The sequence below is a fragment of the Vibrio palustris genome (assembly GCF_024346995.1).
GTDB classification, from domain to species: Bacteria; Pseudomonadota; Gammaproteobacteria; order Enterobacterales; family Vibrionaceae; genus Vibrio; species Vibrio palustris.
The window spans coordinates 1-461,373 of sequence record NZ_AP024887.1 but is presented as its reverse complement, the minus strand read 5'-3'; the positions used below and the strand labels follow the sequence as shown (position 1 = coordinate 461,373).

The 461,373-nt window shown below is 43.7% G+C and carries 390 protein-coding genes, 44 tRNA genes, 15 rRNA genes, 3 pseudogenes and 1 riboswitch (1 of these 453 only partly in view); of the genes and pseudogenes, 173 read left to right on the top strand and 279 right to left on the bottom strand.

The window, feature by feature from the left end; genetic code table 11:
* On the top strand, nucleotides 1-1,370 hold the 3' portion of the coding sequence (gene mutS / locus OCU30_RS02260) for a DNA mismatch repair protein MutS (protein WP_077315408.1). It extends 1,192 nt beyond the left edge of the window; 1,370 of the gene's 2,562 nt are visible here — the last part of the coding sequence; its start codon lies beyond the left edge, outside the window; the stop codon is at nucleotides 1,368-1,370.
* Nucleotides 1,371-1,469: 99 nt separating this feature from the next.
* Here the strand turns inward: mutS and rpoS are convergent, their stop codons facing one another.
* From rpoS to folB, 11 genes are all read right to left on the bottom strand, one after another.
* Nucleotides 1,470-2,447, bottom strand: a complete 978-nt coding sequence (rpoS, locus tag OCU30_RS02255; RefSeq protein ID WP_077315407.1) for an RNA polymerase sigma factor RpoS — start codon at nucleotides 2,445-2,447, stop codon at nucleotides 1,470-1,472.
* A 74-nt stretch (nucleotides 2,448-2,521) separates the two neighbouring features.
* Nucleotides 2,522-3,439 carry a peptidoglycan DD-metalloendopeptidase family protein gene (locus OCU30_RS02250; RefSeq protein ID WP_077315406.1) on the bottom strand — a complete coding sequence of 306 codons (918 nt, stop codon included), beginning with the start codon at nucleotides 3,437-3,439 and terminating at the stop codon, nucleotides 2,522-2,524.
* Nucleotides 3,439-4,065, bottom strand: a complete 627-nt coding sequence (locus OCU30_RS02245) for a protein-L-isoaspartate(D-aspartate) O-methyltransferase (protein ID WP_077315405.1) — start codon at nucleotides 4,063-4,065, stop codon at nucleotides 3,439-3,441. Before OCU30_RS02245 ends, OCU30_RS02250 begins: the two co-directional genes overlap by 1 nt.
* Nucleotides 4,066-4,070: 5 nt before the next feature.
* Entirely contained in the window at nucleotides 4,071-4,826 is a 756-nt protein-coding gene (gene surE / locus OCU30_RS02240) for a 5'/3'-nucleotidase SurE (RefSeq protein ID WP_077315404.1), read from the bottom strand.
* Nucleotides 4,819-5,868: a tRNA pseudouridine(13) synthase TruD gene (truD, locus tag OCU30_RS02235; RefSeq protein ID WP_077315403.1), complete on the bottom strand. Its 1,050-nt coding sequence runs from the start codon at nucleotides 5,866-5,868 to the stop codon at nucleotides 4,819-4,821. The genes surE and truD overlap by 8 nt, the downstream gene beginning before the upstream one ends.
* A gap of 19 nt (nucleotides 5,869-5,887) precedes the next feature.
* A complete protein-coding gene (gene ispF, locus OCU30_RS02230) occupies nucleotides 5,888-6,364 on the bottom strand; it encodes a 2-C-methyl-D-erythritol 2,4-cyclodiphosphate synthase (RefSeq protein ID WP_077315402.1) in 477 nt (158 codons plus the stop codon).
* Nucleotides 6,361-7,062, bottom strand: coding sequence for a 2-C-methyl-D-erythritol 4-phosphate cytidylyltransferase (gene ispD / locus OCU30_RS02225; protein ID WP_077315401.1), 702 nt, complete (start codon nucleotides 7,060-7,062; stop codon nucleotides 6,361-6,363). The genes ispF and ispD overlap by 4 nt, the downstream gene beginning before the upstream one ends.
* A complete protein-coding gene (ftsB, locus tag OCU30_RS02220) occupies nucleotides 7,059-7,352 on the bottom strand; it encodes a cell division protein FtsB (RefSeq protein WP_077315400.1) in 294 nt (97 codons plus the stop codon). Before ftsB ends, ispD begins: the two co-directional genes overlap by 4 nt.
* A 168-nt stretch (nucleotides 7,353-7,520) precedes the next feature.
* On the bottom strand, nucleotides 7,521-8,291 hold the full coding sequence (locus OCU30_RS02215) for an undecaprenyl-diphosphate phosphatase (protein ID WP_077315399.1): 771 nt from the start codon (nucleotides 8,289-8,291) through the stop codon (nucleotides 7,521-7,523).
* A 6-nt stretch (nucleotides 8,292-8,297) separates the two neighbouring features.
* Nucleotides 8,298-8,798 (bottom strand): 2-amino-4-hydroxy-6-hydroxymethyldihydropteridine diphosphokinase, encoded by a 501-nt coding sequence (gene folK / locus OCU30_RS02210; protein ID WP_077315398.1) that lies wholly within the window; start codon nucleotides 8,796-8,798, stop codon nucleotides 8,298-8,300.
* Nucleotides 8,795-9,148, bottom strand: coding sequence for a dihydroneopterin aldolase (gene folB, locus OCU30_RS02205; RefSeq protein WP_077315397.1), 354 nt, complete (start codon nucleotides 9,146-9,148; stop codon nucleotides 8,795-8,797). The genes folK and folB overlap by 4 nt, the downstream gene beginning before the upstream one ends.
* A gap of 182 nt (nucleotides 9,149-9,330) precedes the next feature.
* On the opposite strand from folB, the gene plsY reads away from it, so the two are divergent.
* Entirely contained in the window at nucleotides 9,331-9,930 is a 600-nt protein-coding gene (gene plsY / locus OCU30_RS02200) for a glycerol-3-phosphate 1-O-acyltransferase PlsY (protein ID WP_077315396.1), read from the top strand.
* 92 nt (nucleotides 9,931-10,022) lie between these two features.
* Here the strand turns inward: plsY and tsaD are convergent, their stop codons facing one another.
* Complete coding sequence (gene tsaD, locus OCU30_RS02195; protein ID WP_077315395.1) at nucleotides 10,023-11,048, bottom strand: tRNA (adenosine(37)-N6)-threonylcarbamoyltransferase complex transferase subunit TsaD; 1,026 nt, start codon at nucleotides 11,046-11,048, stop codon at nucleotides 10,023-10,025.
* Between the two features lie 20 nt (nucleotides 11,049-11,068).
* Between tsaD and OCU30_RS02190 the strand changes: the two genes are divergently transcribed.
* From OCU30_RS02190 to OCU30_RS02165, 6 genes are all read left to right on the top strand, one after another.
* A complete protein-coding gene (locus OCU30_RS02190) occupies nucleotides 11,069-11,281 on the top strand; it encodes a hypothetical protein (protein ID WP_077315394.1) in 213 nt (70 codons plus the stop codon).
* A gap of 19 nt (nucleotides 11,282-11,300) precedes the next feature.
* Complete coding sequence (gene rpsU, locus OCU30_RS02185) at nucleotides 11,301-11,516, top strand: 30S ribosomal protein S21 (protein ID WP_001145625.1); 216 nt, start codon at nucleotides 11,301-11,303, stop codon at nucleotides 11,514-11,516.
* Nucleotides 11,517-11,543: 27 nt separating this feature from the next.
* Nucleotides 11,544-11,987, top strand: coding sequence for a GatB/YqeY domain-containing protein (locus OCU30_RS02180; protein WP_077315393.1), 444 nt, complete (start codon nucleotides 11,544-11,546; stop codon nucleotides 11,985-11,987).
* Nucleotides 11,988-12,084: 97 nt separating this feature from the next.
* Entirely contained in the window at nucleotides 12,085-13,833 is a 1,749-nt protein-coding gene (dnaG, locus tag OCU30_RS02175) for a DNA primase (protein ID WP_077315392.1), read from the top strand.
* A 101-nt stretch (nucleotides 13,834-13,934) separates the two neighbouring features.
* A complete protein-coding gene (gene rpoD, locus OCU30_RS02170; protein WP_077315391.1) occupies nucleotides 13,935-15,812 on the top strand; it encodes an RNA polymerase sigma factor RpoD in 1,878 nt (625 codons plus the stop codon).
* Between the two features lie 153 nt (nucleotides 15,813-15,965).
* Nucleotides 15,966-16,041, top strand: a tRNA-Ile gene (locus OCU30_RS02165).
* A gap of 758 nt (nucleotides 16,042-16,799) precedes the next feature.
* On the opposite strand, the gene OCU30_RS02160 is transcribed toward OCU30_RS02165, so the two are convergent.
* The 9 genes from OCU30_RS02160 to OCU30_RS02120 all read right to left on the bottom strand — a co-directional run bounded on the left by OCU30_RS02160 (nucleotide 16,800) and on the right by OCU30_RS02120 (nucleotide 23,949).
* Complete coding sequence (locus OCU30_RS02160) at nucleotides 16,800-17,660, bottom strand: DUF2971 domain-containing protein (RefSeq protein ID WP_077315390.1); 861 nt, start codon at nucleotides 17,658-17,660, stop codon at nucleotides 16,800-16,802.
* Between the two features lie 150 nt (nucleotides 17,661-17,810).
* Nucleotides 17,811-18,221 (bottom strand): SPASM domain-containing protein, encoded by a 411-nt coding sequence (locus OCU30_RS17380; RefSeq protein WP_139343498.1) that lies wholly within the window; start codon nucleotides 18,219-18,221, stop codon nucleotides 17,811-17,813.
* Between the two features lie 135 nt (nucleotides 18,222-18,356).
* Entirely contained in the window at nucleotides 18,357-19,256 is a 900-nt protein-coding gene (locus OCU30_RS02150) for an alpha/beta hydrolase family protein (protein ID WP_077315388.1), read from the bottom strand.
* 304 nt (nucleotides 19,257-19,560) lie between these two features.
* Nucleotides 19,561-20,184 (bottom strand): S1 family peptidase, encoded by a 624-nt coding sequence (locus OCU30_RS02145; RefSeq protein WP_261821303.1) that lies wholly within the window; start codon nucleotides 20,182-20,184, stop codon nucleotides 19,561-19,563.
* Between the two features lie 555 nt (nucleotides 20,185-20,739).
* Complete coding sequence (locus OCU30_RS02140) at nucleotides 20,740-21,189, bottom strand: PTS sugar transporter subunit IIA (RefSeq protein WP_077315386.1); 450 nt, start codon at nucleotides 21,187-21,189, stop codon at nucleotides 20,740-20,742.
* Nucleotides 21,186-22,442: a PTS ascorbate transporter subunit IIC gene (locus tag OCU30_RS02135; RefSeq protein WP_077315385.1), complete on the bottom strand. Its 1,257-nt coding sequence runs from the start codon at nucleotides 22,440-22,442 to the stop codon at nucleotides 21,186-21,188. The genes OCU30_RS02140 and OCU30_RS02135 overlap by 4 nt, the downstream gene beginning before the upstream one ends.
* Nucleotides 22,443-22,454: 12 nt before the next feature.
* Nucleotides 22,455-22,724 (bottom strand): PTS sugar transporter subunit IIB, encoded by a 270-nt coding sequence (locus OCU30_RS02130; RefSeq protein WP_077315384.1) that lies wholly within the window; start codon nucleotides 22,722-22,724, stop codon nucleotides 22,455-22,457.
* A 252-nt stretch (nucleotides 22,725-22,976) separates the two neighbouring features.
* Complete coding sequence (locus OCU30_RS02125; protein ID WP_077315383.1) at nucleotides 22,977-23,462, bottom strand: hypothetical protein; 486 nt, start codon at nucleotides 23,460-23,462, stop codon at nucleotides 22,977-22,979.
* 109 nt (nucleotides 23,463-23,571) lie between these two features.
* Nucleotides 23,572-23,949, bottom strand: a complete 378-nt coding sequence (locus OCU30_RS02120; protein WP_077315382.1) for a winged helix-turn-helix transcriptional regulator — start codon at nucleotides 23,947-23,949, stop codon at nucleotides 23,572-23,574.
* A gap of 77 nt (nucleotides 23,950-24,026) precedes the next feature.
* On the opposite strand from OCU30_RS02120, the gene OCU30_RS02115 reads away from it, so the two are divergent.
* A complete protein-coding gene (locus OCU30_RS02115; RefSeq protein ID WP_077315381.1) occupies nucleotides 24,027-24,779 on the top strand; it encodes an SDR family oxidoreductase in 753 nt (250 codons plus the stop codon).
* A gap of 85 nt (nucleotides 24,780-24,864) precedes the next feature.
* Here OCU30_RS02115 and OCU30_RS02110 read toward each other — a convergent pair whose 3' ends face one another.
* The 7 genes from OCU30_RS02110 to OCU30_RS02080 all read right to left on the bottom strand — a co-directional run bounded on the left by OCU30_RS02110 (nucleotide 24,865) and on the right by OCU30_RS02080 (nucleotide 34,026).
* Nucleotides 24,865-26,301, bottom strand: a complete 1,437-nt coding sequence (locus OCU30_RS02110; protein ID WP_077315380.1) for a 6-phospho-beta-glucosidase — start codon at nucleotides 26,299-26,301, stop codon at nucleotides 24,865-24,867.
* Between the two features lie 12 nt (nucleotides 26,302-26,313).
* Nucleotides 26,314-28,227, bottom strand: a complete 1,914-nt coding sequence (locus tag OCU30_RS02105) for a beta-glucoside-specific PTS transporter subunit IIABC (RefSeq protein WP_077315379.1) — start codon at nucleotides 28,225-28,227, stop codon at nucleotides 26,314-26,316.
* Between the two features lie 334 nt (nucleotides 28,228-28,561).
* Nucleotides 28,562-29,482 (bottom strand): phosphonate ABC transporter, permease protein PhnE, encoded by a 921-nt coding sequence (gene phnE, locus OCU30_RS02100; protein WP_077315378.1) that lies wholly within the window; start codon nucleotides 29,480-29,482, stop codon nucleotides 28,562-28,564.
* Entirely contained in the window at nucleotides 29,475-30,344 is an 870-nt protein-coding gene (gene phnE / locus OCU30_RS02095; RefSeq protein WP_077315377.1) for a phosphonate ABC transporter, permease protein PhnE, read from the bottom strand. The genes phnE (OCU30_RS02100) and phnE (OCU30_RS02095) overlap by 8 nt, the downstream gene beginning before the upstream one ends.
* A 67-nt stretch (nucleotides 30,345-30,411) precedes the next feature.
* Nucleotides 30,412-31,341 (bottom strand): phosphonate ABC transporter substrate-binding protein, encoded by a 930-nt coding sequence (gene phnD / locus OCU30_RS02090; RefSeq protein WP_077315376.1) that lies wholly within the window; start codon nucleotides 31,339-31,341, stop codon nucleotides 30,412-30,414.
* A gap of 34 nt (nucleotides 31,342-31,375) precedes the next feature.
* Nucleotides 31,376-32,167 (bottom strand): phosphonate ABC transporter ATP-binding protein, encoded by a 792-nt coding sequence (gene phnC, locus OCU30_RS02085; protein ID WP_077315375.1) that lies wholly within the window; start codon nucleotides 32,165-32,167, stop codon nucleotides 31,376-31,378.
* A gap of 230 nt (nucleotides 32,168-32,397) precedes the next feature.
* Nucleotides 32,398-34,026 carry a HAMP domain-containing methyl-accepting chemotaxis protein gene (locus OCU30_RS02080; RefSeq protein WP_077315374.1) on the bottom strand — a complete coding sequence of 543 codons (1,629 nt, stop codon included), beginning with the start codon at nucleotides 34,024-34,026 and terminating at the stop codon, nucleotides 32,398-32,400.
* 712 nt (nucleotides 34,027-34,738) lie between these two features.
* Between OCU30_RS02080 and OCU30_RS02075 the strand changes: the two genes are divergently transcribed.
* A complete protein-coding gene (locus OCU30_RS02075) occupies nucleotides 34,739-36,208 on the top strand; it encodes a leucyl aminopeptidase (RefSeq protein ID WP_077315373.1) in 1,470 nt (489 codons plus the stop codon).
* Between the two features lie 380 nt (nucleotides 36,209-36,588).
* Nucleotides 36,589-38,349, top strand: a complete 1,761-nt coding sequence (locus OCU30_RS02070) for a lysophospholipid acyltransferase family protein (protein WP_077315372.1) — start codon at nucleotides 36,589-36,591, stop codon at nucleotides 38,347-38,349.
* A 150-nt stretch (nucleotides 38,350-38,499) separates the two neighbouring features.
* Here the strand turns inward: OCU30_RS02070 and fdhD are convergent, their stop codons facing one another.
* The 3 genes from fdhD to OCU30_RS02055 all read right to left on the bottom strand — a co-directional run bounded on the left by fdhD (nucleotide 38,500) and on the right by OCU30_RS02055 (nucleotide 40,408).
* On the bottom strand, nucleotides 38,500-39,324 hold the full coding sequence (gene fdhD / locus OCU30_RS02065; RefSeq protein ID WP_077315371.1) for a formate dehydrogenase accessory sulfurtransferase FdhD: 825 nt from the start codon (nucleotides 39,322-39,324) through the stop codon (nucleotides 38,500-38,502).
* A 52-nt stretch (nucleotides 39,325-39,376) separates the two neighbouring features.
* Nucleotides 39,377-39,463, bottom strand: a tRNA-Leu gene (locus OCU30_RS02060).
* A gap of 162 nt (nucleotides 39,464-39,625) precedes the next feature.
* A complete protein-coding gene (locus OCU30_RS02055) occupies nucleotides 39,626-40,408 on the bottom strand; it encodes a TSUP family transporter (protein ID WP_077315370.1) in 783 nt (260 codons plus the stop codon).
* A gap of 316 nt (nucleotides 40,409-40,724) precedes the next feature.
* Between OCU30_RS02055 and OCU30_RS02050 the strand changes: the two genes are divergently transcribed.
* Nucleotides 40,725-42,068 carry an aminotransferase-like domain-containing protein gene (locus OCU30_RS02050; RefSeq protein ID WP_077315369.1) on the top strand — a complete coding sequence of 448 codons (1,344 nt, stop codon included), beginning with the start codon at nucleotides 40,725-40,727 and terminating at the stop codon, nucleotides 42,066-42,068.
* Nucleotides 42,069-42,133: 65 nt separating this feature from the next.
* On the opposite strand, the gene OCU30_RS02045 is transcribed toward OCU30_RS02050, so the two are convergent.
* On the bottom strand, nucleotides 42,134-43,063 hold the full coding sequence (locus tag OCU30_RS02045) for a LysR family transcriptional regulator (protein ID WP_077315368.1): 930 nt from the start codon (nucleotides 43,061-43,063) through the stop codon (nucleotides 42,134-42,136).
* 97 nt (nucleotides 43,064-43,160) lie between these two features.
* Here OCU30_RS02045 and OCU30_RS02040 point away from each other — a divergent pair, with 97 nt between their 5' ends.
* Both OCU30_RS02040 and OCU30_RS02035 read left to right on the top strand, forming a co-directional pair.
* Nucleotides 43,161-43,595, top strand: coding sequence for a DMT family transporter (locus OCU30_RS02040; RefSeq protein ID WP_077315367.1), 435 nt, complete (start codon nucleotides 43,161-43,163; stop codon nucleotides 43,593-43,595).
* A gap of 9 nt (nucleotides 43,596-43,604) precedes the next feature.
* Nucleotides 43,605-44,066 (top strand): DMT family transporter, encoded by a 462-nt coding sequence (locus tag OCU30_RS02035; protein WP_077315366.1) that lies wholly within the window; start codon nucleotides 43,605-43,607, stop codon nucleotides 44,064-44,066.
* Nucleotides 44,067-44,155: 89 nt separating this feature from the next.
* Here the strand turns inward: OCU30_RS02035 and OCU30_RS02030 are convergent, their stop codons facing one another.
* Complete coding sequence (locus OCU30_RS02030; RefSeq protein ID WP_077315365.1) at nucleotides 44,156-46,276, bottom strand: TonB-dependent siderophore receptor; 2,121 nt, start codon at nucleotides 46,274-46,276, stop codon at nucleotides 44,156-44,158.
* Nucleotides 46,277-46,405: 129 nt separating this feature from the next.
* Between OCU30_RS02030 and OCU30_RS02025 the strand changes: the two genes are divergently transcribed.
* Nucleotides 46,406-47,284 (top strand): LysR family transcriptional regulator, encoded by an 879-nt coding sequence (locus tag OCU30_RS02025; protein WP_077315364.1) that lies wholly within the window; start codon nucleotides 46,406-46,408, stop codon nucleotides 47,282-47,284.
* Between the two features lie 328 nt (nucleotides 47,285-47,612).
* Nucleotides 47,613-48,200, top strand: coding sequence for an MSMEG_1061 family FMN-dependent PPOX-type flavoprotein (locus tag OCU30_RS02020; RefSeq protein WP_077315363.1), 588 nt, complete (start codon nucleotides 47,613-47,615; stop codon nucleotides 48,198-48,200).
* Nucleotides 48,201-48,270: 70 nt separating this feature from the next.
* On the opposite strand, the gene OCU30_RS02015 is transcribed toward OCU30_RS02020, so the two are convergent.
* From OCU30_RS02015 to OCU30_RS02005, 3 genes are read right to left on the bottom strand one after another with little or no spacing between them, the layout of a single operon-like run.
* The gene (locus tag OCU30_RS02015; protein ID WP_077315362.1) at nucleotides 48,271-48,663 is read right to left on the bottom strand and encodes a hypothetical protein; all 393 of its coding nucleotides are present in this window, start codon (nucleotides 48,661-48,663) and stop codon (nucleotides 48,271-48,273) included.
* Entirely contained in the window at nucleotides 48,663-48,887 is a 225-nt protein-coding gene (gene yidD, locus OCU30_RS02010; protein WP_077315361.1) for a membrane protein insertion efficiency factor YidD, read from the bottom strand. The genes OCU30_RS02015 and yidD (OCU30_RS02010) overlap by 1 nt, the downstream gene beginning before the upstream one ends.
* Before the next feature lie 2 nt (nucleotides 48,888-48,889).
* Nucleotides 48,890-49,105, bottom strand: coding sequence for a DUF4177 domain-containing protein (locus OCU30_RS02005; protein ID WP_077315360.1), 216 nt, complete (start codon nucleotides 49,103-49,105; stop codon nucleotides 48,890-48,892).
* 271 nt (nucleotides 49,106-49,376) lie between these two features.
* Between OCU30_RS02005 and OCU30_RS02000 the strand changes: the two genes are divergently transcribed.
* The 3 genes from OCU30_RS02000 to OCU30_RS01990 all read left to right on the top strand — a co-directional run bounded on the left by OCU30_RS02000 (nucleotide 49,377) and on the right by OCU30_RS01990 (nucleotide 51,463).
* Nucleotides 49,377-50,237, top strand: a complete 861-nt coding sequence (locus OCU30_RS02000) for an alpha/beta fold hydrolase (RefSeq protein WP_077315359.1) — start codon at nucleotides 49,377-49,379, stop codon at nucleotides 50,235-50,237.
* A 26-nt stretch (nucleotides 50,238-50,263) separates the two neighbouring features.
* Nucleotides 50,264-51,115 carry a sensor domain-containing diguanylate cyclase gene (locus OCU30_RS01995; protein ID WP_159439153.1) on the top strand — a complete coding sequence of 284 codons (852 nt, stop codon included), beginning with the start codon at nucleotides 50,264-50,266 and terminating at the stop codon, nucleotides 51,113-51,115.
* A gap of 189 nt (nucleotides 51,116-51,304) precedes the next feature.
* Nucleotides 51,305-51,463, top strand: a complete 159-nt coding sequence (locus OCU30_RS01990; protein WP_159439152.1) for a hypothetical protein — start codon at nucleotides 51,305-51,307, stop codon at nucleotides 51,461-51,463.
* Nucleotides 51,464-51,494: 31 nt separating this feature from the next.
* Here the strand turns inward: OCU30_RS01990 and OCU30_RS01985 are convergent, their stop codons facing one another.
* Nucleotides 51,495-51,968 (bottom strand): GNAT family N-acetyltransferase, encoded by a 474-nt coding sequence (locus tag OCU30_RS01985; protein ID WP_077315357.1) that lies wholly within the window; start codon nucleotides 51,966-51,968, stop codon nucleotides 51,495-51,497.
* 96 nt (nucleotides 51,969-52,064) lie between these two features.
* Between OCU30_RS01985 and OCU30_RS01980 the strand changes: the two genes are divergently transcribed.
* Complete coding sequence (locus OCU30_RS01980) at nucleotides 52,065-53,003, top strand: LysR family transcriptional regulator (protein ID WP_077315356.1); 939 nt, start codon at nucleotides 52,065-52,067, stop codon at nucleotides 53,001-53,003.
* Between the two features lie 597 nt (nucleotides 53,004-53,600).
* Here OCU30_RS01980 and OCU30_RS01975 read toward each other — a convergent pair.
* From OCU30_RS01975 to OCU30_RS01960, 4 genes are all read right to left on the bottom strand, one after another.
* Nucleotides 53,601-54,299: an aspartate/glutamate racemase family protein gene (locus OCU30_RS01975; RefSeq protein ID WP_077315355.1), complete on the bottom strand. Its 699-nt coding sequence runs from the start codon at nucleotides 54,297-54,299 to the stop codon at nucleotides 53,601-53,603.
* 74 nt (nucleotides 54,300-54,373) lie between these two features.
* Nucleotides 54,374-55,216, bottom strand: a complete 843-nt coding sequence (locus OCU30_RS01970; protein ID WP_077315354.1) for an AraC family transcriptional regulator — start codon at nucleotides 55,214-55,216, stop codon at nucleotides 54,374-54,376.
* A 293-nt stretch (nucleotides 55,217-55,509) separates the two neighbouring features.
* Nucleotides 55,510-57,342: a glutamine--fructose-6-phosphate transaminase (isomerizing) gene (gene glmS, locus OCU30_RS01965; protein ID WP_077315353.1), complete on the bottom strand. Its 1,833-nt coding sequence runs from the start codon at nucleotides 57,340-57,342 to the stop codon at nucleotides 55,510-55,512.
* Between the two features lie 82 nt (nucleotides 57,343-57,424).
* The gene (locus tag OCU30_RS01960; RefSeq protein ID WP_077315352.1) at nucleotides 57,425-58,186 is read right to left on the bottom strand and encodes a DeoR/GlpR family DNA-binding transcription regulator; all 762 of its coding nucleotides are present in this window, start codon (nucleotides 58,184-58,186) and stop codon (nucleotides 57,425-57,427) included.
* 461 nt (nucleotides 58,187-58,647) lie between these two features.
* Here OCU30_RS01960 and pykF point away from each other — a divergent pair, with 461 nt between their 5' ends.
* Nucleotides 58,648-60,060 carry a pyruvate kinase PykF gene (pykF, locus tag OCU30_RS01955; protein WP_077315351.1) on the top strand — a complete coding sequence of 471 codons (1,413 nt, stop codon included), beginning with the start codon at nucleotides 58,648-58,650 and terminating at the stop codon, nucleotides 60,058-60,060.
* Nucleotides 60,061-60,145: 85 nt separating this feature from the next.
* On the opposite strand, the gene OCU30_RS01950 is transcribed toward pykF, so the two are convergent.
* From OCU30_RS01950 to epd, 6 genes are all read right to left on the bottom strand, one after another.
* Nucleotides 60,146-60,277 (bottom strand): hypothetical protein, encoded by a 132-nt coding sequence (locus OCU30_RS01950; RefSeq protein ID WP_095532942.1) that lies wholly within the window; start codon nucleotides 60,275-60,277, stop codon nucleotides 60,146-60,148.
* 225 nt (nucleotides 60,278-60,502) lie between these two features.
* A complete protein-coding gene (locus OCU30_RS01945; RefSeq protein WP_077315350.1) occupies nucleotides 60,503-61,210 on the bottom strand; it encodes an oxidative stress defense protein in 708 nt (235 codons plus the stop codon).
* Between the two features lie 138 nt (nucleotides 61,211-61,348).
* The gene (gene mscS, locus OCU30_RS01940) at nucleotides 61,349-62,209 is read right to left on the bottom strand and encodes a small-conductance mechanosensitive channel MscS (protein ID WP_077315349.1); all 861 of its coding nucleotides are present in this window, start codon (nucleotides 62,207-62,209) and stop codon (nucleotides 61,349-61,351) included.
* A 236-nt stretch (nucleotides 62,210-62,445) separates the two neighbouring features.
* A complete protein-coding gene (gene fbaA, locus OCU30_RS01935; protein WP_077315348.1) occupies nucleotides 62,446-63,522 on the bottom strand; it encodes a class II fructose-bisphosphate aldolase in 1,077 nt (358 codons plus the stop codon).
* A 146-nt stretch (nucleotides 63,523-63,668) separates the two neighbouring features.
* Nucleotides 63,669-64,829, bottom strand: a complete 1,161-nt coding sequence (locus OCU30_RS01930) for a phosphoglycerate kinase (RefSeq protein ID WP_077315347.1) — start codon at nucleotides 64,827-64,829, stop codon at nucleotides 63,669-63,671.
* 151 nt (nucleotides 64,830-64,980) lie between these two features.
* Nucleotides 64,981-66,009, bottom strand: coding sequence for an erythrose-4-phosphate dehydrogenase (gene epd / locus OCU30_RS01925; protein WP_077315346.1), 1,029 nt, complete (start codon nucleotides 66,007-66,009; stop codon nucleotides 64,981-64,983).
* A gap of 230 nt (nucleotides 66,010-66,239) precedes the next feature.
* Between epd and OCU30_RS01920 the strand changes: the two genes are divergently transcribed.
* The 7 genes from OCU30_RS01920 to ruvX all read left to right on the top strand — a co-directional run bounded on the left by OCU30_RS01920 (nucleotide 66,240) and on the right by ruvX (nucleotide 72,045).
* The gene (locus OCU30_RS01920) at nucleotides 66,240-67,154 is read left to right on the top strand and encodes a LysR family transcriptional regulator (RefSeq protein ID WP_077315345.1); all 915 of its coding nucleotides are present in this window, start codon (nucleotides 66,240-66,242) and stop codon (nucleotides 67,152-67,154) included.
* Nucleotides 67,155-67,377: 223 nt separating this feature from the next.
* On the top strand, nucleotides 67,378-68,532 hold the full coding sequence (gene metK / locus OCU30_RS01915; RefSeq protein WP_077315344.1) for a methionine adenosyltransferase: 1,155 nt from the start codon (nucleotides 67,378-67,380) through the stop codon (nucleotides 68,530-68,532).
* An 89-nt stretch (nucleotides 68,533-68,621) separates the two neighbouring features.
* Entirely contained in the window at nucleotides 68,622-69,122 is a 501-nt protein-coding gene (locus tag OCU30_RS01910) for a SprT family zinc-dependent metalloprotease (RefSeq protein WP_077315343.1), read from the top strand.
* A gap of 146 nt (nucleotides 69,123-69,268) precedes the next feature.
* The gene (rsmE, locus tag OCU30_RS01905; protein WP_077315342.1) at nucleotides 69,269-70,003 is read left to right on the top strand and encodes a 16S rRNA (uracil(1498)-N(3))-methyltransferase; all 735 of its coding nucleotides are present in this window, start codon (nucleotides 69,269-69,271) and stop codon (nucleotides 70,001-70,003) included.
* Between the two features lie 12 nt (nucleotides 70,004-70,015).
* Nucleotides 70,016-70,963 carry a glutathione synthase gene (gene gshB / locus OCU30_RS01900; protein WP_077315341.1) on the top strand — a complete coding sequence of 316 codons (948 nt, stop codon included), beginning with the start codon at nucleotides 70,016-70,018 and terminating at the stop codon, nucleotides 70,961-70,963.
* Nucleotides 70,964-71,013: 50 nt separating this feature from the next.
* Nucleotides 71,014-71,577 (top strand): YqgE/AlgH family protein, encoded by a 564-nt coding sequence (locus OCU30_RS01895; RefSeq protein ID WP_077315340.1) that lies wholly within the window; start codon nucleotides 71,014-71,016, stop codon nucleotides 71,575-71,577.
* A gap of 42 nt (nucleotides 71,578-71,619) precedes the next feature.
* The gene (ruvX, locus tag OCU30_RS01890) at nucleotides 71,620-72,045 is read left to right on the top strand and encodes a Holliday junction resolvase RuvX (protein WP_077315339.1); all 426 of its coding nucleotides are present in this window, start codon (nucleotides 71,620-71,622) and stop codon (nucleotides 72,043-72,045) included.
* A 91-nt stretch (nucleotides 72,046-72,136) separates the two neighbouring features.
* On the opposite strand, the gene OCU30_RS01885 is transcribed toward ruvX, so the two are convergent.
* Nucleotides 72,137-73,243, bottom strand: coding sequence for a PilT/PilU family type 4a pilus ATPase (locus tag OCU30_RS01885; RefSeq protein ID WP_077315338.1), 1,107 nt, complete (start codon nucleotides 73,241-73,243; stop codon nucleotides 72,137-72,139).
* 11 nt (nucleotides 73,244-73,254) lie between these two features.
* A complete protein-coding gene (locus tag OCU30_RS01880) occupies nucleotides 73,255-74,295 on the bottom strand; it encodes a type IV pilus twitching motility protein PilT (protein WP_077315337.1) in 1,041 nt (346 codons plus the stop codon).
* A gap of 26 nt (nucleotides 74,296-74,321) precedes the next feature.
* Here OCU30_RS01880 and OCU30_RS01875 point away from each other — a divergent pair, with 26 nt between their 5' ends.
* From OCU30_RS01875 to hemW, 5 genes are all read left to right on the top strand, one after another.
* Complete coding sequence (locus tag OCU30_RS01875; RefSeq protein ID WP_077315336.1) at nucleotides 74,322-75,032, top strand: YggS family pyridoxal phosphate-dependent enzyme; 711 nt, start codon at nucleotides 74,322-74,324, stop codon at nucleotides 75,030-75,032.
* 36 nt (nucleotides 75,033-75,068) lie between these two features.
* A complete protein-coding gene (gene proC / locus OCU30_RS01870; protein WP_077315335.1) occupies nucleotides 75,069-75,887 on the top strand; it encodes a pyrroline-5-carboxylate reductase in 819 nt (272 codons plus the stop codon).
* A 67-nt stretch (nucleotides 75,888-75,954) separates the two neighbouring features.
* Complete coding sequence (locus OCU30_RS01865) at nucleotides 75,955-76,512, top strand: YggT family protein (protein ID WP_077315334.1); 558 nt, start codon at nucleotides 75,955-75,957, stop codon at nucleotides 76,510-76,512.
* A gap of 193 nt (nucleotides 76,513-76,705) precedes the next feature.
* Nucleotides 76,706-77,308: an XTP/dITP diphosphatase gene (locus OCU30_RS01860; RefSeq protein WP_077315333.1), complete on the top strand. Its 603-nt coding sequence runs from the start codon at nucleotides 76,706-76,708 to the stop codon at nucleotides 77,306-77,308.
* The gene (hemW, locus tag OCU30_RS01855) at nucleotides 77,308-78,483 is read left to right on the top strand and encodes a radical SAM family heme chaperone HemW (protein WP_077315332.1); all 1,176 of its coding nucleotides are present in this window, start codon (nucleotides 77,308-77,310) and stop codon (nucleotides 78,481-78,483) included. Before OCU30_RS01860 ends, hemW begins: the two co-directional genes overlap by 1 nt.
* Nucleotides 78,484-78,565: 82 nt before the next feature.
* Here the strand turns inward: hemW and glsB are convergent, their stop codons facing one another.
* A complete protein-coding gene (gene glsB / locus OCU30_RS01850; protein ID WP_077315331.1) occupies nucleotides 78,566-79,486 on the bottom strand; it encodes a glutaminase B in 921 nt (306 codons plus the stop codon).
* Between the two features lie 79 nt (nucleotides 79,487-79,565).
* On the bottom strand, nucleotides 79,566-80,285 hold the full coding sequence (gene trmB, locus OCU30_RS01845) for a tRNA (guanosine(46)-N7)-methyltransferase TrmB (protein WP_077315330.1): 720 nt from the start codon (nucleotides 80,283-80,285) through the stop codon (nucleotides 79,566-79,568).
* A 175-nt stretch (nucleotides 80,286-80,460) separates the two neighbouring features.
* On the opposite strand from trmB, the gene mutY reads away from it, so the two are divergent.
* The 12 genes from mutY to OCU30_RS01785 all read left to right on the top strand — a co-directional run bounded on the left by mutY (nucleotide 80,461) and on the right by OCU30_RS01785 (nucleotide 84,465).
* On the top strand, nucleotides 80,461-81,519 hold the full coding sequence (gene mutY, locus OCU30_RS01840) for an A/G-specific adenine glycosylase (RefSeq protein ID WP_077315329.1): 1,059 nt from the start codon (nucleotides 80,461-80,463) through the stop codon (nucleotides 81,517-81,519).
* 11 nt (nucleotides 81,520-81,530) lie between these two features.
* Nucleotides 81,531-81,803, top strand: coding sequence for an oxidative damage protection protein (locus tag OCU30_RS01835; RefSeq protein WP_077315328.1), 273 nt, complete (start codon nucleotides 81,531-81,533; stop codon nucleotides 81,801-81,803).
* 55 nt (nucleotides 81,804-81,858) lie between these two features.
* A complete protein-coding gene (mltC, locus tag OCU30_RS01830; RefSeq protein ID WP_077315327.1) occupies nucleotides 81,859-82,986 on the top strand; it encodes a membrane-bound lytic murein transglycosylase MltC in 1,128 nt (375 codons plus the stop codon).
* Between the two features lie 105 nt (nucleotides 82,987-83,091).
* Nucleotides 83,092-83,167, top strand: a tRNA-Phe gene (locus OCU30_RS01825).
* Nucleotides 83,168-83,256: 89 nt separating this feature from the next.
* Nucleotides 83,257-83,332 (top strand) — tRNA-Thr (locus OCU30_RS01820).
* A gap of 8 nt (nucleotides 83,333-83,340) precedes the next feature.
* Nucleotides 83,341-83,416: transfer RNA gene (locus tag OCU30_RS01815), tRNA-Phe, on the top strand.
* Nucleotides 83,417-83,423: 7 nt separating this feature from the next.
* Nucleotides 83,424-83,499 (top strand) — tRNA-Asn (locus OCU30_RS01810).
* 446 nt (nucleotides 83,500-83,945) lie between these two features.
* Nucleotides 83,946-84,021 (top strand) — tRNA-Phe (locus OCU30_RS01805).
* 48 nt (nucleotides 84,022-84,069) lie between these two features.
* Nucleotides 84,070-84,145: transfer RNA gene (locus tag OCU30_RS01800), tRNA-Thr, on the top strand.
* Between the two features lie 29 nt (nucleotides 84,146-84,174).
* Nucleotides 84,175-84,250, top strand: a tRNA-Asn gene (locus OCU30_RS01795).
* A gap of 37 nt (nucleotides 84,251-84,287) precedes the next feature.
* Nucleotides 84,288-84,363: transfer RNA gene (locus tag OCU30_RS01790), tRNA-Thr, on the top strand.
* Between the two features lie 26 nt (nucleotides 84,364-84,389).
* Nucleotides 84,390-84,465, top strand: a tRNA-Asn gene (locus OCU30_RS01785).
* A 221-nt stretch (nucleotides 84,466-84,686) separates the two neighbouring features.
* Here OCU30_RS01785 and djlA read toward each other — a convergent pair.
* Nucleotides 84,687-85,556 carry a co-chaperone DjlA gene (gene djlA / locus OCU30_RS01780; RefSeq protein WP_077315326.1) on the bottom strand — a complete coding sequence of 290 codons (870 nt, stop codon included), beginning with the start codon at nucleotides 85,554-85,556 and terminating at the stop codon, nucleotides 84,687-84,689.
* A gap of 152 nt (nucleotides 85,557-85,708) precedes the next feature.
* Here djlA and lptD point away from each other — a divergent pair, with 152 nt between their 5' ends.
* The 6 genes from lptD to apaH all read left to right on the top strand — a co-directional run bounded on the left by lptD (nucleotide 85,709) and on the right by apaH (nucleotide 92,455).
* On the top strand, nucleotides 85,709-88,045 hold the full coding sequence (gene lptD, locus OCU30_RS01775) for an LPS assembly protein LptD (RefSeq protein WP_077315325.1): 2,337 nt from the start codon (nucleotides 85,709-85,711) through the stop codon (nucleotides 88,043-88,045).
* Between the two features lie 46 nt (nucleotides 88,046-88,091).
* Nucleotides 88,092-89,384, top strand: a complete 1,293-nt coding sequence (surA, locus tag OCU30_RS01770) for a peptidylprolyl isomerase SurA (RefSeq protein ID WP_077315324.1) — start codon at nucleotides 88,092-88,094, stop codon at nucleotides 89,382-89,384.
* Nucleotides 89,377-90,366: a 4-hydroxythreonine-4-phosphate dehydrogenase PdxA gene (gene pdxA / locus OCU30_RS01765; RefSeq protein WP_205408835.1), complete on the top strand. Its 990-nt coding sequence runs from the start codon at nucleotides 89,377-89,379 to the stop codon at nucleotides 90,364-90,366. The genes surA and pdxA overlap by 8 nt, the downstream gene beginning before the upstream one ends.
* Nucleotides 90,367-90,379: 13 nt before the next feature.
* The gene (rsmA, locus tag OCU30_RS01760; protein ID WP_077315322.1) at nucleotides 90,380-91,189 is read left to right on the top strand and encodes a 16S rRNA (adenine(1518)-N(6)/adenine(1519)-N(6))-dimethyltransferase RsmA; all 810 of its coding nucleotides are present in this window, start codon (nucleotides 90,380-90,382) and stop codon (nucleotides 91,187-91,189) included.
* A gap of 66 nt (nucleotides 91,190-91,255) precedes the next feature.
* A complete protein-coding gene (gene apaG / locus OCU30_RS01755) occupies nucleotides 91,256-91,633 on the top strand; it encodes a Co2+/Mg2+ efflux protein ApaG (RefSeq protein WP_077315321.1) in 378 nt (125 codons plus the stop codon).
* Between the two features lie 9 nt (nucleotides 91,634-91,642).
* Complete coding sequence (apaH, locus tag OCU30_RS01750; protein ID WP_077315320.1) at nucleotides 91,643-92,455, top strand: bis(5'-nucleosyl)-tetraphosphatase (symmetrical) ApaH; 813 nt, start codon at nucleotides 91,643-91,645, stop codon at nucleotides 92,453-92,455.
* 140 nt (nucleotides 92,456-92,595) lie between these two features.
* On the opposite strand, the gene folA is transcribed toward apaH, so the two are convergent.
* The 6 genes from folA to rplU form a co-directional block, all read right to left on the bottom strand.
* Nucleotides 92,596-93,075, bottom strand: a complete 480-nt coding sequence (folA, locus tag OCU30_RS01745) for a type 3 dihydrofolate reductase (RefSeq protein WP_077315319.1) — start codon at nucleotides 93,073-93,075, stop codon at nucleotides 92,596-92,598.
* Nucleotides 93,076-93,104: 29 nt separating this feature from the next.
* A complete protein-coding gene (locus tag OCU30_RS01740) occupies nucleotides 93,105-93,572 on the bottom strand; it encodes a threonine/serine exporter family protein (protein ID WP_077315318.1) in 468 nt (155 codons plus the stop codon).
* Nucleotides 93,569-94,336: a threonine/serine exporter family protein gene (locus OCU30_RS01735; RefSeq protein ID WP_077315317.1), complete on the bottom strand. Its 768-nt coding sequence runs from the start codon at nucleotides 94,334-94,336 to the stop codon at nucleotides 93,569-93,571. Before OCU30_RS01735 ends, OCU30_RS01740 begins: the two co-directional genes overlap by 4 nt.
* Nucleotides 94,337-94,478: 142 nt before the next feature.
* Entirely contained in the window at nucleotides 94,479-95,648 is a 1,170-nt protein-coding gene (gene cgtA, locus OCU30_RS01730) for an Obg family GTPase CgtA (RefSeq protein WP_077315316.1), read from the bottom strand.
* Between the two features lie 211 nt (nucleotides 95,649-95,859).
* Nucleotides 95,860-96,117 (bottom strand): 50S ribosomal protein L27, encoded by a 258-nt coding sequence (gene rpmA / locus OCU30_RS01725; RefSeq protein ID WP_077315315.1) that lies wholly within the window; start codon nucleotides 96,115-96,117, stop codon nucleotides 95,860-95,862.
* A 20-nt stretch (nucleotides 96,118-96,137) separates the two neighbouring features.
* Nucleotides 96,138-96,449 (bottom strand): 50S ribosomal protein L21, encoded by a 312-nt coding sequence (gene rplU, locus OCU30_RS01720; RefSeq protein WP_077315314.1) that lies wholly within the window; start codon nucleotides 96,447-96,449, stop codon nucleotides 96,138-96,140.
* Nucleotides 96,450-96,722: 273 nt separating this feature from the next.
* Between rplU and ispB the strand changes: the two genes are divergently transcribed.
* Nucleotides 96,723-97,694, top strand: a complete 972-nt coding sequence (gene ispB / locus OCU30_RS01715; protein WP_077315313.1) for an octaprenyl diphosphate synthase — start codon at nucleotides 96,723-96,725, stop codon at nucleotides 97,692-97,694.
* A gap of 91 nt (nucleotides 97,695-97,785) precedes the next feature.
* On the opposite strand, the gene mdh is transcribed toward ispB, so the two are convergent.
* Nucleotides 97,786-98,724 (bottom strand): malate dehydrogenase, encoded by a 939-nt coding sequence (mdh, locus tag OCU30_RS01710; protein ID WP_077315312.1) that lies wholly within the window; start codon nucleotides 98,722-98,724, stop codon nucleotides 97,786-97,788.
* Nucleotides 98,725-99,057: 333 nt separating this feature from the next.
* On the opposite strand from mdh, the gene argR reads away from it, so the two are divergent.
* From argR to OCU30_RS01690, 4 genes are all read left to right on the top strand, one after another.
* Nucleotides 99,058-99,528, top strand: a complete 471-nt coding sequence (gene argR, locus OCU30_RS01705) for a transcriptional regulator ArgR (protein WP_077315311.1) — start codon at nucleotides 99,058-99,060, stop codon at nucleotides 99,526-99,528.
* Nucleotides 99,529-99,864: 336 nt separating this feature from the next.
* Nucleotides 99,865-100,833 carry a TAXI family TRAP transporter solute-binding subunit gene (locus tag OCU30_RS01700; RefSeq protein WP_077315310.1) on the top strand — a complete coding sequence of 323 codons (969 nt, stop codon included), beginning with the start codon at nucleotides 99,865-99,867 and terminating at the stop codon, nucleotides 100,831-100,833.
* A 160-nt stretch (nucleotides 100,834-100,993) separates the two neighbouring features.
* Nucleotides 100,994-103,561 (top strand): TRAP transporter permease, encoded by a 2,568-nt coding sequence (locus tag OCU30_RS01695; protein WP_077315309.1) that lies wholly within the window; start codon nucleotides 100,994-100,996, stop codon nucleotides 103,559-103,561.
* A 58-nt stretch (nucleotides 103,562-103,619) separates the two neighbouring features.
* On the top strand, nucleotides 103,620-104,057 hold the full coding sequence (locus OCU30_RS01690; protein ID WP_077315308.1) for a universal stress protein: 438 nt from the start codon (nucleotides 103,620-103,622) through the stop codon (nucleotides 104,055-104,057).
* An 88-nt stretch (nucleotides 104,058-104,145) separates the two neighbouring features.
* Here OCU30_RS01690 and OCU30_RS01685 read toward each other — a convergent pair whose 3' ends face one another.
* Nucleotides 104,146-104,889 (bottom strand): glycosyl hydrolase 2 galactose-binding domain-containing protein, encoded by a 744-nt coding sequence (locus OCU30_RS01685; RefSeq protein ID WP_077315307.1) that lies wholly within the window; start codon nucleotides 104,887-104,889, stop codon nucleotides 104,146-104,148.
* A gap of 110 nt (nucleotides 104,890-104,999) precedes the next feature.
* Entirely contained in the window at nucleotides 105,000-105,410 is a 411-nt protein-coding gene (rraB, locus tag OCU30_RS01680) for a ribonuclease E inhibitor RraB (protein WP_077315306.1), read from the bottom strand.
* 267 nt (nucleotides 105,411-105,677) lie between these two features.
* Here rraB and arcA point away from each other — a divergent pair, with 267 nt between their 5' ends.
* Nucleotides 105,678-106,907, top strand: coding sequence for an arginine deiminase (arcA, locus tag OCU30_RS01675; protein ID WP_077315305.1), 1,230 nt, complete (start codon nucleotides 105,678-105,680; stop codon nucleotides 106,905-106,907).
* A gap of 66 nt (nucleotides 106,908-106,973) precedes the next feature.
* On the opposite strand, the gene tldD is transcribed toward arcA, so the two are convergent.
* From tldD to csrD, 25 genes are all read right to left on the bottom strand, one after another.
* The gene (gene tldD / locus OCU30_RS01670; RefSeq protein ID WP_077315304.1) at nucleotides 106,974-108,419 is read right to left on the bottom strand and encodes a metalloprotease TldD; all 1,446 of its coding nucleotides are present in this window, start codon (nucleotides 108,417-108,419) and stop codon (nucleotides 106,974-106,976) included.
* Nucleotides 108,416-109,249, bottom strand: a complete 834-nt coding sequence (locus tag OCU30_RS01665) for a carbon-nitrogen hydrolase family protein (RefSeq protein ID WP_077315303.1) — start codon at nucleotides 109,247-109,249, stop codon at nucleotides 108,416-108,418. Before OCU30_RS01665 ends, tldD begins: the two co-directional genes overlap by 4 nt.
* 8 nt (nucleotides 109,250-109,257) lie before the next feature.
* Nucleotides 109,258-113,157, bottom strand: coding sequence for a YhdP family protein (locus OCU30_RS01660; protein ID WP_077315302.1), 3,900 nt, complete (start codon nucleotides 113,155-113,157; stop codon nucleotides 109,258-109,260).
* 11 nt (nucleotides 113,158-113,168) lie between these two features.
* Nucleotides 113,169-114,638 carry a ribonuclease G gene (gene rng / locus OCU30_RS01655; RefSeq protein ID WP_077315301.1) on the bottom strand — a complete coding sequence of 490 codons (1,470 nt, stop codon included), beginning with the start codon at nucleotides 114,636-114,638 and terminating at the stop codon, nucleotides 113,169-113,171.
* A gap of 130 nt (nucleotides 114,639-114,768) precedes the next feature.
* The gene (locus OCU30_RS01650) at nucleotides 114,769-115,338 is read right to left on the bottom strand and encodes a Maf family protein (RefSeq protein WP_077315300.1); all 570 of its coding nucleotides are present in this window, start codon (nucleotides 115,336-115,338) and stop codon (nucleotides 114,769-114,771) included.
* On the bottom strand, nucleotides 115,335-115,826 hold the full coding sequence (gene mreD / locus OCU30_RS01645; RefSeq protein ID WP_235861885.1) for a rod shape-determining protein MreD: 492 nt from the start codon (nucleotides 115,824-115,826) through the stop codon (nucleotides 115,335-115,337). Before mreD ends, OCU30_RS01650 begins: the two co-directional genes overlap by 4 nt.
* Nucleotides 115,810-116,703, bottom strand: a complete 894-nt coding sequence (gene mreC / locus OCU30_RS01640) for a rod shape-determining protein MreC (RefSeq protein WP_077315298.1) — start codon at nucleotides 116,701-116,703, stop codon at nucleotides 115,810-115,812. Before mreC ends, mreD begins: the two co-directional genes overlap by 17 nt.
* Nucleotides 116,704-116,758: 55 nt before the next feature.
* Nucleotides 116,759-117,802: a rod shape-determining protein gene (locus tag OCU30_RS01635; protein ID WP_077315297.1), complete on the bottom strand. Its 1,044-nt coding sequence runs from the start codon at nucleotides 117,800-117,802 to the stop codon at nucleotides 116,759-116,761.
* 152 nt (nucleotides 117,803-117,954) lie between these two features.
* Nucleotides 117,955-121,584 (bottom strand): DUF6701 domain-containing protein, encoded by a 3,630-nt coding sequence (locus tag OCU30_RS01630; protein ID WP_077315296.1) that lies wholly within the window; start codon nucleotides 121,582-121,584, stop codon nucleotides 117,955-117,957.
* Nucleotides 121,581-122,021, bottom strand: a complete 441-nt coding sequence (locus OCU30_RS01625) for a hypothetical protein (RefSeq protein ID WP_077315295.1) — start codon at nucleotides 122,019-122,021, stop codon at nucleotides 121,581-121,583. Before OCU30_RS01625 ends, OCU30_RS01630 begins: the two co-directional genes overlap by 4 nt.
* Nucleotides 122,011-122,793 carry a PilW family protein gene (locus OCU30_RS01620; RefSeq protein WP_077315294.1) on the bottom strand — a complete coding sequence of 261 codons (783 nt, stop codon included), beginning with the start codon at nucleotides 122,791-122,793 and terminating at the stop codon, nucleotides 122,011-122,013. Before OCU30_RS01620 ends, OCU30_RS01625 begins: the two co-directional genes overlap by 11 nt.
* Nucleotides 122,793-123,392, bottom strand: a complete 600-nt coding sequence (locus OCU30_RS01615; protein WP_077315293.1) for a prepilin-type N-terminal cleavage/methylation domain-containing protein — start codon at nucleotides 123,390-123,392, stop codon at nucleotides 122,793-122,795. Before OCU30_RS01615 ends, OCU30_RS01620 begins: the two co-directional genes overlap by 1 nt.
* Before the next feature lie 2 nt (nucleotides 123,393-123,394).
* Nucleotides 123,395-123,928, bottom strand: a complete 534-nt coding sequence (locus tag OCU30_RS01610; protein WP_077315292.1) for a prepilin-type N-terminal cleavage/methylation domain-containing protein — start codon at nucleotides 123,926-123,928, stop codon at nucleotides 123,395-123,397.
* Between the two features lie 24 nt (nucleotides 123,929-123,952).
* Nucleotides 123,953-124,411 carry a prepilin-type N-terminal cleavage/methylation domain-containing protein gene (locus tag OCU30_RS01605; protein WP_077315291.1) on the bottom strand — a complete coding sequence of 153 codons (459 nt, stop codon included), beginning with the start codon at nucleotides 124,409-124,411 and terminating at the stop codon, nucleotides 123,953-123,955.
* A 41-nt stretch (nucleotides 124,412-124,452) separates the two neighbouring features.
* Nucleotides 124,453-125,025 carry a prepilin-type N-terminal cleavage/methylation domain-containing protein gene (locus OCU30_RS01600; RefSeq protein WP_077315290.1) on the bottom strand — a complete coding sequence of 191 codons (573 nt, stop codon included), beginning with the start codon at nucleotides 125,023-125,025 and terminating at the stop codon, nucleotides 124,453-124,455.
* A gap of 33 nt (nucleotides 125,026-125,058) precedes the next feature.
* A complete protein-coding gene (locus OCU30_RS01595; protein ID WP_077315289.1) occupies nucleotides 125,059-125,496 on the bottom strand; it encodes a hypothetical protein in 438 nt (145 codons plus the stop codon).
* A complete protein-coding gene (locus tag OCU30_RS01590) occupies nucleotides 125,497-126,729 on the bottom strand; it encodes a type II secretion system F family protein (protein WP_077315288.1) in 1,233 nt (410 codons plus the stop codon).
* Between the two features lie 8 nt (nucleotides 126,730-126,737).
* Nucleotides 126,738-128,465, bottom strand: coding sequence for a GspE/PulE family protein (locus tag OCU30_RS01585; RefSeq protein ID WP_077315287.1), 1,728 nt, complete (start codon nucleotides 128,463-128,465; stop codon nucleotides 126,738-126,740).
* Nucleotides 128,455-129,546, bottom strand: coding sequence for a tetratricopeptide repeat protein (locus OCU30_RS01580; RefSeq protein WP_077315286.1), 1,092 nt, complete (start codon nucleotides 129,544-129,546; stop codon nucleotides 128,455-128,457). The genes OCU30_RS01585 and OCU30_RS01580 overlap by 11 nt, the downstream gene beginning before the upstream one ends.
* Nucleotides 129,546-130,388: an ExeA family protein gene (locus OCU30_RS01575; protein ID WP_077315285.1), complete on the bottom strand. Its 843-nt coding sequence runs from the start codon at nucleotides 130,386-130,388 to the stop codon at nucleotides 129,546-129,548. Before OCU30_RS01575 ends, OCU30_RS01580 begins: the two co-directional genes overlap by 1 nt.
* A 6-nt stretch (nucleotides 130,389-130,394) precedes the next feature.
* Entirely contained in the window at nucleotides 130,395-132,038 is a 1,644-nt protein-coding gene (gene mshL, locus OCU30_RS01570; RefSeq protein ID WP_077315284.1) for a pilus (MSHA type) biogenesis protein MshL, read from the bottom strand.
* A gap of 14 nt (nucleotides 132,039-132,052) precedes the next feature.
* The gene (locus OCU30_RS01565) at nucleotides 132,053-132,349 is read right to left on the bottom strand and encodes an MSHA biogenesis protein MshK (protein ID WP_139343497.1); all 297 of its coding nucleotides are present in this window, start codon (nucleotides 132,347-132,349) and stop codon (nucleotides 132,053-132,055) included.
* 10 nt (nucleotides 132,350-132,359) lie between these two features.
* Nucleotides 132,360-133,007 (bottom strand): type 4a pilus biogenesis protein PilO, encoded by a 648-nt coding sequence (pilO, locus tag OCU30_RS01560; RefSeq protein WP_077315282.1) that lies wholly within the window; start codon nucleotides 133,005-133,007, stop codon nucleotides 132,360-132,362.
* Complete coding sequence (locus tag OCU30_RS01555) at nucleotides 133,004-134,443, bottom strand: hypothetical protein (protein WP_077315281.1); 1,440 nt, start codon at nucleotides 134,441-134,443, stop codon at nucleotides 133,004-133,006. The genes pilO and OCU30_RS01555 overlap by 4 nt, the downstream gene beginning before the upstream one ends.
* Entirely contained in the window at nucleotides 134,443-136,443 is a 2,001-nt protein-coding gene (csrD, locus tag OCU30_RS01550) for an RNase E specificity factor CsrD (protein ID WP_077315280.1), read from the bottom strand. The genes OCU30_RS01555 and csrD overlap by 1 nt, the downstream gene beginning before the upstream one ends.
* 676 nt (nucleotides 136,444-137,119) lie before the next feature.
* Here csrD and OCU30_RS01545 point away from each other — a divergent pair.
* Nucleotides 137,120-137,890 carry a replication initiation protein gene (locus tag OCU30_RS01545; RefSeq protein ID WP_077315279.1) on the top strand — a complete coding sequence of 257 codons (771 nt, stop codon included), beginning with the start codon at nucleotides 137,120-137,122 and terminating at the stop codon, nucleotides 137,888-137,890.
* A 48-nt stretch (nucleotides 137,891-137,938) separates the two neighbouring features.
* Here OCU30_RS01545 and OCU30_RS01540 read toward each other — a convergent pair whose 3' ends face one another.
* Nucleotides 137,939-138,487: a single-stranded DNA-binding protein gene (locus tag OCU30_RS01540; protein WP_077315278.1), complete on the bottom strand. Its 549-nt coding sequence runs from the start codon at nucleotides 138,485-138,487 to the stop codon at nucleotides 137,939-137,941.
* A 51-nt stretch (nucleotides 138,488-138,538) separates the two neighbouring features.
* Here OCU30_RS01540 and OCU30_RS01535 point away from each other — a divergent pair, with 51 nt between their 5' ends.
* From OCU30_RS01535 to OCU30_RS01510, 6 genes are all read left to right on the top strand, one after another.
* On the top strand, nucleotides 138,539-139,405 hold the full coding sequence (locus OCU30_RS01535) for a response regulator transcription factor (RefSeq protein ID WP_077315277.1): 867 nt from the start codon (nucleotides 138,539-138,541) through the stop codon (nucleotides 139,403-139,405).
* A 112-nt stretch (nucleotides 139,406-139,517) separates the two neighbouring features.
* On the top strand, nucleotides 139,518-140,399 hold the full coding sequence (gene galU / locus OCU30_RS01530) for a UTP--glucose-1-phosphate uridylyltransferase GalU (protein WP_077315276.1): 882 nt from the start codon (nucleotides 139,518-139,520) through the stop codon (nucleotides 140,397-140,399).
* A 128-nt stretch (nucleotides 140,400-140,527) separates the two neighbouring features.
* Nucleotides 140,528-143,350: an excinuclease ABC subunit UvrA gene (uvrA, locus tag OCU30_RS01525; RefSeq protein ID WP_077315275.1), complete on the top strand. Its 2,823-nt coding sequence runs from the start codon at nucleotides 140,528-140,530 to the stop codon at nucleotides 143,348-143,350.
* Between the two features lie 65 nt (nucleotides 143,351-143,415).
* On the top strand, nucleotides 143,416-145,194 hold the full coding sequence (locus OCU30_RS01520) for a PglL family O-oligosaccharyltransferase (protein ID WP_077315274.1): 1,779 nt from the start codon (nucleotides 143,416-143,418) through the stop codon (nucleotides 145,192-145,194).
* An 89-nt stretch (nucleotides 145,195-145,283) separates the two neighbouring features.
* A riboswitch (Lysine riboswitch) is annotated at nucleotides 145,284-145,456 on the top strand.
* A 98-nt stretch (nucleotides 145,457-145,554) separates the two neighbouring features.
* On the top strand, nucleotides 145,555-146,901 hold the full coding sequence (gene lysC, locus OCU30_RS01515) for a lysine-sensitive aspartokinase 3 (protein ID WP_077315273.1): 1,347 nt from the start codon (nucleotides 145,555-145,557) through the stop codon (nucleotides 146,899-146,901).
* A 225-nt stretch (nucleotides 146,902-147,126) separates the two neighbouring features.
* Nucleotides 147,127-148,428: a cation:proton antiporter gene (locus tag OCU30_RS01510; protein WP_077315272.1), complete on the top strand. Its 1,302-nt coding sequence runs from the start codon at nucleotides 147,127-147,129 to the stop codon at nucleotides 148,426-148,428.
* A gap of 86 nt (nucleotides 148,429-148,514) precedes the next feature.
* On the opposite strand, the gene OCU30_RS01505 is transcribed toward OCU30_RS01510, so the two are convergent.
* From OCU30_RS01505 to dusA, 18 genes are all read right to left on the bottom strand, one after another.
* Nucleotides 148,515-149,438: a phospholipase A gene (locus tag OCU30_RS01505; RefSeq protein ID WP_077315271.1), complete on the bottom strand. Its 924-nt coding sequence runs from the start codon at nucleotides 149,436-149,438 to the stop codon at nucleotides 148,515-148,517.
* Nucleotides 149,439-149,685: 247 nt separating this feature from the next.
* Nucleotides 149,686-149,762 (bottom strand) — tRNA-Asp (locus OCU30_RS01500).
* Nucleotides 149,763-149,812: 50 nt separating this feature from the next.
* A 5S ribosomal RNA gene (gene rrf / locus OCU30_RS01495) occupies nucleotides 149,813-149,928 on the bottom strand.
* A 129-nt stretch (nucleotides 149,929-150,057) separates the two neighbouring features.
* Nucleotides 150,058-152,951, bottom strand: a 23S ribosomal RNA gene (locus OCU30_RS01490).
* Between the two features lie 323 nt (nucleotides 152,952-153,274).
* Nucleotides 153,275-153,350: transfer RNA gene (locus OCU30_RS01485), tRNA-Ala, on the bottom strand.
* Between the two features lie 44 nt (nucleotides 153,351-153,394).
* Nucleotides 153,395-153,471, bottom strand: a tRNA-Ile gene (locus OCU30_RS01480).
* A gap of 69 nt (nucleotides 153,472-153,540) precedes the next feature.
* A 16S ribosomal RNA gene (locus OCU30_RS01475) occupies nucleotides 153,541-155,081 on the bottom strand.
* 373 nt (nucleotides 155,082-155,454) lie between these two features.
* Nucleotides 155,455-155,570, bottom strand: a 5S ribosomal RNA gene (gene rrf / locus OCU30_RS01470).
* A 129-nt stretch (nucleotides 155,571-155,699) separates the two neighbouring features.
* Nucleotides 155,700-158,593: ribosomal RNA gene (locus OCU30_RS01465) — 23S ribosomal RNA — on the bottom strand.
* A gap of 322 nt (nucleotides 158,594-158,915) precedes the next feature.
* Nucleotides 158,916-158,991: transfer RNA gene (locus OCU30_RS01460), tRNA-Glu, on the bottom strand.
* Nucleotides 158,992-159,098: 107 nt separating this feature from the next.
* Nucleotides 159,099-160,639, bottom strand: a 16S ribosomal RNA gene (locus OCU30_RS01455).
* The 16S, 23S and 5S rRNA genes sit together here with 4 tRNA genes alongside, the layout of an rRNA operon.
* Before the next feature lie 609 nt (nucleotides 160,640-161,248).
* Nucleotides 161,249-162,022: a phosphoadenylyl-sulfate reductase gene (locus OCU30_RS01450; protein WP_077315620.1), complete on the bottom strand. Its 774-nt coding sequence runs from the start codon at nucleotides 162,020-162,022 to the stop codon at nucleotides 161,249-161,251.
* Complete coding sequence (gene cysI / locus OCU30_RS01445) at nucleotides 162,015-163,742, bottom strand: assimilatory sulfite reductase (NADPH) hemoprotein subunit (protein WP_077315619.1); 1,728 nt, start codon at nucleotides 163,740-163,742, stop codon at nucleotides 162,015-162,017. Before cysI ends, OCU30_RS01450 begins: the two co-directional genes overlap by 8 nt.
* On the bottom strand, nucleotides 163,742-165,559 hold the full coding sequence (locus OCU30_RS01440) for an assimilatory sulfite reductase (NADPH) flavoprotein subunit (protein WP_077315618.1): 1,818 nt from the start codon (nucleotides 165,557-165,559) through the stop codon (nucleotides 163,742-163,744). The genes cysI and OCU30_RS01440 overlap by 1 nt, the downstream gene beginning before the upstream one ends.
* Nucleotides 165,560-165,665: 106 nt before the next feature.
* Complete coding sequence (locus OCU30_RS01435) at nucleotides 165,666-165,902, bottom strand: hypothetical protein (RefSeq protein ID WP_077315617.1); 237 nt, start codon at nucleotides 165,900-165,902, stop codon at nucleotides 165,666-165,668.
* 66 nt (nucleotides 165,903-165,968) lie between these two features.
* On the bottom strand, nucleotides 165,969-166,628 hold the full coding sequence (locus OCU30_RS01430; protein ID WP_077315616.1) for a TIGR04219 family outer membrane beta-barrel protein: 660 nt from the start codon (nucleotides 166,626-166,628) through the stop codon (nucleotides 165,969-165,971).
* Between the two features lie 86 nt (nucleotides 166,629-166,714).
* Nucleotides 166,715-166,918 carry an envelope stress response protein PspG gene (locus OCU30_RS17330; protein WP_077315615.1) on the bottom strand — a complete coding sequence of 68 codons (204 nt, stop codon included), beginning with the start codon at nucleotides 166,916-166,918 and terminating at the stop codon, nucleotides 166,715-166,717.
* 139 nt (nucleotides 166,919-167,057) lie between these two features.
* On the bottom strand, nucleotides 167,058-168,065 hold the full coding sequence (dusA, locus tag OCU30_RS01425) for a tRNA dihydrouridine(20/20a) synthase DusA (protein ID WP_077315614.1): 1,008 nt from the start codon (nucleotides 168,063-168,065) through the stop codon (nucleotides 167,058-167,060).
* Between the two features lie 107 nt (nucleotides 168,066-168,172).
* Here dusA and OCU30_RS01420 point away from each other — a divergent pair.
* A pseudogene (locus OCU30_RS01420) lies at nucleotides 168,173-169,247 on the top strand (tyrosine-type recombinase/integrase).
* A 135-nt stretch (nucleotides 169,248-169,382) separates the two neighbouring features.
* Nucleotides 169,383-170,414 (top strand): hypothetical protein, encoded by a 1,032-nt coding sequence (locus OCU30_RS01415; RefSeq protein ID WP_077315613.1) that lies wholly within the window; start codon nucleotides 169,383-169,385, stop codon nucleotides 170,412-170,414.
* Nucleotides 170,415-170,455: 41 nt separating this feature from the next.
* Here OCU30_RS01415 and OCU30_RS01410 read toward each other — a convergent pair whose 3' ends face one another.
* Both OCU30_RS01410 and OCU30_RS01405 read right to left on the bottom strand, forming a co-directional pair.
* Nucleotides 170,456-170,611: a hypothetical protein gene (locus OCU30_RS01410; RefSeq protein WP_162841037.1), complete on the bottom strand. Its 156-nt coding sequence runs from the start codon at nucleotides 170,609-170,611 to the stop codon at nucleotides 170,456-170,458.
* A complete protein-coding gene (locus OCU30_RS01405; RefSeq protein WP_162841036.1) occupies nucleotides 170,611-170,763 on the bottom strand; it encodes a hypothetical protein in 153 nt (50 codons plus the stop codon). The genes OCU30_RS01410 and OCU30_RS01405 overlap by 1 nt, the downstream gene beginning before the upstream one ends.
* Nucleotides 170,764-171,061: 298 nt before the next feature.
* Between OCU30_RS01405 and zur the strand changes: the two genes are divergently transcribed.
* Entirely contained in the window at nucleotides 171,062-171,517 is a 456-nt protein-coding gene (gene zur / locus OCU30_RS01400; protein WP_077315611.1) for a zinc uptake transcriptional repressor Zur, read from the top strand.
* A gap of 22 nt (nucleotides 171,518-171,539) precedes the next feature.
* On the top strand, nucleotides 171,540-172,004 hold the full coding sequence (locus OCU30_RS01395) for a chemotaxis protein CheX (protein WP_077315610.1): 465 nt from the start codon (nucleotides 171,540-171,542) through the stop codon (nucleotides 172,002-172,004).
* 94 nt (nucleotides 172,005-172,098) lie between these two features.
* Here OCU30_RS01395 and pgi read toward each other — a convergent pair whose 3' ends face one another.
* A complete protein-coding gene (gene pgi / locus OCU30_RS01390; RefSeq protein ID WP_077315609.1) occupies nucleotides 172,099-173,751 on the bottom strand; it encodes a glucose-6-phosphate isomerase in 1,653 nt (550 codons plus the stop codon).
* 257 nt (nucleotides 173,752-174,008) lie between these two features.
* Here pgi and OCU30_RS01385 point away from each other — a divergent pair, with 257 nt between their 5' ends.
* Nucleotides 174,009-174,428 carry a secondary thiamine-phosphate synthase enzyme YjbQ gene (locus OCU30_RS01385; protein WP_077315608.1) on the top strand — a complete coding sequence of 140 codons (420 nt, stop codon included), beginning with the start codon at nucleotides 174,009-174,011 and terminating at the stop codon, nucleotides 174,426-174,428.
* A gap of 73 nt (nucleotides 174,429-174,501) precedes the next feature.
* Here OCU30_RS01385 and OCU30_RS01380 read toward each other — a convergent pair whose 3' ends face one another.
* Entirely contained in the window at nucleotides 174,502-175,908 is a 1,407-nt protein-coding gene (locus OCU30_RS01380) for a replicative DNA helicase (RefSeq protein WP_077315607.1), read from the bottom strand.
* A gap of 172 nt (nucleotides 175,909-176,080) precedes the next feature.
* On the opposite strand from OCU30_RS01380, the gene OCU30_RS01375 reads away from it, so the two are divergent.
* Nucleotides 176,081-176,854 (top strand): DUF481 domain-containing protein, encoded by a 774-nt coding sequence (locus OCU30_RS01375; protein WP_077315606.1) that lies wholly within the window; start codon nucleotides 176,081-176,083, stop codon nucleotides 176,852-176,854.
* A gap of 68 nt (nucleotides 176,855-176,922) precedes the next feature.
* Here OCU30_RS01375 and rplI read toward each other — a convergent pair whose 3' ends face one another.
* The 13 genes from rplI to fkpA all read right to left on the bottom strand — a co-directional run bounded on the left by rplI (nucleotide 176,923) and on the right by fkpA (nucleotide 186,175).
* The gene (gene rplI, locus OCU30_RS01370; protein ID WP_077315605.1) at nucleotides 176,923-177,372 is read right to left on the bottom strand and encodes a 50S ribosomal protein L9; all 450 of its coding nucleotides are present in this window, start codon (nucleotides 177,370-177,372) and stop codon (nucleotides 176,923-176,925) included.
* Nucleotides 177,373-177,406: 34 nt separating this feature from the next.
* The gene (gene rpsR, locus OCU30_RS01365; RefSeq protein WP_000090472.1) at nucleotides 177,407-177,634 is read right to left on the bottom strand and encodes a 30S ribosomal protein S18; all 228 of its coding nucleotides are present in this window, start codon (nucleotides 177,632-177,634) and stop codon (nucleotides 177,407-177,409) included.
* Between the two features lie 15 nt (nucleotides 177,635-177,649).
* A complete protein-coding gene (gene priB / locus OCU30_RS01360) occupies nucleotides 177,650-177,952 on the bottom strand; it encodes a primosomal replication protein N (RefSeq protein ID WP_095532947.1) in 303 nt (100 codons plus the stop codon).
* 9 nt (nucleotides 177,953-177,961) lie between these two features.
* Nucleotides 177,962-178,330 carry a 30S ribosomal protein S6 gene (gene rpsF / locus OCU30_RS01355; RefSeq protein WP_077315603.1) on the bottom strand — a complete coding sequence of 123 codons (369 nt, stop codon included), beginning with the start codon at nucleotides 178,328-178,330 and terminating at the stop codon, nucleotides 177,962-177,964.
* 563 nt (nucleotides 178,331-178,893) lie between these two features.
* A complete protein-coding gene (gene tuf / locus OCU30_RS01350) occupies nucleotides 178,894-180,078 on the bottom strand; it encodes an elongation factor Tu (RefSeq protein ID WP_077315602.1) in 1,185 nt (394 codons plus the stop codon).
* 106 nt (nucleotides 180,079-180,184) lie between these two features.
* Nucleotides 180,185-182,281 carry an elongation factor G gene (gene fusA, locus OCU30_RS01345; protein ID WP_077315601.1) on the bottom strand — a complete coding sequence of 699 codons (2,097 nt, stop codon included), beginning with the start codon at nucleotides 182,279-182,281 and terminating at the stop codon, nucleotides 180,185-180,187.
* A gap of 78 nt (nucleotides 182,282-182,359) precedes the next feature.
* Nucleotides 182,360-182,830: a 30S ribosomal protein S7 gene (gene rpsG, locus OCU30_RS01340; RefSeq protein ID WP_077315600.1), complete on the bottom strand. Its 471-nt coding sequence runs from the start codon at nucleotides 182,828-182,830 to the stop codon at nucleotides 182,360-182,362.
* 95 nt (nucleotides 182,831-182,925) lie between these two features.
* A complete protein-coding gene (gene rpsL, locus OCU30_RS01335) occupies nucleotides 182,926-183,300 on the bottom strand; it encodes a 30S ribosomal protein S12 (RefSeq protein ID WP_005417208.1) in 375 nt (124 codons plus the stop codon).
* Nucleotides 183,301-183,458: 158 nt separating this feature from the next.
* The gene (gene tusB / locus OCU30_RS01330; RefSeq protein WP_077315599.1) at nucleotides 183,459-183,734 is read right to left on the bottom strand and encodes a sulfurtransferase complex subunit TusB; all 276 of its coding nucleotides are present in this window, start codon (nucleotides 183,732-183,734) and stop codon (nucleotides 183,459-183,461) included.
* Nucleotides 183,735-183,743: 9 nt separating this feature from the next.
* Nucleotides 183,744-184,100 (bottom strand): sulfurtransferase complex subunit TusC, encoded by a 357-nt coding sequence (tusC, locus tag OCU30_RS01325; RefSeq protein WP_077315598.1) that lies wholly within the window; start codon nucleotides 184,098-184,100, stop codon nucleotides 183,744-183,746.
* Nucleotides 184,097-184,501 (bottom strand): sulfurtransferase complex subunit TusD, encoded by a 405-nt coding sequence (tusD, locus tag OCU30_RS01320; protein WP_077315597.1) that lies wholly within the window; start codon nucleotides 184,499-184,501, stop codon nucleotides 184,097-184,099. The genes tusC and tusD overlap by 4 nt, the downstream gene beginning before the upstream one ends.
* The gene (locus OCU30_RS01315; protein WP_077315596.1) at nucleotides 184,494-185,177 is read right to left on the bottom strand and encodes a helix-turn-helix transcriptional regulator; all 684 of its coding nucleotides are present in this window, start codon (nucleotides 185,175-185,177) and stop codon (nucleotides 184,494-184,496) included. Before OCU30_RS01315 ends, tusD begins: the two co-directional genes overlap by 8 nt.
* 218 nt (nucleotides 185,178-185,395) lie before the next feature.
* Complete coding sequence (gene fkpA / locus OCU30_RS01310; RefSeq protein ID WP_077315595.1) at nucleotides 185,396-186,175, bottom strand: FKBP-type peptidyl-prolyl cis-trans isomerase; 780 nt, start codon at nucleotides 186,173-186,175, stop codon at nucleotides 185,396-185,398.
* Between the two features lie 134 nt (nucleotides 186,176-186,309).
* Here fkpA and OCU30_RS01305 point away from each other — a divergent pair, with 134 nt between their 5' ends.
* Together OCU30_RS01305 and OCU30_RS01300 are read left to right on the top strand one after the other, a co-directional pair.
* On the top strand, nucleotides 186,310-187,293 hold the full coding sequence (locus tag OCU30_RS01305; protein WP_077315594.1) for a WD40 repeat domain-containing protein: 984 nt from the start codon (nucleotides 186,310-186,312) through the stop codon (nucleotides 187,291-187,293).
* A 1-nt stretch (nucleotide 187,294) separates the two neighbouring features.
* Nucleotides 187,295-187,519 (top strand): SlyX family protein, encoded by a 225-nt coding sequence (locus tag OCU30_RS01300; RefSeq protein WP_077315593.1) that lies wholly within the window; start codon nucleotides 187,295-187,297, stop codon nucleotides 187,517-187,519.
* 149 nt (nucleotides 187,520-187,668) lie between these two features.
* Here the strand turns inward: OCU30_RS01300 and hflC are convergent, their stop codons facing one another.
* The 8 genes from hflC to tsaE all read right to left on the bottom strand — a co-directional run bounded on the left by hflC (nucleotide 187,669) and on the right by tsaE (nucleotide 196,815).
* Nucleotides 187,669-188,655 (bottom strand): protease modulator HflC, encoded by a 987-nt coding sequence (gene hflC, locus OCU30_RS01295; protein ID WP_077315592.1) that lies wholly within the window; start codon nucleotides 188,653-188,655, stop codon nucleotides 187,669-187,671.
* A gap of 3 nt (nucleotides 188,656-188,658) precedes the next feature.
* On the bottom strand, nucleotides 188,659-189,864 hold the full coding sequence (gene hflK / locus OCU30_RS01290) for an FtsH protease activity modulator HflK (RefSeq protein WP_077315591.1): 1,206 nt from the start codon (nucleotides 189,862-189,864) through the stop codon (nucleotides 188,659-188,661).
* A gap of 44 nt (nucleotides 189,865-189,908) precedes the next feature.
* Nucleotides 189,909-191,198 (bottom strand): ribosome rescue GTPase HflX, encoded by a 1,290-nt coding sequence (gene hflX / locus OCU30_RS01285; RefSeq protein WP_077315590.1) that lies wholly within the window; start codon nucleotides 191,196-191,198, stop codon nucleotides 189,909-189,911.
* Nucleotides 191,199-191,232: 34 nt separating this feature from the next.
* Nucleotides 191,233-191,496: an RNA chaperone Hfq gene (gene hfq / locus OCU30_RS01280; RefSeq protein WP_077315589.1), complete on the bottom strand. Its 264-nt coding sequence runs from the start codon at nucleotides 191,494-191,496 to the stop codon at nucleotides 191,233-191,235.
* A gap of 193 nt (nucleotides 191,497-191,689) precedes the next feature.
* Complete coding sequence (gene miaA, locus OCU30_RS01275; RefSeq protein ID WP_077315588.1) at nucleotides 191,690-192,622, bottom strand: tRNA (adenosine(37)-N6)-dimethylallyltransferase MiaA; 933 nt, start codon at nucleotides 192,620-192,622, stop codon at nucleotides 191,690-191,692.
* Nucleotides 192,619-194,619, bottom strand: a complete 2,001-nt coding sequence (mutL, locus tag OCU30_RS01270; RefSeq protein ID WP_077315587.1) for a DNA mismatch repair endonuclease MutL — start codon at nucleotides 194,617-194,619, stop codon at nucleotides 192,619-192,621. Before mutL ends, miaA begins: the two co-directional genes overlap by 4 nt.
* 13 nt (nucleotides 194,620-194,632) lie before the next feature.
* Nucleotides 194,633-196,354: an N-acetylmuramoyl-L-alanine amidase gene (locus OCU30_RS01265; RefSeq protein ID WP_162494407.1), complete on the bottom strand. Its 1,722-nt coding sequence runs from the start codon at nucleotides 196,352-196,354 to the stop codon at nucleotides 194,633-194,635.
* Nucleotides 196,351-196,815 (bottom strand): tRNA (adenosine(37)-N6)-threonylcarbamoyltransferase complex ATPase subunit type 1 TsaE, encoded by a 465-nt coding sequence (tsaE, locus tag OCU30_RS01260; RefSeq protein ID WP_077315585.1) that lies wholly within the window; start codon nucleotides 196,813-196,815, stop codon nucleotides 196,351-196,353. Before tsaE ends, OCU30_RS01265 begins: the two co-directional genes overlap by 4 nt.
* Before the next feature lie 210 nt (nucleotides 196,816-197,025).
* Here tsaE and queG point away from each other — a divergent pair, with 210 nt between their 5' ends.
* The gene (gene queG, locus OCU30_RS01255) at nucleotides 197,026-198,138 is read left to right on the top strand and encodes a tRNA epoxyqueuosine(34) reductase QueG (protein WP_077315584.1); all 1,113 of its coding nucleotides are present in this window, start codon (nucleotides 197,026-197,028) and stop codon (nucleotides 198,136-198,138) included.
* An 874-nt stretch (nucleotides 198,139-199,012) separates the two neighbouring features.
* Here queG and OCU30_RS01250 read toward each other — a convergent pair.
* The 13 genes from OCU30_RS01250 to orn all read right to left on the bottom strand — a co-directional run bounded on the left by OCU30_RS01250 (nucleotide 199,013) and on the right by orn (nucleotide 201,062).
* A tRNA-Gly gene (locus tag OCU30_RS01250) sits at nucleotides 199,013-199,088 on the bottom strand.
* Between the two features lie 44 nt (nucleotides 199,089-199,132).
* Nucleotides 199,133-199,209: transfer RNA gene (locus OCU30_RS01245), tRNA-Met, on the bottom strand.
* A 35-nt stretch (nucleotides 199,210-199,244) separates the two neighbouring features.
* Nucleotides 199,245-199,320, bottom strand: a tRNA-Gly gene (locus OCU30_RS01240).
* Between the two features lie 35 nt (nucleotides 199,321-199,355).
* Nucleotides 199,356-199,432 (bottom strand) — tRNA-Met (locus OCU30_RS01235).
* A 35-nt stretch (nucleotides 199,433-199,467) separates the two neighbouring features.
* Nucleotides 199,468-199,543 (bottom strand) — tRNA-Gly (locus OCU30_RS01230).
* Nucleotides 199,544-199,579: 36 nt separating this feature from the next.
* Nucleotides 199,580-199,656, bottom strand: a tRNA-Met gene (locus OCU30_RS01225).
* 35 nt (nucleotides 199,657-199,691) lie between these two features.
* Nucleotides 199,692-199,767: transfer RNA gene (locus OCU30_RS01220), tRNA-Gly, on the bottom strand.
* Between the two features lie 36 nt (nucleotides 199,768-199,803).
* Nucleotides 199,804-199,880, bottom strand: a tRNA-Met gene (locus OCU30_RS01215).
* A 35-nt stretch (nucleotides 199,881-199,915) separates the two neighbouring features.
* Nucleotides 199,916-199,991: transfer RNA gene (locus OCU30_RS01210), tRNA-Gly, on the bottom strand.
* 36 nt (nucleotides 199,992-200,027) lie between these two features.
* Nucleotides 200,028-200,104, bottom strand: a tRNA-Met gene (locus OCU30_RS01205).
* Nucleotides 200,105-200,139: 35 nt separating this feature from the next.
* Nucleotides 200,140-200,215 (bottom strand) — tRNA-Gly (locus OCU30_RS01200).
* A 40-nt stretch (nucleotides 200,216-200,255) separates the two neighbouring features.
* Nucleotides 200,256-200,331 (bottom strand) — tRNA-Gly (locus tag OCU30_RS01195).
* Between the two features lie 185 nt (nucleotides 200,332-200,516).
* Entirely contained in the window at nucleotides 200,517-201,062 is a 546-nt protein-coding gene (gene orn, locus OCU30_RS01190; protein WP_077315804.1) for an oligoribonuclease, read from the bottom strand.
* A gap of 146 nt (nucleotides 201,063-201,208) precedes the next feature.
* Between orn and rsgA the strand changes: the two genes are divergently transcribed.
* The 4 genes from rsgA (at nucleotide 201,209) to OCU30_RS01170 (ending at nucleotide 206,517) form a co-directional block, all read left to right on the top strand.
* Nucleotides 201,209-202,273 carry a small ribosomal subunit biogenesis GTPase RsgA gene (gene rsgA / locus OCU30_RS01185; protein ID WP_077315803.1) on the top strand — a complete coding sequence of 355 codons (1,065 nt, stop codon included), beginning with the start codon at nucleotides 201,209-201,211 and terminating at the stop codon, nucleotides 202,271-202,273.
* Nucleotides 202,274-202,371: 98 nt separating this feature from the next.
* Nucleotides 202,372-203,241 (top strand): archaetidylserine decarboxylase, encoded by an 870-nt coding sequence (gene asd, locus OCU30_RS01180; RefSeq protein ID WP_077315802.1) that lies wholly within the window; start codon nucleotides 202,372-202,374, stop codon nucleotides 203,239-203,241.
* Nucleotides 203,242-203,657: 416 nt separating this feature from the next.
* Complete coding sequence (gpmM, locus tag OCU30_RS01175; protein WP_077315801.1) at nucleotides 203,658-205,190, top strand: 2,3-bisphosphoglycerate-independent phosphoglycerate mutase; 1,533 nt, start codon at nucleotides 203,658-203,660, stop codon at nucleotides 205,188-205,190.
* Nucleotides 205,191-205,356: 166 nt separating this feature from the next.
* Nucleotides 205,357-206,517: a murein hydrolase activator EnvC family protein gene (locus OCU30_RS01170; RefSeq protein ID WP_077315806.1), complete on the top strand. Its 1,161-nt coding sequence runs from the start codon at nucleotides 205,357-205,359 to the stop codon at nucleotides 206,515-206,517.
* A 19-nt stretch (nucleotides 206,518-206,536) separates the two neighbouring features.
* Here OCU30_RS01170 and OCU30_RS01165 read toward each other — a convergent pair whose 3' ends face one another.
* The 4 genes from OCU30_RS01165 to nudC all read right to left on the bottom strand — a co-directional run bounded on the left by OCU30_RS01165 (nucleotide 206,537) and on the right by nudC (nucleotide 210,296).
* Nucleotides 206,537-207,496, bottom strand: coding sequence for an acetyltransferase (locus OCU30_RS01165; protein ID WP_077315800.1), 960 nt, complete (start codon nucleotides 207,494-207,496; stop codon nucleotides 206,537-206,539).
* A 74-nt stretch (nucleotides 207,497-207,570) separates the two neighbouring features.
* Nucleotides 207,571-208,221, bottom strand: coding sequence for a TetR/AcrR family transcriptional regulator (locus OCU30_RS01160; RefSeq protein WP_077315799.1), 651 nt, complete (start codon nucleotides 208,219-208,221; stop codon nucleotides 207,571-207,573).
* Between the two features lie 62 nt (nucleotides 208,222-208,283).
* Complete coding sequence (hemE, locus tag OCU30_RS01155) at nucleotides 208,284-209,360, bottom strand: uroporphyrinogen decarboxylase (RefSeq protein WP_077315798.1); 1,077 nt, start codon at nucleotides 209,358-209,360, stop codon at nucleotides 208,284-208,286.
* A gap of 159 nt (nucleotides 209,361-209,519) precedes the next feature.
* Entirely contained in the window at nucleotides 209,520-210,296 is a 777-nt protein-coding gene (nudC, locus tag OCU30_RS01150; protein ID WP_077315797.1) for an NAD(+) diphosphatase, read from the bottom strand.
* A gap of 155 nt (nucleotides 210,297-210,451) precedes the next feature.
* On the opposite strand from nudC, the gene OCU30_RS01145 reads away from it, so the two are divergent.
* The gene (locus OCU30_RS01145; protein WP_077315796.1) at nucleotides 210,452-210,940 is read left to right on the top strand and encodes an Rsd/AlgQ family anti-sigma factor; all 489 of its coding nucleotides are present in this window, start codon (nucleotides 210,452-210,454) and stop codon (nucleotides 210,938-210,940) included.
* A gap of 105 nt (nucleotides 210,941-211,045) precedes the next feature.
* Here OCU30_RS01145 and rpoC read toward each other — a convergent pair whose 3' ends face one another.
* From rpoC to OCU30_RS01080, 13 genes are all read right to left on the bottom strand, one after another.
* A complete protein-coding gene (rpoC, locus tag OCU30_RS01140) occupies nucleotides 211,046-215,248 on the bottom strand; it encodes a DNA-directed RNA polymerase subunit beta' (RefSeq protein ID WP_077315795.1) in 4,203 nt (1,400 codons plus the stop codon).
* A 98-nt stretch (nucleotides 215,249-215,346) separates the two neighbouring features.
* A complete protein-coding gene (rpoB, locus tag OCU30_RS01135) occupies nucleotides 215,347-219,375 on the bottom strand; it encodes a DNA-directed RNA polymerase subunit beta (RefSeq protein WP_077315794.1) in 4,029 nt (1,342 codons plus the stop codon).
* A 243-nt stretch (nucleotides 219,376-219,618) separates the two neighbouring features.
* The gene (gene rplL / locus OCU30_RS01130; RefSeq protein WP_077315793.1) at nucleotides 219,619-219,987 is read right to left on the bottom strand and encodes a 50S ribosomal protein L7/L12; all 369 of its coding nucleotides are present in this window, start codon (nucleotides 219,985-219,987) and stop codon (nucleotides 219,619-219,621) included.
* A 63-nt stretch (nucleotides 219,988-220,050) separates the two neighbouring features.
* A complete protein-coding gene (gene rplJ / locus OCU30_RS01125) occupies nucleotides 220,051-220,542 on the bottom strand; it encodes a 50S ribosomal protein L10 (protein WP_077315792.1) in 492 nt (163 codons plus the stop codon).
* Between the two features lie 259 nt (nucleotides 220,543-220,801).
* Nucleotides 220,802-221,503, bottom strand: a complete 702-nt coding sequence (gene rplA, locus OCU30_RS01120) for a 50S ribosomal protein L1 (protein ID WP_077315791.1) — start codon at nucleotides 221,501-221,503, stop codon at nucleotides 220,802-220,804.
* Between the two features lie 5 nt (nucleotides 221,504-221,508).
* Nucleotides 221,509-221,937: a 50S ribosomal protein L11 gene (gene rplK / locus OCU30_RS01115; protein ID WP_077315790.1), complete on the bottom strand. Its 429-nt coding sequence runs from the start codon at nucleotides 221,935-221,937 to the stop codon at nucleotides 221,509-221,511.
* 131 nt (nucleotides 221,938-222,068) lie between these two features.
* Nucleotides 222,069-222,617 carry a transcription termination/antitermination protein NusG gene (gene nusG / locus OCU30_RS01110; protein ID WP_077315789.1) on the bottom strand — a complete coding sequence of 183 codons (549 nt, stop codon included), beginning with the start codon at nucleotides 222,615-222,617 and terminating at the stop codon, nucleotides 222,069-222,071.
* Between the two features lie 17 nt (nucleotides 222,618-222,634).
* Nucleotides 222,635-223,015 (bottom strand): preprotein translocase subunit SecE, encoded by a 381-nt coding sequence (gene secE, locus OCU30_RS01105; RefSeq protein WP_077315788.1) that lies wholly within the window; start codon nucleotides 223,013-223,015, stop codon nucleotides 222,635-222,637.
* Between the two features lie 230 nt (nucleotides 223,016-223,245).
* Entirely contained in the window at nucleotides 223,246-224,430 is a 1,185-nt protein-coding gene (gene tuf, locus OCU30_RS01100; protein ID WP_077315602.1) for an elongation factor Tu, read from the bottom strand.
* Between the two features lie 107 nt (nucleotides 224,431-224,537).
* Nucleotides 224,538-224,613 (bottom strand) — tRNA-Thr (locus OCU30_RS01095).
* Between the two features lie 13 nt (nucleotides 224,614-224,626).
* Nucleotides 224,627-224,701, bottom strand: a tRNA-Gly gene (locus tag OCU30_RS01090).
* Between the two features lie 37 nt (nucleotides 224,702-224,738).
* A tRNA-Tyr gene (locus OCU30_RS01085) sits at nucleotides 224,739-224,823 on the bottom strand.
* A 36-nt stretch (nucleotides 224,824-224,859) separates the two neighbouring features.
* Nucleotides 224,860-224,935: transfer RNA gene (locus OCU30_RS01080), tRNA-Thr, on the bottom strand.
* A gap of 206 nt (nucleotides 224,936-225,141) precedes the next feature.
* On the opposite strand from OCU30_RS01080, the gene coaA reads away from it, so the two are divergent.
* Nucleotides 225,142-226,065: a type I pantothenate kinase gene (coaA, locus tag OCU30_RS01075; protein WP_077315787.1), complete on the top strand. Its 924-nt coding sequence runs from the start codon at nucleotides 225,142-225,144 to the stop codon at nucleotides 226,063-226,065.
* Between the two features lie 58 nt (nucleotides 226,066-226,123).
* Here coaA and birA read toward each other — a convergent pair whose 3' ends face one another.
* Together birA and murB (OCU30_RS01065) are read right to left on the bottom strand one after the other, a co-directional pair.
* Complete coding sequence (birA, locus tag OCU30_RS01070; protein ID WP_077315786.1) at nucleotides 226,124-227,086, bottom strand: bifunctional biotin--[acetyl-CoA-carboxylase] ligase/biotin operon repressor BirA; 963 nt, start codon at nucleotides 227,084-227,086, stop codon at nucleotides 226,124-226,126.
* Nucleotides 227,073-228,128, bottom strand: a complete 1,056-nt coding sequence (gene murB / locus OCU30_RS01065) for a UDP-N-acetylmuramate dehydrogenase (RefSeq protein WP_077315785.1) — start codon at nucleotides 228,126-228,128, stop codon at nucleotides 227,073-227,075. Before murB (OCU30_RS01065) ends, birA begins: the two co-directional genes overlap by 14 nt.
* Before the next feature lie 65 nt (nucleotides 228,129-228,193).
* Between murB (OCU30_RS01065) and OCU30_RS01060 the strand changes: the two genes are divergently transcribed.
* Nucleotides 228,194-228,628: a GNAT family N-acetyltransferase gene (locus tag OCU30_RS01060; RefSeq protein ID WP_077315805.1), complete on the top strand. Its 435-nt coding sequence runs from the start codon at nucleotides 228,194-228,196 to the stop codon at nucleotides 228,626-228,628.
* A gap of 86 nt (nucleotides 228,629-228,714) precedes the next feature.
* Complete coding sequence (gene pssA / locus OCU30_RS01055; RefSeq protein ID WP_077315784.1) at nucleotides 228,715-230,055, top strand: CDP-diacylglycerol--serine O-phosphatidyltransferase; 1,341 nt, start codon at nucleotides 228,715-228,717, stop codon at nucleotides 230,053-230,055.
* Between the two features lie 293 nt (nucleotides 230,056-230,348).
* On the opposite strand, the gene OCU30_RS01050 is transcribed toward pssA, so the two are convergent.
* From OCU30_RS01050 to trxA, 12 genes are all read right to left on the bottom strand, one after another.
* Nucleotides 230,349-230,425 (bottom strand) — tRNA-Asp (locus tag OCU30_RS01050).
* A 50-nt stretch (nucleotides 230,426-230,475) separates the two neighbouring features.
* A 5S ribosomal RNA gene (gene rrf / locus OCU30_RS01045) occupies nucleotides 230,476-230,591 on the bottom strand.
* A 128-nt stretch (nucleotides 230,592-230,719) separates the two neighbouring features.
* A 23S ribosomal RNA gene (locus OCU30_RS01040) occupies nucleotides 230,720-233,613 on the bottom strand.
* Nucleotides 233,614-233,936: 323 nt separating this feature from the next.
* Nucleotides 233,937-234,012, bottom strand: a tRNA-Ala gene (locus OCU30_RS01035).
* Between the two features lie 44 nt (nucleotides 234,013-234,056).
* Nucleotides 234,057-234,133 (bottom strand) — tRNA-Ile (locus tag OCU30_RS01030).
* A gap of 69 nt (nucleotides 234,134-234,202) precedes the next feature.
* Nucleotides 234,203-235,743 (bottom strand): 16S ribosomal RNA (locus tag OCU30_RS01025).
* Nucleotides 235,744-236,274: 531 nt separating this feature from the next.
* On the bottom strand, nucleotides 236,275-236,985 hold the full coding sequence (fre, locus tag OCU30_RS01020) for an NAD(P)H-flavin reductase (protein WP_077313720.1): 711 nt from the start codon (nucleotides 236,983-236,985) through the stop codon (nucleotides 236,275-236,277).
* Between the two features lie 15 nt (nucleotides 236,986-237,000).
* The gene (locus OCU30_RS01015; protein ID WP_077313722.1) at nucleotides 237,001-237,270 is read right to left on the bottom strand and encodes a 2Fe-2S iron-sulfur cluster-binding protein; all 270 of its coding nucleotides are present in this window, start codon (nucleotides 237,268-237,270) and stop codon (nucleotides 237,001-237,003) included.
* Entirely contained in the window at nucleotides 237,267-239,120 is a 1,854-nt protein-coding gene (ubiD, locus tag OCU30_RS01010; RefSeq protein WP_077313724.1) for a 4-hydroxy-3-polyprenylbenzoate decarboxylase, read from the bottom strand. Before ubiD ends, OCU30_RS01015 begins: the two co-directional genes overlap by 4 nt.
* A gap of 90 nt (nucleotides 239,121-239,210) precedes the next feature.
* Nucleotides 239,211-240,197, bottom strand: a complete 987-nt coding sequence (locus OCU30_RS01005) for a hypothetical protein (protein ID WP_077313726.1) — start codon at nucleotides 240,195-240,197, stop codon at nucleotides 239,211-239,213.
* A gap of 99 nt (nucleotides 240,198-240,296) precedes the next feature.
* Nucleotides 240,297-241,556 (bottom strand): transcription termination factor Rho, encoded by a 1,260-nt coding sequence (rho, locus tag OCU30_RS01000; protein WP_077313728.1) that lies wholly within the window; start codon nucleotides 241,554-241,556, stop codon nucleotides 240,297-240,299.
* A 199-nt stretch (nucleotides 241,557-241,755) separates the two neighbouring features.
* Nucleotides 241,756-242,082 (bottom strand): thioredoxin TrxA, encoded by a 327-nt coding sequence (gene trxA / locus OCU30_RS00995; protein ID WP_077313730.1) that lies wholly within the window; start codon nucleotides 242,080-242,082, stop codon nucleotides 241,756-241,758.
* Between the two features lie 113 nt (nucleotides 242,083-242,195).
* On the opposite strand from trxA, the gene rhlB reads away from it, so the two are divergent.
* Nucleotides 242,196-243,497, top strand: a complete 1,302-nt coding sequence (gene rhlB, locus OCU30_RS00990; protein ID WP_077313732.1) for an ATP-dependent RNA helicase RhlB — start codon at nucleotides 242,196-242,198, stop codon at nucleotides 243,495-243,497.
* A gap of 7 nt (nucleotides 243,498-243,504) precedes the next feature.
* Complete coding sequence (gppA, locus tag OCU30_RS00985; protein ID WP_077313734.1) at nucleotides 243,505-244,998, top strand: guanosine-5'-triphosphate,3'-diphosphate diphosphatase; 1,494 nt, start codon at nucleotides 243,505-243,507, stop codon at nucleotides 244,996-244,998.
* Nucleotides 244,999-245,047: 49 nt separating this feature from the next.
* On the opposite strand, the pseudogene OCU30_RS00980 reads toward gppA, so the two are convergent.
* Nucleotides 245,048-246,922: pseudogene (locus tag OCU30_RS00980) on the bottom strand (hybrid sensor histidine kinase/response regulator); the annotation flags it as partial.
* A gap of 246 nt (nucleotides 246,923-247,168) precedes the next feature.
* A complete protein-coding gene (locus OCU30_RS00975) occupies nucleotides 247,169-248,338 on the bottom strand; it encodes a 3-phenylpropionate MFS transporter (RefSeq protein ID WP_077313738.1) in 1,170 nt (389 codons plus the stop codon).
* 315 nt (nucleotides 248,339-248,653) lie between these two features.
* Here OCU30_RS00975 and acs point away from each other — a divergent pair, with 315 nt between their 5' ends.
* The 11 genes from acs to OCU30_RS00920 all read left to right on the top strand — a co-directional run bounded on the left by acs (nucleotide 248,654) and on the right by OCU30_RS00920 (nucleotide 258,993).
* Complete coding sequence (gene acs, locus OCU30_RS00970) at nucleotides 248,654-250,603, top strand: acetate--CoA ligase (protein WP_077313740.1); 1,950 nt, start codon at nucleotides 248,654-248,656, stop codon at nucleotides 250,601-250,603.
* 331 nt (nucleotides 250,604-250,934) lie between these two features.
* Nucleotides 250,935-251,384 (top strand): type II 3-dehydroquinate dehydratase, encoded by a 450-nt coding sequence (gene aroQ / locus OCU30_RS00965; RefSeq protein WP_077313742.1) that lies wholly within the window; start codon nucleotides 250,935-250,937, stop codon nucleotides 251,382-251,384.
* 60 nt (nucleotides 251,385-251,444) lie between these two features.
* Nucleotides 251,445-251,897, top strand: coding sequence for an acetyl-CoA carboxylase biotin carboxyl carrier protein (gene accB, locus OCU30_RS00960; RefSeq protein WP_077313744.1), 453 nt, complete (start codon nucleotides 251,445-251,447; stop codon nucleotides 251,895-251,897).
* A 14-nt stretch (nucleotides 251,898-251,911) separates the two neighbouring features.
* Nucleotides 251,912-253,252: an acetyl-CoA carboxylase biotin carboxylase subunit gene (gene accC / locus OCU30_RS00955; protein WP_077313745.1), complete on the top strand. Its 1,341-nt coding sequence runs from the start codon at nucleotides 251,912-251,914 to the stop codon at nucleotides 253,250-253,252.
* A gap of 85 nt (nucleotides 253,253-253,337) precedes the next feature.
* Nucleotides 253,338-253,622 (top strand): YhdT family protein, encoded by a 285-nt coding sequence (locus tag OCU30_RS00950; protein WP_077313747.1) that lies wholly within the window; start codon nucleotides 253,338-253,340, stop codon nucleotides 253,620-253,622.
* Nucleotides 253,615-255,075, top strand: coding sequence for a sodium/pantothenate symporter (panF, locus tag OCU30_RS00945; protein ID WP_077313749.1), 1,461 nt, complete (start codon nucleotides 253,615-253,617; stop codon nucleotides 255,073-255,075). Before OCU30_RS00950 ends, panF begins: the two co-directional genes overlap by 8 nt.
* Nucleotides 255,076-255,213: 138 nt before the next feature.
* Nucleotides 255,214-256,101: a 50S ribosomal protein L11 methyltransferase gene (gene prmA, locus OCU30_RS00940; RefSeq protein ID WP_077313751.1), complete on the top strand. Its 888-nt coding sequence runs from the start codon at nucleotides 255,214-255,216 to the stop codon at nucleotides 256,099-256,101.
* A gap of 139 nt (nucleotides 256,102-256,240) precedes the next feature.
* Complete coding sequence (gene dusB, locus OCU30_RS00935; protein WP_077313753.1) at nucleotides 256,241-257,206, top strand: tRNA dihydrouridine synthase DusB; 966 nt, start codon at nucleotides 256,241-256,243, stop codon at nucleotides 257,204-257,206.
* Nucleotides 257,207-257,231: 25 nt separating this feature from the next.
* Complete coding sequence (fis, locus tag OCU30_RS00930; RefSeq protein ID WP_000462885.1) at nucleotides 257,232-257,528, top strand: DNA-binding transcriptional regulator Fis; 297 nt, start codon at nucleotides 257,232-257,234, stop codon at nucleotides 257,526-257,528.
* Between the two features lie 246 nt (nucleotides 257,529-257,774).
* On the top strand, nucleotides 257,775-258,413 hold the full coding sequence (locus tag OCU30_RS00925) for a tetratricopeptide repeat protein (RefSeq protein ID WP_077313755.1): 639 nt from the start codon (nucleotides 257,775-257,777) through the stop codon (nucleotides 258,411-258,413).
* Between the two features lie 70 nt (nucleotides 258,414-258,483).
* Nucleotides 258,484-258,993, top strand: coding sequence for a methylated-DNA--[protein]-cysteine S-methyltransferase (locus OCU30_RS00920; protein WP_077313756.1), 510 nt, complete (start codon nucleotides 258,484-258,486; stop codon nucleotides 258,991-258,993).
* Between the two features lie 73 nt (nucleotides 258,994-259,066).
* Here the strand turns inward: OCU30_RS00920 and OCU30_RS00915 are convergent, their stop codons facing one another.
* On the bottom strand, nucleotides 259,067-260,485 hold the full coding sequence (locus tag OCU30_RS00915; protein ID WP_077313758.1) for a sugar porter family MFS transporter: 1,419 nt from the start codon (nucleotides 260,483-260,485) through the stop codon (nucleotides 259,067-259,069).
* Between the two features lie 314 nt (nucleotides 260,486-260,799).
* A complete protein-coding gene (zntR, locus tag OCU30_RS00910) occupies nucleotides 260,800-261,198 on the bottom strand; it encodes a Zn(2+)-responsive transcriptional regulator (protein ID WP_077313921.1) in 399 nt (132 codons plus the stop codon).
* A gap of 246 nt (nucleotides 261,199-261,444) precedes the next feature.
* Here zntR and purH point away from each other — a divergent pair, with 246 nt between their 5' ends.
* Complete coding sequence (gene purH / locus OCU30_RS00905) at nucleotides 261,445-263,037, top strand: bifunctional phosphoribosylaminoimidazolecarboxamide formyltransferase/IMP cyclohydrolase (RefSeq protein ID WP_077313759.1); 1,593 nt, start codon at nucleotides 261,445-261,447, stop codon at nucleotides 263,035-263,037.
* 102 nt (nucleotides 263,038-263,139) lie between these two features.
* Entirely contained in the window at nucleotides 263,140-264,426 is a 1,287-nt protein-coding gene (gene purD, locus OCU30_RS00900) for a phosphoribosylamine--glycine ligase (RefSeq protein WP_077313761.1), read from the top strand.
* Between the two features lie 81 nt (nucleotides 264,427-264,507).
* On the opposite strand, the gene OCU30_RS00895 is transcribed toward purD, so the two are convergent.
* The 3 genes from OCU30_RS00895 to OCU30_RS00885 form a co-directional block, all read right to left on the bottom strand.
* Nucleotides 264,508-265,212 carry a DUF1481 domain-containing protein gene (locus OCU30_RS00895; protein ID WP_077313763.1) on the bottom strand — a complete coding sequence of 235 codons (705 nt, stop codon included), beginning with the start codon at nucleotides 265,210-265,212 and terminating at the stop codon, nucleotides 264,508-264,510.
* Nucleotides 265,213-265,262: 50 nt separating this feature from the next.
* Nucleotides 265,263-265,535 carry a nucleoid-associated protein HU-alpha gene (gene hupA, locus OCU30_RS00890; protein ID WP_077313765.1) on the bottom strand — a complete coding sequence of 91 codons (273 nt, stop codon included), beginning with the start codon at nucleotides 265,533-265,535 and terminating at the stop codon, nucleotides 265,263-265,265.
* A 442-nt stretch (nucleotides 265,536-265,977) separates the two neighbouring features.
* Entirely contained in the window at nucleotides 265,978-267,396 is a 1,419-nt protein-coding gene (locus OCU30_RS00885) for a glycoside hydrolase family 1 protein (protein ID WP_077313767.1), read from the bottom strand.
* A gap of 496 nt (nucleotides 267,397-267,892) precedes the next feature.
* Between OCU30_RS00885 and licT the strand changes: the two genes are divergently transcribed.
* Together licT and OCU30_RS00875 are read left to right on the top strand one after the other, a co-directional pair.
* Nucleotides 267,893-268,735: a BglG family transcription antiterminator LicT gene (licT, locus tag OCU30_RS00880; RefSeq protein WP_077313769.1), complete on the top strand. Its 843-nt coding sequence runs from the start codon at nucleotides 267,893-267,895 to the stop codon at nucleotides 268,733-268,735.
* A gap of 235 nt (nucleotides 268,736-268,970) precedes the next feature.
* Complete coding sequence (locus tag OCU30_RS00875; protein WP_077313771.1) at nucleotides 268,971-270,896, top strand: beta-glucoside-specific PTS transporter subunit IIABC; 1,926 nt, start codon at nucleotides 268,971-268,973, stop codon at nucleotides 270,894-270,896.
* A gap of 142 nt (nucleotides 270,897-271,038) precedes the next feature.
* Here OCU30_RS00875 and OCU30_RS00870 read toward each other — a convergent pair whose 3' ends face one another.
* Nucleotides 271,039-271,626, bottom strand: a complete 588-nt coding sequence (locus OCU30_RS00870; protein ID WP_077313773.1) for a YjaG family protein — start codon at nucleotides 271,624-271,626, stop codon at nucleotides 271,039-271,041.
* A 134-nt stretch (nucleotides 271,627-271,760) separates the two neighbouring features.
* Here OCU30_RS00870 and OCU30_RS00865 point away from each other — a divergent pair, with 134 nt between their 5' ends.
* From OCU30_RS00865 to OCU30_RS00820, 10 genes are all read left to right on the top strand, one after another.
* The gene (locus OCU30_RS00865; protein WP_077313775.1) at nucleotides 271,761-272,366 is read left to right on the top strand and encodes a uracil-DNA glycosylase family protein; all 606 of its coding nucleotides are present in this window, start codon (nucleotides 271,761-271,763) and stop codon (nucleotides 272,364-272,366) included.
* A gap of 195 nt (nucleotides 272,367-272,561) precedes the next feature.
* Nucleotides 272,562-273,569: an LPP20 family lipoprotein gene (locus tag OCU30_RS00860; RefSeq protein ID WP_077313777.1), complete on the top strand. Its 1,008-nt coding sequence runs from the start codon at nucleotides 272,562-272,564 to the stop codon at nucleotides 273,567-273,569.
* Nucleotides 273,570-273,627: 58 nt separating this feature from the next.
* On the top strand, nucleotides 273,628-274,647 hold the full coding sequence (locus OCU30_RS00855; protein WP_077313779.1) for a hypothetical protein: 1,020 nt from the start codon (nucleotides 273,628-273,630) through the stop codon (nucleotides 274,645-274,647).
* A gap of 1 nt (nucleotide 274,648) precedes the next feature.
* On the top strand, nucleotides 274,649-275,248 hold the full coding sequence (locus OCU30_RS00850; RefSeq protein ID WP_077313781.1) for an LPP20 family lipoprotein: 600 nt from the start codon (nucleotides 274,649-274,651) through the stop codon (nucleotides 275,246-275,248).
* Nucleotides 275,249-275,310: 62 nt separating this feature from the next.
* Nucleotides 275,311-276,732: a transglycosylase SLT domain-containing protein gene (locus tag OCU30_RS00845; RefSeq protein ID WP_235861842.1), complete on the top strand. Its 1,422-nt coding sequence runs from the start codon at nucleotides 275,311-275,313 to the stop codon at nucleotides 276,730-276,732.
* A gap of 38 nt (nucleotides 276,733-276,770) precedes the next feature.
* The gene (locus OCU30_RS00840) at nucleotides 276,771-276,956 is read left to right on the top strand and encodes a hypothetical protein (protein ID WP_077313783.1); all 186 of its coding nucleotides are present in this window, start codon (nucleotides 276,771-276,773) and stop codon (nucleotides 276,954-276,956) included.
* Nucleotides 276,953-277,732 carry an ETEC_3214 domain-containing protein gene (locus tag OCU30_RS00835; protein WP_205408788.1) on the top strand — a complete coding sequence of 260 codons (780 nt, stop codon included), beginning with the start codon at nucleotides 276,953-276,955 and terminating at the stop codon, nucleotides 277,730-277,732. The genes OCU30_RS00840 and OCU30_RS00835 overlap by 4 nt, the downstream gene beginning before the upstream one ends.
* 433 nt (nucleotides 277,733-278,165) lie before the next feature.
* The gene (locus OCU30_RS00830; RefSeq protein ID WP_077313785.1) at nucleotides 278,166-278,366 is read left to right on the top strand and encodes a DUF1656 domain-containing protein; all 201 of its coding nucleotides are present in this window, start codon (nucleotides 278,166-278,168) and stop codon (nucleotides 278,364-278,366) included.
* A gap of 8 nt (nucleotides 278,367-278,374) precedes the next feature.
* Nucleotides 278,375-279,244, top strand: a complete 870-nt coding sequence (locus tag OCU30_RS00825; RefSeq protein ID WP_205408789.1) for an efflux RND transporter periplasmic adaptor subunit — start codon at nucleotides 278,375-278,377, stop codon at nucleotides 279,242-279,244.
* Between the two features lie 11 nt (nucleotides 279,245-279,255).
* Nucleotides 279,256-281,322, top strand: a complete 2,067-nt coding sequence (locus OCU30_RS00820) for an FUSC family protein (protein ID WP_077313787.1) — start codon at nucleotides 279,256-279,258, stop codon at nucleotides 281,320-281,322.
* Between the two features lie 264 nt (nucleotides 281,323-281,586).
* On the opposite strand, the gene galU (OCU30_RS00815) is transcribed toward OCU30_RS00820, so the two are convergent.
* Nucleotides 281,587-282,411 (bottom strand): UTP--glucose-1-phosphate uridylyltransferase GalU, encoded by an 825-nt coding sequence (galU, locus tag OCU30_RS00815; protein ID WP_077313789.1) that lies wholly within the window; start codon nucleotides 282,409-282,411, stop codon nucleotides 281,587-281,589.
* A gap of 459 nt (nucleotides 282,412-282,870) precedes the next feature.
* Here galU (OCU30_RS00815) and wecA point away from each other — a divergent pair, with 459 nt between their 5' ends.
* The gene (wecA, locus tag OCU30_RS00810) at nucleotides 282,871-283,956 is read left to right on the top strand and encodes a UDP-N-acetylglucosamine--undecaprenyl-phosphate N-acetylglucosaminephosphotransferase (RefSeq protein ID WP_077313927.1); all 1,086 of its coding nucleotides are present in this window, start codon (nucleotides 282,871-282,873) and stop codon (nucleotides 283,954-283,956) included.
* 180 nt (nucleotides 283,957-284,136) lie between these two features.
* Here wecA and OCU30_RS00805 read toward each other — a convergent pair whose 3' ends face one another.
* The 12 genes from OCU30_RS00805 to OCU30_RS00750 form a co-directional block, all read right to left on the bottom strand.
* Nucleotides 284,137-285,141 carry an NAD-dependent epimerase gene (locus OCU30_RS00805; RefSeq protein ID WP_077313791.1) on the bottom strand — a complete coding sequence of 335 codons (1,005 nt, stop codon included), beginning with the start codon at nucleotides 285,139-285,141 and terminating at the stop codon, nucleotides 284,137-284,139.
* 500 nt (nucleotides 285,142-285,641) lie between these two features.
* Nucleotides 285,642-286,562 carry a glycosyltransferase family 2 protein gene (locus OCU30_RS00800; RefSeq protein WP_077313793.1) on the bottom strand — a complete coding sequence of 307 codons (921 nt, stop codon included), beginning with the start codon at nucleotides 286,560-286,562 and terminating at the stop codon, nucleotides 285,642-285,644.
* 1 nt (nucleotide 286,563) lies between these two features.
* Nucleotides 286,564-287,442, bottom strand: a complete 879-nt coding sequence (locus tag OCU30_RS00795; protein ID WP_077313796.1) for a glycosyltransferase family 2 protein — start codon at nucleotides 287,440-287,442, stop codon at nucleotides 286,564-286,566.
* Entirely contained in the window at nucleotides 287,439-288,704 is a 1,266-nt protein-coding gene (locus tag OCU30_RS00790) for a hypothetical protein (protein ID WP_077313798.1), read from the bottom strand. The genes OCU30_RS00795 and OCU30_RS00790 overlap by 4 nt, the downstream gene beginning before the upstream one ends.
* Nucleotides 288,701-289,462, bottom strand: a complete 762-nt coding sequence (locus OCU30_RS00785; RefSeq protein WP_077313800.1) for a glycosyltransferase family 2 protein — start codon at nucleotides 289,460-289,462, stop codon at nucleotides 288,701-288,703. Before OCU30_RS00785 ends, OCU30_RS00790 begins: the two co-directional genes overlap by 4 nt.
* On the bottom strand, nucleotides 289,462-289,935 hold the full coding sequence (locus OCU30_RS00780; RefSeq protein WP_077313802.1) for a serine O-acetyltransferase: 474 nt from the start codon (nucleotides 289,933-289,935) through the stop codon (nucleotides 289,462-289,464). The genes OCU30_RS00785 and OCU30_RS00780 overlap by 1 nt, the downstream gene beginning before the upstream one ends.
* Nucleotides 289,932-291,194: an oligosaccharide flippase family protein gene (locus OCU30_RS00775; protein WP_077313804.1), complete on the bottom strand. Its 1,263-nt coding sequence runs from the start codon at nucleotides 291,192-291,194 to the stop codon at nucleotides 289,932-289,934. The genes OCU30_RS00780 and OCU30_RS00775 overlap by 4 nt, the downstream gene beginning before the upstream one ends.
* Nucleotides 291,187-292,110, bottom strand: a complete 924-nt coding sequence (murB, locus tag OCU30_RS00770) for a UDP-N-acetylmuramate dehydrogenase (RefSeq protein ID WP_077313806.1) — start codon at nucleotides 292,108-292,110, stop codon at nucleotides 291,187-291,189. Before murB (OCU30_RS00770) ends, OCU30_RS00775 begins: the two co-directional genes overlap by 8 nt.
* 73 nt (nucleotides 292,111-292,183) lie before the next feature.
* Nucleotides 292,184-293,440 carry a UDP-N-acetylglucosamine 1-carboxyvinyltransferase gene (locus OCU30_RS00765; protein ID WP_077313808.1) on the bottom strand — a complete coding sequence of 419 codons (1,257 nt, stop codon included), beginning with the start codon at nucleotides 293,438-293,440 and terminating at the stop codon, nucleotides 292,184-292,186.
* 37 nt (nucleotides 293,441-293,477) lie between these two features.
* On the bottom strand, nucleotides 293,478-295,640 hold the full coding sequence (locus OCU30_RS00760; RefSeq protein ID WP_077313929.1) for a polysaccharide biosynthesis tyrosine autokinase: 2,163 nt from the start codon (nucleotides 295,638-295,640) through the stop codon (nucleotides 293,478-293,480).
* A 16-nt stretch (nucleotides 295,641-295,656) separates the two neighbouring features.
* Nucleotides 295,657-296,097: an arsenate reductase/protein-tyrosine-phosphatase family protein gene (locus tag OCU30_RS00755; RefSeq protein WP_077313810.1), complete on the bottom strand. Its 441-nt coding sequence runs from the start codon at nucleotides 296,095-296,097 to the stop codon at nucleotides 295,657-295,659.
* 24 nt (nucleotides 296,098-296,121) lie between these two features.
* Entirely contained in the window at nucleotides 296,122-297,273 is a 1,152-nt protein-coding gene (locus OCU30_RS00750; RefSeq protein WP_077313812.1) for a polysaccharide export protein, read from the bottom strand.
* 545 nt (nucleotides 297,274-297,818) lie between these two features.
* Here OCU30_RS00750 and OCU30_RS00745 point away from each other — a divergent pair.
* The 4 genes from OCU30_RS00745 (at nucleotide 297,819) to OCU30_RS00730 (ending at nucleotide 301,983) form a co-directional block, all read left to right on the top strand.
* Nucleotides 297,819-298,226 (top strand): hypothetical protein, encoded by a 408-nt coding sequence (locus tag OCU30_RS00745; RefSeq protein WP_077313814.1) that lies wholly within the window; start codon nucleotides 297,819-297,821, stop codon nucleotides 298,224-298,226.
* 78 nt (nucleotides 298,227-298,304) lie between these two features.
* A complete protein-coding gene (locus OCU30_RS00740; RefSeq protein WP_077313816.1) occupies nucleotides 298,305-299,006 on the top strand; it encodes a YjbF family lipoprotein in 702 nt (233 codons plus the stop codon).
* 2 nt (nucleotides 299,007-299,008) lie between these two features.
* A complete protein-coding gene (locus OCU30_RS00735) occupies nucleotides 299,009-299,782 on the top strand; it encodes a capsule biosynthesis GfcC family protein (protein WP_077313818.1) in 774 nt (257 codons plus the stop codon).
* Nucleotides 299,779-301,983 (top strand): YjbH domain-containing protein, encoded by a 2,205-nt coding sequence (locus OCU30_RS00730; RefSeq protein ID WP_077313820.1) that lies wholly within the window; start codon nucleotides 299,779-299,781, stop codon nucleotides 301,981-301,983. Before OCU30_RS00735 ends, OCU30_RS00730 begins: the two co-directional genes overlap by 4 nt.
* Before the next feature lie 126 nt (nucleotides 301,984-302,109).
* Here the strand turns inward: OCU30_RS00730 and OCU30_RS00725 are convergent, their stop codons facing one another.
* Together OCU30_RS00725 and OCU30_RS00720 are read right to left on the bottom strand one after the other, a co-directional pair.
* Nucleotides 302,110-302,655: a sugar transferase gene (locus OCU30_RS00725; protein WP_077313822.1), complete on the bottom strand. Its 546-nt coding sequence runs from the start codon at nucleotides 302,653-302,655 to the stop codon at nucleotides 302,110-302,112.
* Nucleotides 302,652-303,629 carry a UDP-glucose 4-epimerase family protein gene (locus OCU30_RS00720; protein WP_077313824.1) on the bottom strand — a complete coding sequence of 326 codons (978 nt, stop codon included), beginning with the start codon at nucleotides 303,627-303,629 and terminating at the stop codon, nucleotides 302,652-302,654. Before OCU30_RS00720 ends, OCU30_RS00725 begins: the two co-directional genes overlap by 4 nt.
* A gap of 167 nt (nucleotides 303,630-303,796) precedes the next feature.
* Between OCU30_RS00720 and OCU30_RS00715 the strand changes: the two genes are divergently transcribed.
* Together OCU30_RS00715 and OCU30_RS00710 are read left to right on the top strand one after the other, a co-directional pair.
* Nucleotides 303,797-305,671 carry a polysaccharide biosynthesis protein gene (locus OCU30_RS00715; RefSeq protein WP_077313826.1) on the top strand — a complete coding sequence of 625 codons (1,875 nt, stop codon included), beginning with the start codon at nucleotides 303,797-303,799 and terminating at the stop codon, nucleotides 305,669-305,671.
* A complete protein-coding gene (locus tag OCU30_RS00710) occupies nucleotides 305,671-306,432 on the top strand; it encodes a glycosyltransferase (protein WP_077313828.1) in 762 nt (253 codons plus the stop codon). The genes OCU30_RS00715 and OCU30_RS00710 overlap by 1 nt, the downstream gene beginning before the upstream one ends.
* Here the strand turns inward: OCU30_RS00710 and OCU30_RS00705 are convergent.
* Genes OCU30_RS00705 through rfbB form a run of 13 tightly spaced genes read right to left on the bottom strand, consistent with a single transcriptional unit; the run spans nucleotide 306,419 to nucleotide 321,162 of the window.
* The gene (locus OCU30_RS00705) at nucleotides 306,419-308,377 is read right to left on the bottom strand and encodes a glucosyltransferase domain-containing protein (protein WP_077313830.1); all 1,959 of its coding nucleotides are present in this window, start codon (nucleotides 308,375-308,377) and stop codon (nucleotides 306,419-306,421) included. The genes OCU30_RS00710 and OCU30_RS00705 overlap by 14 nt on opposite strands.
* Nucleotides 308,358-308,750, bottom strand: coding sequence for a GtrA domain-containing protein (locus tag OCU30_RS00700; RefSeq protein WP_159439112.1), 393 nt, complete (start codon nucleotides 308,748-308,750; stop codon nucleotides 308,358-308,360). Before OCU30_RS00700 ends, OCU30_RS00705 begins: the two co-directional genes overlap by 20 nt.
* Complete coding sequence (locus OCU30_RS17285; RefSeq protein ID WP_077313833.1) at nucleotides 308,728-309,648, bottom strand: WxcM-like domain-containing protein; 921 nt, start codon at nucleotides 309,646-309,648, stop codon at nucleotides 308,728-308,730. The genes OCU30_RS00700 and OCU30_RS17285 overlap by 23 nt, the downstream gene beginning before the upstream one ends.
* A complete protein-coding gene (locus tag OCU30_RS00685; protein ID WP_077313835.1) occupies nucleotides 309,649-310,575 on the bottom strand; it encodes a glycosyltransferase family 2 protein in 927 nt (308 codons plus the stop codon).
* Nucleotides 310,568-311,677 carry a DegT/DnrJ/EryC1/StrS family aminotransferase gene (locus tag OCU30_RS00680; protein WP_077313837.1) on the bottom strand — a complete coding sequence of 370 codons (1,110 nt, stop codon included), beginning with the start codon at nucleotides 311,675-311,677 and terminating at the stop codon, nucleotides 310,568-310,570. The genes OCU30_RS00685 and OCU30_RS00680 overlap by 8 nt, the downstream gene beginning before the upstream one ends.
* A 17-nt stretch (nucleotides 311,678-311,694) precedes the next feature.
* Nucleotides 311,695-313,881 carry a glycosyltransferase gene (locus tag OCU30_RS00675; RefSeq protein WP_077313839.1) on the bottom strand — a complete coding sequence of 729 codons (2,187 nt, stop codon included), beginning with the start codon at nucleotides 313,879-313,881 and terminating at the stop codon, nucleotides 311,695-311,697.
* A 1-nt stretch (nucleotide 313,882) separates the two neighbouring features.
* A complete protein-coding gene (locus OCU30_RS00670) occupies nucleotides 313,883-315,643 on the bottom strand; it encodes an SAM-dependent methyltransferase (protein ID WP_159439113.1) in 1,761 nt (586 codons plus the stop codon).
* On the bottom strand, nucleotides 315,633-316,946 hold the full coding sequence (locus OCU30_RS00665; RefSeq protein ID WP_077313843.1) for an ABC transporter ATP-binding protein: 1,314 nt from the start codon (nucleotides 316,944-316,946) through the stop codon (nucleotides 315,633-315,635). The genes OCU30_RS00670 and OCU30_RS00665 overlap by 11 nt, the downstream gene beginning before the upstream one ends.
* Nucleotides 316,936-317,742, bottom strand: coding sequence for an ABC transporter permease (locus OCU30_RS00660; protein ID WP_077313845.1), 807 nt, complete (start codon nucleotides 317,740-317,742; stop codon nucleotides 316,936-316,938). The genes OCU30_RS00665 and OCU30_RS00660 overlap by 11 nt, the downstream gene beginning before the upstream one ends.
* Before the next feature lie 7 nt (nucleotides 317,743-317,749).
* Nucleotides 317,750-318,301, bottom strand: coding sequence for a dTDP-4-dehydrorhamnose 3,5-epimerase (gene rfbC / locus OCU30_RS00655; protein WP_077313846.1), 552 nt, complete (start codon nucleotides 318,299-318,301; stop codon nucleotides 317,750-317,752).
* Between the two features lie 12 nt (nucleotides 318,302-318,313).
* Complete coding sequence (gene rfbD / locus OCU30_RS00650) at nucleotides 318,314-319,192, bottom strand: dTDP-4-dehydrorhamnose reductase (protein WP_077313848.1); 879 nt, start codon at nucleotides 319,190-319,192, stop codon at nucleotides 318,314-318,316.
* The gene (gene rfbA, locus OCU30_RS00645) at nucleotides 319,192-320,079 is read right to left on the bottom strand and encodes a glucose-1-phosphate thymidylyltransferase RfbA (RefSeq protein WP_077313850.1); all 888 of its coding nucleotides are present in this window, start codon (nucleotides 320,077-320,079) and stop codon (nucleotides 319,192-319,194) included. Before rfbA ends, rfbD begins: the two co-directional genes overlap by 1 nt.
* Nucleotides 320,080-320,094: 15 nt before the next feature.
* Entirely contained in the window at nucleotides 320,095-321,162 is a 1,068-nt protein-coding gene (gene rfbB, locus OCU30_RS00640; RefSeq protein ID WP_077313852.1) for a dTDP-glucose 4,6-dehydratase, read from the bottom strand.
* A 272-nt stretch (nucleotides 321,163-321,434) separates the two neighbouring features.
* Here rfbB and rfaD point away from each other — a divergent pair, with 272 nt between their 5' ends.
* The 6 genes from rfaD to OCU30_RS00610 all read left to right on the top strand — a co-directional run bounded on the left by rfaD (nucleotide 321,435) and on the right by OCU30_RS00610 (nucleotide 328,599).
* Complete coding sequence (rfaD, locus tag OCU30_RS00635; protein ID WP_077313854.1) at nucleotides 321,435-322,376, top strand: ADP-glyceromanno-heptose 6-epimerase; 942 nt, start codon at nucleotides 321,435-321,437, stop codon at nucleotides 322,374-322,376.
* A 67-nt stretch (nucleotides 322,377-322,443) separates the two neighbouring features.
* A complete protein-coding gene (locus OCU30_RS00630; protein ID WP_077313856.1) occupies nucleotides 322,444-323,610 on the top strand; it encodes a nucleotide sugar dehydrogenase in 1,167 nt (388 codons plus the stop codon).
* 363 nt (nucleotides 323,611-323,973) lie between these two features.
* Nucleotides 323,974-324,957, top strand: coding sequence for a lauroyl-Kdo(2)-lipid IV(A) myristoyltransferase (gene lpxM / locus OCU30_RS00625; RefSeq protein ID WP_077313857.1), 984 nt, complete (start codon nucleotides 323,974-323,976; stop codon nucleotides 324,955-324,957).
* A 14-nt stretch (nucleotides 324,958-324,971) separates the two neighbouring features.
* Nucleotides 324,972-326,006, top strand: coding sequence for a lipopolysaccharide heptosyltransferase II (gene waaF, locus OCU30_RS00620; RefSeq protein ID WP_077313859.1), 1,035 nt, complete (start codon nucleotides 324,972-324,974; stop codon nucleotides 326,004-326,006).
* 74 nt (nucleotides 326,007-326,080) lie between these two features.
* A complete protein-coding gene (locus OCU30_RS00615) occupies nucleotides 326,081-327,418 on the top strand; it encodes an O-antigen ligase family protein (RefSeq protein ID WP_077313861.1) in 1,338 nt (445 codons plus the stop codon).
* On the top strand, nucleotides 327,415-328,599 hold the full coding sequence (locus tag OCU30_RS00610; RefSeq protein ID WP_077313863.1) for a glycosyltransferase: 1,185 nt from the start codon (nucleotides 327,415-327,417) through the stop codon (nucleotides 328,597-328,599). The genes OCU30_RS00615 and OCU30_RS00610 overlap by 4 nt, the downstream gene beginning before the upstream one ends.
* Nucleotides 328,600-328,688: 89 nt before the next feature.
* Here the strand turns inward: OCU30_RS00610 and OCU30_RS00605 are convergent, their stop codons facing one another.
* From OCU30_RS00605 to OCU30_RS00595, 3 genes are all read right to left on the bottom strand, one after another.
* Nucleotides 328,689-329,990, bottom strand: a complete 1,302-nt coding sequence (locus OCU30_RS00605; RefSeq protein ID WP_077313865.1) for a PIG-L family deacetylase — start codon at nucleotides 329,988-329,990, stop codon at nucleotides 328,689-328,691.
* Entirely contained in the window at nucleotides 329,977-331,254 is a 1,278-nt protein-coding gene (gene waaA, locus OCU30_RS00600; protein ID WP_077313867.1) for a lipid IV(A) 3-deoxy-D-manno-octulosonic acid transferase, read from the bottom strand. Before waaA ends, OCU30_RS00605 begins: the two co-directional genes overlap by 14 nt.
* 126 nt (nucleotides 331,255-331,380) lie before the next feature.
* Nucleotides 331,381-332,106 carry a 3-deoxy-D-manno-octulosonic acid kinase gene (locus OCU30_RS00595; RefSeq protein ID WP_077313869.1) on the bottom strand — a complete coding sequence of 242 codons (726 nt, stop codon included), beginning with the start codon at nucleotides 332,104-332,106 and terminating at the stop codon, nucleotides 331,381-331,383.
* A 313-nt stretch (nucleotides 332,107-332,419) separates the two neighbouring features.
* Here OCU30_RS00595 and OCU30_RS00590 point away from each other — a divergent pair, with 313 nt between their 5' ends.
* The 4 genes from OCU30_RS00590 to coaD all read left to right on the top strand — a co-directional run bounded on the left by OCU30_RS00590 (nucleotide 332,420) and on the right by coaD (nucleotide 335,844).
* Nucleotides 332,420-333,472 (top strand): glycosyltransferase family 9 protein, encoded by a 1,053-nt coding sequence (locus tag OCU30_RS00590; RefSeq protein WP_077313871.1) that lies wholly within the window; start codon nucleotides 332,420-332,422, stop codon nucleotides 333,470-333,472.
* 64 nt (nucleotides 333,473-333,536) lie between these two features.
* Complete coding sequence (locus OCU30_RS00585; RefSeq protein ID WP_083730720.1) at nucleotides 333,537-334,319, top strand: glycosyltransferase family 2 protein; 783 nt, start codon at nucleotides 333,537-333,539, stop codon at nucleotides 334,317-334,319.
* A gap of 5 nt (nucleotides 334,320-334,324) precedes the next feature.
* Nucleotides 334,325-335,362: a glycosyltransferase family 4 protein gene (locus tag OCU30_RS00580; RefSeq protein ID WP_077313931.1), complete on the top strand. Its 1,038-nt coding sequence runs from the start codon at nucleotides 334,325-334,327 to the stop codon at nucleotides 335,360-335,362.
* Nucleotides 335,359-335,844 carry a pantetheine-phosphate adenylyltransferase gene (gene coaD / locus OCU30_RS00575; protein ID WP_077313873.1) on the top strand — a complete coding sequence of 162 codons (486 nt, stop codon included), beginning with the start codon at nucleotides 335,359-335,361 and terminating at the stop codon, nucleotides 335,842-335,844. Before OCU30_RS00580 ends, coaD begins: the two co-directional genes overlap by 4 nt.
* 71 nt (nucleotides 335,845-335,915) lie before the next feature.
* On the opposite strand, the gene OCU30_RS00570 is transcribed toward coaD, so the two are convergent.
* From OCU30_RS00570 to radC, 6 genes are all read right to left on the bottom strand, one after another.
* Entirely contained in the window at nucleotides 335,916-336,854 is a 939-nt protein-coding gene (locus tag OCU30_RS00570; RefSeq protein ID WP_159439114.1) for a capsular polysaccharide synthesis protein, read from the bottom strand.
* Nucleotides 336,855-337,087: 233 nt separating this feature from the next.
* Nucleotides 337,088-337,897 carry a bifunctional DNA-formamidopyrimidine glycosylase/DNA-(apurinic or apyrimidinic site) lyase gene (mutM, locus tag OCU30_RS00565; protein WP_077313875.1) on the bottom strand — a complete coding sequence of 270 codons (810 nt, stop codon included), beginning with the start codon at nucleotides 337,895-337,897 and terminating at the stop codon, nucleotides 337,088-337,090.
* Between the two features lie 22 nt (nucleotides 337,898-337,919).
* A complete protein-coding gene (locus OCU30_RS00560; RefSeq protein ID WP_077313876.1) occupies nucleotides 337,920-338,429 on the bottom strand; it encodes a hypothetical protein in 510 nt (169 codons plus the stop codon).
* A gap of 171 nt (nucleotides 338,430-338,600) precedes the next feature.
* Complete coding sequence (gene rpmG / locus OCU30_RS00555; protein ID WP_077313877.1) at nucleotides 338,601-338,768, bottom strand: 50S ribosomal protein L33; 168 nt, start codon at nucleotides 338,766-338,768, stop codon at nucleotides 338,601-338,603.
* Between the two features lie 13 nt (nucleotides 338,769-338,781).
* A complete protein-coding gene (gene rpmB / locus OCU30_RS00550) occupies nucleotides 338,782-339,018 on the bottom strand; it encodes a 50S ribosomal protein L28 (protein WP_077313878.1) in 237 nt (78 codons plus the stop codon).
* A 455-nt stretch (nucleotides 339,019-339,473) separates the two neighbouring features.
* The gene (radC, locus tag OCU30_RS00545; protein ID WP_077313879.1) at nucleotides 339,474-340,148 is read right to left on the bottom strand and encodes a RadC family protein; all 675 of its coding nucleotides are present in this window, start codon (nucleotides 340,146-340,148) and stop codon (nucleotides 339,474-339,476) included.
* 237 nt (nucleotides 340,149-340,385) lie between these two features.
* On the opposite strand from radC, the gene coaBC reads away from it, so the two are divergent.
* From coaBC to lpxL, 3 genes are all read left to right on the top strand, one after another.
* Nucleotides 340,386-341,585 carry a bifunctional phosphopantothenoylcysteine decarboxylase/phosphopantothenate--cysteine ligase CoaBC gene (coaBC, locus tag OCU30_RS00540; RefSeq protein WP_077313880.1) on the top strand — a complete coding sequence of 400 codons (1,200 nt, stop codon included), beginning with the start codon at nucleotides 340,386-340,388 and terminating at the stop codon, nucleotides 341,583-341,585.
* A gap of 106 nt (nucleotides 341,586-341,691) precedes the next feature.
* Nucleotides 341,692-342,282, top strand: coding sequence for a nucleoid occlusion factor SlmA (gene slmA / locus OCU30_RS00535; RefSeq protein WP_077313881.1), 591 nt, complete (start codon nucleotides 341,692-341,694; stop codon nucleotides 342,280-342,282).
* Between the two features lie 5 nt (nucleotides 342,283-342,287).
* Nucleotides 342,288-343,241 carry an LpxL/LpxP family Kdo(2)-lipid IV(A) lauroyl/palmitoleoyl acyltransferase gene (gene lpxL, locus OCU30_RS00530; protein WP_077313882.1) on the top strand — a complete coding sequence of 318 codons (954 nt, stop codon included), beginning with the start codon at nucleotides 342,288-342,290 and terminating at the stop codon, nucleotides 343,239-343,241.
* An 80-nt stretch (nucleotides 343,242-343,321) separates the two neighbouring features.
* Here the strand turns inward: lpxL and pyrE are convergent, their stop codons facing one another.
* Nucleotides 343,322-343,969 carry an orotate phosphoribosyltransferase gene (pyrE, locus tag OCU30_RS00525; RefSeq protein ID WP_077313883.1) on the bottom strand — a complete coding sequence of 216 codons (648 nt, stop codon included), beginning with the start codon at nucleotides 343,967-343,969 and terminating at the stop codon, nucleotides 343,322-343,324.
* Nucleotides 343,970-344,104: 135 nt separating this feature from the next.
* Nucleotides 344,105-344,821 carry a ribonuclease PH gene (gene rph, locus OCU30_RS00520; RefSeq protein ID WP_077313884.1) on the bottom strand — a complete coding sequence of 239 codons (717 nt, stop codon included), beginning with the start codon at nucleotides 344,819-344,821 and terminating at the stop codon, nucleotides 344,105-344,107.
* A 204-nt stretch (nucleotides 344,822-345,025) separates the two neighbouring features.
* Here rph and OCU30_RS00515 point away from each other — a divergent pair, with 204 nt between their 5' ends.
* Nucleotides 345,026-345,892: a YicC/YloC family endoribonuclease gene (locus OCU30_RS00515; RefSeq protein ID WP_077313885.1), complete on the top strand. Its 867-nt coding sequence runs from the start codon at nucleotides 345,026-345,028 to the stop codon at nucleotides 345,890-345,892.
* Between the two features lie 36 nt (nucleotides 345,893-345,928).
* Here OCU30_RS00515 and OCU30_RS00510 read toward each other — a convergent pair whose 3' ends face one another.
* Complete coding sequence (locus OCU30_RS00510) at nucleotides 345,929-349,069, bottom strand: DEAD/DEAH box helicase (protein WP_077313886.1); 3,141 nt, start codon at nucleotides 349,067-349,069, stop codon at nucleotides 345,929-345,931.
* 261 nt (nucleotides 349,070-349,330) lie between these two features.
* Between OCU30_RS00510 and OCU30_RS00505 the strand changes: the two genes are divergently transcribed.
* On the top strand, nucleotides 349,331-349,705 hold the full coding sequence (locus OCU30_RS00505; RefSeq protein WP_077313887.1) for a diacylglycerol kinase: 375 nt from the start codon (nucleotides 349,331-349,333) through the stop codon (nucleotides 349,703-349,705).
* Nucleotides 349,693-351,642 carry an LTA synthase family protein gene (locus OCU30_RS00500; protein ID WP_095532901.1) on the top strand — a complete coding sequence of 650 codons (1,950 nt, stop codon included), beginning with the start codon at nucleotides 349,693-349,695 and terminating at the stop codon, nucleotides 351,640-351,642. Before OCU30_RS00505 ends, OCU30_RS00500 begins: the two co-directional genes overlap by 13 nt.
* 94 nt (nucleotides 351,643-351,736) lie before the next feature.
* On the opposite strand, the gene OCU30_RS00495 is transcribed toward OCU30_RS00500, so the two are convergent.
* From OCU30_RS00495 to uvrD, 8 genes are all read right to left on the bottom strand, one after another.
* Nucleotides 351,737-352,474, bottom strand: a complete 738-nt coding sequence (locus OCU30_RS00495) for an EAL domain-containing protein (RefSeq protein ID WP_077313888.1) — start codon at nucleotides 352,472-352,474, stop codon at nucleotides 351,737-351,739.
* 273 nt (nucleotides 352,475-352,747) lie between these two features.
* The gene (locus tag OCU30_RS00490) at nucleotides 352,748-354,958 is read right to left on the bottom strand and encodes a TonB-dependent receptor (protein ID WP_077313889.1); all 2,211 of its coding nucleotides are present in this window, start codon (nucleotides 354,956-354,958) and stop codon (nucleotides 352,748-352,750) included.
* Between the two features lie 253 nt (nucleotides 354,959-355,211).
* Complete coding sequence (gene fhuB, locus OCU30_RS00485) at nucleotides 355,212-357,188, bottom strand: Fe(3+)-hydroxamate ABC transporter permease FhuB (protein WP_077313890.1); 1,977 nt, start codon at nucleotides 357,186-357,188, stop codon at nucleotides 355,212-355,214.
* Complete coding sequence (locus OCU30_RS00480) at nucleotides 357,188-358,114, bottom strand: iron-siderophore ABC transporter substrate-binding protein (RefSeq protein WP_438695851.1); 927 nt, start codon at nucleotides 358,112-358,114, stop codon at nucleotides 357,188-357,190. Before OCU30_RS00480 ends, fhuB begins: the two co-directional genes overlap by 1 nt.
* Nucleotides 358,105-358,890, bottom strand: a complete 786-nt coding sequence (locus tag OCU30_RS00475; protein ID WP_077313891.1) for an ABC transporter ATP-binding protein — start codon at nucleotides 358,888-358,890, stop codon at nucleotides 358,105-358,107. The genes OCU30_RS00480 and OCU30_RS00475 overlap by 10 nt, the downstream gene beginning before the upstream one ends.
* 359 nt (nucleotides 358,891-359,249) lie before the next feature.
* Entirely contained in the window at nucleotides 359,250-359,564 is a 315-nt protein-coding gene (locus OCU30_RS00470) for a DUF3630 family protein (protein WP_077313892.1), read from the bottom strand.
* Nucleotides 359,557-361,395, bottom strand: coding sequence for an ATP-dependent DNA helicase RecQ (gene recQ, locus OCU30_RS00465; RefSeq protein ID WP_077313893.1), 1,839 nt, complete (start codon nucleotides 361,393-361,395; stop codon nucleotides 359,557-359,559). The genes OCU30_RS00470 and recQ overlap by 8 nt, the downstream gene beginning before the upstream one ends.
* 1,020 nt (nucleotides 361,396-362,415) lie before the next feature.
* A complete protein-coding gene (gene uvrD, locus OCU30_RS00460) occupies nucleotides 362,416-364,590 on the bottom strand; it encodes a DNA helicase II (protein WP_077313894.1) in 2,175 nt (724 codons plus the stop codon).
* A gap of 340 nt (nucleotides 364,591-364,930) precedes the next feature.
* On the opposite strand from uvrD, the gene OCU30_RS00455 reads away from it, so the two are divergent.
* The gene (locus OCU30_RS00455; protein ID WP_159439115.1) at nucleotides 364,931-367,228 is read left to right on the top strand and encodes a phosphatase PAP2 family protein; all 2,298 of its coding nucleotides are present in this window, start codon (nucleotides 364,931-364,933) and stop codon (nucleotides 367,226-367,228) included.
* 98 nt (nucleotides 367,229-367,326) lie between these two features.
* Here OCU30_RS00455 and prlC read toward each other — a convergent pair whose 3' ends face one another.
* A complete protein-coding gene (gene prlC / locus OCU30_RS00450; protein WP_077313896.1) occupies nucleotides 367,327-369,369 on the bottom strand; it encodes an oligopeptidase A in 2,043 nt (680 codons plus the stop codon).
* Between the two features lie 208 nt (nucleotides 369,370-369,577).
* On the opposite strand from prlC, the gene OCU30_RS00445 reads away from it, so the two are divergent.
* On the top strand, nucleotides 369,578-370,414 hold the full coding sequence (locus OCU30_RS00445) for a 23S rRNA (adenine(2030)-N(6))-methyltransferase RlmJ (protein WP_077313897.1): 837 nt from the start codon (nucleotides 369,578-369,580) through the stop codon (nucleotides 370,412-370,414).
* 134 nt (nucleotides 370,415-370,548) lie between these two features.
* Nucleotides 370,549-371,904 carry a glutathione-disulfide reductase gene (gorA, locus tag OCU30_RS00440; RefSeq protein ID WP_077313898.1) on the top strand — a complete coding sequence of 452 codons (1,356 nt, stop codon included), beginning with the start codon at nucleotides 370,549-370,551 and terminating at the stop codon, nucleotides 371,902-371,904.
* A 77-nt stretch (nucleotides 371,905-371,981) separates the two neighbouring features.
* On the opposite strand, the pseudogene OCU30_RS00435 reads toward gorA, so the two are convergent.
* Together OCU30_RS00435 and OCU30_RS00430 are read right to left on the bottom strand one after the other, a co-directional pair.
* Nucleotides 371,982-372,293, bottom strand: a pseudogene (locus tag OCU30_RS00435) (transposase); the annotation flags it as partial.
* Between the two features lie 364 nt (nucleotides 372,294-372,657).
* Nucleotides 372,658-373,215: a helix-turn-helix domain-containing protein gene (locus OCU30_RS00430; protein ID WP_077313899.1), complete on the bottom strand. Its 558-nt coding sequence runs from the start codon at nucleotides 373,213-373,215 to the stop codon at nucleotides 372,658-372,660.
* Between the two features lie 167 nt (nucleotides 373,216-373,382).
* Between OCU30_RS00430 and OCU30_RS00425 the strand changes: the two genes are divergently transcribed.
* Nucleotides 373,383-374,006 carry a LysE family translocator gene (locus OCU30_RS00425; protein WP_077313900.1) on the top strand — a complete coding sequence of 208 codons (624 nt, stop codon included), beginning with the start codon at nucleotides 373,383-373,385 and terminating at the stop codon, nucleotides 374,004-374,006.
* A 383-nt stretch (nucleotides 374,007-374,389) separates the two neighbouring features.
* On the opposite strand, the gene OCU30_RS00420 is transcribed toward OCU30_RS00425, so the two are convergent.
* A complete protein-coding gene (locus OCU30_RS00420) occupies nucleotides 374,390-375,733 on the bottom strand; it encodes a sigma-54 interaction domain-containing protein (protein ID WP_077313901.1) in 1,344 nt (447 codons plus the stop codon).
* Nucleotides 375,734-376,105: 372 nt separating this feature from the next.
* Between OCU30_RS00420 and OCU30_RS00415 the strand changes: the two genes are divergently transcribed.
* Both OCU30_RS00415 and OCU30_RS00410 read left to right on the top strand, forming a co-directional pair.
* On the top strand, nucleotides 376,106-376,660 hold the full coding sequence (locus OCU30_RS00415) for a BON domain-containing protein (RefSeq protein WP_077313902.1): 555 nt from the start codon (nucleotides 376,106-376,108) through the stop codon (nucleotides 376,658-376,660).
* Between the two features lie 146 nt (nucleotides 376,661-376,806).
* On the top strand, nucleotides 376,807-377,244 hold the full coding sequence (locus tag OCU30_RS00410) for a hemerythrin domain-containing protein (protein ID WP_077313903.1): 438 nt from the start codon (nucleotides 376,807-376,809) through the stop codon (nucleotides 377,242-377,244).
* A gap of 127 nt (nucleotides 377,245-377,371) precedes the next feature.
* Here the strand turns inward: OCU30_RS00410 and OCU30_RS00405 are convergent, their stop codons facing one another.
* Complete coding sequence (locus OCU30_RS00405; RefSeq protein ID WP_077313904.1) at nucleotides 377,372-377,773, bottom strand: hypothetical protein; 402 nt, start codon at nucleotides 377,771-377,773, stop codon at nucleotides 377,372-377,374.
* Nucleotides 377,774-378,561: 788 nt separating this feature from the next.
* On the opposite strand from OCU30_RS00405, the gene OCU30_RS00400 reads away from it, so the two are divergent.
* From OCU30_RS00400 to OCU30_RS00390, 3 genes are read left to right on the top strand one after another with little or no spacing between them, the layout of a single operon-like run.
* Nucleotides 378,562-379,719, top strand: coding sequence for an efflux RND transporter periplasmic adaptor subunit (locus OCU30_RS00400; protein WP_077313905.1), 1,158 nt, complete (start codon nucleotides 378,562-378,564; stop codon nucleotides 379,717-379,719).
* A 12-nt stretch (nucleotides 379,720-379,731) separates the two neighbouring features.
* Entirely contained in the window at nucleotides 379,732-382,890 is a 3,159-nt protein-coding gene (locus OCU30_RS00395) for an efflux RND transporter permease subunit (protein WP_077313906.1), read from the top strand.
* Nucleotides 382,880-384,328 carry an efflux transporter outer membrane subunit gene (locus tag OCU30_RS00390; RefSeq protein ID WP_235861846.1) on the top strand — a complete coding sequence of 483 codons (1,449 nt, stop codon included), beginning with the start codon at nucleotides 382,880-382,882 and terminating at the stop codon, nucleotides 384,326-384,328. Before OCU30_RS00395 ends, OCU30_RS00390 begins: the two co-directional genes overlap by 11 nt.
* 83 nt (nucleotides 384,329-384,411) lie before the next feature.
* Here OCU30_RS00390 and OCU30_RS00385 read toward each other — a convergent pair whose 3' ends face one another.
* The 11 genes from OCU30_RS00385 to rep form a co-directional block, all read right to left on the bottom strand.
* Nucleotides 384,412-385,311, bottom strand: coding sequence for an SPOR domain-containing protein (locus OCU30_RS00385; protein WP_235861844.1), 900 nt, complete (start codon nucleotides 385,309-385,311; stop codon nucleotides 384,412-384,414).
* Between the two features lie 136 nt (nucleotides 385,312-385,447).
* On the bottom strand, nucleotides 385,448-386,386 hold the full coding sequence (locus OCU30_RS00380; RefSeq protein ID WP_077313909.1) for an ABC transporter permease: 939 nt from the start codon (nucleotides 386,384-386,386) through the stop codon (nucleotides 385,448-385,450).
* A 2-nt stretch (nucleotides 386,387-386,388) separates the two neighbouring features.
* Complete coding sequence (locus tag OCU30_RS00375) at nucleotides 386,389-387,366, bottom strand: ABC transporter permease (protein WP_077313910.1); 978 nt, start codon at nucleotides 387,364-387,366, stop codon at nucleotides 386,389-386,391.
* Nucleotides 387,367-387,520: 154 nt separating this feature from the next.
* Nucleotides 387,521-389,083, bottom strand: coding sequence for an ABC transporter substrate-binding protein (locus tag OCU30_RS00370; protein WP_077313911.1), 1,563 nt, complete (start codon nucleotides 389,081-389,083; stop codon nucleotides 387,521-387,523).
* Nucleotides 389,084-389,161: 78 nt separating this feature from the next.
* Nucleotides 389,162-390,874 carry a dipeptide ABC transporter ATP-binding protein gene (locus OCU30_RS00365; protein WP_077313912.1) on the bottom strand — a complete coding sequence of 571 codons (1,713 nt, stop codon included), beginning with the start codon at nucleotides 390,872-390,874 and terminating at the stop codon, nucleotides 389,162-389,164.
* A 668-nt stretch (nucleotides 390,875-391,542) separates the two neighbouring features.
* Nucleotides 391,543-391,619 (bottom strand) — tRNA-Pro (locus tag OCU30_RS00360).
* A 47-nt stretch (nucleotides 391,620-391,666) separates the two neighbouring features.
* Nucleotides 391,667-391,742: transfer RNA gene (locus OCU30_RS00355), tRNA-His, on the bottom strand.
* Between the two features lie 72 nt (nucleotides 391,743-391,814).
* Nucleotides 391,815-391,891, bottom strand: a tRNA-Pro gene (locus OCU30_RS00350).
* Nucleotides 391,892-391,938: 47 nt separating this feature from the next.
* Nucleotides 391,939-392,014 (bottom strand) — tRNA-His (locus OCU30_RS00345).
* A gap of 31 nt (nucleotides 392,015-392,045) precedes the next feature.
* Nucleotides 392,046-392,122, bottom strand: a tRNA-Arg gene (locus OCU30_RS00340).
* A gap of 228 nt (nucleotides 392,123-392,350) precedes the next feature.
* Nucleotides 392,351-394,366 carry a DNA helicase Rep gene (rep, locus tag OCU30_RS00335; protein WP_077313913.1) on the bottom strand — a complete coding sequence of 672 codons (2,016 nt, stop codon included), beginning with the start codon at nucleotides 394,364-394,366 and terminating at the stop codon, nucleotides 392,351-392,353.
* A 200-nt stretch (nucleotides 394,367-394,566) separates the two neighbouring features.
* Here rep and ubiK point away from each other — a divergent pair, with 200 nt between their 5' ends.
* Entirely contained in the window at nucleotides 394,567-394,833 is a 267-nt protein-coding gene (gene ubiK / locus OCU30_RS00330) for a ubiquinone biosynthesis accessory factor UbiK (RefSeq protein WP_077313914.1), read from the top strand.
* Nucleotides 394,834-394,927: 94 nt separating this feature from the next.
* Here the strand turns inward: ubiK and ilvC are convergent, their stop codons facing one another.
* Nucleotides 394,928-396,412, bottom strand: coding sequence for a ketol-acid reductoisomerase (gene ilvC, locus OCU30_RS00325; RefSeq protein ID WP_077313916.1), 1,485 nt, complete (start codon nucleotides 396,410-396,412; stop codon nucleotides 394,928-394,930).
* A gap of 138 nt (nucleotides 396,413-396,550) precedes the next feature.
* On the opposite strand from ilvC, the gene ilvY reads away from it, so the two are divergent.
* The gene (gene ilvY / locus OCU30_RS00320) at nucleotides 396,551-397,432 is read left to right on the top strand and encodes an HTH-type transcriptional activator IlvY (RefSeq protein WP_077313918.1); all 882 of its coding nucleotides are present in this window, start codon (nucleotides 396,551-396,553) and stop codon (nucleotides 397,430-397,432) included.
* 115 nt (nucleotides 397,433-397,547) lie between these two features.
* Here the strand turns inward: ilvY and OCU30_RS00315 are convergent, their stop codons facing one another.
* From OCU30_RS00315 to OCU30_RS00260, 12 genes are all read right to left on the bottom strand, one after another.
* On the bottom strand, nucleotides 397,548-399,077 hold the full coding sequence (locus OCU30_RS00315) for a phospholipase D-like domain-containing protein (protein ID WP_077313920.1): 1,530 nt from the start codon (nucleotides 399,075-399,077) through the stop codon (nucleotides 397,548-397,550).
* A gap of 328 nt (nucleotides 399,078-399,405) precedes the next feature.
* Nucleotides 399,406-399,496 (bottom strand) — tRNA-Ser (locus OCU30_RS00310).
* Nucleotides 399,497-399,542: 46 nt separating this feature from the next.
* Nucleotides 399,543-399,658 (bottom strand): 5S ribosomal RNA (gene rrf / locus OCU30_RS00305).
* A gap of 129 nt (nucleotides 399,659-399,787) precedes the next feature.
* Nucleotides 399,788-402,681 (bottom strand): 23S ribosomal RNA (locus tag OCU30_RS00300).
* A gap of 322 nt (nucleotides 402,682-403,003) precedes the next feature.
* Nucleotides 403,004-403,079: transfer RNA gene (locus OCU30_RS00295), tRNA-Glu, on the bottom strand.
* A gap of 107 nt (nucleotides 403,080-403,186) precedes the next feature.
* Nucleotides 403,187-404,727, bottom strand: a 16S ribosomal RNA gene (locus tag OCU30_RS00290).
* Nucleotides 404,728-405,099: 372 nt separating this feature from the next.
* A 5S ribosomal RNA gene (gene rrf / locus OCU30_RS00285) occupies nucleotides 405,100-405,215 on the bottom strand.
* Between the two features lie 129 nt (nucleotides 405,216-405,344).
* Nucleotides 405,345-408,238 (bottom strand): 23S ribosomal RNA (locus tag OCU30_RS00280).
* Nucleotides 408,239-408,608: 370 nt separating this feature from the next.
* A tRNA-Val gene (locus OCU30_RS00275) sits at nucleotides 408,609-408,684 on the bottom strand.
* Nucleotides 408,685-408,711: 27 nt separating this feature from the next.
* Nucleotides 408,712-408,787: transfer RNA gene (locus OCU30_RS00270), tRNA-Lys, on the bottom strand.
* 2 nt (nucleotides 408,788-408,789) lie between these two features.
* A tRNA-Glu gene (locus OCU30_RS00265) sits at nucleotides 408,790-408,865 on the bottom strand.
* A 72-nt stretch (nucleotides 408,866-408,937) separates the two neighbouring features.
* Nucleotides 408,938-410,478, bottom strand: a 16S ribosomal RNA gene (locus OCU30_RS00260).
* 559 nt (nucleotides 410,479-411,037) lie between these two features.
* Here OCU30_RS00260 and OCU30_RS00255 point away from each other — a divergent pair.
* Nucleotides 411,038-411,586, top strand: a complete 549-nt coding sequence (locus OCU30_RS00255; RefSeq protein ID WP_077315203.1) for a gamma carbonic anhydrase family protein — start codon at nucleotides 411,038-411,040, stop codon at nucleotides 411,584-411,586.
* On the opposite strand, the gene OCU30_RS00250 is transcribed toward OCU30_RS00255, so the two are convergent.
* Genes OCU30_RS00250 through tsaC form a run of 4 tightly spaced genes read right to left on the bottom strand, consistent with a single transcriptional unit; the run spans nucleotide 411,570 to nucleotide 414,242 of the window.
* On the bottom strand, nucleotides 411,570-411,845 hold the full coding sequence (locus OCU30_RS00250) for a DUF1488 family protein (RefSeq protein WP_077315204.1): 276 nt from the start codon (nucleotides 411,843-411,845) through the stop codon (nucleotides 411,570-411,572). The genes OCU30_RS00255 and OCU30_RS00250 overlap by 17 nt on opposite strands.
* Nucleotides 411,846-411,847: 2 nt before the next feature.
* Entirely contained in the window at nucleotides 411,848-412,678 is an 831-nt protein-coding gene (gene aroE, locus OCU30_RS00245) for a shikimate dehydrogenase (RefSeq protein ID WP_077315205.1), read from the bottom strand.
* A 60-nt stretch (nucleotides 412,679-412,738) separates the two neighbouring features.
* Nucleotides 412,739-413,653, bottom strand: a complete 915-nt coding sequence (gene hemF, locus OCU30_RS00240; RefSeq protein ID WP_077315206.1) for an oxygen-dependent coproporphyrinogen oxidase — start codon at nucleotides 413,651-413,653, stop codon at nucleotides 412,739-412,741.
* A gap of 31 nt (nucleotides 413,654-413,684) precedes the next feature.
* Complete coding sequence (gene tsaC, locus OCU30_RS00235; RefSeq protein WP_077315207.1) at nucleotides 413,685-414,242, bottom strand: L-threonylcarbamoyladenylate synthase type 1 TsaC; 558 nt, start codon at nucleotides 414,240-414,242, stop codon at nucleotides 413,685-413,687.
* 186 nt (nucleotides 414,243-414,428) lie between these two features.
* Between tsaC and purE the strand changes: the two genes are divergently transcribed.
* Nucleotides 414,429-414,914, top strand: a complete 486-nt coding sequence (gene purE / locus OCU30_RS00230) for a 5-(carboxyamino)imidazole ribonucleotide mutase (protein WP_077315208.1) — start codon at nucleotides 414,429-414,431, stop codon at nucleotides 414,912-414,914.
* 3 nt (nucleotides 414,915-414,917) lie between these two features.
* Nucleotides 414,918-416,051: a 5-(carboxyamino)imidazole ribonucleotide synthase gene (locus OCU30_RS00225; RefSeq protein ID WP_077315209.1), complete on the top strand. Its 1,134-nt coding sequence runs from the start codon at nucleotides 414,918-414,920 to the stop codon at nucleotides 416,049-416,051.
* Nucleotides 416,052-416,102: 51 nt separating this feature from the next.
* On the opposite strand, the gene OCU30_RS00220 is transcribed toward OCU30_RS00225, so the two are convergent.
* From OCU30_RS00220 to dprA, 3 genes are read right to left on the bottom strand one after another with little or no spacing between them, the layout of a single operon-like run.
* A complete protein-coding gene (locus OCU30_RS00220) occupies nucleotides 416,103-416,690 on the bottom strand; it encodes a DNA topoisomerase family protein (protein WP_077315210.1) in 588 nt (195 codons plus the stop codon).
* Between the two features lie 14 nt (nucleotides 416,691-416,704).
* Nucleotides 416,705-417,178: a DUF494 family protein gene (locus OCU30_RS00215; protein WP_205408834.1), complete on the bottom strand. Its 474-nt coding sequence runs from the start codon at nucleotides 417,176-417,178 to the stop codon at nucleotides 416,705-416,707.
* Between the two features lie 5 nt (nucleotides 417,179-417,183).
* Entirely contained in the window at nucleotides 417,184-418,299 is a 1,116-nt protein-coding gene (gene dprA, locus OCU30_RS00210; RefSeq protein ID WP_077315267.1) for a DNA-processing protein DprA, read from the bottom strand.
* Between the two features lie 273 nt (nucleotides 418,300-418,572).
* Between dprA and def the strand changes: the two genes are divergently transcribed.
* The 6 genes from def to OCU30_RS00180 are packed head-to-tail and all read left to right on the top strand — an operon-like array spanning nucleotide 418,573 to nucleotide 424,837.
* Nucleotides 418,573-419,088, top strand: coding sequence for a peptide deformylase (gene def / locus OCU30_RS00205; RefSeq protein ID WP_077315212.1), 516 nt, complete (start codon nucleotides 418,573-418,575; stop codon nucleotides 419,086-419,088).
* 16 nt (nucleotides 419,089-419,104) lie between these two features.
* Complete coding sequence (fmt, locus tag OCU30_RS00200; RefSeq protein ID WP_077315213.1) at nucleotides 419,105-420,052, top strand: methionyl-tRNA formyltransferase; 948 nt, start codon at nucleotides 419,105-419,107, stop codon at nucleotides 420,050-420,052.
* A 46-nt stretch (nucleotides 420,053-420,098) separates the two neighbouring features.
* On the top strand, nucleotides 420,099-421,379 hold the full coding sequence (gene rsmB / locus OCU30_RS00195) for a 16S rRNA (cytosine(967)-C(5))-methyltransferase RsmB (protein ID WP_077315214.1): 1,281 nt from the start codon (nucleotides 420,099-420,101) through the stop codon (nucleotides 421,377-421,379).
* Between the two features lie 57 nt (nucleotides 421,380-421,436).
* A complete protein-coding gene (gene trkA, locus OCU30_RS00190; RefSeq protein ID WP_077315215.1) occupies nucleotides 421,437-422,813 on the top strand; it encodes a Trk system potassium transporter TrkA in 1,377 nt (458 codons plus the stop codon).
* A 12-nt stretch (nucleotides 422,814-422,825) separates the two neighbouring features.
* A complete protein-coding gene (locus OCU30_RS00185; RefSeq protein ID WP_077315216.1) occupies nucleotides 422,826-424,271 on the top strand; it encodes a TrkH family potassium uptake protein in 1,446 nt (481 codons plus the stop codon).
* Between the two features lie 14 nt (nucleotides 424,272-424,285).
* Nucleotides 424,286-424,837, top strand: coding sequence for a DUF3157 family protein (locus OCU30_RS00180; RefSeq protein ID WP_095532940.1), 552 nt, complete (start codon nucleotides 424,286-424,288; stop codon nucleotides 424,835-424,837).
* Between the two features lie 4 nt (nucleotides 424,838-424,841).
* Here OCU30_RS00180 and trhA read toward each other — a convergent pair whose 3' ends face one another.
* Entirely contained in the window at nucleotides 424,842-425,483 is a 642-nt protein-coding gene (trhA, locus tag OCU30_RS00175) for a PAQR family membrane homeostasis protein TrhA (protein ID WP_077315217.1), read from the bottom strand.
* Between the two features lie 80 nt (nucleotides 425,484-425,563).
* Entirely contained in the window at nucleotides 425,564-426,379 is an 816-nt protein-coding gene (locus tag OCU30_RS00170; RefSeq protein WP_077315218.1) for a sporulation protein, read from the bottom strand.
* A gap of 290 nt (nucleotides 426,380-426,669) precedes the next feature.
* Here OCU30_RS00170 and OCU30_RS00165 point away from each other — a divergent pair, with 290 nt between their 5' ends.
* From OCU30_RS00165 to OCU30_RS00150, 4 genes are all read left to right on the top strand, one after another.
* Nucleotides 426,670-426,852, top strand: a complete 183-nt coding sequence (locus tag OCU30_RS00165) for a hypothetical protein (RefSeq protein ID WP_139343496.1) — start codon at nucleotides 426,670-426,672, stop codon at nucleotides 426,850-426,852.
* Nucleotides 426,853-426,961: 109 nt separating this feature from the next.
* On the top strand, nucleotides 426,962-427,228 hold the full coding sequence (locus tag OCU30_RS00160) for a YihD family protein (protein ID WP_077315219.1): 267 nt from the start codon (nucleotides 426,962-426,964) through the stop codon (nucleotides 427,226-427,228).
* A 120-nt stretch (nucleotides 427,229-427,348) separates the two neighbouring features.
* Nucleotides 427,349-428,347: a serine/threonine protein kinase gene (locus tag OCU30_RS00155; protein WP_077315220.1), complete on the top strand. Its 999-nt coding sequence runs from the start codon at nucleotides 427,349-427,351 to the stop codon at nucleotides 428,345-428,347.
* Nucleotides 428,348-428,377: 30 nt separating this feature from the next.
* Nucleotides 428,378-428,977, top strand: a complete 600-nt coding sequence (locus tag OCU30_RS00150; RefSeq protein ID WP_077315221.1) for a thiol:disulfide interchange protein DsbA/DsbL — start codon at nucleotides 428,378-428,380, stop codon at nucleotides 428,975-428,977.
* Nucleotides 428,978-429,057: 80 nt separating this feature from the next.
* Here the strand turns inward: OCU30_RS00150 and OCU30_RS00145 are convergent, their stop codons facing one another.
* Both OCU30_RS00145 and OCU30_RS00140 read right to left on the bottom strand, forming a co-directional pair.
* A complete protein-coding gene (locus OCU30_RS00145) occupies nucleotides 429,058-429,939 on the bottom strand; it encodes an acyltransferase (RefSeq protein WP_077315222.1) in 882 nt (293 codons plus the stop codon).
* 84 nt (nucleotides 429,940-430,023) lie between these two features.
* Nucleotides 430,024-431,550, bottom strand: coding sequence for a YifB family Mg chelatase-like AAA ATPase (locus tag OCU30_RS00140; RefSeq protein WP_077315223.1), 1,527 nt, complete (start codon nucleotides 431,548-431,550; stop codon nucleotides 430,024-430,026).
* A gap of 474 nt (nucleotides 431,551-432,024) precedes the next feature.
* On the opposite strand from OCU30_RS00140, the gene ilvG reads away from it, so the two are divergent.
* From ilvG to tusA, 6 genes are all read left to right on the top strand, one after another.
* Complete coding sequence (gene ilvG, locus OCU30_RS00135; RefSeq protein ID WP_077315224.1) at nucleotides 432,025-433,671, top strand: acetolactate synthase 2 catalytic subunit; 1,647 nt, start codon at nucleotides 432,025-432,027, stop codon at nucleotides 433,669-433,671.
* Nucleotides 433,672-433,682: 11 nt separating this feature from the next.
* Complete coding sequence (ilvM, locus tag OCU30_RS00130) at nucleotides 433,683-433,967, top strand: acetolactate synthase 2 small subunit (RefSeq protein ID WP_077315225.1); 285 nt, start codon at nucleotides 433,683-433,685, stop codon at nucleotides 433,965-433,967.
* An 11-nt stretch (nucleotides 433,968-433,978) separates the two neighbouring features.
* The gene (locus OCU30_RS00125; RefSeq protein WP_077315226.1) at nucleotides 433,979-434,917 is read left to right on the top strand and encodes a branched-chain amino acid transaminase; all 939 of its coding nucleotides are present in this window, start codon (nucleotides 433,979-433,981) and stop codon (nucleotides 434,915-434,917) included.
* A 9-nt stretch (nucleotides 434,918-434,926) separates the two neighbouring features.
* Nucleotides 434,927-436,768, top strand: coding sequence for a dihydroxy-acid dehydratase (gene ilvD, locus OCU30_RS00120; protein ID WP_077315227.1), 1,842 nt, complete (start codon nucleotides 434,927-434,929; stop codon nucleotides 436,766-436,768).
* A 10-nt stretch (nucleotides 436,769-436,778) separates the two neighbouring features.
* Nucleotides 436,779-438,311 carry a threonine ammonia-lyase, biosynthetic gene (gene ilvA / locus OCU30_RS00115; RefSeq protein ID WP_077315228.1) on the top strand — a complete coding sequence of 511 codons (1,533 nt, stop codon included), beginning with the start codon at nucleotides 436,779-436,781 and terminating at the stop codon, nucleotides 438,309-438,311.
* A gap of 171 nt (nucleotides 438,312-438,482) precedes the next feature.
* On the top strand, nucleotides 438,483-438,731 hold the full coding sequence (gene tusA, locus OCU30_RS00110) for a sulfurtransferase TusA (RefSeq protein ID WP_077315229.1): 249 nt from the start codon (nucleotides 438,483-438,485) through the stop codon (nucleotides 438,729-438,731).
* Between the two features lie 57 nt (nucleotides 438,732-438,788).
* Here the strand turns inward: tusA and OCU30_RS00105 are convergent, their stop codons facing one another.
* Nucleotides 438,789-439,049 carry a hypothetical protein gene (locus OCU30_RS00105; RefSeq protein ID WP_077315230.1) on the bottom strand — a complete coding sequence of 87 codons (261 nt, stop codon included), beginning with the start codon at nucleotides 439,047-439,049 and terminating at the stop codon, nucleotides 438,789-438,791.
* A 112-nt stretch (nucleotides 439,050-439,161) separates the two neighbouring features.
* Nucleotides 439,162-439,716 (bottom strand): TMEM165/GDT1 family protein, encoded by a 555-nt coding sequence (locus OCU30_RS00100; protein ID WP_077315231.1) that lies wholly within the window; start codon nucleotides 439,714-439,716, stop codon nucleotides 439,162-439,164.
* A 417-nt stretch (nucleotides 439,717-440,133) separates the two neighbouring features.
* On the opposite strand from OCU30_RS00100, the gene glyQ reads away from it, so the two are divergent.
* The 3 genes from glyQ (at nucleotide 440,134) to OCU30_RS00085 (ending at nucleotide 444,566) form a co-directional block, all read left to right on the top strand.
* Nucleotides 440,134-441,051 carry a glycine--tRNA ligase subunit alpha gene (glyQ, locus tag OCU30_RS00095; RefSeq protein ID WP_077315232.1) on the top strand — a complete coding sequence of 306 codons (918 nt, stop codon included), beginning with the start codon at nucleotides 440,134-440,136 and terminating at the stop codon, nucleotides 441,049-441,051.
* 15 nt (nucleotides 441,052-441,066) lie between these two features.
* Nucleotides 441,067-443,139, top strand: coding sequence for a glycine--tRNA ligase subunit beta (gene glyS / locus OCU30_RS00090; protein ID WP_077315233.1), 2,073 nt, complete (start codon nucleotides 441,067-441,069; stop codon nucleotides 443,137-443,139).
* A gap of 176 nt (nucleotides 443,140-443,315) precedes the next feature.
* Nucleotides 443,316-444,566, top strand: coding sequence for a valine--pyruvate transaminase (locus tag OCU30_RS00085; RefSeq protein WP_077315269.1), 1,251 nt, complete (start codon nucleotides 443,316-443,318; stop codon nucleotides 444,564-444,566).
* Nucleotides 444,567-444,645: 79 nt separating this feature from the next.
* Here the strand turns inward: OCU30_RS00085 and OCU30_RS00080 are convergent, their stop codons facing one another.
* The 7 genes from OCU30_RS00080 to dnaA all read right to left on the bottom strand — a co-directional run bounded on the left by OCU30_RS00080 (nucleotide 444,646) and on the right by dnaA (nucleotide 453,596).
* Nucleotides 444,646-445,086 carry an Hsp20 family protein gene (locus OCU30_RS00080; protein WP_077315234.1) on the bottom strand — a complete coding sequence of 147 codons (441 nt, stop codon included), beginning with the start codon at nucleotides 445,084-445,086 and terminating at the stop codon, nucleotides 444,646-444,648.
* Between the two features lie 255 nt (nucleotides 445,087-445,341).
* On the bottom strand, nucleotides 445,342-446,460 hold the full coding sequence (locus tag OCU30_RS00075; protein ID WP_077315235.1) for a succinylglutamate desuccinylase/aspartoacylase family protein: 1,119 nt from the start codon (nucleotides 446,458-446,460) through the stop codon (nucleotides 445,342-445,344).
* A gap of 68 nt (nucleotides 446,461-446,528) precedes the next feature.
* Nucleotides 446,529-447,299 (bottom strand): transporter substrate-binding domain-containing protein, encoded by a 771-nt coding sequence (locus OCU30_RS00070; protein ID WP_077315236.1) that lies wholly within the window; start codon nucleotides 447,297-447,299, stop codon nucleotides 446,529-446,531.
* 198 nt (nucleotides 447,300-447,497) lie between these two features.
* A complete protein-coding gene (gyrB, locus tag OCU30_RS00065; protein ID WP_077315237.1) occupies nucleotides 447,498-449,915 on the bottom strand; it encodes a DNA topoisomerase (ATP-hydrolyzing) subunit B in 2,418 nt (805 codons plus the stop codon).
* A 19-nt stretch (nucleotides 449,916-449,934) separates the two neighbouring features.
* A complete protein-coding gene (gene recF / locus OCU30_RS00060) occupies nucleotides 449,935-451,014 on the bottom strand; it encodes a DNA replication/repair protein RecF (RefSeq protein ID WP_077315238.1) in 1,080 nt (359 codons plus the stop codon).
* Nucleotides 451,015-451,038: 24 nt separating this feature from the next.
* On the bottom strand, nucleotides 451,039-452,139 hold the full coding sequence (gene dnaN, locus OCU30_RS00055) for a DNA polymerase III subunit beta (protein ID WP_077315239.1): 1,101 nt from the start codon (nucleotides 452,137-452,139) through the stop codon (nucleotides 451,039-451,041).
* Nucleotides 452,140-452,189: 50 nt separating this feature from the next.
* Nucleotides 452,190-453,596, bottom strand: coding sequence for a chromosomal replication initiator protein DnaA (gene dnaA / locus OCU30_RS00050; protein ID WP_077315240.1), 1,407 nt, complete (start codon nucleotides 453,594-453,596; stop codon nucleotides 452,190-452,192).
* Between the two features lie 307 nt (nucleotides 453,597-453,903).
* Between dnaA and OCU30_RS00045 the strand changes: the two genes are divergently transcribed.
* The 9 genes from OCU30_RS00045 (at nucleotide 453,904) to mioC (ending at nucleotide 460,889) form a co-directional block, all read left to right on the top strand.
* A complete protein-coding gene (locus tag OCU30_RS00045; RefSeq protein ID WP_077315241.1) occupies nucleotides 453,904-454,653 on the top strand; it encodes an amino acid ABC transporter substrate-binding protein in 750 nt (249 codons plus the stop codon).
* Between the two features lie 91 nt (nucleotides 454,654-454,744).
* Nucleotides 454,745-455,416 (top strand): amino acid ABC transporter permease, encoded by a 672-nt coding sequence (locus tag OCU30_RS00040; protein WP_077315242.1) that lies wholly within the window; start codon nucleotides 454,745-454,747, stop codon nucleotides 455,414-455,416.
* Nucleotides 455,413-456,150, top strand: coding sequence for an amino acid ABC transporter ATP-binding protein (locus tag OCU30_RS00035; RefSeq protein WP_077315243.1), 738 nt, complete (start codon nucleotides 455,413-455,415; stop codon nucleotides 456,148-456,150). Before OCU30_RS00040 ends, OCU30_RS00035 begins: the two co-directional genes overlap by 4 nt.
* 249 nt (nucleotides 456,151-456,399) lie before the next feature.
* Nucleotides 456,400-456,534, top strand: coding sequence for a 50S ribosomal protein L34 (rpmH, locus tag OCU30_RS00030; RefSeq protein WP_077315244.1), 135 nt, complete (start codon nucleotides 456,400-456,402; stop codon nucleotides 456,532-456,534).
* A gap of 46 nt (nucleotides 456,535-456,580) precedes the next feature.
* Nucleotides 456,581-456,904, top strand: a complete 324-nt coding sequence (rnpA, locus tag OCU30_RS00025; protein WP_235861884.1) for a ribonuclease P protein component — start codon at nucleotides 456,581-456,583, stop codon at nucleotides 456,902-456,904.
* Entirely contained in the window at nucleotides 456,871-457,128 is a 258-nt protein-coding gene (gene yidD / locus OCU30_RS00020; RefSeq protein WP_077315246.1) for a membrane protein insertion efficiency factor YidD, read from the top strand. Before rnpA ends, yidD (OCU30_RS00020) begins: the two co-directional genes overlap by 34 nt.
* Nucleotides 457,129-457,130: 2 nt before the next feature.
* Nucleotides 457,131-458,780, top strand: coding sequence for a membrane protein insertase YidC (gene yidC, locus OCU30_RS00015; protein ID WP_077315247.1), 1,650 nt, complete (start codon nucleotides 457,131-457,133; stop codon nucleotides 458,778-458,780).
* A gap of 95 nt (nucleotides 458,781-458,875) precedes the next feature.
* Nucleotides 458,876-460,237, top strand: a complete 1,362-nt coding sequence (mnmE, locus tag OCU30_RS00010; RefSeq protein ID WP_077315248.1) for a tRNA uridine-5-carboxymethylaminomethyl(34) synthesis GTPase MnmE — start codon at nucleotides 458,876-458,878, stop codon at nucleotides 460,235-460,237.
* Between the two features lie 211 nt (nucleotides 460,238-460,448).
* A complete protein-coding gene (gene mioC / locus OCU30_RS00005; RefSeq protein WP_077315249.1) occupies nucleotides 460,449-460,889 on the top strand; it encodes an FMN-binding protein MioC in 441 nt (146 codons plus the stop codon).
* The last annotated feature ends 484 nt before the right edge of the window (nucleotides 460,890-461,373 follow it).

The following is a 461,373-nucleotide window of genomic DNA, read 5'->3' as shown; positions in this document are numbered from 1 at the left end:
CACAAGACGATTTATGTGACTTATTAACGTCCGCGATTATTGATAACCCTCCAGTGGTGATCCGCGATGGCGGCGTCATTGCCCCTGGCTACAATGAAGAGTTGGATCATTGCCGCGATCTCGCAAATGGCGCAACAGAATATCTAGAGAAGCTGGAACGTGATGAACGTGAACGTCACGGCATTGATACGCTAAAGGTTGGTTACAACAATGTACACGGATTTTATATTCAAGTAAGTCGTGGGCAAAGTCATCTTGTACCACCGCATTATATCCGTCGCCAAACGTTAAAAAATGCTGAACGCTATATCATTCCGGAGCTTAAAGAACATGAAGATAAAGTGCTTAACTCCAAGTCACAAGCATTGGCACTCGAGAAAAAATTGTGGGAACAATTATTTGACTTACTGCTCCCGCACTTAGAAGCACTGCAAAATTTAGCGTCAGCCTTATCGCAATTCGATATATTGCAAAACTTAGCTGAACGTGCGGAGAGTCTCGATTATTGCCGCCCGCAGTTGACTGACTCTACGGGAATTCATATTCAAGCAGGTCGACACCCAGTGGTCGAACAGGTCATGAGCGACCCTTTTATTTCTAACCCGATCGACCTTGATCCTCAGCGCCAAATGCTGATCATTACCGGACCAAACATGGGCGGTAAATCAACTTATATGCGTCAAACTGCTTTAATTGCTCTCATGGCTCATATTGGATCATTTGTCCCAGCAGAACAGGCAAGCATCGGTCTGCTTGATCGCATCTTTACGCGTATCGGTGCATCAGATGATCTTGCATCGGGACGCTCTACCTTCATGGTTGAAATGACCGAAACCGCCAACATTTTGCATAACGCCACCAAACATAGCTTAGTGTTAATGGATGAAATCGGTCGTGGTACCAGCACTTATGATGGCTTATCACTCGCATGGGCAAGTGCAGAATGGCTAGCTAAACAAATCGGTGCACTCACATTATTTGCGACGCACTACTTTGAACTCACTGAATTGCCACAATTGTTGCCTAACTTAGTCAACGTACATTTAGACGCGGTAGAACATGGCGAGACCATTGCCTTTATGCACTCAGTCAATGAAGGCGCCGCCAGTAAATCCTATGGATTAGCCGTTGCAGGGCTCGCTGGTGTGCCAAAAACAGTGATTAAGAATGCTCGCCAAAAGTTAGCGCAGCTTGAGCAACTAGGTCATCAATCAGCACCATCAACCCAGAATGCTGTCGATATCGCCAATCAATTAAGTTTGATCCCTGAACCCAGTGAAATAGAGGAGCGTCTTGCCAATCTTGATCCGAACGATCTCTCGCCACGTCAAGCGCTCGATCTGGTTTATCAGTTAAAGAAAATGCTGTAGCTGTGAAACTCATACTGAATTGATACATGCAAAACTCAAGCAGATCAAAAAAGGCACTCCAATAGGAGTGCCTTTTGAATAAACAACTTGAATGTGTTTTTAGAATTCAGTTTCAACGTTAAATAGCGATTCCATGCTCAAACCTTGTTTCACAAGGATCTCACGTAAGCGTCGTAAGCCTTCTACTTGAATCTGACGAACACGTTCACGGGTCAGACTGATTTCACGGCCGACTTCCTCTAACGTAGAGGGTTCATAGCCCAACAACCCAAAACGACGAGCTAGAACTTCTTTCTGCTTTGGATTCAGTTCATCTAACCAGTTGACTAGTGACGCTTTGATATCATTGTCTTGAGTCGAAACTTCAGGATCAGAATGGTTACCGTCAGGAATGATATCTAATAACGCTTTATCGCCATCACCACCAATTGGAGTATCTACTGAACTGATACGCTCATTGAGACGCAGCATTTTACTGACATCTTCCACTGGCTTATCAAGCTCGAACGCGATTTCTTCTGCTGTCGGCTCGTGGTCTAAGCGCTGAGACAATTCACGTGCAGTACGCAAGTAAATGTTGAGCTCTTTTACCACGTGAATAGGTAAACGAATTGTACGCGTTTGGTTCATAAGAGCGCGTTCAATGGTTTGTCGAATCCACCACGTTGCATACGTTGAAAAACGAAATCCACGTTCTGGATCAAATTTTTCGACGGCGCGAATAAGACCAAGGTTACCTTCTTCAATCAGATCAAGAAGAGCTAGACCACGATTACCATAACGGCGAGAAATTTTAACAACTAATCGCAAGTTACTTTCAATCATGCGTTTTCGAGCAGTATCACAGCCACGAAGTGCACGTCGAGCGTACAGTACTTCTTCTTCTGCTGTTAAGAGTGGTGAAAAGCCGATCTCACTTAAGTACATTTGAGTCGCGTCTAAACTCTTTGAAGATACTTCTACATCTTCGTGAGAATCGTTACTTTTTTTCGTTGGAGCATCAGAACTCGAATCATTATGATGAATTGCATCAAACTCAAATTCTTCAACCTTTGTAGCGGTATTACTAATACTCATAGTGCCTCCCCATGGCGAGCTTAGCAAAACATTACAACCTCAATGCTGCTAAATTCTCTATCTATAAAGTATAATTACGGTAAGTAACGTTTTGGATTAACGGACTTACCTTGATAACGAATTTCAAAATGTAATCGAACGCTAGATGCTCCAGAACTGCCCATAGTCGCAATCTTTTGTCCACCTCTCACATTCTGGCCTTCCTTGACTAACAACTTGTCATTGTGCGCATAAGCACTAATGTAATCATCATTATGTTTAATGATGACCAGGTTGCCATATCCTCGTAACGCATTACCCGAGTATACAACCACCCCCGCAGCCGCCGCGGTAATCGATTGTCCACGCTGACCAGCGATATCAATACCCCGATTACCTTGGTTACCCGCAGAATAGTTTTTCACTACTCTGCCTTTCGTCGGCCAATACCATTTGGTGATTTTTTGGTCACTAAAATTAGCATGACTTACATTAGCATTTACATTGCCTTTACTTTCAGAACCAACATACTCTTTTGTTTTTGTTGAATCAATCCCCTTATTGGTGGTTTTTCCACCCTCTTTAGGGGTATTTTTAGACTTTTTAGATGGAGATGCTGCTTTTGCGACATGCGGATACACAGCTTTAGGGGTTGACGGCACAGATGGGGTGCTGTTTTTTTGCTCAGAAGTCTTGGACTTACGGCCATAACTTGGCGCTTGGTAGCGAGGTTGCCACAGTTTAAGTTTATCTCCGGGGTGAATCACATAAGGAGGCGTTAAATTGTTGTAACTAATTATTTCTTCAATACTCTTATCGGTCACATAAGAAATGAAATACAATGTATTCCCCGGTTTTACAACGTAGTAACTCCCGCGGTAACTTCCTCGTTGAATGGAGTCATAATCTTTACCCAACCCAGAGACTGGTGCTGGCGCATGGGGAGCACATCCTAGTAATACACTAGATAATGTTGTCATCAGCACGGCACATTTAAGTTGGGATTTAATCATTACGCTAATTCACCTGAGACTAAAGGTACGAAGCGAACTTCTTCCACCGGTTGAGATAAATAAGTGCCGCCTTGACGTACGACCTTATACAATTGTTGCTGTTCATTGCCGACAGGAATAACCAATCGCCCATGATCCGCTAATTGATCAATTAATGCCTGAGGTATGTTATCCGCAGCAGCCGTCACAATAATAGCATCGAAAGGTCCTTTACTAGCCCAACCTTCCCAGCCATCACTATGCTTGGTCGAAACGTTATAAATATCCAATTTCTTTAGCCGACGTTTGGCATTCCACTGCAACGACTTGATGCGTTCAACCGAGTACACTCGCTCTACCAATTGTGACAAGATTGCCGTTTGGTAGCCCGAGCCAGTACCAATTTCCAGCACTCGACTAAATGGCGTTAATTCAAGCAACTGTGTCATTTTTGCCACAATATATGGCTGAGAGATGGTTTGTCCTTGTCCAATAGGCAGCGCATTATTGTCATAAGCTTGATGCATCATCGCTTGTGCAACAAAGTGCTCCCTTGGTAAAGCATAAATCGCCGATAACACACGTTCATCGCTAATGCCTTGTTCGGCTAAAAACTGAACTAACTTTTCAGCTTTTGGGTTAGCCATTATCCCTATCCTTTCAACCATTGAGTGATAGAACCCAGAGCTTCATGAGCAGTTAAATCAACCTGTAGCGGTGTAATTGATACAAAACCATGCTCAATCGCGTAGAAATCCGTTCCTTGTCCTGCATCTTGCTTTTGTCCTGGAGGACCTAGCCAATAGATGTCTTGCCCACGTGGATCTTGCTGGCGAATCATCGCTTCAGCATGATGACGTGCGCCTAACCGGGTCGTTTGTATCCCCTCAAGGTGTTCCAACATCACGTCCGGAACATTAATGTTTAACAAACGATTATCAGGAATAGGCATAGATACATGCTGCTGTACTAGTCGCTTCGCAATCTTGGCGGCCGTGGTAAAGCATTGTTTACCTACCAATGAAAAGGCCATCGCGGGCACACCAAGAAAATGGGCCTCCATTGCCGCCGCAACCGTCCCCGAATACAACACATCATCACCTAAATTGGCACCATGATTAATGCCAGTCACCACTAAATCCGGTAGTGAACCTTTCATCAATTCATTTAAGGCAAAGTGTACACAATCAGTGGGTGTCCCTTGCACAGAATAACAACGCGGGGCAATTTCATTAACTCGTAAAGGCTGTTCTAAAGTGAGCGAGTTTGATGCTCCTGACCGGTTACGGTCAGGAGCGACGATCGTTATCGTTGCAATATCTTTTAGCTCTTCAGCTAAGGTACGAATCCCCTCAGCATGAACGCCATCATCATTACTCAGTAATATGTTCAATTTTTTTTCAGTCATATTGACGCTCTACTGGAATCTCTTCGATAAGTTCGCGAGTGATTGCAGTAGCAAAACTACCAGAATCGAGCTCGAATTTTAATGTAATCATATCGTTATCAACACTCCAGTGAAAGTTTTGTGCTCGTAAAGATACGCCACGGCGATCATGACGCATGCGATTACCACGAATCAGAGCCATTAAATCGCCTTCTTGATCAATACACGCTTGCTCAATGTCTAGCGCTTTTCCTTGCGTCGGCAAGGCATTATCCCCAGCCAAAGCCGCCGTAATCACCGCCTGCTCACTATTAACACTTGACTGAATAGATGCCAGTGATGCTTCATCGACCAATGTTGTTTCGCCATTTTGTTGTTGCACAATATCGCCAACAATCACTTGCTCAAAGAGGCCCAGCTCAATCCGTTTAGAGAGAATATGATTAAAAATCCATGAACGAGCCGTCGACAAATACATACTTCGTTTGTTGCTATTACGGGTACGGACATTATTGCGCCCCCAACGACGAGCTTCATGTAAGTTATTACCTTCACGACCAAAACGCTGGCTACCAAAATAGTTGGGTACACCTTGCTCTTTCACGATGGCTAAACGCGCCAAGACATCTTCAACATTTGTCACCTCAGATAACACCACTTCAAAGGCATTACCTTGCAAATCACCAGGGCGTAATTTTTTATGATGGCGAGCCGTGTCTAAAACTTCAATTGTCGTATGCTCTTGTAAAAAACCGCTAAGATCCGGCTCTTCCCCTCCAGGTAAATAAACGCTGAACCATTGTTCGGTGACGGCATGGCGATCTTTTAACCCCGCCCAGCTCACATCTTTGGAGGTGACGCCACACGCTTTGGCTAATTCATTGGCAACAAAACTGGTATTTTCACCGGTTTTACGGATGCGTACCATCCAATGCTCACCATGCCCAGATAACTCATAACCTAAGTTTTCAATGACACGAAAGTGTTCATGTTTTGCTTTCAATTTCGCTTTGGCTGTCGGCTGACCGCACAAATAGGCAAAAGGGGATAATATATCTGTCATTTTTTTCTTTCCGATAGCCCTAGGCTTGAGTCAACAACACTACAGCTTCGCATGCAATGCCTTCTTTACGCCCGGTAAAACCAAGACGTTCACTGGTAGTCGCTTTCACGTTGATTTGCCCAAGTTCACTCTCTAAATCTTGAGCAATCGCCGCGCACATATCCATAATATGAGGGGCCATTTTCGGCGCCTGCGCAATAATCGTGATATCAGCATTCCCTAATTTATAACCACGTTCTTTCACTCTGCGATACACATCCTTGAGTAAATCTCGGCTGTTCGCGCCTTTCCATTGGTCATCCGTATCAGGGAAATGTCGACCGATATCACCTTCAGCAATCGCTCCTAATAAAGCATCTGCCAACGCATGCAAGGCAACATCGCCATCTGAATGAGCGAGTAAACCGTACTCATAAGGAATGGCAACGCCACCAATGATTACTGGGCCTTCGCCGCCAAACTTATGTACATCAAAACCATGGCCAACTCGTATCATGTCGACTCCTTATTACGTCGTAAATAAAACTCGGCTAATGCGAGATCTTCTGGTTGAGTAATTTTTATATTATCTGAACGTCCTGCGACTAATGCAGGCTGAGCGCCTCGCCATTCAAAAGCAGAAGCTTCATCTGTTAGAGTAACCCCTTGCTGTAAAGCGTCACTAAGAATCGTAAATAATGCATCACAACGAAACATCTGCGGAGTCAGGGCATGCCATAATGCCAAGCGTTCTACCGTATGATCAATCGTGTTATTGGGGCCAGAACGCTTCATCGTATCACGCACTGGAGTGGCCAAAATGCCCCCCACCTCATGAGATATTGCCGTCTCAATCAAGCGAGTAATATCGGATAACTGCACACAAGGCCTAGCAGCATCGTGAACCATCACCCATTCACTGTGCATATGATGATGGACATAATCGAGCGCCGACAATACTGAATCCGCTCGCTCACCACCACCAACCACCGACGTTACTCGCGGATGCTGAGTCAATGAAAGCTGAGCATAGTAAGGGTCTTCAGCGCTCACTGCGATCACGACCTGATCAATGTTTGGGTGGCGAAGAAGCTTATCGACTGTGTGTTCTAAGACAGATTTACCCAGTAGCGATAAATATTGTTTAGGGCGATCCGCTTGCATGCGGCTACCAATACCAGCGGCCGGCACAATAGCCGTAATCATGGCGGTCATTGTGCCTCTTCCTTATTCTCATCGCCAATAATTCGATAAAAGGTTTCGCCTTTTTTTACCAAGCCCAGCTCATGCCGTGCTCGCTCTTCAATGGCATCTTTACCTTTTCTTAAATCATCAATTTCCGCAAACATTTCTTGATTACGCTCATGCAAGTTCGCATTCGCTTTTTCTTGCGCTGCGATTTCACTCGACACTTTCTGATAATCCGACACTCCGTTTTTTCCAAACCAAAGTGTGTATTGTAAAATGCCCAGTAACACCATCAATGCGACTGCAAAAATGCGCATAAATTTCTACCCATCATTGAAAATGATGCCGCAATTAAGCGGCATCATACGTTAAACATTACGAATGGCTCCTGTTATAGCATATGGCACCTTACGGATCGAATAAGCGACCCAGAACCTTATAGAAAAACAGCAGCCAAATAGGTTTTAAACCTACTTTTATTTCCTTTACGCGTAAATCCACGCTAATAAAGCAATACCAAAAATAATGCGGTAAATACCAAAGGCATTAAACGTAAAGCGATTCAGGAACGCCAAGAATAGCTTCATTACAATCCAAGCCGATAGGTAACTCACAACAAAACCAACAGCTAATGTCGTCAATTGCGCGTGAGAGAATTCTTGATAGTTACTGATTAACTCTAAGCCACCTGCCGCGACCATCACCGGCAAGGCTAGTAAGAACGAAAACTCCGCACTCACAGTACGGTTCACTCCTGACAACAAAGCACCAACAATGGTTGACCCTGCGCGACTAGTTCCTGGAATTAAGGCAAACACTTGCGCAATACCAATCGCTATCGCTTGACGATACGTAATCTCATCCAAAGAATGCGTAGTAGGCTCTCGCCCTTTTAGGTATCGCTCCATCCACAAGAAGATCACGCCACCGACAATAAACATGATAGGAACAACGGTGATAGTAAATAGCGATTTCACTTCATCTTTAAATAAAAAGCCAATGGCCGCGATAGGGAGAAACGAAATAAACACTTTAATCCATAGCTTCATATGCTTGGGATGTAAGCGCTCTTTATAATTCGTCAGTACTGCTAAAATAGCCGACAGCTGAATAATTACCTCGAATGCTTTGTTACTGTCTGTTTGTGGTAAACCTAACCACTCACTCGCTACAATCAAATGTCCGGTTGAAGAGATGGGAAGGAACTCTGTTACCCCTTCAACCAATCCAAGAATAGCGCTTTGAATTATATCCATTAAATTTTACTCTGCCGTTGTTATAGTAAACCAAGTTTTTACTGGTGTTATGAGATGTTGTTGATCTGACTGCAACCAGATCTGCCGTATAGAACGACCATCACCGGGCAGAATAAGTTCCGGACATAGTTCAAATAAAGGCTGGATAACAAAAGGAAAACGATAGATGTCTGAACGAGGTAATTCAGGTTTTTGCGTAGAGCAAATATCACCATAAAGCACAATATCGAGATCGAGAGTACGATCTTCATTTTTTTGGGCTTGTTCCGATCGCCCCCAGCGTAGTTCTATATCACGTAACTGCCTAGCCAGCTCTGCCAACGATAACGCTGTTCTAAACTCGACCACCAAATTAAAAAAAGGGTGGCCATCAAACCCAATCGGTAACGATTCATAAATCGTCGAACACTTAAGATCGGTTCCCAATTGCGCAAGCTCTTCGATTGCCGCCTCAACGTGTGTGTGGCGATCAATGTTACTTCCTATGCCAACATAGGTGGTTATCATGCCTGTCCTCGTTCTATCACAACTCCCACACTGTGTGCTTGTGGCACAGCTTTAGGCTTCGAGACTTTCACGCGAATCCAAGGCACGTTAAATTGCGTCATAATCAAATCGGCGATTTCCTCGGCGACACGCTCGACCAATAAAAAAGCACCACTTTCAATATGTTGCAATATAGCATTACTCACTGACGCATAATCTAAGGCATCAACCACATCATCGCTTAAGCCAGCAGGACGATTATTATGTGCCATTTCAATATCAAGCGTAAGCTTCTGTTTGATTTGTTGCTCCCAGTCATACACACCAATAGTGGCAATTACATCCAACTGGTCGATAAAAACTTTATCCATAATTTACTTATTTCCTTCTACAGGCCGGCTACCCAAACTGCTTTAAAAATCGTACTATTTTCGTGTCGCGCTATGATATACCGAAACAATATCAAAATGTGAAATCCAACTATTTTTTTTCCGGATCCAAACCAAAGCCAATGGTAGACTATCCGGCATAACACTTAGAACTTGAGGCACCTATGACGCCACTGGCACTTATCATGACTATTTTCGCTTATTTGCTCGGGTCAATTTCCAGTGCAGTGTTAATTTGTCGTTTAGTTCGCCTTCCCGATCCTAGAAAATCAGGTTCTATGAACCCAGGAGCAACCAATGTTTTACGCCTGGGTGGCAGAAAGATCGCCATTACTGTTTTATTAATGGATATGCTCAAAGGCACTATTCCAGTCTGGGGTGGATATTTTCTTGGCATTGACGCTATAGTACTCGGGGTCATTGCCATCGCTTCTTGCTTAGGGCACATGTATCCCATTTTCTTCCATTTCCGAGGAGGGAAAGGCGTCGCAACCGCGCTAGGCGCCATTGCTCCGATTGGCTTAAGCCTGACCGCCATGATGGTACTGACATGGCTGGCAATTGCCGTTGTCTTCCGTTTCTCATCACTCGCAGCAATCATTACCGCGTTGCTCACTCCGCTCTACACTTGGATGGTCAATCCACAATACACCCTGCCTGTGTCAATGTTATGTTGCTTGATTGTATTACGACATCACCAAAATATTCGCCGTCTACTATTAGGTACAGAGCCCAAAGTGGGCGATAAACCTTCCCAATACTAACGCGATTAACCAGCTCGACACCTCTTCGCCATACCATGAAGGCATAAAAAAAGCGGCCACCGATGGCGACCGCTTATTTGCATTGATTGGATTTACTCTGCTGAGGTTATCGGCGACAACTCGTCAATAGGCCAACGGGGCCGAGCTTCGATACTCAAATCCGTTACATCATTATTCTTCAAGCGTTGCATACCCGCGTAAGCAATCATCGCCCCATTATCAGTACAGAATTCAGTTCGTGGGTAATGAACACTGCCACCAATTTTTGTCGCTAAGGCTTCAAGTGATTGTCTCAACGATTTATTCGCACTTACGCCACCGGCAATAACAATGCGTTTTAAACCGGTTTGTAATAGTGCACGTTTGCACTTAATCGCCAACGTATCACACACGGCTTCTTGGAATGCGTAGGCAATGTCCGCGCGCGTCTGCTCATCATTATCCTGCGCGGCAATCGTATTCGCCGTAAAGGTTTTTAAGCCAGAAAAGCTCATATCCAGCCCTGGGCGATCTGTCATTGGGCGTGGGAACTTAAAGCGCCCTGGGGTACCATTTTCTGCAAGCTTCGCCAGCAATGGCCCACCTGGGTAATCTAAGCCCATCAGTTTAGCGGTTTTATCAAACGCTTCACCCGCCGCATCATCAATCGACTCTCCCAAAATGATGTACTCGCCAATCGCACGGACTTCAACAATCATGGTGTGCCCACCCGAGACTAACATCGCAATGAAAGGAAACTCTGGCGGGCAATCTTCCAACATCGGCGCTAATAAATGCCCTTCCATATGGTGTACCGGCACTGCAGGTACACCCCATGCATACGCTAGGCTTCGTCCAATGGTTGAACCAACCAGCAATGCACCAACAAGACCAGGACCTGCGGTATACGCAACACCGTCTATATCGGCTGCAGTTAGGCTCGCCTCTGCCAACGCTTGTTTAATCAAAGGCACCGTTTTTTTAACGTGATCGCGCGACGCCAATTCAGGCACCACACCACCGTAATCGGCATGCAACTTGACTTGACTGTATAATTGATGTGACAACAAGCCTTGCTCATCATCGTAAATCGCGACACCCGTTTCGTCACAAGAGGTTTCAATACCTAAAATGCGCATAATTTTCTTCGCACGCTGTCATGGTTAATTCTAAATTAACGCTATGTTACCTTGGGTTTGCATTACAAACAAATTTTGTACAGACTATCGGCGATAAAAGTCTTTACAAAGTCATGGTGTTCGGATTAAAATTCCGCACCATTTTTGATCTCGCTGGTGAAAAACCCGTTCAGCACCTTTTAATGAAAAAGGCGGCTTGTAATGGTAAAGAGAAATCAGCATTAACGAATTAACCCCCGAGGTGAAAGGCATATGCCAGTAGTTAAAGTACGTGAAAACGAACCGTTCGACGTAGCTCTACGTCGTTTTAAGCGCTCTTGTGAAAAAGCAGGTATCCTTTCTGAAGTGCGTCGTCGTGAGCACTATGAAAAACCAACTACAGTTCGCAAACGCGCTAAAGCAGCAGCTCAAAAGCGTCACGCTAAAAAGCTTGCTCGTGAAAATGCACGTCGCGTTCGCTTGTACTAATAACTAATTTCAATATAGGAATTGGTTATGGCTCTTATTGATCAACTCAAAGAAGAGCAAAAAATAGCGATGAGGGCCAAGGATAAACAACGCCTTGGCACAATTCGTTTGGCCTTATCAGCCATTAAACAGCGTGAAGTCGACGAAAAGATTACTCTTTCCGACGATGATATCGTTGCTGTATTGACTAAGATGGTTAAACAGCGTCGCGATTCATTTGCTCAATATGAATCAGCAGGTCGTGAAGAACTTGCTGCAGCGGAAAAAGCTGAAATTACAATCCTTGAGGACTTTATGCCTCAAGCTTTGACTGAAGATGAAGTATCCGCATTAATTGATAATGCGATTACAGAAAGTTCAGCCTCAGGCATGCAAGACATGGGAAAAGTAATGGCACTTTTGAAGCCGCAACTTCAAGGGCGCGCTGATATGGGGAAAGTTAGCGGATTAGTGAAAACAAAACTCGCATAACACCCAGCCCCAAATTACATCAAGCCGTGCTATCCATTGGAATGCACGGCTTGTTTGTATATCTCTTTATCACTATTGGAACTTCTTTTTAAGTTTTATGGCTGGACATATCCCTCGTAGCTTCATCGACGATCTATTAACTCGACTTGATATAGTCGATATTATCGATGCACGAGTGAAACTTAAAAAAAAGGGTAAGAACTACTCCGCTTGCTGTCCATTTCATAACGAAAAATCCCCCTCTTTTAGTGTCAGTCAGGAAAAACAGTTCTATCATTGCTTCGGCTGTGGTGTGCACGGTAACTCGATCGACTTCCTTATGGAATACGAACGATTAGAATTTCCAGAAGCCATAGAAGAGCTGGCGTCAATCGCCGGTGTTGATGTGCCACGTGAAGAGCGCTCTAATCATGCGCACTCACACAACCAAGCACCGAAAGCCAACCCAGAAACCAAACGTAATCTTTATGATTTAATGGGTAATATTGCTCAATTTTATCAGCAGCAACTGCGCGCATCTGCGAACAAAGTTGCCATTGATTACCTCAAAAATCGCGGCTTAAGCGGCGATATTGTGCAAAAGTTTGGGATCGGCTATGTGGCTGACGAATGGGATCTTATTCGTAAGAACTTTGGGCAAAACCGTTCGACACAAGATATGTTGGTCGAAGGTGGTATGCTCATTGAAAATGATAAAGGGAATCGTTACGACCGTTTCCGTGGGCGCATCATGTTCCCTATCCGTGACCGACGTGGTCGTGTGATTGGATTTGGTGGACGCATCACAGGGGATGGTAACCCAAAGTACCTCAACTCACCAGAAACGCCTATTTTCCACAAAGGAAAAGAGCTCTATGGTTTGTATGAAGTATTACAAGCATACCGTGAACCACCTCAGATCCTCGTGGTCGAAGGGTATATGGATGTAGTAGCGCTTGCTCAATATGGTGTGGATTATTCCGTCGCCTCATTGGGAACCTCTACAACTGGCGATCACTTACAACAGCTATTCCGTCAAACCAATACCGTTGTGTGTTGTTATGATGGTGACCGTGCTGGACGTGAAGCCGCTTGGCGTGCACTAGAAAATGCACTGGGTTATTTAAAAAGCGGTAATGTACTTAAATTTTTATTTTTACCTGATGGTGAAGATCCAGACAGCTATATTCGTCAATACGGCAAAGACGCATTTGAACAAGAAGTGCAACAGGCCGAACCATTGTCTAAATACCTGTTTACGAATTTACTATCACAAGTCGATGTGGGCAACAATGAAGGAAAAGCGGCATTAGAAGCGTTAGCGCTCCCGCTTATTCAGAAAGTACCAGACGAATATCTACAAGATCAGTTATTACGAATTTTGGAACAAAAAACTGGGTTTTATAAAAAACCAGTTGTAAAACAGAACAATACTCAAGCACCTCAACCTCATAAAGAGATAAAACGAACGCCAATGCGTGAGGTGATTGCTTTGCTTCTGCAAAATCCGAACTATGCTGAATTGGTACCAGATATCACCCCCGTAAAAGGTTTGGCGATCCCTGGTTTAAGTTTACTTGTCGAGGTCCTTGATAATTGTATACAAAGCCCCAATATCAAGACTGGTCAACTTTTAGAGCGTTGGCGTAACAATAAAAATGAAGCATTACTGTCTCGTCTAGCAAGCTGGGATATTCCCGTTGTTGACGATAATTTAGAAGAATTATTTATAGACTCACTGGACAAAATATTGGGCCAGTGTGTAGAAAAGCAAATAGAAACACTGCTAGCTAAAGAAAGAAGCGTCGGTTTATCAGCCGAGGAGAAGAGGGAGCTACTAGCGCTAATGAGCGACTTGAAAGCGTAACCCTGATTAATATCTAGCCAGTATATGTTCTATTTGTTATAATACGTGGTTTGCATTTCGCATACTTATTCCTTCACCAGATACGAAGTTGGATACCGTCTATGGATCAAAATCCGCAGTCACAGCTGAAACTACTTGTCCTGAAAGGCAAAGAGCAAGGCTATCTGACCTACGCCGAAGTCAATGACCACTTACCTGCTGAAATCGTAGATTCAGAGCAAGTAGAAGATATTATTCAAATGATTAACGACATGGGTATTAAGGTTGTAGAAACCGCACCCGATGCCGATGATCTGGCGCTAAACGATGACAATAACATTACCGATGAAGACGCTGCAGAAGCTGCAGCCGCCGCACTTTCAAGTGTAGAAAGTGAAATCGGTCGCACTACCGATCCTGTTCGCATGTACATGCGTGAAATGGGCACAGTTGAACTGTTGACTCGTGAAGGTGAGATTGATATTGCGAAGCGTATTGAAGATGGCATTAACCAAGTACAAAGCGCCGTTGCTGAGTACCCAGGTACTATTCCATACATTCTCGAACAGTTTGATAAAGTTCAAGCAGAAGAGCTACGCTTAACTGATTTGATCTCAGGCTTTGTTGACCCTGACGATGATGGTTCTCAAGGACCTACCGCGACACACATCGGTTCAGAACTGGCTGAAACCGACTTAGGTGCCAGCAAGAAAGACTCTGATGACGAAGACGAAGACGAGAACAGCGAAAACAAGACCGATACTGACGACGAGGAAGAAGAAGACGTAGGTATCGATCCAGAGTTAGCGCTAGAGAAGTTCACAAGTCTACGCAACCAATATCAGAACCTACAACTTGCGATGAATGAGCACGGCGACGAAAGTAAAGCCTTCCGCTCAGCAACTGACTTGGTTCAAGAAGTTTTCCGCGAGTTCCGTCTGACCCCTAAACAGTTTGATCACCTAGTGAACACACTGCGTAACTCAATGGAACGCGTCCGTACTCAAGAACGTCTCATTATGAAACACGTTGTTGAATACGCAAAAATGCCGAAGAAATCGTTTATTGCCCTATTTACCGGCAACGAATCAAGCGAAGCTTGGTTAGACGAAGTTCTTGCATCAAACAAGCCGTATGTTGATAAAATTCGCTCACGCGAAGATGACATTCGTCGTGCGATTCAAAAACTCGACATGATCGAGAATGAAACGTCGTTAAGCGTAACACGTATTAAAGATATCAGCCGTCGTATGTCTATCGGTGAAGCGAAAGCACGCCGTGCGAAGAAAGAGATGGTTGAAGCCAACTTACGTCTGGTTATTTCTATCGCGAAGAAATACACCAACCGTGGCCTACAATTCTTGGATCTTATCCAAGAAGGTAACATCGGTCTAATGAAAGCAGTTGATAAATTTGAATACCGTCGTGGTTACAAATTCTCAACCTACGCAACATGGTGGATTCGTCAGGCGATTACTCGTTCTATCGCAGACCAAGCACGTACCATCCGTATTCCCGTGCACATGATTGAAACGATCAACAAGTTGAATCGTATCTCTCGTCAAATGCTACAAGAAATGGGCCGTGAACCACTACCGGAAGAATTGGCTGAACGCATGCAAATGCCGGAAGACAAAATCCGTAAAGTGCTGAAAATCGCGAAAGAGCCAATCTCAATGGAAACTCCAATTGGTGATGATGAAGATTCTCACCTAGGCGATTTCATTGAAGATACCACGCTTGAACTGCCACTGGATTCTGCGACATCAACCAGCTTACGTGGCGCAACGCGCGATGTATTGTCTGGCCTAACGCCACGTGAAGCGAAAGTATTGCGTATGCGTTTTGGTATCGACATGAACACAGACCACACGTTAGAAGAAGTGGGTAAACAGTTCGACGTAACGCGTGAGCGTATCCGTCAGATTGAAGCGAAAGCTCTACGTAAGCTTCGTCACCCAAGCCGCTCAGAAACTCTGAGAAGCTTCCTCGACGAATAAACACTGTTGTGTTTTTAAGCAATACGTAAAAAAGGTGAGCGAAAGCTCACCTTTTTGCTATCTGGGGTTCTAAGTGAATAAAAACTAAGCGCAAATACCCTACCCTGCATCTAGACACGCCCCCTCGCTTCACCTATAATCATTCACCAGTTTGGCCCCTTAGCTCAGTGGTTAGAGCAGTCGACTCATAATCGATTGGTCCGCAGTTCAAATCTGCGAGGGGCCACCAAATTCTAGAAGGCCCGTAGAAAAATCTACGGGCCTTTGTTTTTTCTGGTCCAGTCTATATTCGGTCAGCCGAAACACGCCACGTAGTCACCACAGAGACACCGTTCCTAGTCCAGACAGATATCCAACATCAGAACCTTCTCTCGTCTGTACAGCACGAATCAGAGCAGATACATACCACTTAACACCAGAACTGATCCCCAGAAAAACTTCGCGCTGGAACCAATAAAAATATAACCAACATCCTGTCCATTAGCTGAAATTATTCATATAGATATGGGATGGAAAGCGAGTTCCATGATGGGAAGGACACCTATGATCCTAAAGCTCTTAGAACTAGTCAGTCAGGAAAACAGCATTCAAGGATGAGCGATTAATCTCAGCGGTAATCGGTCTGTTATCTAGTAAACGATTTAGATCAGAGTCAGCAGCTAATCACCAGACTGGTATTCCATACTTAAACTGGAAAACAGACAGCACACTGAATTACAACATGGCTCTGGTATGAGTCAAGGTGTCGAGTTGAGTTAGTCGAATAGTATGGAGCTCCCGACGACGGCAAACTAGACGGAAAACCTAAATAAGAAACTTACATTAGGATTCGTGTCCAGCTAGGTATTATCTAGCGAAAATCACAGCTGAAGACCGGACCAAAGACGCCCTTACAATAATTACAGAAACTACATCAGGCAAGAAGTTAGGCAGGATAATCCTTAGAGCGAGATTATAGGGCCAGTCTAGTGTGACGGACCCACCGAGCTAGGGTTTTAGTTGGCTTGATAAGGTTTTGGAGAAGGAGGCAATGTTGGTGCAACCGTATAGGTTTTTCTCTAATCTATTGAATATCAATTCAAATCTGTCTGGATGTAACTCTGCACTCTCTACATTCATCAAATTTCCATCAAAGTTCCAAAACTCACGGTGAAAGTCACTAGGTTGCCTTTTCTTCATTTCATCTAGGTATTTGTCCATGTTAGCGTTCAAACCAAGTATAATACGACCTATTTTTGATGGGTCGATTTGAACAAAGAATGATCTATCAGCATTAAGCCACTTTCGAGTCAATCTGTCGTTAACCAATCCACTATCAAAACGAGCCATCTCTTCTCCTGTATTTAATTCATGACTTATTGAAGTAAAAGGAAAGATAAATCGATGTTCTTTTTCATAGTCCCAATCCTCTGATTTAGTGAAAGTATAATGTTCTCGTATTTTTTGGAGGTCGTCGGTTAATGAACAACCCAAATAGGCTCGATCTTTCTTGTAGCTTACCTTGTCGAACTTCGCATCAGACGATTTCGCCACGTAATTAATGTAAAACAAGTTAAACGGATCATTTTCGTCAACAAAGAACTCAACTACAGCACCTTTATGGTTGTCTGCGTAATGGCTCCACATTAAAAGATTATCTGGTATCTCAGATAAACAAAGAACTCCATGTAAGTCCATAAACTCTTTAATGTTATGTTTAAACCGTTTCTTTAGAGACATCTGGCTAGACGCCGAAGGTAGAAATTCAAATGGATCATTGAGTTGATGACTAGGTGATATTCGGAGTAGTGGTTGCTTAATAAAAGATAAAGCTGCCTTTTCACTCATGTATTTATATAGTTTGATCATCGCTTAATTCTCCTCAAAAACATACTGAGTAACATTATCCGATATGGATACTCCATTGTAAAAAGTTTATGAATAAGTGAGTATGGGATCAATCTTGCTTTTTGCCACTATTCGACTGATCCGAGAATAATGTAATCCAAAACAATTCAATCAATGCATACAACACTTTTTATATTTTTCCGCTACCACATGGGCAAGGGCTATTACGCGCTCGACTTTTTCTGGCATACGCCCTATTGGGGAATCCTGAATTTTTTTTACAATCATGATATCGTTTATCGGATGGCGGTTAAAAATCAACTCTCTAATTTGTCCCATCGTGTCCGCAACATGACGAAAATAATGCTTATACCCTTGGCAAAAATAATTGTGTTGAGGAAACCCGGAGGGTGATGTATTAAATCGATGTTTTGGGCAGCCGCCATTACAGGCAAACAAACACTCACAATTCTTACAATCTGGCGTCAATAAAACCACTAACAGGGCACCCATAATATCCCAACGTTCAAAGATCCAATTCCAATTACGAAGCGACAACATCTGGTTCCAGTCTTTCTTCACACCATCGATGAACTAGTAAAGCGAGCTAACTGGATGATTCCATCTTCTCTCGTCTACCGGTAGGCAGATAGCAAATCCCCAGAGTGACTCACTCTGGGGATTGATGATGTATTCGTGATGCGCACTATCAGGTCATTAATAGGTATTACACGTATCTTTATAATCACTGACTCTCAGGCTACGATCAAAATTTTGCCCGCATAAAAATTGGTTATAGCGAGTATCGTTATCAATAAATCGTTTCATCCACGCAACACCATTGCGGCCTAAGATATCTTCGTTCGGATATCCTGAGTTACCACAAAAGTGGCTACCTGCCGCAATCTCAAAAAATGCCTTAGGCGTGGATCTAGGAATTTGGTTATAAAATATCGAAGCATGCAGCGCTACAGGTGCCACAGCATCGGCTTGACACGCAATAACCATAGTCGGAGTTGTGATTCTAGAAAAGCTATTAAGTCCAGAATACCAAGGAGCTTGTGGTATTATTGCATCGATGTCTCTGTCGGTGGCAAGCTTAAGGGTACCACCGCCGCCCATCGACCAACCAATCACACCCACGCGTTCAGGATCGACTAGGCCATAAATGGGAGAAGAACGGTCATTGCCTTTATCAATCACATAGTCAATGGCGGCACTTAATTGATTAGCGCGACTATTGGGCTGATCATAGATAGTATTGGTATTTATTGTGATGACAGTAAATCCCCACGAAGCCAAGCGAGGCCCCCACCACTTAATGCTACTCTCATAAGAAACATAACCAGGAATAACCGCAATAATCCCCTGTTGACCACCAGAATCAGTCGAATAGTGAATAGTACCGCCACCAAATCCTCTTGCGAAAACAGACACATTGCTTGTCTTCACTGAGTAAGGTCCACGGCTTGACTCTAATTGATCAACCCGAGGAAGCGTGCCCCGTTGAAACCCATTAGAACAATCCGAACAGGCGACCGTCGCTGCAAAGATTTGAGGGGATATAAATACTGCGAATATGCTTAATATAAAGTTAACTTTTATTAAAAATTTCATAGCGACTCCACTTACCTGTAGGTTGTTAATCAACACAATAATAGCCAAGAAATAGAGCGCTATATATTATTTATAAAATAATATGACATTAGTCCATAATTTAAATGATTAGATTGAAACGATAAGTATCTATTAGTTATTTTTAATCAATAACCTAACTAAAAATAACAAGATTATTAATCCATAAGAAAATGCTTATATATTAACGAAGTCTATCACTGTTTTTATATAACAAATGCTTGATTTTTATATTACAAAAAAACCGCTCAATATTTTGAGCGGTTACATAATTTATTTATTTCAATTATTTATTAGCACTAGCCAATCGGTTGGTCATCGGTATTCTCCATTTAAGTGGGGCCCCTTCTTTTCCTTCTAAAATATAGTGTTTAGCAATTTCTAGATCTAACCAATCGCGCACTTGATTTAATGAAACAAATAAACTTAACCGTTCAAAAGGCAGTTTTTCTCCATTCGCTAAACGAGTATTAGAACTTGCCATCGCAGAAATAATTCCGACTAACTCACCATGGCTATTAAATGCCCCACCACCACTCATTCCTTCTCGAATTGGCGCATCCGTAACACTTGCTTGGCAATGATCAAAGAAGCTATGGTTAGAAAAGTTAATATCTAAACGGTATTTACCTTCGCCCTTTAATAAATTACCTGTGCCATCTCGCCCGTAGGTCGTCATATCTTCATTGGTATGAATCAATCCTAAATCCGGCAGCTTTCTCGCTAAACGGTTATCAGCTCGGATGATCGCAATATCACAACGTGGATGATAAGCAATCACATCATCCCAATTTACTCTGGCAACGTGAGCGGCCGTTAAACTGAGGTCTCGGGTAATTGGTACACTCGAGCCAAAACCATGATACAAGAAAGGAATACCAACAAATTCATAATCAATTGTTGGTGCCATTTTATCGCCATTTGCAACAGTCAAAGGGCCATTACTACTCGCACAGCTCGAAGTAATTAAAGCGAAAGAAGATAAAATAGCAAAGCGAAAAATTTTAGACGCACGACCCCGGGAGCGAAACATAGGCACCTCATGTACTCAAAAAAATATAATCATGTGGTAAGGAAAAAACACCTTTCATGATAGAAAAGTCAGTAGAAATAGATTGTCTACCTGATATCGGTAACTTTAGAAGCCATATGCAACAATGCAAACATTCAATTCCAAATCAACGAAAATAGGTAGATGTGAAAATAGCTCTGTATTTTTCTAAAGGTAATCGCAATGCAGTGTTGGTAAGATCTGAGATAAGTAGACGCTCTTTATGGTAAAAAGTCACTCAACTATATAGAGAATCAAGATGGCAAAGAAGAGGTCGTGACATGTACATGGCGTGGTTAACGAAAGTTGACAACGGTTGTAGAGTTTCCCAATGAAATCGTTCTGATTCAATGGATGTTATTATGAGATGAGGAGGCTCCAAATCATGATAGCCTCCTCTTAACTCATGCTTAGTTAGTATTTATTTAAAATTGCTTGGATTTCTCTTTTGCTCTCTGAGGCTATAATGGCCTCAATATCTTGTTCATTTTGGAATAACTCAGATAAGGCAACAATCGTTTGAATATGGTTATCGGCATCCTTTGCCGCTAAAGTGACGGAAAAAAACACATCCCCATTATCTTCAGATTCCAAATCAACACCATGCTTAAATACCGTAACTTGTAAGCTAGCCTCATTCACCCCTTCTTCAGGGCGTGCGTGTGGCATGGCGATTCGAGGTGCTAATACATAGAAAGCACCAATTTCTTTATGTTTCGCTTTAATGGCTTCTAAATAACGTGTTTCTACTTTTCCTTGCTCAATTAATGTAGAACACGTTATGTCCAATGCGGCATCAACACTAAGGTTTTCAGCGGTTGAAATAACGATATTGCTCTCGTTGATTAAATCACACAAACTCATGAAACGATCCACCCTAGAATAAGACCAACAACACCAAAGTCAAAGTCGGCAAATGTCGTCGCTTTAAGGCCTAAACCACCTAATACCGGCAGCAACATCATGGGTAAAAATGAAATACACAAACCTTGAGTAAACGCGCCAAGTACCGCGCCACGTCGGCCGCCCATCGCATTACCATACACACCGGATGCACCACCAACAAAGAAATGCGGCACAACACCTGCGACAATGATGGTCCAATCCATCGCACCTTGTACTGCCATGGCTATAAGGCCGGCAGCAAATGACGATAAAAAGCCAATCAATACGGCGTTAGGAGCCACCGGAAAAACCATTGGACAATCTAAAGCTGGCTTGGCACCAGGAACAAGTTTATCTGAGATGCCTTTAAAAGCGGGGACTATTTCTGCGATCAACATCTTTACACCTTGCAGTACAATATACACACCGCCCGCAAAGACAAGTGATTGCATGAATGTAAAAACAACCCAGTTTTGACCATCTGAAACGGTTTCAACGAACTCACCACCAGCAAAAATAGACGCCACCATGAAAAATAATGCCATCGTAACCGCAACTGCAACCGGGGTATCACGTAGAAACATCAGGCTTTTCGGTACGTTGAGATCTTCTGTCGATTTAGAAGTATCACCAAACTTCGATCCCACAAAACCAGCAATAAGATAGGAAAAAGTCGAGAAGTGACCCATCGCTAGTTGATCCGTTCCCATCACCTTTTCAGTGTATTTTTGCGCGAGGGCTGGCATGATAACCATCAACGAGCCTACCGTTATGGAACCAATAGCCACCATTAATGTGCCTTCAATCTTTGCGGTAGAAAGGATAACCGCCACCAGCATCGACATAAACATGGTGTGGTGACCCGTTAAGAAGATATATTTTAGTGGAGTAAAGCGTGCTAATAAAATATTGACTATGAAAGCAAAAAACATAATAAGAGCCATTTCATAACCAAACGCTTCTTGAGCTAATGCGACAATCGCTTCGTTATTCGGAATAACTCCATGGACTCCGAATGCTTCAATAAATACGGTTGAAAAATTATTTAATGCACCGATCAAAGCGCCAGCACCAAACCCTAATATGAGAAACCCCATTACGGTTTTAATCGTGCCTTTTAAAACTGTAGAAACATCAGCTTTTTGAGCAATAAGACCAATAAATGCAATAATACCAACCATAATTGCTGGCTCTTTTAATAAGCCCAGCATAAATTCAAAGAACTGTGCCATAACGTTATATCCTTATATGAAGTTTTTTAATTGTTCTTCAATGGCATCTTTATCAAAGATATTATTTAGGCTAACAATGTTATCTTTGCCTTGTTCAGATAATTGATTCGCAACATCCTTTGCTGCTACCCAAATATCCGCTTTACTTGAAGAAGCAGAAGATAGATCTTCATGATCAACTTCAGCTTCTAAGCCTATTTTATTAATTACTTCTTTAACCGCCATTTCCATCATGAGTGACGTGCCAAGACCGTTACCGCATACTACTAGTATTTTTTTCATAATATTATTTCTCTGTAGGGTTATTTAGGTATATTTTTATTGTGTTACTGGACGAAAAAACAATACCTAAACGCATACCTTTTTAACGAGATCTCTGTCTCAAGGTCAAATTGCTCTTGTGACCTATATCATGCAAATAGACTAAAAAAACCATACAAAAAAAAGAGAAATAACAGAAGAGTTAAATATGTGATGAGGATCTAGTCGTTGAGTAACGAATAATATTCGTGAGATATACCGTGAGAAACAAGATTATTTTCCGTAATCAGCCAGCATTTTTTTAAGTAGACTGTTTACATCTTTCGTTTTTTTACTGCGCTTCGTCAATGCACTTAATGATGTCGGGGCTTGCAGGGCCTCTTGGGGATCCGTATCCGGCGTGCTCGTTTCACGCAGTTTTTCGACGGAGGCTCGAATCATACGAATTTCCTCGCCAGCGCTATTATGTAAGACAACGATATTGTCAGAGTCTACCTGTACCACTGTGAGAGGGCCGTACTTTTCTGATATGAATATTTTCCCAACCAGCGTTGATTGTGATGGCACAGAACGATCTAAAACCTGACCACAACGTAATTTTGCGGCGGTCGTGGAGCGTATATTGCCTGTATTTTCAAACGCAATAATGACGGTGTAGGTATTATAATATTCAACTACAACCGCGTAGCCATGTTTTTTGGTCGCAAACCTCGTCCCTATTTGCATATCATTGGGCGCGTCCAACTTTTTCATTAACATATTGAATTCCTGAGACTATCTATTGCCATTTGACGTTTAGATAAAGAAGCCATAATCACAAAGTATATACGTTCGCTGACTTGATAGAAATAACTAGGTCATGCGGATTTTATTCACCTTGAGATGTATGCTCGATTAATTCTTGTTTATGAACCGTCATCCATTGAGCAAGAGAGTCCAATGTTGGCTTTAGCGTTTTGCCCAATGAGGTAATTTGATACTCCACACGTGGCGGCATTTCAGGATATACCGTACGACTGACTAACCCTTGTGTTTCAAACGAGCGTAATTGCTTGGTGAGCTCTTTTTGGGTAATTGACCCAATCGCACGCTGCAAAGCGCCAAAACGGATCGTCTCATCCGTCACAATCAAACGATACAAAATCGGAATCGCCCACTTCCCAGATACAATATTGACAAAATCGACCATGGGACAAGAAATGGCAGAAGATGGACGATTATTTGTTGTTTTTTCCTTAGTATCCATTTGGTACCTACTTTCTTATTGATACTGAATGAGTCAATAATGGCTATTAGTCGAGCAAATAACAAGTAGGAGAAATCATGAGCCAACGATTATTGAATAAATACGCCTTAATTACCGGTGGAACCGCAGGTATTGGTTTGGAAACGGCCAAACAGTTCCAACAGGAAGGCGCTCACGTCATCGTCACTGGGCGAAATCCCGCAGGCCTAGACCATGCACGCAATACACTTAACGACTCTGCCATCGTCATACAAAATAACGCCGCTGATTATCAGCAACAACGCGAGCTGGCGGCGCAACTCACCGACCTCATTCCCAAGTTAGATGTGGTGTACATTAATGCTGGAGATGTCACTCACAAGCCAATGGAATCATGGAGCGAAACAGATTTCGATCACATCATCGCAACCAATTTGAAAGGCCCTTTTTTCTTAATTCAAGCGTTATTGCCACTCCTATCCGAGTCGGCGTCGATCATTCTGTGTGGCAGTGTGTCTGCGCAAATTGGGTTAGCGCAAAGCAGTCTTTATGCCGCCAGTAAATCGGCCCTGATCTCGCTTGCTCGTACGCTTTCTGGTGAGCTAAAAGATCGTGGTATTCGCGTCAATGCGTTAAGCCCAGGCCCCACATCCACCGATGCGTTCGATAAATTTGGATTACCTGAAGCAGAAAAGGCCGCGCTCATTCAGCAAGTCGGTGAATTAGTGCCTTTAAAACGTTTAGGCCAGCCTGTCGAAATTGCCAAAGCGGCAGTCTTTATGGCCTCTGATGAATCCGCTTATATGCTCGGTGCCGAGCTATTAATTGATGGTGGCGTGGGGAATATTTAAAGCACTGGCAAACTGACAATAAAAAGCCTGAGGGAAAACTCCATCAGGCTTTTTATTCTTCGAGTTACTGGGTTATTAAGTCTAATTACACTGTCATACCGTTAGTGCTAATGACCTCTTTGTACCAGAAAAAGCTTTTCTTACGGCTACGTTCCATGGTTCCCGTCCCATCATCATGACGGTCCACATAAATGAACCCATAACGTTTGCGGTATTCACCCGTTCCATAAGAGACACAATCAATACATCCCCACGGGGTATATCCCATTAGGTCAACGCCGTCATGCGCCACTGCAACTTTCATCTGTTCAATATGAGCTTTGAGGTAATCTATACGGTAATCATCATTAATTTCACCGTTATCAGCAACGTTATCCACCGCGCCAAATCCATTTTCGACAATGAAAAGGGGTTTGTTATAACGCTCATGTAACTCACATAAAGAATAACGGAGTCCGATGGGATCAATCTGCCAGCCCCACTCCGAGGCTTGTACATGTGGGTTTTTCACGCTCCCGGTAAAGCCACTCATAGAGCCTTGGGTACTTTCTTGCGCATCGGCTTTGACCGCGACAGACATGTAATAGCTAAAGCCAATATAGTCACATACGCCCTCTTTGAGGATGTCCAGATCGCCCGGTTCCATTTGGATATGGTAGCCTTTGCGTTCCCATTCTTTTAGCGTATAAGCCGGATATTCACCGCGCATATGGACGTCACTAAAGAAGAAGCGGTTACGCATTGCTTCTTGTGCCAACATCACATCTGCAGGCGCACATGAATAAGGATAAATTGGCACCCATGCAACCATACAGCCTATTTGAAAATCAGGGTTGATTTCACGACCTAACTTAACCACTTTCGCACTGGCAACAAATTCGTGATGTACTACTTGATACATACACTCTTCTGGGTTGTCTTCTACGGTATAATCCACACCGGAGTTTGAGTAGCCCCACAGTGGCAAATTCAAATCACGCTGGTTATTGATTTCGTTAAACGTCATCCAGTATTTCACTTTGCTTTTATAACGGCGCATCACCGTTTCTGCATAATGCACAAAGAAATCCACGACGCGGCGATCTTTAAAGCCACCGTACTCTTTGGATAAATGCAATGGCATTTCAAAGTGGGATAATGTGATCACAGGTTCAATTCCATATTTCAGCATTTCATCAAAAAGATCATCGTAGTACTGAAGCCCCGCTTCATTTGGCTCTTGCTCATCACCCTGCGGAAAAATACGTGGCCAATAAATCGAGGTACGAAAACACTTAAAGCCCATTTCCGCCAACAAAGCAATGTCACCTTTATAATGATCATAAAATGCCGTCGCCTCATGATTGGGGTAATGTTCGCCAGCAATAACACCATCAGTAATTTTGCGTTGCGTATTCACATCCCCGCCAGACAATACATCCACAATACTCGGGCCTTTACCATCACGATCCCAGCCGCCTTCCACTTGATGAGCCGCAACTGCGCCCCCCCACAAAAAATCATCTGGTAATACACTACTCATTTTCTTTTATCCTTAAGCCATTTGAATGACTGGCTGTCCTACTTCAATGTCTTGATGTTCCTGATTTGGGTCAATCAGGTTAAATTCAAACTCATCACTGTTCATGACAATACATGGCGTGGTTACGTCATAACCCGCGGCGGTAATTTTTTCGAGATCAAAGTGGATTAAAGGATCTCCCACTTTCACTGACTGCTCTAGCGTCACTAGGCAATCAAAATGCTCTCCTTTGAGTTGCACGGTATCTAACCCAACATGAATTAACACTTCTGCGCCATTGGCCATTGTCATACCTACGGCGTGCTTAGTGTCGATAACTGAAGAAATTACGGCATCACACGGGGCGCGAACCACACCCTCTGATGGAATAATCGCCACACCATCCCCTAATAATTTTTGTGCAAAGCTTTCATCTTTAACCGTTGATAAAGGCACAATGTGTCCTTTTAGCGGGCTCACTAGGGTGGCAAGCTGTCTGGTCTCAGACGCCGTCACAATTGGAGCCGGTGTATCCGATGCTTTAAGATCATCGGAAACCTTCCCTGCCTCTAACTCTTCATCAATCGGATCTTCAAACCCAACGATAAAAACCAATGCAAATGTGGCGACAATCGCAACGCCAACACCGGCTAACTCCCCCATGAAAGAGGCCGGATTACTTGGGCTAATTGCATTTACTACGGTCAATAAACCGGGTAACCCTGCGTAGGCATAGTAATACGTGCCAAATAAGCTCGCGACAACCGAGCCCAATGCGCCGCCAATACAACCACACACAAAGGGCTTTTTCAGTCTTAATGTCACCCCGTACAAAGCTGGCTCTGTAATACCGAAAACGGCCGTTAATCCGGCGGAAAAGCCTGTGGCTTTCATTAGTTTGTTACGCGATTTAAACGCCACCGCAAGAGCTGCGGCCATTTGAGCGACGACCGCAATCGCTTGGAAGGCTTGAAAGGTGTCGTAGCCAAAGTTTTCGTAGTTAGCAAACACCACAGGAGTAATCCCCCAGTGCACACCAAAAATAACAATGATTTGCCAGATACCGCCGATTAAAGCGGCTGCCAATACAGGGGCGGCATCAAATAAAGAGTTGTAGCCTCCCGCAATGGAACTCGCCACAAAACTCATGACAGGGCCGATCACCACCAAGGTGGTTGGCACCATGATTAACATACAAATTAATGGCGTGAATAGTTCACTCACCACGCCCGGAATAACACGTTTTACAAAACGCTCTACGTAGCTAAGGGCCCACACCATAAAGATCGGCGGCAGTACCGATGAGGTGTAAACGGTTTTCGCCAGTGGCAACGATAGAAACGTGATGACTTCACCACCAGCAATACGGCTGGCCATCTCTGCCCATGATGGGTTAATGAGGGCGCAGGCACATAACACAGCAATAAACGGGTTACAGTTAAAATGTTTCGCTGAGGTAATCGCGATGAACACAGGCAAAAAGGCAAATGGTGTCCACGACATAAAGTTCAGTACTTCAAACGTTCCCGTTGCTTCAATACTCGGCGCGAGAAAGCGTGCGAAAATAAGGGAACCTTGCAAAATACCTGCGGCAGCGAGGATAAAAATAATCGGCGCAAAAATAGCTGACATTGCGGCAATCACCGAGTCAATGACGCTCATTTTATGCTGTTTATCACTCAATAAGCTGCTATCAAGCAGTTGCGACATTGCCTCATACACGTCAGAAACATGCGTGCCAATGACCACCTGAAATTGACCGCCACTTAGCACGACAGTAATAACCCCAGGCATTTGTTTGATGTTATCTGCCGCACCTTCTGGTACTTCGTTTAAAATCAGCCGTAAACGTGTCGCACAACGTGAAAATTGACTGACATTCTCTTGCCCACCGACTTCGGACAGAATATCTTTTGCTAGTTGTGTGTAATCTCGGATCGCCGCCATATTCCAACCCTTTCATTCTTGTTTTGTTATTGGATAGAAACCTATAAATGTTTCTAATTATTGTTTTGGTACCGGTTTCAAAGATATAAATTTGCGGTTTTATACACAATCACCAAGATGATGAATAGCGAGAAAACTCACAGTAATCGAGTGTTTAACCATTAAATTTTTGGGTTGGATCCCGTAACGAGGGAAGGCTTTCTACAATAAAAAGTGGCTAAGAGGGGAAATAATCAATCGAGAATAACAATGCGCCTCGATAACGAGACGCATGTAATGAAACCAAGATATAGGATTGGATGCCATAAATTATGATTTGGCACACCGCGCGATGTTAGTGATGAGTCTCTTGGCCAAACAACGGCACTTCTTCACCGATGATGTATTTACGACGTAACATTTCAGAAATTTTGTCCATAATAATCACCAAAGCAACCAAAATTAGGGTGATAAACATCACGACATCCCAGTTCCATAAACGCATATTTTCTGCATAAACCAAACCAATGCCTCCCGCTCCAACAAACCCTAGTACCGCCGCTGAGCGAGTATTTGATTCAATTTGGTATAAGGTTAAGGCTAAAAACTGCGGAAATGATTGAGTGAAAATGCCAAACCGATGTTTCTGTAAACTTTTAGCACCGAGTGCACTCAAACCACGACTAGGCGCACGATCAACCGCATCGTGGCTCTCTGAATATAGTTTCCCGAGTAACCCTGCATCTTGCATCGTAATCGCCAGCACCCCTGCAAGAGGTCCCATGCCTACCGCACGGATAAAGATCAATCCCCAAATTGCCATATCGACACCACGTGCGATATCAAACAGCCGTCTAACAAGTATCGCGATACCTTTTAAAGGTAAGGTTGTCATGACCTTGCGCGATGCTAGAAAAGATAACGGTAATGCAATCAGTGTCGCGGTAAATGTGCCCGCAAACACAATACCTAACGTGATGGCAATTTGCGTAAAGTAATAACCAAATGGCCACTCACTCACATTACGCCACTGAAACATACGTAAAAAATATTTACCTAGCTGTTCAACTCCCGCAAAAAAAGTATGAGCACTTAAACCGTTATAATAAAAGAACAGTAGATAGTAAGCCAAAAACGCCACGGTCATAACCACTAAAGATATTGCGTGTTTACGTCTTGCCGCATAGATTTCACGACGTTCTTTTTGAAATGTTGATTGTGCGGCGGGAACTCCCATCGATGTAATGGAAGAGGCCGTAGCCGTTGAACTAAGCATTGATTTTCCCTTCTAAGAAATAGCGTCTTAACTGCGCTGATAGGTAATCTAAGACAGACACCACCAAGATGATTTGCAGTAATACCATGCTCACTTGGTCAAAATGATCCAACTTAATCGATGTCATTAATTCTTGCCCAATGCCCCCAGCACCCACCAATCCTAAAATGGTCGATTGTCTAAAATTAATCTCTAAGCGCAGAAAGGTATAAGATAAAAAAGTCGGAGCAACTTGCGGCCATATGCCATAACGCATACGTTCTAATTTCGTTGCGCCTACGGCACGCAACCCGCGCACTGGCTTATCGGATGCGACTTCAACACTTTCATAAAATAGTTTGGTTTGAGTTCCAAAGCTGTGTAATGACAGCGCAAAGAAACCCGGTATTGGGCCAATACCAAATGCCATAACAAACATTACCGCCCAAGCTAATTCAGGCATCGTACGACAAAAAGCAGCCACCCCTCTTAGTACATAGCGAATCAACCCTATGGTTTGCGTATTATTCGCCGATGGAAATGATGCTATCGCGGCCAATAAGCTCGAAAACAGTGTCGCGGCAATCGCCACCGCGATCGTTTGTCCCAGCAATGGGATTTGAATATGTAGCCGGTATCCCCAATATGCGAGTGAGCCTTTAGTATGCCCATCGGCAAAGAGTTGCGACCAATGCAACACCGGCATGATTTCATCAATATAATCGAGAAAATGTGGGAAGCCTTGCCACATCACAGACCAACTAAATTCAGATACTTGTCCTGAATAAAGATACACAACAAGAATGCCGATAGACCAAAGTAGCCCCTCACGTGTTTGGCGCTGTTTAACTTGCTTATAATACGTCGCAAATGATTGAGACATGACTTCCCTTCTTTTCTTATAGCTCATCTCGACTGAGAACGCTCAGTCAGAGTTAGTAGATAACAAATTAACGATCGCCGTTCATTAGCTCACGTTTTAGTGCAATAACATTCGCGTAATCTTTAACGCTTGCAGGTGAGATATGTTGCTCACCGCCCACGGCTTTAACCCAGCAATCGTGATGATTTTTATCAAGATCTTTAATCGCTGTTACCAATTTATCTTTAAAATCAGACGGTAAATTATTGCGTACCAAAATCGGACCATTCGGGATCAAATCTGAATGCCAGACAATTCGTAAGTTCTTCATCAGATCAGGGTGATCCATACGCATTAGGCGGCCAAAGGCACCTGCGGTATAGCCTTCATTGTAATCACCAACCATTGACGTCCAGGTTACCGCACCAGCAAACTGTTTATTAAGTACACCTAAAATGTCTTGCTCATGACCACCAGAGAAAGTAGTAGAAGAGAAGAAATGATCATAATTATCATCTTTTGAGCCACCAAATTTTTCTGCAAACTCATGATTAGGAATCAAAAAGCCAGAAGTAGAATCAGGATCTGCAAAACCAAATGAATGGCCTTTAAGATCATCTAAAGAGTGGTAAGGACTGTCAGAGCGTACGACGACAACTGAGTGATAACCTTTTGATTGATCCTTATCATCAGTCAAAATACCCACTACATCGACCGCATCTTTATTACGTAGATAAACAGAAGCGTAAGACGAAGGTGACATACTCAGAACCATGTCGATTTTTTCGCCCACTAAACCTTGAATAACGCCCGAGTAATCCGAAGAATTACGTAGTTTCGTATCAACATGCAGTGTTTTATCAAAATAGTCTTTCACACACTGGTTATCACCAATTTGCTGAGTCGCATTCTGACCGCCAAGAATCCCTAGATTTAATGTCTTTGGTGTTTGTGCTTGGCTGGCTGCACTAAACGTCATCATAACGCCCAGAGCAAGAGTAGAAAGTACTTGCTTCATAAAATCATTCCTTTAATTACTGAAAGTGCTGCGACTACGCGACAGCTTGTTGGGTATAAATTAATTGCTGGATATCCGCCGTTAGCCCTTCCGGCGAACCGTCATAAACTATATTGCCCTCGGCCACACCAATGACACGTGTCGCATACTGCTTAACCAATTCAATCGAGTGAAGGTTGACCATAACAGCAATGCCCTGCTGGCTAATTTCTTGGAGCGCTTCCATCACACGATGTGTGTTTTTAGGATCCAAGGATGCCACCGGTTCATCGGCGAGTAATACACGTGGGTTTTGCATGAGCGCACGTGCAATTGCCACACGTTGACTCTGACCACCAGAAAGGTTTTCCGCCCGTTGCATGGCGTGTTCAATTAAGCCAATCCATTCCAATAGCTGAATGGCTTGATCAATATCGGCTTGAGGAAACAGTTTGAGTAGCGAGCGAATATTACTGGTTTGACTTAGGCGTCCAAGTAATACGTTGGTCACAACATCTAAACGAGGTACTAAACAGAAATCTTGGAAGATCATGCCACATTGCGTTCGCCACTCACGCATGCCTTTACCACTGAGCTTTTCGACATATTGCGGGTCATCGCTTTGCGGAAAACCAATTATGTGGCCAGACGTGCTGTCGACTGTGCCATTAAGCATATGCAATAACGTCGACTTCCCTGCCCCTGATTGACCAACAATCGCGACCATTTCACCCGCGTAAAGATCGAAATCAACCCCTTTTATCACTTCTTTCTTTCCACGATAAGCTTTACGTAAATTAACAACCGACAATAATTTTTCATTGCCAGAATTGGGCGTGTGTACCATGACAATTCATTCCAGTAATTAATACTCATATGGATCCATGTGAACATGGTTTCTTGACAGATATATGAAGGAGTTATGACCAATTCATTGCATCGAAAAAAACACAAATGTCTGTGGTCAACGCGAACGTAGCATCGAACAGAATATTATTACTCGCTGAATTATAGATAAAAAAAAGACCAAGCCGCCAAGCTTGGTCTTTTCAATTTCTTTTTTAACTACCCAGCATATTACAATTTAAATGAATCCATACGCATTTTTAAGTGGTGAGCTAAACGACTAATTTCTTGGCACGATTCGGCGGTTTGCGAGGTACCCTCATTCATTTCCGATGCCGCACTATTAATAAACTCAATACTGCGGTTTAATTCTTCAGAAACCGAATTCTGCTCACTACATGCTGTCGCAATCTGCGAACTCATCTGTGACATACTGTCTACGGCTACTTCAATTTCTGTAATGCGCTCTTTCGCTTCACCCACCTGCTCAATACATTGTTGAATGCCATTTTGACACTCAGCACTTGAGTCACCCATTTTTTGGGTACCTTCTTGCAAGGTTGTAATGATCCCCATGATTTGCGCGGTTGAGTCTGTAGTCCGTTTAGCCAACGAACGCACTTCATCGGCTACAACGGCAAAGCCACGGCCTTGCTCACCAGCACGCGCCGCTTCAATCGCCGCATTAAGTGCAAGTAAATTGGTTTGCTCGGCAATCCCCTGAATCACATCCACAACAACGTTAATATCATTCGAGCTTTTCAGTAATTCTTTTGATAACTCATCGGAATTTTGTACCGCAGTATGCATTTTCTCTACTACGCCAACCGTTTTATCTAAAGTTTGCGAGCCTTGCTCAGCCATGTCTGTTGCTTGTTGTGCAGTCGTTGCTCCCACCTCAGTATTTTGAGCGACTTCCGCCACAGCGGCTTGCATTTGCGTCATTGCCGACGCGACTGATGTCAGTTCTGTATGTTGATTTTGCATACCTGAAGCGGTTTGCGAAGCAATCGCGCTAACTTCCTCGACGGCTGCCGTCAACTGGATGGTCGAATCATTCACTTCAGACACCAAACCGTGCAAATTACTTTGCATTTTCTCTAAGTCTTTCAGTAATTGTCCCAACTCATCTTCGGTGAGATCTGCTTCATTGAACCGGTTATTTAACTGCCCATTAGCGATGCGAGTAGCGAAATCTAATGCTTTCTTAATTGGGTTACAGATCGCCCGGGAAAGAATAACGGCGGAAGTGGCGATGATAGCAAGAATAACCCCAATACCAATCACAGCAGCAATTACGGTTGCTTGTGATTCGGCAACAACCGTATTTTTAATACTGCTCGACATTTTCTCATTCAGCTCTAGAGTTTGCTTCAGTTTGTCATACGCAGAGGTGTAAGTAGTATAGCTACTCAACACTAATTCATTGGCTTGCTGTGAGTTGCCTTGGCTCAATAATGAACGATACTCACTGGTTTCATTGACGTATTTAGACCACTGATCTTTAAATTCTGAGAATACTTGTCTTTCATTATCAGTTAAGTCTAAACGTTCATAATGCGCAATTTCTTGCTGTATACCAGCGCGAACTTTATCTAAATCGTCTAGCCATTGGCCTAACTTAGGATTATTGGCATTGGGTAATAATGAAAATTCATCTTTACGCACAATTGTAATATCCACTTGCATACCTTTAAGCAAGGTAACTGAAGGGAGGCTTTTTTCCGTCAGTGTATCAATACTTTTGTTTAAGTCGCTCCAGTTGCCCGCTAAAACGCACGCAACGATGCCTAAAGTAACGAGCACTGCTAAATAACTTAGCCATATTTTTTTGACTACACTAAGATTTTTAAATTTCATATTTATTCCATTAACAACCTAAACTCGTCATTCTAAAGTCAGAATGTTCATTTTGTTATTGATCTCACAATCTGAAGAAAACCGTAAAATCATTAATTTATGTAAAATTTTCGCTAATATACTTGGCATATGAAATTAGTGTCAATGCACTATTTTAAGCCACTTAAACACTTTCTTAATCAAAAATTATTTTTTTTAAAATCAATAGACTTAATGGCTAAATAACACACTTTGAGCGCCATCTTTCTCTTTATTTTTCTTCTCTAAAATATTTACTACCAAAGCATGAGTATAAAATATCTTATTACTTTTATACTCATCACGATGTGTGGCTTACATTCACAAGATAACTTTAGTCGATAATTGACCATTTTGACAAAAAGGTACCTGGTAATTACATAGCGAAACAATTCTATTCAATTCCATCATGAGTCGTTCCCCCCCATCAATGAGTCAAAAGCCAATCTCTATAAACAGCTAACGTGACGGGTAAGATGCAGTGACTTATTCATATGACTCACTCGCCACGATCCCGCTTACTGGTTGCCAAGCTTTCCCCCATCCCTTACCCTAATTAGGCAATACGTATTGATAACACTGCTTGTGCTCTCGTGTGGTGTAGGTGCTATGCCAACAATCATGTGAGCTCAGATAACAAGTAAGACCGCCTATCAATACCCAAAATAATAAAATCAGTAAGGATACCGCACAGATGAAAGTACTTTTTTCTCCACTTGCTTTACCGCAGCAGGGAACCATTGTCTTCTTAGTCACTCAAGATACTCCCCTACCCACTCTCGCTCAAAAATTGGACGACCAAACTCAAGGGGCACTCACCCGCTCAATGGGCGTTGAACAGTTTACTGGCAAAAAAAATACGTTAGTCAATCTCGTTGCGCCAACGCATACTGAATTAGATCGCGTTATTTTACTTGGTGTTGAAAGCTCATCAGAACTCGATATTCAGCAATCTGCAGACACGCTTATCAAGCATGTCGAGACATTTAATCTCACCGATATTCATGTCATTAGTGAAACAGATACACAAGCAGCTCACTTTGCTTACGGTGTACAACTAAGTCATTACCGCTTTGATAAGTACCGTACTCGTACTGAGCTACAAGCAAAATGTGTACTGGAAAATCTGACTGTGGGTTGCGATGATCCAAAAGCAGCACAAGAGCTATATCAACCGCTAGAAGCCGTTGCTGAAGGTGTAAAAGTAACGCGAGATCTTATTTGGGAACCCGCTAACGTCGTTTATCCTGAGTCTTTCGCACAATTTTGTGTTTGTTTGAAAGAGCACGATCTCGAAGTGGAAGTCGTGAACAGTAAACAAATGAGTGAGCTGGGCATGACTTCTTTGCTTGGTGTTGGTCAAGGTTCTCAACATGAAAGCTTAATGGTAATACTTAAATATACCGGAGCAAAAGAGAGTGACGAACCGATTGCCTTCTTGGGTAAAGGTGTGACTTTTGACAGCGGTGGCTTATCTCTAAAACCAAACACATCAATGAACACCATGAAAGAAGACATGGGCGGCGCAGCAACCGTCACTGGCCTGATGGTTGCCCTGGCTAAACGCCAAGCTAAGGTCAACGCTATTGGTGTGCTTGGCCTAGTTGAAAATATGCCAAGCGATAAAGCACAACGCCCAAGCGATGTTGTGACTTCAATGTCAGGACAAACCATCGAAGTGATGAATACTGATGCCGAAGGCCGCTTAGTGCTGTGTGATTTAATGACATACACTCAGCGCACGTTTAAGCCAAAAGCAATGTTTGACCTCGCCACTTTAACAGGTGCTGTTCTCGTCGCTCTAGGCGAAGAAATCGCTGGTATTTTCTCTAATAACGATGAGTTAGCCGAAAAAATCACAGCGGCAGGTGAAGCAGAACAAGAGCCGGTATGGCGCTTGCCATTAGGCGGACAATTTGATCGCCTACTAAAAAGCGAAATCGCGGATATGCGCAACGATGGTAATAAACCACGTATTGGCGGTTCTAGCGTGGCAGGCCAGTTCTTAGCGCGCTTTATTGAAAATGACACGCCGTGGGTGCACATTGATATTGCAGGCACAGCATGGACAGGTGAAGGCCTACCTAATAAGCCAAAAGGCGCAACTGGGTACGGGGTACGTTTACTTGATCGCATGGTAAAAGATCAATTCGAAACCAAGTAATGCCATTATTTAATGTAGTGATATTAACTAAAAAGCAGCTTTACAGCTGCTTTTATTAACTAGTCATTCAAAAAACACAAATACTAATCTCCGATACGCTTGAAATAGAAATCATTATATTCTATAAACAATGCACAAGGTAAACAACGGTCTGCCAAATGCATCAGATACTTCGCCTCCCCCTTGAAAGTATTCGATACGGCATACCGTTATTTACCTTTATCTATACCATAATGTAACTTCTGTCACTTCTCTATACCTCCTAAGTACAATTACCAGCAATCGCGTTGCGTTGTCATAAAAAACTCACTGTTTTGCAGCTTATCTGACACAGTCACTTACTAGCATTATGACTAAACATACTGTGTAAGGTGGTTGTCATGCTATCAACAAGTCCTTTTAAATTGCCGCGAAAGACACCTTTTGGCTTAGGTGAAAATCTTGCTGAATGGGCGACCGGATTAAGTCAGCTCGATAAGTTTTATGCTCAACGTCCAGCAAATTGTGGTACTCGCCAATTTCTCCGTTTTACTCTAGACATATTAAATATTGATTATCAAGTCACCAAAGGCAGCTTAAATACTCTGCCAGAAACTGGCCCCACTGTGGTGGTTGCCAACCACCCATTAGGATGTGTTGAAGGTGTTATTCTTGCCGAGTTACTGCTACAAAAACGTAGTGACGTACAGATACTTGCCAACCATTACTTAAAAACCGTTCCTGAACTGGATGAGCTATTTATTGGCGTTGATGTGTTTGAAGGCAGCAAAGCCGTACGAGCAAATTTGGGCGCAATGCGCCAAGCACACAAACATTTAGCTCAAGGTGGGTTATTACTGATTTTTCCAGCAGGAGAAGTCTCACAATTAATCGATCGTAAAGCGCGCCGTTTAGAAGATAAAGAATGGAGTCAATCGGTCAGTCGTTTGGTGCGTAAGCATAAAGCACAAACGGTTCCTGTCTTTATCGACGGGAAAAACTCGCATCGCTTTTATATGGCAGAAAAAATTCATCCGTTGCTCCGCACTTTACTGCTGGGCCGAGAGTTACTCAATAAACAAGCTTCTACGATCAACCTCGCCATAGGTGAGACAATTCGCTTTAAAGAAGTCAATCACTTATGTGATCAACAACTCGTTAACTATTTAAGACTTAATACCTATTTACTTCAACCTGTGGTCAATCAACAACGAGATAAAACCACCCACGACACAAATCTTATTCCTATTGCTAAACGCCTTCCGCTGAATGATTTATTGCATGATCTCAACCAGCTTTCCGCAGAAGATAAAATGCTCAGTCATAATCAATTTGATGTGTTCTGTACCTCAGCGGATAAGCTGCCTTCAATGCTGTTAGAGATCGGACGTATCCGTGAAGAAAACTTTCGAATGGTCGGAGAAGGTACGGGAAGAGATTTAGATATCGATGAATACGATCGCCGGTACTTACATTTGTTCATTTGGGATAACGATGAGCAACAGTTAGTGGGGTCGTATCGCTTAGGTCTCGTCGATACATTACTCGAGCATAGCCATATCAACGAATTATACTCCAGCTCACTATTTCAATACGATCGCCAGTTTATTGAAAATATGGGGAAATCGATCGAAATGGGTCGTTCTGTGGTGGATCACCGCTATCAAAAATCCATGGCGCCTTTATTACTGCTTTGGAAAGGAATCGCGACTTATGTTTCTCACCATCCAGAATATACCCACCTCTTTGGCCCAGTCAGTATTAGTAATGATTACAGCGAACAAGCCCGTCGCCTACTTGCCGATACTATGACTCTCCATTACTACGATACTCAGCAAGCTCAGTTAGTGGCGGCAACCAATCCACTGCCGACTCAGCACGCGCAATGGAATGCGAGCTTGCTGACCTCTTTAGCTGACTTACAGTTACTCGGCCGCGTAATTTCACGCATTGATGATGGCAAAGGTGTCCCTGTATTGCTGCGTCAGTATTTAGGATTAAACGGCAAACTGGTGAGTTTTAATGTCGACCCAGATTTTAATGATGCTTTAGATGGATTAATTGTGGTGGATCTATTGAACGTACCGGAGAAAACCTTAGCTCGTTACATGGGCAGTCACGCGGCCAAACAGTATTTATTACAACATCATAGTAAGCTTTAGGATCATCATGATCCTAAAGCTAAAAACGCATTTGGCCTACTATGTTCCAAATGCTTTAAAACAGAAGTTATACATTTAAAAACAAATAGTTAAAATAAAAGCCATACGCCTTTGCAACGTATGGCTTGTTGTATCTTATGTCGTTTATATTTATCGCTTAGCTTGCAAACGCTCGGGATGGGTATAGATATTGGCGCGCCCTCGGCGACAATAGCCACACAGCGTCACATTCAATTGTTCGGCTAACTCAGCCGCCATACTGGTTGCTGCCGAAACGGCAAATAAGAATTCAATACCACTCGCCACCACCTTCTGCACCATTTCAAAACTGGCTCGGCTGGTCACTAACACCGCTCCTCCCTGCTTATGATGACGCAATATCCACCCAACTAGTTTATCTAGTGCAATGTGCCGTCCTACATCTTCAAACAACGCTTCTAACTCTCCCTCTTGGTTTAGATAAGCCGCTGCATGAGTTGAACCAGTACGTTGGTTGAGTGTTTGGTGTTGTTGTAACTGTTCAAGCGCTTGATCAAGTCGCTCAATATCAAAAGTACTGTGCGTGGCCAAAGGCGTATGATAACGACAAACCGAGTCGAGCTTTTCGGTACCACAAATGCCACACCCGGTCATTCCCGCCATTGAGCGGCGCTGTTGCTGTAAACGAGCGACACAGCGATTAGCGATAAGTACATTCACCGTGATCCCATTATGTTGAGTGGTAATCTCAATATCATGAATATCCTTAAAGGCATCAATAATACCTTCGGTGAGCGCAAAACCACTGGCAAATTCTTCTAAATCATGAGGCGTACACATCATTACCGTATAGGCAATATCGTTAAACGCAATCGCAACGGGCGTTTCTTGTATTAAATCGTCATCGCTAACTTGCCATGATGATTCGCGTTGATAACGAGTAATGGGACGGGTTTGGTAAGCGGGAAAAGCAGGGTGAGATTCGTCAACACTCATAGTATTCCTAGAGGTTTTTCGCCGCCGCCCGAACGGGAGCGACCGATGAAGTTGGTGCAGATGGGGAGACTTGAACTCCCACGGCCGTTAGGCCACTAGCACCTGAAGCTAGCGTGTCTACCAATTCCACCACATCTGCGTATATGAAAACACTATCCTGCGAATACCGTAATATGAAAAGCGGCCTATTAGCAAAAAGTGATATAGATCACACATCACTGACTTCTTTAATCTATGCCCAACATTAGCAAGGCTCGCCATAGCCACGTGGCGAGCATCGTTAATGTTATGACTTTGCGCGCTACAGTAAGAACTTATAGCCTAACGACAGCATAAGCAGACTAAGTGACACAGAGATGGTTCGTTGAATAAGCTTGGGGCCATACTTCATCGCTGAACCACTCCCTACATGATTACCCAGTACATTCATGACCACCAGCGGAATAGCCAACAAATACATGACATTCCCTGCGAGCATAAAGGCAATCAGCGCCCCAATGTTAGATGAGAAATTAAACATTTTTGATGTTGCTGAAGCCGACACTAAATCAAACTTGAGCAGATAATGCAGAGCAAGAATGAGAAAACTCCCTGTACCGGGTCCAAAAAATCCATCATAAAAGCCAATCACAAATACCGCGGCAGGCACGCCAAATAAAATGACGGTTTTATTGATTGGAGTTTGGTTGTCTCCATTGCAATTTCTCTTAGGAATGAACGATAAAATGATGCCAAAAGGAAGCATAAAGAGAATGATTTTCCCGATAGTATCCGGATCAAAGTAGAGAATGGCTTGCGCACCCGCGTAGGCACCGCAAAGACCGGCTGGAATACCTGTTGCCACTGCCGTCCAAATGACTTTTTTATTGCGTATAAAGTTACGGATTGCGGCGATAGTCCCTAATGTACTGACGATTTTTTCTTGCCCCAGAGCCAATTGAGGCGGCAATCCTGCCAAAATAAACGATGGGACTAAAATGAGCCCACCACCACCTGCCACTGAGTCAATAAACCCAGCGGCAAACGCCGACACCATCAAGGCTACCAGCACCCACACTGTGATATCACTACCTAACCATTCCATGTTGTATTCCTTTTAATCATTACTAGTTACTCATCATATTCACTGATGTACAGTGCCTATCATTCACGAATAATCATCCCATCCAATACATTGACATAACTCAATAAAGCCACATTTAAATCGGGAATAAATAAACAGTGAGTCAAGACACACCGACGACAATCAATACTATGTTTTTAAAAAACTTTATTTTGAGTTAGGTTATTCAACAAATTGAACTATGTCAATATAGATCAAATAATATTATGTAAGCGACTTAAAAAGAAAAGACCTATGTTATCCTCAGATTTTATCCGCGACAGTTTTGGGAGAGAGTGTGAGTACGAGTAAGTTTGTGCATATTGCCGCAACGATTGAGAAAAAAATTGATAACGGTGAATACCAACCTAATAGCAAGCTTCCTACTCATCGTTTGTTAGCAGATGAACTCGGTACCACGCCGGCGACCGTCGCAAAAGCGTATAAGCTCCTTAACGACAAGGGATGTGTAGAGTCATTTATTGGCAAAGGAACATTTGTACGAGGCCACTCGGAATTAGATCAAGCCATCCAAGCCCCTGAAGATGATGAGCACCACTACAACTTCTCGTTGTTGCAGCCATGTTTATCTAAAAATTTACCCGCACTCAAACACGCCTACCGCGAGTCGGCGGATCAGTTAACCAATTCGCTGATTGGGTATACCGAATACACTGGCCATGAATCTCACCGCGCCGCTGGAGTAAAATGGGCACAGCAATACGGCTTACAAGGCGGCAATACCAGTAATACCCTGCTTACCAATGGCGCGCAACACGCGTTATCTCTGCTGATCGACTCGCTCAGTCAACCGGGAGATACCTTACTCGTTGATGAGCTGACCTACCCCGGTATCCTTGCTATCGCAAGTATGTCCGGTCGTCAGGTTGTTGGGGTAACATTGGATGAACACGGGTTATGCCCGCACGCATTAACTGCTGCCATTGATGAGCACCATCCAGCACTGGTTATCACCATTCCCCGTCATCAGAATCCGACGGGGCTTTCTATGCCTGAATGGCGTAAAAAAGCCATCGCTGAGGTGATTAATCAAACACATACTTGGTTAATTGAAGACGATATCTATGGCTTCTTAGATGAACAGACTGTTGCGCCGATTGCGAATTTTGCACCGGATTATACGTTTCATATTTCCGCACTTTCTAAGGCCATCAGCCCTGCTATGCGCTGTGGATACTTAAAAGTTCCCAATGGGCAAGTCGCTTTATTACAAGCGCATATTCGAGCGAATATGTGGTTATCTTCTCCAATCAATTTCATTGCCGCAACGCAGTTGATTGAATCTGGCAAAGCCTTTAATTTGGCAGCCGAGCAGCGTGAAACCGCGCAAGAGCGCCAAAAAATCGCACGCTCAATACTTACGGCAGTCACCTGCCACGCGTCGGGCTATCACATCTGGTTACCCCTACCTTCACAATGGCAACCGGATCGTTTTACACTCGAAGCGAAAAATCGCGGCATTATTGTCACTAGCGGCAGTTACTTTTGTGCAAATGGCGAGCAAACCCCACACGTACGTCTATCGCTTATGGCAATTAATAGTGAACAACGATTAATTTCAGGTTTGCAAGCGCTACAAAATTTATTAACCACCGATATGAATTCGTTTTTCCCCGGCTAAGGTTTATCAACACCGATAATCACCGATTGGCAATCACGCTCACCGCGATTGCCAACGGGGACTTATCAAGCCCAATACAGTGGCTCTCCATAGACGTCCACAAAATAATCAATGACAGCTCTCACATTGAGTGGGGGGTGACGCACATTAGGGTACATCGCTGCAATATGCTGTGGTTGAGTATTAATGGTTGCCTCATACTCTGGTAAGAGTTCAATTAATTTACCTTGATGTAATTCTTTACCTAATAGCCAATCCGGAAATAACACAATGCCCATTCCATTTAATGCCGCGGTCAACAATCCATTGGCATCATTAGAGGTTAACACGGGCGTTACTGGGTAATGCACCCACTCCTCATCAGGCAAACGGAGTAACCAACGATTTGCCCCTTCAAATCCCTTATAAACCAAGCATCGGTGCTGAGTTAATTGCGATGGTGTACTAGGTAGCCCATATTTTTCAATATATTGAGGTGATGCGGCAAGGTGGTAACGCTGTGTCCCAAAAATCCGTGCATGTAAAGACGAGTCGGTTAGATTACCAATTCGAAACAGAATATCCGTCCCTTCTCGCAACGGATCAATATACTCATCGGTCAGCATCAGCTCTATGGATAATTTAGGATACTGCTGCGATAAGGTCGCCAGCCACGGCGCAATATGACGTTGACCAAAAAACACCGGTGCATTAATCCTTACTAACCCAGAAGGCTCGTTATTTTTATCTTGTAATTGCGCTTGTGCTTCTTCCATCTGCCCAATCATTTGTTGCGCATAGGTAAAGAACAAACGCCCTTCCTCTGTCGGTGTTATCGAACGCGTATTACGATAGAACAATTGCTGGCCGAGCGCATCTTCAAGCTGATGAATTGTTCTCGATATCATGGACGCAGAAACCCCTTCACGGCGGGCAACTACTGAGAAATTTTGCGAATCAAAGACACTGACAAAAAAACGTAGCGTACGAATATCTATAGTATTTGCTGAGCTCATTAATGCAATTCCTGCAAAAGTAATTATTGGATTATGACGTTTTTATTTAATAATCGCTACCGTATGATGCACACCTCACTTATCAACCTAGAATAATATGCAATTTCTATTAATTTTACTTGTGATTGCCGGTGGCATGGGCTTGTCCGTTGAAGCGGGCATTCTTGGGCCGTTAGGCGAACAAGTCGGTCATTTATGGGCAACATTTAGCATTTTCGGTGTCGGTTCTGCACTGACGTTTTTACTTATGCTGTTCTTCAGCCCACGTAATAGCCCTTCCTTTTTTGAGCAACCTGCTTGGCAATTAACCGGGGGTATTTTAGGCGCGGGCTATGTGGTGATTTTAACCATCGCGACCCCCGTCATTGGTATTGCGGTCACCATGATCGGTATTCTCGCGGGTCAAATATTCAAAAGCGTCATCATTGACCATTACGGCTTGCTCGGGACACCAGCGCGCAAAGTGGGTAAGAAGCGCTTATGTGCACTGGCATTTATTGTTGCCGCATTACTTCTCATCGCACTCGATTAAGGAAAGGTTATGACGATTTTAATGATTATGCTCGCCGTGATCGGTGGTGCATTATTAAGTATTCAAGCGGCTGTTAACGGTCAATTAGGTAATAAAGTCGGTGTATTCCGCTGTGCTTTCCTTACTTTTTCAATCGGGGCACTGGTTACCGCGTTACTGATTTTTTACTTTGACAAAGGCCACGATCTGACCTTGATGGATATGCCTAAATGGCAACTGTTGGGTGCCATGTGTGGTGTGCCTTATATAGTAATCATGGTCTTTGCAGTGCAACGTATTGGCGTCGCAGTCTCTACTGTCGCTGTGATTTTCGGCCAGCTGTTAATGAGTATGTTAATTGATAACTTTGGTTGGCTTAACAACCAAGAATTACCGTTTTCTATTAACCGGATTGCGGCAGTTGTCTGTCTAGGTATTGCGCTTTACTTTATTTATTCAAGTAATCAAGAATCGCAAGAATCTGACAGCTAAGAACGCAAAAGCTGAGCCAATATCCTTTGGCTCAGCTTTCCCACCTGAATCATATACCTGATATCTGAGAGACAAATCAGTCCAACGTTTTACCAAGAATAATTCAAGCTGGCATTAAACGAACGACTCGGCGTGTAATAGTTAGCGGTGCCAGAGCCAACGACGGCTTGTTTATCCGTTAAGTTATGTACATTGAAGGTCAGATTAACCGCTTTAGACATACGATAAGCAAACGCAAAATCAAACAGTGTGGTCGCATCACTTTTCTCTGTGTTGTCTGCATCAAAGTAATAACTTCCGACATAGCGCGCACCTAACCCCACATCCATGGTTTTATTCGGTAAGGTATAGTAGCCCCACAGTGAAGCCGTATTATTTGGTGCTGTTACAAACTCGTTATCATCAAGCACTTTCCCTGTACTTGTACTCCCACGGATCACCTCAGACTTCATATAGGAATACCCACCGATTAAGCTGAACTCATCGGTCAGTTCTGCCTTCATCTCAAAATCCAATCCGCGAACGCGCGTCTCACCAATGGTTTCTTGCTTGATCGTCCCGTTATCTTGAACAATCGACATATTAACGTCGTCTTTTTTCAGATCATAAACAGCGGCAGAGAATAACGCATTCATATCTAACGGCGCGTATTTCACTCCTAATTCAACCTGCTCGCCACGTTCTGGTTTTACGCCAATGGTGGGCGGCGCCACTGACTCGACTTGGCTAATATAAGTTGACCACTCCTGATCAATTTTAATCGTAAACGCACCACGTAGCGATGTTTCCGAGAAATTATCGCTCTTCTTCACGCCCGTTAAGTCGCGATTAGAAAGATTCATATAATCATGGCGAATGCCGAGCGTCACAATATAACGATCGTCCAGTGATAAGTTTTGCTGCAAGAACACTGACTTGGTCGTCGCATCCTGATCATTTTTACTGTATGGCGCGCCCAGAGTTGGCTTACCACGATATGTTGGATTCTCAAGATCAATACGGCTCGCCACGCCATATACCGAGCTATCTTGTGTCGATGAATCACGGTATTCCAAACCCACCAAGGTGCTACTATCGAGCCGCGCAAAACTGGTCGCATATTCCAACATGGTGTTACCGATAAATTGCTCTGAAGACGTGTCAGTACCAAAGTAAGCACGCGGTATCACACTGCCTGTTCGGCTTTTCGAATCCGTCAAATACACATACCCAAAATCATCGCTTAACTTGCTATAGCGTATATTGCCACTCAAGGAGAGGCCATTATCAAAATGATGAGAGAGCTGCGCGGTAATATTGGTTCTATCCACGTCATGCTTGTTGTAATTTGGCTCACCAAAAAAGTCATCCCGATCATACTTGCGATCAATTGGATAGCCGCCACTATTGGGTGTGCTATCACGGCCTAAATAATCCACCACTAATGTCGCTGTAGTGCTGACTGAAGGCTGCCACGTCAGCCCTCCCATAATCAGTTGAGAATTATCTTTGGAATGATCGTATTGCAGATCGCTATCTTTCACTTTCGTCGTCAAACGATAAGCGACTGTACCAGAGTCATTTAACGTATCACCAAAATCTAATCCCATTTCTTTATGATCAAACGAACCGTAAGACACATAGCTATTGCCAAAGCGTTCAAACTTAGGTCGTTTACTAACAAAATTAACCGATCCTCCCGGATCCGCAGGACCAAACAATGTTGAGTTAGCACCACGGATCACTTCAACACGCTCGTAGGCATAAGGATCTTCACGTACTCCGCGCATCGAGCCTAGCGTCATACCATCTCGATACGTCGTCGCCTGAAAACCGCGAATCTTAAAGTAATCATTACGATCATCCGAACCATAATAATCTGTGACCAAACCTGGTGAATACTGCAATACTTCTTCTGTGGTCGTCGCGTTTCTCTGGTTTACTTCTTTTTCGGTAATGATCGACACTAAAGCGGGTGTGTCTAACACATCGGTGGCAACCTTTCCTCCCACCCACATCTCTTGCGCAACGGTAGTATCTGCATCAGAGGAAGCAGGTAAACCATACACCGTAATCGTATTCACTCGATGCGCCTGCTCTGTTTGTGAGCTGTCTTCCGTTTGTGCATAAATAGCACCTGAATAAGAAAAAATAGGCACAAAACACAACAGTATTTGAATAGCACGACGACTTTCCCTAAGCGACTGTTGACCACTTTGTCTATTTTCCATTTTTATAATCCTGTCATATCCATGTTATTGTTAGTTGCCATCTTGATAATGCGAACGATAATACTTATTATTTAATATCAATAGAATTGATATATCGTTATCAACCGATACCAATAGAGAAATACATGTATGGAGTTACGCCACCTTAAATATTTTTTAGCCGTCGCTGAAACGCAAAACCTACGATTAGCCGCGCAAAAAGTTCATGTCACCCAGCCTGCGGTTTCAAGAAAAATTAAGGAATTAGAAGAAGAACTAGGCCTCCAACTGTTTGATAGGTTACCGAAAGGATTACGCTTAAATCGTACTGGGAAATTCTACCAAAAGCAGTTAGGCGGCATTATCAGGCAGATTGATGATGCCAATGATCGGGTGCGTCAATTTAGCCATACTGAATATGGTTCACTGACACTCGGCGCACCTGACTTCGTGTTATGGCAAGGAGAAATTAATCAGGCAATGCATCAATTTCGGCAGCTCCACAGCGATGTCGAACTCGAAATCTATTCAGATACCCCCATGGTGCTCCAAAAACGCTTAGAGCTTGATCAAATTGATGGCGCTTTTCTCTATCACTACGCGGAATTGCCCCCTGAATACTCCGTACAACCGATATCTCAAGATAAACTCATGTTGGCTTATCCGGTCAGTTGGGACACCGTTTTACCATCGTCGATCACGATAGAAGAGCTTAACCAATTACCCGCCGTGCGTTTGCCGCGCAGCGTTGATCCTTATTATTATGATTGGCTAGAAGCAATCTTTCATAACATCGGATGGGAACCCAATGTGGTGGAATGGGCACATGGGGAAAGTACCATGCTGGGTTTAGTGGCCACAGGCAGCGGTGTTGCGATTGTTAATGAGCGACATTTTACCCGTCCATCGCCAATGATTCAGGCAATATCACTAGACGTGTTATCCAATACATCACCGCTTAGCTTTGTTTATAAAAATACCTCAGATAACCCCGCACTGATGCAGTTCTTGCACTTACTCACCAACTAGACTGGCCATCTACGAATGTGGCGCGCAGTTCGACATGCCTATTCGTAGATCCGCTTTCCGCACATTTGCTGCGGCAATCCGTAGGCCTAGACATATTCGGCCCCCCCATCTATAACCACCAACAAAAGCCACTAATAAGCGCCAGAGAATAGCGTGAATGTAAACGCTACGATTCAAAACATGATGAATTTACTGACTGGAATGTATTCTAGTGAGATTGTATTTGACTCTTAATCACGATTTATACAATGATAATGCAAACTAATATCAAATAACATTAGTTATCATTTACATATAATTAACAACTGATAACTAAAGGGAAATACTAATGACTCACATCACCACATTGGCACAATTAAGAAATCTCTATAACCTGCCTGCGCCATTAGTCGTCGCGAAAGATGTCAGGCACATCGATCAGCATGCCAAAACCTTTATTGAACACAGCACGCTGTTTATGCTGAGCACTCACACTCAAGATGAATTCTTAGATATTTCCCCTCGTGGCGGAGAAGCCGGGTTCGTCAAAGTACTGGATGAAAAAACGCTCGCTTTTCCTGATAGCCCAGGTAATAACCGTTTAGATACGCTTACCAATTTGCTGAATAACCCCCATGTAGGCTTGCTGTTTATCGTCCCGGGAGTTGAAGATATTGTACGTGTGAAAGGCACTGCATCAATTCATACGGATGATGATCTACGTGAATTTTGCTTGGATGGCAAAACTAAACCCAAAGTCGTCATTAAGGTCGAGGTTGATACCTTGTTTTTTCATTGCCCCAAAGCACTGATGAAATCAAAAGCTTGGGATAATGAATCCTATGCTAATCGCTCATTCCTTCCATCATTACTCCAAATCATCAAAGATCAGCAAGTTGAAAAAGAGGAACGCGGCGATACCCACACCATAGATTAAATCTCGCGAAGCATGTCGTTTAGTCACACCAAAACACCCCGCCTTAACGTCGCAAATAATAAAGTGAGGGTTAATGAGGGTTGCTGACATCCTCAAAGATACGACACGATAATTGGTAATTGTATTGTCGTGCTATCTTTTGTGAGAAGAACAATTGTGGTAATTCGTAGATAACAAGCAAGGCAAGGATAACAAGCGCGCTTGAGTGACCGAGAAAGAAGCCAACCATACTGATGGTTAGTAGGCTAATTTCTAACGCAAACAATGCATATTTGCCTAAGTAACAGTGGTGAAAGCCACCGACGAACAACCAATTCAAGGCTGCGTAGGTATCGGGATCTTTCAGTTGTTTTGACTGGCGGTGATAGAATTCTCTTTTTTGATTCTCAGGCAACGCATTCACCTGCTTTCTCAAGTGTTCTTCCTTGCTTTCTAATTGCTCAATGGGTTCTAATAAACGCATTAGGGCACCTCATCATGTATTTTTTCAACAAGGTCAGGTTGATTACAGCGTTTGATTCTTGCCACCCCCAGTTTCCAGCCTTTTATTGCCCCGTATTTGGCAATGCATTGTTTGGTGTATTCCGAGCAACTTGGCTCAAAATTACAGTCAATATTGAGAAGCTTTTTTGAACCACCCCTCACTTGATAGCGATGGATCAATGCCAAAGATAAGAGCTTTAACATGCTTAACGGCCTAGTGTCACAATCACCGCTTCGCGAACCCAAAACAGCATAAAGCGCTTTTTCTCAACGACTTGAAAGATAACCTGCCAGCCGTCTTGCGCGTATCTATTGAGCTCAGCTTCCATCTTTTGTAGCGGCAGACCACTCGCCCCTAATAAGATCGTTCCGCATCCGCCTTCCACAATCGGCACTACTTTATATTCTGTAAATTTTGTCATGACTCACCTCGCTAACGTATAGAATAAAGATACTACACGAACACGGTGAGCGCATAAACGGTGAAGACGGCAATGCCTAATTGTCCTTATTGTTATCCATGTGGTGTATTTCCTCCACAACGCGGCAATTAACGCCAATACCCATATTGCTTAGCGCAATATGGCATACCAATCATTCACTACCCAATGACATCATATACAACAACACACTGTTGACAAGCCTACAACATCACCTTATGGTAACTTGATTCTACTAGGAAACCACCGCAAAATGAGCTTACTCCCCTCCCTACTTTCGCCCTCAGATATTACGCTGCGTAATAATATTCAAATATTTGGCAAAGGCGAAGAAACTATTCTGTTAGCCCATGGTTTTGGCTGTAATCAAAATATGTGGCGCTTTATTACGCCCTATTTAGAAGAACATTATACAATCGTATTATTTGATTATGTGGGCAGCGGCACATCCGATGTCAGTACTTATCAAGCAGAGCGTTATCGCTCTTTAGAAGGTTACGCATTAGACATTATTGAGATATGTGACGCACTTGAACTGTCACAAGTGCTGTACGTCGGCCATTCGGTCAGTGCGACCATTGGTCACATCGTAGCGATACAGCGTCCTGACCTCTTCAAAGCGCTGGTTATGGTATGTCCATCTCCCTGCTTTTTAAATATTGATCAACACTATTCAGGCGGTTTTGAACAAAGTGATTTAGAAGAACTGCTGAATCTGATGGATAAAAACTATATCGGCTGGGGGACCTATCTTGCTCCGCTTGTCATGGGAGTAACGGACACGATGGAAGAGCCTGAACAAGAAGTCAGTGACACTTTGGTGCAAGAGTTACTAACCAGCTTTTGCTCAACCGATCCGACCTACTCCAAGCCGTTTGCTAAAGCGACGTTTTTGTCTGACTATCGCCATTTATTAATGGATATTAAGCAACCCTGCTTAATCATACAAAGTGAACATGATGCTTTAGTGCCTGTCGAAGTGGGCTATTTTATGCAGAGCCAGATACCTGATGCTAAGCTAGATATTATCAACGGCAAAGGACATTGCTTGCACATGACTTACCCACTCAAGATACTAAACAGCATACAAAACTTCATGGCACATACGTCATGAAAACGGACCTCTTCCCCTGTGGGCTTATGATAACTAGCCTTCACGATCAGACGATACTTCATACTAATGAGTACTTTGATAAAGAGTTTGGTTACACAGAGGAAGCATTAATAAGTCAACCGGTTAGCTATCTATTCACACGTGCCAGCATCATATTTTTAGAGAACTACCTGTATCCTATGCTGATACAGGATAGAGTGATTTCTGAAATACAAATTATGCTTGTGACAGCCGATAAAAACCGTATTCCTGTCACAGTGAATGCGACACTCGACGAAGATAACCTGGTTCGCTGGGCACTATTTTGTTCTATTAATCGAGATAAGCTCTATCAAGAGCTGATTGATACAAAAAACAAACTTGAACAGCAAACACAAGAGTTAACGATTCTGTCTTCAACCGATGATCTAACAGGGCTATTGAATCGGCGTGAAGCCTCTAATCGCGCCAATAAGATGATAGAACAAACCAAGCGTAATGATATTGCGCTGTCGTTTGTTTTATTGGATATCGATTTTTTTAAGAAAATCAATGATACCTATGGCCATCAAGAAGGAGACCGAGTCTTAGTAGAATTAGCGAAAAAATTAGAGAATACCGCTCGCTCTTGTGACATTGTTTCTCGCTGGGGAGGCGAAGAGTTTCTCATTGTTCTATACAATACACCAACCAATCAAGCTCAGGCGTTTTGTCAGCGCTTACACCAAGCTATTGACATGATTAAGGTAGGAAAAGAAACACTCAAGGTCAGTATTGGGGTGAGTTGCTACCAAAAAGAGATACAAGACAATCAGAAAATCGACAGTATTATTAGGCAAGCCGATAACGCCCTATACTGCGCGAAACAAAAAGGCCGCAACCAGACCTATGTCTTTTAGAATGGTGTATTGCTTGACGACACTCACTCGATGCCCAGCTCAGCCATTGTTTCAATATCACTACCAGTAATAACGAAGAAAGCGATTCATATGGCACGCTGAGCGAGTATTCTGTCTCACTTTTCGACCAATCGATGACGACGACCATGCCACAACTGGCATATCAGCATCAATCAATGCCAGAGGGCCATGTTTAAGCTCGCCCTCGGCCCTAAAGCGCTAATAAAATCAAAAACTTGGAATAATGAAGCGTATACTGATCGCGCTTTTCTATCCTCATTACTCCAAATCATCAAAGATCAGCAAGTTGAAAAAGAGGCGCGCGGCGATACCCACGCAATAGATTAAATCTTGCGAAGCGAGTGACCTATCAAGCCAATCAAGCGGTCGCAAATTTGGCCAATGCTTCCCCAGACAAGCGATACACCCGCCATTCTGACTGCTCTTGTGCACCAATGTGTTGATAAAAATCGATGGCAGGCTGATTCCAATGCAAGACTGACCACTCAAAACGTCCGCACCCATTGTCTACCGCATGTTGAGCCAATGTTTTCATCAATAATCTACCCACGCCCAATGAACGATAAGCGGGCGTCACATACAGATCTTCCAGATACACCCCATTTTTACCTAGCCACGTAGAATAGTTATAAAAATAGACGGCAAATCCAACCGCCTGATTATCTACCTCACAAATGAGCGCATGTGCTGTCGACCCCTCACTAAATAAACTGGCGATGATCGTCGCTTCTGTTGATTCTACGCTCTCTAATTCATGTTCGTATTCCGCAAGTTCTTTAATGAACTGTAAAATCGTACTCGCATCGGCGATATTCGCCACTCTTACCATCATGATGTCACACTCCTATTTTATTTAATCGCAGTGTAGCAACTTCCTTGTTATGCTTTAAATGCATTGTTTTCATTCATAACCTGCATGGTATTCACAATGAATATTGACCATCTCGATCTCAATTTGATGAAAGTCTTTTACCACATCTATCAAACTCAATCTGTGCGTCAGGCTGCCGAGAAACTCCATATCAGCCAATCGGCGTGTAGTCATAGCCTTAGCCGGTTACGAGAACGCCTCAATGATGAGCTCTTCATTCGAGTTAACGGGAATATGGTCGCCACAGACCAAGCACAACGACTTGCGCAATCCGTTATTCCTGCGTTGCAATTGCTCTACAGCGGATTAACCACCGCGACGCCATTCGACCCTGACGTGGGAGAGCATCATTTTACGCTCTCAGGGTATGACTTCGCGACTTGGTGTGTCATGCCGCGATTGACCACGTATCTGGCCCAACACTTTCCCAACATTACCGTGCGTTTTGTAAACACACAGCCGAAAATACCGACCCAACAGCTGGAATCTGGCGAGATCGATCTGGCTCTGGGGTTTGATCATGAGGAAGAAAAATCCAACCATATTGGCAATGCGGTGTTACTCAGTGGGCAATATTGCATTGCCATGGATGACAACCATCCGGCTCTACAAGGCTCATCATCACTGCAACTGGCTGATTTTTTAAATTACTCGCACGTGCTTGTCGCGCCATGGAGTGAACAACGCGGGATTGTGGATGTGACATTAGGCAAACTCAATAAGAAACGCCGCATCGCCACGACATTGCCGGGCGTGCTCAGTGCTCCCTATTCCTTACCGGGAACAGATTACTTTCTGGCCGCGCCTCAATCTTATATCAAGACGTTAGCGTCCACACTGCACCTGAGCTATTGCCAATCCCCCATCAGCCTGCCTGATTATCAAATCAAACTGTATTGGCACAAAACCAAAGAAAAGGATCCCAAATTACGTTGGATAATAGAGTTATTATTAATGCTTTTTACAGCCCATCCCGCTGATGGCAATACTCGTTAACATAAATAGATGAGGACTATCAAAGTAAAAACAGAGCAATATTTGCCGTTTTATAAGCCGTGCTGGAAAGTACGTTCTACAGGAGCTTTATCTATAGCGAAGGGTTCAAACCTCGCTTTTCGTCTTTAGGTGTAATATCAAAAATACTTAATAAGACATTGATAAAAATTAAGATCATTGAAAAGATTACAGCCAAAGATTAAAAATTTATTGGCCGCCGATACTCATTATCGGCAAGGAATAAAGGTTCATATTAATTGCGACTATCAAGCCTGAATCAAGCGACAACTGAGTATTAAAATAGCATACTTATTGTGACACACTTTTGGACATTTTCGATTTAGCCAATACAGACACTTTCTAGCTTTCGGATAACTTTTTGTATAGCAAATTGCAAAATGGCACCACTTCATGAGATGCCGATTTTGAAAGAAACAAAGCAATAAGGTAAGTAAGTTAAATTTACCTGATTCTGCTCCTATGATGCTTTAATTACATCAATGCCCATACAACGAGAACAGGCATAGTCAATGAATTATGATTAATCATAATTATATCAGATACATAGTGTTAAAAACCCAAAGATAAATCAATTGTTTAATCTTTATTTGTCGCTAAACGTACAGCAGCTTCTGCATGAATGGCTGTTGTATCAAACAGCGGTACAATTGTATGTTGCTGCTGTACAAGCAATGCAATTTCAGTACATCCAAGAATAACTGCATCGGCACCTTGATTTCTTAATTTATCGATGATTTGGGTATAGACAGTTCTTGAGTCATCCTTGATTTCGCCTCGGCAAAGCTCTTGATAAATAATCTCGTGAACCTTCAATCTGTCATGTTTCTCTGGCACAACGACTTCAATACCGAACTTCTCCGTCAGTCGTCCTTTATAAAAGTCCTGCTCCATTGTGAAATTAGTGCCCAGAAGTCCAACCTTCTTAATACCACTTTCAAGCAGTTTCTCTGCGGTTGCATCCGCGATGTGCAAAATCGGGATGTTGATATTTGCTTCGATTTCAGGAGCTATTTTATGCATGGTGTTGGTGCAAATTAGGATAAAATCAGCACCACCTTTTTCGACAGAAACAGCAGCATCAGATAGTATCCTAGCCGTCTCGTCCCAATGACCCGAATGTTGGAGCTTTTCGATTTCCTCAAAATTTACGCTATACATGCAAATCTTGGCGGAATTCAAGCCTCCAAGTTTCTCTTTTACACCTTCGTTAATAGATTTGTAATAGCTCAGCGTGGACTCCCAACTCATACCACCTAGTAAGCCAATCGTTTTCATATATCACCCTTTTACATTGAATGGAGTAATAGCATTAAATGGCATTGAACAAGGTAATGATAGTAAGTTTTTGACTACGATAGAAAGTGCTTTGCGTATAGTCGAGGTGTAACACCCATGGCTTTTTTGAAGTGCTTGATGAAATGGCTTTGATCATGAAAACCACATTGAATGGCTACATCGGCTAACTTGTTACCCTCTTTTATCAGCCTGGTAGCGTAACGTAGACGTGACTGAATCTGATAAGCATGAGGAGGTAATCCAAACTCCTTTTTAAATAGACGAACAAGGTAGTAAGGGTTTAATGACACTAACTGCGCAAGCTCATTAAGAGAGACATTCACATCAGGAAGGTCGTCCAGAAAATCTTTTACAATGGTAACTTGCTTACTCGCCGTCTTGTCTACGCCAAAATTAATTCTGCTTTTTCCATGCTTTGCCATCAGTTTGACAAGCAATGAGTAGAGAAGGGACTCTCTGAGCAGTTTATTATCTGACTCTATCAAAACTTGATAGACCAAACGGAACTGCGCTGCAAGTTCTTCATCATGGATCACAGCATCAGGAAAGTATGGAGAAAGCGTATTATTTCCACCAATTTCCCGACTGATTTGTTCGAATTGTTCAGGCAGAGGATAGAGTGCTTTGTATGCCCAGCCTTCTTCTGTATTAGCCTCACCGTTGTGGATATCATCAGCGTTTATCAAAATAATACTTCCAGTAGGCGCTATGTTATTAGCCCCTGTTCTGAAGAACTTTTGCGCTCCTTTTTCAATAATGCCGAAAGTGTATCCTTCATGACTATGGCGAGAAAAGCACTGCTTGTGATAGCTAGCATCAAGCATTTCAATTCCACCAAGCTCTTGATGGTGAAGATAATTTGCTGATTCGATTATGTTACTTTTCTTAGCTGCCATTTTTACAGTTCCGATAGTTGGTTGGATAGCATCTTCAACTCAAAGCCTTAACTTTTCAACATATCCAATCAACAAGAGAAATAATTGTAAGAAATTGACCTACTACTGATATTTTTAGCACCAATGAGCATTTCCGCTCGATAGATTCCTATTAGGAATAGTAAGACAAAACTCAGTGCAACGATTCGCACAGAGTGTTCGCGATAACACGAAAAGGGGCATAAACGTTTTGAAAAGGCAGCGTCCTATGTGAACGCTGCCTTTTTAGTATGAGACTAAATGACTCTCTCTACTTATTCTACCGTCACCGCTTTCGCTAGGTTACGAGGCTGGTCGACGTCGGTGCCTTTAATCAGCGCCACATAGTAAGACAATAACTGCATTGGGATGGTGAAGAAAATCGGAGCCGTGATTTCATTAACATGCGGCATCTTAATCACTGTCATGGTTTCATCACTGACAAACCCTGCGTTTTCATCGGCGAACACATACAATAAGCCGCCACGAGCGCGCACTTCTTCAATGTTCGATTTCAGCTTTTCAAGCAGTTCGTTGTTAGGCGCGACAACCACAACTGGCATATCGGCATCAATCAATGCCAGAGGGCCATGTTTAAGCTCACCAGCGGCATACGCTTCTGCGTGAATGTAAGAAATCTCTTTGAGTTTGAGCGACGCTTCTACCGCGATAGGGTAAAACTCACCACGACCTAAAAATAACGTGTGATGCTTATCGGCAAAATCTTCAGCGAGAGCTTCGATTTCTTTTTCCGTTTTTAGAGCCGCTTCAATTTGCTCAGGTAGCGCGTGTAACGCCTGCACAATTTCTTTTTCTTTCGCTTGATCAACCGTGCCTTTCTGTTTACCGACCGCAACCACCATCATAAGCAGCGCTGCGAGCTGAGTGGTAAACGCTTTGGTTGATGCTACACCAATCTCAGTTCCGGCACGCGTCATGAAGGCAATGTCTGATTCACGCACTAGCGATGAGCCAGCGACGTTACAAATGGTCATTGCCGACATGTAGCCTTTTTCTTTGGCAAGACGCAGCGCGGCTAACGTATCGGCGGTTTCGCCAGATTGCGATAACGTCACCAACAAGCTATTTGGGCGCGTGACAAATTTGCGGTAGCGAAACTCTGAGGCAATTTCCACACTACAACTCACGCCGGCAATCGCTTCAAACCAGTAACGAGACACCATCGCCGCATTGTAGGATGTGCCACACGCCACTAATTGAATGTGTTCTACTTTTTCTAGAATTTCAGAGGCATGCACACCAATGCTATCGGTAATGACCGAATCATGCGTCACGCGGCCTTCAATGGTGTTTTTAATCGCAGTTGGCTGCTCGTACACTTCTTTTTGCATGAAGTGGCGAAATTCGCCTTTATCACCCGCATCATGTTCCGCGTTCGATTCCACCACGCTTCGAATGACTGGCTCGCCATTATCGGCAAATACATTCACTTCACGGCGCGTCACTTCCGCCACATCGCCTTCTTCTAGATAAATAAAACGACGCGTGACATTAAGGAGTGCGAGTTGATCAGAAGCCAAGAAGTTTTCACCCACCCCTAGGCCAATTACAATTGGGCTGCCTGAACGAGCAACGATTAAACGTTCCGGTTCATTACGATCCACAACCACGGCCCCATAGGCACCTTCTAATTGCTTGACGGTATTTTGCACCGCTTGCAACAGTGTGTCAGTGCTACGGCGTTCCCAGTTAACAAGGTGAGCAATCACTTCAGTATCGGTTTGAGAGGTAAACGTGTAGCCGCGCTCGCGCAGTAACTCACGTAAAACATGATGGTTTTCGATGATACCATTGTGCACAATCGCAATGTCTTCTGACACGTGTGGATGCGCATTGATTTCCGAAGGTTCGCCATGAGTAGCCCAGCGCGTATGGGCAATCCCTGTGCCACCCTGTACTTGCTCTATTTCCAGAGCGTCAGCCAACTCTTGTACTTTGCCTAGACGACGTACACGCTTCATATTGTGGTCGTTATCAATGACTGCTACACCAGAGGAATCATAACCTCGGTATTCTAAACGGCGTAGACCTTCAACCAGAATTTCTGCTACATCTCGTTGTGCTACCGCACCCACAATTCCACACATGTTTATAAGCTCCTAAATTTTGACGTTGTTAGATAAACACACTGGTTTATCTATTTTTATATAATATTGAATAATAATGAGATTAAGCGCGAATCACTCGCACTTGATGAGATTCTATTTCGGCAATCACTTCATTGGGTACATCACGGTCAGTCACGAGCACATCGACTTGTTCCCAACTGAGCTCTAAGTTAGGGATTTTTCTCCCCAGCTTATCTGATTCAACCATTACCACCACTTCTCGTGACACCTCGGCCATGACTTTACTCAGCCCCAACAATTCATTAAAAGTCGTGGTACCTCGTGCTAAATCAATGCCATCGCAGCCGATAAAAAGCTGGTCAAAGTCGTAAGCGCGCAGCACCATTTCAGCCACATTGCCTTGAAATGACTCTGAACGTGTATCCCAAGTGCCGCCAGTCATAAGAACAGTCGGTTCGTTTTCTAATTCCGTCAACGCGTTAGCAACATGTAACGAATTAGTCATCACGACCAAACCACGCTTGGTATTGAGCTGCTCAATCAAGGCTCCAGTGGTTTTGCCGCTGTCGATCACAATTCTGTTATGATCTCGAATCAGCTTTGCAGCCGCTTTTGCGATAGATAACTTACGAACTGAAACTTTTTTGGTGAGTTCTTCATTCACAATGTCTTTTGGTAAGGCCACCGCACCGCCATAACGACGTAAAAGTAATCCATTTTCTTCTAAGGCCGCTAAATCTTTACGAATAGTGACTTCTGATGTTTCAAATTGCGTCGCTAATTTATCGACACTGACTTCTCCTTGCTCATTAACTAGCGTGGCAATGGCGTGTCGACGGATTTTGGTATTTCGTTTAGACATGTTTTCTATGGCACTTAAGTTTCAAAACGAAAGGAATTATAGTCTAATCGAAACATTTGTGTCCATTTATTTTGATCCAAAAAATTATTAATTCGCGTTAAAACCTTGTCCTAAGACAATTCTTGGGCAGTGCTATTGGTAAGAGAAAATGATAGAATTCCAGCCCTAAAGAAAATAAATTACAGAAAGAACCGTGATATTTTTGTAACTTTCCCGCTGTACCCTAGGGATTGACCGTGATTTCTGAAATTTTGTCTTACAAGTTTGGTCAAATTTGATCAAACCTGATGAAAGACTTTCAGCTAAGAGTGGTGGTGTTATCCATTAAACGCTTTATAGCATTCAGAGATAAAGCCATAACAAGGCCAGCTATTACATATAGCGACCAAAATATATAATCGCTCACTCTTAGCGCTGAGCAGTTTCTTAATTTAATGATTGAATACCGGAGAGAATCTTCCATGAAAAAGACCAAAATCGTTTGTACGATAGGCCCAAAAACAGAAAGTGTTGAAAAACTCACAGATCTTGCCGCTGCCGGCATGAACGTGATGCGCCTTAACTTTTCTCATGGCGACTATGAAGAACATGGCACTCGTATCAAAAACTTGCGCCAAGTTGTTGCAAACACAGGTCAAGCTCTATCTATCCTATTGGATACTAAAGGCCCAGAGATCCGCACTATCAAGCTAGAAAATGGCAATGATGTTGATCTTGTTTCTGGTCAAGAATTCACATTCACTACCGATGAAACTGTTGTTGGTAATAAAAATACTGTTGCTGTCACTTACAAAGGTTTTGCTCAAGACTTAACGGTCGGCGATACTATCCTTGTGGATGACGGCCTACTAGAAATGGAAGTGATTGCCAAAACAGACACCGAAGTAAAATGTAAAGTTCTTAACAACGGTGCATTAGGTGAAAACAAAGGCGTTAACCTTCCAGGTGTCGCAGTGAGCTTGCCAGCGCTTGCTGAAAAAGACAAAAACGACTTAATCTTTGGTTGCGAGCAAGGTGTCGATTTTGTTGCGGCTTCGTTCATTCGTAAAGCGTCTGACGTGCATGATATCCGCGCTCACCTGAAAGCACATGGCGGCGATAGCATTCAGATCATCTCTAAAATTGAAAACCAAGAAGGCGTTGATAACTTTGACGAAATCTTAGAAGCGTCTGACGGTATCATGGTAGCTCGTGGCGACCTTGGCGTTGAGATTCCAGCAGAAGAAGTTATTTTTGCTCAAAAAATGATGATTGAAAAATGTAACCGTGCTCGTAAAGTAGTTATCACTGCGACACAGATGCTCGATTCAATGATCAAAAACCCACGTCCTACACGTGCTGAAGCGGGTGACGTAGCCAACGCAATCATGGATGGTACTGATGCAGTTATGCTATCAGGTGAAACAGCGAAAGGTAACTATCCTGTAGAAGCTGTGACTATCATGGCGCAGATTGCTCAGCGTACTGACCAAGCATTGAAAGCAGAACTCGGTTCTCGTCTAGACAGCCCTCGCCTACGTATCACTGAAGCGGTATGTAAAGGTGCGGTTGATACGGCTGAGAAGTTAGCATCTCCAATCATTGTTGTGGCAACAGAAGCCGGTAAATCAGCACGTTCTGTGCGTAAGTATTTCCCAACTGCCCACATCCTAGCGATTACCACCAATACAAAGACAGCTGCACAACTTGTGTTATCTAAAGGGGTAACGCCAATGGTCGTGGATCGTATTGCGAGCACAGATGATTTTTACGTGCTTGGTAAAGAGCTGGCCCTGAAATCTGGCCTTGGTAAAAAAGGCGATATCGCCGTAATGGTTTCTGGCGCGCTAGTGGCTTCAGGTACAACCAATACTGCTTCTGTTCACGTACTATAATACGTATTCAGAAAAGCAAACGGGGCCTATGATAGGCCCCGTTTTTTTATGTTTTTTACTCTTTGCTGGCATTTAGTTCAGAAGTTTAATGACCAAAAAACTCTTGGTAATGAGTGTTGAGCAGCACCAACATTGGCAATGTATACAATGGGTTTACCGCAATTGCCAAGACTAACAAACTTATTACCGCCAAGCGTACAACATAACTATTTAACATACTCTGCCTCACTAACGAACCCCAGAGTGTTTGCGATATGTCCTAGTTAACTGACAAACTTACTAAGAAGCGCCGTTCTTCTTAGTTACGATTCCATGTGCCGCCGGGCAAGATGTGTTCAAAAAAACCACAGTTTACTGCATTATTCCAGAATCTCAAGCAAGTTGTAGTGACGAGTTTCATGCAATTCCAATCGCAAAATGTGTCGCCATATACCTATCTGCATTACTGATCCATTCGATATGTCACATCAACGCTATCACTGATCGTCATCGTTTGATCGGCATAACTGTCATTAGCCGATACTTTGGCTTCGCGTAGCATTACATGCTGCTGGCGTACGGGCGAGACTGACGCATTGTTATAACGAATTTGCCAAACTTGACCCAATTGGCTATGAAAACCAGTCGCTAACACTTGAGCTTTGTGCTGCGCATCTTTCATCGCTTCTGCTCTGGCTTGCTCAACATAATGGTCTCTATTATGCACGCCAAGCTGAATTCGGTTGACCTGATTCATCCCCGCTTGTAACGCCATATCTAACAGTGGGTTCAATTGATTGATGCGATTAACCGTTACCGTGACTTCACGCCGCCCTTGGTATCCTGTTAATTGTTTTTTGCCAGATTGTTCATATTGATATTGAGCAGAAACGATGAGGTTACTACTCTCAATATCTTTTTTTGAGATGCCTTGCTTTGTCAGTTTGGTCATAAAATTCGTCACGGCTTTATCGACGCTCGTTTTCACATCCTGAGCCGTTTTGCCTTTTTCGACGACTTGTACTGACATCGTTGCCATATCCGGTTTTACTGAAATTTCAGCACGTCCAGTGGTAACAATCGTTGGGAAATCATACTCAGCGGCAAAGCTTGCGAGCGAATAAAATAATCCAATCCCCATCACTAAAACTCGACCTATCCTGTTCTGCATACCATGCTCCTAATTCATTCTATTCAAGGAATATATTTACTGCCCTCTAATCATTTAAGACCATAATCAAATAAATTGATTCAACATGGCGCATAAAAAACGGAGGCCAAGGCCTCCGTCATCATCGTCAGGGGTAAATTATCCACGCTCCCAGTGAACATCCATTTGTGGGAATGGAATTTCAATACCATTCTCATCAAGTGTTTCTTTTATTCTTAGCATCATATCCCAGTATACTGGCCAGTATTCCTCTGTTTTCACCCAAGGACGCACCACAAAGTTGACGGATGAATCAGCCAGTGTATGCACTTCAACCGTTACTTCAGGATCTTTCAAAACCCGTTCATCACTTTCCATGAGCTCACGTAATACTGTCTGTGTTTTACGTAGATCAGCTTTATAAGATACTCCTATTACAAAATCAATCCGACGCGTTTTATGGCGTGAATAGTTGGTAATAGGGCCACCGATAATTGAAGAGTTCGGAACCACAATCATTTTGTTATCTGGCGAATTCAAGACGGTTTGAAATATTTGAATCGAACTGACCGACCCTGCAATACCACCAACTTCAACATAATCACCTGACTTAAATGGACGAAAAGCGACGATTAATACACCCGCCGCAAAGTTAGATAGCGAGCCTTGCAACGCTAATGCAACAGCCAAGCCGGCCGCACCGATAACGGCGACGACAGACGCGGTTTGCACGCCAAGCTTACCTAATGCCGCAATTAACACGAGGATGAATAATAAGTAACGAACAATGGCCTGAACGAAATCGATCACAGCTTTGTCCATACGACGCTTCTTCATGAGCTTACTAACGCTGTTAGCAATCAGTTTTACCGCAATATTACCAACGAATAAAATTAATACGGCCCAAATAATATTCATCGAATATTCAAATAATAAGTCGGTATTGTTACTAAACCAATCCGTAATATAACTAATATTGCTAATGACGTTCGTCTCCACACTAGCCGCTTCACTCGCCATACTTATTTCCTCTTTCATTCAAATTATTAGGCTCATTTATAGTCATTATCAGTGTTATGAGCGCTTTTTATCCTATTGGTAATGAGTCTCTCATTACATAAATAGTGATGACTAGAAGGCTAGACTATGCAAATTTCTCGAGTGAAACCAGTCTTTAACACAAAAATAACGCAATAAAAAAGCCCGCTGCAAGCAGCGGGCTTTGGAAAAGAACAGAATGTTCTTCCGTCTAATACTTATAGTACGTCAACAGAGTTCAAGTTAGCGAATGCTTGCTCTAAACGCTTAACCATTGCTGATTGACCGGCACGTAGCCATTGACGTGGATCGTAGTATTTCTTGTTTGGTGCATCTACGCCAGTTGGGTTACCGATTTGACCTTGAAGGTAATCGTGGTTTTCCGCTTCGTATTCACGGATACCATCCCAACATGCCCACTGTGTATCTGTATCGATGTTCATTTTGATCACACCGTAACCGATAGACTCTTGAATTTCAGCTTCTGAAGAACCTGAACCACCGTGGAATACAAAGTTCAAAGAGTTTTCAGGAAGGTTGAACTTCTCAGATACGTGTTTTTGAGAATCACGTAAAATAGTTGGAGTTAGTACAACGTTACCTGGTTTGTATACGCCGTGTACGTTACCGAAAGAAGCAGCGATCGTGAAACGAGGGCTGATAGCGTTCAGTTTTTCGTAAGCGTAAGCCACATCTTCAGGAGAAGTGTATAGCTCTGAATCATCCATATCTGAGTTATCAACGCCGTCTTCTTCGCCGCCAGTACAACCCAATTCGATTTCCAGAGTCATGTCCATTTTCGCCATGCGCTCTAGGTACTTCGCACAGATTTCGATGTTTTCTTCTAGAGATTCTTCAGAAAGATCGATCATGTGAGAAGAGAATAGCGGTTTACCTGTTTGTGCAAAGTGCTCTTCACCTGCGTCAAGTAGGCCGTCAATCCAAGGTAGCAGTTTTTTCGCAGCGTGGTCAGTATGCAGAATAACTGGAACACCGTACGTTTTGGCAACAGTATGTACGTGTTTTGCACCAGCAATAGCACCAAGCACTTGTGCTTGTTGACCTTCTAGCTTAAGACCTTTACCAGCAAAGAAAGCCGCGCCACCGTTAGAGAACTGTACAATAACTGGTGATTTAGCTTTCGCCGCCGCTTCAAGAACAGCGTTGACTGAGTCAGAACCAATACAGTTAACTGCAGGCAGAGCAAAGTGGTTTTCTTTAGCAACTTCAAATACTTTCTGTACGTCGTCACCAGTGATAACACCAGGTTTTACGAAATCGAAGATCTTAGACATTGAAATGATCCTATTTATTGTCGTTTTAAGAATAAAAACGTTAAGTTAAAAACTTGTTAAATGTCACGCTATCTATCACAACATATTAACAGATAACGGACGAAATAGCAGTAAAAGCGAGGGGCAGTCCTCGCTTTTACCATGGATTATTTTGCGCGATTTTCTAGCATTTCAACAGCTGGAAGTGGCTTACCTTCAACAAATTCAAGGAATGCGCCGCCACCAGTAGAAATGTAAGAAACGTCGGCTTTAATACCAAACTTGTCGATCGCCGCTAGCGTGTCACCACCACCAGCTACTGAGAAACCTTCAGATTGAGCAATCGCATCAGAGATACCTTTAGTCCCTGCTTCAAAGTTTTTGAATTCAAATACGCCAACAGGACCATTCCAAAGGATGGTTTTCGCGTTCTTCAGAATCTCAGCTAATTGTGCTGTTGAGTCAGGGCCCAAATCGAAGATCATGTCATCGTCTTGAACATCTTTGACGTTTTTGATTTCAGCTTCTGCATTCTCATCAAACGCTTTTGCACAAGCAACGTCTGTCGCAACAGGGATATGACACTCTTCCATCAGACGCTTCGCGGTATCGACCAAATCTGCTTCGTAAAGCGATTTGCCCACGTTATGGCCAGCCGCTGCAATGAACGTATTGGCAATACCACCGCCAACAACTAATTGGTCAGCAACTTTAGAGAGAGACTCTAGTACAGTCAGTTTTGTTGATACTTTTGAACCACCAACAATCGCCACCATTGGACGAGCTGGGTTATCCATTGCTTTTGCTAGCGCTTCAAGTTCATTAGCAAGTAACGGACCTGCACACGCGATAGGAGCATGAACACCTACACCGTAAGTTGATGCTTGCGCACGGTGAGCCGTACCAAATGCATCCATAACAAATACGTCACATAGCGCAGCGTATTTTTTAGACAATTCTTCGTCGTTTTTCTTTTCACCTTTGTTAAAACGTACGTTCTCTAGAACCACAAGCTCACCCGCTTCTAGTTCTACGCCTTCAACGTAGTCTTTAGCTAGGCGAACATTGGCGTCTAGTGCATCATTTAAGTAGTTGACAACAGGTTGTAGAGAGAACTCTTCTGTATACTCGCCTTCTGTTGGGCGGCCTAGGTGAGATGTCACCATTACTTTTGCGCCCGCTTCCAAACAATGTTTGATGGTTGGAATCGATGCAAGAATACGAGCATCAGACGTCACTTTGCCTTCTTTTACAGGAACGTTTAGATCAGCACGAATAAAAACACGTTTACCTGCTAGATCCAGGTCAGTCATCTTGATTACAGACATGGTTTGTCCTCTCAAATTTTTATGAAGAAATAAAGTTTCACCCCGCCTAAAGCCGGGCAACGGTATTCTTTTGATTGTCATTGTTTCACTTGGGCATAGAGGATATTTTTTTCACACCAAAAAATAAATATATTTTCCTCTTAAATGTGGGCTATGACTCAGTTGCTTGCATTGCAAGTGCTGTATCGAGCATTCGATTCGCAAAGCCCCATTCATTATCACACCAGACTAACATTTTTATCAGCTGTCCGTTGCTTACCCGAGTCTGATTTCCATCGACAATCGCACTATGGAAATCATGATTAAAGTCGCACGAGACTAACGGCTCTTCGGTGTAATCGACGATACCTCGTAATGTACACTGAGAGGCCTGTATGATGGTTTGATTTACGTCATTAACACTCACTTTAGTGTTCACAGTCACACTTAAATCCATCGCGGTAACATTTACTGTGGGCACTCGCACTGAAATGGCTTCAAATTTATCCGCGAATTTCGGAAAAATTCGTCCAATTCCTTTATGCAATTTGGTATCGACTGGAATAATCGATTGTCCTGCCGCTCGCGTCCGACGTAAATCATCATGATAAGCATCAATCACAGGCTGATCATTCATTGCAGAATGTATCGTTGTTATCGTACCCGAATCAATCCCAAAATGGTCATCCAAAATCTTAATTACCGGAACTATACAGTTCGTCGTACAGGATCCATTTGATACTACTTTTTGCTGGTGCGTCAAGGTGTCCTCATTCACACCATAAATAATTGTATTATCCACATTTTGACTACCGGGATGTGAAAATAATACTTTCTTCGCCCCCGCTATTATATGCTGCTGGCCATCAGCTTGTGAGCCGTATACCCCTGTGCAATCCAACACTAAATCAATATTTAAGTCACGCCAAGGTAATAATGGGATGTCTGATAAATGTAACATGCGAATCGAATCCGCATGCGTATTATCATGATGAATATATAAATGCTCTTGATCATAAGACACTTTCTTAGAAAAACGCCCGTGACTCGTATCATATTGAAGTAAATGCGCCATCGCTTCTGGTTTCGCTAACTCATTGACTGCAACGATTTCTATACGTTGGTATTTATCACTTTCATACAGTGCTCTCACAACATTTCGGCCAATACGACCAAACCCATTGATGGCAATTCTTAACATATTTTCAATTCATGATAGTTCGAAGCTGTTAATGGATACTACTCCATTTGAAACCAGTTATCACCCGATAAAATTATGCCACTAGCCGCGAATATGACTGGTTTTTCAATAGACATTTAACTCGCTATAAATGATAATAATTCTTACTTATATAGTATTTTATTTATCAACTCTGTGATAGGTAATCGTCAGTTTCAGCTTTAGAACCTCCCGAATATTGGAGCATTAACATGCATGACTTAGCTGCCATTCGCGCGTTTAATGCGCTATGTCAATATAAAAGTCTTACTTCAGCAGCCAAGCACCTTGATCAACCAAAATCGACCTTAAGTAGACGCTTATCGCAATTAGAAGAAGATTTAGGGCAAGCTCTTTTGGCAAGAGATGGCAATCGCTTGACCTTAACTAAGGCAGGAGAAATTTATGCATCTTATGCCGAGAGAATCTTACTGCTTGCAGAACAAAGCGAAGAAGCCTTACAAGAATTAGACCAGCATATCAGTGGTACCTTGACGATAGCCGTTGATCAAAACTTAATGCGTGGCTGGATATCAGGAGTTATTGAAGCCTTTTTGCAAGCTCATCCCAACATTCATTTACGGGTTATTAGTCAATATACACAATACGATAATACACCATCACCCGATCTCATTATTTGCGTTGGGCAATTCGCTGTAGATAGCTACCACAGTACCACTATTGGTCATTGGCGCTATGCTCTTTATACTTCTCCTGATTACTTCATGAGTCATCAAGAGGTGACCCATCCTAGCCAATTAAGTGAGCATGATTGGATTGATTTTATGTCTCTTAATCAAGGGGGATTAACGCTCACACATGCTGATTATGGCACTTACCGGCTACCTTCCTTTGCTAGTCGCTTGCAAAGCGATCATCTTCCTATGCAAGCCGATACCATCAGTAAAGGCTGTGGCATCGGATTACTCCCCACACCATTTGCTCAAGGTTTAATGCGCTCTCATCCAGAGAAAATTACACCATGTTTAGTTGGCTGGCATACCGATCCTATCCCCATCAACTACCTTTATCCTTTAGGGCGTCAGCCACTGCGTTTACGGTTATTCATTGATATGATGCGCGCGCAACTTCCAGATCACTGGCGTCATGATTCGGTGGCGAATTAGTTCACGTTCTAACTCTATGATTGCAGCAATGCTCTTTCTCCTTCTTGATTGTGGTAAACCGCAATAAAAAGCGCTGTCTTAAGGTTAATACAGAAAAAGATCTTGTAATTTGACCATTGAAAACTAAAATAGACGTCTAGATGTAGAAACACCTACATATTAATCGATAGTGCAGAGTAGCCAATCCTGAATGCTACTCTAGTGAGTAAATATTGGAGTTATCATGGCTAAGCACCTGTTTACTTCTGAGTCGGTCTCAGAAGGTCATCCAGATAAAATCGCGGATCAAATTTCTGACGCAGTGTTGGACGCTATTTTGGCACAAGACCCGAAAGCTCGTGTTGCGTGTGAAACTTACGTAAAAACCGGCATGGTAATGGTCGGCGGTGAAGTCACGACTTCCGCCTGGGTTGATATCGAGCAGTTGACTCGTGATACCGTCCGTGAAATTGGCTACATCGACTCCGATATGGGCTTTGATGCCAACTCGTGTGCGATTTTAAACACTATCGGTAAGCAATCACCTGATATTAATCAAGGGGTTGATAAAGCGGACCCTAAAGATCAAGGCGCGGGTGACCAAGGTATCATGTTTGGTTATGCCACTAACGAAACCGAAGTGTTAATGCCAGCACCAATTACCTACTCTCACCGTTTAATGCAGCGTCAAAGTGAAGTACGTAAAAATGGCACGCTACCTTGGTTGCGTCCTGATGCAAAATCTCAGGTTACCTTCCAATACGATAACAACAAGATTGTTGGCATTGACGCAGTTGTATTATCAACACAACACGCAGACACCATCAGCACGGCTGATCTACGTGAAGGGGTGATGGAAGAAATCATCAAACCTGTGTTACCAACAGAATGGTTAACGAAAGACACTAAGTTCTTTATTAACCCAACCGGTCGTTTTGTTATCGGTGGCCCAATGGGTGACTGTGGTTTAACAGGCCGTAAAATCATCGTAGATACTTACGGCGGCGCAGCTCGTCACGGTGGTGGTGCATTCTCTGGTAAAGATCCATCAAAAGTGGACCGTAGTGCAGCTTATGCGGCTCGTTACGTGGCAAAGAACATTGTTGCGGCAGGTCTTGCTGATCGTTGTGAGATTCAATTGTCTTACGCTATTGGTGTCGCTGAACCAACGTCGATTATGGTTGAAACATTCGGTACGGAAAAAGTGGATATCGAAGTGATTATCCGCGCGGTACGTGAAAACTTCGATCTTCGTCCATACGGGCTACAAGAGATGTTGAATCTTCTGCAACCAATCTACAAGAAAACCGCAGCATACGGACACTTTGGTCGTGAAGAATTCCCTTGGGAAGCCACCGACAAAGCCGCGATGCTACGCGAATTTTCTGGTCTAAAGTAACCGATACTGGATACTGAAGACGAAAAGATTGAGGCTCTGAATTATTCAGAGCCTTTTTTATTTTCAATGGCTCAATTGATGGACGACACATGCTTACCACAGAGTTGATTCAGCGTGCTGAAGAGGCCATTTCTCACTGCCACCAGCAAGTAAATCAATATTTTTCCAAAAAGCTTCCCTTACCGAGCTTAAGCTTTCGGTTGCGCGGTAAAGCAGCGGGAAAAGCCTACATGCACTTGAATGAAATTCGCCTCAACCCAACCCTGTTTGTTGAAAACCAGCAGGCGTTTATCGACCAAGTCATTCCGCATGAAATGGCACACTTAGTCACGTATCAATTGTTTGGACGAGTCAAACCTCATGGTAAAGAGTGGCAAGCCGTGATGAGTCAAGTCTTTGGGTTAGCGCCAGACACCACTCATCAATTTTCTATCCAATCGGTACAAGGTAAAACCTTTGAGTATCGCTGCGCCTGTCAAACCCACTCATTAACGGTACGACGCCATAATAAAGTTCAACGTGGTCAAGCAGACTATCGTTGCCAACGTTGTCATGCCACACTCAGCTTTTCAGGTATTCAACTGACCTGATGAGCGCTATGATGAATATTTATCACCGATTATTTATCGAGTGATATACGTAAAAACCGTGGCTAAAGCCTGCTGCCCCTTGTTTTTTAGGGTCAACGCATCCATGTTAGTCGCTAGCTAAATAATCACTTATCGAGAACTCATTCATGCGAATTCCCCGTATTTATCATCCAGAAACCATTGACCAATTAGGGGAAGTTTCCCTAGGTGACGATGCGGCTGGACATATTGGACGTGTGTTGCGTATGCAGCCAGGCCAAGAGCTGGTGTTATTTGATGGCAGCGGAGCTGAATTTCCAGCAATCATTACCGAAACCACCAAAAAGCATGTGCGCGTAAAAGTGACAGAACGCATTGAATCTAGTTGTGAGTCTCCACTTGATTTGCACTTAGGCCAAGTTGTGTCACGCGGGGATAAGATGGAATTTACCATTCAAAAATCCGTCGAATTGGGTGTTAATGTGATTACCCCATTGATCTCTGAACGTTGTGGCGTGAAACTGGATGCCAAACGATTTGAGAAAAAGCTACAACAATGGCAAAAGATTGCGATTGGTGCCTGTGAGCAAAGTGGACGCAACTGCGTACCTGAAATACGCCCTATTATGTCACTAGAGCAGTGGTGCGCGGAAAACAGTGAAGCACTCAAGCTTAACTTACACCCGCGAGCCCAATACTCGATTAATACGTTACCGGCGCTAAAGACCAATAAAGTACGTTTGCTTATCGGCCCTGAAGGTGGTTTATCTGCACAAGAAATCGCGATGACTCACCAATACCAATTTGAAGAAACCTTGTTAGGCCCCCGAGTGTTACGCACAGAGACCGCCGCCCTAACAGCTATCACAGCCCTACAAGTCCGCTTTGGTGACTTGGGGTAACGGAGAAAAAGAATGATCAAACTCGGCATTGTAATGGATCCAATTTCATCCATTAATATCAAAAAAGACACCAGCTTTGCCATGATGCTTGAAGCGCAAAGCCGTGGTTATGAAATTCACTACATGGAAATGAATGATCTACACTTAGATCAAGGTATCGCATTCGCAGATACAAAAACCGTTACCGTAAAACAAGACCCGGCTAGCTGGTATGAATTCACCTCAGAGCAAACGATACGTCTGTCTGAACTTGATGCGGTATTAATGCGCAAAGATCCTCCGTTTGACACTGAGTACATCTACGCCACTTATATTCTTGAGCGCGCTGAAGAAGAAGGCACATTGATCGTCAATAAGCCACAGAGCCTACGTGACTGTAATGAAAAATTGTTTACCGCTTGGTTCCCTGAACTGACCCCGAACACCATAGTGACACGCAAAGCAGAAAAGATTCGTGAGTTCCGTGAAAGACATGGTGATATCATTTTAAAACCTCTTGATGGCATGGGCGGCTCTTCTATTTTCCGTGTGAAGGAAGGCGATCCCAACATTGCTGTCATCATCGAAACGCTGACCGAACAGGGCAATATGTTCTGTATGGCACAAAGCTTCGTACCAGATATCAGTAATGGTGATAAACGCATTTTAGTGGTCGATGGCGAGCCAATGCCCTACTGTTTAGCGCGTATTCCAGCCAAAGGGGAAACGCGTGGTAACTTAGCCGCCGGTGGCCGTGGCGAAGCGCGTCCTATCAGTGAAACCGATCGTCGTATTGCCGAAACGGTTGCGCCTATTTTGAAAGAAAAAGGACTGATTTTTGTTGGGCTCGATGTCATTGGCGATAAATTGACTGAAATTAACGTAACCAGTCCAACGTGTGTCCGTGAAATTGAAGGCGCCTTTGATATTTCCATCACAGGTAAATTGATGGATGCGATTGAACGCTATATCCAAGCCTAAGTACCTTAATTTAGGGGGAGGTTCCTCCCCCATTGCTAGAGGATACAATCATGAATTTAAGCAATCATTTTCTTATTGCTATGCCCAACATGCAGGATCCTAACTTTCAAAACAGTGTGATTTACCTCTGTGAACATAATGAAGAAGGTGCAATGGGGTTAATCATCAATACGCCCATCGACGTCACGATAGAGGGAATGTTAAAACAGGTGGATGTCGAGCCTGCTTACCCTCAATCGCAACCCGATAGTTTAGCAAAGCAAGTGATCAGTGGCGGGCCGGTAGCCGAAGATAGAGGCTTTATCTTACATCGACCAGGCGATCACTATACTTCAAGCGTCAATATGTCGTCTGACATTACCATCACCACATCGAAAGACATTTTAGCCGTCCTTGGTACCAGTGCAGAGCCCAAAGACTATCTCGTCGCGCTGGGCTATTCCAGTTGGTCTGCTGGACAATTGGAAAATGAGTTAGCAGAAAATGCCTGGTTAACCATTGAAGCGGATGCCGATTTAATCTTTAATACGCCGATTAGTGAAAAATGGCAGAAAGCCGTCGCGACTTTGGGCATTAGCCCAGCACACCTTTCAGGTGAGAGCGGGCACGCTTAAGTGTCTTTTCAATCGATATTGCATAGATAACAAGAGCACATTATGTCGCGTACAATTATGGGATTTGATTTCGGTACTAAAAGTATCGGTAGCGCCATTGGTCAAGAAATCACTGGCACGGCCTCTCCTCTCAAAGCCTTCAAAGCTACTGAAGGCATTCCCAACTGGGATGATATAGAAAAACAAATTAAAGAATGGCAACCCGATTTACTCGTCGTTGGTATGCCAACGGATTTATCCGGTCGTGATCTTGAAACGATTACGCCACGAGCAAAAAAATTCGCGAATCGTCTACACGGTCGTTTTGGCTTGCCAGTGGAATTGCATGATGAGCGTTTATCGACCACTGAAGCGAAAGCCTCTTTATTTGAACGTGGTGGGTATCGCGCACTCACCAAAGGTAATATTGATAGCCAATCAGCGGTCGTGATTTTAGAGAGTTGGTTTGAAGCTTTATGGTCTGAGTAAATTCGCTAAGATAGGCAATTATTTTACTCATACTTTCTAAATAAAAAGGTGCCCAAATAGGCACCTTTTTTATTCGTCTGTTTGAGTTTGATTATTCCATATCAATCTTAATATCACTCAATGAACTCGCGCTATAACTACTGCCTTGCTGACCTTTAAGAAGGAGACGTAAGTCGTTCGCGGAATCAGCATGATGCATTGCATCTTGCTCAGTTATTTTTCCATCTATCACTAATTGGTATAACGCTTGATCAAATGTTTGCATACCTGACTCGCGTGAGCGTTTCATCGTTTCTTTAAGCTCATGTAACTCTCCACGTCGGATCAAATCAGAAATACGTGGCGTATTAAGCAATATCTCAAAAACCCCATGCCTGCCACTACCATCTTTATCACGAACCAATTGCTGCCCTACTACACCACGTAAGTTCATTGAGAGATCAAATAAAAATTGTTCTTTTTGCTCTTTCGGTACCAAATGCAGAATACGCTCTAACGCCTGGTTGGCATTATTGGCGTGTAAAGTTGCCATACATAAGTGCCCAGTTTCGGCAAAGTTCATCGCGTATTCCATGGTCTCTTGCGAGCGTATCTCACCAATTAAGATCATATCTGGCGCTTGGCGTAACGAGTTTTTTAGTGCGATTTCATAGCTCTGCGTATCTAATCCAACTTCACGCTGAGTCACAATGCATTGATCATGTTCATGCACAAACTCAATTGGATCTTCTACCGTTAAAATATGTCCAGAAGAATGACGGTTACGATACCCAGTCATTGCCGCCATCGTTGTAGACTTACCAGAGCCAGTCGCCCCCACTACTAATACCAAGCCACGCTTATTCATCACTAACTCTTTGAAGCGCTCAGGGAGTTGTAACTCTGCAAAAGTCGGGATGCGGGTTTCAATATGGCGAACCACCGCCCCTGGCAACTCGCGCTGATAAAAAGCACTGACCCGAAATCGTCCAGCCTCACGAACTAACGCAAAATTAGCCTCGTGAGTGCGAACAAAGTCTTTACTCATGTCGCTATCCATCATGGCGGTTAAAAAGTTATTAACGTCTGCTAATGACAACTTATCCCCCATGCTTTGTAACTCGCCATCCACTCGATATAACACCGGAGCACCAACCGTAATGTAAAGATCCGAGGACTTGCGCGCGGTCATTTCTGATAAACATTGTTCAAGCAACATAATGCTTTCCTTTAGAAATGAGTCGAGGTGTCAGTGGGAATCATGTGAGCGACAGCCTCACTATCGACGATCCCTTTGGCTAATAATTGCCGCGCATTTTGCTCTAACGTTTGCATTCCGTGTGCTGAACCTGTCTGGATGACAGATTGCATTTGCGCGACTTTATCTTCACGAATCAAGTTACGAATGGCGGGGGTGGCCAACATAATTTCATGGCACGCGACCCGGCCACCTTCACTCTTTTTAAGCAAATTTTGCGCTATCACTGCCCGTAACGATTCGGACAACATCGAGCGTACCATGCCCTTATCAGCACCAGAGAAGACATCAATAATCCGGTCAATTGTTTTCGCTGCAGAGCTAGTATGCAATGTGCCAAATACCAAATGCCCGGTTTCTGCGGCCGTTAACGCTAAGCTAATTGTTTCTTGGTCACGTAGTTCACCGACTAAAATCACATCCGGATCTTCACGCAATGCCGAACGTAATGCCGCTTTGAAACTGTGTGTATCACGGTGTACTTCTCTTTGATTAATCAGGCATTTATTATTGGTATGGACAAATTCAATCGGATCTTCAATGGTAAGAATATGTTTATTTTTGGTTTGATTAATTTCATTGACCATCGCGGCTAATGTGGTGGACTTACCAGACCCCGTAGGCCCGGTTACCAGAACTAATCCTTTTTCATAGTGACTAATACGATTAAAGATTTCCGGCGCATCCAACTGTGATAGAGTAGGAATCTCAGTAGGGATAGTTCGAAAGACCGCCGAGCTACCACGTGCTTGATGGAACGCATTGACACGAAAGCGCCCAACACTGGGCAACTCAAAAGAGAAATCGACTTCGAGTTTTTCTTCGTATTCACGTTGCTGAGCGTCATTCATGATGTCAAAGATCAGACGATGAACTTCGGAATGAGAAAAGGCAGGGATACCTAGCTTTCGCACATCACCATCAATACGTACCATCGGAGGAACGCCTGCTGAAAGGTGCAAATCTGAGGCATTATGTTTTACACTAAAATCGAGTAATTCAGCGATATCCATTTATTTTCCTTAATTAAAGTCTGGCTATGAGTATTCAACACAACATTGAACATATCACTTCATTAATTGAAAGCGCTCAAACTAAGTTTGGACGCGCGACAGGCTCGGTGCAACTGCTCGCCGTCAGTAAAACCAAACCCATTGATGCGATTCTTGCGGCCTCACAAGCAGGCCAGCGCCAGTTTGGTGAAAACTACGTGCAAGAAGGGATCGAAAAGGTTGAATATTTTTCCCAACACTACCCCGATTTAGCTTTAGAATGGCACTTTATTGGTCCTTTGCAATCGAATAAGACACGCCCGATAGCTGAACACTTTGCTTGGGTGCACACCGTTGATCGTGCCAAAATAGCCCAACGCTTAAATGATCAACGCCCGGCAGATTTCCCCCCACTGCAAGTACTCATTCAAATGAACATCAGTGGCGAGTCATCCAAATCTGGCATTGATGAATCCGAGCTTTTCGAACTCGCGGAATTGATTTCTTCCCTCCCCAACCTCACGTTACGAGGAGTGATGGCAATTCCACAAAATGTTCCAGACTACACCGCGCAATTAACGGCATTTAAACAATTAGCACAGCAACAAGAAAAGCTAGCCGCTCGTTATCCACATATCGATACTCTTTCTATGGGAATGAGTGGTGATATGGAGGCCGCAATTGAAGCTGGCACGACCATGGTACGCATTGGTACCGCTATTTTTGGTCAACGAGATTACTCTCAAGCAAACGCTTAATGATTAGCATAGACAACTTATGGAGAACTGATTGAGATGGAGCAGAAAAAAATTACCTTTATTGGCGCAGGGAATATGGCGAAAGCCATCATTGCAGGGTTAGTACGTAGCGGCTATCCAGCAGATCATATTTTAGTCTCTTCTCCTACCGAAACGCGTCGCTTGCCTATGGAACAAGAGCTAGGCATTCGTACCACCAGCGATAACCTTAAAGCAGTACAAGAAGCCGATGTTGTCGTTCTGGCGGTAAAACCCCAGCTCATGGCTGACGTGTGCACCCCACTACAAGGTATCGACTTTAGTAATAAGTTAGTCATTTCTATTGCTGCAGGCCTTCCTGTCTCGCGCATTAATGACATCTTCGCTACGACGCTTAATTTAGTTCGTGTCATGCCAAATACACCATCTTTACTTGGTAAAGGTATGAGTGGACTCTATGCTACAGACGCGGTGTGCGCGACGGATCGCGATTTTACCGAATCACTCATGAAAGCGGTCGGTGAAGTCTGCTGGGTACAGCAAGAAGCGCAAATTAATGGCATTATTGCGGCCGCAGGTAGCGCACCGGCTTACTTCTTTTTGTTTATGGAAGCGATGCAAAACGAAGCGCTGGCCCAAGGGTTTGACCGTGATACCGCACGATTACTCGTACAGCAATCGGCGTTGGGAGCCGCGGAAATGGTTGCGGCTAACTCTCAACTGTCTTTAGCGGAACTCCGCGCTCAAGTGACATCAAAAGGCGGAACGACCGCCGAAGCCATTAATACTTTTCAGTCACTGAATTTAGAAGAAACAGTGGCAAAAGCAATGCGCGCCGCCGTTGCTCGTGCGCAAGAAATGGAAACATTATTCTAACTGTCATTGTTGCCGCATTGCGGTACCATGACGTCAATTTTTAATATGGCAATGTAAAGGCCCTTATATGAATGCACTGACTTTTCTAGTTTCGACTGTACTAGACTTGTATATCATGGTTGTGATTTTACGCATCTGGCTACAAGCAGCTCGAGCGGATTTTTATAACCCATTTTCTCAATTCGTAGTGAAAGCAACCCAACCTATCGTCGGGCCATTGCGTCGCGTGATTCCCTCGCTGGGTAGCTTGGATGTCGCAACTCTCTTGTTCGCGTATGTTCTGTGTTTATTAAAGTTTGTCGCTTTAGTCGCAATTAGCTCCGGTAGCATGATTACTCTCACGCCTTATCTATTCCTCCTATCAGCGTTATCCTTAGTGAAAGCCGCTGGTGGATTGTTATTTTGGGTGCTGATTCTTCAAGCCATTATGAGCTGGGTGAGCCAAGGCCGCAGTCCGATTGAATTTGTTTTCCATCAACTGACTGAACCTATGCTTGCCCCGATTCGCCGTATTATTCCTGCGATGGGCGGTTTAGATTTAAGCGTACTCGTGCTGTTTATTGTTCTGCAATTTGCTAACTACTTAGTTGGTGATTTAGTCGGACCGGTATGGTTTCAACTATAAACAAACTCATACCACGACAATCTCGGTAACCTCAGTAAAAATCTCTGCCTTAGGCGGAGATTTTCTTTTTTCTACCTCACACAAAACTCGTTGCGTTTAAGGTATTCTGGTATTCTTCTGCCATCAATGTATCGCCTAATGCTGCCTATTAGCGAGGTGTACAGCCCTAACTCGGTATGGAGAGAATATCCGCATGAATAAAAAAATAGTGTTAGCAACGGGTAACCAAGGCAAAGTCCGTGAAATGGCCGGTTTACTCGCCGACTTTGGTTTTGACGTGGTTGCACAAAGCGAACTCAATGTCTCTTCTGTGGCAGAGACAGGCACAACGTTTATTGAAAATGCCATTATTAAAGCTCGCCATGCCGCTAAAGAAACTGGCTGTGCGGCTATTGCTGATGATTCAGGTATTGAAGTTGACCACTTAAAAGGAGCGCCAGGTATCTACTCAGCGCGGTTTGCCGGTGAAGATGCCTCTGATCAGGATAACCTCAATAAACTATTGGATGCGATGCAAGAAGTACCTGAAGAGCAACGCACTGCGCGTTTTCATTGTGTGCTCGTATTAATGCGTCATGCTGACGATCCGACGCCACTGGTGTGCCACGGCCAATGGGAAGGAAGTATTCTGCATGAAGCTCATGGTGAACATGGTTTTGGTTATGACCCAATTTTTTGGGTACCTGAAGAAGGATGTTCTTCCGCTGAACTTGAGCCCACCCGTAAAAAACAGCTTTCACACCGCGGGCAAGCACTCAATAAACTTTTTCAAGCGATTAAAGAGCAACAATCTTAATGCTAACTCCACCAGCGCTCAGCTTATATATCCACATTCCGTGGTGCGTACAAAAATGTCCGTACTGCGATTTTAATTCGCATGCATTAAAAAATGACATTCCTGAACAAGCGTATATTCAAGCGCTGCTTGAGGATCTCGATCATGACATAGAGCGTTATCAGCTTGCCAAGACACCTCGACCACTCCACTCCATTTTTATTGGAGGTGGGACGCCGAGCCTTATCTCAGCCGAGGGTATTGGCCACTTACTTGATGGTGTCAAAGCGCGTTTAACCGTCACCGATGATATGGAAGTCACGATGGAAGCCAATCCTGGTACTATCGAGGCCGAGCGCTTTGCCGGCTACCGCCGTGTGGGAGTGAATCGGATCTCTATTGGCGTACAAAGCTTTGAAGCAGAAAAGCTGGCGACATTAGGGCGTATTCATGGTAGTGAAGAAGCGTTACGCGCTGCACATCTCGCTCATAACATTGGACTCAATAGCTTTAACCTCGATTTAATGCATGGCTTGCCTGATCAAACTCCGCAACAAGCGCTGGCTGATCTAGATAAAGCGATTGAGCTTAATCCACCTCACCTGTCGTGGTATCAGCTAACGATTGAACCGAATACTCTATTCTACTCCAAACCGCCTCAGCTGCCAGATGAAGACGACTTATGGGATATTTTTGAGCATGGTCATGAAAAGCTTGCCGCAGCCGGTTATGTGCAATATGAAATTTCCGGTTATAGCAAACCGGGGTACCAGTGCCAGCATAATCTCAATTACTGGCGCTTTGGCGATTACCTTGGAATTGGGTGTGGAGCGCACGGGAAACTCAGCTTTAACGATGGACGTATTGTCCGTACCACCAAAGTCAAACACCCAAAAGGCTATTTGGCCGCACTAAATAACATGGTTAAGCCCTATTTAGATCAGGAAACCATTGTCGCCGACCGCGATAAGCCATTTGAATTTTTCATGAATCGCTTCCGCCTCATGGAACCTTGCCCTAAGCAAGATTTTATTGAAACTACAGGGCTACCATTAAGCGCTATTCATGACACAATCCAATGGGCATTAGGTGAAGGCTATTTAAGTGATGATGGTGACCATTGGCAAATCACTCATAAAGGTAAGTTATTTTCCAATGACTTACTCGGCGCGTTTATGCCGGAAGATGACGCATAATGTATAACTCAATGACGCCTCACCTAAGAGGCGTCATCACCACTTAACCAACAAAAACCCCAAATCCTTTGCGGCGTTCTACTTAAAAAATCGAGCGTCCAATCCGCTCAGCAAGAAGCTCTAGCGCGCGGGTTCCAGCGAGCGAGTTTCCTGATTTATCTAACTCTGGCGACCATACCGCAATGGTCATATCTCCTGGTACAATAGCGATGATACCACCGCCCACCCCAGATTTGCCTGGCATCCCCACACGATAGGCGAACTCGCCAGCACCATCATAGAGACCACACGTGGCCAATAAGGCATTCATTTGCTTGCTTTGCATCGCTGAAATAACCGGTTTTCCCGTAATCACCGAGCGACCTTGATTCGCTAAATAGCTGAACGTTTTCGCTAATTCAACGCAGCTCATTTCTAATGCACACGCATGAAAATAGTTATTTAGAACCGGTAAAACTTCGTTATCAAAATTACCAAATGAACGCATGAGGTAAGCAATCGCGGCATTACGATCACTATGCATCATTTCCGACTGTGCGACGGTTTTATCGTAAACAATATGTGGATTTCCTGAGAGTTCACGGACAAATTCCAACAAGCGATGGCGCGGTGCCGATAAGCGGCTATAGAGCATATCGGCAATCACAATCGCGCCAGCATTAATAAACGGGTTACGCGGAATCCCTTGCTCTACTTCTAACTGAATCAATGAGTTAAATGCTTGACCAGACGGCTCTTTACCCACTTTATTCCACAGTTCACCCGGTTCATAAAGCCCCATGGCGAGCGTTAAACTCAACGCTTTAGAAATCGATTGAATCGAAAATCCTTCGAGGGCATCGCCCGCGTGAATCACCTCACCTTGATTGGTAAAAACAGCCATGCCTAATTTATGATTCGGAACACATTCGAGCGCAGGAATGTAATCAGCCACGTGACCTTGGCCAAGTAAGGGACGAACGTCATCTAAGATGCTGTCTAATATTTCTTGTGTCGGTTTCATCCTCTTTCTCCAAAGGGAAAAAATGCCAACATTAAAGCAATGTTGGCATTGGTTATTCATAGTTAATTGCGAGTTAACTTCACTCAGTGCGTTGGAATTTAATATCCCAAACACCGTGTCCAAGGCGATGACCACGAGCCTCAAACTTGGTAAGAGGTCGCTCTTCAGGACGAGGAACAAATGGACCATCTGTGGCGAGGTTATGATAACCAGGCGCCTGCTCCATGACTTCAATCATATATTCCGAGTAGTTTTCCCAATCTGTCGCCATATGGAAGACTCCTTCGTTAGGAATCAATTTATGACGCACCATCTCAGCAAATTCTAGCTGAACAATACGGCGTTTATGGTGGCGTTTTTTATGCCACGGATCTGGGAAAAACAATTGAACCGTTGCTAACGAATGGTCAGGAATCATATGTGCAAATACTTCGACTGCATCGTGACACATCACGCGCAAGTTGGTTACACCTTCTTCTTTCGCTGCGGCCAAACATGCACCCACACCAGGAGTATGCACTTCAATACCGACGAAGTTCTTCTCTGGTGCGTTCTTGGCCATTTCAACCAAAGACGCGCCCATGCCAAAACCAATTTCTAGCACTACTGGGTTGTTATTACCAAAGACCACTTGCCAATCGAGCAACTGCTCTTGGAAATCAATCCCCATTGTCGGCCAACATTCAGTCATAGCAGTTTCTTGACCTTTAGTTAATCGGCCTTCACGACGAACAAAACTACGTATTCTACGCTTTACTTTGCCATCTTCAGTCAATTCGTTAGTCGTTACTTCACTCATTGGTTTTGCCTGCACATTGATTAATCAGAGCGGGAATTATCCAAAGAATTGCCTTCGGTGCAAGTAATAAACCGAAAAACCTCTCTGGTTTTATTCCCCGTGGTTTAGTCTAAGGTACTTATCGACTACACTATGCGGCAATTTTACATCATTATCATCATAAAAAGAGCCTGTCGTGACCCCTTTTGCAAAGTCGATCCTCAATTGGTATGACGCTTACGGACGCAAGAATCTTCCGTGGCAACAGAACAAAACCGCCTATAGCGTATGGCTGTCTGAAATCATGCTTCAGCAAACCCAAGTCGCTACTGTGATTCCGTACTATCAGCGCTTCATGGAACGCTTCCCTACCGTCCAGGATCTCGCCGCTGCTCCACAAGATGAAGTATTACATTACTGGACTGGACTCGGCTACTATGCTCGGGCGCGTAATTTACATAAAGCGGCGCAGGTCGTCGTCAATGAACATCAGGGAGAATTTCCCCAAGACATCGACGCAATGAATGCACTACCGGGTATTGGCCGCTCAACAGCCGCCGCAATCCTATCCTCAGTGCATAAGTTGCCTCATGCCATTTTAGATGGGAACGTAAAACGCACACTCGCGCGTTATTACGCAATTGAAGGCTGGCCGGGGCAAAAACGGGTAGAAAATCAATTGTGGGAATACGCAGAGCTCAATACTCCCGAACACGATGTCGACCACTACAATCAAGCCATGATGGACATGGGCGCCATCATTTGCACACGCAGCAAACCAAAGTGTTCACTGTGTCCAGTTTCCGATGGCTGCTTGGCTTATCAGCAAGGCAATCAAACCGACTACCCTGGCAAAAAACCGAAAAAAGACAAACCCATTCGGGAAGCTTGGTTTGTAATGCTACATCATGAAAATGATGTTTGGCTGGAACAGCGTCCGCAAAGTGGTATTTGGGGTGGTCTATACTGTTTTCCAGAACAAAAAAATAATGCGATTGAAGAAATATTAGATCAACGTGGCGTTCAACAAAAGCACATTGAAAAAGTCAGCACGTTAATCACTTTTCGCCACACATTTAGTCATTATCACCTTGATATCACTCCTGTACTGGTCGAGCTTTCAGCAAAGCCTCAGCAAGTAATGGAAGGTAATAAAGGTCTTTGGTATAACTTAACAGTTCCGGAACAAATAGGCTTGGCAGCCCCTGTTAAACAGCTGCTAGAAAGTTTACCATTTGAACTAACATCTAATTAAGGGGATATCCTATGAGCCGCACGGTATTTTGTGCACGCCTACAAAAAGAAGCAGAAGGTCTCGATTTCCAGCTTTATCCAGGCGAAATCGGTAAACGTGTTTTCGATTCTATTTCTAAAGAAGCTTGGGCCGAATGGCAACATAAGCAAACGATGCTGATTAATGAAAAAAAACTTAACATGATGGATCCAGAACATCGTAAATTACTGGAAACGGAAATGGTGAACTTTTTATTTGAAGGACAAGATGTCCACATTGAAGGTTATACACCTCCAAGTGAATAAATGACTAGGCTGACGAACTTCGTCAGCCTTCTTTTTGCATATGGATGAGGGACGAATGAAAAAAACGCTGTGTACTTTACTGGTTTTATCATTAACGGGCTGCAGTCGAGAGTTCATCGAAAAAATATACGATGTCGACTACGAACCGACCAACCGTTTCGCCAAACATTTAGCTCAGCTTCCCGGTCAATTCAAAAAAGATACCGCCGCACTAAACCAACTCATCAATGCCTTCTCTGGCAAAGTAAAAAATAAATGGGGCAAACGCGAGTTTAAAATTGCGGGTAAACGTAACTACGTAAAATACATAGATAATTATCTTAGCCGTGCCGATGTCAACTTTGAATCCGGCAAGATAGTCGTTGAAACAGTGGCTACCACTGAGCCGAAAGAACATTTAAGACAAGCGATCATTACTACCCTACTGACCCCAGATGATCCTGCCCAAGTCGATCTTTTTTCCTCGAAAAAGATCAAACTCGACGGCCAACCATTTCTCTATAAGCAAGTGGTCGATCAAGATCATAAAGCTATTCAATGGTCATGGCGCGCCAAACGTTATGCCGATTATTTGATTGCTAATCACCTAAAAGTGAAAACCGTCGACTTTAAAAAGTCTTACTATGTCGATATTCCCATGGTTGATAACCAAGTCGAAATACGCAGTTATCAATATGCCAATATCGTGCGTAAAGCCTCACAGCGTTATGGCATTGCTGAAGACTTAATTTACGCCATCATCAAAACAGAAAGCAGTTTTAATCCTTATGCCGTGAGCTGGGCCAATGCTTATGGGTTGATGCAAATTGTCCCAAAAACAGCCGGTAAAGATGTCTTTAAGTTAGTCAAAAAGCGCTCTGGACAACCCTCTCCCCAGTATTTATATAATCCAACTAACAATATAGATACCGGTACAGCGTACTTTTATTTACTCAAAAATCGATATTTAAAGCAGGTACAAAACCCAACCTCGTTACAATACAGTATGATTTCCGCTTATAACGGTGGTACAGGAGGGGTGTTAAATACCTTTAGCCGTAATCGCACTCGTGCCATGCGCGATATTAATCAATTAAAACCCAATCAAGTGTACTGGGCATTAACAAAAAAACATCCTAACCAAGAATCTCGGCGTTACTTAGAGAAAGTGACAAAATATAAAAAAGAGTTTAATCAGCATTAAAAAGCAGCGCTTTGTCTAAAATAACGACAAATAACACCTTTTTTTAATTATTTTGCAAAAATAAGTTGACGGGAGTACGCAAAATCCGTTTAATAGCGCCCCGTTGCCCGGATAGCTCAGTCGGTAGAGCAGAGGATTGAAAATCCTCGTGTCGGTGGTTCGATTCCGCCTCCGGGCACCATGATTTATAATCTGGTGTTTGAATCAAATGTCAGAAACAATTTGAAATAGTTGATGTTAATAGTCATCAACGAGCAATAAATTTAGTGTGCCGACTTAGCTCAGTAGGTAGAGCAACTGACTTGTAATCAGTAGGTCATCAGTTCGATTCCGATAGTCGGCACCATTTATATTGCCTCGATAGCTCAGTCGGTAGAGCAGAGGATTGAAAATCCTCGTGTCGGTGGTTCGATTCCGCCTCGAGGCACCATTATTGTTCCCCCTTAGTTCAGTTGGTAGAACGGCGGACTGTTAATCCGTATGTCGCAGGTTCGAGTCCCGCAGGGGGAGCCACTATTCAAGAAGGCCACAGCATTTGCTGTGGCCTTTTTCGTTGCTGCTTTTCTATTTTATCCTAGCAACAAGTCACATTGCCTTCTCTACCACTTCGTATTGGTTTTAGAAACAACGTGAGAATAATGACTAGCGCCGGCCGCCTCACCCTAAGGCATAAATGTACCACTTGCGCCAGCTGAGCCTACCTATTTCCAGTACAGATCATTTGAGTCCTGCAACTTTGAGCCTTCAACATGGTGTTATTCACGTTTGCAACTTGGATTCCCACCAGTTTTTATGCACTTTCTCAGTTTATATTAATGTAAGCTCTCCCTGATTTTCTGGTGTTTATACGAATAAAATGGATAAAAACAGTGCACAACGTATATAAAAACAACAAACGATCATCTTTTTGCAATTTCCTGTTGACGTAAAAAGCGAAAAACCGTTTAATACACCTCGTTGCCCGGATAGCTCAGTCGGTAGAGCAGAGGATTGAAAATCCTCGTGTCGGTGGTTCGATTCCGCCTCCGGGCACCACAAATTTTATGTTGGTGTTCAATAACAGCAACAGAACAAAATTAGTGTGCCGACTTAGCTCAGTAGGTAGAGCAACTGACTTGTAATCAGTAGGTCACCAGTTCGATTCCGGTAGTCGGCACCATTTATTCTCTTCGCGAGAAAACAATTTGTTCCCCCTTAGTTCAGTTGGTAGAACGGCGGACTGTTAATCCGTATGTCGCAGGTTCGAGTCCCGCAGGGGGAGCCACTTTTTATTGATGAGTTTCATACTTGTTGATATCAGTGCCGACTTAGCTCAGTAGGTAGAGCAACTGACTTGTAATCAGTAGGTCACCAGTTCGATTCCGGTAGTCGGCACCATTTCTCTTCACTGAGAAACAATTTGTTCCCCCTTAGTTCAGTTGGTAGAACGGCGGACTGTTAATCCGTATGTCGCAGGTTCGAGTCCCGCAGGGGGAGCCACTATTTAAAAAGCCACAGCACTTGCTGTGGCTTTTTTCGTTTATGTCATACTTCTTGTTGTTTATCTTCACAAACGTCGTCTCAAGCATTTACAGAGCTATTAACGGCATTAGGCTAACGCTCTTCTTGACTGATATAGTGATTTCTTGTTGCAACAAAAAAAATGCGGCACTAACCTTAGTCAGCACCGCATCCTCAATATCATTGCCCTACTACGGCACTTAATGTAAATCTTTTTCTTTTCTGATGACATCGTAAGCATTCTGAATTTGCTGCGATTTTTCTTTCGCTACATTCATCATTTCTTTAGGTAATCCCTTTGCCATCAGTTTATCTGGATGATGCTCATTCATTAATTTGCGGTACGCACGCTTAATCGTCTTTTCATCATCAGACGCTTTTACCCCTAAGACTTCATACGCATCAGCCAATTGGTTGTCTTGATCAGCTTGCTGCCAACCACTGCTCTGCCCTGAGCGATGCGATTGTTGCTGTCCGCCAAAACGTCCATTGCCACGTTGAAAACGAAAAGCGGCTTCTTGCATACGTAATCGGCTTTCCAAATGAGAAGCTGAAAACCCGAGTCCCTGAGCAATTTTAAACAGTAAATCTCTCTCGCTGGCTTGCAATTCCCCATCCGCAAAGGCCGAAGAAATTTGTAAATCTAAAAAGAATTGCAATAGATCACTACGCCCAGCCGACATAGTGCGAATTTTTTTAAGCGTATCCTGCAACGGAAAGTCAGCTTCTTTGCCTTCTCTAAAGGCATTTTGTGCCGCACGTAAAGGTTCACCTTGCAGCCCCATATGCTCCATTGCTTGAGTTGCTAAATGAATTTCTTGCTGAGTCACTTTGCCTTTGGCTTTCGCAACGTGCCCCATTACGGCAAATGCCGAGTTTAAATATTCTTGCTGCAGTTCTTCCTGATTAGCTCTTTGACTGCCTCCAAAAGTTTGTCCGAACCCTCTAGATTGGTTAATGCTTCTCCCTTTATCAAACTGATGCCCAATAAAAAGTCCTAACGCTGCGCCAATTGGACCTCCAAATAAGAAGCCAAAAAAGGCGCCAAGAATTTTGCCGAAAACCTGCATTATGTGCTCTCACATGTGAATTTTTAACTTGTTAAGCAGTCTGGTAGTGTCTGATACTGCAATTTCCTTTATGATATGTCTAACCCATTAATTTTTTGATTTTTGCTTTCGATTCTAGGAATCATTCAAGCTAAACAGGATAGTACAACTCAATGTTACTTTTTTCCCGTACGTTTTTAGCCGCCTCGATCGCTGCGGCTCTATTCGCGCCGCAAGTTCTGGCAAAAGAAAACCAGTCTTTAGCGGCCATTGATCAATGTGTCGTCAATGAACCTGAGCCGGAAAGTTCGAAGAATCAGCCTATCAATGTAGAGGCTGATAAGCTAGAAGCAATTAACGGTAATAAAGCAACTTATTCAGGGAACGTTGTCGTTACGCAAGGCACAAAACATATCAAAGCTGATAATGTTACTTTGCACCAGAAAGAAAATGTCGTAGTTGCCGATGGTAATGTGCAATTTAATGACGGCCAAGTCAAAACTCGTTCAGATAAAGCGACCAATAATCTCAATAATAACGAGATGACATTAGAAAATACCGACTACCAATTCTTATGTCAGCCAGGGCGCGGTAAAGCGGTTTATGTCTCTAAAACCGGTAAGCGTGTGTATCAAATTGAAGATGGCTCTATCACTACGTGTCCTGAAGGCGATGATTCATGGCGCTTTAAGGCCTCGAGTATCGATATCGATCAAAATGAAGAAGAAGCCACTTTCTATAACCCTCGCTTTGAAATCCAAAATGTTCCCGTGATGTATTTACCCCTGTTAACCGTGCCAATTGGCGACACGCGTAAAACAGGCTTTTTATATCCAAGCGTTTCTTATGGCTCGAAAGAAGGCATGGAATTAGAAGTTCCGTTTTATTGGAACATTGCACCTAACTATGACCTTGAATCTTCGATTCACTATATGGAAAAACGTGGCGTGCAATTAAATAACAAATTCCGTTATTTAACTGAGCTTGGACATGGCGAGATTACCTCTGAGTATTTACCTGATGATCAAGAATACGATGAAGATTCAGCTCGTTGGGGTTTCCAATATGAGCATAACGGTATCTATAAGAAAAACTGGAAATTCTCGGTCGACTACTCAAAAGTCAGTGACATCGATTATTTCTCAGATTTAAGTTCGAGTATCGGTAACCGTGAAGACGGCCAATTAATGCAAGAAGGCGAAGTCCAATACCGTACTCGTGATTGGGATACGTCCTTATTGGTCCGTAACTTCCAGTTGCTGACAGAAAGTGCTGACGACTCTCCTTATAAATTATTACCTAAGTTATCGTTTAATTATCATTCACCTGAACTCATGCGCTTTTTAGACTTTGATGTAAAAAGCCATATCGCCCGCTTTGAAACCGATGATAATAATAAACCGTCAGCAACGCGTGTGCATGTTGAACCAGGCTTAACCATTCCACTGGCGAACACTTGGGGTTCATGGACCACAGAAGCTCGAGTATTGGGTACTTATTACCATCAAGATTTAAACGATGTCAATCTTGCGAATATTCGCTCCGATGGTTATGACCTAAAAGAAAATGTCTCACGTGTTATCCCTGAGTTCCGTACTCATGCTGGTATCACGCTAGAAAGTAATGACAAGTTTTTAGGCGAGTACACCCAAACACTTGAGCCACAAGTGCAGTATTTGTATATCCCTGAAAAACAGCAAAACGATATTTATTCCTATTACGATACTACGCTACTGCAAACCGACTACTACGGATTGTTTCGCTCAAATCGTTATAGCAGTATTGATTATATTTCTTCTGCTAACCAGTTGAGTTATGGCGCAAGTACTCGCTTCTTTGATGATCAGTACAAAGAACGCTTTAACTTATCTTTCGGGCAAATTTTCTACTTCCATTCGGCATCGAACCCACAGGATATCGAGCAAAATTCTGATAGCTCAGACTTCTCCGCATGGGCTCTAGATGCTGATTTTAACTACGATGATGCCGTTTTTTATCATGGCGGTTTACAGTTTGATAGCAATAAGAGCACCATCCAAACCGCGAACAGCACTTTAGAATATCGTTTCGATAAAGGCTATGTGCAAGCAAACTATCGCTATGTTAGCTTGGATTATATTCAAGAACAGGCGAGTTTTATTACACAAGATAATTACCGAAACTACACCACAGATGGTGTATCTCAAGCGGGAATCATGGGGGCTTATCAACTTTCAAGGCGATGGTATGCAACCGGCCAATACTTTTATGATCTAACAACAGATGAACCTTTAGAGTGGGTTGCTGGTCTACGTTATACATCCGATTGCTGGTACTTCGGTATGACCTATAGCCGCGAGCTGGATCATTGGGAGTCTAATTTATATAACTATCCTAATGCTTCGCCATCTTATGAGAACAATTTTGGTATTAGCTTCGGGATTACAGGACTGGGTACCAATATGGGCACAGACCTTATCTCAAGTAGCAGCTCGCTCGGTTATGGCCGTCCATTCTTCTTGAATAACTAAATTTTTAGGGGCTAATATTAGCCCCTCTATTTCAATAGGATCTGAAATGAAATTGTGGAAACACCTATTAATTGGTTTAGTGACCTTACTGACATGCACCATTGCCGTTGCTAAGCCTGTAGAGCTCGATAATGTTGCAGTTGTGGTTAACAATGGCGTGATATTACAAAGCGACATTGACAATGCCATTGCTCGTATTAAAGCGAATGCGAGCCAAAACAATAAAACCCTACCAAAGACAGCCGTACTGCATGATCAAGTCGTCGACAAACTGATTATGGAAAAGCTGCAAGAACAAGAAGCCGATCGTATTGGGGTAAAAATCGATGACTCGCGTCTCGATGCGGCGATCGCAAACATTGCTGAACGCAAGTCGTTAACGAAAGCCCAACTGATAGCTTCTGTTAAAAAAGAAGGGATTTCATACGCTGATTTTCGCGCTGAAATTCGTAAAGAAATGAAAATCAGTGAAGCTCGTAATGCGTTAGTTCGTCGCCGGATTAATATTATTCCAGCGGAAGTCGACAACATGTCGAAACTGCTAGAAGAACAAACCGATGCGACGGTACGTTATAATATAAGTCATATTCAGCTACGCTATAATGATGACAATAAAGCTGAAATGCTGGCGAAAGCCAAGAATATCGTCAAACAGTTAAAACAAGGCAAAGACTTTGAACAATTAGCCATGACCTACTCAAAAGGCCCTAAAGCGTTAAAAGGCGGTGACTGGGGCTGGATGCGTAAAGAAGAAATGCCAACGATTTTTGCAGACCACATAGATAACGAACATAAAGGCGATATTATTGGCCCGTTCGTGAGTGGTGCCGGCATTCATATCCTAAAAGTTAAAGATATTAAAGGCTTGCCAACCGTTTCGGTCACCGAAGTAAAAGCGCGTCATATCTTGATAAAACCTAGTATCATTTTAAGTGATGCGGGAGCGAAAAAAGAACTGAATGGCTTTATTAAGCAAATTAAATCGGGCCAAGCGACCTTCGGTGATCTTGCGCAGCAATACAGCCAAGACCCAGGCTCTGCTTCACAAAAAGGTGATTTGGGTTATCAAACTGCCGATAACTTCGTGCCAGAATTTAAGCATCAAGTCGAAGAGCTACCAATTGGTCAGATAAGTAAACCATTCAAAACAGTCCATGGTTGGCATATTGTTGAGGTGATGAAACGTCGCCAAGTCGATAAAACCGATTCAGCAATGAAAAATAAAGCTTACCAAATTTTGTTTAAACGTAAATTTAACGAAGAGGCAAGTACTTGGCTTAAAGAGCTCCGTGCCAGCGCCTATATTGAAAAGATGAAGGATAACAATAGTGATAGTTAGGAAGTTGGTGGTAACGGCTGGTGAACCTGCAGGAATAGGCCCGGATCTTGTTCTTGCTCTTTCGCAACACGACTGGCCGCACCAATTAGTCATCTGTGCCGATAAGTCCCTTTTGCAAGCACGAGCACAGCAGTTAGGTATTCATGTAAAACTGCTCGATTATGACGCTAATAGCCCAGCTTCACCTCAAGAAGCTGGATCACTTGTGGTTGATCATACACCATTGGCTGAACCTGTTATCGCTGGCCACTTAAATGAGGCCAACGGTTATTATGTATTAAATACGCTGAAAAAAGCGGCTTTGGGCTGTATGAATGGTGAGTTTGATGCTATTGTCACCGGCCCCGTGCATAAGGGGATAATTAATCGTGCTGGAGTCGCGTTTAGCGGCCATACCGAGTTCTTTGCTGAGATATCAAATACACCGCTAGTGGTTATGATGCTCGCAACACCAGGACTGCGCACAGCACTCGTGACAACGCACCTACCACTTGCTTATGTATCGAAAGCTGTCACACCAGAGCGTTTAGAGAAAATCATCGATATTCTGCACAGTGATCTGGTTCAGCGGTTTGATATAGAATCTCCACGTATCTATGTCTGTGGTTTAAACCCACATGCAGGAGAAGGTGGTGTATTAGGCCACGAGGAAGAAGTCACGATTAACCCAACGCTAGAAAGACTTCGTCAGGAAAAAGGCTATCAATTAATTGGTTGTTTACCTGCAGATACGATTTTTAGCGAGAAAAATTTAAATGATGCTGATGCTGTTTTAGGTATGTATCACGACCAAGTGCTACCTGTACTAAAATATAAAGGATTTGGCAGAGCTGTAAACATTACGTTAGGTTTACCTTTTATACGGACATCGGTGGACCACGGCACAGCATTAGACTTAGCTGGAACTGGCCTTGCGGATTTAGGCAGTTTTCAAACAGCCTTGCAGCAAGCTATCGAGCTAGTTGATAAAAAAGCACAATAACTCTGAGAATATTATGAGAAATGATGTCCATATGGGACACAAAGCGCGTAAGCGTTTTGGTCAAAACTTCCTAAACGATCCGTATATTATTGACGGTATCGTTTCTGCCATCAACCCGCTTAACGGGCAAAACATGGTGGAAATTGGCCCAGGTTTGGGCGCGCTTACTGAGCCTGTGGCTCGTGAAATCGATAAGATGAGCGTGATTGAACTTGACCGTGATTTGGCAGAGCGTTTACGCACTCATCCTGATTTAGCTGACAAACTGACGATTCATGAAGGCGATGCAATGCGCTTTGATTTTTCGACCCTGGTTAAGCCTAATGAACCTTTGCGTATTTTCGGCAACTTGCCATATAACATTTCAACACCACTGATGTTCCACTTATTTGAGTATCATGCTGATATTCTTGATATGCACTTTATGCTGCAAAAAGAAGTGGTAAAACGTCTTGCGGCCGGCCCTGGTAGTAAAGCATATGGTCGCTTAACCGTTATGGCACAGTACTACTGTAAAGTAGTGCCTGTATTAGAAGTGCCACCAACGGCTTTCGTACCGCCACCTAAAGTGGACTCTGCAGTGGTTCGATTGGTTCCATATGATGTGTTACCGCATCCGACAACCAGCATGAAATGGCTAGAACGTGTCGTCAGAGACGGATTTAACCAGCGCCGTAAAACGGTACGTAATTGCTACAAAGGTCTGGTCGATGCAGAAACCTTAGAGTCTCTCGGAATTGTGTCTAGCATGCGCCCAGAGAACCTCACCTTAGAGCAGTTCGTGACGCTAGCTAACTGGCTTGATGCGAATCATACTGCTTAAACAACCTCTTTATAGGACGACATGATGTCGTCCTATTTGTATTTGCAGATCATACAAGGAAGCTAAATGAACCATCAAACTGGCATTCAGATTCACGTTCAAACCAAATACATTTCTGAACAATCCACTCCTGAAAAAAACCATTATATCTTCGCGTATCTTATTACCGTCAAAAACCTCACTCAACATTCGGTTCAGCTGATGAGTCGGCGCTGGCTCATTACCGATGCCAACGGCAAGCAAATCACCGTTGAAGGTGATGGTGTGGTGGGTGAACAACCTGTCATTGATAGCCAGCAAGAATACACTTACACCAGTGGTACCTCGATTGAAACTCCCGTTGGCGTTATGCAGGGTCATTATGTTATGAATGATCATGAAGGTAACGAATTTATGGCGGACATTGCACCTTTTCGCTTAGCAATGCCCAACGTTTTACATTAGAGAGGTGATATGGCGACCTATATTGTTGGAGATATCCAAGGGTGTCTTGACGAGCTGCAACTATTATTAGAGCAGGTCCAGTTTAACTCGCAGCACGACCAACTGTGGTTAGCAGGTGATCTTGTTGCAAGGGGGCCTAAATCATTAGAAACATTACGCTTTGTGCGTAACCTCGGTGACTCAGCTCAAGTCATTCTGGGCAACCATGATCTCCATTTACTTGCCGTATCACTGGGTATCCACTCGCCTAAACCCAAAGATTTAACTCAACCAATTTTTTCTGCTCCAGATAAAACCGAGCTACTTAATTGGCTACGCCAGCAACCACTTTTAGCCGAACATGCAGAGTTTGTCATGTGTCATGCCGGCATTTCACCACAATGGGATCTCGCCACGGCGCGCAGTGCGGCTCGCGAAGTAGAAGCAATTCTGCATCAAGGAGATTGGCAATGGTTACTGAGGAATATGTATGAAAATCAGCCCGATTTTTGGCGAGAAGACCTTCGTGGCCTAGAGCGCTATCGTTATATTATTAACGCTTTTACTCGTATGCGTTTTTGCTACTCCGATGGGCGTTTAGATATGCAATGCAAGCGTCCACCCAAAGATATTCAAGACCCAACCATTATTCCATGGTTTGAAGTCCCTGAGCGCGTTACATTTGATAAACCGATTATATTTGGCCATTGGGCTGCATTAGAGGGTTATCATAGCCAGGGGCTTTTTGGGCTCGATACTGGCTGTGTTTGGGGCGGGTGTTTAACCATGCTGCGCTGGGAGGATCAAACCTTCTTTGAGCAACGCTCACTCAAAAATAAATAGTGACGCGTCACAATCAGTTCTTAGGTACTATCAGTTCTTAGGTGCTATTGGTTATTAGAGACGATTAGTTATTAGAGATTATAGTGCCGGGTGAGTCCCCGGCACTATAGTATAAAGCTCTGGCAATACCAATCTATGGATTACTTATCTAGAATAACAAATTCCATATTATATTGATTTTTCTCATCAGCAGCATAGTGCTCGCGATAGGTTTCGTGCCAGCCTTCCCCCCAATCAGGGAAATGCGTATCCCCGATTAAATCGGCGTTAATTTCGGTAATATATAAGCGGTCAGCACGAGGTAAACAGGCCGCATAAATGCTTCCACCACCAATCACCATCACTTCTGCATAGTCGGCACTCAAAGCCAGCGCTTCATCAATAGAGGTTACTGTAGACACCCCTTCAATCAGCAGATCACTATCACGGCTAATAACAATATTGGGACGTCCCGGTAATGGTCGACCAATAGATTCATAAGTTTTACGTCCCATAATAACCGGCTTACCCAAAGTACAGCGCTTAAACCATGCAAAATCTGCGGGTAAATGCCAAGGCATCTGATTGTCTTGTCCTATAACGCGATTATTGGCCATAGCGGCAATCATACTTATCAACATGCGGTTTTCCTGATTTATAAGGTTAGCGATTAAATAATGGATTTTCCGCGATAGAATAACAGCCCCGGCACAGCAAGACCAATAGCCAAACCAATCAAGATGAACATCGCTTTCAAAAAGTTTTCCATTAGCGATTCCATTAAAGCCAAAGAAAAACCGTCATGGTTAATCTGTACTAACGCAATCATAGCTTTATAGGCAAATACTCCCGGCACCATAGGAATCACTCCCGCGACAGTAAACACCTTAGGATGAGCTAAAAAGCGTTTTGACCAATAGACACCAATGAAACTGACGATAGTCGCCGCAAAAAAGGTCGACCACTCAATCGGCCATCCTTGATGCATCATGATAAACCGGCAACCATGGCCGACGGCTCCTAAAATGGCGCAGTAACGTAGAGCGTGGACAGGCACGTTAAACACCAAAGCGAACCCAATCGCGGGAATAGCAGCAAAGAACATATCATTGGCCAAACCCAGTATAACATCCATCATACCGCCCACCCCCACACACCGGTTACGCGCATAGCCGCGATGATCCCCAAACAAATCGATAGCGTCAGCAAACTCCCAAATGCAAAACGAGCAATCCCCATATTGACATAACCTTTGAGCATATCAGCCACCGAGTTAATTAAGGGAAATCCAGGGACGAGCATCAAAACAGATGAGGCCATCACCAACGTAGGAACATTACCGAGATTAAAACGGACAGCTTGCGTCGATATCAGCGAGGTTACAAAAGCAGTGGCGGCGAAATTGAGTAATGGATTGAAATGTCTTGAGGCCATTTCTTGACGAAAAAACATTCCCACTGCGGACGCGAGAAAAGTCATCGCGAACACCATCCAATCTCCCCCTGCTAAGCGGGCAAAAGAAGCACAAGATAAACCAATCATAACGATCACAACCCAACGGTTATATCGATTAGGCGCTAAATGATCCAGTTTATGCTGAGCAAGTGTATGATCTAACACCCCATGCTCCATCATGATACAAATACGCTGTACTTCGGTCACAATCTGCATGTTCAATCCACTATCAGCACAGCGTCTTGTCGTGGTAATACAATGTCCTTGATAAACAGTAGTCACAACTAATGAGCTTGCAGAAAGCGACACCTCGACTTCGCTCATACCACTGGCTAAACCTATCCGCTTCATAATATCGCCTACGAGTGTACTCTCTGCCCCGTGGGCAAGTAACATTCTACCGGCTTGTGCAATTAAACGAGATATCTCCCGTTGCTTTGATGACATGTTTTGGCTCTCTCAATCACGACTTCACTCACACCAACTGAGAATACACACGAGCTTATACCCTATTACTCAGTCCATGAGTGTTATTTAGACATAAAAAAGCCGCAATAGGTATTGCGGCTTATCAAGAAATATCGAGATATTACTCACGAACGTAGATAACGTGGCCGTCATCCTCTTCATCGTCCCAGTCATCCCAATCATCTTCTGTTACAACGTTTTCACTCTGCATCGCTGTTTCATGGTAATCATCCCACATGAAATCAACTTTCGATTCTTCCGTTGTCACGGTCTGCTCTTCACGCGGTACTGTTTCAATGAATTCAGCTAACTGCATGCACAGATCTTTCGTACCATTACGGTTGATCGCAGAGATACGGTAGTAACGATCGTCCCAGCCAAGCGCTTCAACGACATTATTAATGATCTCATCGGCTTCTTCTTCAGGAAGCAGATCAACTTTATTAAATACTAACCAACGTGGCTTATCCGCCAGTTTGTCGCTGTATTGTTCAAGTTCGTCAATCACCGTCAGGGCATTTTGCACGGGATCACTTTGATCAACAGGCATAATGTCGATCATGTGCAATAGTGCGCGACAACGCTCTAAGTGCTTCAAGAATCGAATACCCAGTCCGGCACCATCGGCAGCACCTTCAATAAGGCCTGGAATATCTGCAACAACAAAGCTTTTCTCTGGTAATACACTGACAACACCTAAGCTTGGAACTAAGGTGGTAAATGGATAATCAGCCACTTTGGGTTTCGCCGCAGAAACAGAACGAATAAAGGTCGATTTACCCGCATTTGGTAAACCAAGCATACCCACATCCGCTAACAAGAGTAGCTCAAGACGAAGTTCACGAACTTCCCCTTTCGTTCCCATTGTTTTTTGACGTGGTGCACGGTTAACAGACGATTTAAATCGGGTATTACCTAGACCGTGCCAACCGCCTTTCGCGATCATGACACGTTTACCATGTTCAGCAACTTCACCCACAACTTCATTCGTGTGGATATCAATTGCACGTGTCCCTATTGGCACACGCATTACTTTGTCATTACCACGCTTACCAGTACAGTTACCGCCACCACCGTTTTTACCACGGTCGGCTGAATAAAAGCGCTGGAAATGGTAATCGATAAGGGTGTTAAGGTTTTCATCAGCTTCGATATAAATATCGCCGCCATCGCCACCGTCGCCGCCATCAGGGCCGCCTTTGGCAACAAATTTTTCACGCCAGAAACTCACGATACCGTTACCGCCGTCTCCTGCTTGAACCTTTACTACCGCTTCATCAACGAATTTCATCTCTTACTCCGCATATTTGCGTTGCAATATCATTTACTGACAATGATATAAATAATAGCAGAACTAAGGTCAAATGACCGCTGAATTCCACTTACCACATTCAGTATTATTGCGTCTCTCTTATTATTTATACCACGATCATTTTTGATCGCTAGATAAATAAAAAACCCCACCTAACGGCAGGGCTTTTAAATTCAGTTAGAAACTAAACTTATTCAGAATCGATGCTAACGAATTTACGGCTCTTAGGACCTTTCACTTCAAATTTAACTTTACCGTCAGATAAAGCAAATAGAGTGTGGTCTTTACCGATACCAACGTTGTTACCAGCGTGGAATTTAGTACCACGTTGACGAACAATGATGTTACCTGCAAGAACAGATTCGCCACCGAAACGTTTAACACCTAGGCGTTTACTTTCTGAATCGCGACCGTTACGAGTAGAACCACCAGCTTTTTTGTGTGCCATTCTTAGACTCTCCTAATAACTTAAGCGTTGATACCAGTGATTTTCACTTCCGTGAACCACTGACGGTGACCTTGCTGTTGACGAGAATGCTTACGACGACGGAATTTAACGACTTTAATTTTGTCGCCACGACCGTGTTGTACAACTTCTGCAGTCACTTTGCCACCTTCTAAAAGAGGTGCACCAACTTGAATTTCTTCACCGTTAGCAACTAAAAGAACTTTATCAAATTCAACAGTTGCACCAGTTTCAACGTCTAATTTCTCTAAACGAAGGGTTTGACCTTCGCTTACACGGTGTTGTTTACCACCAGATTGGAAAACAGCGTACATATTTTACTCCGCTTTTTCCGCACAGCCGTATGCGTAATATTTTGGCATTTTGGGTGTGCGCTAAACTAATCATCAATAGGGCGCAGATTCTACTCGAATGGCATCCCTATGACAAGCCATATTTAAAAAAAATTGGCGAAAAGCTAATCGCCAAAGAAAAGTGACGAGATCATGCCTTTCTGACATATATTAATCAACGTTTTTTAGTGTATTATTCAGGAATTACCGAAGCACATACACGCTGTCACAGCTACAACTTCAGCCGGATTTACCATGGATTTTAAAGCTATCCAAGCGCTTACTGCCAATGATATGGCAAAAGTGAATGAAATCATTCAAGCGCAATTGAACTCAGATGTCTCCCTCATAAACCAACTTGGTTTTTATATTGTGAGTGGCGGAGGCAAACGCCTACGCCCATTACTGGCACTTTTGTCAGCTAAAGCCCTTGATTATGAGGGTGATAAACATACGCTTGCCGCCGCGTTTATCGAGTTTATTCATACCGCAACACTTCTGCATGATGATGTGGTGGATGAATCCGATATGCGCCGCGGTAAAGCGACGGCTAACGCCGCATTTGGTAATGCCGCAAGTGTTCTTGTTGGTGATTATATCTACACTCGCTCTTTCCAAATGATGACTCAACTTGGATCATTAAAAATCTTGGAAGTCATGAGTGATGCGGTGAATGTAATCGCAGAAGGTGAAGTGCAGCAGCTAATGAACTGTAATGATCCTGACACAAGTGAAGCAAGCTACATGCAGGTGATTTATTCAAAAACCGCACGATTATTTGAAGCGGCGACACAAATTGGTGCTCTATTGGTCGAAGCGCCAGAGCCTGTCGAGAACGCTTTGAAAAATTATGGTCGCTACCTTGGTACTGCATTCCAGTTGGTTGATGATGTGATGGATTACGCCTCAGATGGCAAAGATATGGGTAAGAATGTGGGCGATGACCTTGCCGAAGGCAAACCGACGCTCCCGCTACTGCACGCAATGCGTCACGGTGATCCCAAACAAACTCAATTGATCCGCGATGCGATCGAACACGCCAATGGTATGGATCATCTTGATGAGATTCTTGCGGCAATGGATCAAGCCGGCTCTCTGGCTTATACCTCGCAAAAGGCACAAGAAGAAGCAGACAAAGCGATTGCTGAACTCGCTATCTTGCCTGAGAGTGACTATAAACAGGCGCTGGTTACCTTGGCGCATATGGCTGTCAATCGTACGAAGTAACTCGTAGGCACAAAAGCAAATATGATTAAGCCGACGCACAAGTGCGCCGGCTTAATCATTTAATATCACTCAGTCACAACCAGCCTGATCTTTATGCTTGCGTAAAATCGATCCCAGCTTGAATATCGCTCTGCAATACCTCTAACATGCCATCAAGTGCCGTTTGTTCATAAGAACTAAGTTTGCCGTACTCTAAGACCGCTTCTGCTCCAGTTTTACCCAGTTTGACTGGCTGGGCGAAGAAGGTTGCATGAGGACTACCGCTTTCTACATAAGCATACTCAATGATATTTTCTTTACCTTGCAAGGCGTCAACCAATGCCAACCCGAAACGACAAGCAGCCTGCCCCATTGATAATGTTGCAGATCCTGCCCCTGCTTTAGCTTCAACCACTTCTGTGCCGGCATTTTGAATACGGCGCGTCAAGGCATCAACTTCTTCTTCAGAAAACTCAACACCTTGGACCTGAGACAATAAAGGTAAAATCGTCACGCCCGAATGCCCTCCAATCACAGGGACTCGTACTTCCCGTGAGTCTTTACCTTTCAACTCCGCAACAAACGTTTCTGCGCGAATCACATCAAGAGTTGTGACCCCAAATAATTTGGTTTTGTCATACACTCCTGCTTTTTTCATTACTTCAGCAAAAATCGGTACGGTTGTATTCACAGGGTTAGTAATCAGTCCAATGCATGCTTTCGGACAACACTCTGCCACTTTTTCAGCAATGGATTTTACTATGCCCGCATTAACATTAAATAAATCAGAACGGTCCATTCCAGGCTTGCGAGCGACGCCAGCCGAAATCAAAACCACATCAGCGCCCCGTAACGCCGGAGAGGGATCTTCTCCACAATACCCTTTGATCGAGACAGGCGTAGGAATATGACTAAGATCAGCCGCAACTCCGGGAGTCACAGGTGCTATATCATACAACGCCAAATTAGAACCGGCAGGTAGTCGATTTTTTAGTAGTAAGGCAAGAGCTTGGCCAATACCACCGGCAGCACCAATAACAGCAACTTTCATGCAATTTCTCCTCAAGACCCTTAGGTCTGATCAGGCTAGATTCATAAGCTAGACATACGTTTTTCGATGATGGTCATTTAATAAACGATTCAATTACAGTCTATTAAATGACCATTTGCAAAAGTGAGCCATCGAGGTTCTGACACGCTTCACAAAGGGGACGTGATTATGAATATAATCTGAGAAATCACCAATAAAACTCATAATAATAATGTAAAAATTTGTGGTACAAGAAAGGGTTTTAGAGACATTTCATTAAGAAGTTGGCGAAATATGCATAGCTATGCGAGAATATGCATCATCCTTTCCGTTATTAAATGAATAAGAACAGACATGCGAAATACAGATAAACAAGATAGCCTAGTTCGCGCTTTTAAAGCCTTACTAAAAGAAGAGCGCTTTGGCTCACAAGGCGATATTGTCGACGCACTCAAGAATGAAGGGTTCGATAATATTAACCAATCGAAAGTATCACGAATGCTCACTAAGTTTGGCGCTGTACGTACTCGTAATGCAAAAATGGAAATGGTGTATTGTTTACCTGCAGAGCTTGGCGTGCCGACAGTATCGAGCTCATTAAGAGAGTTAGTACTTGATGTCGATCATAACCCAGCACTTGTCGTGATTCACACCGGCCCAGGCGCAGCGCAATTAATTGCACGCTTATTAGATTCGCTAGGAAAATCGGAAGGGATTCTAGGTGTTGTCGCGGGCGATGACACGATTTTCATCACGCCAACAGCAGATATTCCGACAGAACAATTGTTCGCATCTGTCTGTGAATTATTTGAATACGCTGGCTAATATTCTTGTCACAGCGCACAGTTATGGTTCTCTATCTCATACACAGAGTTAAAAGTGTGTGAGATAGATCACATTAGTAAAAATTAAGAGCAAGGCTAGATATTTAATGTAACCTAATGATTTTTAATTAAATTATCTCTAATTTACATAATATTTACGAATCTTTATTCTCCTTGTCTTAATACAATCGCCACCTCCCCCGCATTTTTCTACTCAATTTTTGGTATGATCTATTCAATTCCATGCACTTTTGCAATGGGAATCTTGAGCTCCAACGATGGGGCTGTTTGGTTACCTCAATCAAGCAACGAGAGTAAAAACAAAGGAAAGGAACTCATGAAATTACATAAGCTATTTCAGGTTGGCGTGATCGCCACGGCTGCTTTTGGTGCAAGCTCAGTCAGCGCACAAGAATTCATTACAATAGGTACTGGTTCAGTGACGGGTGTTTATTACCCAACAGGCGGTGCGATTTGTAAACTGGTTAATAAAGAACGCAAATCCCATGATATTCGTTGTTCGGTTGAGTCCACTGGTGGCTCTATCTACAACGTCAACACTATCCGTGCCGGTGAGTTGGATTTTGGTATTGTACAATCTGATTGGCAATATCATGGTTATAACGGCACAAGCCAATTTAAAGAGCAAGGCCCCTACAAAAAACTACGTGCAATGTTCTCTTTGCATACTGAACCTTTCAACATCATTGCGCGTGCCGATTCAGGTATCAATAACGTTAGCGATCTAGCAGGTAAACGTGTCAACATCGGTAACCCAGGTTCTGGTGACCGTGCAACCATGAAAGTCGTCATGAATGCATTTGGTTGGACAAAAGACAGCTTTACGTTAGCGTCTGAACTAAAAGGGTCTGAACGTTCTCAAGCACTATGTGATAACAAAATCGATGCCTTTATTTACATGGTCGGTCACCCGAATGGTTCTATCAAAGAAGCAACCACATCGTGTGACGCAAAATTAGTCCCTGCAACCGGCCCTGAAATCGATAAAATCGTTAAAGAGCATCCATACTATACTTACACCAACGTACCAGCGGGTATGTATCGTGGTACAGACAAAGATGTGAAAAGCTTTGGTGTCGCCGCGACAATGGTTACCAGCACTGATGTATCCGATAAAGTTGCTTATAATGTTGCGAAAGCCGTGTTTGAGAACTTTTCAACATTCAAACGTTTACATCCAGCATTTGCCCACTTGAAGAAAGAAGATATGGTAACAAACGGTATCTCTATTCCTCTTCACCCTGGTGCAGTTAAGTATTACAAAGAAGTCGGCTTACTAAAATAACACCACGTTAGCTCGATGTAATCAGTACAACTTTGGCAGGAAGGTATTCTTCCTGCCTATTAACTAGCACCGACTCCCTTGTGTGTTAGCTTTTGTTTTCAGACCTAGAAAACATTGTTCATTCCAAATATTCAATACTATAAATAATAAGGAAAAGTACATGTCGCAGACTCAAACGTCGTCTCCTGACGTGCAAGAGATGGTCGCGCAAACTGATTCGGGCGCGCGTAATCCTGGCGGAATCCCCGGCAGAATTCTCTGGTTTGTGCCGCTGTGTTGGTCACTGTTCCAACTATGGTATGCCTCACCACTACCATTCATTTTTAATTTTGGGGTCTTGAACGATACCGAAGCTCGTTCGATCCACCTTATGTTTGCGATTTTTTTGGCGTTTACAGCCTACCCTGCTTTTAAAGGCTCGCCTCGCGATCGTATTCCAGCGGCAGATTGGATCTTATCGTTATTAGGTGGATTTTCGGCCGCTTATATTTATCTATTTTATGAAGCGCTCGCCAATCGCTCTGGGGCCCCCACGACACTCGATATTGTCGTCGCGGTTATAGGTATGGTGCTGCTATTAGAAGCAACACGTCGTGCCCTTGGGCCACCATTAATGGCCGTAGCCTGTGTTTTCTTATTGTACACATTCGCCGGTCCCTACATGCCCGATGTGATTGCTCATAAAGGCGCAAGCTTAAATAAAGCGATGTCGCATCTTTGGCTGACGACTGAAGGTGTGTTTGGCGTTGCCCTCGGCGTTTCCACCTCGTTCGTTTTCCTATTTGTATTATTCGGCGCCATGTTAGAACGTGCTGGGGCCGGCTCATACTTTATCCGTGTCGCGTTTTCACTATTGGGACACATGAAAGGAGGCCCAGCTAAAGCTGCAGTGGTTGCTTCCGGTTTATCGGGTTTAGTCTCAGGCTCTTCTATTGCCAATGTCGTGACTACGGGTACGTTCACTATTCCACTAATGAAAAAAGTCGGCTTTCCTGCAGAAAAAGCCGGTGCTGTGGAAGTTGCCGCATCAACCAATGGTCAGCTGACTCCGCCAATTATGGGAGCTGCCGCTTTCTTGATGGTGGAATATGTCGGTATTTCTTACGTAGAAGTCATTAAAGCAGCCATTTTACCCGCGTTAATTTCTTATATCGCGCTACTGTATATTGTGCACTTAGAAGCCTGCAAAGCCGGAATGGTTGGCCTACCGCGCCGTACCACTAAAACCGCCTTACAAGGCTTTACGTCGTTCTTAACCACATTACTTGGTCTTTGTGTATTAAGTGTTGCGATCTACTATGGTGTGGGCTGGACAAAAGACGCCTTTGGTGATGCCGCCACTCCGCTGATGTCTGGCGCTCTGCTCATCGCTTACTTTTTCCTTGTTAAGCTATCGTCGAAATACCAAGAGCACGCACAAGAATTGGCTGAAGACATGACAGAAGTCCCAGAAACAGGACCGACGGTGAAATCGGGTCTGCACTTCTTATTGCCGATTGTTGTCTTGGTATGGTGTTTGACGGTAGAGCGCTTCTCGCCAGGTTTATCGGCGTTTTGGGCGACGGTCTTTATGATTTTTATCATTTTGACGCAACGTCCGTTAATGGCTTACTTCCAGCAAAGCAATGACACAGCAAAAGCCTTTAAAGTCGGTGTTCAAGACCTATTAGATAGCCTAGTCTCTGGCGCTCGTAATATGATTGGCATTGGTGTTGCCACAGCAGCAGCTGGTACCGTCGTGGGCGTAGTGACGCTAACCGGGATTGGCTTAGTCATGACCGATTTTGTCGAGTTCATCTCCGGTGGTAGTGTCATATTAATGCTGCTCTTTACCGCAGTAATTAGCCTGGTTTTAGGTATGGGCTTGCCAACCACTGCTAACTATATCGTGGTTTCCACGCTAATGGCTCCAGTCATCGTGACCTTAGGTGCTCAACACGGATTAATCATCCCACTGATTGCTGTGCACTTGTTTGTGTTTTATTTCGGTATTCTTGCAGACGACACTCCCCCTGTTGGTTTGGCTGCTTTTGCGGCGGCTGCAATTGCCAAATCCGATCCGATTAAGACTGGTATACAAGGGTTCACCTACGATATTCGTACTGCAATTTTGCCCTTTATGTTTGTGTTTAATACCAACTTATTATTAATTGGTATTGATACATGGTGGCATTTAGCTCTTACCATTTTCTCGGCCGTGACCGCTATGTTGTTATTTTCTGCGGCCACCCAAGGCTTTTGGTTTACAAAAACCAAGTGGTGGGAAACCGTATTGCTGCTTGCCCTAACCTTCACATTCTTCCGTCCTGGTTTTTGGTGGGATATGGTTTATCCCGCGACACAAACGGTGCCTGGTACTCAGCTAGAACAAGTCGTCGCTAAGGCACAAGTCGGTCATCCCATCAAAATGCTGGTTGCCGGCGATACGCTTGATGGTGACCATGTATCAAAAGTAGTGACGTTACCATTTGAAGACGACGCCAAGACAGCGCAAGCTCGTATTGACTCGATGGGACTTATGTTAAGTCCTCAGCCAGATCAAATGAAAGTTGATATGGTGGAATTTGGTAGCCCCGCGGAAAAAGCCGGGATTGATTTTGATTGGGAGATTAAAAATCTCATTATTGAAAACGACCGTCCATTAAAAGAGTGGGTATTTATCCCTGCACTATTTTTGACACTTTTACTGGCGTGGAATCAAAGAAGACGCGCAAAGAAAAAGCAATAATCTCAATGCCTGGCTCCGGTCAGGCATTCTTTTATGTCTTTAATACAGAGAGAGCTCTATGTACAACAACATTCTTGTTCCAGTCGATCTTAATGAGAAAGGGTTTTGCGATAAAGCCGTAGCACAAGCTGTATGGCTCGCGAAACAAAGCGGTAGTCAATTGCATCTTATTACCGTCGTCCCAGGCATTCATCTCTCTATGGTTGCCTCTTATTTCCCGAAAGACGCCGCCCATAAAATGAAAGCGGACACGAGCGTGCAACTCCAGCAATTTGCGCAAGCCCATGTGGATACAGACATCGAGTGTCATACCTATGTGGCTGAAGGGCGTCCATACACGACGATTATTGAATACGCAGAGCAGCACAATATCGATCTTATTGTTATGCCAAGCCATAAGCGTTCAACTGTAAATAAAGTGGTGTTAGGCTCTGTTGCCAGCAAAGTTGTCGAGCACTCCCCTGTACATGTCTTGGTTTTAAAGCCTACCCCATAGGTTATCAGCAACGATAATGATACGGCCCTTTTGGGTCGTATTCCGACTACACAGACATTCTGTCAGCTCTATCTACACCACTTGATAACTAAAACCGTACCGACGTGACGATAACCTGCTCATCCACCTCGACGTGGACTTGATAATCAGAATCAGGATCATCTGAACAATAACGCTGCGGCGCATCGATATAAAAAATACTCTGCGCTGTGTTTGCGCGCATATCTAATGGAACTTGATACGATAATCCAGCGAATTTTACGGTAGCTGCAAGCAAATCAGACTTTAATACTTCATAGTTCACCGCCACTAATAACTCGCATACATCGCCATGGTGCCATACCTGCTCGGTGGTCACACTGCATAAACGCACATGTTTGATTAACTCAATGCGAGGGGCTTGCCATATGCCTAAACGTACGTCACGACTTGGTAGAATCATGGCCTTACATTCATCATCTAATAAATCGTCGTCTTCCTGTACAAACAGGATTTCAATACGATTTTTGCCCACATTGATAAGTGAGGTAATATCTTTTCGGTATTGTCGCTGTGTGCGATCGCAATCCAATACCGCCACGCCATTAATTCTCACCTCTGCATAATATTCAATACCATCAAGAATTAAATCATAAGCGGCAATACGGCAATGGATGGCGTCTTCTACCTCAATATCATGCATCAAGTGCCACTCTTGCTTCATAACATCGCTTTCAGAGACACTATCTGGCAAAGCTGCACTTAACGGTGCCGGGAGAATAAGATCATTTTGCGGTAAAGAGAGGTCGGTCAAGGGAGATAATTGCCAAGGCTGGGCGAGGATCAACTGCATAAATTACTATCGTATGGAATTTTATCAGTCCTTTATATCGAACTGAAAATAAAAATGCCAGTGTCAGCACTGGCATTTATTAGGAAACTAGATGAGTATCTAATTTATCGTTATTCTTCGTCGTCTTCTTCTGGGTAAAGCGCATCTTCACCTTCGTAAAACGTCCCCCAACCATCATAAATAATGTCAAATTTTTCAGCGAGATGAATCATTTTTTCGACTTGCGCATCAATCGCTTCAGGATCTAATGTCGATTGCATAGTGGCATCAAAACATAACAGTTTGTTACCTTCTTCGTCTTCAGTTTCTTCCGCTTCTAATACTTCAAAGCCCAACTTAAAGGCATCGACGGCGGCTTTTTCTAAAGTCTCGAATTGTTCTGCAAATAAATGATGCTCGATATCGTATAGCGCATCGGGATCACTACCATCTTCTAATAAAGCTTGAATAATATCTCGAGTTTCTTCTTTTTGGATCTCGATTAATTCTTCTACAGATAGATAATCATCTTCGTGAGACATAGTGTGCTCCGGATAGTCAAAATAGGATCGGTTTTCTGGTGCGAAATATGGCACGGATCGCCGCAGATTACCACCCACAAGACGGATCTTGGTGGATCTTTTTTGACAACTTATCTGGTATTTTTAAGCGAATATAGTCAAATCCCCTTTATCACATCGTTTCCATACTCAGTATGCATACTGGGTCGTGCTCAATCCAGCGTAACCCCTTGCAAGTTGGCGGCAAACTTGTCATAACTAGGGTAGGAAAATGTGGAAGGAAATCCAATGAGCCAGCTGTATGTAGGGTCAGAAGTCGGCCAACTACGCCGAGTCTTACTCAATCGCCCAGAACGGGCACTTACTCATCTCACGCCATCAAATTGTCATGATTTATTATTTGATGACGTGCTTGCCGTCGAGGAAGCAGGCAAAGAACACGATGTCTTTGCTCAGACTCTGCGAGATCAGGGCGTCGACGTTCTTATGCTACACGATCTATTAGAACAGACGTTGGCCATACCAGAAGCCAAGCAGTGGTTACTGAACACGCAGATTTCTTATTTTCGCTATGGCCCTACTTTCGCCCAAGAACTACGTCAGTATCTTGCCAGTCAGGATCATGCTCACCTTGCTACCTTACTCCTCGGTGGGCTGGCCTACTCTGAACTACCACTTACATCATCATCCATGCTACCCAGCATGCATCATCCGCTCGATTTTGTCATTGAGCCACTGCCTAATCATTTATTTACTCGCGATACCTCATGCTGGATTTACCAAGGCGTATCATTAAACCCTATGAGTAAAAAGGCACGCCAAAGAGAAACCAATCACTTACGCGCGATTTATCGTTGGCATCCGCTCTTTGCTGGGCAAGATTTCATTAAATATTTTGGTGATGATGATTTGCACTATGACAACGCCAATATCGAAGGTGGCGATGTGTTAGTGATTGGTAATGGTTCAGTATTAGTTGGTATGTCGGAGCGCACCTCAGCTCAAGGCATAGAAAACTTAGCTGCCAATCTGTTTCAACATGGCCAAGCCAAAGAAGTCATCGCGATTAATTTACCTAAACATCGATCCTGTATGCATTTAGACACGGTTATCACACATATGGATACGAATATCTTTTCGGTGTACCCAGAAATTATGCGCAGTGATCTCGAAACCTGGCGTTTAACCCCTAATGACAACGGCCACGGCTTACGAGCAGAAGCATCCCATGATTATGTAAACGCAATAGAATCCGCGCTCGACGTTGATCATCTTAATATTATTACCACAGGGGGTAATAGTTACGAAGCGGAGCGCGAGCAATGGAATGATGCCAATAACGTACTCACCGTTCGTCCTGGGGTGGTGATTGGTTATGAGCGTAATGTCTATACCAATGAGAAATACGACAAGGCTGGGATTAAAGTACTGACGGTACCTGGAAATGAACTCGGTCGGGGGCGCGGCGGGGCACGATGTATGAGTTGTCCTCTTGAGCGAGATGGATTAACAATCTAACCAGTATGATTTAATCCGCGACACCGCTTGGCGTCGCGGATTATTATGCTCTTCAAACCCGAGTGGTTATTCAGTACCACCTACGGTTAGCGCATCCAATTTTAATGTCGGCTGACCAACACCAACAGGCACACTTTGACCTGCTTTACCGCATACGCCTACACCATGATCCAAATCGAGATCGTTACCCACCATAGACACTTGCTGCATCGCTTCAATACCTGAACCAATCAACGTTGCCCCTTTAACCGGTTGGGTGATCTTACCGTTTTCAATCAGATAAGCTTCTGATGCGGAGAACACAAATTTACCCGAAGTAATATCTACCTGACCACCACCAAAATTAGGCGCATAAATACCTTTCTCAACCGAGGCAATAATCTCTTCTGGCGTGTGCTGACCAGGCAGCATATAGGTGTTCGTCATACGTGGCATTGGCAAATGAGCAAAAGATTCACGACGACCATTACCGGTAGGCGCAACACCCATTAAACGCGCATTAAGTTTATCTTGCATATACCCTTTCAAGACACCCTTTTCAATCAACACATTGTATTGACCAGGTACGCCTTCATCATCGACATTAAGGGAGCCTCGACGATCTTTTAGTGTGCCATCATCAACGATTGTACACAGGTCAGAGGTCACTTTTTCGCCGACTTTACCTGAGAAAACTGAAGAATCTTTACGGTTAAAATCACCCTCTAAACCATGTCCTAATGCTTCATGCAGTAGTACACCCGGCCAACCATTACCGAGAACAACAGGCATAGTGCCGGCTGGCGCGGCAATAGCTCGTAGATTGACTAATGCTTGACGAATAGCTTCATCAGCATAATCAAACGCCACTTGCTGTTTGTTTGGAGACGATAAAAAATAGTCGTAGCTAAAACGGCCACCGCCACCAGCACTGCCACGTTCACGACGATCACCTTTTTCAGCAATCACCGAAATGGACAAACGTACCAAGGGACGTGTATCGCCCGCATAAGTACCATCGGTAGCTGCCACCAGCATTTGTTCATGCACACCACTAATACTAATACTAACTTCTTTGATTAATGGTTCTTTCGCTCGAATATACGCATCTAACTCTTTCAGTAATTCAGTTTTTTTCTCTTTTTTCCAAGATTCTAATGGGTTGGTATCTGCATAGTAATGCTGAGTATCTTGGCGTTTAAATGCTTGTACTTGTGCATTACTGCCCGCTTGAGCAATACCACGCGCGGCCAAAGCACTTTGCTCAAGCCCCACTAAACCAATTTGGTCAGAGTAAGCAAATCCTGTTTTTTCGCCACTGACGGCTCGCACACCAACGCCACAATCAATGTTAAACGAACCATCTTTAATAATACTGTCTTCTAATACCAGAGACTCATGCCAGCTGGATTGAAAGTAAATATCGGCATAATCGATATCACGAGTCGCTATGCTCGACAAAGTATCCGCAATGTTTTGCTCTGTAAGCCCTGCGGGGGTAAGTAGTGCTTGTTCGATGCGGTTAATACTCATATCTCGCTCTTTATTGATTGAAGTTGATTACAAAATCGAGATTGCTCGATAATCGGCATAGCCTGTCGGATATCAGATAAAACTGATGGATCGATCTCAACAACAAGGCCGCCTGTGTGTTGTTCTAAAGAAGACACAATCTCTCCCCAAGGACTCACTACCATCGAGTGTCCCCAGGTTTGTCTTCCACAAGGATGGGTTCCGGTTTGCCCTGCAGCGATAATCCAACATTGAGTTTCAATCGCTCGAGCACGGAGTAGTACTTCCCAGTGAGCTTTTCCTGTTACTGCCGTAAAGGCCGCGGGGACAACAATGATTTCTGCTCCTTGTCGTCTTAATTCAGAAAATAGCTGGGGAAAACGTAAGTCATAACAAATCGACAAGCCAAGTGACCCAAAAGGCGTTTTCGCCACCACTACTTGCTCACCGGGTAAAAACGTATCTGATTCACGATAACTGTGATGAGAGTCGGCAACATCGACATCAAACATATGCAGCTTATCATAAGTTGCTTGGTATTGGCCTTCAGAATCCAGCAAAATCGACGTGGTGGTCACTCCTTGCTCGCGCTGAATAGGGAAACTGCCAATCAGTAACCATACTCCATAACGCTGGGCGATGGTGCTCAGCTGTTGCTGAATTGGCCCTTCACCTAACTCTTCGGCATATTGATGATAGGCTTTTGAGTCGCTCAACAATATGACGTTTTCAGGCGTGACAATCCACTGAGCGCCTTGGTTTGCCAATGCCGCGACTTGTTGCTCTAATGCCTTTAGGTTATCCATCACTGATGGTCCTGAGGTCATTTGTACTATACCAACTTGACTCATGATAGCGACTACTCCCCTTCTAACTTTTTCTCTAACTTTTGCAGACTTTCAGGAAGCTTATATTCTCCTTTGCTCCGCGAGATCTCTTTCACCGCTGGATGATCCAGTGGACCTTTGATTTCATAGTTCACTTCAGTGAAAACTTCTACCACCGGTGAAATAACCGTTGTAATGGCAAGTACGTAAAGCGCCGTTTGCGGTGTCACAGCAAACGCACTTAATACTGGGATCCCAGATGTCATATCAGGAACAAAACTCGCTTGAGCATCGACCGTACGTTGGTTGAGATCCGCGAGCCCTTTTAACGTTAGTTCACCAGCGACAGCGTCCATGTCAATATCATTGGTCACAAATACGCCCTGTGAAATTTTGCCCGTACCTGTAATGGAAGTAAATGCCATGCCTTTATCAAACACATCGCTAAAATCGAGTTTCATACGACGAATTAAGGAATCTAAACTAAATAGCCCGAGTAGATTAGCGGCGCCACTCACATCGGTAATAACACCTTTACCAAATTTAGATTTCACCTTACCTTGTAAGGTATTCACGCGCATCGACCAAGGTGCCCCATTCCATTGTAAGTCGGTATTCAATTCAAACGGCGCTTTTTGAATACCTGCGGTAATACCAAAACGATCCATGAGGTCACTATTATTTTCGCCTTTCATGTCTAATTTCATTTTAGTACTGGTTTTGTCACCTTTGAGAAACCAATCAATACTGGCTTTAACATCATTGGTGCCACTGTTAATTTCGATTTTATTCCAGCTTAGTTGGTGCTTTTTACGCACCATATCCATGGTCAACTCACCCACTTTATATCCTTGAAACCAGAAGTCTTGCACGTTCACCTTCAAACTCGGCAGTAATGTAAACAGACTGTGTTCCAGCTCAGTAACTAATGGAGTTTGCTTAGGCTTATCTTCAACAATAATGGGTTTTTCGTGATCTTTTTCTTCTAATACGGGTAAATAGAGATGCAAGCGATCCAGAGATACATTCAATTGGTTCGAAGGCAGGTAGGTCGCATGACCTTGTACTTCTTGGCTATTAAGACTGAGACTCCAATCATTGGTTTTTTTGCGTAATTTCCCGTTCACATCATGCCAATCAAGATCAGCGGCAGTCAATGTTTTGACCTTCATATCAATCTGCTCAGGAATGGGAATCGTAATGCTAGGCTTACTCTGCTTGGCGCTTTGTTTCGCTTGCTGTGGTGACGTAGCATTACTTAAAAAACTAATCCAATCATCAAGGTTGATCTTATCGATGTTGATACTCGCGGTATGACCGACAATCGGTTCTAAGGCAAATGTTCCTTGACCAAGAATGGCATTCGTTGCCACTAAACGTGGCGTTGGCTTGCTAATATCAATTAATGTCTGATATTTGCCATTGGGTACAGACACACGCGCATTCACTTTTTCCTGATCGCCTGAGGCTTGTAAATGTGCCTCCCCGGGCGTTTGCGCCGTTTTATTTAACGGATAAGGATAATGACTGACGATATTCTTTAAGCCTGCTTTCACATCCACCTGGTAAGTAAAACCTACATCATTGAGTTGTAAATCTACTCCCATTTGCCATGGCGCATGGCCTGAAATCGGGTTAATCCATTCATTGCCAGCATATTTTCCTAACGGTTTCACATCCCAATCACCGATAGTATCAATATGAACACCATAACGATGGGCGCGACTTTCACCGTTAAAATCGAGAGAAATAGGTTGCCCAAGTAATTCCGCCGATAACCCTGCGGCTTGCACAACATCATTATCAAAATTAATCCGTCCAGCGACGTGCTTAAGCTCCATCTTTGGCGCATTAATCTTGACGGTACTATCTTTAATATCCGCCCAACCCCATGCCCTTACTTCCTTATCAGAAGAAAACGGTACTGTTAAACGAAATTTCGATGACACCTTGCCTTTCACTTGCACTGCGGTAAGCGCGGCGCCAACCGAGTCAACTAATGGCGAAGAGGTCATATAATTTTTAACATCTTCCCCTTGTCCCGTTGCGGTCGCTTCTAAACGAATGTGGCCATTTTCGCGCAAAGCAGGGATTTCACCGGTAATGCGCTGAGCCTGAACATTTTGTAGCTTGGCAAAGTGAGAATCCAAATACATAGCATCATTTTCAAACAGCAGCTTAAGCTGTAAATCTGTTAACGGTGGCCAAGCAGTATCAAAGCTAAAACGCGCATCATTAAGTCCCACCCAAGCTTGAAATATGCCATTGTGTTGCTGATACGGAAAATCACTTAAACGTCCATACCACACTAATTTGGCCGTATTAACATGACCTGCTTGAATCGCTGTTGAAAGATAGTTAGTAAGCTCATTACCTAACGCTAAACGCGGTAAATAACGCCACGTTTGGCCAGCATCTTGTAAATTGACTTCAGAGTAAAAAGACAAAAACGGACTGGCGTCATCAGGCATATCTAAGCGAAACTGTCCGATAGCATCCAGATCGGGGGTCACCACTTTCACATGATCACTCCAAAGTGACCAACCGTGTTCATGTTGCTGCCAAACTAAATCAACCTTTCCTTGCTGAATTGGCAGCGGCGCCTGAAAAACATCACCATAAGGCAATGTGTCATCAATCAATGATGCCTGAATATGAGCTTGTTTTAATGAGCCAATCACTTTAGCTTGTAGATGATGAACCTCAGGCAATAGCTTCCACTGCGCCATGGCACCGTTCACCAATTGGGCAGAATAGTGTAACGAGTCTAGAGTTTGACCTTGAGCGACGCGTATATCTTCAAGTCGCCCCTGAGGCTGCAGTTGCTGTATCCATTGCTGCGTGGTTTGAGATTCACTAAATAGGCGCGCTAATGGCATCACCGTTTTGATATCGATCTGCGATAGATTTAACTGCCATGCTTGAGGCGTCCAATTAAGCCCCACATCCAATGCTGGCCATAAGGTGTCATCCGTTCTCACTTTTAGTGAGTGACCACTTACTTTCCATCCTTTTTCTGTTGGTAATAAATTAACGACACCAGATTCAATATACAAATGATGCTGCTCAGTATCTTTCCAACTTAACTCTGACGGCTGAAAACGCAAATAACCGTCAACAGGTTGACTGTGCTTTAATGTCATCCATGCATCTAAGCTAACAACACCGCTATTAATTCCCGTTTTCGCTTTAGCATACTTGCTCAGCCAAGGGCCAACCTGAATATCTTTTCCATCTGCATAAAATTGTCCAGAAATATCCCGCAGCGAACCATGATCTTCAAAGCGTGCCGCTACCGATAATGAATTGATATTTACATCAGCAATACTGACAACTCCTTCGGCATAATGCGTGCTGCCATTATTTTTCCAGCGGAGTTTTTGAATATCTAATTGGCGTTTTTTACCTGAAACGGTTTGGTATAACACGGTCGAATTGCGCAGGGAGAAATTATCCAACTGGCGTAACAGCAACGAGTCGAGACGCTGGATAATATGGTTTTGCTGTTCATCTTGTGGCTGCGGTTGTGCATGAACATCGCTTTGTTGCCAACCAATAGAACTGATATCTAGATTAAGTTTATCCAACGTCATATCGGCAATCACCGGCTTTTGCGCAATGATAGATTTGAGTAAGTCGAACTCAATCGCTACATGACCTGCGGAAAAATGTACTTGGCTATTGTCTGCAAATTTAGCCGAGACATCCTGTAGCACAATGGAAGGGTGAATATTACGCCATGAGCCATGCACATTTTTCATCGTGAAGTGAATATGAGTACGCTGATTGACCCACTGTTCAATATCACCTTGAAAACGGTTCAAGTTAGGTAGCAGTACTCGTAATGACGTTACCAGTACTGCCAATAGGACTAAAAGAGTCGCCGTTAGCCCTATACATATCCGTAACATACGCGAAAATCTAGAATTCACTCAATGCCCTATTACATCATCACGACATCAAACTGTTCTTGAATGTAAAGAGGTTCCGCTTTAATACGCACTTCTTTACCAATAAACACTTCGAGTTCCGCTAAAGAGTGGGATTCATCACCCTGTAAAGTATCTGCTACCGCAGGTGATGCATACACAACAAATTTATCTGCATCGTAGGCTCGATTGACTCGAGTAATCTCACGTAGCACTTCAAAACACACCGTTTCCACCGTTTTTACGCTACCTCGTCCCTTACAAGTAGGACATGAAGAACACAAAATATGCTCGATACTTTCACGGGTTCTTTTGCGAGTCATTTCCACTAAACCTAGGTGAGTAAAACCATTAATGTTCGTTTTGACTCGGTCTTGGCTTAATGCACCTTCAAGCGATGTAAGTACTCGCTTACGATGCTCATTAGATGCCATATCGATAAAATCGATAATAATAATGCCACCCAAATTACGCAGGCGCAGCTGTCTGGCAATGGCTTGGGTCGCTTCCACGTTGGTATTGAAAATCGTTTCTTCTAAGTTACGACGTCCAACAAAAGCGCCGGTATTAATATCAACGGTTGTCATCGCTTCCGTTTGATCGATGATCAAATATCCGCCCGATTTTAGTTCGACTTTACGCTCTAGTGACCGCTGCACTTCATTTTCCGTGTCATACATATCAAACAGCGGCTTATCACCATTATATAATTCGAGCTTGTCATGTAACTCAGGAACGAATTCAGAGGTAAATTCTTTGAGGTTTTCAAACTCTTGCCGTGAGTCCACCAGTACTTTGGTAATATCCGTCGCGACAAAGTCTCGTAATAAACGCTGAGATAACCCCGGTTCACCGTAAAGGGTCGAACGCGTTTTGTATTTAACACGTCGCTCCATCACCTTAGACCATAAGCGCTTTAAAAACGCAGCATCTTGCGCGAGTTCTTTCTCACTTGCCGCTTCCGCCGCGGTACGAATAATAAAACCGCCATGTTCATCACAATACTCTTCTACAACTTTTTTCAAGCGCTGGCGACGTTTATCACTTTCAATACGTTGTGATACACCCACATGTTTTGCACCAGGCATATACACTAAGTAGCGCGATGGCAAAGTAATATCCGTCGTAAGCCGCGCTCCTTTCGTACCTAATGGGTCTTTCACTACTTGTACAACAAGATCTTGTCCTTGACGGACTAACTCAGAGATATTGCGAACTTGGAATTGCTCTTTTTCATTTTCAGATACGCATTCAGTGTGAGGCACGATATCGGATGCATGCAGAAAAGCCGCTTTATCTAAGCCAATGTCGACAAATGCCGCCTGCATGCCAGGTAAAACCCGGCTAACTTTACCTTTATAAATATTGCCTACAATTCCACGCTTTGCTTCTCGCTCAACGTGAATTTCTTGCAGGACACCGCCTTCAATCATTGCAACACGCGTTTCACTCGGCGTGACATTTAACAGCAACTCTGCACACATGGTAAACCTTAATTCAGATGAGTTGCCCTATCGCAATTTGGATAACACTATTGAATGCATTGCGATATGGGCTGTAATAAGACTATTTCTCTTTAAGAGCCTATACCGGATAAGCCCTTAAAGACAAAAATTATGGAATAAATTTTTTGATAAGCTGATCGGTTTCGTATAACGGCAGTCCAACAACAGCATAATAACTGCCTTCTATACGTGTCACAAACCGTCCGCCAATGCCTTGGATTGCATAGGAACCGGCTTTATCTTGAGGCTCTCCAGTCTGCCAATAGGCACTGATATCGTCATCAGATATAGCACTAAACCAAACATCGGTCACGATAACCTGTGAATAATGCTGCTCTGCTGACATCACCGTCACGGCGGTCATTACTTGGTGAACGTGTCCAGATAACATGCGCAGCATGCGTTGCGCATCCGCAAAGTCTCGCGGTTTTTCTAGCACACGATCACCAAAGGCAATGATCGTATCAGATCCAATAACCAAAGCATTGGGCGTGGATAACGCTAATCCAGCTCTAGCTTTATCAACCGATAATCTTTCAACATACTGATAAGGCGACTCATCGTCCGCTCGAGTTTCTTCAACATTGCCGACAACAACATCGAATGTATAACCTAACTGTTCTAGCAATGTTTTACGCCGTGGCGACGCTGACGCGAGTACTAATTGATACGAATTCATTTTAAGTGCCAATGACGTCTTACACGTCTTAACAAAAGGAACATCCACGGCCATAGAACGCAGTTAATCACCCCACTCCATAACGATGTAGGATTGAATGTGACATCTTGAGTTATATACTCTCCCAAAAAGATCATCACTTCGAGCGCGACGGATAGCAAACCAATAACCACCGCTTGTTGCCATAATGCCATGTTGCGTAACACTAAGAAATTCATTGCAACAATGTACACAATCAACGACATCATCATGCCACGGATACCTAATGTGGAACCTAGCAGCAAGTCCCAGAGTAGGCCCATGATCAAAGCCGTCCCAACATTGACACGATGTGGCAATGCCAAAACCCAATAGCATATAACCAGTAGCAACCATGACGGTCGCAACAGATCTAACATACCCGGCCACGGAATCGTTTGAAGAATCAAAGCTCCAAAGAACGTTCCCCAGATGACGAAACGGCCTTTCCAGTTACTTGTGAATACCACGCTTATCCTCATCCTTCATTTTTTTGATATCCGATTGTAGCGATTGTTTTTGCTGATCATTATGAGGCCAGATCAACAATAAGTAGCGCAAGCGTTCAAAATTCACTACGGGCCTTGCTTTGATCGCCGCAAACTCGCGACGTGTATCTTTATCAACATTCGTAATATAAGCGACAGGATATCCTTCTGGATACACGCCTCCTAACCCCGAGGTCACTAACATATCACCAACCTGTAAATCTGTGCTGGTTGGGATATGCTCGAGCTGCATCTCATCGCTTTGGCCATTGCCAGAAGCAATCACGCGGATATCATTACGCAAATTTTGTACAGGAATCGCGTTATTAGGGTCCACCAATAACAACACACGACTATTATGTGCGGCAACAAAGGTGACTTGTCCAACAATCCCTTTTTCATTAATAACAGGCTGTCCTTCATATACGCCATCAGTACGACCTTTGTTGATCACCACTTGATGTCGGTAATGAGAAGTATCCACCGCCATGACTTCCGCGACTTTCTTCTGTTCATCCCTAACAAACGAGGATCCTAACAGCTTACGCAAACGTTTATTTTCTTCTTTATATTGATTCAATAACAGCAAATCACTTTTTAAAGTGAGTACTTCCTGCTTAAGCTGGTTATTGGAATCTAATAAATGTTGATGCGTACTTAATCGTTCGTAAAAACCATCGAATAAGCTCCGTGGTAGATCCGCTGCATACTGGATAGGCGCGACTAAGCTGTTTAATAAAAAACGCACATGTGAGAAAGCATCTAAACGGCTATCAGCCAGCATAAGGCTGGCTGATATAATGACAGCGAAGAACAGACGTAGCGGAAGAGATGGTCCTCGACCAAATATTGGCTTCATCTTATTAATCCCAGAGTTGCTTACAGACTTGATGATACAAAGTCTGACTTATAAATTACTCTTCGCTAAAGAGGTCGCCGCCATGCATATCGATCATTTCTAGCGCTTTACCGCCGCCTCTTGCGACACAAGTAAGAGGATCTTCAGCAATCACAACAGGAATACCCGTTTCCTCTGTCAGTAAACGATCAACATCTTTTAGAAGTGCACCGCCACCTGTCAGCACCATACCGTTTTCTGAAATATCAGACGCAAGTTCTGGCGGACATTGTTCTAGCGCCACCATAACAGCAGACACAATACCCGTTAGAGGTTCTTGCAACGCTTCTAGAATTTCATTGGAATTGAGCGTGAAGCTGCGAGGTACGCCTTCTGCTAAGTTACGACCACGAACTTCAATTTCTAGTACCTCATCACCTGGATAAGCAGAGCCGATTTCATGTTTGATTTTTTCTGCCGTAGCTTCACCAATCAAACTACCGTAGTTACGGCGAACATAATTGATAATGGCTTCATCAAAACGGTCACCACCAATACGTACAGATGAAGAATACACCACGCCATTAAGCGAGATAACCGCCACTTCTGTTGTACCACCGCCGATATCAACGACCATAGAACCTGTTGGCTCTGACACTCGTAAACCAGCGCCGATTGCGGCTGCCATCGGTTCATCAATCAAGTACACTTCACGCGCTCCGGCACCCAGTGCAGATTCACGAATTGCACGGCGCTCTACTTGGGTTGAACCACAAGGGACACAAACCAAAACACGCGGGCTTGGCTTTAATACGCTGTTATCATGCACTTGGCGAATGAAGTGCTGAAGCATTTTTTCAGTTACGTAAAAATCTGCAATCACGCCATCTTTCATTGGACGAATCGCAGAAATATTTCCTGGTGTACGTCCTAGCATTTGCTTAGCTGCGTGCCCAACGGCTGCGACTGTTTTCCCGCCGCGACCTTTATCTTGGCGAATAGCAACCACAGATGGCTCATCAAGAACAATACCTTGTCCCTTTACATAAATTAGTGTGTTGGCAGTACCTAAATCGATCGATAGGTCATTTGAAAACATGCCACGAAGTTTTTTGAACATATTCTTCGCTCGTCCTGCAAGAATTAATAAGATAAAAATTGCTCTAAATGTACCAATGCCTCGCGATCACAGCAAGGCATTGATGCACAAACATAGAGCCAAATAAGTAATTTCTAACAAATTCCTAACCTCAACCTGTAAAATGGCCAAAGTTAGTTATTTATTCTAGGCTCTCCGCGATAAATAATTCTATCGTTACCACGGAATACACCGAAAGTAATCAGTGTCGAAGGATCCTCATCCCCCTTTCCACGCCAATTAAATTGTAGCCATGGCTGCGCTAATGTCCCAGCCCCACATACTACGTCATTCACATTTAATTGTACGCTATTATCGGCAATGCGCATCCAAAAACGCACCTGACCTCGATTCTCACTATCACTTTGCTGGGCTGATAGTCCTTCACCAATCCCATTACCCACCGTTTGAAGTGTAGGGGCTAAGTTTAGGCTTGCAAAGGTTTGAGGTGTATCAACACAGATAACCGACTCTGTCGTATTCTCTACCCCAAACTGACTGCCCGAATCATCGGTATTAATAACAAACTGTTGTCCGTCCCAATATTGAGCCTCTACTGGGACAGTAATTTGCTCATCAGAGTTCCCCCCCACATCCGCTAATTGTAGGCGCCCATAACGAAAATCTGGCTGCTGGGAAAACGCGACTTGTGAACCTAGATCAAATGTCACATCATCGACAATATTGGTCACTTCAAGACCAAACCCCTCACGATAAGGGCCATCGGGTATGGTTACTGCTGAACTAGTCTCAACCGGAATGGGATCGTTTTGTTTTGCAAAAGTAAACCCAGCATTTGCTATAGCGAGGCTACCGTCACTCCATTGTCCCACATCGCCATTCCATGATACGGGATTAGTACTCACCCGATTCATCAATGACGCATTATCATGCAGTGCGTACACACTAATATCGGACTTTAAAGCAGCAGGAAACGCCGCATAGTTTTGCGTTACTTTCTGCTGTCGACTGCGCGCATCGACTAAAAAATTATACTTTATCGGCTGGTCCATATAAGCAAAACCACTATGATCATTTGCGTAATTCCACCCATTAGACACAAGCGTGAAATGATGTGGCGCAAAGCGTCCAACATTGCGATAACCATGCTGAATTTTATGCTCAGGAAGTACATACCCGCCATCATTTTTGGTTTGAGCTATTAATCGTAACACTCCAACTTCACTCCATGAGAGCTGGTTAAATGCAATGCCACTGCCAGGAGTTCCTTGAGTATTCGCCAAGGAAATATCAGTAGTGCTACTCTCCGTTCCCTGCTCAGTAGTTATTATCTGTGTTAATTGTCCTGGCTGCCCGCCGCTAGGCTGAGCAACCGTATGTACTAGGGAAACTTGTGTGGCAAGACGGACGTTAGCATCAAAAAAGTTATCGGTCATTGGCAACGCGCAGCGAGCACTATTACTCAAAATCGACTCGGTAACACTCTCGCTAGAAGACCACCGTAGAGGTTTCACTAATACATCAAAATTATCCCCCGCCGCCGCAAATTTAGAACTTGCTGCATCCGAGATATTACCATCCATATTATTAGCACCATTGACAGGACAGATAGCAAATGTCCACGGACGCGAGTAAACCTCAAAGCTGCCCTGTAGTTTACCAGCCCCTTTAATTGGACATTTATCACCAAATTGTTGGCAATTAAAATTGTCATCACTAATCGTAACTTGTTGAATTCCAGAATCTGTCATGATCAAATTGGCAGCAGCTTGTCCATCAGTAAATTCTAGATTACTCATACTAAGACTACCTTGACCCGCGACCGGGGCGATCCATTGTGACGTATAATTTGGAGTTCCCTTATAACCAATATCGACTGCGTTTCCGCCCTTATCACAGGACAACACTTTCATGTTGATAGCTTTGGGTTTATTGGCAATCACTGCTTGATGGTCGACTGCGAAGGTATAAGGAACAAAGTGATAAATACCACGCTGCGCTTTGCTGATTTCCTGTGTCGATAAATATGCGGCTATCTGAATATCTTTAGTTTGACCTGCTGTTAATTCAAGCTCCAGTAAACCATTGTTATTCGGTTTAAAGACGCCATTACTACCAGAACCACCACTGCCTGCTGCCACCGTTAGCCCATCGGCTGGAGACACAATAATCGATCCCGTATAATTAGTAGCTGGCGTACCATCTTCATTGCTGACTTGTATTTGTATTGTTTGCTTATTACAAGACAAGCTATAGCTTTCTGCTGGCGTCATTTGCAATGTATAATTATTGGTAATAGGAACACTACATTGATTTTTGCCATTTAACGCCTGAATATTGGCCGAGCCAGACATGGTAAGCTCCAACGCAGTGACGGCACCATCAACACGGGTACTACTCGTTAGCTCTACCCGGTTTCCCAATAAATACCCCTTATAGACACCATTACTAATATTCTGATCACTTTGAATTTTAAACCCCGCTAATGGCCCATAAAAAACGGGGTATTGGTAATTCGCACTGCTTTCACCGATATAAAAAAAGCGTACTGGGTGGTCCATTTGTAGTTCAATATTATGCAAAGCTGCATCAGAGATATTAATCCACGCCCCGCTTTCAAACGCCATCAGCGCCCCAACCCCAGAAGTAATGGTCGAAAAATTAGTCGTACTATTTTGATCAAAATAGGCGGCAACATTACCTTCAAAGATTAAGTGTTCGATCTTAATTTTGTCCTTAAAATGGACAACGAGAAGTTTGTCAACAAAGGCATTAATATTTAATACTCGCAAATCTCGCTGTATAAACACATCAACACGGTTAGTGGCAGAGCTTTCGACATACGTACACATAGCACTCGTATTATTGGTACTATTACTGCACAACCGACGGTAACTATTAGGATCATCGGCGACAATCAAACCAAGGAGATTAAAGCTTTGTCTACCATCCACCAATGTCACGTCTTGAGAAGCACTATAGGTATTATTAATTAAGGGCGGTGGGGTTATTTTTCGTTTCTGGGTGAGATCTTCTGGCGCACAACCGATTCCCTGACAAATATTGGTTGACCGACTATCTGAACTAAATGCGGAGGTATTAATCGTGTCAAAACCAATTTTCAGATGTTCACTGACCGCATTAGTCGTCACGACGCGATTGTCTTTAATAAAACGTTCGGAGAACCCATTGATACGGACGGAACTGGCATTTGCCCTAAAAAAATTCTGCGTGAAGAGATTGTAATTACGTGTGCCATTCGTTACCCAACTTTGCGCAGGTTGCGGAAAAATATCACACACTAACGGTTTTTCGAATTCTACCGGTGGGTTAGGCGGGAAAATCGTATTGTTATCACAAGCAAAGTTATTCACGCCCGAGCTGTAATAACCTAAATTCACATTGAGCAGTAATAACCCAAAATAAACCGACTCTTGCCCGATAAGAGTCCACTTACTGTTGGCATAACGGTAATAGCTAAATATTCCCGCATTACTCGATAGACTCTGGTAGCTAATCCAAACTCGATAGTTCTTATTAAGCCCTAGATACACACTATCATTAAATAGCGCTGAGCTTTGAGTACGAGGTTGAGCCGACCACACATCAAAAGAGAAAAGGTTTAAGTTATAGAACAACCCTGCATACTCAGACCCTTGGCCATTTTGTACATCAAAACTAAAAGCAAAATCTCGATCCGTGCGTAAGTTGCCACATTCTGCAATACTCATCGCTTGTGCTGGCAGACTTATAAAGAAAATAATCACCATCAATGTGTATCTAACCATAGCCGGTTTCATCATTTGTTCTCATCCCTTAACCACACATCTTCAGCACGTTGCACTTGGAATCGCCCGGTACCGCAAGTCACCGTACTTTCAATACGGTAGTAATCCATCCGCACGCTAGGTAGACTGCCGCTCACAACGCATTCCGTTTGCAAGGAACAATTTTCATAGGTGCGCATAACCCGCGCTTGCGTCACTGTATCGCCCTGCCACTGAGCACAAGCCGAGCTAACATCGTCAACTTGGTTTAATGGATAAATTGTGTTTAGCGCCGCCTCGTTAACGGAGTGCGCGGCAAAATACGCTTTGTTCCCTAATAATTCACGTGACAATATGTCTTGATTTGACCACTCGATACGCGATAACGCGGCAGCAAGAAAACCCATCACCACAATGACAAAGATAGCAATCATGATCACACTGCCTTGCTGGCTCTGACGATTAAGGCGCATTTAATACCTGTACATCTTTCTGATAATGACTTTCTTCATCACGCTGAGAAAACGTTAAAGCAATACGCACTAAGCCCCCTCTTTGTAGAGTTGGCGCTTCATAAGTAAAGCTTCCTGAATGAAGACTATCGGCAACATTGACGCCGACAGAATTGCTCCCCTCTCCCACCTTGCGTGTCATCATTCCTGTTGCCGTGTTTAAACAATAGCTGACTTTTTGATTAAAGAGATAAATACGGTTGGAAATTGATCGCCCCTTGAGTAAAGAAGGTGAAAAATTGTTTATGGTGACAGTATTACAAGCCAGATTATCGGGTTCGTCGTCACAGGCATTAATTTGCAGTGACTGCTCAGTTAACACGAGCGCCTGCCCTGTGCTACTCGAAAAATCGGCTTGACGACTAGGGTTTATAATGGCCGACAGCTCATCATAATCAGCCTCTACTGGGGGGTTATTGACTAAAAACGTTAGCTGTTTTTCTCGTGGATTTAACGCATAAAATCCCGCATGACGGGTTGGGTAAAAAGAAACACAGTCACGGCCATCCGGTTCAATATTGGTCGCAATACTATTCGGTACCGACGAACGTAGCTCTCGTGATAATTTTTCTAATACGAACTGCGCTTGGATCTGAATTTTTTGTCGCGCAACCGTATCGGCATAACCGGACATACCAAGCTCAACAAAGCTGGCAATACCTAACAACAAAATCGAACTCACAATCATTGTTAGAATCATTTCAACTAAAGTAAAACCATGGCTACGCGGCATCAATAATTACCTCTAAATCCAAATAAGGTATATTCGCCATAACGTCCCGTGTTGATCACTAAACGAACACGCTTTAGGTTGGTCACTTCATTACTGACAGCTCCTGTTTCATCAATATATTGCACGGCTATCGTAATGGTAAAATGCGCGTATTGGGCTTGTGAATTTGTCTCGAGCAACGTTGTTAATTGCCCAGCAATAGGCTCAGACCCACAGTCCGCCGCACTATCACTCCACCAGCAACCGATAAAATCATCTACATCATTAAATTCGCTGGGCGTTTCACCACTATCAGGCCCTAATTGATTGGCAGCCGTACAGGATTTATTGCGCTCTTCGCAGCGAAAACGACCACCATTACGGCTACTTTGCTGATCAAAATCCAAAGCGAGAATGCGTGTCATCAGCCCTTGTTGCAGATTGGCGGCACGAACTTGGTAATGAGGCACAGCAGAGCGCTCAACTTGCGGATATAAAAAGCTCACTAATGTGACCATGGCAAAGCCAAGTAACACCATGGCGATGATACTTTCGATTAACGTAAACCCTTGCGAGTCGTGACGTTTATGAGATGGGTAAAGTGGCAATGGAAAACGCATACCTAGCACCCCCCTCTATGTACATAACCTTGACGATTAATACACACTTGAGCCGTGCTTTGTGTGGCTTGAATTAAAATTGTGAGACCATTTTGGGCATCATTAAGCGGGTTACCGAGTAAATCAAAATTAACAGTGTCGAGGCTAGGCACAGAAGAAAACGTCAGGTTTGAATTAAATACCGCATTACTTTGTGAACCGTCATTCCCCTCCTGATTAGAACGACTACACGCAATAACCGAACCAATACAGTGCGTTTGCAAAGTAAGCACATAATGGGCGTTTTCATTAGGCGAAGTAACATTAGATTGCATCCGATGTAACTGCACTTGGCGAATGACGGAGATCGCCTGCTCTTGGGCAGTAAGCGCCGAAAAGTCATCGGTTCCGGTATAACGACTCGCCGCATAGACAGATAAGATGCCTATGAGCACGATTACAACAACCAGCTCTACCAAAGTGAAACCTTGAGAACGAAAACAGCCTTCTCGCACTTTGGTACGAGAAGGCTGTAAATACGTGAGTGAGCCCACCATTGTCTCCTATATCAACAATGTCATTTAGTTAGTACAGTTTTGAAGCTCAACATTGGGTTCATTATTTCTGTCCGCCGCTTGCGTATAAGAGACATAACAACTTGCTGTTGTTGGGTTATCACTCGCACTATAGCCAACCGTGCCCGCTGCCGTGCCGGTCACTAAGTTCCAATCCGTGCCGAGACCTGACACCACACTTCCTAACGCAGAGGACGTTGCCGCTGGATAACCAAATACGGTCGCGATGTTTTGTCCATTAATGGTAACTGTTGAAGCAGATACAGCCTCGGTACCATTAATCGCTGACTTACCATACACAATGCCCGCCGCGCCTTTCATAGCTCCTTTCAAGCCTTCAGCTGCAGCCGTGCGTGCATCATCTTGTAAGTTCAAAAATTTAGGCGCCGCTGTTACGGCGAGAATCCCCAAAATGACGATCACAACGACTAACTCAATTAGCGTAAAACCACCTTGTTTTTTCATGCTATTCCCACTGCTATTTTCATTTTAAATTTAAGGGACAATTACGGCTGTAAGTTTACTCGCACTTGCCCGGTCGTTAATGCATACTCAAATTGGTGTGTTGTTCCACCTTCGATTTGAGTATAAGTACATGTATTAGCAGAACTATCTGCTTGCGCTGAATAATTGATCGATGAATCCTGACTAGCTTCAGTACTGGTGCCGACTTTGGGTGGGTTTTGCAATAAATTATCCATCAGCTCAACACAGCTCTCATCGGTGATCGCACTAGGGTACGTTCCGCCATCATTGACCGCCAATGGATAACCATCACGAAAACCTGTCTCTTGACCGCCACTTGTTGACTCAGTTAACCAAAAAGCGACGCCGTCGTAATTCACCGAGTGATGATCTTGTTCATTAGGTCTTGCTTCAGCTTCCCACTGCGCTCTGGCAGATAACACTGCCGTGGCAAATCCACCCGCAACCCCTTCAATACTTGATTTTTTGGCTTCATCGGTAACATCAATAAACTTAGGTAACGCCGCAACCGCCAATAAACCGATCACTACAATCACCACCACAAGCTCAATCAACGAAAAACCCTTCTGAGAAAAACGGTATTGCATAATCATATATTCCACTTCGTGATAATAGCGGTATGCTAATCAATCTGTCAGAACGATAGACAGGCCATGCTGCTCAAGTGAGACTTGTATCTTATTGATATCATCGTAAATATAGAGGCATCGATACCCATATTTCACTTGTTGTCTTTTTATTGTAGGTGAGAATTTAAGAATTTTTATTTTTGGATGTAAAATGATAAGTAAATCACGGCATGATACGCGATTGCTCGAGTCTAAAAGCGGCCACCCTTGACGATTGAGGTCAATCGCGTGTGCTGAAAATTCAAGCATCGCTGGTTTTTTCTTCAGTATCCACAGTTGTTTAATACGAACAGCACGCGCGTTCATTTGTGATACCGCCAAGTGAAAAGCTGTGGTTTTTGCTTTTTCTTCCACATTTTTCGCTTGATATAGAAAGACAAACACAAAGGCAATCACTAACACCATTAACATAACCAGCTTTGCTTTATGTATCATCTACCGGCCTTTCATTGCATCCATCATGCCCCACATAGGCATGAATATTCCTAAGGCCAAAACCAGCACCATACCAGCGACTAACACCAGGAGTATAGGTTCGATTCTTGCGGTGAGTGTTTTTAGATCGTAGTCGACTTCACGATCATAAAAATCAGACACTTCCATCAATAGCTCATCAATTCGCCCCGTCTCTTCGCCAACCATTAACATCTGTAAAACCAGAGGCGTAAAGATTTTCGCATTAGTCGCGGTTTGCGATAAGCTGGTACCGCTTTCAATCGCGGATTTCATTTCTAGTAGGCGTTTTTCAAGGAATTTATTCTGTAACGCCTCAGCAGAGAGTGATAAGGCTTGATTAAGCGGAACGCCCGCTTTCAGCATAAGAGAAAAGGTGCGAGAAAAGCGAGATAACTGCGCACGGTTAATAATATCGCCAACGATCGGCATTCTTAAGCGAAAATGATCCCAACGCTCCCGGCCGTTTTCTGTCCCAATCCAAGCACGCATGGCAAAGATAACGCCAATGATGAGCGCTAACATCGCACTCCAATAGTTGACAAAAAAATCGGACGTCGTTAATAAAATCCGTGTTGGTAGGGGAAGTTCAGAACCAAACTTTTGAAACATAGACGCAAATTGTGGGATAACTTTGACATTCAAAATGAACATAGCAATCATGACAAATGCGATAACAAAAATAGGATAACGCATCGCCGATTTAATGCGCTTACGCGTTTCCACTTCTTGTTCATAGTATTGAGATAACTGTAACAACGCCTCATCCAGGCGGCCAGTATTCTCGCCCACATGGATTAACGACACAAACAAAGAAGTAAAAACCGCAGGATGTCGCTGCATCGCGGCAGATAAACTCCGGCCATTGGTTAATTCACTAGAGACTTCTTCTAAAGCTTTTTGTAATTGTTTATCTTGGCAATTTTGAGTAAGTCCACGCATTGCCCGTAACAAAGGTACACCTGCTTTGGTTAAGCTATATAGCTGCCGACAAAAGATCACCAAAACTTCTAAGGGAACAGCAGGTTGGAATAATGAACGCCAATCAAAGCCATTTTCAAACGTCATCGCTTGCGCTTTTCCTGCTTCAATCGAAGTAGGGATAATTCCTTTTCCCATCAAAGCCTCGGCCGCTAACTCTGCAGTCGCCGCTTCGATACTTCCAGTGGTTTTACCACCATTGGCTTGCCGGCCGTGATAGCGATAAGTTGGCATGCATTATCCTACAAAAATATCGGTTGTTCAGCCCCAGAAGAGTCCCCCTCTCCCAACGCCATAACTTCATCTAAGCTCACTAGCCCTTTGAGTGCATTTTCCATCGCTGCGGCCAACAAAGGCTTATACTCTTTCGACTGGCGGGCATGAGTTGCAAACGCGACCGCGTCGTTAGAACGCAAATCATCAATCATGGTTTGATCCAACTCTAAAATTTCAAATACGCCTAAACGCCCTCGGTAGCCTGTCATATTGCAACTTTGACACCCACGACCGCGGAAAAATTGCGTATACTCCTGATTCGGGAAACGGGCTTTCAGCCAAGCTTGCTGTGATTCATCCGGTTCATCTTCTTCACTGCAATCGGGGCACACTTTACGGATTAATCGCTGCGCAACCACCGCACGCACAGCGCTTGCTACAAGATAACCTGGCGCGCCCATATCCATTAAGCGTAGTGCACTATCCACCGCATCGTTAGTATGTAAGGTACTTAAAACTAAGTGACCCGTCAGAGCAGCACGCAAGCCAATTTCTACTGTTTCTTGATCACGCATTTCCCCAATTAAAATAATATCGGGGTCTTGACGTAAAAAGGTTCTCAGCACGGTGGAGAAAGTTAAGCCTATCTTGGTATTGACTTGCACTTGGTTAATTCGAGAAATACGATACTCCACCGGGTCTTCGGCGGTGATAATTTTTTTATCGGCCTCGTTTAGCTCACTCAGTGCGCCATATAGCGTGGTCGTCTTACCTGACCCTGTTGGCCCAGTTACCAAGATCATGCCATGTGGCCGATGCAGCTGTTTACGCAATTTGATTAATAAGTCATCAGGAATTCCTGAGGCTTCTAAGCGCCTTACTCCTGCGGACTGGTTGAGTAAACGCATGACAACTGACTCGCCGTATTGTACGGGCATCGTAGACATACGGATATCGACCGCTTGACCTTTAACCGTAATACGAAAACGACCATCTTGAGGCAAGCGTTTTTCCGAAATATCCAAGTTAGCCATAAGTTTAAGACGAAGAACTAATGCTGGCGCGATATTGACCTCATTTAAGAGAGTTTCATGCAATAGGCCATCAATTCGTTGGCGTAAACGTAATACTCGTTCATCGGGCTCAATGTGTATGTCGGACGCACCAACCTGAATCGCATCCTCAAATAATGAATTAATCAGTTTAACGATGGTCACATCTTCAGATTCGCCGTTGCCTTCATCGAGTAAATTTAATGCATCATCAGTGCTATGCTCAGCCTGTAATTGCTCTGCAAAACTGGCGATATCTTTTGTGCGGCGGTAATAACGATCAAAACCTTTTACTAACTGATTTTCCGGTGCAATAACAAATTCAAAACTGTATTGAGGCAGCTGATTGAGCAAGGCTTCTTGGGCAAATAAATCCGCAGGGTCGCTCATTGCGATACGCAAAGTATGACCATTTTGAGCAATCACTAATGCCCGTAAGCGGCGAGCATGGACTTCGGGTAATAATTGCACCGCATCAATATCAACATGTGCGCGATTAATATCAATTAACGGTAAATTCAATTGCTGCGATAAAAACTTCAACATTTGCTTTTCGGAAATAAAACCTAGGTCGATCAACATCGCTCCTAACTTTAATCCGGTACTTTTTTGCTGAGCAAGAGCCTGTTCTACTTGTTGTTCAGTAACAATCCCCTCTTCAACGAGTAGATCCCCCAATCTTTTACGTAGCTTAATTTGCATGCATACTCCCTGAAACCGTCTCAAGCACTTGCAACCTTTCCTGAACAAATGCTATTGAACTGGAGGAAATCCCCACATGAGTTAACGCTTGTTCATACGCATTTTTTGCAAGTTCAACCTGATTAGCACGCTCTTGTTGAATGCCTAAACCTAGCCACCAACGGGCATTATTCGGTTGTAATATCACCAATTGCTGATAGCTTTCCAATGCCATCCTATTTAAGTGATTCTTAGTGGCTAGCGCGGCTCTGAATGACAAATACTCCACACTTGCTTGTTGAAGCATCGGTTTGAGTGGGGTAACTGCGGCTGTGATTTGTTTTTCTTGTACTAAGAGCTGAGCGAGGGCTAAACGCAGATCTGGAGAGCGAGGGTTACGCTGAATACCTTCTTGTAGTAACTGGTAGGCACGACGTAATTCTTCTTTTCCATAATATAAAGCCGCTAAATTCTTCCGGATATTTTCATCATCAGGCGTATAGCGAAGCGCATTTTGATAAGCCATTATCGCTTCATCATAGTCATTACTATCCAGCGCTTTTTCCGCTCTCTCTTTCGCTTTGAATGCGAGCTGTTCTGGCGTCATCGAGACTTGCTTAACACTCATATTGTCTAATTTGGCGACCTGTGACACTCGTTTTTTCAAAGCGTTTGGTTGCTGGTCAACCTTAGGCGTTACCGGTAATTGGTGTTGAGCGGGCGAAGGGGTCACCACGGGCTCAACCGATAATGGCGTCGCCGGCAGCATATTTGATGCGCCTGTAGGCTCCATACGACTTGCCAAGGTGCGTGACGATACTGGATGTTTATAAACAGTAACATCCGCCGCCGTAGTATGCTGAGTCGGTGATATCAGTGTTGGCTTTGGTGTTGCGACAGTACTTATCTCCTCAACATGAGTAGACTGCGGAGGAGTCGATACGGCCCAACTGCCGACTGCAAGGCTGAATAAAAAACCACCCACCGCCCAGATCCAACGTGGTTTCTGTTTTATATCAGTGCCAATAACTTGCTTAATATCTTGTAGTGAAGACTGACGACGCTTTGCCAGTTGACTTAATGCTTGATTAACCTCACTCATTATTGACTCCATCCCCAGAAAAAAGGCACTTTAAATCTTGGTTTACGTGTATCACTACAATCATGAATGGCCGTAAAAACACTCCGAGTATCCACATATAAGTTTTGCTTATAAAAACTCAGTAATAGTGATTTTTGACAAATCTGATTAATCACTCTTGGGATACCACGAGAGGCACGCCACACCATTTTTTTTTGTAGCAATGAAAACTGGCTGTCACTGCCACCAGCCAGTATTAAACGATTATCGATATAGCTTACCGCTTCAGATAAGGTCAAAGGCCTTAACATCGCGTTAAAAGTAATTCTTTGCCTTAACTGCCTGAGGTGATGCTGCTCTAAGCGCTGGTCGAGCTCTGGCTGACCAATAAGTACCATTTGTAGTAACTTATCCTGATCCGTTTCTAAGTTACCAAATAAACGTAACCCTTCTAACGCATCATCCGGTAACGCCTGAGCTTCATCGACTAAGATAACAATACGTTGCTTCTTATAATGTAGACTTAATAATGCTTTATGTATGTGATCAACTAAATTAGCAGGATCCATCTCAGGAAGACCCAACTCAGAGGCGATAACTCGCCTTAATTCTCGTCCTGATAATGCTGGGTTAGGTAAATAAATAAGCGTATAACTATCAGCTAAATGAGACAGTAACATTCGGCAAACCATGGTTTTACCAGTCCCCACTTCTCCCGTGAGTTTTATAATCCCCTCGCCCATTTCTAAAGCAGTATCGATCGTTTGCAGTGCTTCATAATAGGGAGGTAATGCCAGAAACAGCGATGTATCTGGCGTTAAATGGAAGGGGGGCTGTGTAAAACCAAAATGTGCTAAATACATACTGCGTTACTTAGCATCCGGAACCCATTGGTGCAATATATCACGTGAGCGCTCTAATTCTTGTTGCCACGTGTTGACCCCCACTACGGTCGGTTTTAATAAAATGACCAACTCGGTTTTTTCAGACACTTTCGAGGTACTACGGAATAGATGACCAAGCCCTGGAATATCGCCTAATAACGGGACTTTTGTGGTTTTATTGACGTTATTGGTCTTCATTAATCCACCAATAACGACAACATCTCCATCTTTCGCACGTATCACTGAGTCAGATTCACGAATAGAACTGCGCGCGAGTGGTAATTGAATTTGGCTATTTTGATAGTTGATCGTTTTCAGATCTTCATCGACATCAATAACCGCAGGATGAACATGTAATTGCACATTACCTTTATCATCAATCTGTGGTGTTACATCGAGAGATATTCCAGAGAAGAATGGGGTCAATTCGACATCGGGTGCAGTATTGGCGTTATCTCCTGAGCCAACAACCGCAGATAAATTTGTCACATAATATTGATCAGTACCGACTTTAATGACTGCTTTTTGGTTATTGGATGCGGTGACTCTTGGGCTAGATAACACATTGATATCCCCTTGAGTCGACATAAAGCTCATCACACTAGAGAAGGAACCATCAGACACCGCTAAACTGGTCGTGCCGCCCAATAAGTTCCCAATGGTATCCATACCCGGAAGACTGAGGTTACCGTCAATGCCTAATGATATATCACCACTTCCTATACTAAGGTTTTGCCAATTAATACCTTGCTGATAACTATCATTGAGTGTCACTTCTAATACTTTAGCTTCTAAGATAACTTGCCGATGGAGCCTTTTTTGAGACATACCAAGAAAGCGACGAACTTCCCGAATTTGTGCCGGTGAAGCATGAACTGTCACAACTCCCGCTTGAGGAGAGACAATCACGCTTTGCCCTTTTCCGTTACCAATAAGGTGTGTTAATGCCTTATTTAGCTCGCCCCAAAAATCACTCTGACTGATGGTGTCAATTTCTGTTCCTGCACTCATGGACGATGAAGATGAGCTCCCCGATTGGTTTGCGCTTTCCTCTGATGAAGTCTGAAGAGGAGATGCCACATCTGAAGCGCTACCTGATGAGTTACTGCCTTCTGATGAAATAGTCCCAGTTGTTATTGACGTAATTGAGCGCCCATAACGCTGAAACTGTAAGTAATCAACAGGTATGGTCACCGTTCTTAATCCAGCAGGATAAACCTGAATGACTTTGCCGTGTTTTTCAATTTCATAACCGTATAGGTCTTTGACCACAGTTAACACTTCATCTAATGTCACATCAGATAAATCAACCGAAATATCGCCAGAAACATCAGGATGCATCGCAACGCTATAACCACTATCTTTGACTAGACTCGCAAAAAAAGCTTTCGCATTGACATTATCCGCTTTCACTCGAAAGCGTTTATGCAGTTTGGGTGGTTGCATCAAAGACGGTTGAGAAGAGGGTAATAAATCCGCCTCTACAGATTGAGGAATGGTTGCTAGGCGTTGTTGTCTCGCTTTATCGACGGAGCGATCTAGCGTTTGCTTAACTTCCACAGGATCGCGGTGTCCCATAGAACAAGCAGCTACACTGAGAGCTAAGACACTACCTAACCATTTTTGCATTCAATTCAACTACCTTATTGTTTTATATCTAAAGAGTATAATTCAAGTTTCCATTCTTGCTCGTTACGTGTCATCAAAACGAAGGAATCAGCGATCTCTGTTATCGTATACCCGTCGATTTTATCGCCAATAGACATGACTCGGTTATTAATGACCGCCGCACAGGTCGTCATGCAAATGATGCTTTTTAAACTGGGTTTTATGCGACTCATTGGTTCACCAGTCATTGTGCCGACGGTAGGCCAACTCAATGGACGGGTCGGATCATTAGATGCTCGACAACATGTCGTAAACATCAATATGAATACCACTATAGCCGCCTTAACCACCAATAAACTCTTCTTTTGTTCCAATGGTATACACCTCAACAGCAACCCGACCACGCGGATAGGAAGCCACGTTATAGTCAAAGCGTCGCCAGTAATATTTCACTGGCAATGACTCGATCGCGTGTAGATAATCAAGAACCGAAAAATAATCACCTGTAAACTCCATGCGTATGGGATGCAAATAATAATGCTCTACGTCCATGTCTGTTTTGCTACCTAGGCGCTCACTCGGCAAAGATTCCATAGAAATCAACGTTAACTCTTGCTTACTTTTTAAAACGCGTTGCAATAAGCTTGTCATTTGAGTCGGTGACACCATGGCTTTTCTTTTTTCCGCCAATTGTGCTTTAAGCGTAGAATATTTTTTCTCAACTTGTTCTAACTCTTGATTAATCTTGGTATCTGGATCAACTGCTAACTTTTTTTTCAATACTGTAATATCATTTTGAGTACGAATATTGTTTAAATCCGCCTCCTGAAGCTGTTGGCGAGTGAGAGTCAGTGCGCTATCGATCTTGTCGAGCAGCAAGGCTTGTAAAATAAAAAACACACCTGTGACCGCGCCTATCGCGATAAGAATTTTCTCGCGCGGTAGCCTGCCATTAAACCAACTACTTAATTGCGACCATCTCTCGTTCACCTTTTTGACTCCTTCTTAGTGCTCAATCTAAACACAAGGTGACCTTGCCCATCTCGAGAGATATGTAACTTCTCGAATGTGCGTCCCACAAGATGAAACTCTTCTTTAAAACTTTCGACCCACGCGGGAATATCACTTGCTTCTTGCGCAAAGCCTTGAACACTCAACTGCCCGCCACTAATGGATATTTGATTAATAGAAATCGTGTTAGTGGTGATGTCAGCGAAGCCCTCTAATACCCCGGCATAACTTTGCAGACGACTCGGCTCAACGCTTTGCAACGCATCCAATGAAAACTGTAGTTTATCTATTTGCTTTTTAGTGTCGGCAACTTGGGCAATTTTGTCTGCGGATGGCTTATGACTTTTTGCCTTTTCTTCTAGTGTTTTACGTTCTTGAACCAAACGTGCATAGATTGCTTTATCATTACTGAGCCGCTGTTGTAATTGAGACAATTGAAACTGCTCATAAGCAAACCACGCGCTCATCAGCAACGCAATAACGCCACATGTGCTCACAATCTTATTTAAAGTGAATAAATCTTTGGTCGGTTTAAGATGCTCTTGAAATAAGTTCAGAGCATAATCAGGGGTATGTTCAACACCAGTTAAGAGAACATCTCCAGATAAAGCGAAGTGTTCACTCATTAATGACGCTTTGATGCTCAAACTGCCATTTAATGTCTGGACAATTTTGTGATTATTTTCTTCATCACAACATACCTTGAGTACATGAAGAGATTTTTGCCTATTTTGTGAAGACAAATAATCCGTAGATCGCTGCAGCTCTAAAGCAAGTCCTTCAAGTTGCAAAATCTCGCTCGGACTATCAGTAATAGGAGCCTCTATGCCACGTAACGTACGTTGAAAAATACAACGCTTATCATGAAAGGCTTCTAATTTAAAACCGCTCCCAGCGCTTCTTTGTAACAATAAAAAATGAGTAAGCTCACTATCGCAGTGCGGCCAAACTTCTTGTTCAGGTAAAACACGACCTAACGAACACCCCACCGTAGTGAGTTGTTGATGCAGCTCTAAAATAAATGCTTTCGTTACGACATAAGCTTGCACTTTATTGTTCGGCACTTCATAGGCATCCGCGACAATGTCAGTCGCTTTATCTCGAACCTGATCTTTAAGTAAAAAAGGTAACGCTGCCGGCCACTCACTTTCTGGAATATTTGGCTTATCGATTTGAAAGCTTTGATAGAGGCTCGCATTAAGCGTCACATCCACAAGCGAGCCTTTACATTCTGCTTGCTTCAACCCCTCAATCAAAGCTTGAACAACCTCTCGACCCTCTAAAGGGTATTGCGAAGAATCTGCATCAAATTGCGGGCCTGAAAAATAAATCGCATCCGGCTGAATAACTGCGTAAATTTTGGGGCTAGCTGAGCGCTTTATTGCTATTTTCTTTTTAAGCTCATCAATATTCATTATTTAGTTCGCCATCGATTACGTCGCCCAAGCTTAACGACAGATTCAGGTTTGGTTTTTTTTACGCGGTTAGGAATTAATGGGCTTTCTTCATGAAACAAGCGCCCTTGCCCACCATTAACACCTAGTGATTGTAGCATCTGCCATTCAGATTGCGCTTCGACCCCCAACGCGATGACTTGAATTGCTGTACCACTACACACTCCAAGCATGCTACGTAAAAACAATTGATGCTCATGTCGTTGATCAATATTTTTCATTAAACTGCGATGCAGTTTTAAAAAGTCGACAGGAACGTCCTTCAAGTAGTGAGTGCTTACTATCGTTCTCCCTGCCTGTCCAATAACAATTTGGCATCCCAAACCATGAATCATACGTAGAACTGGTCTCATGTAATCAAGATGCTTAACTAAATGTCCTTCCGAAAATTCAAATGATAATCGGGTACGGATAGCGGCGGTTTGTTGCATCAGTTCATCTCTAAACCAATACACATACCGCTTATCTGCGAAAGGCAGCACACTTAAATTTATCGAGTAATGATCTTGGCTCGATGAGGTTTGTAAAAATGTCAGCATACGTCTAATCACAGACCGATCCATAAACCCTTCATAACCGACCATTTCCACCGCGGCACTAAAACGAGAAGCCTTAATAATCCCTTGCTGTGGATCATCAATTCTTGCAAAGATTTCACGATGATGTAGCACTGTCTCACGGTTTTCATCGAGCAAATAACAGGGTTGCTGATATAAGATAATATTGTCTGGCTTAAGCGCCTCATCTAACAATGAACGCCAGCGCACACTGCCTCTTTCTTCATGAGGTTTCGATAATTTTTTAAAACGTCCCCATGAGTTCATGCCTTGCAACTGTGCATTTTTTAATGCGGTTTCCACTTCATTTATAATACGGCCACGCTTCTCGCCCTCGTTGTACATGGTGACACCTATATGAAACCAATTCTCTTTATCGAGTGGCGAAGGCGGAGTTAATTTTTCTAACAGCTTTAAGCATTGGGATGCAGAGTATGCGACATCTTTAGAAGACTGATGAGGTAAAAATACCGCAAAGACTTCTTCATAATAACGCGACAGAATGACATCAGGGTAACGAGCAATAACATTTGATAGGCACTGACCAACGTTGATAATGATATTGTCGACTTCCTGACGATCATTATCCTCACGCGCCATATCTAAATCGTGAATAGATAACATAATAACGCCACCATGAGCGCCATTTTCCTGTAATGCCGCCTCCAGCTTATTATCAAATAAAATACGATTTGCCGCCCCAGTTAGCTGATCTAAAAAGGTTTGACTACGAATAAAAGTATCAAATCGACTTCTCTCTTGGCGGGCATCTTGTAGCTCTTCGATCAATTTATCTAAGGCTTCACTGGCGGTATATGGCCACTCCCTTTCATCACCTTTAGCAAACCTTTCTACTTGACCCGCTAACAGCATCCTGCCTCGCTCTTCAAGTAACTCAGAGCCCATGAGTTGCTCTTTAAGCCACTTCACCCCTCGAAGTAAACAGAACACCACGAGCAAGACTGCAAAAGTAATAGAAAACATCGCGCTAAACGAGTAACTATAACCATGATACGGAGGTATTATTTTAAAGCTAACACGATAGTCTTTATGGCCTTTCAGTGGTAATACCTCTGAATAAAGACGTTCCTTGGGAACACGGTTTGATGTGTCTTTAAAGCGGTAAATCACTCCCGATGGAGATAATAGTTTCATCTCAACGATACTGCTCGCTTGCAGCATCTTCGGCATCCAACGTTGCATCGAATAGACGGCATCAGGATCATTCATTTCATTATCGAGTACATCCACCACCCCTTCTAAATAATGATGAACATACTCTTTACCCAAACGCTGAAAAGATAAAGCGCCTCCTACGAACAAGATAAACATCGCGCTGATAACGATAACGGTCACAAAAGCAACTAAGCGAGTACTTAGTTTCAGTGTTGGGGTGTACCTCATGAAAATGGCAGTCCTTTTCGTTCATGCTATAAGAAATCAATAGTGTAGGCTTTATGCTGTCAGTATATAATGATTCTATATTTTAGTGGTTTTTTATTGAACAGAAAACTTAAATCAATCCAACACGTTGCTCATATCCTTATGTCACGTTCACCGACCAACTGAACTACTTTATTATCTCTATATTCACTATCATGAACATAACAAATAATATCTATGATTATACTAGATCCATATTAGATACTGAGCATGTACACGCTTTCTCACTTAACTCACTGACACGTAAACATAGACAATATATTTTTTTGTATAGCCATAGTTAAACTCGAACGTGTAACTACGGCTACAATAAGCAATTCCACTGGTATAAATCGCGTACTTCATTGTTAATTTTTGTGCGCCCAAATAATTACAAGTCAATGAAATATATAATAAATAAGTTATTTTATTAAACAAAAAACCATTTTAAGCATCTTGTATACCCCTATGATTTTTTTTATGATAGAGCGATGTTGTTTATTAAAAATCCAAAAAATATTCAGCATTTAATTAAACAATATATAAAAAGACATAATATATTAACAATAAATAGCAGAGTTATCTTTTTCATTACTATTTTTACAACTTGTCTTTACTTTTTACATTACTAGCACTTTTATATAATGGCCATCATTCAATGACACATAAAATGCCTCCCCCTATCAATGTGATTAAAATCCGCAATCAAACTATTGATAAAAGCATTTTTAATAACAAATCATATAAATGTAAGCTATCTTATAATCAGTATAAAATACTAAGTTATTGCATATCATTACTAAAGCACAATGAAAATAACATTATCAAAATAGATATAAAGGATTATTGCCAAGCCATTGGACTGACGCTTCAGTCAAATAACTTCATCGGCATTCAAAATGCATTAAAGACATTAGAGCAAGTTCCGTTAGTTATTACCAATGATACAACGTCTTCTCCTATACCTGCCATTACTCATGTTACCTCTCTTTCAGATAATCAAATCGAAGTTGGATTAGAACAACGCTACCTCGCTCACCTTGAAGATCTTACAACGTCATTAAATCAATATAATTTCATTAATATTGCTTTTTTGACAAGCTATTACTCGATTCATCTTTATGAGATATGTAAATCTTGGCAGGGAAGAAAAACGATGATTGTTGATGTCGTCACACTTCGTCAAATTTTCGCTTTAGAAAATACACTACGTAGTTGGCAACATTTTAAAGAAAGAGTGCTCAGTAAACCATTAGAAGAAATTAACTTATTGACGGATATTAATATTGAAGTAGAGTATATCCGACATCAGAGAATGGTTAAAAAAATCAAATTTACTATTTCGACAAAAACACGCGAACAAAGAATTCGCGTCAATCAATACATAAAGAAACATATGGATAGTAAATATATTAAAAGACAAAAATAAAAAAGGTTCGCACTATGCGAACCTTTTTTCATTGTACTCTGAGGCCAATTAGAATGGGATGTCGTCATCAAAATCCATTGGTGGTTCATTATACTGTGGTTGCTGTGGCGCCGCTTGCGGAGCCGACTGCTGTTGCTGCTGTACAGGTTGCTGGCGTTGCTGTGCAGGCTGTTGCGGCTGTCCCCAACCACCTTGCTGAGAGGGTTGACCTCCCATGCCAGAACCTTGCTGTGGTGCCCCACCATTGCGGCCACCAAGCATCTGCATTACACCATTAAAGCCTTGCACAACGACTTCAGTTGTATAGCGATCTTGACCACTTTGATCTTGCCATTTACGCGTTTGCAGTTGACCTTCAATGTAAACTTGAGAGCCTTTGCGCAGATACTCACCTGCGATTTCAGCAAGCTTACCAAACAGAGCCACACGGTGCCATTCGGTCTTTTCACGTTGCTCACCTGTTGCCTTATCACGCCATGAATCTGACGTTGCGAGAGTGATGTTTGCAACTGCACCACCATTTGGCATATAACGAACTTCAGGATCGCTACCTAAGTTACCAATTAAAATTACTTTGTTCACACCACGGCTTGCCATGTTCTGCTCCGTCTTCAACTGTGAGAATGAAATGTAGTTTGGTAGGATATCATGCTTTCGAGTCCTGACCAATCACTGACTATTGTGAACCTTGGTGATAATCATTCACTCTGTGCGAAGAACATTTGCGAACCAAATCTAAACATTCCTGCGATGTTGCAAAGCGGTTCAGGCAAGTTCCTAATATTAATCGCAAACCTCAAAATGGATTCTCGCCTTTCTGGACATGGTGAGCTCATAGTCTCTGAAGTCACCGACAAGGAGAAGACGATGCTTTCCACTGACTATGCCAATTGTCTTACCGTTATTCATCGCTACAACTCACCATTAGATACGCTCATTACTGAGGTGGTCTCTGAAATTGACGGCCATATTGATTGGTGTTCGCTTAATGAGCTGACCTATAACCGTGTACCTGATCATTGCACCTTGATCATCGACTATGAGTCTTACCTACACATTCATCAGACGCTATCAACAATACTCATAAATCCGACTGGCCTCGATATCGTTATTTATAATGCGCCTATTTCTATACGGACTGAAACACTGTTATGTTTAGGAAGACTACGTGGACTCTTTTATGAACGAACCAACCGGCACACGATTGCGGCGGGTTTACGCGATATTCAGCAAGGAAAAATGGTCATTCCTATCGACATTTGTCATCAGCTACTGGATCACTACCAAACAACGCATCCCTATCCAGTAAAAACAGGAACCGATCTTAGCCAGCGTGAATCACAAGTGCTGCGAGAGCTCACTTCAGGACAAAGTAACCTACAAATTGCCGATAGATTTTGCATCAGCGAATGTACCGTTAAATCTCATCTGTATAATATTTATCGTAAATTAGACGTTAAGAATCGTGTACAAGCAATGGAATGGGCAAAGTATCATTTAAATACTATCAACTAAGCCGCTCGCTGTTGGCTTTTCTTCCATAAGCTCTTTGCTTACCTATTTTTTGCTATCATTAAATAACCGTTAAGTATTACTTTTCAAACAACTCAAGAAATAGGTCTTCATAATGATTAAAAAATGCCTTTTCCCCGCTGCGGGCTATGGAACACGCTTTCTACCAGCAACAAAATCGATGCCAAAAGAGATGATGCCAGTCGTTAATAAGCCACTTATTGAGTATGGCGTCGAAGAAGCCATTCAAGCTGGCTTAGATGGTATGTGTATTGTGACTGGTCGTGGTAAGCATTCCATCATGGATCATTTTGATAAAAACTATGAGCTAGAGCATCAAATCAATGGAACGAACAAAGAAGAGTTATTAGTTGATATCCGTGATGTTATGGATAAAGCCACATTTACTTTTATACGCCAGCGTGAAATGAAAGGCTTAGGTCATGCAATTCTAACCGGTCGTGAATTGGTCGGTGACGAAGCGTTTGCCGTAGTACTCGCTGACGATTTATGCGTGAATCCAGACCAAGGCGTATTAGCTCAAATGGTGGCTTTATATAAACAATTTCGCTGCTCAATTGTTGCCGTACAAGAAGTGCCAAAAGAAGAAACCCATAAGTACGGTGTCATTTCTGGTGAAATGATTAAAGATAACATTTACCGAATTGATGACATGGTAGAAAAACCCGAACCTGCCGACGCACCAAGTAATCTAGCGATCATTGGTCGTTATATTTTAACCCCTGATATTTTTGATTTGATTGAACAAACTGAGCCGGGTAAAGGTGGCGAGATTCAAATTACGGATGCGCTTCTTAAACAAGCCCAAACTGGGTGCGTGTTAGCTTATAAATTCAAAGGTCATCGGTTTGATTGTGGTAGTGTTGAAGGGTATATCGAAGCCACTAATTACTGCTACGAAAATGAATATAAGAAAAATGAGAAAGCAGTCGCTCTCAATAAATACTCGACCTTTAAAGATAAAAATAATCACTGAGACCATAATTAATATTAAAAACAGTGCATTACTCATGTTATGCACTGTTTTTTTATCCAGTACCACCTTTGCACAAAACTCACTCTATGTAATACTGGTTATCTCGGTATCACCTATAGAGTAAACTGATGGATAAAATCGACATACGTGGCGCTAGGACTCACAATCTCAAAAATATCAACCTAACTATTCCTAGAGATAAACTCGTTGTGATAACAGGTTTATCCGGTTCAGGAAAGTCATCGCTTGCCTTTGACACTCTCTATGCAGAAGGTCAACGACGCTATGTAGAGTCGTTATCAGCCTATGCACGCCAGTTTCTCTCGTTGATGGAAAAACCCGATGTTGATCATATCGAAGGCCTATCACCGGCCATTTCTATCGAACAAAAATCGACGTCGCATAACCCTCGTTCAACCGTTGGGACCATCACTGAAATCTACGACTACTTACGTTTGTTATATGCGCGTATCGGTGAGCCACGCTGTCCTGAACATCAAGTTCCTCTAAAAGCACAAACCATTAGCCAAATGGTAGATAAAGTTTTAGAGATGCCTGAAGGCGCCAAAATTATGCTACTCGCCCCAATTATTAAAGAAAGAAAAGGCGAGCATGTTAAAACGCTACAAAACCTTGCAGCGCAAGGCTTTATTCGTGCCCGAGTTGATGGTGAAACCTGTGATCTTTCCGATCCACCAGCACTAGAGCTACAGAAAAAACATACGATTGAAGTTATCGTCGATCGCTTTAAAGTGCGCGACGATCTGCAGTTACGTTTAGCTGAATCTTTTGAAACGGCACTAGAACTGTCCGGCGGTATTGTCGTAGCAGCTCCAATGGACGGAGATGGTGATGAACAAGTGTTCTCCGCTAATTTTGCTTGTCCACATTGTGGTTATAGTATGAGCGAGCTAGAACCTCGTTTATTTTCATTCAATAACCCTGCGGGAGCCTGCCCAACGTGTGATGGCCTAGGAGTACAGCAATATTTCGATGCAGATCGCGTAGTACAAGATAGTAAACTGAGCTTAGCCAACGGAGCCATTCGTGGCTGGGATAAACGTAACTTTTATTATTTTCAGATGCTAACGTCTCTAGCTGAGCATTATTCATTCAAACTAACGACACCATTTAATGAACTACCGAAAAAAATCCGTGATGTCGTGTTACATGGCTCTGGTTCTACCGAAGTTGAATTTAAGTATGTTAATGACCGAGGCGATTTACGGGTCAAACATCATCCGTTTGAGGGCATACTCAATACGCTAGAAAGACGCTATCGTGAAACTGACTCTAATTCTGTGCGTGAAGAATTGAGTAAATATGTTTCCACCAAAGCCTGTGCAACGTGCTCTGGTACTCGTCTACGTCTTGAAGCTCGTAATGTGTTTGTTAATGATATAACGCTACCAGAAGTTGTGGCTCAGAGTATTGCCGGTTCTTTAGAGTTTATTGACACACTCGAGCTTGAAGGCCAAAAGGCACAAATCGCTGAAAAAATCTTAAAAGAAATATCGGATCGTCTCACCTTTTTGGTCGATGTGGGATTGAATTATTTGAACTTGTCACGCAGCGCAGAAACCTTATCTGGAGGTGAAGCACAGCGTATCCGTTTGGCGAGTCAAATTGGCGCAGGCTTAGTTGGTGTGATGTATGTCCTTGATGAACCTTCGATTGGTTTGCATCAGCGTGATAATGAACGTCTACTAGGAACACTGACCCGCCTGCGTGATATGGGGAATACGGTGTTAGTGGTCGAACATGATGAAGATGCGATTCGCAGCGCTGATCACGTGATCGATATTGGCCCCGGTGCCGGAGTTCATGGTGGTAATGTTGTCGCGGAAGGTACAGTCGATGACATTATTCGTAACCCTGACTCACTCACAGGACAATATCTTACTGGTACTCAGTCCATTGCCATTCCCGAGAAAAGAACGCCAATAGACAAGAAAAAATTGGTACAAATTTTTGGAGCGACAGGCAACAACCTACACAATGTCGATCTGTCTATTCCTGTCGGCTTGATGACATGTGTGACAGGGGTTTCTGGCTCTGGTAAATCAACGTTGATTAATGACACGTTTTTCAAAATTGCTCATGCCGCTTTAAACGGTGCGACCAAAGCCACTCCGGCGCCGTATAAACGTATCAAAGGATTAGAGCATTTTGATAAGGTCATTGATATTGACCAAAGCCCTATTGGACGTACGCCACGCTCGAACCCAGCGACGTATACTGGGATTTTCACTCCTATTCGTGAATTATTTGCTGGCACCCAAGAAGCACGTTCACGTGGTTATAAGCCGGGTCGTTTCAGTTTTAACGTGCGAGGTGGACGGTGTGAAGCTTGCCAAGGCGATGGGGTTATCAAGGTCGAAATGCATTTCTTACCTGATGTCTACGTGCCGTGTGATGTTTGCCAAGGTAAACGCTATAATCGTGAAACCTTAGAAGTACGCTATAAAGGTAAAACGATTGATGAAGTGTTAGAAATGACGATTGAAGATGCCAGAGAGTTCTTTGCTCCAGTGCCAGCAATTGCTCGTAAGCTACAAACATTAATCGATGTTGGTTTATCTTATATCCGCTTAGGGCAAGCAGCGACTACCTTATCTGGCGGTGAAGCTCAGCGGGTTAAATTAGCTCGTGAGCTGTCTAAACGCGATACGGGTAAAACCTTATATATTTTAGATGAACCAACAACAGGTCTGCATTTTCATGACATCAAGCAACTGCTCGCCGTATTAAATCAATTACGAGATCGTGGAAATACGGTCGTGGTCATTGAGCATAACTTAGATGTAATAAAAACAGCCGATTGGATTGTCGACTTAGGTCCTGAAGGCGGACAAGGTGGAGGAGAAATTATTGCGCAGGGCACGCCTGAGCAAGTCGCTGAAATAGCGGGGTCGCACACAGCCCACTTCCTAAAGCCTATGTTAAACTAACTAAATAATAAAACGTTAAAGGGACCAGCATCACGCTGGTCTTTTTTTAAAACAGTGAGAAAACCATGGCGATAGTGCTATTAGGCGGCACCCATCTAGAACCTAAAACTCCGAAAGTTCCGCTCACCAAACCGTTCCTCTATGCCATTGCATCCCTTTATATTTATGCAATGCATTTTATTATGTCAAACCCCGGCGGATCGGGGCTCGCGTTGTCGTTTAATGACACATCCTGGATTGCGATCAGCTTAGCCTTAGGCGTTGGTCTTTGTCAGTTAGCTAATAACCAAGTGATTCGTTTCTCTAAATTAACACTTGGATTATTACTTACCTGCATTCTAATGACCATTCCGATCTTCTATCACAATTCAGATCCTGAGTTGGTGACCATGAGACTACTCGGTTTATGGGCGGGTTTATTATTTTTTTGGCTCCTACAACAATTTCGTTTTTCTAACCGAGAAAAACAACGACTGTTGTGGTTTATAGTGATCGGTAGTTTAATCGAGGCGGGCATTGGCCTTTATCAATATTTCATCATTGCGCCTGAAGCCTTGGCTAAACTCCAACACTTTACGCGTCCATCCGGTGTTTTCCACCAACCGAATGTTATGGCAAGCTTTCTTGCAACTGGCTTATTGGTGTCTGGTTACCTGCTCGCAAGGCAGCCTAAAAAGTACGACGAGCACTGGGTTCAGACTACGCTACTGTATCTCACTTCACTAACGAGCTCTTTACTGTTAGTCGTATTAGCTTCACGTACAGGCTGGTTAGGTTCCATACTAGGCATTATATGCCTCCTACCCTATTTGAAGAAGTACGCTTCTAAAAGACGCTTTATTACTTGGATTATTGCGATACTCGTCGGTGTGAGCATCGGTTTTTTCTCGATGAATCAACAAGGCATGTCAGGTTTTGTCGCCAATAAAATTGATCTGCAAAGCCCTCGTCGATACACATTTCCTCAAACGTTCGACATGATGGTTGAGAAACCATTTACAGGTTATGGCTACGGGCGCTTTGAATCTCAATATATACTGTATACTGCACGCCAACATCAACTCAACCCTAATTATCCACCTGGGCTCGCGTCCATGGATCATCCCCATAATGAATTAATATATTGGGGAGTTGAGGGCGGTATTATTCCAATCATAGGTATTATTATCGCGGCCAGTCTAGTATGTCTACGTCTGCTCTACGCTAAGCGGGGCACTCGTCTAGGTCTGTTTGCACTGCTGCTTCCTATTGCGCTGCACACACAATTAGAGTACCCGTTTTACCATTCAGCCGTTCACTGGATCACCTTTTTGATCTTACTATATTGGATTGATCAGCGGTCACTATCCTATCGGTCTCTTTCATTTCATCCTTGGATTGCCCGTCTATTACGCATTTTATCTTTACTTGTTCCCGTGCTCATCAGTGCCTTCATGCTGACGACGCTACAGACTAACTACGTATTAACACGTTTTGAGCGCTCTCCGAGTAAATATCCAGATATGATTAATCATGTCACTAACTTAGCGGTCTGGAAAAATAGATACGACTGGGATGTATACAGTTTATATTTACGAAAAGGATTAAAAACCAAACAACCAGAAGATATAATGCCATTTGTCACATGGGCTCCAACAGTTATTGAACATCAACCACGTCCGATTTTTTATAAAAAATTAATTCTTTCTTATGAAGCACTTAATGACACAAGTCGGGCAGAACAAACACGTAATGAAGCGCAGTTTTTATTTCCTAAAATCGACTTTACTCATTTGCACGAAAATGCGATATCAGCAGCTTTATCATCATCAAAACTGACAACGCCAAAGCCATTAAAGGAATAGTCTTCAAACAAGATGCAATAAAAACCATTTTTAGTTAATAATTATGCAAAACCCATTGACATTAATCGTGTAAACTCGTTCAATGGACATATAACAGAAGAGGAGCACTACCCAGGCAGGTGTTTTGTGGAGCCACTACTCCAAAACAAATCATTTATGGGGAGTAGTGCCGAGATAACGTTACAAGTGGACAACGTTATCGGGTGAATGGGCTGAATCCCTTCAACTGTCGCCATTGATTGTGCGAAGAGCTTCTGAGGTTTCCTTTCTAAGATCATACCTCTTGCTGCTCACGTCCCTCTCTTCAATATTTAGAATCTAGGTAAATACCTTTTATAGTCAGTTACGGGAGAATCAATTGTGAGCACATTTAATGTAGCGAAATTTGGCGGAACGAGTGTTGCAGACTTCGCTGCTATGAGTCGCTGCGCAACCATTATCGAAAGCAATCCACACACCAAGCTGGTTGTCAGTAGTGCTTGCTCTGGCGTCACTAATTTACTGGTTACTCTAGCGAGCGGAATCGAGAATCCACAAGAACGAGCGACCCTGATTGGAAAAATTGCCGCGATTCATCAGGCGATCGTCGAACAACTCAATGATCCATCAAGCGTAGAAGATCCGCTCTTACACTTTATTGATGTCATTACCAGTGCATCTGAAGCCGCATCTTATCAAACAAGCCAAAAATTGACGGATCACTTGGTCGCCTGCGGTGAGTTAATGTCTACTCACCTATTCACCCAAATACTTCGTGAACGTGGCATTGATGCCATTCGATTTGATATCCGCCACATGCTGCGTACCGACGATAACTTTGGTAAAGCAGAACCACAACTCGAAGAAATCCGTCGGCTTGCCGATGAGCATTTAGTTCCTATCTGTCAACAGCAAGTCGTCGTCACCCAAGGGTTCATTGGCGCCGATAATCAAGGAAATACAACAACACTCGGCCGAGGTGGTAGTGATTATTCAGCAGCACTCATAGCTGAATCTGTCGGTGCGGCGGGTTTAGAGATCTGGACTGATGTGCCAGGAATTTATAGCACCGATCCCCGCATTGCGCCTAATGCCGCGCCTATTGCAGAAATCAGTTTTAATGAAGCCTCAGAAATGGCCAATTTCGGCGCGAAAATTTTACATCCTTCAACATTACTTCCAGCACTACGCCAAGGAATTCCAGTCTTTGTTGGTTCATCAAAAGCGCCAGAGAAAGGCGGCACCTGGATTCGTAAACAAGTAGACAGTGCACCACAATTTCGCGCGCTAGCCTTACGCGATAACCAAACAATGGTTACATTGCATAGTGAAAAAATGTTTCAATCATACGGTTTCCTTGCCAAAGTATTCGAAATACTCGCAAAACATAAACTGTCAGTGGATCTAATTACTACCTCGGAAATCAGTGTGTCACTCACACTCGATAAAACAGACACTTCCGGTGGTGCACCAGAATTACCTCCCGCCGTCCACGAGGAATTGCAATCGTTATGCTCGGTAAAAGTAGAGCATCACTTAAGCCTTATCGCGTTAATTGGTAATCACATGGATAATCAAGGCTATGCGAAAAAAGTGTTTGGCGCTTTAGATGACTTTAATGTGCGCATGATTTGCTATGGCGCCAGTGAGCATAACTTGTGTTTCCTAGTGGACTCCTCATCAGCTAAACAAGCTATTCAACATTTACATGAACAATTATTCGAGTAACGATCTTTCCGCTCATTATTGAGCGATAAGAGTATGCGGTTGTATCAAGTTAATGACTTATGAGCCAGTTTAAATTGCTGGCTCTTAAGTCACTGAACAATTAAAACCATTAAGTAACAACGTTCTTTATCGTCTAGACTTTCTCATTGTAAGAAAAAAACGGTTGCTATTTACACAGCATCCAACGACAATTTATATTCACAAGTTGTTACATAAGAGAAAGCTATGTCGGTTTATTACACTCTATGTTTCTTGTCTGCTGCTGCAATGATCATTGCATTTTTCAACAGCAAAATAGGAAACATGCAAACTACTATCGCCATCACTGCCGGTTCCATGTTGTTATCCTTAATCATTTTAGTGGCAGGGCAAAATAACTGGTTCCATCTAACCCAAATTGCTCGCACCACAATGACGAGTATTAATTTCGAAGATTTTCTACTCAAAGGCATTCTAGGTTTTTTATTGTTTGCAGGCGGTCTCGGTATAAAACTTCCCAACTTAAAAGATCAAAAATGGGAAATTGCTATACTCGCACTCGGAGCCACTCTTTTTTCTACCTTTTTTATCGGCTTCTGCCTCTACGGACTTTGTAACCTCGTTGGTATCCATCTCGACCTGATCTATTGTTTACTCTTTGGCGCACTTATCTCCCCTACAGACCCTATCGCTGTTCTTGCCATTGTAAAAAAACTTAATGCACCAAAAAGAATTTCCACACAGATTGAAGGCGAATCGTTATTTAATGATGGCTTCGGACTGGTTATATTTGTCACTATATTCACTATCGCTTTTGGAAAAGAAGCACCGACGTTCGGCAGTGTCGCAGGGCTATTTCTTCATGAAGCTATTGGCGGTATTGTCTATGGCTTCGTCTTGGGACTAATCTTCCACTATTTAATAAGTGCCACTAATGACCACTCTATGGAGCTATTGTTAACCATAGGTATTCCTACCGCAGGATTTGTGTTTGCAGATGTAATTCATGTCTCTGGCCCACTTGCGATGGTGGTTTCGGGAATAATGATTGGCAACTGGACACGATTTATTGGATTTTCAAAAGAGAGTGAAGAACATTTGGATCACTTCTGGGAACTAGTCGATGAGTTCCTTAATGGCGTACTGTTCCTTCTCATTGGTATGTCTATGCTGCTGTTCAAGTTTCATGTAGAAGATTGGATTGTTATGGCTATTGCTGTCCCTCTTGTACTGTCCGGTCGCTACCTTAGTGTACTCGTCTCTTATGTAGGTTTTAAACGTTTTCGTAACTATAATCCTTGGTCGGTACGTATATTAACTTGGGGCGGATTACGTGGAGGTCTGGCTCTAGCGATGGCTTTATCAATACCATCAGGCATTTTGGTTATTCCAGAAAAACTCATTGATGTAAAAGAATTAGTATTGGTGATGACATACGCTGTTGTCGTTTTCTCTATTTTAATTCAAGGCTCAACAATTACTCCGATGATAGATAAAGCAAAAATTGCCGAAAAAGATATGCACTACAAAATAGACGCAGAACAATAGGCACAGTTGCTAAGTGAGCGTCTTTATCTAAATAAAAAAGAGGAGCATTCGCTCCTCTTTTTTATTTCCAATTATTTGGTCAAACGCTAGAGTAAATCATTCAATGCTATACCCACGCCAATACGCTGAGTATGGACATCATAGTCAATCAAACTTTCGCCGTAGCCATTAAAATACTGCACATAAGCACGTAAATTATTATGGATTGGATAACTCCAAGTTAGCTGTAGGGCTGCTCGATTCTGCTTTTCCAAGTTATCTCTGAACATAAAGGTATAGCGCTGCTCCCCAACCCCATATAGTCCCGTAATTTCAAAATTACCAAGGTAATGTGTGATATCTGGATTATCATCGCCAGTGGCGTCTGTAGGATTCTTTTTCTCTTTCTCTGGTATGCGCCACCACACCTTAGTGTTTATCGCTAATGGTCCTTTATCAAATAACATAGAGCCATATAAGCGATTCCAACTGCGTGATAGTGTCCCTGAGCGACCATTTGATTGATGCACCGCACCTACTTGCCAAAAAGAATTAGTAAAACCGCCAATCTGCCAATCATTAGGAAAAATCATAAAGATGTCTGGTTCGTGAACAGTTTCTCTAAAAGGGGAGGAATCATCTTTATTATAAACTTGCCACCATGATTGGTTAGTATAAGCAAAATACAAATCACCACCATTAATCAGATCAATGGCTAATGGCATTTTGAATGAAATTTGAAATTTGGCTTCAAACTTATCCAAGTCATCAGCATAATCACTATCTTTTTTAAATGGCTTATTATTAGGGTGTGGGTTATATGTCACGGGAAGCAAATAATTCGCTTTATGCGGCATAATAACGAAAGGATTATCGATGACTTTTTTCTCGTCTTTTACTCTATCCTCAAGCAAAGAATCTGATGACGTAGTGCTTTTCGCTTCACTCGCAGGCTTATTTTCCGGTTGTGCGGAATAAGCTAAGTTAGCAATAAAACAAGAAGCCAGAATAGCTAGGTATGACAACCTCATTGACTCAACTCCATAATGAAAGTGGTGCGAAACATTCGTCATTTAAATTAGCACTCGGTTAGAACTAATAAAAGAAAAACGCACGTTATTCACAAGGATTTAACAGTCTTTGCTCACAAAATAAAAGATCCTTAGGATTAAATACAAAAGACGCGGCTTAATAAAAAAATGTGTGCTAACGGTATAAGATAGAAAAGTTATAGACGAAAAAAAGCCTCGTTCGCAAGAACGAGGCTTTAAAACTTAATGGCGGAACGGACGGGATTCGAACCCGCGACCCCCGGCGTGACAGGCCGGTATTCTAACCAGCTGAACTACCGCTCCGCAAACTGGTTTTTCCATAACGCTGCACGCAGCACTATGTCTAAATTCAAGCCTGGCGATGACCTACTCTCACATGGGGAAACCCCACACTACCATCGGCGCTATTTCGTTTCACTTCTGAGTTCGGCATGGGATCAGGTGGGTCCAAAATGCTATGGTCGCCAAGCAAATTCTTTCTGTTATCGCCCAAAGGGCCATAACAATAATCTGGAAAGCTGTTTTTGTGGCTATAAAAGCCGTTCTCACACACTCAAGTACTCATATTGAGTCCGTTACAAAACCTTTTTGGTGTTGTATGGTTAAGCCTCACGGGCGATTAGTACAGGTTAGCTCAACGCCTCACAACGCTTACACACCCTGCCTATCAACGTTCTAGTCTCGAACAACCCTTTAGGACGCTTAAAGCGCCAGGGAGAACTCATCTCAAGGCTCGCTTCCCGCTTAGATGCTTTCAGCGGTTATCGATCCCGAACTTAGCTACCGGGCAATGCGTCTGGCGACACAACCCGAACACCAGAGGTTCGTCCACTCCGGTCCTCTCGTACTAGGAGCAGCCCCTTTCAATTCTCCAACGCCCACGGCAGATAGGGACCGAACTGTCTCACGACGTTCTAAACCCAGCTCGCGTACCACTTTAAATGGCGAACAGCCATACCCTTGGGACCGACTTCAGCCCCAGGATGTGATGAGCCGACATCGAGGTGCCAAACACCGCCGTCGATATGAACTCTTGGGCGGTATCAGCCTGTTATCCCCGGAGTACCTTTTATCCGTTGAGCGATGGCCCTTCCATTCAGAACCACCGGATCACTATGACCTGCTTTCGCACCTGCTCGAATTGTCATTCTCGCAGTTAAGCGGGCTTATGCCATTGCACTAACCTCACGATGTCCAACCGTGATTAGCCCACCTTCGTGCTCCTCCGTTACTCTTTGGGAGGAGACCGCCCCAGTCAAACTACCCACCAGGCACTGTCCTCATTCCCGATAAGGGAACCAAGTTAGAACATCAAAACTACAAGGGTGGTATTTCAAGGACGGCTCCATGCAAACTAGCGTCTGCATATCAAAGCCTCCCACCTATCCTACACATGTAGGTTCAATGTTCAGTGCCAAGCTGTAGTAAAGGTTCACGGGGTCTTTCCGTCTAGCCGCGGGTACACTGCATCTTCACAGCGATTTCAATTTCACTGAGTCTCGGGTGGAGACAGCGTGGCCATCATTACGCCATTCGTGCAGGTCGGAACTTACCCGACAAGGAATTTCGCTACCTTAGGACCGTTATAGTTACGGCCGCCGTTTACCGGGGCTTCGATCAAGAGCGTCGACCGAAGTCTAACCCCATCAATTAACCTTCCGGCACCGGGCAGGCGTCACACCGTATACGTCATCTTACGATTTTGCACAGTGCTGTGTTTTTAATAAACAGTTGCAGCCACCTGGTATCTGCGACTCTTTTCGGCTCCAAGAGCAAGTCTTTTCACCTATATAGAGCGTACCTTCTCCCGAAGTTACGGTACCATTTTGCCTAGTTCCTTCACCCGAGTTCTCTCAAGCGCCTTGGTATTCTCTACCCGACCACCTGTGTCGGTTTGGGGTACGATTCCTTACAATCTGAAGCTTAGAGGCTTTTCCTGGAAGCATGGCATCAATGACTTCACACCCTTGGGTGCTCGACGTCGTGTCTCGACCTAATGAGTATCCGGATTTACCTAAATACTCAGCCTACGCACTTGAACCTGGACAACCATCGCCAGGCCCACCTAGCCTTCTCCGTCCCCCCATCGCAATTGTAAGAAGTACGGGAATATTAACCCGTTTCCCATCGACTACGCTTTTCAGCCTCGCCTTAGGGGTCGACTTACCCTGCCCCGATTAACGTTGGACAGGAACCCTTGGTCTTCCGGCGTGGGGGTTTTTCACCCCCATTATCGTTACTCATGTCAGCATTCGCACTTCTGATACCTCCAGCAGACTTCTCAATCCACCTTCAACGGCTTACAGAACGCTCCCCTACCCAACATTCCAAAAGGAATATTGCCGCAGCTTCGGTTTATTACTTAGCCCCGTTACATCTTCCGCGCAGGCCGACTCGACTAGTGAGCTATTACGCTTTCTTTAAATGATGGCTGCTTCTAAGCCAACATCCTAGCTGTCTGAGCCTTCCCACATCGTTTCCCACTTAGTAATAATTTGGGACCTTAGCTGGCGGTCTGGGTTGTTTCCCTCTCCACGACGGACGTTAGCACCCGCCGTGTGTCTCCCGGATAGTACTTACTGGTATTCGGAGTTTGCAAAGAGTTGGTAAGTCGGGATGACCCCCTAGTCTTAACAGTGCTCTACCCCCAGTAGTATTCGTCCGAGGCGCTACCTAAATAGCTTTCGGGGAGAACCAGCTATCTCCGAGTTTGATTGGCCTTTCACCCCTAGCCACAAGTCATCCGCTAATTTTTCAACATTAGTCGGTTCGGTCCTCCAATTGATGTTACTCAATCTTCAACCTGCCCATGGCTAGATCACTCGGTTTCGGGTCTATATCCAGAGACTGTGCGCCCAGTTAAGACTCGCTTTCGCTACGGCTCCCCTAAACGGTTAACCTTGCCACTGAATATAAGTCGCTGACCCATTATACAAAAGGTACGCAGTCACCCCACAAAGGAGGCTCCTACTGCTTGTACGTACACGGTTTCAGGTTCTATTTCACTCCCCTCACAGGGGTTCTTTTCGCCTTTCCCTCACGGTACTGGTTCACTATCGGTCAGTCAGGAGTATTTAGCCTTGGAGGATGGTCCCCCCATATTCAGACAGGATATCACGTGTCCCGCCTTACTCGATTTCACCTTAAATACGTTGCCGGTTACGGGGCTATCACCCTGTATCGCGTGCCTTTCCAGACACTTCACCTGACGCATAAAAAGCTTAAGGGCTAATCCGGTTTCGCTCGCCGCTACTTCCAGAATCTCGGTTGATTTCTTTTCCTCGGGGTACTTAGATGTTTCAGTTCTCCCGGTTCGCCTCGTTACGCTATGTATTCACGCAACGATAACTGCTTATGCAGTTGGGTTTCCCCATTCGGAAATCGTAGACTCGAGTGGCTTTTACTGCCTCATCTACGCTTATCGCAAGTTAATACGTCCTTCATCGCCTCTGACTGCCAAGGCATCCACCGTGTACGCTTAGTCACTTAACCATACAACCCAAAAAAGTTTTGGATTGATGAACAAAGTCACCAAGGTTTGTCTGCATTTTTATACATGTTGCAGACTCGATATTGCCGGACTCAATTTTGAATACACACTCTATTAATAGAGTATGATTTTCCAAGAACACTTGAATGTGTTTGGTGTTTGTTGGTATCAAACGATACAACAAACATTGAGAACTTTTACAAATAATTCATATTTATCGCTAAATACGATTATTTTGTCAGCTTTCCAAATTGTTAAAGAGCAATGTGTATCTTTTTACAAAGACACCATTTTTAAGAACACTGCACAACAATGTGCTTAAAGATGGTGGAGCTATGCGGGATCGAACCGCAGACCTCCTGCGTGCAAGGCAGGCGCTCTCCCAGCTGAGCTATAGCCCCATCTTGGTCAATTTCATTTTCAAACAAACGCATGAAGCAGAAATTGGTGGGTCTGAGTGGACTTGAACCACCGACCTCCCGCTTATCAGGCGAGCGCTCTAACCAGCTGAGCTACAGACCCACTAAGGTGCTCTTAACTTTCTAAACCATATCAATCTGTGTGAACACTCATCGCAATAATCATTCGTATTAAGGAGGTGATCCAGCGCCAGGTTCCCCTAGCGCTACCTTGTTACGACTTCACCCCAGTCATGAACCACAAAGTGGCAAGCGTCCCCCCGAAGGTTAAACTACCTGCTTCTTTTGCAGCCCACTCCCATGGTGTGACGGGCGGTGTGTACAAGGCCCGGGAACGTATTCACCGTGACATTCTGATTCACGATTACTAGCGATTCCGACTTCATGGAGTCGAGTTGCAGACTCCAATCCGGACTACGACGCACTTTTTGGGATTCGCTCACTTTCGCAAGTTGGCAACCCTCTGTATGCGCCATTGTAGCACGTGTGTAGCCCTACTCGTAAGGGCCATGATGACTTGACGTCGTCCCCACCTTCCTCCGGTTTATCACCGGCAGTCTCCCTGAAGTTCCCACCATTACGTGCTGGCAATCAAGGATAAGGGTTGCGCTCGTTACGGGACTTAACCCAACATTTCACAACACGAGCTGACGACAGCCATGCAGCACCTGTCTCAGAGTTCCCGAAGGCACCAATCCATCTCTGGAAAGTTCTCTGGATGTCAAGAGTAGGTAAGGTTCTTCGCGTTGCATCGAATTAAACCACATGCTCCACCGCTTGTGCGGGCCCCCGTCAATTCATTTGAGTTTTAATCTTGCGACCGTACTCCCCAGGCGGTCTACTTAACGCGTTAGCTCCGAAAGCCACGGCTCAAGGCCACAACCTTCAAGTAGACATCGTTTACGGCGTGGACTACCAGGGTATCTAATCCTGTTTGCTCCCCACGCTTTCGCATCTGAGTGTCAGTATCTGTCCAGGGGGCCGCCTTCGCCACTGGTATTCCTTCAGATCTCTACGCATTTCACCGCTACACCTGAAATTCTACCCCCCTCTACAGTACTCTAGCCTGCCAGTTTCAAATGCAATTCCGAGGTTAAGCCTCGGGCTTTCACATCTGACTTAACAGACCACCTGCATGCGCTTTACGCCCAGTAATTCCGATTAACGCTCGCACCCTCCGTATTACCGCGGCTGCTGGCACGGAGTTAGCCGGTGCTTCTTCTGCAGCTAACGTCAAGAATAACGTCTATTCAACGTTACCCCTTCCTCACTGCTGAAAGTACTTTACAACCCGAAGGCCTTCTTCATACACGCGGCATGGCTGCATCAGGCTTGCGCCCATTGTGCAATATTCCCCACTGCTGCCTCCCGTAGGAGTTTGGGCCGTGTCTCAGTCCCAATGTGGCTGATCATCCTCTCAGACCAGCTAGAGATCGTCGCCTTGGTGAGCTCTTACCTCACCAACAAGCTAATCTCACCTGGGCATATCTTGACGCGAGAGGCCCGAAGGTCCCCCTCTTTGGCCCGAAGGCGTTATGCGGTATTAGCCATCGTTTCCAATGGTTATCCCCCACATCAAGGCAATTTCCCAGGCATTACTCACCCGTCCGCCGCTCGTCATCTTCTAGCAAGCTAGAAATGTTACCGCTCGACTTGCATGTGTTAGGCCTGCCGCCAGCGTTCAATCTGAGCCATGATCAAACTCTTCAATTAAAGTTTTTTCGGCTCAATGAATACTGACTTCAAAACTAATATTTGTTTAAAAACAAACATGTAATCTTAAAGCTATTATCGTTCCAACAGAACGATAATGAATTGACTGTGCCAAGACTAACCGAAGTTAATCTCGATTGGTCACTCAGTTCATTGAAACCAATTTTGTTTCCGAAGAAACTATTGATTATCATCAACGAGTGCCCACACAGATTGATAGGTTTAAATTGTTAAAGAGCTTGGCTTTCTGTACCGAAGTACTTAAGCGAGGTGCGTATAATACGCGTTACACTTTGAAAGTCAACATAAAATTCTAAAAATTTAAAACTTTATGGTGACTTGCTTGATTTTTCATCAAGCAAGCGATATTAAAGCCTGGCGATGACCTACTCTCACATGGGGAAACCCCACACTACCATCGGCGCTATTTCGTTTCACTTCTGAGTTCGGCATGGGATCAGGTGGGTCCAAAATGCTATGGTCGCCAAGCAAATTCTTTCTGTTATCGCCCAAAGGGCCATAACAATAATCTGGAAAGCTGTTTTTGTGGCTATAAAAGCCGTTCTCACACACTCAAGTACTCATATTGAGTCCGTTACAAAACCTTTTTGGTGTTGTATGGTTAAGCCTCACGGGCGATTAGTACAGGTTAGCTCAACGCCTCACAACGCTTACACACCCTGCCTATCAACGTTCTAGTCTCGAACAACCCTTTAGGACGCTTAAAGCGCCAGGGAGAACTCATCTCAAGGCTCGCTTCCCGCTTAGATGCTTTCAGCGGTTATCGATCCCGAACTTAGCTACCGGGCAATGCGTCTGGCGACACAACCCGAACACCAGAGGTTCGTCCACTCCGGTCCTCTCGTACTAGGAGCAGCCCCTTTCAATTCTCCAACGCCCACGGCAGATAGGGACCGAACTGTCTCACGACGTTCTAAACCCAGCTCGCGTACCACTTTAAATGGCGAACAGCCATACCCTTGGGACCGACTTCAGCCCCAGGATGTGATGAGCCGACATCGAGGTGCCAAACACCGCCGTCGATATGAACTCTTGGGCGGTATCAGCCTGTTATCCCCGGAGTACCTTTTATCCGTTGAGCGATGGCCCTTCCATTCAGAACCACCGGATCACTATGACCTGCTTTCGCACCTGCTCGAATTGTCATTCTCGCAGTTAAGCGGGCTTATGCCATTGCACTAACCTCACGATGTCCAACCGTGATTAGCCCACCTTCGTGCTCCTCCGTTACTCTTTGGGAGGAGACCGCCCCAGTCAAACTACCCACCAGGCACTGTCCTCATTCCCGATAAGGGAACCAAGTTAGAACATCAAAACTACAAGGGTGGTATTTCAAGGACGGCTCCATGCAAACTAGCGTCTGCATATCAAAGCCTCCCACCTATCCTACACATGTAGGTTCAATGTTCAGTGCCAAGCTGTAGTAAAGGTTCACGGGGTCTTTCCGTCTAGCCGCGGGTACACTGCATCTTCACAGCGATTTCAATTTCACTGAGTCTCGGGTGGAGACAGCGTGGCCATCATTACGCCATTCGTGCAGGTCGGAACTTACCCGACAAGGAATTTCGCTACCTTAGGACCGTTATAGTTACGGCCGCCGTTTACCGGGGCTTCGATCAAGAGCGTCGACCGAAGTCTAACCCCATCAATTAACCTTCCGGCACCGGGCAGGCGTCACACCGTATACGTCATCTTACGATTTTGCACAGTGCTGTGTTTTTAATAAACAGTTGCAGCCACCTGGTATCTGCGACTCTTTTCGGCTCCAAGAGCAAGTCTTTTCACCTATATAGAGCGTACCTTCTCCCGAAGTTACGGTACCATTTTGCCTAGTTCCTTCACCCGAGTTCTCTCAAGCGCCTTGGTATTCTCTACCCGACCACCTGTGTCGGTTTGGGGTACGATTCCTTACAATCTGAAGCTTAGAGGCTTTTCCTGGAAGCATGGCATCAATGACTTCACACCCTTGGGTGCTCGACGTCGTGTCTCGACCTAATGAGTATCCGGATTTACCTAAATACTCAGCCTACGCACTTGAACCTGGACAACCATCGCCAGGCCCACCTAGCCTTCTCCGTCCCCCCATCGCAATTGTAAGAAGTACGGGAATATTAACCCGTTTCCCATCGACTACGCTTTTCAGCCTCGCCTTAGGGGTCGACTTACCCTGCCCCGATTAACGTTGGACAGGAACCCTTGGTCTTCCGGCGTGGGGGTTTTTCACCCCCATTATCGTTACTCATGTCAGCATTCGCACTTCTGATACCTCCAGCAGACTTCTCAATCCACCTTCAACGGCTTACAGAACGCTCCCCTACCCAACATTCCAAAAGGAATATTGCCGCAGCTTCGGTTTATTACTTAGCCCCGTTACATCTTCCGCGCAGGCCGACTCGACTAGTGAGCTATTACGCTTTCTTTAAATGATGGCTGCTTCTAAGCCAACATCCTAGCTGTCTGAGCCTTCCCACATCGTTTCCCACTTAGTAATAATTTGGGACCTTAGCTGGCGGTCTGGGTTGTTTCCCTCTCCACGACGGACGTTAGCACCCGCCGTGTGTCTCCCGGATAGTACTTACTGGTATTCGGAGTTTGCAAAGAGTTGGTAAGTCGGGATGACCCCCTAGTCTTAACAGTGCTCTACCCCCAGTAGTATTCGTCCGAGGCGCTACCTAAATAGCTTTCGGGGAGAACCAGCTATCTCCGAGTTTGATTGGCCTTTCACCCCTAGCCACAAGTCATCCGCTAATTTTTCAACATTAGTCGGTTCGGTCCTCCAATTGATGTTACTCAATCTTCAACCTGCCCATGGCTAGATCACTCGGTTTCGGGTCTATATCCAGAGACTGTGCGCCCAGTTAAGACTCGCTTTCGCTACGGCTCCCCTATACGGTTAACCTTGCCACTGAATATAAGTCGCTGACCCATTATACAAAAGGTACGCAGTCACCCCACAAAGGAGGCTCCTACTGCTTGTACGTACACGGTTTCAGGTTCTATTTCACTCCCCTCACAGGGGTTCTTTTCGCCTTTCCCTCACGGTACTGGTTCACTATCGGTCAGTCAGGAGTATTTAGCCTTGGAGGATGGTCCCCCCATATTCAGACAGGATATCACGTGTCCCGCCTTACTCGATTTCACTTTAAATACGTTGCCGGTTACGGGGCTATCACCCTGTATCGCGTGCCTTTCCAGACACTTCACCTGACGCATAAAAAGCTTAAGGGCTAATCCGGTTTCGCTCGCCGCTACTTCCAGAATCTCGGTTGATTTCTTTTCCTCGGGGTACTTAGATGTTTCAGTTCTCCCGGTTCGCCTCGTTACGCTATGTATTCACGCAACGATAACTGCTTATGCAGCTGGGTTTCCCCATTCGGAAATCGTAGACTCAAGTGGCTTTTACTGCCTCATCTACGCTTATCGCAAGTTAATACGTCCTTCATCGCCTCTGACTGCCAAGGCATCCACCGTGTACGCTTAGTCACTTAACCATACAACCCAAAAAAGTTTTGGATTGATGAACAAAGTCACCAAGGTTTGTCTGCATTTTTATACATGTTGCAGACTCGATATTGCCGGACTCAATTTTGAATACACACTCTATTAATAGAGTATGATTTTCCAAGAACACTTGAATGTGTTTGGTGTTTGTTCATATCAATTGATACAACAAACATTGAGAACTTTTACAAATAATTCATATTTATCGCTAAATACGATTATTTTGTCAGCTTTCCAAATTGTTAAAGAGCAATGTGTATCTTCTATCGAAAATACCATTTTTAAGAGCACGATTTCTCATAAACTTAAAGATGGTATCCCGTAGGGGAGTCGAACCCCTGTTACCGCCGTGAAAGGGCGGTGTCCTAGGCCTCTAGACGAACGGGACACAAAAGTCTCTCGCCATCAAAGGAGGGCAGAGGTTTTAACGCGGTGCTCTCTATAACTAAACCATATCAATCTGTGTGAACACTCATCGCAATAATCATTTCGTATTAAGGAGGTGATCCAGCGCCAGGTTCCCCTAGCGCTACCTTGTTACGACTTCACCCCAGTCATGAACCACAAAGTGGCAAGCGTCCCCCCGAAGGTTAAACTACCTGCTTCTTTTGCAGCCCACTCCCATGGTGTGACGGGCGGTGTGTACAAGGCCCGGGAACGTATTCACCGTGACATTCTGATTCACGATTACTAGCGATTCCGACTTCATGGAGTCGAGTTGCAGACTCCAATCCGGACTACGACGCACTTTTTGGGATTCGCTCACTTTCGCAAGTTGGCAACCCTCTGTATGCGCCATTGTAGCACGTGTGTAGCCCTACTCGTAAGGGCCATGATGACTTGACGTCGTCCCCACCTTCCTCCGGTTTATCACCGGCAGTCTCCCTGAAGTTCCCACCATTACGTGCTGGCAATCAAGGATAAGGGTTGCGCTCGTTACGGGACTTAACCCAACATTTCACAACACGAGCTGACGACAGCCATGCAGCACCTGTCTCAGAGTTCCCGAAGGCACCAATCCATCTCTGGAAAGTTCTCTGGATGTCAAGAGTAGGTAAGGTTCTTCGCGTTGCATCGAATTAAACCACATGCTCCACCGCTTGTGCGGGCCCCCGTCAATTCATTTGAGTTTTAATCTTGCGACCGTACTCCCCAGGCGGTCTACTTAACGCGTTAGCTCCGAAAGCCACGGCTCAAGGCCACAACCTTCAAGTAGACATCGTTTACGGCGTGGACTACCAGGGTATCTAATCCTGTTTGCTCCCCACGCTTTCGCATCTGAGTGTCAGTATCTGTCCAGGGGGCCGCCTTCGCCACTGGTATTCCTTCAGATCTCTACGCATTTCACCGCTACACCTGAAATTCTACCCCCCTCTACAGTACTCTAGCCTGCCAGTTTCAAATGCAATTCCGAGGTTAAGCCTCGGGCTTTCACATCTGACTTAACAGACCACCTGCATGCGCTTTACGCCCAGTAATTCCGATTAACGCTCGCACCCTCCGTATTACCGCGGCTGCTGGCACGGAGTTAGCCGGTGCTTCTTCTGCAGCTAACGTCAAGAATAACGTCTATTCAACGTTACCCCTTCCTCACTGCTGAAAGTACTTTACAACCCGAAGGCCTTCTTCATACACGCGGCATGGCTGCATCAGGCTTGCGCCCATTGTGCAATATTCCCCACTGCTGCCTCCCGTAGGAGTTTGGGCCGTGTCTCAGTCCCAATGTGGCTGATCATCCTCTCAGACCAGCTAGAGATCGTCGCCTTGGTGAGCTCTTACCTCACCAACAAGCTAATCTCACCTGGGCATATCTTGACGCGAGAGGCCCGAAGGTCCCCCTCTTTGGCCCGAAGGCATTATGCGGTATTAGCCATCGTTTCCAATGGTTATCCCCCACATCAAGGCAATTTCCCAGGCATTACTCACCCGTCCGCCGCTCGTCATCTTCTAGCAAGCTAGAAATGTTACCGCTCGACTTGCATGTGTTAGGCCTGCCGCCAGCGTTCAATCTGAGCCATGATCAAACTCTTCAATTAAAGTTTTTTCGGCTCAATGAATACTGACTTCAAAACTAATATTTGTTCGAAAACAAACATGTAATCTTAAAGCTATTATCATTCCAACAGAATGATAATGAATTGACTGTGCCAAGATTAACAAAGTTAATCTCGATTGGTCACTCAGTTCATTGAAACCAATTGTGCTTCCTAAGAAGCTATTGATTATCATCAACGAGTGCCCACACAGATTGATAGGTTTAAATTGTTAAAGAGCTCTCTTTCTAAGTAATTTGAGTTACTGCGAAAGAGGCGGCTATTTTATAGATTTTAAAGTCCGTGTCAAACACTTTTTTAAACTCTTTTTTAAGCCTCTCAACTGGGCTAACTTTCGTTTAACGCTTGTCAGCGCCTGCCCTGTCGATGGATGTGCATTATAGAGATCTTCATCACGACCGCAAGGCCTTTTTTCATAAAATTGCAAAAATAATGGTTAAGTGATTCATTTTCACTCAAAGGCTTATTTATCCATATTTAAGCAAAGGAACCACACAAGTTATCCACAGAGTTATCCCATAAAGCTAAAAAATATCGATAAATAAAAGAAGAAAAGCTGCCATAACGGCAGCTTTTTACGTTGAACACTATTTAAATACCAGAACCTGACTGTTCACCATCGTCATGAAGACCACATTCTCGTTTCAAACCAAAAAAACGCGTCTCTTCTTCTAACATACCTGGCTCCCATTTTTGAGTGGTATGAATATCTCCCACTGAAAGATAACCTTGCTCCCATAGAGGGTGATAATTAAGACCGTGCTCTTTTAAGTAATAGTGCACATCTTTATTACTCCAATCGACAATTGGAAGAAACTTAAACACACCATTTTGAATCGCAAGGATAGGTAAACCTGAGCGAGACTGAGACTGTTCACGGCGTAAGCCTGAAAACCACGTGCTGACCTGAAGTTCATCTAAAGCTCGGTGCATCGGTTCTACTTTATTGATGTGGTTATAACGTTCTAGACCTTCAACGCCCTGCTCCCATAATTTGCCATAACGAGATTCTTGCCATGCTGGCGAGAGTTCCCCTCTATATATATGTAGATTCAAATTGAGCTGATCAGTTAATTCATCAATAAAACGATAGGTTTCTGGGAATAGGTATCCCGTATCCGTGAGAATCACTGGTGTATCGTTTTTTTCTGTCACGACTAAATGCAGCATTACCGCAGCTTGAATGCCAAAACTCGATGTCAACGCATGCGTGCCCGGTAAGTGCTCTAGAGACCACGCAACTCGTTGCTGCGCGGAAAGCGCTTCCAATTCATTATTAATTTCAGCGAGACGTAAGCTTTGTTCCACTTTTGATAGTGAAAGCAGTTCATTTAATTCGGTCGCAGTAAAACGATGGCTAAGCATGAAAATCCCTCTTAGAGACGATGACTTCTTGAACCACATTCGCGCGAATCATAAAATCACCAAACCCTTCGTTCGTATAACGCTCGGTTGACCAACGTGCGATAAGCGTATCGAGTTCACTGAGAATCTCATCTACAGTAATATTTTCACGGTACATTTTCGGTACACGTGTCCCTTCTCGGTTGCCACCTAGATGTAAGTTATAACGGCCTGGCGCTTTGCCGACTAAGCCGACTTCCGCCAACATGGCACGAGCACACCCGTTAGGACACCCAGTCACTCTTAATATGATGGTATCGGAGTTTGGTAGTTGATGCTTTTGCAATAACTCTTCTATTTGCGTTACAAAGTTAGGTAAAAATCGTTCGGCTTCCGCCATCGCTAGAGGACATGTCGGTAATGATACACATGCCATCGAGTCTTTCCGTTGTTCAGAAACTTCATCATTGATGAGTCCGTGCTCACGAGCCAAACGATCAATCAATGCTTTTTGGTCTGCAGAAACACGCGCAACAATCAGGTTTTGATTCGCTGTCATGCGGAAATCACCTTGGTGTACTTTCGCAATTTCAGCTAATCCCGTTTTCAATGGTTTGCCGGGATAATCTAACAAACGACCATTTTCAATGAATAGCGAAAGATGATAAAGACCATCGATACCTTCCGACCAACCAATGCGGTCTCCGCGGTCGGTGAAATGATACGGTCGCACTGGCTGGAACGAAACGTCCGCACGGCGCTCCACTTCTTGCTTGAAGACATCGATACCAACACGATCTAAGGTGTATTTGGTTTTCGCATTTTTACGGTTAGAACGGTTACCCCAATCGCGTTGTGTTGATACAACCGCTTCGGCAATCGCCAACGTATCGTCTAAAGCAATAAAGCCAAACTCATCGGCACGACGCGGGTAAGTCGAGGTATCACCGTGGGTCATCGCTAACCCTCCGCCAACTAAAACATTAAAGCCCACCAGCTTGCCGTTCTCCGCTATGGCTACAAAGTTTAAATCGTTAGCATGAACATCCACATCATTATGAGGTGGGATAACCACAGTTGTTTTAAATTTTCGCGGTAAATAGTTAGAACCTAGAATCGGCTCTTTATCTGTTTCTTCAACCTTTTCACCATCTAACCAAATCTCTGCATAAGCACGAGTTTTAGGTAATAGATGTTCACTGATTTTTTTCGCCCATTCGTACGCATCTTGATGTAATTCAGATTGCATTGGATTAGCCGTACATAACACATTACGGTTTACATCGCCTGCAGTCGCAATCGAATCAATACCAATTTTATTGAGCATTTGGTGCATCGATTTTATGTGTGGCTTTAACACACCATGGAACTGGAACGTTTGACGTGTGGTTAAACGAATACTGCCATACATGGTATTTTCACCAGCAAAGTCATCAATCGCCAGCCATTGTTCTGGAGTAATGATTCCGCCAGGCATCCGCGCTCGTAGCATCACATTATGTAAAGGCTCTAATTTTTGCTTAGTACGTTCACCACGAATATCACGATCATCTTGCTGGTACATACCGTGAAAGCGAATTAATTGAAAGTTATCCGCGGTAAACCCTCCAGTGATCGGATCTTGTAAATCTTGTTCAATGGTACCTCTTAAGAAATCACTCTCACCTTTTAAGCGTTCATTATCTGAAAGTGGACCTAACTCTTCTCCGAGAACCGTCTGGACGACATTGTTATTGCTCATTAGTACACATCCCTTTGGTAACGTTTTGCTTTGCGTAATTCACTGACAAACTCTTCGGCTTGCTCTCTTGATAATGACCCTTGCTGCTGGGCCACCAGCACTAACGCTTCATGCACATCTTTCGCCATACGATTGGCATCACCACACACATAAAGGTAGGCACCGTCTTGTAGCCATTGCCATACTTGCTCGGCTTGCTCGAGTAAACGATGCTGTACGTAGACTTTCTCTTGTTGATCACGACTAAAAGCCACATCCAAACGGGTTAACAAGCCAGATTTAAGGTACTTTTGCCACTCCACTTGATAAAGGAAGTCTTGCGTAAAGGTGCGATCGCCAAAGAAAAGCCAGTTAGCACCACTGGCATCACGATTATCACGCTCTTGTAAAAAGCTACGAAATGGCGCGATACCGGTGCCCGGACCTATCATAATAATGGGCGCATTATCGTCATCGGGTAATTTAAAGTTAGTGTTGTGCTCAATAAAGACAGACACCACATCGCCTTCTTCTAAGCGTTCGGTTAAAAAGCTCGATGCACCACCTTGACGAACTTGACCATTGACCTCGTACTCGACTAAACCGACGGTTAAATGCACTTCATCTTCAACTTCACTTTGGCTAGAGGCTATCGAGTAAAGACGTGGAGTTAATTGGCGTAACGACGTTAATAGCTGCTGTGCCGTGATGGTTATCGGGAACTGCTGCAAGACTTCAACAATTTGGGTGTTGGCCGCATAGTGACGTAAGCCATCGGGATCGGTGATAAGTTGTTGCAGTTGAGCATCGTCACTGTATTGTGCAATATGACGAATCCACTGTGGGTTCGATGCTGTCACTTCATACTTTTTGATCAGAGCATCCCGTAGTGATAAAGACTCCCCTTGCACCTCGACGCTTTGCTCAGCATCGAGTTTTAACTCATTTATAATCGTATCGACTAATGCCGGATCGTTTTCATACCACACCCCCAAAGCATCACCAGGCTGATAGTGGATATTCGACCCATCCAAATCAATTTCGATATGTTGCACGATTTTATCAGAGTCGCGCCCAGTAATTTTCTGTTGTGTGAGCAACGACGCCGCAAATGGGGCCTGACGAGAATAGTCAGAAGAATGGCTTGTTGCAGCCGTGACTGTTGCCACACTAGCAGGACGAGTTTGCGAGATCTCTTCAGTCACCTTCTCTAGAAGACTTTTGATCCAGGTATCGGCCGCTTCTTCATAGTCTACATCACAATCAACACGGTCTAGTAAGCGAGTCGCGCCCAACTTTTCAAAGAACTGATCAAAGTCCTTACCCGTTTGGCAAAAGAATTCATAACTTGAATCTCCCAAACTTAATACCGCATATTGCACGCCGGACAACTTCGGTGCTTTTTTAGATTGCAGGTACTCATGCAAAATTAAGGCATTATCTGGCGCTTCTCCCTCACCATTGGTAGACGCAACCACAACAACATGGGTCTCTTTAGCAAGTTGTTTACCTTTGTAATCATTGGCATCCACTAATGAAACAGGTAACCCCACTTGGTTGGCCTCTTGCATGAGTTTTTCAGCAACACCTTTGGCATTACCGGTTTGCGAGGCATAGATAATCGTTAATTGTTGCTCAGCCGCATCGCTGGACGCTGGAGCCGCTACCGTCGTTTGACCCGATGCTTGCTGACTTAAGGCCCACAAATAACCACCAGCCCAAGCTAACTGGGTTGGTGTCATCGTTGAGACGCTTTGATTAAGTTGCTGGAAATGCGCATCGTTTAACGGGCTCGTCAGCCCGCCATTTTGCTCTGATTGATTATTTCCTGATGACATAGTCACGAATTCCCTCTTCTTTATATGCCTACAGGGTAACCATTCAAAGAAATAACCAGAAAGAATCAATCAGCATGTTTTATAACTTTTTGGAAGAAATCAGGGTTTAGAACTTTTGTGACTCTACCCGTACTTGTGTAAAGCCGACTTTCATCGCAGCTTGAGACGCGTGCTCGGCATTTTCATAATGCCGCTCTTCTCCCATATCATCAGTGAGCAAGAAGACATCTCCTGATTGATCACGAAACTCGACAATCCATCCTCCTTCAAGAGAAAACGGTTCGACAATCGCTTCGCTCAACTGATGCTCACGATATAATCTTTGCAGTTCAGTCATCGTCATAGTGGGGCTACCTTTATATGTATTACTCGATATAGGGGTCTGATTATCTTATACCATCATTCCCACTTAAAATGTCATCGCAACCCCCACAAACCACCCGGATATTTTAATCGTTTGCGGATCATTAACCGTTTCTCGCAGTGATAACTCATTCAACTCAAGATGACTGTTACGATAACCAGTGTGTAAAGATAGATCTCCAGCCTGTATTGGCACCAACCATTTTAGACCTAACGACAGATCCTGATATTCCAGTGCTCGACTGCCATAGTTACTGGCATTCACTTGACCAAACAGCATCAAGGGCAGATAAGGTAATCCAATTTCACCGTAGGTATAAAAAGAAACACTGTTATCATCAAACTCATAGGTGCGATCATCGACACCCAAGTATTCACCATTTCTAAAGCGAGATAATGTGATACCCGTATCAAGACCAATAAAGGGTTTCTCAATCAAACGGTAATACAAAGTATAAGATAAAGCGTCGTAAGCCAGATCGCGTTCAGCTAAATTGGTATAACGAAGTGACAGGTTAGGAAGAAGCGGAAAACCATGCTCGAAAGCAAATGATAAAGAAGGAACATTAGAAGGATCAGAACGTTCGCCTGAACCTCTTATCTCACCAAGCCATACTTGTGTTCCTACTTGAGCAGAATAAAAAGGCTCAGCAGCATGAAGAGAAAACGCAGTAAAAAATAGTAGGCAGCATCCTAGGATTTTCATAATGGGTATCCACAACTGATGAATCGATTATTTATTCATCATTATAGTGAATGGTGACTAAGATGCTGATTTTTTGTCATCTATCGTTAACGGTACCCATAACGGCGGTATAACCAAATTCCAGCGCAGACTAAAATTAACCACGGTAATATTTTGATAACGGTGCCTAACATACTGATTAAAAAAACGATGCCTAATGCAACTGCCAAAGAAATCACTAAATTAATTTTACTTAAGCCTATACTCCATAGAGTAGCAAAAAAAGAAAATAAAAATACAACTGCGTACATATCTCGCCTCTAACGTTAATCGTAAGAACTTCTCGTGAGCTCTTTATATAATGACGCAGCTATTCTAAATCGAAATCCAGAAAAATACCGCGCCTTACTCTATCTCTCTCTATAGGGAGACTATAAATAGGAAGGGATATCACACATCCAAGTCTTGATATGGCACTTTCTCTAATGCGCGCTCAACCACTTCAATCCCCGCACCTTTCTTATGCGCATTTTCGCTAATATAACGTCGCCATTGACGAGCTCCTGCCATATTTTGAAAAACACCCAACATATGACGCGTAATATGACCTAAATTACTGCCATTCGAAAGTGCTTTCTCAATATATGGATACATCTCTTGAACCACTTGCGAACGCTTCTTAATGGGGGTATCTAAACCAAAAATCTGACGATCAACTTCTGCTAACAAAAACGGATTTTGATAAGCAGCACGCCCAATCATCACACCATCAAGATGCTCTAAGTGCATTTTCGTCTCTTCTAGCGTATGAATACCGCCATTCACGGCAATACTCAATTCAGGAAAATCCTGTTTTATTTGATATGCACGTGAATAATCTAAGGGCGGCACATCACGGTTCTCTTTCGGGCTCAATCCACTTAGCCATGCTTTACGCGCATGAATCGTAAATTGGTGGCATCCACCTTGTTCAGAGACAACACGCAGGAAGTCACAAAGAAACTCATAGGAGTCCATATCATCAATGCCAATACGCGTTTTTACCGTCACTGGTACATCAACCACATCTTTCATTGCAGCAACACAATCAGCTACCAACTGCGGCTCGGCCATCAAGCAAGCACCAAAGCGGCCGTTTTGTACGCGATCCGATGGACACCCTACGTTTAGGTTAATTTCATCGTAACCGCGTTCCTTGGCAATAGCCGCACACGTTGCTAAATCTTGTGGATTCGACCCACCTAACTGCAACGCCACTGGGTGCTCTTCCTCGTTATAACCAAGAAAGTCCCCTTTACCGTGGATAATTGCCCCTGTGGTAACCATTTCGGTATACAGCAAAGCCTGTGAACTGAGCAAGCGATGAAAGTAGCGACAGTGTCGGTCAGTCCAATCGAGCATGGGTGCAACAGAAAAGCGCTGCATAGGGTAATTGTTTGTATTTTCAGGCTTAAGCACTGATTTACCTCAAATTTTAAATCTAAATTTATGCCGTCAATTACTTTGAATTTGACCTAATTTCGCACTATAGCCCCCCCGTGAGTACCCCTCGAGAGTAGGACGTTATGGCTAGTTATACCATTGAGACCCGAAAGCTAAAAAGTGGCGATTTACGCGACAAAACGACAGTGTTCGTAAAACAGAATCCGCGGATTATACACCGAGAATCCAAGACATTTAAAAGGAAAACATTAGCAAAGTCATTTGGAGTTAAGCGCACGTCCGAACTGGAAGACCAAGGGGTATTTGGTAAAGACCGCTCAGTACCCCTAGGGGTACTACTCGATAAGTTTATGGGCGACAGAGACTTATGGGATAAAACAGGCCGCACCAAACGCTATGTTTTACGCCTCCTGAGGGACTGTGACATTGCCAAAATAAACAGTAAAGAAATTCGCACCAGTGATTTAATTGAGCACTGCCGCAACCGTCGCAGTGGTGGCGCTGGTCCTGCCACTATCAATCATGATATTGCTTACCTACGTTCTGTGATGAAAAAAGCCAATCCGGTCTTTAATATTGATGCGAATGTTTCTGTCTTTGAGGAAGCCGTACCGGTGCTAATTGATATGGGGTTAATTGGTACAAGCCAAAAACGTACTCGTCGGCCAACCGGAGAGGAACTCGAACAACTGCGTCAGTCATTACAAAGACGCCAAACTCATCGGCCTAATGGCAATGTCAGGATCCCCTACCTCGATATTCTCGATTTCAGTATTTTAACCTGTATGCGAATTGGTGAGGTGTGCTCACTGCGTTGGGAAGACTTAAACCAAGCGCACAAAACCATTACGGTGCGTGACCGTAAAGACCCTCGCAAAAAGCAAGGCAATCATATGATAGTGTCCCCTGCTGGGAGAATCGTTTGATATTGCCCTACAGCAAGAGAAAGATAGTGAGTTTATCTTCCCTTACAACCCACGCAGTGTCACCGCAGGATTTCAGCGTGAAAGAAACAAACTAGGCATTGAAGATTTGCGTTATCACGACCTAAGACGTGAGGGAGCGAGCCGTTTGTTTGAAAAGGGGTATTCAATTGAGGAAGTGGCTCAAGTTACTGGGCATAGAAACCTAAACATTCTTTGGCAGGTTTATACTCAGCTCTTTCCACATAAGTTGCATAACAAACTCCATGAGTGATCAGAAAACGTCACTTACATTTACGACTCTCAGCAATATCTTTATCGGTAATTTGTTTTGAGCCTATTCACTGTAAGCATAAGTAATTTCTGATATAACGAGCTTAACCGACAATTATTTAGAACCTGTATAAATATGCAAATAAATGAAATTCAAGAGTTGTCTCTGTGGTATCACAAAGAGATCCAGCTCAATAAAGTAGAAACCTTACTAAGCACTTGCTTAAAAAAACTGAAAGGCAACACTGCGATACCCAACGAAAAAAAAATGTTACTTGAGGCTATTTCTGCTATTGACTGCAGTTCGATAACAAGCAATCAAAGAAAATGTCTAATTAAGTTGAATGTGAGCTCGATAGTATTAGAAGGAGCTTTAAATGAGTTCACTTTACTTTTTGATATGCAAGTCAATGATACGAACTTTGTAATATCTACATTAGATCGACACTTGACGTTTTTGACAGCAGCTACAAAGACGTTTACTCAGATAAGAGGTGCACTTCCTATCATTGTTCCTAGTGAATTCCTTAATGCAATAGAAGTTCCAACAGGGAAAATTCTGACTCGTTTAACTTTCCATAACGAAGCCTCCATCAGCAATGTTATTGAATTTAATGATTGGGCTAAACGATGGAGCTTGATCGCGCGTGGATTCTCTATGGCAGTAAACCAACCAACTGAAGATTTTGAAATAGTAAACGCCGATCGCGGTTCATTCATTATAGATTTGTTGGTTGGTGCATCTGCTATGACGATACTATTTAAATCACTAAAATCACTAACTGATTTAGCCGTATCTGTTACTGAGCTACGAATCAAACATAAGCAATTAGAGCAGCTAAAAGGCACGGTTCCACCCGAAATGTTTCAGGAGTTCTCTGAAGCTTCGAATAAACATATAGAAAAGCAAGAAGATGAAATTGTAGATAAAGTTATTGCAAGTTTAAAAGAGCAGGGCTTAGTCGAGAACGAAAAAGCAAACAATGAACTTGCGAGAGCAATTAAAGAAGTACACAAGTTTAATGCGTCTGGGGGTTCAATGACTTGTCTTGCTAGTAATGATGACCAGTTTGACACTGAGACGGTTAAAGAGCTCAATCATTCATACGAATTACTGCAAAATAACTCTGAAATTAAGCGACTCGAAGAAAAACCTGCAGGTAAGTAACTTTTCAAGTCAGAGAAATATTCTCTATGAGAACAAAGCCCTCACGATTGAGGGCTTTTGTTTTCCAACCGAGTTAAACGCTCATCCATTTTTTTCATCATTAAGCGCAACCACTTAACATCCGTTTTAAGGGTTACGCCTACGCCACTACATAGGGCACTGACGGCGGCGACAATGATTCTTTGATATTCTGCCATTACTTAAACTCATTGCGTAGGAGTTCCCATAGGCCAAATACTATTGGGGCACTTGCGCCAATAATGCCACCGAATTGAACACCGTCTATCGATACGCTCGCGGTGATGAGTTCAGGGTGTTCAGATAGCAACATCGCGCCTACGCAAGTCATGCTCCAACTAAACAATGCCCCGTTGATACACATTGCTTGGCAAACATACAGGGCCAGATCTGGCTCATTTTATGTCGACACTTACTTTATATTCACTCTTAAGGAGGTAATGACTTTTCGCTGCATTTTGTTAAAATCGTAAACTGTTGATAAATGATATTGTTTATCCAGCAGAATAAATAATTGGACGTATACATTGAAAGAATCTATGTTAGTGAGACACACTCATTTTGGATAATTCTTTGTCAAATCGCTATTAACTGGCGAAATAGTATATGATTACTAGAGTCCATCTGTAATGGTGATTAAATTGGACAATACGCAAACCCAGCAAATAGAAGAGATATGCGCAGCAAGAGGCGTGCGTCTGACCACTCAAAGAAAACGAGTTTTTGAACTTATCTGTGCCAGTAAAAAATCTTTTAGTGCTTATGAGCTACTAGAAGAGCTAAAAAAGAGTGAGCCTCAGGCTAAACCACCCACAGTATATCGTGCATTAGACTTTTTGATGGAACAGGGTTTTATTCATCGAGTCGAATCGACGAATAGTTTTATCTCTTGTGGTTCGTGTAATGGACATGAGCATTTTTCACATCTTTTGATATGTGACAAATGCAATAACGTCATTGAGCTACAAAGTGATACTCTGGTATCTCTATTAACAAACAATGCGGAGCAACACGGCTTTCAGATTCAAACTCATGTCATCGAATCTCATGGGATCTGCCAAGCTTGCTCCTCTCATCCAATGTGATCAAACGAACAGAAGAAAGGTTATGCGCGCTGAATTTGTTAACCCGTTTTTAGCATCGTTAATGAACGTTCTAAAAACCATGGCTTCTTTAGAGTTGAAGCCACAAAAACCTCGCCTGAAAAAAGACGAGATAGCTCGAGGTGACGTGTCTGGTTTAATCGGAATGGTCGGGTCACAAACGCGTGGTTCGATGTCGATTACATTCGATGAAAGTCTCGCGATTGAAATTATGGAGAATATGCTAGGCGAAAGACCTAACGGCATTAATGAAGAAGTGACCGATATGGTGGGTGAAATCACCAATATGGTTACAGGCGGTGCCAAACGTATTCTTGCTGAAAGTGGCTTTGATTTTGATATGGCAACCCCCGTTGTAGTTGCAGGTCGTGGCCATACCATTCGCCATAAGTGTGAAGGCTCTATTATTTTGATGCCGTTCTCTTCTCAATGGGGCAATGCGTTTATAGAAATCTGTTTCGAGTCTTAACGATTTTTCTATTTATTCTCTCTGAATAATAAAAAGAAAGCGGATGACACATAGTGTCATCCGCTTTTTTATATCAGGCTATTCGCTTAATAGATTAACTGCGTAATTGCTTAAACGTATTAATCAAACCATTCGTTGATGAGTCATGAGAATCAACGTGATCGTGACTTTCTAGCTCAGGCAAAATTTGGTTCGCGAGTTGTTTACCTAACTCAACGCCCCATTGGTCGAACGTAAAGATATTCCAAATAACACCTTGCACAAAGATCTTATGTTCATACATAGCGATCAAGTGACCAAGAGAACGCGGAGTAATCTCTTTCAAAAGAATCGAGTTTGTCGGACGGTTACCTTCAAATACTTTAAAAGGAACCAGCTCGTCAATCTCAGCTGGTGATTTACCCGCTTTAACTAATTCTTCCGTGACGGTTTCAGCCGATTTGCCAAACGCTAAGGCTTCCGTCTGTGCAAAGAAGTTAGACATTAATTTCTGATGATGATCGCCTGTTGGGTTGTGGGTTTTCGCTGGAGCGATAAAATCACAAGGGATTATCTTAGTACCTTGGTGGATCAATTGATAAAACGCGTGCTGACCATTCGTACCTGGTTCACCCCAAATAATCGGGCCTGTTTGGTACGTCACAGGATGACCATTGCGATCGACGTATTTACCGTTTGATTCCATATTACCTTGCTGGAAATAAGCCGCAAAACGATGCAGGTATTGATCATAAGGTAAAATTGCTTCTGTTTCGCTACCATGGAAGTTGTTATACCACACACCAATCAGTGCTAGGATCACTGGGATGTTGTCTTCAATTGGCGCATCCACAAAATGCTGATCCATTTCATGAGCACCAGTGAGCAACTCGACAAAGTTGTCATAGCCAATAGAGAGTATGATCGATAAGCCAATCGCCGACCATAGCGAGTAGCGTCCGCCAACCCAATCCCAGAACTCAAACATGTTATTGGTATCAATACCAAACTCAGATACTGACTCTGCATTCGTTGATAATGCGGCGAAGTGTTTCGCGACATGCGCAACATCACCTGCTGATTTTAAGAACCAGTCACGCGCAGTATGCGCATTCGTCATGGTTTCTTGTGTGGTAAATGTTTTTGATGCGACTAAGAATAACGTTGTTTCAGGGTTTAGCTCTTTTAGTGTTTCTTCGATGTGTGTGCCATCGACGTTCGACACAAAGTGCATGCTAAGGTGATTTTTGTAAGGAATTAGCGCTTCTGTCACCATATATGGGCCAAGATCAGAGCCACCAATACCGATATTCACAACATCAGTGATCGCTTTACCTGTGTAGCCTTTCCATTCACCAGAAATAACGCGTTCAGAAAATGCTTTCATTTTACTTAACACGTCATTGACTGCCGGCATGACGTCTTTGCCATCCACCATCACCGGGGTATTACTGCGATTACGTAATGCGGTATGTAATACCGCTCGATCTTCAGTGCGGTTGATTTTCTCACCACTGAACATTGAATGGATCGCGCTTTTAATGTCGATTTCGCTGGCGAGTGCGAATAAATGCTTCATTGTTTCGTCATTGATTAAGTTCTTAGAATAATCAACGAAGAAATCTGGGCCAAAGTTAGCCGAAAACTTGTTAAAACGTTCGCTATCTTGTGCGAACAAAGTACTTAGATCCATGTCCTGCGCGCTTTCAAAATGCGCGGTTAATGCTTTCCAAGCCGCTGTTTGTGTAGGGTTGGTATTTTTCAGCATAATCTCTATCCCGATATAACAGTTGGTGTTCTCCCTAAAGACGGTGCCGTCTTAAGGATCCCTGATTACATTGCCGTATCTATAAACATCACAGCGTTATGAATTATTTTTTAAGCCGAACATTATGACTGATATGACTTTAAAACACTTTGAGGTAAGTCAGAAACCGTCGTTATAATTGATATCATATTGCAATGGCTCAGTACTCACCATAACGCTATACTGGCCAACAAACAATAGACAAAGGAGACTTCCTTATGTGGCAACAACACCGTATTCAGTTACGTGCTTATCCACGCGGCTTTCATCTGATTACTCGTGAGATAGAAAAGCAAGTCCCTGAAATCGCCTCAATCTCAGTCGGCTTATTGCATGTATTTATTCAACATACATCCGCAAGTTTAACCATTAATGAAAATGCCGACCCCACGGTTCGCGATGATCTTGAACGTCACTTCAATCACTCAGCTCCGGAGCGTGCGCCCTACTATCAGCATACCGACGAAGGGGATGATGATATGCCAGCACACATTAAAGCCTCAACGTTAGGATGCAGTGTTACTATCCCTATTCATCAGGGACGCTTAGCGTTAGGAACTTGGCAAGGTATCTACTTAGGAGAACACCGTAATTACGGCGGAGAAAGGCAGCTGATTGCGACTTTACAGGGTGAGTAACAAAAGGTTTATTACTGTGATGTCTCTGTATCGGCCTTATTTTTTGTGGCCGATACAGAGAAGACATATAAGGTTATTCGTCGTCGAATGCCGGACCTGCGTAATTATCAAAGCGCGAGTATTGACCTTGGAACGTTAAACGTACTGAACCAATTGGACCATTACGCTGCTTACCAAGGATAATCTCTGCGGTTCCTTTTAAAGCACTATCTGGATGATAAACTTCATCTCGGTAGATAAACATAATCAAATCGGCATCTTGCTCAATCGAACCAGATTCACGTAAATCTGAGTTGACTGGACGTTTATCGGCACGTTGTTCCAACGAACGGTTCAACTGTGATAATGCCACAACAGGCACATTCAACTCTTTGGCTAGCGCTTTCAATGAACGTGAAATTTCAGCAATTTCTAACGTACGATTATCAGACATTGAAGGGACACGCATTAGCTGTAAATAGTCGACCATGATCATTGATAAACCGCCATGTTCTCTTGCAATACGACGTGCACGCGAGCGTACCTCTGTCGGCGTCAAACCTGAACTATCATCAATGAACATGTTTTTCTTCTCCATCAGGATCCCCATAGTAGAAGAAATACGCGCCCAATCCTCGTCGTCCAACTGACCGGTACGAATTTTGGTCTGGTCTACTCGTGATAGAGAGGCGAGCATACGCATCATTAACTGTTCTGACGGCATCTCTAGCGAGAAAATAAGCACAGGTTTTTCCTGTTCCATCGCCGCATTTTCACATAAGTTCATCGCAAAGGTGGTTTTACCCATCGATGGACGCGCCGCCACAATAACGAGGTCTGAGCCTTGCAGGCCTGCTGTTTTCTTATTGAGGTCGGTAAAACCAGTATCGACCCCTGTCACACCATCTTGTGGCGTTTTATATAACAGCTCGATACGTTCTAACGTTTTTTCTAGAACATTATCGACGGCTTGTGGCCCTTCATTTTCGCTCGTTTTTGCTTCAGCAATCGCAAAAACTTTACTTTCAGCCAGATCTAAAAGATCTTCTGATGAACGTCCTTGCGGATCATAACCGGCATCCGCGATTTCATTGGCGACACCAATCAAGTTACGAACCATGGCTCTTTCGGCTACAATATCTGCATAAGCATTAATATTGGCAGCACTTGGGGTGTTTCTAGCCAGATCGGCTAAATAGGCAAATCCGCCGACATCATCAAGATGTTCGCGAAGCTCTAAATGCTCAGATAACGTAATAAGGTCGAGAGGTTTGCTGTCTTCCAAAATGGATTTTACAGCATCAAAAATCAGTCGATGCGGGCGACTATAAAAGTCATGAGCAACAACACGTTCTGATACTGTATCCCAACGTTCATTATCGAGCAGCAATCCCCCAATAACAGATTGCTCGGCCTCTAAAGAGTGAGGCGGGACTTTTATCGCGTCCACTTGTGGATCATACGGTTTACGATTGCGGTTTTCGTTTCGGGATTCAGCCATGACTTCACTCTGTAGCTCTTAATAACGGCCCATTATAACGGGATTAGATGATTTGTAATCAAGCAATGAAAACTTTGTTCGACTCGTAAACAGAATTAACTTACGCTTGACCATTCCTTGCTTAACTCATTTTATCATTCCTAGTCATCAATATAACGATCAGAGGTTCTTTGTGTCCAGAATTTGGCTTTTAAGCACCAGTCTAGTTTTAGCCGGAATGGCTCACGCCGATGACGCCCCTAAAGTCGATGACGACCAAATGGATATCAAGATCCCCTCACCTTGGACCGGGCAAGTTGAATTAGGCTATCAGGCTCATTCAGGTAACACGGAGAGTGAAGCCCTCAATGGTTTAGTGCAGGCCAGTTATACGAAAGGCCGCCACCGAACAACAGGCGAGTGGAAAATTTATAAACTGGTTAGAGAAAATAAAAAAGACAAAAGACAATCGGTATACTCATTACAAAGTGACTACAAAACTGGACCAAAGAGCTATATATACAGCAGTTTTCAAGGTAACCAATCCAACTATACTGCTTACTATAAAGACTATACGCTCTCTGCAGGTTTGGGTTACCAATTAATGCATACAGACACGCTGACATTAGAATTTGAATTGGGTCCAGGTTATCGCTACCAAAAGCCCAATGAAGATGAGATTGGCTCAAAAGATATCGTCTTCACCGATACGATTCGAGAACCTATTATTCGCGCAAAAATCCATAATGAATGGGCGATACGCAAAAATCTAAATTTCTATGCGGACGCAACTTTGGTCGCTGGCGAAAGTAATGCCACGTTAAATAGTGATATTGGTATTACTAACAATATCACCGATAATATCGCCCTGAAGTTAAGCCACAGCTTGCAATATTACGATCGGGTACCTGAGGGGCTGAAAAAACACGATGGTATCTTCACCGTTAGTGTGCTTGTTTCTTTCTAAAAAATATTTCAGACATAAAAAAACACCAGCCAAAGCTGGTGTTTTTTTTAAGTTGCATATCGTAAAGATTAAGCAGCAACAACTTGAACTTTCGCAGCAGCGAAAATTTCAGAGTGAGTTTGAACGTTAATTTCAAATTCACCAGTTGTGCGTAGCGCACCTTCAGATAGACGAACTTCACTTTTAGCTACATCAACACCCGCTGCAGTGATCGCATCAGCGATATCACGAGTACCAACAGAACCAAATAACTTACCTTCATCACCCGCTTTAGAAGTGATAACAATCGCTTCTAGAGCTTCGATTTTGTCTGCACGAACTTGAGCGGCTTGAAGTTGCTCAGCAACTTTAGCTTCGTATTCAGCACGACGAGTTTCGAAAACTTCAAGGTTAGCTTTAGTTGCCATTACTGCCTTACCTTGTGGGATAAGGAAGTTACGTGCGTAACCAGACTTAACGTGAACTGAATCGCCAAGGCCACCTAGGTTACCGATTTTATCAAGTAGAATAACTTGCATTGCTTAATTCCTCTTTCTTAATAAACGGTGCCGATTACTGATGCTTGTCAGTGTATGGCAATAGAGCTAGGTAACGAGAGCGTTTGATTGCACGCGCTAGCTGACGCTGATACTTAGCACTTGTACCAGTGATACGGCTAGGTACGATTTTACCAGCTTCAGTGATGTAGTTCTTAAGAGTTGCTACATCTTTGTAATCAATCTCTTGTACGCCTTCTGCTGTAAAACGGCAGAATTTACGACGACGGAAGAAACGAGCCATGGGCTATCTCCTGATCTAAATTTGAGTAATGTTATCAGCATGTAATACCAACTTTCCGACTCCATTTCGGCCGGTTTGGTAAGCAACAAAGCCACTTACCGTGATATTACTGCCTTGAACTAAATTCTGAGTGAATAGCGCTGACCTTTGCCCACTGACTACCACAGGCATACGACAGTATACTTGTCTTGGTAAATCAGCTTCCACCACCGTAGAACGATGCTCAAGCCAGAAACGGACATGAGCAACCCCTGCGGGGCTTTGGCTCCGAATAGGAGGTTTAGCGATAGCACCGCTAATCTCCATTCGATTGGTCATCGTTAAGAATTACTCAGCGTTAGCTTCTGCTGGCGCATCTTCACGCTTAGTACGCTCTTCTTTAGCTTTAAGCATGATAGAAGGTTCTGTAATAGCGTGTTTTTTGCGCATGACCATGTTACGTAGAACTGCGTCGTTGAAACGGAAAGCAGTTTCCACTTCGTCGATTGCAGCTTGGTCCGCTTCCACGTTCATAAGAACGTAGTGAGCTTTGTGAAGCTTGTTGATTGGGTAAGCCAATTGACGGCGGCCCCAGTCTTCTAGACGGTGGATAGTACCGCCAGCTTCAGTGATAGAACCAGTGTAACGCTCGATCATGCCAGCAACTTGCTCGCTTTGATCAGGGTGCACCATGAATACGATTTCGTAATGACGCATTGATTGCTCCTTACGGATTATTCAGCTTCCCAAGTTGGCCCGGTCGTCCAGAGGAAGCAAGGAACTAATAAAAATTGACCGAGAATTAAGGAACACGAATTGTACAGAGATGGTACTTGAGAGGCAAGGGAAATATTTCATGAAAAATAGACAAGCGAGTAAAAACATTCTAGGTCATGATTGATAAGGCAGGCTCTCGCAAATACCCCAACAAAAAAGTCATATTCAGTCGATTATTCAATCAAGTAGATAAAGGTTTAGTTCGATCATATCGACGCTTTTTAACACATTTGTTCTCAAGTAGATTGCGCGTTTTCTCATCGTAAAAAAACAGGCGTAAACACAACGAGCTAATCACGCTCATAAAATAAAACATGCTATTTATCTGTCAATGTAGAGAATCCACTCACCAAGACGTACTCGTACCTATCTACCATTAAGCGAGTCTACCGTTTTGCTCGAAAACAATGAACCCGTATAAAACGTAAATTATAGATAACAAAAAGGGAAGCCTAAGCTTCCCTTTTCTATTCAATGCGATGTTCGCACTAAAACGAGGCTAATTAAGCTTCGATTTTAGCAACAACACCAGCACCTACTGTACGGCCGCCTTCACGAATCGCAAAACGTAGACCTTCGTCCATTGCGATTGGTGCGATTAGCTCTACAGTCATTTTAACGTTATCGCCTGGCATTACCATTTCTACGCCTTCTGGCAACTGGATATCACCAGTTACGTCAGTTGTACGGAAGTAGAACTGTGGACGGTAGCCTTTGAAGAATGGAGTGTGACGACCACCTTCATCTTTTGACAATACGTATACTTCTGATTCGAACTTAGTATGCGGAGTGATTGAACCTGGCGCTGCTAGTACTTGACCACGTTCTACGTCATCACGTTTTGTACCACGTAGTAGTGCACCAACGTTCTCACCTGCACGACCTTCGTCAAGCAGTTTACGGAACATTTCAACACCTGTACAAGTCGTTGTTGTTGTATCTTTCATACCAACGATTTGAACTTCAGCACCTACTTTTAGGATACCACGTTCAACACGACCTGTTACTACTGTACCACGACCTTGGATTGAGAATACGTCTTCAATCGGCATTAGGAATGGTTGGTCTACTGCACGTTGTGGCTCTGGAATGTAGTCGTCTAGCGCTTGTGCTAGTTCTACAATCTTCTCTTCCCACTGTGGTTCTTGGTTCAATGCACCTAGTGCAGAACCTTGAATTACTGGTAGGTCATCGCCTGGGAAGTCGTATTCTGATAGAAGTTCACGAACTTCCATTTCTACTAGTTCTAGTAGCTCTTCATCATCAACCATGTCACATTTGTTCATGAATACGATGATGTAAGGAATACCAACCTGACGGCCTAGTAGGATGTGCTCACGAGTTTGTGGCATTGGGCCATCTGTCGCAGCAACTACAAGGATACCACCGTCCATCTGTGCAGCACCTGTGATCATGTTTTTCACATAATCCGCGTGTCCTGGACAGTCAACGTGTGCGTAGTGACGAGTTGGAGTGTCGTACTCTACGTGTGAAGTTGCGATTGTGATACCGCGATCGCGCTCTTCTGGAGCGTTATCGATTGACGCGAAGTCACGTGCTGAACCGCCGTAAGTTTTAGACAGTACAGTACAGATAGCAGCTGTTAGAGTTGTTTTACCGTGGTCAACGTGGCCGATAGTACCAACGTTTACGTGCGGTTTCGTACGTTCAAATTTTTCTTTAGACACGATCGTGTTCCTTCCTAGTTATGATTCACCTTAAGTAGCGTATACTCAAGGCGCGCCAGAAATGCTATTTTATGCGCCAACGCTCGTCAGCGCAATAGATTCATGATTAACCGCGCTCTGCAATAATGGACTCAGCCACATTTTTTGACACTTCAGCGTACTCAGAAAACTCCATAGAGTATGAGGCACGGCCTTGTGTTGCAGAACGAAGGGCAGTTGCGTAACCAAACATCTCCGCAAGCGGAACTTTAGCATGAATAATTTTTAGCCCAGCATGACCATCATCCATACCACCTATGAGACCACGTCGACGGTTTAAATCACCAACAACATCTCCCATCCAATCTTCCGGAGTAGTTACTTCAACTTTCATTAGCGGTTCAAGAATAATAGGGTTTGCTTCAAGCGCACCGTTCTTAAACGCCATCGATCCGGCGATTTTAAACGCCATCTCGTTTGAGTCAACATCGTGGTAAGAACCATCAAACAATGTCGCTTTAACATCCTGCATCGGATATCCAGCTAGCACACCGTTATTCATTTGTTCTTCGATACCTTTCGATACCGAACTGATGTATTCCTTAGGAATAACACCACCAACGATCTCGTCAACAAAGACAAATCCTTCATCAGGTTCTGACGGCTCAAGCTTAAGCCATACGTGACCATATTGACCACGACCACCAGATTGACGAACAAACTTACCTTCAACTTCGGTGGTACCGCGAATAGTTTCACGGTAAGCAACCTGCGGTTTACCAACGTTGCAATTAACACTGAATTCACGTTTCAGACGATCAACAATGATATCTAGGTGAAGTTCACCCATACCAGAGATCAACGTTTGTCCCGTATCTTCATCTGTTTCAACGCGGAAAGATGGATCTTCCGCCGCTAGTTTACCTAGCGCGATACCCATTTTTTCTTGGTCAGCTTTAGAACGAGGTTCAACAGCAATTTGAATCACTGGATCGGGAAATTCCATACGCTCCAATACCACTTTATGGTTTGGATCGCATAGCGTGTCACCAGTAGTGACATCTTTCAGACCGATAGCAGCAGCAATATCACCTGCATAAATCTCTTTCAGTTCTTCACGCTTATTGGAATGCATCTGTACGATACGACCAATACGTTCACGCTTTCCTTTTACTGAGTTATAAACGGCATCGCCTGATTTCACGACACCAGAATATACACGCATAAAAGATAACGTCCCCACGAATGGGTCAGTCGCGATTTTAAATGCTAGAGCGGCAAATGGTTGTTTATCATCTGCAGGGCGCTCAACTTCATTATCGCGCTCATCAATGCCTTTGATAGCAGGAACTTCCACTGGAGAAGGTAAGAAATCGACGACGGCGTCAAGCACAGCTTGCACACCTTTGTTTTTGAATGCGCTACCACAGGTAGCCAACACGATTTCATTATTGAGAGTACGTTGACGCAAACCGAACTTAAGCTCTGCTTCCGTTAACTCACCTTCTTCCAAGTATTTATCCATCAATTCTTCATTTGCTTCAGCTGCGCATTCCACCATGTGGCTGCGCCATTCTTCAGCAAGTTCAAGCATATCGGCCGGAATATCTGCGTGAGTATAAGACATACCCTGGTCCGCATCATTCCAGTTGATGGCTTTCATCTTGATAAGATCAATCACTCCTGAGAACTCATCTTCCGCACCAATATTTAATTGGATAGGAACCGGAGTTGCCCCAAGACGATTTTTAATTTGGTCTACAACGCGTAAGAAATCTGCACCTGAACGGTCCATCTTGTTAACAAATACCAAACGTGGAACGTGGTACTTATCAGCTTGGCGCCATACGGTTTCAGATTGAGGTTCAACACCTGACGAACCACAGAAAACAACCACTGCACCGTCAAGCACGCGAAGCGATCGCTCTACTTCGATAGTAAAGTCTACGTGTCCTGGAGTGTCGATGATGTTAATGCGGTGGGGTTCAAACTGCTTGTCCATACCAGGCCAGAATGTCGTAGTCGCCGCCGAGGTAATAGTAATACCGCGTTCTTGCTCCTGCTCCATCCAATCCATGGTGGCTGCACCATCGTGAACTTCGCCGATTTTGTGAGATAGGCCAGTGTAGAACAGAATACGCTCAGTAGTGGTTGTTTTTCCTGCATCTACGTGAGCACAAATACCGATATTACGGTAGAGCTCGATAGGAGTTTTCCTAGCCACGATTGTATCCTCTCACTAAGGTTAACCTTAGAAAATAAAAATGTGCTGCGAGAGAGCCTCGCAGCACAAAAGGTAATATTACCAGCGGTAATGTGCGAACGCTTTGTTCGCGTCTGCCATACGGTGAACGTCTTCACGTTTCTTAACAGCAGTACCTTTGTTTTCTGACGCGTCTAGCATTTCTGCAGATAGACGATCAGCCATAGATTTTTCACCACGCTTACGCGCAGCTTCAACCAACCAACGCATAGCAAGTGCGTTACGGCGAACCGGACGTACTTCTACAGGTACTTGGTAAGTTGAACCACCTACACGGCGAGATTTAACCTCTACCGCTGGGCGAACATTTTCAAGAGCTTCTTCAAAAACTGCTAGGTGATCTTTACCAGATTTAGCAGCCATAGATTCTAGTGCAGTGTATACGATACGCTCTGCAGTAGATTTTTTTCCGTCAACCATAAGGATGTTAACGAATTTTGCCAGCAGTTCAGATTTGAACTTAGGATCTGGAAGGATCTTACGCTGACCAATTACGCGACGACGTGGCATGGATATTCTCCGTTGTCTTCTTCAGGTTATCCAAAACTTTTCAGTTTCTTCAAAATATTAATAATTTAGTGTTTGGCCTTACTTAACGGATACCATTAAGATTTAGGACGTTTCACACCGTACTTAGAACGACCTTTTTTACGGTCATTAACGCCTGCACAGTCAAGTGCACCACGAACAGTGTGGTAACGTACACCCGGAAGGTCTTTAACACGACCACCACGGATTAGAACAACTGAGTGCTCTTGAAGGTTGTGACCTTCACCGCCGATGTATGAAGTAACTTCGAAACCGTTAGTTAAACGAACACGACATACTTTACGAAGTGCTGAGTTAGGTTTCTTAGGTGTAGTAGTGTATACACGAGTACATACACCACGTTTTTGCGGGCACGCTTCTAGTGCTGGCACGTTGCTTTTAACAACTTGCTTTGCACGTGGCTTGCGAACCAACTGGTTAATAGTTGCCATTAAATAGCTCCTGATTTACTTAAAGTAAGCTTGTGAAAAATCTAGCCCTACCTAAATAGGGACGCAAAATTCTATGCAGCTGATGGTAGAGTGTCAAGAAATATACAGATCTTTTTTACTCAATGCGGTCGCTTTCTTTTTGTACAAAAAAATGGACATCACCAAGTGATTGATTTTACATACTTTACAGTCAGACCAACAAATTCTTCCATATCAACCACTTGATATGAAGAATCAATACCTTGAAGGCAACCTCTTGCTTCAAGATCTTCCTGTAAGACAAAAACAAATGCTTGCGTTTTGTAATTGTTTAACAAGGCACTACCTGAGCGAGCAGCATAAACCGCCTCCTCGATCAGTAAAATACTATCCTCGGGCTGAGAACAAGCGAACACGAGCGGCAGTTTTGCCATGGTTTTAACAATATGCAGCATGGCAATTCCTTAAAAGTTGAGTAAGCTATCAAACTGATTCATAGATTCAGACAGTGCTTGTCTACTCAATACTTGGCAATCCATGATCAGATCGTCACCAGACATCCCCCACTCACGTAAGCTATCTTCACACACATAACATTGTTCAATGTCATACAGCTCAAGTAACTTAAAAGCACTAATGTAATTGCGGCTCAAAATTTTTTCCGGCGCTTGATGCTTCATCAGCTGTAAAACACCCTCGCCAATAAAAAAGACACCGATATCGTCACTGTACGCTGAAGCGGCTAAAATAGCATCTAATCCTTCGCGACCCGCTGATGTGTGATGAGGAGGAGTATGGAATACAAATGCGATTCTATTCAAAACTGCACCACCCTATCTTGTGTCAGCATCGCTTCCGCTAAAGCACCTAACCCAGATTGCACAAACCCACTGGCTAGATTATGGCTAGTTAGTTGATGAAGCTTGGCTTCTTCGCTCGATACAATGCCGCGTCGCAATGCCGCAGCAACACACGTTTCTAAAGCAATATCATTATCTTTCGCAAAAGCTTGCCAACGTTCAACAATATTGATTTCATCATTGGCAGGCACAGTGAGTGCTGAGCCGTTTAACACACCATCTTGATAAAAAAACACACGTGATATTTTATGGCCTGCTTGAATAACGGCGTTTGCGAATAATAATGCACTGCGTGAGGCTTGAGAGCCATAGGCTCCACCATTGATAACGAGGGCATAACTCAATACAGATCGATTATTCACACTGATCTTCCTCTGTTTTTCGCTGGCGAATATAGAGGTAAACCGTATGCTTAGAAATATTCAAACGCTCTGCGACACGGTTAATCGCATCTTTGATATCAAAAATGCCTTTATCAAATAATTCCATGACGATTTGACGATTTTTCGTGTTATTAGAGACGGATTTATCTGCGTTAATTTCTTCGATAGTACGCTCTACCGTTTGATCCACCAGCTCTTCGACATCACTTGCAAAGTTGACATTGGACGCGGCATCTTGCGCGTCATGATTGGGCAAAAATGAATTAAGAATCTGCGAAAATGGCGCATCTAAGTTTACGTTGACACACAGCAAGCCAATAACACGGTTATCACCATTGCGGATTGCCACGGTAATCGACTTCATCAATACACCGCCTTTCGCGCGGGTAAAGTAAGAGCGCGAAAAGTTACGCTCAGAGCCTTCAATATCTTTGAGCATTTTCAAAGCAAGATCGGTAATAGGTGATCCGACTTGGCGTCCGGTGTTCTCACCATTAGCAATTTTTACCGCTGAGGTATTCAAATCTTCCAACGAGTGCAGAACAATTTCACAAAACGGTCCAATTAAACTCGCAATACCATCAACAACCGCTTCGTAAGAGCTTAGAATCACTTTGTCATGTTCGGTAAACGGTTTGACATGTACCGATTCCATTTCTAACAGCAAATCAGAGTGGATGATTTCAGTGGAAGTGCTTGTCACTGTATTTGACCTCAGAGCAATAATTCAACAAATGATGGATTAGTTTATCAGATATTTTTATGATATTCGTCCAAGTTATGCTATAGCGCACTAACTTGACCCAATTTCACAGATTTCTCCCATAAAAAAAGGCCTGTTAGACAGGCCTTTTATCAAGATTATATCGTAAATTATTTTTTAGATGTTGCTTTATCGTCTTTTTTATCAACTTTCACTAGTTCAACTTCGAAAACCAAGGTTGAGTTAGCCGGGATAGTTGGAGTCGCTTGTTTACCGTAAGCAAGCTCTGGCGGGATAACAAACTTGTATTTCGCACCAGGTTTCATCAACTGAACACCTTCAGTCCAACCAGGAATTACACGGTTAAGTGGGAATTTAGCCGCTTCTCCGCGATCGTAAGAGCTATCAAACTTAGTTCCGTCAATCAACGTACCTTTGTATTGTACTTCAACGGTATCTGTCGCTTTTGGTGATGTACCTTTACCCGCTTTTAATACTTTATACATCAAACCAGATTTGGTTTCTTTCACGCCATCTTCTTTCGCGAATTTAGCGCGGAAATCTTTACCCGCTTCGATATTTTTCGCAGATTCTTTGCTTTGCTTCTCTTTCATTTTCTCAGCAACGCGCTTATCCAGACCTTGAAGTACTTTACGCGCTTCTTCTTCTTTCATGCCCGCTTTACCAGCAAAAGAATCTTTAATTCCTTTTAAGACGATGTCTTTATCCAAATCAACACCAATCTCTTTCGGCTTCTCTAGACTGGTTGATAGATAGTTTGCAAACGATATGCCGATAGCATAAGCCGCTTTCTCATCATCTGATTTAAATTGAACGGTGCTCGCTTGTTCCGCTGCAGGTTTCTTATCTGCATTCGTATCTTTTTCCTGACATCCAGCAGCTAACATAACGGTAGCGGCAAGCAATGACACTTTAAATAATGATTTCATTCAATTCTCCAATTTTCGGCATTCCTACAGAGGTGAGACACAGAACTGGATATTCAGTTGGTGTTACCCTCATAATTGTACCAATATAACTTTATGTTATGCGATTGTCTGTATATCAAACAGGATTATTAAACTTGAAACGAATATTTTCTCACTTCATTCTAAGCTTATTTATCATTTTGACGCTAAATGGGTGTTTTTTCAAAAGTAATTCGGTCGAAGAATGGGACATTGAGCCCAATGGTTCTACCGCATTTGGCCTAAGCCCTGACGGACGATTTGCCCTACTCTATTCACAAGAACACCAACTCGTATTTTGGGATCTTGAAAAAAGACAACAACTCGCTGAACTCGGACCTCAAGATCCACAAGCTCATACCATCAACATCATTCGCATCTCAGCTAATAGCCGCTATGCGGTGACGGCGACACAAACAAATTTTGCTGTCTGGGATCTCGGCATGGTGCAAGCCGATGGATTGTGGTCCATATCCGATAGTGTCATTCGTGATATCGACATCGCCAGTAATGGCCAACAAGTATTACTCGGACTCTCCAATGGAAAAGCCATCTACGTCGACTTAGTCAACGGTCGACGGATTGAGTTCCTTGCGCATCGAGAAAAAGTCAACACTGTCGCTCTTTCCCCTAATGGACGCTATGCCCTCACTGGTGGTGATGATCACACGGCTTACCTATGGGATACCCAGAACGCGAATATCATCTTAACGCTAGAACATGAACATAGAGTGAATAACGTCGCCTTACAACGCCAAGGAACCTATGCGTTTACCTCTGATGATGGTAATGACGCCTTCATTTGGAATCTCAAAACGGGCGAAAAACAAAGTCATTTGAAAAGTTTCTCCAGACAATTGATTTTTTCGAGCGTTCGTTTTGCTAACAATGGTCGTTTCTTACTGACTGGCACACCGGGGAGTCAGGTCGCCATTTGGAATACCACCAACGGAAAAAAAATCGATGACTTTATCGCGAAGCCACAAAAAGACGCGCGTCCTCCACGAGCGGTAGTGTATGATGTTGCCCTAGATAAACAACAACGTATCATTTCTGCGACTTCAGCGGGTATCGCTGAAGCTTGGGAGTTTGAAGAATAATATGAATGAAGAGACGATAAAACTACAGCAACGTGTCGATGACTTAGAATGTCAGCTCTCTTTTCAAGAGCAGACCATCAGTGAGCTCAACGATGCATTAAGTCAGCAGCAATTTTTAATTGCTGAGATGAAAGATCAGATGAAATTTGTGGTTGGAAAAATCAAAGCCATCGGTTCAAACGAATTAGCTGATCAATCAGAAGAAACCCCACCACCTCATTACTAACGTCTAGCGACGCTGAGAGGCATATAGAGCATCTTTTTAATGCTCTTACACATCTACCGATGAATAACCCTGCACTCGGCTTTAGACGTCGTTTTTCAAGTAATAAAAAAGGCTCCCTAAGGAGCCTTTTGTCATTCTATGTGGCTATATTATTTTGTTGCTGTATTGCCTTGAGGGTTCTTCATGTATTTGAAGAAATCACTACTAGGATCCAGAACTAATACATCGTTTTTACTGTTAAACGATTTTCTATACGCTTTGAGTGAACGTAAGAAGCTAAAGAACTCCGGACTTTCACTATAAGCATCTGCATAGATTTTTGCCGCTTTTGCATCTGCGTCACCACGAGTAACGCGAGCAGTTTTATCGGCTTCAGCCAAAATTGTCGACACTTCCAGCTCAGCTTGTGCACGAATAACTTCTGCTTTCTCGCGACCTTGGGAGCGGTGCTTACGAGCAACTGATTCACGTTCAGCGCGCATACGACGATAAATCGACTCACTAATTTCATCGGGTAAGTTGATTTTCTTAATACGGAAATCGACGACCTGAACACCAAGATCTTTCGCGGCACTTTCACGGGTATCCGTCAAGACATCATCCATGATTTGATCACGTTGACCATCGGTTTTTAACGCTTTCTTCGCAGCTTCTGTCGTCACCACATCTGAATCTGCACTATCTGGTAGTACTTCTTCATTACGTGGACCAGACACAATTTGCTTAATTTCACGCTCACCGATTTCTGAACGTAATACGTCAGTCACTTTACGTTCCAGCAGAGCTTCTGCCGTCAGCGAATTGCCGCCGCCAGTCGCTAGGTAAAAACGTCCAAAGTCTTGAATACGCCATTTCACGTAAGAATCAATAATAACGTCTTTTTTCTCTGCGGTAACAAAGCGGTCAGCTCGGCCATCCATTGTTTGAATACGTGCATCTAAGCGCTTAACACGATCAAATAATGGCAATTTAAAATGAACGCCTGGTTTGTAGATAAGGGCAGCTTTACCGCCATCATCTTTGTTAATTTTACCGAAACGCACCACGATGCCACGCTGGCCTTCAGGAATCACAAATAATGACATCAGCAACAAAGCCAATACAACAACCACTGCGGGGATCATTAACTTACGCATTTTTTAGTATCTCCCTTGGCGTGAATCGCTCGTGCGTGATGAATCATTGGCAGACGACTTATCTTTTGTGTCTGTGTGCTGAGATTCACGCTTAATTTGGTCATATACCGAGATAGAATCTGTATTGTCCGTTTTCTTGGCCTGATCAGATTGCTTCATCAGTTTGTCCAGTGGCAAGTACATCATATTGCCGCTTGACTTAGTATCTACCATCACTTTAGACGTGTTGGAATATACTTTTTCCATCGTATCAAGATAGAGACGCTCACGAGTCACTTTAGGCGCAGCTTTATACTCTGGTAAGAGTTTCTCAAACTGAGCTACCTGACCTTGAGCACCATTCACGATACGTTCACTGTAGCCTTTCGCTTCTTTTTTCAAGCGTTCAGCTCGACCAGTCGCTTTCGGTAAGATTTCATTTTTGTACGCTTCTGCTTCGCGAATGAAACGTTCTTCATCTTCTCGCGCAGCAATCGCATCATCAAACGCATCTTTCACTTGCTCAGGAGGACGAGCCGACTGGAAGTTCACATCAACGATGGAGATACCCATATCATATTTATCAATAATTTGATTAAGCGTTTTCTGTGTGGTTTGGCGGATTTGTTGACGACCACTGGTCAAAATACTATCCATCAATGAATCACCAATAACAGCTCGCAACGCAGAATCGGTTGCTTGACGTAAGCTATCGTCAGCATTCGTTACCACGTACAAATATTTGTATGGGTCTGAGACACGGTACTGCACATCCATGGAAACCGTAACGACATTTTCATCTTTCGTTAGCATCAAACCAGATGCACGGAGAGAACGAATCGCTTGCACGTTAACCGGTGTCACCGTATCAACAAAGCGTGGTCGCCAGTTAAGGCCAGGATCGACAATACGATCGTATTTACCTAAACGTAGTACAACACCACGTTCGGCTTCACCTATCGTATAAAAGCCCGCAAAAAACCATACCAGTACAGCGATAAGCGCAACAATACCTATCCCAATGGCACCGCCATTAGAAGAAGAACCGTTACCCCCACCACCTTTTTTGCCGAATTTGCCTCCGAGCTTTTGACTGAGTTTGTTAAATACCTCGTCTAAGTCAGGAGGACCTTGATCACGACCACCTTTATTCCCGCGATTATTCTTACCCCACGGGTCATTATCGCGGCCATTGTTGCCGTTGTTATTACCAGGCTCATTCCACGCCATTAGAAAGCTCCATCATTGATATGACGTTATACTTTAGCAGTGATTTAAGTGACTATAAAGTCAGCTAAATCTGCCTCTTCTCTTTTCTCTAGTCTAGACCAATCTATCTTCTGCATACGAACAGTTATCAATAAATTGCCCTCTGGATCATATTCTTCTTGCTTGATGCAGTTCATTTGGAAAAATAGACTACGAATACGTCCCTGGTATTCAGGAGGTATTTGCAGATGATGCTCAACCATTTCGCTAGCAAGACGTTCTGTCAATGCCTCAAATAATAGGTCAATCCCATCTCCAGACATCGCAGAGACCCAAACGGTGCGAGGTATCCCCTCATCATCGCGTTCAATACGAGGTGTTTGGTGCTCTAGACTATCAATCTTGTTCATGACAAGCAGAGTTGGCACTTCATCAGCATCAATCTCTGCCAGAACATCATTCACAGCTTCAATGTTCTCACGAAAACGATCATCACTTGCATCAATAACATGTAACAAAATGTCAGCTTCTTGTGTTTCTTGTAACGTTGCTTTAAAAGCCGCCACAAGATCATGAGGAAGATGACGAATAAACCCAACGGTGTCAGCTAAAATAGCGGTACCGATATCTGCTAACTCGATTTTACGCAACGTCGGATCGAGCGTGGCAAACAACTGATCGGCTGCATACACATCCGCTTCGGTAATACGGTTAAATAAGGTCGATTTACCTGCGTTGGTATAGCCAACCAATGACAATGTTGGAATTTCTTTACGGTTTCTCGATCGCCTACCTTGTTCTCGCTGTTTAGACACTTTTTCTAAACGGCGTAAGATCGCTTTAATTCTATCACGCAATAAACGGCGGTCCGTTTCTAACTGAGTTTCACCAGGACCACGTAAACCGATCCCCCCTTTCTGGCGCTCCAAGTGAGTCCAACCACGGATAAGACGTGTAGAAATATGGCGCAATTGTGCTAATTCTACTTGGAGGTTACCTTCGTGGGTTCGGGCGCGCTGCGCGAAGATATCTAAAATCAACCCAGTTCTATCGATCACACGACATTGACATAGCTGTTCTAGATTGCGCTCTTGAGCTGGGGATAAAGCGTGATTAAAAATGACGATATCAGCTTCATTCGCGGTTACAGCGCTCGCAATTTCTTGAGCTTTGCCGTCACCGACGAAATATTTAGGGTGAGGAGATTGGCGGCTGCCAGTAATCACTTGTAGAGAGGAAACACCTGCAGATGATACAAGCATTTCAAACTCACTAAGATCTTCCCACTCACCCTCTTGCGTGAAGTTGATATGAACAAGTACGGCTCGCTCCCCCGATTCATAACGGTCAAACAAGCGCTCAACTCCTTAAATATTTTGAAATAATAAATTACTCTTCTGTTTTTTCAGCAGAACGTTCCTGTGCTGGACGCTCGGCGCTGTGATGAGTCACGGCACGAGCAGGCACCACAGTAGAAATCGCATGCTTATATACCATTTGATTAACGGTATTTTTCAATAGAATAACAAACTGGTCGAAAGATTCGATTTGGCCTTGTAACTTAATGCCGTTCACTAGATAGATAGATACCGGAATGCGCTCACGACGTAGTGCGTTCAAGAATGGGTCTTGTAAAGATTGCCCCTTAGCCATTTTATTTTCCTTATTTTGATTTTGTAGTAATTATTTAGCTAGTGGTGCACGAATATGTGTGCGGCCTCATATCTGAGCTAAACGAATGAAAAATACTCTAAGTCCATTATTGAGCCGTATTGCTACAACTTCAAGTCATTGATCTTACTTAAAGCACATTACGCAAAAGCGAAAATAATTATACACGCCTTATTCAATCAGATGCTATTGCATCCGACATTGTTTCAAAAGCGTGATCAATATCTTCGCTATCTAACCAAGTTAAATCATCCCAGCTGCGTAACCAGGTGATTTGTCGCTTGGCCAATTGACGAGTGGCACAGATTCCGCGAAAGATTGCGTCATCTAACGTACCGTGTCCGTCAAAATATTCCCACATCTGTCGGTAACCGACACAACGAATGGAGGGTAAGTCAGCATGAAGATCATCGCGTTGATATAACGCTTGTACTTCTTGCTCAAAACCTGCTTCAACCATCTTGTTGTATCGTAACTCAATCCGACGATGGAGCTCTGCCCTTTCCTTGGGAACGATGGCAAACTGTTTAACACGATAAGGAATGGTTTCCCCTTTCGTAGCAGTTAACTCTGTTAGTGTTTTACCAGTAATTCGGTAAACTTCCAATGCTCGAGACAAACGCTGTGGATCATTGGGGTGTATTCGTTCAGCCGACACTGGATCAATACTTTGTAATTGATCGTGCAGCATTGTCCAACCATTCGTCAATGCTTCTTGCTCTATTTGTTGGCGAATTTTTTGATCTGCTGCGGGTAATGGCGATAAACCCTCAATCAATGCTTTGTAGTACAACATTGTTCCGCCCACCAGCAAAGGAATTTTCCCTTGGCTCACGATGTCATCCATGGCTAATAAAGCGTCACGACGAAAGTCTGCTGCGGAATAAGATTCGCTTGGATCAAGAATATCAATCAGGCGATGCGGGGCCTGACTCTGCTCTTCCTGTGAAGGCTTCGCCGTCCCGATATCCATCCCTCTGTAAATCAGGGCTGAATCAACGCTGATAATTTCCACAGGAAATTTTTGGCGTAAACGAATCGCAAGATCGGTTTTGCCCGATGCGGTTGGTCCCATAAGAAACAGGGCTAAAGGTAATTTTTTAGTCATGAATTCAAAGCTGCAATGGTCGCGGAAAAATCTACTTTTTGAACGAATTGTCTATCGGTTAAAGGCAATTGGCCTTCCCAGAGTAACTCTAGTTCAGAAATCAACTGAATACCTTCTGATAACGTGTATTTCGTCTTACTGGTTACGACTTGATCGCTCAACCAGTAAGCGAAGTGCTCATGTGTCAAAGTTACATCATGTTGATCAAGCGTCGAAGACGCGTACGATAACAGATCCTGCATTAATTGCTGTAAGTTTTGCTGCCTTAGCGGCTGAGGAACCCCCATCACCGTGATAGCTTGCTTAGACTTAGGCTGTAAGTCGATCCCTAACATTAAAAAGTCGTGTTTATATCGCTCTAAACTCGCATGCTCGCTTGGAGTCGACTTAATCGAAAACGGAACCAACAACGGTTGGCTCTTCAATGCGGTATCACTGACTTTTAATTGTCCTCTCACCCGTAACCACTGCGCTCTCGCTAATGACACTAAGACACAGCCATGGCTCGACGTCATCAGTAAGTACTCACCGTTAATCACATCCAGTGCCTTACCCAGCTGCGTCACGGCTTCCGTTTGGGCAACCGTGTTTGCCGACGTCATTGCAACATCCTCATACTCAGGAAGTGAAGAAGCCAATGGGGTTTCTAGCAGGTGTTGATAGACCTGAACCTCTTCAAGACTCGGCCCTTCTTCTTGTGCTCGTCTGGGCGCAGAAGTTGGCCCGCCTGTCCTTGTCGTCCTCGGTTGTTCATCACGAGACACTGACGACCAAGACTGCGAAGAATTAGGCTCGGCAACATGCCCCTGCTGTTGCTCTCGGGATGAGTCACGATAGTCTTTTTGGCCAGGATACGCAGGCACTTGCTCCGCAGCTTGCCACACTTGTTCAGACACAGGGCTAAGCGGGGTGTGACTTTGCGAGTCGTCGTGTGCTTGAGCCGGTGATTGTGTATCATGAGAAAACGCAGCTTGATTATAGGCTGGCTCATCAACATAGTCGCCTTGTGCTAACGCACTGCTGAGCGCTTGATAAATAAAATCATGGACTAAGCGGGCTTGTTGAAAGCGGACTTCATGCTTTGCCGGATGGACATTCACATCCACTTGATGTGGGTCGACTTCAATAAATAACACATAAGTCGCATATTGATCGGGGCGTAAACTGGTTTCATAACTCTGGCGAATCGCATGATTAATCAGTTTGTCTTTCATCATACGACCGTTCACATAACAGTATTGAAGCTCGTTTTGCTGCCGCGCACCTTCAGGGGTCGAGACCCACCCAGACAACTTCATACCTTGATGATCCAATGTCACGTGCAGCATATTACGTACAAAGCTATTGCCACATACCGCCGCAAGACGCTTTTCTTCTTGCGCAGGCGATTTAGCAGCACGATACTGACGGATCATTTTTCCGTTGTGACGCAAGTTGAATGTGACATCAAAGCGACTTAATGCAACACGTTTTATCAACTCATCAATGTGAGTGAACTCGGTTTTTTCCGTACGTAAAAACTTACGACGTGCGGGCGTATTGAAAAATAAATCAAGGACTTCAACGGTGGTGCCAACCGGGTGCGCCGCGGGCTGAGTTTTTACCGCCATCTCGCGCCCTTCACTATGAGCTGACCAAGCCTCTTCTTGCGTGGCAGGGCGAGACGTCATGGTTAAGCGCGCTACTGAGCTAATACTTGCGAGTGCTTCCCCACGAAACCCTAAGCTCATAATCGCCTCTAGATCATCCAGATTATGGATTTTCGACGTGGCATGACGGCTCAGCGCAAGCGCAAGTTCATCTTTCGGGATCCCTACTCCGTTATCACGAATACGAATAAGCTTAGCGCCCCCTTTATCGATATCAATATCAATACGGGTAGCACCGGAATCTAAGCTGTTCTCTACCAGCTCTTTTACCACAGAAGCCGGTCGCTCTACGACTTCACCAGCCGCAATTTGGTTTGCCAAACGGGCTGGTAAAATTTGAATCGCCATAATCGTTAACGTCTTATTTGTTTGGGATGATCAGCACTTGTCCAACCGCGAGTGAATCACTTTTTAAGTGGTTCGCATTACGAATGCTATTGATACTCACACCGTATTTAGTGGCCAGCTTACCTAAATATTCACCTCTTGATACTTTATGTTTTCTCAATGGCTTATCTTTTAAGCTAACCGTAATTTTCAGCGTTTGACCTAGTGAGAGAACATTCGATTTCAAGTGATTCTCACGCTTAATGTCCGCCACTGAGACTTTATAATGCGCCGCGATCTTACCTAAATATTCCCCTCTTGCGACTTTATGAGAGATAGTTTCAGTTTCAACTTGATGACTCACTTTAGGAACACTAATTGACGCTCGTCCACCAGGGATTGTTAAGTTCTGACCAACCGAGAGAACACTGCTACTCATGTCGTTCGCTTTTTTAATATTTGCAACCGACACACCATAGCGATGCGCAATGACCGATAACGAATCACCGCTTTTCACTTTATAGTGACGTGGTTTACGGTGGTTCGCAAACATAGTGCCTTGCGGTGGGTTCTCTTTAAAGTATTCCACAATCGCCGTCGCAATCGCTCGAGCAATTTTCTCTTGATGACTTTGTTGGAACAACAGCTTTTCTTCCGCAGGGTTAGAGATAAACCCAGTTTCCACCAATACTGATGGGATATCTGGCGATTTCAATACCGCCAAGCTGGCATTCACTGGTTTACTGCGGTGCAAGTGCGCGACTTTGCCCAAATTACCGAGAATATCGGAGGCGAGTTTATACCCTTCTTTTTGCGAATGGCTAAACTGTAGATCCAGTAATGTCTGACTCACATTACGATCGCTGTTTTTCTTGGCGAGCACAGCGCCAGCACCACCGAGTAATTCCGATTGCTCTTCATGATTTTCAACCCAGCGGCTGATTTCGGTATTAGCACGACGGGTATTCAATACAAATACTGATGCTCCGCGTGGTTTCGGAGAACGAAAGGCATCCGCATGAATTGAGACTAATAAATACGCACCATGTTCACGTGCAATTTCCGTGCGACGATTCAAACTGACATAATAATCGCCTTTACGCGTCATCACAGAGTGCATTCCGGGTACGCGATCAATTAAATCAGCAAGCTTCTTACCAACACTCAGCGTGACATTTTTTTCAAAACGTCGTCCAGGACCAATAGAACCAGGATCTTCCCCGCCATGCCCTGGATCCACCGCGATCACAATGTCTTGATTTTTCGGCGTCGCTTTCTTTTTCTTCTCAGGGGCAGATTTCATCTTACTGAGTGGGTTATGACTTGCTGCTTTTTTAGGTTTGTCACTATTAGGCAAATCAATCACCAAGCGATGACCGTATTGCCCTCCTGGTGTCGGCGGTAAGGTAAATACTTTAGGCGACACTCGTTTTTTTAGTTCAAACACTAAACGCGAGGTACTTTTCTCAGGTGGCCCACTGGCGCGAATCTTTTTCAAAATCTGACTGTCGGTAATCGACATCGGTAAATTCGCTTTACGTTTGGTATCATGCAAATCAACCACTAACCGCTCTGGGCTAGAAAGCCGAAAATAACTAAACGTGACTTTGCTTTTAACGTCGATAACCACGCGGGTGTCATCCGGTGACGGCCATACACGAAGGCTTTCTAACGTATTTGCGAATAACGAATGAGAAAATAGGGCGATCAGCACCCCTATAAAAATACAGAAAGATCGGGAACGAACAGCAATCAAAATAACTCCAGTGGGATTATTAGCGTATTTCCATATTCGCTATTTGCGGTAAGGGTGACTTGGCGTTGCTCGCCATCATAACGTAAATCAACAATAACATCGGCTTGTGGCAATAAGCCGTGACCTTTATCAGGCCATTCCACCAAACATATCGCGTCTTCGGTAAAATAATCGCGAATTCCCATAAATTCTAGTTCTTCGGGATCAGCTAAGCGATACAGATCAAAATGATAAACGCGCCATGTTGCTAACTCATAGGGTTCAACCAACGTATACGTCGGACTTTTCACTTTGCCTTCATGTCCAAGTGAACGAATAAACCCACGACTAAAAGTTGTTTTCCCCGCACCAAGATCGCCATATAAAAACAATGTAGTCTGTTGTTGACATAATCCGGCAATGGCGGCACCGAGCGCTACGGTGTCTTGTTCGTCTTTTAACGTAAATGTCTTGGTGGTCATCTAACTATCATCTCAAATCTAGGGCCAATAGGCGTAAAAAAATTCCCAATAGAGAATAGTAAACTGTAGTGTAATTAATTAACAAGAACTCTCGTGTAAGCAAACAGAAAAACATCCCCAGTTTCATGTAAAATTATTCAATAATACCTGCTGGATCCCATCGACTGGATCCGTTAACATTCGCCGCCCACATACACTGACAGAGCTTTTATGGATTATCACGCACTGGTTGCCAACATCAAATCTTGGGCTTATGAACTCGGCTTTGCTAAAGTCGGCATCTGCGATGTGGATCTTTCAGCCCACGAAGAGGCCCTACAACAGTGGCTGGATGCCGGTTATCATGGTGACATGGACTGGATGGAACGTCACGGCATGATGCGTGCACGTCCAGCAGAACTCTTACCAGGTACTGTGCGTGTCATCAGCGCTCGTATGAACTATCTTCCCCAAGATGCGCATTTCGCGACTAACTTAAGCGATACCACACAAGCATACGTGAGTCGCTATGCGCTTGGACGTGATTATCATAAATTAGTTCGCAACCAACTTAAAAAGCTTGGTGAAAAGATCAAAGAAGAAGTCGGTGCCTTAGGCTATCGTCCGTTTGTTGACTCAGCCCCCGTTTTAGAGCGACCACTCGCCCAAAAGGCTGGATTAGGCTGGACAGGAAAGCACTCGCTCATTTTAGACGAAAATGATGGCTCGTGGTTCTTCCTTGGAGAATTGTTGATAGATCTTCCTTTACCTATTGATGAGCCATCAGAAAACCAATGTGGAAAATGCCGTGCTTGTGTGACCTCCTGCCCCACCAATGCGATTGTCGCTGATGGTGTCGTCGATGCGCGTCGCTGTATTTCTTATCTAACGATTGAATATGCGGGCGTCATTCCAGAAGAGTTCCGTAAACCGATGGGAAATCGCATCTATGGGTGTGATGACTGCCAATTGGTGTGTCCATTTAACCGCTTTGCAGATCTCACCACACAAGCGGATTTTCAACGTCGTGAAATGTTTCAAGACCCAGATTTATTACGCTTATTTTCGTGGGATGAAAAAACGTTTCTGCAAAAAATGGAAGGGTCAGCAATTCGCCGTATTGGCCATCAACAATGGCGCCGTAACTTAATTATCGCCATGGGCAACGCCCCCTATTCACAACGCATCATTGATACGTTAAGTGACACTATCGGGCAGTCGGAATTACTGGATATTCATATTGAATGGGCACTGCAACAGCAAGAAGCACAATTGCCTTTTAGCGATAGAAAAAAAGAAAGATTGATTCGAATCGTTCAAAAAGGATTACAGAGAGACGCCTAAAAAAACCCTCATTTTGACATCTTCCCTCTTGACATTACCTTATCCATTAAAATGTGGACAAAAAAATCTCACACAACTTTTTTACTTAGATACGTAAAGTTAGTCACAATAGAAAGAAATGATTAGGATCAAGTGTTTTTTGATTAATGATCTTTTTTTTCTTGTGGTTACGCTTTGGAAAACTCAAAAAAGTTATTTAAAAACATAACCTTATAACAAAACCACCTCAAAATGAAAAACTCAAATCTCAAAAAAGATCGTAGCCAAGATGCTGTTTTTTTCAGCTCAAAAACACTTTATGCACCAAGTTATCCACAGAATTATTTTGTGGATAACTCTGTTGACTATTCGTTTAGAACTCGTGGGTAACACAAAAACAGGCTCACCAGAAGGCGTCCTGAAAGAAAGGAATCAAATATGTAGTTTGCTAATTTAGGTATGATGCTTCACAGCATTAAAAGAACACAATCCATGTTAGAACTTAAATTTAGCACAAATATAGCTCTTGTCAGAAATACCACTGTGATCTTGATTACAATCTAACGATTGTCTAAACAATGAGAAACGTTCAACTCATTGCCTTATATAGTCTTATAATTTATCTATCACAGCGCTCTGTATGGTCTCTGCTACTCAATGATCAGCGACTTATTACAAGCACACCGAATGACATTGATAACGACACATACCGATATACGGCAAGCGTATATAAGCTAATAATGAGATAAATTAATGCTGAGGAAGACTCTTGAACTGTATCAAACATTCCATCAACGACTTTCGAACAATGCAAGTAGCAAAGTAACTATAAGACATATATTCGTTTTTTAGCCATTGCAGATATGCAATGAATACAGACTTCATAAGAAGTAACTGGAGCGACACACGAGGTTCGAACTCGTGACCTCGACCTTGGCAAGGTCGCGCTCTACCAACTGAGCTAGTGTCGCACTAGAAATGATTATTCGCTCAATAAAGAGCGAATAATTAAATATGGTTGCGGGGGCCGGATTTGAACCAACGACCTTCGGGTTATGAGCCCGACGAGCTACCAAACTGCTCCACCCCGCGTCCGATTGTGTCATTGTTAAGTACAATGAAAACTTTGGAGCGACACACGAGGTTCGAACTCGTGACCTCGACCTTGGCAAGGTCGCGCTCTACCAACTGAGCTAGTGTCGCACTCTATTACCCGATAGTTATCGAATAACTGAATGTGGTTGCGGGGGCCGGATTTGAACCAACGACCTTCGGGTTATGAGCCCGACGAGCTACCAAACTGCTCCACCCCGCGTCCGATTGTGTCATTGTTAAGTACAATGAAAACTTTGGAGCGACACACGAGGTTCGAACTCGTGACCTCGACCTTGGCAAGGTCGCGCTCTACCAACTGAGCTAGTGTCGCACTCTCATTACCCGATAGTTATCGAATAACTGAATGTGGTTGCGGGGGCCGGATTTGAACCAACGACCTTCGGGTTATGAGCCCGACGAGCTACCAAACTGCTCCACCCCGCGTCCGATTGTGTCATTGTTAAGTACAATGAAAACTTTGGAGCGACACACGAGGTTCGAACTCGTGACCTCGACCTTGGCAAGGTCGCGCTCTACCAACTGAGCTAGTGTCGCACTCTCATTACCCGATAGTTATCGAATAACTGAATGTGGTTGCGGGGGCCGGATTTGAACCAACGACCTTCGGGTTATGAGCCCGACGAGCTACCAAACTGCTCCACCCCGCGTCCGATTGTGTCATTGTTAAGTACAATGAAAACTTTGGAGCGACACACGAGGTTCGAACTCGTGACCTCGACCTTGGCAAGGTCGCGCTCTACCAACTGAGCTAGTGTCGCACTCTCATTACCCGATAGTTATCGAATAACTGAATGTGGTTGCGGGGGCCGGATTTGAACCAACGACCTTCGGGTTATGAGCCCGACGAGCTACCAAACTGCTCCACCCCGCGTCCGATTGTGTCATTGTTAAGTACAATGAAAACTTTGGAGCGACACACGAGGTTCGAACTCGTGACCTCGACCTTGGCAAGGTCGCGCTCTACCAACTGAGCTAGTGTCGCACTCTTAAACTGAAAACTCCGCTTCTCTATAAAAGAGATTTGGAGCGACACACGAGGTTCGAACTCGTGACCTCGACCTTGGCAAGGTCGCGCTCTACCAACTGAGCTAGTGTCGCATACTTAACGTTGTTTCCCGTCGTTAGGGGTGCGAATTATAAGAGCATTTGAGTGTGATGCAAGTCTTTAATTGAAAAAAAAAGAGATTTTTTCATATCTGATGGAAAAGCAACCAAAAAAGAACAGGTTTTTACCTGAATGATTGCTAACAACCACATCACATATTCGCTGTTAAGGACGCCTATTAGATAGCAAATACCTTTTTACGATAATATTGTAACTCAGCAATCGAATCGCGAATGTCATCCAACGCTAAATGGCTACCTTTTTTAGTTACGCCTTTGAGCAACTCTGGCTGCCAGCGACGAGTTAACTCTTTAATCGTGCTCACATCAAGATAACGGTAGTGAAAATATTGCTCAAGCTCAGGCATGTACTTGTACAAGAAACGGCGATCTTGCCCAATGCTGTTACCACAGATAGGTGATGCTCCTTTCGGAACCCATTGCTCAAGGAACTGAATGGTCTGCGCGACTGCTTGGTCTTCTGTCACTGTGGTTTGACGAATTCGCTCAACCAAGCCACTCTCGGTATGGGTAGTGGTACACCACTCGTCCATTTTTTCGAGCTCTGACTCTGCTTGATGGATCGCCAATACTGGACCTTCAGCAAGAATATTCAGTTGTGAATCCGTTACGATGGTAGCGATTTCAATTATTTTATGAACGTTTGGGTCAAGCCCAGTCATTTCTAAATCAATCCAGATCAGGTTGTGTTCATTGAAAGACATAGCTAGCCGCCTATTTGGGATTATCATTAAAAAAGGTACTATACCTAAATTCAGAAGCCCAAGATACCGTCACCTCTTGGATTTCACTCTATCTGCTGGTATATATGCAGCCGATATTCTCACTCATTCACGTAAAGAGAAGCATAGTGGCAAAGAGAAAAAAGCTGACAAAAGGCCAAGTAAGGCGCGTAAGACACAACCAGCACAAACGACTCAAGCAGGAAGAGACGGTTCAATGGGATGAATCAATGCTGGAAAACGCCCAAAAAGGCTTAGTGATTAGCCGGTTTGGCCAGCATGCTGATATTGAAGATCTTATTACAGGAACGGTACACCGTTGTAATTTACGCCGTAGTATTGAATCGCTGGTTTCTGGCGACAAGGTCATTTGGCGTCCTGGGATCGAAACACTATCCGGCATCGCGGGCGTGATCGAAGCTGTTGAAGAGCGTCATTCTGTATTAACTCGCCCCGACTATTACGATGGCTTAAAGCCTGTTGCGGCAAATATCGACCAAATGGTGATCGTTGCCTCCGTGTTACCGGAGTTATCGCTAAACATCATTGATCGCTATTTGATAGCAGCCGAAACGCTGCAAATCACCCCATTGATAGTGTTGAATAAAATCGATTTGCTTGACCAAGCACAGCGCAATGCTTATGAAGAGTCTTTAACTCTCTATAAAAATATCGGTTATGAGCTACTATTTGTCAGTAAAGAAAGTGGTGAAGGTATTGATGAACTGTCTTCTTTTTTGAGCGATAAAATTAATATTTTTGTCGGGCAATCTGGTGTGGGTAAATCTAGCTTAGTCAACGCACTCATGCCGAAAACCAATCCGATGATTGAAGAAGGTGCCGTGTCCACTAACTCAGGACTCGGACAGCACACCACAACAGCTGCTCGTTTGTATCATATTCCGACTGGCGGGGATCTCATTGATTCACCAGGCGTTCGCGAATTTGGCTTATGGCACCTTGCAACAGACGATATTACGCAAGCGTATCGTGAGTTTCAGCCTTATCTTGGTGAATGTAAGTTTAGAGACTGTAAGCACCTCAATGATCCGGGTTGTGCATTACGTAAAGGCGTTGAAGACGGTAAGGTTAGTCAAGTACGCTTTGATAATTACCATCGTATCATCGAAAGTATGGGCGAAAACAAAGCCAATCGTCAGTATTCTCGAGATAAAAAATCCGATATTCGCTAAATCTTAGTTTACCGACAATACCAACTTTACTGGCTTTTTCACCGCCATTCAGTACCATTGTCGCCAAATCAGAGTAAATAATTTTGGAACACAACACCATGGATAAATTAAAAGTGGGATTACAATATTGGATCCCACAACGTGCGCTGACCGAACTGCTAGGCAAACTGGCATCGGCAAAAGCTGGACGCCTAACGACGGCCGTCATCCGCTGGTTTATCAAACGTTATCGTGTGGATATGAGCGAAGCATTGCACGCTGATCCAAGCTACTACGAAACGTTTAACGAGTTTTTTACTCGAGAACTAAGAGACGGCGTACGCCCAATGGCACAAGATGCATCAGGTTTAGTGCACCCAGCAGATGGCGCAGTCAGCCAGTTTGGTTATATTAATGATGGCAAACTTATTCAAGCCAAAGGACACAATTTCTCAGCGCAAGAGTTACTTGGTGGTGATGCAACGCTAGCGGCAGAATTCCAAGATGGTGATTTTGCCACTATTTACCTGTCACCAAGCGACTATCATCGAGTGCATATGCCATGCGCTGGTACGCTGCGCCAAATGATTTATATTCCTGGCGACCTATTTTCAGTTAATCCACTTACCGCGCAAAATGTACCAAACCTCTTTGCGCGTAATGAGCGTGTCGTGTGCATTTTTGATACCGAATATGGCCCAATGGCACAGGTATTAGTGGGCGCGACGATTGTGGGGAGTATTGAAGTCGTCTGGGGTGGCACGATTACACCACCGCGTGGTAATAGTGTACATCGCTGGGATTATCCAGCTTCAGGTGATAAGGCCATTCATTTAGACAAAGGGGCTGAAATGGGTCGCTTTAAGCTTGGCTCGACGGTTATCAACTTATTTGCGAAAGAACAGATTGAGTTTGATGACACCATGCGTTCCGGTGTTCAAACACGCATGGGAACCGCCTATGCGCACACCCGCCATAGCGCTCATTAATTCTTAACCTCACGTCGGTATGCTGAAGTGCTCTCACGATACTTTGGCATACCCTCTTTTATCTATTTTCGCTATTCCCTCTCTCCCTGATTCCCTTTCGCCATTAGCTCATCATGTCTTAAGGCTAATACACACCGTAAACCTAGTTTTCATTCATCATATTCATCCATATAAAACACGTTGAGCCAATTTATGATATGGTCAGGTTAATAGACAATAGCGCGCAGCCCATACGTACGAGAACCGATAAGCGGCTGGGTCTTATCAAAATACCGACAAATGTGTAAAGTAGGATGTATGCATATCAACGATGGAATTGATAGACAAAATCATTGATCTGATACTACTGCAAAGCACAAAAAGTGTAGTAAAATTACGCTAATTTCAATAATTTTGAATTTAATGAGGTCTTAAATATGGCAGCTAAAAAGCCAATGGCACTAGTAATCCTAGACGGTTGGGGTCATCGTGATGACAACAGCAGTAACGCCATTAATAACGCAAATACCCCTGTTCTTGACGGACTGGCCACCACTCAGCCTAATACACTGATCTCAGCGTCTGGCTTCGATGTCGGTTTGCCTGACGGTCAAATGGGTAATTCCGAAGTAGGCCACACCAATATTGGCGCTGGCCGCGTGGTTTACCAAGATTTGACTCGTATCACTAAAGCGATTGCTGATGGCGAGTTTGAAAAAAATGAAACACTAACCGCCGCGATTGATTCAGCCGTTGATGCGGGTAAAGCTGTGCATATTATGGGTTTGATGTCTCCAGGAGGCGTTCACTCCCATGAAGACCATATCTATGCTGCGGTAAAAATGGCCGCTGCACGCGGCGCTGAGCGTATTTATCTTCACTGTTTCCTTGATGGCCGTGATACACCACCACGCAGCGCACAGGGTTCGCTGGAGCGCTTCGATGCACTCTTTGCTGAGCTCGGCAAGGGGCGTATTGCCAGCTTGGTTGGGCGTTACTTTGCCATGGACCGAGATAACAACTGGGATCGCGTACAATCTGCTTATGACCTTCTCTCACAAGCCAAAGGTGAGTTCACTGTTGCCAGCGCAACTGAAGGCCTAGAAAACGCGTACGCTCGTGACGAAAATGATGAGTTTGTTAAGGCGACAGTTATCCAAGCAGAAGGTCAAGAATCTTCAGCAATGGAAGATGGTGATGCCGTTATCTTCATGAACTATCGCGCTGACCGTGCCCGTGAAATCACACGCACTTTCGTCCCAGAGTTTGATGGCTTTGAGCGTGCAGTATTCCCAAGTATTAACTTTGTGATGTTGACTCAATACGCGGCCGATATTCCATTAAATACCGCATATCCACCAGCAAGCTTAGTGAATACTTACGGTGAATGGCTAGCGAAGAAAAATAAAACCCAGCTGCGTATTTCTGAAACAGAAAAGTATGCTCACGTGACTTTCTTCTTTAATGGTGGTATCGAAGACGAATTCCCTGGTGAACATCGCCAAATCGTAGCATCACCAAAAGTTGCGACCTATGACATGCAACCAGAAATGAGCTCTGCTGAGCTAACCGATAAACTCATTGCCGCAATTAAATCAGGAACATACGACGCGATCATTTGTAACTACCCGAATGGTGACATGGTTGGTCATACTGGTGATTACGATGCTGCAGTCAAAGCTTGTGAAGCCGTTGATGCATGTATTGGCCGTATTGTTGAAGCCATTAATGAAGTTGATGGACAACTATTGATCACCGCCGACCACGGTAATGCTGAAATGATGGTTAACCCAGAAACAGGTGGTGCACATACTGCGCATACTAACCTACCTGTGCCATTGATTTATGTTGGTAGCAAAGCAATTGAGTTTAAAGACAACGGTAAATTATCTGACCTAGCGCCAACGATGCTAGCGCTAACAGATACCGAAATCCCAGCAGAAATGTCTGGGCAAGTTCTTTATAAGTAAGCCCAATTAAGGCTTAATAAACGCCTCCCAGTGGGAGGCGTTTTTATTTGTCGCTCCAATTTTGTGCTTAGAATGACAAACTTTTTGCACAGCAGACTCGCCTCACCGTATGCTTTGAGTATACTGGTCACTAATGATGTCATCAAAAGCTTACCGAATAATGTTAATGAAGTTGCTCACCCAGTTATTGAAATGCACCTCCTCGACTCTCATACGTAATACTGCCCTTATAGCAGGGGGAGTCATCGTTATGATTCCCAACACCAGTATGGCGGCGTCCCAACAAGAGCTTAAAGGGGTAAAAAGCGAAATTCATCGCCAAGAGCAATCATTATCTCGCCAACGCAAAAAACTTGATGCCCTACAAAACGATTTAAAACAACAAGAATTGAGCATTGCGGCGCAAAAGAAGCAAATCAATAACACCAAGACTAAACAGGCGAAAACCAATAAAAAAATAGCGACGTTGCGTAAAAAAATAGAGCACCTAGAGCAGCGTCGTAAACAACAAACAACGCAACTCAAAACTTTATTAAAAACCTATTATGTTACCGAGCGCTCTTTCTCTACTGAACATATTCTCAGTTCAGGCATGGAAGAAGATCGTATCAGTCAATATTACCAACACTTAGCAAAGGCGAGAGCAAAAGCCATCCATACCCTAGAAAACACGCATGAAGAGCTAGATAGAAGTGAGGGACAACTGCAGAAAGAACGTGCAAATATTGCCGCACTTTTAAAGCAGCAAACGCAGAAATATCATGAGCTCGATAAAAGTCAAAGTGAGCGTCGCAAAACCCTTAATAGAATTAAGAAAAGTATCTCAGGAGATAAAGCCTATCTCGCCGAGTTACAACAAAATGAAAATAGACTGAAAGCTGAAATAGCAAAAGCTGAAAAAGCAAAAGCAGCACGCCAAGCCGCGGCGAGCGTCGCAATGGATGGGCTATCTAGACACCTACAATGGCCAGTGAAAGGTAAAGTATTGCATCATTTTGGCGAACACCAAAGCGGACAAATTAATTGGAAAGGCATTGTGATTAGCGCCAATTATGGCGACAAAATAAAAGCGGTTGATTCCGGCACGATCGTTTTTTCAGATTACTTACGTGGTTATGGCCTCATGGTCTTAATTGATCACGGGAAAGGATATATGACGCTCTATGGCTTTAACCAATCGTTAACGAAAAAAGAAGGCGACCGTGTAACTGCCGGTGAAACGATCGCTTTAGCTGGAGATACAGGCGGTCAGCAACGCGCATCACTATACTTCGAAGTCCGTCGTAACAGTAAAGCTGAAAACCCGTTAAATTGGCTCAAACGTTAGCACGCAAAAGAGCGGTATCCTATCGATAAAAATCGGATACCGCTTGAATTAGCGCATCAATCTGCTCTTTACCTAGCTGATTAATGCCACCAGCACCTTCACGCCCCCCACCGGTAGTAAACTGACTACAGATATCGCCTGCGCCCCGACGGTTATGTAAAGGTGCACGTAATGACACCATAAACTGCTCAGAGTGCTCATCAAGTGGTGTTAAAATTAGAGTCGCTTTTTGCGGCGCTTGATTAGAAAGGTCATTCCCTAACGCACCACTGATTCGAAATGACGCAGATTGATTCGGTAATATCACCATTTGCAACGCAGAGTACTCCACCAGCGACTGCTGACTGGCAAAAGCCATATCATTTTCATGTTGCTCTTGGAGATAATGATAAGGTGAGGCACGATCGTTTATGACAGCTTCAGTGGTTTGATACGCGAGTAACTGCTCAAATAGCTGGCTAGGAGAGTAATGTAAATCTGCTACCGTGCGTCCGTAGCTATTATAATTAATCAGCGTACCTAACTGCTCTAACCTGCTTCGCTGCGTCTCACTCAGATGTGCAAGCTTGGCTTTTTCTGTCGCCACTCGGTGCAAGTTATCGCCATAAGCAGCAGCAATCGCCCACTGGTGATAACGCTGCTTAAGTAATTCATCGACGATCAGAGCCGTACACATTGTTGCGTCTGTATTAATATGACTCGTCAAACACGGGTGTTGAGGGATAGGCCCAGGTAAATGGTGATCCACATAGAATACCTCTGCCCCTTGCTCCAGTACTGAGCGTAGTCCCTGACTATTTTTCGCCATAGAGACATCCAATACCGTCAACGTATCGCCCTGTTTAACGGGCAAGTCGGTCAATAACTGAATGTCTCTTTTAACACCGGTACGCAATACTGAATCGAGTGGTTGCTCTAAGCGCAGCTGTAATAGAGCAATGATGCCATCCGCATCGCCATTAAACACATCATAATGCATAACTTTTCAACACTCTAAAAATCATAACAGGGCTAAATTATCAGCCTTTGCGCCTAGCGGCCAAGCACGAAAAGTTATATATCATTGCCCTCTATGTGCATAGCTTGAACCCCTTCTTCTAATAGTTCTAATTGCTCCAACCCTATTGGTGTGGCAACGGGCTTAACAATCGAAATCATTTGCAACATCCCTTTATGGATCACTTGCTCAGTAATGCGGGTTTGTAACGACATCGCAGATTGATACGATAGCCATGTTGATGCGACTAAATGAAGCGTCGTCGATATCGTCGGCATATCCTCTTCACTAATATCGAGTAACTTTAACTCAACAAACGCTCGCACAATCTTGATCAAATTCGCTTGTAATCGATCTTGTACGGCAATGTAGTCTGTATGTAGTTTATCGTCACGTTGCAGAATTTCGGGCAAATTGGCATAGAAAAAACGATACTTCCACATCAAAGTGAAAATAGAATTAAGATAATGCTTTAGCAGCGTGAGGCTTTCATGTTGGCCTTGCAAGGGAGTAAAACGATCAATCAATTCGTCAGAATATACAGAGAAAATCGCATGAATAATTTCTTGCTTATTACGGTAATGGTAATACAAATTACCTGGGCTAATGCCTAGATGTGCAGCAATATGGTTTGTCGTTATATTGCGCTCACCATGCTCATTAAACAGTTCTAACGCGGCCAAAATGATTTTTTGTTTTGTTTTCATACGCTGACAAATACCTTTCCGGACGAAACGCGCAGGTGCCCAATTTGAGCACCCGCGTCTAACTATACGCTTGATTTATGATAAGGTTTAGATAACTCATGAACCGCGTCCACAAAAACCCCAGCGTTGTCTGGCGGAACATCAAGATGAATACCATGACCAAGGTTAAAGACATGTCCAGTATCATCGTGTCCGTAATCGTCTAGAATCGAGCCGACTTCTTGACGAATACGCTCAGGACTTGCATAGAGGATTGAAGGATCCATATTTCCTTGTAATGTCACCTTATCACCGACACGAGCTTTCGCATCAGAAATATTAATAGTCCAGTCTAAACCAACCGCATCACACCCCGTTGCTACGATTTTCTCAAGCCACATGCCACCATTTTTCGTAAATAGAGTCACTGGCACGCGGCGACCTTCATTTTCACGAATCAAACCATCGACTATTTTATGCATGTACTGCAATGAGAAGTCTTGATAATCTTTTGGCGTTAATACCCCACCCCAAGTATCAAATACCATAACAGATTGGGCACCTGCTTTGATTTGCGCATTAAGGTAATCGATAACACTATCGGCTAACTTGTCTAGAAGTAAATGCAGCGTTGCCGGCTCTGCGTACATCATCTTCTTAATCTTAGTGAATGCTTTAGATGGACCGCCTTCAATCATATAAGTTGCAAGTGTCCAAGGGCTACCAGAAAAACCAATTAACGGGACTTCACCTTGCAAATCTTTACGGATTTGGCGCACCGCATTCATTACATATTGTAGTTCACCTTCTGGATCAGGGGTTGGGAGATTTAATACATCTGCCTTACGTTGAATTGGCAAGGCAAATTTCGGCCCTTCTCCAGCCACAAAGTGTAGCCCTAATCCCATCGCATCTGGGATAGTGAGAATATCGGAGAACAAGATTGCCGCATCCAGAGGAAAACGACGCAAAGGCTGCAATGTCACTTCAGAAGCTAAATCTGCATCACGGCACAATGACATAAAGTCGCCAGCTTGCGCTCGCACTTCACGGTACTCAGGAAGATAACGACCTGCCTGACGCATCATCCACACTGGGGTATAATCCACTGGCTGTTTGAGCAGTGCGCGTAAATAACGATCGTTCTTTATTTCTGTCATTCCGTCTTCCACTTTTTTCTATATCGGCTAGGGTAAACCCCTATTCTACCATGGTTTATTGGCAATGACTGTCACGCCCATACTAAGTGCGATCCATGCCGTTGCTTTGCGTTATGCGATACGCGATACGCGATACGCGATACGCGATACGCGATACTATCACACACCATTACGAATCGCGGTCAAGGTTTGTTCAATCAGGGTACGCGCAATAGTACCTACTGGGGCTAAGTCAGGTAGCTCATCCACACCAAACCACTTTGCATCACTCAGCTCACTGTAATCAGGCTTAATCTCTCCACTTGCATAGTCGGCAAGAAAGCCTGTCATAATATTAGAAGGGAAAGCCCAAGGCTGACTGGCTTGATAGCGTATATTGCTTACTTTTATGCCCGTCTCTTCATAAATTTCGCGAGTGACACATTCTTCGAGTGTTTCACCTACTTCGACAAACCCGGCAATGACCGTGTACATACCGGTTTTATGGCGAGGGTGCTGAGCGAGTAGAATTTTATCTCCATTACGTACCGCAACGATAATGCAGCTATTGATACGTGGATAATGCATCATACGGCAGTCTTGGCACTGCATGGCATATTGGCTGTGATTAAAATGGTTTCTACCACCACAGGCGGAGCAAAATCGCTGACTTTCGACCATATGGCCATACTGTACTGCTTTGCTGATTATATGAAACAACTCAGTATCCATCGTTAAAAAAGTCCGTAATGACACACACTCAGGAGACCAATCTAACGAGCTGGCACTCACCCAAAATACGGGCGAATTTTGATAAGTTCCAATTTGAATACTATCCAAAACAGGGATAGAAAAATCGTCGGCAGTACCAAAAGGAATACCTCCGTCAAAACTCCAGACGTCGGAACCAGAAACGATACACCAATAAGCGTTCTGTTCATCACTTTTTTCTAACATATGCATACCTCATCACTTGCAGTAAGTGTTGTTTACTGGCAACCTTAAATTGTCTAGGTATTCACCAGTTTATGTCTTATTTCTCTGACAGGGTGGTTTAATACCAATAGCTAGCACAATCATTATTGTAATAATGAGCCATTGAGGGCGAAGTTATGCTGAAACAATTGAAAAAAACACAAGAACAATGGGGCGGCTCTAGCACAGTGATTGATCATTGGCTGGCTAAGAGGCAAGAGCTCGTTGTTGCTTACTGCAAGCTTGTCACTATTGAGCCAAATGCAGCTAAAGGTCCTATTGCCAAACTGCCGACTCCCGCGGAACTTCAAGTGTTTTGCCAAGATTTGGTTGATTATATATCAGAAGGTCATTTCAAAATCTATGACATGGTCATGGACAAATGGCACGCAACAGGATTTCAAGCGACAACTGAGATTAACAATACTTACCACCAAATATCTGATAGCAATAACCCATTACTTGATTTTACCGATCGCTACGCAGATGTCACTGATGATGATGATTTAGAAGAGCTTGATAACGATCTTTCCAAGATAGGTGAAGTTCTAGAAAATCGGTTTTATACGGAAGATTATTTAATACAGCTTATTGCTGACAGCCTCGCCTACCCTCCTGGTGCTTAAGATATTGATATAGTGATCTAACGTAATACTCATCACAACCTCAGCTTTCACTATATAACAGGCATAAAAAAGGCACCCGAAGGTGCCTTTTTTTATGACGCTTAGTTACTCATCCGAAGAGAAGCCAGCATTCAGTAGAGCAGCAAGGTTATCTGTTGCTTGTTCAACAGATGGTCCTTCTTTTTGTGCTTCACGTCGTGCTTGACGTTCTTGGTGGTATGCGAAACCCGTACCTGCAGGAATTAGACGACCTACAATAACGTTTTCTTTCAGACCACGTAACTCATCACGTTTACCAGAAACCGCGGCTTCTGTTAGTACGCGAGTTGTTTCTTGGAACGATGCAGCAGAGATAAATGACTCAGTCGCTAGAGAAGCCTTCGTAATACCTAGAAGCTCACGCTCGAAACGTGCAGGCTCTTTGCCTTCGTCTTCTAGTTTACGGTTAGAAATCTTAACTTGTGAGAATTCAACCTGTTCACCTGCTAGGAACTCAGAGTCACCAGCATGCGTGATGGTACACTTACGCAACATCTGACGAACGATCGTTTCGATGTGCTTATCGTTAATCTTAACGCCTTGCAAACGGTAAACTTCTTGCACTTCGTTAGTGATGTACTGAGTTACCGCATGGATTCCACGTAGACGTAGAATATCATGTGGAGTCTCTGGACCATCAGCAATAACATCACCACGTTCAACACGCTCACCTTCGAACACGTTCAACTGACGATGTTTAGGGATCATCTCTTCGTACGCATCACCACCATCGCGAGTGATAACAAGACGACGCTTGCCTTTCGTTTCTTTACCAAATGATACTGTACCAGTATGTTCAGCAAGAATCGCAGGTTCTTTCGGCTTACGGGCTTCGAACAAGTCAGCCACTCGTGGAAGACCACCGGTGATATCTTTGTTTCCGCCAGATTTCTGAGGAATACGAGATAACGTATCACCCACGCTTACTTCCGCGCCATCTTCAATATTAACGATCGCTTTACCAGGTAGGAAGTATTGAGCTGGCATATCCGTACCAGGAATCATTACATCTTTACCTTGCTCATCAACAAGTTTGATAGCTGGACGCATATCTTTACCTGCTGAAGGACGCGCGGCTGGCTCTGTTACTTCGCTTGAAGAAAGACCAGTCAGTTCATCCGTTTGACGAGCAACCGTAACACCATCAATCATATCAACATATTGGATACGACCCGCTACTTCAGTGATGATAGGCAATGTGTGTGCTTCCCAGTTTGCAACTAGGTCGCCAACAGCCACTGCTTCATTTTCACCTTTACTAAGCTGAGAACCATAAGGAAGCTTGTGCTTCTCTTTGGTACGGCCGAATTCATCAATGATAGTCAACTCAGAAGCACGAGATGTGATAACAAGTTTCTTATCTTTGTTGATTACGTACTTAGCATTATGCAGCTTGATAGAACCGTTGTTCTTCGCTTTGATGCTGTTTTCTGCTGCGGCCGTTGATGCCGCACCACCGATGTGGAACGTACGCATGGTAAGCTGTGTACCCGGTTCACCGATAGACTGCGCAGCGATAACACCGACAGATTCACCTTGGTTAACCAAGTGACCACGAGCCAAGTCACGACCGTAACATAGTGCACAACAACCGAAGTCAGCGTCACATGTTACAACAGAACGTACTTTCACCCAGTCAATTGAGTTTTCGTCCAACAATTCACACAGTTTCTCATCAAGAAGCGTGTTACGTGGCAGCAATACAGTTTCAGTACCAGGAATCAGAACGTCTTCAGCAACAACACGACCAAGCACAAGCTCAGATAGCGCAACTTTAACATCACCACCCTCGATATGAGGAGTCATGATAACGCCTTCAGGTGTACCACAGTCAGTTTGTGTAATCACAACATCCTGAGCTACGTCAACAAGACGACGAGTCAAGTAACCTGAGTTCGCTGTCTTCAATGCTGTATCCGCAAGACCCTTACGAGCACCGTGCGTTGAGATAAAGTACTGAAGTACGTTTAGACCTTCTTTAAAGTTCGCAGTGATCGGCGTTTCGATGATCGAGCCATCTGGACGTGCCATCAGACCACGCATACCTGCCAGCTGACGAATCTGTGCTGCAGAACCACGTGCACCTGAGTCGGCCATCATGTAGATGCTGTTAAACGATTCTTGCTCTTCTTCGTCACCGTCACGGTTAATTACCATTTCAGTCGATAGATTCGTCATCATCGCTTTCGCAACACGATCATTGGTTGATGCCCAAATATCGATAACTTTGTTGTAGCGCTCACCCGCAGTTACAAGACCAGATTGGAACTGTTCTTGAATTTCACGAACTTCTTCTTCCGCTGCTGCAATTTCAGTGTATTTCGCATCTGGTACAACCATATCGTCGATACCAACAGATACGCCAGAAAGTGCTGCGTAAGCAAAACCTGTGTACATGATTTGGTCAGCAAAAATAACCGTATCTTTTAGACCTAGCTTACGATAAGCCGAGTTCAGCAAGGTAGAAATTTGCTTTTTACCTAACTTCTGGTTGATGATCTCGTAAGGCAGACCTTTTGGTACGATTTGCCACAACATTGCACGACCAACAGTCGTATCGACCATTTTGGTTTCTGTTGTGCTGTTACCGTCATCATCAATGACAGTTTCAGTAATACGTACTTTCACTCGTGCATGCAACGTCGCAGACTTAGTACGGTATGCTTTTTCAGCCTCTTCTGGGCCGGCCAAGTACATACCTTCGCCTTTGTCGTTAATTTTTGAGCGAGTCATGTAGTAAAGACCCAATACAACGTCCTGAGAAGGTACGATGATCGGATCACCTGACGCTGGCGACAGAATGTTGTTTGTCGACATCATCAAGGTACGAGCTTCTAACTGAGCTTCCAACGTTAACGGTACGTGTACCGCCATTTGGTCACCATCGAAGTCGGCGTTATATGCCGCACACACCAATGGGTGTAGCTGCATCGCTTTACCTTCAATCAGTACCGGCTCAAATGCCTGGATACCTAGACGGTGAAGTGTTGGTGCACGGTTTAGCATCACTGGGTGTTCACGGATAACATCATCCAAGATATCCCAAACAACGGCTTCTTCGCGCTCAACCATTTTCTTCGCAGCTTTGATCGTTGTCGCTAGACCACGGCCTTCAAGTTTGCTGTAGATAAATGGCTTAAATAGCTCAAGTGCCATCTTCTTAGGAAGACCACACTGGTGCAGACGTAAGTAAGGACCAACAGTAATAACTGAACGACCTGAATAGTCTACACGTTTACCAAGCAAGTTCTGACGGAAACGACCTTGTTTACCCTTGATCATATCAGCAAGAGATTTCAGAGGACGCTTGTTAGAACCTGTAATCGCACGACCACGACGACCGTTGTCGAGTAGCGCATCAACAGACTCTTGCAACATACGCTTTTCGTTACGTACGATGATGTCTGGAGCAGCTAGCTCTAGTAAACGTTTCAAACGGTTGTTACGGTTGATCACACGACGATATAAATCGTTCAAATCAGACGTTGCAAAACGACCGCCATCTAGAGGTACTAGCGGACGAAGATCTGGCGGAAGAACAGGAAGAACAGTTAAGATCATCCATTCCGGGTTGTTGCCAGAAGAAACAAATGCTTCTACCAATTTAAGACGTTTTGTGATTTTCTTACGCTTAGTTTCTGAGTTCGTTGTTTGTAACTCTTCACGCATAAGTTCAGCTTCTTGAGCCAAATCCATCGCACGTAGCAGATCTTTAACTGCTTCCGCACCCATCTTAGCAGCAAACTCATCGCCCCACTCTTCTAGGCGATCTAGGTATTCTTCTTCCGTTAGCATTTGACCTTTTTCTAGGTCAGTCATGCCAGGCTCAGTCACTACATACATTTCGAAGTAAAGAACACGTTCGATGTCACGTAGCGGCATATCCATTAATAGACCGATACGAGATGGTAGTGATTTAAGGAACCAGATGTGAGCAACAGGAGATGCTAGTTCGATGTGACCCATACGTTCACGACGAACTTTAGTCTGTGTAACTTCAACGCCACACTTCTCACAGATCACACCACGGTGTTTCAGGCGCTTATATTTTCCACAAAGACATTCGTAGTCTTTAACTGGACCAAAAATACGCGCACAGAAAAGACCATCACGTTCAGGTTTGAACGTACGATAGTTGATCGTTTCAGGTTTTTTCACTTCACCAAAAGACCATGAACGAATCATGTCTGGTGAAGAAAGACCGATTTTGATCGCGTCAAATTCTTCAGTCTTATGCTGTGCTTTTAGAAAGTTTAATAAGTCTTTCACAATCAGCTCCTGTAAGGAGTTAAAAAGGAGCTTACCCTAGAGTAAGCACCTTCCAACCGAAAACCAATAAGGTCGCCTCAATGAGGCAACCAAACAGTTTACTCTTCGTCTTCTAGCTCGATGTTGATACCTAGCGAGCGAATCTCTTTCAACAATACGTTGAACGATTCTGGCATGCCAGGTTCCATAGAATGGTTACCGTCAACAAGATTTTTATACATCTTAGTACGACCATTCACGTCATCGGATTTCACCGTCAACATTTCTTGTAGAGTGTAAGCTGCACCGTATGCTTCAAGTGCCCATACTTCCATCTCACCGAAACGCTGGCCACCGAACTGAGCTTTACCACCAAGTGGTTGCTGAGTCACCAAGCTGTATGAACCAGTTGAACGAGCGTGCATCTTATCGTCAACCAAGTGGTTCAGTTTCAGCATGTACATGTAACCGACAGTAACAGGACGCTCAAAGGCATCACCAGTACGACCATCGAACAATGTCATCTGACCTGATTCTGGTAAATCAGCCAGTTTCAATAGTTCTTTGATGTTTGGCTCAGAAGCACCATCGAAGACAGGTGTTGCGATCGGTAAACCACCACGTAGGTTTTTCACCAATGTACGCACTTCATCATCCGACAAGCTTGCAATGTCTACTTTCTGGCGAGTCTCGCCTAAGTTGTAAACTTGCTGTAGGAAATCACGTAGTTTCCCTAGCTCTTGCTGCTCTTTCACCATACGGTTGATCTTGTCACCAATGCCTTTCGCTGCAGCACCTAAGTGAACTTCAAGAATCTGACCGATGTTCATACGTGATGGTACACCCAATGGGTTCAACACGATATCAACTGGCGTTCCGCTTTCATCGTAAGGCATATCTTCGATTGGGTTAATCTTAGAAATAACACCTTTGTTACCGTGACGACCGGCCATCTTATCACCCGGCTGAATGCGACGCTTCACAGCCAAGTAAACTTTAACGATTTTCAGTACACCAGGAGCAAGATCATCACCTTGAGTGATCTTACGACGCTTAACTTCAAATTTCTTATCAAATTCAGCACGTAACTCATCAAACTGTTCAGCTAGCTGTTCAAGCTGAGATTGTAGCTCATCGTCTTCAAAAGTTTGCTCTAGCAATTTCTTCGGTTCGATGCTTGCTACTTTCTCTTCGCTCATACCGCTATTGATTAGCAAGGTACGAACTCGAGCTAATAGACCGCCTTCAAGAATTTGGAACTCTTCTGTTAGGTCTTTTTTCGCTTCTTTAAGCTGCATCTGTTCGATTTCAAGTGCACGCTTGTCTTTCTCTACGCCATCGCGAGTAAAGACTTGTACATCAATAACCGTACCAGATACTGAGTTAGGAACACGTTGTGACGTGTCTTTCACATCTGAAGCTTTTTCACCAAAGATGGCTCGCAAAAGCTTCTCTTCTGGAGTGAGCTGTGTTTCGCCTTTAGGCGTCACTTTACCCACTAGGATGTCACCACCCTTAACTTCTGCACCGATGTATACGATACCTGACTCGTCCAGTTTAGACAGTGCCGCTTCACCCACGTTTGGAATGTCAGCTGTCACTTCCTCTGCACCTAGCTTAGTATCACGTGCCACACAAGATAACTCTTGAATATGGATCGTAGTAAAGCGATCTTCTTTAACAACATTTTCAGAAACTAAAATAGAATCCTCAAAGTTGTAACCGTTCCAAGGCATGAACGCGATACGCATGTTTTGACCAAGCGCAAGTTCACCTAAATCGGTAGAAGGACCATCGGCCAGTACATCGCCACGTGAAATTGGCTCATTTGGCATAACACATGGGCGCTGGTTAATACAGGTGTTCTGGTTTGAACGTGTGTATTTAATCAAGCTGTAAATGTCGATACCTGCTTCGCCTGGAATCAGTTCTTCTTCATTTACTTTAACCACGATACGTGACGCATCCACAGACTGGATAACACCACCACGTGCAGCAACCACAGTGACACCTGAGTCAACGGCTACGTTACGCTCAATACCAGTACCTACTAGTGGCTTATCAGCCACAACTGTCGGTACGGCCTGACGCTGCATGTTCGCACCCATCAAGGCACGGTTAGCATCATCGTGCTCTAGGAACGGAATCAAAGATGCCGCTACCGATACAACTTGGTTCGTTGCAACGTCCATGTAGTTAACATGTTCGCGCGGGTGAAGACCCGATTCACCACGTTGACGAGCAGTGATAAGCTCATCAGCGAAAGTCAGATCTTCGGTCAAGTGTGCGTTCGCCTGAGCGATAACAAATTGACCTTCCTGAATCGCTGACAAGTAGTCAATCTCTTCAGTTACTACACCATCAATAACACGACGATATGGTGTTTCTAAGAAACCATATTCATTACAACGTGCAAAGGCTGAAAGTGAGTTGATCAAACCGATGTTTGGACCTTCCGGCGTTTCGATCGGACACAAACGACCATAGTGCGTTACGTGTACATCTCGAACTTCAAAACCAGCACGCTCACGAGTTAGACCACCTGGACCCAAAGCAGAAATACGACGTTTGTGCGTCACTTCTGATAGTGGGTTGTTTTGGTCCATAAACTGAGACAGCTGTGAAGAGCCAAAGAATTCTTTAACTGCTGCAGAAATCGGCTTCGCGTTAATCAAGTCTTGTGGCATCACGTTATCAAGATCGCCCAAGCTTAGACGTTCTTTCACAGCGCGTTCAACACGTACTAGACCAACACGGAATTGGTTTTCTGCCATTTCGCCCACGCTACGGATACGACGGTTACCTAGGTGGTCGATATCGTCCACCTCACCGATGCCGTTACGGATAGAAATGAGTTTCTTCATCACTTCGACGATATCTGTTTCGTCAAGAGTGCCTTGCTCACCAGCGTCTTCACGACCGATAGAGCTGTTAAACTTCATACGACCGACGATCGATAAGTCGTAACGCTCTTCAGAGAAGAACAGACTTTCGAATAAGGCTTCAGCCGCTTCTTTTGTTGGCGGCTCGCCAGGACGCATCATACGGTAGATTTCTACCAGCGCCGAGATACGGTCTGTTGTGCTGTCGACACGTAATGTGTCAGACATGAATGGACCGTGATCTAAATCGTTCGTAAAGAGAACTTCAAGTTTTTTGTAACCTGCTTGTGACAGATTAGCTAGCGACTCAAGCGTTAACTCTTGGTTCGCTGCAACGATAACTTCACCCGTTGCTTCGTCAATGTAATCTCTAGAAGACACTTTGCCCACAATGTACTCAACTGGTACATCAATGAACTGAACGCCATCTTTTTCTAATTGACGGATGTGACGTGCTGTAACACGGCGACCTTGCTCAACATAAACTTTGCCATCGGATTCGATGTCAAAAGAAGCAGTTTCACCACGTAGACGTTCTGGTACAAGTTCCATGTAAAGCGTTTGGTCTTTCACTTCGAAATTAATTTTCTCGAAGAATAGGCCCAAAATCTCTTCAGTAGACTTACCAAGAGCGCGTAAGATGATTGATGCAGGCAGCTTACGACGGCGGTCAATACGTACGTACAGGTTGTCTTTAGGGTCGAATTCGAAATCCAACCATGAACCACGGTAAGGAATTACACGTGCGTTATAAAGAACTTTACCTGATGAGTGGGTCTTACCCTTATCGCTGTCGAAGAACACGCCGGGGCTTCGGTGCAGCTGGGATACGATAACCCTCTCAGTACCATTGATTACGAAGGTACCATTTTCAGTCATGAGTGGAATTTCACCCATGTAGACTTCTTGTTCTTTAATATCTTTGACAGTACCTGCTGGCGCGTCTTTATCAAAAATCACTAAGCGCAGTTTAACGCGTAATGGTTTTGAGTAAGTTACGCCGCGGATTTGACATTCTTTAACGTCAAATACTGGCTCACCAAGACGGTAGCTAACGTATTGCAGCTCTGAATTGCCGTTATAGCTCTGAATTGAAAATACAGAACGAAAAGCGGCTTCAAGACCGTATTGTCCTTCAGGATCCTGTTCGATGAACTTTTCGAAAGAATCGAGCTGGATCGATAGCAGGTATGGGACGTCCAATACTTGTGGACGCGTACCAAAGTCCTTACGGATGCGCTTTTTCTCGGTATAAGAGTAAACCATGGGGTTCCTCAGCTCGCTGATAAGTGACCCAAACTGTCCGCCTAAACAATATTATCGCAAAGGGTTGGGACAGTAACTATTGGCTGTTTATTGTAGTAACGACTTATTTCGAAGGAATAGATCGTGTTTTGCATGGATATCGGTATCTAAACAGCAGGAAAACTCACCAATACCCTACAGCGCAAAAAGGCCGGTGGTTAATTAACCACCAGCCAATAGCCTTACGGCTATGAAATTAAGAAATTACTTAACTTCAACAGACGCACCAGCTTCTTCAAGTTGTGCTTTCAATGTTTCTGCTTCGTCTTTAGAAACAGCTTCTTTAACTGACGCTGGAGCGCCGTCAACTAGAGCTTTAGCTTCTTTAAGACCTAGGCCAGTCGCACCGCGAACAGCTTTGATTACAGATACTTTGTTACCGCCAGCAGCAGTTAGAACTACGTCGAATTCAGTTTGTTCAGCAGCAGCTTCGCCACCTTCTGCACCGCCAGCTACAACAGCAGCAGCAGCAGAAACGCCGAATTTCTCTTCCATTGCTTCGATTAGTTCAACAACTTGCATTACAGACATTTCTGCAACTGCGTCTAGGATTTGTTCGTTAGTAATAGACATAACAATTCTCTTTTAAGTCAACAATAAGTTTATTTTGCAATCGTAAAAAAGCAAGCTTAATTATTAAGCAGCTTCTTCTTTTTGATCGCGAATAGCAGCGAAAGTACGTACCAATTTGCCAGCAGAAGCTTCTTTCATGCACATCATCAAGCGTGCGATTGCTTCGTCGTAAGTTGGTAGTTTCGCAAGTACGTCTGGGTCAGTAACTGTGCCTTCAAATGCAGCAGCTTTGATCTCAAATTCAGGGTTTGTTTTAGCAAAGTCTTTAAAAAGACGTGCAGCAGCACCTGGGTGTTCGTTAGAGAACGCGATCAAAGTTGGACCTACGAATTGGTCTGTTAGACATTCGTAGTCTGTGCCTTCTACAGCGCGACGAGCAAGTGTGTTACGGACAACTTTAAGGTAAACACCCTCTTCACGAGCTTGTTTACGTAGAGATGTCATCGCAGCAACTTGTACACCACGAGAGTCAGCAACAACTGCAGAAAGTGCACCACTGGCCGCTTCGTTGACTTCAGCAACAATTGCTTTTTTGTCTTGAAGATTTAAAGCCATGTTTGGATTAACTCCTGGTTGTCGTTACACCACTCTCCACCAATATGATAGAGAGAGCAAATACGGTGCATTCCCAGAAGAAAGATATAAAATAGAGCTTTCGTCAGTTCGGGCACCATCTACGTAGGAGCGATTAAGTCATTATAAAATGACGCCTACGGTCTTGGACGGAGACTGTTTACAGTTCGAAAACTGAACAGCCCCAACCACAAATATTAGGCGCAAAATTATACACGAATTTTGCGCCTAAGCAAATGCATTATGCGACAGTTGTAAGGCTACCCTGTTCAACTGAAACACCAGCACCCATCGTAGTAGAAATGCTTACTTTCTTAATGTAAACACCTTTAGCTGATGATGGCTTCGCTTTCTTAAGAGCAACGATAAGAGCTTCTAAGTTCTCTTTAAGTTGTTCTTCGCCGAAAGACACTTTACCAATCGTGGTATGAACGATGCCATTCTTGTCGTTACGGTAACGAACCTGACCTGCTTTAGCGTTCTTAACCGCTTCAGCAACGTTAGGAGTTACAGTACCAACTTTAGGGTTTGGCATCAGGCCACGTGGACCTAGGATAGTACCAAGCTGGCCTACAACGCGCATTGCATCTGGAGAAGCAACAACAACGTCGAAGTTCATTTCGCCTTTCTTAACTTGTTCAGCAAGATCTTCCATACCCACTAGGTCAGCGCCAGCTTCTTTCGCAGCTTCAGCGTTTGCACCTTGAGTGAACACAGCAACACGAATGTCACGACCAGTACCGTGTGGTAGCACAGTTGCGCCACGTACGTTTTGGTCAGATTTACGTGCATCGATGCCTAGGTTAACAGCAACGTCAACAGATTCTACAAACTTCGCTGTTGCTAGTTCTTTAAGAAGAGCAACGGCTTCGTTGAATTCGTAGTCTTTAGTTACTTCCACTTTTTCGCGGATAGTACGCATGCGTTTAGTAAGTTTTGCCATTGTTCTTAACCCTCAATCACTAAGCCCATAGAACGAGCAGTGCCCGCAATTGAGCGTTTTGTAGCTTCGATATCAGAACCAGTCATATCAGCAGCTTTTGTTTCTGCGATTTCTTGGATTTGAGCGTCAGTGATTGTACCCACTTTCTCAGAGTTCGGACGACCTGAACCAGACTTAACGCCTGCTGCTTTCTTAAGAAGAACGGCAGCCGGTGGAGTCTTAGTGATGAACGTGAAAGAACGATCGCTGTAAACAGTGATAACTACTGGAGTAGGTAGACCTTTTTCCACAGATTCAGTTTTTGCGTTAAACGCTTTACAGAATTCCATGATGTTCACACCACGTTGACCTAGAGCAGGACCAACCGGTGGACTTGGGTTCGCCATACCAGCTGCAACTTGCAGCTTGATATAAGCTTCAACTTTCTTAGCCATGATATTTCCTAATTAATGGGTTCTAACGCTGAACTTCATCAGCTCCCCGTACTTTTTTCAACAAAGACCTAATAAAAGGCGCGAAATTATAATCAGATTTCACACATTTCACAAGGTAAAAAGCTGTTTTTTTAATCAAGTTTTTCAACTTGACCAAATTCTAGTTCTACAGGTGTTGCGCGACCAAAGATCGACACTGACACTTTCAGGCGACTTTTCTCGTAGTCGACTTCTTCAACCGTACCATTAAAGTCTGCAAATGGACCATCGTTAACACGAACGACTTCTCCCGCCTCAAACATTGTCTTAGGACGTGGAGCTTCACTTGCTTTCTCTAAACGATTCAGAATCGCATCTGCTTCTTTATCTGTGATAGGTGCAGGACGATCTGAAGTACCGCCAATAAAGCCCATTACACGAGGTACGCTGCGTACAAGGTGCCATGATTCATCATTCATGACCATTTGTACTAGAACGTAGCCTGGGAAGAATTTGCGCTCACTCTTGCGGCGCTGGCCAGCACGCATCTCTACGACTTCTTCAGTAGGGACGAGCACTTCACCGAAGTGATCTTCCATACTGTGCATTTTTATATATTCACGTAGTGATTGTGCGACACGACCTTCAAATCCCGAGAAGGCTTGAACGACATACCAACGTTTTTTTGGAGCTTCACTCATCTATTTACCCTCTCTAATTAAATTCCAGTCGCAAAGGCAACGAGACGGACCATAATTCCATCTATACCCCACAAGATTAGCGCCATGACCACACATACCGCGAGAACGATAAGTGTTGTTTGTGTCGCTTCTTGACGAGTAGGCCAAACAACTTTACGAATTTCCATGCGAGACTCACGTGCAAAATCAATCGCAGCCTTACCTTTAGTAGTTAACGCCGTCACACCAAGTGCACCTGCTATTAACACGATAACGCCCGCAGCACGGATGACAACAGACATATCATCGTATACGTGATTACCCACAACAGCGGCAGCTAGCAGAGCAAAAGCGATAAGCCACTTAATTATCTCTGCTGCACTTGAGCTATCAGGAGTTTCAGCATTTTTTGCTTTCATAAACCAACCTGTCACAAGTCTTTACTTTAAACGACTATAACCCCGCTGCTGCAGGGCGAATCCTTTTTACATACTGGGTGCTGAATATAACACTTTGGGTTAAGAAATGCTCTCAACACTCAGCATCCTGCTTGCAATCGATTAAAATACAAGCAAATAAAGCAACAGCACTTAAAAAGGGCATCAAATGATGCCCTTTTTGCTAGTGTATCGTCAATTATTAAAGCAAATTAAGCTTCAATTTTAGCAACAACACCAGCACCTACTGTACGGCCGCCTTCACGAATCGCAAAACGTAGACCTTCGTCCATTGCGATTGGTGCGATTAGCTCTACAGTCATTTTAACGTTATCGCCTGGCATTACCATTTCTACGCCTTCTGGCAACTGGATATCACCAGTTACGTCAGTTGTACGGAAGTAGAACTGTGGACGGTAGCCTTTGAAGAATGGTGTGTGACGACCACCTTCATCTTTTGACAATACGTATACTTCTGATTCGAACTTAGTATGCGGAGTGATTGAACCTGGCGCTGCTAGTACTTGACCACGTTCTACGTCATCACGTTTTGTACCACGTAGTAGTGCACCAACGTTCTCACCTGCACGACCTTCGTCAAGCAGTTTACGGAACATTTCAACACCTGTACAAGTCGTTGTTGTTGTATCTTTCATACCAACGATTTGTACTTCTGCACCTACTTTTAGGATACCACGCTCTACACGACCTGTTACTACTGTACCACGACCTTGGATTGAGAATACGTCTTCAATCGGCATTAGGAATGGTTGGTCTACTGCACGTTGTGGCTCTGGAATGTAGTCGTCTAGCGCTTGTGCTAGTTCTACAATCTTCTCTTCCCACTGTGGTTCTTGGTTCAATGCACCTAGTGCAGAACCTTGAATTACTGGTAGGTCATCGCCTGGGAAGTCGTATTCTGATAGAAGTTCACGAACTTCCATTTCTACTAGTTCTAGTAGCTCTTCATCATCAACCATGTCACATTTGTTCATGAATACGATGATGTAAGGAATACCAACCTGACGGCCTAGTAGGATGTGCTCACGAGTTTGTGGCATTGGGCCATCTGTCGCAGCAACTACAAGGATACCACCGTCCATCTGTGCAGCACCTGTGATCATGTTTTTCACATAATCCGCGTGTCCTGGACAGTCAACGTGTGCGTAGTGACGAGTTGGAGTGTCGTACTCTACGTGTGAAGTTGCGATTGTGATACCGCGATCGCGCTCTTCTGGAGCGTTATCGATTGACGCGAAGTCACGTGCTGAACCGCCGTAAGTTTTAGACAGTACAGTACAGATAGCAGCTGTTAGCGTTGTTTTACCGTGGTCAACGTGGCCGATAGTACCAACGTTTACGTGCGGTTTCGTACGTTCAAATTTTTCTTTAGACATGAATTGTCCCTCTAGGTACGGATGTAGGTGGCTCTTGAGTGATGACCACGCAACCAATATTTATCGGTAGATAAGTATATATTAAAAGGAAATAGCTTGCTTAGAGCTGGTGCTGATAGGCAGAATCGAACTGCCGACCTCATCCTTACCAAGGATGCGCTCTACCGACTGAGCTATATCAGCACACGAAATTGGTTGGAGCGGGCAGCGGGAATCGAACCCGCATCATCAGCTTGGAAGGCTGAGGTAATAGCCATTATACGATGCCCGCAACACGTAACTCTTTTACTGCTATTTCCTAATAAATATGGTGGAGGAGGACGGATTCGAACCATCGAAGGCGGAGCCGGCAGATTTACAGTCTGCTCCCTTTGGCCACTCGGGAACTCCTCCAAAATTTTTATAGCCATTTCTACTACTTGGAAGAAATGGTGCCGACTACCGGAATCGAACTGGTGACCTACTGATTACAAGTCAGTTGCTCTACCTACTGAGCTAAGTCGGCATAAGTGGGGCGAATTCTATTGAATCCTATTAGGCCTTGCAACCCTTATTTCAAAAAAACCCACAATTATCGGGAAAATTTTATTTTTTCGACGTTTTTTTCACCAGTCCTTACACGAATATGAAATATGTTTAAGAATCTGATTTGCATTCTTTCGTCCTTGTTGTATGTTCCCTTTTCTCATTAGCTGAATTGTCGAGAGAAATATGAGTCCATATTTATCTTTTGATCGTACAACGTGGGCTAACCTACGTAATGCCGTTCCGATGACATTATCTGAAAACGATCTAAAAGAGCTACAAGGCATTAACGAAGAATTGACCATGAAGGAAGTGGCAGAGATCTATCTTCCTCTTGCTCGATTATTGAACTTATATGTGGCTGCTAGGCAGAGTCGCAATTCAGTTCTTGAAGAATTTTTAGATAATAAAGAACAAGCCCCACCATTTATAATAGGTATTGCGGGAAGTGTCGCGGTAGGAAAAAGTACGACAGCTCGATTACTGCGTGCCCTGCTCGCTCGTTGGGGTAACCATCCCAAGGTGGAATTAATTACTACCGATGGCTTCCTATATCCTAACAATGTTCTCAAACAAAAAAACATTATGCATAAGAAAGGGTTTCCTGAATCTTATGACATCAAACGCTTAGTACAGTTTGTCTCTGATGTAAAAGCCGGCGAGCCACACGTGGTTGCTCCTGTTTACTCACACATCACCTATGACATCACTGAAGAGCAAAAAGTGGTACACAGACCTGATGTGCTCATCATTGAGGGGCTTAATGTATTACAAAGTGGCATGGATTACCCTCACGCTCCACATACAGTGTTTATTTCCGATTTTCTTGATTTCTCAATTTACGTGGATGCCGATAGTGAGCTTATCGAAAATTGGTACGTCGAACGTTTCATGAAATTTCGCTATGGCGCATTCAAAAAGCCAGGTTCTTATTTCAGTCATTATAAAGAACTGTCCACTGCCGCAGCGGAAGATAAAGCACGAACCATCTGGTCAACGATCAACGGTAAAAATCTTGAACAAAACATTCTACCAACTAAGTATCGTGCCCATCTTATTTTACGTAAAAGCGATAACCACACAGTGAAAGAAATTCTGCTACGGAAATAAAACATCGGGTGGTTATCAGAGAGTAAAAAGACAGCTTGCCTTCTTTTTACTCTCCGCATCATTCATTACTACGTAGAGAGATCTCACCACCGATGTAGGTTTCCATTCCGTGCTCGGTTTCAATCCGTATGCCACCATGGTCATCTATGCCCCTTGCAATCCCCGTTACAATCTTCTGACCCATGATTAATTTTACTGGCCGGTTAATAAAATTATCGGTGCGATTCCAGCGTTCAACAAAATCTTGCATACCAACTTGCTCGTAATGATGTAAAGCACGATCCCAAGCTTGAATAAAGGCTACAGCCAGTTGGTTACGATCAAAATGATCGTTGCCGATCACCTCGCTTAATGTCGTGAATGGTTGATCTATTTCATTATCTCGGTCACGCATTGATAAGTTCATGCCCATCCCAATGACGAGATTGGCAGCCCCACCTGTTTGACCTGACATTTCCACTAAAATACCCGCAAGCTTTTTATCTTGATAGTACACATCATTTGGCCATTTTAGCTTTACGCCTTCAATACCTAACTGCTCGATTGCTTCGACAATCGCAACGCCGACGATTAAGCTTAACCCCATCGCGGCTGCTACTCCGGCCTCTAAGCGCCAATACATAGACAGGTATAAGTTAGTACCAAATGAGGATACCCACTTACGGCCACGTCTTCCTCGACCTTGCTCTTGGTGTTCAGCAAGACATACCGCACCAGAGCTTAGTGTGCTGATTCTATCGAGCATGTACTGATTAGTAGAATCAATCACAGGAAACAATTCAACGGGGTTCGACACCTGATTTTGGAGATAGTCAGCATCAAGCATATTGAGTGGCTGCGCTAATTGATAACCTTTACCCTGCACACGATAGATATCCAGCCCCCATTGCTGAATACCCTGAATATGCTTACTTACCGCGGCTCTAGATATACCAATTCGTGTGCCCAGAGCTTCTCCTGAATGGAACGCTCCATCGGATAACACCTTTAATACAGTTAGCTTAGTACTATGATTTTTCATGATTCGTCTCTATTACTTTATCTAAACTGGTTTCTTGCTCTGACCCCATAAAACGCACTTCCGGTTGTAAAGTTACACCATATTTTAGCTCAACCACTTCCCGAACCTTAGTGGCAAGCTGTATGACATCGTGAGCCGTCGCTTTACCTTGTTGGTTAATAATGACCAACGCTTGTTTAGGATGCACCTGTGCACCACCAACCACAACGCCTTTTAAACCTGCTTTATCAATGAGCCAACCGGCAGCGAGCTTAACACCGCCAGCCACGGGATAACCCACAATATCAGGATGAGTCGTTTGTAGTTGTGTGAAGTGATCGTGGTCAACGACGGGATTTTTAAAGAAGCTTCCGGCGTTCCCTTGCACACTTGGATTAGGTAACTTCTCGCGACGGACCTTGCAAACGGTATCAAATATTTGTTGGGCGCTCGCTTGTTGGCCCAATGCCTGCAATGGGCCATACTCTGTTTTTGGTTGCCATGCTTTGGCCAACGTTAAGCCCACCGCAACGATAATAGCTTTGCCATATAGTTCGTGTTTAAAAATCGAATCACGATACCCAAATTGACATTCACTCTGGGGTAATCGTTTGATAGTCAATGTTGATAAACACAAGTAATCGACGTAATCACAGACATCTTTTAACTCAACGCCATAGGCCCCTATATTTTGGATAGGAGCTGAACCCATGCACCCTGGAATCAAAGCCAGATTTTCTAAACCCGCAATACCATGGCCTACAGACCATTCCACCAACTCAGGCCAATCTTCGCCGGCAGAAACATGCAGATAGTGATGATGCTCATCTTGTGTATGCGTAAGACCTTGGATACGGTTAACTAATAACATGCCCGCATAAGAAGTAGTAAATAGCACATTACTGCCTCTACCTAAGATAAATTTAGGGACGCTTTTCCATTGGGGATCACGATACACCGAGATAAGATCCTCAACAGATTCAATAATAGTAAGGCGTTGACATACCTGATCGATTCCAAAGGTATGATAAGTCTTTAGCGATGTATTGAGATGAAATTGCATGGCATTCTTATAATCAATTAAACTTAAGGCATTCTACAACAGATATGAGCCTAGAACAGAAGCAAATGTCTACTCTACATTTTGAAACACTGCCCCCTATCAAGATTCCGTTAATAAAACGTTTTTATAAACAACATTATCCGGGAACTAAACCAAAAAGTGATGACCTAATCATCACAGCCTATGAAACACATTATATGGTCGCTGTCGTACGTTTTCGACATGTGGCAAACTATCGATTACTCACCGGTATGGCTGTTGCCGAAGACAAGCGCTACCAAGGAGTGGGGTCGCAAATGCTGAAGTATTGCCAAAACACCGTACTCGGCAATACTGATTACTGTTTTGCTTATCAACATCTCACTCCGTTTTATGAACGGTATGGATTTCACAGTATCGCAACTCAAGAACTCCCAGCAGAACTCAAAACGCTCTATTTGCGTTACACTGAACATGGTAAATCGCTTATTCCTATGCGCTACTTCCGCAATAATGCATAGATTAATGGGCTTTTCTAGCCATAAGTTGGATGGATTTGGTAGAATACTAGATCCGCAATTTTGCACATATAAGGTAAAGCATCCCTATGATTGCTCGTAGACATCCTGTCAAAAAGCTTCCAGCGATCGCGCTATCTCCAGAGAATTTCCAAGTTCTTTTGTCCGCAAAAGACTATCGCGCAAATCTTATTGAGTTGATACGCAATGCGACTCAGCGTATTTATATCGTCGCTTTGTATTTGGAAGATGATGAAGCGGGTCGTGAGATTCTGACAGAAATATATGAGGCAAAGCAGCGTAACCCTGGTCTAGATATTCAGATTTGTGTGGATTGGCATCGAGCCCAACGTGGTCGCCTTGGTGCAGGTGCGACTCAAGGCAATTCGGCGATGTATGCAGAATTCGCCAATAAATACTCCCATAGTATTCCTACGTACGGTGTTCCTGTCCGTGGCAGAGAGGTCTTTGGTGTTCTACACCTGAAAGGATTCATTATCGATGATACGGTGCTGTATAGTGGCGCTAGCATCAACAATGTCTATCTACATAAGCAAGATCGTTACCGCTTTGATCGTTATCATATTATTGAAAGTGAGCAACTCGCTGATTCAATGGTACGCTTCATCACAGAAGACATGATTGCTCACCCAGCCGTCCATGATTTAACGAAAGAAGACAAACCTAAAACCAAAGATATTAAACTGGATATTCGTCAATTCCGAACATCCCTCGGCCAATCTTATTACTCCTTTGAACCACAAGAAGCCAGTGAGTCACAAATTGGGGTCACTCCACTTGTTGGTATTGGTAAGCGTCGTAATTTCTTAAACCAAACGATCATTCAAATGATCGCACAGGCGAAAGAAGAGATATTTATCTGTACACCTTACTTTAACTTCCCCAAAGGGGTCGCAAAAGAAGTAAAAAAAGCGATTCGTCGTGGTGTGAAAGTTGATATTGTGATTGGTGATAAGACTGCAAACGATTTTTATATCAGCCCAGAACAGCCTTTCAAGACGATAGGTGGACTGCCTTATCTCTACGAGATTAATTTACGTCGCTTTGCCAAAATGAATGAGTCGAATATAGCCAGCCGCCAACTGTCCATTCATTTATGGAAACATGACGATAATAGCTTCCACCTCAAAGGCATGTGGGTAGATAAGCGCTATATGCTGCTAACTGGCAATAACATTAACCCACGAGCTTGGAAACTCGACCTAGAAAATGGTCTGTTAATCAAAGATGAACACCAACACTTGGTCGAACAATTTACCGCAGAAAAAGATAATATTCTTCAACATACTCAGTTGATTTGTACGTACAAACAAATTGAGAAACTTGAAGACTATCCGTTACCAGTACAACGCCTAGTGCGTAAGATTACTCGTGTCAGAGCAGATCGCGTGCTCAAACAGATTCTGTAATCCGTCTTCGCTTAAAAGCAAAACGACAAAGCCCTGCTCGCAAGAGCAGGGCTTTTTTATAGTAACCCATAAGTCATGCATAGATCTTGATGACTCTCAGCGCCGACTAAACATGCGGTATCAGCCTAATACCGTTGACTGGACAGTGAACATAAAGGGAATATCACAGGTAACAAAGCAAGCTCGTTAGTATTTAGATGTCATTTAATAAAAAATGTGTGCTAACGGTATAAGATAGAAAAGTTATAGACGAAAAAAAGCCTCGTTCGCAAGAACGAGGCTTTAAAACTTAATGGCGGAACGGACGGGATTCGAACCCGCGACCCCCGGCGTGACAGGCCGGTATTCTAACCAGCTGAACTACCGCTCCGCAAACTGGTTTTTCCATAACGCTGCACGCAGCACTATGTCTAAATTCAAGCCTGGCGATGACCTACTCTCACATGGGGAAACCCCACACTACCATCGGCGCTATTTCGTTTCACTTCTGAGTTCGGCATGGGATCAGGTGGGTCCAAAATGCTATGGTCGCCAAGCAAATTCTTTCTGTTATCGCCCAAAGGCCATAACAATAATCTGGAAAGCTGTTTTTGTGGCTATAAAAGCCGTTCTCACACACTCAAGTACTCATATTGAGTCCGTTACAAAACCTTTTTGGTGTTGTATGGTTAAGCCTCACGGGCGATTAGTACAGGTTAGCTCAACGCCTCACAACGCTTACACACCCTGCCTATCAACGTTCTAGTCTCGAACAACCCTTTAGGACGCTTAAAGCGCCAGGGAGAACTCATCTCAAGGCTCGCTTCCCGCTTAGATGCTTTCAGCGGTTATCGATCCCGAACTTAGCTACCGGGCAATGCGTCTGGCGACACAACCCGAACACCAGAGGTTCGTCCACTCCGGTCCTCTCGTACTAGGAGCAGCCCCTTTCAATTCTCCAACGCCCACGGCAGATAGGGACCGAACTGTCTCACGACGTTCTAAACCCAGCTCGCGTACCACTTTAAATGGCGAACAGCCATACCCTTGGGACCGACTTCAGCCCCAGGATGTGATGAGCCGACATCGAGGTGCCAAACACCGCCGTCGATATGAACTCTTGGGCGGTATCAGCCTGTTATCCCCGGAGTACCTTTTATCCGTTGAGCGATGGCCCTTCCATTCAGAACCACCGGATCACTATGACCTGCTTTCGCACCTGCTCGAATTGTCATTCTCGCAGTTAAGCGGGCTTATGCCATTGCACTAACCTCACGATGTCCAACCGTGATTAGCCCACCTTCGTGCTCCTCCGTTACTCTTTGGGAGGAGACCGCCCCAGTCAAACTACCCACCAGGCACTGTCCTCATTCCCGATAAGGGAACCAAGTTAGAACATCAAAACTACAAGGGTGGTATTTCAAGGACGGCTCCATGCAAACTAGCGTCTGCATATCAAAGCCTCCCACCTATCCTACACATGTAGGTTCAATGTTCAGTGCCAAGCTGTAGTAAAGGTTCACGGGGTCTTTCCGTCTAGCCGCGGGTACACTGCATCTTCACAGCGATTTCAATTTCACTGAGTCTCGGGTGGAGACAGCGTGGCCATCATTACGCCATTCGTGCAGGTCGGAACTTACCCGACAAGGAATTTCGCTACCTTAGGACCGTTATAGTTACGGCCGCCGTTTACCGGGGCTTCGATCAAGAGCGTCGACCGAAGTCTAACCCCATCAATTAACCTTCCGGCACCGGGCAGGCGTCACACCGTATACGTCATCTTACGATTTTGCACAGTGCTGTGTTTTTAATAAACAGTTGCAGCCACCTGGTATCTGCGACTCTTTTCGGCTCCAAGAGCAAGTCTTTTCACCTATATAGAGCGTACCTTCTCCCGAAGTTACGGTACCATTTTGCCTAGTTCCTTCACCCGAGTTCTCTCAAGCGCCTTGGTATTCTCTACCCGACCACCTGTGTCGGTTTGGGGTACGATTCCTTACAATCTGAAGCTTAGAGGCTTTTCCTGGAAGCATGGCATCAATGACTTCACACCCTTGGGTGCTCGACGTCGTGTCTCGACCTAATGAGTATCCGGATTTACCTAAATACTCAGCCTACGCACTTGAACCTGGACAACCATCGCCAGGCCCACCTAGCCTTCTCCGTCCCCCCATCGCAATTGTAAGAAGTACGGGAATATTAACCCGTTTCCCATCGACTACGCTTTTCAGCCTCGCCTTAGGGGTCGACTTACCCTGCCCCGATTAACGTTGGACAGGAACCCTTGGTCTTCCGGCGTGGGGGTTTTTCACCCCCATTATCGTTACTCATGTCAGCATTCGCACTTCTGATACCTCCAGCAGACTTCTCAATCCACCTTCAACGGCTTACAGAACGCTCCCCTACCCAACATTCCAAAAGGAATATTGCCGCAGCTTCGGTTTATTACTTAGCCCCGTTACATCTTCCGCGCAGGCCGACTCGACTAGTGAGCTATTACGCTTTCTTTAAATGATGGCTGCTTCTAAGCCAACATCCTAGCTGTCTGAGCCTTCCCACATCGTTTCCCACTTAGTAATAATTTGGGACCTTAGCTGGCGGTCTGGGTTGTTTCCCTCTCCACGACGGACGTTAGCACCCGCCGTGTGTCTCCCGGATAGTACTTACTGGTATTCGGAGTTTGCAAAGAGTTGGTAAGTCGGGATGACCCCCTAGTCTTAACAGTGCTCTACCCCCAGTAGTATTCGTCCGAGGCGCTACCTAAATAGCTTTCGGGGAGAACCAGCTATCTCCGAGTTTGATTGGCCTTTCACCCCTAGCCACAAGTCATCCGCTAATTTTTCAACATTAGTCGGTTCGGTCCTCCAATTGATGTTACTCAATCTTCAACCTGCCCATGGCTAGATCACTCGGTTTCGGGTCTATATCCAGAGACTGTGCGCCCAGTTAAGACTCGCTTTCGCTACGGCTCCCCTAAACGGTTAACCTTGCCACTGAATATAAGTCGCTGACCCATTATACAAAAGGTACGCAGTCACCCCACAAAGGAGGCTCCTACTGCTTGTACGTACACGGTTTCAGGTTCTATTTCACTCCCCTCACAGGGGTTCTTTTCGCCTTTCCCTCACGGTACTGGTTCACTATCGGTCAGTCAGGAGTATTTAGCCTTGGAGGATGGTCCCCCCATATTCAGACAGGATATCACGTGTCCCGCCTTACTCGATTTCACCTTAAATACGTTGCCGGTTACGGGGCTATCACCCTGTATCGCGTGCCTTTCCAGACACTTCACCTGACGCATAAAAAGCTTAAGGGCTAATCCGGTTTCGCTCGCCGCTACTTCCAGAATCTCGGTTGATTTCTTTTCCTCGGGGTACTTAGATGTTTCAGTTCTCCCGGTTCGCCTCGTTACGCTATGTATTCACGCAACGATAACTGCTTATGCAGTTGGGTTTCCCCATTCGGAAATCGTAGACTCGAGTGGCTTTTACTGCCTCATCTACGCTTATCGCAAGTTAATACGTCCTTCATCGCCTCTGACTGCCAAGGCATCCACCGTGTACGCTTAGTCACTTAACCATACAACCCAAAAAAGTTTTGGATTGATGAACAAAGTCACCAAGGTTTGTCTGCATTTTTATACATGTTGCAGACTCGATATTGCCGGACTCAATTTTGAATACACACTCTATTAAAAGAGCATGATTTTCCAAGAACACTTGAATGTGTTTGGTGTTTGTTCATATCAATTGATACAACAAACATTGAGAACTTTTACAAATAATTCATATTTATCGCTAAATACGATTATTTTGTCAGCTTTCCAAATTGTTAAAGAGCAATGTGTATCTTTTTACAAAGACACCATTTTTAAGAACACTGCACACCAATGTGCTTAAAGATGGTGGAGCTATGCGGGATCGAACCGCAGACCTCCTGCGTGCAAGGCAGGCGCTCTCCCAGCTGAGCTATAGCCCCATCTTGGTCAATTTCATTTTCAAACAAACGCATGAAGCAGAAATTGGTGGGTCTGAGTGGACTTGAACCACCGACCTCCCGCTTATCAGGCGAGCGCTCTAACCAGCTGAGCTACAGACCCACTAAGGTGCTCTTAACTTTCTAAACCATATCAATCTGTGTGAACACTCATCGCAATAATCATTCGTATTAAGGAGGTGATCCAGCGCCAGGTTCCCCTAGCGCTACCTTGTTACGACTTCACCCCAGTCATGAACCACAAAGTGGCAAGCGTCCCCCCGAAGGTTAAACTACCTGCTTCTTTTGCAGCCCACTCCCATGGTGTGACGGGCGGTGTGTACAAGGCCCGGGAACGTATTCACCGTGACATTCTGATTCACGATTACTAGCGATTCCGACTTCATGGAGTCGAGTTGCAGACTCCAATCCGGACTACGACGCACTTTTTGGGATTCGCTCACTTTCGCAAGTTGGCAACCCTCTGTATGCGCCATTGTAGCACGTGTGTAGCCCTACTCGTAAGGGCCATGATGACTTGACGTCGTCCCCACCTTCCTCCGGTTTATCACCGGCAGTCTCCCTGAAGTTCCCACCATTACGTGCTGGCAATCAAGGATAAGGGTTGCGCTCGTTACGGGACTTAACCCAACATTTCACAACACGAGCTGACGACAGCCATGCAGCACCTGTCTCAGAGTTCCCGAAGGCACCAATCCATCTCTGGAAAGTTCTCTGGATGTCAAGAGTAGGTAAGGTTCTTCGCGTTGCATCGAATTAAACCACATGCTCCACCGCTTGTGCGGGCCCCCGTCAATTCATTTGAGTTTTAATCTTGCGACCGTACTCCCCAGGCGGTCTACTTAACGCGTTAGCTCCGAAAGCCACGGCTCAAGGCCACAACCTTCAAGTAGACATCGTTTACGGCGTGGACTACCAGGGTATCTAATCCTGTTTGCTCCCCACGCTTTCGCATCTGAGTGTCAGTATCTGTCCAGGGGGCCGCCTTCGCCACTGGTATTCCTTCAGATCTCTACGCATTTCACCGCTACACCTGAAATTCTACCCCCCTCTACAGTACTCTAGCCTGCCAGTTTCAAATGCAATTCCGAGGTTAAGCCTCGGGCTTTCACATCTGACTTAACAGACCACCTGCATGCGCTTTACGCCCAGTAATTCCGATTAACGCTCGCACCCTCCGTATTACCGCGGCTGCTGGCACGGAGTTAGCCGGTGCTTCTTCTGCAGCTAACGTCAAGAATAACGTCTATTCAACGTTACCCCTTCCTCACTGCTGAAAGTACTTTACAACCCGAAGGCCTTCTTCATACACGCGGCATGGCTGCATCAGGCTTGCGCCCATTGTGCAATATTCCCCACTGCTGCCTCCCGTAGGAGTTTGGGCCGTGTCTCAGTCCCAATGTGGCTGATCATCCTCTCAGACCAGCTAGAGATCGTCGCCTTGGTGAGCTCTTACCTCACCAACAAGCTAATCTCACCTGGGCATATCTTGACGCGAGAGGCCCGAAGGTCCCCCTCTTTGGCCCGAAGGCATTATGCGGTATTAGCCATCGTTTCCAATGGTTATCCCCCACATCAAGGCAATTTCCCAGGCATTACTCACCCGTCCGCCGCTCGTCATCTTCTAGCAAGCTAGAAATGTTACCGCTCGACTTGCATGTGTTAGGCCTGCCGCCAGCGTTCAATCTGAGCCATGATCAAACTCTTCAATTAAAGTTTTTTCGGCTCAATGAATACTGACTTCAAAACTAATATTTGTTTAAAAACAAACATGTAATCTTAAAGCTATTATCATTCCAACAGAATGATAATGAATTGACTGTGCCAAGACTAACCGAAGTTAATCTCGATTGGTCACTCAGTTCATTGAAACCAATTTTGTTTCCGAAGAAACTATTGATTATCATCAACGAGTGCCCACACAGATTGATAGGTTTAAATTGTTAAAGAACGTTGCTTTAAAAGAAGTTTTTCTTTCAAAGCGGAGGTGCATTCTAAAGATTTAATTGAGAGAGTCAAACACTTTTTCAATTTTCTTTTTTAGGATGTCTTATCCTCATCGACCTTGGCTGAAGCCTTGTGGCGTCTGCCGTGTCAGTGGTTGGGCATTATAGAGATTATGCTTAACCACGCAAGCAGTTTTTACAAAAAATTGAAAAAAAACACTTATTCGCATACAAAGAAGACAAAGTGGCGAAAAAGACAGCTATTTCGGCTCTTTTCCGCCAAATACAAAGAGATTAATTAAATGAATGCGTAAGCATCAGCAAACATTCTTTCCACTAATGCCTGCTTATTTTCTACAAACTGAGTACGTGCAGCGCCCGCCATTTCGAAACGTCCCGCTAAATAGATGTCGTAATCTGCTAATGATTCAAAATCTTGATGAACCGCTTGCAAGACATTACCTGTTTTTCCTTGCCAGTTATCATCTGCTTGTTCCAATACAGGTACAAACGTCACATTGGCATACTGCTTAGCAATATCGGTCAATTCATCCATCACATAAAGCTGCTCTTTATCTTTTGCTCCCCAATAGAAATGGATCTCTTGCTGCCAAGCTTGTGCTAGGCACTCATCAAGAATTGAACGGACATAACTAAACCCAGTTCCACCAGCAATTAATAGTAATGGTCGCTCACTGTCTTTGACCCATGCATCACCATGTGCGGCATCCACTTCAATCAATGAGTCATTGGCAAGTGCACTACGCATTGCATCAATCACCTCACCGGCATAAGCATTATGCTCTGCAGCACCAATATGCAGTTCTAATAAACCATTTGCCTGGCTAGGTGCGTTGGCAATAGAGAACGGACGCTTATCCTTAAGCCCCATCACGACCATCAAATATTGACCCGCTTTAAAGTCAACGGCATCTTGTGGTTGCAGCAAAATCTGATAAGTATGACTTGCTAACGGCTCAATTGACTTCACTTTACATTGTACAATCATGACTATCCTCTACGCTTACCCTTCAAGAGTAAGGACTATATCGCTTTGTGGTGTCGCCAAACAGGCAAAAACCCATCCTTCTAAACGTTCACGCTCAGATAGAACTGGCTCAAGATCATAACTGACGTCACCTTGTAATATTTTACCTAAGCATGCTCCGCATGCTCCGACTCGACAACGGTTTGGCCACGCAATGTTTTGACTCATTACCGCCGAAAGTATTGTTTGCCCTGAAGTGACTTCAAACTGAACGTCACCTGGCACTATTTGAACAGTATGTATCATAGGATATCTAAGTCGTCCCAAATTTCATCGATCTTTGCGACTAATTTAGAATCTTTTTGAATAGGGCTCCCCCACTCGCGCGTAATTTCATCACCGGATTTATTCGTCGCGTCTAATCCTAATATTGAACCTTGCTGTTGATTCGCTGAGTGACGAAGAGTATCGCGAGCAGGATCAATTCGCGTGGTTACCGCCCAGATAATGTCATTCCAGTCACGAATATCGACATCACCATCACATAATACAACGAACTTTGCGTACGCGTTATTAACTAATGACGCTAATATTGTGTGTAAGAGTTGACGAGACTGCCCCGCTTTCTGCTTGTTCATATAAACAATAATGAACTGACCGGATGCAGACTCTGGAATATAAACATCTTTAATCGCTGGGTGAGCATTTTGTAACGCTTGTAAGCATTGTGCAACTGCTTGGTAACTCGTCTCTGGCGCCACTTCATGAATATGTTGCAGTTCAACATCCCACTTAGTCGTCGCATCGAATCCCATCTTAGCTCCGAGGCCAACCACAGGTGAAACAAAGTCCAGCGAGTCGATCGGGGTATTATCAATTAATAACACATCGGATGCAGGCACCATATGACGAGTTAAAGCTTTAATCACTTCATCCCAATTACGAATATCGACACCTTCATCGACCACCAATACATACTTAGTGTACATAAACTGACGCAAGAAAGACCATACTCCCATCATCACACGCTTAGCATGCCCAGGATATTGCTTTTTCATGCTTACCACAGCTAGGCGATAAGAACACCCTTCTGGAGGTAGGTAAAAGTCCGAGATCTCAGAAAACTGCTTTTGTAAGATAGGCACAAACACTTCATTTAATGCCACACCTAAAATGGCAGGCTCATCGGGAGGACGGCCAGTGTAAGTACTGTGATAAATTGGATTTTGCCGCATCGTAATATGTGTCACTGTGAATACGCGATGCGTTTCCACTTCATTGTAGTAACCGGTATGATCGCCATAAGGTCCTTCATCCGCAAATTCATTCGGATCAATGTATCCTTCTAATACAATTTCTGCACTAGCTGGTACTTCTAAGTCATTACTGATTGATTTAACGACTTCGGAACGGTGACCACGTAATAAACCAGCAAAAGCATACTCGGATAAACTATCTGGAATGGGCGTGACAGCCGCAAGAATGGTCGCGGGATCCGCACCAAATGCGACTGAAACAGGGAAGGGCTGATTGGGATGCTCATTATGCCAATCTTGAAAATCTAACGCCCCACCACGGTGTGCAAGCCAGCGCATAATCACTTTATTTTTACTTAGTTTTTGCTGGCGATAGATACCAATATTTTGACGTTTTTTGGTAGGGCCTTTCGTGATAGTTAACCCCCATGTCAGTAACGGGGCTGCATCTTCTGCCCAGCAGCTCATCACCGGGATAGCATCTAAATCGACATCTTCTCCTTGTAACACTACCTGCTGACAAGGCGCTTTACGTACTTTTTTTACCGGCATGTTTAACACTTGTTTAAACATAGGCAGTGTACGTAACGCTTCTTTAAATCCTTTTGGTGGCTCAGGCTCTTTCAAAAAAGCCAGCAACTTACCAACATCGCGTAACTCTTTAACCGAATGCCGCCCCATACCAATTGCCACACGCTCAGCGGTACCAAAAAGGTTAGTCAGGACAGGCATATCATAGCCAATCGGATTTTCAAACAATAAGGCGGGTCCACCAGCTCGAAGTGTGCGATCGCTGATTTCCGTCATTTCATAACGAGGATCGATCGGATGAGCAATACGTTTTAGTAACCCATGCTCTTCGAGGTAGTGCAAAAAATCAGGTAAATCTTTAATGCTCATAAATATTTTCTGGCTGGTGAAGATAGCGGCAGTATAACAAAAGCATGTTCATTCGTGAGGGGTTTTCTTACCGACGACTCGCGATCTCTTTCACAGCGCGCTCAAGGTTTGCATGATTAGCCGCGTTTTAACTTGCCGATGTGAGCGCATGATGTCTTCTAACCAATTACGATGTCCATGATTCACTAATGCTTGAGCCGTTAAAGAAGCCTCATCCCTATTCGATAACCGTTTAACGAGAAATTCTTGCACCTTATCTTGCATAGGATGAATTTGTACTAACGCTTCAATCGCATCGGCGGTTAGTTTTGGATTACGCGAAGCCAACATGAGTTGCGAAGCAGCAAACTGATCGCGGCGTTTAGCTAAACGTTTTAATTCATCCTCAATGACACTATCTGAGCGCATCAACCATAAGAGTTTATACATTTTAGGGTCGCGTGTAACACGTGCCAATTTAACCATTACATGAGAGGAAGGTAACCAACTCGTCACATTGGTTGAGGTCAATTGTTTGGTAAGAAACTCAATCGCTGAAGTAGATAAGTGATCAAATTCACGTAGCAATAATTGCTCGTGTTCATCGGCGTCTGGGCCTGACAACCATTGCTTTAAATTCAATTCATGCAGCTCAGCATGGAGAATAAAGTCGACCGTTTTCTGATCTTGTGCCCAACGATTCATCAGCCTAAATCCAATCGTAGGGTAATTGAAAGCCGGTACAGAAAACTCGTAACCCTCACCATGCTCGGTAATTTGGTAAGTAGGAGAATGACGGTTTTGTTTTTGCACAAATCCGTAGAGCGAGGCTGACAAGACAATGCCACTTTGCTCAAAACGACGAAACAATAAATAGCGAGCCGCTTCCTGCTGCGGTAATGCTAAACGTTCCATCGAGAAATCCAAAACGTTGATCTGGTTTTCGAGAGCTAACTGATACAGCTCATCCACTTTGTGATGCAGTGTCTGATCGTTCAAAACTTTCTGACGCGCTTGATTAGAGATATCCACCGCCCAAGTTGAGCTGGTAAAGATACCGACTAATAATAGAAGCGTGTACAACATTCCTTGTCGCATAAACCCTCCAGTGCAATCCCTTTATAAAACATGAAATCATTCTTATATGGATTGCAAATAAAAACACCACCTCAAAGGTGGTGTTTTTGTTTTTCTGTCTTACTGTCGACGCATTGCGTCAAAGAATTCATTATTGGTTTTGGTCATAGCCAATTTATCAATCAAGAATTCCATTGCATCTGTCTCACCCATTGGGTGAACAATCTTACGTAAAATCCACATTTTCTGTAGTTCGTCAGTCTTCGTAAGAAGCTCTTCACGACGAGTACCAGAACGGTTGAAATCAATCGCCGGGAATACACGCTTTTCAGCAATTTTACGGTTCAGGTGTAACTCCATGTTACCTGTACCTTTAAACTCTTCGTAGATAACCTCGTCCATTTTAGAACCGGTATCAACAAGCGCCGTAGCAATAATCGTCAAACTACCGCCTTCTTCGACATTACGAGCAGCACCAAAGAAGCGCTTAGGACGGTGTAATGCGTTCGCATCCACACCACCAGTCAATACTTTACCCGATGACGGCACCACTGTGTTGTAAGCACGAGCAAGACGAGTAATTGAGTCTAATAAGATAACAACGTCTTTCTTGTGTTCTACCAAACGTTTCGCTTTTTCAATTACCATTTCGGCAACTTGAACGTGACGGTTGGCTGGTTCATCAAACGTTGATGCCACAACTTCACCTTTTACAAGGCGTTGCATCTCCGTCACTTCTTCTGGACGCTCATCGATAAGCAATACCATCAATTCACATTCAGGGTGATTGTAGGCAATGCTCTGAGCAATGTTTTGCAGCAACATGGTTTTACCCGCTTTAGGCGGAGCAACAATCAAACCACGTTGGCCTTTACCAATTGGAGAAGCAAGATCAAGCACGCGAGCAGTAATGTCTTCAGTCGACCCATTACCACGCTCCATCACCATACGATCGTTAGCATGTAATGGCGTTAAGTTTTCGAAAAGGATCTTATTACGTGCGTTATCAGGTTTGTCGCGGTTAACCGTGTTCACTTTCAACAATGCAAAGTAACGCTCACCTTCTTTTGGCGGACGAATTTTGCCAGCAATAGAGTCACCGGTACGTAAATTAAAGCGACGAATTTGGCTTGGTGATACGTAGATGTCATCCGGTCCAGCCAAATAAGAGCTGTCTGCACTGCGTAAGAAACCAAAACCGTCTTGAAGTATTTCCAGCACCCCATCGCCAAATATATCTTCACCACTTTTCGCATGCGCTTTAAGGATGGAGAATATAATGTCTTGCTTTCTTAGTCGCGCTAGGTTTTCAAGGCCTAGGCTTTCACCAAGCTTCACAAGATCAGACACGGGTCTGTTCTTCAATTCTGTTAGATTCATTGTGGCGGATTCTTGTTTAGTCAAAATAGGATCTGTTTTCTAGTTAAAGTAAGATGGATTTGGTCTCAGGATTGACCAAGAAGTGAACACTTGTATGATTTACGTGCGATAAATTAGCACTAAATTTTATTCTAGTCTATAAAATGTTTTTAGAAAAAACAAACCGCACATATTTCTATGTACGGTTTATGTAACGCGATTATAGGTTCGCGTCTAGAAACTCTTTTAGTTGAGTTTTCGATAGCGCACCGACTTTGGTTGCCACTACACTGCCGTTCTTAAATAGAAGCAATGTAGGGATGCCACGAATACCATATTTTGGTGGCGTACCTGCGTTTTGGTCAATGTTTAGCTTACCGATAGAGAGTTTACCCGCATATTCATCTGCGACTTCTTCTAGAATCGGAGCAATCATTTTACAAGGACCACACCATTCTGCCCAAAAATCAACAAGAACAGGGCCTGCAGCATTAATCACATCAGCTTCGAAACTGTCATCAGTTAGCTGCAAAAATTTATCACTCATCTTCCACTCCAATGTGTTTTTTCTGAACCGGTCGTGTACTAACCAGTAAATAGATTCCCCTATTGGAATGTATTTACTTCCGTATTGCAAGCGTAAGCTGATATTCTATAGGAATGAAAAAGACGCATATCACAGAGCACAAGTTCGCCGACTTCGGATTAAAGCCGCAAGTCATTGAAGGATTGGAAAAAAAAGGGTTCGAATACTGTACCCCGATCCAAGCCAAGGCGTTGCCGGTATTGCTCACCGGCCGAGACATTGCAGGCCAGGCCCAAACAGGGACTGGTAAAACGCTTGCGTTTCTTACTGCTACATTCAATCACTTACTAACAACACCGGAAAATGAAGGTCGTAGACCGAACCAGCCGCGTGCCATTATTATGGCGCCAACGCGCGAACTGGCAATTCAGATTTACAATGATGCTGAAGGTCTTATTGAAAGTACGGGTATTCAAGCAGCGCTTGCTTACGGTGGTGAAAGCTATGATAAGCAATTAGAGAAGATTAACTCAGGTGTTGATATTCTTATTGGTACCACAGGGCGTATCATTGACTTTTTCAAGCAAAAAGCCTTTGATCTGAACCATATCCAAGCGGTCGTATTGGATGAAGCTGACCGTATGTTTGATCTTGGCTTTATTAAAGACATTCGCTTTTTATTCCGCCGCATGCCTGAGCCAAAAGATCGTTTGAACATGCTATTCTCAGCAACGCTCTCTTACCGAGTGCAAGAGCTAGCGTTCGAGCATATGAACGAACCTGAGCACGTAGTCATTGAGCCTGAACGTAAAACAGCAGCGCGCGTTCAAGAAGAATTATTCTATCCATCCAACGAACACAAGATGGCGCTTCTACAAACCATTATTGAAGAAGAATGGCCCGATCGCGCGATCATTTTTGCTAATACCAAACACCAATGTGAAAAAGTCTGGGGCCACTTAGCCGCTGACCAACATCGTGTTGGCTTACTGACTGGCGATGTGCCGCAGAAAAAACGTGAACGTATCCTAGAGCAGTTTACTGCAGGTGAAATTGATATTTTGGTGGCAACCGATGTTGCTGCACGTGGTTTACACATTCCACTTGTTACACACGTATTTAACTACGATCTTCCCGACGACAGTGAAGATTATATTCACCGTATTGGGCGTACAGGTCGTGCTGGAGAAAGTGGTTTCTCTATCAGCTTTGCTTGCGAAGATTATGCGGTCAACCTACCAGCGATTGAAGAAACGATTGAGCACTCGATTATTGTTTCTGATTACGATCCAGCGGCATTATTGACAGATTTACCTAAGCCATTAACGCTACGTAAACCAAATCAACGTCGTACCAACACTGGGGGTTCACGTTCAGGCAACAATAAACGCAAGCCTCAACGTCGTCCTCGTCAGAGCAATAACAAGGATTCGTAACTGACTTATGAGCCATGATGTCTCTTCACCGCTCTATGCAGCGATTGACCTAGGATCGAATAGTTTTCATATGCTTATCGTTAGACATATCGATGGCAGTGTCCAAACCATGGCGAAAATAAAACGTAAAGTTCGCTTGGCTGCTGGGCTTAATGAAAACAATGCGCTCAGCCAAGAAGCCATGCAACGCGGCTGGGATTGTTTAAGCCTATTTGCAGAACGTTTGCAAGATATTCCCAAAGAGAATATTCGCATTGTCGGCACGGCAACGTTACGCACCGCGACCAACGTGAGTGAGTTTCTCGCTACCGCCAATCAAATCTTGGGACATAATATTCATGTGATTCCCGGAGAAGAAGAAGCCGCGACTATATATAAAGGCGTCGCTCATACTTCTGGTGGTATTGGGCGTCGTTTAGTGGTTGATATAGGCGGTGCTAGTACCGAGTTCATCATTGGCGAAGGGTTTGAATCTAAAGCACTTACCAGTTTAAAAATGGGGTGCGTGACATGGCTAGAGCGCCATTTTAAAGATCGCGAATTAAATCAAACCAACTTTGATCATGCGATCGATGCTGCTAAGCAAACATTACTGCCGATTGTTGAACAATACTGTCAGCTTGGTTGGGATATTTGCGTCGGCGCGAGTGGCACAGTACAAGCTTTGCAAGAAATCATGTTGGCGCAAGGCATGGATGAAGTCATTACTTTACCTAAGCTTAAGCGTCTGCAGAAGCAAGCAATGCTGTCAGATCATTTAGAAGAGTTAGAGATTGAAGGTTTAACACTCGAAAGAGCTTTAGTGTTCCCAAGTGGCCTCTCTATCTTAATCGCGATTTTTGAATCTTTCGGGATTGAAGAAATGACGCTGGCAGGCGGAGCGTTACGTGAAGGGCTGGTGTATGAAATGGTCGACGGGCTGCGTCAAAATGATATTCGTGCGCGGACAATTGAGAGTGTGCAACAACGCTATCAGCTCGATCAAGCTTATGGTGAACAAGTCGCAACACTAACCAGTCACTTACTTGAACAATGTGGCGGTAGCGATTGGGTTGAAGAGCCTCACGCCGAAATGTTGCTGCGCAGTGCCGCTCACCTTCATGAAATTGGTCTTAGTATTGATTTCAAACATGGGGGAGAGCACAGCGCTTACTTGTTACAGCACCTTGATTTACCAGGTTATACTCGTGCGCAAAAACACTATATTGGTGAAATTGCTCGTCGTTATCGCGAACAGCTCACCTCTTTGCCAGAGCAGCACGCATTATCGGCAAACAGTGCCAAACGAGTATTGCGTTTATTACGTCTTGCCGTTTTGCTTAGTCATCGCCGGCACCGTGCTTTGGTACCTAACTTCACACTCAGCGCCAACGGAGATAATTTGACGCTAACTTTGTCGCAAGACTGGTTAGAACATAATCCTCTTACGCGCGCTGAACTAGAGTTAGAAGCCAATCGACAAAGCGATATTGGGTGGCCGCTGACGATTGAAACTCGTTAGTTACCCCTCAACTCTTTATATTAAAACGCCCTCGCATGAGGGCGTTTTATTAAAGATCCCCTCGGCGCCCATGGCGCATTAATACTCCACGTAATTTTAACGGCTTCACGGGTTTGGCGATAAAAGAGAAACCATGCGTATCCACGGCCTTAATAACCTCAGCGGTCCGGTCAGCGCTAATAATCACGCCGGTAAAGCTGTCACCTAAACGTAAGCGAAATTGCTGCAAAACCTCCAACCCGGTTCGCTGATGCTCTAACCGATAATCAGATAGCACCACCTCAGGCTTCCAATCCGATGATAAGATCTGCAGACTACTGACGATATCCGTCGCGACACGAACATCACAGCCCCACTGTTCTAATAATGCCCCCATGCCATCGAGAATCGCCGTATCATTATCCACACAGAGTACTCGTAAACTCGACACATCATGGACAGATTCTCCGCTCACAGGCGTCGTTGGTAACTCGTGCAAGGACGTGGGTTCGAGAGCCGTATGACGCTGTAGTGTCAACGAAAAAACACTGCCTTGCCCTAACCAAGATCGCATATGAATATCATGACCAAGCACTTGCGCAATACCTTTCGATATCGCGAGCCCTAAACCTAAGCCTTGATCGCCTTGTACTTCTAATCCTCGGGTGAACTCATCAAAGATGACGGCTTGTTTCTCCTCATCGATCCCCATGCCATTATCCCAAACCTCAATGCGCACTTGATTACCAGTATGTCGTACGCCAAGTACAACTTTACCGTGTGCACCGTAACGAAACGCATTCGTCAGAAAATTTTGTATCACACGACGTAATAATTTGGGATCGGATGTCACCATTACGCTCGATGGCACCATAATAAATTCAATTCCCTGATCGACAGCGGCGGCAGAGAATTCGGCATTAAGTGGTTGCAACACATCATTCAGTAGAAAATCTTGTGGATGAATGGCTAACTTCCCCGACTCCAAGCGCGAAATATCCAACAAGTCACCAATCAACCCCTCAGCGGCTTCTAACGAACGCTCGATATGCTGAGCCAGTTGTGTTGTTTCCGCTTGCTTAGACACTTCTGCAAGCGAAGACGAAAACAGTCGCGCGGCATTAAGTGGTTGCATAAGGTCATGACTAACAGCAGCCAAAAACCTTGATTTAGAACGAGATTCTTGCTCGGAACGTTGTGTCGCCGTCACCAACTTCTTGTTGAGATTTTCAAGCTCTTGTGTTCGGATTAAGACCCGCTCTTCTAGGTACTCATTGGCTTCTTTAAGGCTCTGCTCAACTTGACGAAAAGCCGTAATATCATTAAAGCTCATCACAAACCCGCCACCAGGCATTGGGTTACCTTGAACTTCAATATATTTACCATCTGGACGTTGCCGCGCCGAAGTATGTGCATTGCCTTGCTGTAAAAAACGCACCCGTTTAGCAACGTGCTCTTCAATATCACCTGGACCACAAAAGCCACGCTGCGCATTAAAACGAATAATATCTGCAATAGGACGGCCGACTTGAATCAAGCCATTGGGAAAATCAAATAACTCTAAATAGCGCTGATTCCATGCCACCAACCGCAGATGTTTATCCACCACCGATAACCCTTGGCTGATATGCTCAATTGCACCTTGTAGCAACCCCCGGCTAAAGTCGTAGATCTCTGAAGCCTCGTCGACAATAGTCGCCACATCATCTAAATGTAAGTTGCGACCTTGCAATGCTGAGGTCAGTACCAAGCGAGCCGAAGACACTCCAAACACATCCGCCAACACTTGTTCAGTGTGACGAATCAGCGTAGCTGGTGCTTGCTGAGAAGGCTGACAAATCCCATCATACGGCGCAAAGGCCAAACGAGCACGTTGCTCACCAACAAAACGTGCGGCCAATATTTCCAGCTCACCCACTGTCACACGGCTTTGGTAAATGGTGAGCTCATTTTTCATCCATGGACACTTGCGGCGTAACCATCCACTACGCTTATTGACATGCCACACCACAACAGCCACCAGTAAACCGAGACAGATTAACCACATCATGATGACCAGCCATCCTTGCATTAGCGCCCTCTTTATCGCATTAAACTAAAAAGCCTTTCCAATACAGGAAAGGCTTTTAATAAAACGCAGATGGGCTTGGCAATCAATCAAGTCACTGGTGTTCTGTGCGAAAGGTACATTTTAGTACGGCGTTTTTTCTTCTAAATGCGATCTGGGCAAATCTACGCGAATCAGCAACGCGAAAACTCCCATAGCTGACATCACCCAAAAAACCTGACCACCCCACTGCTCAAATGCCCAGCCACTAAACACGGTCAGTAGCGCAACACTGCCTCCTAGCGCAATAGCGTTATATAATGATTGCATCGCGACCATACGGTGTTGAGAGCCCATTTGGATATATTTCATTGCGGCTAAATGAGCCAATGCATAGGTTAAACTGTGCAGAATTTGAATAATAATCAAAGGTAATAGTGCCGTGGTCATGGCCGCAAGACCCCACCGAACGACCACCGCAAGCGCCGCCAACGTAAATAAGGTTTTCACGGGAACATTAGCAAACCACTTACGACTAAAGGCAAACAATAGCACCTCCATCACGACACCAAGGCTCCACAAATAACCAATGGTTTCTTCAGAATAACCTGATTGTTTCCAATAAATCGAACCAATAGAGTAATACGCGGCATGGCTGCCTTGAATCAAGGCTTCTAACAGCAAAAACTTGACCACCGGCCATTCACGTAGCAATGTCATTAATTTCGGGCGCGGTAAAGTGGTCTGCTCATCCTGCGTTTTCGGTAACGGATTAGGCGTGCGTAGACTTAAGAGCAAGTTAGCCGCAAACCCACCAAGACAGGCAAATAAAATCCACTGATGTCCCCAATTGGCGGCTAAATATCCAACGACGGTCGACCCAACAATAAACGCAATCGACCCCCATACTCGGGTCGAGCCATAATCGAGCAATTGATGCTTAGCATAATAATTCGCCATAGAATCTGGTAGGGGCATCATTGGCCCCATACTCAAATTAAACAGAATCGTAATAATAGCCAGTAGCCAGAAATTCCCACCCGCAACGAAATACAACGAACCAAACACCAAGGTTACCAACGCAAACCAACGTAATGCTGGTACTAAATGTTCCACTTTATGGATACGCGGAGTAAGCAGTAAATTGGATAGACAACGCGCAGCAAAGCCTAAACCAATCAAGGTACCGATATGCGCAGCGGAAACACCTTGAGATTCAAACCACAACGCCCAAAAAGGTAAGTACACCCCATAAGAAAAGAAAAAACCAAACAAATATTGCGAAACCCATCCATAGGGGGAAGCGGTGAACATATACAATCCTTATATCGGAAACCACGGTGAGGCAGTATTATAGAGGTATTAGTGCCTAAAATAACAATGACTTATTCGAGACTCTATGTTTTCTTTTCGTCAACTCAGCATAAAGTATTTTCCTTATCCCCTCATTGTTACTGCGCAATCCCCCGCTAAATCATCCTATTTTTGCCACCTGCATCACGTCATGTACCGGCCTACTCCTAAAGTCTAATTGTGCAAACCAACTCTGTGGCTGATGGTTATCAAAACCTATCGGTCGATTCATCCACGTTCATGAATAGTGTGAATGAGTTTTCAAGGAGAAGAAGAATGCATTCAAACCCTCTATACCCAGTTAAACAAGCGATTGCTGACACCACGCATGCCGACAACGACACGTACCTATCCATGTATCAACAGTCGATCAACGATCCGCACGCCTTCTGGTCGCAACATGGCAAAATAGTCGATTGGATTAAACCTTTTAGTCAGGTCAAACACACCTCATTTGATACTGGTCATGTCGATATTCGCTGGTTTGACGATGGTACGCTCAATGTGTCGGCGAACTGCATCGATCGTCACTTAGCCGAGCGCGGTGAGGAAACCGCGATTATTTGGGAAGGTGATGACCCTAACGACGATACAAAAATCACGTTTAATGAACTGCATCAACAGGTTTGTCGCTTTGCCAATGTGCTGAAAGCTCAAGGAATTAAAAAAGGCGATGTCGTGTGCTTATATATGCCGATGGTACCAGAGGCCGCCGTTGCCATGCTCGCTTGTACTCGGATTGGTGCGGTACATACCGTTGTATTTGGCGGCTTCTCCCCTGACGCACTCGCCGGCCGTATCATCGATTCGCACGCTAAACTTGTGGTGACCGCAGATGAAGGTGTACGTGGTGGCCGCACCATCCCACTGAAAAAGAATGTCGACGATGCATTAAACAATCCCGATACCGATATTATCCAAAGTGTTGTCGTACTAAAACGTACTGGCGCCGACATTATGTGGCATGAAAAACGTGATGTATGGTGGCACGATAGTGTCGCCAAAGTCAGTGACGAATGCCCAGCAGAAGAAATGCACGCTGAAGATCCTCTGTTTATTCTTTATACCTCAGGCTCAACCGGGAAACCCAAAGGCGTATTGCATACTACGGGTGGCTATCTCGTGTATGCGGCCATGACATTCAAATATGTCTTTGATTATCAAAAAAGTGATGTGTTTTGGTGTACCGCCGACGTAGGCTGGATCACAGGTCACACATATCTTGTATATGGCCCTCTCGCCAATGGCGCGACCACGATCATGTTTGAAGGTGTACCGAACTACCCGAATTCTCGTCGTATGAGTGAAGTGATCGACAAACATCACGTCTCTCTACTCTATACGGCGCCAACCGCGATACGCGCCTTAATGGCCAAAGGTGATGAAGCGGTAGAGGGGACACACAGAACAAGCCTACGTGTTATGGGCTCGGTGGGCGAACCCATTAATCCTGAGGCGTGGGAGTGGTATTATCACACGATAGGAAATAGTCAGTGTCCCGTGGTGGACTCGTGGTGGCAAACCGAAACTGGCGGTATTTTGATTACCCCACTCCCCGGTGCGACAGCATTAAAACCGGGTTCAGCCACACGCCCATTTTTCGGAGTACAACCTGCCTTGGTTGATAATAGTGGCGAAGTGCTAGAAGGCGCCACAGAAGGTAACTTAGTCATCCTCGATTCTTGGCCCGGTCAAATGCGTTCTATTTATGGTGATCACGACCGCTTTGAGCAAACCTACTTTTCAACCTTTAAAGGTATGTATTGTACCGGGGATGGAGCGCGCCGTGATGATGATGGGTATTACTGGATTACTGGTCGAGTCGATGATGTACTGAATGTATCTGGGCACCGTATGGGCACCGCCGAAATTGAATCCGCGTTAGTGTCTTTTGATAAAATCGCCGAAGCCGCCGTAGTCGGTGTGCCACATGACATCAAAGGCCAAGCCATTTATGCCTACATTACCTTAAATGATGGTATCTACCCTGATGCCAACCTCCATAAAGAGGTCAAAGATTGGGTACGTAAAGAAATCGGCGCCATTGCTACACCAGATATTATGCATTGGACCGACGCCTTACCCAAAACTCGCTCAGGCAAAATTATGCGGCGTATTTTGCGTAAAATTGCGACAGGGGATACCGGAAACCTCGGCGATACCTCCACCCTGGCCGACCCTAGCGTCGTCGATACACTGATGTCTGAAAAAACGCTCTACCAATAAACCACCGCATTATTTAAATTCAAACCGCACGAAATACGTTGGTATTTCGTGCTTCTTTTCCAATCAAAAGTCACAGTTTTTGCTTTCTAATCTATTTTTTTTATCAATTACCCCGCATAGAAGACACGAGGGCAATCGGGGTGTTAATTTTACTGATTTAGGATTAAACTATGTGATTAGACCAGTAATTTGCTGCCATTTGCTGTGAATTAGCTATAATCATGGTCAACTTTTGAAAGACAGTGTAATTTTGACAAAAAATTAGCGTCAAAACTACGCTTATAAAGGTATAGTTTACGTTCTAGCGACTATATAGGAAGATAACTGCACAATGACTGCAAAATTACGCATTCTTGTACTCAATGGACCAAACCTAAACTTATTAGGTTTACGAGAACCCGCCCACTACGGCTCAGCAACTCTTGAGCATATTGTCACCACACTGCGTGACCAGGCGGAGCAAGCAGACATAGAGCTCGAGCACCTTCAATCGAATCGTGAATATGAATTACTTGAAGCAATTCATAACGCTTACGGTCAAGTAGACTTTATCATTATTAACCCCGCAGCATTCACACATACGAGTGTGGCCCTGCGTGATGCACTACTTGGGGTTAATATTCCGTTTATTGAAGTGCATCTTTCTAACATACATGCACGTGAAGCTTTCCGCCATCACTCCTATTTGTCTGATAAGGCTCAAGGCGTGATTTGTGGGCTAGGCGCACAAGGCTACCAATTCGCTTTGTCTGCAGCGATTAACACACTGCAAGCAAAATAAAGCATCACTCTGCAGCGCCCTATAGGCACTGTCTTACACACAGATAAAGAGAAAGAAACAATGGATATTCGTAAAATTAAGAAGCTTATCGAACTCGTTGAAGAATCTGGCGTCGCTGAGCTAGAAATTTCTGAAGGCGAAGAATCGGTAAGAATCAGCCGTAATATGACAGCTCCTGCTCCAGTACATTATGCAGCTGCCCCTGCTCCAGCTCCAGCGCAAGCACCTGCTGCTCCGGCCGCTGCTCCTGCAGCGCCAGCACCAGCCGCACAACCAGCTGGTCATCAAGTACTTTCTCCAATGGTAGGTACGTTCTATGGCGCACCAAGCCCAGATGCAAAACCATTTGTCACTGTCGGTCAAAGCGTTAACGTTGGTGATACACTGTGCATCGTCGAAGCAATGAAAATGATGAACCAAATCGAAGCTGATAAAGCGGGTGTGGTAACAGCTGTGTTGCTTGAAGATGGCCAACCGGTAGAATTTGACCAGCCACTCATCATCATCGAGTAAGCGAGGCTGTCCCTATGTTAGACAAAATTGTCATCGCGAACCGAGGCGAGATTGCGCTGCGTATTCTGCGCGCATGTAAAGAACTTGGTATCAAAACGGTTGCCGTTCACTCAACTGCCGACCGCGATCTTAAGCACGTATTGCTTGCGGATGAAACCATCTGCATCGGCTCTGCCCGTAGCATTGATAGCTACTTAAATATTCCGCGCCTTATTTCAGCAGCGGAAGTGAGTGGCGCAGAGGCGATTCACCCAGGTTACGGTTTCTTATCAGAAAACGCAGACTTTGCCGAGCAAGTCGAACAATCCGGCTTCACTTTCATTGGTCCGCGTGCTGAAACTATCCGCATGATGGGCGATAAAGTATCAGCCATCAATGCCATGAAACGCTCTGGCGTACCCTGTGTTCCAGGTTCAGATGGCCCACTAGATGGTGATGCAGAGAAGAACAAAGCACACGGTAGACGTATTGGCTACCCAGTCATCATCAAAGCCTCTGGTGGCGGCGGTGGTCGTGGTATGCGTGTTGTTCGTCGTGAAGAAGATCTTATTGAAGCTATTGATATGACTCGCGCAGAAGCCAAAGCGGCTTTTGATAACGATATCGTATACATGGAAAAATACCTTGAAAATCCACGCCACGTGGAAATTCAAGTCTTGGCTGATGGCCAAGGACATGCGGTTCACCTTGGTGAACGTGACTGTTCTATGCAGCGTCGTCACCAAAAAGTCGTAGAAGAAGCGCCGGCTCCTGGTATCACGGAAGAAATGCGCAAGTTCATCGGCGAACGTTGTACCCAAGCGTGTCTCGAAATCGATTACCGAGGTGCAGGTACGTTTGAATTCTTATATGAAAACGGCGAATTCTTCTTCATCGAGATGAACACTCGTGTACAAGTAGAACACCCAGTCACTGAAATGGTCACCGGCGTCGATATCATTAAAGAGCAACTGCGCATTGCAGCTGGCCTACCTTTGTCATTTACCCAAGATGATATTAAGATTCGTGGCCACGCTGTCGAGTGTCGTATTAACGCTGAAGATCCAGAACGTTTCCTACCGTCTCCAGGTAAAATTGAAATGTTCCATGCTCCAGGTGGTATGGGAGTTCGCTGGGAATCTCATATTTACTCTGGTTACACGGTTCCTCCGTACTACGATTCTATGATTGGTAAGTTGATCACTTACGGTGAAACGCGTGATGTTGCTATCGTTCGTATGCGTAATGCACTAAATGAAATGATTGTTGAAGGGATTAAAACCAATATCTCACTACAACAATCGATCATGTTGGATGAACATTTCCAACATGGCGGTACTAACATCCATTATTTAGAGAAGAAGCTAGGCCTATAATTACGTCCTACGCTCTCTTTATAAATAATAAAGGTCACCATTGGTGGCCTTTTCATTTATCTGCCTTATTAAAAAAGGAGATCGCATGTCTAAGCTTTCTGACTTATACCATCAGGCGCACAAAGAAGCGATTCTGGCATTAGCGTTAGCCGGTTTATATTTTGTTTGGTGGTATGCCACCGCCTATGGATTTGCTCCCGATATTAACGATACTCAGTTACCAACCTTAGTGATGGGATTTCCATTATGGTTTTTCTTATCATGCATTGTTGGACCTGTGCTATTTTGCGGCTTGTGTTATTTGATGGTGAAATTCTTCTACCAAGATATTCCTCTCGATCCCAATGCAGAGGATGTCAGTGATGAATAGCCAACTACTTATTCCTTTAGTGATCTATTTAGTAGCGGTCTTTGCTTTAGCAGCTTTTACTCGACGTTTCAAAAGCAAAAATCACTTTCTCAATGAATACTTCGTGGGTGGGCGTAGCATGGGAGGCTTTGTGCTTGCCATGACTCTCTCTGCGACGTATGCCAGTGCTAGTAGCTTTATTGGTGGGCCTGGAGCTGCCTATAAAATGGGGTTAGGCTGGGTATTGCTTACTATGATCCAATTGCCTGTCGCTTGGCTCACACTCGGGGTGTTGGGCAAAAAATTTGCGATTGAAGCACGCCGTCATAATGCGGTTACCGTCAACGATATTCTCTATGCCCGCTTTCAAAGCCGGCCTGTAGTGATTATTGCCTCACTTGCGCTGTTATTGGCCTTTTTTGGGATTATGGTGGTGCAATTTGTCGGTGGTGCGCGTTTACTACAAACCGTCACTGGCCTGCCTTATGAGCAAGGTTTATTTATTTTTGCACTCACTGTCGGTTTGTACACAACCATTGGTGGCTTTCGTGCGGTAGTCCTCACCGATGCCGTACAAGGCATTATGATGCTGATAGGCACCGTTGCCCTCCTCGCTGGGGTCATTCATGCAGGTGGCAGCTTTGGGGATTTAGTGATGAAATTGCACGACATCGACCCAAATTTGATCACGCCATATGGCCCAAATCATTTCTTAAGCCAACCGTTTATTCTTAGCTTCTGGATGTTGGTATGTTTTGGGGTGATTGGCCTGCCGCATGCGGCCGTGCGATGCATGTCTTATCGCGACAGTAAGTCAGTACACAAAGGCATCATCATTGGAACCATAGTAGTCGCGTTGCTGATGTTTGGCACCTCACTGGCGGGCGCTCTGGGACGTGCACTCATCCCACATGTGAGCAGTCCGGATCAAATTATGCCAACCTTGATGATGACGGTACTTCCTCCAGTCGTTGCGGGGATTTTCTTAGCGGGGCCGATGGCCGCTATTATGTCGACCATTGATTCACAGCTGATTCAAGCCTCAGCCACGATATTAAAAGACTTATATCTTAACTACATTAACCCATCATTGGCCGACAAACCTAACAGCGAGCGAAAACTCAATCGGCTTTCACTCTGGGTAACGGCCATCTTTGCATTGTTAGTGTTTTGTGCCGCGACGAACCCGCCAGACATGATCATTTGGCTTAATCTCATGGCGTTTGGTGGCTTACAGGCGGCCTTCTTATGGCCTTTGGTTCTAGGGTTATATTGGCAACGTGCTTCGGCTACAGGCGCCCTATGCTCTATGCTAAGCGGTATTGGTCTGTTTATCGCGCTAAGCTGGTTTAAACCAGATCTAGGCGGTGTACACCCTATCGTACCAACGCAAGCCATCAGTTTATTAGTCTTCGTCGTCATGAGTTTTATTAAGCCTACAACACGGCCATCACTCGCATCACAACCCTCTTAATACTGACTAATATCAGCACAATGGAGCCTATGGCTCCATTGTTTATTTTATCGACAATGATACGGCGTGAGATCAGATGCCATTGCGGTTAGGATCTGCTAAACTTCGCGCCAAATGTCATAATGAGAGTCATGTAAAATGCCTTGGATTCAAATTAAGCTTAACGCTACCAATGAAAACGCCGAAGCGATTGGCGATATGCTCATGGAAGAAACTGGTGCCTTATCCGTTACATTTCTTGATGCGAAAGACACACCGGTGTTTGAACCGCAGCCAGGAGAAACGCGTCTATGGGGCGATACCGATGTCCTCGCACTCTACGATGCCGAAACCGATACCGCTCTTGCCGTGACCCAAATCCAAGCAAGCGGGCTGGTAGCAAAAGATTTCGCTTACAAGGTTGAACAGATCGAAGACAAAGACTGGGAACGTGAGTGGATGGATAACTTCCACCCAATGCAATTTGGTGAGCGCCTATGGGTATGCCCAAGCTGGCGTGATATTCCCGACCCTAGCGCGGTAAACGTGATGCTTGACCCTGGCCTGGCATTTGGTACTGGCACACACCCAACCACCGCTTTATGTCTTGAATGGCTCGACGGACTCGACCTTACCGGCAAAACAGTGATCGACTTTGGTTGTGGCTCAGGCATTTTAGCCATTGCAGCGGTAAAACTTGGCGCCGCAAAAGTGGTCGGTATCGATATCGATCCACAAGCCCTACAAGCCACCCAAGACAACGCTGAACGTAACGGCATAAAAGATCAAATCGAGGTGTACTTACCTCAAGATCAACCAGAAGGTTTGAAGGCTGACGTCGTCGTCGCTAACATCCTTGCGGGTCCTTTGCGTGAGCTTTCTGCAGTCATTAAAGGCTTAATCAAGCCACAAGGCGCATTAGCAATGTCTGGCGTTTTAGACACCCAAGCAGAAGATGTCGCCAATTATTACCGTGATGAATTGGTCATTGACCCGATAAAAGAGATGAAAGAGTGGTGTCGTATCACTGGATATAAATTGAGTTAAGGGAAGGTTTTGCAGTTAATCGACTGAAAAGCATACAATTTCCAAAAACAATTTGTAAATGCTCAAATATTAGGCTTTTCACGCAGTGAAAAAATGCGTAAAATGCGCGCCCTTGCTGGTACAGAACTGTGAAGACGTTTTGAAAATCGGAAATTATCAACTCAAGAACAAACTTATCGTTGCCCCTATGGCAGGAGTTACAGACAGACCGTTTCGAGAGTTGTGTCTACGCTATGGAGCAGGAATGGCTATCAGTGAAATGATGTCAGCTAATCCGGCTGTATGGGGAACGTCGAAGTCAAAAAATCGCATGGTGCACGCGGGCGAATCGGGCATTCGTTCTGTGCAAATCGCTGGAAGTGACCCACAGCTTATGGCCGAGGCAGCGCAATACAGTGTTGAAAACGGTGCGCAAATCATCGATATCAATATGGGCTGCCCAGCAAAGAAAGTGAATAAGAAACTGGCTGGTTCAGCATTACTGCGTTATCCAGATGTCATTAAAGACATTTTGACAACAGTGGTGAATGCCGTGGATGTCCCAGTAACACTGAAGACACGCACCGGTTGGGATACAGAAAATAAGAACTGTGTCTACATCGCTAAATTAGCCGAAGACTGCGGCATACAAGCTTTCGCTCTTCATGGAAGAACAAAGGCCTGTATGTACAAGGGAGAGGCGGAATACGACAGCATTAGAGCCGTCAAACAGGCTATTACGATCCCGGTTATCGCTAACGGTGATATCGAGACTCCGGAAAAAGCCAAATTTGTACTGGATTACACCGGTGCTGACGCTTTAATGATTGGACGTCCCGCCCAGGGTCGTCCTTGGATTTTCCAGGAAATCCAACACTATTTGGAAACCGGCACCACGATGCCTGCACTGCCCTTAGGGGAAGTAAAAGACATCATGCTTGGTCATGTACAAGCTCTGCACCTGTTTTATGGTGACTATCTTGGCCCCCGTATTGCACGTAAGCATGTCGGGTGGTATCTAAAAGAGCATGGACACGCGAGTGAGTTTCGCCGTACCTTTAACGCCATCGAATCCGCGTCGCTGCAATTAGAGGCGCTCGAAGGTTATTTTGATAACGTTGCATAATATTAAGAGAAGAGCTAGACCGAATATGTTCGAACAAAATCTGACTTCAGAAGCTTTAACAGTAACAACCGTAACTTCACAAGATCAAATCACGCAGAAACCATTACGTGATTCAGTTAAAGCATCTCTTAAAAATTACCTGGCTCAATTAAACGGTCAAGAAGTAACTGAACTTTACGAATTAGTTCTAGCGGAAGTTGAACAACCACTACTAGACACTATCATGCAGTACACTCGCGGTAACCAAACTCGCGCAGCGACGATGATGGGTATTAACCGTGGTACACTTCGTAAGAAGCTAAAAAAATACGGCATGAACTAAGCCGGCATCTTAGCAGATGAATGACTCAGAAAACCGCTCGACTATAGAGCGGTTTTTTTTGCCTATAAACCTCACCAGTCATCATTATCTCAGTGTACAAGCGTACCTATTAGTCGACTTTGGTGTATTGTGGCTTGTTCATCAAAGTTTTATACCACCGACCATACAGTGTCATCGTTTATCTCCCATACTCGTAGTATTGTCATGAGTGACGGAAAACTCCACATAGCGAGATAGGGAAAACGAATGAAGACATACCGTAGCTACATGATAGTTTTATTGGGGATGTGGTCTACTATAGCGGTGGCAAGCCCACTTAAAGCCACCCTAAATCAATTACAACATCAGTGGGCGGTGTGTGAATATCAAAAGGCAGACGAGGAAAAAAAGCAAACCTGTTTTCAGGCCCTTGTGGGTGACACAAATCAGCATCTCTCAAAACACCCAGACAATCTACAGCTACAAACCGCATTAGCTATTAATCTTGCTTCTTTAGCGAGTGTCTCAGGAACATCGGATGCGCTAGATCTCATTAAACAAGCAAAACATCGTTTAGAACCACTCCAAGCTACCACGACAGGCCAGTTGCACACTGCAGTGCTCGTCACGTTAGGCGCGCTCTATTACCGCGCACCGGGCTGGCCAATCAGTTTTGGCGATGATGATAAAGCCGCTGCATTGCTCAGTGAGGCCGTTGAACTTAGCCCCAATGACATTACTGCACGCTACTTTTATGGGGACTTTCTCGCTCAGCAAGGTCATAAGCAGCAAGCGATATACTCACTAAAGCGCGGCCTTGAATCTCAATCTCCCCATTTACATCCCCTAGTGATACAAGGCAGAAAACAAGATATCCATCGGCTGCTCAATACACTACGCAACTGACATCATTTTTATTGGTTATTATAAAACCGCTCTGATACTGTATAAATATACAAAAAAGGAGTCGCGCGTTATGTCAGCCATTCATATTCAATATTATCAACACCCGTATGCGGAATTTATTCTCGGTAGTTATCAACATCAGTTGTGTTTATGTGACTTTCGCTACCGTAAATTACGCGATACTGTCGACAACCGAATCAAACAAGGTCTCAACGCGGAGTTCATTGAACAGACTGACGAGGTCTTAGAAACCACCAAACAGCAACTAAGTGAGTATTTCCAAGGAGAGCGGAACGCCTTTGACTTGCCATTGCTTACCGTCGGGACTCCATTTCAAAAATCGGTCTGGCAAGCCCTACAAACCATCCCGTATGGACACACCACAGCCTACGGCGATCTTGCCAAGCAACTAGGACAACCGACTGCGTTTCGAGCCGTTGCCAATGCCAATGGCGCCAATGCGCATGCCATTATTATTCCTTGCCATCGTGTGATCGCCAGTAATGGCGGATTAGGTGGCTACGGCGGTGGTGTCCCCCTCAAACAGAAACTGCTCGCCTTGGAAACTCGCTTAATCTAATACGCCCCAATAAAAAGGCCAGCCCGAATGAGGCTGGCCTTGACTCTCTGCGCAGAGCAAATATCTGTAATCGCTATCCTTGATTCGAATCAGAGAGTGGTGAGCTCGCCGCTTGCTTATCAGAAGAAATACCGATATCACGTAGCTTTTTACCCGACATCAAGTTCGCTTCAATTGACTCGAGCGTAATCCCTTTGGTTTCCGGCACCATAAACACAGTCACCAGTACAAAGATAATATTAAAGCCAGCGTACAACCAGAAAGTCTGCGCCGTGCCAATACCACTAAGCAAGCTTAGGAATGTCGCGCCCAATACCATATTAGCGATCCAGTTCATGGTAGTAGAACAGGCAATACCAAAGTCACGTCCTTTCAATGGCTGCACTTCTGAGCACAATACCCACACCATAGGTGCCGCGCTCATTGCATAGCCACAAATACAAATGATGGAAGTGAGTACAGCAAGATAAGAGAAGTACACCGGAGCATGCCCCGTTAACACGAACTTGAGCAATAAACCAAGACAGAACATCCCTGCGCCCATCACGGTAAAGCCAATTTTCAGGGCAGGTTTACGACCCCAGCTATCCGCCATACCAATGGCGATAAAGGTCGCCAATACAAAAGCAAGACCAACGAGAACGGTACTGAACATTTGTTCCATTTTGCTGGTAAACCCTGCCATTTCGAAGATCTTCGGCGAGTAATACATCAAAATATTCATGCCCGTAAATTGCTGCATAAACTGAAGGACTAAACCTAAACCGACACTACGGCGAAAGTTCTTATTGGCTTTAAATAATGCAAAACCAGATTGCTTCACTTTAAGGCTGGCGATGATCTCTTGATATTCTTGGCTCGCTTCGCGTTCATCCATACGTAACGACAACAAAACACTCTGTGCTTCTTGCATGTAACCACGCGAGGCTAACCAACGTGGTGAGCGCGGCATAAAGTATACCGATATCACCAAAATCGCCGTAGGAATCAAAAGCACAGCAAACATCATGCGCCAGTTGCCCGTTTGCGCAAACCACGTATCCGATAAAAATGCGACCAAGATACCAACCGTTACCATCAATTGATAGGTCGCAATACGGCGGCCACGTACAGCTTTGTCTGACATTTCCGATAAGTACAATGGCGCAGCAAACGATGCAATACCAATTGCAAACCCTTGTACCACGCGAAATACCAACATTACATCGATATTGTTTGAGAACGTGCAGCCCAGTGTACCGATGGCAAAAATCACGCCTCCCCACATTAAGCTACGTTTACGTCCGAGTATGGCAGAAAGCCAGTTATTAGAAATAGAACCAAGCGTAGCCCCCAACATCATGGTGCTCACAATCCACTCTTGCTGGTGAATTGAAATGCTCCACTCTGTGGTAATAAAAGGCAACGCCCCAGAGATGAGCCCGATATCGAGCCCAAATAACAGTCCAGCTAAAGAAGCTGCAACGGTGATGAGAAAGTTGTAGTTAAACATAATTATTCTTCATTCTTATGCATAGGGTAGGCACATCATAAACAACGAATAAGAATAAACAGGAGGCAAAATCTCACCCTAGAAAAGTGAGCGCTTTTCTATATTTTTTTAGCGAAATAATACATATTCATGGCGTGAATTTTCCAAAAAACAGAAAAAACAATAGTTAAACAACTGAAAATAATAAACAAAAATTAAACCCATCATATCAATCAATAACCATTTACTACATATGACCAAAAATTAACCAATTAAAAACAGTTCTTTTACTTTTGTGATGTAGGGAAAATTCTCAAGCTATGGCTAATCTATGTTTATTCTAACGCGGATAAAATTGAACAATGACTGGCATCTTGCTCCGCTTTACCACAGCAAGCATCATTGATTTTTTTTAACGCTAAGCGAATGCGCTGTAGCTCTTGCAGTTTATCGTCAATTAACGTTAGTTTCGCCGTGGTGATCGCTTTCACTTCTGCGCAGCTATGTTCAGTAACCTCTAAACGAATATCAAGTAACTCTTTAATATCATCTAAACTTAACCCTACCGCTTTGGCTTTAAGAATAAAAATCACCTGATGCTGGTTATCCGCATTATATAAACGATACCCAGACTCACTGCGTCCGGCTGGGACTATCAAACCATTTTTTTCATAAAAGCGCAGCGTATCTGTCGAGACATCGCACCGTTTTGCCAGTTCACCGATTTGAAACATCGTTAACCTCGTTATTAATTCAATGACAATTTTCTCTTGAAAAATCGCTTTAATGCGATTATTTTCGCATGCCAAACGATTGCGCGAGCTTTTTACTATGAAATTAGTTAGAATACGCGCCATAAAGAAGTTCTGGATTGAAGGTGTTTACCAAAACAGAGTCTATCTATTTCGCTCATCCCTCATAGGGACGTTTTGGCAAGTATCTTTCATCATAAACTCCAAGAATTTGAGGAAAAGGGAAGCATGAAGAACGCTCGTCCAATCCGTCGTGCACTCATTAGCGTATCAGATAAAACTGGTATTGTTGAGTTTGCCAAAGCGCTAGCAGAGCGCGGTGTCGATATTTTGTCTACAGGCGGCACTGCTCGTCTACTCGCAGAAAAAGGCATTGCCGTTACAGAAGTTTCCGATTACACCGGTTTTCCAGAAATGATGGATGGCCGCGTTAAGACGCTTCATCCAAAAGTTCACGGTGGCATCCTAGGCCGTCGCGAGCAAGACGATGCCGTAATGGAGCAGCACGATATTCGCCCTATCGATATGGTGGTTGTCAACCTTTACCCATTCGCAGACACCGTCGCCAAAGAAGGCTGTACGCTCGAAGATGCCGTTGAGAACATCGATATCGGTGGACCAACCATGGTACGTTCTGCCGCTAAAAACCACAAAGATGTAACCATCGTGGTAAAAGCTGATGACTATAGTCGTGTTCTATCTGAAATGGATGCTAACGACAAATCCTTAACGCTCAATACCCGCTTTGACCTAGCGATTGCCGCATTTGAGCACACCGCTGCTTATGATGGCATGATCGCCAACTACTTCGGTACGATGGTGCCATCGTACGGTGAGAACAAAGAAGGTGACGAAGAATCGGCTTTCCCTCGTACATTCAATATGCAATTCGAGAAAAAACAAGACATGCGCTACGGTGAAAATAGTCACCAATCAGCGGCGTTCTATGTCGAAAGCAATCCTGAAGAAGCCTCTGTAGCAACGGCCAAGCAAATTCAAGGTAAAGCGTTATCTTACAACAACATCGCGGATACTGATGCAGCACTTGAATGCGTGAAAGAATTCACCGATCCTGCGTGTGTCATTGTTAAGCATGCAAACCCATGTGGTGTGGCGATTGCCGACAACATCCTCGATGCGTACGAACGTGCCTTTAAAACCGATCCAACGTCTTCTTTCGGCGGCATTATTGCATTTAACCGCGAGCTCAATACTGAGACAGCACAAGCCATTGTCGATCGTCAATTCGTTGAAGTGATTATTGCGCCAAGTATCTCAGCTGATGCTCTTGCCATTGTCGCAGCCAAGAAAAACGTGCGTCTATTAGAGTGTGGTCAATGGACGACCAAAACCACTGAGCGCGAAGTAAAACGCGTTAACGGCGGTTTACTTGTGCAAGACCGTGACCAAGGTATGGTGTCATTAGATGAGTTAACAGTCGTGACTAAACGCCAGCCAAGCGAGCAAGAAATGCAAGATGCGCTGTTCTGCTGGAAAGTCGCGAAATTCGTTAAATCGAACGCCATTGTGTACGCAAAAGACCATTCGACCATTGGTGTCGGCGCAGGCCAGATGAGCCGAGTATACTCAGCGAAAATTGCCGGTATTAAAGCCGCAGATGAAGGCCTAGAAGTTGCAGGAAGTGTCATGGCCTCTGATGCATTTTTCCCCTTCCGTGACGGTATTGATGCAGCAGCAGAAGCTGGAATCAAGTGCGTGATTCAACCGGGTGGTTCAATTCGTGACCAAGAGGTTATCGAAGCCGCTGACGAGCATGGTATGTCGATGATCTTCACTGGTATGCGTCACTTCCGCCATTAAGATGCAAGCAAAGACTCTCAGGCAATTAGCCTGAGAGTCTGTCTTCTTTACAACACGAAATAAACAACACCTCGCAAGTCCTCACTGCACAAGGATTGAAAGATGAATGTATTGATAATTGGTTCCGGCGGCCGTGAGCACGCTTTAGGATGGAAGGTCGCGCAAAATCCCGCGGTAGAAACCGTGTACATCGCACCCGGTAATGCGGGCACGGCTCTAGAGCCAAAACTTCAAAATGTAAATATTGCCGTTGATGATATTAATGGCTTAGTTTCCTTTGCCCAAGAACATTCCCTCGCAATGACCATCGTTGGGCCAGAAGCGCCACTGGTTATTGGTGTTGTCGATGCTTTCCGCGCGGCCGATCTCCCTATCTTTGGCCCGACACAAGCAGCCGCTCAGCTAGAAGGCTCCAAAGCGTTCACGAAAGATTTCTTAGAGCGCCACCAAATTCCGACAGGAGCATACGCTAACTTTACTGACATTGAGCCAGCCTTGGCTTACGTTCGCCAGCAAGGCGCACCGATTGTCGTGAAAGCGGACGGCTTAGCGGCCGGCAAAGGCGTCATTGTCGCCATGACACTTCAAGAAGCGGAAGATGCGATCAAAGATATGCTGGCTGGCAATGCCTTTGGCGATGCCGGCAGCCGTGTCGTCATTGAAGAGTTTCTGCAAGGCGAAGAAGCCAGCTTTATCGTTATGGTGGATGGCAAAAATGTACTCCCAATGGCCACCAGCCAAGATCATAAACGTGTCGGAGATAACGATACCGGTTTAAATACCGGTGGTATGGGCGCTTACTCCCCTGCCCCTGTTGTTACGAGCGACATTTACGAGCGCATCATGAATGAAGTGATCTACCCAACCGTAGAAGGCATGGCGGCAGAAGGTCATCCTTATACTGGCTTTTTGTATGCTGGCCTTATGATTGACGAATCAGGCACACCAAAAGTTATCGAATATAACTGCCGTTTTGGCGATCCTGAAACGCAACCTATTATGATGCGCTTACAATCGGATCTACTCGAACTTTGCCAAGCAGCCGTCGCAGAGAAGCTCGACCAAGTTGAATCTCAATGGGACGAACGCGCTGCTGTTGGGATTGTGCTAGCCGCAGGCGGGTATCCAGGTAGCTATCAAAAAGGCGATGTCATTACTCTGCCAAGTAATGACACGCAAGAACAGAAAGTGTTTCATGCAGGTACGTCAACTAACCAAGATGGTCAAGTTGTAACGAACGGAGGCCGAGTGCTGTGTTCGACCGCATTAGGCAAGAGTGTACAAGAAGCACAGCAACGTGCTTACGCACTCGCCAAGCAAGTCTCTTGGGACGGTATGTTCTGTCGTAGTGATATTGGCTTTCGCGCTATTGCTCGCGAGCAACAATAACTCTCACCATAATAAAAAGGGCGTGACCACTGGTCACGCCCTTTTTTATTGATTGCTCATGTGAATTAACAAGCGCGACACTCAGTCGTCAACTTCATTCTCAGGCGTCACGCAGCCATGATTACTCTCTTTGAGCATCAACATCGTCTCCATCTTCACTGTGTCGCCAGAGCGCTGACCAACAAAGGCAATATAGCTCTTGGAAGATTCTAAACGCTCAACGATCGCATCCGCAACCGTATGATTAAACGTTAACAAAGCAAATTGTTGCCCATTACACGTTTCAAAGGCCTGTCCATTCCAATAGCCTTGGATTAACTCTAAACCTTGTTTATGTTCATCGGTAGTGACTTTTAAAACATCACGAGCTTGTTGCTGATATTGCTCTGTTTGCTGTTGCGATAAAGGAAATACTTTTCCATCGACTCGATAACGCTGATAAATCGCATCACCATGAGCATCAAACCGCAGTAATGTTTCGAAAGGAACCACTTCACCGTTTTTCAGGCTTTCACCTTGACGCGCGACTTCACGCACTACGCCATCTGTCCACTGATAGGTTGTCTTATACCCGTGTCCGTCACCCGTCACGACATAATCCGCCGCTTGGGTTACCGTCTGTTTATTTTGGGTTACCCAAAATAAATGAACATCATGACCTACTCGCTCTCCGCCGCTCAATACCTGCTTAGCGTTAGAACCGTTCGCATCACTAAAACTACTGCATCCAGCCAGTAGCATCGTGGTTAAACAGCAAACGAAGGGGAGACGGTATGTTTTCATCATTATCGTTCGAAATAATGACGCCGAGAGCTCCCGACGTCATAAAGACTGATTTATTTTACAGAGTCTTTCAGTGCTTTGCCGGCAACGAATGCTGGAACGTTCGCTGCTGCAATTTGGATTTCATCACCCGTTTTAGGGTTACGGCCAGTACGTGCTGCACGGTGGTTAACTTTGAATGTACCAAAGCCGATTAGTTGAACCTGATCACCTTCTTTTAGAGCACCTTCAACAGCGCCAAGAGTTGCTTCAAGAGAGGCTTTTGCTTGTGCTTTAGTTAGGTCTGCTTTCTCTGCAATAAAATCGATCAATTGGGTCTTATTCATTAGGTTTCCCTTCTTTATAGGTTATCGAGTTGAGTTCACTCTAAAACATAAATAGCCCGTATGGCAAAGGTTTGTCGCGTAAGATCAGCGACTCTGACGCACTTTTGACCGTAATATGAGTGCGATCTCACAAATTGTTAATCCTTGACCAATTTTATTGGCTAATTTTGACGCAACGAATCGCAAGATAGCAATCACATGCTACCCACTCAAGTCAGTCATGGCCTGCGATTTAGCCTTGCAAGCACCACTAATTTTATGACAATCGCGTGACAAAACGTCGCTTATTATGGCTGTATTTTACGTCCAAAATTGCGCTCTTTAGTGACAGTAACATGCACAAAAACAAAGCATAAAAAAACGGAGCTATCACTACAGCGACAGCTCCGTAAACCAACTATGCAGTTAAACGACAGGGGTGCATTTAAACAACAGGAGGGAGTTACTCACTCTTAGTTTTAGTGGGCGCCTTCAATGCACTACCACGTGATTGAATCACCGCTTGATACCAGAAGAAGCTCTCTTTGCGTTTACGTTCTAATGTTCCGTTACCTTGATCGTCACGGTCTACATAGATAAAGCCATAACGCTTCGATAGCTGAGCCGTCGAGGCACTGACTAAATCAATCGGCCCCCAAGAGGTATAACCCAGTACCTCTACGCCGTCTTGAATCGCTTCTCCTACTTGGAATAAGTGGTCATTTAAATAAGCCATACGATATTCATCATGGATCTTACCATCGTCAGACACGACATCTTTCGCGCCTAATCCATTTTCAACAATAAACAATGGTTTTTGATAGCGATCCCAAAGGAAGTTAAGCAGATAGCGCAGGCCTACAGGGTCAATTTGCCATCCCCACTCAGACGCTTGTAAATATGGGTTGTTGATCATATTGAGCATGTTGCCGCTCGCATTCGCCATTTCAGCCGGATCTGCGCTTGCGCAGCCTGTCATATAATAGCTAAATGAAATGAAGTCGATGGTTTCTTTTAACGCCTCGGTATCGTCGGCGGTAATGTTTAGCTCAACACCTAGCTCTTTAAACTTACGCGTCATATAGCTTGGGTAGTAACCGCGTGTTTGTACGTCACCAAACATCAACCATTCACGGTTTTGTGTCAGTGTTTGCATCACATCATTAGGTTCACACGTTCTTGGGTACATCATCGCACCGAGAATCATATTGCCTATTTTACCGTCCGGAATAATGTCATGACACAGTTTCACGGCTTTAGCGCTGGCAACCAATTGATGGTGGATCGCTTGGTAGCGCGTCTGTTCGCTGCAATCACGCGGTAGTCCCGAGCCGGTAAACGGTTCGTGTAAAGTGACATTGATTTCGTTAAATGTTAGCCAATGTTTAACACGGTCACCAAAGCGTTCAAAGACCGTTTTCGCATAACGAGTGAAACACTCGATTACATCACGACTTGCCCAGCCTTGATATTGCTTAGCAAGGTTGAGTGGCATTTCGTAGTGAGACAAAGTCACAAGTGGCGTGATGTTTTTTTCTTGCAGTTTATTAAAAACTTTATCGTAGAAAGCAAGGCCGGCTTCATTCGGCTCAGCATCATCACCATTTGGATAAATACGTGACCAAGCAATTGAAATACGTAAACAGGTAAAGCCCATCTCAGCAAACAGTTCAATATCGTCTTCATAGCGGCGATAAAAATCGATCGCGGTATCTTTAATATTAAAGTCGCCTTCTTGGCGATCGACTAATTCGCCCATTGCACCAAAAGGTTGGACATCGGATGTTGACAAACCTTTACCATCACTCACATGCGAGCCTTCTACTTGGTTAGCGGCAACCGCGCCACCCCATAAAAAAGTTTTCGGAAATTCAAAACTCATAACTGCTTAACTCCTCGGTGTGATGTCATCGCTGACGATATTAAAGGCAAAAAAAAACCTTATATCGATCCCCATAGCGTAAACGCTCTTAGTATCGATATAAGGTTTTGCCTGCTTAACGCAGTGACAATCCATTTATTTGTTATGTAAAACCTTAAAGCAATCGTCTTAGCCCTCGCAATACCTAAAGCCTCAAGCTGTGATTAACATCACTTTCCTATTTTCATGTCGAGCTAACTAACCTTCCCTGCCAAATAAAATAATAAATATTTGATATAAAAAGATATTTATCATATCCATTACTAATTTTATATTTAGTAGTAGAGCAAACTCACAGTTAATCATATTGAATATTGATAAATGAAAGCGGTTACAGTTTAATGGCAAGGAATACAGAACATCATCCTACATGACAGACAAACTTAGAGAGAAAATGCCGATAGAGCAATAACTCTAAGTGTTTATAGCCACTAACTCCAAAAAATAATGAGTGACTATGCAAATTGAAAAAGTACTGAATAATAACGTAATCATTTCTCGCGATGCCGACAATCATGAGATTGTCGTCATGGGCAAAGGCCTAGGCTTTCAAATGAAACCAGGCATGCAAGTGATGGAAGATATCATCGAGAAAGTGTTTCGTCTCGAGCACAGTACCGATGGCAATATCGATAATCGCTATCATGAATTACTGGCCAGTATTCCCATGGATTTACTTTTGGCAACAGAAGACATTGTGAAAATGGCCGAACATTCTCTCAATAGTGAATTACACCCAAGTATCCGTATTTCGTTAGCTGACCACCTTCATTTTGCCTTAGAGCGCTGTGTTCAGGGTAAGAACATCCAAAATGCGATGTTGTGGGACATTAAAAAACTCTATCCCAAAGAATACGCGATTGGCTTAAAGGCTTTAGATATTATTAAGGCCGTTTCTGGTATCCAATTTCCCGAAGACGAAGCAGGCTTTGTCGCTCTACATATTGTGAATGCACAACTCAGTGAAGATATGCATAATACAATGGATATTACCTCACTTATCAGCGACATTATCCAAATTGTTAAGTACCAACTGCGTATTAATATCGATGAGGACAGCTTAAGTTATCAGCGTTTAGTCACACATTTGAAGTTTTTTGCTCATCGAATGATGCACAATACGGCACAAATTGACGATGACGATTCTCTGTTTCAATCGATTCGTTTACAGTATCCACAATCATTTGAATGCACTCAAAAAGTCTATCTCTTCGTTGAAGAAAAATTTCGTCATGCGATGACACAAGAAGAAATGATGTTTTTGACCATTCATATTGAACGCGTCAGACGCAGTATTTAAATCTCGATGTGCGGTTAAACCGCGCATCACCACTCACTTCTCTTATCAAGAGTGGTGAACACAACTTTCACTATACTTTGGCACTATTTCGGATTGTTACTGGTTAGGCAGGCAAGACCCAAGCTAAAAAATGAGACTGCATACGGTCGTCATCTAGGCTTTGGGCTCGCGTCTATTGAGCAATCCCTTAATCCTGATAGGCGACCCCACTGCCGTCATTTTTAAGGGTAGAAATATGAGTAAAAAAAATTACGCCGCATTAGCGCAAACCATCATTGACCACGTTGGTGGTTCTGACAACGTCAAAAGTGTCATCCACTGTGCGACTCGCCTGCGCTTTCAACTTAACGATATGTCTTTAGGTAAAGTCGAAGAGTTAAAACAAAATCCCGATGTTATTACCGTGGTCAAAAGCGGTGGGCAATTTCAAGTCGTGATTGGTAACCATGTCGGTAAAGTTTATGATGACGTGTTACCGCTGGTCGGAGCCTCATCAAGCGAGAGCGATCACTCTGATAATTCAGACCAATCAATCCTGAGTCGACTCATCGATGTCATTTCCAGTATCTTTGCGCCTATCTTAGGCATTATGGCTGGAGCCGGTATTCTTAAGGGCGTACTGGCGTTAAGTGTCGCAATGGAATGGATGAGCACATCAGAGGGTACACACCGTATTCTCAACGCTTCTGCCGATGGCATTTTTTATTTCTTACCGATTTTTCTTGGTTATACCTCAGCGAAGAAGTTTGGCAGTAAACCCTTTATCGGGATGGCCATTGGCGCGGCTTTAGTCCACCCCGATGTGATGAATCATTTTAATGCCATTTTCTCGGCGAAATTAGGCGGCAAAGCGGTCGATCCTGAGTTTTTCTTAGGTATTCCGATCAGCTACATGAACTACGCTTCATCAGTTATCCCGATCATTCTGGCGTGCTGGGTGAACTCTTACATCGAAAGATGGTTTGATAGCTGGCTACCAGATTCAATGAAAAATCTATTTACGCCCTTTTTCTGCCTACTTGTCTCCGTGCCGCTGACCTTCCTCGCCATTGGCCCGGTAGCAACGCATATCGGTTCAGGATTATCTGGCGGTATGATGTGGGTATACTCCGCGAGTCCGATCCTTGCGGGGATTATTATGGGAACCTTCTGGCAAGTTCTGGTTATCTTTGGTCTCCATTGGGGGCTCGCTCCAGTCTTTATCAATAACCTATCCGTCAATGGCTTTGATGTCTTCGGCCCAATGACCCTGCCTGCAGTAATGGGTCAGGTCGGTGCTGCGCTTGGTATCTTTATCATTGCTCGCAACAAAAAAACGCGCACGTTAGCTGGCTCTGTGGCGGTCAGTGGTATTTTTGGCATTACCGAACCAGCCGTCTATGGCTTGAACTTACCGCGTAAAAAACCGTTTATCTTTGGTTGTGTTGGCGGGGCCATTGGCGGAGGAATCATCGGTTATTTTGGTACCAAAATGTTTTCTATGGGCATACCGGCCATTTTCTCCTTTGCCCAATACATCCCAGAAACGGGGATTGATATGAGCGTTTATGGTGCCATCATTGGTGGCGCGATTGCCATTATTATCGCCGCTGGCCTTACTGTGCTGTTTTTCCGAGAAGACGACGACACGACAGGTGAAACGGAGAGCTCTGCGAACACTAATGTAGCGCCAAGCACGCCCGCACAACCGGTAGCCACTGCCACCAGCAAAGAAACCATCACCAGTCCGTTACAAGGTACGATGATACCACTCACTCAAGTGGCTGATGAGACTTTCGCTAGTGAACTGTTGGGGAAAGGTGTGGCGATAACACCAACATTGGGTGAGCTTTACGCCCCTGTTGACGGAGAAGTAGAATCGATTTTTGCCACCAAACATGCATTCGGTATTAAGAGCAAAGAAGGCGCAGAACTCTTAATTCACGTGGGGGTTGATACTGTTAAACTTAACGGTGAAGGCTTTTCTGTACATGTCGAAGAAGGCCAAACCATTAAACAAGGCGATCATTTACTAAGCTTTGATATTGAAGCGATTCAAGCGCAAGGTTTTGATGTCACAACGCCTATCATTATTAGCAACACAGATGACTATACCGATGTTATTACACTGTTCTCAGATGAAGACATCACCATTAACGCGCCACTACTTGCACTGGTGTAACGGTTAATTTTTTCTGCTCCCTCTAGGTGAGGGAGCGAAAATAACCCTGCCTTTATTGGGAAGGGTTACGGTAACCCAAAAGCGATCCGCGTTTGAGTCTGCCTCTTAGGGGCGTTATCGCGAGAGGATTAAGCAACAAGCATTAAAGACTCATGCCAATATTACTAACACCTTCATCACGTAATTCTTGGCGTAAATCTTTAATCAACTCAATGTCGCGCTCTTTCGACTCTTTCAATGGACGGAAAATCGCCCACTGTACATCCCATTCGGCACACACGGTTTCATTCTGCTTTTGGTTCTCATTACTAATGACTTCTGCGCCTTGAGCTTCTTCTAGCTGTACAACAGTCCGTAACGAAACTTGGCTCACATCCATAACAGCATCTAATAAGCCATCACGATCCAGTAAACCATGCAATAGTCCTGCTAATCCTTCACAGGCATCAATCGCAGGATACACCGCATAAAAATCATGCTCTTGAGAGTCCGGAATAATATCTTCCAATTTTTCTAATTGGCGTTCAAAATTGATCTTGGCATTTTTAACCGTCAGCAACTCCCAAACGCTATCTAGAATTTCACGATATACGCGAGCTCCAGCAAAATCAGTGTGTTGACAAAAGACAGCATAGTTTGGATACATACGTTCACATAAACTCGCCATAAAGGTAATCTGTTGCCAAGGTTCAAACTTCTCAAGGCGAAGCTGCAGAGGGTTTTGTAGCATAATCACTCAATTAATAATGAAAAATAGACAGCGGCAGTTTACTGGATAACCAGTAGGGAAAAAAGCTGTAAACCGACACATTTAGCGTTTAACGCGTGTTTTATTTTTTGCACACTTCTTCATACGGAGGTTCTATGTCCGAAATTATTCCAACTCATCAAGAAAGTTTCCGTCATCTACTCGACCGGGTTAAACATTGTCGTCTATGTGAAGCGCATTTACCGCTAGGCCCTCGCCCTGTCATTCAAGCGCATCAAGATGCTCGCATCCTGATCATCGGACAAGCACCCGGCGTCAAAGTACATGAAAGTGGTGTCCCTTTTAATGATGCAAGTGGAGAACGCCTCAGACAATGGCTAGGAATAGATAAAGATACTTTCTACAACCCTAACATTGTTGCCATTGTCCCCATGGGGTTTTGTTATCCTGGGCGAGGAAAAAGTGGCGACTTACCACCGCGTAAAGAATGTGCCCCTCAATGGCATCAAGCACTATTCGATCATATGCCCAATATTGAGTTAACTCTGTTGATCGGACAATACGCCCAAAAAGAATATTTACCCAAACCGCACCCTAAAACACTGACGGACACCGTCAAACAATGGAAGACATGGGCACCTCAAATCATTCCTTTGCCTCACCCCTCGCCACGCAACAATATATGGCTCAAGAAAAATCCGTGGTTTATAAATGAACTCGTTCCATATATTCAGCAAATTATTGATAATATTAACAAATAATAAAATCTCTTGCTTATCCCATAAATAAGACAAATATATTTGATCAAACTCTAATTTTTGAACGCCGATCGCAAAAAAACATTACATTCACTGAAGTTATCGTTACTATCTTTTTAACATAAATATTCACACTTCCCATTATTTTAGTCGATAACCATTGGGCGGTGCTCACCATTCAAGATATGGCTTTTGTTAATGAACATATTGAAAAATTGGCTAGTGATTGGGCTTGTGACACTGCTCAGCGCTTGTCAATCCAGCGCGCCACATTGGTACACACAACCTCAAGTCACGCAAACGCAACACTCCCAGTATTTATCGGCGGTCGGACATGGACGTAGTTTGTATGAAGCCAAACAAACCGCATTAAGCCAAATCAATAGCGATTTATTAGTTTCGATTGAATCCCAGTCGTCATCCGCATCATCTTCCCGTCAATACACACAAAGTATTAATGGCGAAACACGCCGCTTAGACGCCGCCTCGCAAATTGCTCAGCGTCATATCAATAGTCGAACGGCGAATATCACCTTCACCGGGATCGATTATCCTCAAGTCGAGCACAACGACTTGGGATATTACGTACAAGCACAAATCAAACGTAGTCATATCATTAATCAGCTCCGTACTGATATCAGTGATATCAACCATCAAGCAACTCAAGCATTAGCCCAATACTCACATCAAGACCATTTATTGTGGTGGCTAGAGCATCGCCATGACACAGACTTTCTCGCTCAGGTGCAAACGCGACAAGCCATGTTACGCTCGCTCACTCCGAGCGTTCCATTGCCTCAAGCGCCTACCGTTGACACATTACTCAGCAAAATAAACCAAGTAAAAAACACCCTACTGATTGCCATTAACCATTCGCCAGGCAATGAGAAAGGCGCTCAATTTCTCGCTAACGCCATCAATCAGCAGGGTATTGCGACACACCAAGGTAGCACGCGCCAAGCAACACATAAGTTAACAATGACCACAGAGTTTCGGCGTGATTATCTTCAATCGTCGTTCATTACTACCATGGTCACCACACTGCATCTTACGAATGCACACAACAACCATACGCTCAGCACGAGTGAAATCATTTCCACAGGAAACTCGGTATCAAACCGGGCAATGGGCGATGAAAGTGCCGAGCGTAACTTCTCTGAAATCATAAAAAATACAGGGATTTGGTCGTCACTCAATCTAAATTGAGTGCAAAAGAGTCTGAGTATACAGGCTACAATAATTACAAATATGGAGTTGTCTATTTATGTTTAAACCAACCGTCATCGCTTTGGGCTTAACCGCCGTGCTTTCAGGTTGTTCGGTAACCGAGGTATGTCCTCCGACAGCCAATGTCGACTTACCAAAATCAAGCGTACCAGCCAAAAGTAGCGCAAGTGTCAAAGTTATCGTACTGCCGGTAGAAATCAGCTACAAAGATGCGACAGCAAGCCGAATGAAAGCCGCCATGCTTAATAAGCTGGAAGGTCAAGTTCTTGCAACCGGTACCAAACTTATCGACCGCCACGTAGCGAAAAAGTTGAATAAAGAAATTCGTTTAGCTGAAAAAAGTGGTCGCTACAATAATAAAGGTGTGCCGATTGCCGATTACGCCGTCATTACCGAAATTAATTCATCGGATTTGTCACGAGCATTTACTAAGCGACGGACTTACAAAGATAAAGACGGTGACTACCACACTATCCCAGCCTCATGTTCATTCAGAGCAGAAGTGACTGCGAACGCAAAAGTGTATGCGCTGCCAAGTATGAAATTGGTCAAACGTATTGAGCTGAAAGGAGATGAATCTGCCAAGAACGAAACCAACAACTCACGCTGCCCTATCAATCAAAGTTCACAAAACACGATGGCTCGTACCGCTTCAGAGCGCGCAGTGAAATATTCAATGGAGCTTCAAGAAATGCTCGCGGCAACCGCTCCGGTAGAAGCGATGCGTCAGTGTGAAAAGTCAGGCTATATGGTACGTATCGGCGCAGGTACAAACCGTAATGTTCAACCCAAAGCTGACGTCGACTTCTCACAAAGCATTAAAAACAGCCGAGGTGAAATTGAAACCTTCACATTAGGCAAAGGTTATATCGTCAACAACAAACACGATGCCGTAAAACCCAATTACTCTTGGGTATCGATTGATGAAGAACTGGCCCAAAAAATTCATGCAGGCGACAGTGCAACGGTTCATACAGGTATTCAGTGTGCTTTGGCGGATATCGACTGCCAGTTAGAGAAAGCCAAAAACAAGGTAAAAGAAACGGCAGGATTATAATATGAAAATGCGATTAACCTTGGGGCTGAGCGCTCTAGTATTAGCAGGCTGCCAAACGACACAAACCACAGCCGATGCACAACACTATCAGCAATGTAAGTACCCAAAAGCGCAAAGCACGGAAGCACCAGCCTGGGTATGTGATGTAATGCCAAACGATCTCGGTATTGCCGCAAAAGGCTACGCGCAAAAAAGCATTGCCGGTTTATCGATGATGCGACAAATTGCTATCAATGATGCTCGCGCTAACATTGCTCAGCAGTTTGAAGCACGTGTGCAGCGTATGTTTGAGCAAGCCACATCAGGTACGCAAAGTGTATCGACTGACAATGGTCAAACCGAAACCTTTAAGACAACGCTGCAATCGGCCACCAAAACCATCGTTGATCGCACCCTCACCAATAGCCGTTTGATTGTCAGCCAAGTCAGCCCGAATGGTGATTTGTATGTTCTGGTAGGTATGGATAAACCCACTTATCAAGCGAACTTAAACCAAGCCATAGACGGTATTAATCAAGATACCTCTTTATGGAAAAAGTTTAATGATAAAAAAGCCGAGTCAGAATTAAAGCAATCGCTAAATGACTTGAAAAACCTATAACTGGCCTAATAAAAGAGACTGCCGCTGGGTAGTCTCTTAGGTTATTCATATTAGGAACTACTGTGAAAAAAGCTCTGACCTCTCTGTGCACTGTCGCTCTATTGACGCTTAAATTGATTCCCCCGGCGATGGCCAGCACTTCTCCCGATCATGCGATGGAACGCCTCAATCAATCGCTTGCTAAACACCACCAAACGCCACAGCAAAAACGTACCGAGTTCTATCAATATGTCAACGACTACCTTGATGAGTATGAACAATGGCGCGATCAATACACCGCAGATCTTGATCAAAAGAAAGCGCGTTATATTAAAGCTTGGGGTAGTGGTGAGGTATCGGATAACACCAAAGAAGTGCGTTATGAAAACGAGAATACCGTAAAACAAGTCATTGATTATGAGAGTAATACCGCGCAAGTTTCCGTTCTCGTCGATGTGGACACTCCGACAACGCTGGCAACAAAGACGCTCCAGCAGCAACATGTGACCGTCAATGATCAAGCACTCGCCCTGAGCGCAGCGAAAACCAGCGAGCAGCTTGTCGATTATTCCAACGCACAAGAACAAAAAGAGCGTGACTTTATTATTGCCCAAACCGAATCACAACTGAATGAAATCGACAATCAAGCCGAGCGGCTCATTCACACGCCAACCGGTGTCCCTGATGATTTCATCTATCAACGCGCGCAAGATAAAAAGCTCGCACTTCTTAGCAAAGCCAAACAACGCATCACGCAACTACGAGGCTTGTACCAAGCCCAGCGTGCTAGGTTATCAGTATCCACACCACAGCAGCCAGCAGTGAATCATACTTCTCCTTCCTCACCCGTCATACCACCAGCAGCATCACACCCGAGGGAAGCCGATGCGCCAGCGTCTAACCATGTACCCGAACAGTCCTCACCGAAAAAGGTGGTCACTTTCACGATTGATTTACCCGCTGGCAACTTGAAACAACGAGCGCAAAAATATCAACCCATGGCGACAGCGCAAAGTAAAGAATGGAATATTCCGAGGCCATTAGTCATGGCGATTATGCATAGTGAATCGTCATTTCGCCCAGACGCAACCTCACACATACCTGCGTACGGCTTGATGCAGATTGTGCCATCCAGTGCAGGGTATGACGTCAACCGTCAAATCCGTCATATTGATGCGCCGATGCAACCGGACGATTTATATAACCCGCCCACCAATGTCGAAACGGGAACCGCGTACTTACATATTTTAAACAGTCGTTATCTCAACAAAATTACCGACCCACAAAGCCGTCTATACTGTACGATTGCGGCCTATAACACAGGCGCGGGGAATGTAGCGAAGGCATTTAACATCGACCACTCCACCAGCATTAGCCAAGCCGCGGTTCGCATTAATCAACTAAGTCCGGATGAAGTTTATCAGCAATTATTAGCGAAATTGCCTTATACCGAAACCAAAAATTATTTGAAAAAAGTGACACGCAGAATGTCGCTTTATCAATAACCGAGCGCAGTGAATTGCGCTGTACGAGGAAAATCCATATGTTTAAGATCATCACATTAATACTCATCATCATTGGCGTGTATATCGGTGTCACCTACAAAGAAACCATCACGGATACGCTGGGTGATGAAAACATCGAAACCATTCAAGAAAAGGTCAACGAGACCATTGAAAACGGCCAAGACGCCGCCTCACAAGCCCTCGATGAGATGACCCATTCATGACCTCACCACATCAAAAAAACGCGCAACCTAAAAAAGAAGTCGCCATTGGCGACTTCACGCTCAATGTCAGTAACACTTGGGCACATGTCATTACCACAATTTCTCTTGTCATTATCGCCTTAGGTAATTTTAATGACAGCTCCGATGCGCTAGAAAAACTGTATAATTTTAGCTTGGCGCAATTTACGACTATCCCATCGCAAAACAAGCTCGATACCCTGTATATCCGCGCATCCGCAGAAACGTTATCGTCCACGTTCGGCGAGCCGGTGTATCTCAAACAGTCATATAAAGGTGACAAAATTCGCTATTATCGTGATGAAAATTTCATTCTTTCCGCCATCACGCGTGATCAGGCCATCGTCGCTTATTTGGTGTTCCCGCTGCATGGCTTTATTCCAAATACGCATGCACACGCAGGCGGGGATGACTTATTAGCCACCTCATTTACTCAGCAAGAAACCGTTAAGCAGTTTGCCGCAACACACGCTCGTACCATTCGCTATTATCTGGAAAGCAACGCCTCTGGAGAATTTAGTAACTTGTATGACTCGATTGCTGGCTACAGTACGTTCGATCAAACCATGACAAATACGGCGCGCACGGCACTGGTGGCGCTATCCGATGCGCAAGTCTTTGCCAGCTCGACAGCAACCGCTCTGCATACCCTGCGTCATGCCTTAACGCCGAATTTTTTTGGTTACAGCACGCTTGGTTTAAAGGAGATTGAAGACGCTATTTTAACCCAATCGGAATTTCATCTCATTTCTCAATAATACAATACGACCTCTGATTTCAAGGTCAGTCACCGAGTTCAGCGGCCATCTTGGCATCGCCTGTTCACGCTCGCCCTATCTAGCGTGAGCGAGAAGAATTTAGCTTGCCACTTGCCTCTTCTTGAGCTCATTTATTCTCTCACTGGCGTTCATCGCAGCGCCAATACCGCTCTAAAACCATCATTAACTAATAAAAGAAATGCTTGATTACGTACCCATTCAAGGTTAAAACTATAGAGCATGACGCGTATAAAAAATAAAACAGCAACATACCACGCAGTCATCGTTCATCTCGCGTATTCAATTGTGTCGTCTATTCTTTTATAACCTGATCACTCTCAGATCTCTTTGCATACTTAACACAATATGAACACGCTTAATGTAGAGTATTTGGCATGGGCTGCACTAAACCACTAACAGGGGATTGTCTAATATGTTTCAAGAATTAGCGCTAGGTGGCCTACTGTTTAGTCCCTTAGTTCTATTTACCCCGCTTGCATTTATCCTCTCTTGGATAACGCGACTTATGCTTTATAAGACGGGTCTCTATACCAAAATTTGGCGAGTCGCTTGGTTTGAAGTCGGCTTATACATTTGCTATCTCGCACTGATCGTTTACCTACTCGGGAGCTAACCACCATTATGATAAAAAAACCTTTACGTATCTCCCTGACTCTTATCGTCATTATTATTGCCATACTCGCAGGACATTGGATCTGGCAGCATTATCTTTACTCACCATGGACTCGTGATGGCAGAGTACGCGCTGATATCATTACCATCGCCCCTGACGTATCTGGTTGGGTAACTCATTTAAACGTCAAAGACAACCAAGAGGTCAAAAAAGGCGATGTTATCCTGACTATCGACGATAAACGTGCTAAAGCCGCACTTGCCGAACTCGAAGCGCAAGTTGAAGGCAACCGTTACGCTTTAGAACTCGCTCAGCATAAATATCAACGCCGTATAGAGCTCAGTAAGCAAGGCAAACTCGTTTCCGATGAAACGACTGAAAGTGCTCGCATTAAAGCTAAGCAAGCGCAAGCCACGCTAAAACTCAGTGAAGCCAAACTCAATGCGGCGAAAATAGATGTACAGCGCTCTATCGTGACTGCCCCGCAAGATGGTTCTATCGTCAATTTATCGCTCCGTGAAGGAAACTACGTAAGCAAAGGGAAATCGGTACTCTCTCTCGTGCATAAAGGTAGCTTATATGTCACTGGTTATTTTGAAGAAACCAAAGTGCCGATGATTCATGAAGGGCAAAAAGCAACCATCACTTTAATGAGCGGCGGAAAACCGTTAACAGGTAAAGTCAGCAGCATTGGTAAAGCCATTGCCGATAACAATACACAAGGCAATAATCAGTTATTACCTCAGGTACAACAAACCTTTAACTGGGTTCGTTTAGCTCAGCGTATTCCGGTGGATATCAAACTAGATCCTATCCCAGAGGAGGTTAACCTCAGCGCAGGGATGACGGTTTCCATCCAATTAAAACCGTCTAAATAAGCGATATTATTATGCAGGCGTTGTTTAACAGTATTTTTTTTCCCAATTCGCATGCTGTCAGGTTTGCGCTCAAAGGCGTCATTGCAATGGCGCTTTCCCTCTACCTTGCCATGTTCCTAAACCTTGACCGGCCCTACTGGGCACTCGTGGGGGCGATCTTTCTGCAAATCCGTCCAGAAAGCGGACTCGTGATTGAAAAAGGGCTTTATCAGATATTAGGAACAATGGTCGGGGGAGCCTTTGCTATTGTGCTTTTAGAGCATTTTTCCGCGTATCCTTATATTGCGTTAGGTAGCTTAGCTCTCTGGTTAGGCATTAATTCTGGGCTCTCAGCATTAGTGCGGCGCGTCAACTTGATTTATGCCTTTGCCATGGCGGGTATGACAGCATGTCTCATTGTTCTTTTGGTAATGATCCAGCCATCACAAGCCAGTAGTACCGCCATTTTTGCGATGGCTCAAGCCCGCATGAGTGAGATCATTGTCGGAGTAATATGCGCTGCTTTAGTCAGTACCTTAATCTGGCCGATTAGTGTCAGTTCTGTATTGCAAGGTCACGCACGCACCACAATTAATCAAGCGCTGCATTATTTAGCGATTGAACTTGATCCTAATGAAACCCATGAAGCACGCCACCAAGCCATTGATGGTATTTTAGAATCACTGACCGCACTGAATGACGACTCGACCGCCGTCACCTATGAAGGCCCTTTTGGCCCCGGGCGAAGCCGAGCATCAAATTTGCTTTCCAATAAAACATTATCCTTATTATCCCTGATCCAGATTTTCGGGCGATTACAGCGTAATCACCCAGAGTTAATTTCGGAGAACTTATCAGGCATTATAAAAAATATGCACAGCTATTTTGTGCAAATTTATCACGCGGATAATTTTGAGGCATGCCACCAGCTGGTACAAAAAATGCGACGTGAGCAAGTTTATTACTCCAATGCTTCTACGGATAAATCAGCTTTAGAGGTTCGGTTACTGAAAATTGCTTTAGAGCTCACCGCTGATTTAGTGGTGATATTAAAAAGTTATGACTCACTTACCAGCGAGCGTAAGGTTCTACTCAATGCCCCGCGTATTAAACCTCACCATGATCCATTAGTCGGCCTAACAACGGGGTTACGCAGTGCCATTATGTTCTTAGTGGGTGCCGGGTTATGGATTGGTACAGGCTCCAGTGCCGTATTAATGATGATGATCTTGCCAGTGGTGTTTTCTATCATGATGGCGCGCTTGCCTATGATGATTTTAACGCTCGTCTTACGGCGTATTCTGGTCGGGATTTGCATTGCACTGCCTTTGGCAATTTTTTATGCGTTGCCCTTATTGGCAGAAAGTACTGGGGATTTTGAATTATTGGTTCTTGTATTGGCAGCGCCCTACTTTGTTGGGTTACTTGCCTTATCAAACCGGCCTACTTTACCGTATGGGCTAGGTATTTTGATTCCTTTCACCATTTTTGTCCGGCCCAGCCCTGGTATGAGCCGGTCATTTCAAATCGACTCTACCGTAAGCTACGCCTTAGCGATTTTTGTCGGTGTCAGCTTACTTTACTGGCTATTTAAACTGATCACAGGGCCAAGTTTGCAGTTAATGATGAACCGCCTCATAACCAATACCTATAAAGACTTGGTGAACTTACCGCAGCAGTCCAAAGGCGATATTTGGTTTAACTCGCGCATGGGGGATCGCCTACTGCGCATTTCAACCTATGAAAAAGGCATGAAAACGACGCGAAACATCACAGATCTATCATTAACGGCGTTGAACATCGGCCATGTGTCACTGCGCTTAAGAAAAGTGATCCAAAATAACTGTGGTCATCGTTTTGATGACGATCTGAACACACTACAACGTGCGCTAGCCGATGCGTTTTACCATTGTTACCAGGGCTTACATACCAGTGCATTTACTGAAGCCACCGAGTATCTATTTAGTAAATTACCGCAAGAAGCCTTCCCTGAAGAACAATATGAACTGATCCGCGGTAGCTTTGAGCGCCTTTCACTGACACTTGCGAGAACTTCTGAAAGTATTGCCCAAGAAGCCAATCCACCAGAAAATGCCTAAGCCCAGCGACTTAGTTTACGAGTCTCTACCGCGAATAACCATTCTATTCTATCCTCCCCCTTTTGGGGGAGTTAGAGGGGATTCCATCACTTGACTTACCATCGGCGAATCTAAAATCACCGCTAACTCCTGATTCAATCTCTCTTCAACAATGAAACGTTCACTATCAAACAAGATTGCTTGTATACGCTTAACCTAAAGGAAAAAATCAAAAAAGGAGCCCAAAGGCTCCTTTATATCGCGACAACACATGTTTCTTCGCGACTATTTATTATATACATTCTCGTAGCAGTAGTTGATCGCGTCAATATAGCCTTCAACACTACCACAATCAAAACGTTCGCCTTTGAATTTATAGGCCAGCACGCAACCTGTTTTCGCTTGCTTCAAAAGTGCATCAGTAATTTGGATTTCACCACCTTTGCCTGGTTCTGTCTCTTCAATCAAATCAAAAATATCAGGAGTCATGATATAACGACCAATAATCGCCAGGTTACTTGGCGCTGAGCCCGGATCTGGTTTCTCAACCATGTCATCTACACGGTAGATGTTATCTTTAATCATTTCACCTGAAATCACACCATACTTGTGCGTTTCTGACTCTGGCACTTCTTGTACCGCGACAATGGTGCAACGGAACTGGTTATACAACGCCGACATTTGCGCTAGCACACCTTGATCACCGTTAACACATAAATCGTCTGCTAATACTACCGCGAATGGATTATCACCGACTAAAGGTTTACCGGTAAGAATAGCATGCCCTAGACCTTTCATTTCACGCTGGCGAATATACGTAAAATTGGCTGAATTCATTAACCCGCGAATATCGCCTAGTAGCTCTTCTTTCTTGGTACCAGCAATCTGTTGTTCTAGCTCAAAGTTCATATCGAAGTGATCCATGATGGCGTGTTTACCACGACCAGTCACAATACACATATCGGTCATACCTGCATGAATCGCTTCATCAACACCGTACTCAATCAATGGTTTATTTACCACTGGCATCATTTCTTTGGGCATAGACTTAGTCGCAGGAAGAAAACGAGTACCGTAGCCCGCGGCTGGGAAAAGACACTTCTTAATCATTATTTTTTACCTTAATTCTGACGTTGAGGCATTATTACCAATAATATTTAGCAAAACAAATATTTCTCGTCATATTTTTGCGAATTTTAAAATAATTCCGTCAGGCTTCATGACTAAAAATAAAGTGCCACAACACCACTAACTAAGTTTGGATGCAATATCACATCTTGTTTTTTTCACACATAATGATGACATTTCTTCACCTAACGCAATTACTCTAATTAGGTAGGCGGCATTATTGAAACGTCAGAAAATGCTATAATTCGCTTAAAGAGAAAGGAATGCTAAAATCTGAGAATTTTCTCAAATTTGAGAATTAATCTGCCATAAAGCAGATCTCATAGGATAAAAATGCGGCAGACTTCCTTCTTTTTATTAATCAATATAGAATACGGCCTACTACAAAAGGGGCAGATAAAGCCCATTGATTAACACTAATAACTCATGTTGGCTAAAATTATGATTATGGAAATGGTGATAGTATTCTTTTTATCATTCGCCTCTTTGTTTATCACAAGGAAGATTGCTAAAAAGGTTGGATTGGTAGATAAACCAGACTTTCGCAAACGTCACAAAGGTGCCGTCCCTCTCGTCGGTGGGGTATCACTCTACATAGTGACGGCGTTATATTTATTCTTTAACCCACACTCGCTCGCTCATACCGGTCTATATTTCTTTTCCATCACCAGTTTGATTGTGGTGGGCGTGTTAGATGATAAATTTGATATCAGCTTTAAAGTGCGCTTAGGTGTACAAGCTGGCTTGGCTATTTTGCTCATGGCGCAGACTGGCCTAGGACTCGATCACCTTGGTAACTTATTAGGCAATGGTGATATCAAATTAAGTTACGCCGGTTATGTGTTTACAGTGTTCGCGGTCATTGGCGCGATTAACGCATTCAATATGGTCGATGGCATTGATGGGCTGTTGGGCGGCTTATCTGTGGTGACGTTTAGTGCTTTGGCAGTTATGTTAACCTTATCAGGACAACATTGGGCCGTGGGTTTATGTATGTCGTTCATCGTCGCTATGATCCCTTATATTTGCATGAATTTAGGCATTTTAGGACGCACGCGTAAAGTCTTTATGGGCGATGCCGGAAGCATGATGATTGGTATGACCGTCATTTGGCTTCTCATTGGCGCCAGCCAAGAAAGTGGCCACGCCCTTATGCGACCAATTACCGCCGTATGGATTATTGCGATTCCACTCATGGACATGGCAGCGATTATGATGCGCCGTATGCGCCGCGGCCATTCGCCATTTAAACCAGACCGTGAGCACTTACACCATATTTGTCAACGACTTGGTCTTTCACCGCATCAAACATTAGCTGTGATTTGTTTGATAGCCACTGTGTTTGCAGGCTTTGGAATTTATGGTGAAATTGCCCAGGTGAGTGAAACAATTATGTTTGTTACGTTTGTTGCTTGCTTCCTAGTTTATGCACTCACACTCGCCTACATATGGCGGATCACCGCTTTTGTAAAGCGCCTAAAAGGTAAAGAAAAAGAAGTGTATATCGAAAGCCAACAAGGTATGTAATTTTTCGTATTATCTAATAAAAACGCCCCATCCTAGGATGGGGCGTTTTTATATAATACCATGGAGTTTCATATCTTCAGCACAAATAAAATAGCCAAACTCCCTTCGAGTTTGGCTATTAAGATATAAAAGCAACGTAAATGTGTAATACCCGTATATAGTATTAATTACCGAGTCTGTTTACTTATTGTAAAACTCACGATACCACTGCACGAACTCAGCAACACCTTCTTTCACCGTCATTTTAGGGGTATAACCTGTAACAGCAAATAAATCTTGGGTATCTGCATAGGTTTGGTATACGTCCCCAGGCTGCATTTCACGGAAGTTTTTCTGCGCTTCAATACCTAACTCATCTTCTATCGCTTTCACAAAATCCATCAGGTTAATTGGAGAACCATGGCCAATATTATAAATCGCGTATGGAGCCGAGCTTGATGCTGGTGAGCCTTCCTCTACTGTCCAAGAAGAATTACGTGTTGGTACCACATCGGCAATACGTACTACGCCTTCAACAATATCTTCCACGTGAGTAAAATCACGCCACATATCGCCATTGTTATTGATATCAATGACATCACCATCCAGAATCTTCTTAGTAAAGATAAACGGTGCCATATCAGGACGCCCCCATGAACCATATACTGTAAAGAAACGTAGGCCTGTGGTAGGAATGTCGTATAGATGTGAGTAACTATGCGCCATGAGTTCATTAGACTTCTTAGTGGCGGCGTACAAAGATACAGGGTGATCCACCGAGTCTGACGTTGCAAACGGCGTTTTCGCATTCAATCCATAAACTGAGCTTGATGACGCATACACCAAATGCTTCACTTGATTATGACGGCAGCCTTCTAAAATATTTAAATGTCCGACTAAGTTTGAATCAGCGTACGCATGCGGGTTTTCGATCGAGTAGCGAACGCCAGCTTGTGCAGCAAGATGTATTACCTTATCAAACTGTTCAGAGGCAAATAAACTCGCAACACTATCACGATCCGCGATATCTAACCGCACCAATTTAAAATTAGGGTTTTGAATACGCGCTAGCCGTGCTTCTTTCAACGCTACATCGTAATAGTCATTTAGGTTATCGATACCAACAACTTGATGACCATTCTTGGTTAACTGCTCGACAACGACACTACCAATAAAACCAGCCGCTCCCGTTACTAAATACTTCATATCTATTCCTTAGTCTAAACTCAATATATCGTGTTTTTAACTTTCTTTTTAAACCATGCCAACTTTAGAGCCTACGGAGACACATGAATATCTCGTGCGCTCAAGGATTACGAATACTTATTCCATATCGTCATCCGTAATACGATACATTTTTTATGTTGAATGTACCCTTTCCTACTTAATTCCTATAGACTTACGCAATACAAGTCGATAATTTAACAGTTTGCATACTTAATATTTTTCTTACATTAAGCTCAATTTTCCATACACTTTTTCTGCATTGACTTACGCTTGCAGATACCTTAAATTTTCAAACCTTGAGTCACCTAGTTACAAGCATTCTATGCTAATAACACATTCTATTTATAGTGTTCAAAAACAGGAATTAACTGATTACTTTAGTTATTTATCTATAATTAACCAAGAAATGAACAACAAACATGAATATATTAACTTAAATAATAAACTAATTATTAATCAGCCTTGCTATAGGTTAAAAACTAAACTTTATTCTTACCAAATATTTTTGACAAAAGACTACGAAATGGATAAAGAACAGGAACTGACAGTCGTAATATATAATTAAATGAATTGCTCGGACAATAAGTTAAAAAATCTTTACCTTCTAAAATCGATTTTTTCCACAGTTTAATTAAAGATTTACTATTAATAGTAAATTCTAATAAAGACGCCGTTCCATTACTATCTAAAGGATCTTTATCATGATTAAGTCTTTTAGTATGACAATACTTAGCAAACTCAGAAAATAGCAATTGATGATACAATTTATGTGCGTTGCTGTTTACAGAGCCATCGACATTAACCATTCTTTTATAGAAAGTTTGTTTTAAAGTATGAAACTTACAGACAGAGCTCATTCTTAACCATAAATCATAATCTTGTGAATACTTAAACTCCTTTCTATAACCACCTACTTGATCATAAAAAGACTTTGTAAACATCACTTCACCATGGGTATAAATATTATATGATAATAGCTTAGTACTAACATCACCATCTATATCATGCCCGAACGTGGAAATATTATCCTTTGTTACCATGTCGGTAAAATGACAATAGCAACCAACAACACCGTAGTCTGGGTTAGATTCTAAGAACTCTAATTGATGTTTTAATCGACCAGGTAAAGAAACATCACCAGAACCATGGATAGCTACAAATTCGGAATCTGAATTTTCGATCACGTTGATAATAGTTTTTGTAAAACCCATATTTTTTTGAGTAATAACTTTTACATTATTTCTTTCGAATTCTTTTAACCGAATATATGTATCATCTGTCGAACCATCATCAACTAATAATAGTTGCATGTTATCTGATAATTGTTCAACAACAGAATCAATAGATTCTTGTATATAATCCTGGCGATTGTGATATATGGAAACAACTGTAAGCTTCATATTAATACCAAATAAATCCTTTCACTTTATTAACATAATCAAAGAAGTACTGAGAAAACTTTTGATTTTGCTCATCGTTGAATACTTCTTTTAACCCTTTAATAAGAATATTAAAATCTTTCGTTGTTTTTAATAAAAACAAGCCCCGGACTATTAAACAAGATATATAATACCTTTTAGGAAAATAGCGCTTTGCCATAATTGAACGATTAACAAAAGCTTGATAACTGACTTGTTTATTAGAAAATCGTCCATCAGGAGAACGTTTATGTCTAACTACGCAATTCGAAAGATATTTAATTTCACCACCAAGATTAATAATTCTAAAACCTAGATCAACTTCTTCAAATCCATAAAGTCCAAAATCATCAGCATAATTGCCAGCTTCTAGAGCCTTATCAACTCTTAATGCATGACCGGCTCCAATCATAATGTAAGTATAGAAATCTTGTGACATATCTATATCTTTATCTTTATGTGGTATTTCAAAGCGATTATGTGTATCTATTGAGTGATCGATAATATTGAAAGAAATTCCAAATGTTTTTTTGTTATTATCAAATTCTGTAACAACATGGTTAATTGTACCATCTATATCTGGAATACAAACATCATCATCATATAAAATAATATATTGAGTTTGACAATTATCTAATATTACTTTACGCCCACTAGATACGCCATAGTTCTTTTTATGCCAAATATATTTTAATTTTATATTATCATTTGTTAGACTATTTTTTATTTCGTCTAATACATCTAAACTTTCATTATTGTTTAATATAATAAGTTCGATATCATGTTCTGTTTTATTAATGTCATTGATAGTTGATAAAAGCAGATCAGTTCGTTTATATGTTAAGATTCCTATAGAAATCATACAGTGACTCCATTTTTATGTTTATATCTAATCGCACTCAAAATCCCTAAAGAAGCATAAAATATGAAACCAGTACGAGTTTGATCATTGACGGCAGAAGAAAAATAACTAAAGCCCAAAGAAATGTAATACATTGACAATCCTAAATATATTGCAGATAAGGATTTCATTTGATTTTTAATATAAAACTTTGAAATTTTCAAAGAATTAACTATTCCAAATATAATCATGGAAAAGTGTAAAATAATACCTAACAGCCCAACTCTCAGTAGATACATTGCATAAAAAGATTCAGGGTAAACTACGTCTTTACCTATCATTATACCAAGTAAAGGTAAAGGTGACTGTAATCTTATTACTTCTAACATCTGATCATAACGGTTACCAATCGAAGGTGTAGAGTAAATCAAACCATCAAGGTCATCTAAACTAAAATTATCAAAGACAACTTTTAAGCCACTATAGAGGTATCCGTACTGATGAATAAAAAAGTCATCAATATCTGACCAAAATATTACTATTAAAGAGACAAAAGAGCCTATGACTATTAAAGAAGTTTTTCTCCCTTTTATCCATAAAGAAAATATAGAAAGGATAAGAAAACATAACAATGTCAAAGAAAGTGATAATAAAGTGGTCCTGCTTTGAGTTGAAATTATACCAATCAAAACTAAAATCATAATAGTGAAATGTTTTATTTTCTTATTTGTAAAAAAAACAAGAAACATATTTATGAAAAATGGTAAAATCAAGAAAGAACCAAGAGTGTATGGGCTTATAAAAGAGCCTACAGCTTTAAACTGTACACCACCTCTAAGATCTTTATATAAATAATGAAAGATAGTATTAAAAATACCAACTCTAGCTTCTAATATAACTAATATAACTAATATGATGACGGAAAGTAAAAAATCAAATATCAAATTTTCATGTGTTTCTTTTGTTAAAATATTCTTCTTGAAAAATTTATAAGAAAAATAATAAAAAGATAAAAAATAAAAAGGTTTAGCTAATTCAAATATATCGCCTAGTGTGGAAGAATTAGCACTTCTTAATAAGGAAATACTGAGCAGAAGTAAGAACAAAAAGCTTACTACCATTGGTAGAATTTTAACTTTTCCCTCTTTTACTACTGCATAATAAGAACAAAACACAAAAAGCATTATAGTAAATATTTGTTCTACAGCTAAACCAACAAATGTTATAAACTGTGGAAAGAAAAATAATAATAGAAAAAAGTTTGTATAATGCTTATTATTCATAATTTATGCTTAATTAGTCCATTGAAAACATAATGTGTTACTTTATACATAGCATTTAAAAGACTCAAATTTGCGACTTTTCTTAAAACAAAGAATTGTTTATATACTTCTTTAAATTTATTAGAAGATAAACTCGAATCTTGTACATTATAAACAGCCAAAACCTGACCAACATTGTATGCTTTTAAATCAGAATTTTTTAATATACTTAACCATAATGCATAATCTTCTTTTGGAGTATCTGGAACTATAATATCATCTATGCTCTGTTTATCTAAGATCACTGTTAGGCAGCCAATATCGCATGTTTTTGTTAATCCATTAAAGTCAACGACATCACGTGCGATAAATTCCTTTTGTTGATTATGTTTCTTCATATAATAGTTCGAAAAGCAAAATCCAACGTTCTTGCTTTTCATGAAAGAGATTTGCACATCAATCTTATTTGGTAACCAGGTATCATCACTATCTAAAAAGGCAATATAACGACCGTTAGCATAGTCTATTCCTGACTGCCTAGCTCCTCTAGCGCCTTTTTTATAATGGTTATCAATAAGTTTTATTTCTATCTCAATATTTTTATCGGATAAAAATTCATTCACTAAAAATCTCGTATTGTCTTGAGACCCATCATCAATAATTACTAACTCGATAGTTTTATAAGTTTGTTCAACAACAGACTCAATCGACTTAATAATAGTGTCTGCCGAATTGAATGCTGGCATAATTACAGACACTAGTTCATCACTATTTGGCATCACTGTGATTCATCCTTGGAATTAATGGTATATACTGAATTAGATTTCAGATCTTTATTTAATACGGTATTGGCCCCAATAATACAATTAGCACCAATATTGATGTTACCAACTATAACTGCACCAGAAAATATCGTTGTATTATGTCCTATTTTAGGATAGAACCCCTTCAATGCATCTCCAGATTTAGCAGCTCCTATTGTAACATTTTGATATATAACTGCATTATCAGCGATCTCGACGCCTTCACCGATAACAACACCGACTGGGTGTCTAAAGCTTATATTTTTACCAATATTTGCTTTTCTCGATATATAACACCCGTATTTTAAAGAAAATCGTTTCTCTAAAATACGAGAAATAATTACATGCTTTCTTTGATAAAGACCTATATATCTATACAATTCATCTTCAATTTTTACATTGAATAGTATTTTACCTATTAATGCTTTAAGCTTATATATTAAACTCATCTTATATCACTTATTTTTATTTTGAAAAAATCAAACCACGTATTTCCTGATTCTCTCTTAAAAATACTTGCTATTAGTAACGCCATAACTGTATAACTAATAGTCGAAGCAATAGCGGCACCAAAAGAACCATACTTTGGAATCAGCATCGCATTTAATAAAATATTAATTAATACTGAAAAAGTCATTGCAATTATTGCTGGTTGAGGTCGACCTGTACCCGCAAAATAAGCATTTAATGTTTTGAAAAAAGAAGCTAGGACAAGTCCAGGGGCTAATAATATAAGAATATTAGTCAAATCCTGATATTGCATACCAAAGACGATTACGCTAAAGAACGAAGATAGTAATAGAACAAAGACAATACAAATTAAAGTAAGCCAAAAGATGACTCTAGATGTCTTAATTAACGTATCATGCATTCTTTTTTTCTGTTTATCATTGGCACTTCGAGACATCAACACTGTTAAAGCAGCAGTAGGTAATTGCCAAACCATCTCTGCAATTTGGACAGCAACAGAGTATTGTCCAACCTGACTTTCCGTAGATAACTTTTTCAAAAATATCACGTCAACCTTATAGTTGATTTGAATCAAAAAGTATGCAACGGCAAATAAAAAGCCAATCTTTAGCATTTTAAATAGTAGTTCCGAGCTAAAAATCAAATCTTCTTTTATTAGTTTTTTTCGAATATTAAACTCACAATAAACAACAGATATAAACAATCCAATGCAAACGGAAAATAATGCAACTTCTATATTTATAATTTCAAAGTAATAAAAAGAAATTAGAATAATAAAAACTATTAGTTTATTGAGCCAAGTTGAAATATTAAATGTTTTAATATCTTCTAGGCCAAGAAAAAAACCGCGATAGGAATTATATTTGACACTCAGAGGCACAATTAAAGATGAGAGAACTAAAAACTGTATCGAGTATTCATTAAGATATAGACCATATAAAATAAAGAAACAGAGAATAAACCCTATAAAACCTGATATATAATTAAATAGATCTACAGTTTTGAACACTTTCGATATATTATATTCTCCACTACCAATTAGACTAATAGAAGCTTGCCTTACACCTCCCTCAGAAAGAGCAATTATAATATAGGGAACAACAAGTAGTGCAGCGTATATTCCTCTATTTTGAGCTCCTAATCCTTTCGCTAATATATAGAGAGAAAATGCAGCGATAATTAGTGAAAAAATATTAGATATAAAAACAGAACATATTTTTTTATAAAGTTCATTCATCAATATTAACCAAGTGCAAAGGAGTTAAATATCCATTTTTATTGACGAATAATCCTTCTGACTCTAATTCAATTCCAGAAATCAACCTCGCTTTATCATTAATTTCTTTTACTAAAAATAAAATATCATTACTATTAGCGCCGCCAATATTTACAATAAAATTAGCATGGATATCAGAAATTTGAGCTTTATTTTTCTTTAAACCTTTCAATCCCAAGTCTTCTATGATTTTTCCAGGGGGGCCAACCGTCTTATAATTAACAGGGTTACTTATAAAAACCGATCCACAACTAGGCTGCTTTCTTGGGAATTTTTTTCTTCTATCTCTCAATATTTGTAAATTTTCTTTTCGTATTTTTTTACTATCATCTAAAGATAATTTTAATTCTACAGATAAGATCAATTCATCAGGTATTTTCTGAAAAATACTTTTCCTATATGAAAATTCGCATTGTTCACGATTTCTTTCTATAATATTTCCATCGTTATCTATAGAGGTAACTGACACAATATTTTCCGAAATGGTTTTGCGTTTGCTTCCACCATTCATGTAAATTAAACCACCAATCGTCGCCGGTATTCCCACTATATGCTCTAAACCAGATAAGCCTAGTTGCTGTGCTTTTCTTGCTAGTGAATAGCAAGGCGTACTAGCACCAACTATTAGATTACTATCTTGCTTTTTGATAGAAAAAAAAGATTGGCCCAGCCTTAATAGTGCGATATTTAGATCTACTGAATCAAATAAAAGATTACTTGTTTTTCCAATCACTAACGCTTTAATATTTTTTTCTTTAATAAAACTTAAGCTCTTGGAATAATCTTCAATATTTTCAATATCGATTAGATATTTCGCTTTACCGCCAACTTTCCAGTTAGATATCAATGATAAATCGACATTTTCATAAATGTTCATATAATAAAACCCATTACGATTTAAATATTAAACAATGGCGATATTCTTAATAGAATATCGCCATTATTAATAATTAAACTTCTTCTGTTACATTAGCACCTAGAGACTGCAACTTTTCAATAATCTGGTTATAGCCTCTCTTAATTTGCCATGCATCATGAATTGTGGTTTCTCCGTCTTTAGCCACCATTCCTAACATTAACAGCGCGATACCAGCTCTTAAATCAAGTGCTTTAACTTCTGCCGGAATAATATTATCAGAACCTGTGATAGCAAATAAATCGCCTTGGACTGAAGTTTCAATATTCATTTTATTCATTTCTTCCCCATATGCGTAGCGACCAGGAAAACGTAAATCAATAATATGACTTGTTCCTTTACATAAAGACGCAAATGCGGCAAATAGAGGCTGCATATCTGAATTGATACCAGGATATGGTCCAGTGCTGATTTCTACTGGATAGCAGTTACCTTTAGCAACAATCGCACTATTTTTATTACGATATAGATTTACGCCACTTTCTCGAAGATGGATAAGTGGGACTTCTAAATCTTCAAATGGAAAATTATCTATACGTATTTCACTGTTAGTCATGGTAGCAAGAATAGCCCAAGTTAATGCTTCCATATTATCCGGCATAACATCATGTACAGCCTTACCTAGAGATGGAACACCTTCAACTTCAATTCTTTCTTGACCATAGATTTTAATTTTAGCGCCAGCTTTATTTAAAAAGTGTGCTAAATCTATTATTTCAGGACGAATATGTGGATTGTATATTCGAGTTTTACCGTCTGCCAAGCAAGAAGCTAATATAGCATTTTCGGTTGCACCAGTTGACCGCATACGTAAAGTTATATCTGTACCTTTAAGTCTATGATCAGACTTAGCGACTAAGTAATCTCCATCTTCATATACTTGGGCACCTAATGATTCTAAAACATGTACATGAATATCATACTTACGTTCACCTAGCTTACAGCCTCCAGGTAAAGGTACTCGACCAAATCCGTATTTAGCAACAGATGCCCCCAAAATTAAAAGAGTATTTCGGATTGAACGATCGTGCCATTCTAAGTTTGTATTTAGATCACCATCTTGTTTAATCACAACTTTATCATCATCATGATTAATAGTTTTACCTAAATAAGACAACATATCTTCATGGATTTTTACATCTAAAAGTTCACTTGGATAGTTGTTTAATACAATATCCTCATCAAATAAAATTGTTGCTGCTAGCAATCTAAGTACACTATTTTTGGCACCACTAACCTTAACTGAACCGCTTAACTGACTTTTTTTAACTTTAATTTTTGAGTTATACATTTTACCCTAACCTTTAATTTCTATAATATTTGTTTTTTTAATATGAATAGTTGTAGTAGCCATAGCCATAATGGCTTGACGCTTTTTTCTCTATCGCATTAAAGATAACACCTTTAACTTCTATACCTGATTGCTCAAACCTAGCTCTCGCAACTTCAATTTCTTTGGCTGTATTGACACCAAAACGTGTCACCATAAGTGTGGTACCTGCTTTCGCTCCCACAATACTGGCATCGGTTACCGCAAGAACAGGCGGGGTATCGACAATCACTAAATCGTATTGCCCTGATGCCCAACCTAATAACTCATCTAAACGTTTATGCATTAAGAGTTCTGATGGGTTCGGTGGCACTTGCCCGCGGGTAATAACATCCAAGTTTTCAATTGCGGTGTTTTTCACTAGCACCTCAGTTTCTATCTTGCCGCTTAAGTAGTCAGATAAACCATTATCATTACTTAAACCTAACGCTTGTTGTAAATATCCTTTACGCATATCTGCGTCAATCAATAATACACGCTGACCTGTTTTGGCATAAACCGCGGCAAAGTTGGTAGAAACAAATGATTTACCAATACCAGGTGCCGGGCCTGAGATCATTAGAATATTATTGTTCGCCTCCATCATGGCAAAGTGCAAACTAGTTCTTAGCCCACGTAATGCCTCAATCGATAAATCAGCAGGATTAAGCTCTGCCAATAGATTCATTTCCTTAGTATTACTACGCAGGCGTTTCAATTTTTCTGCCAAGTTCATCTGTAATTCGGATTTAGGCACACTGGCATAAACTGATAGCCCTAGCTCTTCTATTTGATCTGGCGTTTCAATACCTTTATGCATTGCAGCACGTAAAAGAACATATGCAACACTCATTAAACCACCCAGAATCGTACAAATTAAAACAACAAGTAGTTTCTTTGGTTTAACAGGGTCAGAGAAAGTTTGAGCATGATCTATAATGCGTACGTTGCCAACTGTGCCGGCTTTAACGACATTTAGCTCCTCGACTTTATTAAGCAATTGTACATAAATCTGTTGATTCACTTGTACATCACGTTGCAAGCTTAAAATACGCTTTTGTGTTTCTGGTAGGTTCTCAATCTTTTTATTAAGCTTCGCTTTTTCACCTAATAGTGTTTGGCGCTTATCTAGTAAAGATTTGTATGCAGGGTGGTCTTTAGTGTATTTTTGGCTGATCTCTGCTTCCTTAAAGGTCAACTGATTCAGCTGTGCATCTAAGTTGACCATCACTTTAAGTGTCGACTCTGCTTCCATCGTTAAATCAACAGATTCACGCTTTTTACGGTAATCGTTAAGTTTGTTTTCTGACTCAATCAGCTTTGCTTTTAATTGAGGTAATTTTTCTTTTAAGAAATGAATACTTTGCTCTGCTTCTGCGGAATCACGCTCAACATTTTGCAAGAAATAACGCTGCGAAATGTTATCAAGCAAAGCTTCAGAAAAGTCAGCATTATCGGAAGTAAAACTTAAGCGAATAATACCTGTTTGCTTGCCTTGCTCTTCTGCAGATAAATGAGTTTTTAGCCATTGCACAGCATCAATACGGTTACGTTTTACAATTGAAAATTCAAAACCATCATCCGCTTGAATATCACTCACTTTGAGTACAAATCCGTGTCCAGCACTGGTTGCACCTACACGGCCTTTAAGTAGCACTTGAGCATTATCATCGACTAATTGATAAGTGCCCTGTTTACCGTTAATCACTTGAATATGGTATTCATGCGGCTCATGTTGATAACTGTCGGCAATATCAAATTGAGTGACTTTGATTTTTTGCTCATCATCGGTTAAACGCGCCCACCCTTTACCAATAACAGGGATATAGTTTGGCTTAACCACAGTGGTTAAATTAAACTTATCGACCGTGCCGCCTAACACCATGCGAGATCTGATAAGTTCAATTTCTGTATCGGCTGTCGATTCAGAAGAAAACATGTCACCTAAGTTTTCACTGACTACAGAAGAGAACCCACCTGAGCTTTTTTGTTCCACTTGAATTAAGGCATCCGATTGATAAATCGGTGTCGCGAGCAAAGCATACGCGACACCAATTAGCATAAACAAGCAAGTGACTATTACGATGACCCATTTGCCATCCAATAAGGTGCCAAACAGTTGGCCTAAATCTATTTCGTCTTTGTCAGTTGAGCTGACGGCTTTTGATCTTGAATCAGTCATAATTTTTATAGTCGTATTAAAGTTTGGCTCGCCAAGCATCGGCAGCTTGAACAATCAATTGGTAGGCGTAATCAAAAGCTTCTTTGCTTTGACGGTATGGATCAGGGATATCTTTTTGGCCTATCCATTGACCAAAGAGCATAGCTTTACCGCGTGCTTCCGGCGCTATCTCAGAGAGTGCGGATAAATGGCCTTTTTCCATCACTAAGATTAAGTCGTACTGTGCACACAATTCAGCGGTGAGCTGCTGAGATTGATGAGCGCTAATATCGACCCCATGCTCATCGGCCACTTGTACAGCCATGCTGTCTGCAGGTTTGCCAACCAATCCACTGCGCTTTGAGGCAATCCCCGCCGAGGCAATGTTTTTCTGCGGAAGTAAGGTTTGTAGGTAGCGCTCCCCTATTGGGGAGCGGCATATATTTCCGACACAAACCACAAGAATGTTATCAAACACGGTTATATCCTTATTGTGTTCCGGTTACGGCCAGTTTTTTAGACGTAGCATACCTTCAGTCAGGTTATTAAATCCGCTGATGGTTGGTACTAGTTGACTGATCAAACGATTCCAGCGTGCTACTGGTGCGGTGGTCACGTACACCACATCGTACGGTTTTAATTCAAACTCAGTGCCCATCACAAGTGCTGTCGCATCTTGCATATTAAGCTGATACACATCGGCAAGTGGTGTTTTGCTACCTTTGTGCTGTTTATTAGCCATGCCTGTACTGCGAATCACGAACACACCAGTGGCATCGGCTTGGGCTTCGTTAATCCCGCCTGAACTAGCCAACGCTTCGGTCAAACTCATCCCCGTACGGTCAATTTTTACTACTTGCGGTTTATCAACGCTGCCCATAATAAAGACTTTCTGCGCATCATTACGCGGCACGTGAATGATATCGCCTTTATGCAATAAACGGTTTTGTGTTAAATCGCCTTTTTGTACTAATGCATATAAAGAAAGGTGCTCTTCACTTCCGTGATGGCTTAGCGTTACGTTGCGCCAATCGGCATCTTTAGTGATACCGCCAGCACGGTTAATTGCATCAAGTAACGTTAACGGGATATTCGAGATAGGCTGTGGGCCCGGCTTGTTCACCTCTCCTGTTACGTAAGATTTTTGTGAACGAAACGCCGCAATGTTGACATCAACTTGAGGATCTTCAACGTATTTTTTAATCCGTTCAGTAATCAATGCTCGCACTTGTGTGACGGTTAAGCCCGTTACTTTTAGTTTACCAATGTATGGATAAAAAATCGTACCGTCAGAGTGAACCCAGTTCCCCGCCTCTTCCGAGCTACGGTAAGAACCGGCAGGAATGGTTAATTCAGGATGATCCCAAATAGTGACGTTGAGTACATCGCCTGGGCCAATTTTGTATTGGTAATCCGCTAGCTGCTTTTCCAAACCCGCATTAGGCTGAGTTTTTGGTATAAGCTGATGATACTTAAGTTCATTAATTAAGTTGGGAGTCAGAGGGTAAACATTGACACGTGAGGAGAGGGTATCGGCACTGTCGTCTGCGTTCCAAGCTATATTTTTATCGCTTGTCGTGAGATTAGAGCCGGGAATAGAGCATCCTGCAAGCGTGCAAGATACCAAAATAAGAGTGATCGACTTGTTTAACACACCAACTTCCTAAGATTTAAGATAATACGTCCTTTCGTCCGCTCATTCTTGGATATTGGTGTAGATACACCTCCGGCCATGAGCGTCGAGATAAGATATCGATAATTTCATCATTATGGCAAGAGATTTCTCTTAACCAACTAAACGTTTGCTCCAAAACTATTGTTTGAAACTTATTTATTTTATCCATATTGACTTACTATACTAGTCGGATAAATTTTTAAGCCAAAAAATTCATCGAGTTAGAATCAATATGTTTATTTATAATTTTAACAATTTTTTTATTTAAACACGCTACCGCCGAAGGACACCACATCCCCATGAGAGGAAGAGCTCTCGAAGTAACGATATTCAAAATTTAAAGCCGACGCATGATAGCGTGCGTAAGGTAAAATGTGAAGATGATTATGGTTAATCTACTGTTAGAGTTATGACTGTTTATATTTAATCTTGTTTACATTTCATTCAGATAATTTTATCTTATATGAGACTCAATATTTGAGTGAACATCGATGTTACTAACACGTTCTCCATGGAGATTTACTATGAAAAAAACAGCGATTGCATTACTAACAGCGTTAGTAATGAGTACAAGCGCGTATGCAGCGACTGAAACAAGTACAGCTGCAACAAGTGGCACCACTGGTAGTGGTACTGCTGGTACTACAGCAGGTACCACCGGTGCTAGTGCTGGAGCAACTGGTACTGCGACAACAACTGCAGCAACTGGCGCAGCCGGCACAGCAGCAGGTAGTGCGGCAGCCGCGGCTGGCGTTGCAACTGGTGCAGTGACAGCCACCGCTGTTGGTATTGCAGGCGCAGTTGTGGCTGGCGCGGCAATTGCTGCAGGTAGCGATTCTAATTCATCTGATGGTGAAACAAGCACGTCTACCAGCACGTCTACCAGTACCAGTACTTCAACCAGTACAAGTACTTCAGCAACTGCTCTATAAGCAGCGCTGTATTGTGACAAAACAACCGCCTATGCGGTTGTTTTTTTCTATCCTAAACTTATTATAAGTTCATTGTTCATGCGTCAGTTATTTCTTCTTATTCTATGTAGCCTATCACTACTGTTTCTTAGTGGATGTACATCAAGTGGCTCAGCACTTTCAAAAACCATGAGACTCGCCTTTTTGGGAACGGAAAATAATGAGATGTCCGTTCAAAAAATACAATCTTCTCCTTATGCTAATATTATTGTTCAAGAGAATGATAGTGCGTCAGCATTATTAGTATTAGCTTGGTCCGAAACAACTAAACACGATAAAAGTAATAATTCTCCACCCGCATTAAAATGGCTGTCATCTAATCATGAATTAATTATTACCCGTGCAGGAAGAATTATAAAAACGGTCAATTTAGGTCATGGTAATATTACTCAACTCCGCGCTAATAAACCTGATCCTTTAACTTTAGGTTTACAAAAACCAACAACACCGAAACAATGGCATTATCAACTTTCTTGGCAACCTGGTAATCATCACCGTTATCAAGCTACCTCATCTTTTACCAACCTAGGAAGTACTACACTCAACACCCCTCTCAAAGGAGAGCAAACTGTGCTCGCGTTTTCGGAATCGGTTTCGATTCCTTTGCTCGATGAGTCTTACACCAATTACTATTGGCTTAATCCTCAATCGGGGCATGTAGTAAAAAGCCAGCAACATTTAGCGCCCAAATTACCCATGCTGACGATTACTGAAGCTAAACCCTTTGTTGGAGGCCATTAGTCATGTCTTTTTTTAAGTGTACAGCGTCTACATTATTGCTTTGTACTATTGCTGCAACGACCGCTTATGCCCAGCAACCCAAAACGACTGTCAAAGTAGTATTAGATGATAACGCCAAAATACAAGTGAGCTTTGCAAAACAACCACGGGTCTCTCAATCAGTCTTTACAGCATTACAACAACTCGATACCTCAACACTCGATATTCATTGGCAATCGAGCGGGTTGTATGATGTGTCTTCTCCTTTAGCGCTAAAACAAGAAACACTGATGCGCTTGGCAAACGAAGAAGATTTTGCCCCTATGTCGCAAAAAAATCATTGGCACAAATTACGACAAACCATTCGAGAGATGCGCTTTGGTCACAAAATCACAACACCAATTGATCCCGATGCAACACGCATCAATGCAGCAGTCAACCCGCTTATCTCTGGGCAATGGGTGTTAAATTTACGGACTCATGCAGACTCTGTCTTAGTGCTAGGGAATGTGAAAAATGAGGGCGAGCAACCTTGGCGCCAACGCCAAGATGCCAAAACGTATGCTGACTCTGCCGGCTTATTAACCAATAGCCTCTCCAAACTGACTGTCATTCAACCCAGTGGCCAAGTAGAAACTCATAAGATTGCTTATTGGAACCGTGATTTTCACGAGGTTGCGCCTGGTGCCATTGTTTATGTTTCTATGCCACATGCCCATACGTGGTTTGATGTGGATAAACCTAACGTCAGTACTAATCAAGTTGTTGTTGAATTATTGAGAAACCGATTACCATGAAACCAAGACATTATTCCCCCAAGCGCTTTACTCAATACCCAATAATCGCTTCTCTGGCTGTGTTAACTCTAACTAATATACCTACCGCTTACGCGGATGAGTTTTCAGCGCCCCAGTTACACCATTCACAAACCGATTTTGGTGGTACCGGGCTTATGCAAATGCCGTCTGCACGTATGATGCCAGAAGGCGAGTTAAGTTTAGGCGTCACCAATAATGCTGAATATTTGCATTATCACCTATCATTGCAACTGTTTCCTTGGTTAGAAACTACCGCTCGTTATACGCAAGTGCATGATTTATTATATAGCCAAAGTGAAAGCTTTAGTGGTGATACGGAATACACGGATAAAAGCTTTGATGTAAAATTACGAGTGTTAAAGGAAGGTTACTACCTACCAGCGCTTTCTGTTGGCCTCCGTGACTTTGGTGGTACTGGCTTATTTGACGGTGAGTTTATTGCAGCCAGTAAGCAAGTCGGCCCATTCGATTTTACTTTAGGTTTAGGTTGGGGTTATATCGGTAATCGTGCCAATTTAACCGGTGATAACTCAGTGTCTGTCGATTGTCAACGTAACTCAGGGTATAAAGGTAATGGCGGTAGCTTTGATATTGATCGCCTCTTTACCGGATGTACCTCAGTCTTCGGTGGCATAGAATATCAAACACCGTATGCCCCGCTTTCGTTAAAAATTGAGTACGATGGGAATGATTATCGCAGTGACTTTCCTGTCACACGTGGACGTATTTCAATGCCACAACCGACTCCATGGAACTTTGGCGCGGTGTACGCATTTACTAATTGGGGACAATTACAGGTAAGCTATGAGCGTGGCAATACGGTTACCGCTGGTTTTACCATGCATACCAACCTATCCAACCTCGATCAAGTGTGGGTAGATGATGAGAAGCCTCGCTATGCCCCTCAAAGCAGTAAGCAACAGTTAACCGACCAAGAATGGCAAACACTCACGACAGATCTACATAAAGTTGCGGGGTTCTCTCATCCGAAAATATACAAAGATGGTGAAACAGTGACAGTCACTGGAACTCAATCTAAATACCGTGAACGTAAAGAAGGCGAAGAACGTGCTGCAACCTTGCTTGCTAACACAGGTATTGATGCAAAAACCTATCGCTTTGTTGAATTAGCCCAACGCCAACCTATCACTGAAACCAGAATCGATACTGCGTCGTTTAAACAGGTTAAAGAGCATGACTACCCAGGCGCACGCTTTGAAGACTCTCGTGAAACCGGTAATCCAGTCGCGGTTACTGGCCAAAAAATGGCTGGCAATGAACAAAACCTCTATTACGGGATCGCGCCTAAGTTACAGCAATCCTTTGGTGGCGCTGAAAACTTTTATTTATATTCTGTTGGTGTTGTCGGTGGCGCTTCGTACCACCTAGGTAACCATTGGCTTTTCTCAGGCAGCTTCTACGGTAATATCATTGATAATTACGATCAGTTTAACTATGAGGTTCCGCCAGATGGCACCAATGTTAAACGTGTCCGTACGCTAAACCGCGAATATTTCTCTAAAACACTGCGTTTAGATACCTTGCAGGTTAACTACTTTGATCGCTTGAGTACGAATTTTTATGGTCAAGCTTATGCTGGGTATTTAGAGTCGATGTACGCGGGTGCAGGCGGTGAACTGCTGTATCGTCCGTTAGGTTCAAACTGGGCATTAGGGGTCGATGCCAACTATGTTAGGCAGAGAGATCCCGATACTTATACTGGCCTATTCAAAGAAGAGCGTCACTATGATAGCGAAACAGGGCAATCCTATCGCGTACAAACTGGCGTCGCCACTGGGCATGCGACATTATATTGGCAGCCAAAATTCTGGAATGCGTTTGATAATACGCTGGTACAAATCAGTGCAGGACGCTATCTTGCCGAAGATGTCGGTGTGACCGTCGACTTTTCGAAACAGTTTGATAGCGGTGTGATAGCCGGTGTATTTGCAACTAAAACCGATATGTCGGCGGAAGAGTTTGGTGAGGGGAGCTTTAATAAAGGGTTCTATGTGTCGATTCCTCTGGATATCATGACTGTGACACCAACGAAGAATCGCACCACAATTTCGTGGCTACCACTGCAACGTGATGGCGGTCAGATGCTGGGACGTCAATACTCATTATATGGTATGACTGATTCGCGAGCCCCTTGGTACGCAAGGCCACCAATGCATTAAAATCTAGCTATTCACATCAGGCCTCAGCACCCGCTGGGGCCTCTTTTTATCTAGAGCACACTCTATTAATAGCACTGAACTTAGATATAACCATTCATAAGCCTGCCTAGTTTGCTGAGCCACTATTTACACTCTATCACCGGTGCCAGCACCCAAGACTGTTTTGACTATATATGAAAAATAGAGGGAGACCGTCAAAGACTCTAACATCTTTGCATCTAACTCCGCTAACCGCGTTGGTGTGCTCATATCGACGTCCTCAATCTGCGCTAACCCGGTAATACCAGGTCTTGCTGTAAATACATTACGTATTTCTCGCGCTTCAATGACGTCTTGTTGATTGGCTAAACACGGACGCGGTCCCACTAAACTCATGTCGCCTTTCACCACATTAATTAATTGTGGTAGTTCATCCAGTTTAGTTTTACGTAAAAAACCGCCCAAGGGAGTTACAGAGCTTTTACCAACCAAATGTGTAGCCACCGATTGAGTATCGACAGGCATGGTACGAAACTTAATTAAGGTAAACAGGTGGCGATTTTTACCAACACGTTGCTGGAAGAAGACGGGAGAACCAGTATCAAAGTAACCAATCAGGCAAATGATCAGTAAGACTGGCCAAAGTAAACACAGCCCGATTAAGGCCAATAAAAAATCAATCACTCGGATCATAGGTGTGCTCCATATTCTTTATGCGAAGATTTCTGCGCTTGATAATAATCCACTGTAGATTGAATACCGTGTGCTAAGGCCACTGGCGGCTGCCAATTTAATATTCGCTGTGTATGCTGTAGATCAACTTGTAAATTAGCTGTCAGCTTCTCTGCGATATCCCCTTTACCGAGCATACGTAATAACATCACTAATAAATGGCTAGGTACGGGCAACAAACGGCTTCTTTTTCCTAAACTACTAGCGATTAAACGTAACAACTCGGTGGTCGACACATCATCATTATCGGAAACCAAAAAAGTCTGATTCACCGCTTCCGGATGTTCAGCGGCCGTAGTAATTAGTGATACAAGGTTATCAATAAACACCATACTACGCTGATTTTTTATCCGCCCTAACGGTAGCGGTATACCTTTGTCTATCCATTGAATCATGGATAAAAAGTTGGCTTTGACTTCTGGACCATAAACCAGTGGGGGGCGGATAATCACTACCTCCATTCCGGTTTCTTGCGCGATTTCCCTCAGCCCTTGCTCGGCATGATATTTACTCGCCCCGTAAGGATCTAGAGGAATAGGTGGAAACTCTGCGGTAAAAGGCTGCCCTGGTTCGGTTTGCTCACCATTGACTTTGATCGAACTAAGAAAAATAAATCGCTTAACTCCTGCTTGAGCGGCTTGGCGCGCCAGATTCAAAGTTCCATGGGTATTGACCTCGAGATAAGCTTTGGATGCGATCTCTGGACTTTCATCCATTTGATGTACTCTTGCCGCACAATGTATCACCACCTCTTTTTCATATAAGCATGAAGACCAATCTGTTTGCGAATCGATAGATAAACAATGCACCGAATACGTAAGCTTAGTCGAAGGCAGCGTTCGGCATTGCCCCTCTATCTGCCACTTGAAATGAGCGCCGTGTTTGGCGACAGCAGAGCCGACAAACCCCGTCACTCCGGTTATCAGTACTTTCAAATAGTATCTCCATATAAGTATCAGATTCTTTTAGTAATTATGGCATATTTAAACATAATCTAACTGGTAAAACAGAACGTTAGTGCTTAAACTAACCTCATAATGATATAAATACCAACCCATCTTGGATACTGGTTATTCTTACATATGGAAGGACTCTATCGTCAATGCTCTCACCTCTCCAGACGTTACTCGAAACTAATAGAAAAAATAAACGCATAATATCAATATCTTATGATGTAGTGGCCATTGTTATCTCACTATATTGCTCGATTGCTTTGCGCTTAGATATGCTTTGGTTTCCGTTAGGCATCAATGAAATTATCACTTTGTTGGTGACGACGTGTGTCACTTTGACGTGCTTTGTACGGCTAGGTATGTATCGTGCGGTGCTGCGCTACATGATGTTACCGGCGATCGGCTATATATTCTTATCCGTCATCATTTCCTCAATAACATTAGCGTTGAGTGGTTTTTTTCTGCATGCTTTTATCCCTCGCAGTGTGCCATTCATTTATGTTGGCTTAGCAACGCTTTTCCTTGGTGGGCCAAGGATTTTAATTCGTACTATTTACTACCATTATTATAAACGTAAAAAACCCAATGTGTTCATCTATGGTGCTGGCACAACAGGACGCGATCTGGCTTATACATTAATTCAAGGTAACGACTATCACCCCGTGATTATGCTCGATGATGATCCTGCGAAAGCAGGACAAATTATTTTAGGGATACGCGTGCATCACAGTAGTGATTTTCCTCGGCTTCAGACTCTTTATGATCCCGTCAAACTTTTACTGGCCATTAATAATATTAACCGTGGCGCACGATTACGATTAGTCGAAAAATTGTCCACTTGGCCGATAGCCTTGCAATCGGTCCCTTCTGTCGATGATATTGCAACCGGCAAAGCACGACCGACTGACATTCAAGATCTGGATGTCGGAGACTTATTAGGTCGGGCTCCTGTCGATCCTGATACTAACTTACTGGCTAAAAATATCGCTGAACAACATGTCATGGTCACTGGTGCGGGTGGCTCTATTGGCTCTGAGCTGTGCCGACAAATTTTAACTCAACGCCCTAAAACACTCGTACTATTTGAACTCAATGAATACAACCTCTATCGTGTTGATCAAGATTTACAGAAACTGAAAAAAAATCTATCGCTCGACACCGCTATCATCACAGCACTGGGATCGGTACAAAACAAACACCGCTTATTCAAAATTATGACGCACTATGGTGTTAATACCGTTTACCATGCTGCTGCCTATAAACATGTCCCATTAGTAGAAAGTAATGTCATAGAAGGATTACGTAACAATGTGTTTGGTACATTAGCTTGTGCGCAAGCCGCCATTCAAGCCAAAGTGGAACATTTTACGTTAATTTCAACCGATAAAGCTGTCCGACCAACCAACATTATGGGCACGACTAAACGCCTCGCTGAACTGGTGTTACAGGCGCTTTCTGAAACCCAGCAGCATACGATATTTACCATGGTTCGATTCGGCAATGTATTAGGGTCATCCGGTTCCGTTGTGCCATTATTCAAATCTCAAATCCGCGCGGGCGGTCCAGTTACCGTCACGCATCCAGATATCATTCGCTACTTCATGTTGATCCCTGAAGCAGCACAACTGGTCATCCAAGCGGGTGCGATGGGCATTAATGGCCAAGTGTTTGTGCTGGATATGGGCGAGCCTGTCAAAATTCACGATTTAGCGAAGCGTATGATCCATCTCATGGGAATGAGCGAATATTATGATGGTTACAGTGACGATGGCGATATAGAAATTCAATTCACGGGTTTACGACCTGGTGAAAAGCTCTACGAAGAGCTATTGATTGGCGATAATGTCGAAGGAACCAGTCATCAAAAAATCATGACCGCATGTGAGGACAAACTCTCGTGGGACGCCATGAATGCCTTATTAATTGAACTAGATGAATGTTGTGATTCTTTTGATGTTAACTGTGCGGTACGCATCATTGCTGAAGCTCCAACAGGCTACTCGCCAAGCAAAGGAACATGTTAATGAACTTGTTTATCTCCGTCGTCAATCATCACCATGATGACTTAATTATACAATTCGATACGCTACGCAATCTCTCTCTTCACTATTCGGTGATAGTGAAATCAAATACTGAACCTAGCCCTCTTCTTCGTGAGTATTGCGAGCGTCATGCCATTCATCTTATCACTGACAACAAAACGAAAGGGTTTGGTGCGAACAATAACGATGTTTTTCACTTTGCACAGCAGCAGTTAGGAATGACGCTAGAAGACTATTTTTTAGTCTTAAACCCAGATGTTATCATCGATAAGAGTATGATTACCAAACTACTGAAGCTAGTAGAGCAGCATCAATCCGATATCGCCGCCATTAATCTCTATAAAGATAAAGAGAAGACCATTTTTGATCACTCCATTCGCCGCAGTCACTCACTCCTTAATCCATTAAAATCACTGCTAGGCCTACCTCGCAACGATATTTATGATAAAGCATCCATACACTCGCCCCAAGAGATAGACTGGGCTGCAGGATCATTTTTGCTTTTCTCCGCTCAATGCTATGAGCAGCTCAATGGTTTTGATGAAACCTATTTTATGTATTTTGAAGATGCAGATATTTGTATGAGAGCGAAAAAAAAGGGAAACACAATAAAGTATTTCCCTCAAATCGAAGCCATTCATCTCGCTCAACATGCCAATAGAAAGCTATTTTCTAAGCATTTTTATTGGTATCTTAACAGCCTGATTAGATATCATGTTAAAAGTATACTTACATATTATTAACGTCTACTGAAAAATTATTGATAGGTGTCTTATGATTTGAAGGATCAACTCTCAATCCATTTTTAAAAAGATAAGACGGTAAATTAATAATAATACTCGGATTAGATGCTAGAATATTTATTCTTATCATGTTATTTGCACTATATCCTTCATTAGCAGTACGTTTAAAATATATTTCTACTGTATCATCGTGCTCATAATCTCCTTTAATCGATAAAGATATTTCACTATTTTTTGAATTATTGTTAAAATTAGGCAGAATTATTTGAGAATCGGAACTTAGAGGGAAAAGAACACCATTTCTATATCTAGCATTAACTAATCGACTTTCTTTCAAAATATGACTATCTAACATTTCCATATCTTTATCATATGATTGGATCGAGAACTTAATAGACTGTGGATTATATGTAACTAAACAAGAGTCGGGTATATTATTTTTTTTGAAAATTGAACACATAGTTCTTACTTGCGCTTCAGAATAGTCAGACACTTTTATAACCACGGCACCAGAAATAATACGAACAGACCCATTCTCAGGCCAATTTGGCATATCTCTTATTTGATTAAAATCAGATTGTAACATCAGAGGATTTGCAAACCTAAACTCATCAAAACCCATAGTATTAAACAGTCTTGCTACATTTAAAAGTTCGTTATTCCCCCAAGAGAAGAAGCTTTTTCCTATATTTTCAATTTCTCTATTATACTGATTCTCCTTCCTTCCCATGAAACCCACCAAGTGAACTGGAATTTTATTTTTTGATAATAGCAGTTCAGTATAACCAGGTTTGTTATAGATTCTTTCAATCATCATACTTCCTACTCTTTGATCATAATTCCATGCATTCTTACTGACAAATGATAATTTATTAACAGAAATTATGTTAAATAAAACAGAAAAAATAGAAAGTCCGATAAATAATTTATTTTGATAATGACTAAGAACGATGAAAGACAAAAAAGATACAGCAAGAGGTAATGCGATAAGTGTCCTAGTTGGTATATCAACAGGAGATAATAAATTAAGAGTGAAAGGACATAATATAATAACTAATAACTTGAATATTGTTACTATCTTACTATTAGGAATTATTTTTTTATGGTTAATAAAAGAGAACAAAACACTAAAAAATAATAATATCACCAAAAAATAGTTATGACTGATAAATTTACTATAAGAGAATGTGTAAAAACTAAATACATGATGAAAAAAATTAGTGAATAATATTAATAAACTTTGTTTGTCAAACTTGTAACTAACAAAGCTAGAAACATAAGAGTTAGCCTCTACATTATTAATTAATACAAAAAATTTAACGGAAAAATAATAAATTACGATAGATAATAAAATGCCAATAAATAATTTTAAAAATAATTTTCCTAAATTATTATGACTACGGAAAAACAAAGAAATCATAAACATAACAATAAATACTGTTAAAGAAGATTGATATAAAGCTATAGAAATTGTTAAAGCCAAAATAGCTATTAAATTTTTTAAAAAACTATCACTTAAAAAATATAAAACTGAAAAGTAAGTTAATATATATATAAATCCTAAAGAGTAAGAAATAGTGCTAAAATCATAAAAATATATCAGGGATGGATAAGAAAGAAAAACTATCAATGAAAACAATAACGCTTTGAATGTACTCTCTCTCCTAGAAAAAAGGAATAGCTTTATAACTACAATTCCACATAAAACAGATGAAATATAAATACCTACAAATGGCAATACGGGGTTAGATGAATAGAACATGTTTAAATAGAACATACCCCAACGACCTTGCCGCAACCAATTATAATCGACTGTCACTGATTGAACACTTCTCAATTCATCATAAGTTAAAGGAAACGATGATAAATAGAAAAAATAAACAACAATAGGTGCAATAAAAATCGTTGCATAAATAAGCCAGTGATCAATTTCTTTCTTTAACATTATTTAATCTCTTTAAAAAAACTCTCAACATTACATAATTAAAAATTGTCGTTACTATTAAAACAATAAATATCACAAATCTTTTATCTAATTTTTCATAAACTAAGTGCTGAGTTAAAAAAGCACCTATAAATAAAGAAATCAAATAAACCAATCCTGTTACCGCAATAGTATTTTTCGAAAGTCCAACTTCGAATACATACTTGGGATAGAATAATAATATAAATATAAATCCTAATAACCAAGAGATAGAGTAAGAATAAACAGCAGGAATAAAAAACAATAATAATTGATATATAAAAATAGTTGATATTGTATTAATAAGCCCAACGGAAATGAATTTAGTAAAGCTATGATTTTTCAATATATTCACAAAACTCATCATATTCTCTTATATAATCTGAATTATCATAGGGTTCCGAAGCATAAACTAATAGCACGGCATCTGAACTAAATTTATATTGGATTCCCCATACTTTATTGGGTATGAACAAACCTATATCTGGAGAATTAAGTTTAACTTCTTGACGATTAACTCCATCATCAACAACCACAGAAAGCGTTCCCGATATCGCTATCAAAAATTGCTCACAACTCTTATGAGCATGCTCACCTCTAACCTTATCAGTTTTTACTGAATGTACGAGAAAAGAACGTTGAGGAACGAATGGTAAGTCTTTCTCATACTCCATAGCAGTCAAATCTCCCCTCATATCACTAAAGGAAGGTAACGTTACTAATTTGCAACCTGATACACTCATTACTGAATTATTACTAGCTCCCTGATAATTAGAACTATTACAAATGAGGCATTCAGTATTATAATTAATAATTTTTGCTGGATTACCCACAACTGTCGCGTAAGGAGGAACTGAACGAGTGACAACAGAACCCGCTCCAATCATCGCACCTTTGCCAATAGTAAGTCCCGGTAAAATCGTCGCGTTAGCGCCCAAAGATGCTCCCTGCTCAATAATCGTCTTAGCAAACTCTTCAGGATAACACTTTGATCGTGGATACTTATCATTTGTAAAAGTAACATTAGGACCGATAAATACATTGTCATGAATCGTAATACCGTCCCATATTTGAACGCCGCACTTTATTGTTACATTGTTTCCAAGACTAACCTTGTTTTCAATAAAAACGTTATCACAAATATTACAATTCTCACCAATTACAGCACCTGGTAGAACATGAGCAAAAGCCCATATATTTGTTCCTTCGCCTATTTTATCAGATTCGCATAACGCCTCATCATGAACAAACATTTAATCTTCCTTATCCTTTTTAAAATATAAAGGCCTCTTCTTGGAGTTTTCTAAAATCCTCCAAATGTAGCACCCTAATATGCCTTGTGAAAATAAAACAGAACACCCAAAAACAGTAATCAATAAACTCTGCGAAGCAAACCCTGGTTGTTCTATATCTCCCAAAGCATAAGCAATGAAAATAATGAAAATATAGAATATAGATAACACTAGTCCTATAAAACCAAGAGAAAGCAGAAGTATAATTGGAAAATCCGTATATGAAAAAATACTATCTAACATATACTTAAAACGTTTTTTAAAACTCCAAGCGCTTTTTCCTTCAACACGCTCTAATCGCTCGTAAGGAATGAATCCTCTTCTAAAGCCAACCCAGAATAGCTGTGCGACTAAAGAACTATTGATCTCTTCAATAGCAATGACACTATCTCTAACTTTCTTATTACATCCAAATATATCCACTCCACCTTTAGGCATATCCGGTTCTACAATCTTACGGTATAAAGACCAATATACATTTGATAAAAGAGACTTCATCGGTGGATCTTTTCGGGACATACGCTGACCAAAAACAACGTCGTAGCAGTCATTTTCTAATCCCTCAAAAAAATCCAAAATAAGAGATGGTGGCTCCTGTAAATCTGCAGCCATAACTGCTATATACTTACCCTTAGCTTCTTCTAAGCCAGCTCTAATAGCGGTAAATGAACCGTAATTTTTACTTAATGATATCACACTTGAGTTACGTACAAATTCATGCCTTATTTCATTGATTAATTGCTCTGATCGATCTGGAGAACCATCGATAACGAATATAAATTCGCATCGATAATCTAACTTTAGATCAATTTTTCTCAATGCTATAAATAAGGAACTAATGTTATCCTCATTTTTATATATTGGAACTATTAAAGAGTAATCAATCATTATTCCAATTCCTCAAAGCATCACAAACAATATCGATTTCTTGATCGCTCATCGTTGGAAAACATGGCAATGTAACTATCTTATCTTGAGCCGCATAAGATTTGTCTAAGGAATTTTTATTGGAATAGTCCCAAGCCGGCTGTTCAACATCTAATAATGGGTAATGAATATCTGTAGAAATACCCTTTTCTTTCATATAGTTAATAAAAACATCTCTATTATTTACCATAACAATAGCTAAGTGAACAACATTAGACTCATCTAAAGAATGAAATAACGTTATATCTTTACTAGAACTTTCTATATAACGCCTATAAATTTCTCTTCTTTTACTATTCCAGCGGTCCAGATCCGGTAATAACGATATTAATATCGCTGCATGTAACTCATCCATCCTTGAGTTTCTTGATGAGTGTATTTCTATATTGTATTTACCATTCCACCCATATTGAGATATTTGTGAAGCTAACTTATATATGTCTATATTTGATGTGACAATAGAACCAGCATCGCCAACGGTACCTAAATTTTTGGTTGGATAAAACGAGAATGTTGCAATATCGCCGAAACTACCAACGCGTTGGCCGTTAATTTTCGCCCCATGTGCTTGCGCACAATCTTCTACGATTTTAACGTGATGATAGCCAGCATTATCTAGCTCCTCTCTAACGGCAGGGACATCAACCGCCCTACCATATAGATGGGTAACAACAACAGCGATAGTGTTATCAGATAAGTGCTCGCTCAACTGCGATATATCCATTAATAAATTATGTTCATCAATATCAATATAAATAGGTTTTAGACCAACTAATTGACATGCTGTACTTGTATAGCCACCGGCATTAGCGACTGAGATAACCTCACCATTCGCAACATGTGAAGTCTTTGATAAGCAACGTAAAGCTATCTCTAGCGCATCTGTGCCATTAGCAACGGGTAAACAATACTCAACACCTATAAACTCAGAAAAAATACGTGAAAACTCTTCAGTATATTGACCATTTAGCCATCTACCACTACGTATAATGTTTTTAAATTCCTCTAAAGAATTCGATATTATCAACTCGGATAATCTTGACGTATCATTAATAGCAATCATAAAATCCCTTTATATATTCATTTAGTATTTATAACATCATGCATTGGTTTTGCGCTTAACAATCTTTTTATTTTTCTTTGAATTGGAGAAGGAATGATATAAGATATATAGCCAAAAATTTTCGTTTGTCTCAAACTCCATAATATCCTTAATAGTTTCTCTTTTTTATTCAAAGGCGAATAAGAAGAACATCTCAAATTATTAGTGAGCTTTTTAATAGTCGCAATATTATATGCATTGAGTTCTTTTTTAGGAAATGACAGATATGATTTTTTATAGAATAGACTCTCATAATTTTCATATTCAAAGTCTACTGCCTGTCTTTTTGAAATAAAGCTTTCTACATTATCACCTTTTAAATAATGTCTCCAAAAATCTAAAAGTTTACTATTATCTAAGTCATTACGTAATAATAAACCCCCTTTTTTATCAAAAATACGTTCACTAAACGCACCTAAATTTGGACATACAACAGGAAATGATAATGATAATGCCGTGGATAACGTATAGCTATACGTTTCGGGCCACTTAGCAGGAAACCATATAACATCGGGATTTAGCGCTGTAATCTTGCTTTGAAGTTTCTCATTATCATAAGGTCCATGAGAAATGACTGATCTCAAAGGTCGATATGCATAACCAATTAAATGAAACTCAGCCATATCTATGTTTTTTGCAATGAATTCTAGTTCATCAGCACCTTTTTCTTTACTCAAAGCCCCAATGACAAGTATTTTTTTACAGTTACCAATGTTATGTTCTATTAAATCTAGTGGACTTTCCTTTTTATAGTCTAAGTGATAACAAACAACACTTTTATCTTTTATAAACGGATACTCTTTCTCGAATCTAATATATGTATCAATGCTAGGGAAGATAACTTTTTCAGATAAGGATAATATTTTTTTACTATTATCTACAAATTCATTCAACGTTTTTTCTATTGGAGATCGTTTTAAGCATTGAATATCTCTATCTTTTTCATCACCAACAAATTTTCCATTTAAATCAGTCAGAGTCGGATTACCATTAAATAAGTAATAGTCATGTATAGTCAAATACAGCCTTAGGTCTAAATTTTCAATTAAGGTAAATAAGTAATCTGGAATATTCATCGTATGATGACAATGGACCAAATCTATATTCAATACTTTAATAAATTCATCAAGAAGATCTCGTTCAACATCAGTATTAATAATATGCGTGTCATTAATACTATTACCAGAAAAATATTTAATATTTACACCATTTAACTCATCAGCTGGTGATAATATAATAAAGTCAATCTTATTACTATATTGATTAATCAACTCATCGATATGATATTTGACTCCTCCACCTAAATTATGAGTAATTAATAGTATCTTTTTATTTTCACTTTTATTAAGGTAAGATAGAAGAGCAGTCATTCTAGTCACTTTGGCAGGATCTTTAGCAATAAAATCCATTACTTGACTGTTATAAGTAGGATGTAATTTATCCATTAACTTTAGTGCATTTTCTTTACGAGGATCACCTTCTTCTGCGAAACTGACGCCACCTTTGTGAAAAACAAATACATTTTTTTGATGATAGTTCATCCATCCTTTCTGTTGTGCTCTCTGGCACCAGTCATTCTCCTCACCGTAACCTTTACCAAAAGTTTCCTCATCAAAGTACCCTACGTCGTCGAGAGCTGTACGTGACAAATACATGCAAAACCCAACTCCCGTGGGGACTTTAACTAAAGTATCCTCATCATCTAGTTGTGAAAAAATATGGTCTATTTCATCAACTCTCAATCCCGCGAATAATTCGTTATCTTCACAAAAATTAGGAAAACTACATATTGTCGCATTATTAGAAAATGGCGTAATACTACCAATATTCGTACGACTATATGCAGCATTACGCATACGCTCTAACCAATCACTATTGGGTACTTCTACATCACTATTAAGTAACAATACATCGTGACTTGGATTTAAAGACATACCTTTATTAACTGTACCAACAAAACCTAGATTTTTTTTGTTTTCTAATAAAGTGAATCCGAAAAGTGATGCGTGCTTTATAAGCCAATTAGATAATTCAGGCTCCGGTGAACAGTCATTAATCACAATAATTTCAGCCCAACTCGGTAAAGAATTCACCGTTGACTCTATACATTCTTTTGTTTCGTCAAAACCTCTATAAACCGGTATAATTACATCTAATTTTTTCATATCAAATCTTCTTAAATAAATTCTTTAACTTTCTAAAAAAAGGTATAAAAATAATTTTTTCGTATTGCCTAACTCTATTTGCTAAAAATTCATTTTGAATTAATAACTCATTATTTTTATTATTACATCGAGCTAAATCCTCAGGCAATAACGTATACTTTGTTGGGCACTTATTAATAACAGAGTCAATATCACAAGATGTACCACTAATAAGTAAAACGAATTCTTTTTCTTTAATTATAACTTTATCTATATCTAGGTCGCTTACTTCATCATATTCTTTCAATAAAATCTTTATTTCATTAATAATTTCTATATTAAATTCATGTGTAGTGTTTAACTTAAACACGCTCCAATAAATTCCTCTAAAAATTATCCATAATAAAGACACTCTATCATTTGATTGCCATTCTTGATCAAAAAACCTCGTTTCACCATCAATTATTTTAATATTAAATGGCGTTAAGTCGATATAATCACCTTCAATCGTTGAGCCACTAATACTTTTCTTATAATGATAATCAGAATGATTGTCTATTATGAATTTTATCCATTCCTTATAAAAAGAAAGTAACATTTCTTTATTTTTATATTTATGAAAACTATTTTCTATTTGTGTTTGTAGTGTATTACCTGATAAGTACTCATCTGAAACTTCTTTAAGAACTATATTATCTATTTTTATAGAATTATCTATTAACTTATTTTTGTAAGTAACAATATGATCATTTTCATATTTAAACACTGTTTTAGTAGTGAAATGTTTCTTTCTATTAACGTTATAATGCCAAGCTAATTCGCTTTCATTTTTTATTTTATTTTCGTTATACTGAGCAATAACTAAAAAGGAGTTGCTCAAGTCCTCTATTAGTTTATTTTGTTCTAATTCTGGCCAAACAAATGATTCATCGAAAACACGATGATTATTACCACTATAATCTCTAGCATTAAGACCTTTTAAAACATCGCTTACAACAAAATCATGTTTAAAAGCGTTCTCATGAATAATAGCAGTCGGTAGCTTATAGTCAGGAAATGGATAGTAAAATTCAGTATCTAGAAATCCTGCATCATTTAATACGTCCTGCAATTCATATTTACCAAATGTAATTGGTGTCAATTCACTATATCTATTCTCTATACTAAAATAAGCTTCATTCACATGATCTTCATTACAGCCATTAAAATACTTTAATCCTAATTTATTTTCTATTGCAACTACTAGTTTACCATCTTTTTTAAGGTAATTTTTAGCTGAGTTTAAATAATGTTCAACTGGATTATCTTTGTTTGAAAATAATGGCGCATACTCGAGAACCCCAATAAATAATACCCAATCGTATTGAATTTCAGAAGAAAACTTCAAAAGGTCATCAACATAAACATTCACATTAGGCAAATCTTTACATCTCTCTGCGGCTATACGTGCTCTAGAGTGGGTTCCTTCAACAGAATCTACTTTTGCTCCTATTTCGCCTAAATAACGTGTCATTGCTCCACAGCCACAACCTAGCTCTAAAACTGAGTCACCAGGCTTAATTGGTAAAGGACGAAGTAAGCAATGTCTAGATTTAGAAAAATGATATTCTGTTGGCCAATCATCGATCTTATTAAATAACTCATCCGACAGAACACTTTTGTCATTTACGCTCTTAATAATTTCAAAAATACGATCTTCTACTTCGGTTCCGTCAGAATAGGAGATAGACTTTTTATCAGACTTATAATAATAGTTATAATCTTCAGACTTTTTATAGTTCACAATTAGACACCTCAATTTTTTCATATAAATCCACTATGCCATACGATAAAGAGTTGGATTCAACATGAACTAATATCGAATCGTATCTCCGTTCCATAGGAATTATTTCACCATCAACTTCTTTTACTATTCCTAATGATAAGGTGTAATCTCCGGTCCCCAACTTAGCATTTATTGAGAAGCTAACTTTTCTTATCTCTTGTGAATTTAATTTTTGAAGTAACTCTGTACCTAATTCGCCTTTAGTATTACGCCCAAATATCGTCACGCCATCTTTAGTTTTTAAAGTCAAACCAAAGATAACATTGTCAACATCAACATTAAATCTAGCATGAAAAATAACATTCAAAGAATATTCAGAACTTATAATAGTAGGATTTATTTTTTTATTTTGAATGATATGAAAATCGATAATTTCAGCTTCGCCATTTCCCCACTTGTGCTCATGAGGATTATAGTAAATTGAGTTCTCCAAATTTTGAAGATCGAACTGATTATTATCATGTTCTATTACTTTCGGGTTATTACGTTCACTAATAGGTAAATTCGTAGTCGTCTTACCAAAAAGAAGCTCAAGGTATTGATTACAGACTTTATTAGCTTCTCCGAAAGCTACCATATGTCCTCGGTCAATCAACAAAGCTTTAGAGCAATGCCTTGTTATTTGCTCCGTGGAATGAGTAACCAATAATATCGTAGTACCTTTTTCTCTTAATTTTTCAAGCCGTCGAAAACATTTGGCTTGGAAACGAGCATCTCCCACTGCTAAAGCTTCATCAACAATCAATATATCTGGCTCGACACTCGATGCAACCGAAAAAGCTAAACGCATAAACATACCACTAGAATAATGTTTAACAGGTTGATCTAAAAAATCACCTATATCTGCAAATTTTACGATATCATCAAATTTTTCTTTAATTTCATTACGATTTAATCCTAAGATTGCGCTGTTAATAAAAATATTTTCCCTACCAGTAAACTCAGGATTAAAACCTGCGCCTAATTCTAATAGTGCTGCTAAGCGTCCAACAACATTAATATTCCCTTTTGTGGGAGTCAATGTCCCACAAATCAACTGTAACAACGTCGATTTTCCAGCTCCGTTTTTGCCTAAAACTCCTATAGCTTCACCTTTACGAGCTTCGAAAGATATATCATTAAGTGCTTGGTAAACTTTATTGCTTGTGTTTTTTTTATTTAATAATTCTCTTGCTAATTTTTTTAATTTATCTTTTTGGGTATCAAACAAATCAAAGTGTTTACTGACACTATCAACCTTTAATACAATATCAGAGTACATCAGCAAATCCTTTTCTTACTCTTTGAAAGAAAAAATACCCCAGAAAGGCGGTAAGAATAGATAAGGTTAAGACTATAATATAAGAATTATAATTTATAAACTTACCCCATATAATTACATTCCTAGCCTCTTCAATAAAATACGTCAAAGGATTCATGTAAATAAACACTCTCAATTTTTCAGGTAGGATAGAAACCGGATAAAATATAGGTGAGGCGAACATTAATATGGTCGTTAATATACCGGTTAGATGTATAACATCTCTAAAATAGACGCTAAGTGCTGAAACAAACCAGCCAACCCCCAAGGTCAATAACAAAAAAGGGATTAATAGTATAGGTAAAAGTAAAGATGTATAGCTTAAACTTCCTTGGATAAGGATAGTTGCGATAAATAAAATAACAAAGCTAATAACAGCTTGAAACAAAGCACTAAATAATGTTACCCAATTTAGTATCTCTATCGGAAAAACTACTTTCTTTATATAGCTAGTATTAGAAATCAATACTGTAGGTGACCGATTCAAACAGTCTGAAAATAGTCCATGCAAGATCATTCCAGTATAAAGAACTAGTGCATACATTTCTTTGGGTAGCTGAGGTGCTTCTCCCCAACGAGCTTTAAATACATAAGAAAAAACAAAAGTATACAGCGTTAACATAAGCAAGGGCGTAATAATAGACCATGTTAGACCAATGGCAGAACCCCGATATCTAGATAGAATGTCTCGCTTTGTTAATTGATATATCAAGTTTTTATTTTTATAAAAACTTGATAAAAAACTTAAAAATTTCATTTTAGTCCTATAGATATACTATCTCATCAAAAGAAAGACCCTGACGATCTTTTTCTGAAATCACAAGAGTTGACTTGTCATCCACAGGCCAATCAATTTTAATTGTCTCATCAGCCCAATAAATTGATTTTTCAGCCTTAGGGTTATAGTAATCCGTGCATTTATACACGAACTCAGCTTCCTCGGATGTGACATAGAAACCATGAGCAAAGCCTTCTGGTACCCAGAGCTGTTTTTTATTGTCAGCCGATAAATACACGCCAACCCATTGTCCAAATGTTGGTGAATTTTTACGTATATCAACAGCGACATCGAATACTTCTCCGGAAATGACTCGAACGAGTTTACCTTGTGTATTTTCCGTTTGATAATGTAAACCTCGCAAAATACCTTGCTTGGATTTTGAGTGATTATCTTGAACAAACGTGGTGGGTTTACCCGTAACCAGCTCCTCAAACTTTTTCTGTTGCCAGGTTTCCATGAAGAAACCCCGTTCATCGCCAAATACTGCTGGTTCAATAATTTTGACTTCTGGTATCTTTGTATCAATAACATTCATAAGATTTATCTTTTAATGACAATATTTATTAAGGTAATTTAACGCTTGCTGCCAGTTGCTCGCATCAATATCAAAATGTTTTTTTATTTTTTGTACGGAAAGTTTTGAGTTGGCAGGTCGTATTGCTGGTGTCGGATACATCTCTGACGTAATCGCGGTAAGCTCTGGTCGTTGCGCCAATACATTTTGGTCTACTGCCGCATCAAAAATATGACTCGCAAAATCAAACCAACTTACATACGGAAGTCCAGAAAAGTGATAAATACCAAACTCAACGGATTCATTGGTATTAATTGATTCAGCAATGTTAATGAGAGCTGAAGCAATATCGCCTGCGTAAGTTGGCCCACCCCATTGATCAGCAACAATATTTAAAGCGCTCCGCTCAACGCCAAGCCGTAGCATGGTTTTCACAAAGTTATTACCATACTCTCCAAATACCCAAGCCGTCCGCAATATAATATGTCGAGCACAAGATTCCTGTATGGCTAACTCTCCGGCTAGTTTGCTCGCGCCATACACACCTTGTGGAGCAGGTATGTCCGTCTCTTGATACTCGCCGTTTCGGGCACCCGAGAAAACATAATCCGTTGAGATATGCAGCAGAGCAGCTCCGACCTCTGATGCCGCTTGAGCCAGATACTTCGCGCCATCTCGGTTAATAAGATAGGCGAGTTCTGAGTCGGTCTCCGCTTTATCTACGGCGGTATAAGCAGCCGCATTGATAACAATATTCGGCTTAAACTCATCCATGACCTGAGTGATAGCCTGCGGGGAAGTAATATCAAGCTGAGTGCGGTCTAAAGCTCGTGTTGTGATATTTTTGGCTAACAAATTTTTAACCAAACACTGCCCCACTTGCCCTTGGCTACCTGTCACTAATACTCTCATTATTTCGAAGCCTTTTTTTGTCTTTCATTCACAAGCCTGAGTAGATACTGACCATAATCATTTTTTAGCATCGGCTGAGCGAGCTCAATAACCTGTTGATCATCCAGCCACCCATTTCTCCATGCTATTTCTTCTAGACACGCGATTTTAAGACCTTGAACATGCTCGATCGTTTCAACAAATGCTGAGGCTTCCTGAAGACTTTCATGCGTACCTGTATCTAACCATGCAAAACCACGTCCGAGTAATTCCACATTTAAAGCATTCGCCTTTAAATACATCTCATTGAGAGCAGTAATCTCTAGCTCACCACGTTCAGAGGGCTCAACTGTTTTCGCTAATTCAACCACTTGATTATCATAAAAGTACAACCCCGTGACTGCATAATCAGATTTCGGCCGAGAGGGTTTTTCTTCTATTGAAATGGCTTTCATATTATCGTCAAATTCAACGACCCCAAAGCGCTCAGGATCTTTCACTTGATAACCAAAGACGGTCGCACCTTGCTTTTGACTTGCTGCATTATGCAGAGTCTTGCTAAAAGATTGTCCATAAAAAATATTGTCGCCTAAAACAAGACAAACACTATCACCATCAATGAAATTTTCACCAATAATAAAGGCTTGAGCCAATCCATCGGGGCTCGGTTGAATGGCGTACTCTAAATTGATACCAAGCGTACTGCCGTTACCCAGTAATCGTTTGAAACTCTCATGATCTTCTGGAGTGGTAATAATCAGAATATCTTTGATTCCCGCAAGCATTAACGTCGATAGCGGATAGTAAATCATTGGTTTGTTGTAGATAGGTAATAATTGTTTTGAAACACCACGAGTTATTGGATATAAGCGAGTTCCAGAACCGCCAGCGAGTATAATACCTTTCATAATACGGTTCCCATGTTAGTGATTATGTGTGCCTAACCTTTCACGGCTGTATGAGCCGTCAAGCACTCGACTCCACCACTGACGATTATTTAAATACCATTGCACCGTTTTTCTCATTCCAGATTCAAACGTTTCTTGCGGAACCCATCCCAAGTCTTGGCTTATTTTCGTTGCATCAATAGCATAACGAACATCGTGCCCAGGGCGGTCCGTGACATAGGTAATCAAATCACTGTAATGTGCAATGTTTTCTGGTTTTTCCGGAACTAACTCTTCAAGAAGCGTACAAATTGTTTTGACAACCTCAATATTGGCTTTTTCATTGTGCCCACCAATATTATAAGTTTCTCCTACTTTTCCTTCTGTAGCTACCCGATACAGGGCTCGTGCATGATCTTCAACATACAGCCAATCACGGATTTGCATGCCATCGCCATAAACTGGCAATGACTTACCTTCCAGTGCATTTAGAATCATGAGAGGAATCAGCTTTTCAGGAAAGTGATAAGGGCCATAGTTATTTGAGCAATTGGTAACGAGCGTTGGTAACCCATAGGTTCGATTCCATGCTCTGACTAAATGGTCACTGGAGGCTTTTGAGGCAGAATAGGGACTAGAAGGTTGGTAATTGGTGGTTTCTAAGAATAGATCGCTCGTCCCCTCTAAATCACCATATACCTCGTCTGTGGATATATGATGGAAACGAAACGCCTGTTTTTTACTATCATCTAATTGGTTCCAATACTGGCGCGCCGCTTCAAGCAGCTGATACGTTCCCATAATATTGGTTTCTATAAACTCTGCTGGACCATCAATAGAGCGATCTACATGTGATTCTGCTGCCAAGTGCATGACAACATCAGGAGAATGTTGTTCAAAAACACGTTTTATCGCCGCACCATCACAGATATCTACCTGCTCAAAACAATAACGTTCATTACTGGTATAACCGCTTAACGATTCCGTATTACCGGCGTAAGTTAATTTATCGACATTGACCACCTTGTCCGTCGTATTATCAATAATATGACGTACTACTGCTGAGCCGATAAACCCTGCCCCTCCAGTCACTAAAATTTTCATTTATTCATCCACTTTTTCGATGTCATCTCAATACTGATTCGAGAGTTAAAACCCGTTTAGTAATAAATTAGGCACGCTACCGCCCAGACAGTTCAGATAAATCTGTGCCTAAGAATAACATTTCTTGGTTTTATACAAGTAAACATTGTAGGCAATCTTAAGAAATTCGCTAACTATATGATTTTTTTAAATTGATTTTTGTGATTACAGGCTAATGATTAAGCTTTATAATAAGGGCAATAGTGGTAATAGATTGACTAAGGAATAAATGCATGATTATTGTTACAGGCGGTGCCGGGATGATCGGCAGCAACATCATTAAAGCGCTCAACGATCGCGGTATTAACGACATCCTCGTTGTAGATCATTTAACCAACGGGCGTAAGTTCCAAAATTTGGTCGATTTGGATATCACCGATTATATGGATCGCGACGACTTTTTGACTCAAGTGATGGCTGGTGATGATTTCGGTTCTATCGAAGCTGTTTTCCATGAAGGTGCTTGCTCTGCTACCACTGAGTGGGACGGCAAGTACATGATGCTCAATAACTATGAATATTCAAAAGAGCTTCTGCATTACTGCTTAGAACGTGATATTCCTTTCTTATATGCTTCTTCAGCGGCAACGTACGGTGATACCACCACCTTCATTGAAGAACGTCCTTACGAAGGTGCTCTCAATGTATATGGCTATTCCAAACAGCAATTTGATAATTATGTACGCCGACTATGGCAAGATGCCGAGCAGCACGGTGAAAAACTGTCGCAAATTACCGGGTTCCGTTACTTTAATGTGTACGGCCCTCGCGAACAGCACAAAGGTTCCATGGCATCTGTGGCTTTTCATTTAAATAATCAAATGAATGCTGGAGAAAATCCGAAACTTTTTGCTGGAAGCGAACAATTTAAACGTGATTTCGTTTATGTTGGTGATGTGGCAACTGTGAACTTATGGTTTATGGAGCATGGGGTTTCTGGTATTTACAACTGTGGTACTGGCAACGCGGAATCGTTTGAAGAAGTTGCGCGCGCCGTAATTAAGCACCATGGACAGGGAAAAATTGAAACCATTCCATTCCCAGAGCATCTTAAAGGCGCTTACCAAGAGTATACGCAAGCGGATCTTACTAAACTACGCGCCGCTGGCTGCGATGTGCCATTTAAAACCGTGGCACAAGGTGTTGCAGAGTACATGACAATTATTAACAATTAATTAATCAATTAACTAATTAACTAATCAATTAACTAGGTTACATTTTATTATTTTATAAGGCTTATATATGAAAATTGCAGTTGCCGGCACAGGATACGTCGGTCTTTCTAACGCGATGTTACTTTCTCAGCATAATGACGTTGTTGCTGTCGATATTATAGAAGAGAAAGTGGCAATGCTGAATCGTAAGCAATCTCCGATTGTTGATACTGAGATTGAGCGCTTCCTAGATACAAAGGAACTTAACTTTACCGCCACGTTAGATAAAAACCTCGCTTATCAGGGTGCTGATTTTGTTATTATCGCAACGCCAACAGATTATGATCCAGAAACCAATTACTTCAATACCTCTTCGGTAGAAGCCGTGATTCGTGATGTAATGGCAATTAATCCTAATGCGACGATGGTAATCAAATCGACAGTCCCTGTCGGTTATACTGCAAATATTTGCCAAGAATTTAATACTAACAACATTATCTTCTCTCCTGAATTTTTACGTGAAGGCAAAGCCTTATACGATAATCTTCACCCTTCTCGCATCATTATTGGTGAGCAAAGTGAGCGCGCGAAAACCTTTGCGGGTCTACTGGCAGAAGGGGCTGAGAAACAAGATATTGCAACGATTTTTACCAACTCAACCGAAGCAGAAGCGGTAAAACTATTCTCGAATACGTACCTTGCAATGCGTGTGGCCTATTTCAACGAGCTTGATTCTTATGCCGAAGTACACGGTTTAGATGCGCGTCAGATCATTGAAGGCGTTGGTTTAGATCCGCGTATTGGTACGCACTATAATAACCCTTCTTTTGGTTATGGTGGTTACTGTTTACCAAAAGATACCAAGCAACTGTTAGCTAACTATGAAAGCGTGCCTAATAACATCATCAATGCAATTGTCGACGCGAACCGTACTCGTAAAGACTTTGTTGCCGAGAGTATTTTAAAACGTCAACCTAAAGTGGTGGGCATTTATCGCTTAATCATGAAGTCTGGCTCGGATAACTTCCGAGCATCATCTATTCAAGGCATCATGAAGCGCTTAAAAGCTAAAGGCGTTGAAGTAATTGTGTATGAGCCAGAACTAAAAGATGAACTGTTCTTTAACTCTCGTGTTATTACAAGTATGGACGCCTTTAAGCAAGAAGCCGATGTTATTGTGTCTAACCGAATGGCAGAAGAACTCGCCGATGTTGCGGCTAAAGTGTATACCCGTGATTTGTTTGGCAATGACTAGTCATTCGTAAGCAAGTTATGCGATTGAAGGGAGCAACGTTGTTGCTCCCTTTCTTTTTTCGGACATGTGTTAAATGCCCTGCGGGGTGAGGTGTTAACTGTAGCGGATTTGGTGCTCCTTACTTCTAGTTCCCCCTAAAATAAGAGAAGCAGAGTAGCTCTCACAGCACGAATTCACTTTTCTGTTGATTCGATGCAAGTTGAGTAGGCGGTTTAGACAATAAAAATGGCTTATGTAAAGATAACTGATTGTTATATTTACAATAGAATTGATCAAATAAAGAATAAGTCACCTTTCTTATTAATGGTTCACTGCTATACTACGCATTTGTTCAATTTTTTATTCTTCTAGGTTTGAGTATAGATGTCGACCTCTTCTCGTAATGATTACGATCCCAAAGCATATAACCCTACTCTACATTGGCGATTCTTTGCGCCTCGCTATTGGGGAACTTGGCTTATGCTATTGGTTTGGATTCCTTTTTCTTTACTACCTCATTCATTTCGCTATTGGCTATCAGTCAAAGTGGCGAATAAAATGCTCAAAAAACAACGTGGCACTATCTTAAATGCGCGCGCTAATTTAAAAGCATGTTTTCCAGATACTACCACCGAAGAACGTGAAGCGACGTTACATCATATGCTAGTAACGTCTGCAGTGTTTTTAACGGGCTTTGGTCTACTGACAATACGTAATAAAAATTGGCTTAAACAACAATGTGACATTCGTGGCATGGACAATCTGACCGAGTTGCAAGCACAAGGAAAAAATGTCATTTTGCTTGTTCCTCACTCTTGGACCATTGATATCCCAGCCATTTTATTTGCGTCCATGGATCTGCCTGTCGCTGCGATGGCCAAGAAACAACGTAATGAAGTGCTTGATTGGTTAATGCACCGTCAGCGTGTGCAATATGGCGGTAAAGTCCATGAACGAAGTGATGGCGTCAAGCCGTTTATCAAATCTGTACGTGATGGTTATCTCGGCTATTACCTTCCTGATCAAGACCATGGGGCTGAAGCGAGTGTGTTCGTCGACTTTTTTGCCACAACAAAAGCAACCCTCAAAGGATTAGGTAAGCTCACCAAAGTCTCTCGCGCTGCAATTGTGCCAGTATTTGCCATGATTGATGCCAAAACAGGTCGCTATACTGTTGATATTTACCCTGCTTTCGAGAACTTTCCCAATACAACGGAAGAAGACGATGCTCGTTCAATGAATCAATTTATTGAAACAGCCGTAGCCAAAAACCCTGAACAATATATGTGGACGTTACGTTTATTAAAAACACAACCTAATGGCGATAATGTTTACAAGCAAGCCAAGCGACAATTAGCTAAAAAATAATAACGGAAGCCGTGATGAGTAAAGCTCTTATAATAGGCCCGTCGTGGGTCGGTGACATGGTCATGTCGCAATCTCTTTTTAAGCGCCTTAAAGAGCAAGAACCAGATCTTGAGATTGATGTTTTGGCGCCTGGATGGTGTAAGCCGATCCTAGATCGTATGCCAGAAGTCAGCCAAGCTATTGAAATGCCGGTTGGTCACGGTAACTTTGGGTTAAAAACCCGATATAAGTTAGGCCGTAAGTTAGCTAAAGAAGGTTATGACCGCGCTTATGTGATTCCGCGCTCAGCAAAATCGGCTTTAGTCCCTGTCTTTGCTGGCATCCCGAAACGTATTGGCTGGAAAGGAGAAAGCCGTTATGGCCTCCTTAATGATATTCGTCCTAACCGCAAAGCGTTTCAATATATGGTGGAGCGCCTCGTCGCTCTCGCACATCCAAAAAAAGACATGGTTGATTCCAGCTCGCTGGGGGGAATTAATACCTTACCCCGCCCTGCTTTAATGATTGATAATCAGGCGCAGCTCAGTGCTACTGAAAAATTTGACCTTGCCACCGATAAACCCATTTTAGGCCTGTGCCCAGGTGCAGAGTTTGGCCCTTCTAAACAGTGGCCGGTAGAGCATTACGCGCACGTGGCCCAATATGCCGTAGAACAAGGCTATCAAGTTTGGCTGTTTGGTTCAGGTAAAGACACTCCAACCTGTGATGCGATCAAGAATTTGGTGACCCCAGACTATCAACCCCACCTAAAAGTGTTGGCTGGAAAAACCTCTTTGATTGAAGCCATTGACTTATTGGGCGCTTGTAAAATCGTCGTTAGTAATGATTCTGGTTTAATGCATGTCGCTGCTGCCGTCGGTTGTTATGTGATCGGTGTCTATGGATCTACGTCTCCAAATTACACACCGCCTCTGACTGATAAAGTGAGTATTATCGGTACTGATATTGAATGTCGTCCATGCTTTCAACGTACCTGTCCACTTGGGCATATGAAGTGCTTAACTGAACTTTCCAGTGAGCGTGTTATTCGTGAAATTCAATCCTGTTAGGTTTTTTACTCGGTTGAGAGTTTCTTCAGCAATCACTCCAGATACTTAAGCTATTTACTGACAAGAATATCGCTATGAAAATGAATACAGAAACACATATAGCTTCACCTCGTTTTATACAACTCTATCAAAGTACCTACATGCGAGCGTGTATGCTGGTTCTATTATTTACTAGTGTCTTGCTCTCGGTAGGGTTTGAGGACATTGGCAAAAATATCTTTATTCTTTTTTTAGTTTTATCGATCCCGATGTTGTGGATTGAACGCCACACCTTACGTAAAGATCCGGTCTTATGGTTATTAGGAGCGTTATTACTTGCTCAACTTGCCAGTTGGCTCAATTCTCTCCATTATTTTCCAAATTTTGCTTTAGAGATGCCTAACTTAGATCGTCTTGCAAAATTATTTAGTTTTGTACTTATTGCTTACTGGCTAAGGGGCTCAAAACAGATAATTCCGTGGCTATTAATGGCGTTTTCAGCAGGTATTATTATTGCAGTACTGGCAGATCCTAATTTCCATAGCCAGTGGATTAGGGCGATGAATGGGCAAAGAGTGGATTTTGCGATAAAGAATGCGCAATTTACCTCTATGTTTGCTGGTGTGGGGATGTTAATCCATCTTTTTGGCTATCATTGGATTCGACAACGCTTCTCACAGTATCAACGCTGGGGGATGTTATTGCTTAACACTCTAATGTTAGGCGCACTGACGTGGTTATTAATTGTTTCTCAGTCACGTCAGGCGTGGCTCGGTTTAGCTGTAGCGTTAGGGTTATTGCCACTCTTTCTCGCCCATGTTTATCAACAGTGTCGTGGTAAAAAACTCGTGCTTTTTTACGTCATTATTCTTTTATGTGGCGCCGCGTTTAGCCAGTCAAGCATCATAGAGAAGCGCTTGAACCAAGAAAACTCAGTGATGGACACCATTGCTGCCGGCGATTGGCAGCATATCCCAATGTCTAGTGTTGGCATTCGTTTTAATTCTTGGATTGAAGCATCAAAGTGGATTAGCGCCCACCCATGGCTAGGTAGTAGCTCTGCAGCCATAGAAGAAGTGATTGCTCAATCACCAAAATTTAGTGTCAGCCTGAAACAAAGGTTTGGTCATCTACATAACTTTCATATTGAAACCTTAGTTGCCTATGGTGTTCTGGGCTTATTATTAGTCTATACATTATACTACTGGCTGCTCCGCTCTTTATTTATCTCCATGCGACACGACGCCGATCTAAAACCTTATATGGTATTCGCCTATACCTTTTTGGCTTTTTGGTTGGTGATTAATTGCTTTGAAACATTCAGCTCGCGAACTTATGGAGTCTATACCCATAATATTATTTTTGGTTGTCTATATACTTTTTACTTTGCTTCTCGCTTGCAAACCCAAAAATCGGGACGTGCTGAATCATGAAAATTGCTGTCGTTGTCAATAGCTTGAAAGTCGGCGGTATGGAGCGAGTGGCGGTTAATTTGACCAACGCATTTCATAAAGCAGGCCATGACGTAGAATTGATTTATCTAAAAGATAGACCAATTGAGTTGCAGCCTGATGACCCAAGTGTTCCGGTTCATTTGTTCGATGTGAAAAAAGCCGCATTACGTACCGGATTCGGTGCACTGTGGATGATGGCTTGTCGTCTTGCTAATATTTTTGCGCGTAAAAGCTACGCGAGGTTTTTTGCCTATGCAGAGTGTAAAGCGTTTGCAAAAAGCTTAAGTGCATTAGAAGCGAGCAATAATACCAAGTTTGATCTTATTGTATTTCGAGGTCATGGGACGTTTGAGCATGTGTGGCCACTGCAAGATCCGCGCTTTGTATTTGTCTGTGAAAGTGTGCAAGGTCAACATCACTATGGCCGTTTTTCACAACGTGCGTTTCAGGGCATTTATGGCAACCGTAACATGGTGTGTATCTCGCAAGGAGTTATGGAAAACTTTCAAGCGATTACCAAGCTGCATGATATTCGCCCACGTAGTGCCACACTCATTAGTAATCCTCTTGAATACGATCGAATTGCAGAGCAAAGCCAAGCCGATAAAAACCATTTGCATCCTCGACCGTATATTTTAGGCTTGGGCCGTTTAAGCCCGATTAAAAATGTCCCATTACTTATTGAAGCCTACCATATTTTAGTTAATCGCTTTGGCGTGACCCAAGACTTGGTCATTGTCGGAGAAGGCCGTGAGCGTGCCGCCATTGAAGAAAAAGTTGCTCAATTAGGCTTGAGCAATCGCGTTTTTCTCAAAGGGCAGCAAATGCCTCCTTATCCTTGGTTTGCTCATGCCGATTTATTTACCTTAAGCTCCAAATCAGAAGGGCTGGGTATGGTGTTAATCGAAGCATTAGCTTGTGGCGCGCCGGTTGCCGCAACACGTTGCCCCGGTGGTGTTTCACAAATCATGCAAGGACCATTAAGTGATTACTTAGCGGATATGACGCCAGAAGCATTAGCGCAAGCCATGTATAACGCGCTCACCACACCACATGATGAGGATTACCAGGCCGCCGTACAATCCTCTCTCGCTCAGTTTGATGGTCAACGTATTGTGCAGACCTACCTAGATACATTCACCACTGACGCTATGCAGTAGATAGTGGTTGAAAATATACCACGAGAATACTCACGATATAAAAAACGGCCTGTCATCTGACAGGCCGTTTTCTTATCATTACTGCGCCGCTATGATGACTTACGAACAGTTAGTAACTGCTCACGATAATGCTGCCCTGGTAATACTGTAAACACCTCTGCTGCTTTGATATGCGTTTGAAAGTAAATGTGGTTACCATAGTAACGGTATCCATAACCTTTCGTCTTTTCATGCCACCAGCGCTTAATTTTCTTCTCGATAGACGCAGCTGAGCGCAAGTCATGCATAGTATCAAAAGCGACAACTTTGTTTTTTTGCTGAGCGAATGATAAGTGATGGCTATACACTTGCACCTGATGAAAGTACTGATATTTTTGATAAAACGGAGCTAACGCCGTTGTAGTATGTTCTGGCCCATAAGGAAAATCTTTAATTCCTTCTAAGTGGTTCACATACATCAGTACTTGCTCAGGCACGTAATCACTTTGTTCCATCGCGAGTGCCAATGCATGTGCAGCGGCTTTGTGTTCAGGATGAGGGTCAACTTCTGGATCAGTCACCAGCACGGTTGTGGGCTGAATACGCAATAATAACTCAGATAACTCATTAAGCATGGCTTGCGGTGTATTCTCCATTTCAAGATCATTAGACAAACTGATTGGATTGAGCCAGCGGAATGAAGTTGGAGTATATTGTGAGCCCGCTCCGTGCGCAATTGCTTCATTCGGCGCATGGTACAAATTATCGACCGTGATGCCTGAATATCCTAAACACACCAGCTGATTGGCTGGCACTTTGGAAAGGACCGGCGTCGTCATACTATTCCAATGACGGATCTCCGCTTTGCGTGGACAGCCGGCTTCCATTGAGTCATCTAAACCTGGTATGTACTGCTTGGCGATCTTTTGTAAGGATTCGCCCGCATATAACGTTGCAATCCACACTTGTGAATGTAAATGCTGATAAAGCCCATACGCCGCTAACTCGGCATCATCGGCGTGCGGCGCAATGATTAATATCGGGCCGCGCTCAATTGATGGATGCCGAAATATTAGTAACGATGCCTGCGTACCTAACTGACACTCTCTTGTCGTAAGCTGTATACCACTCAAACTCGGCAAAGCTGACAGATTAATATACCGCTTACCGGCTTGCTGTGCTTCAAAAAACTGCTCATGTTCACGAGCATCCGGTTGCCAACCTGCCTGACTAATCGTCACGCTACCCATCGTATTTTTGCTCGTCGAGGTATACTCCACAGCCAGTAACACAGTGATTTGCTTAGTATCTGGTAATAAGCGTTCATCGAATGATAACGTGCCAGACTGCGCAATCGTTGTCGGGATTTGCCAGTCTGGTTGCAGAGGGTATTGATAATCAAGCGTCTTCATGGGTAAACAATCCTGCTAATGTTCGTTCTATCGCGCCACGATTGTGTTCTACCACGCGATATGCACTCTCGCCACGTTCAGTGCGTGTATCTGGATGATCCAGTAAATAAATCAGTTGTTCAGCAATATGTTTGTGCGAATCACACACCACAGTGGCTTGAGCTTCAATTAACTGCCCAGCAATATCACTGAAATTAAAATAACTGGGTCCTGTCAACGTCGGTAAACTTAATGCAGCAGGCTCTAATAAATTATGTCCGCCGACTTTATCGCCTAATAAACTGCCACCCATAAAACAGACGTCGCTTGCTGATAACAGTTGCATCATTTCACCCATCGTATCGGCTAAGTATACTTGCGATAAAATCGCCCCTTTAGGCTGCTCGGTACGGCGTATATAAGAAAGGTCATGCGCCGTAATCTCACCGGCAACCGATTGAAAACGTTCAGGGTGACGCGGAACTAAAATCAATAATGCGTCCGGGCAACGCTTGAGTAACACACGATGTGCCTCAAGCACAATCTCATCTTCGCCTTGATGCGTACTCGCTGCAATCCACACTGGGCGTTTCGCTCCAAGGCGATGACGCAATTGTTTACCAGCGCGAATAACCGCGTCGGCAACGGTAATATCAAACTTGAGTGACCCCGTTATCGTTAACTGCTGCGCGTTAAACCCTAGTTCTCGAAACCGATCAGCATCGTCTTGGTGTAAACAAAAAATATGTTGGATATGCTTAGCTAAGAAGCCACCTAAGGACGGTAGCTTTTGATAACGCTGACTAGAACGTTCTGATAATCGGGCATTAATTACGGAAATGGGCACATTCATGTCATGCGTGACCGCTAGTGTGTTTGGCCATAATTCCGTTTCCATGATAAGAAGCTGTTCAGGGCCAATGCGGCGAATAAAGCGTTTAACCGCCCACGGAAAATCTAATGGCATATAGCGATGTTCAACCAAATCGCCAAGCTTCTGCGCCTGTGCCGCACCTGTCGTGGTGGTGGTTGTCATGACAATCAGGGTATTCGGGCGACGCTGCTTAAGGGCTTTAACAAACGTCGCGGCGCCTATGACTTCCCCGACCGATACCGTGTGCAACCAAATGACTGGCGCCGATGAATCTAACGGTGCACAGTACCCAAAGTACTCTTTCCATCGGCGACCAATATGTGGTTTATTACTGCGTTTTTTCAGCAGCGTATAGAGAAAAAATGGCGAAACAATAACGAGTAATAGAGTATAAAGAGCACGATACATAATGCGTGATTGGTTAACCTTGGTTAGTTACATTCAAACCCAATTCTACGCGAATATAGAAAAAAGCAGAGAGTGTGCGGTGAAAATTCACGGAATAAACACATAGCCGTTGATGTTTTAAACAACCAATCATACCGGTGATTGGGTAATGCTATTATACCCCTTGAGCAACCATAGCCAGTCATTCTCAGACCACGGCGTCATAAACAGAGCCTGTTCTTTTAAAAATGACCGTTTCAAACGCTCCAAATTCGCTGTTTTCCATTGTCCTTGAGCAGCTTCAATACGACATTTATCAAAATCGATAATCCATACTTCATGATAGTTATCGATCAATATATTGTGTGTATTCAAATCAGTGTGATTCACATTCGCTTGGTGCATACGCCCAATCATTTGGCCGATACGCTCATAACTCGCTTGGCTTAATGTCGTAGTTTGTAAGAGGCCAACCACATCTTGCGCGCTTTGAATTTTCTCACTAAGTAAATCCGCGCGATACCATGGTCCAACCTTAACCGCACGAGCAGCGATGGGTTTGGGCACATTAACACTGGCTTGTTGCAATGTTTCAAGTAAAACAAACTCTTGATAACTGCGTGTATTTTCCCAACCAGAAAACCAATATTGATCTCTAACGATCTTTCCAAACAAACCACCCCGGCGATAATGACGCAGTGCAGCTTCCATAGATTCCAACTGTACAAACCATGTGGTACCTCGCCCTTGAGCACTCCCGGTGACTTTATTGCGATCTTGCCAATATTGCGCATCGAAACAGCGCCATGGATCTTCGTGCAGAAGTTCATCGTCATACCAAATAGTTTGGCTGCCTTGTTGGAGTACTTTTCTCACCGTGGTCACCTTGTATTGAGATCACTGATGTCATTGGACATCTTGGTATGTTGGAAATAATTGATATTTATTTAGTTTACATCAATCTGGTAATGAACATAATCTCTCAAACGTTTAATACCAAGTAAAATAATAACCATTATATTTATCCCTAGTATGTTCTTGCTTAAATAATGGCATGATAGAATAGACGTCGTGCCCTGCGCCCCCTACAATTCGGGTTCCAATAACATTGACTTTACCATGTGGGAAGTAGACCTCGTTAATTCAACAGCTCGCCCTCCCCTGAACGACCTTAGAAAGAGAGTAATCGATGACTCTGTTTAATTCTGCGCCACAATCACTGTGTATTTTACGACTCTCCGCGATTGGTGATGTCTGCAATACGGTAGCCGCTGTGCAAGCGATACAAGCACACTGGCCCGAGACTCGCATTACTTGGATAACAGGAAAGTTAGAAGCCAGCTTAATCGCTGACTTACCTGGCGTTGAAGTGATTGTGTTTGATAAAAAGCAAGGATGGCAGAGTTATCGTCAGTTATGGAAGACATTACAAGGCCGCCATTTTGATGCACTGTTACACATGCAATATGCATTACGCGCGAGTATTGCCACACTTGGGATTAAGGCACGCTATAAACTCGGCTTTGATGCTAAGCGCAGCCAAGACTTTCAAACTTGGTTTACCAATATAAAAGTAGCCTCTCCACAAGCACCCCATGTCCTTGATGGATTAATGGCATTTGGCCACACCCTTGGGGTCCCGACAAGCACGCCACACTGGTCAATCCCTTATTCACAAGCAGATACCGAATGGGCGCAAACCCAACTTTCCTCCCAAAAACGCAATTTGGTGGTTGTTCCAGGGGCGAGTAAATCCTACAAAAACTGGACACCAGAAGGCTATGCTCAAGTCATTGAACACGCACATCAGCAAGGTTGGCATGTCATTATTGCAGGCAGCCCCTCTCCTGTAGAGACACATCTTTGTGCTAGTATTACACAAATTCTATCAGTGCCTATCAGCAATATTGTCGGTAAGAGTTCCATTAAGCAAATGTTGGCTCTGCTCAGTCATGCCGACATGGTGATTGCTCCAGATACAGGCCCAGCTCACATGGCTAACGCCGTGAATACACCAGTGATAGGTTTATATGCGCACCATAACCCACAGCGTACTGGTCCGTACCAATACCGACAATATGTGGTATCCGCTTATGAAACCGCCATCGCTGAAGAACATCAAAAGCCGATTGCTGATCTCGATTGGCGCACCAGAGTAAAAGATGAGACGGCAATGGAGCGCATTACTATTCCCGCAGTGATTAACATGTTTGATCGCGTGGTTGCAGACTTCAACTTATAAACGTTCGATAATGCCTTAAATACAGCATGATAAAGGCAGTAATTCGAGAATGAGAGAGAAAAACATGATTACAGGTATTGTCATTACGCTGAATGAATCGAATAACATTCAAGAGTGTATTGAATCACTACAAGCCGTCTGTTCTGAAGTGATTATCGTTGATTCACAAAGCACTGACGACACGCAAACTATTGCTCAATCAATGGGTGCCAAAGTTATCGAACAGGCCTACCTAGGTGATGGCTTTCAAAAAAATGTCGGCCTGCCTCATGCAACGAATGATTGGGTACTTAGCATGGATGCAGATGAGCGCTTAACACCAGAGGCCATTGCTGCGATACAAGCCCTAGATCTTGAAAACACTTCCCATGATGGTTTTGCATTTCGTCGTCGTAACCATATTGGCAGTCGTTGGGTAAAACAATGTGGTTGGTATCCTGACTATTGTATTCGTCTATTTAACCGCCAAAAAACCAAATTTTCCGATGTTAAACAACACGCATCCGTACAAGCGAAAAAGCCAAAAGAACTTGATTGTGACCTCATTCATTACTCATTTGAGAACTTAGGTCAACTGTTTGCTAAGCCTGGACGTAACTTTAGTAGCCGCGCGGCAAAAATCATGTACCAAAAAGGCAAACGAGCGAATTCTTTTTCACCATTCTCACACGGTTTAAATGCATTCTTTCGCAAATACATTATGCAGCGTGGTTTTCTCGGCGGTGTCGATGGCATGACGGTCGCACTGAGCTCAGCGATAAACAGTTACCTTAAGTACGCTAAGTTACTTGAATATCAACGTGATCCTAAAGTTCTTGAGAAAGAAGACTTCAATAAGATTTGGTAATGGTTATGAAAATTTGCCACGTAAACCTTGCCTCTGGCTATCACGGCGGAGAAAACCAAACGCTACAATTAATCAAGCAGCAAGTGGCATTAGGTTATGAGCTGACTGTCGTGGCTAATCCTAAGAGCCCATTTATCGAAGCTGTACGACAGCTTCCTTGCCGCGTGATCTCAGCGAGTCATTATTTTCACGCTCATGGTGCCAAGATTACCGCCGGCTATGATTTGGTTCATGTCCATGAAGGCCGTGCCATTTACTGGGCTCTCATTCAAAAGCTCCTGCACGGTACGCCTTATATTGTCACTCGCCGAATCGACAATCCGCTTAAGAAAAAGTGGTTAGCGAACCTAGCTTATCATCAGGCCAGCGCTGTTGTTGGACTGAGTGGTGATATTGTTGCGAAAATTCACCAAGCCTACCCAGCTCTAGTCACGCATAAGATTCCAAGCTCTCCGGTGACGTACCCGAGCGATGACTCGACGGTTAGCGATATTCACAAGCGATTTGAACACCGCTTTCTTGTTATTCATGCGGCGAATATGCTGCAGCACAAAGGCTTTGATGTCACGATTGAGGCCGCGCGAATACTCCAAGAAAGCAATCCCAAGATTCACTTTGCTTTACTGGGCGATGGTAAAGCTCGCCCTGATTTAGAAAATCTTGCCCATGGCCTAACTAACATCACTTTCTGCGGCCAACAGTCAAATATGGGGAGCTGGTTTGCAGCGGCGGATCTACAAGTTCACCCTTCCTATACTGAAGGACTTGGCTCAGTGATTTTGGAAGGATTAAATAGCGGATTGCCTGTGGTAGCCAGTCGCACGGGTGGTATTCCAGATATTATCGAAGACAAGATATCCGGTTTATTAATTGAACCAGGTGATAGCCAAGCACTTGCCGATGCCATTCTCACGATACAATCTAATCCTGAGTTAAAAGACAGTTTATGTACGGGTGCGCAGCAAAAACTTACCACGTTTCGTATTGAGCACACGGCTCAGCGTTATCAAGACATTTACCAAACAATTAAGTCATCCTTATGATTAAAAAAGTGATTTATCCCGGCACCTTTGATCCGCTCACCAATGGGCATCTCGATATTATTGAACGTTCAGCGGCCTTATTTGACGATGTCGTCGTCGGAGTGGCAGCGAGCCCCTCTAAAAACACTATGTTTACTTTAGAAGAACGCGTAGCCATGGCCCAGCAAGCCGTTAGCCATTTATCGAACGTCTCGATTAAGGGGTTTTCTGGCTTGTTAATTGAGTTTGTTAAACATGAGCAGGCGGATATTTTGATTCGTGGACTACGTACCACGATTGACTTTGAATACGAGTTTGGTTTAACCAATATGTACCGTCGTTTTCAGCCTAAACTAGAAAGCATTTTTTTAACGCCGACGGAAGAGTTTATGTTTCTTTCCTCTTCGATTGTACGTGAAGTAGCAATTCATGGTGGTGATATTCAAGAGTTTGTTCCTGAAGCGGTAGCGCAAGCAATTCAACAAAAAGTACAGCAAGCGTAACCACACATATAAAAAGCGCGTAGCACTTAATGGGTGCTACGCGCTTTTTATTGTATCCACTATTGAACTTATTACTGATTCTCTATTTGCTGCAAACGCTGCATTAACACCGCTTTACGCTGTGCAAACAAATCACTTTTCAAATATGACTCGACATAGGTTTGTTTAGAGACATACGCGTTCTCAAATTCACTGAACGGATCTTTGGTTAATGCATAACGATTGGTCATCGCATTAGGTTCATCTTGGCGTAAATACATCGCCACTTGCTGTTCAGAAAGATGACGCCTAATTGCTTCAAACGAAAAATAAGCCATAGAGAAATAAGGCATGAAGCCAAATTTTTCTGCTCGCTCAGAAATTTCGGCGCCTAAGGGACGATGTTGCTCTTCTTCAGTGAGTACTTTATTGAGAAGCGGAACCTTACCCGAAATAAATAATGTCAGTTCGCGCGGCTTATTCAAGTATTCGATGTATTGAGTAAGAATATCGTTAATCACAGGCGACCCTTGTGGGGCAGCAAGAAACCACACTTCGATAGGCCGGGTCGGGTTATTCTTTTGTTTAAAATTAAACACACCACAGGGCTCTAACGCTTGCGGCAACCAATCATTTAGCGGCTGCATACAAAACGTGGTGGCATCGACCCACACACCACCAAAACGGCTTAAAAGATATAAACGTAGAATATCAGCTTTAATTGGCAATAAGCACCGCACTGAAGTATTACGAAATACCATGTCAAAATCTACATCCACATACTCATGGATATTCTCGTTGTTAAGTAATCGCACGTCATAATCAGGGTTCATTGCCTGCCACGATTTCACCGCTAACTTGGTCACCTCTGGTGCATTATCAAACCCTGAATGCCAATACATCCAAATAATTTTTGGACATTCAGACGATACAGAAGCTTGCTTGGTCGGTGCCAGTAGTTGTTCAATGGCTTGCTGAGAAGCATGCTTGATCTCAGCCTTATATTTCGCCGAATGGAAACTATGTTCCACATTGATATCCGACAAATGGTTATAGCATTTATTTAAAAATGAACTTTTTTTACGTAACTTGCCGAACTTACGGTCAAGAGATTTCATTAGCTTAGGAAACTTCATAATCGCGCAACTACCAATCAACGTGTAAATAGATATTCTACTAAAAATGAGACAAAACAGATATGAACCCAAGAGAGTCAATCTAGCTGACTCAAACGAGTTATTCATACTGACTATTGATTAATTTTTTAAATCTGGCATAACCGACAGAAAAACGTATTTCTTTGGCCGATTTTTTGCTCATGAATCACAGCGCCGCATTCTGGGCAGGCTTCACCTTGTTTACCATACACTTGTAGCTCTTGAGCGAAATAACCAGGTTTTCCATCGACTTGGTTAAAATCTTTAAGTGTAGTGCCACCCTGACGAATCGAGTGCGCTAATACGGCTTTAATCTTTTCAACCAACACTTGCCATTCTGCTAATGTGAGTGAGTGAGCCGGTCTAGTCGGTAATATACGCGCCGAGAACAAGGACTCACTAGCATAAATATTTCCAACGCCGACGACATTCTTATTATCCATAATAAATGTCTTCACCGCGACCTGTCGTTTTTTTGCTCGCTCTGCCATGTATTGCGCGGTAAATGCATCGCTTAATGGCTCTGGACCTAAATGCGCCAGTACCGCAGGGGCTTCGCCAGGTTCATACCATAACCATGCCCCAAAACGACGCGGATCGTTATAACGCAACACTCGCCCGTTCATCATAAACAGATCCACATGATCGTGTTTAGCCGGGGGTAACGCAGCCTCTAACACACGCAGCGATCCTGACATCCCCAAGTGAATCAGAGCGGTCCCGACATCGGTTTCCACTAACAAATATTTAGCGCGACGTTTGATATCTCGAATCACTTGCCCTTCCATCTTTTTCAGGGCAAATGGAATATCCCATCGCAGTTTTGGCGTGCGAACTTCAATCGCTTTGACGGTTTCACCGACTAAAAAAGGCGAGATCCCCTGACGGCTGACCTCCACCTCTGGTAATTCAGGCATGATAATTCCTTAATCAGGAGTCTTAAAATTCCACAGTAGGTTGGTTAATTGCAGGCATAATGTAATCTTTCGCCACCGATATCGCCACCCACTTATGTTGCCAATTTTGAAATAGCCAAAACTTCGCTGTGCGATAGTAAGTAATACGCTGAGGTTCGGCTTGGTTGTCATACCATACTTCTACTGTAGAGGGATTACCTAAACGCGGCACAAGTGACTCAAAGGTTTTTTCATCCACTAAAGTGCCCTGTAATGATAACCAGCGCTCGGCCAGATTGGCTGCAGACATCGGAAGCTGCGCGGTGGAATACCATTCCCCTTGCTTTTTCTGCAACGAAAAGCCTGTAAAGTTGATGGTTTTTACATGGTTGTGTGGGTCAAAAACTTGGGGCGTCGTAGACTCTTGCTGAGTGGGATCAGGGAGCAAATAACTTTTGATGATCGTCGGCAGATTTAATATTCCGATAAATAAGATCACCAATAATATCATTATGTTGTTCCAGCGGCGACGTCGAGCTGGTGAGACACGCATGCAAAGCTCCTTTACGCTATATCATCGTGGAGGGGGCAAAATGGGAGAGAGCTAGCGGAAGGCTTTAATCTCTATAGTAAAGACTATAGCTAAGCGAAGAGGGGAAAGTCCAGATAATAAAAAACCCAACCAAAAGGCTGGGTTTTTATAACACTTATGACAGAGCAAAAATTATTTAATTTTCGCTTCTTTGTAAGCAACGTGTTTGCGGACAACTGGATCAAATTTCTTGATCTCAAATTTGCCTGGCATGTTACGTTTGTTTTTGTCAGTAGTGTAGAAGTGACCAGTACCTGCAGAAGATACTAGACGGATTTTCTCACGAATGCCTTTAGCCATGGTTCAATTCCTCTTAAACGTTTTCGCCACGTGCACGGATATCACCAAGAACGGCTTCGATGCCTTTCTTATCGATAATACGCATGCCTTTAGCAGTTAGACGTAGTTTAACAAAACGTTTTTCGCTCTCTACCCAGAAACGATGAGTTTGTAGGTTCGGCAGAAAACGACGCTTAGTAGCATTTCGTGCGTGTGAACGGTTGTTACCCGCTACTGGACGCTTACCAGTTACTTGGCATACTCGGGACATGTAATGTCTTCTCCAAATCGTTTCAGCTCGATATCAACCTTGCTTGCTGGCCGAACCTCAACTGAGGTAAAAACCAGTATGGTAAATCCATACAAGGCTATCAAAGGTCGCGCATTATACTAACTTGCCATGCATTGCTCAAGACCCGAACAGATCCTTTTTCAAGAAATCACTGATCTTTTTTCTCTGGCGAGCTGATTGGTGTTAAAAAATGTCTGCGAATAGTATCAGATTTTAGCCAACTAACAAGGGAAAAAGTGCTTATATGTTCAATACTAACCCTATGGTTGTCCTTGAAAAGTTGTGTTTCATTCCACTTTTGCTATTAAGACCCTTATTTTTAAAAATTAATTCTATTTACGCGAGAATATAATTTTTTTAAAAAATTTTTTACTTGGGTATTTTTTCGCCGACTTATCGATAACTTATGTTAAAAATGCACGTGTCATCGATATTTATAGCCACCCACGTTCCGCAAAAGACACCACTTCACCATCCCCAACCACAAAATGATCAAGCACGCGAATGTCGACTAGCCCGAGTGCATCTGTCAGCCTAACGGTAATCCGCCGGTCTGCTTGGCTGGGCTCGGCCACTCCGGAAGGGTGATTATGTGCCAGAATAACGGCGGCTGCATTATGATACAGTGATCGTTTAACCACTTCACGTGGATAAACACTTGCCGCATCAATCGTCCCTTCAAACAGTATCTCATCGCAAATCACCCGATGTTGATTATCAAGAAACAATAAATAGAACGCTTCGCGCTGGCGATCTCGCAATCGACTCGACAGGTACAATTTGGTTTGTTGAGGACTAGTGAGTGCATCTCCTCGCTGTAGCGTTTCAGCTAAGTAGCGCTGAGACATTTCTAATACCGCTTGTAATTGCACATATTTGGCCATACCTAATCCCTTGTGCTGGCAAAAATCCCGCTGTGATGAGGAAAATAACGCCCGCAGTGAACCAAATTCTTGTAAGAGCATATCGGCTAACACCACCACATTCATTCCCGTGATGCCTGTCCTGAGAAAAATCGCTAACAGCTCAGCATCGGTGAGCGCATGTGCGCCACGGCATAATAATTTTTCACGCGGCAGAGATTCTGTCGGTAAATGCTTTAATTTCATAGCGGCCTCCGCCTCCTCAAACACGTGTCTGTACTATCCCCTGAGCCAATATAACGGCAAGCTATCGTCACGATGTCTTCGAGTGATCTCACTGAACTGATTGTTTTCCATGCCGCGTTATCATCCATTATTTGGAACTCACTTCCCTTTATTTTTACTGAAATGGAATTGGCACAGCTCTGACATATCTCGGGAGTTGTGCTAGCATAGCGACCGTCTTTGTTGAGGAATTTAAGAATGCAAACATTAGCAGGAAAGAACATTCTGCTGGGTATTAGTGGCGGTATTGCTGCGTACAAATGTGCAGAGCTAACCCGTCGCTTAATTGAGCGTGGGGCCACTGTCCGCGTCGTGATGACCCAAGCAGCCCAAGCTTTTATTACTCCTTTAACCATGCAAGCCGTATCAGGACAACCGGTCTCTGATAGTCTATTCGATCCTGCGGCTGAGGCCTCAATGGGACATATTGAGTTGGCGAAATGGGCGGACTTGATTTTAATCGCGCCTGCCACCGCTGATGTGATGGCACGCATTAGTGCCGGCATGGGCAATGATTTATTATCCACATTGGTACTTGCAACCAATGCACCGGTAGCGCTAGCTCCTGCGATGAATCAACAAATGTACCGTAACCTCGCGACGCAAGAGAACTTAGTCACGTTAACCCGCCGAGGTTTTGAAATTTGGGGCCCAGATGCAGGCGAACAAGCCTGTGGTGATGTTGGCCCAGGCCGTATGCTCGACCCTATGGCGATTGTTGAACACTGCCAACAATTTTTTGGCCCGAAACCGCTGCAAGGTAAACGCGTGCTTTTAACGGCAGGACCAACCCGTGAAGCATTGGACCCTGTACGCTATATTAGTAATCATAGTTCTGGAAAAATGGGCTTTGCGCTGGCGGCAGCGGCGGCACAACTTGGCGCAGATGTTACATTGGTGACTGGCCCAGTTACCCTAAATACACCTGAAGGTGTGACGCGCTTAGAAGTAATAAGTGCGAGTGATATGCATACCGCTGTCATGGAACATGCGCCCTATCATGATGTTTTCATTGGCTGTGCCGCCGTGGCTGATTACCGTGCAGCACACATCGCAGAGCAAAAGATGAAGAAAACCGATAACAGTGATCAAATGACGATTACTATGGTTAAAAATCCTGACATCGTGGCAGCGGTTGCGGCACTGGCTGAAAACCGTCCGTATACCGTCGGTTTTGCCGCAGAAACTCAAGATGTGGCCTCGTATGCTCGTGGTAAGTTACTGAAAAAAAATCTTGATATGATTTGTGCCAACGATGTTTCCGTTGCAGGTCAAGGTTTCAATAGTAACGATAATGCATTAACTGTTTATTGGCATGATGGTGAGCACTCTTTACCTTTAGCAAGTAAAAAACAACTTGCTCACTCCCTAATGCTATTAATTAATCAACAACTTTAATCACTTCCCTGAGCGTTTCTGCCAAGCTTTCACTATAACTTAATAGTGAAAGCTTTCAGGAAGCGTATTTGTATAATGTAGTGGAAAGTAAAAGGATAATGGGGTTATGGCCGGCACCAAGAAATCAAATCGTCGTGAAGAAATCCTACAGGCTCTTGCGGAAATGCTTGAGTCTCATGAGGGAGCCTCACGTATTACCACGGCAAAACTGGCAAAACAAGTCGGAGTATCGGAAGCAGCGCTATATCGCCATTTCCCGAGTAAAGCTCGCATGTTTGAAGGATTGATCGAATTTATTGAAGATTCGCTAATGACTCGTATCAATCTCATATTGGAAGAAGAAAAAGACACGTTAAGCCGTCTACGTTTAGTTATTCAATTATTACTCGCCTTTTCAGAACGTAACCCAGGTCTAACAAGAATTTTATCCGGTCATGCTTTAATGTTTGAGAATGAACGTTTACGTGACCGTATAAACCAGCTTTATGAACGTATCGAAACCTCTCTACGCCAAGTGATAAGAGAGCGTAAAATCCGTGAAGGCAAATCTTTTCCTGTTGATGATAATATTTTGGCCGCTCAGCTACTCGGGCAAGTAGAAGGCAGTTTGAACCGGTTTGTTCGCTCTGATTTTAAACACCTGCCAACTGCAAACTTTGATCAGTACTGGGCTCTGTTAATTGCACAGATTAAGTAAACATTATGAAGCCACATTTAGACTTTGAAAGACCGAAGTTTTCTCTTGCTCTTTTACACCCTAAATACTGGGGTATTTGGTTAGGCTTTCTTAGCCTCGCATTAATTGTCAATATAATGCCTTACTCGCTACTGCTCGCGATTGGCCGCAGTTTCGGTAAAATGGCGATGCGTTTTGGTAAAGGCCGTGTACACACGGCTCGTCGCAATTTGGAATTGGCATTTCCAACCATGACATCTGAAGAAATTGATGCCTTTGTGTTAGAAAACTTCAAAAATACCGGCGCTGGCTTAGCGGAAACAGGCATCGCGTGGTTTTGGCCAACGTGGCGCTTTAAGCGCTTGATTATTCATAATGATATGCAACCATTAAATCAATACGAACAAGAAGGCCGTGGGGTCTTGCTGTGTTGTGTCCACGCTCTCAATTTAGAGGTCACAGCGCGCGCTTTTGGTATTGTTGGGATGCCCGGTTGCGGCGTATTTCGTCCCCACACCAATCCGGCCTATAACTGGATACAATATTGGGGCCGCTCACACAATGGCAACACATTAGTCGACCGTAAAGATCTAAAAAAGATGATTCGTGTACTACGTGAAGGTCAGCGCTTGTTTTATTTACCTGATCATGACTATGGCCGCAAAAAAGCCGAATACGTGCCGTTTTTTGCCGTTGAGGACGCTTGTACAACGACAGGCACTAGTATTCTAGCGAAGATGAGTAAGTGTGCGATTGTCATGGGATCTGGATTTCGTAACCAACAAGGCCGCTATGAAGTTATCGCGGATAAAGATGTGACGGAGAGTTTCCCTCTTGATGACCAAAAAGCTGCCGCGGCGTTAATGAATCAACACGTAGAAGAGGTAATTCTCCGTGCGCCAGAGCAGTGGATGTGGCTACACCGCCGCTTTAAACATGAACCAGACCCTTCTGCAAAAGGGGCGCGCCGTTACAAATAACCCATCGCCGTCAATGGCGTCTCCAAGGCAGTAAAAGTCCGCCTCAGCTCCCCCCTTAGCGGGGGGAGTGAGACTCGAACTTAAGCAACCACGCCATATTGTTCACGGTAATATTTCACTGCTTCTAAATGCTCAGCACTATCACCACGCTCTTCTAAGAACGTTACCAAGTCATTTAAGCTCACAATCGCGATTACCGAACAACCAAAGTCACGTTCCACTTCTTGAATCGCCGAGAGTTCACCATTGCCTTTTTCTTGGCGATCAATCGCCACTAGCACACCGGCTAAATCTGCGCCATTTTGTTGAATGATTTGCATCGATTCACGAATCGCTGTCCCTGCGGTAATCACATCATCTACCAGCATAATTCGCCCTTCCAATGGGCTACCGACTAGGCTACCGCCTTCCCCATGATCTTTCGCTTCTTTGCGGTTAAAACAGTACGGCGTATCCGTATCATGATGATCTGCCAGCGCTACGGCTGTCGTGGTCGCAATAGGAATGCCTTTATAAGCAGGGCCAAACAACACATCATAATCAATTCCTGAATCCGCTAACGCAGCGGCGTAAAATCGGCCTAAGCGCGCTAAATCACGTCCAGTATTGAAGAGGCCAGCGTTAAAAAAATAAGGGCTTGTACGTCCAGATTTTAAAGTAAACTCTCCAAACTTTAATACTTCTTTCTCAAGAGCAAACTCAATAAACTCACGCTGGTACGCTTTCATTCTTTTCTCCTACTTAACTGTCTTGTCTTGACCTTTCTCGGTCGGGTCATGATGTGTTTACCGCCGCCTTATTCCTTGCGATGGCATAAAAAACATAAAAAAATAGCCCCTTTCTCAAGGAGCTATTTATAAAAACTAATCGGTTAGGGCATCTTTCTGCGCCTGAACAATATCGGCAATCCCTTTCTGAGCACTCGCTAATAAACGCAGTAACTCGTCATGACTGAACGGCTGACCTTCTGCGGTGCCCTGTACTTCAATCATTTTGCCATCTTCGGTCATGACTACATTCATATCAGTATCGGCATTGGAATCTTCCACATATTCTAAATCGCACAATACCTCATCACCCAAAATACCCACAGATACCGCTGCCACATGGCCTTTCATGGGGTTTTTCTTCAATTTACCTGCGGAAATGAGCTGCGAAAAGGCATCAGCCATGGCAACACTTGCTCCCGTAATGGCCGCAGTGCGTGTGCCGCCATCCGCCTGAATAACATCGCAATCCACCGTTATCATAATTTCACCCATGACCGCTCTATCAACAACAGCACGCAAGCTACGCGCGATCAGACGTTGGATTTCCATAGTACGTCCGCCCTGTTTACCACTGGCCGCTTCACGACGGGTACGTTTATGAGTCGCACGAGGTAACATGCCATACTCTGCGGTTATCCAACCTTTCTTCTGGCCTTTTAACCAGCGCGGTACGTTTTCTTCTACAGTGGCGTTACACAATACCTTGGTATTGCCAAACTCAACCAGTACCGACCCTTCAGCATACGCGGTGTAGTTACGAGTAATTTTTATAGGACGAATTTGATCTACAGCGCGGTCATTTGGACGCATAATCTTTAGCCTTGATTAGGTGAGAAGATACCGATTGGGAAAGGATTATAACGGAAATCGTATACGCTTCCTACCCTAAGCAGAGCCTAGATAATAAATCAGACTCACAGACAAACCACGCAACGCTGATTGATTCCAAGGGATTTATGTTACTATGATTTATGTTTGAAATGGCCTGAAAAGTTAAGAGCTAAGGACACACTAATGATTTACAGCATGACCGCGTACGCACGCAAAGAAGTGAAAGGCGATTGGGGCAGCGCCGTATGGGAAATCCGTTCGGTTAACCAACGTTACCTAGAAACCTATTTCCGCCTCCCAGAGCAATTTCGTGGCCTTGAGCCAGTACTGCGTGAGCGTTTTCGTAAGCGTCTTGCGCGCGGTAAAGTCGAGTGTCACTTACGCTTTGAAGCCAACCCTGCTGCGCAAAGTGCTCTCAACATTAATGAGACATTAGCTCAGCAAGTGATTGAAGCGGCTAATAAAGTCATGCACATGACTGGCGAGCCAAGCCGCGTTAGCCCATTTCAGATCATGCAATGGCCGGGTGTAATGGAAACGCCAGAGCAAGATATGGACGTCATTAATCAAGATTTGCTTGGCGCGTTTGAAGACGCCATGACTGACTTTATTGCTGCCCGTGCAAGTGAAGGCGACAACATGAAAGCGCTCATTGAGCACCGCCTGCAAGCCATTAGTGACGAAGTGGTAAAAGTTAGAAATCGCATGCCTGAAATTCTTGAATGGCAACGTGATCGCCTACGCACTAAATTTGAAGAGGCACAAATCGAATTAGATTCATCGCGCGTTGAGCAAGAGATGATTCTCCTCGCGCAAAAATCCGATGTTGCAGAAGAACTCGACCGTTTAGACTCGCACGTTAAAGAAGCGACGAACGTACTCAACAAAGGTGGCTCTTGTGGCCGTCGCCTTGATTTTATGATGCAAGAGTTTAACCGTGAATCCAACACGCTCGCATCTAAATCCATCAGTACCGACATCACCGCCTCCGGTGTGGAACTCAAAGTTTTAATTGAACAAATGCGAGAGCAGATCCAGAATATTGAGTAATCACCTAGTGAGTGGATAGTGCCCCTATCCACTCACTTATCCCACAGCTAATTTCGCTACCTGCTGCCACATAAAATGCGGCATGGGTGTTTGCAGTTGCCATGTAATGCTCATCGGCTGCGAGCCGGTGTGAGACACGTACTCCACTTCCCCGTAGTTCACAAATCCCATGGTGCGGCCGTATTCGTCTTTGCTTTGCTCTCGCACAAATAAGAATAAACGTTTACCAATTTTTTTATGCTGAATGTATTCCAAACCACGTCCACGCTCCGGCCTTGCACTATTTTGCGATTGCCAATGAAAAAGTAATTCGTTGATCGCGTAGTCGTGGTACATGGTGGTCGGTGAAAACTGCTTTTCATTTTTATCAAGCGTGACAAACAACAGCTCAATATTATCGTCTTTAATAACGAACACACCTTCTCGCGCAGGCGGTTGACGCTCAAATGTGATAGCACCAAACGCTACTAATATTTGCTCGCGGGCATAGCGGGCGTGCAGCCTAAGTGGCACCTGCTCAAGATTAAGCATTTCAGGCTGTTCGTGTTTGGTTTGCATCTGCTGCCAAGTCACTACATCGAGCAGTTCATCTGTAACGCCCAATCGGTGAAGTGCTTTCAAACTATGCTCAAGTGACTCAAAACCTGCATCAGATCCTGTTTTCTGCCAGAAGTCGTAATGACACATCAGCACCTGTCGATTTGTCGTGTCTGTGATCGCAAAATTGTTTTGGCATAGCTGCTTCAAAAAACCCAGGTACGCATGATCATCACAACTAAGGATACGGCTATGAATCGCCTTTTTAAGCATTTTAAAAGTGCCTTCATCGACACTTGATTCTTTGACTTCATCTTTGGATTTCGCAACTAGCTCGAGCCAGCTGCCACGTTTGTAAAGCTCGTTCAGATTAATATGCGGATGCTGGGCAAGAAAATTTGCCAACGTCAACGGTAAAGTAGAATGTTGCGGGTATTGTCGAATCATTGCAACTAAGCGCTTCAATGTAAGCGAAGCCTGACTAATATTACTCAACACCATCTCTTGAGTCCGCTTGGTAAGTTCGATTCGACACCCGAGCGGCGCATGCGGAAAGCCTTGTTTGATTTCATCACTAACCGCTTTAGGACTTCGCCCCACTAGAGATCTGAATTTATTGGCAAAATCATACTCTGGTCGTGAATTCCCGACAAAATCAAGAACTGTACAACATTCTTTTCCCTCAGCTAGACGCAACCCCCTTCCAAGCTGCTGCAAAAAGATGGTGAGACTCTCTGTAGGCCTTAAGAAAAGCAAGGTATCGACTTCGGGAATGTCGATACCTTCATTGAAGATATCAACGACACACAACACATTGATGTCTCCACTGCGTATCGCTTGCTGCTTATTTTGCCGTTCATGAGCATTATCACTGGTTAGAAAATCCGCTTTGATGCCTTTGAGTAACAGTTGACGCACCATATATTGAGCATGGTCACGGCTGACACAAAATGCTAACGCCTTCATTTGACTAATATCAGTGACGATCTCCTGCAAACTTAGCAGTATTTTATCAAAACGAGCTTGATTGTGAGTATATAGATTGGTCAGTTGTGTAATGTCATAGCGACCACGACTCCATGAAATCGATCTTAAATCCGTGTCATCATCGATACCAAAATACTGAAACGGCGATAAATAACGACGATTAATAGCTTCGGGCAAACGAAGCTCTGCCGCGATTACTCCCCCGAAATCAGCCAGAATATCGCCGCCATCATGGCGTTCAGGTGTCGCAGTTAAACCGAGCAAGAGACTTGGCTGAAAATATTCCAATACTTGTCTATAACTGCTCGCCGATATGTGATGCACTTCATCGATGACGATGTAATCATAAAAGTCCGGTGTGAGTTTAAGCTGATCCAATTGATTATTGAGCGTTTGAACCGAGACAAACAGCTGTCGATAGTGAGCTGGTGAATATCCACCGACCCAAAGCTCGCCAAATGCACCATCGCGCAACACACCACGATAAGCAGCACGAGCTTGCTTCAGAATTTCTTCTCGATGCGCGACAAACAAAAAGGTCGCATTAGGCTTGTGCTTTACAACACGGGCAAAATCAAACGCAGAGATTAGTGTTTTACCTGTTCCTGTGGCAGCAACCACAAGGTTACGAAAACGCTGATGAATGTCTCTCTCTACCGTCAACCGTTCTAAGATTTCACTCTGATGAGGGAACGGCTTAATGTCGAAGAAATGAGTGAGACTCTGTTCATCTCCACTTCGTTGCTGCCTCAAAGCTTGATTTAACTTTTCCGTACTACTCGCATCACCATTGAAGCACTCGAATTCATTTAATACCCAGTAAGTCTCAAACGTGCTCAACGACTTACTGATAATATGAGGAATTTCTTGCGCGGTAATTTTCAGGTTCCATTCTAGGCCATTAGTCAGCGCGGAATGCGATAAGTTAGACGAGCCAATATAGCCAGTGTGATAGCCAGTATCACGAAGAAACAAATAACTCTTGGCATGCAGGCGCTCTTGCTGTGTGTTGTAGCTGAGCTTTACTTCAGTATTGGGTAGGCTCGCCAAATACTCCACGGCTTTAGCATCCGTCGCGCCCATATAGGATGTGGTGATAATTTTCAATTCTCGGCCGCTGGCAGTAAATGCTTCAAGCTCTTTGCGAAAGATACGAATGCCTGCCCATTTGATAAAGGAGACCAGCCAGTAAATTTTATCCGCAGAAAGAATCTCTCGCTTTAGCTCTGACTCTAACGATAAGCCTGCATTGCTGCCACAAAACAACTCACTTTGCGTGAGTCCAGTAAGTGGAAAAATATCGTTTACATACTGCTTCAGGTTTGCAGCGACTGGGTTTTCTAGTTCATACAAGGCAGTCAGTATTTTCCCTTGGCTATCGAGGAGGTTTTCTTCGATTAAGCCATCGTCTTGTAAACGTTCTTTCAACCAAAGTAGTAACTCATTGGATAACTCGATTTGCTGCTGTAACTGCTGATCACCCGCTGGCACCGAGCCGATCGCGTAATCCAAAATATTACCTAAAAAACGTGATAACCAAACTGACGCTTCGCCAGCTGATAGTTCACGTTCACCCACATAAAAGCGCTCACGATCCAGACGTTTTTCTACCAACTGAGTAATTAGTTGCTCGTATATACCTGACTGCTGCATAAAGTCCCTTTTGTACGCTTTACAGATAAAAAAATAGGTAACACATATAAACCTACAGGCATCACATAAATCATACATTTAAGTGGTGTCTATGTATGGAACGTATAAGTTTTAATAGTATGCGGTTTTTTGAGCGTGATGAACATTCTTCTGTGCATTCAGTTTTGTATCGCAATTTTTTATAGAACCGCTTGATTGCATTCCTAATAAACTCGTATGGGTATTCGCTATCGATACGATGACGTATAGAGCTGATGAATCATGAAACCAGACATCATCATCAAACGCACCGGCATTCACCGGATTCTGTATAGTTTTGTCCATAGTTTTAATGGGCTGAAGTGGCTGTGCCAAAACGAAGCCGCATTTAAACAAGAGCTATTACTGTTTGTGCCACTCACCGTGGTGGCCTTGTGGCTTGAGCTACCGGCAATCCACACCTTGTTAGTGATTCTGAGTATGGTATTCGTATTGTTGGCGGAAATGATCAATACCGCCATCGAGGTAATGATTGATCGGGTTGGATTGGAGTATCACTTGTTATCCGGCGTGGCTAAGAACATCGGTTCCGCACTTGTCCTTATCAGTATTCTTTGTTCACTATCCGTTTGGGGAACCATCTTATGGCTACATTAATGCCTCGTAAAAATAGCCTACTAAAAGTTGGCGTACTACAGCCGTTACTGTGTTTTTTTATTGTGGATTTGCTCATTCTTAGCTTGTCACGGTTGCTGCTCTCCATTTGGCAAAGTGAGCGAGCCTTTGCTGAGAGCCGTCACTATGCGCAAATTTTTATTGGCGGGCTGCGCATCGATCTGTCCTCATTAGGTTACCTCTTCGCCCCCGCTCTTTTACTGATTATTATCGCGACCTTAATACGGCTCCCGCAATACTTACGCCTGCCCCTTAAATTTTACCTCGTGGCGGGAAGCTTATTCATTCTCTTCTTTGAGTTAATCACCCCCACTTTTATCATCGAATACGATTTACGCCCCAACCGCTTGTTTCTCGATTACTTGGTTTACCCAAAAGAAGTGTCCTCGATGCTGTTCGCAGGGTATAAAACCGAGATGGCTATTGTGCTGGCAGGTCTTGCATTTTCGGGGTGGTTATTGGCCAAACTGTTTGACCGTGTTTGGCGCTGTGATAGCAAAGGTCTATTCTTTCGGCAAATTGCGATGCAGTTCGTGCTCACGTGTTTGCTTGTCTTGGCGGCACGAGGAACATTAGAGCACCGCCCCATCAACCCAGCGTTAGTCGCCTTTTCAACCGACCATTTATTAAATGATTTGAGCGTAAATTCGGCCTATTCTGTCGCCTTTGCTTGGAAACAAGCACAAAATGAGATGTCGAGTGCCGACTTCTATGGCGCGATGGATAAACATGAACTGTTACAGCAAATTCATCGCACCATGCAAAATCCGCAGGCTCACTACACCGATCCGAGCGCACCGACAAGAGCCATGCATATATCCAGTTTTCCTGAGCGTAAAAAAAACCTCGTGATTTTACTGCAGGAAAGCTTAGGGGCTCGTTATGTGGGCAAACTGGGCGGGCTACCACTCACCCCTAATCTAGATAAAATAATGGATGAAGGCTGGAACTTTACACATTTGTACGCCACAGGTACGCGCTCAGTCCGTGGCATTGAAGCAGTCATGACAGGATTTACTCCCACCCCTGCTCGCTCTGTAGTTAAGCTGGGTAAGTCGCAGCAAAATTTCTTCACACTCGCGAGTTTTCTTGGACAACAAGGCTACCATACGCAATTTATTTACGGCGGCGAAGCACACTTTGATAATATGAAAACGTTCTTTTTAGGCAATGGGGTACAAGAGATTGTTGAAGGGCCCGATTTTCACAAGATCGATTTCTTAGGGTCTTGGGGTGCCTCTGATGGTGATTTGTATGATCAGGCTAATCGTGAATTCACCCAGCTCAGTAAACAAGATAAGCCTTTCTTTAGCTTAGTCTTCACCTCATCCAATCATTCTCCTTATGATTATCCAGACGGCACAATCACGCCCTACGATACGCCAAAACAGACACGCAATAATGCCGCCAAATATTCAGATTACGCCTTGGGCGAGTTCATAAAAAAAGCCAAACAATCGCCATATTGGGACAATACTATCTTTGTCGTAGTTGCCGATCATGACGAACGGGTCCAAGGAGCCAGCTTAGTACCCGTTCGTCATTTTCATATTCCTGCCGTGATCTTTGGCAACGATGTCCCACATAAAGTTGAAAATCGGCTGGCCAGTCAAATTGACTTGGGACCAACGTTACTATCACTGATTGGGGCCTCGGGCGAGCATCCTATGATCGGTAACGATTTTACTAAGCCTATGAGTGAAAACCAGCCAAGAGCTATGCTGCAATATGATAAGAATTTTGCTTATCTAAAAGGCAACCAAGCCATCATTTTTCAACCGCATAAAAAACCATTAACGTTTTTACTGAATGAGGAACAACTCACACCGAGTAAAGCAGATGAAACACTGATTCAAGAAGCCCATGCCTATGCCAACTTTGGTAGTATGGCGTATCAAGACGGATGGTATACACCTTAGTGCGAGTACGAAAAGAATCATGCAAATAATCAAAAGATCAGTTAGCTAAGCTTGTCTTGTTATCACATCGTCTTGGCTAAGTTTGCTCATTAGGTTAGCACCCAACAAACTGGCGGGCTTCTTGAGCATAAAGTGGATAGGAGTAGTGACCTCCCTGGGAATAGGCACCATTCATTTTAGAAAATTCATGCTGATGGTCTTTTTTAACACCATCGATAATGATTTTATCGGCGTGATTTTTCAGCTTGGTAAATAATGCCAATTTAGCCATTTTCTGCGAAATATACTCAGAAAAATCGGGAGCGAACTTAACTCCATCCCATTCTCGTAATTTTAAATAGTGGTGATGGGAAGAATCTCGCGCATCGTAATTGTCTAGCCATAACTCAACGCCTGTTTTTTCGAACTGACGAAGATTCTTGGCTAATTGGATTTCTTGGTTGTCATCCAAGTCATATCCATCAAGTTCAAGCACTAAGTTAGGCACACTTAACGCGAGGACTTGTTGGCAGAAATGGGGATCACAAAGATCACTCATATCTAAGTTTACAGATACTCGGCACTTTGTTTTCTGAATAAACTGGACGGAAAACTTTACTTGCTCAAGCACTAGGCTTCTTATGCAGTGAATATCCGCATCACGAAAAAAATTGGCAAAACTATAATCTTCACCAGCATTAAACTGCATCTCAGGTAAACACTCGAAACCAAATAACGCTTGATAATCTTGTTTAAAAATAGGTTGAAAGGTCGGAGTAAAAGCAACTAATAAACTTCCTTCAGGAGTCAGAACACTGCAGCGCTCATCTTCTATTTCAATGACATGTTTCATAATCTGTGCTTTTGCTTTTTCTTATCGTTCATGATTTCCCCCACCAGCATGTGGGATGAAACTAAATTGACGAAAAAGATCCACTCTTGAACGCCACCTTATATGGCAGGGATTCTAACAGACTCTCATTTAATCAAAACTATGAATCTTAAGATAAGTCACATTTACGGAATACAATTCTAAATATAAATCACAATAAATGATGCTTTCATTGATAGGCACCTAAGAATGACGCAGGTAGATTCAGCGTCATCCTTAGCATGACATAAGCGGCTAAAAGTCGTAACTGGCGGATAACATAAAGGTACGTGGCGCACCTTGCACTAGGTAATTGCTACCTGGATATCCTCCGGTGGATGCCCAATAATCTTTGTCTGCAATATTTTCCACACGCGCATTGAGCGTTAATAGCTGATTGTTTACTTGCATCGTATAACGCACGCCCATATCAAAACGTGTCCAAGAAGGTAATTGATGCTCATTCGCCATATCGATGTACTGAGAGCTCGTATAAATAGCTCGGCCATTCACGCTTAAGCCAGACACGGCTGGCACGAGCCATTCAAGATTTAACTTAGCCGTTACGTCCGGCACACCAATCGCCGTATGGCCATCATTCACACCATTTTGGGTTTTATGTAGCTCGCCATCAATGAAGGTCACGCCACCTAGAATATTTAATTGCTCAAACACTTGCCCAAAACCGGTTAGCTCAATACCACGGTTGCGCTGCTCGCCATTATCATTAAAACGGTTCTGCTCATCGTATAAATACGTGTTTTTGTTGATTTGAAATAGACTAATCGCACCGCCGTATGCGCCATTATCGTATTTAGCCCCCACTTCATATTGCTGCGAGCGCAATGGCGAAAAGACCTCACCCGCATTGGTCACGGCGGCTCCGCTATTGGATTGTGGCGCAACTTTGCCGGGCTGTAATGCCTCAGCATAATTGGCATATAGTGACCAATCCAACGTCGGTTGATAGACCACGCCCATAAATGGCGTGACCGCATTTTGCGCGTAACTTGAGGTCATATCACTGCTAGTATAAGAATAAGATTTTTGATCAATACGCTGTAAACGTGCTCCCACCGTTACTTTTACAGCATCATCCAGCATCGCAAGCGTATCTGCGGCTGACAGCCCTAGATTCAGATTACGCTGCGTTAATGATGGCTCATCTAAATCACCGTAACTGGCCGAGATTGCCGCATCCGTCGGTGGTTGCGTAATCTGTTGATAATCACGCAGAGAACCCAAGCTCTCCGGCGCGCCCCAATTGGAGTATTCTGTGGCGTTCTTAGATCGTGAATAGAATACAGAACCAGAAAGCACCGCGGTATGGGTAACGGGCCCTGTCACAAAGCGATGGCGAACGCCCGCATCGCTCGATAGGATGTTATCTTCACGCTTATTTTCAAATTTGTAGGCGGTTAAATTGCCTTGAGAGTCAGCGGTCGGGTTGGCCGATAAATTATGTTCACTGCCATGACGCCCACCCACCGCGAGCCATGCGGTGGTCGCATCAGTAAAGTCATACTCGCCACGCACCACACCGAATAATTGTTTCTCATCAGTATAGGTCCAATTTTGCGCATAATTATCGTTGGCATTAGGTAGCGATGGTGCACTGGTCAATGGCGTCACACTGGGGCGCGGCTGATCAATATGATGATCTTGATAGCCCAAATCGGCCGATAAACGCCATTGGTCTCCTTGGTGATCCCAGCCGACTGTCAGTGAGCCTAATTGGGTATTCTGGTCGTCAACGCCATCATCGCCATCGCGTAACGTCAGGCCAACTCGGAGTCCATCTTGCGCAGCATCCCCATAACGGCGACTCCAATCTAATGAACTATATGCTTGTCCACCAGATTGAATACCCGCGGTCACACGCGTTAATGGTTCACTACCGGCTCGTTTCGGGACGATATTAATCAATCCGCCCACCGCACTGCCACCGGGCGCGGCACCATTGAGAAACGTATTGGCTCCACGGAATACTTCAACACGCTCCATCATTTGTGCGGCCACAAATTGGCGAGGCAAAATTCCGTAGACACCATTTAACGTCATATCGTCAGAATAGACGTTAAAACCACGAATCATGTAGAGTTCTTGAAAATTACCAAAACCTCTTGCGACCCGAACAGTAGGGTCATTAAGCATCACATCCGCGACACTTTTTGCTTGCTGATCACGAATTAAATCTGCTGTGTAATTGGTACTAGAAAACGGCGTATCCATCATATCCATATTGCCCAGCAAACCGGCTCGGCCTGTGCGCGCGACTTGCCCACCTTGATATACGCCACCAATATCCACTTGTGAACCTTGCACAGTAATCACCTCTTGTACTGAATCCGTTGATTTTTTATCGGTTTCGGCGCTTGTTTGCGCGGCAAATACAGGGCTTGTAGAGCTAAGTGACAATGCTGTGAGCACAGCAACGTTTACGCTAGAGCAGCGAAAGGATGGCATAGTAACCTCTGGCAATATGTAAATGATAATTGTTTTTATTATCATTATAATATTGTGAATGCATGCCCTTTTCAATAGCCAGCTTTACCTATTTCGCGGTTCACTTCCTGATATTGTGGTCTAGTTTCAAACCGTCATTAAATGAATATGAGCAGGAAATGAGGTGAGTTCATCGCCTGCTCACCTCATGACACACATAACCTGTGCTCAGCCTGCGTAACGCGCTATGCCAACTGACCCGCATCAAGCTTAACTAGCGCCTAGCATTAATACGATTGACGATTAAGAGGCCAAGAAAATAGAGCGCGCCAAGGATCGCCACAAAGGTTCCTGCCGCTATTTGGTTAGGGTATAGCACCACTTGTCCTAACCAATCAGCCCAAATCATCGCAGTCGCCCCCATGACGCCGCCTAATAGTAGTTGCGCTTTGGTACGCTGCGCACCCAACATACGTGCCAAATGAGGGGCAACTAGTCCGACAAAAGACACCGGTCCCATGCTCGCTGTCGCGACCGCGCACAGCAACGCCACAATCACCAATAGTGCGATAGAGGTTAACGAGGTGGGTAAACCGCGAGCCTTAGCAAAAGACCGGCTAATCGACAGTAACGTTAATGCGCGCGACATCATAAGGCTCAACCCCCCTAATACGACCACCAGCCCGGTGAGAAGCATGGCTTGGCTTGCCGTTACTCGATAAGTCGAGCCCGCTAACCACTGCAAAATCTGATAACTGTCTTGATTACCTTGTGCTAAGCAAAATTGGACAAACGCTTGTAACAGTGCCGACATAGCAATCCCCGTGAGGATAACGCTAGCAGGCGCATAATGATGGCGACGCCCCAAGAGCAGTAAAATCACCAACACAACGAGGCTACCCAACAACGCTGTACCCCATTGCATTGACATTAACGATTGTCCAAAAAACAAACTGCTTACAATTAATGCAAAGGTTGCTCCCGCAGACACACCTAAAATATCAGGGCTGGCGAGTGGGTTATAAATTAAACGTTGTAAAATGGTGCCAGCCAGTGCCAGTGCAAAACCGGTCATCAGTGCCGTAAGTACGCGAGGCCAACGTAGCATCCATTGATAAGCAGAAGGCAGTGCCCAGTGCCAACTTTGCTCGTTAATCTGTATCAAGAAATAGCAGGCTAACCCGAGTAGCGCCATGCTGGTCACACTCACTATCACTGGGACACTAACGTATGAACGTGACCCCGGTAGCGCAATGGCGATGTTATCTTGTGCCTGCATCTGACGACGACTGAACCAAATCAGAGCTGGTGCGCCTATAGCCGCAGCGGTCACTCCGCTTGGTAACACCTGTCCTATCCACAGGCTTAGTCCTTGTGCCAATATATCGGTGCTGAGCAGCAATAATGCGCCAAACACCATACTGGCGATCAACTCCATTTTTGGGGTACGCGCCCCCAACGAGCGCACAATATTAGGGGTCAGTAAGCCAATAAAGCCTATCAAGCCCACCGCAGTAATCGCCGCCGAGACTAACCAAACCCCAATCAACATTAATACAAAAAAGGCAGGAATAACCGCGACACCTCGCGCTTGCGCGCCTTGCTGGCCTAATCGAAGTAAAAATAAAATACGCGGGGCAACAATCAATAACAGAACAGTTGGCAAGAGCCTTGGCCACAACCATTGCACCCACTCCCAGCCATTTTGGGCAAGATCACCGGCTCCCCACATAAACACATTTTGTGCGTATTGCTGATGAAGCAGGACGATCGCACCGGCAATCGCGCCCAAGAGAATATTTATGACCATACCCGAGATCACCATGGGTAACCCGGTCATATTATCCATACCGGTAATCAAGAGAATTAGGCCAAAAGCCAATATGGCTCCCGCCATCGCCGCCAACGCATGATAATCTTTCGCCGCATCTGGCCACCAAATATTGATAACAATCAGCGCCAACCACGCCCCTGAAGACGTGCCTAGAGTAAGCGGTGAGGTTAAGCGGTTTTGGGTGAGCTGCTGCATCAGGCTGCCAACGAGTCCGAGCATTGCCCCGACCAACACAGCAATGACCGCACGCGGTAGCTGCGCATACAAAAATTTAAAGTCATTAAATGCACTGGCCGCATCGGGACTGAATAGCAAATGCCACTGCTGTGCGATGCCAATCGGCTGGTTGATTTGCAGACTGGCCAATATTATTACGATCAAAAAATTGCTGGCGACCAACAAGTGCTTATAACTCATCACTCCACCGGCATCTCAAGCAAGCTATCGGTATACGCATCCGCCATATACTGTAAAGACATCGCGCCACCATAACTCCACACCGAACGCACAGCGTTAACATGATGCTTGCGAACAAACGGCATGGCTTGCCATAAAAACGATTTTTGCAGTTGCTTTTCTTGGTTAAACGGCAAAATATACAACACATAACCCTGTTGGATATGCTGCAAATCTTCAATTGGCTTTTGCACAATATTCCACTTGCCCGGCGCAAGCGCGAGCGCTGGCTGCAAGCCAAGCTGCTCAAGCACATAATTTGACATCGAGTTTTTGGTATAGATATACGCTGAGGTAGTGTCGGCTAATCGCATCGGTAATACTTTTGGTGGCTGCCCCTTAAAATGCTGCGCGATTTTTTGTTTCAGCATGACAAAATGTGCATTCATCGCCGTAAGCTTATCCTGCGCCACGTCTTCTTTCCCCAGTAAGTGGGCAATGCGTTTAAAATTATCAATCGCCACCTTGGCAGAGTTGACCTCAGGAGAAAAATTGTCGTAATACAAGACAGGCGCAATCTGCTTTAAGCGTGCCATTAAGGGCTTTTGGGACTGAGTGATCAAAATGACATCTGGCTTAAGCGCCGCAATCTTCTCTAAATTCGGCTCACCGCGCGTACCTACATCGTGCACCGCTTTAGGTAATGCTGGTTTCACCACCCACTGCCCATACGATTTCACATCCGTCGCCGTCAGTGGCGTGACACCTAATTCAATCACTTGCTCAATAAGATTCCAGTCTAAAACCGCCACTCGCTTAGGAATGTGCTCGAACGTATGAGTGCCAACATCATCTGTCACGGTGATTGGCTGCGCCATGGCTAGGTTTGCCATGCCCCCGACCAATAACATCAACAAGCCTGCCAAAATACGAGAGTTTATGCGCATACCACCGCCACCTTATTTATTGTGTCTGTCCCCTGAGAATCAGGATGATCCATTAATTTAATCGGGGTTTGATAAAGTTCAGATAGGCGTTGTTCATCATGTAACGTGGAAACTGGCCCTGAAAAGGCGATGCTGCCCTCACGCAACGCCACAATATGGGTGGCATAACGTAACGCTAAATTTAGATCATGCAAAATGACAATAATGCCGCATTGATGTTGTTGGTTGAGCTCTGCCAATAGGGATAACAATTGATATTGGTGCTGTATATCGAGCGCTGATGTCGGTTCATCAAGAATCAGCACTGGCGACTGCTGCGCTAATAACATCGCGACCCAAGCTCGCTGGCGCTCACCACCGGACAAATCATCCACTAAGGTATTGGCAAATTCCATCATCCCGGTTTTGGCGATGGCTTCATCAACAATTGCGCTATCGTCTTGACGCCAACGGCCTAACGCACCTCGCCACGGAAAGCGCCCCAAACGTACCAACTCTCTCACGGTCATTCCGGCGCTGGCCGGTAAATTTTGCGGCAAAAACGCAATTTTTTTGGCTAACTCTTTGGCGCCTAGCTCACTAATAACGTGCTCATGCAACTTTACCGTGCCGCTGTCTGCCGTTTGCTGGCCGGCCAACAGACTCATTAAGGTCGACTTCCCCGAGCCATTGTGCCCCAGCACCACTGTCAGTTGATCGGTCGGAATGGAGAGCTGCTCGACAGAAAGAATCTTGCGCGCATTACGAACCAATGTTACATCCGAAATTGTAAACATTACGACCTCTGAAACTTCATCTCTGATGATTTAATATATGAGAACCATTCTAATTATCATTATCATGTAGATCCACTTATTCTTTCAGTAAGCGCTCTATAGCAAGATGGAGAGAAGGTGAACAATGACGGTGCTAGAAAGGCACATAGGGGCGCGCCGCATCGGCTTATCTAGTAGGGACAGCAAGGATACTGCTTGCTATACACACTGGCGCTAACCAGTACGGAGCATGTTCATAGCACGCTGCACCATTCATCGAGCATCGCGATGGCGCGACACGGTATGCATTATATAAGGGCAGAGCTAGGCACACCGCTCGCGTGCGGTGTGCCCTGTTAGCGTGATGACTTATCGGCGGGTTAGGTAGATGACCGCTCAGGTGATGGCAATAAGGTGGCGATAAAGCGAAGCACGTCTTGCCCCTCATCGTTTGATAAGGTCTCTAGCCAAATCGATTCACTGTAATGTTCTGCCCTTAACAATAAATCTGTTCCCTCAAAATCAATCAACCAGGTATGCAAATCCGCATCCATCTGCCGCTCTTTCACCGATGCTGAGAGCATCGAGATTAGAGTATTACCCAGCTCAGGAAACGAATCAAAATCCCACGCCGGGCTAAGAATCAGTAATTTTCCTTGAGGAAGAGCGTCTGTATTAACGGTAAAATTAGCCATGATTAGTCAAGTGCTCCTGAATAAGGTCAAGAAAGGCATCGGCGTATTTATCGAGTTTACGTTGCCCTACGCCGTTGACCGCTAACATCTCGCCATAAGACGTGGGTAACATTTCAGCCATTTCAATCAGTGTTGCGTCGTTAAAGACAACATAAGGTGGCAACTCTTCTTCATCTGCAATGCTTTTGCGCAGATTACGTAATTTAGCGAACAGTTTTTTATCGTAATTTTTACTGGATAATTTATCGGATTTCGCCGAGCGAGCCGCTGTATCCAAGCGTGGTACGGCTAATTCTAATTCCATATCGCCACGTAATAGCGGTCTTGCCTCTTCGGTAAGTTGCAGAGTCGAGTTGCGAGTAATATTTTGATGCAACAAGCCTTTATGAATCAACTGGCGAAAAATACTGACCCAGTAATCGTGGCTATGATCACGCCCGATACCATACGTGGAAATTTTATCATGACCATTTTCGCGCACACGAATGTTTTGCATGCCACGTAACACTTCGACGATATAACTCACGCCAAAGCTTTGATTGACCCGATACACGCAAGATAACGCTTTACGCGCCTCTTCTGTCGCATCAAAACGCTTGGGAGGGTCTAAACAGACATCACAGTTACCGCACGGCTTCTCGCGATACTCACCAAAGTAATTTAGCAACACTTGGCGACGACACGTTTGCGCTTCGGCAAAACTATTCATGGCATTAAGCTTGTGAGTCTCTACCTGTTTTTGGGGGCCATCTTCTTTTTCATCTAACATCCTGCGCAACCAGTTGATGTCCGACGGGTCATAAAGCATGACCGCTTCTGCTGGTAGCCCATCCCGGCCAGCTCGGCCAGTTTCTTGGTAATAGGACTCAATGTTACGTGGAATATCAAAGTGCAAGACAAACCTAACGTTAGGCTTATTGATCCCCATCCCAAAGGCCACCGTCGCCACAACTATTTGTACATCATCGCGCTGAAAGGCTTCTTGTACCCAAGCTCGCTCATCGGTTTCCATGCCCGCGTGATACCCAGCGGCGCGAATATGGTTATTACACAGTTTCTCGGTCACCATTTCGACTTTTTTACGACTGCCGCAATAAATAATGCCGCACTGTCCGCGTTGTGTCGTGGTGATGTAACGCACCACTTGTGCAACCGGCTTATGCTTTTCCATTAAGGTGTAGCGAATATTCGGACGATCAAAGCTGCCTAAATACACATGAGGCTCAATCAAACTTAACCGACTCAAAATATCACTACGAGTGGCGTCATCAGCAGTGGCAGTCAACGCCATCATCGGCACATGCTGGAATCGCTGTTTAAGTTGCCCTAGCGCTGCATATTCCCGTCTAAAGTCATGCCCCCACTGTGAAATACAGTGCGCTTCATCAACCGCAATCATAGAAATATGCATGGTATCGAGTCGTTCGAGGAAATCTCGAGTGAGAACTCGCTCTGGCGAGACGTATAATAACTTAAGCTGTCCAGAATGAATGCGGCTATAAACCGACTGCAATGCTTCACGTGTCATGGTTGAGTTGACGCATTCGGCCGCCACACCGTTAGCTTTTAACTGATCGACTTGGTCTTTCATTAAAGAAATCAGTGGCGAAATCACGAGGGTAATTCCCTCAAGCACTAAAGCAGGAATCTGGTAGCACAGTGATTTTCCTCCCCCTGTAGGCATGATCACTAAACTGTCTTGCCCAGCAATTGCGGCATCAATCACCTCTTGTTGTCCTACACGGAATGTTTGGTAACCAAATACGTCACGCAACACCGTGTGAGGGGCAATAGGAGTGTCAGATTGTTCAGCAGGTAAAGTAGCAGTCATGCGGATCTCTGTTCTTGGGGAAAGTCGATAAGCGCCGGCCTCGGCAGTCACTCATTAGATCGGATATTGTAGAGGGGTTCTGTGGCGAATAAAACCGCAAAGTTGATGTGAGTATTAATCAATGCTGCCTTTAGTGAATTTATGGCTCAATTTTTATGCATATATTTTTATACCGACAGCGGCATTGCTAATATCGCTGATATTTCACTCGCGAGATATCACACAATAAAATGTAATAATTATGCACATACATTACATATGTGCGCTTGATCACCTTACGCCCTCTTCGCGACTTTTTAGCAATATTACTCCATAGTAGTAAGTAGGGCTGATCACCTATTACACTTGTGAGATATCTCTTACAGAGCTAGTAGGATATATCTCTTTCTACGTGGGATTACACTCCTAAAGTATAGTTAACTTATTGATTATTAATACCAAGGAGGTATTTTGAGTATTTTTTTTGTAATAATCCTTTTTACCCTCTATTGTCCAGTTTTTGTAAATGAGTAATATGAATCCTGTCGACAGGGAGTCGGTAGGAAGTGGATAAAGACCAAGGATTTAGGTCATCTTCAGGATGAAGATTTGGTTATTCAGGATGAATAATCAGCACGGATAGCAAAGCGGACAGTGAACGGACGCATTTCGTTACTAGGATGGTAACGACAAAGGAATGAACAAGGATCACCTCTCGGATGAGGCAGGGAATAAAACATCAGGATGATGTTAAGGACACCGCTCAGGGAACAAGTGATGAGAGCTAACTAGGATAGTTAGTGGACCAGGATGGGTCAAGGACACCGCTAGGATGGCGATGAAAGGATTAAGCTGAAGGATTGCAGCGCACTTATCAAGGAATAGATGCAGGGAGCACTCTTAGTAGCTGGATTGCTGCGAGTAAGACTATAACCCCGATGGGCTTTTGCCCTCGGGGTTTTTCTTTGCTTACAATCCTAGAATACATGTCTCTTTAGCTAGGTCACGAAAGTCATCGCCCTCATGACCGCCCTAAAAACCTTACATTTTTTCTAGCTTAGCGTAAGCGGTGACTAACCACTTTATGCCTTCACCATTAAACGCAACTTGTACTCGGCTCTGTGGCCCACTCCCTTCAAAATTGATAATCGTACCTTCACCAAATTTAGGATGCGAAACACGAGCACCAAGCGTGAAGCCAGTTTCATTGAAGTTTTCTTTCGCGACGGTTTGACTAAAGCGTCCAGTGTTCGTTGGGCGACTCACTTGCGCTTTCATACGCACTTCATCTAAACAAGTCTCTGGCAATTCACGAATAAAACGAGATTGCTTGTGATACTTATCTTGCCCATATAAACGGCGCATTTCTGCGTAAGTGATATACAGCTTCTTCATCGCACGTGTCATACCGACATAACAGAGGCGACGCTCTTCTTCCAAGCGTCCGGCTTCTTCTGCCGACATTTGACTTGGGAACATGCCCTCTTCGACACCCACCATAAACACCATTGGGAATTCAAGGCCTTTGGCACTGTGCAATGTCATTAGCTGTACCGCGTCATCAAACTCATCCGCTTGGCCTTCACCGGCCTCAAGTGCCGCATGGGTCAAGAAAGCCGTCAGTAATGACATTTCTTCGGCTTCTTCTGGCTTAACAAACTGGCGTGTGGCCGTGACCAATTCTTCTAAGTTCTCAAGACGCGCTTTCGATTTCTCACCTTTTTCTTGCTCATACATCGTATACAAGCCCGAAGTGTGGATCACATGATTGGTCTGTTCGTGCAGTGGCAATTCATGGGTATCATCTTCCAGTGCATTCACTAGCTCAACAAAGCGGCTAAGCGCTGATGAGGCTCGGCCCGTTAATACTTTCTCGTTGAGTAACGCAGTACTCGCATCCCACAGTGTGCAGCCACGATCTCGCGCAGCAAACCGAATGGTTTCCAGTGTTTTATCACCTAAACCCCGGGTTGGTGTATTCACCACACGCTCAAAAGCCGCGTCATCATTACGATTCGACATTAAACGCAAGTAACTCAGCGCATCTTTCACTTCTAAACGATCGAAGAAGCGCATACCACCATAAATACGATACGCTAAATTCGCTTGGAGGAGAGACTCTTCTAATACTCGAGATTGCGCATTATTACGGTATAAAATCGCGGTATCCGATAAAGCGCCGCCTTGTTCGTGCCACTCTTTAATTTTATTGACCACAAAGCGTGATTCATCAATTTCATTAAAGGCAGAGTACACCGAAATTGGTTCGCCATCTTGGCCGTCGGTCCACAGCTTTTTACCCATGCGCTCAGTGTTATTGGAAATCAGCGTATTCGACGCTTCGAGTATTGTCCCCGTCGAGCGATAATTTTGTTCCAAACGAATGGTTTTGACACTAGGAAACTCAACCGTGAATTTCTCGATATTTTCGACTTTCGCGCCACGCCAACCATAAATAGATTGGTCATCATCCCCGACGATCATGACATGCGCATCGGGCCCCGCCATCATACGCAACCAGGCATACTGGATGTTGTTGGTATCTTGAAATTCGTCGACCAGAATGTGCTTAAAGCGTGCTTGGTAATGCTCACGGATGTACTTGTTATCACGTAGTAGCTCTAAGCTACGCAGCAAAATCTCCGCAAAATCCACCAGCCCAGCGCGATCACAGGCATCTTGATACGTCGAATACAGTTTCAGATAGGTTTGTGTCACTGGATCATGGTAAGCATCAATATGAGAAGGGCGCAGACCTTCATCTTTCTTACCATTAATCCACCAAGAAACAGGCTTTGGTTGCCACTGCTTTTCATCAAGATTTTGCGCTTTAATGATACGGCGCAACAGGCGTTGCTGATCATCAGAGTCAATAATTTGGAAATCTTCCGGTAGCTTAGCATCCAAATAATGAGCACGCAGAATACGATGGCAGATACCATGAAACGTGCCGTTCCACATGCCGGATGAACTTCCCATCATCAGCTCATCAATCCGTCCGCGCATTTCTCGGGCGGCTTTATTGGTAAAGGTAACCGACATAATGGAAAACGGTGACGACTGCTCCACCGACATCAACCACGCAATACGGTGTACAAGTACGCGGGTTTTACCACTGCCAGCCCCCGCCAATACGAGAAGATTTTCCAACGGTGCAGCAACCGCTTCGCGTTGTTTGTCGTTTAAACCGTCGAGTAAAAGTGAGGGATCAATCATGGCTAAGCTACTGGTTATTTATACATAGAGAAGAAGATTATAACCCTAAAGCCTACCAAGATGCTTCCTTAGTCGCCAATTTCTTTATAGTCAGCGCATTTTTTCGCCACTTAATAACATCAATGTCAGTAATGGCACCTGCTATAACAGACCAATATTACAAACACGCTGCAGAGAAATGACATTAATAAACAATTAGTTAATACGTGAATGCAACGCACATTTCATGCTTTCGTCACTTGGTAGTCATAAAGCGCTGCTACTGTTTGCGCGTCTGAGTCATCAGTACATCCATATTTATTCGTTTTTAACTTCGTTTTTTGCAAGGAACCGCATTCTCATGCTTTTAAAACATCCCTCACGCCTGTTTGCCATGACCGCCATTGCATGTGCTATCACCGCATGTCATCACGATGATGAAACAACCTATGAACAACCAGAAGCGCCACATGCAACGCTTGGAGCGCAGTCTGTTCCTGTTCCTACGCTTTCAGGGACGGATATTGCGGTTGTCGATGGCGATATCCAGACCACAAACAATAAGCATAATGCTGAAGCTTATACCTATGCAAAAAACCCAATTTTGCAAATTTTGCGTGGTTTTGATGAGGTTTGGTATCAAGGAGAGAGTGACTGGGCAAACTTTGCCGATGCGTCTGTGTTTACCGATGGCCCTGCGCAGTTCACAGCAGAAGGCGGCGCGTCTAACAGTACGCAAGCGGTACTGAAGCGACTGTTTAATAAGACGCAAGTTCGTAACGAGAAAGCATGGCATGAAAACTTTGATTATGTTCGTACGCTCACTCGCTCAGGAGAAAGCCAACCGGATGTAGACCGTAATGACCCTCAAGCCATGGCGCTCGCTTACCTTGATGACCAACGCCAAAAAGGGTTTAGTATTACTTCAGGGTTAGGCCCACTGGCCAGCCTGTATCGAGATGGCGCAAATTCAACCTCTCCTTTTACCACGAATGCGCAAGGCGATGTTGTCCTTAATGGCCAAGCTATGGATGTGCTTAAGAACACCTACCAGAAAGGGCTCGATAAAGGCACAAACTACGGAACAATCGACAAAGACGGCCAAGCCACATCACTCAACGAGGTTGTGTCATTACTCAATCACATTCGTGACTATGGAGCCTCGACAGAAGCGCCAAAATATCATTTTGTCTCCCCTCGCCCTTGGCGCCTTAACCGTGACTACTCTGTTGCGAGCTATCAAAACGTCAGTGACCTCACGCAGTACACATGCTTAAATGCCGATGGTAGCGTGAATGGCTATAAATACTATGATATGCCGAGCAATCCCATATCTCAGCCAATGCTAGGGCTACTCTGTGCTGGGCGTACCATTTATACCGAAGACGAACCAATCAATAACCCTGGTCACTATGACGATCAAACGTTCAGTATGCAAAATGCCTTACAAGAAGGGGATAACTGGATTTCAGGCCGTGCCAAAGACGGGGCGTATCCAAGTGGCCATACAACCGAAGCCTATGACCGCAGCCTCGGTATGGCTTATGCCATTCCACAACGTTTCCAAGAAATGGTGGCGCGTGCAGGCGATTTAGGCGAAAACCGTATCGTGGCATCAATGCATTCACCGTTCGATGTCATTGGTGGCCGTATCATGGGGCTAGCCGTCACCGCCGCCACCCTATCGGATCCTAACAATATTGCGACCAAATCCGCGGCCGTTGCGCAAGCGAATTTATATTTTGAGCAAAACATGCCAAGTGATTACGACTCAGTAAACGAGTTTGCCCACTGTACTACCGATGCAAATCAGCCGTGTAATGCTCAAGACGCCTACGCTGACCATCAAGCCATGAAAGAGAAATATCGTGCGTACATGACATACGGTTTCAGTAAACTCGACGAAGCCAGCAAAGCGCCACAAGTACCAAAAGGCGCAGAAGTCTTGTTAGAGACTCGCCTACCTTACCTAACGACAGAGCAACGCCGTGCCGTTTTAGCGTCGACCGAAATCGACTCTAACTATCCAGTTATCAACGAATCACGTGGCTGGGGACGCATTAACTTAGTCGACGCTGCCGATGGATATGGTGCGTTTAATGGTGATGTCGATGTTTACATGGATGCAAGCAAGGGTGGTTTTTATGCAGCGGACCGCTGGCGCAATGATATTGCAGGCATCGGTATGCTACATAAATCTGGCACAGGTAAACTAAGTCTTGAAGGCAATAATAGCTATCAAGGCGGTACACTGCTCGATGGTGGTACTTTAGCTGCTGCGTCAAACACCGCTTTTGGTACACACACGCTTTACCAAAATGACGGTACAGTGCAAGTGTCTATCCGTGGTGGCGATCAAGACCCTAGCAAAGGGACATTGAGCGTGTCTGATTATGTGATTAAGGACGGTAGCTTAGCGCTAGATTTAACGCATAATGCACGTATCTCGGCACAAAATAGTATCTATATTGAAGGTGGCACACTGCGTCTCACCGTACCAAACATCACAACCACGACAAGCTATGAAGTGCTCAATGCAGACTACATTGAAGGACAATTTAGCCAAGTGATCGCGCAAGATACGTCAGGTCAACGCTATACCGCTTCACTGAGTTACTCAGAGAATACGGTTACGGTAACACTCCAACCTCGCGCCTAGCCTTACGAATATTACCAGAGAATATTCCTAGCAAATAAAAAGCCCCGCAATATACATTGCGGGGCTTTTTTTATTGCTCAATCAGCCTACTGGATGGCTTAAGCCGCGATTCCCGCATGGCGTAACAAAGCATCAATTTCAGGTTCACGGCCACGGAAGCGTTTAAATAGCTCCATTGGCTCTTCACTGCCACCGCGTTCTAGAATATTTTCTAGGAAGCTTTGGCCTGTTTCTTGGTTAAAGATACCTTCTTCTTCAAAACGCGAGAACGCATCTGACGACAAAACTTCTGCCCATAGGTAGCTGTAATAACCAGCACTATAACCACCTGCGAAAATATGGCCAAAGCCATGAGGAAAACGATTCCATTCCACACTTGGCAAAACGGCGACCCGTTTTTTCACGTCAGCAAGCGTTTCGAGAACGCGCGGACCCGCCTCTGGATCGTATTGTGTATGCAACGTGAAATCGAACATCGAGAATTCAAGCTGGCGCAACAGCCCCATGGCTGAATGGTAGTTTTTCGCCGCCAGCATTTTATCTAGCATCTCTTTTGGCAGTGGCTCATCGGTTTCATAGTGACCCGAGATAAACGCCAGCGCTTCTTCTTCCCAGCACCAGTTTTCTAGAAATTGGCTTGGTAGCTCGACCGCATCCCAAGCGACACCATTAATCCCCGATACCGCGCCTTCATCAACTTGCGTCAGCATATGGTGAATACCGTGGCCGGTTTCATGGAACAAAGTTACCACTTCATCATGAGTGAACAGCGCCGGCTTATCACCCACTGGGCGATTAAAGTTACACGTTAAGTACGCGACAGGCGTTTGTAGCTCACCGTTGGTTTTCACGCGGCGTACGCGGCATTCATCCATCCATGCCCCGCCACGCTTGTGTTCACGCGCGTATAAATCGAGATAAAAACTTCCGCGTAGTTGATCGTCGCTATCAAAGATATTAAAGAAACGGACTGATTCATGCCAAGTATCGATGCCGTTTTGCTCAACAACGGTCATTCTAAAGACGCGCTGCAAAACGCTAAATAAACCGTTAACGACTTTGTGCTCTGGGAAATACGGACGCAATTGTTCATCCGAGATTTCGAATTGTTTCTGTTTTAGCTTTTCACTGTAGTAACCGACATCCCACAGCTGCAATTCCGTTACACCATACTCTTGCTCAGCAAACTGGCGTAACTCTTCCACTTCACGCTCACCTTGTGGTTTGACTTTGTCGGCCATCTCATTCAAAAAGGTCATGACCTGATCAGGAGATTTTGCCATTTTCGTCGCCAGTGATTTTTCACTGTACGAGTTAAAGCCCAATAGGCGCGAGATTTCATGACGCAACTTGAGCTCTTCGGCCATGATTTCAGTGTTATCCCACTGCCCAGCATTCGGACCACGATCAGAGGCGCGCGTCACGTATGCTTCATACATTTCTTGGCGTAGCGCTTGGTTATCGCAGTAAGTCATAACAGGCAGGTAAGACGGAATATCTAATGTTAGTAGATAGCCTTCTAAACCTTTCGCTTCAGCCGCCGCTTTCGCTGAGGCTAGCGCCGATTCAGGCATACCCGATAAATCCGCCTCATTGGTAATGTGCTTCGTCCAACCCATGGTGGCATCAAGCACGTTGTTTGAGAACGTAGAGCTCAATTCAGAGAGGCGTTTGCTAATATCGCCGTAACGCTTTTGCTCCGCCGCAGGCAAACCAATCCCAGAAAGTTCAAAGCTGCGTAGCGCATCGGTGATGGTTTTCTTTTGCGCGGTAGTTAACGTTGCAAACTCGTCGCTGGCTTTAATGGTTTGGTAGGCATGAAACAAGCCTTTATGCTGCCCAACCCAAGTTCCAAACTCTGATAACAGCGGTAAACAACTTTCATACGCTTCACGCAACGCTTCGTTGTTCATCACTGAGTTCATATGACTGACCGGTGACCATACGCGGCTTAGGCGATCATCCACTTCGTCGATAGGCGCAACCACGCTCTCCCAAGTTGGGGTCGGATTATCGGCTAACACTTGCTCGATGGTGTTACGGCATTCGCTAATGCAATGCTCGATTGCAGGCTTAACATGTTCCGGTAATATTTCGGAAAACGGAGGCAGCTCCGTAAAGGTGAGAAGTGGATTTGACATCTGATATTCCTTTTTATGAAAACGTGGTGCAATGAGCAACCGTTATTAGTCCTTAAATGTAGGTGATAAGTCCGTTTTTCAATGTGTACCGCAAGAACAATGACAGATTCCTAATCACATTACCGTTGTGACTCATCACGGTCTTTCAGTATATAATCGAATCAGCCTAATCATCAATAACCGTATGTCGCGGTTTCGAGAGTGTATTTTGTTAAGTTATCGACACAGTTTTCACGCAGGAAATCATGCGGATGTAGTGAAACATATCGTAGAGAGCCTGATCATTTCGTCTCTGAAGAATAAAGATAAACCTTTTGTTTATCACGACACCCACTCTGGCGTTGGTCGCTACGATTTAACCCACGAATGGTCAGAAAAAACTGGCGAATATAAGCAAGGTATTGGCCGTTTATGGCAACAAGATTTGCCCGCCGACCTTGCCGACTATCTTGCGACGATAGAAGCGTTAAACGACAACAGTGAACTGCGCTACTACCCCGGTTCACCACGCGTTGCGCGCGCCTTGTTACGCCCGCAAGATCGCATGGTGCTGACTGAATTGCACCCAAGCGATTATCCGCTATTGGAACAAGAGTTTCAGCGTGATCGCCAAGTGAGCATTTTTAAAGAAGATGGATTTGCTAAGCTCAAAGCCAGCCTACCACCGCAAGAACGCCGCGGTTTAGTCTTGATTGATCCACCTTATGAACTAGCGAAGGAATATCGTGATGTAGTGAAAGCGATTGCCCAAAGCTATAAGCGCTGGGCAACCGGTATCTACGCGATTTGGTATCCGGTGGTCAATCGCTGTGATATTGAAGACATGATTGAAGGCCTTGAAGCACTCGGCATTCGTCGAATTCTACAAATTGAACTGGGCGTATCGCCAGATACCTCGGAACGCGGCATGACCGCATCGGGTATGATTGTCATCAACCCACCGTGGAAACTCGCGAGTCAAATGGAAGCCATTTTACCTATTCTCAAAGAAAAAATTGCTCCAGTCACTGGCCATCATAAGGTGGAATGGATTGTTCCAGAGTAGTAGAGTATGTTGAATGAAATAGATGTGGACTTGAGTTCAATAAATCTATCCCAATCTCACTATTAACAATAACGATCCTGCGGAAGGTCTAACGACTAGCATGCTGAGATTGACCGAAACAAACGGAGAAAATAATGGCAACACATTTTGATTACATCTGTATCGGTGGCGGCAGCGGTGGTATTGCCTCTGCAAACCGTGCAGCCATGCATGGCGCGAAAGTCGCGCTTATTGAAGCGCAAGACTTGGGCGGCACCTGTGTAAACGTTGGTTGCGTACCCAAAAAAGTGATGTGGCATGGCGCGCAAGTCGCTGAAGCTATGAACCTATACGCTGCCGACTATGGTTTTGACGTTAATGTGAATGGTTTTGACTGGGCCAAACTGGTTGAAAACCGTCAAGCGTATATCGGCCGTATTCACCAATCTTACGATCGCGTACTGGGTAAAAACGACGTCAACGTGATTCGTGGCTTTGCCAAATTTGTCGACGAAAAAACCGTCGAAGTAAACGGCGAACATTACACTGCCGATCATATCCTGATTGCAGTCGGTGGCCGCCCAACCATCCCAGCGATTCCTGGCGCTGAGCACGGTATTGATTCAAACGGTTTCTTTGAACTAGAAGAACAACCTAAGCGTGTCGCGGTTGTCGGTGCGGGCTACATTGCCGTTGAGATTGCTGGCGTATTAAATGCGTTCGGTACCGAAACGCACTTATTCTGCCGCAAAGAATCGCCGCTGCGTTCGTTTGACCCTATGGTCATCGAGACCTTGGTTGAAGTGATGGAAGCAGAAGGCCCAACACTGCACACGCACAGCGTACCGAAAGAAGTTGTCAAAGAAGCTGACGGCAGTGTGACTCTGCACCTAGAAAACGGTCAATCACAAAATGTGGATACCTTGATTTGGGCAATTGGTCGTCACCCAGCGACTGATGCGATTAACCTATCGGCGACTGGTGTTGCGACCAATGATAAAGGCTTTATTAAAGTTGATGAGTACCAAAATACATCGGTAAACGGCATTTACTGTGTGGGTGACATCATGGAAGGCGGGATTGAACTGACGCCTATCGCGGTAAAATCCGGTCGTCTATTGTCTGAGCGTCTCTTCAATGGTCAAAAAGAAGCGAAATTAGACTACAACTTAGTACCGACGGTTGTCTTTAGCCACCCACCGATTGGCACCATCGGCCTTAGCGAGCCAGAAGCCATCGCCGAATACGGTGAAGATAACGTTAAAGTGTACACTTCAAGCTTTACCGCTATGTACACCGCAGTGACGCAACACCGTCAACCGTGTCGTATGAAGCTCGTGTGTGCGGGTGATGATGAGAAAGTCGTTGGTCTGCACGGCATCGGCTTTACTGTCGATGAAATGATTCAAGGCTTTGCTGTTGCGATGAAGATGGGCGCTACTAAAGCCGATTTCGATGCTGTGGTTGCTATCCACCCAACAGGTTCAGAAGAATTTGTTACCATGCGCTAACCCTTTAGCGCAATACGAAAAAGAGCACTGAATTCTGTTCAGTGCTCTTTTTTTTGATGATGAGCGTTATTCTGGGTTATCAAGAATTGTTCAGCGAGCCAAACACCAACAGTGCCGTGATTTTTTTAATATTTCATTATGCTCTTAAAGCGAGCCAACTTCTTTTTTAATTCTCGAATTCCTATTTGTTCAGGGGTCATTGGTGACGCTTTCGGTGTTTTCCCTTAGCGCTCTTCTCTAAGCTGGCGAACCCATTTATCCATCGTGGACTTGCCCACATTCATTGCTTGGGTGGCTACAGCCACTAAATAGTGTTGGTCTAGGACTCACTGCGCCGCTTCTAACTTAAATTCTGCGCTAATAAATAGTCGTCTTGTACGTTTTGTCATAATCTCACCGGTTAACTTATGAGGTGATGATATCGCCTCTCACTAAGTGACCAAATTCACTATGCCACTACAATCGGCTCTAACAAACTTCGTAGAATTTTCATGCTAAAAAATGCCACGGATAAAATTCAGCCAATGAAGGTTCTGGACAGAAATCATTTAGGCGTTTCAGGCGGATTCTATCCTTCAGATAACTTCTGGTATCGCAAAACACAATCGGCCACCACTTGCTCTGGTGGCTGACATGACAGGAAATGGACAGAAGTTTGCACAACATTACTCTAGAATCACTAAGGTTATTTGAAATTAAATGCTATTAAATTGCATGTATTTTTGTGTCTAACACTCTCGTAAAGTAGTAGTTTTATCGGTACTCAGAAATCAGCATTGCTCTTGTTCCTTCTTGTAAAGCCTCAAACAAATGCGGCAAATCTCCAGGGTAAGAAATATAATCACCTTCATTAAGCTCATAACTTTCTGAAACCAAACCAAGTCGAGCCTTTCCTGTAGCAATAACAACATGCTCGATTACTCCTTGATTGTGTGGTTCCGAGTAATGGGGTTCTCCAGGTTCAACTTCAATCCAGTATATATCTCGACTTACATTAGGCGGACATGCTGCAAGCAAAGTAGCGTGGTAATTGTTACGCTTTGAAGCGACTGTTACTCCTTCGCCATGGCGAATAACTTTCGTTTCCTGTTTCGGTGATTCAAGCAAGCGTGATACTGGGATACCTAATACGATACAAATAGACCATAGCGTTTCGATGCTTGGGTTCCCAACTCCGTTTTCCAGTTGAGATAAAGTCGATTTTGCAATTTTTGCCTGTCTGGCAACCTCAGCAATGCTTAGCCCTGAACGTCTTCTTTCCGAATTTAACGTAGCTGCAATTTGTGCAATAGGTGGTTCATTTCTATTCATAGGATAGGTTCGTTATAAAATTTACGTTCATTATATCAAACGATCGTTTTGTTTGACAATTCGAGCTTGCTCGCTCAATATAAAAAACACTCGTTCATTAAAATGTTTATTCATTTGTCGTCATTCATGAAATGAAAGTGGACATCAAGTATTAAGAGGAAATTAAATTGGAATACATGGTTTCTATAGCGCTATTTGCTATTTCTGCTTCAGTTACTCCTGGCCCCAATAACATTATGGTTATGACATCAGGACTAAACTTTGGCGTGCGAAAGAGCCTGCCTCTACTGACAGGCATTTGTGTCGGATTTACTGTTATGCTACTGGTTGTCAGCTTGGGGGTCGGCCACCTTTTTACACTGTTTCCACAACTGAGTTTAATCATAAAGGTTGTTGGGACCGCCTATTTGCTTTACTTGGCCTGGCTTATATCCAGAAGTGGTTCAGTAGATAGTAGCACTCAAAAAGCCAAGCCGCTGGGCTTTCTAAAAGGAGCAATCTTTCAATGGGTTAATGCCAAAGCATGGGTAGTTGCTATTGGTGCGATTTCTTCATTCACAACGATAGGAGAACAATACACAACCCAAAGCCTGGCCATTGCTACAACCTTTTTCCTCGTTTCGTTTCCATGCGTAGGGATATGGCTAATGTTTGGCACTTTCCTACAACAAACACTGAAAAACAATAACTATCTAATTTGGTTTAACATGTCTATGTCCGTTTTGTTATTGCTATCGGTCTTTCCTGTAATTGCAGACATTAGGCAGCAGTTAATAGCTAGTTGGCAATGAATGGTTATTCCGAACTCGTCTTAAACGAGTTAACTTTGAAGATGGAAAGAAATGGGAGACTCCGTTCACCACACAGCTAGTTGCAACCATGAGTAAAAGTACGGTGATTTCAGTGGCACGATCCGCCACTGAGTAGTTACGTTAACACCGAGTGGGGCATAAATAAGTTTGATACTGAAAGCTCCCCTCCATCTATTGAAAGCACACCTCAAAGAAGTGACTAGTTTCTGGAAAAGGCCGAAGAGCCTTGTCATATAAACCTTTCCAGATTGATTTCAGAAACCACCTGTGTTGGTAATTAGTAACCATGCGCTAATCGCCTAGCGCAATACGAAAAAGAGCACTGAATTCTGTTCAGTGCTCTTTTTTTTTGATGATGAGCGTTATTCTTCTTGATACTTCTCAAGTTTGTTGTAGAGGGTTTTCACGCTGATACCGAGCTCTTGAGCCGACTCGGTTTTATTGCCTTGATTCTCTTCTAGTGTATTGAAAATTGCCGCTTTTTCTAAATGCTCTAAAGACACACCCGCAGGGACCAAATCTTCAATGCTGGTGCCAGTTTCAAGTGGCGGCGTATCGAAGATCAAGTGTTCATCGCAGATAACATCATCGGCTAAAATAAACGCCCGCTCAATGGTATGTTTGAGCTCTCGCACATTACCCGGCCAATCGTGTAAGGCGATTTTTTGCAATGCGGAGTCGAGAATGGACTTGGTTATTTCCTCATTGGCATTACGGTGTGAAATAAAGTGCTTCGCCAAACCAACAATGTCTTCGCCTCGTTCACGCAACGGAGGGATCACCAATGGAAAGTGCGATAACCGGAAAAACAGATCTTCACGTAGGAACTGCTCTTCAATCGCGACTTTGGGATCTCGGTTGGTTGCGGCCACAATGCGCACTTTAGCCATATGCGCAGTCTGACTGCCCACCGGGCGATACTCTCCGGTTTCCAAAACACGCAATAGCTTCACTTGTTGTTCTATAGGCATCTCCGTTATCTCATCTAAAAATAACGTCCCACCTTCCGCTTGTTTAAAGACACCTTGGTGGGTTTTATTGGCCCCAGTAAACGCGCCTTTTTCATAGCCAAACAATTCACTATCGACCAAGTTTGGGCTGATTGCGCCGCAGTTAATCGCGATAAAAGGTTGCTGCTTACGCTCGCTGGCTAAATGAATGGTCTGTGCCACCAGCTCTTTGCCTGCACCGCTTTCTCCAGTAATGAGAACGTTGGCATCAATTTTGGCAACTCGCCGGATCATGCGATAAAGCTGATGCATCGCAGATGAGGACCCCACCAATAAACCAAATTGATCAAGCTCGCTGCTAAAAACTTTACGTCCTTGCGTTTGTTTACATTGATAGTACTGGCTAATTTCGCACAGCGTCTCGGTAAAGAGAGTAATATCTACAGGCTTGCGGTAATGGAAAATCGCCCCTAAATTAACCAGCTTATCCAAGTCTTCGTTAGGAACCCCCGAGCTAATAATCACCCAGTCCATATCGTAAATACCGTCGATACTGGCAAGGCGTTGGTAATCAGCGTGGGTAAAATGCTCCACTTCAATAATCGCGACATCAGGCTTTCGCTTCAGAAAGTGATTAATCCAATCAGCAGCGACATCAATATCGTACTGACAAAATTTATTCAGCTCTTGGCAAGAAGTAATCGCGTCTTTGAGTAACGGATCTTGTACTCGCAGAAATAGGGTTGGCAACGACATACAAATATCCTCTCAACTGTGACTGAAACAATGTACGTCGATTAGGTAACCGGTACAAGATCAAATCTCATCATGCTCTTTGCGTTATCTAAATGTGAGCAGAACGTCCTGTTATTTGGCTATGAACCTTCTTATAACGTGGTGCATCGATAAACATCATGGTTGCAAGAAAGCTTTCCTGCTAACTCGCCGCTAAATGCACAACGTCACTAATAAAAATTTACATTTAGTCCATGTAAATAATTCACGCCTGCTTCTGCTTAATCGCTTTGTTACGTTAGGAAAAGAAACCATAATTCAATAAAAACAGATAGTTAAAAAGTTGGCATGTGGTTTGCTCCTATATTAAAACGTAAATAAAGGAGAGTTATTATGAAAAACAACATTGCAGCTAAAATTGTACTGGCGTCAGTTCTCGCAACTTCTTCTACTGCAGCCCTAGCCAATGATAAATGGGAAAACAAATCTATGGATGCATGGTTAGATGGTAAAGCTGAAGCAACGCTGTTACTTAATAACAACCTTAACTCTTTTGATATCAACACCGATGTTGACCATAAAGTCGTGACACTTTCAGGGTCAGTCGACAGTGATGTAGAAAAATCACTGGCAGGAGAACTCGTCTCCGGGATTGATGGTGTGAAAAAAGTGGACAACGAACTAACAGTGATGAACAAAGGAGACCAGAACACAGATTCAAAAACACTGGCTTCGCTAACTGATTCTAAAATTACCACAATCGTTAAAACGCGCTTACTGATGGATACTGATATCAGTGGCACCGACATTAATGTGACCACTCAAGACAAGACGGTCACACTCAAAGGCAATGTTGAGTCAGATGCCGAGCATGATCTAGCAATGACGATTGCTCAGAACACAGATGATGTGAATAACGTCGTTGATAAACTGCACGTCGAGCACTAATGACGCTTTGTATAAGCGAACCCCGCTCGCGGGGTTCGCTCTAATTAGATAACACTGCCCACGTAACAATCAGCACTGTGCACGCAGCACCGAGCACGCGCGAACATCGCCGCGCGAATCATTCACTTCTATATAAGGAGTCGAACATGAAAAACATATTTGATGTGCTAAAAGAGAGCCATGAAAAGCAACGTCTTTTACTCGAGACTCTCATGGAAACCTCTGGTGAGTCTCCTGCACGCAAAGAGTTTTACCAGAACCTAAAACATGAACTCGAACAACACTCTGCTGCAGAAGAGCGATTTTTCTATGCTCCTTTAATCGAGAGTGATACGACCATCGACGTCTCTCGCCACGGTATCGCAGAGCACCACCAGTTCGATAAACTTCTGGCGCAACTCGATTCCACGGATATGAGCTCGCCTTCTTGGATAAATCTGATGAAAACTTTACGTCATAAAGTGCTGCATCACCTTGAAGACGAAGAAAAGAATTTTTTCCCACTTGCCGGTAAAGTAATGACCGACAACCAAAAGATACAACTAGCCGATGGTTATGTTGAAGAAATGACGGACAAAAGCTAATGTCGATTTGTCGTTCTTTCGTGCCATAGCGGCACGAAAGGAACGCGATCAAGTCTCTATTTTATGGTAAGTAACCTGCACCGCCCTACCTAACCCGCAAACACACAACGTCCAAGTAAGCCAAGCATCACGACTCACTCGTCGGTAAATGCTTGTGCATCTCATCATTTTCAATTTGTAACGCCGCTAACCAGTAAGAAACAAGCGCCGTTAAATTGGTGTCACCCGTCGTTTTTATGAGTGATTTTATATCCTTTAACATCGACTTATTCATCGCATGCATTTCGTTGTAATCATCAAATTCAATCACATCGTATCCGGTGTTATGCGCTGTAATGAATTGCTCGCCATCTTGTTTAAACAATAGCATGGCCATTTTTTGGATCATCACTTTTTCTATCTTAACAAATCGATAGGCTGACCTTGCTAACGTTCGATGTGATTGCGCATAAATAAGAGCCTCACACCTTTGCCGGTGATGTATCATTTTGACAAGCAACTCTCTCACGCGATTCATCTCTACTGTCATACCCCCTCCCTCCTACTTATTACTCTCGCGCCGACTCAATCTTTTCCTTTCTATACATGATTGAGTACCAAAGAAGGCTATATTTTGATGTCTCATGACGCTTTTTCTCTTTGTGGCAGTGTCCTCTGCCATAAAGAAATAGAAACTTTAGCTGTAGTACAGACTGCAGGTTGTATGCCAAGGGTATAAATCTATTTTTTATCAAGGCGTTATATTTTATTACGTAAAGAATGAATAAGCGGGTTGCTAGGTATTGAGAAAAAATTACAAGACGAGTCATAAAACTTGGAAAGAATTACACATGTAGCAGCAATAATAATGACACATACAAGACATTAAATAGATGGTACTTATTGTCCACGCGAGGACGACACATTCAGGCCTGTAATAAAAGATTCATATAAAAACTTTAGCAGGTTATGCTGGTGATCCTATCTTCCCCACACTTCTCGACGGCCTCAATATGGTCATATATTAGCTTTTACCGATAAAACACATTTTAGTGATAAAAAAATGTACAGAAGTCCGGTTATTATCTTGATAAATATACTTCACAGGTTATGCTGGGCAAGAGATGAATGGAATTCACACACGATCATGTATCTCATGACGAACAGGGAGTGTTAACCGCACATTAACCTCATCATGCACTACAATTTTGCGATTCTATCCGCGTTTTCAATTTACCGAACTTTAGCTTTCGGTGCTTGGTTTGTCTATTTGGTTGGCGTAATCGCACAACCAAAGTCAGAACGAGCACTCAAGTACTTGTTATCAGGAGATAAGCTATGACGAAAGTCTTGCCTAAATACCGCAACACTATGATTGCCATAGGTCTAGCGGTGGCATTGACAGGTTGTGATAAAGAAGCCTCAAACCAAGGGGAGCAACCACCTAAAGCCGTTTCAGTTGATACTGTTACCATCCACCCTCAATCTGTAGAAATTACTGACAAACTACCAGGTAGAACAAGCGCATACCGTATCGCTGAGGTTCGCCCGCAAGTTGAAGGTATTATTACTAAACGTTTATTTGTGGAAGGTAGCAAAGTTGAAAAAGGCGATGTTCTTTATCAAATCGACCCCGCCACTTATGAAGCGAAACTCGCGAGTGCTAAAGCGGATCTGGCCTCTGCAGAAGCAACACTACAACGTTCAAAGCTACAAGCAGAACGTTATGAAGGTCTCGTAAAAAATCGCGCTATCAGCCAACAAGATTACGAAGATGCAATGGCAACGTTCCGCGCCAATAAAGCGGCCGTCATGGCATCTAAAGCTGCGGTTAAAACCGCCCAAATCAATCTTGATTACACCAAAATCAAAGCACCGATTTCTGGGCGTATTGGTAAATCAAACTTTACTGAAGGCGCGCTGGTTACGGCGAACCAATCGAACTATCTCGCGACGATTCAGCAGCTAGATCCACTGTATGTCGATTTATCTCAGCCAAGTAGCACCATGATGAAACTGCGTCAGCGTGCCAAAGAAAAAGCGAAGGATACTGGTGAATCTGCAACGAAACTGAGTGGCATTACCATTACTCTTGATGATGGCACGAAGATTCCGCAAAAAGCGACACTACAGTTTGCTGATGTATCGGTGAATGAATCAACGGGTACGGTAAACATTCGCGCCTTATTGCCAAACCCAGATGATACGTTGCTGCCCGGCCTATTTGTTCGTGCCACGGTTCCTATCGCGAGCAAAGAACAAGCATTCTTAGTTCCACAGCCAGCGCTAACACGCGATCCACAAGGTCAAGCACATGTGTTTGTCGTTGATGATAAAGATAAAGTCGCCGACCGCATGGTCACCACTGAGCGCATGCTTGGCTCAAACTGGATAGTGACAGATGGCCTCAAAGATGGTGATCAAATCATTACCACCGGACTGCAATCTATCCACCCAGGTACCCTAGTGGCGCCTAAGAAAGAAGACAAAAAATAGGGACTCTGTTTTATGGCTCGTTTCTTTATCGATAGGCCCATCTTTGCTTGGGTCATCGCAATTATAATCATGCTCGCGGGGATCTTGTCGATCAAGACCCTACCGATTGAGCAATATCCATCAATTGCTCCACCTTCGGTGACAATTTCTGGTCAATACACAGGTGCCTCTGCAAAAACGGTAGAAAGCAGTGTGACACAGGTTATTGAACAGAACATGAACGGCATTGATGACCTGCTGTATATGTCATCTAGCAGCTCTTCATCTGGTCAATTTCAGGTGCAGCTAACATTTGCAACGGGTGCAGATCCCGATATTGCTCAGGTACAGGTGCAAAATAAGCTGAGTACGGTGGAAGCTAGTCTTCCGGATGCGGTGGTCAACTATGGTGTGACCGTTGCTAAATCCTCCGACAGTTTCTTAATGGTAGTTGGCTTTACGTCGTCAGATAACTCAATGAATAACTTTGAGCTTTCTGACTATGTCGTCTCTAATGTTAAAGATCCACTCAGTCGTGTAGAAGGTGTGGGTGATGTGCAAGTGTTTGGCTCTCAGCACTCAATGCGTATCTGGCTTGATCCGAATAAATTGAATAAATTCAATTTAACACCTAATGACGTTACACAAGCTATTTCTACACAAAACACGCAAGTCTCTGTAGGCTCATTAGGCGGAACGCCTGCTCAGCCTGGTACACAGTTAACCGCAACTATTACCGCTCAAGGCCGCTTAAGTACTGTTGATGAGTTTAAAAATATTTTACTCAAGGTACAAAAAGATGGCTCTCAAGTTCGAGTAAAAGATGTCGCGCGTGTCGAAATTGGTGGTGAGAACTACAGTACAGTTGCCCGCTATAATGGTCAGTTTTCGAGCGGTATTGCTATTAAACTCGCCAGTGGTGCCAATGCACTGAATACGGCAAAAGCGGTAAAAGACAAAATGAAAGAATTGAAACAATTCTTTCCAAAGTCTATGGAAGTTAATTACCCGTACGACACTACACCTTTTGTGAAAATCTCGATTGAAGAAGTAGTACATACACTTGTCGAAGCTGTTGTACTGGTTTTCATCGTTATGTACGTGTTCTTACAAAACTTCAGAGCAACGCTGATTCCAACCATCGCGGTTCCCGTGGTACTGCTTGGTACCTTCGGAGTCATGGCAAGCTTTGGCTACTCGATTAATACATTAACCATGTTCGGACTGGTGTTGGCCATCGGGTTGCTGGTGGATGATGCCATTGTCGTGGTGGAAAACGTGGAGCGGGTGATGGAAGAAGACGGTTTATCACCGTTGCACGCCACTCGTAAGTCCATGAAGCAAATCACTGGTGCCTTGGTGGGTATTGCGCTTGTCCTAAGTGCAGTATTTGTTCCTATGGCTTTCTTTGGCGGCGCATCCGGTGAGATTTATCGTCAGTTCTCGGTCACGATTGTCTCGGCGATGATTTTGTCTGTACTGGTTGCCCTGATCCTGACTCCTGCCCTATGTGCCACGCTTCTTAAACCTCGTAAAAAAGGTGAGCAGCACATCACAAGAGGGCCGTTTGCTTGGTTCAACAATAGCTTCAATGCAGGCACATCACGTTATCAGCGTTTTGTATCAAGCAGCTTAGGCCAAAAAGTCCGCTATGTGATTATTTACCTAATCATTGTGGCTGGCCTCGCCTTCATATGGAACCGTTTGCCGGCGTCGTTCCTTCCAGAAGAAGACCAAGGTATTGTGTTGGCAATGGTAAACCTACCAACCGGTGCCACAATTGAACGTACTGAAGCGGTTAACAAAAAACTGGAAAACTACTTCAAAACACAAGAGAAAGACAATGTCGACTCTGTGTTTACCATCGCCGGCTTTAGCTTTGCAGGGCAAGGACAAAACATGGGCCTCGCGTTTGTTAAGTTGAAAGATTGGAGTGAACGTCCAGACCCTTCACAGTCTGCGCAAGCGATTATCGGTCGTGCGTTTGGGTACTTTTCAACGATAAAAGAAGCGCAAATCTTCCCGTTCAACCTACCTGCTGTACCAAGCTTAGGTACCGCTAATGGTTTTGATGCTTACTTAGTCGACCGTGGTAATTTAGGCCATGAAAAACTTCTACAAGCTCGTAACCAACTGTTAGGTATGGCATCGCAAGATCCAGTCCTGACTGGTGTACGTCCAAATGGTATGGAAGATGGCCCGCAGTTCCGTATTGATATCGACTATGAAAAAGCCATGGCAATGGGCGTTTCCGTTAAAGATATTAACTCAATGCTTTCTACTGCATGGGGTTCTACTTACGTAAACGACTTTACTGACAATGGTCGAATCAAGAAAGTGTACGTGCAAGCGGATGCGCCATACCGTATGGATCCAGAAAATCTTGAGTTATGGCACGTGCGAAATGCCGATGGTGACATGGTTCCATTCGGTGCCTTTGCAAGTTATCACTGGACATATGGTTCACCACGTCTAGAACGCTTTAATGGCTCATCATCGATGAACATTCAAGGGTCGGCAGCTCCTGGCTATAGTTCGGGTGAAGCGATGGCAGAAATCGAGAAAATAGTAGCCAAACTTCCTGATGGGATTGGTGTTGAGTGGGGCGGCGTTTCTTTCCAAGAACGTCAATCTTCTGCGCAAGCTGGCTTCCTATACGGGATTTCAATGCTCATCGTATTCTTGTCGCTTGCGGCACTATACGAAAGCTGGAGTGTACCGTTCTCGGTTATCTTAGTGGTGCCGTTAGGTGTCTTAGGTGCCGTATTGGCCGCAACCTTCAAAGGTCTGTCGAATGATGTTTACTTCCAAGTTGGCTTGTTGACGACCATTGGTTTGTCGGCGAAAAACGCAATCCTCATTGTAGAATTCGCCAAAGAATTGTATGACCAAGGTTACGATCTCACGAAGGCGACAGTGGAAGCTGCTCGTATGCGTTTACGTCCAATTATGATGACGTCGTTTGCCTTTATCTTAGGTGTACTTCCTCTCGCTCTTAGCTCTGGTGCAGGTGCGGCAAGCCGTAACGCCATCGGGTGGGGTGTTGCCGGCGGTATGCTATCGGCAACGGTATTATCTATCTTCTTTGTTCCTGTGTTCTTTGTCATGGTCATGCGCCTATTTGGCACACAACCTCACTACATTGAACCGGACATCGATGAGTCACAGGAGAACAACAGTGATGACAAGTAAACTATTACCATTACTGATTGCAGCCGCGCTAAGCGGCTGTAGCATGGCCCCTGATTACAACCAACCTGATGCTCAATCTGAGCATCAGGGTTGGACCGAGGCGTCAACACAACAAGAACTTGAAACTGCGATTCCACAATGGCGTAGCTTCATGGCGGATAAACATCTGCAAGACTTGATTGATGCTGCCTTGAAAAATAACAAAGACTTGAAGCAAACGATCCTCAAAGTAGCAGAGACAAAAGCGCAGTATCGAATTCAAGATTCTGCACGCTACCCGGGGTTGAATGCCAACGGCTCTTATTCACGTACTCGTACTTCCGATGCTGTGACTGGGGCAGGTAAAAACTATGCCTCATCAAGTCAAGCAACCGTTGGTATCACTAGCTATGAGTTGGATCTTTTTGGCCGAGTCAAAAGTCTGAGCGATGAAGCAATGCAAAGCTACCTTGCCTCTGATGAGAATCGCCGTAGTGCGGTTATTTCGTTGGTTTCGCAAGTCGCTTCTGCGTACATCAAACTCATTACAGATCAAGAGCTCTTAGCGTTAACTCAAGATACAGTGAAAGCCTATAGCGAAACCTTGAGCTTAGTGAAAACTCGATATGATGCTGGCTACAGTGATGCACTGACCTTGGCGCAAAGTAAAACGGCGTTATACAGCGCACGCGCTAACGCCGCTAAGTACAAGCTTTCTGTGGCACAGCAAAAAAATATGCTGCGCCAATTAGTCGGTGCACCTATCGCTTTTGCGACGAAAGAACGTTTACCGACAGAAGAAGGTAAAATGCTTTCGGAACTGCAAGTCGGGAGCTCTTCTAAGCTGATTTTAAATCGTCCTGACATCTTATCTGCCGAGCATAAGCTCAAAGCAGATAATGCCAACATCGGTGCAGCTCGTGCCGCGTTTTTCCCTCAGATTCAGTTGACGGCAGGCGCAGGTACGATGAGTAATTCACTGGATGATTTATTCAGCTCTGACTCAGGCTATTGGTCATTTGCACCATCGATTACTTTACCTATCTTTAATTGGGGTAAGAATACCGCGAACCTCGATGTGGCTAAGATTCAAAAACAATCGTCCGTGATTGCTTATCAAGCGGCGATTGAAACAGGCTTTAAAGAAGTATCAGATGCATTACTCGGTCAAGAGTACTACATGGAACAATGGAAGGCCCAACAAGCTAACCTTGATGCCAACAAAGACTACTACGATCTAGCCAAAATGCGTTACAAGCAAGGTAACGATAGCTACATCGATCTGTTAGATGCTCAACGTTCTTTCTTTACGGCTCGTGAAAGCGAATTGTCATCTCACCTAAGCTTACTGACCAGTCGTATTAGTCTGTTCAAAGCGTTGGGAGGTGGTTGGTCTGCCGCGGATCAAGAATCCACGTCTGTAGACGCCGCAGTGAAATCAATGGAAACATCGGAATAACCTGACCTTCCAATAAAAAGCCCGCTAACGGTCTTCGTTAACGGGCTTTCTTTTTACCAGAAACAAACATAATATCGTGAGCATTAATGCTTACCGACACAAATAACATTCAATAACGCCCCACCTTGTAAAGTATTCGTATTCCCGTTAGTAAATAAGCCTTTTTTATGCCATCCCCAATAGGGTAAATTCATTGGCCACGCATTTTTCTCCATGACGTTAGCCGCCAACAATGCTTGCCATTCTTCGGTTGTCGCTAAACGCATTTTTATCTTGCTGCACATCCGCTCAGCACTCTCATAATCCAAGCGGATCCATGGCTGATTATTTTCCATATAAAACTGTGCTTCTTTTTCCGACACATAAGGCACGACATATTCAAGCTTACCGACCTGCGTCCGGCGGCGGATATCAACGTTAACTGTTTTTCTAGGCTTAGCTGGCTGACGGCGTTCAATCACAACACGCTTGGGTTTGATTGGCTCTTCTGCTAAAAACTTCATACGTTTATGATGGGTTGATGTGGTTACTTTTTTCGTCGCTGGCATCGTTCCTGTTTTTTTTACATCACGAATAAACGCTTTTTTATAAGCAGGCAACTGACGCACTCGCAGTAGATCCTCATATGCATGTTTATATTCGGTGTACGGGCCAATCAAACAGCGTGTCCCTTTGCTTTCAGGCTTTAACCATACATCCGTAGCAATCTTTTTATAAAGTGGCTTTGCGGCATCTACAGAAAGCGTCTCACGTAATAACCCACACTGAATCCAAAAATGAGAATGGGTTTGTTTGGGTTTTTTGTCTCCCCATAACCCCTGCCCGATAGGACAACGACTATCCAGTACTGGTAACTGGTTTGTGCTCGGTTGTGTCGCGTCACACAAAAAATCTTGTGCACTGGCTATTGTCGGAAAAAAACACGCAGTAAGCAGCAATAAACTGATTAAGTAACGTGGTGTGTATTGAGGGCGACTTTCCATTATGATCTCCATCCTGTCCCGCGATTCATTGTCGGCAAGTGTCAGCTTTTATTTCATGAATGCAAAAAAAGAGCCGTAAGTGACACTTACGGCTCTAGTTTAGTTAGATTTTAACTATGAAATCAATTAATTCAGATTAACCTTTATACAATTTGGGATTAAACACATCTCTTAGCCAGTCCCCAAGCAAGTTAATCACTAAAACTAAGATAACGAGGACAATGCCAGGGAAAGCGGTAATCCACCAAGAGCCTGAGAAAATATACGTAAAACCAATATTAATCAGCGACCCAAGCGAGGGCTGGTCCACCGGCAAACCTAAGCCAAGGAAGGAAAGTGCCGCTTCCGACATAATCGCGTTTGCCACCTGTACCGTGGAAATCACTAGAATAGGAGAAAGGCAGTTCGGTAGGATATGACGGAACATAATCCGTAACGAGCCAAATCCCATCACGCGAGCGGCTTCAACGTACTCTTTTTCGCGTTCCGCCAACACGGAAGCGCGAATAGTACGAGCATACTGTGGCCATTCAGCAAAGCCGATAATAAACACCAACATGATCACGGCGTATTCGCCATACAACTGACCACCAAAGCTGGCTTTAAAAATTGCAGAGACAATGATTGCCACCATCATGGTCGAGAAGGACAATTGGATATCCGCGACCCGCATCAAAAAACCATCAATACGGCCACCAAAGTAGCCAGAGCAAAGACCGACAATCGTGCCGATCAATAACTGCAATGCCACGGCTAAAAAGCCAATCGTCAGCGATAAACGAGAGCCATACAATATGGTGGACAAAATATCGCGGCCTTGGTCATCGGTCCCTAATAGAAACTGAGCACTTCCGTCCATCATCCACGCTGGTGGCAACTCAGAGTCCATAATATCAATCGAGGACAAATCATATGGATTGTACGGAGCAATCAGTGGCGCAAACAATGCGGTTAATAGAAACACCATAAACACAGCAAAGCTGAACATCGCCACTTTATCGTTAAGAAAATAATACAAAAAGTCCGATTGCTTAAAACGCTCCCAACGGGAAGGAACTGTTGATACTGTCGCCATGATTACGCTCCTTTACCAGTGAGGTTAACGGTTGGGTTAATGATTCCGTACAGCAAATCAATCACGGTATTCGTGACAACGAAGACCAAGCCAACGATAATCACATAAGCCGTAATCAAAGGCGTGTCGACTCGGTTCACCGCATCAAGGAATAAGAATCCGGTGCCCGGCCACTGGAAGACTGTTTCGGTTAAAATGGTATACGCAACCATCAAACCAATTTGTACCCCGCCGACGGTTAATACTGGTAGCATGGTATTTTTTAGTGCATGTTGAAAATGTACTTTTTTTAAAGGTAAGCCCTTCGCTTTGGCAAATTTAATGTACTCAGAGCTGAGCACTTCCAGCATTTCAGAGCGTACTAAACGAATAAACAGCGGCAGCATGATAGACGCCAACGACACGCACGGCAGCACTAAGTGCGCTAAGCCATCCAGCGTAAAGTAGCCTGAACGCCAACCCAACACATTGACGGTTTCTCCTCTGCCATAGGAAGGTAGCCAACCGAGCTCAATCGAAAAAACATACATTAATAAAATCGCGGTGAGGAAAACTGGGATGGAAATACCAATGCTGCTGCCAGCCATGATGACTTTGGTCAGCCATCGCTTAGGATGAATCGCGGCATACACGCCTAGTGGAATCGATAACACGATAATAATCACGGAGGCACCAAACACGAGCTCTAACGTGGCCACCAGCTTTTCTAAAATAATCTCCAACGCTGGGCGTTTGAACGTATATGACGTACCCAGATCACCGTGTATAGCTCCGCTCAGAAAGCGCGTATATTTGGTGATAAACGGGTCATTGAGGCCCAAATCATCACGCAGTTGTTGACGTTCAGCTTGTGATACCGACTGACCGACCAATTCTCTCAATGGATCGCCTAGGTTATCTTGAATGGCAAACGCCACTAGACTGATCACAAACATCACTATCAGTGCCTGAAACAGGCGCTTGACCAGAAACGAAAACATTCCTTGCCCCTTACTATCCATGACGGTTTATCGCGTTATTGTGCGATAAATTCCTATTCTCAGCCTAAAAGACGTGCTTAGGTGGGCTGATATCACGCTAAACACAGCAATAGTGAATCAGGTACCGCAAGGCGCGGCACCTGATTTTTCATCATTATTTATTTTCTTTAACGACCAAATCACCAAAGTATGGCTGGTTCATTGGGTTGACGATTGATTCAATCTGCAGTGCATTTTTCGATGCCCAAGACAAGTTTTCCCAATGCATTGGCACAAAGGCCGCATCGTTATAAAGCAATGCCTCGACTTCTTTTAACTGCTTCGCTCGTTTCGTGGTATCCGTTTCCACATTCGATTTCTTGATCAACTCGTCGACTTTTGGATTAGAGTAATGACCACAGTTATATTGACCTTTACCGGTTTTTTCATCACGTGTCATGGTCAAAAATTCAGTGTAGTTGGCTGAATCTTGCGTATCTGACTGCCAACCGATCATCATCATATCTGCTGAACACTTATCAAACTCAGGCCAGTACTGCGCCTTAGGCATGGTTTTTAAGTTCACTTTAATACCAATTTTTGACAACATCGCCGAGGTTGCTTGGGCGATTTTGGCATCATTTACATAACGGTTATTTGGCGCCATCATCGTCAATGAAAAACCATCTTCATAACCCGCTTCTTTCATTAACTGTTTGGCTTTTTTCAAATCGTAACGCGGTTTTAAATCGCTGTTATGACCAACGTAAGCGGCTGGGCTTTGCTGGCTGGCGGTTGTCGCGAAACCACGCATGATTTTTTTCACGATGCCATCATTGTTAATCGCATACACGATGGCTTGACGAACACGCTTATCCTTCAAGGCCGGGTTAGACTGTTCATTCATTTGGAACGTAATAATACGATCGCTTGGTAGCGTCACCAGCTTCACACCAGAGGTGCTTTTTACGCGGCGTTGATCGTTAGGAGCCACTGGCGCAATCATATCAACATCGCCTGATAACAATGCAGCAACACGCGTCGCGTTTTCTTTGATTGGCACTAGGGTCAACTCATCAACATTGCCTTTCGAGTCTTTATCCCAGTAGTTATCAAAACGCGTAAACTTGGTTTTTACGCCTTGTTCACGAGAGGAAACTTCGAACGGGCCAGTGCCTGATTCGTTAGTCGATGCAAAAGAATTACCATGTTTTTGGATAACACTTTTATCACGGCCATCTTCTGTTGTACCTGTATAGAATTTACTGTCCATAACAAACAGGTACGTGGCATTTTGTAACACCAATGGGTATGGGCCTGTCGCAACCAAGTCGATGGTGTAATCATCCACTTTAACCACTTTGCTATAGGCTTCAAAGATGCCTTTGAAATCTTGCGAGCTTTTTAAACGCTTAAATGTCCACACAACGTCGTCAGCGGAGAATTTATTACCAGAGTGGAATGTGACGCCTTTACGGAGGTGAAAACGCATGGTGGTATCATTGATGCGCTCCCAGCTAGTTGCGAGACGCGGCTCAAACGTCATATCTTGTTTGTGGCGAACCAATGGGTCGAAAACCATATGCGACAGCTGTAACGTACCACCAGATAACTGCTCTTCTGGGTCAAGAGACACAGGATCGGCGTCGTAAGCAACAGTGATGTCAGCGGCCAGCGCCGAGAAACTGAGACCTGCGGTGATTAAGGCTAAAGCGATCTTGCTTTTCATTGTGTTCATGCATAGCTCCTTATGCGGGGGTTGTATTCCTAATGGGGTAAAATAAGTCATCGTAAACTGGGCGCAGCCACAAAGCCGTTAAGCGATATCGGCACGCAGTCCAGTAAACTCAGGCATTAGAGATATTAATTGCTGACTATAAGGATGATTTGGCTGAGTAAACAACTGCTCAGTTGGGGCCACTTCTAGCAAGGTGCCTTTTTGCATCACACCAACACGATCGCAGACTTGGCGAATCACCGGTAAGTCATGACTGATAAACAGCATAGTGAGATCTAACTCTTGCTGTAAGTCTTTTAATAAATTGAGTATTTGCGCTTGTACCGACACATCTAAAGCGGACGTCGGCTCATCACAAATCAATAATCGCGGACGCGTTGCTAACGCGCGGGCAATGGAAATACGTTGGCGCTGACCACCAGAGAACTCATGGGGATACTTTAATCCCGCCAGACGCCCTAACCCAACATGATCGAGTAAGTCTTCGACCACTTGGCGAGTCTGTGATTCATTCTCAGTGAGACGGTGGAAGCGAATCGGTTCCGCGACAATATCGAAAACCTTCATACGTGGATTCATCGAGGTATACGGGTTTTGAAACACCATCTGCATTTGGCGGCGAAACGGGCGGCGCTCTTTTTCAGAGGACAACTGAGTTAAGTTGATACCTTCAAAAGTCACATTTCCTGCGTTAGGTTGATATAAACCTGCAATCACACGAGCAATGGTTGATTTACCCGAACCAGACTCGCCCACTAAGCCAAAGGTTTCACCTTCCATAATATCAAAGCTGACATCATTCGATGCCACCACATATTCGCGTCGTTTCGGGAATAATGAATCTTTGGTCGTGAAACGTAAATTGACGTTTTCTACGCTCAAAAGTGGCCCAGTATAATCACGTTGGACTTCACGCTGTCCTAACCAGTGATTTTGAATATCAATGGCGGTTTGTGGCTCTTGCGCTGCTTCAATGTAATTCACCAAGGGGAAGCGGTCGAGTTTAATGTCAGAACGAGGCACCGCCGAAATCAAACTGCGTGTATAAGCATGCTCTGGCTCACCGAGAACTTTGTCCGTATCACCAATTTCGACCAGCTCACCACGATACATTACCGCTACACGGTCGGTAACATTTGAAACCACGCCCATATCATGGGTCACCAGCATACAACCGACATTGTGCTGTTCACACAAATCGCGAATTAAGTTAAGAATTTGGTCTTGGATTGAAACATCTAATGCGGTGGTTGGCTCATCAGCAATAATTAAATCAGGCTCACCTGCCAATGCAATCGCAATCACCACCCGTTGGCGCATACCACCGGAAAATTGATGAGGGTATTGTTTTAAACGGTTTTCTGGTTGCGGGATCCCCACTTGATTGAGCAGACTCAGTGCGCGCTTATAGGCGTCTTGATCACTGACTTTCATATTGGCATGAATGGTTTCTTTTAACTGCTGCTCAACCGTAAATAAGGGATTTAGAGATGTCATGGGATCTTGAAAGATGAAACCAATCTTAGAACCACGCACTTGGCGCATCTGCTCACCGTCCAGACCAGATATTTGCTGACCATCCAGAAAAACCTCACCACCAGCCACATGCCCAGGAGGACTTAACAAGTCAATAATGGCATTACCGACTGTCGACTTGCCGGCGCCAGATTCGCCCACCACACCGAGAATTTCACCGCGTTCGACAGACAATGACAAATCGTTCACGGCCGTAAACACACCATGACGGGATGGATATTCAATCCGAAGATTGCGAACTTCTAAAAGTGACATTTAAACCAGACCTCTACTGCTTGGACAGTGTTTCCCTGTCTGATGAACTGAACATGCTTCCTGCTACACGGTTCAGCCATACTATGAATCCATTCTAACCAGCATGTTATGCTGGTATTTATAAGCCCATCAATTTGGCAAATATATGAGAGAAAAGCAACAATCGTAGAATAAAAAATCAGCGCACATCGCTAAAAAAGCTATTTATCCGTTTAGTTTGAATAAAAAACACAGGGGTGGGAAGTTAAAGCAGAGCCAGAAAAGCCATATAAATCAGTTAATTATTCTTTGATACATGGATATTTCAGTCATTAATATAGGAAAAATGAGAAAGGAAATAGAAGAGCAGATAACAATTATTGTTTACAATTAACCAACAAAATATCATGCCGCAGCAGGTTATATCGAGATCGTCCGCTTAATTCAAGCTAGAAAAACATCCATCTATAAACAGCAAGAATATTAACAAAAGCTACTTTAGAAAAAGACAATAACAATAGCTGTAAAATCCTATCAAGTAACCGGCGTACAGAGTAAAGCAGCAGGAATCACTATGACCTCGCAGTAATATGGAGAAGGGAGATACCATTGAGATCGCAATCAGTACGCTCATGAGAAAAGCCATAGATGTAAAAAAGCCCCAGCATTTCTGCTGAGGCTTTAATAGATGGTCGGTGAAGAGGGATTCGAACCCCCGACCCTCTGGTCCCAAACCAGATGCGCTACCAAACTGCGCTATTCACCGACGAATCTTGTGTCGTAAGCAAGCAATAAGCTGACCTACTGAATAAATGGGGTGGCTAACGAGGTTCGAACTCGCGACAACCGGAATCACAATCCGGGACTCTACCAACTGAGCTATAGCCACCATCAAATTTTGTAATAACCGACTGTTTGCCGTTATTGCGATCCCGCTGTTATCAGCCAAATCTTTAAATAGTGGTCGGTGAAGAGGGATTCGAACCCCCGACCCTCTGGTCCCAAACCAGATGCGCTACCAAACTGCGCTATTCACCGACTTTGTATTTATTTTTTAGCGAACCAATAGTTTACCAAAAAATAAATGGGGTGGCTAACGAGGTTCGAACTCGCGACAACCGGAATCACAATCCGGGACTCTACCAACTGAGCTATAGCCACCATAATTTTTCACCGACATGCCTTCCGAGAATGGTGCACCCGAAAGGATTCGAACCTTCGACCTTTGGCTCCGGAGGCCAACGCTCTATCCAGCTGAGCTACGGGCGCATGCCCTATCGGCGGAGAGGAATAATACGGATATCCCCCTATGCCGTCTAGTACTTTTTCAACTTTTTTTGCCAATTGGCGGGTTTTTCGTCAATAAGCATCAAATCCAAGCATAAATTTACTTTTGTAGAGGTTTTGCATCAATCTACTCCGCAATTTTTATGCTGGTATTGTTGAATTAGGCATGAGTAAAAATACGCTATTCAACGCGTTAAGTAAATCATTTCGCTATTTTTTAAACATCGCTTTTAAATTAGCAATATGCGCCTGACCTTTCTCCATGCGCTCTTCTTGCGAAACTGGTTTTTTCTTCATTTCCCAATCAATATCGTCATGAGGCAATTCATCTAAGAAGCGGCTTTGTGTTGGCTTAATCAACTCACCATACTGGCGGCGCTCTTTACACACCGTAAACGTTAGTTCACGTTGCGCGCGAGTAATTCCCACGTACATTAAACGGCGCTCTTCATCGACATTTCCCTCATCAACACTGGTTTGGTGCGGTAAAATGCCCTCTTCTGCTCCCATGAGATAAACATACGGAAACTCAAGTCCCTTAGAGGCATGCAACGTCATCAACTGCACGGCATCGCTATCATCATTCTCTTGGTCGCGTTCCATCATATCTCGTAATGTCAGACGCTGTACCACTTCCTTAAGGGTTTTCTCTTCTTGAGCTGGGTTTTCCCCTTTGAGATCATTGGTAATCCATGTGTAAAGATCTGAAACATTTTTCATGCGCATCTCTGCGGCTTTCGGGCTTGATGAGGTTTCATGTAACCAATCTTCATAGTGAATATCGCGGACCAGAGAACGCACCGCTTCAACCGAGTCACCTCGCTCCGCATTATCAGCGATAGCCACTAGCCACTGCGTGAAACGACGCAGATTGTCTAAACCACGACCAGACAAGTACTGCTCAAGACCCATTTCGAAACTTGCCGCAAATAGGCTTTTGCCGCGCATATTGGAATAAGTGCCGAGTTTTTCTAAGGTAACTGGGCCTATTTCACGGCGCGGCGTGTTCACTATTCGTAAAAAAGCGTTATCGTCATCTGGATTGACCAACATGCGCAGGTATGCCATCACATCTTTAATTTCTGAACGCGCGAAAAATGAGGTACCACCGGAAATTTTATAAGGCACCCGGTTTTGCATGAGACTTTTTTCCAGTAAACGGGATTGATGATTACCTCGATACAACACCGCATATTGACGATAATCAGTACGATTTAGGAACTTATGAGCGATGATCTCAGCGGTAATTCTTTCTGCTTCATGCTCCTCATTCTTCGCCATTAACACCTTGAGCTGTTCACCATCCGGTATTTCGGAAAATAACGTTTTCTCATAAACATGCGGGTTATTGGCAATCAGAATATTCGCTGCGCGTAAGATTCGACTCGTCGAACGATAGTTCTGCTCTAATTTAATCAAACGTAGCTCGGGGTAATCTTCTCCCAACAACACTAAGTTTTGTGGCTTGGCACCACGCCACGAATAAATCGACTGGTCATCATCCCCTACGACAGTTAAACGACCACGCTCACCAACGATTAATCGCACTAATTCATATTGGCTTGTATTGGTATCTTGATATTCATCCACTAATAGATAACGAATACGGGCCTGCCACTTCAAACGCACTTCTTCATTGGTACGTAACAGTTTAACGGGCATTAATATCAAATCATCAAAATCCAGTGCGTTATACGCCTGCATTTGGGTTTGATACATCTCATAACAAAACGCAAATAGCTGCTGCTGTTCACCTTGAGCGTGTGCTTTCGCTTGAGCCGGAGTCAGCATGTCATTTTTCCAATTGGAAATCGTACTAAGCAATTGGCGCAAGAGATCTTTATCTCCATCTAATTGCTTTTCTGTTAGCTCTTTGAGTAAAGCCATTTGGTCTTGATCATCAAAAAGAGAAAAACCAGCTTTAAGTCCTAAATGCTTATACTCACGGCGAATAATGTTTAAACCTAAGGTATGAAATGTTGATATCATCAGCCCTTTGGATTCCGCTTTACCCAAGGTCTGTGCGACACGCTCTTTCATTTCACGCGCAGCTTTATTCGTAAAGGTAACCGCCGCAATGTTACGAGCTTTATAACGGCAATGCTGAACCAAATACGCAATTTTGTTGGTGATAACACGCGTCTTACCTGAACCTGCGCCTGCCAGTACTAGGCAGGGTCCGGAGACAAATTTAACGGCTGCGTCTTGACTAGGATTCAGCTTCATAATGCTCTCTTTGATCGATATAAGGTTGCTTATAATAATGGCTTAAGGAGACGTATACCAATTCATCCGCAATAATTTTTTTTCACCAGAGAGCTTTGTGCGCGCGCACTCATTAACAGCGTGGTTTTTTTAAACTCTGAGGACGACTTTCAAGTATAAATTGCATAGAATGAAGTTAGAAAAGGATAGGAGTATCGACAATGTTTGATCCAAAAAAGCTAGAGCAACTTGCTAAACAGATTCACGATTCAATGCCGCAACCTGTAAAAGAGTTAGGCGCAGATGTTGATAGTAAAGTACGTCAAGTGATCCAAGGCCAGCTTGGTAAGCTAGATGTAGTCAGTCGCGAGGAGTTTGATGTGCAAACTCAAGTTCTATTACGCACTCGTCAAAAACTCACTGAGATGGAACAAAAAGTCGCGGATATTGAAGCGAAGTTGGCAGAAAACGACAACAACGCTGAATAAACTCCCTGTATTGAGCGATAAAAAAAGGCTTGGTCGAACGAAGACCAAGCCTTTTATTTTACGATGTTATGTTTGCTTTATTTTGACCAGAAACTTAGTCGCCAACGGCGATACGTTTCATGTCTTTCATGTAACCACGTAGTTTTGCACCTACGGCTTCAACCGGATGCGTACGTAGTACCTGATTCACTTCAATCAAACGAGTATTATCCACTTGGATCGAATCATTGTTTAAGCCTTTACCAATGACGTCAGTAGACACGCTCGGCATAAACTTCTCACGTAATAGCGGTGTCGCTACATTCGCAAATAAGTAGTTACCGTATTCTGCAGTGTCAGAGATAACAACATTCATTTCGTATAGACGCTTACGAGCAACCGTATTAGCAATCAATGGTAGCTCATGTAGCGACTCATAGTACGCAGACTCATCAATCACACCTGAAGCTGTCATCGCTTCAAATGCCAACTCGATACCGGCACGAATCATTGCAACCATTAGAATGCCGTTATCGAAATATTCTTGCTCGCTAATTTTTGCATCTGAATCTGGGTAGTTTTCAAACCCTGTTTCCGCCGTTTCTTCGCGCCAGCGTAATAGATCAGCATCATCGTTATCCCAATCAGCCATCATAGTGCTAGAGAAATGACCTGAGATGATGTCATCCATATGCTTGTTGTATAGTGGACGCATCAAGTCTTTAAGTTCTTCAGAAAGATCAAACGCTTTCAATTTCGCAGGGTTAGATAAACGGTCCATCATATGCGTGATGCCACCGAATTTCAGTGCTTCGGTAATGGTCTCCCAACCGTACTGAAGAAGTTTACCTGCGTAACCCGCTTCAATACCATCGTCGAGCATTTTTTCGTAACACACGATAGAACCGGCTTGTAGCATACCGCACAGAATGGTTTGCTCGCCCATAAGGTCTGATTTTACTTCAGCCACAAATGAAGACTCTAAACAGCCCGCACGGTGTCCGCCCGTTGCGGCTGCCCACGCTTTTGCGATTTCTAGACCGTCACCATTTGGATCGTTGTCTGGGTGAACGGCAACCAACGTCGGAACGCCAAAGCCACGTTTATACTCTTCACGTACTTCGGTACCAGGACATTTAGGTGCAACCATCACAACCGTGATATCTTTACGGATTTGCATACCGACTTCAACAATATTGAAACCGTGCGAGTAACCTAATGCTGCACCTTGTTTCATTAAAGGCATAACAGATTCAATTACATTGCTATGCTGTTTGTCTGGAGTTAGGTTAACAACTAAATCCGCTTGCGGGATTAATTCTTCATAACTACCCACGACAAAACCATTGTCTTTCGCATTCTTGAATGATTGGCGCTTCGCCGTGATGGCAGATTCACGTAATGCATAAGAAACGTCTAACCCCGAGTCACGCATGTTAAGACCCTGGTTTAAGCCTTGCGCACCACATCCGACGATAACGACTTTTTTACCTTTGAGATAATCAGCTTCTGTTGAAAATTCTTCACGCGCCATAAAACGGCAGCGGCCCAACTGATCTAGTTTTTCACGTAGATTCAAAGTATTAAAATAGTTCGCCATGATAGATGCTCCTTCGATACATTCCTCGGCGGTGCGCAACACTTGGCACCGAATAAAATCATACTAATCCACCTTTTCGATTGCTTAAAGTGATATATTCACAACTAGTTATTGCAATAAGTGCAACATGGGAAAGCGATGAATATTAAAACACTCACTTTGTTCCTTCATTTATGTGAAAGTAAGAATTTCAGTCAAACGGCGTCGACATTACACATAAGTCCATCCGCATTGAGTCGCCAGATCCAAAAGCTTGAGCAAGATATTGGTCATAGCTTATTTATTCGCGATAACCGACGAGTGGCGCTCACACCAACCGGGCATCAACTTCGGCCTACTGCCCAGCGAATGATTGAAGAATGGCATGGCTTTCAGCAAAGTATTAATCGCCATGAGGCTGAGCTACAGGGCGAAATACGCTTGTTCTGCTCGGTAACCGCTAGCTATAGTCACTTACCAGAACTCCTTGATGCATTTCGCCAGAAGTATCCTTTTATAGAATTTAATATTCTCACTGGCGATCCGGCATTAGCGATCAGTAAAGTCTTAAATGACGAAGTCGATATTGCCATCTCTGCCATGCCCGATCCGCTACCGTCTCGCGTGGAGTTTTGTACGATTAGCGAGTTGCCGTTGTCCTTTATTGGCCCATCAGAGCTCAATGATTTTGTTGAAGAGCTGCAAAAAAGCCAACCGGATTGGAGTCAAATCCCATTTATTTTGCCTCAAACAGGGACAGCTCGGACACGTGCTAATGAATGGTTTAAAAAGATGGGCATTAAACCGAATATTTACGCTCAGGTATCCGGCAATGAAGCGTTAGTGAGTATGGTAGCGTTAGGCTGCGGTATAGGGTTAGTGCCAGATGTGGTGCTCAATAACAGCCCAGTAAGGGATAAAGTGCAGCGACTGCCAATTACGCCAATTAAGCCTTTTAAGTTGGGCGTGTGTTGTCAGCGCTCACAACTCAATAATCCATTGGTTAATGCACTGTGGCAAATTATCCACCCACAAACATAATCCATCGATTGTGGGGGAAAAATGTCAAAAACCCGGTTGTTCAATCACAGGATTGAGCAACCGGGCTAATAGATCACAGTATTCAAGCGCGTCTTAATCGCTTACGCGTGAGAAGCTAAAGTATATTTTTCGGCACGACCCTGCGTAATTTCACGCCAATCCGCTTAGATAACGAAACCTTACTATCAGGGTTAAAATCTTTGGTCACCTGCCAGGCATTATCGGCCCCCATTTCTTTTAACATAGACGCTTGCACACTGTCGGTAATTTCAGGCGAGTCAATAACCGTAATGCTGTCGGTATTCAAGTTGGCACTGCGAGGGTCAAAATTATAAGTACCAATAACGGTAATATGATCATCGATGGTCATCGTTTTCGCATGTAGACCAAATATCGGCATTGATGGTAAGCGTTTATACATACTTTCTGACATCACTCGCTGTCGAATCTTGGCATCGGGCCTGAATTCGTAAATTTTGACACCGGTATCCAATAACGCCGCTCTATTTCTTTGATAACCACTAAAAGCTTCTAAGTTATCATTCGATGCCAGACTATTAGTAAGAATTTTTATCGTGACGCCTCGATTAACCAATGTACGTAGAAAGGCTCTATCTTTTTTGGTCGTTACCAAATAGGGGGTCTGAATAACAATACTGTGCGTTGCGCTTTGTGCAAGTTCAACCAACTTATCTTTAGTGAGACTCCCACCACCGAGAGAAAATTTCCGATCATTCTTGCCGGGAATATCGGCAACATATTCGACATTATCGAGAAATAAAAATTTCCCTTCACTCATAAGCTGATGAAACGTATCAGGTACTTCTTCGATCTCTTGCCTAACCTCTGTATCAGGATTACAGGCATAAGAATGTAACCGAGAAAAACTTGGATTCTCTGGATACGGCTGACTATCCACAAGATTTTCTATAGAAACACTGAGCTTACTGTGCCAATACTGCTCAAAAGAGGATTCGACTGAATGGACCGCTTTACCTGCAAGGAACACATCGCGGTCTCTAAAGTTATAGTCATGATCGAAACCAAAGTATTCATTCGCAATATTGCGCCCACCGGTAATGGCAATTTTTTGATCAACAAGAAATACTTTATTATGCATTCGCTGATTGAGGCCACGAAAATCCGTAACGAGCGAGGTAAGCTTACCAATAATATTCTTACCGACATTGGCGTTGGGATTGTAGATTTTAATATCAATATTCTTATGGGCTGCCAACATTAACAACTCATCAACCCGAGCTTCCATCATAATGTCATCCACCAACACGCGAACTTTGATCCCTCGTTCTGCCGCCCGAACCAAATAATCGGTCGCAATTAAACCCACATTATCGATAGAAAAGATAAAATACTGCACGTCGATCGATGTCTCAGCACGCTCTGCTAACCAGGCCCGAGACATCATAGCTTCTGCCCCTTGCTCTAATACATAGACTCCGGTCTTATTCTGCATTTCGGCTGTAAAAGGTTCTGTAAATTCGGATAGGGACTGATCTGTTCTATAGAGGGGTAAATCACAATAGTCATGATCGGATAATGGCACGCTATCTGGCGCTGAAGAGCAACCGGCAAACAACAGAACAGCGCAAGATAAAACAATACGAGTACAGATCTTTTTCAACATAATGAGGGTAATATTTGTAATAGAGTAACCAAACTACTCAATTATACGCATAAAGTCACTATTACTCTGATTATTAAGAACAATACTGCCATATCTATCTCATAATCGATGATTGCATTAGAAGGGCGGCAATAAAAAGCCCTATGTTTTGAGTCCAAAATGTTTTAAAGATGATTTTATATTGAGTGTTTGTAGACAACATTCGGGGTTCAATAGCGTCTATTTAACAGCAGGAAAAGGTAGGTACGTCTTGGCTACGTGAGTAGGACAAAAGCTAGCGATAGAAATGAAAAAAGCCCGCTGATAAATCAGCGGGCTTTCCCAATAGTGGCGGAGAGATAGGGATTTGAACCCTAGAACCGCTATTAACGGTTGCCGGTTTTCAAGACCGGTGCTTTCGACCACTCAGCCATCTCTCCGCAAATTGTCTATCTACAGTTTTAGAAACTATAGATAATTGTTAAAGCCTGGCGATGACCTACTCTCACATGGGGAAACCCCACACTACCATCGGCGCTATTTCGTTTCACTTCTGAGTTCGGCATGGGATCAGGTGGGTCCAAAATGCTATGGTCGCCAAGCAAATTCTTTCTGTTATCGCCCAAAGGCCATAACAATAATCTGGAAAGCTGTTTTTTGTGGCTATAAAAGCCGTTCTCACACACTCAAGTACTCATATTGAGTCCGTTACAAAACCTTTTTGGTGTTGTATGGTTAAGCCTCACGGGCGATTAGTACAGGTTAGCTCAACGCCTCACAACGCTTACACACCCTGCCTATCAACGTTCTAGTCTCGAACAACCCTTTAGGACGCTTAAAGCGCCAGGGAGAACTCATCTCAAGGCTCGCTTCCCGCTTAGATGCTTTCAGCGGTTATCGATCCCGAACTTAGCTACCGGGCAATGCGTCTGGCGACACAACCCGAACACCAGAGGTTCGTCCACTCCGGTCCTCTCGTACTAGGAGCAGCCCCTTTCAATTCTCCAACGCCCACGGCAGATAGGGACCGAACTGTCTCACGACGTTCTAAACCCAGCTCGCGTACCACTTTAAATGGCGAACAGCCATACCCTTGGGACCGACTTCAGCCCCAGGATGTGATGAGCCGACATCGAGGTGCCAAACACCGCCGTCGATATGAACTCTTGGGCGGTATCAGCCTGTTATCCCCGGAGTACCTTTTATCCGTTGAGCGATGGCCCTTCCATTCAGAACCACCGGATCACTATGACCTGCTTTCGCACCTGCTCGAATTGTCATTCTCGCAGTTAAGCGGGCTTATGCCATTGCACTAACCTCACGATGTCCAACCGTGATTAGCCCACCTTCGTGCTCCTCCGTTACTCTTTGGGAGGAGACCGCCCCAGTCAAACTACCCACCAGGCACTGTCCTCATTCCCGATAAGGGAACCAAGTTAGAACATCAAAACTACAAGGGTGGTATTTCAAGGACGGCTCCATGCAAACTAGCGTCTGCATATCAAAGCCTCCCACCTATCCTACACATGTAGGTTCAATGTTCAGTGCCAAGCTGTAGTAAAGGTTCACGGGGTCTTTCCGTCTAGCCGCGGGTACACTGCATCTTCACAGCGATTTCAATTTCACTGAGTCTCGGGTGGAGACAGCGTGGCCATCATTACGCCATTCGTGCAGGTCGGAACTTACCCGACAAGGAATTTCGCTACCTTAGGACCGTTATAGTTACGGCCGCCGTTTACCGGGGCTTCGATCAAGAGCGTCGACCGAAGTCTAACCCCATCAATTAACCTTCCGGCACCGGGCAGGCGTCACACCGTATACGTCATCTTACGATTTTGCACAGTGCTGTGTTTTTAATAAACAGTTGCAGCCACCTGGTATCTGCGACTCTTTTCGGCTCCAAGAGCAAGTCTTTTCACCTATATAGAGCGTACCTTCTCCCGAAGTTACGGTACCATTTTGCCTAGTTCCTTCACCCGAGTTCTCTCAAGCGCCTTGGTATTCTCTACCCGACCACCTGTGTCGGTTTGGGGTACGATTCCTTACAATCTGAAGCTTAGAGGCTTTTCCTGGAAGCATGGCATCAATGACTTCACACCCTTGGGTGCTCGACGTCGTGTCTCGACCTAATGAGTATCCGGATTTACCTAAATACTCAGCCTACGCACTTGAACCTGGACAACCATCGCCAGGCCCACCTAGCCTTCTCCGTCCCCCCATCGCAATTGTAAGAAGTACGGGAATATTAACCCGTTTCCCATCGACTACGCTTTTCAGCCTCGCCTTAGGGGTCGACTTACCCTGCCCCGATTAACGTTGGACAGGAACCCTTGGTCTTCCGGCGTGGGGGTTTTTCACCCCCATTATCGTTACTCATGTCAGCATTCGCACTTCTGATACCTCCAGCAGACTTCTCAATCCACCTTCAACGGCTTACAGAACGCTCCCCTACCCAACATTCCAAAAGGAATATTGCCGCAGCTTCGGTTTATTACTTAGCCCCGTTACATCTTCCGCGCAGGCCGACTCGACTAGTGAGCTATTACGCTTTCTTTAAATGATGGCTGCTTCTAAGCCAACATCCTAGCTGTCTGAGCCTTCCCACATCGTTTCCCACTTAGTAATAATTTGGGACCTTAGCTGGCGGTCTGGGTTGTTTCCCTCTCCACGACGGACGTTAGCACCCGCCGTGTGTCTCCCGGATAGTACTTACTGGTATTCGGAGTTTGCAAAGAGTTGGTAAGTCGGGATGACCCCCTAGTCTTAACAGTGCTCTACCCCCAGTAGTATTCGTCCGAGGCGCTACCTAAATAGCTTTCGGGGAGAACCAGCTATCTCCGAGTTTGATTGGCCTTTCACCCCTAGCCACAAGTCATCCGCTAATTTTTCAACATTAGTCGGTTCGGTCCTCCAATTGATGTTACTCAATCTTCAACCTGCCCATGGCTAGATCACTCGGTTTCGGGTCTATATCCAGAGACTGTGCGCCCAGTTAAGACTCGCTTTCGCTACGGCTCCCCTAAACGGTTAACCTTGCCACTGAATATAAGTCGCTGACCCATTATACAAAAGGTACGCAGTCACCCCACAAAGGAGGCTCCTACTGCTTGTACGTACACGGTTTCAGGTTCTATTTCACTCCCCTCACAGGGGTTCTTTTCGCCTTTCCCTCACGGTACTGGTTCACTATCGGTCAGTCAGGAGTATTTAGCCTTGGAGGATGGTCCCCCCATATTCAGACAGGATATCACGTGTCCCGCCTTACTCGATTTCACCTTAAATACGTTGCCGGTTACGGGGCTATCACCCTGTATCGCGTGCCTTTCCAGACACTTCACCTGACGCATAAAAAGCTTAAGGGCTAATCCGGTTTCGCTCGCCGCTACTTCCAGAATCTCGGTTGATTTCTTTTCCTCGGGGTACTTAGATGTTTCAGTTCTCCCGGTTCGCCTCGTTACGCTATGTATTCACGCAACGATAACTGCTTATGCAGTTGGGTTTCCCCATTCGGAAATCGTAGACTCAAGTGGCTTTTACTGCCTCATCTACGCTTATCGCAAGTTAATACGTCCTTCATCGCCTCTGACTGCCAAGGCATCCACCGTGTACGCTTAGTCACTTAACCATACAACCCAAAAAAGTTTTGGATTGATGAACAAAGTCACCAAGGTTTGTCTGCATTTTTATACATGTTGCAGACTCGATATTGCCGGACTCAATTTTGAATACACACTCTATTAAAAGAGCGTGATTTTCCAAGAACACTTGAATGTGTTTGGTGTTTGTTCGTATCAAGTGATACAACAAACATTGAGAACTTTTACAAATAATTCATATTTATCGCTAAATACGATTATTTTGTCAGCTTTCCAAATTGTTAAAGAGCAATGTGTATCTTCTATCGAAAATACCATTTTTAAGAGCACGATTTCTCATAAACTTAAAGATGGTATCCCGTAGGGGAGTCGAACCCCTGTTACCGCCGTGAAAGGGCGGTGTCCTAGGCCTCTAGACGAACGGGACACAAAAGTCTCTCGCCATCAAAGGAGGGCAGAGGTTTTAACGCGGTGCTCTCTATAACTAAACCATATCAATCTGTGTGAACACTCATCGCAATAATCATTTCGTATTAAGGAGGTGATCCAGCGCCAGGTTCCCCTAGCGCTACCTTGTTACGACTTCACCCCAGTCATGAACCACAAAGTGGCAAGCGTCCCCCCGAAGGTTAAACTACCTGCTTCTTTTGCAGCCCACTCCCATGGTGTGACGGGCGGTGTGTACAAGGCCCGGGAACGTATTCACCGTGACATTCTGATTCACGATTACTAGCGATTCCGACTTCATGGAGTCGAGTTGCAGACTCCAATCCGGACTACGACGCACTTTTTGGGATTCGCTCACTTTCGCAAGTTGGCAACCCTCTGTATGCGCCATTGTAGCACGTGTGTAGCCCTACTCGTAAGGGCCATGATGACTTGACGTCGTCCCCACCTTCCTCCGGTTTATCACCGGCAGTCTCCCTGAAGTTCCCACCATTACGTGCTGGCAATCAAGGATAAGGGTTGCGCTCGTTACGGGACTTAACCCAACATTTCACAACACGAGCTGACGACAGCCATGCAGCACCTGTCTCAGAGTTCCCGAAGGCACCAATCCATCTCTGGAAAGTTCTCTGGATGTCAAGAGTAGGTAAGGTTCTTCGCGTTGCATCGAATTAAACCACATGCTCCACCGCTTGTGCGGGCCCCCGTCAATTCATTTGAGTTTTAATCTTGCGACCGTACTCCCCAGGCGGTCTACTTAACGCGTTAGCTCCGAAAGCCACGGCTCAAGGCCACAACCTTCAAGTAGACATCGTTTACGGCGTGGACTACCAGGGTATCTAATCCTGTTTGCTCCCCACGCTTTCGCATCTGAGTGTCAGTATCTGTCCAGGGGGCCGCCTTCGCCACTGGTATTCCTTCAGATCTCTACGCATTTCACCGCTACACCTGAAATTCTACCCCCCTCTACAGTACTCTAGCCTGCCAGTTTCAAATGCAATTCCGAGGTTAAGCCTCGGGCTTTCACATCTGACTTAACAGACCACCTGCATGCGCTTTACGCCCAGTAATTCCGATTAACGCTCGCACCCTCCGTATTACCGCGGCTGCTGGCACGGAGTTAGCCGGTGCTTCTTCTGCAGCTAACGTCAAGAATAACGTCTATTCAACGTTACCCCTTCCTCACTGCTGAAAGTACTTTACAACCCGAAGGCCTTCTTCATACACGCGGCATGGCTGCATCAGGCTTGCGCCCATTGTGCAATATTCCCCACTGCTGCCTCCCGTAGGAGTTTGGGCCGTGTCTCAGTCCCAATGTGGCTGATCATCCTCTCAGACCAGCTAGAGATCGTCGCCTTGGTGAGCTCTTACCTCACCAACAAGCTAATCTCACCTGGGCATATCTTGACGCGAGAGGCCCGAAGGTCCCCCTCTTTGGCCCGAAGGCATTATGCGGTATTAGCCATCGTTTCCAATGGTTATCCCCCACATCAAGGCAATTTCCCAGGCATTACTCACCCGTCCGCCGCTCGTCATCTTCTAGCAAGCTAGAAATGTTACCGCTCGACTTGCATGTGTTAGGCCTGCCGCCAGCGTTCAATCTGAGCCATGATCAAACTCTTCAATTAAAGTTTTTTCGGCTCAATGAATACTGACTTCAAAACTAATATTTGTTTAAAAACAAACATGTAATCTTAAAGCTATTATCATTCCAACAGAATGATAATGAATTGACTGTGCCAAGATTAACTCAGTTAATCTCGATTGGTCACTCAGTTCATTGAAACCAATTGTGCTTCCTAAGAAGCTATTGATTATCATCAACGAGTGCCCACACAGATTGATAGGTTTAAATTGTTAAAGAGCTTTGCTTTCAGTGCGTTAGCACTTAGGCAGGACGCGTATATTACGCTACCCACTTTGAAAGTCAACATAAAATTCTAAAAATTTAAAACTTTATGGTGACTTGCTTGATTTTTCATCAAGCAAGCAATATTAAAGCCTGGCGATGACCTACTCTCACATGGGGAAACCCCACACTACCATCGGCGCTATTTCGTTTCACTTCTGAGTTCGGCATGGGATCAGGTGGGTCCAAAATGCTATGGTCGCCAAGCAAATTCTTTCTGTTATCGCCAAAAGGCCATAACAATAATCTGGAAAGCTGTTTTTTGTGGCTATAAAAGCCGTTCTCACACACTCAAGTACTCATATTGAGTCCGTTACAAAACCTTTTTGGTGTTGTATGGTTAAGCCTCACGGGCGATTAGTACAGGTTAGCTCAACGCCTCACAACGCTTACACACCCTGCCTATCAACGTTCTAGTCTCGAACAACCCTTTAGGACGCTTAAAGCGCCAGGGAGAACTCATCTCAAGGCTCGCTTCCCGCTTAGATGCTTTCAGCGGTTATCGATCCCGAACTTAGCTACCGGGCAATGCGTCTGGCGACACAACCCGAACACCAGAGGTTCGTCCACTCCGGTCCTCTCGTACTAGGAGCAGCCCCTTTCAATTCTCCAACGCCCACGGCAGATAGGGACCGAACTGTCTCACGACGTTCTAAACCCAGCTCGCGTACCACTTTAAATGGCGAACAGCCATACCCTTGGGACCGACTTCAGCCCCAGGATGTGATGAGCCGACATCGAGGTGCCAAACACCGCCGTCGATATGAACTCTTGGGCGGTATCAGCCTGTTATCCCCGGAGTACCTTTTATCCGTTGAGCGATGGCCCTTCCATTCAGAACCACCGGATCACTATGACCTGCTTTCGCACCTGCTCGAATTGTCATTCTCGCAGTTAAGCGGGCTTATGCCATTGCACTAACCTCACGATGTCCAACCGTGATTAGCCCACCTTCGTGCTCCTCCGTTACTCTTTGGGAGGAGACCGCCCCAGTCAAACTACCCACCAGGCACTGTCCTCATTCCCGATAAGGGAACCAAGTTAGAACATCAAAACTACAAGGGTGGTATTTCAAGGACGGCTCCATGCAAACTAGCGTCTGCATATCAAAGCCTCCCACCTATCCTACACATGTAGGTTCAATGTTCAGTGCCAAGCTGTAGTAAAGGTTCACGGGGTCTTTCCGTCTAGCCGCGGGTACACTGCATCTTCACAGCGATTTCAATTTCACTGAGTCTCGGGTGGAGACAGCGTGGCCATCATTACGCCATTCGTGCAGGTCGGAACTTACCCGACAAGGAATTTCGCTACCTTAGGACCGTTATAGTTACGGCCGCCGTTTACCGGGGCTTCGATCAAGAGCGTCGACCGAAGTCTAACCCCATCAATTAACCTTCCGGCACCGGGCAGGCGTCACACCGTATACGTCATCTTACGATTTTGCACAGTGCTGTGTTTTTAATAAACAGTTGCAGCCACCTGGTATCTGCGACTCTTTTCGGCTCCAAGAGCAAGTCTTTTCACCTATATAGAGCGTACCTTCTCCCGAAGTTACGGTACCATTTTGCCTAGTTCCTTCACCCGAGTTCTCTCAAGCGCCTTGGTATTCTCTACCCGACCACCTGTGTCGGTTTGGGGTACGATTCCTTACAATCTGAAGCTTAGAGGCTTTTCCTGGAAGCATGGCATCAATGACTTCACACCCTTGGGTGCTCGACGTCGTGTCTCGACCTAATGAGTATCCGGATTTACCTAAATACTCAGCCTACGCACTTGAACCTGGACAACCATCGCCAGGCCCACCTAGCCTTCTCCGTCCCCCCATCGCAATTGTAAGAAGTACGGGAATATTAACCCGTTTCCCATCGACTACGCTTTTCAGCCTCGCCTTAGGGGTCGACTTACCCTGCCCCGATTAACGTTGGACAGGAACCCTTGGTCTTCCGGCGTGGGGGTTTTTCACCCCCATTATCGTTACTCATGTCAGCATTCGCACTTCTGATACCTCCAGCAGACTTCTCAATCCACCTTCAACGGCTTACAGAACGCTCCCCTACCCAACATTCCAAAAGGAATATTGCCGCAGCTTCGGTTTATTACTTAGCCCCGTTACATCTTCCGCGCAGGCCGACTCGACTAGTGAGCTATTACGCTTTCTTTAAATGATGGCTGCTTCTAAGCCAACATCCTAGCTGTCTGAGCCTTCCCACATCGTTTCCCACTTAGTAATAATTTGGGACCTTAGCTGGCGGTCTGGGTTGTTTCCCTCTCCACGACGGACGTTAGCACCCGCCGTGTGTCTCCCGGATAGTACTTACTGGTATTCGGAGTTTGCAAAGAGTTGGTAAGTCGGGATGACCCCCTAGTCTTAACAGTGCTCTACCCCCAGTAGTATTCGTCCGAGGCGCTACCTAAATAGCTTTCGGGGAGAACCAGCTATCTCCGAGTTTGATTGGCCTTTCACCCCTAGCCACAAGTCATCCGCTAATTTTTCAACATTAGTCGGTTCGGTCCTCCAATTGATGTTACTCAATCTTCAACCTGCCCATGGCTAGATCACTCGGTTTCGGGTCTATATCCAGAGACTGTGCGCCCAGTTAAGACTCGCTTTCGCTACGGCTCCCCTAAACGGTTAACCTTGCCACTGAATATAAGTCGCTGACCCATTATACAAAAGGTACGCAGTCACCCCATAAAAGAGGCTCCTACTGCTTGTACGTACACGGTTTCAGGTTCTATTTCACTCCCCTCACAGGGGTTCTTTTCGCCTTTCCCTCACGGTACTGGTTCACTATCGGTCAGTCAGGAGTATTTAGCCTTGGAGGATGGTCCCCCCATATTCAGACAGGATATCACGTGTCCCGCCTTACTCGATTTCACCTTAAATACGTTGCCGGTTACGGGGCTATCACCCTGTATCGCGTGCCTTTCCAGACACTTCACCTGACGCATAAAAAGCTTAAGGGCTAATCCGGTTTCGCTCGCCGCTACTTCCAGAATCTCGGTTGATTTCTTTTCCTCGGGGTACTTAGATGTTTCAGTTCTCCCGGTTCGCCTCGTTACGCTATGTATTCACGCAACGATAACTGCTTATGCAGTTGGGTTTCCCCATTCGGAAATCGTAGACTCGAGTGGCTTTTACTGCCTCATCTACGCTTATCGCAAGTTAATACGTCCTTCATCGCCTCTGACTGCCAAGGCATCCACCGTGTACGCTTAGTCACTTAACCATACAACCCAAAAAAGTTTTGGATTGATGAACAAAGTCACCAAGGTTTGTCTGCATTTTTATACATGTTGCAGACTCGATATTGCCGGACTCAATTTTGAATACACACTCTATTAATAGAGCATGATTTTCCAAGAACACTTGAATGTGTTTGGTGTTTGTTCATATCAATTGATACAACAAACATTGAGAACTTTTACAAATAATTCATATTTATCGCTAAATACGATTATTTTGTCAGCTTTCCAAATTTTTAAAGAGCAGAGTATTTTCTTATAAAATACACTTTCTAAAGATTTTCAGCGTCACAAATTCCAACCACGCACGTTTCGGTAGTGGTTTGGAAGAAAGATCCAAAAATATTTAGAGAGTGGTGGGCGATACCGGGTTCGAACCAGTGACCCCCTGCTTGTAAGGCAGGTGCTCTCCCAACTGAGCTAATCGCCCATTGTATTTTAATTCCCATGGAAGGAATGGTGGGTCGTGCAGGATTCGAACCTGCGACCAATTGATTAAAAGTCAACTGCTCTACCAACTGAGCTAACGACCCAATGGTATCCCGTAGGGGAGTCGAACCCCTGTTACCGCCGTGAAAGGGCGGTGTCCTAGGCCTCTAGACGAACGGGACACTAAGATACTCTTTTGCTTTGTCTAAACCATATCAATCTGTGTGAGCACTCATCGCAATAATCATTCGTATTAAGGAGGTGATCCAGCGCCAGGTTCCCCTAGCGCTACCTTGTTACGACTTCACCCCAGTCATGAACCACAAAGTGGCAAGCGTCCCCCCGAAGGTTAAACTACCTGCTTCTTTTGCAGCCCACTCCCATGGTGTGACGGGCGGTGTGTACAAGGCCCGGGAACGTATTCACCGTGACATTCTGATTCACGATTACTAGCGATTCCGACTTCATGGAGTCGAGTTGCAGACTCCAATCCGGACTACGACGCACTTTTTGGGATTCGCTCACTTTCGCAAGTTGGCAACCCTCTGTATGCGCCATTGTAGCACGTGTGTAGCCCTACTCGTAAGGGCCATGATGACTTGACGTCGTCCCCACCTTCCTCCGGTTTATCACCGGCAGTCTCCCTGAAGTTCCCACCATTACGTGCTGGCAATCAAGGATAAGGGTTGCGCTCGTTACGGGACTTAACCCAACATTTCACAACACGAGCTGACGACAGCCATGCAGCACCTGTCTCAGAGTTCCCGAAGGCACCAATCCATCTCTGGAAAGTTCTCTGGATGTCAAGAGTAGGTAAGGTTCTTCGCGTTGCATCGAATTAAACCACATGCTCCACCGCTTGTGCGGGCCCCCGTCAATTCATTTGAGTTTTAATCTTGCGACCGTACTCCCCAGGCGGTCTACTTAACGCGTTAGCTCCGAAAGCCACGGCTCAAGGCCACAACCTTCAAGTAGACATCGTTTACGGCGTGGACTACCAGGGTATCTAATCCTGTTTGCTCCCCACGCTTTCGCATCTGAGTGTCAGTATCTGTCCAGGGGGCCGCCTTCGCCACTGGTATTCCTTCAGATCTCTACGCATTTCACCGCTACACCTGAAATTCTACCCCCCTCTACAGTACTCTAGCCTGCCAGTTTCAAATGCAATTCCGAGGTTAAGCCTCGGGCTTTCACATCTGACTTAACAGACCACCTGCATGCGCTTTACGCCCAGTAATTCCGATTAACGCTCGCACCCTCCGTATTACCGCGGCTGCTGGCACGGAGTTAGCCGGTGCTTCTTCTGCAGCTAACGTCAAGAATAACGTCTATTCAACGTTACCCCTTCCTCACTGCTGAAAGTACTTTACAACCCGAAGGCCTTCTTCATACACGCGGCATGGCTGCATCAGGCTTGCGCCCATTGTGCAATATTCCCCACTGCTGCCTCCCGTAGGAGTTTGGGCCGTGTCTCAGTCCCAATGTGGCTGATCATCCTCTCAGACCAGCTAGAGATCGTCGCCTTGGTGAGCTCTTACCTCACCAACAAGCTAATCTCACCTGGGCATATCTTGACGCGAGAGGCCCGAAGGTCCCCCTCTTTGGCCCGAAGGCATTATGCGGTATTAGCCATCGTTTCCAATGGTTATCCCCCACATCAAGGCAATTTCCCAGGCATTACTCACCCGTCCGCCGCTCGTCATCTTCTAGCAAGCTAGAAATGTTACCGCTCGACTTGCATGTGTTAGGCCTGCCGCCAGCGTTCAATCTGAGCCATGATCAAACTCTTCAATTAAAGTTTTTTCGGCTCAATGAATACTGACTTCAAAACTAATATTTGTTTAAAAACAAACATGTAATCTTAAAGCTATTATCATTCCAACAGAATGATAATGAATTGACTGTGCCAAGACTAACCGAAGTTAATCTCGATTGGTCACTCAGTTCATTGAAACCAATTTTGTTTCCGAAGAAACTATTGATTATCATCAACGAGTGCCCACACAGATTGATAGGTTTAAATTGTTAAAGAGCTTTCTTTCTAAGTAATTTGAGTTACTGCGAAAGAGGCGGCTATTCTATATATTTTAAAGTTTGTGTCAAACACTTTTTTAAAATTTCTTTTTAAGCTTTTCAGCTATTTGAATAACCTTGCTAACCACTTGAATTACTTATTGAAGCTTTCCCGTGTCAGCGAGGGGGCATTATAGAGATCGAGCTCACATTGGCAAGCGCTTTTTGCGGTTTTTTCACATTTTTTATTTGTTTGAACGTTTTTTATGCTTAACGGGCTATTTGTAACCAAAAAACACCATTATTATGAGAATCCACAAGGGAATTGCATAGGAATAAGCATGAATTCAATCAGAAGTTATCAAGGTATATGCCCTCAACTAGGCAAAGATGTCTATATAGATGAGAGTGCCATCATTGTCGGTGATATTTATGTAGGTGATGATTCGAGTATTTGGCCATTAGTCGCCGCACGTGGCGACGTCAATCATATTCGCATCGGCGAACGTACCAATATTCAAGATGGTAGTATTTTGCATGTGACTCATAAAAATGCCGATAACCCCGCAGGCCACCCATTACTAATAGGTAACGATGTAACGGTAGGTCATAAAGTCATGCTACATGGATGTACGATTCATGACCGCGTTTTAGTGGGCATGGGAACCATTGTTCTTGATGGTGCCATCATAGAGGAAGATGTGATGATTGGGGCAGGCTCTTTGGTTCCTCCAGGGAAAACATTACACAGCGGCTATCTTTATATGGGCAGCCCAGTCAAACAGGCTCGCCCACTAACAGAAAAAGAACTGACTTTTTTACCTCAATCCGCTCAAAACTACGTTATCAATAAGCAAGTATTCTTAACCGAAGTTAAGCCAGTGAAATAATCACCTCTATTTCACCTGCTTCGTTATAGGCTTCATCTTCTATTTGCTCTTGTGCCAGGTCTTCAATATCAAAACGACATTCTTCAAATCGTTGTATTGCTTGAGGACCATCAAGCACCGGCTTTTGGGATAAAGCTTCAAGTCCTGCCTTGTTTATCCAACAATCAATTAATGCGCCGCCTTGCTGCGCCGTAAAATAAATACTTTGACGCTGCTCATCCCACGTTTTCATGTCGGAAAATAAAACTGATTGGTTCATGGTTACCCTTCTAAATTACGACGTAATTCTAATAAGATTTGTCGAGCGCCCGGACGTAGGCCTCGCCATAGCATAAAACTCTCTGCAGCTTGCCCGACTAACATACCTAACCCATCCAATGTTTTTACACAGCCACAATCGACCGCCCATTGGTTAAAGATGGTAAGTCCTTTGCCATACATCATGTCATAACTTACTGTCGATTTAGACACAATGCTGGAAGCAACGGCAGGTAGTTTACCGTCCAAGCTAGCAGACGTTGAATTGATAATGATATCGAATGGCTCTGAGGCATCATCTATTGGTAATGCACTGACCGAGCCATATTCACAAAACTGCTCAGCAAGTTGCTGGGCTTTATTTAAAGTACGATTCACTATAGTAATATGTTGAGGCGCTTGATCCAAAAGCGGCTTTAAGACACCACGCGCCGCACCACCAGCCCCAATGAGTAGAATCTTTTTATTCTTTACCAGCACTTGGTTCATTAACAAATCTTGTACTAAACCTTCACCATCGGTGTTGTCTCCGAGAATACCACCGTCATCTAGATACTTTAATGTATTCACTGCCCCCGCTAACCGAGCACGTTCAGTAAGGCGATCTGCGTATTGATATGCTTCTTCTTTAAAAGGCACCGTAATATTGCACCCTTTGCCACCTTCAGCAAAAAAGGCATTCATCGCTTGCACAAATCCATCAATCGGCGCCAATTCGGCTGTATATACCATTGCTTGATCGGTCTGCCGAGCAAACAATGTGTGAATAAATGGAGACTGGCTGTGCCCAATAGGGTTACCGAACACGGCATATTGATCATTATAACTGTCCATAGTGTACCTTCATTCAACTGGAGCCATCATTATTAGACCCTATTACTTATGGTGGGTCTATTACCATGCCTTAGGCGTAAGAAACTCACTTAATTGAGCTTCTGGGCTACCGGGTTCTGGTTGATAGTTATATTCCCAACGCACCATCGGTGGCATCGACATTAATATAGACTCCGTGCGCCCACCCGATTGCAAACCAAATAAAGTACCGCGATCATAGACGAGATTAAACTCCACATAACGCCCACGGCGATACAATTGGAACTGCCTTTCACGTTCACCAAAAGCGTGTGCTTTGCGTTGCTCTACAATGGGTATATAGGCTTGCGTAAACCCTTCGCCAACAGCTTGCATGTAGGCAAAGCAAGCCTCAAAACCCCATTCATTGAGATCATCAAAGAATAAGCCCCCAATTCCGCGATTTTCTTCTCGATGAGGTAAATAGAAGTATTTATCACACCATTCTTTATGCTCACTGTAGACGTTATCACCAAATGGCGCACACAAGTCTTTCGCCGTTTGATGCCAAAACTGACAATCTTCGGCAAACGGATAAAATGGCGTTAAATCGAATCCACCACCAAACCACCAAACAGGCTCTTCTCCTTCTTTCTCTGCTATAAAGAAACGCACGTTGGCATGGGATGTCGGCACATAAGGGTTATTAGGATGGATTACTAATGATACGCCCATGGCTTCAAAACTGCGCCCGGCTAATTCAGGACGATGGGCTGTCGCTGATGCAGGAAGTTGCTTACCTGTCACATGAGAGAAGTTAACTCCCCCCTGCTCAAAAGTGTTGCCCTCAGTCATAACACGTGAACGTCCTCCTCCCCCGAGCCTCTCTCCGGGCTCGCGTGTCCACGCATCTTCTTTAAATACAGATTTACCATCGACCGTCTCTAACTGGCGACAAATATCATCTTGTAAAGACATCAAAAATATTTTGACGGCTTCTTTATTAACTACTGTCATCGATATCTCCTTCATAGGGAGGCCTGCGCGCCTAACCCTGCCTTAATATATGTAGTGTTTGCGCATCACGAATTTCTGTCGGCTTCTCTCGACCACCAGTGCTTCCTTCTAGTATTGCCCCAAGGCCATGGTGTAATTGTTCGGCAACCTCAACGGCAGTCATACATGGAGGGAGTCCTGACAAGTTGGCACTCGTGGATGTAATCGGTTTTCCATAAGATTGACACAACGCCTGAACTAAAGGGTGATCCGTAACACGCACAGCAACCGTATCAAATTGTCCTCGTACCCATTGAGACGTTTGGGCACTAGCAGGCATGATCCAAGTTACAGGGCCTGGCCAACTCTGTTTTACATGTTCACACTGCGCTGGCGTCAGCAAGTCTTCATTAATGTAGGGTAACAACTGCGCGTAACTGGCCGCGATTAAAATCAGTCCTTTCTCTTTTGAGCGTTGCTTGAGTGTCAGAAGCTTTTGTATAGCCGATGAATTATCTGGATCACATCCTACACCAAATACACCTTCGGTTGGATAAGCAATCACCTCACCACGTGTTAATGCACACACCGACTCTTGTATATTATTCACGGCCTGACCTACTAAGTTTTAGAATTCTCTCTCTAGTTTACAAATTATTCGTTTGATCAGCGAAAGCAAATTACGTGTAATAGAAAATGAGATGACAACCGCAAGCGCAAACGTTTGCTTGAAGAAAAAATCCTCGTATAATACGTTCAGTTCGCTTATTTATTAAAAGGTTTACAGGAGTTGGAGATGAAAGTTGGAATTATCATGGGTTCAAAGTCAGATTGGCCAACCATGAAACTCGCAGCAGAAATGCTAGATAAGTTTGGTGTGCCGTACGAAACAAAAGTCGTATCTGCGCATCGCACCCCTCAACTTCTTGCAGACTACGCCACCAGTGCGAAAGAACGTGGCATCAATGTGATTATTGCAGGTGCAGGCGGCGCCGCTCATTTACCGGGAATGACCGCGGCCTACACCAGTATTCCCGTTCTCGGCGTTCCTGTTAAATCACGCGCTTTAAAAGGAATGGATTCTCTACTTTCTATCGTGCAGATGCCAAAAGGTATTGCTGTCGGCACGCTGGCAATTGGTGATGCTGGCGCTGCTAATGCCGGTATTCTTGCCGCGCAAATCATTGGCACCCATGATGAAGCTGTCATGGCAAAAGTTGAAGCATTTCGTACCGAGCAAACTAACACGGTTCTAGCTAATCCGAACCCTGAAGAGGAATAAGGCATGCATGTATTGGTTTTAGGTGCGGGTCAACTGGCTCGCATGATGTCTCTGGCTGGTGCGCCACTTAACCTTACATTGACCGCCTACGATGTCACGACATGTACTGTGGTTCACCCACTTACGCAAGTTGCTAGACCGCAGACGCTCGAACAAGCCATTGCAGATGCAGATGTCATTACCGCTGAGTTTGAGCATATTCCCCATGATATTCTGGAAATTTGTGAGCAAAGCGGCAAATTTTTCCCAACATCACTCGCGATAAAAGCCGGTGGCGATCGCCGCATCGAAAAAACACTACTTGATGGGGCCGGAGTAAGAAACGCAGCTTATGCCATTATTAATACTCGTGCAGATTTTGATCAAGCAATAGAAACTGTGGGGATCCCCATGGTGCTGAAAAGCGCACTTGGCGGTTATGATGGTAAAGGTCAATGGCGCTTAAAAGACCGAGCACAAGCCGGTGCTATTTGGACGGAGATGCAAGCGTGCCTGAATGACTCGAAACAACAAGCCATTGTCGCCGAACAGTTTGTGCCATTTCAGCGTGAAGTTTCTTTGGTGGGAGCTCGCAATCATCAAGGGGATATTGAAACTTACCCATTAGCAGAAAATATCCATATTGGTGGTGTTCTGAGTTTATCCACGGCCATTGATGCACCTCAATTGCAAACTCAAGCAGAAACCATGTTTGCCGCGGTAGCCGATAGTTTAGATTATGTGGGTGTGCTTGCTCTGGAGTTTTTTGATATTGATGGCGATCTACTGGTTAATGAGATTGCGCCACGTGTGCATAACTCTGGTCACTGGACTCAGCAAGGGGCTGAAATCTGTCAATTTGAAAATCATCTTCGTGCTGTTTGCGGCTTGCCTTTAGGCAGCACCAAGCTTGTTCGCGAAACGGCGATGATTAATATTCTTGGCGAAGATTCGTTACCGCCTGAGATTATGGCGATGGAAGGGTGTCACATTCATTGGTATGGAAAAAGCCAACGCCCGGGACGCAAGATGGGTCACATTAATTTAACCGCAGATTACCCAGGACAATTGCAGCGTAAACTGTGTGAAATTGCTAAGTACTTAGATAAAGCGGCCTTTCCTGCCGTGCACCAAATCGCGCACGACATACAAGACTGATGTTGTCATCAACATAAAAAACGGCGCTCATTGGCGCCGTTTTTTATTCTATTACTCTAAAGAATCACCATCATTTGTCTGATAATGACCACATTGACGATTGGCGCATTGATGCTTAATACCCGCAGCGGTTTTCTTTTCAACCAGCAAACCAAACCCACATGCTTGGCATGTCCCCTTTATAGGAGGAAGATTAACGGCAAACTTACATTTAGGATAACCGCTACACGCATAAAACATTTTCCCAAAACGATTTTTACGCTCAATCAAATGTCCATCACCGCATTCTGGGCAAGTCAGCTCTACTTTTGGTTCCGTACCGGAATCATCACCGTCAAGTGATTCGATATGATGACATTCAGGATAATGACTACACCCAATAAACATACCGTACCGACCTTGACGCAACACCAGCTCGTGACCACACTCCGAACAAGGTACGCCCAATTCTTTAATGATATGACCATCGTTTTGATGGAGTGGTTTAATGTAGTCACACTCTGGATATTGGCTGCACCCTAAAAATGGGCCTCGTTTGCCATGTCGTATCACTAATTCATGATCACACTGAGGACAAGACTCTTGAGAAGCGGCCTGTCCTGAGTGTGAAAAAAGTTTGGGATCGATTTTACCGCTCATAAACCTATTATTACCTAATGAAGAATGCCTTGCTCTTTGCTGTATAGCAGTTCTTCCATCAGCGTATAAGCGTTTTCGTTACCAGGCACATTAAATAGCACCATGAGAATGATCCATTTCAAATCATCCAAACCAAATTCATTGGTTTCTAACCCCATAATACGGTCAATAACCATTTCTCGTGTTTCAGGTGTTAACACTTTTATTTGTTCAAGGAACAAGATAAAACCACGGCATTCCACATCTAACCGCAGCATTTCTTTCGGAGCAAAAATACGTACCGATGTTGCTGCACTGACAGTCAGTGCCTTATGACCTTCTGTTTGCTGTAAAGCCGCTAACTCTTCTAACCAATTAAGAGCTTTATAGATGTCTTTCTTATGAAAACCTGCTCGCACAAGCTCTTCTTCGAGCTCATCTTGATCGACTTGCAACTCAGCATCACTATGGATGTAGGTTTCAAAAAGATACATCAAGATATCCATCATCATCGCTAGCCCCTCCCCTTACGAATATAACCACCAGATACCGCAACAACATGCCCAGAGAGTTCTAGCTCTAAAAGCTGCGTCATGACTTCATGCACAGGTATATTGGTCCTGCTTGCAAGAATATCAACCGGGGTGGCTTCTTCCCCTACGTTAGCTAAGAGCTCGGGAAATGGCAATTGTTCTTCGCTCTCCGGTGAGGAAAAAAGTCCCGGCTGTCGTGTTTCTTGCTCATTCAGCGACCAGTTCACAAAAGTATTCAGTTCTTCGAGGATTTGCGGAACGGTTTGCACTAAGCTCGCACCTTGGCGAATAAGATCATTACTACCACCATGATTAGCTTGATAAATCGAGCCAGGTAAAACAAAGACATCTCGGTCTTGCTCTGTGGCATAACGAGCGGTAATCAACGAACCGCTTTTTATGGCCGCTTCAACCACTAACACACCCAATGATAAACCACTGATAATACGATTACGGCGTGGAAAATGCGCCGCCTTAGGTGGGGTATGTGGCGCAAACTCAGACACTAATGCTCCAGATTCGACAATACGTGCCGCCAAACGGCGATGACGTGCAGGATATATTTGCGCTAAGCCACTCCCTAATACCGCAATTGTATTACCGCCACCAGCTAACGCCCCATCATGAGCATGGCCATCAATTCCTAACGCTAAACCACTGGTCACGGTAATACGATGTTCCGATAATTCTTTAGCAAATTGATACGCGGCCTTTTGCCCATCGATAGACGCATTACGACTGCCGACCATCGCTAACTGCGGGTGAGCGAGACTCTGCCTGTGTCCTTCAACGAACAACACGCTTGGCGCTGCCGAAATCGGTTTAAGTAATGCAGGGTAATCACTATGCAAAGGGGTAATGATATGTCGGTTAGAAGCTGCAGACTGCCATGCCAAGCATGCTTCAACTTGTCGAGGAGCATGCTGTGTAATGAAGCGAACTTGATCCGGTTTTAAGCCTATTGCCAACCACTGCGCCGCAGAATAGCGTAGCAAGTTATCAGGGGAATCAATACTCAATAAACGGGCTAAACGTTTAGGGCCCAAACGTGGGACAAAGCTTAGTGTTAACCAAGCCGTTAGTACTTCTTCTTGCAACATACCAACGCTCCTTTAAAGAGGATATCAGTGCTTTTAAGATAAAGTTGCTGTAATAAAAGCAACCAATATAGTGCTAACACCTTAAAACTTAATTAAAAAACGCTAAAAACCCTACATGTCATAGGGTAAGATCAGTAAACAAAAAGCCAGATTATTCAATGTAAAATACGCAGAATTAACGCTTAGATGCTGTCATTTAGGATCTAAAATGTCTAGAATTGAGCCAATAAGCTTTTTACTGCTTCGGCACAGTTCAACATTTGAGAAAATATGTCTGTATTAAACGTATTAACATTCCCTGATGACCGCCTACGCACCGTTGCGAAGCCGGTTGAAACAGTGACTCCTGAGATCCAAAAGATTGTCGATGACATGATTGATACCATGTACGACGAAGAAGGTATTGGCCTTGCCGCGACTCAGGTTGATATTCATCAACGCATTGTTGTGATCGACGTATCTGATACTCGTGATCAACCTTTGGTTCTCATTAACCCAGAAATCATCGAAAAACATGGCGAAGATGGCATTGAAGAAGGCTGTCTATCAGTACCCGGCGCTCGTGCACTAGTGCAACGTGCTGCTGGAGTCACGCTGAAAGCACTGAATCGTGATGGTGAAGAATATCAATTAGAAGCGGATGATTTGCTTGCTATTTGTATTCAACATGAGCTTGACCACTTAGAAGGTAAGCTGTTTGTTGATTACTTATCTCCTTTGAAACGTAAACGTATCAAAGAGAAATTAGAAAAAATTAAACGCGCTAACGAAAAGAATCAAAATTAATAGAGAGGTTGCTACCTTGAGCCAATCATTACGTATTGTGTTTGCAGGTACTCCGGATTTCGCCGCCCGTCACTTGGCGGCGTTATTGTCTTCGGAGCACGAAGTTATTGCGGTTTATACTCAGCCTGATCGTCCTGCAGGCCGAGGGAAAAAATTAAAAGCTAGCCCAGTCAAAGAGATTGCTCTAGAGCATCACATCCCGGTATACCAACCAGAAAATTTCAAATCGGATGAAGCCAAACAAGAGTTAGCGGCGTTAGATGCTGATATCATGGTTGTCGTTGCTTATGGGCTACTGCTTCCTAAAGCGGTACTCGATATCCCCAAACTTGGCTGTATTAACGTGCACGGTTCTCTTTTACCTCGTTGGCGTGGCGCAGCTCCGATTCAGCGCTCTATTTGGGCGGGTGACCAAGAAACCGGCGTCACCATTATGCAGATGGATGTGGGATTAGATACTGGCGACATGCTAAGTGTGGCCACACTGCCGATTGAGAGCACAGACACCAGCGCCACCATGTATGAAAAACTGGCAGAGCTTGGACCGCAAGCCTTGGTTGAGTGTCTACATAGCATCGCAGTTGGTAGCGCACAGCCGATTAAGCAAGATGATGAACTCGCCAATTACGCGAAGAAACTCAGCAAAGAAGAAGCTCGCATTGATTGGCATTTAGAAGCACAAGCCATTGAGCGTTGTATTCGTGCGTTCAACCCATGGCCAATGAGCCATTTCTCGATTGAAGATAATGCGGTCAAAGTATGGCAAGCACGCGTTGAGACGACCACAAGTGATCAACCAGCAGGCACCATCCTACAAGCGGATAAAACTGGCATTTACATTGCGACTGGTCACCAGACTTTGGTTCTAGAAACACTGCAAATTCCTGGTAAACGCGCTATGGCGGTACAAGATCTTCTGAATTCCCGCGCGGCTTGGTTTGAAGTCGGCACACAATTGAATTAATCTCTCGCCCCCATTGGGTCGGTATTGTTGATAAATAGGTTTGCTAATGAATGTTCGTGCTGCGGCAGCTCAAGTTCTTTTCGAGGTCGTTGACCAAGGTTATTCTCTTTCAGTTGCGTTGCCAGCTGCACAGCAGAATATAAAACCTCGTGACCATGCACTACTGCAAGAAATTTGCTTTGGTGCGCTACGCTTTTTGCCTCGCTTGGAATCCACAGCGAATGCATTGATGGATAAACCCTTGAAAGGTAAGCAGCGCGTCTTTCATCATTTGATTTTAGTGGGTATCTATCAACTCAGTTTTATGCGTATTCCTGCCCACGCAGCAGTGGCTGAAACGGTAGAAGCCACAGGCACCTTACGGGGTCCACGCTTGCGTGGCTTGATTAATGCGGTACTGCGCAACTATCAACGCCAGCAAGAAACGCTTGATGCACAAGCTATTAGCCATGATGCAGGCCGTTATGGTCACCCAAGCTGGTTATTGTCATTGCTAAAAACAAGTTATCCGCAAAATTGGCAAAGCATTGTGGATGCAAATAATATCAAAGCGCCAATGTGGTTGCGGGTTAACCGTGCGCATCACACACGTGATCAATATCAAGCGTTGTTATTAGAGCAAGATATTGAAAGCACACCTCACTCACAAGCAGAAGATGCGCTTAAGCTTGAGCGTCCATGTGATGTCACGTCACTACCGGGCTTTGCTGAAGGCTGGGTATCCGTACAAGATGCAGCGGCGCAATTGGCATTGCATTATCTCGACCCACAAGATGGTGAGTTGATCTTGGATTGTTGTGCAGCCCCTGGCGGTAAAACTGCTCATATCCTTGAGCGCACTCATCCTAAACAAGTCGTCGCGATTGATAGTGATGAATACCGTCTTAAGCGTGTCGATGAAAACTTAGAACGACTGCAACTCGACGCGACGGTTATTTGTGGTGATGCAAGAACCCCACAAAAATGGTGGCAAGGTGAGCAATTTGACCGTATTCTACTCGATGCACCTTGCTCGGCAACCGGTGTAATTCGTCGTCACCCTGATATCAAATGGTTACGTCGTGCCAATGACATCGAAGCACTTGCTCATCTGCAAAGTGACATCCTCGATGCGATGTGGCAACAGTTAAAACCTGGCGGTACTTTGGTTTACGCGACCTGCTCTATCACTACGCAAGAAAACCGCGATCAAGTGAAAGCATTTCTACAGCGTACCAACAATGCCACCTTAGTAGGCTCAGAAACAGATAATCCTGGTCGCCAAATTCTACCAGGCGAAGAGGATATGGACGGTTTCTACTACGCCGTGCTCATCAAGCAAGCGTAATTTTTGACAACAAAGGCAGCGTTACGCTGCCTTTGTTATGAATAAAAGAGAACGAGTATGAAAATCATCATTCTTGGGGCAGGCCAAGTCGGTGGCACTCTGGCAGAAAATTTAGTCGGCGAAAATAACGACATTACTATCGTTGATAAAAGCAGCGAGCGACTGCGTGAACTGCAAGATAAATACGATTTACGAGTGGTTACCGGTCATGCAAGTCATCCGGATGTATTACGTGAAGCGGGCGCTCAAGATGCCGATATGCTCGTCGCCGTTACTAATACTGATGAAATTAATATGGCGGCTTGTCAGGTGGCATTTTCTCTTTTTAATACGCCTAACCGCGTAGCACGTATCCGTTCACCGCAATATCTTTCCGAAAAAGAAGCCTTATTTCAATCTGGCGCAGTCCCTGTCGATCACTTAATTGCACCTGAAGAACTGGTCACCCGCTATATTGGTCGATTAATTCAATATCCGGGCGCCCTACAAGTGGTAAGTTTTGCCGAAGAAAAAGTCAGTTTAGTCGCAGTCAAAGCCTACTATGGCGGCCCTTTAGTCGGCAATGCGTTATCGGCGCTGCGCGATCATATGCCACATATCGATACTCGTGTCGCCGCGATTTTCCGCCAAGGCCGACCAATCCGCCCACAAGGTACCACTGTGATTGAAGCCGATGATGAAGTGTTCTTTGTCGCGGCAAGTAACCACATCCGCTCAATTATGAGTGAGCTACAACGTCTCGAAAAACCTTATCGCCGGATCATGATTGTTGGTGGCGGCAATATCGGGGCCAGTCTTGCGAGAAAACTTGAGCAAACATATAGCGTTAAGCTTATTGAACGTAGCTATCAACGCGCCGAGCAGCTCTCCGAAGAGCTCGAAAATACCATCGTGTTCTGTGGCGATGCTGCCGATCAAGAACTCCTGACTGAAGAAAACATTGAGCAGGTCGATGTGTTCATTGCTCTGACCAATGAAGATGAAACCAATATTATGTCTGCCATGCTCGCCAAACGTATGGGTGCCAAAAAGGTCATGGTATTGATCCAGCGTGGTGCTTATGTCGATTTAGTACAAGGTGGCGTTATTGATGTGGCCATTTCACCACAGCAAGCCACCATTTCAGCGTTGCTAACCCATGTGCGCCGTGCAGATATTGTCAACGTTTCGTCGCTACGTCGTGGGGCAGCCGAGGCCATTGAAGCCGTTGCTCATGGTGATGAATCCACCTCCAAAGTGGTCGGCCGCGCGATTGGAACCATTAAGCTGCCTCCTGGTACAACCATCGGTGCAATCGTTCGTGGCGAAGAGGTACTCATTGCTCACGACAACGTGGTGATTGAGCAAGGCGATCACGTCGTCATGTTCCTCGTCAATAAAAAATATGTGCCTGATGTCGAAGCACTTTTCCAACCCAGCCCATTTTTCCTATAGGTTATTGGCGTCATGCTAAATTTGCGCCCCATATTATTTGTTCTCGGGTTAGTCTTATCTAAACTCGCGATGTTTATGTATGTGCCCGCTTTGGTGGCATTTTTTACTGGTACGGGGGGATTTCTTTCTTTCGCCCAAGCCATTGTGATTACTCATATAGCGGCTTTTGCTTTCTTAACGCTCGGCAGAACCAAAAACTTTCGCCTTAATGTGCGCGATATGTTCTTAATCACCAGTTTAGTATGGAGCATAGCCAGTGTATTCGCCGCGTTACCTTTTGTGTTTATCAACCACATCAGTTTTACCGACGCCTATTTTGAAACCATGTCAGGGATCACCACAACGGGCTCTACCGTATTAAGTGGATTAGATACCATGGCGCCAAGTATTTTACTGTGGCGTTCTTTATTGCAATGGCTAGGTGGCGTCGGATTTATCGTGATGGCGGTAGCCGTATTGCCGATGCTCAATGTCGGTGGTATGAAACTATTCCAAACCGAATCTTCAGACTGGTCAGATAAAAGCAGTCCACGAGCTAAAACGGTAGCTAAGAATATTGTTTCCGTTTATTTAGTGTTAACCGTACTGTGTATTCTTGGTTATATGGTGACAGGCATGACAGCTTTTGAAGCTATCAACCATGCATTTACCACTTTATCGACTGGGGGATATTCAACGTCTGATGGCTCAATGAACCATTTTTCTAAAGGCACGCACTGGGTCGCGATTGTATTCATGTTTTTAGGCGGGCTCCCTTTTCTCTTACTGGTCTCCTCGGTCAATAAACGTCGTCCGATGGATATTGTTCGTGATGCCCAAGTACGTGGTTTCTTTTGGTTGTTCATTATCGCCAGCCTCACCATTGCGGTGTGGCTACACCTTAATAATCACTATGCTTTCATTGATGCACTACGTGTTTCTATGTTCAACATCGTTTCAGTAGTGACCACCACTGGGTTCGGTTTAGATGATTTTACTGCTTGGGGAGCACTACCTAGTACCTTATTTATCTTTTTAATGATGAGCGGCGCTTGCTCTGGCTCTACCGCCGGCGGCATTAAAATCTTCCGTTTTCAAATCGCCATGGCGCTGCTAAAAAAACAAATGATGAATCTTATTCACCCATCTGGGGTGTTTGTACAACGCTACAACCAACGTCCCGTCAATGAAGACATCGTACGTTCTGTGGTCGCTTTCGGAATTACCTTTATTATTACCATTATTGTTATTGCGGCGACGCTTTCATCAATGGGGCTTGATCCTATCACCAGTATTTCCGGGTCGATAACTGCGGTTGCCAACGTGGGCCCAGGTATGGGAGATATTATTGGACCTACAGGTAACTTTGCGCCTTTACCAGATACGGCTAAATGGGTACTCAGCTTTGGTATGTTAATGGGCAGATTAGAAATTTTGACTATTTTAGTACTCTTTTTTCCTGCATTTTGGCGCCGATAAGAAGGATGATGTTTATGAAACCACTGATTGTGTGTTGTCTCATTGTATGGAGCGGCCTTGCATCTGCTGCACAAATTGTCACGCTGCCAGATGGTCGTCAGGTACAACTTAAGCGTGACTTCACATGGCAATACGTAACAAGTGATAATAGCCAGAATACAGACGCCCCAACAAGGCTATCGGCATCACCGGTAATCAAGCATAAAATGGTACACACCACCATTGATACCAGTAGTAACATGCCTTTATTGGAGCTGACACGCTCAGATATTGATGTCGTCTTAGGATCACCTACTTATCAAGATGGCACTTTAACCATTCCAACCGCACTGACAAATCAAAGCCAGCAATCAGTGATTAAGGTGACGCTAAAATGGCGAATTCTTGATAAACAAGCTAAATCGGTACAGTCTGGAACCCAAGTAATATGGCAATCCATTAAACGTATGGGCTCAACTTATTTACGCCCAGCCTCGTCACATGCAGGCAAGCCACTCAACATTGATGTCGCAGCAGATCAATACCACAGCATACAAGCAGAGATTAGCGACATTGAACTGCGCTAGTTATTTATAACGGCTGAATATAGAGATAAATACCAAGAAAATGGCAAACGCACCCACCTAGCACAAACCCATGCCAAATCGCATGATTGTACGGGATGCGTTTTGCTACATAGAAAATCACACCAAGAGAATAGACCACGCCCCCTAACGCCAGCAAAACCAATCCTCGCATATCAACATGCATCGCTAATTGATATACCACGATCAAGGATAGCCACCCCATAATCAAGTACGAGTACAGTGAAAACCGTTTAAAGCGATACACAAACGCCACTTTCATAATGATGCCAAGCAGCGCAATTGCCCAAATGATTCCCATAAGCCAGAAAGCTAACGGGGTACGTAAACCGACAAGTAGAAATGGCGTATAACTTCCCGCAATCAGCAAATAAATCGCACAGTGATCAAACGTTTTTAGCCAACGCTTAAGTTTGGGAGCGCCGATCGAATGATAGAGCGTTGAGGCGAGAAATAAGGCGATGATACTGCTTCCGTACACCGCAAAACTAATGAAAGTTAAACGATCGGCACCGAGGTCTTGTGCTTTCAATAACAATAACACTAAGCCAACCAATCCAAGTAAGCATCCCAGCCCATGACTCACTGCGTTCGCCACTTCTTCTTTTTGACTATAACTTTGTGACATACGTATCTCCGGTTTATCTTCCTATTCTGTCCGGCAGTATGTCACATTGAGCATACACTTGTAAGCTGAAAATAGTTCAACTAATAAGCAATCTCACTTTCACACTGTTCTAATACAGCATTCAATTGCGTCACAATATCCGAGTCAGCAAGCCCTTCGTGAAAACACAAATAATGTAAATAGCGCCCTTTCACCACTGCACTTGCTAACATATCCAACTCACCACGTTGGCGGCGATCAACATCAAACCAGAGCTTTAGATGATCTTGCTCACGATACATCAATACTGTCAGTTCTCTTAGGCAACCATGAAAAGGACCATCAACAGGAACCCACTCAAAGGTTTGCGCGTATGGCGAAATAAAGCCATCGAGCGCTTCACACTTTACTTGCCGTAAACGAAATCCGTTCGACTCTAAACTCGTTAATACCGTATCCATTAAAGACTCAGGGCGTACCGTCAAGGATTGGTATTCAATCGTCTTCTTGCCATTAGTATCCACAATAGTGATCTCAAGCCATAATTTAGCATCATCAATCGTTACCGGTGTATTCCAAGGCACCATGACATCAATGGACAAATCATGACGCTGACCCGAACCGATTTCAAAAGGCGTATTATGTTGCCACTCAAATAGCGGGGACCAACTTTCGTAACGTTTAGGCGCAATGGGCTCAAGCGCTTCATCATCAACCGGCGGTATTGCCGTTTCAGACCAATAACGACATTGTAAATTCACCTCAACTCGCTCAATACGCTGCACGTGTGCCCCGCCATAGAGGTGGATTATCATCGTGTTGTTTTGTCCTGGGAGGAGCACGTTCCCCGTGACTTCAGCATCTACTTTTGCATCACCAATACCAAGGTTAGATAATGTCTTTTTAAATAAGGACATCAGGACCTCCTACACTATGGATTTTATCCATATTACCGATAATTAACTGCCAAATTCAATTTAATCTCGCAATGTTATACTCCCTTAGTATAAATTTAATTGGTTAGATATCGACCTATTTAAAGCAAAGTGATACTCTTTATTTTAGATATGATGCATATCACATCCTAGGCAATTAATTTGGAACGGCATACGCCAGTTAGAGCGAACTGATCACACTTAAGATCAATGAACTCATGATTGTTTAGGTCATTCTTCGGCAAAGGACCGTCTAAAACTCAGGCAACACAATGCGACCAGCAACCGTCAGATTTTCTCAGCCAAACCGCAGTGCTTCACGCCGTAGAAACGGCTTTGCTTACCCAGGAGCGGCGAAGAAATCGACACCGAGAACAGCAACACCGGTAGAAAGAACGCTTTATACCAGTACCACTAGCAACGCCAAAACAACTGATGCTGTAAAAGCAGCATAAAGATAAAAAAGCGCAGTTATTCTGCGCTTTTTCTTTTTTCAGTGTTGGTGATCTCCCTTACATTTTGTTAGGTTATAGATTAAACATTACAAAGAGTGTGGGATTTATCATGGCATGTCACCGTGTTGAAGAATTACTAGAGCTACTGGAACCTGAATGGAACCGAGCATCAGAGCAAAGTTTAGTCGAATTTCTTATGACGCTAGCCAAAGAAGCGGGCTGGGAGAAACCATTTGCAGAACTGAGTGACGATGTTTTGATTTACCATTTAAAAATGCGCCACCAAGATAAAAATGCGGCGATACCCGGGTTACAAAAAGACTACGAAGACGATTTTAAAACCGCTATTTTACGTGCTCGCGGCATTATAGAGTGATCGCTACACCAAGCTAAAAGGTGATAACGTTGCTAAGCAAATAGCATGAAAACTCTGCAAGCAATATCGCATTCACCTAGGTACAATGAACCGAGTACTCATCGTATTTGGTATACACCTATGACTCAATCAGCAACGTTTCACTTTGATTCCCTTACTCCCGATTGTATGTGGAATGCCTTAGCCAGCATTGGCATTCGCCCAGAGTCTGGCTTATTACCTCTCAATAGCTACGAAAATCGCGTTTATCAATTTACCGACGAAGCACGTCAACGCTATGTAGTGAAATTTTATCGTCCCCAACGTTGGTCTAATCAACAAATTCTCGAAGAACATCAATTTTCGCAACAACTCGTTGAGCATGAGATCCCTTTAGCCGCCCCTTGTATCATCAATGGTGAGACCCTCCATCACTATGCAGGATTCCGCTTCACCGTGTTTCCGAGCGTCGGCGGGCGACAATTTGAAGTGGATAATGAATCGCAATTAGAAGGCGTCGGCCGCTTTTTGGGGCGCATACACCAAGTGGCGGGCAGCCAAACCTTTCAACATCGCCCTAGTTTGGGGCTCGAAGAATATGTTCATCAACCTAGGAAGCAGCTTGAGAACGCCAACTTTATCCCGAGTTACCTACAGAACACTTTTTTTAGCGACTTGGATACACTAATCAAAGAACTTGATGCACATTGGTCCGATGCGTTTACGCCGATTCGCTTACATGGCGATTGCCACCCAGGCAATATTTTATGGCGCGATGGCCCCATGTTTGTGGATTTAGATGATGCGCGAAATGGCCCTGCTGTACAAGATTTATGGATGTTGCTTAGTGGTGATCGCCAAGAAAAAATCATTCAGTTGGATATTATTTTAGAGGGATATCAAGAGTTTTGTGATTTTGATATGAACCAATTGAAACTAATTGAACCTTTACGTGGTCTACGGATGGTCAATTATATGGCTTGGCTTGCAAAGCGCTGGGGTGATCCCGCTTTCCCTCTCGCCTTCCCTTGGTTTAATGATGCCAAATATTGGGAGAACCAAATCCTTGCCTTTAAAGAGCAAATTGCGGCATTATCAGAACCATCATTATCATTAATACCGCAAATGCCACAATGGTAACACCGCCTGATTAACTACACGGAGTGAACAATGAAAAAACTGATTGCACTAGCTGCAACCCTACTACTGAGCTTATCGGCTCACGCAGCGCAATTTAAACAAGGGGAAAACTATAAGGTTTTAGACCAAACTCACTCAAGCCAACCCAGTGTGGTCGAGTTTTTTTCTTTTTACTGTCCGCATTGTAATGCTTTTGAACCGATAATTTCTAAACTAGATAGCCACTTGCCTGATGGCGTCAAACTGAATAAAAATCATGTTTCTTTCATGGGTGGCAACATGGGCTTTAACATGAGCAAAGCATTTAACACCATGGTTGTGCTTGGCGTGCAAGAGAAAATGATCCCGGTAATGTTTGCCCAAATTCATCAACGCCGTCAGCCCCCGAAAAATGTTGAAGCGCTTAAGCAACTGTTTGTTGACCATGGTGTCAACGGTAAGAAGTTTGATGATGCCTTCAATAGCTTTGCGGTTGATTCTATGGCACGTCGCTCTGATAAAGACTTCGATGACAAAGGCCTAACTGGTGTGCCATCCGTTGTCGTGAACAACAAGTATTTGGTTGAAATTGGCAGTATCAAATCAGAACAGCAATTCTATGATCTCGTGAACTACTTACTGAAAAAATAATGAGCCGTATACGGCTTGTAGATTAAATATCAAAAAGGGAGTCTTAGACTCCCTTTTTTGTTGCTCGGCCTAAAGTAAAGTTAGCATTTATTAATCTGCTTTAACGCTTCATCTTTATCTTGCCATACTTGACCTAACCATTGCTGAAACTGACGCTTAAAACGCTTGTCATGGAAGTAATCTCCCATCACCTGCTCATCAACAGGCAATAAACGGACACGTACTACAATACGTGTCATTTTTCCCATCAACATATCTTTAAACGGTGTAGCTCGGTTTTCAGGATACGCTAACGTGACATCGATGACTTTATCAAACTGTTCACCCATTGCCGCGAGTGTATAGGCAATACCGCCAGTTTTAGGCATTAATAAATGCTCATACGTCGCACGAGATTTCTGATGTTTTTGCGCAGTAAAACGGGTACCTTCCACATAGTTAACAACTGTGGTCGGGTGATATTGAAACTTCGCACAAGAACGGCGTGTTGTGGCTAAGTCCTGACCGCGTTTCTCGGGATGCTTTAATAGATAAGCGCGGCTATAACGGCGCATAAATGGCATATCCAATGCCCAACCTGCCATGCCAATGAAGGGCACATATAACAATTGCTGTTTTAGAAAAAACTTCGGCATAGGAATACGATCTTTAAACACGCTACATAACACGACAATATCGGTCCAACTCACATGGTTGCTAATCAGTAAGTACCACCCCTCTTTTTTAAGCTCATCTAAGCCTTCGATGTCCCAAGTGACTCGGTTCGATAAGCTGAGAATGCCCAAATTAATCGTCGCCCATAACCACATCGATTTATCTGCGGCACGTGTTGCTAACACTTTAAGTTTAGGGGTTGGTAAACATAATTTAACCACCGCCACCAGAAGCATAAACAAAGAGTTAACGGCAGTATTCACCGTAACCAGAAAAATATTTATAAATAACAAAAGATAAGTCAGCATAACGTTACAATAACCGCACAAAAAGAGCGGGGTATTATACTCACTAATCCAATTTATGAAATATCTCTTTCCATGGTCAGACAACTAGTCGATCGCCTGATCCGTCATTTGCTTTAACAACCTATCCATCGCCCGATAACCGAGCGCTTCGGCTAAATGAGCCCGCTCAATATTGGCGACACCTTGTAAGTCGGCAATTGTCCGCGCCACCTTGATAATACGATGATACGCGCGAATCGATAAACCAAGCCGATGTAAAGCGGCTTCTAAAAACTCAGCATCCGCTTTCTGTAACGAGCAGTAAGTATCAATTTCCCTGCTTTGCAATAACGCATTAACCTTACCTGAGCGCGCTAACATGACATGCCTCGCCTGCAAAACTCGTTGCTTAACCGTAGTGGTACTCTCACCACGGTCGCCTCCATGAGCCAAAGTCCCTTGTGGCAAAGCTGGAATTTCTATCGACATATCAAAACGATCTAACAAAGGACCAGATAAACGGCCTAAATAGCGCAGAACGACTTGAGGGTTCGCCCCTACCTTTTCGCCCTCATAAAAGCCACTAGGACTAGGATTGAGCGCGCCTACGAGTTGAAAACGAGCAGGAAAACGCGTTTTCCCTTGCGCCCGCGAAATAATGATCTCGCCTGACTCTAAAGGCTCACGCAAAGAGTCAAGCACCTTACGCTCAAACTCGGGCATTTCATCTAGGAATAATAACCCATTGTGAGCCAAGGATATTTCACCTGGACGAGGTATCGATCCGCCGCCCACTAATGCCGCCATAGAACTCGAGTGATGCGGAGAGCGAAATGGTCGCTGCTTCCAATTATGTTGATTAATCTCTTGATGCGTCAACGAAGCAACCGAAGCGGTCTCGATAGCTTCTTCATCGCTCATTTCGGGTAATAAATCACACAAGCGAGAAGCTAACATGGTCTTGCCTGTGCCTGGAGGTCCAATAAATAAGATATTGTGATTGCCGGCGGCAGCAATTTCTAAGGCACGTTTACCTTGTTGCTGTCCGATTATATCTTGTAAATCTCGCCCTTGCGGAGGCGGCTCTGCAATAAAAGGGGTTTGGTGTAGAGAGAGGCGATCTTGACCGCATAGCTGCGCACACACTTCGAGTAAGGTTTGTGCTGATTTATGCTTAGCCTCCGCCACCAGTGCTGCTTGATCGCCATTATGATGCGGCACAACCAAGCAGCGCTTGGCGCGTTTAACCGCCAATGCCGCGGGCAAAATACCTTTAACGGGTCTTAACTCGCCGGACAATGCAAGCTCACCAACAAATTCATACTCCTGCAATAAGCTCGCAGGAATTTGTTCCGATGCTGCAAGAATACCTAATGCGATGGGTAAATCGAACCGTCCTCCCTCTTTAGGCAAATCTGCGGGGGCTAAATTGACGGTGATACGCTTGGCTGGAAACTCAAACCCGGAATTAAGAATGGCACTTCGCACTCTATCACGAGATTCTTTGACGGTCGTCTCAGGTAATCCCACTAAGGTAAACGCCGGCATACCATTGCTGATATGTACTTCAACGGTAACAACCGGCGACTCAACGCCCACACTGGCCCGGCTATGTATGATGGCTAACCCCATGACGATTTTCCTTTAGCGAAAGAATACACTCTGTAAATACATACTTATTCAATGAACCGTAATGGTTATACATCAGGTTAAATTAAAGAAAATATGAAAAAAGAATGAGGTTTTGCTTGTCAGCATGCAGAATTTTATGATAACACTAGAGGTACAGGAATTGCTGACTAAAAAACAAACCATAAGAAAGCATAAAATGATTAAAAACGCTCACAACCTCTCTATTATTATTCGCGTCGTACTCGTGGTCATTATTGGCACCGCGCGGGGGCTCGTGAGCGCAAGGTAACGTACCGAATTTTAAAAACCCCCGCACTGAAAAGTTCGGGGGTTTTTTTATAACAAAAATAGCCAAGCTGTAACCGATCTGATTTTTCTTTAATCAGAATGAACTGGAAGAACGGGAGAAGCACATGAAGTGCAAACACAACAGATTAAATAACAACAGAACATACTGTTGCCAAGGAGGCCACAATGAAGGGAGCTGAGTTAGTTGTTGCCGCGTTAAAAGCACAAGGGATTGACACTGTTTTTGGTTATCCTGGTGGTGCGATCATGCCTATCTACGATGCACTCTACGATGGCGGAGTCGATCATATTTTATGTCGCCATGAGCAAGGAGCAGCCATTGCGGCCATAGGTAAAGCCAGAGCCAGCCAAGATGTTGCCGTATGTATGGCCACATCTGGCCCAGGGGCAACTAATTTAGTCACTGGCCTTGCGGATGCCATGCTTGATTCTGTACCTCTCGTTGCCATTACCGGCCAAGTTGCCAGCTCTCACATCGGTACTGATGCTTTCCAAGAAATGGATGTGATCGGCATGTCGCTCTCTTGTACTAAACACAGCTACTTAGTCACCGATATTAACGATCTCGCCTCTACCCTTATCGAAGCTTTTCACGTTGCGATGAGTGGCCGACCTGGTCCTGTTCTTGTTGATATACCTAAAGATATTCAACTCGCTCATACCGAAACCGATGATTTACCTAGCTTCACTCCACCAGCCATGCCCATTGCCGATATTGCCCAACTTGCTCAAGCCCAATCGATGATTGCAGCTAGCGAGCGCCCGGTGCTATATGTCGGTGGCGGAGTGCAATTAGCTAAAGCCACACACAGTGTCCGTCAGTTTCTCAATGAGAACCCTATGCCATCAGTCAGCACGCTAAAAGGCCTAGGCACCATTGATCGCCATGACCCTCATTATTTGGGGATGCTCGGGATGCACGGAACCAAAGCGGCCAACTTAATTGTGCAAGAATGCGATTTATTAATCGTGGTCGGCGCACGGTTTGATGACCGAGTCACTGGCAAATTAGATACCTTTGCCCCAGAGGCCAAAGTGATTCATATTGATATCGATGCTGCGGAATTTAATAAATTACGCCAAGCTCATGCGGCACTGCGTGGCGATATTAATGTTATCTTGCCGCAACTGGAGCTGGCACATGATATCAGTAACTGGCAACACCATAGCCAAGTATTAAGAGATGAATACAAATGGCGTTATGATCATCCAGGTGAACCTATTTACGCTCCACTGCTTTTAAAGCAATTATCAGATATGATGCCCGAGTCCACTATGGTCTCAACTGATGTTGGTCAGCACCAAATGTGGGCAGCACAGCACATCCAGCCACGCGACCCGCAGAATTTTATTTCGTCTGCTGGTTTAGGCACGATGGGATTTGGATTACCCGCCGCTATGGGCGCGGCAGTGGCTCGTCCAGACGATCAATCCGTTCTAATCTCTGGTGATGGTTCTTTTATGATGAACGTACAGGAACTTGGGACATTAAAACGCCGTCAAATCCCCGTAAAAATGGTACTGTTGAACAATCAACGTCTCGGCATGGTACGTCAATGGCAATCATTGTTCTTTGATGGCCGCCATAGCGAAACCATTCTGGATGACAACCCTGATTTTGTCATGCTCGCCAAGGCATTTGATATTCCTGGGAAAACCATCTCTAAAAAATCAGAAGTGGAACCAGCACTACGTGAGATGTTAGCAAGCAAAACCGCTTATTTACTGCATGTAGATATTGATGAAGAAGAAAATGTGTGGCCATTAGTTCCACCAGGCGCCTCAAACAGCGACATGCTAGAAAACACCTAGGAGAAGGGATTATGCAAAGATATCTAATTGACATCAAAGCGGATGACCAACCCGTTCTTCTGGAGCGAGTTCTACGCATTGTACGCCACCGAGGCTTTATTGTTCGCCAAGTTGCTGGCACACAAAACCACGCGAGTAAAATCGCGAGTGTGGAAGTTATCGTCGATAGCGATAGACCTATCACCACACTGACCAACCAAATCGAAAAACTTTGGGATGTTATGACCGTCGACGTAACCGAAATCAGCCTCGATGAACTCCCAAATAATAATTTACAACAAAGAATTAGCGCTTAAGGAAGGCAAACATGACAACGCAAACTGCAGAATACATCTGGTTCAATGGCGAAATGACATTATGGGAAAACGCGACCGTTCACGTGCTTTCTCATGCATTGCATTACGGCACATCCGTATTTGAAGGTGTACGCTGCTACAACACGCATAAAGGGCCAGCGATTTTTCGTCATCCTGAACATGCACAGCGCTTAATTAACTCCGCAAAAATCTATCGCTTCCCTATTCCATATTCTCAAGACGAGATCATGGAAGCGACACGTGAAACTCTGCGTGCGAATAAACTTGATGATGCTTACATCCGTCCACTGGCGTTTGTTGGTAATGTAGGTTTAGGTGTATGCCCACCTGAAGGTTCTGAATTAGACCTTATCATTGCCGCATTCCCGTGGGGTGCTTACCTTGGTGAAGAAGCGATGGAAAATGGCATCGATGCCATGGTTTCAAGCTGGAGCCGTATGGCTCAAAACACCATTCCTACCGCAGCAAAAGCAGGGGGTAACTACTTATCCTCACTGCTTATCGGTAGTGAAGCTCGTCGCCATGGCTATGAAGAAGGGATTTCATTAAATGTAGATGGCTATATCTCTGAAGGCTCAGGCGAAAATATCTTTGTCGTGCAAAATGGCGTGATCTACACCCCGCCACTGTCTAGTTCAATCCTGCCGGGTATCACACGTGATAGCATCATGACACTGGCACAAGACCAAGGTTATGAAGTGCGTGAATCGAATATTTCACGTGAAACCTTGTACTTAGCTGATGAAATATTTCTAACCGGTACCGCAGCTGAAATTGTACCCGTACGCAGCGTCGATCGTATTACTGTCGGTGAGGGCAAACGTGGCCCAATTACTCAAGCTATGCAAACTGCCTTCTTTGGCTTATTTGATGGCACGACCGAAGACAAATGGGGTTGGTTAGACTTTATCAACCCACAGGAAAAATAAGGGAATATTATGCCTAAGTATCGTTCAGCAACTACCACCCATGGTCGTAATATGGCTGGAGCGCGTGCCTTGTGGCGCGCGACTGGGGTTAAAGATGATGATTTTGGAAAACCAATCATCGCCGTCGTTAACTCTTTCACCCAGTTTGTCCCAGGTCACGTCCATCTAAAAGATATGGGTCAATTGGTTGCCAAACAAATTGAAGAAGCCGGCGGTATCGCCAAAGAATTTAATACCATCGCGGTGGATGACGGTATTGCGATGGGTCACGGCGGCATGCTGTATTCACTACCTTCACGTGAATTAATCGCTGACTCAGTCGAGTACATGGTAAACGCACACTGCGCCGATGCCATGGTGTGTATTTCTAACTGTGACAAAATTACTCCCGGAATGTTGATGGCATCTATGCGCCTCAACGTACCAACGATTTTTGTTTCAGGCGGCCCAATGGAAGCGGGTAAAACCAAGCTGTCTGATCAAATTATCAAATTGGATTTGGTCGATGCGATGAAACAAAGTGCCGATCCCAATATCACTGATGAGCAAAGTGAACAAGTCGAACGTTCTGCCTGCCCAACTTGTGGGTCATGTTCCGGTATGTTTACCGCTAACTCAATGAACTGTCTCACCGAAGCGCTAGGTTTAGCGCAACCCGGGAATGGCTCGATGCTCGCTACACACAAAGATCGTGAAGCGCTGTTCATTAATGCCGGTCATCGCATCGTAGAACTGACCAAGCGTTATTATGAACAAGATGACGCAACCGCTCTACCTCGCAATATCGCGTCAAAAGATGCGTTTGAAAACGCCATTGCGTTAGATATTGCCATGGGCGGTTCAACGAATACGGTACTGCACTTGCTGGCAGCGGCACAAGAAGGGGAAATCGACTTTGATATGGACGATATTGATCGCCTATCTCGCCTTATCCCGCACTTATGTAAAGTGGCACCATCAACACCTAAATATCATATGGAAGACGTGCACCGTGCTGGTGGTGTGATGGCCATTCTCGGTGAGCTACAACGAGCAGGATTGTTAGTTGAAGACACGCGCACCATTTTAGATATGTCGATGAAAGAGCAATTGGCAAAATACGACATCATGCAAACTGACTCAGAAGAAGTGAAACAGTTCTTCCGTGCTGGGCCTGCAGGTATTCGTACCACCAAAGCATTCTCGCAAGATTGTCGCTGGGACACTTTAGACGATGATCGAACTAATGGCTGTATTCGCGAACTCGACAGCGCCTTTAGTAAAGATGGTGGCCTCGCCGTGTTGCAAGGCAATATTGCACTTAATGGCTGTATCGTTAAAACCGCTGGTGTCGATGAAAGCATTCTGACCTTTACAGGCCCAGCCGTAGTATTTGAAAGCCAAGATGATGCAGTTGAGGGCATTTTAGGTGGCAAAATTAAAGCTGGCGATGTCATCATTATTCGCTATGAAGGTCCAAAAGGCGGGCCGGGCATGCAAGAAATGCTTTATCCAACCACTTACCTAAAATCGATGGGCTTAGATAAAGACTGTGCACTATTAACCGACGGACGCTTCTCTGGTGGTACTTCTGGTTTGTCTATCGGACATGCTTCTCCAGAAGCGGCGAATGGCGGTGAGATTGGCTTAGTGCAAGATGGCGATATGATCTCTATTGATATTCCTAAGCGTACTATTGACTTGAACATTTCAAGTGACGAAATGGATGCCCGCCGCGCGACACAAGACAAGTTAGGCTGGAAACCTGTATCACGTGTACGTGAGGTCTCGTTCGCTTTGAAAGCCTACGCAAGCATGGCGACCAGTGCTGACAAAGGAGCCGTTCGCGATAAAGCGAAACTTGAAGACTAAGGATGGATTCATGAGCACGGAGCAACTTAATGGCGCAGAATACCTGCGCCACATTATCAAAGCCCCAGTCTATGAAGTGGCACATGTTACGCCACTTCAAGCGATGGCACGCCTTTCAGAGCGTTTGGGTAATCATATCCAAATAAAACGAGAAGATCGCCAGCCCGTACACTCATTCAAGTTGCGTGGCGCTTATAATATGGTGTCTTCACTGTCAGCCGAGCAACAAGCCGCCGGTGTGATTACTGCCTCGGCCGGTAACCACGCCCAAGGTATGGCCTTGTCTGGTAAAAAGTTGAACATCCTCACCACTATTGTGATGCCAAAAACCACGCCAGATATTAAAGTCTCGGCGGTACGCAGTTTTGGCGGTAATGTGGTTTTGCATGGCAACAATTTCGATGAGGCAAAAGCAGAAGCAGAACGTTTAGCCCAGCAGCATAACTACACTTTTGTACCGCCGTTTGACCACCCACTGGTCATTGCCGGACAAGGTACAATTGGATTAGAGCTGCTACAACAAAATAGCCATCTCGATTATATTTTTGTGCCTGTTGGCGGTGGTGGTCTTGCCGCTGGTATCGCGGTACTGATCAAGCAACTGATGCCTGAAATCAAAGTCATTGCCGTTGAGCCTGAAGATTCGTCTTGCTTGAAAGCGGCATTAGACGCTGGAGAGCCCGTCACACTCGAACAGGTCAGCTTGTTTGCAGAAGGCGTGGCGGTGAAACGGATAGGTAACGAAACCTTCCGTCTTTGCCAAGAATATCTCGATGGTCACATCAGCGTTTCCAGTGATGAGATTTGTGCGTCGGTAAAAGATATTTTTGAAGACACGCGAGCAATCGCAGAACCTTCGGGCGCGGTTGCGTTAGCTGGCTTGAAAAAATTTGCAGCCCAACATCAACTCGCTGATAAAAATCTTGCGACTATTTTATCTGGTGCGAATACCAACTTCCACGGTTTGCGTTATGTTTCCGAGCGCTGTGAACTCGGTGAAAAACGTGAAGGTTTACTGGCGGTTACTATCCCTGAGCAACCAGGGGCGTTTTTTAACTTCTGTGAAGTGATTGGCGGCCGTGCAGTGACAGAATTTAATTATCGCTATAGTGATGATCAGCTCGCGAATATTTTTGTCGGGGTTCGCCTAATGGGAGGGCAAGAGGAGTTAGCCGGTATTATTACCGATCTCCAAGCAGCTGGTTATCCCGTGCAAGATCTTTCTGATGATGAAATGGCAAAACTGCATGTGCGTTATATGATTGGCGGTAAACCGTCTAAACCATTGCAAGAACGCCTGTATAGTTTTGAATTCCCAGAATATCCTGGAGCACTACTCAAATTTCTCACCACGTTAGGTACACATTGGAATATTAGCCTGTTTAATTACCGTAACCACGGTGCTGACTATGGGCGAGTGTTATGTGGCATTGAACTAAATGAAGATGATTTATCAAGATTTTCTAGTCATTTATCTGAGCTTGGCTACCATTATCACGATGAAACCGATAACCCATCTTATCGCTTCTTCTTGTCTAAATAGTCCATGGTGACAACCCAAAAAAGCTCACAACTGCCGTTGTGGGCTTTTTCTTTGGAGCCGTAATAAGTCCTACTCGCGATAAAATTAACCCCAGCCGAAGACCTATCATATTGAATATTTTTTCTGCCCGAGTATGATCAATCGCCTTAACGATTCCCATGTAGGTTGATCATGAATTTATCTAATCAAGCAGTAACCGTAACACTAGAAGCAGAAGGCCTACGTTGCCCTGAACCGGTAATGATGGTGAGAAAGACAATTCGCAATATGCAAGATGGTGAGACACTACTTGTGAAAGCCGATGATCCTTCCACGACACGCGATATCCCGAGCTTTTGCCGGTTTATGGATCATAAGCTTATCGACTCGCAAACTGAAAGCCTACCGTATTTATACCTTATTCAAAAAGGCATCGCTTGATAATGATAGGGGGGGATATCCGCCCTATCGTACTCTTACCGTCATCGCTCAACGCAATTATTGCTGCTCGAAATTCTCACGGTTCTCATGGCGTAATTGCTGTATCTCTTGACGCAGTGCACGAATGTCTTCATGCATTGGTATAAGATGCGACACTCGAATCCAAGCTTCAACGGTTAGTCCGGTCAAAATAAATGCCCCGACAACCATAGGCATCCACATATCTGTGAGTGTCATCCCTAAAAAAGTCAGTAAAAGCCCAACTGTAAATAAGTAGCTTTGTTTTTTTGCTGTCATTGATGTGTAACGCGTTAACATAACCTTCCCTCACCACGATACTTTACCTTGATTAAGCATAGCAGTCGTACCACTAAAGATGAGGTTATCTCACGCCTAAAAAGACATGAGATAATAACGCAATAAGTCGTGTTCAGTAGAAGGCTGAAATCACCGCTAGGCCAACAAATATTAATGCTGTGACCTTGCGAATCAATGCCAAAGGTAAGCGGTTAGCCGATAATTTACCAAGCAGCACCACAGGAACATTAGCTAACAACATACCAATAGTCGTTCCGACAATCACCCAAATCAGTTCATGACTATATTTAGCCCCGAGAATAGACGTCGCAATTTGCGTTTTATCACCGATTTCTGCAACAAAAAACGCAATAAAACTCGCAACAAAAGGACCGCGTCCCGATATCTCGTCATCTTCATCCAATTTGTCGGGAATCAAAATCCATATTGCCATACTTAAAAAGCTCGCAACGACCACCCACTTTAATACTTCTGGGGTTAAGTAATCTGCCACTACCACCCCTAACCATGCGGCTAACGCATGATTCAATAGCGTCGCCGCGAGAATAGCCAAAATAATAGGCACAGGGCGACGATAACGACTCGCCAATAGCAAAGAAAGTAATTGGGTACGATCACCAATTTCTGCCAAAGCAACAGTAGTTAAAGAGATAGCTAAAACACTCACGACATACTCATTGGGGGCAGGGATTTATTATTAATAACCATAGACAAACCTCACTCCCCACCCCTGGTTCGTGCTGTTTGTCTAAGGTCTTGCTAAACTTGATGGAAACCAAGTCTCGAACGCCACGCTATTTGACAGCGATTATGTTGACGAACGAACTGAATCACGAGATTGACTCAGCAAGCTACTCCCCAAAGACCGCGAAATAGTATCGTTCAATAAAAAAAACCACAAGCTAAAATGCGGTTAAAAGTCGCGATTAATAGATAACATCGGGTTTTATTCATGAGCATGGCTAACGCTTATTAACATCGCCCAAGAATTAAACAAGATTACCCCTACTTTGTCGTCCAAGATCTCGGTATACTTAGAGGCTATTTTATTCATTTCAAACATAAGATTCGCGCGAACCTGACTATGCAAAAATACGATATCAAAACCTTTCAGGGAATGATCCTCGCGCTGCAGGATTATTGGGCCCAACAAGGCTGCACCATTGTACAACCATTAGATATGGAAGTCGGTGCAGGTACATCTCACCCAATGACATGCTTGCGTGCGATTGGTCCTGAACCAATGGCAACCGCTTACGTTCAACCTTCTCGTCGTCCAACAGATGGTCGTTACGGCGAAAACCCGAACCGCCTACAACACTATTACCAATTCCAAGTAGTGATCAAGCCTTCACCAGACAACATTCAAGAATTGTACTTGGGCTCATTAGAAGTATTAGGTGTTGACCCACAAGTGCATGACATTCGTTTTGTGGAAGATAACTGGGAAAACCCAACATTAGGTGCTTGGGGTCTTGGCTGGGAAGTATGGCTTAATGGTATGGAGGTGACTCAGTTCACTTACTTCCAACAAGTCGGCGGTCTTGAGTGTAAACCAGTGACTGGCGAAATCACTTACGGCATTGAACGTCTAGCAATGTATATTCAAGGCGTTGATTCTGTTTATGATCTTGTGTGGACAGACGGCCCACTAGGCAAAGTAACGTACGGCGATATTTTCCATCAAAATGAAGTGGAACAATCAACGTATAACTTCGAACACGCCGATGTTGACTTCCTATTCACGTTCTTCGATCAGTGTGAAAAAGAATGTCAGCAGCTTGTCGCTTTAGACACGCCACTGCCGCTACCTGCTTACGAACGCATCCTTAAAGCAGGCCACGCGTTTAACTTGTTAGATGCACGAAAAGCGATCTCAGTCACTGAGCGCCAGCGCTATATTCTGCGTATCCGTGATCTCAGCAAATCCGTGGCAGAAGCGTATTACGCATCTCGCGAAGCGCTGGGCTTCCCAATGTGTAAAAACTCGAACCAAGCATAAGGGGCAGAAAGGATAATGGCACAAGAATTTTTAATCGAGCTGGGAACAGAAGAGCTACCACCAACCCAACTGCGTACACTGGCAGAAGCGTTTGCTAGTAATATCGAGTCTGAGCTGAGCCAAGCAAATATCAGCCAGCAAGGCATTAAATGGTACGCGACACCGCGTCGTTTAGCGCTAAAAATCACTGAACTTGCCGATTCACAACCTGATACAGTCGTTGAGAAGCGTGGACCGGCCGTCAAAGTAGCGTTTGATGAAAATGGTAATGCCACTAAAGCCGCGCAAGGCTGGGCTCGTGGTAATGGCATCACGGTTGAACAAGCGGAACGTTTGAAAACAGACAAAGGCGAATGGCTACTGCATAAGCAGGAAGTAAAAGGCCAACCGACCCAAGCGATCATTGTCAGCCTGATTGAGCGTGCACTCTCAAACTTACCCATCGCCAAACCAATGCGTTGGGGCGATGAAGACACTCAGTTTATCCGTCCTGTTAAAACGCTAACGATTCTTAGTGATGAAACGCTTATCGAAGGTGAAATCCTTGGCGTAAAATCAGCACGAACCATTCGTGGTCACCGCTTCATGGGTGAATCTGAATTCACCATCGATTCAGCGCAGCAGTATCCAAAAATTTTAGAAGAGCGTGGTAAGGTCATTGCGGACTATGAAGCACGTAAAGCGACGATTATTGCTGATGCTCAAGCCGCAGCCATTGAGCTTGGTGGCCGCGCAGATTTGGAAGATGACTTAGTAGAAGAAGTCACTGGTCTAGTTGAGTGGCCAGTTGTACTAACGGCGACGTTTGAAGAGAAGTATCTCAAAGTGCCTGCAGAAGCTTTGGTCTACACCATGAAAGGTGACCAAAAATACTTCCCAGTTTACTGCGGTGATAACCAACTACTGCCTAACTTTATCTTTGTATCTAACATTGAATCAAAAGAGCCACGCTTTGTCATCGAAGGGAACGAAAAAGTCGTACGCCCTCGTTTAGCCGATGCGGAATTCTTCTTTGATACTGACCGCAAAGAGAAACTGATTGATCGCCTACCTATGTTGGAAAAAGCCATTTTCCAAAAGAAACTGGGCACAATCAAAGACAAAACCGATCGTATTACTGAGCTAGCAGGTTACATTGCTGACAAACTCAACGCTGATATCGACCAAGCGAAACGTGCAGGTCTCTTAGCGAAATGTGACCTAATGACATCAATGGTGTTTGAATTTACCGATACTCAAGGCGTGATGGGTATGCACTACGCGCGTCACGACGGTGAAGACGAAGCCGTTGCTGTGGCGCTCAACGAGCAATACATGCCACGTTATGCAGGTGATCAATTACCAAGCAGCGGCGTTTCGGCCGCTGTCGCGATGGCAGATAAACTCGATACGATCGTCGGTATTTTTGGTATTGGCCAAGCCCCGAAAGGCTCTGACCCATTTGCGCTACGCCGTGCCTCTCTTGGTGTACTACGTATTATTGTAGAATACGGCTACGATCTTGATTTAGTTGATCTAATATCTAAAGCTAAATCGCTGTTTGGTACTAAGCTCACCAATGATAAAGTTGAATCTGACGTATTGGACTTCATGCTAGGTCGTTTCCGCGCATGGTACCAAGATGAAGGTTTCAGCATTGATAGCATCCAAGCGGTATTAGCACGGACACCGACCAAACCTGCTGACTTCGATCAACGTGTTAAAGCAGTATCTCACTTCCGTGAACTTGAAGAAGCCGAAGCATTAGCCGCAGCTAACAAGCGTGTCGGTAATATCTTAGCGAAGTACGATGGCGAATTGTCTGATGACATCGATTTGTCTTTGTTACAAGAAGCTGAAGAAAAAGCTCTCGCTAAAGCGGTTTCTATCATGGTAGAAGCTTTAGAGCCGGCGTTTGCGACGGGTAACTATCAAGAAGCACTAACTCAATTGGCGACACTGCGTGCTCCGGTTGATGCTTTCTTTGATAATGTGATGGTAATGGCCGATGACGCCAAACTGAAACAGAACCGTCTCACGATGCTAAGCATATTGCGTAACTTATTCCTGCAAATTGCTGATATTTCGTTAATTCAAAAAACAGCATAATCATCTAATATTGATTATGAAAAGGCCCAACGTTTTGCGTTGGGCCTTTTTTTTGCAAAAAAACAATTATTCGTTGCGCAAGTATTTGAATCCGGTATGGTCAATAATAACTCAATAAGATGGGGCGCACCTCATCGTATAATTATAAGCAAACACAAGAATCAGGTACTCGAGTAATGAAATTTTCAACATTTGGAGAAAAGTTTAATCGTAATTCCGGCATAACCCAATTGATGGGAGATCTCAATGATGGTCTAAGAACGCCAGGTGCGATCATGCTAGGCGGCGGCAATCCCGCTGCGATTCCAGAGATGCTGACTTACTTCCAATCCATCAGCGAAGAAATGCTACAAGATGGTAGCCTTATCGCCGGAATGACTAACTATGATGGGCCGCAAGGGAAAGACGCCTTTATCGAGCAGTTAGCCGCTCTATTAAAAGCGCGCTATGGGTGGAATATCAGTTCAAAAAATATCAGTTTATCTAATGGTAGCCAAAGTGGCTTTTTCTCATTATTTAACCTTTTTGCGGGCCACCAGCCAGATGGCTCACATAAGAAAATTCTTTTACCGCTAGCCCCTGAGTATATAGGCTACGGAGATGCAGGAATTGATGATGATATTTTCGTTTCTTATCATCCAGAAATTGAATACTTAGAGAATGGACTGTTTAAGTATCACGTCGACTTTGAGCAGCTACATATTGATGAATCTGTCGCGGCCATTTGTGCATCACGTCCAACCAATCCAACCGGTAACGTACTCACAGATGAAGAAATTCACAAACTAGATCAGCTAGCGCGGGATAACAATATCCCTTTGATCATTGATAATGCATATGGACTACCATTTCCCAATATTATCTTTGAAGAGGTGGAACCATTTTGGAATGAGAACACCATTTTATGTATGAGTTTGTCAAAACTCGGACTCCCTGGTTTGCGCTGTGGCATCACGATTGCCAGTGAAGAAGTCACGCAAGCCCTAACCAGTATGAGTGGCATCATTAACTTAGCGCCAGGTAGCATGGGGCCGGCCTTGGCTTTACGTATGTTAGAGAAAAATGATTTACTCCGCGTCAGCGAAACCATCATTAAACCTTTCTATCATCAGAAGTCACTACACACTATCGAGATGCTCCAACAAGCGCTCCCGGATCCGCGGTTTCGTATCCATAAGCCAGAAGGAGCGATTTTCTTATGGTTATGGTTTGACGAACTACCGATTACCACAATGGAATTGTACCAACGCCTCAAAGCACGCGGGGTGTTAATTGTCCCTGGCGAATATTTCTTTATTGGTCAAAAAGAAGAATGGGATCATGCTCATCAATGCTTACGGATGAATTACGTACAAGATGAAGAAAAGATGCGTGAAGGGATCCGCATTATTGCTGAAGAAGTGAATAACGCTTATAAAAACGTCTAAGCTAATTTGCTTTTCTATAATAAGAAAGAGCGCCAATAGGCGCTCTTTTACTACTTTACATCATGTTAACTGATGGCATTTACTCTTCACTATCGAGTAAAGATTTACCGTTAATGGCAATTTTACGTGGCTGATTCGCCTCTGGAACTTCGCGTTCCAAATCAATATGCAATAAACCATTTTCCATTGTTGCCCCGGTAACTTTCACGTAATCCGCGAGTTGGAATTTACGCTCAAAGTCTCTTTCGGCAATGCCTTGATAGACATAATTTTTGCCATCTTCAGCGTTGCGCTCCCCACGAACAATCAATGTCGTTTCTTGCTGGGTAATATCTAAGTTTTCCTCAGAGAACCCGGCTACAGCCATCGTAATCCGATATTGGTTTTCTTCTTTTTGTTCGATGTTATATGGAGGGTAACCGCCTTGAGTATTCTTAGCAGTGCCGGACTCCATAAGATTCAACAGATGATCAAAACCAATGGCATTACGGTATAAAGGAGCAAAATCTACTGTACGCATAATAACTATCCTCTTGTTTCTTAAGCAATAGCCCTAATTGTTACCTTAGGGATGGCATCTCATTCATTCGACATGAGGCCATTTACGAGTTGTATATAACGGTGATAAATCCTCTCATGAGCAACTTATCGAATCCGTTTCCTGAGGCCCTATTGGCTTCCTCTTCACCACTATATATAAGGGCACTCAATCCACTTTCAAGGGAAAAAATGAATTTTTTTCCGTTTTTTTGCTTAAGAAATCACCGCTATCAATTTAGGGAGCGAGTAAATAGCCAGAGCGAATCACCGCGCTACCAGCAATATTACCAATCAACATTCCCGCTGTGGCAATACGCCGCCCGTTTCTTGAGTAAACATAACCTGACTGCGCAGCGGTGACATATTCCACATGATCGCTAATTGGGTCAATAACGTCAGCAAACACATCTCCCGCTGTAATCCAATCACCGGGCTTAACGCGGTGCACTAGAATGCCTGCACAAGGTGTCGCCAGCATTTCAACCGCGCCTAAATCACTGCTTGGTGCCACCTCTTCGGGTAAACATGGCGCTGGTCCATCAACGGCAATAACCCCCAGCCATTCGAGGTAACGCAGAATAGCAGAGCTATCTTGGTTGCTCTCTTGATGCGTAACATCGGCTTGCCCTCGCAATTCGACCGTGGCCGCTAAGCAGCCTTGGGGAATCGCCTCGCCAAAGCATTCTTTAAGACGCTGCCAGACCATATCTACACTACAGTCAAAAGGAGCACCGCCCGTTTCGTTTGCCAATAAATTGGCTTGTGAGCCTAATAATCTCGCCAGCGGTTCAATTCCCGGCCATGAGTAATAAGTACTATACACATGTAATGCGGCTTCAAAGTCACAGTGCAAATCAAGCATCACATCGGCATCACAACTGAGTAATTGTAAGGTTTTCTGTAACGAACCCAGCTCTGTTTTTGGTTGCCATTGTTGCAAGCTCTCACACATAGCAGCACGAATAATCCGACAATTATGTGCAGGATCATCGCTCAGTTGTGGCTCAATACGCGCTTTGACATCCGTAAAGGTATCTAAATAATCACGATTAAAGTTTTGCCCTGTTTCTAGGTGATACCGCCCAAGATGGACATCCATAAGATGTTGGTTCTGACCAATCGGATTGGCAACCGGCACCAAAACAACCTCGCCTTTTAAACGCCCTGTTGCTTCGAGTTGCGTTAACTGTTGCTTGAGCTTCCAAGCGACTAACATTCCCGGAATTTCATCAGCATGCAGCGAGGCTTGAATGTAGATCTTCTTACCCAGTTCCGGCGAGCCAAAATGAAAACTTTCCAGGTAACGTTGGGTACCAATTGTTGGAGACATTAATGCCGTGTGGTGATGTTGCATATCTAACCTCTAAAAATAAAAAAGCAGATCACTCAGTGAGCAATCTGCTTAAGATACTATCCTTGGGATTATTTATGGTATAGCTTCAGCTCACCAAAGTAATGTTTTTGAATACGATCGTAGGTGCCATTATCATGTAATGCCTGCAATCCTTGATTTAATAGCGCCACAAGCTCAGCATTACCTTTTTTAACCGCAATAGCCGTATCGGCAGGTAACAATACATCTTCTACTTGCTGGTTCGTAAACTGAGCATTTTTGCCTGCTTCAATAAACGTAAATTGCGCCTGTATCATATCTTGAAAAGAAGCATCAATACGACCATTCACTAAATCTGAGTAAACTTGGTCTTGATCTTGATAGGTACGCACTTCAACGCCATGCTTTGCAAAGCGTTCACGTACATAATGCTCTTGCATCGTCCCTTGCTGGACACCAATAACCTTACCTTTCAAAGACTCTGGTGTCGCTTTTAAGTGAGCTTGAGTACGGCTTAGCATAGACGAATATCCCGTCCAGACCACATTAGTAAAAGTAACGCGCTTGCTACGTTTATCAGTGATCCCTAAAGACGAAAAGACCGCATCAATTTTATTCACATTAAGACTAGGAATGAGGCCATCAAAATTCGCTTGAACCCATACGCACTTTTTATGCAATTGCTTACACAGCGCATTACCTAAATCAATTTCAAACCCAGTTAATGAACCGTCTGGTTTTTTGTACTCAAAAGGCGCAAAACTTGCCTCAACTCCAAAGCGAATCGTATCTTTATCTGCAGCAATGCTTGATGATGATAAAAGCGCCAATCCTAATGCTAACCAACTAAATGTTTTCATGACATCGCACCTGTGTGAATAGTTATTTATTTTTAATGTTTTTTTATTCTACACAGAGCCACTTATAAAGTCGATATATAATCGCCCTCTCAGCGCAGTTGGTCCAACGTCATTCATTGATTAAGCGAAAAATTAACGACGGCCAATAAAAAAGCCACTCTGCAGAGTGGCTTTTCATCAACGGAGAGCACTACCTATCTATACGTCTAGGTTAGCCACTTTCAATGCGTTGTTTTCAATAAAGGCGCGACGTGGTTCTACTTGGTCGCCCATTAAGGTTGTAAACAATTCATCGGCGCCAACCGCATCTTCGATGGTTACTTGCATCATACGTCGTGTCTCTGGGTCCATAGTGGTTTCCCACAGCTGTTCAGGGTTCATTTCCCCTAGACCTTTGTAGCGAGATATCGCTAAACCACGACGTGATTCTTTCATTAACCATTCAATCGCTTGCGAGAAGCTATCAACACTTAGGGTACGTTCACCGCGTTTTACGTAAGCCCCTTCTTCAAGCAAGTTATCTAGCTCTTCAGAAAGATCGGCTATTTTTGCGTATTCACGTGAATTAAGTAGATCAGCGCTGAGCAAGTATTCATGTAATACGCCGTTAGTTCGTACTTTAATACGTGGAACGTAACATTGATTCGCTTCATCACGTTCAACATCAAAGTGATATTGGCTGATACCAATCGCTTTACCATTAAGCTGAGTCGTTAATTGTTCAGCCCAAGCCGCTACTCCAGCCTCGGTTTGACGAATTTCTTCGGTGAGACGCGGAACGTAAGCAAACTCATACACAAGGGTATGTGGGTAACGACGGCTCATACGTTGAGTCAATTTCACGACTTCATTGTATTCTTGAACCAATCTTTCTAGCGGCGCACCACCCATTGCAGGAGCATCAGCATTCACATGTAACGATGCGCCATCTAATGCTAATGCAATTTGGTATTGCGTCATGGCATCTTCATCTTTGATGTATTGCTCTTGCTTGCCTTTTTTCACTTTATACAAAGGTGGCTGAGCAATGTAGATGTAACCACGCTCGATCAATTCCGGCATTTGACGGTAGAAGAAGGTCAATAGTAGCGTACGGATGTGCGCACCATCGACGTCGGCATCCGTCATGATAATGATGTTATGATAACGTAGCTTATCTGGGTTGTATTCATCACGGCCGATACCACAACCTAGCGCCGTAATCAGTGTCGCCACTTCTTGTGAAGACAACATTTTATCAAAGCGGGCTTTTTCAACGTTCAAGATCTTACCTTTGAGCGGCAAGATAGCTTGGTTCTTACGATCTCGGCCTTGCTTGGCAGAACCACCAGCCGAGTCACCCTCCACAATATATAATTCAGAGCGTGTTGGATCTTTTTCCTGACAATCGGCCAATTTACCTGGCAGACCAGCTAAATCTAAGGCGCCTTTACGACGTGTCATTTCACGGGCTTTACGAGCCGCATCACGAGCACGAGCCGCATCAATGATTTTCGAACAAATCATTTTTGATTCAACAGGGTGCTCAGCTAAGTATTCTGACAGTTTCTCACCCATCGCCGATTCCACGGCAGATTTAACTTCAGAAGACACCAATTTGTCTTTAGTTTGGCTTGAGAACTTAGGATCAGGCACTTTTACGGACACAACCGCCGTCAAACCTTCACGAGCATCATCACCGGAAGTCGCCGTTTTCGCTTTCTTACTGTAACCCTCTTTATCCATATAAGAATTCAGAGTACGTGTTAGCGCAGAACGGAAACCAGCAAGGTGAGTACCACCATCGCGTTGCGGGATATTGTTGGTAAAACAGAAGATACTTTCTTGGAACGAATCATTCCATTGCATAGCCACTTCAACCACAATGCCGTCTTCACGTTCGATATCGAAGTGAAATACCTTCGCATGGATTGGAGTTTTATTACGGTTAAGGTGAGTAACAAACGCACGAATACCACCATCATATTTATAGTGGTTAAATTTGTCTTTTTCACGCTCATCACGCAGGTGAATGGACACCCCAGAGTTTAAGAATGAGAGCTCACGAAGACGTTTGGCCAGAATGTCATATTGAAATTCAATATTAGTGAACGTTTCATCACTTGGCCAAAAACGAATGGTTGTGCCTGAAATATCAGTGTCACCAACCACTTCTAACGGGCTATCTGGAATACCGCCATGATAGGTTTGGGTATTAATTTTACCATTACGATGAATAGTTAGCGTTACTTTTTCCGATAAAGCGTTAACAACGGAAACACCGACACCGTGCAAACCACCAGAGACTTTATAAGAGTTATCATCAAACTTACCACCTGCGTGCAGTACAGTCATGATTACTTCAGCCGCAGACATCTGCTCTTCTTCGTGTATCTCAGTAGGGATACCACGACCGTCATCACTGACAGACACAGAGTTATCTTCATGGATAGTTACGACGATATCTTTACAGTAACCCGCTAACGCTTCATCAATTGAGTTATCCACCACCTCAAAAACCATGTGGTGCAGACCGGTGCCATCATCAGTGTCGCCGATGTACATCCCTGGACGCTTACGTACCGCATCCAGACCCTTCAGTACCTTAATACTCGATGAATCGTAATTATTCGACATGAGTTACTCTCTCACTATTTTATCCTTGCTCTATTGTGCCATGTTCCACATGAAACATCTTGCTATTTGATTCAATCATGTCGGCAACTTGGTTTTGCGTAATAGAGCTTACAAATACTTGAGCCCCCGTCGATTTAAAGCAGTCCGCAAGACGCTCACGACGTTGGCTATCTAATTCGGAAGCAAAGTCATCAATAAGATAAATGCATTGCTTTCCGGTCAGTTCGGTTAAGTGTTGCCCTTGCGCGACCCGCAAAGCACAGACCATTAACTTCAATTGACCTCGTGATAGGACATCTTCCACTGGAGTCCCACCCACTTTGATCTTTAAATCGGCTTTATTAGGTCCACTAAATGTGTACCCCAATAACTGATCACGCTCAAAACTCTTTTCAAGAAGCTCGCTATAAGGCGTGTCTTTATCCCATCCTCGATAATATTTTAAATCAATATCAAATTCTGGGAGAAACACCTGACACAAGGTTTGTGCGACCGATGAAATCTGTTGTACGTATTGACGGCGCCACGCGTCAATATTATCCGCTAGCCGAGCCAACTCATCATCCCAATAACGTAACTCGCGATAATGAGTAGCCGTTTTTAATAATGCGTTACGCTGCTTATTAAGGCGCTTGAATCGCCCCCAAGCTTCATAAAATGCAGGCTCTGAATGAAAGACCCCCCAATCCATGAACGCACGCCGTTGTTTCGGTCCATCGGTTAATAAATCAAACCCTTCAGGATGAATCAACTGCAGCGGCAGAACCTTTGCTAATTGCGCAATTTTCTGTCCAGACTGCCCTCCTATTTTAACCTCTGTTGAGCCATCACGCTGCTTATTAATGCCAATCGGTAACTCAAATTGATCCGAGCTCAAAAAACGCCCGTGAACAAACAGTTCTTGCGCCTCATTTTGAATGACCCGCCCCGTTAACGTACTTTTAAATGAGCGCCCATGCCCTAATAAATAGATCGCTTCTAGGAGGCTCGTTTTACCACTGCCATTAGGGCCGATAAGAAAGTTAAAGCCTGCTGATAACTCGATATCACAGGCTTTAATATTTCGAAATTTCTGGACGACTAGGCGAGTAAGTGGCATTACGCGGCAACAGCTCTTTACGTCTTAAAGACGAATTGGCATAACAACGTACATAGCGCTGTTATCATCGACGTTTTCAATCAGAGTACTGGCGTTAGCATCCGACATAGAGATACGCACGTTCTGACAACGCAGAGCATTAAGGACATCTAGGACATAACTAACGTTAAAACCAATTTCAATATCGTCACCTTCAAAGGTCACGTCTAAAATTTCTTCGGCTTCTTCCTGCTCAGGGTTATTCGCGGTAATCCGCATTTCCGTCCCTGTCATATTGACACGCACGCCACGGAATTTCTCATTCGATAAAATCGCAGCACGTGAGAAACATTGGCGTAACTCATCACAACCCGCTTGCAAGATTTTGTCAGTATTTTGCGGCAAAACACGACGATAGTCAGGAAAACGACCATCAACAAGCTTAGAAGTAAACACAAAATTATTCACTTCAGCGCGGATATTGGCGTGTCCAATTTGCAATGTCACTGGTTGCTCTGGTGTATCCAGTAACTTAACCAGCTCCAAAATACCTTTGCGTGGCACAATCAATTGCGTTGCCGCAATATCGGCCTCCAGTGGCATCGTAGACACTGCCATGCGGTGACCATCGGTTGCGACAGAACGCAAAACCTGCTCATCCACTTCAAACAACATACCATTAAGGTAATAGCGCACATCTTGAGTGGCCATAGAAAACTGCGTTTTTTCAATCAGACTACGCAATTCACCTTGATTAACCACTAACTCGACATCACTTTGCCAATCTTCAATATTGGGAAAGTCTTCTGCAGGTAACGTTGCCAGTGAAAAGCGACTACGCCCAGATTGCAGATGCACACGTTCGCTTTCTAAACGCACCGTAATGATGGCAGAGTCTGGTAAACCACGGCAGATATCGAGAAACTTACGTGCAGGGACGGTAACAGCACCTGCTTCGCATTCACCTTCAAGCGTCACACGACTCACTAACTCGACTTCAAGGTCAGTAGCAGTCATCGACAATTGGCTATCTTCTACTTTAAGTAATAAGTTACTCAATATAGGTAACGTTGCTCGGCCACCTAAAGAGCCTGACACTTGCTGTAGAGATTTAATTAAGTGGCTACGTTCAATGGTAAATTTCATAGTTAACTCTAATAAACAATGGAATATATCACGCCAATACTAGCGCGATCTTAAGAAGAAAGCGTACGGATTAAGTTAGAATAGTCTTCTTTAATGTCGTGGCTCTCTTCTCGTAATTGTTGAATCTTACGACAAGCATGCAAAACGGTCGTATGATCTCGTCCACCAAACGCATCACCAATTTCTGGCAAACTATGGTTGGTCAATTCTTTGGCTAACGCCATCGCTAACTGACGTGGACGCGCAACCGAGCGAGAACGACGTTTTGACAGTAAATCCGCCACCTTAATTTTATAATATTCAGCCACTGTTTTTTGAATATTATCAATGGTGACTAATTTTTCTTGTAATGCGAGCAAATCACGAAGCGCTTCGCGTACGAAGTCGATCGTAATCGGGCGACCAGTGAAGTTAGCATTGGCAATCACACGGTTCAACGCCCCCTCCAATTCACGAACGTTCGAACGCAATCTTTTCGCAATAAAAAACGCCACTTCATCCGCTAAATGGATTTGGTGAGCTTCCGCCTTTTTCATTAAAATCGCGACTCGCGTCTCTAATTCAGGCGGCTCTATCGCAACCGTCAATCCCCAACCAAAACGGGATTTCAAACGATCTTCCACCCCATTAATTTCTTTAGGATAACGGTCAGAAGTTAAGATAATTTGTTGATTGCCTTCCAATAGCGCATTAAACGTGTGGAAAAACTCTTCCTGTGAACGCTCTTTGTTGGCAAAAAATTGGATATCATCAATTAGTAAGGCATCGACACTACGATAATAACGTTTGAATTGTTCAATCGCGTTATTTTGTAAAGCTTTGACCATATCCTGAACAAAACGCTCAGAATGCATATACACCACTTTCGCATTCGGATTGTTATCAACAATCGCATTACCGACTGCATGCAATAAGTGTGTTTTACCTAAACCAGTACCACCATATAAAAAGAGTGGATTATAAGCACTGCCTGGATTATCAGACACTTGTCGCGCTGCCGCTAAACCTAACTGGTTCGATTTACCTTCCACAAAGTTATTAAACTTATGCTTAGGATTGACATTCGAGCGATGATGAATGCTTGCCATCGCTTCTTCTTCATCTTCCCAAGTTTTATGCACGGGTTGACGACGCGACAATTGCGCTGGCGCAGACGACTCTGCAGCGACATCCGCAGGTGAGCGCGTAGGCAGTGGTTTTGGCGTTTCAACCGGACGACTACCAACCTCAAAACGCAGGTTCGGAATATCGTGCCCACAATGTTCTTGCAGTAGACGATTGATATGATGAAGATACTTATCACGTACCCAGTCGAGTACAAAGCGGTTAGGCGCAAACAAAGTGAGAGTATTGTCATTAAGCTCCGCTTGAAGCGGACGAACCCACATACTGAATTCTGTTGCTGGTAGCTCTTCTTGAAGCTGTTGCAAACATTGCAACCAAAGCGAAGACGACACGTTTCCCTCACTCTTAATCATTGATCGATAAAGACTGGTAATTCTACCTGTTGATAACTCAGATCGCCAGTAAATGATCAAATTTCTATGTGAATAAGATCTTAGTTATTCACAATATATACGGAGTTTTCCCTTGATCCTGCTAGATACCCCCCGCTTACTCACACGATCATACACACTAATGTAAATTATTCGTGACTTATCCCCATGTTTTATTCTATTTTTGATATGAATAATACGAACTCGTTATTTCTACTAAAACTAAAAATATGAGTAAGATCACAGCATAATTACTGAGGAGAAATATATGAAACGCTGGTTAACTATCGCCGTTGCCGCGCTTGCGTTTACCGCCGCGTCTGCACAGGCGGCAAACGAAGTCGTCAAAGTTGGCATGTCAGGTCGCTATTTTCCATTTACCTTTATGAAAAACGATAAGCTACAAGGCTTTGAAGTGGACCTTTGGAAAGAGATCGGTAAACGTAATCATTACGACGTGAAATTTGTCACGGCGAGTTTCTCTGGTTTATTTGGATTACTACAAACGGGTCGTATCGATACCATTTCTAACCAAATTACGATGACGAAAGCACGCCAAGACAAATACTTATTCTCTGAACCTTATGTGATTGATGGTGCGCAAATTACGGTACATAAAGGCAATAAGAGTATTCATGGTATTCAAGACTTAGCGGGAAAAACCGTCGCCGTCAATTTAGGTTCGAACTTCGAACAGCTACTACGTCAGCACGATAAAGACGGTAAGATTAATATCAAAACCTATGACTCTGGTATTGAACAAGATGTGGTTTTAGGTCGTTCTGACGCCTTCGTTATGGATCGCCTATCAGCACTCGAGTTAATTCGAAAATCAGGTCTACCATTGAAGCTGGCCGGTTCACCCTTTGAGAAAATCGAAAATGCATGGCCGTTTATGAAAAACGCCAAAGGCAAAGAATTACGCAAAGAGGTAAATCAAGCGCTAGAGGCGATGCGCGGTGATGGCACTCTCGCTAAAATCTCTAAAAAATGGTTTGATACCGATATTACTAAATAAGTCTCACGGTATAACTGTGATTCAGTCACAACTTATAAAGGTGGGAAAGGTAATCTTTCCCACCTTTATTTCTTTTCAATAGGAACGACCTATGAGTTTTGATTTTGACTACATGATCCATTTGATGCCGATACTATTTAAGTATCTAGGCACAACGGTCTCTATGGCTCTATGGGGTTTAGTCTTTGCATTAATGCTCGCCATTACTGTTGCGCTCATTCGGGTGTTCAAAGTGCCAGTGCTCAATCAGCTAGCACAATTATATTTGAGCTTTTTCCGCGGTACGCCACTCTTAGTGCAAATGTTTTTGCTCTACTATGGGTTGCCGCAAATTATTCCTGCGCTAGTAGGATTAGATGCTTTTACCGCCGCTATTATTAGTTTAACGCTGCATTTTGCTTCTTATATGTCGGAAAGCATTCGAGCAGCAATTGTGGGGATCGATCGCAGCCAAATGGAAGCCAGTTTATCCATTGGGATGACGAAACCACAATTAATGCGTCGCATTATTCTTCCTCAAGCATCACGTGTTGCACTGCCCTCGTTAATGAATCATTTTATCGATATGATCAAATCCAGCTCTTTGGCGTTCACGCTAGGCGTCACTGAAATCATGGCAAAAGCACAAATGGAAGCCTCTTCGAGCTTTAAGTTCTTCGAAGCCTATTTAGCTGTTGCGTTAATTTACTGGGCAATGGTCGTCATCCTGACACGAGTACAGTACTGGGCTGAACATAAACTCAATAAGGCGTATGAACGATGATAAAACTCAATAACATCCATAAGAAGTTTGGAGACAGTGACATCCTTAAAGGTATTAACCTTGAGATTCAATCTGGTGAGATTATTGTCGTCATCGGATCGAGTGGTACAGGTAAATCGACGTTATTACGTTGTGTTAATTTCTTAGAGCAACCTGATCGAGGAACCATTCAGATCGGGGATGTCACAATCAACGCAGCGAAGCATACGAGTAAAGAAGTCACTGCTTTACGTCGTCAAACTGGTTTTGTATTTCAAAATTATGCCTTATTTTCACATATGACTGCGCAGCAAAACATCGCGGAAGGCCTAATTACGGTACAAGGCTGGGATAAACGGAAAGCGTACGAGCAAGCACAGACCATTCTCAATGATATTGGCCTAGGCGATAAGGGAGAAAGCTACCCTGCCGCGCTTTCAGGAGGCCAACAACAACGCGTTGGTATTGGCAGAGCGATGGCTTTAAAGCCAGAGTTGCTTTTATTTGATGAACCGACCTCCGCTTTAGATCCAGAATGGGTTGGTGAAGTACTAGCTCTCATGAAACGGCTTGCGAAAGAGCATCAGACCATGCTCGTGGTAACCCATGAAATGCAATTTGCTAGAGATGTCGCCGATCGTGTGATCTTCATGGCCGAAGGATCCATTGTTGAACAAGGTTCTCCACAGGATATTTTCGATAATCCACAGGATCCAAAATTGAAAAAATTCTTAAATCAAGTCGGGATCGAGTGAGGATCCTTGCTGTTTTATCGATAATCCGTATAATCATTCGACCGAAATGAGTTGTTATTATCATGTTGACGATATCGTTAATGTGTAATATGGCTCATTCGAATCATTGACACGTTACGCGTCTCTGATTACAATTCCGCCTCTTTGTTGAGAGGCGTCGGAATGTCCTTTCTTATACAATGAGATTCGACAATTGCCCACGCCGGGTTTAATGAACCTAAAAACTACTGATCAGTAAGGTACTAAACAATGAAACGCACTTTTCAACCTTCAGTTCTAAAGCGCAAGCGCTCTCACGGCTTCCGTGCACGCATGGCTACTGCGAACGGTCGTAAAGTAATTAACGCACGTCGTGCAAAAGGCCGTAAGCGCCTTTCAAAATAATCGTTAGTTTATTTTGAAAACGAATGCGTTTAATCGGGAGTTACGTTTGTTAACTCCCGAGAATTATAAAAAAGTTTTCCAGCAAGCTCATCGAGCTGGCTCTCCTCATTTCACCATAATTGCCCGCGCTAATAATCTTTCTCACCCTCGTTTAGGTTTAGCCGTTCCAAAAAAGCAAATCAAAACAGCCGTTGGTCGCAATCGTTTTAAACGCATTGCACGAGAAAGCTTTCGACTTAAACAACACGAGCTTTCCAAAAAAGATTTTGTTGTTATAGCCAAAAAAAGTGCGCAAGATTTATCCAATGAGGAACTATTTAAGTTATTCGATAAGCTATGGAAACGCCTGTCTCGCCCTTCACATGGTTAGCCATTGGTATAGTCAAACTATACCAGTGGATAATTAGTCCGCTCATCGGCCCAAGATGTCGGTTCACTCCTACTTGCTCTTCGTATGCAATAGAAGCATTGAAAGCTCACGGTTTTGTAAAAGGGTGTTGGTTATCAGGCAAACGTCTATTAAAATGCCATCCTTTGAATGAAGGGGGTTTTGACCCCGTTCCACCAGTCCAAAAACAAGACAGAGATAAATAACGATGGATTCTCAACGTAATATTCTGTTAATTGCTTTAGCGTTAGTGTCTTTCCTGCTCTACAACGAGTGGAATGCGGATAAGACTCCGGCGAAACCAGCAGTTGAACAGACTCAAACGAGTAATACCGAAGCTTCATCCTCTCACACTGCGACTTCATCTTCGAAGGCATTAAGTGAGAAGGCTGTAAATAACGCCAAGGCAAAACTGATTACCGTAAAAACGGATGTATTAACTCTGTCCATTAATACGGCTGGTGGTGATGTTGTTGAAGCAAAACTGAACAAATATTCTGATAAACTAAATTCAGATAACCCGTTCGTGTTACTACATAAATCTCCTTCTGAACAGTTTATCGCGCAAAGTAGCCTCAATGGGCCACAAGGTACGGATCATAACGACACTCGTACTGTCTATGCGGCTAAGCAAACCCAATACACCATGGGTAAAGATCAGAAGCAGATTGAAGTGCCCCTGACTTATAAAGCGAATGGCATTACTTACACCAAAACGTTCATTCTAAAACGTGGCAGCTATGCACTGGATATGGTTTACAACATTAAAAACCAATCTGGTAAGCCTGCAAACGTTCGTATGGATATGCACCTTCGTCAGAATTTGAAAGAGTCTGGCGGTAGCCTTGCTATGCCAACCTATCATGGTGGTGCTTACTCTACAGAAGAGACTCGCTACAAAAAGTACAGCTTTGATGACATGCAAGACCAAAACCTTAATATCACTTTGAAAGATGATAAAGGTTGGGCAGCGATGATTCAGCATTACTTTGCCGCTGCGTGGATTCCTCGTGACGAAAATGATCCAATTCTTTATACCCGTGTGAAAAACCAATACGGTGATATCGGTATTCGTACGCAAGATAAGACCATTGCCAATGACCAAAACGGTGAGTTTAAAGCCACCCTTTGGGTTGGTCCAAAACTGCAAGATGCCATGGCAGCAACCGCGGATCATCTAGACCTTGTGGTCGATTACGGCTGGTTATGGTTTATTGCCAAACCTCTGCACATGCTCCTATCATTTATCCAGTCATTTGTGGGTAACTGGGGTCTAGCTATCATTGGTTTGACGTTAATTGTTCGTGGTGCGATGTACCCGCTAACCAAAGCGCAGTACACGTCAATGGCGAAAATGCGTATGCTGCAACCAAAAATGCAGGAAATGCGTGAGCGCATCGGCGATGACCGTCAGCGTATGAGCCAAGAAATGATGGCCTTGTACAAGAAAGAAAAAGTAAACCCACTGGGTGGTTGTTTACCTATCTTCTTGCAAATGCCTATTTTCATCTCTCTATATTGGGCATTGATGGAATCAGTAGAATTGCGTCACTCGCCATTCTTCGGTTGGATTCATGATTTGTCTGCACAAGACCCGTACTACATTTTACCTGTATTAATGGGCATCAGCATGTTCATGATTCAGAGAATGAGTCCATCAACCGTGACGGATCCGATGCAACAGAAAATCATGACCTTTATGCCAGTGATTTTCTCAGCATTCTTCCTGTTCTTCCCGTCAGGATTGGTTCTGTACTACTTGATGTCAAACATCGTTACTTTGATTCAACAAACGATGATTTATAAAGGCCTAGAGAAAAAAGGCTTGCATACTAAAGTCCCTAAAAAGACCAAGTAAACGCAAATAGTCAAAGATAGAGGCGACCGAAAGGTCGCCTTTTTTTGTTGGGCTGATTACAATACGACACTTATTAATCCGGTTTAGGTAACGTTATGACTACAGATACCATTGTCGCTCAAGCTACCGCCCCAGGGCGCGGTGGTGTAGGTATTATTCGAGTTTCAGGCCCGCTTGCTACACAAGTCGCCACTGCAGTGACAGGTAGAACACTGCGCCCTCGCTATGCCGAGTATTTACCCTTCAAGGATAATGATGGCCATGAGCTAGACCAAGGCATCGCGCTATTCTTCCCTAACCCACATTCGTTTACGGGGGAAGATGTCTTAGAGTTACAAGGCCATGGTGGTCCTGTCGTCATCGATATGTTGATTAAACGTATTTTAATGATTCCTGGAATACGAGCAGCGCGCCCTGGTGAATTCTCTGAACGAGCTTTCATGAATGACAAAATGGATTTAACTCAAGCAGAGGCCATTGCTGACTTGATTGATGCCAGCTCAGAAGAAGCGGCAAAATCAGCATTGCAATCACTCCAAGGACAATTCTCTAAACGCATTAATACGCTGGTGGAATCGCTGATTCATTTACGCATTTATGTTGAAGCGGCGATTGATTTTCCGGAAGAAGAAATTGATTTTTTAGCCGATGGCAAAGTGCTAGGCGATCTGAATGCCATCATCAACAATCTCGATGCAGTACGTAAAGAAGCAAACCAAGGCGCAATCATGCGTGAAGGGATGAAAGTGGTAATTGCTGGTCGCCCTAACGCTGGTAAATCTAGCTTACTCAATGCACTTTCAGGAAAGGATAGCGCGATTGTCACCGATATTGCCGGAACCACTCGTGATGTACTAAGAGAACACATTCATATTGATGGTATGCCATTGCACATCATCGATACCGCCGGTCTACGTGACTCAACCGATGCCGTCGAAAAAATTGGCATTGAACGCGCTTGGGATGAAATAAATCAAGCCGATCGCGTCTTATTCATGGTCGACGGCACCACAACCGATGCCACCGATCCCAAAGAGATTTGGCCAGACTTTGTCGACCGGTTACCGGCGCATATCGGTATGACTGTGATTCGTAATAAAGTCGACCAAACCGAGGAAACGCTGGGTCTAACTGAAAAAGATGACTCCATGTTAATTCGCTTATCAGCGAAAACAGGACAAGGCGTCGAAACCCTGCGTGATCACCTGAAAGACTGCATGGGCTTTTCTAGTTATCAAGAAGGTGGCTTTATGGCACGCCGTCGTCACTTAGATGCACTCGAGAGAGCCTCTGAGCATCTTCTCACAGGGCGTGAACAGCTTGAAGGTTATATGGCTGGTGAAATCCTTGCTGAAGAGCTGCGTATCACTCAGCAGCATTTGAATGAGATTACCGGTGAATTCAACTCTGATGATTTACTCGGTAAGATTTTCTCTTCTTTCTGTATCGGTAAATAGCCCACCTGAAAATCACAACATCCAATGAATCCCCTAGCCTTTTTTCTTTACAGGTTAGGGTTTTTTTTGTCTATCCACATTATCAAATCGCACAAAATCTATGCTCTTTTCGTTGATTACTGAGTTATATACATAACTTTACGATAGCCAAAACAACGGTAAATCGTCTAGGATAGACACGCATTCTACTCTAAGTAATGGGAAAACTATCATGATCCATATTATTACAGGCAGTACGCTCGGTAGTGCTGAATATGTCGGGGATCATCTTAATGATTTGCTCGAAGCACAAGGCTTGGAAACCACGATACATAACCAACCAGATCCTAGTGATATTCCGGCAACAGGCATTTGGTTGATCGTTACCTCGACTCACGGTGCTGGGGATTACCCAGATAATATCCAACCTTTTATCTCTTATATTCAAGACACGCCACCGCGCGCTCAAGGCTTACAATACGCAGTCGTTGCTATCGGTGATTCTAGCTATGATACCTTCTGTGGTGCAGGTAAACATGCCTATGCTTTATTAGAAGATATTGGTGCCACACCACTAACAGAATGCTGCACTATAGATGTTCAAAACTACCCTGTTCCGGAAGATGCTGCCGAGGAATGGTTCACGACAGTAGCGCATAAATTCACTGAATAATGGTTTTTTTACTCTGAATCAAGCGACCGATGGTCGCTTTTTTTATCTCTATATGAAATGTATTCGTTGTTTTTAACACATCCCTTCCGTTCAACTGATGTTTTTTTAAGCAAACGGTCTGTGGATAAGTAGGCGGTTATCCGGTGATCAACCGTTAGTTATCCCATGAACAAGTTTAGAGTTTGGATCCCCCTGTGTATAAGTGCCCATTTTGATCCCAGCTTCTCCTTGTGTTGATCAGTTGATGATCACAAGTTCTGATCCACGTAAGATCCATGATCCCATTGATCATTTATCACTTATCCACAGAGATCGTCGATCCTAATAATAGATCTAATAAGAGATCTATATAAAGATCTTATATATATTAAGTCTTTAAAGGGATCATTAAAAATCAATAAAACCGATTTAATAGACAGCCGAAAGAAGGTAGAATACGCATCCTTTAATTTTCCTTAGCTTTAACAGATTACCTGAGGTCGTT

Excerpts from the sequence above, each read along its gene's own strand:
- purD (WP_077313761.1), top strand. The coding sequence starts at position 263,140 with ATGAATGTATTGATAATTGGTTCCGGCGGCCGTGAGCACGCTTTAGGA.
- OCU30_RS00760 (WP_077313929.1), bottom strand. The coding sequence starts at position 295,640 with ATGACTGATTCAAGATCAAAAGCCGTCAGCTCAACTGACAAAGACGAA.
- OCU30_RS01690 (WP_077315308.1), top strand. The coding sequence starts at position 103,620 with ATGTACAACAACATTCTTGTTCCAGTCGATCTTAATGAGAAAGGGTTT.
- OCU30_RS01605 (WP_077315291.1), bottom strand. The coding sequence starts at position 124,411 with ATGAAAAAACAAGGTGGTTTTACGCTAATTGAGTTAGTCGTTGTGATC.
- lpxL (WP_077313882.1), top strand. The coding sequence starts at position 342,288 with ATGAAGCCACATTTAGACTTTGAAAGACCGAAGTTTTCTCTTGCTCTT.
- OCU30_RS02080 (WP_077315374.1), bottom strand. The coding sequence starts at position 34,026 with ATGAAATTTAAAAATCTTAGTGTAGTCAAAAAAATATGGCTAAGTTAT.
- OCU30_RS00875 (WP_077313771.1), top strand. The coding sequence starts at position 268,971 with ATGAGTAAAAAAAATTACGCCGCATTAGCGCAAACCATCATTGACCAC.
- OCU30_RS01435 (WP_077315617.1), bottom strand. The coding sequence starts at position 165,902 with ATGACGATGACTGAACTGCAAAGATTATATCGTGAGCATCAGTTGAGC.
- tuf (WP_077315602.1), bottom strand. The coding sequence starts at position 224,430 with ATGTCTAAAGAAAAATTTGAACGTACGAAACCGCACGTAAACGTTGGT.
- OCU30_RS00150 (WP_077315221.1), top strand. The coding sequence starts at position 428,378 with ATGAAAAAACTGATTGCACTAGCTGCAACCCTACTACTGAGCTTATCG.
- OCU30_RS00470 (WP_077313892.1), bottom strand. The coding sequence starts at position 359,564 with ATGGCTAATTTTACCGTTAATACAGACGCTCTTCCTCAAGGAAAATTA.
- OCU30_RS00920 (WP_077313756.1), top strand. The coding sequence starts at position 258,484 with ATGTCAGCCATTCATATTCAATATTATCAACACCCGTATGCGGAATTT.
- lpxM (WP_077313857.1), top strand. The coding sequence starts at position 323,974 with ATGTCGACCTCTTCTCGTAATGATTACGATCCCAAAGCATATAACCCT.
- rsmE (WP_077315342.1), top strand. The coding sequence starts at position 69,269 with ATGCGAATTCCCCGTATTTATCATCCAGAAACCATTGACCAATTAGGG.
- lptD (WP_077315325.1), top strand. The coding sequence starts at position 85,709 with ATGTTACTTTTTTCCCGTACGTTTTTAGCCGCCTCGATCGCTGCGGCT.
- rpoS (WP_077315407.1), bottom strand. The coding sequence starts at position 2,447 with ATGAGTATTAGTAATACCGCTACAAAGGTTGAAGAATTTGAGTTTGAT.
- mnmE (WP_077315248.1), top strand. The coding sequence starts at position 458,876 with ATGACTACAGATACCATTGTCGCTCAAGCTACCGCCCCAGGGCGCGGT.
- OCU30_RS00850 (WP_077313781.1), top strand. The coding sequence starts at position 274,649 with ATGAAAATGCGATTAACCTTGGGGCTGAGCGCTCTAGTATTAGCAGGC.
- glyS (WP_077315233.1), top strand. The coding sequence starts at position 441,067 with ATGGCACAAGAATTTTTAATCGAGCTGGGAACAGAAGAGCTACCACCA.
- OCU30_RS01430 (WP_077315616.1), bottom strand. The coding sequence starts at position 166,628 with ATGAAAATCCTAGGATGCTGCCTACTATTTTTTACTGCGTTTTCTCTT.
- ispB (WP_077315313.1), top strand. The coding sequence starts at position 96,723 with ATGGATTTTAAAGCTATCCAAGCGCTTACTGCCAATGATATGGCAAAA.
- mltC (WP_077315327.1), top strand. The coding sequence starts at position 81,859 with ATGAAAAAAACGCTGTGTACTTTACTGGTTTTATCATTAACGGGCTGC.
- rfbD (WP_077313848.1), bottom strand. The coding sequence starts at position 319,192 with ATGAGAGTATTAGTGACAGGTAGCCAAGGGCAAGTGGGGCAGTGTTTG.
- fhuB (WP_077313890.1), bottom strand. The coding sequence starts at position 357,188 with ATGAGTTATAAGCACTTGTTGGTCGCCAGCAATTTTTTGATCGTAATA.
- OCU30_RS00040 (WP_077315242.1), top strand. The coding sequence starts at position 454,745 with ATGAGTTTTGATTTTGACTACATGATCCATTTGATGCCGATACTATTT.
- OCU30_RS02070 (WP_077315372.1), top strand. The coding sequence starts at position 36,589 with ATGCTATCAACAAGTCCTTTTAAATTGCCGCGAAAGACACCTTTTGGC.
- OCU30_RS00035 (WP_077315243.1), top strand. The coding sequence starts at position 455,413 with ATGATAAAACTCAATAACATCCATAAGAAGTTTGGAGACAGTGACATC.
- rph (WP_077313884.1), bottom strand. The coding sequence starts at position 344,821 with ATGCGTCCAAATGACCGCGCTGTAGATCAAATTCGTCCTATAAAAATT.
- ispF (WP_077315402.1), bottom strand. The coding sequence starts at position 6,364 with ATGATACGAGTTGGCCATGGTTTTGATGTACATAAGTTTGGCGGCGAA.
- orn (WP_077315804.1), bottom strand. The coding sequence starts at position 201,062 with ATGTCTTTCAATGAACACAACCTGATCTGGATTGATTTAGAAATGACT.
- hupA (WP_077313765.1), bottom strand. The coding sequence starts at position 265,535 with ATGAATAAGACCCAATTGATCGATTTTATTGCAGAGAAAGCAGACCTA.
- OCU30_RS00865 (WP_077313775.1), top strand. The coding sequence starts at position 271,761 with ATGTCCGAAATTATTCCAACTCATCAAGAAAGTTTCCGTCATCTACTC.
- yidD (WP_077315361.1), bottom strand. The coding sequence starts at position 48,887 with ATGTTAAAGCTCTTATCTTTGGCATTGATCCATCGCTATCAAGTGAGG.
- panF (WP_077313749.1), top strand. The coding sequence starts at position 253,615 with ATGAATAGCCAACTACTTATTCCTTTAGTGATCTATTTAGTAGCGGTC.
- zur (WP_077315611.1), top strand. The coding sequence starts at position 171,062 with ATGGTGATTAAATTGGACAATACGCAAACCCAGCAAATAGAAGAGATA.
- plsY (WP_077315396.1), top strand. The coding sequence starts at position 9,331 with ATGACGCCACTGGCACTTATCATGACTATTTTCGCTTATTTGCTCGGG.
- OCU30_RS00800 (WP_077313793.1), bottom strand. The coding sequence starts at position 286,562 with ATGAAGCTTACAGTTGTTTCCATATATCACAATCGCCAGGATTATATA.
- rpsG (WP_077315600.1), bottom strand. The coding sequence starts at position 182,830 with ATGCCACGTCGTCGCGTAATTGGTCAGCGTAAGATCCTTCCAGATCCT.
- OCU30_RS00370 (WP_077313911.1), bottom strand. The coding sequence starts at position 389,083 with ATGAACACAATGAAAAGCAAGATCGCTTTAGCCTTAATCACCGCAGGT.
- mscS (WP_077315349.1), bottom strand. The coding sequence starts at position 62,209 with ATGGCGAGTGAAGCGGCTAGTGTGGAGACGAACGTCATTAGCAATATT.
- OCU30_RS02110 (WP_077315380.1), bottom strand. The coding sequence starts at position 26,301 with ATGAGTAGTGTATTACCAGATGATTTTTTGTGGGGGGGCGCAGTTGCG.
- rsmB (WP_077315214.1), top strand. The coding sequence starts at position 420,099 with ATGAATGTTCGTGCTGCGGCAGCTCAAGTTCTTTTCGAGGTCGTTGAC.
- folB (WP_077315397.1), bottom strand. The coding sequence starts at position 9,148 with ATGGATAAAGTTTTTATCGACCAGTTGGATGTAATTGCCACTATTGGT.
- nusG (WP_077315789.1), bottom strand. The coding sequence starts at position 222,617 with ATGAGTGAAGCTCCAAAAAAACGTTGGTATGTCGTTCAAGCCTTCTCG.
- OCU30_RS01685 (WP_077315307.1), bottom strand. The coding sequence starts at position 104,889 with ATGCAGTTGATCCTCGCCCAGCCTTGGCAATTATCTCCCTTGACCGAC.
- OCU30_RS00085 (WP_077315269.1), top strand. The coding sequence starts at position 443,316 with ATGAAATTTTCAACATTTGGAGAAAAGTTTAATCGTAATTCCGGCATA.
- OCU30_RS01975 (WP_077315355.1), bottom strand. The coding sequence starts at position 54,299 with ATGAAAACGATTGGCTTACTAGGTGGTATGAGTTGGGAGTCCACGCTG.
- aroQ (WP_077313742.1), top strand. The coding sequence starts at position 250,935 with ATGACTGCAAAATTACGCATTCTTGTACTCAATGGACCAAACCTAAAC.
- fis (WP_000462885.1), top strand. The coding sequence starts at position 257,232 with ATGTTCGAACAAAATCTGACTTCAGAAGCTTTAACAGTAACAACCGTA.
- OCU30_RS01380 (WP_077315607.1), bottom strand. The coding sequence starts at position 175,908 with ATGGCTGAATCCCGAAACGAAAACCGCAATCGTAAACCGTATGATCCA.
- OCU30_RS00505 (WP_077313887.1), top strand. The coding sequence starts at position 349,331 with ATGAAACCAGACATCATCATCAAACGCACCGGCATTCACCGGATTCTG.
- rpoD (WP_077315391.1), top strand. The coding sequence starts at position 13,935 with ATGGATCAAAATCCGCAGTCACAGCTGAAACTACTTGTCCTGAAAGGC.
- OCU30_RS00140 (WP_077315223.1), bottom strand. The coding sequence starts at position 431,550 with ATGGGGTTAGCCATCATACATAGCCGGGCCAGTGTGGGCGTTGAGTCG.
- ilvY (WP_077313918.1), top strand. The coding sequence starts at position 396,551 with ATGAATATTAAAACACTCACTTTGTTCCTTCATTTATGTGAAAGTAAG.
- ruvX (WP_077315339.1), top strand. The coding sequence starts at position 71,620 with ATGTCGCGTACAATTATGGGATTTGATTTCGGTACTAAAAGTATCGGT.
- OCU30_RS01885 (WP_077315338.1), bottom strand. The coding sequence starts at position 73,243 with ATGTTGCTTGAACAATGTTTATCAGAAATGACCGCGCGCAAGTCCTCG.
- OCU30_RS00160 (WP_077315219.1), top strand. The coding sequence starts at position 426,962 with ATGGCATGTCACCGTGTTGAAGAATTACTAGAGCTACTGGAACCTGAA.
- OCU30_RS01665 (WP_077315303.1), bottom strand. The coding sequence starts at position 109,249 with ATGAGTCAAGTTGGTATAGTACAAATGACCTCAGGACCATCAGTGATG.
- rep (WP_077313913.1), bottom strand. The coding sequence starts at position 394,366 with ATGAAGCTGAATCCTAGTCAAGACGCAGCCGTTAAATTTGTCTCCGGA.
- OCU30_RS02045 (WP_077315368.1), bottom strand. The coding sequence starts at position 43,063 with ATGAGCTCAGCAAATACTATAGATATTCGTACGCTACGTTTTTTTGTC.
- recQ (WP_077313893.1), bottom strand. The coding sequence starts at position 361,395 with ATGACTGCTACTTTACCTGCTGAACAATCTGACACTCCTATTGCCCCT.
- OCU30_RS00610 (WP_077313863.1), top strand. The coding sequence starts at position 327,415 with ATGAAAATTGCTGTCGTTGTCAATAGCTTGAAAGTCGGCGGTATGGAG.
- OCU30_RS01545 (WP_077315279.1), top strand. The coding sequence starts at position 137,120 with ATGACACATAAAATGCCTCCCCCTATCAATGTGATTAAAATCCGCAAT.
- OCU30_RS01300 (WP_077315593.1), top strand. The coding sequence starts at position 187,295 with ATGAATGAAGAGACGATAAAACTACAGCAACGTGTCGATGACTTAGAA.
- OCU30_RS02075 (WP_077315373.1), top strand. The coding sequence starts at position 34,739 with ATGAAAGTACTTTTTTCTCCACTTGCTTTACCGCAGCAGGGAACCATT.
- gyrB (WP_077315237.1), bottom strand. The coding sequence starts at position 449,915 with ATGTCGAATAATTACGATTCATCGAGTATTAAGGTACTGAAGGGTCTG.
- OCU30_RS00080 (WP_077315234.1), bottom strand. The coding sequence starts at position 445,086 with ATGCGTACAGTAGATTTTGCTCCTTTATACCGTAATGCCATTGGTTTT.
- rsmA (WP_077315322.1), top strand. The coding sequence starts at position 90,380 with ATGAGAAATGATGTCCATATGGGACACAAAGCGCGTAAGCGTTTTGGT.
- hemF (WP_077315206.1), bottom strand. The coding sequence starts at position 413,653 with ATGACAGTAGTTAATAAAGAAGCCGTCAAAATATTTTTGATGTCTTTA.
- OCU30_RS00255 (WP_077315203.1), top strand. The coding sequence starts at position 411,038 with ATGAATTCAATCAGAAGTTATCAAGGTATATGCCCTCAACTAGGCAAA.
- rplJ (WP_077315792.1), bottom strand. The coding sequence starts at position 220,542 with ATGGCTTTAAATCTTCAAGACAAAAAAGCAATTGTTGCTGAAGTCAAC.
- dnaN (WP_077315239.1), bottom strand. The coding sequence starts at position 452,139 with ATGAAATTTACCATTGAACGTAGCCACTTAATTAAATCTCTACAGCAA.
- OCU30_RS00790 (WP_077313798.1), bottom strand. The coding sequence starts at position 288,704 with ATGAATAATAAGCATTATACAAACTTTTTTCTATTATTATTTTTCTTT.
- tusB (WP_077315599.1), bottom strand. The coding sequence starts at position 183,734 with ATGCTGCATATTGTTAAAACCATGGCAAAACTGCCGCTCGTGTTCGCT.
- OCU30_RS01985 (WP_077315357.1), bottom strand. The coding sequence starts at position 51,968 with ATGATGGTAAGAGTGGCGAATATCGCCGATGCGAGTACGATTTTACAG.
- OCU30_RS00500 (WP_095532901.1), top strand. The coding sequence starts at position 349,693 with ATGGCTACATTAATGCCTCGTAAAAATAGCCTACTAAAAGTTGGCGTA.
- OCU30_RS02105 (WP_077315379.1), bottom strand. The coding sequence starts at position 28,227 with ATGGCGGCGATCCGAGATTACACACAACTAGCAAAAGATATTCTGTCC.
- OCU30_RS02025 (WP_077315364.1), top strand. The coding sequence starts at position 46,406 with ATGGAGTTACGCCACCTTAAATATTTTTTAGCCGTCGCTGAAACGCAA.
- OCU30_RS02145 (WP_261821303.1), bottom strand. The coding sequence starts at position 20,184 with ATGGCACCAACAATTGATTATGAATTTGTTGGTATTCCTTTCTTGTAT.
- slmA (WP_077313881.1), top strand. The coding sequence starts at position 341,692 with ATGGCCGGCACCAAGAAATCAAATCGTCGTGAAGAAATCCTACAGGCT.
- OCU30_RS00375 (WP_077313910.1), bottom strand. The coding sequence starts at position 387,366 with ATGTTTTCGTTTCTGGTCAAGCGCCTGTTTCAGGCACTGATAGTGATG.
- mutM (WP_077313875.1), bottom strand. The coding sequence starts at position 337,897 with ATGCCTGAATTACCAGAGGTGGAGGTCAGCCGTCAGGGGATCTCGCCT.
- tsaD (WP_077315395.1), bottom strand. The coding sequence starts at position 11,048 with ATGCGCATTTTAGGTATTGAAACCTCTTGTGACGAAACGGGTGTCGCG.
- OCU30_RS00365 (WP_077313912.1), bottom strand. The coding sequence starts at position 390,874 with ATGTCACTTTTAGAAGTTCGCAATCTTCGGATTGAATATCCATCCCGT.
- OCU30_RS00605 (WP_077313865.1), bottom strand. The coding sequence starts at position 329,990 with ATGAAGACGCTTGATTATCAATACCCTCTGCAACCAGACTGGCAAATC.
- OCU30_RS01585 (WP_077315287.1), bottom strand. The coding sequence starts at position 128,465 with ATGCAAATTAAGCTACGTAAAAGATTGGGGGATCTACTCGTTGAAGAG.
- radC (WP_077313879.1), bottom strand. The coding sequence starts at position 340,148 with ATGAAATTAAAGCATTTACCGACAGAATCTCTGCCGCGTGAAAAATTA.
- OCU30_RS01580 (WP_077315286.1), bottom strand. The coding sequence starts at position 129,546 with ATGAGTGAGGTTAATCAAGCATTAAGTCAACTGGCAAAGCGTCGTCAG.
- OCU30_RS00415 (WP_077313902.1), top strand. The coding sequence starts at position 376,106 with ATGAAAAACAACATTGCAGCTAAAATTGTACTGGCGTCAGTTCTCGCA.
- OCU30_RS00515 (WP_077313885.1), top strand. The coding sequence starts at position 345,026 with ATGATTTACAGCATGACCGCGTACGCACGCAAAGAAGTGAAAGGCGAT.
- OCU30_RS00665 (WP_077313843.1), bottom strand. The coding sequence starts at position 316,946 with ATGTACTCTGATATTGTATTAAAGGTTGATAGTGTCAGTAAACACTTT.
- OCU30_RS01015 (WP_077313722.1), bottom strand. The coding sequence starts at position 237,270 with ATGATACATACTGTTCAAATAGTGCCAGGTGACGTTCAGTTTGAAGTC.
- OCU30_RS00855 (WP_077313779.1), top strand. The coding sequence starts at position 273,628 with ATGTTTAAACCAACCGTCATCGCTTTGGGCTTAACCGCCGTGCTTTCA.
- OCU30_RS00630 (WP_077313856.1), top strand. The coding sequence starts at position 322,444 with ATGAAAATTGCAGTTGCCGGCACAGGATACGTCGGTCTTTCTAACGCG.
- OCU30_RS02130 (WP_077315384.1), bottom strand. The coding sequence starts at position 22,724 with ATGAAAAAAATACTAGTAGTATGCGGTAACGGTCTTGGCACGTCACTC.
- rpsF (WP_077315603.1), bottom strand. The coding sequence starts at position 178,330 with ATGCGTCATTACGAAATCGTATTCATGGTGCACCCTGATCAAAGCGAG.
- OCU30_RS02215 (WP_077315399.1), bottom strand. The coding sequence starts at position 8,291 with ATGGATATAATTCAAAGCGCTATTCTTGGATTGGTTGAAGGGGTAACA.
- murB (WP_077313806.1), bottom strand. The coding sequence starts at position 292,110 with ATGAACATTTATGAAAATGTCGATTTATCATTGATATCTAACTGGAAA.
- OCU30_RS17330 (WP_077315615.1), bottom strand. The coding sequence starts at position 166,918 with ATGTACGCAGTTGTATTTTTATTTTCTTTTTTTGCTACTCTATGGAGT.
- OCU30_RS02250 (WP_077315406.1), bottom strand. The coding sequence starts at position 3,439 with ATGATTAAATCCCAACTTAAATGTGCCGTGCTGATGACAACATTATCT.
- OCU30_RS00250 (WP_077315204.1), bottom strand. The coding sequence starts at position 411,845 with ATGAACCAATCAGTTTTATTTTCCGACATGAAAACGTGGGATGAGCAG.
- OCU30_RS01980 (WP_077315356.1), top strand. The coding sequence starts at position 52,065 with ATGAATATTGACCATCTCGATCTCAATTTGATGAAAGTCTTTTACCAC.
- OCU30_RS01590 (WP_077315288.1), bottom strand. The coding sequence starts at position 126,729 with ATGCCAACTTATCGCTATCACGGCCGGCAAGCCAATGGTGGTAAAACC.
- metK (WP_077315344.1), top strand. The coding sequence starts at position 67,378 with ATGGCTAAGCACCTGTTTACTTCTGAGTCGGTCTCAGAAGGTCATCCA.
- OCU30_RS00735 (WP_077313818.1), top strand. The coding sequence starts at position 299,009 with ATGTCTTTTTTTAAGTGTACAGCGTCTACATTATTGCTTTGTACTATT.
- OCU30_RS00590 (WP_077313871.1), top strand. The coding sequence starts at position 332,420 with ATGACTCTGTTTAATTCTGCGCCACAATCACTGTGTATTTTACGACTC.
- OCU30_RS00585 (WP_083730720.1), top strand. The coding sequence starts at position 333,537 with ATGATTACAGGTATTGTCATTACGCTGAATGAATCGAATAACATTCAA.
- OCU30_RS00925 (WP_077313755.1), top strand. The coding sequence starts at position 257,775 with ATGAAGACATACCGTAGCTACATGATAGTTTTATTGGGGATGTGGTCT.
- OCU30_RS02040 (WP_077315367.1), top strand. The coding sequence starts at position 43,161 with ATGCAATTTCTATTAATTTTACTTGTGATTGCCGGTGGCATGGGCTTG.
- OCU30_RS00410 (WP_077313903.1), top strand. The coding sequence starts at position 376,807 with ATGAAAAACATATTTGATGTGCTAAAAGAGAGCCATGAAAAGCAACGT.
- OCU30_RS00975 (WP_077313738.1), bottom strand. The coding sequence starts at position 248,338 with ATGTTCACCGCTTCCCCCTATGGATGGGTTTCGCAATATTTGTTTGGT.
- OCU30_RS00825 (WP_205408789.1), top strand. The coding sequence starts at position 278,375 with ATGATAAAAAAACCTTTACGTATCTCCCTGACTCTTATCGTCATTATT.
- OCU30_RS00870 (WP_077313773.1), bottom strand. The coding sequence starts at position 271,626 with ATGCTACAAAACCCTCTGCAGCTTCGCCTTGAGAAGTTTGAACCTTGG.
- ubiK (WP_077313914.1), top strand. The coding sequence starts at position 394,567 with ATGTTTGATCCAAAAAAGCTAGAGCAACTTGCTAAACAGATTCACGAT.
- secE (WP_077315788.1), bottom strand. The coding sequence starts at position 223,015 with ATGAAAGCAAAAAATGCTGAAACTCCTGATAGCTCAAGTGCAGCAGAG.
- folK (WP_077315398.1), bottom strand. The coding sequence starts at position 8,798 with ATGATAACCACCTATGTTGGCATAGGAAGTAACATTGATCGCCACACA.
- ilvA (WP_077315228.1), top strand. The coding sequence starts at position 436,779 with ATGAGCACGGAGCAACTTAATGGCGCAGAATACCTGCGCCACATTATC.
- tusA (WP_077315229.1), top strand. The coding sequence starts at position 438,483 with ATGAATTTATCTAATCAAGCAGTAACCGTAACACTAGAAGCAGAAGGC.
- OCU30_RS01385 (WP_077315608.1), top strand. The coding sequence starts at position 174,009 with ATGTGGCAACAACACCGTATTCAGTTACGTGCTTATCCACGCGGCTTT.
- OCU30_RS00705 (WP_077313830.1), bottom strand. The coding sequence starts at position 308,377 with ATGTTAAAGAAAGAAATTGATCACTGGCTTATTTATGCAACGATTTTT.
- rpmB (WP_077313878.1), bottom strand. The coding sequence starts at position 339,018 with ATGTCCCGAGTATGCCAAGTAACTGGTAAGCGTCCAGTAGCGGGTAAC.
- OCU30_RS00915 (WP_077313758.1), bottom strand. The coding sequence starts at position 260,485 with ATGTTTAACTACAACTTTCTCATCACCGTTGCAGCTTCTTTAGCTGGA.
- rpmG (WP_077313877.1), bottom strand. The coding sequence starts at position 338,768 with ATGGCTAAAGGCATTCGTGAGAAAATCCGTCTAGTATCTTCTGCAGGT.
- OCU30_RS00725 (WP_077313822.1), bottom strand. The coding sequence starts at position 302,655 with ATGATCCGAGTGATTGATTTTTTATTGGCCTTAATCGGGCTGTGTTTA.
- glmS (WP_077315353.1), bottom strand. The coding sequence starts at position 57,342 with ATGTGTGGAATTGTGGGTGCGGTAGCACAACGAGATGTAGCAGAAATT.
- OCU30_RS02015 (WP_077315362.1), bottom strand. The coding sequence starts at position 48,663 with ATGCGTTTATTAGAACCCATTGAGCAATTAGAAAGCAAGGAAGAACAC.
- OCU30_RS01945 (WP_077315350.1), bottom strand. The coding sequence starts at position 61,210 with ATGCAGAACAGGATAGGTCGAGTTTTAGTGATGGGGATTGGATTATTT.
- OCU30_RS00170 (WP_077315218.1), bottom strand. The coding sequence starts at position 426,379 with ATGTCCTTATTTAAAAAGACATTATCTAACCTTGGTATTGGTGATGCA.
- OCU30_RS01060 (WP_077315805.1), top strand. The coding sequence starts at position 228,194 with ATGTCTACTCTACATTTTGAAACACTGCCCCCTATCAAGATTCCGTTA.
- OCU30_RS01145 (WP_077315796.1), top strand. The coding sequence starts at position 210,452 with ATGCTGAAACAATTGAAAAAAACACAAGAACAATGGGGCGGCTCTAGC.
- wecA (WP_077313927.1), top strand. The coding sequence starts at position 282,871 with ATGATTATGGAAATGGTGATAGTATTCTTTTTATCATTCGCCTCTTTG.
- OCU30_RS00685 (WP_077313835.1), bottom strand. The coding sequence starts at position 310,575 with ATGATTGATTACTCTTTAATAGTTCCAATATATAAAAATGAGGATAAC.
- OCU30_RS00780 (WP_077313802.1), bottom strand. The coding sequence starts at position 289,935 with ATGAGTTTAATATATAAGCTTAAAGCATTAATAGGTAAAATACTATTC.
- argR (WP_077315311.1), top strand. The coding sequence starts at position 99,058 with ATGCGAAATACAGATAAACAAGATAGCCTAGTTCGCGCTTTTAAAGCC.
- OCU30_RS01410 (WP_162841037.1), bottom strand. The coding sequence starts at position 170,611 with ATGGCAGAATATCAAAGAATCATTGTCGCCGCCGTCAGTGCCCTATGT.
- ilvD (WP_077315227.1), top strand. The coding sequence starts at position 434,927 with ATGCCTAAGTATCGTTCAGCAACTACCACCCATGGTCGTAATATGGCT.
- mreC (WP_077315298.1), bottom strand. The coding sequence starts at position 116,703 with ATGAAGCCAATATTTGGTCGAGGACCATCTCTTCCGCTACGTCTGTTC.
- uvrD (WP_077313894.1), bottom strand. The coding sequence starts at position 364,590 with ATGATTGATCCCTCACTTTTACTCGACGGTTTAAACGACAAACAACGC.
- queG (WP_077315584.1), top strand. The coding sequence starts at position 197,026 with ATGGATTATCACGCACTGGTTGCCAACATCAAATCTTGGGCTTATGAA.
- trhA (WP_077315217.1), bottom strand. The coding sequence starts at position 425,483 with ATGTCACAAAGTTATAGTCAAAAAGAAGAAGTGGCGAACGCAGTGAGT.
- OCU30_RS00070 (WP_077315236.1), bottom strand. The coding sequence starts at position 447,299 with ATGAAAACATTTAGTTGGTTAGCATTAGGATTGGCGCTTTTATCATCA.
- epd (WP_077315346.1), bottom strand. The coding sequence starts at position 66,009 with ATGTTAAGAATTGCCATCAATGGGTTTGGTCGTATTGGCCGAAATGTT.
- prlC (WP_077313896.1), bottom strand. The coding sequence starts at position 369,369 with ATGTCAAATCCACTTCTCACCTTTACGGAGCTGCCTCCGTTTTCCGAA.
- prmA (WP_077313751.1), top strand. The coding sequence starts at position 255,214 with ATGCCTTGGATTCAAATTAAGCTTAACGCTACCAATGAAAACGCCGAA.
- ilvG (WP_077315224.1), top strand. The coding sequence starts at position 432,025 with ATGAAGGGAGCTGAGTTAGTTGTTGCCGCGTTAAAAGCACAAGGGATT.
- OCU30_RS00475 (WP_077313891.1), bottom strand. The coding sequence starts at position 358,890 with ATGTTTACAATTTCGGATGTAACATTGGTTCGTAATGCGCGCAAGATT.
- apaG (WP_077315321.1), top strand. The coding sequence starts at position 91,256 with ATGAACCATCAAACTGGCATTCAGATTCACGTTCAAACCAAATACATT.
- OCU30_RS00785 (WP_077313800.1), bottom strand. The coding sequence starts at position 289,462 with ATGCCAAATAGTGATGAACTAGTGTCTGTAATTATGCCAGCATTCAAT.
- surE (WP_077315404.1), bottom strand. The coding sequence starts at position 4,826 with ATGACTGAAAAAAAATTGAACATATTACTGAGTAATGATGATGGCGTT.
- hfq (WP_077315589.1), bottom strand. The coding sequence starts at position 191,496 with ATGGCTAAGGGGCAATCTTTACAAGACCCATTCTTGAACGCACTACGT.
- OCU30_RS00420 (WP_077313901.1), bottom strand. The coding sequence starts at position 375,733 with ATGTCGTTGCCAACCCTATTTCTGCGAGTACAAGATCCGTTACTCAAA.
- priB (WP_095532947.1), bottom strand. The coding sequence starts at position 177,952 with ATGACCAATCGAATGGAGATTAGCGGTGCTATCGCTAAACCTCCTATT.
- OCU30_RS02115 (WP_077315381.1), top strand. The coding sequence starts at position 24,027 with ATGAGCCAACGATTATTGAATAAATACGCCTTAATTACCGGTGGAACC.
- OCU30_RS02180 (WP_077315393.1), top strand. The coding sequence starts at position 11,544 with ATGGCTCTTATTGATCAACTCAAAGAAGAGCAAAAAATAGCGATGAGG.
- OCU30_RS00860 (WP_077313777.1), top strand. The coding sequence starts at position 272,562 with ATGAACATATTGAAAAATTGGCTAGTGATTGGGCTTGTGACACTGCTC.
- coaBC (WP_077313880.1), top strand. The coding sequence starts at position 340,386 with ATGCAAACATTAGCAGGAAAGAACATTCTGCTGGGTATTAGTGGCGGT.
- OCU30_RS01695 (WP_077315309.1), top strand. The coding sequence starts at position 100,994 with ATGTCGCAGACTCAAACGTCGTCTCCTGACGTGCAAGAGATGGTCGCG.
- OCU30_RS00145 (WP_077315222.1), bottom strand. The coding sequence starts at position 429,939 with ATGCTGACTTATCTTTTGTTATTTATAAATATTTTTCTGGTTACGGTG.
- OCU30_RS01990 (WP_159439152.1), top strand. The coding sequence starts at position 51,305 with ATGTTTAAGCTCGCCCTCGGCCCTAAAGCGCTAATAAAATCAAAAACT.
- OCU30_RS01635 (WP_077315297.1), bottom strand. The coding sequence starts at position 117,802 with ATGTTCAAAAAACTTCGTGGCATGTTTTCAAATGACCTATCGATCGAT.
- waaF (WP_077313859.1), top strand. The coding sequence starts at position 324,972 with ATGAGTAAAGCTCTTATAATAGGCCCGTCGTGGGTCGGTGACATGGTC.
- ispD (WP_077315401.1), bottom strand. The coding sequence starts at position 7,062 with ATGACCGCCATGATTACGGCTATTGTGCCGGCCGCTGGTATTGGTAGC.
- OCU30_RS01415 (WP_077315613.1), top strand. The coding sequence starts at position 169,383 with ATGCAAATAAATGAAATTCAAGAGTTGTCTCTGTGGTATCACAAAGAG.
- rpsU (WP_001145625.1), top strand. The coding sequence starts at position 11,301 with ATGCCAGTAGTTAAAGTACGTGAAAACGAACCGTTCGACGTAGCTCTA.
- OCU30_RS00580 (WP_077313931.1), top strand. The coding sequence starts at position 334,325 with ATGAAAATTTGCCACGTAAACCTTGCCTCTGGCTATCACGGCGGAGAA.
- hflK (WP_077315591.1), bottom strand. The coding sequence starts at position 189,864 with ATGGCGTGGAATGAGCCTGGTAATAACAACGGCAACAATGGCCGCGAT.
- pgi (WP_077315609.1), bottom strand. The coding sequence starts at position 173,751 with ATGCTGAAAAATACCAACCCTACACAAACAGCGGCTTGGAAAGCATTA.
- rplL (WP_077315793.1), bottom strand. The coding sequence starts at position 219,987 with ATGTCTATTACTAACGAACAAATCCTAGACGCAGTTGCAGAAATGTCT.
- OCU30_RS00895 (WP_077313763.1), bottom strand. The coding sequence starts at position 265,212 with ATGATGAAAACATACCGTCTCCCCTTCGTTTGCTGTTTAACCACGATG.
- OCU30_RS00395 (WP_077313906.1), top strand. The coding sequence starts at position 379,732 with ATGGCTCGTTTCTTTATCGATAGGCCCATCTTTGCTTGGGTCATCGCA.
- rfbA (WP_077313850.1), bottom strand. The coding sequence starts at position 320,079 with ATGAAAGGTATTATACTCGCTGGCGGTTCTGGAACTCGCTTATATCCA.
- ilvM (WP_077315225.1), top strand. The coding sequence starts at position 433,683 with ATGCAAAGATATCTAATTGACATCAAAGCGGATGACCAACCCGTTCTT.
- OCU30_RS01620 (WP_077315294.1), bottom strand. The coding sequence starts at position 122,793 with ATGCCGCGTAGCCATGGTTTTACTTTAGTTGAAATGATTCTAACAATG.
- OCU30_RS01405 (WP_162841036.1), bottom strand. The coding sequence starts at position 170,763 with ATGACTTGCGTAGGCGCGATGTTGCTATCTGAACACCCTGAACTCATC.
- OCU30_RS01630 (WP_077315296.1), bottom strand. The coding sequence starts at position 121,584 with ATGATGAAACCGGCTATGGTTAGATACACATTGATGGTGATTATTTTC.
- gorA (WP_077313898.1), top strand. The coding sequence starts at position 370,549 with ATGGCAACACATTTTGATTACATCTGTATCGGTGGCGGCAGCGGTGGT.
- OCU30_RS01920 (WP_077315345.1), top strand. The coding sequence starts at position 66,240 with ATGCATGACTTAGCTGCCATTCGCGCGTTTAATGCGCTATGTCAATAT.
- fbaA (WP_077315348.1), bottom strand. The coding sequence starts at position 63,522 with ATGTCTAAGATCTTCGATTTCGTAAAACCTGGTGTTATCACTGGTGAC.
- rplI (WP_077315605.1), bottom strand. The coding sequence starts at position 177,372 with ATGCAAGTTATTCTACTTGATAAAATCGGTAACCTAGGTGGCCTTGGC.
- acs (WP_077313740.1), top strand. The coding sequence starts at position 248,654 with ATGCATTCAAACCCTCTATACCCAGTTAAACAAGCGATTGCTGACACC.
- rpsL (WP_005417208.1), bottom strand. The coding sequence starts at position 183,300 with ATGGCAACTATTAACCAGTTGGTTCGCAAGCCACGTGCAAAGCAAGTT.
- OCU30_RS00385 (WP_235861844.1), bottom strand. The coding sequence starts at position 385,311 with ATGGAAAGTCGCCCTCAATACACACCACGTTACTTAATCAGTTTATTG.
- OCU30_RS01505 (WP_077315271.1), bottom strand. The coding sequence starts at position 149,438 with ATGAGGTTGTCATACCTAGCTATTCTGGCTTCTTGTTTTATTGCTAAC.
- phnE (WP_077315378.1), bottom strand. The coding sequence starts at position 29,482 with ATGCTTAGTTCAACGGCTACGGCCTCTTCCATTACATCGATGGGAGTT.
- OCU30_RS17285 (WP_077313833.1), bottom strand. The coding sequence starts at position 309,648 with ATGTTTGTTCATGATGAGGCGTTATGCGAATCTGATAAAATAGGCGAA.
- rfaD (WP_077313854.1), top strand. The coding sequence starts at position 321,435 with ATGATTATTGTTACAGGCGGTGCCGGGATGATCGGCAGCAACATCATT.
- OCU30_RS02030 (WP_077315365.1), bottom strand. The coding sequence starts at position 46,276 with ATGGAAAATAGACAAAGTGGTCAACAGTCGCTTAGGGAAAGTCGTCGT.
- OCU30_RS01555 (WP_077315281.1), bottom strand. The coding sequence starts at position 134,443 with ATGAATATTGATGAGCTTAAAAAGAAAATAGCAATAAAGCGCTCAGCT.
- OCU30_RS00390 (WP_235861846.1), top strand. The coding sequence starts at position 382,880 with ATGACAAGTAAACTATTACCATTACTGATTGCAGCCGCGCTAAGCGGC.
- OCU30_RS01650 (WP_077315300.1), bottom strand. The coding sequence starts at position 115,338 with ATGAATTCGTATCAATTAGTACTCGCGTCAGCGTCGCCACGGCGTAAA.
- recF (WP_077315238.1), bottom strand. The coding sequence starts at position 451,014 with ATGCCACTTACTCGCCTAGTCGTCCAGAAATTTCGAAATATTAAAGCC.
- zntR (WP_077313921.1), bottom strand. The coding sequence starts at position 261,198 with ATGTTTCAAATCGGTGAACTGGCAAAACGGTGCGATGTCTCGACAGAT.
- proC (WP_077315335.1), top strand. The coding sequence starts at position 75,069 with ATGGAGCAGAAAAAAATTACCTTTATTGGCGCAGGGAATATGGCGAAA.
- OCU30_RS00180 (WP_095532940.1), top strand. The coding sequence starts at position 424,286 with ATGAAACCACTGATTGTGTGTTGTCTCATTGTATGGAGCGGCCTTGCA.
- OCU30_RS01740 (WP_077315318.1), bottom strand. The coding sequence starts at position 93,572 with ATGATGGATGTTATACTGGGTTTGGCCAATGATATGTTCTTTGCTGCT.
- nudC (WP_077315797.1), bottom strand. The coding sequence starts at position 210,296 with ATGTTAGAAAAAAGTGATGAACAGAACGCTTATTGGTGTATCGTTTCT.
- OCU30_RS00805 (WP_077313791.1), bottom strand. The coding sequence starts at position 285,141 with ATGAAGTATTTAGTAACGGGAGCGGCTGGTTTTATTGGTAGTGTCGTT.
- OCU30_RS01835 (WP_077315328.1), top strand. The coding sequence starts at position 81,531 with ATGAGCCGCACGGTATTTTGTGCACGCCTACAAAAAGAAGCAGAAGGT.
- phnE (WP_077315377.1), bottom strand. The coding sequence starts at position 30,344 with ATGTCTCAATCATTTGCGACGTATTATAAGCAAGTTAAACAGCGCCAA.
- OCU30_RS00495 (WP_077313888.1), bottom strand. The coding sequence starts at position 352,474 with ATGAAACATGTCATTGAAATAGAAGATGAGCGCTGCAGTGTTCTGACT.
- rplK (WP_077315790.1), bottom strand. The coding sequence starts at position 221,937 with ATGGCTAAGAAAGTTGAAGCTTATATCAAGCTGCAAGTTGCAGCTGGT.
- hflC (WP_077315592.1), bottom strand. The coding sequence starts at position 188,655 with ATGCGTAAGTTAATGATCCCCGCAGTGGTTGTTGTATTGGCTTTGTTG.
- tldD (WP_077315304.1), bottom strand. The coding sequence starts at position 108,419 with ATGAGTATTAACCGCATCGAACAAGCACTACTTACCCCCGCAGGGCTT.
- OCU30_RS02005 (WP_077315360.1), bottom strand. The coding sequence starts at position 49,105 with ATGACAAAATTTACAGAATATAAAGTAGTGCCGATTGTGGAAGGCGGA.
- OCU30_RS02000 (WP_077315359.1), top strand. The coding sequence starts at position 49,377 with ATGAGCTTACTCCCCTCCCTACTTTCGCCCTCAGATATTACGCTGCGT.
- OCU30_RS00455 (WP_159439115.1), top strand. The coding sequence starts at position 364,931 with ATGCTTTTAAAACATCCCTCACGCCTGTTTGCCATGACCGCCATTGCA.
- yidC (WP_077315247.1), top strand. The coding sequence starts at position 457,131 with ATGGATTCTCAACGTAATATTCTGTTAATTGCTTTAGCGTTAGTGTCT.
- OCU30_RS00490 (WP_077313889.1), bottom strand. The coding sequence starts at position 354,958 with ATGCCATCCTTTCGCTGCTCTAGCGTAAACGTTGCTGTGCTCACAGCA.
- OCU30_RS01865 (WP_077315334.1), top strand. The coding sequence starts at position 75,955 with ATGAATGCACTGACTTTTCTAGTTTCGACTGTACTAGACTTGTATATC.
- OCU30_RS01970 (WP_077315354.1), bottom strand. The coding sequence starts at position 55,216 with ATGGCAGCTAAGAAAAGTAACATAATCGAATCAGCAAATTATCTTCAC.
- OCU30_RS02055 (WP_077315370.1), bottom strand. The coding sequence starts at position 40,408 with ATGGAATGGTTAGGTAGTGATATCACAGTGTGGGTGCTGGTAGCCTTG.
- OCU30_RS01910 (WP_077315343.1), top strand. The coding sequence starts at position 68,622 with ATGCTTACCACAGAGTTGATTCAGCGTGCTGAAGAGGCCATTTCTCAC.
- OCU30_RS02135 (WP_077315385.1), bottom strand. The coding sequence starts at position 22,442 with ATGGCACAGTTCTTTGAATTTATGCTGGGCTTATTAAAAGAGCCAGCA.
- OCU30_RS01520 (WP_077315274.1), top strand. The coding sequence starts at position 143,416 with ATGGCGATAGTGCTATTAGGCGGCACCCATCTAGAACCTAAAACTCCG.
- gshB (WP_077315341.1), top strand. The coding sequence starts at position 70,016 with ATGATCAAACTCGGCATTGTAATGGATCCAATTTCATCCATTAATATC.
- murB (WP_077315785.1), bottom strand. The coding sequence starts at position 228,128 with ATGCAATTTCATCTCAATACATCGCTAAAGACTTATCATACCTTTGGA.
- OCU30_RS01315 (WP_077315596.1), bottom strand. The coding sequence starts at position 185,177 with ATGGAATCGGTACATGTCAAACCGTTTACCGAACATGACAAAGTGATT.
- cysI (WP_077315619.1), bottom strand. The coding sequence starts at position 163,742 with ATGAGCAATAACAATGTCGTCCAGACGGTTCTCGGAGAAGAGTTAGGT.
- rfbC (WP_077313846.1), bottom strand. The coding sequence starts at position 318,301 with ATGAATGTTATTGATACAAAGATACCAGAAGTCAAAATTATTGAACCA.
- def (WP_077315212.1), top strand. The coding sequence starts at position 418,573 with ATGTCTGTATTAAACGTATTAACATTCCCTGATGACCGCCTACGCACC.
- OCU30_RS00105 (WP_077315230.1), bottom strand. The coding sequence starts at position 439,049 with ATGTTAACGCGTTACACATCAATGACAGCAAAAAAACAAAGCTACTTA.
- OCU30_RS01450 (WP_077315620.1), bottom strand. The coding sequence starts at position 162,022 with ATGCTTAGCCATCGTTTTACTGCGACCGAATTAAATGAACTGCTTTCA.
- OCU30_RS01600 (WP_077315290.1), bottom strand. The coding sequence starts at position 125,025 with ATGATTATGCAATACCGTTTTTCTCAGAAGGGTTTTTCGTTGATTGAG.
- birA (WP_077315786.1), bottom strand. The coding sequence starts at position 227,086 with ATGAAAAATCATAGTACTAAGCTAACTGTATTAAAGGTGTTATCCGAT.
- OCU30_RS01395 (WP_077315610.1), top strand. The coding sequence starts at position 171,540 with ATGCGCGCTGAATTTGTTAACCCGTTTTTAGCATCGTTAATGAACGTT.
- asd (WP_077315802.1), top strand. The coding sequence starts at position 202,372 with ATGGATAAATTAAAAGTGGGATTACAATATTGGATCCCACAACGTGCG.
- OCU30_RS01860 (WP_077315333.1), top strand. The coding sequence starts at position 76,706 with ATGAATAAAAAAATAGTGTTAGCAACGGGTAACCAAGGCAAAGTCCGT.
- OCU30_RS02150 (WP_077315388.1), bottom strand. The coding sequence starts at position 19,256 with ATGAAATTTTTAATAAAAGTTAACTTTATATTAAGCATATTCGCAGTA.
- OCU30_RS01535 (WP_077315277.1), top strand. The coding sequence starts at position 138,539 with ATGCTTTCGAGTCCTGACCAATCACTGACTATTGTGAACCTTGGTGAT.
- OCU30_RS01735 (WP_077315317.1), bottom strand. The coding sequence starts at position 94,336 with ATGTCATCAAAGCAACGGGAGATATCTCGTTTAATTGCACAAGCCGGT.
- hemW (WP_077315332.1), top strand. The coding sequence starts at position 77,308 with ATGCTAACTCCACCAGCGCTCAGCTTATATATCCACATTCCGTGGTGC.
- aroE (WP_077315205.1), bottom strand. The coding sequence starts at position 412,678 with ATGGACAGTTATAATGATCAATATGCCGTGTTCGGTAACCCTATTGGG.
- OCU30_RS00765 (WP_077313808.1), bottom strand. The coding sequence starts at position 293,440 with ATGTATAACTCAAAAATTAAAGTTAAAAAAAGTCAGTTAAGCGGTTCA.
- OCU30_RS00680 (WP_077313837.1), bottom strand. The coding sequence starts at position 311,677 with ATGATTGCTATTAATGATACGTCAAGATTATCCGAGTTGATAATATCG.
- OCU30_RS00125 (WP_077315226.1), top strand. The coding sequence starts at position 433,979 with ATGACAACGCAAACTGCAGAATACATCTGGTTCAATGGCGAAATGACA.
- OCU30_RS01170 (WP_077315806.1), top strand. The coding sequence starts at position 205,357 with ATGAAGTTGCTCACCCAGTTATTGAAATGCACCTCCTCGACTCTCATA.
- OCU30_RS01610 (WP_077315292.1), bottom strand. The coding sequence starts at position 123,928 with ATGGTGGGCTCACTCACGTATTTACAGCCTTCTCGTACCAAAGTGCGA.
- galU (WP_077315276.1), top strand. The coding sequence starts at position 139,518 with ATGATTAAAAAATGCCTTTTCCCCGCTGCGGGCTATGGAACACGCTTT.
- gpmM (WP_077315801.1), top strand. The coding sequence starts at position 203,658 with ATGGCAGCTAAAAAGCCAATGGCACTAGTAATCCTAGACGGTTGGGGT.
- OCU30_RS01165 (WP_077315800.1), bottom strand. The coding sequence starts at position 207,496 with ATGCATTATGATGTGTTTAATGGCGATGCGGATGGCATCATTGCTCTA.
- trkA (WP_077315215.1), top strand. The coding sequence starts at position 421,437 with ATGAAAATCATCATTCTTGGGGCAGGCCAAGTCGGTGGCACTCTGGCA.
- pyrE (WP_077313883.1), bottom strand. The coding sequence starts at position 343,969 with ATGAAAGCGTACCAGCGTGAGTTTATTGAGTTTGCTCTTGAGAAAGAA.
- OCU30_RS01895 (WP_077315340.1), top strand. The coding sequence starts at position 71,014 with ATGAATTTAAGCAATCATTTTCTTATTGCTATGCCCAACATGCAGGAT.
- OCU30_RS02190 (WP_077315394.1), top strand. The coding sequence starts at position 11,069 with ATGGTTAATTCTAAATTAACGCTATGTTACCTTGGGTTTGCATTACAA.
- OCU30_RS01595 (WP_077315289.1), bottom strand. The coding sequence starts at position 125,496 with ATGATACATAAAGCAAAGCTGGTTATGTTAATGGTGTTAGTGATTGCC.
- tsaE (WP_077315585.1), bottom strand. The coding sequence starts at position 196,815 with ATGACCACCAAGACATTTACGTTAAAAGACGAACAAGACACCGTAGCG.
- OCU30_RS00215 (WP_205408834.1), bottom strand. The coding sequence starts at position 417,178 with ATGATGGATATCTTGATGTATCTTTTTGAAACCTACATCCATAGTGAT.
- rho (WP_077313728.1), bottom strand. The coding sequence starts at position 241,556 with ATGAATCTAACAGAATTGAAGAACAGACCCGTGTCTGATCTTGTGAAG.
- OCU30_RS00775 (WP_077313804.1), bottom strand. The coding sequence starts at position 291,194 with ATGAATGAACTTTATAAAAAAATATGTTCTGTTTTTATATCTAATATT.
- OCU30_RS00315 (WP_077313920.1), bottom strand. The coding sequence starts at position 399,077 with ATGTTGAAAAAGATCTGTACTCGTATTGTTTTATCTTGCGCTGTTCTG.
- OCU30_RS02160 (WP_077315390.1), bottom strand. The coding sequence starts at position 17,660 with ATGATCAAACTATATAAATACATGAGTGAAAAGGCAGCTTTATCTTTT.
- glsB (WP_077315331.1), bottom strand. The coding sequence starts at position 79,486 with ATGAAACCGACACAAGAAATATTAGACAGCATCTTAGATGACGTTCGT.
- hemE (WP_077315798.1), bottom strand. The coding sequence starts at position 209,360 with ATGACAGAAATAAAGAACGATCGTTATTTACGCGCACTGCTCAAACAG.
- cgtA (WP_077315316.1), bottom strand. The coding sequence starts at position 95,648 with ATGAAATTCGTTGATGAAGCGGTAGTAAAGGTTCAAGCAGGAGACGGC.
- OCU30_RS00820 (WP_077313787.1), top strand. The coding sequence starts at position 279,256 with ATGCAGGCGTTGTTTAACAGTATTTTTTTTCCCAATTCGCATGCTGTC.
- OCU30_RS02245 (WP_077315405.1), bottom strand. The coding sequence starts at position 4,065 with ATGGCTAACCCAAAAGCTGAAAAGTTAGTTCAGTTTTTAGCCGAACAA.
- yidD (WP_077315246.1), top strand. The coding sequence starts at position 456,871 with ATGGAAACGCCTGTCTCGCCCTTCACATGGTTAGCCATTGGTATAGTC.
- OCU30_RS00045 (WP_077315241.1), top strand. The coding sequence starts at position 453,904 with ATGAAACGCTGGTTAACTATCGCCGTTGCCGCGCTTGCGTTTACCGCC.
- phnC (WP_077315375.1), bottom strand. The coding sequence starts at position 32,167 with ATGGTACACACGCCCAATTCTGGCAATGAAAAATTATTGTCGGTTGTT.
- OCU30_RS01875 (WP_077315336.1), top strand. The coding sequence starts at position 74,322 with ATGAGTATTCAACACAACATTGAACATATCACTTCATTAATTGAAAGC.
- mdh (WP_077315312.1), bottom strand. The coding sequence starts at position 98,724 with ATGAAAGTTGCTGTTATTGGTGCTGCCGGTGGTATTGGCCAAGCTCTT.
- trxA (WP_077313730.1), bottom strand. The coding sequence starts at position 242,082 with ATGAGTGATAAATTTTTGCAGCTAACTGATGACAGTTTCGAAGCTGAT.
- pssA (WP_077315784.1), top strand. The coding sequence starts at position 228,715 with ATGATTGCTCGTAGACATCCTGTCAAAAAGCTTCCAGCGATCGCGCTA.
- OCU30_RS00745 (WP_077313814.1), top strand. The coding sequence starts at position 297,819 with ATGAAAAAAACAGCGATTGCATTACTAACAGCGTTAGTAATGAGTACA.
- OCU30_RS02035 (WP_077315366.1), top strand. The coding sequence starts at position 43,605 with ATGACGATTTTAATGATTATGCTCGCCGTGATCGGTGGTGCATTATTA.
- OCU30_RS00185 (WP_077315216.1), top strand. The coding sequence starts at position 422,826 with ATGCTAAATTTGCGCCCCATATTATTTGTTCTCGGGTTAGTCTTATCT.
- OCU30_RS00840 (WP_077313783.1), top strand. The coding sequence starts at position 276,771 with ATGTTTAAGATCATCACATTAATACTCATCATCATTGGCGTGTATATC.
- OCU30_RS01930 (WP_077315347.1), bottom strand. The coding sequence starts at position 64,829 with ATGTCTGTAATCAAGATGACTGACCTGGATCTAGCAGGTAAACGTGTT.
- OCU30_RS00225 (WP_077315209.1), top strand. The coding sequence starts at position 414,918 with ATGCATGTATTGGTTTTAGGTGCGGGTCAACTGGCTCGCATGATGTCT.
- ftsB (WP_077315400.1), bottom strand. The coding sequence starts at position 7,352 with ATGCGCATTTTTGCAGTCGCATTGATGGTGTTACTGGGCATTTTACAA.
- OCU30_RS01625 (WP_077315295.1), bottom strand. The coding sequence starts at position 122,021 with ATGCGCCTTAATCGTCAGAGCCAGCAAGGCAGTGTGATCATGATTGCT.
- rpsR (WP_000090472.1), bottom strand. The coding sequence starts at position 177,634 with ATGGCTCGTTTCTTCCGTCGTCGTAAATTCTGCCGTTTTACAGCAGAA.
- OCU30_RS00740 (WP_077313816.1), top strand. The coding sequence starts at position 298,305 with ATGCGTCAGTTATTTCTTCTTATTCTATGTAGCCTATCACTACTGTTT.
- phnD (WP_077315376.1), bottom strand. The coding sequence starts at position 31,341 with ATGAAGCAAGTACTTTCTACTCTTGCTCTGGGCGTTATGATGACGTTT.
- OCU30_RS02120 (WP_077315382.1), bottom strand. The coding sequence starts at position 23,949 with ATGGATACTAAGGAAAAAACAACAAATAATCGTCCATCTTCTGCCATT.
- OCU30_RS01510 (WP_077315272.1), top strand. The coding sequence starts at position 147,127 with ATGTCGGTTTATTACACTCTATGTTTCTTGTCTGCTGCTGCAATGATC.
- rplA (WP_077315791.1), bottom strand. The coding sequence starts at position 221,503 with ATGGCAAAACTTACTAAACGCATGCGTACTATCCGCGAAAAAGTGGAA.
- OCU30_RS02125 (WP_077315383.1), bottom strand. The coding sequence starts at position 23,462 with ATGTTAATGAAAAAGTTGGACGCGCCCAATGATATGCAAATAGGGACG.
- OCU30_RS00795 (WP_077313796.1), bottom strand. The coding sequence starts at position 287,442 with ATGATTTCTATAGGAATCTTAACATATAAACGAACTGATCTGCTTTTA.
- purH (WP_077313759.1), top strand. The coding sequence starts at position 261,445 with ATGAAGAACGCTCGTCCAATCCGTCGTGCACTCATTAGCGTATCAGAT.
- rraB (WP_077315306.1), bottom strand. The coding sequence starts at position 105,410 with ATGTCTCACGAAGATGATTATCTATCTGTAGAAGAATTAATCGAGATC.
- gppA (WP_077313734.1), top strand. The coding sequence starts at position 243,505 with ATGAGCCATGATGTCTCTTCACCGCTCTATGCAGCGATTGACCTAGGA.
- OCU30_RS00560 (WP_077313876.1), bottom strand. The coding sequence starts at position 338,429 with ATGCGTGTCTCACCAGCTCGACGTCGCCGCTGGAACAACATAATGATA.
- OCU30_RS01005 (WP_077313726.1), bottom strand. The coding sequence starts at position 240,197 with ATGCGACAAGGAATGTTGTACACGCTTCTATTATTAGTCGGTATCTTT.
- rpoB (WP_077315794.1), bottom strand. The coding sequence starts at position 219,375 with ATGGTTTACTCTTATACCGAGAAAAAGCGCATCCGTAAGGACTTTGGT.
- OCU30_RS01700 (WP_077315310.1), top strand. The coding sequence starts at position 99,865 with ATGAAATTACATAAGCTATTTCAGGTTGGCGTGATCGCCACGGCTGCT.
- OCU30_RS00155 (WP_077315220.1), top strand. The coding sequence starts at position 427,349 with ATGACTCAATCAGCAACGTTTCACTTTGATTCCCTTACTCCCGATTGT.
- rfbB (WP_077313852.1), bottom strand. The coding sequence starts at position 321,162 with ATGAAAATTTTAGTGACTGGAGGGGCAGGGTTTATCGGCTCAGCAGTA.
- OCU30_RS01995 (WP_159439153.1), top strand. The coding sequence starts at position 50,264 with ATGATAACTAGCCTTCACGATCAGACGATACTTCATACTAATGAGTAC.
- apaH (WP_077315320.1), top strand. The coding sequence starts at position 91,643 with ATGGCGACCTATATTGTTGGAGATATCCAAGGGTGTCTTGACGAGCTG.
- djlA (WP_077315326.1), bottom strand. The coding sequence starts at position 85,556 with ATGCAGGTTTTCGGCAAAATTCTTGGCGCCTTTTTTGGCTTCTTATTT.
- accB (WP_077313744.1), top strand. The coding sequence starts at position 251,445 with ATGGATATTCGTAAAATTAAGAAGCTTATCGAACTCGTTGAAGAATCT.
- OCU30_RS00510 (WP_077313886.1), bottom strand. The coding sequence starts at position 349,069 with ATGCAGCAGTCAGGTATATACGAGCAACTAATTACTCAGTTGGTAGAA.
- OCU30_RS01575 (WP_077315285.1), bottom strand. The coding sequence starts at position 130,388 with ATGTATTTAGCACATTTTGGTTTTACACAGCCCCCCTTCCATTTAACG.
- OCU30_RS00615 (WP_077313861.1), top strand. The coding sequence starts at position 326,081 with ATGAAAATGAATACAGAAACACATATAGCTTCACCTCGTTTTATACAA.
- rpmA (WP_077315315.1), bottom strand. The coding sequence starts at position 96,117 with ATGGCACACAAAAAAGCTGGTGGTTCTACTCGTAACGGTCGCGATTCA.
- ilvC (WP_077313916.1), bottom strand. The coding sequence starts at position 396,412 with ATGGCGAACTATTTTAATACTTTGAATCTACGTGAAAAACTAGATCAG.
- glyQ (WP_077315232.1), top strand. The coding sequence starts at position 440,134 with ATGCAAAAATACGATATCAAAACCTTTCAGGGAATGATCCTCGCGCTG.
- mioC (WP_077315249.1), top strand. The coding sequence starts at position 460,449 with ATGATCCATATTATTACAGGCAGTACGCTCGGTAGTGCTGAATATGTC.
- galU (WP_077313789.1), bottom strand. The coding sequence starts at position 282,411 with ATGATTAAGAAGTGTCTTTTCCCAGCCGCGGGCTACGGTACTCGTTTT.
- truD (WP_077315403.1), bottom strand. The coding sequence starts at position 5,868 with ATGACAGATATATTATCCCCTTTTGCCTATTTGTGCGGTCAGCCGACA.
- OCU30_RS00835 (WP_205408788.1), top strand. The coding sequence starts at position 276,953 with ATGACCTCACCACATCAAAAAAACGCGCAACCTAAAAAAGAAGTCGCC.
- trmB (WP_077315330.1), bottom strand. The coding sequence starts at position 80,285 with ATGAGTGAAGTAACGACTAACGAATTGACTGAAGATGGCAAAGTAAAG.
- mshL (WP_077315284.1), bottom strand. The coding sequence starts at position 132,038 with ATGCAAAAATGGTTAGGTAGTGTCTTAGCTCTCAGTGTAGCTGCTTGT.
- uvrA (WP_077315275.1), top strand. The coding sequence starts at position 140,528 with ATGGATAAAATCGACATACGTGGCGCTAGGACTCACAATCTCAAAAAT.
- miaA (WP_077315588.1), bottom strand. The coding sequence starts at position 192,622 with ATGACTAAAAAATTACCTTTAGCCCTGTTTCTTATGGGACCAACCGCA.
- OCU30_RS00660 (WP_077313845.1), bottom strand. The coding sequence starts at position 317,742 with ATGAAATTTTTAAGTTTTTTATCAAGTTTTTATAAAAATAAAAACTTG.
- OCU30_RS00675 (WP_077313839.1), bottom strand. The coding sequence starts at position 313,881 with ATGAAAAAATTAGATGTAATTATACCGGTTTATAGAGGTTTTGACGAA.
- OCU30_RS02140 (WP_077315386.1), bottom strand. The coding sequence starts at position 21,189 with ATGAGTTTGTGTGATTTAATCAACGAGAGCAATATCGTTATTTCAACC.
- rplU (WP_077315314.1), bottom strand. The coding sequence starts at position 96,449 with ATGTACGCTGTTTTCCAATCTGGTGGTAAACAACACCGTGTAAGCGAA.
- folA (WP_077315319.1), bottom strand. The coding sequence starts at position 93,075 with ATGTTGATAAGTATGATTGCCGCTATGGCCAATAATCGCGTTATAGGA.
- purE (WP_077315208.1), top strand. The coding sequence starts at position 414,429 with ATGAAAGTTGGAATTATCATGGGTTCAAAGTCAGATTGGCCAACCATG.
- OCU30_RS00730 (WP_077313820.1), top strand. The coding sequence starts at position 299,779 with ATGAAACCAAGACATTATTCCCCCAAGCGCTTTACTCAATACCCAATA.
- OCU30_RS01540 (WP_077315278.1), bottom strand. The coding sequence starts at position 138,487 with ATGGCAAGCCGTGGTGTGAACAAAGTAATTTTAATTGGTAACTTAGGT.
- pykF (WP_077315351.1), top strand. The coding sequence starts at position 58,648 with ATGAAAAAGACCAAAATCGTTTGTACGATAGGCCCAAAAACAGAAAGT.
- OCU30_RS01615 (WP_077315293.1), bottom strand. The coding sequence starts at position 123,392 with ATGCGTTTTCCATTGCCACTTTACCCATCTCATAAACGTCACGACTCG.
- rhlB (WP_077313732.1), top strand. The coding sequence starts at position 242,196 with ATGAAAAAGACGCATATCACAGAGCACAAGTTCGCCGACTTCGGATTA.
- OCU30_RS00710 (WP_077313828.1), top strand. The coding sequence starts at position 305,671 with ATGAACTTGTTTATCTCCGTCGTCAATCATCACCATGATGACTTAATT.
- OCU30_RS01950 (WP_095532942.1), bottom strand. The coding sequence starts at position 60,277 with ATGTTAAATAGTTATGTTGTACGCTTGGCGGTAATAAGTTTGTTAGTC.
- accC (WP_077313745.1), top strand. The coding sequence starts at position 251,912 with ATGTTAGACAAAATTGTCATCGCGAACCGAGGCGAGATTGCGCTGCGT.
- OCU30_RS00220 (WP_077315210.1), bottom strand. The coding sequence starts at position 416,690 with ATGAGCGGTAAAATCGATCCCAAACTTTTTTCACACTCAGGACAGGCC.
- OCU30_RS00830 (WP_077313785.1), top strand. The coding sequence starts at position 278,166 with ATGTTTCAAGAATTAGCGCTAGGTGGCCTACTGTTTAGTCCCTTAGTT.
- OCU30_RS00480 (WP_438695851.1), bottom strand. The coding sequence starts at position 358,114 with ATGCGCATAAACTCTCGTATTTTGGCAGGCTTGTTGATGTTATTGGTC.
- OCU30_RS00405 (WP_077313904.1), bottom strand. The coding sequence starts at position 377,773 with ATGACAGTAGAGATGAATCGCGTGAGAGAGTTGCTTGTCAAAATGATA.
- licT (WP_077313769.1), top strand. The coding sequence starts at position 267,893 with ATGCAAATTGAAAAAGTACTGAATAATAACGTAATCATTTCTCGCGAT.
- OCU30_RS00075 (WP_077315235.1), bottom strand. The coding sequence starts at position 446,460 with ATGCAACATCACCACACGGCATTAATGTCTCCAACAATTGGTACCCAA.
- fre (WP_077313720.1), bottom strand. The coding sequence starts at position 236,985 with ATGATTGTACAATGTAAAGTGAAGTCAATTGAGCCGTTAGCAAGTCAT.
- OCU30_RS00950 (WP_077313747.1), top strand. The coding sequence starts at position 253,338 with ATGTCTAAGCTTTCTGACTTATACCATCAGGCGCACAAAGAAGCGATT.
- fkpA (WP_077315595.1), bottom strand. The coding sequence starts at position 186,175 with ATGAAATCATTATTTAAAGTGTCATTGCTTGCCGCTACCGTTATGTTA.
- csrD (WP_077315280.1), bottom strand. The coding sequence starts at position 136,443 with ATGAGGTACACCCCAACACTGAAACTAAGTACTCGCTTAGTTGCTTTT.
- mutL (WP_077315587.1), bottom strand. The coding sequence starts at position 194,619 with ATGGCGATTCAAATTTTACCAGCCCGTTTGGCAAACCAAATTGCGGCT.
- rng (WP_077315301.1), bottom strand. The coding sequence starts at position 114,638 with ATGTGTGCAGAGTTGCTGTTAAATGTCACGCCGAGTGAAACGCGTGTT.
- fdhD (WP_077315371.1), bottom strand. The coding sequence starts at position 39,324 with ATGAGTGTTGACGAATCTCACCCTGCTTTTCCCGCTTACCAAACCCGT.
- OCU30_RS01440 (WP_077315618.1), bottom strand. The coding sequence starts at position 165,559 with ATGTCATCAGGAAATAATCAATCAGAGCAAAATGGCGGGCTGACGAGC.
- ubiD (WP_077313724.1), bottom strand. The coding sequence starts at position 239,120 with ATGAGCATTAAAGATTTACCTGATTTTTTGCACTACCTCGAAGAGCAT.
- arcA (WP_077315305.1), top strand. The coding sequence starts at position 105,678 with ATGAGCCAGCTGTATGTAGGGTCAGAAGTCGGCCAACTACGCCGAGTC.
- OCU30_RS00430 (WP_077313899.1), bottom strand. The coding sequence starts at position 373,215 with ATGAATAGAAATGAACCACCTATTGCACAAATTGCAGCTACGTTAAAT.
- rpmH (WP_077315244.1), top strand. The coding sequence starts at position 456,400 with ATGAAACGCACTTTTCAACCTTCAGTTCTAAAGCGCAAGCGCTCTCAC.
- OCU30_RS01160 (WP_077315799.1), bottom strand. The coding sequence starts at position 208,221 with ATGAAAACAAAACAAAAAATCATTTTGGCCGCGTTAGAACTGTTTAAT.
- dnaG (WP_077315392.1), top strand. The coding sequence starts at position 12,085 with ATGGCTGGACATATCCCTCGTAGCTTCATCGACGATCTATTAACTCGA.
- OCU30_RS00400 (WP_077313905.1), top strand. The coding sequence starts at position 378,562 with ATGACGAAAGTCTTGCCTAAATACCGCAACACTATGATTGCCATAGGT.
- OCU30_RS00165 (WP_139343496.1), top strand. The coding sequence starts at position 426,670 with ATGCGACCAGCAACCGTCAGATTTTCTCAGCCAAACCGCAGTGCTTCA.
- OCU30_RS02020 (WP_077315363.1), top strand. The coding sequence starts at position 47,613 with ATGACTCACATCACCACATTGGCACAATTAAGAAATCTCTATAACCTG.
- OCU30_RS00885 (WP_077313767.1), bottom strand. The coding sequence starts at position 267,396 with ATGAGTTTTGAATTTCCGAAAACTTTTTTATGGGGTGGCGCGGTTGCC.
- OCU30_RS01960 (WP_077315352.1), bottom strand. The coding sequence starts at position 58,186 with ATGTCTAAACGAAATACCAAAATCCGTCGACACGCCATTGCCACGCTA.
- OCU30_RS00715 (WP_077313826.1), top strand. The coding sequence starts at position 303,797 with ATGCTCTCACCTCTCCAGACGTTACTCGAAACTAATAGAAAAAATAAA.
- surA (WP_077315324.1), top strand. The coding sequence starts at position 88,092 with ATGAAATTGTGGAAACACCTATTAATTGGTTTAGTGACCTTACTGACA.
- OCU30_RS01880 (WP_077315337.1), bottom strand. The coding sequence starts at position 74,295 with ATGGATATCGCTGAATTACTCGATTTTAGTGTAAAACATAATGCCTCA.
- coaA (WP_077315787.1), top strand. The coding sequence starts at position 225,142 with ATGAGTCCATATTTATCTTTTGATCGTACAACGTGGGCTAACCTACGT.
- OCU30_RS00380 (WP_077313909.1), bottom strand. The coding sequence starts at position 386,386 with ATGGCGACAGTATCAACAGTTCCTTCCCGTTGGGAGCGTTTTAAGCAA.
- coaD (WP_077313873.1), top strand. The coding sequence starts at position 335,359 with ATGATTAAAAAAGTGATTTATCCCGGCACCTTTGATCCGCTCACCAAT.